Source organism: Pseudomonas sp. CFBP 13727, assembly GCF_014841915.1.
In the GTDB taxonomy this organism is placed as follows: domain Bacteria; phylum Pseudomonadota; class Gammaproteobacteria; order Pseudomonadales; family Pseudomonadaceae; genus Aquipseudomonas; species Aquipseudomonas baltica.
Window position 1 is genome coordinate 460,825 of sequence record NZ_JACYUT010000001.1, and the last position, 458,562, is coordinate 919,386.

Consider the following 458,562-nt stretch of genomic DNA (forward strand, 5'->3'; position numbering starts at 1 on the left):
TTGCAGCGCAAGGCCTTGCGCTCAGAGGCAGGTGGCCAGCGAAGCCAGGCGACGTGTGGCCACCTCGCCCTGCTCGCGGGCATAGAAGCTGACCAGACTGCCGGCGCCGCGCGGGCGGATGTCGGCGAAATAGGTCGCCGCAGGTGTGAACACCGTGTACCCGCCCTCGCTGGCCTCCGAAGAGGCATCGGTCATGACACCGAACATGGCTTCGTCCTGCCAGCTGAACTGAACGCACTGGGCTATTTTCTGCGCGGTTTTTTCCGAGTTCATGGTTTGCACCGGCGCTGCGCTGCGCGCCTGTTTCATGTTCAGGCCCGTGCAACCGGTAAGTACACACAAGCCCAGTGCTGCTGCGATGATGCGCATCGTCGTTTCCATTCGAAATAAACCGCGAATGTATCACTGCCACGTGATGCCGGCATCACCGACCCATCACTGACAAAGATGCATGGCCATGAGGAACAGAACGAAAGCGCCAAGCACCTCGAAATGACCCAGCACCCAGGCGCCCAGGCGGGAACGCCGAGGTGCGCCGTACACGCCGTACAATTGCGGCCACAAAGCGGCCGAAGTCGCCAATACGGCGCCTGCCAACAGCAACAACACATAGGCCATCGCAAGGTCCCGCGGTGATGAATGAAGATAGGCCTTAGTGCCCTCGCTGCAGGGCTCGTTCCAAAGCGTTGCGTGCACTTCGTCACAAAAGCGCGCATCAGTGGCATTGCCTGCCGGCATCCGTGGCTGCACAATCCGTGCTCTCTCATTACCCATCGAAGGCCCCATGGCAGAACCCGATTCGCGTCACCAGGCCGCCCTGGACCGCTTTCTCGAAGCGCGTCCCGAGCTGCAAACCGAACTGGACACTCTCAACCCGCTGGCCGCACGTGCAGCCGGGCTCAGCGTCACGGAATACCGTGCGGAGCGCCTGCACGAGGCGTTCGAGGAATTCGCCGATGCGCAAGGCATGTTTGCCTGGGAATTGACCCTGCAACTCACCGCGGCTACACCGCAGGAGTTCGAAACCCAGCGTCTGGAAGTGCACAAGGAAGTGGCCGAAATGGCGGGCATGCCGTGGGACGAATACATGCAGCTCAACGGGCTGAAAGAGAGCTGACGAATCACGCCTCACAAGGGCACCCCGCACTCGGCAGGGTGCAGGTGTGCCTGGTAGTCAAACGTGCGGCTTACAGGCTGTTGCCGAGGGAATGTTCTTCGTCTTCATCGACAGGCGAGTTGCGGCCTGGTTCATCTACCGCCTTGTTGCCCGGCGAGCCTTCATGGTCATCGTCGTGCTCGTCGTGCTTCTCGTCCTTCTCGTGAATATCAGGGTAACCCTCTTCCCCGCTGCCGGGCTCGGCCGGCCCTTGATAGGGGTTATCCGGGTGGTTGTTGTCTTGGACCATGATATGTCTCCTTTCGTGGCACGGTTCATCCGCGCCTGATAGTGGGAGACGGCAACCGCGCTGGAAGTGCCGTCGGCTTGACGAGCGGCATCCTGACTTCGACCAACCACGCGTCGCCTTGTCTTCTGTCGATTCTTTGCTATAGCTAAAGACCTCGCTGATGATCCTGGCAATGGAGTGGCCGTCATGAAGAAGATGAGTGTAAGTCAGCTGACCATGCTGACAGCCGTCAACATGCTGGGGTCCGGCATCGTTCTGTTACCCACGAAACTCGCCGAAGTCGGCGGCATCTCGATTCTCTCCTGGCTGATCACGGCCACCGGCTCCCTGGCCCTGGCCTATGCCTTCGCCCGGTGTGGCATGCTCAGCCGCAAGACCGGCGGCATGGGTGGCTATGCGGAATATACGTTCGGCAAGTCGGGCAACTACATCACCAACTACACGTATGGACTGTCACTGTTGATCGCCAACGTGGCGATCAGCATCACGGCGGTTGGTTATATCCAGACGTTGTTCGGTATCAAACTCGATTCGCTGCAAGTGGGCCTGGCGACCATTGCGCTGCTGTGGATCACCACCTTCGCCAATTTCGGCGGGGCCAACATCACTGGCAAGATCGGCGCGATCACGGTGTGGGGCGTGATTGCCCCGGTCGTATTGGTATCGACGGTCGGCTGGTTCTGGTTCGACAGCAGCACTTATGCGGCGGGCTGGAACCCCCACGACATGCCCTGGTACGAAGCGGCCGGTGCCTCGGTGGCAATCACGCTGTGGGCGTTCCTGGGCCTGGAGTCGGCCTGCGCCAACGGCGATGCCGTGGAAAACCCGGAAAAGAACGTGCCTATCGCCGTGCTCGGCGGGACCCTGGGCGCGGCGGTGATCTACATCGTCTCCACCAACGTCATCGCGGGCATCGTCGGCAATGCCGAGCTGGTGTCCTCTACCGCACCGTTCGGCCTGGTGTTCGCCACGATGTTCACGCCGATGATCGGCAATCTGGTCATGGGCCTGATGGTCCTGGCCTGCATCGGCTCGCTGCTGGGCTGGCAGTTCACGGTCGCACAGGTGTTCAAGAGTTCTGCCGACACCGGTTACTTTTTGCCGATCTTTGCCAAGGTCAACCAGCACGGTGTGCCGATCATCAGCATGCTGGTCCTGCTGGCGATCCAGACGGCCCTGGCCCTGCTGACCATCAGCCCCGACCTGGCCAAGCAGTTCGATACCCTGGTGAACCTGGCGGTGGTTACCAACCTGGTGCCCTACATCCTGTCGATGGCCACCCTGATGACCTTGCAGAAGGTGTCCAACGTACCGGCCAACAAAGCCCTGGTGACCAACATCGTCGCCTGGATCGCAGCGGCCTACAGCTACCTGGCGCTGTATAGCTCGGGCGCCCAGGCGCTGATGCTTGGCGGTGTGGCGACCATCGTCGGCTATACGCTGTTCGGTTTTGTCAACAACCGCCTGATCCGCCTGGAAGCGGTCAACAACAGCGCCCCGACCCAGACCGTCGCCGCCCAGCACATCGTCGGCGAGCCGATTCCCGTGAACGGTCTGCCCCACTCGACATTGAACAGCCCTGCACTGGAGGCACGACCATGACGGAACATAGAAACCTGCTGGGGATGCTGGCACTGCTGGTCAGCAACCAGCCCGACAAACGCACGGTATTCGGCCGGGCGCTGATCCAGCTCATCGCCGATGTGGAAGAGCGCGCGGTCAGCGTGATCACTTCGGAAAGCGTGCGCGACGCCAAGGCCATCCTGAGCACCGACCCGGCGATCCAGTGCGTGCTGCTGAGTTGGGAAATGGACGAGAGCGATCACCACCAGCAGTGCATCGACCTGCTGGTCGCCCTGCGCGAACGCAATACTCGGGTCCCGGTGTTTCTGATCAGCGATCGCAGCACTGCCGCCAATGTGCCGCTGATCGTCATGCAACACGCCGACGATTTCATCTGGCTGCCGGAAGACACCAGCCGCTTTCTCAGTGGGCGGATCATGGCCGCCATCGAGCGCTATCGGCAGGCGGTGTTGCCGCCGATGTTCGGCGCGCTGCTCAAGTTTGCCCGCAGCTATGAATACTCCTGGCATACGCCGGGGCATGCCGGCGGCACGGCGTTTCTGAAGAGCACGGCGGGCCGGGCGTTCTACGAGTTCTTCGGGGAAAACCTGTTGCGTTCCGACCTATCCATCTCGGTGGGCGAGCTGGGCTCCCTGCTCGACCACAGCGGGCCCATCGGCCAGGGCGAGCGCTACGCGGCCAAGGTGTTCGGCGCGCATCGCACCTACTACGTCACCAATGGCTCGTCGATGTCCAACCGGGTGATCCTCATGGCCAGCGTCACCCGCGACCAGATCGCGCTGTGCGACCGCAACTGTCACAAGTCTGCCGAGCACGCGATGACGCTGTCGGGGGCGATTCCGACCTACCTGGTGCCGACGCGCAATCGCTTCGGCATCATCGGTCCGATCCTGCCGCAGACCTTGAGTGCCGACGGGGTGCGCGCGGCGATTGCAGGCAACCCGCTGGTCAAGAGTCACATCGACCCTACGCCGGTGCACGCCATCGTCACCAATTCCACCTACGACGGCCTGACCTATAACGTGACGCGCGTGGAGGAATTGCTCGGGCAAAGCGTCGACCGCCTGCACTTCGACGAGGCCTGGTACGGCTATGCGCGGTTCAATCCGTTGTACAAGGACCGCTTCGCGATGCACGGCAGCCCCGACGATCACGACGCGTCCAAGCCCACGGTGTTCGCCACGCAGTCGACCCACAAGTTGCTCGCAGCATTGTCCCAGGCGTCGATGATCCACGTGCGCAACGGGCGCAATCCGATCCCCCACGGACGCTTCAACGAGTCGTACATGATGCACGCCTCGACCTCGCCCAACTACGCGATCATGGCGTCGTGCGACGTCAGCTCGGCCATGATGGAGGCACCCAGCGGGCAGATTCTCACCAACGAATCCCTTGAGGAGGCCATCGCTTTCCGCCAGGTGATCTCGCGCATGCACAGCGACATGCTCGCCAACGGCGACTGGTTCGTGTCCTGCTGGCAGCCGCCGTCGATAGCGGTCGGCGGTGCCGCCATCGCGTTCCATGAAGTCGACCCGATCAAGCTCAAATCCGACCCCGACTGCTGGGTCCTGCACCCCAACGAAGTCTGGCACGGTTTCGGCGACATCGAAGACGGCTACTGCATGCTCGACCCGATCAAGGTGTCGATCCTGAGCCCGGGCATGGGCGACGACGGCGAGCTTCTGGATTTCGGCGTACCGGCGTGCGTGATCAGCGCGTATCTGGGCCGGCAGGGCATCGTGGTCGAGAAGACCACCGACTTCACCCTGCTCTTCCTGTTCTCCATCGGTATCACCAAAGGCAAGTGGGGCACCTTGGTGAATGCGCTGCTGGACTTCAAGCGCGATTACGATGCCAACCTGGAGCTGGAGTTGTGCCTGCCCGACCTGCTTGCTGCCACCCAACAGCGCTACAGCGGCATGGGCCTGCGCGATCTGGCCGAAGAAATTTTCGCGGCAATGAAGGAAACCCGCACCACTGCAGCCATGGCCGCGGCCTTTGGCATGCTGCCCAAGGCCGAATTCAGCCCGGTGGAAGCCTACGAGAAGCTGGTCAGGAACGAAGTGGAACAGGTCACTCTGGAGAACGCAGCCGGACGCATCGCCGCCACAGGCATAGTGCCCTACCCGCCTGGCATTCCGTTGCTAATGCCTGGAGAAAACGCCGGCGCCGCCGATGGACCGCTGCTGGCCTACCTGCGGGCTCTGGAGAGCTTCGACCGGTCATTCCCGGGGTTTACCCATGACACCCATGGCATTGAAAGCGATGGGGGGGAGTATCGGTTGTTGGTGCTCAAGTGAGGATGCATCTGCCGGGGGAATTGACTGTCGGGCGCCGTACAACTGCTGCCATACCTATGCGACAATACGCACAATGTCCGGTTTGAATTCCCCGCGTATCGCCCAGCAGTTCGGCCACCGAAACCATCGCTCCCCAAGTTATTGATAGGTAAGCTCCTTGATCTCCACCGCTAACATCACCATGCAGTCTTAAGTGGTTGCTGACGTTAGCTGTTGATCAATGTTTTCGGGCATTTCCCGCTCCCCAGCGCTCGTGAGGCATCAACAAAAAGCCGCCATTGGTATCAGAATTGGTATCAGATGACATTGCCGAGCCCTATGCCGATTATGCATACGGCCTTCGCTTGTGACCAATGGAATCTGTAGCCATTTGTAGGCTTCAAGCCATTGTTCCGTTACCGCGAAGCATCGTAGTGAACCTACAAGCGTACTGGTATTGATGCGACAAATATCGTTGCGTCTTTGTTGGAGGTTACGCTCAACGTACCACCATGAGCTTCAGCAACCTGCGAGCATATATATAGGCCCAGCCCAAGGCCCTCTGTGTGACTGTCACGGTCGGTACGCGTAAAAGGCTCGAAAAGAGATCCAAGCAACGTATCTGGGATTGGCTGCCCCCCGTTGATGCAGCTCAGCACCAACATTCCCTCATCGATGCGCCCCTTTAGCACAATTGCCCCTCCTTTTTGACCATGCGCTACTGCGTTGGTCAAGAGGTTGGAAACCAGCTGACTAATCCTGCCGACATCACATAACAATGCAGTAGCGCCCTCATAGTCAAACGTGATATTTGCTTCCGGATGGGCCAAACGGACCTCCTGAACAACAGCTCCAAGCACATCAAAAATGTCGTCTGCTCGACGGAGATTCATTACGACATCACCTCCTAGCTGACAGCGTGTGAAGTCCAAAATGTCCTCTATCAATGCGGCCATGCGTGCCGCGCTTAACCGAATACCTTCGGCCAGCAGCAAACGTCGGCTCTCCGAAATGTTCGCGCGTAGCGCATCTGCGCTGAGCCTTACGGCGCTAAGCGGGGTACGGAGGTCATGCCCTAGAACCGCAATGAATTGTTCGCGGAGCCGGCCAAGCTCGGTTGATGCAACGAGTTGAGATTCACTTTGTTCAAGGCGATCGTGCAAACTCAAATTCACGGCGATTAGCTGAGCGAAAAGCTCAAGCGTATTTATAGCCGACTGCTTATTCAAGGTAATGGGCATTACGTCCAGCGCACATAGGGTTCCAAATAGCTCCCCATTGGCAGTAATGATGGGAATGGAAATATGGCTTTGTACGGCAGGCAAATCGCTCGGCGCCACCGCTTCGTATCCTAAACGAGACAATTCAGCAAAACCGCTACCGAACACCAATGATCTGCGCAGATCATGCACTTGGCCGCATAAAGTCTCTGCTGTAAGACGTTCGCTACCAACGGCCAACTCCAATCCAATCGAGTCATCGACCGCACAAGCCACCCATCGACTCGTGGTCACCCTGGCAACAGCTGCGAAGCGCAAACCTGTGGTCGCTTTCACCAAGCTCAGAATCAAAGGAATGCTCTCCATCTTTCCGATAGAAGCGATATCGATTTCAAATTCTGATGTTGACATCCGATCCTAGATCCTGATTTTAGAGAAAAGAAGGTGAAGATTATGCAGATTGTACAGCTGCGGCCTTAGGATGGCTTATCTACCGACGCATTCACCCTGCACATCCAAACCCCACGGCAAGGACCTGTTTGCGTCATTGACGACAGAACCAGTTCATCCAAGGGCGTCAGCTCATCCTGAACTCGCTTCGCTGAACCCAAAATCGTCCACTGCAGGTTGCATCCGCTGCTCACAGATTCCTCAATCGCCCCTTCCGGCGCATCGAGCATGCACCACAACTCATGATTGTTGACTAAAATCTAACCGCAGGGAATGTTCGTGAACGCTGGCAGTCAATGTCGTATCTCCTTCGAAAATGACCTCCTATGAACACTATCATTCTCGTTGAAGACGAGCAGCCGGTCCGTGATCTTCTCTTCGAGTTCCTCCAAGATCTAGGCTACCAAGTTCACGTCTTTGAGACAGCAGACCAGGCCTGGCTGCACATCCAGCAGAGGCCCTACCCAGTGCAGCTGCTAATTACAGACTTGTGTATGCCTGGGAAGATGGACGGAATGGATCTGGTGCGTAAGCTTCAAGCGACTCAACCTGAGAGTCCGATCGTCGTCATGTCAGGCTATCACCCACGAGCGGATTCGCTGAGAAGTGATGATGTTCACTGGCTTGCAAAGCCTTTTTCCCTGCAATGTCTCGAGACGTTTTGTCGGAAGATCTTTTCTTCTGATCGGCAAGTCTAGGGATCCTCCGATTCGCGATTCCAAGAGCTAGGCCCTCAAGGTAGCTACCGCCAAACCAGGAGCGTAAATGGCTAAGCATTCCAACCGCGTGACCGACAACTTTACCGGTGACATAAGCGCATCTGATCACAATATCTTCTTCGCAGCCGTCGAAACCACGCGCATGCCGATGACGATTACGGATCCAAAGAGGCCTGATAATCCCATCATTTTTGCCAACAATGCCTTCATAGACATGACTGGCTACTCCCGTGAGGAAATTGTTGGTCGTAACTGTCGATTTCTTCAGGGTGCTGAAACGGACCGACAGATCATCGGACAGGTGAGAAAAGCGATTGAAGACAGGCGGGAGATAGCCGTCGAGGTAGTGAATTACAAGAAAGATGGCACCTCATTTTGGAATGCGCTGTTTATCTCGCCGGTTTACAACGAGTCAGGCGACCTAATCTATTTCTTCGCATCACAGCTCGACGTGAGCAGACGTCGTGATGCTGAGGACGGGCTGCGTCAATCGCAAAAAATGGAAGCACTAGGCCAACTGACGGGTGGAATAGCCCATGACTTCAATAATTTGCTGCAGGTCATGGTGGGATACCTAGACATGATCCAGCGCTCCGCTGATAAGCCAGAGATCGACCGTCAGCGGCTTAAACGCAATGCTACTCAGGCACGGGATGCCACGGAGCGAGCCACTACCCTCACCCAGCAGCTATTGGCATTTTCACGCAAGCAAAAGCTGCAGGGGCGCGTTATCAACCTGAATACGCTTATCATATCTTTCGAGGAAACTGCAGAGCGCACGTTGGTCGATACGCAGATCCGCTATGACCTTGCGAAAGACCTCTGGAACTCGAGATTAGACCCGACCCAGACCGAAGTGGCGCTGCTCAACATTTACATCAATGCTCGAGACGCTATGGAGGGACAGGATGCTCGGATGTTGTCCGTTGAAACCCGTAACGTGACGCTGAGCAAAAACTCGTCTTATGAGGGCCTCGTGCCTGGTCGCTATGTCAGCGTCGCCATTACCGATAATGGCCGAGGAATGCCGGAGTCCATCCTAAACAGAGTGATGGACCCCTTCTTCACTACCAAGGAAGAGGGCAAAGGCTCAGGCCTGGGGCTTTCGATGGTTTACGGCTTCGTAAAACAGTCTGGTGGCGTGGCTCGGATTTATTCCGAAGAAGGGATCGGAACGACTATCCGTATGTATTTTCCGGCAGATGATAGTCAGCTCCACACGCTAGCAGCGGCCGAGGAAATTCACGTTCATCAAGGTCATGAGCGGGTACTAGTCGTTGAAGACCGTCCGGATGTCGCGGATCTTGCGCAAGCTGTGCTTGAGGAATACGGCTACGAGTGCGATATCGCCTACAGCGGAAAGGAAGCTTTGGAACGTATGGAGAGCGCTGCTTACGATGTATTGTTCACGGATCTCATCATGCCGGGCGGCATGAATGGAGTGATGTTGGCCAGGGAAGCGAAGCGCCGGTACCCAAATATCAAGGTGCTCCTGACCACGGGCTACTCTGAGAACTCTCTGGAGCGCACAGATGCCGGAGGTGGTGATTTTTTGGTAATTGCCAAGCCGTACATCCCTAGCGATCTAGCCAAGAAGATCCGACAGGCCATCGAAGGGCCGAACGGAATAACCTGAGCCCTCTGACGGGGTGTGCGCACTCCGCCGACAGGCGTAACGCCTATGATCACCTGCCCTTTTTTGCTCCCGCGCCCCTGTCGAAGATAAGTAGGTCACCATCGAAAATCCCGGCGCGAATAATGTTGTCACCGGCCACGCGATCCAGGTAGGTGCCATGCGCGCATGCACAACAGGTCGTCAATGGAGATATCGAAGTGTTCGGGTTGGAATGGCGTCCATGGCTTGGCTCATGCGCTGTACATATGGACAGCGCGACCGATTTGCAGACAGGCGGTTTTCAATCCTTGAGCTATAGGTAGGCAAGCACAGCTATGCTGACACGTCCTCGTGGAGGTGACTATGGCAGGGCTTGGTCTGAGGTTGGTTGCTAGCGACTACGATCTGAAGGAATGGAATTTAAGTTGGAGCATTCAAGCTGATCATCTCGAGTGCAGATATTGTGGGTGGGCGCAGTTGTAGTGGTCTAATGAAACCGGACACCCATTTAGGCGAGAATATCGCCAGAACGAGGTGTCAGATGACCAAACAACGCCGTACCTTTTCCCCTGAATTCAAACGCGAGGCTGCCGACCTCGTTCTTAAGCAGGATTACAGCTTCATTGAGGCCAGCCGCTCGCTTGGTGTCGGCGAGTCGGCTTTGCGCCGATGGGTCGACCAGGTGCAGCAAGAACGCACGGGCGTCACCCCGCAGAGCAAAGCGCTGACCCCGGAGCAGCAGAAAATCCAAGAGCTGGAAGCCCGAATTGCTCGCCTTGAGCGGGAAAAATCAATCTTAAAAAAGGCTACCGCGCTCTTGATGTCGGAAGATCTCGAGCGTTCGCGCTGATTGACCAGTTGAGCATCCACGAGCCGGTTGATTGGCTGTGCAAGGTGTTTGAAGTGACCCGCTCGTGCTACTACGCTCGGCGTCTCAGGCGCCGCACACCGGATGTAGAACGCCTTCGATTGCGCAGTCGGGTGAACGAGTTGTTCACCCAAGGCCGCAGTGCTCCCGGTAGCCGTAGCATCATGGCCATGATGCAGGACGACGGTGAGCAGATCGGGCGATTCAAGGTACGCAGCCTGATGCGCGAGCTGGAGTTGGTCAGCAAACAACCGGGATCGCATGCTTACAAAAAGGCGAAGGTCGAGCGGCCCGACATCCCTAATGTTTTGAACCGGGAGTTTGATGTGTCCGCTCCTGACCACGTCTGGTGTGGCGATATCACTTACATCTGGGCTCAAGGGAAATGGCAGTATCTGGCGGTTGTGCTAGATCTTTTTGCCCGCCGTGTTGTGGGCTGGGCGTTGTCGGGAAAGCCGGATGCCGACTTGGTCATCAAGGCCTTGGACATGGCTTACGAGCAGCGAGGGAAGCCTCAAGGTCTGCTGTTCCACTCCGACCAGGGCTCGCAATATGGAAGCCGGAGTTTTCGCCAGCGCCTTTGGCGATATCGCATGCGTCAGAGCATGAGCCGGCGAGGAAATTGTTGGGATAATGCGCCGATGGAGCGGGTGTTCAGGAGCCTGAAAACCGAGTGGATACCGACCATGGGCTACACGACGGTCCAACAAGCTCAGCGGGATATCAGCCATTTTTTGATGCACAGGTACAACTGGATTCGACCGCACCAATTTAATGGTGGGCTGCCACCGGCTCAGGCCGAGAAAAAACTTAACGTCGTGTCCGGGATCAGTTGACCACTACACCCTGTCTTCTTCAACGCCCTAGCGACTGCGATCCTCTTTAAGCAGTTTGCTTGCATATTGAGATGCTTCCGCGCCCTTCTCGAATATCTAGAGGATACCATCACGGCTGTCTGACAAAGCCAAAAAGTAACCTTTTCTGTGTTTTTGCAAACGGAAATACGGGGCTTGCAGCCTGGGTCTTGGGCAACCATCCGACTCAAGACGCACAGGAACCTAAATCATATGCTCCTTGAGGAGCCTTTTTAAATCAAGCGTTTACGCCGCCCGCAATCGGTCACGCTGTCTCATAAATGCTCACCTTGTTCACGCTGTGAACTGGCGTGACTCACGTTTTGGTCACGCTGCATATTTCCCTCCTCCGGCGTTCTGCCGACCAAACACCCCTCACCCCTGCACCATCCATCGAACGAGCCTTGAGCAATCCGCCCAACCTCGAATACTGTACGCGCATACAGTACTTGCGAGCGGCAATATGGAAATCGAAGACGAAGAGTTCGGATGCCTTGGCATACCCACCGAAGCCCAGATATGGAAGCAGCAGGCCGCCCTGGTCCAAGCAGAGTATGAGCAAGTAGCCGCCGATCTGCGCCAGGCGCGAGCGAACATCCTGAAGCTGGTGGACATTCACGCCATCACCGCGCGCGAGCGCGACCAGGCTCTGCACCTGCTGGCGTCCTATAAGCGTGACCTTTCCGCCGCTCACGTCGAGCTGTCGGCCATTGGCAACAAGATGCGCGGCATGCAGATGGCCGCTCGGCAAGCAGCTGAGATTCCCTATCCCTTCCCCGAAACGTCTGCAGCGCCAGATCGGTCACCAGCCGAGCCCACTAGCGCAGAGCACCAGCGCTCACTATGCTTGGACCAGGACAACGGAGGCGCATATGGATACGCTGGAATGGCTGAACCTTACACCCAAGCTGAGTGACATCGACACCTGGGCAAAGCTCTGGTCCGTGCACGATGACCCCTTCCCTCACATTCGCTGCAGAACCTGCGACGGGTACCAGCAGCTTCGCGACTCAAGCAAGCCGTTCGTGCACAGTCCGACTTGCAAGCTGATGGGCGGTCAGAGCAGATTCCCGTGGCGCGATCTGCTGTGGATCGTTGGAAACAGTTCTGGGAATGACCTGTAGGAGGTTCCCAACCAGATTCGGTTGGCGAAAAAGGCGCATTAAAACTCCCGTTCGTTTTGCACGCCGAGCAGTTCGCAATGTTGTCTATGTAGGGCCGTCGCGTAGGCTGCGGCTTCTACTCCAGTACTGAAATATGTCACAGCGCCGTCGTAGCTGGTCACCTCATAGGCATAGGGGCTGTCTCCTTGCCTGAGGCAGGCAGGTAATATCTCGGCGCTGAGCGTTCGGACTGAAACAAGCATGTTGCTGGTCCAAGGTTTTCCGGCGCGACATCCTAGACTATCTGCATACGAGCGAATACTGATAGCAGATGGAATGCACGCCAACATTTTAGCAACGGACAGGGCTAGCCCGAGAGCCCTGTCAAGCTTTTGTCACATCAGTTGAACCATTGATAGGTTGAGATGCCTATGTAGCACCCATTCCCTGGATCACCACCGTGAATACTGTCCATTTGCTCAATTGGCACCATGCTTGGCTGCTGAAAGGAGACATGCTGTATTGCCGGCAATGTGGCGCGGGGCAGCCTGAAGAACTCGGTGACACAGTGTTTCAACATTCGGCGCATTGCTCTGCACAGGAGCTGCACCTACAACCTTGGAAGCATCTCAAGCATATAGTCGATACCGATGGCGAATAGCTTCCAATCCGCTTTAACGGCTGCGCTGATCGCTCACCCACCACATTAGTAAGCGTTCAGCAAACTCACACTGAATTGGATGTGATTTCGAGCCTTTCAGCCCCACTCACCTCAAAGTCTTCCACAGTCCGTAAGAAAACCTCGAGAGATCGAGAAATAAATTTTTCGCGGTGATGCACGATGTGGAGCTGTCGCTTATGAGGCGGCAGGTCATGATTCAACAACCTCAGCTTACCTTCCGCGATTGCATCGCTCACTACCCAGTAAGACAAACAGCTTATTCCGATTCCAGAAACGACCATTCGCTTAATGGCTTCGGAGCTACCGATCCGGCGAGCGTCGCTCCAGTCGCCAAGGTAGGGAAGTAGCCATTGAAGCACCTCATCAGCAGTTCCTGAGCCGTCCTCGCGAATCAGCCAGGTAGCGGCATTGAGGTCGTCTGAAGTCAGCTTTTCCTGAGCGGCAAGGGGATGATTTGAGGCTGCGATGATCACCAGTTCGTCCTCAAACCATGGACGAATCGTCAGCTCGGGTTGGCGGCACGGCCCCTCAATCAGGCCGATATCAATCGAAAGCTGTGCGGCTTGCTTGGCGATATCTGCACTGTTGCCCATGATGACATCGACTTGAATGCCCGGCGCTCGCGCAGCCAAACGTTCGATCAGCAGGGGCATGATGTAATTGCCAATTGTAGTGCTGCAACCGATCCTCATCCGAGCCGTCGTGTCCGTTTGAAAAACTTCTTCAATTTGAGCCGCCGCTTCAAGCAGCCGGATGGCCTGAGGTAGAAGCGTTTGCCCATTGTCATTCAGCACGAGGCGTCTGCCGACCCGATCAAATAACTGGATGCCCAGTGCGCCTTCCAATTCCTGGAGGGCTGCGCTCGTAGCTGACTGGGACAAAGCAAGTGACAGACTCGCCCGGGTCGTCGAGCCGAGTTGAGCGATGCTTCGAAAAATGTCGAGCTGGCGGAGAGTCAGCTTCACGAAGTTACCTATTAAGTGGGTATGACATAGAGAAATTACCCGTTTTCCTAGATAAATACACCCCGCTATTCTGTAGGCACTGCTCCGATGAAGTACGCCGTGGAGGCACCATGCGAGACATCAGCTTGTCAAAAGTAATGCAAGGAGGGCTACCGCTGTCGGCGCTCTCAAATCCAAGGGAAGCGATCCGGCAGTTCACCCCGAACTGGTTCGCCGCCACGATGGGGACGGGCATTCTGGCCCTGGCATTAGGACAGCTTCCAGGAGATATCGCGCTGCTGTCATACGCGGGAAAAGCACTTTGGCTGTTCAACATTGTGCTTTTCAGTGCCTTTACGCTTATGTACGCGGCACGTTGGGTTTTCTTCTTCAACGAAGCCAAGCAAATCTTCGGTCATTCAACCGTCTCTATGTTTTTCGGCACGATACCGATGGGGCTGGCAACCATCATCAACGGCTTGATGCAGTATGGCGTACCGACCTGGGGTGATGCCCTAATACCATTAGCCCATGGCCTGTGGTGGTTAGATGTCGCCATGGCACTGGCATGCGGTGTTCTCATTCCATTCATGATGTTCACGCGGCAAGAGCACAGCATCGACCAGATGACTGCTGTGTGGTTACTTCCCGTTGTCGCTGCGGAAGTCGCTGCCGCCAGTGGTGGGGTGATCGCTCCACATTTAGCCGACGCGAGCGCGCAGTTCAATATGCTGATTACCAGCTACGTGCTGTGGGCCTATTCCGTCCCTGTAGCCTTGAGCATTCTGGTGATCCTGGTGCTACGCCTGGCGCTTCATAAACTGCCTCACGAGAACATGGCTGCATCATCGTGGTTATCGCTGGGGCCTATTGGAACAGGAGCGCTGGGCATGCTGGTTATCGGCGGCGACGCCCCTGCCATCTTTGCCGCTCACGGCATGGCTAATGTTGGAGCCGTGGCAGCAGGGATTGGCCTGATCGCGGGCATTTTGTTCTGGGGCCTTGGCTTGTGGTGGATGCTCTTGGCACTGCTTATCACTGCTCGATATGCGAAAGTTGGTATTCCATTCAACCTGGGCTGGTGGGGCTTCACATTTCCTTTAGGCGTCTACGCTGTGACCACCCTGAGATTGGGCGTGATCTTGGACTTGGCATTTTTTGAAGTTCTGGGTGTGATTTTGGTGTTGATGTTGGCGGTAATGTGGTTGGTGGTGGCGGCGAAGACCACCATAGGTGCTTACCGAGGGAATCTGTTCGTATCCCCCTGCATCGCTTTTCTCAAGGCAAAGCAGGCCCAGCGTTAATTAAAATCATCTAGCCGCCTCGATGCCGGCGACAGTGTCGCAACGATGGCCTTGGCCGCGTTGAGATTTGTACACACTGAACGCAGGCTCGGGTGTGGCATTTCGAACAGGCCCAGGTGACCGCCTGTTACTTCATGAATCGGGGTCAAACTTGCTCATTTTTGGTTCGTCCTCCTCGACTTTTTTCGGGGCGCTCACGGCGTTGCGCTGAGAATGAAATTTATTGATGTCCGAAAGACGGATATCAGTCGGTAGGGTATGGCGGTGTTTGCTGTGGCCCACGCGCTGGGCGTGATAAATCCCGGTATGGCCGGACACCAGATAACTGGCGATGCAGGCAATCGCGGCAAGTGGGGCAATCTCTGGGCCGAACAGCTCCATGGCCATGACGATGGTCGCTAGTGGTGTGTTGGCGGCGCCCGCGAAGACTGCGACGAAGCCGATACCGGCGAGCATCGAGAATGGGAGGTGTAGCAGCGGCGCAAGCGCGTTGCCCAGCGTCGCGCCGATGTAGAACAGCGGCGTGACCTCGCCACCTTTGAAGCCTGTGCCGAGTGATGCGACGGTAAACGCGAGTTTGCCGAACCAGTCCCATGGCGCAACGGGGGCGGCAAAGGACTGGACGATGCTCGGAATGCCTAGGCCGACGTACTGATAGGCATCCAATACCCACACCGCCGTGGCCACCATTATCCCGCCGAGAACAGGGCGCAAAGGCGAATAGGGAATCAGCTTTTTTATCCACGCCCCGAGGGTATGGGTGGCTGTGGCGAACAGCAGCCCCGCGAGTCCGAACACGATGCCTGCGACAACCATTGCCACCACTGTCCAGAACTGCACGGGCGCGATCTCGCCGATGACGTAGTGGGTGTGCACGACGCCCCAGAGCAGCCCGACTTGATCGGCGACGATAGCGGCGACCATGCATGGGAACAACGCGTCGTAGCGCATGCGGCCAATGGCGAGCACTTCAAGGCCGAACAATGCTCCCGCCAGCGGGGTGCCGAAGACCGAAGCGAAGCCTGCGCTGATGCCTGCCATGAGCATGATTCGGCGATCTTCGGAGCGCAGTCGGAACAGGTGGGTTATCTGATCGGCCAGAGCACCGCCCATTTGCACGGCGGTGCCTTCGCGTCCGACCGATGCGCCAAATAGATGCGAAATTAGCGTACCCGCAAGCACCAGAGGCACCATGCGCAGCGGCACGGTTTGCTTCGGGTCGTGAATCTCGTCGATCAGCAGGTTGTTGCCTGCGTCTACCGGCTTGCCAATCAGGTGGTAAACCAGCCCTACAGCAAAGCCTGCCAGCGGCAGCAGCCAGATCGCCCAGCGGTGGGTCTCGCGCCATTGAGTGGCGTGATCGAGGGAGAACAGAAATAGCGCGGATGCCGATCCCGCCAAAAGTGCCACGGCGCTGGCAAGTACCAGCCATTTCCCGATGTAGGGAAGCAGGACGAGTTGTTCAGGTTTTCGGAGTTTTGACATGGGGTCGGCCACACAAAGAAAGTGAGCCTGACCAAAAAGGGATATTTCGCGCGAACGCCTACAGCCCTGTGTTGATCAGGTGTCTGTAGGCATCATCAGCTGCTACGGGCGCAGCGGTTGGTAAGTGGAGGAATGCCATCTCCAGGGCCCGAATATAGCGATCTCTCCCGGAGATGTAAACTTGATCATCAGGTAGAAGGACGAATAGCTTTCCTAAAAGCTTGTCATGAGTAACAGGAGCATCGAGTCGCATCTCACTCGTAAATTCAAGTGTCTGCTTCAGCCGATTTCTACTGGTCAAGGCGAGTCCCTTGCCCTGGTTAAGTCCACGCAACTCCCGCTCGCGCATCAGCGCGCTCGAGCAGTTGGGAGAGCACCATGACGGCGCGGGTGGCTGACGTACCTCGATTGGCAGTTCAGGTATTGCCGGAGCAGGTACCAGCGCCCGCAGCAATCTTTCCGCCCGGACGTCCAGTCCCCACCAGCACGATCAAGGCGCGGCTAAATCTCCTACTTACGTTAGAAAAGCTGACCAAGATCAGACGGCTTCCAATTCGTAATGACCAGCTCGCCGACCAGGTCCGACTGACCGTTTCTTTGGTTAGCTGTCGTGTAGCGGATATCCAGCCTTTCGAAATGGAAGCCCTCGAACACCTGCCGAATGTCGGGATGATCATTGATGCTGACCATTACCTTGCCTTTGCATGTCCGCATGAATTCCGCCATTCGGGTGTAGTTCTCGAACGGGAAGTCCACGCCGTACCCCGCTGTCTCCCAGTACGGCGGATCCATGTAGTGAAACGTATGCGGTCGGTCATAACGCTGCACGCAGTCGTGCCAGGACAAATGCTCGACATAGGTACCGGCGAGGCGCTGCCAGGCGGCCGATAGGTTTTCTTCGATTCGCAGCAGATTAATCGCCGGCCCAGTTGTGGCAGTGCCAAAGGTCTGTCCTGAAACTTTGCCGCCGAACGCATGATGCTGGAGGTAAAAGAAGCGCGCTGCGCGCTGGATGTCTGTCAGGGTTTCAACCCTCGTCGCCTTCTGCCACTCAAACACCTGGCGTGAGCTGAGCGCCCATTTGAACTGGCGGACAAACTCTTCAAGATGATTCTGAATCACCCGGTAGAGGGTAACTAAGTCACCGTTGATATCGTTGAGCACCTCGACCGGGGCCGGTTGCGGGCGCAGAAAAAACAAGGCCGCGCCGCCTGCGAAGGCCTCGACGTAGCATTCGTGGGGCGGGAAAAGGGGGATAAGACGATCGGCCAGGCGGCGTTTGCCACCCATCCAGGGTATGACGGGGTTCGACATGGTTTAGCAAGCCTTTACTGTATGGATGAACAGGTGCTAGGCTCCCCCCGCTTTGTGCACGAAGCAGGAAGCCTTGGCTGGACTTGCAGGAGTGATCTGCGGTTTGGCGGCCGTCCGCCATGTTGACGCATGGTGGACGGTCGCTTCTTTCTACTATTTCTATGGCGCGTGATGAGGTCCGGCCGGAGCCGATTTCGTCACCGTCAGCAGCGAGTCATAGGCCTCTTTTCTCATTTGCCCAGGTGGGCGGTCAGTATCGGCATCTGCGACTTGTCGACGGTGTAGTTCGATTCCGGCGATACGCTGATTTCGGATGTGTAGTTCCGACCCATGGCGTAGTAGGTCGCCGGCACTTCGAACTCGTCTAGGATTCCCAAGAGCGTATCAAGGTCAATGCAGTAGTTGATGCCGCTGGTATCGTTTCGACTTGGCACACCTATTTCACCCATGAAGGGCTGAATCCCTCTTTGCCGACACCACTGGAACGCAGGCAGGCAATCGCTGCGCAGGCGGTCGCGTGTGGCCTGCGTCCACTGTGCACCAGCAGCCTCATAGATACCCCGATGCTCCGGGTCCTGGTAGTAGTGGAAAGACGGCATGGTCTTGTTCGCCGGATCGTTCCACCACGGCTCCGGGTTAGCCCCAAAGTTAGCCGTAAACTGGTGAAGCCCCGCGTACTTGTCGTTCTCCATGATGATGCGCACGTTCATGTCCTGCGTGCGGATGGCGGTGATTGCGGCCTGGTTCATCAAGCTGGTGGTTGCCGTCTGGCCGTTGTACGCGAAGTCGCGGTAAGGCTGGACAGTTGAGTCCTTGGTGATGTTCAGCTTCATGAATCGAAGCACGCCAACCCCGCCAAGTCCCTGGAATCGAATCCAAACCTTTTTTGTATCGGCTGCCGTGGTGAACTGGAACGACCAGCGAGTTTCGGTAGCTGCCGCTACGAAGCGATAAGACGCCAGCGTGGTGCCGGGATAGGCGTGACCCTGTCCATCATCCGCGCCGGTGTTGACCTGTATCTGCGGATAGTTCCCGGTAAAGCTCGCCGTAGCGGTGCCGCTGATTATGTAGGTCGTGGAAGCGGCAACGGACAGGCCAGAGGTAGCATCGTTGGCAGTCGTGAAGTTGCTGAAGTTTCCAGAAACCCCGGTGTACTCAATGAACGGATTACCGCCATTCACTGCGGGGTCCGTCTTGCGCACGTAAGCTGAGTCGGCAGACCATCCGGACAGGTCAGCTGCGAACTTGTAGTTCGGGATCAACTGAAGTTGCGTGCTCGGATTGAACGGGTTGTAGGTCATGGGGTTGCACTCGACCGGCATGCCCACTGGCTCGTTCATCAAGTCATAGCCGTACATAAAGGGCTCGCTCTTGTACCGCGTCGCGAACTTGGTCCAGAAGTCCACGAACTGCGCGATGGTTAGGGTTGCCGATCCGATCTTTACTCGCTCGCCGACTGTGATCGCGGGATCAACATAGCGCCCACCGTAGTTGTGCATGTCGGGAATCAGGCGAATGCGGTATTTTTTGCCCATCGCAACGCAGAAGTCCATTTGCTGAAGAAACACCTGAGCCAGAGCACCGTTCAGCGTAGGCTGCGCACGTTCCCAGAGGAACGGTATGCGGGCCACGGTAAATCCCTTGCGGCTCGCATACGCGAAATCAGCCTCTTGCGGGGCGAAGTAGTGCGTACCCTCAATGCCAGGATAGGTTTTCTCGCTGAACTCCATGCCCGAGATGTTGATGCCGCGATCAAACCTCAGCGGCCACATAAGGGGCGAGGCGCCATCCGTGAGTAACCCCCTGATCGCGGCAACCAAGCCGCTACCGGCAGCAAGGCCGACGCCTGCCGTGACTGTCATAGCTCATCGACCTCATAGACTGCGCTTCCAGTCGGAGTTACGCGGAATCGGCCGCGCCCCAACCACAAGGCCTGGCAGCCAGTTTCTGAGAACGTGAAGGCAGGAACCCACGTTTCGCCGGCCGCTTTCTCAACTATGACGGTGCCCGACTTGATCACAACAGTTATCACGACTGGTCGATTGGAAAGACGATGAGGAAAGATATGTTGAACGCTGTATGGAGCCATCAGTTGTCACCTATAGAAAGCCGCGCGGTGGAGCGCGTGATTGTTGTTCGATTTCAGTTAGAAGGCAGGGAGTCAGGTCAGCGCTCTGAGCGCATGGGCGTGACATTCAGGCCACTTGTCAGGGTGCGGCTTTCCGGGGCGCCAGGTGCGGGCGTACAGCTTCCAAGCAGCGTCGGGCTCAGTGACGGCTGGCAACGATTTGGGATCGCTCCACAGCAGCAGCCGCGCGAACACCACCGCCAGCAGGTCGTCCGTCTCCAGCGCCGCCCACACCTTGGCTCGCTCGAATGGGACGCCCCGCTGCAGGCAGATAGCCGCCGCGTATGAGGTGGTGGCCGGGTGCTCCATCACGCCTTTCACGCCGCCGTCCCGTTCGAACTGCCAGAAGCCGCGCGCTGGGCCATTGCCGTACTGGCGACGGGCAAGGAATCCGGACTCTTGCAGGCCGATGGCGATGATCATGGTCATGGCGCGGCAGCCGGCCATCTTCGCGGGCAAAAGGGCCAGGCCCTGCCGGATGGTTTCAATCGGGATGTTCATGGTTTCGCTTTCCTGCAGGCGTAAAAAAGCCCGCTCGAGGCGGGCATGTGGACTGTTGGGTTTTACTCAGCAGTGGGCGATTCGGCCGGTGGTGAAGGTTCCGGCACGGCCTTGCTGCTGATCGTCACTTTGGCGCTGTAGCTGGAGAGCAGCTGCGCGGTGCGGATCGACGACTGGGGGAAGGACTGCAGGATCTCTCGCGCTTTGGCGTCTGCCTCGGCTTCGGTGGCGTACTCCACTTGGTTATTTGGGTCGTACGAGTTTGCACCGTTGATGACAATGTAAGGCATATGAATCTCCAAATGAAAACACCGCTCTATGGCGGCAAGGGTTTGTATATGAATCGGTCAATTAAAAGGAAATGGGAGGTTTGATGTGCGCGTCACCAACGCAACAGGCATCCGATCGAGGACCATCGCATAATAACCAACACGTTGGCCACCTGCCTGAGTAGAAGGCGACCCGCCAGCAGGCCCAAACATGAATTGGACCCCACCAGCATAACCGCCTGCGCCTTCAATTACGCTGTAACCCATTGCATCACTATTATCTACAACTGCTGCGTTACGACTGAATGGCAAATGTACCGCATATTCTTCATTTCCTAGTGGCACGCGCACCCTTGAATACTGGATTGATGGATAACTGCCCTTGATTAGCTCATTATTTCCACCTGCATAGGCAGTGACATATGAGTTTCCTTGCTGCGTTCCTGGGCCGGGCGCTGCCACTTGGGCAATAATATTCAGCGGCACCATGTATGAGTTGAACGTAATAGTGCCTGTTGCGACATTTCGGCAACGCAGCCTGGGGCCAGAGCCCATTTCACGCATCTGATCAAATGCGTACACCTTCGTCGACCCCGAAGCGTTGCCGAAAATGTAGGTTCGAGTATTGCCCGAGGCGCTGACGCCATTCAGACACCCGTCACCCACCAGAAAAAGCATGGGTGCTACACAATCCGGCACTGTGAAGGTCCACTGTTGATCGCCAGTACCCGCAGCATCGTCGGCCCAACTCGTCCCTTGGGAAGGGTCGAGATTGATCGAGCGAATGCGCTTGCGCGGCCATATCTCGCCTTGCGTCAGATACCCGCTTTTGACCAGGCCGTAGGTAATCTTTTCACTATCAAGCAACATAGTGCCGTCCAGCTTTCTGACTTTTAGGCCAGCCATTAAAAGTACCCATAGGCAATTCGGCAGTTCGCCGAAAAGAAGCCCCAACCGTTTGTGTTGTATGAGTAAGCCCATGAAAGCGTAGTCCCAGAAATGGTCACGCCTGGACGCTTACCTTTCTCTCTCTGCAGATCGACCAGCGGCAAGATGCTATAGAACACCGTTTTACCAGCTGGAGGTGACGGAATGGTCACCGAGCCGTTGTTACCATTCGTTATGACCGAGCCTAAATCCTGACTATAATTGCCAGTCATGTTTAGAATCTCTTGGCCATTTGCAGGATTACGCAGAATCAACCCAGCCATTGTTGAATTACCCCATACTTAGCTCAACTACGACTACGCCGTTCTGCACCATAAATATCCCGTCCTGTCGAATGAACATATAGGCGCCGTTGGTTGTCTTGTTTTGAATGAGAATCTGCCCAGCGTTGAAATCAACGTTCATCACCGGAGTACCGTAGTTTGTGAATGTTTGCGAGTACAGAGACTGCCCGACGATACCTTGCTGGATCGTGGCTTTTTTGAGATAGGCGTCGGCTAGAAACACCTGGCCATTTTCCACCGCGAAGGGAGACGTCAATGCACCACTTAAATTCGATGGCAGTACCACGAACCTGTCAGCACTGACAGCAAACGTTCCCTGGGTCACCCCGCCTTCGCTTTCAAGGCCAATCCCGAAGCCTGCCGCGACCTTCATCCCGCCGCTTGTGGTCATCACTTTGACGGAATACTGAGCTTCCACTTTGCCATTCAACCCGGCAAGCGCAGTAGCTGTCTGCTGAACGGAAGCTCTGGTATCCCCTAGAGTGGACTGGACAGTATCGATCCGTTGGCCCAGGGCCTGGTCACTATTCGCGCGGGCGGTGGTTTCATTGCTCAGAACCGATGCTACGTCTCCGACGTATGCGCTCAGATTGGTGACCTGTTTGGCCTGCGCAGTCAGCTTGTCACCCTGCTGCGTGACCTCCGACGAAAGCGAGCTCAAGGCGCGGCTCGTCGCACTCAGGTTGCCCTGAAGCGCCGAAACGCCGTTGTTCAGATCAGTGATACTGGTGCTCTGGCTCCTGTTGACGCCTTCGGCTGCAGTGACACGATTGGTCAGTGTGTCTACAGCCGACGCGCTGGCCTTCGTGCCCAAGCCGTTTGTCGTGCTGTTGACCGCATTCTCGAGGAGGGTTGTCCTGCCCGACACGCTGCTGAGCGAGGTGCCCTGCTGGCCAACTACAGAAGTGAGTGATCCCAGAGCGGTAGACGTCGCTGACTGCGTGGCTGCTGCCACCTGGCCGTTGTTCCTCCACCCGGTGGCCATGTTGCCGTACTCAAGCTGTGGGCGCGCGATATCGATGAAACCATCGCTCACGGCTTCACTGCCATACACACGCAGGTACACGTGGGCATAGACCGCACCTGCGGCAGGGTTTGGCGTTGCCAAGGCGATGCGCTGCGGGGCGTCCGTAAGGTAGTACATGATCGTGTTGGTCGTAGTGAGCACCTGCTGCGCGGCATTGAGCTGCTGCACGAAGATGCGGAACCCCAGGTTCGCCGTGCCGCGAACGTATGCCGACGTCACAAAACCCTGCCCACCGGCAATCCTGGCAAGCCGATCCGTAGCCGTCCGGATGGACCGGTACAGCGAGCTGATATTCAGCCCGGTGACGGTCATCCGCTGGGCCATCTCCCCGGAATTCATGAACGACGTGACCATCGACCACACAGCCGTCGACGCCCCAGGGGCCGCTGGCCCCTCGCCGATCCACCCTTCCGCAACATTTCCGGCGCCTACTCGGACGAAATCCGGGTTGTAGAGGAGGTTTTCACCTCCGCTCATGCCCAGATTATTGTTCAGGCTGACGATGTTGTTGCTGGCGCTGGTGATGGCGGCACCTTGCTGCGCCACGGTGCTGGACAAGGACGATACCGCCCCGGATGTTGCCAGCTGGTCCGACGCCAGCACCTTGCCATTGTCGCGCCACCCGGTCATCTGGGCCCCAATCTCGAACTGGGCATTGTCGATCTCTGCGAAACCGGCAGTGATGGTGCCGGCAGCGTTCGGACGGACACGCAGCAATGGCGTGGAGCTGGCGGTACCAGCAGGCAACGGGTCGCTGGTGAGAGGGACCCGCTGCCACGCTTCCGACAGCACCGTGATGTTCTGGGACGTGGTCGCCAACACGGCGCCCGCCGCGTTCCTGTGCTGCATGAACAGCTGAAACCCCAAGCCAGGTGTCCCTCGAACGTTGGCGGAGAGCGTCACTACCTGGCCACCGGGTACTGCAGGCCGTTTAGGAATCTGGGGCGTAATGTCCACATAGGTGGACGTGGTCATGCCCGAAACTTCAATCCGCTGCGCCCGGCCAGCCAAGTCGAGCGTGGACGGCACTGAGGTAGATGACCACGCGGGACCTGCAGGCACAGAGAATGCCCAGCCGTCCGGCGTCGTGGTGCTCCCCTCGACCAGCCTGTCGAACGATGGGTTGAACAGCAGGTTTTCACCCCCTGCCAGCGACAAGCTATTGGTCAGACTGACGATGTTGTTGCTGGCAGATGTGACAGCGCCCTCGGTGGCGCTGACCCGGTTGGTCAACGCCGCCACGGCGCCGGCGTCGGCCTTGGTCTGCACCTGGGTCAACGCACTGGCTGCAGCATTCGCCGCATCCGTTGCCACCTTGTCGGTGACCGCCGCCCAGGCTGAGCCATTCCAACGTTTGGGCGTGTTAGCCCCGCCGGTGATGTCTATCCAGAGGTTCTGCGCCAGCTGGTCCGCAGCCGCCGGCGCCGCCGTCTGCACCATCACCTTGCCTTTGCTCCCGGCCAGCGCGGCTGCGTTGTTTGCGGCCGTCTGAGCAGTGCTGACGTTGGTGTTCGTAGTGGTCAGGTTGTTGTTCAGGCCGGTGATGGCCGACCCCTGGCTTGAAAGCGAGTTTTCAGCAGTGGTCACCCGGTTGCCGATGCTCTGCACGCTGCTCGCCGATGCCTTGCCGTCCACGTCGGTGCGCAACCCGGTAATCTGCTGCGCCTGGGCGGTGTTCACCCCTTCGACCGAGGTCACCTTCGTCTCCACAGTCTGCACGCGCGCGGCGAGACCGTTTGCAGTGGCCACCGCCTGCCCCACGTTCAGCCAGTAGGTGGTGTTCGGTGGCGGCGTTTTGACCGGAACAGCTTTGACCGCTTGATAGATAACGCCGTCAGCTCCCAGTACGCCCTGCCCCACAGCGTAGGTCTGGTCGGGCTTGTACGGCATCGAGTCGGCAAGATCGGCGATCGCGTCAATCTGCCCCTGCAGCTCGGTCTTTACGCCTTCCAATTCAGTGTCGACAGCAGCGATCTGCTCGGCGAGCAGACTCTTGGCTTCTTGAAGACGCTCATTCACCGAATCAGGTCCGTTGCCACTGATCAGCTCGATCTCGGCCGCCAGCTCCTTGCCCAGTGCGGACTCGCCGACCTGGCCAGCGATCTGGTCGAGAATGGCGCCAGCATCGCTGCTGGCCTCACCACGCACGCCCACGCCGACTGGGTAGAACGGGCCGAGGTTGCCGGTACGATCCACCAGGCGCGCCCAGAAGAAGAAGGCAGCGCCGGCGCGCAGGTTCTGCAGCACGTAGTCGCTTTGTGGGTACGCCAGATCGGACAGCTTTGTTGCCGCAGTCACGTCGGTACCCTGGCTGTACCAGAGCTCGGTGCGCTGGGTGTCTTCCGCACCTGGTGGGAAGGTCCAGTGCACGCCGATACCAAACAGCAAACTCTCGGTGGTGAGAGAGGTGACTGCCGGCGGCAGGCCGGCCTTGCCGTTGAGCTGGGTCAGCTGCGAGCTTTTCCAGATCGACGTGATATCGAAAGCACTCACCGCGCGGACACGGGCCAAATAGGCGCCAGCGTAAATGCCGACCACGTCCACGGACGCCGCCCCAGTGCGCTGCAGCCGAACCCAGTTGCCATTGTCCTTGCGCCATTCGACGTCATAAGCAACGGCGCCCTGCACCGCGGGCCAAGCAATGGTCATGGTGCTGATCGCAATCCCCTGATCAATCATGTGCCCAGCCGACAGCGAAACTCTGGCCGGCGGCGCCACGGTGGTCACCGGAATGATGCTGATCGGTCGCTCGTCCAACTTGGCGCCTGTGTCGATTGCCGCGAATTTGCTCGGGTTGAACTCAAGCGCAGTGATCTCGTACTCGCCCTCTTGGGTGCGTACGGTCTTGAGCACGCGGAATAGCTGGACCGCCAGGTCGCCGTAGTCGATCGCCCACTGCAGCTCAGGCTCAGGCTGCACTCCGTAATCAGTCGTCACCGTCACTGCGCGCCCAGCAACAGACTTCACGGTGCGCGCTTGGGCGGTCCCGTTCGGCAGGTTCAGTATCAGGCGATCGCCTGCCTTGATCGGGGTGTCGCGGTCCAGGGTTACCACGCGGCCGGCTGCCGATGAAATCCGGCCGCCGTTCGGGCGACCTGCCACCAGCTCGTCAGCCACCGGAATAACGTAGCCCGGCAGCGGGATACGGCCTTCCATGCCGGTCTTGAAGGTGACGGTCCGGTCCTGACTGTTGCTCAACAGCGCCCACTTGCCGCGACGCTGCGCCTCGGAAGCACGGGTGCAACCGATAGCCGACAACTCGATGGGTCGGTCACGGTACCGGCGCTGCAGCGCGTTATCGGTCACCGGAATGACGTCTGTGTCGTAGTTGTTGGCTGGGTTGTCGTAGCTGACCAAGGCGCGGCTGTAGTGCGTGCTGCGCTCAGCGCCGCCGTACACGAACTCGCCATCGATCACGTTCGCCCGGGTGAAGACGTAGTCGATGTCCTGCGCGCGCGGCATGTCCGCCTGCATGAACAAGGAGCCGTGAGCCCAGTACACCATGCCCCGGTAGATAGCCGACAGATCGCGCAGCAGCGTCCACGCCTCGGCACGACCCTGCAGGTTCAGGTCACAGAGGAATCGTGGCTCTTGGCCGCCCACGCCATCTGGCACCTGCTGGTCGCAGTACTGGGCGATCCGATACATCTCCCACTTGTCGACCATCCACGACTTGATGCGCTTGCCCAGGCCGAAGCGGTCCTCAACACACAGACCGTACGTGACGAACGCTGGGTTGTTGGTCCAAGCCTGCTTAAAGGTGCCGTCCCAGACCCCGGTATAGGTGCGGGTGATCGGGTTGTAGTTGCTTGGTACCGGCCAGCGCTTGGCTTTACAGTTGACGGTCACTGCAGGGATATTCTGGAACTGCTGGGCATCGAACTCGATGTACAGCAGAGCGGTGTTTGGGTAGCGCAGTTTCTCGTCGATGATCTCGGTGTAGCCTGCGATGGTCATCGTATCGGCAATCGTGCCTTTGTTGGCGTTTGCCGTAAGCCGGCGGACACGCATCATCCAGCCTGAGTTTGCCTTCGGCAGATCGACACGGACAGACCGCTGGTAGCCGTTGGTAGTCTTGCCGTCCACGGCGCCGCGGTGAGCTTCGACGTAGGCGCCACCATCAGTGGCGATGTCGATGGCGTACTCGATCCGGTAGCCGTTGGTATTGCCGCTGCTGTCCTGCTGGGCCAAGCGAGGCCATGACATGCGAACACGAACAGCGGAAAGCTGAGTATTGCTCAGGGCACGCGCGAACGGGTTGTCGCTGCGCAGCTCGACGTTGAATGTGGTCTCGTTTTCTACCGCAGGGATACCCTGGATGTACTCCTGCTCAAGGCTGCCGCTGCGCCACTCCCACTTCACACCTGGGAAGTTGACGTTGCCGCTCGCGTCCACAATAGGGGTGTTGTCGAGGTAGATGTCGCGATCGGTTGGAATGCCATCGAACTCACCCTCTCCCACGGCCAGCAACAGTTTGGCGATGTTGGTGGACTGAAGGCTGTCGGGCGCCTCGACCGGCGTCTTTGGCTTGCTCTCGCCGCCTTTGTCGCCAGTAATATCCAAGTGAGCTGCTGCGCCCATGCTTTCCTCCAGGCAATAAAAAACCGCCCTGGGGCGGCTGGTTTGCAGATGTGACGTTAGGTTTTGTCTTCGGCGTAGATCGAGGCCGAGATAACGGCTCCTCCCCAACGGCGCTTGCCGATGCAGATCGGCACCGGGTTACCGCTGGCAGTGGTGTTTCTGGCGCTGCCAAAGGCATAAGACGGCTTGTTCTCAGCCGCAGCGCTTATTGATAGGCCTTTGGCCTGGGGGCTGAGAATCTGCATGACGCCACCGATGGCCATAGATGCGCCCACCGCTGCTGCAACTCCCCAACCACCAGCGCCAGCAGAAAAGGCCGCACCAAGTCCGCCAGTGGCGAAGGTCGCTGCAGCAATTAGGGCTACCCCAACGACGGTTTGCATCAAGCCACCTCGCTTGCTCCCTCCGATCACTGGAACAATACGCAGCTCGCGAACACCCCCGCGGTCAAACGCATCCGCGCCTACGTTCCGCCGATTCCGAAACACTGCGAACCGTAGCCCCAAGCAATCCAGGCGGCGAATCTCGTCTTCGAATCCTACCACTGTGGCTTTTAGAGCTTGGAACGCCTCCCAGGTGTCGCCATTATCGAGTAGCCGACGGTGGGTGCGGCCAAACTTCTGAGCCAGTGAGCCGGACAGTTTAATGGTTGTCATAGGGGCGTAGTGGATTGCTGAATCAGGCATATGTGGCTCCGGGCAATAAAAAACCGCCCGAGGGCGGTTTAGATCAAAGGCAGCGCTCGACTGCCTCGGTTCTCCTGTTTTTCCTCCAGTCCATCAATCCGGTCTGGAAGTAAAGGCGGACTTGGGTTCCGTCGTCTGCATCCTTAAAGTCCGCGAATTCGACCTCTCCAGCGCCAATCACTGTTTTTCCACCACCAGCCAACGGCTGCAACGCCGAGCCGTAATGAGCCCCCATCAAAGACTGATTTTGCCAAGCGAACAAGACACACTCAGCAACTTTATCCACCGGTTTCGAACTCTTGGCGGCAAATGCCGGCCCGACAGCACGCTTTTCATTCATTGAGGCGCACCCGCTCACGAGCGCGAGGCTCAGTATCATGACCATTGCACGCATAGCTTCCCTCCCTGAAAATCGTGACTGTAGCAGCCGCCTGGGCAGGCATCCAGCGTGGATGGAAAGCCAGTGAACCTTAGCTCGACGCTTTGTTTGATGAGCTCAGCTGAAGATCCACCACAAGACCGTTGCAATGAGCAACCACGTCACTACATGTGCCCACATCGAGGTTGGAGTAGCAGGCGATTTGTTTTTTTTACTAGGACCATACAGCTTTGATGTAGACAATCCCGAGCCTGGAATACCAGCCGTTACTCGCGTGCCCCGCTTACTGACGTTGGCCGTATAACCCTTCCCTCCGACAGAAGTGCTTACGCCACTTTTGCTGACGTTAATGCGCACTCCTGGTGCGATCTTGAAACTTTTGCGAAAACGAAGTGCCATGACTCGACTCCTTGAGGAAGGCAATGTGACATCATCTATGAATTCTGCCTCGGGAGCCACCCTGTCCGCCCATCCACCCTGGACGCATTCCCAGTAACCGCGCAGCTTTCTGCCGTAGTAGCGTTGCGCCTCCCAACGACCCGCTCTGGTCCGTTGCGGGAAAGCACTTGAACTGGGGTATCGAGCGACCTTGGAGGTCGAATGAGCGACAAAATGACACCTAATGGCGCATCCATCCATTTTCTTCAAGAAGGGGAGCGGCTTTCGGACACCGCAGAGCGAGCTCCAATCATCCCCGTGATTCGCATATCAATACTGCCAGCTCTGCCAGCATCCCCGAACATGGCAGTCCCAGGTACGAGCCCTTTGGAAGTCACTGCATTGATCGATACGGGGGCTGAGGGGGTCTACATAGACGAAGACTTTGCGAAGCAAAACGGATTTCTCAGCGAAAAAACCATGACCGTCTATTCGGCTGCAGCGACCACCATCGAGCCGGTCTATCCAGCTCTTTTCGAGCTGCCGGAATCCTCATCGCACTATAGGCAATCTGCTGAGTTCACATCGGTCCCGCTTCGAAAAAACGGGCGCCACTACGATGCAATTCTTGGTATGCAGCTGCTTAGCAATGGCGTGCTCGTAATGGACTTCGACTCACACACCTACCGCTTTGAGTTCACTACTCAGGCCAACAAATAGCAGCTCTCTGGCATCCCAAGGACCGCTCTGCATCAACGGGATGACTTCATAGTTATCCCATTTACGGGGCGCTAGAGGTTTCACCCTAACAATCCTTGCTTCTGGGTCGATCCTCGCCTCGAGTCTACTCACGGCTACCACATTCGGCATTTGCTCTCTCATACTTCTCCCAGGCGGCCACGCCGCTTCACTTCGCGGCCCGATGTCGCAACACAAGCCGCATCCGCTCGAGCCAAGGCCCGCCAAACACGACGATTTCTGATGGCCGCCCCAACAGGTGATGCAGCATGAATGGACCTGGGCCGAAGACTTGGGTGTGCGGCTCCGGCAGTTGCACTTCGGTTCCCTGGTAAATGCCGGCGTGATTGGGGTGAGCGGTGCGACCTACGGCCATGACGATCATGTCGCCGCGCTGGGGCTGGCTGACCTGGTAGAAGCCGGCCCCCTCGAAGGCCTGCTCGTACAGGCTCGGACCGGCAGCATTCTCCCACCAGCCCTCCTCGCGGGCGTAGGCTGGAAACTCCAGCCCCCATTCCCTTTCGTACCAGTCCGCACAGACCTGCCAACAGTCCCAAGCCCCGTGCACAAAAGGCCGGCCGAGCAACGGCGTGTGGCCGGTAGGCGTGATGGATCGCAGGTCGCCTTCCGGCCACGAAACGATGTACCAGGGCAAGCCCGTGGCTTCACACATGGCCAGGTCGCGCGGCGACGGCTTGCTCGTTGCGTCGGGGTGCGAGTGCACAATGCCGATCACCTCGCCCAGGTCTTCACCTTCGGCGTACTGCTCCGGCGCGATGCGGAACTCTTCTGTGGGGTCCTGGGCGACGTTGGAGCACGGGTGGTACACCTGCTTGCGGCCGATCTGAAGCAGCAGGCCGCAACACTCGCGCGGGTATTCAGCCGCTGCGTGCGCTTGCACGGCGGCCAGGATGTGTTTACGCATGGTCAGCTCCGCGCGATCAATGAAACGGCAGGGAATCCGCCAAAGGGCAATGGGTTGCCCTGACGGAAACGAACAGTGCAGCCGGTATCCAGGCAGCCGTTGCACTCGTCCTTGGCCGGGTCGGTGGTCGGTTTGCCGTCCATGTCGTAATACGGCCCGGTGTAGCCACAGTTGGGCCCTCGGTACCCGGCTGTCATGGCCCAGTGGCACAGCTGCGTCATCTGCCGGCCGATCGTTTCACCGCCTACATCGCCGGGGCTGGCCAGTTCCCAGGCGACAGTGGTGCCGTTCTCCGACACTTTCTGGTCGATGTACCAGACCTCGATGCTTTCCTCCGATGGATTTGCGGAAGGGTTGCCGCCGGGGAAATTCGCAGCGTCGAGGTATTCGGCAAAGGTGTGCCGCATGGTCAGCTGGAATTCCAGCAGGTTGTCGAAGGCCAAGCAAAGCGCCGTGATCCTGCCGTTCACGTTGCCGACGCTTAAGGTAGGCCGGACCGCAGTGCCGTCCGAGTTCGCCTCGATACCATCGATCTGCATGGGCCATGCACCGTACTCGTTGCCTTGCCACCAGATCGACTTGGCCGGCAACTGATCGGCATTGGCGCCAGCGGTGGCCAACTCCTCCGGCGTGTGCGGTATTGCATGCCCATGGAACCGCAGGATATCGGCACCAAAGTCCGAGCCGTCCAGCTCAAACAGCAGGATCTCGGCGCCTGGATCGAGTTTCTGTAACTGAGTGATCAGGCTCATGGTTGATACGCTCGCTCAAAGGTTGCCGACAGCACCACGACATCACCCGGCTTGCGCTGCTGCCGGAAGGTCTCGCATCGGTACATCCCGAGCACCCCTTCAGGGTTAGTCCACAAGAACGACTTGGCGCCGCGGTGGCGCCGTATAAAGGCCAGGGGCGGAGCTATCTCGTCAGCGAGGCCGCCAAACGACAATGACCAGCTATCAGTCTCGCCGTTGAGCCCATCGCTCGACACCTGCGCATAGCCATCCCCGAACTGCGACTTCCTTGTCCTCAGTGTGCTGTCGCCACTGGCTTCGTCGTCAGGTGTCCAGATGAATGTTTCGATCGCCATCAGCGTCTCCCACTGCTATTCCGGTGGCTAACCCCTCCGGCGCGCCAGGAGTCGGAGACCGCCTTTTCGGCAATGCCCTGCATCTGGCGCTGCATGTTCTGTTGAAGGGCCGCGGTGTCCAACTCCATACCCTCGGAAATTCTATCCTCGAGCGTCACGGCCACAGGGGCGCTGACTTGGACGACTGTTGAGCCACCACTCCCGCCACCTACCATCTGCACCCCCAGCGATCCGTCCGCGCCGCGCGCCAGTGGCATGATGGCTTCAGGCCCGGCCTCACCTGCGATGCCGAGTCCACCCCCGGCCATGCCGAATCCAGTCGGCTTGGTCAGAACACTGTTGGTAGCGAACGCACCGCCCTTCGCGAACATTTGCACGCCGCCATCCCATCCGCCGCCCAGTGCCTGGAAGTAGGCGTTCGAGTACCCCGCCTGTGAGGCGCCAAGGTTTGACGAAACACCTCCCGCCGAGCCCGGCGTCATGCCATTGCCCCCGCCGCTGAAGTAGCTGCTGGCAGCGGATACACCCCAGCCCACGACAGTGCTGAGCAGCGAGCTAGCCGCCTGTTGGCTAGCGATCCGCGCCATGTCCGCAATCACGCTGGAGGCGAAATCCTTGAAGTTGGCCTTTCCCGTGACGGCAAACTCGGCCAAGGCATCTTTTGCAGTGTTGAAGCCTGAGGTCAGCATCTCGTCGGTGGTGCCAGCCACATTTTCGGCGTCGGCCTGAATGTTGGCCCAGGCGCGCTTGGCGCCGTTTCGATAGTCCCGCTGTGCGACCAGTCTGGCGTCGTAGCCATCCACCTCCATCTGAAGCTCACGGGCCTGAAAATCGCCTAGATCGGCGAGACGCTGCTGGTAGGCATCATCACTTAATCGACGGGACACATCCTCTTGCTGCTCTTCCAACTGCCGGCGCGCCTCGGCGTACCTCTGCCGCACCCCATTGAGTCGGTCGGCTTGATCCCGCTCGTTATCGCCCATGCCGATGCCGGACACATCAGCATTTATCGCGTCCTGGCGCGTTTGCAGCACCACCTCCAAGGCCTTGCGGTATGACTCGGCACTGTTGCGCCGTGCCTCTGCAAGCTTTCGCTCCTCTTCGGCACGCTTCTGAAGCACTGGTGCGGCATAGGCGGTGTTCAGATTTTTGATGCCAAGCTCCATCTCGGCGGCGGTAATCTTGCCGCTGGCCTGAGCCTTGCGTAGACCCTGGATACCCTCTTTCAGGTCGTCGAGGCGCTTACGCTCTGGCAGGGCGCGGTCGATGATCGCATCCAGCACCTTGACTTCATCCTTGAGCGCTTTTGCCCGGTCTTTACTGCCTTGAGTGGAATCCTTATTGGCTTTCTTCTGGGCCTCAATGGCACTGGCCGCAGACAGAATGGCCAGCCGATCGGTCTCGGTAAGATCCGCATTCTCGGCGATATGCCGGTTTGCGATCTTGATCGCGTCACCGTTGTCCTGAAGCCCGGCCAGCTGCTTCTGGAGCGTGTCCAGATAGGTCTGGCCGGCAGAGCTCATGCCTGCCTTCGCAGCATTGTTGGCCTGGGTGGAGGCAGTATTGCGATCGGTCTCACCGGTCAGTTCTGCCAGCTTGGCGCGAAGGTTTATAAGCTCAACGCTGAGATCGGACGCCTTTATTTGGCCTGTCTCGATCGCCTGCGCCATGGCCTCAGTGACGCCAGGGATGCCGCGGACTTCGTCAGCTACTGCCTTCCAATCCACGACCGCGCCGGTCGCTGCCTGATTCGCAGCAGCACGAACTAAGTCCAGCGCTCTTTGGGCCTCCTGCGGCATCGGCGCCAGCCCGGCAATGAACCCATCGACGCCCGCAGCACCCATGCCGCGCAGGTCGTTCTCGAACTTGTCAGCGATGGCGCCTGACGTTTGACCCAGATTACTCTGCAAGTCGTCGATCTTGCCTTGCAGCTCTCTGAGCGCCACTGCCTGGGTCGCGCTGTTCAGCTTGTTGAACCGCTCTACCACCTTGTCGAGTGGCTCGGCCAGGTCGCCGAGCTTTTTCTCGAGCCCGTCGGAGTTTTCGCTGAGCATCAGGAAGCTCGCCGCGGCGGTGCCTGCGAGCAGCGCCAGCCCCACCGGTCCGCCCAACGCCGACAGCAACCCACCGGTGGCTGCCCGCGTGAGATTCGCCTGGGCGATGGTCAGGGCTTCAGTCGACGCCGTAAGCGCCGCCTGTTTGGGCAGCAGCTGCGTCTGCACGACCGACAAGCGCTGCAGGCCAGTGGTGGCAGCTACCGACGCCTCTGCCTGTTGCAGCTGCGCCTGGGCGTAAACCCGCTGGGCGTCGGCGGCGCGAATCGCGGCTCTGGCATTTTCAACTTCAGCGATGCGCTGCGCCAATGCCGCCTTCAGCGCCAAACCTGCCTTGGCCACATACAGCGTCAGCGCCGCAGCACCCGCACCGGCCATCGCGGTGGCTACAAGGTCGACGTTGTCCGCCAGTACCAGCAACACCTGCGAAAGCGTGCCAACCGCCCCAGTGCGTTCCTCCATATTGCCCAGGAACGTGCTGACGGCATTGCCGATATTGACCAGCGCATCTTGCACGCTCGTGGACATTTCGGCGGCAGCTTGGCGATTGGCATCGACAGTGCGAAGCAGACCGGTATTGAGGTCATCCAGCGACAGTTTGCCTTCCACGCCCAGCTTGCGAATGGCATCGGCGCTCTTGCCAGTACCCGTTGCAATTGCCTGCACGATGGTGGGCATAGCGCTTTGGATGGATACCCACCCATCGGCCTCAATCTTGCCGGTTTGCAGTGCCTTCGAATAAGCATCGAGTGCCGACGAGGCCTTGTCAGCCGTAGCGGCGTTGGTCACAAGTTGGAAGCTAAAGCTGTCAGTGATATCAAGTGTCTGCTGGGTGTTGAATCCCAGACTGCGCATCACGTCTGCCGTGCGGATGTAAAGCTCTTGCGCTTCGGCCAGTGGCCGGTAGGTCTCCTGCGCAGTACGCATCAGGTGATCCTGTACAACTTGGTACTCGGATGCACTACCAGCGGCGGCCCTCATGCGGTCGGACATTTGTCCGTAGGCGTCCACCTGCTTGATGATGCCGCCAATCACGCCGGCACCTGCAACCGCGGCAAATGCGCCGCGCATCAACACTCCCGCCGATTGCGCTGCAGACCCTGCTCTGTCGAAAGCAGAATCGACGGTAGCCAGGTTGCGGTCGATCGCCTGGGTGCTGCGCGCCACCAGTTGGTCGGCATTCGCCAGCTCGCGGCGCAGCTGGGCCGTGGTCGCCTCGATCTGAACCAGCATCCCCTGGACTTGTTGATCGGCCATGCATTTCTCCAAGCACAAAAAAGCCGCCCGGAGGCGGCGACTTACTCTTGCTGCCGACCTCGGAAAAAGGCCTTCAGCTTGTCGGCAACGGTACCGGGCCTACGCGGGGCATCCTGCTGGTTCGACGCAGTGCCCTGACCGCGACCGGTCCAGTCGATCCGCGCATCCAGCGCCAGCATCAATTGCGGTATGGGCGTTCGCCAGGCGGTATCAGGCGGCCAGCCAAGCCAGCCGGTGGCCACGCCGAACAGATAGTCGACGTAGCTACCGTCCTTCACGGCGCTGTGCTGTCCGCCTCGTCCTTTCCCCGGGCGGCCACACTCGGCGGTACCGGGTTAAGCAGCACCGCGATGAAGTCGGTCAGCTGTGCTGAGACCTTGGCAACGCCGGTGCTGAACACCTCATTGGCTACCTGGGAGTGCTTGTCCGGCGTCAGGCCGGCGCCGGCGACAATGATGTCGGCACTGGCCGCAATACTCATCAGCCGCATCGATTCGAGCGCGCCGCGTAAGCCCCCAAAACGACTCTCAATCAGCAGCGCTGCTTCGAGCGTCGGGCGCAGGGTGTAGGTTCGAGCACCGATCACCAGAGTGATGGTGCCGTACAGAGCTTCGCTCATGGAATCGCCTCAGAATGGACGGGGCCGAAGCCCCATCGGTCAGGGAGCGGCCGGGCCGGCCACGATTTCGAGAATGTCGGTGCTGATTCCGAGGGTGACGTTGCGGCGCACGACGTTGTCAGCATTGCCGGCGGCCACCTTATTGTTCATGACCTTGGCCCCGAAGTAGAAGGTGGTCGGCAGCACCGGCGGGTTGGCAGTGGCATCGCCGTCGTTGAGCACGACCTTGATGTTGTAGTTGCCCTTCGAACGGTCCTTATGGGCGACGGCCACGGCCTTTTGGCCCGCATCGCCATTGTCCAGGCCCACCACCAGCGTCATGTCGCCGGCGTCGGCGGTGCCCTTGTACTTGCGCACGCGGCCCCCGCGCAGGGCGGTGAAGTTCACCGCATTGAAGGTATCACCGAACTCGCCCAGGTCTTCGATCTCGCCCACATCCACGTAGGTGTCGGCCTTGTACTCGGTTTCGGTTGCAGCGCCGGTCTTACCGCCTAGGTAAAGGCGGCAGTCCGCAGCTGTATTCAGGTTGTCATCGGCCATGGGGGTTCCTCCAAGGGCACATTGGATAAAGCCGCTGCGCGGCTAGCAGTTGAATCAGTGGGTGGTGATGACGCGGACCGTGATCGACCCTTGATACGTGATGCCGTCAGCATCGCGCTGGGCATCGGACTGGATCACGCGCACAGAGACCGCGCGGCCAACCTGTAATGTCAGTGGGCGCTCGTCTAGAGCGGCAATCACCTCGCCGTTGAGGCGCTTGACCTCTGCCTGGCCTACAGAGTCCGACCATACCGATAGGTAAAGCAGCCGCTGCTCGCGCTTGCGGCCAGATATCGGGCTGGCGTTGACCGATACCTCTCGATCAATTGAGACGTACGGCATGTCAGCGTTCATGGGCGCGCCGTCATAGACCGGGCAATTCACCTCGGCCTGCAGCCTGGCAAAAATCGCCTCTTGCAGGGCAACGGAAGGGTCAGCCATTACCCACCCCCTGACTCGCCTTGCGCAGTGTTCGGCGCACGGCTTCCTCGATATCGGCCATCACATACTCTCGATTTACGTCCATCGAAGGGCGAAGCCAAGGGTGAGCCGGGCGGGCAGGAATATCTGGGTGCTTGCCGAAGAAGTGCACGCCATCGCTCTTGTTGGTCGAGCGCTGGTTACGGTTGCCGCCTCGCTTGCCACCCATGTAGCCCTTCGTTCCGTACTCAATGAAGCGTAGGTAGAAGAACCTACGGTTGTCGCGCTTGCCGCGGATGCCTATCTGCGCATCCAGGCCGCTGGGCGCTACGTAGATTTTCAGCGCAGCGGCGGCGGCGCCCGTGTCCCGAGGCATCAATTGCTGCTGTGTAGCTAGAACACGTTCGGCCGCTTTGCGCATGGCCGGCGCCAGCTCGTTGTCCATCATCTTGTGGATATTGCGAAGCGTCCGCCGAAGGCGGATGTCGCCGCGCATTTTCGAACGTCGGGCCACGGCCTACTCCTTGGCCTGGTCGCCTTTCGCTGGCTTGGCAACCTCGGAAACCGCTTCGGCGTAGCCACGGGCGATCAGGCCTTCGCCATATTCCTTATCGACGGTAAATTCCTCACCTTTCTCGCGTTCGCCAGAGGCGCCGGTTAGCGCACCCAATGCACGGATTTTCATAAGTAACCTCAAGGATTTGGTACCGATGAGCAAAGAAGCCTCATCAGTGTGTTTTCGTTATCAGGTAGTACAGCCTCAACCTGGTACGTGACGCCCCGGCGCGTCAGCCTCGCACCCGCAACCATGTCCGCTCGAGGTCTACCGATGATCTCAGCCGTCACTATCGCGTTCAGCTTTTCAGCCACAGCGATCACCCGCCCAGATGGGGTTCGTACTTCACCCCACATTTCTGGACGAGCGGCAGGAAGCCAGGTGACAACTGCGCCCCCGGACCTCGTTCGCTCCTCATGCCGGAAGGTCACTCTGAACAAGTGCCGAAGCGGCCCGGCCCTCATACGCCCCACCCGACGCGGTACGGAGTCAGCAATGCTTGCGATCCTCTGGGCAACTCGGTGGCGATCGTGCCAGTCACGACGTCCTCACGGTTGGCGTATAGGTGCCCCAGGATCAGCAGGCAGGCCGACTTGAACGGGGCATTGCTGAGCATGGGTTTTTCCCCGGCCATCTCTGCTGCGACCGCCTCTGCCATCGACTGCGCATCGGCGTAAACCTGGCGATTGAGATAGCTCACGGCCGATTGCTCTGCCGAATCGATCAGCAACTGCAAGTACTCGTCGTCATCGTCTGGATCACGCAGGTGGGCGCGGGCCTGCGCCATGCTGATCACTGACATTGGTCACTCCTCCAACGGAGTGCGCGATACCAGCTTCCGCTGCTCGAGCTCCTCAGCATGAAGCCTGGGCACCTGGTAGCTTGGCCCGCCGCGCCGACGCAACTCGCCCTCGTCCATGAACGATCGCAACGGGTAAACCTCGACTTTGGCCGGGTTCACCTCGACTAGGGCGCTTAGCACGGGCTTCCCAGGCGCCGCAGGGTCGGCGGCGACTTCAAGCGCGTCGTCAGCCTGGCCCAGTTGGCTCGGTGAAGTGCCAGCGCTTGCAGCATCCGCGGTCGAGGGGTTCACTGGAGCCGGCTCCACCGGTAGCTGAGTCGCCGGGCTGCCCACTTCTACCGTGGTGCTGAGTCCAGAGTTGGTACTGGGCGTGATGATGGCGGCATCGCCTGTGGAGGTGTTCGCAGTGGTGGCATCGTTGCCACCGATCGGCGAGTTCAAAGCCTGATTACCGGGCGTGGCCGTCGCCTGCTCCGTTACCGTGCTGGGTTTGTCCTGCTTCTTGGTGCTAGCCATGGGTATCGCTCCTGTACGGCGCCATCACTGGCGCCTTGGGGTGGAGGGTTACGAGCCGCTGCCGGTCAGCGGGCCGGTAACGAAGGCCTCGCCACGGTAGATGGCGAAGGCCAAACGTTCTTCGGCGCGGATGGTTGCCATGTTGTTCTCGAAGTCCTTGTCGTTCTCAGTGGAGATAAGGACTTCGATTTCCATGCGGTCGAAGATCTGTGCACCCAACTTGAAGGCGCCGACCAGAAAGTCGTCCTGCGTCATAGCCTGGGTCGAGACAACCGGGCGGTTCCACAGACGCGGTGTCGTGCCGTCCTGTGGCTCGCCGATGATGTAGCGACCTTCGCCATCTTTGGTCAGCTCAATCGCGGCCCAGTCGATCGGGTTGAGCACGATGCCGTCCGATGGGAACTCGGCCAACTCGGCCTGCAGCAGGGCCAGGCGCAGGCGGTCAATGCGCTGCTCGCCAACCACTGCCACGCCAGCGGGAGCGGCATACAGCTGCGCGACGGTCATGAGCCCTTGCAGGTTGGCACCAGTGCCATTGCCGTAAAGCAGTTGGGCCTCTTCAGCCATCAGCAGGCCATAACGCGCACGGGCGTCGATGTAGCTTTGCAGCGCCTGCGCATCGTCGAGCATCTGACGGCTAGCTTTGAACAGATGCGCGATGGTGCGCACGTTGGCGGTGGCCAGTTCGAACGCGATGTCCGAGTAGGGTTTGGCCGTGTTCTCGGCGACGGTTCGAGCGTTGTTCGTGAAACCGCTTTCACGCACATACTCGATCGAGTTGGCTTCGGTGGTACCAGGTGCCACCAGGTCGCGGATGGTCAGGCGACGTTGAGGGGGAGCAATAATGCCTGGCTGGCGATCTGCAGTGGTCAGAGCGCCGCCGGTGGCCGTGGTGATAGCGGCACGCGGTACCGACAAACGGCGCGAGCCACGGAAGGAGGAGTTCATGCCCTGCATTTCTTCGCTGCCAACGACCAGAGCGCCGACCGATTTCTGCGGCTCTTCGCGGTCAGCCGGCGCGCGGCTAGCGTTGACCAGCTTCTGCTCGGCTTCTTGCAGGCGCGCCGACACCTCGCCTTGCTTGGTCAGCAGTTCGTCGACCTTGGCGCGGGTTTCGGCGTTCATCTCGCCGGATGCCTTGATCTGCTTTTCGGTGGCTTCAGCCTGGGCTTTGATCTGGTCGCCGATGCCCTTGAGGGTGGCGTTGAATTCCTTGACTTGGGCTTCGTAGTCCATGGTCACTTTCCTTTCAGAGATTTGAGAAGATCGGTTGCCGCGCTCAGAGAGGCGGAGAGGTCTGGCGCGACAGCGCTGGGCTTATCGGTCGGGGCAGCGTTACGCGTACCCCCGCCGGCAGCGCGAGGCGTACCGGACTTGAAACTGGCGAACAGCTCGCGGCGCTCGGAGCGGGTCATGCCCGCTTTGGCCAATGCAGTGTCCATGGCCTTGAGAGCATTGGTCTGAGTGGTCTCCTCGGTTTCGCGTTCGACGACCTCATTGGCGGAAAGCAACCCAGTAGCCAGACCAAGCTCCACCGCCCGTTTGCCGCGAATGAACGTCTCGTCATCCATCAGTTCGGCCATACCCTCTACTGGCTGGCCGCTGGTCTCGGCATAAAGGTCGGCCATCGCGGCGTCGAACTCTTGCATGTCGTCGGCCACATCGCGCAGGTAGTGACGATTACCGGCGAGGAAAGTCCAGCAGTTGTGGATCATCAGGAACGCGCTGCTGGCCACCTCGCGCTCGGCGCCGGCCAGATAGATGATCGAGGCAGCGCTGGCGGCCATGCCGAGTACCTTGGTAGTGACCTTCTGGCTGTGCTCGCGCAAGCGGTTGTAGATAGCGATGCCCTCAAACATGTCCCCGCCTGGCGAGTTGATGTACACCGTCACTTCACGGTCGCCGATCGCTCGCAGCGCTGCATCGATACGCTTAAGGGTCACACCCTCCCCGTACCAGTCCTCACCGATCACGCCGTAAATCGTGATGGCCTCAGAGGTGTTTTCCACGGCCGCCTGTATGGCAGGATTCCATTTGTCGAGCGCACGCGGGCTCATCTCGCTGCGTAGGCCGCGAGACTGGATCTTGTGTTTCATGGTTACTCCTCGGATTCGCTCTTGAGCCAGTTCATCAGCGCGTTGCGCGCGGCTTGGCTGTCGTTCTGTTTGCCCAACTGCTCAAGCGGCACCAGGTTCGATTGCACCGTCAGGATGTCGCCGCCGGGTTTGCTCGGCATGTTCTCTTTGTGCCGGCCCTCGTTTCGCGTCATCAGGCCGTTTTGGCTCATGGTGCTCAAATAGGCGGCGCGGCCAGCGCTGTCAGCGCGCAGGAAAGCTTCCAGCGAGAATTCCGAGTAATGCTTGATCCGGTCCACCGCCGTCATGCAGCGCTTGTTGACGCACTGCTCGATCGGCGCGGTGTAGGTCATGATGCAGTAGGTCAGGAATGCGATCTGCTGTTGTTCAAGACCGGTACCCCAGTTGCTGCCCTTGTCAGTCTTCATCACCATCCAGGGCGGGACGCCGAACCACCGGCAGATCTCCTCGATGCTGTGGCCGCGCGACTCGAGCAACTGAGCGTCAGCCGGGTTAATGCCGATCATCTCGGGCTTCACGCCCTGCTCGAGCACCGGGCTCTTGCCCGCATTGAGCGCGCCGGAGATCGTCTTGACGTAGTCACGAAACTCAGCGCGTTGCGTTGGGTTGAGCGTTTTGTCCACCGAGAAGGCTACGGTGGGCATCATCCCGTTCTTGAATGTGGTGTTCGCCGCATCATCAGCCGACATCGCCGAGCCAAATACATCAGCGCCATAGCGAATGGCCGACAAGCCCATCCTGCCATCCAGGGTGAAGGCCGGGATGTGCAGCATGTCGCCCCGGGCGATCTCCCGGCGAGCGCCTTTACGTGGTTGGAAGAAGTAGCGCAGCCGACCATCGTCATCCGTTTCTGGCGTCACCCGCGACGGCAACAGGAAGTCCAGCGCGATCACCCGACCGCCAGCCCGGTGAATCTCGCAGTAAGCATTGCCCCACAGCAGCATCGAAGCGACGACCGCTTGCCAGAAGTGGAACGCCGCCATGTCCTCATTCGGGCTGTTGTGCACAACGTCGTAGAGCGGGAAGTCCCGGGCTGTCTCGCGTCCACCGTCGGGGAGACGACGGTAGATGCTGAGCGGCAACCCTGCGACGGACGTGGAGATGATCCGCACACACGCCCAGACGGCCGAAAGCCGCATGGCCTTGTCGACCGTGACCGACTTGCCGCTGCTGGACTGCGCGTTCATGAAGGCGTTCCAGAAGCCGCCATCAGAGAGGCGGATGCTTTTGCCAAGCCAGCTGCTTACGCTAGCAGATGGCTTCGTTGCAGCGGTACCCAGCGCCTGGGTGAGGGATCTAATCACTGCTCAGCCCTCGTCGGATGAATGCTGCGATGCTGAACAAGCTGGCCGCGCCGGCGAGCAGTGACCAGCCCGTGCCGAACAGCACCCAGACCCCGCCGCAGGCCAGACCGAACGCAGACAGCGCGCAGATAATGAAGTAGTGAAATGCGTTCATGCGATCAATGGGTCCCGAATGCCGGCCATGAAATTTTCCATTCCGCCCTGCCCCTCTGGATTGAGGGCCATGAGCGTCACGGCGTTGAACAGCGCCATCAGCGGATCGATCTTGGCTGAGCCGCTGGCCTGCTTGGTGATCAGGATCGAGTTGCCGCGCGGCTCGACCTTGGCGTTGCCGCAGCACCAGGCCATCATTGGCTGCCCCCCGTGCAGCAGCGTGCCCTCGGCCAGCTTGCGCTCGGTAGTCTTAATCGCCCCGCCCAGGCGCCAGCCCTGTGAGATGCCGTCGATCTTTTCGCGCGGGATGCCTAAAGCCTCCAGCGCATCGAGAATTGCGCCAACGCCGGCTGGATCAAGGCCGACCTTATCCAGCAGGCCGGCCTGCTCGACCTGCGCTACCAGCTGTGCCACCTCCTCTATGTCATCGCCGATGCGCTCGACCAAAGTCAGATGCCCATCTTTCGCGAAGTCACGGATGCGCGGTGCTTCTGCCTTTCGCCGCTCGAGCACCGAGGGGTGAGCCCACGCATGAGTCCAGGTCAGCCAGCGCCTTGTGTCACGCTCACGCCCGACCGCAGCCAAACCCAGCAAGTCATCCAGCCCGCCGCCGTCGACGCCGATGTCAATCACCTCGCAGCGCTCGACCAGGTCTTCCAGCGTGCGACACAGCTCGGAAGCTTGCACTTCCCAGAATTCCGCCCCTGCCCACCTATCAGAAAGCAGCGCCAAGCCGATTTCGACGTTGAGGTGCTTGGCCAGGAAGCCACGGAACGACTCTTCGCCGTCGAGCTGAGCCTGCGTGTAACCGCGCTCAATGAACGGCTCATCGACCGACAGCCCTAGATTGGGGTTGGTGACATAGGCGTTGGAAAAGTCGCGATGTTTGCCAGCGTCGAGCATGGCTTTCGGGAACTCATACAACACCGGAAGAAACGAAGGGTCTTTGATCTCGCCGTCTCGCACCTTGCGGGCATACATGAGCTTCTGCCGAAAGACGCCTGCCGGCGGCGCATCAGACTGAGTTGTTGCCCAGATGATGAATCCCTCCGGCCGTGACGCCAGGCCGCCGGTGGCCTCGCGCAACATGGCTTCGGCGTTGGCTCGTTTGCCGAACACCCATAGTTCGTCGATGAACACGCCAATGGCTTTCTTGCCCGACACAGTCTCGCTGTCAGCCGCCACCACCTTCAGCGTGGCACCGGTCTCCATGTGGGTCACGGTACGCAGGTGGTCTTGCACCTTCAGCAAGGCGGACAGCTCCTCGTCAGCCTTCACCATGTCTCGGATCGGGATGTAGGAGTTGTCAGCGATCTCCTTGGTCGGCGCCAGGATGATGAACTCGCCCGACGTCCGCCAGTTCAACACCAACGCCGTCAGCATGATGCCGGCGGCAATGGTCGACTTGCCGTTCTTCTTGCTGATCAGCAACATGAATTCGCTGATCATGCGACGACCGCTGTAAGGGTCATAGGCACCGAAGATAGCGGCGACGAATTCATTCACCCAGGACCGCACAGTCTCGCTCATCAGCGGGCTGCCGGTGGCATCTACCATTCGCAGGCCGCCGAAGACTTCCAGTGCCTCGGCCGCTTGATCAGGGAATAGAGGTTCGAACGGTATCAAGCTCTGGCGGGCAACAATGCGCTGCTCCCAGTCTGTACAGGCCGTTGACCACTCCATCATTTCACCACCGACAGCGGGCCTTTACGCACGCCGAACTTGCCCTGGGCGGCACCTGCAGCCTTGTCCTTGGCCACCTCCTTCTTGCCGCTCTCACCCTTGCGCGGATGAACAAACGGCATCAGCGCCTTGGCGGCATCCACCCGCAGCTTGGCGTCCGACTCGAAGTCGTTCATCACCGCCAGCAGGAAGTCCTTCGGATCGCGATGCGTCAGCGCCCTGGACAAATCGAAGGCGTCCGGCTCGCCGTTTTCAGCTGGCTCACTGGGCCCTTCTGGGGAGGCTTGAGCTTTAACACCTTTAACAGTTTTAACATCCGTTTTAACAGGATGCAGAGCGTTCAATTTGTGCAGCTCGTTGATCACGTCACGATCTTTCGCGAGCCTTGAGCCTGCCGCAGAGGCAGTCTTTTCGGGGCATCCAGCGGCAATGGCTGCGTCTTTGTTGGACGCACCTTCCCTCAACGCGGCGATGAATGCGCGTTTTTTGGGTGTTAAAGCCATTAACAAAAAATCCTGAGCGGGAAAAAATCTGTACGTGGGGTCGGGAGCGGTCTAGCTAGTGAAACATCCTAAGCTTTTGACCCCCCTACCCCCTTGAGGCACGTAACTGACGTGCTTCGATCCGGATTTCGTGGTTCAAGCGCAGCCCGGCATCTCAGCCTCCACGGCTGGCAGCTTCCTCCGCCTGCTTGACCGAGTCGTGACACGTCTTGCACAGGCCCTGCCAATTGGTCTGATCCCAGAAAAGGACCATGTCACCCCTATGAGCCACGATGTGGTCAACGACGCTTGCAGCCGCAACACGTCCAATCCGCTCGCAATAAACGCACAGCGGGTTGCCATTGAGGTACCGCTCCCGAGCCTTCTGCCATTTGTAGTTGTAGCCACGCTGCGAGCTGGTTTTGCCGCTGCGCCAACTACCAGTCGGGACCGTTTGAATTCTGGATGTAATGCACTCATTGAGGCGCGTGCCGAGGGTCTTTAGTCTGGCCATTACTGCACCTCGACGACGATGCCACGCTTAAGCCACATCATGACGCGTGCCAGATCAGGATTGAGGCCTGTCAGGTGAATGGTGGCCATGACGCCAGCCAGGTAATATTTCAACCACCAACGTTGGCGGCAGACAATCGTTACAGTGGTACCGGCCATCTCGCACCTCTTAGCGTTTGTACCAGCTCAGTTGGTAGCACCGGGCATCAGCCGGCACTTCAGCGATGGGCCAGCGCAGGCATTGCATGTGCTTGCGCTCTGGGCTTGTGCGGCTCACCCGCAGCGTCTGCACCAAGTACGCCGAACCAGCGGCCGTGGTGATGAAGTCACCAACCGAGATTCCTTCCGCGCCGTCAACATAAAGCTTGCAAGGCGTGTAAGGCGCCCTGCCCATCAGCTGAATGGATCTTCTGGCTTGGCGATAGAGCGCACGAACCACATGAATCCCTGCTGCAGGTTGGTCTTGGCCAGTGCGAGTAGGCGCTGGTCAACGCCTTCGATCTGGCTGATCTGCTTGAATAGTTCACCGGCGTCAGCTTCCAGTGCTTTGATCGAGTTCATGCCATCGATCTCGGACTGTGTCAGGTCGCGGTAGCCAGTGATCTTCTTATGCTGGTTGTCCATGATGCTTCCTCGATTGCGCGCCCCAAAATGGCGGTTATGAATTTGTGGCGCGGCCTACTTGCTCTGGCTGCGCTTGATCTGCGCATCGACTTGGTCAGCGCAGGTATCGAGCAGATTGATTGCCCGATCCTTCAGCGCCCAAAGGTCGCCGTTCAGCGCCAAGTTGTCATCGCTATCGCTGACCCGCTCGCACGGCACCATCACCGGCGCTTCTAGCCTTACCGCTGATGTCTTTACCACCGCCGGCCCCGGGCTTGCCGCGCAGGCCGTCAGGCAAAGGCTGATCAGCCCACTTGCGAACAGCCGGGCTCTTACGCTTGAGGTCTTCAAAGTCCTTCCTCGCTTGGCGGGCCTTGTCTTCGCTGGCCTTGAGGCGCTGCTGCAGATCGGCCAGGTAGTTGGCGTTGCGCTTGGCTTCGGCCTGGAGCGTGGTGATGGTCTTCAGGCTTTCGGTATTGGCTTCGGTTGCATCCTTGGCCGCACGCGTCTGGACCGTCACCTGCCCTTCCAGCGCGATCACGCGGCACTGCTGGATGGCAATGAGCAATGCGGCCACTAGTGCGATGATCAGTGCAGCGGCAATGCTTTTGAGCAGGTTCATAGGCTGTCCGCCTTACGGCCGAGAAACTTCACGATCATTTCGCGGATGACGGTCACACCGACAAAGCCGATCGCACCGCCGGCGGCAACGGACAAGCTCGACGGCCACTCCATCCACTCGATGACGCTGCTCGCGGACAGACTCAGCCCGCCACAAATTAGCGACTCCAGCAGGATGCGGCGCTTGCTGGTCTCTTTGGCCTCGTACAACACACGAAGCCCAGAAATAACCGTTGCCATGATCGCTCCTTGCCAGAGAGGGTTGCTCAGGTACAGGCGCAGGTGCAGCCATACCTGGGCCCAGAGGTCAGGGTCTTTCTCTGGCATGATTGGAATCCGAATGCCTCCCCAAACTGGGGAGCTAGAAACGAAAAAACCCGGCGCAATGGCCGGGTTTCGGATGTTTTATTGTCGTTGCGTATCACTGCACGCAAGATCGACATGATGGGGATAATTTACTGCCATTCCGCCACTACGGTCAAGCGGCATCGATGAATATCTGCTCGGCGTCGAATATCTCGGTGGCATGGATAACGGCGGCCTCTTCCAGCTGTTCAAGCCGTTTGATGATTCCAGCCTTCCAGCGATGGCGGGTGCGCTCCGGCGAGCCTGCCGGGTCCCAGCTGTTCATGTCGTAGAACTCGGCCGGCAGGATGATCATGTCCGTGGAGCGCCTACCGGACTGCTCACCCTTGAGCTTCGGGATTGCCCAGGCAGTAAGCGCCTTGTAGACGAACAGCTGTGGCGCGGGGCTGCTCATGCGGCTCACCAAGCGGCCAATGGCGGCCACCTTGTTGGCCTTGTGCGTCGAGTACTTGGCGACCAGCACATCCCAATGGGCAGTCGCCAGTTCGCGATGCAGCAGCGCATAGAGGCAGCAGTCGTAATCGAACTTGTCGCGAACCGAGATAGTGCTGCCGGTACCGCCCTGGCGCAGATCGGCATCGATCAGCTTCTGCCATGACTGCTTCGTGCTGTTGTCGATATTGTCGGCGGCCAGCACGCGCACCAAGGTGCCCATCACGTTTTTATAGATGCCCATCGCTTAATCCCCTGTGTAGTTCGTACCGCCGGCGCCGCGACGATTGTTCTGTTCGTACTGAGCAGCCGGGCCGCTCATGAGCACCGGGCGCTTCAATTTTTCGATCTGTCGCTCAGCAGCCTGCAGTCGGATGCCTAATTGCGTTACTAGGACTTCTAGCGACAGTGCCTCCCCGGTATCGGCCGAGACCCAGCCTGAGGCATTGCACTGCATGCAGGGACGCGGGCTAAAAATCCCGGCGACGAAAGCGCGACCACGGCAGATCGTGCACTTCACCAAGTCCAGTTCCGTGACGCTGAAGGCAGGTCCATGGCTCTTTTTCATGCTTTTGAAACCTCGCCTATGGTTGATTCTTGAATTGGCTCGCAGCCCTTATGCGGCGCGGCTTACAGACCGATGCTGGACTCTTTGTTTTCGACGCCCTCCAACCCGTGAATCACGCTGAATCCCTTGGCGTCTAAATGGCTGTGCCACTTCTCCAAGGCTTCGCGCTTGCGCTCTTCAACAGTGGTATGGATGTAGGCCTGCACGTTGTGGCCCATGGCGTGGTTGATCAGCATCTCGCCGATCAGGAAGTCGATACCCAGGTCAGCCCAGCCAGTGCGGGCCAACTTGCGCAGGTCGTGGCTGGTCCACTCGCCCTGCCCCAGCTGCGTGAACACCAGGCTGGCCTGCCCCTCGCTCATGCCTTTGCCATGACGGGCCGGGAACAGGTATTGCCCGCTGTAGCCGATATCGGTCTGGCGCTGACGGTACCGGGTCAGCAGTGCACACAGCTGATCGGTCAGTGGTAGCGAATGCTCGACTCGGGTCTTGGTGTGCACCGCCGGGATGTGCCAGGTGCGGTCGGCCAGGCTGATATGCGACCAAAGCGCCATGCGTGTCTCACCGACGCGCGTACCATGGCATAGCATCATCAAGGCCAGCATGCCGTGGGCTGGGCGCCGCTTGAAGGCATCGGCCAGTTGCTCGAGCAGATCCTGGACCTGCACACCGCGCAGCCGTGCCGCTTTGGCCTTGATCTTTGTCTTGGAGAAATCGCTGAACTTGATCCCGGCCATCGGATTGGTGTGGATCATGCCGAGCACGAATGCCTGCCGGCATGCCAGCACCAGCAGCGCGAATATCAGCCGAACGAACTCCAACGACAGCTTCTCCTGCAGCGGCCACATCAGCTTGGTGTCGAGCGTAGCGCGATCAATCTCAGTGAAGGCCAGGCCGCCCACGCGCGGGATCAGATGGCACGCAATGGCGGACTTGGCCGTGGCCTTGCGCTTGGCGGACAGATGCCGGTCTCGACTCATCCGGTCGCTGTACCAGGCCAACAGCTCGCCCAAGGTGGCCCACGGGCATACCGCAGCGGTAGCGTTGGCATCCGCGCCCAGCCGCTGGCGGGTTTCAGGCAACGCAGCCAGCACAGCCTTGGCCGACAGATCAGGGTAGGAGCCGATCCGCATCCACTTCTTGCGCACGACCAGACTCCAGGTGCCGCGCGGGCGCGCTTCGGTAAACCGGAAGTACAGGCCGGGATGACGCGGGTCGCGCATGAGCACAGCAGAAAGGTCATCTGCACGGCGGCGAAGCTCGGCATCGGAAAAAGCGACCAGTAGGGTCATACAGCGACCTTCGTTGGTTCCAGGCGCAGGTAGGCCCGCAGCTGTTCCATGGCATCGAAGTGGCCACGGCAGACGATCGCCAGATAACCCTGCTCAGTGAGCTGACGTATCCACGTGTACTGGCTGATCGATACAGCGGCGTCGTTCGGCGGTGTGGCCTTGAACTCGATGTACAGGCCAAAGAACCCGCCACGCGCCATTGGCAAGACCAGGTCCGGCACGCCGGCCTTCACGCCCTGCCCTTTCAGCTTAGCGGCGACGGCCTTGTGCCTATGCCCACCGTTCGGGACGTGGTAGATCAGCACGAACACATCCGGATAGCGCAGCTCGATCTCGCGCATGAGCTCGGCCTGCTCCCGGCCTTCACGGTCACCCGGTTTGGCACGTACCACCTTGGGCTTGAACAGCATCAGCTCGGCAGCCTTCAATTGGACGCATCCTTTGCCAGGGCCGCGTCCAGTTGCAACCCTGCTTCGTGCGATCCATCCATACCTTCGCTGAAAGCAAAAGCAACATACGGGCGAGCCGAAGACAGCGCATCGCGTAGCGCTTGGACCTCGGCCGCTGGGCCAGCCTGCGATTCCAACCAACAATCCATGTAGTTCTGCGTGACCCGGCTCACGTACAGGCCGGATTCAGCGCGGGCCAGGTGCATGGCCATGCCTTTGGTTGCAGCCCAGGCTTCGAATTCGATTCGGGATTGATTGCTCATGGCTTCACCCCGCGATAGGCACGAACGCCGGCAGCGATGGTGTCGCCGAACACCATCCAGGCGGCCCATGCGGCAACCAGAGACCACAGAGCCCAATCGGGCAAGAAGGAGAGCCCCAGAATGACCGGCACAGCTATAACTGCCGCAACCAAACCGAAGATGACCATAACGATCAGAATCCCCAACTCGCGCTTAGCGCTTTTCTTCACGGCAGCCCATACAGCCCGAATTTCGTCACTACCCATCACTTCACCTCCGCCATAGGCCAGATACTGCGAGCCGTGGCCAGGGCCTCGGCGTAATCCATGTCAGAACCGCCCATGGTGAAAGGTCGGTAGCCAGGTACGGTTACCTGCCAGCTCCGTTTCTTCACAGGCGGTCGCTCCACTTACAGGCTCTTCAGCAGAGATTGAAGCTGCTTGAGCTTGCCCAGCGCTTCGGCATTGCCCTCACGCTCGACTTCCACTGACAAGGCAACCTCTTCGATCCGCCCCGCCAATCTCTTCATCCGCGCCGAGATATCGTCCGAAAGCGCGACGACCTCTGCAGAAAGGCTGGCCAGCGCATCAAGCGCCTGAAGCTCCGGCTTCTTGATGGCGATGACGGTTTCTTTGGCTGCTACGGGCATGGCGATTTCCTTGACTGGTTTTGGTGAGTAGGCGTCACGCTGAAACTTGCCGCCGGTGGGCTCACGGATGATCCCCGCATCCGTCATTTCGTTGAGCGCCCGGCGGACAGCATGAGCAGACACAGTGGTTGCATTCGCTGCCACGGCGGCAATGTGGATGTCGTGAGCGCTCCAGTTTTCCTGGATTGGCACATGCGGGAATACCTTGCGGGCTATCGAGGATTGGCCAGCCAGAAGCTGGACTACTCGCGATTCGGACATAGCCATCAAGCCACCATCCCTTCACGAATCAGGATGTCTTGGGTGCGCATGACGCCCTCAGCGTGCCAGTGCCGTGCCGTCAGGCGGTCATCCTCGCGGCGGTTGTGGCTGCGGCCATCGACATAGTCATGGCATGCCGAGCAGGCCCAGGCGGCCTGGATGTCATTCGGTTTGCAGCCCATTCCACTGGTGCCACCCAGCCGGTAGTGCGCCAACACGGTGGTGTCGGGGTTGCCGTTGCACACCCCAGGGACACGCACTTGGCAGTCACGACCGCGGGCGGCCTTAGTCAATTTGGTTTGGCGGATGCTCATGGAAGTGCTCCCGATACTTTCGAACGAAGGTTTGCCAGGGCGGCTCGGGCCACTTCTGGGTTGCGCGGCGCCGTCGGCGCGGCGATTTCTGCCACCGGAACAGCGCTCAACTGGTCGCCCTTCCAGATCTTCCGGCACTGCTCCAGGTAGTGCTTTTCGAACGAGGCCATGCCCAGCTCGCGGGTGAGCAGCGGCAGGCTATGGAAACCGGCGGCGGCCGTGGCGTGGTAGACAGCCGGGTGCATCCACTTGGCATCGGCGCGCATGGCCGGATGGCAGTTGCGCAAGCCCTGGGCATAGGCCTTATCGACGCTTGGCAAGCCAAGGCCTTCTGGCGCAAAGCACCAGCTCACGAACTCGCCGGGGGTGGGCACGAATGCTCGCTTGCTCGCGCTCACAAACCGCATCCCGTGATCGATCTGCTCCATACGGTTGATGCCAGCCCGCATGAACTCGGCGAGCCATTCCAATTTGGAGGCGTTCATCACGGCCTCGGTCGGCCAGGACTGACGCCAGGCGCCGCACGCGCCGCGCAGGCGGAGGAACAGGTCGTCGATCACAGCCTGAGTGGACGGGTCAACCGGGACGGCGCCGGGCTCGACAGGTGCTTGGTACGTGGGGTCGGTACGACGGGTCGCGATGAGTTCGCGGACGTTGGTAGGCTTGTTCACAGGCGAACCCCCTTGGCAGCCCAGTCCGCAGATGCTTCTTCGGCACCGACGGCGCTTTCGGTTGCCTGGCGCTTGATCCACTTGGCCAGGCGGTGGTGCCAGCCGCCATCGGTGTCGCGAATGTCCGGCTTGGCGATGTGGAAGCCCATGAACGACCCGAAGGTTTCGTCGGTGAGCGCCGTGGTGATCCCCATGATTTTGAGCTGGGCAGCCAGGGCGGCTTGGTTGATGGCCCAGTCAGCGTGCATCGAGAAGCGCTGGCGACCTTCCGCAGATCCATCCAGCGCTGCAGCGGCGGCCATGTCCTGCTCAACGATCACATCCGCAAACTCGTGCGGCTGCTGCTGTTCGGTTAATTGATGGTTAAGTGATGTATTGGGTGCAATGGCTGCACCCCGTTCTGTCGTAGGTTGCACCCCGTTCTGTTGCTGGCTGCACCCCGTTCCCTCTTCACGGGGTGCATCTACTGCACCCCGCTTGAGCATCAAGTCATACACCACCGGGCGGCGGTCATGGCGATCGATATACACGGCGGCCAGGGCCTGATTGCCACGAACGATGAGGCCTTGACCTTCCAGCAGGTCCAGCTTCGAACGCACGGTACGCTCGGACAGGCCGGTGTCTTCGGTGAGAGTCTTGGCCGACGGGAAAGCACCACGGCCATCAGCAGCGGCGTAGTTGGCCAGGCACAGCAGCACATGGCGTGCGCTCGAATCTTTACCCAGGTCGCGGCGGGACAGTGCCCAGGACATTGCTTGAACGCTCACAGCGAGGCTCCAATATTCATCGCGGCCAAGCACGCGAGGCCTTTCGGGGTGATGAGGGGTTGGGAGGCAGCACGTTCGGCGCGGGTTTCGTCTTGATAGCTGGCCCCAAATTTGGGGCAAGTTATTTCCAGCTCGAACAGCATGCGGCGGACGTCGCGAATGACATGGTCGTGGCGCTTGCCGGTCACTTCGGCGATCTCACGCGACGACATGACATGACGCGTCACGGCCCGGTGTTGCACCATCAATGACGAATCATCGAAGGTATTGCGGGGGGTGATCTGGGTGTGCATAATCAACCTCAGTTCCGATGTTGTTTAAGAAGCCGCCCTGCCAGGCGGTTTTTTTTCGTCTGCATTTTTTATACTGGTTAAATCAACAGCCCTGCGGGGTAACTACTGGCCAAGCGCCAACACGCGGATAATTCACTCACCGGCTGGATAAATGCCTGGCTACGCCGCCATCTCTGCCCATGGAAATGAGGGGCAGAGATCCTCTTTCTTGAAAGATCCTTCGCTCAGAGCCTCGGCCCGCTTGGCGACAATAGGAGACATGCCGTGCTTACCCCGGACCCAGCCCGAAACGGTGCTCTGATCGACCTTCAGCTTCTCAGCGGTTGCCTCCTGCGTACCGAAGAAGGCAACCAGGTCCTTAAAAATCGCGTTCATGCTGCCCCTCCTTATGTGAATACCCATATCGTAGATCATAGGGATACCTCTTTGCAACGATATGGGAGCACCAGTAATAATCGAGCGATGGAATATAAAGACCGAATCAAAGCCGCGCGGCGTCACGCGAAGCTCACTCAGGCGCAATTGGCCAAGCTGGTGGGCATAGACCAGGCGTCGATCTCCGACTTGGAGCGAGGGCGCTCAGCCCGATCTTCGTACAACGCATCAATTGCGAAGGCCTGTGGCGTATCGGCTATCTGGATAGAAAGCGGTGCGGGGCAGATGATCGGGGAAACCGAGCAGAGCAATGTTCGGGACATAGTGCAACCCAATATGATGTTCCGGTATCCGGTTATCTCCTGGGTTGCCGCTGGCGCGTGGTCTGAGGCGGTAGAGCCCTTCCCACCTGGTTTCTCCGATCGGTATGAAATGTCGGAGTACGACTCCAAAGGCCCAGCCTTCTGGCTTGAGGTGAAAGGCGACTCGATGACCTCCATTAACGGACAGAGCGTTCCAGAAGGGACGTTCATCTTGGTGGACACCGAAGCCGACGTGCACTCGGGAAAGCTGGTGATCGCTAAGCTGGCTGATAGCAATGAGGCTACGTTCAAGAAGCTGGTCGAGGACGGCGGGCGCCGCTTCCTGAAACCGCTGAACCCGGCCTACCCTATTGAGCTGTGCGCGGACGACTGCAAGATCGTTGGCGTGGTGGTGCGAGCGCTCATGAAGCTTTGAACCAGCATAGGCTGATGCCGGACCAGGCATCGTTTCCAGCCTCTACTAGAACTACCAGACCCGCGCCAGGCGGGTTTTTTTGTGCCTGTCAGATTGATCCTACACTGCGCTTGCCATTTCCCATACTCCTCAATACTGTATGTACATACAGCAGTAGAAAGGAGGTTCACAATGCTTCACCAGCCAGATTTCACCCAGACCAAACCGCGTACCTACGAGCAGATCGGCCACCGCGTGCAGCGCATCATCAATGATCCGAAGGTTCAGAAGCGCCAATTCGTTGTGGTGTCCAGGTTACCCAACGAGCCGCCCGCAGATTGGCGGCGGCTCCTGAACGAGATATCGGAGACGGCCGGGATCAAGGTAGATGATGTCGAAGGGGAGGAAGTCCGGATAGGCTGGCGAGAGTATTGCGAAGTCTGAGATGAGCCCGCCTTGAGCGGGCTTTTTTTCAGGTAAAAAATAGGTAACCCATAAAATTATGTGCAAGCCCATAGACAAAAATTATGTGTTCACCTATATTTACTTCCATCGAGACGCCAGCGCGGCTCGGGACACGACTGGTGAAGCCGCCAGTTAGCACGGGGCCAGCGAATTGGCCTCCCAGCCCCGCGAGGGATCGACTGGAACCAAGTTCTTTACAAGAGACGGATTTCACTGGCTGGCCTTGGAAGCAGGGCCAGACGGGAAATCGAACGAGTTACCAAGTCTGAGGAATCATCATGGAAACCATCATCAGCGGCGAATGGAAAGGCCACCTCGGACGAGGCCTGGCGCCCAAAGAGCTGCAGTACTGCATGTCCGTCGCTGCTGGTATGACGGCCAAGGAAATCGCCAAGGTGTTCGGCATCTCGCCGGGCACCGTGAAGAAGCGCCTGGACGTGGCCATGTTCAAGCTCGGCGTGCACCGCCGGGCCGCGCTGGTGGCCGAGGCAATGAAGCGCCAGATCATCTCGCCGGTGTGCATCCTGCTCGCCGCGCTCATCACCATGCACGCGGTGGCTGATGATCATTCAATGCGCCGCGACCGCCGCGCCCCGGACCGCCGTACAGCCGAAGTACGTGTGATGCGCAAGACCGAGGCTTTCCAATACTGCGCTTGAAAGGTGCCGCTGCCTATCCATAGCGGCCTACGGATGGAGGGTTGAGCCATGAAGCCATAAACCAGCGCCCGCCCAGGGCAGCACGCACCGCTCTCGTAGGGTGGTACCACTTGAGCACAAAGCCCGGCATGTCCGGGCTTTTCTTTGGCCGTCGATATGAGCCAGCACCCTGCCCCAGGCTCCTGACCAATGCCTTCAGACAAGGAGAAAGACATGCACCCTTTGATGCATCAGCGCGTAACCGTCCTTGAGGCCGTGCGCGCTCGAATGAACACCGCCACCGTCGACCTCTTCACCCGCATCGGGAGACGCTCACCAGTGCAGCAGATTCGCTATCAGATCGTGGGCAAGGGCCCAGGCGCCTTCCAAGTCACGGAGCGCTCGACCGGCCAGGTAGTTGGCGAGCGGGACACTTGGAAGGAAGCGAGCAACTTCGCTCAGGAGATGGAATCGCGCGCTGACGCCAAAGCGCTGATCGATGGCTCCGGGTTCGAATCCTGAAGTGTTTCGCCAAGACGCTAAGCCGGCGGCGACGCCTGGCCTGGCTGGATTTACTGACGGGCGACTGTATGCAAAAGATCACTCGAAACCACACGAACCATCGCTGCGGCGCCAGCCACCAGCGGGCAAAGCTCACTACTGAACAAGTATCCGCCATGCGCGCCGAGTACGAAGCGGGCGTTGGTGGTTACGAATATCTGGCGGCCAAGTACGGCTGCGGTGTTTCCACTGCTCGGGACATCGTGAAGTACCGCACCCGCTGGGCTAGCTGAACAACGAGGAACCTATGCCCGCAAGTAAAAAACCCACCAAACCCCAGCTCGAAACGCTCGAGCACATCCGTCAGTACATTGCAAAGCACGGTTACTCGCCTACCCTGGCTGACCTTGCCGAACTCGCCAGCGTGCGCCAGAACTGTATTGCTGAGCGCCTGGGCGCCTTGGTCAAGTTCAAGCTGATCACCAAGACGCCGGGTATCGCGCGCAGCATACGTCCGGTAGAGCGGGCTGATGATTCAGCAGGATGCGGGAGATGGGGTTAACTCCGCATCACACTCGCGATGATCAAAACGATTAAAAATATGGCTAATCCAATAACCATCGCGCAGACGCCGATCTGCTCGAGAAATTCCTTGTCGGCCGCGTCCTGAGCGGACTTTTTACGCTCGTATGCCATCTTTCCAGCCATAACCCTGCGCGGGTTTTTGAGTTCGTCAGGTTTGCTTGAGCGCCCCATTTACTGCTCCTAAAACCGGTCCTAGCGCCGGATCAACCGTAATACCTCAACCCAAACCAAATTGCCACCACCGATCACGGCGGGCGGCGCCTGCAATGGAGATTGCCATGAGCAGCTACTTCTACAAGACCACCGCCCCGGCCGTGTTGGCCTCGATCCAAGCCTGGGACGAAAAGCGGGCCGAGTTCGATGCCAAGCGCGAGAATTTGAAGAACGTCTTCGGCGGCCCCGGCTCGCCCATGCATTCTGGCAACGACAGCTACGTCGGCGGCGTGAAGATCAGCGCCAGCCAGGACCTGGACGTGCACTGGCGCCGACCAGATGACTACGGTTACCGCGCTTTGCGCAGCGCTGCGAAGCCGGGGAAAGGCGCCACCAAGGAAGCGCGAGCAGCTTACAAGGTCGAGCACGAAAGGCTGCAAGCTCTGTGGAAAGAGCATTGCCCCGACAGTATCAGCAAGGATGACGTATGGAAGGCGATCGGCATCGACTGGGGCAGCGTGTGGCTGTCCGGTGGCGTCTTCTTCCAACATGAAGGCGTAGTCTATCTGCACCTCGGCTTCCAGCTCAAGGCCGACGGTTCACAGGCTGAGGGTGCAGTTGAAATTCTTTCCAGTGAACTTGAAGCGGCGCGACAGGCAGTACTCCAAAAGTGCGAAGCTGCCTAAATCTCGCCCAAGATTCGGAGCGTTGAAACCCCTGCATGCAGTTCCAGGGGCTTTGGACCCGATGCTGGGCTTTCACTCCGCAAACTGCCGTAACAGCGGCCTCTGACAGGTTTTAGATCAGATTAACAATTATAATAATTAGTTAAAACCTACCAATAGACTAAATAACTTTAAAGTTTCCTCTAAGATTTTAACGCTACTCACAAGCTTGGTGAAGCGTACGCAGACTCAAATAACTTCTTTACGACGCTGTATATCCATATCATTGATCAGCACACCCATCTCCTTATTCTCATCGTGAAGTTTTCGCAACGCATCTTTTGTCAAACTGCCTTTAGCCATTAGCCTGAACAGCTCGGAGTGGTAATGAACAAACAATACTACAGGAGGGACGGGGCCGCCCTTGCCAGTTTTGAAAGCCAGCTCAATCAGATCGTTACGATCCCTCATCGCTGACTCCATAACAATTTTCGTCATCTCTCTACGGTGTTGATACCTATTCTGAATCCAAATTCCGGCCAGTGAACTTGCCGAGCCTGCCAATGCTCCTATCAAACCTGCAATCCAAGCTTCCAAGCCGCACCTCACGAAATGTTCACAGTCGAATCAGACCTGCAGAAGTTGATTTAATAGTAAATTACCACCTAGCGACTAAACCCTAAATCAGACGGTAGGACTATAATTTTATCACTTTGATCGGTCGAGACTTTTGGGCCGGTATTCCAACGCATCCTCAGCGCCTTCGAACAGACTATCAGGATTTACATAGGTGCCAGGTGAAAACGGTCTCATTGAGGTCTCCTCGGCAGCTAATGTATTCATGAACCCGGTTATGAAAGCTGCAAACTCAGTCATCGGTGGCAGGCTTCCCGAATTCGCTACACCGTGCCAGCCGTCATTCCAGTGCCAGTATCCCTTCCCGAGAACGCACAATACAGTTGCACTTGGGTAATCACTTGGGTCGTATTTAAGATAGCGATCTATCTCCGAACCGGAAATATCGGAAGAGAATGCAAACAGAACAGTTGCAGGCAAGTGGCCAAAGTATTCTACGCCATCAACCACCCTAGGGTAGGAGCGAAGTTTCTTCACAGACTCGAATTTTTTCAAAGAGTCTTTTATTTCAGTGGCATTCAATGTCGACTTTACTTCAAAAACATAACGTACACATTCAACTGGAAAAAGCCCGAGCTCAGGCGCGAACATTATAGGCGGCGCTGCTTTCTTTTGATAAACCACCAAATCCAACTGATCAGTAATCTGACGAAAAGTATCTATGACTTTCCCACTACCGCAGTTAAAGCTATGAGTCAAAAAGGGCGAAATACAGTTTCTAAGCGCGATCTCCCTTATTTGCCCAGCTAAACCGTGATGTTCTAAACCGTGCGCAAGTATATCCGCTTCGCGCTTAGCTGCGGCAACCTTATCAATAATATAATCAAAATATTTTGTCCGCATCGTTTTTCCTCCGAAGCTGCATAAATCTTTGAGCACTATAGACAAAACCGTAACTCATGCAGGCCATTCCTAGACCTAACTATCAGAGCTATTGGTATTTATGGTTATTGTCATAAATCTCTTCAGGAGAAGGCATCTTTGCTATGCGATCTGCTGCTTTCTGTAGCTCTCGTCTAACGACAGCTAAGTAGTCAGCGCAATTGCTTGCTTGCTCCCTCCATTGGCTTACTAGGAATAAACGTTGCATTTCGATCAGTTTGGGCCACTTCCCTTGAGACATGACCACCTCTACATCACGCGTTAGAACATCGATGATTCCGAGCGCGATTGCTAACCGTCCGGCGCATCCGTTAGGGAGGATGAACAGGTCCTGCAGCACGTCGACATTTATTGAGTTTGCTAGCGAGCCAATCCGCACTATACGCGCAGCATGGCTTTGATCGGATGAATGCTCGGCATCGTTGTAGAAGGTGTAGCTGACCATCTCAGATCTCAGTCCCTCTTCGAGAGCTTTGACTGGCTCAATTAATCGCGAAGCAATCAGGTCTGCTTTCTGCCGGTGAACTTGCTTACCCTTCCACGCCGAGACCACTGGGATACCCAAAGCAACGATAACCGCACCAAGCGTCCCAATCGCCGATGCCACCTCCCATGCATTCGACATCTTAATCTCCCTGTTTCAGCGGCGCACTTGGTTAAATCGTTACACAAATACCCTACTTCCACAAATCACGCCACTGGCGAGGATCTCACATGTCTGCGCATCAAAAGAAAAAACACCTTCTCGATTTCAAAATCCAATACGGCCTTGGCTTCGATCCGCAAGATGACGAGATTGTGGTGGATTTCTTCTGCGGCGGAGGCGGCGCCGGTACCGGATTGGAAATGGGGCTGGGCCGAGCAGTGACCGTGGCCAAGAACCACAACCCGGCAGCGATCAGCATGCACACCGCCAACCACCCGGCTGCACGGCACTATGCCACCGACGTGTTCGAGGGTGATCCAGACGGGGAATGCGGCGGCCGCGCCGTGGGCTGGTTCCACATGAGCCCTGACTGCACGCATCACAGCCAGGCCGCTGGTGGCCAGCCGCGTAAGCGCGAGATCCGCAACCTTTCGTGGATCGGTTTGAAGTGGGCCGGCAAGAAGCGCCCGCGTGTCATCAGCCTGGAGAACGTGAAGCAGATCCTGCAGTGGGGCCCGCTGATCGCCAAGCGCGAGAAGGTCACCGGCCGGGTGATGAAGTTGGGCGGCCAGGTCGCCGCTCCGGGCGAAGTTGTGCCGGTACACCAACAGTTCCTAGTGCCCGACCCCAAACGCCGCGGCACTACCTGGCGCCAGTTCGTCGCACTGCTGGAAGGCGTGGGCTACGCCGTCGAGTGGCGGGTCATCAAGGCCTGCGACTTCGGCGCACCTACCAGCCGCGAACGGCTGTTCATGATTGCCCGGTGCGATGGCCAGCCCATCGTGTGGCCAAAGCCAACGCACGCTCGCAAGCCCGCCAAGGGCCAGCTGAAGTGGCGCACCGCCGCAGACTGCATCGATTGGTCGGTGCCGAGCAAAAGCATCTTCGGCCGCAAGAAGGATTTGGCCCCGGCCACGCTTCGCCGGGTTGCCAAGGGCATGAAGAAGTTCGTGATCGACAGCCCCAGCCCATTCATCGTGCCGATCGCGAACTGGTCGGGCGAGCTTGCCCAGTCTGCCCATGAACCGCTGCGCACTGTAACGTCGTGGCCACGCGGCGGATCATTCGCCATGGCCAGTCCTATCATCGCGCCGGCCACGCATCAGGGTAGCGACCGGGTTAACGACCTGGGGGAGCCGCTGCCGACAGTTACATGCGCCAACCGCGGTGAGCTGACGCTGATCAGTCCGCTGATGGTAGGCGTCGGCGGGCGCGCCGGGCAGACTGAGCCCCGCCCTGGGAACGAGCTGGCCTACACAATCACGGCCAAGGCCGACACCGCGATCGCTGCCGCAAACCTGGTGAAGTTCCGATTTGATGATGCCCGCAAGGCGCTCGATGAGCCTCTGCCAACCATCACCAGCGGCGGCAACTACCAGCGCACGGCCGGCGCCGCGCACGCCATGGGCGTGTGCACGGCAGTCATGGCCCAAATGAACGGTGGATTCAACACCACCGATGCCAAGCCAATGGACGAGCCGATGACCACGGTCACCAATACCGGCAGCCAGCAGCAGCTGGTCACCGCCAACCTGGTGCACCTGCGCGGCAATTGCGATGCGCGGGACACCGCCGACCCGCTGCACACGATCAGCGCCGGCGGTACCCATCACGAACTGGTAACAGCCTTCATGGAGCGCCAGTTCGGCGCCAGCGTCGGCCAGGCTATCGACGAACCCGCACCGACAATCACGGCAGACGGTGGCGGCAAGAGCTCGCTGGTGGAGCTGAAGCTGTCGCCCGAGCATGAAGAAGGCGCGCTGCGCGTTGCGGCGTTCCTGATTAGCTATTACGGCACAGAGAACGTCAGCGGCTGCAGCAACCCGGCGCCGACGATCACGACCAAGGATCGGCTTGCGCTGGTAACCGTCATGGTCAAAGGCACCCCCTATGTGATCGTCGACATCTGCCTGCGCATGCTGCAGCCGCATGAGCTGTACCGCGCCCAGGGCTTCCCGGCTGACTACATTATCGACAAGGGTGCCGACGGACGGAAGTTCACGAAGACAGAGCAGGTGCACATGTGCGGCAACAGCGTCAGCCCACCGCCAATGGCCGCACTTGCTCGAGCAAACGATCCATGGCGCGCCGCGGCGCGGGAGGCGGTAGCAGCATGACCGTCATCATTGCCCAGTGCTTCATCGTGTGGCTCTGCCTGCAACTTCCTCTGGGCATGATCCTCGGCCGCTACATCGCAAGCGCCGACGTCATCGCCAAGTAACCCCTTCCCTCCCATCTATGCAGCCTGCCGGTGATCAGCGGGCGGAGCTATGCCATGACAAAAGATGAACTCGAAGGGCTGCCCGAAAAGATCCGGATAGCCGTGGCCGCAGGCGTCGAGGCCGCTAACGCTCAGCCAGACGATGGCGGTAGCGCAAATATTGATCGCGTTGTGATCCCGATGCGCCGGGTGCGTGAATCCACAATCGCAAAACACGGCTTGCCTGGCTATCTCTCTGCGCCCAGCCGCTGGCACGGACGAGCGCTTCACCTTGATACGCCATTTAGGGGCCAGGGGAATCGTCGCTATGCCGGCGTCCAGGCCATGCACAAATCGCTGCAAGCTCAGGGCGTCAACTGCTACGTCTATTACCAGATCGATTAACCCCTGCTACCGCCAAGCGCGGCATGCCTTCAACTATGGGCGCCGACTGCCCGAGTGCGGGCCGAAATTCAATTGGAGAGGTACCAAAACATGAGCGCAGAGCGCGAGGTGGCCGTTGTCCACGAAATGGACAAGGTATCAGAAGAGAAAATGGCGGACCTGCTGGGCACCACCGTATATGCGTTGCGGGCCAGGCGTGCACGCCGCCAGATCCCCATGGGAGTGTGGATCAAGCAAGGCAGCCGAATCATCTACAGCATCAGGAGATACGAAGAATGGCTGGAAAGTCAGTGGGTATGCCCCGAGGGGTGGAAGTCTTCCGGAACGCTCTCCGTGTCCGCTTTACCTACAACGGGGTCCGGCGCTGTGAAACGCTCCCCTATCCCCAGACACAAAAAGGCATCGCAGCTGCATCCAAGCTTCGCGATCAGGTAGTCAGCCTCATCAAACATGGGCTGCTTGATGACGACAAATACGCCGAGCTGTTCCCCGGCTCGGCAACCGTCTCCGGAAGCGCGCTCAGCTTCGGCCAATATGCCCAGCTCTGGTTGGATAGCCGGGAGATCACTGCGGGCACCAGGAACAATTACAAAGGGGCACTGAACCTATACTGGGTCCCGCGCTTGGCACTGGTCCGGATCGATCTGATCACCCCTACCCTGATCCGTACGATCATCACTTCTACAGCCTGGGCTTCGCCTGGGGTGAAGCGCAACGCTCTTACTAAGCTTTCCACAGTGCTGAAGTCGGCCGTCTCCGACGGGCTGCTTGCGAAGAACCCCGCCGACTCAATCGAACTGCCAAAGCGCAACCGCAAAGAGATAGACCCATTCACGTTAGACGAGGCGACCCGGATCATTGCCCAGCTCTACGCCCACAGGCACTGGCCTGGAACAATCTACGCAGCCTTCTACGAGTTCGTCTTTTTCACGGGACTGCGGCTCTCTGAAGCACTTGCGTTGCGCTGGGATGCGATCGATTTCAACAAAAAGATCGCTCACGTCTGTCGGACAGTCGCCTTGGGAGAGATCGAAGAGCGCACGAAAACCGGCGGCGATCGGTTCGTATTGCTGAACGATCGCGCGCTTCATGCCTTGGAGTTCGCGCGAGATTATGCAGAACGTCGGAAAAGTGGAGTTGGTAAGGTGCTTGAGACTCCCTACGTTTTCCCCCCCTCGAAGAACGGAGAGTACGTAAAACAGACATCGGACATCCACAAGCAGTGGCGTCCAGCCCTGCTGGCGCTGGGAATTCGCTACCGGCCGCCATACAACTGCCGCCACACCTATGCGACAATATGCTTAATGTCCGGTTTGAACCCCGCCTTTATTGCTCAGCAGCTCGGCCACAGTGTGCAGATGCTGCTGTCAACGTATGCGCGATGGATCAACTCAAGCTCAGATTGGAGCGAGATGGAAAAGCTCCAAAATGGTATCAAATCGGTATCAGCTGAAACCACCGCTCCCCAAGTTATTGATAGGTAAGCTCTTTGATCTCCACAGCTAACATCACCATGCAGTTTGGCGCCAAGCCGCTGTTCGAGAACGTTTCCGTGAAATTCGGCAACGGCAACCGCTACGGCCTGATCGGCGCCAACGGCTGTGGCAAGTCGACGTTCATGAAGATCCTGGGCGGCGATCTGGAGCCGTCGGGCGGGCAGGTCATGCTCGAGCCGAACGTGCGCCTGGGCAAGCTGCGCCAGGACCAGTTCGCCTACGAGCACTTCACGGTGATCGACACGGTCATCATGGGCCACGAGGAGCTGTGGAAGGTCAAGGCCGAGCGTGATCGCATCTACTCGCTGCCGGAAATGAGCGAGGAAGACGGCATGGCCGTCGCCGAGCTGGAAACCGAGTTCGCCGAAATGGACGGCTACACCGCCGAGTCCCGTGCCGGCGAGCTGTTGCTGGGCCTGGGCATTCCGCTGGAACAGCATTTCGGCCCGATGACCGAAGTGGCGCCGGGCTGGAAGCTGCGGGTGCTGCTGGCGCAGGCGTTGTTCTCGGATCCGGAAGTGTTGCTGCTCGACGAGCCGACCAACCACCTGGACATCAACACCATTCGCTGGCTGGAAAACATTCTCACGGCGCGTAACAGCACCATGATCATCATTTCCCACGACCGGCACTTCCTCAACAGCGTCTGCACTCACATGGCCGACCTGGACTACGGCGAGTTGCGCCTGTTCCCCGGCAACTACGACGAATACATGACCGCTGCGACCCAGTCGCGCGAGCAGTTGCTGTCGGACAACGCCAAGAAGAAAGCCCAGATCGCCGAGCTGCAGACCTTCGTTTCGCGCTTCTCGGCGAACGCCTCCAAGGCCAAGCAGGCCACCTCGCGGGCCAAGCAGATCGACAAGATCCAGCTGGCCGAGGTCAAGCCCTCGAGCCGCGTCAGCCCGTTCATTCGTTTCGAGCAGAACAAGAAGCTGCACCGCCAGGCGGTCACCGTCGAGCGGATGTCCAAGGGCTTCGACGGCAAGCCACTGTTCGAGAACTTCAGCTTCGTGGTCGAAGCAGGCGAGCGTGTAGCGATCATCGGCCCGAACGGGATCGGCAAGACCACCCTGCTGCGCACCCTGGTCGGCGAGCTGACCCCGGACGCGGGCGCGGTGAAGTGGACCGAGAGCGCCGAGCTGGGCTATTACGCCCAGGACCACGCACACGACTTCGAAGACGACATGAACCTGTTCGACTGGATGGGCCAGTGGACCCAGGGCGAGCAGATGGTACGTGGCACCCTGGGCCGGATGCTGTTCTCCAACGACGAGATTCTCAAGTCGGTGAAGGTGATTTCCGGTGGTGAACAGGGGCGCATGCTGTTCGGCAAGCTGACCTTGCAGAAGCCCAACGTGCTGCTCATGGACGAACCGACCAACCACCTGGACATGGAGTCGATCGAGGCACTGAACCTGGCGCTGGAGAACTATCCGGGCACGCTGGTTTTCGTCAGCCATGACCGCGAGTTCGTGTCGTCGCTGGCCACCCGCATCATCGAGCTGAGCGCCGATGGCGTGATCGATTTCAGCGGCACGTACGATGATTACCTGCGCAGCCAGGGCGTGGTTTTCTAAGGGTTCAACGCATTTCGACCCACATACCCCCGGACGCGGATCACGCGATCGCCGTAGCAGCGGCGCGAGCCGCGTCCGGGGGCATCGCGTTTATCCTGACACACCGCATGTGTCGCCGACGCGACTTGCGCCGCTGCTACAACGGTTGCGGGCGGCCGAGGAGGAAGCCTTGGGCGTTGGCGGCGCCCAGGCGTTTGAGTTGCGCCAACTCGGCTTCGGTTTCCACGCCTTCGGCAACGATCACACTCCCCGTCTCGCGGGCGAACGCGATCAACGCCGACGCCATGGCGCGTCGCTGGAAATCCTGGTCGATGCCACGGGTCAGGCTCATGTCGAGCTTGATGATGTCCGGACGCAGCTGCAGGATGTGCCGCATGCTGGCATAGCCGGCGCCGGCATCGTCGATGGCCACGCGCACACCCCGCAGCCGCAGCGGCTGCAGGGCCACTTGCAACGACGCATAGTCCTGCACCACCGCATGCTCGGTGATCTCCAGCACCAGGCGCTCGGCCGGGTAATTCTTGAACAGACCCAGCAATCGTCCGCTGAGCACCAGCTCGGGTGAGCAGTTGATGCTCAGGTAGGTGCCCGGCGCCAGCCGCGCCAGACCGGCCAGGGCCACAGCAATGGCCAGGCATTCCAGTTCCTTGCCCAAACCGACTTCGGCGGCCTCCTTGAACCAGACGTCCGGGGTGCGCGCCGGTTGGCCGTTGAAGCGCGACAGGCATTCCCAGCCTGCCACGTGCATGGTGTGCAGGTCGTAGATCGGTTGATAGACCACGCGTGGCTGCTGCGACTGGATCACGTCCAGCACGCGCAGCGCCTTGTCGTCATGATCGCGGACCATTTGCAGGTCGGACTCCAGGCGCTCGGCAATCAGCTCGGCGAACACCTTCATCATCTTCAGGTCGCGTTCGGTCAACCCCGGATCCGGTGCGTGACTGAAGCAGCAGAACGTCCCGTACAGGCGTCCATCACTCAAATGAATGGGCACGCTCATGTGCGCACCGATTGGCAGGCCGGGGGTCTGCGGTATGGCCATCGCAGCCGGCAATTGACCGGTATCGCGGATAAGCCCGGGCAGTTCGCCGCTGACCACGCCGCGACAGTAGCCGGCGCTCATCTCCAGCACATCGCCGGGGCTCAGGGGTATCAACGCCGCCGCGTCGACGTGGGTGAACACGCGGTCGGTCTGGCGGAAATGAGAAACGAACGCTACATCCATGCCCAAGTGCGTGCGCATGGCGCGCAACACGCGATCCACACAGCCTGCCTCGGTGGCAGACAACGGCTTCAGCGCAACCAGGTCCATCAGGTTATTGGCTGTCATGACACACTATCGCCTCCTAATGTGATAGTGCCATCAGTGTAGATGCAGCTCCCCCCCTGCATTCAAGTAAAAAACGACGAGTTGCCCAACGGTAGGTCCGCGTCGAGAGTTGGGGTGTGGCCAATTGCGCCGACCCGGCGCAACTTGCCGTGCCACGGGTGGCGACGCTGCTACACTGGGGCTTCCAACAGTCCACAGGACACAGCACCCGATGCTCGCAATCTTCAACGTCGCCTTTCCAGTGTTCGGGTTGATTCTGGTAGGTTTCGTCTGCCGTCGGCGCAACGTCCTGGGGCCCAATGCCTCGATCGAGCTCAACCGTTTCGTGATCTACCTCGGCTTGCCGGCCCTGTTATTCGAGGCCATGGCGCGGCTGGGCACACTGCACGGGCTGGACATGGGCTATGTGGTGGCTTTCGGCCTGGGCATGGGCATCGTGTTTCTGTTGACGCTGTGGCTGCGCGTGCGGGCCCGTGCGCACTTTCTCGATGCCACCATCGATGCCCTCGGGGCGGGTTATCCGAACTCCGGGTTTCTTGGCATCCCGCTGTGCCTGCTGACGTTCGGCGACCCCGGTATCGCCCCGGCGGTGATCGGCGCGGTGATGACCGCCTGCCTGCTGTTCGCTGTCGCCATCATCATGATCGAGACCTTCCAGCAAACCGAGAAACGCCTGGGGCGTACCCTGCTCAAAGTCGGCAAATCGCTGCTGCGCAATCCGATCATGGTCGCCCCGGTGCTGGGTTCGCTGGTCGCCTACAGCGGGCTGGTGCTGCCGGTGGGCGTGCGCCAGCTGTTCCAGTTTCTCGGCGCGGCGGCCGGACCCTGTGCGCTGGTGTCGATCGGTCTGTTCCTGGCGGCGGAAAAATCGCACAAGGCCGACGGCAAGACCTTGGCCATGCTGGTGGCGATGAAGCTGCTGGTGCAGCCGGCGCTGACCGCCTGGTTGGCGTTCTGGGTGTTCGACATATCGGCGATGTGGGCCTGGGCGGCACTGCTGGTAAGCGCCCTGCCCATCGGCAACGGGCCGTTCATGCTGGCTGCGCTGTATGGCCGTGAGGCCGACACCATGTCGCGGGCGATCCTGGTCTCGACCCTGTTGTCGCTGGTCACGGTGTCGCTGATCCTGGCCTTGATACCGGCCGGGGTGCAGCGCTAGTCGCGCATGTAGCCGCCGTCGACGTCCATGATCTCGCCGGTGACGAAGCTGGCCGCGCCACTGGCCAGGAAGCACACCGCTGCAGCGATGTCGCGTGGCGAGCCGGCACGGCCGAGCGGCATGTCGGCGAGCACCTTGGCGCGTGCCTCGGTGCTCAGGGCGCGGGTCATGTCGGTGTCGGTCAGCGCCGGCGTGATGGCATTGGCGGTGATATTGAACGGCCCGGCTTCACGGGCCAGGCCCTTGGTCAGGGCGATCACTCCTCCCTTCGCCGCTGCATAGCAGCTGTTGCCCAGCAGGCCGCCACCGCGTTTGCCGGCCACCGAAGCGATATTGATGATGCGTCCGGCGCGCCGGGCCATCATGCCCGGCAACACGGCCTTGGCGCAGAAGAACACGCTGGTGAGGTCGATGGCCATGACCCGGTTCCATTCGGCGGCGCTGACTTCCAGCAGCGGTCCGGTGGAGACGATCCCGGCATTGTTGACCAGGATGTCGACGCCGCCCAGCGCCTGCTCGACGCTGTCGACCATCGCTTGCACCTGGGCTTCGTCGGACACATCCACCGCCACACCGATAGCGTCGATGCCCAGTTCGCACAACTGCCCGGCAGCGGCGCGCGCGGCCGCGCCGTCGAGGTCGGCAATTGCCACCCGGGCACCGCATTGACCCAGCGCCTGGGCGATGGCAAGGCCGATACCGCGCGCGGCACCGGTCACCACCGCCACCTGGCCGGTGATGGCAAGACTGATAGGGGCATTCATTATTGTTGTTCCCTTGGTTGAAGATCAGGCAATACAGATCTGGCGTCAGGCTGGCAGGTAGGCGCCCTGGGCCAGTTGGTCCTTGAGCGGCGGGATGCCCAGGCGGCGCAGGACGCGATACAGCGATGGTCGACAGATGCCCAGGGCACGCGCCGCCGCCGACATGTTCCAGCGGCAGGCGTTGAGCACATCGAGCACGTCGGCGCGCTCGTCCACCGGTGCGGCAAGAATCACCGGACGACGGATCGGCGTGACGTTGGCAGGCGACACGGCGGGCGCACTGCCCTGGGCGATGAAGTCCACCGGCAGGTCGGCGCGCTGGATGCGGGTACCTTCCATCACGGCACAGGCGTAGCGAATCACCGCACGCATCTGCCGCAGGTTGCCTGGCCAGGGATGATTGAGCAGCAGTGGCCAGACATCCGAGGCGATGAGTTGCCGAGGGTCGCAGCCGGGCAATTCGCTGGCCACCATGCGGCAGACCAATTCGGCGCGGTCGGTGCGCTCGCGCAGCGGCGGCAATTGCACCACACCGGTGGCGATGCGATAGAACAGGTCTTCGCGAAACGTGCCTTGTTGCACCAGGCCAGTGAGGTTCTGGTGGGTCGCGCAGATCAGGGCGAAGTCGACCTTGACGCTGCGCTCGGCGCCCAAGGGTGTGACTTCGCGTTCGGCGATCACCCGTAGCAGGCGCGTCTGCTGTTCGAACGGCATGTCGCCGATCTCATCGAGGAACAGGGTGCCGCCGTCGGCCTGCTGGACCTTGCCTTTCTTGCCGCAGGGCAACGCGCCGGAGAAGGCGCCGCGCGAGTAGCCGAACAGTTCGCTTTCGATCAGGCTTTGTGGAATCGAGGCGCAATTGAGCGCGACGCACTGCGCCCGATGGCGTTGGCTGTGGGCGTGCAGGGCGCGGGCCAGCACTTCCTTGCCGGTGCCGGTTTCGCCCTGGATGAGCACGGCAATGCCACGCTCCATCAGGCGCAGGGCGCGACGAAAGGCCTGGCGAACCTGCGGGTCGCTGTCGTTGGCAATATCGGAATCGCACGCGGCGGGCGAAGAAAGTGCGGGCGAAGAAGTCGAAGCACGTGCGGTGTGTTCGCATACAGAAGACATCGGCGTCACCTTTTATTGTTCTATAGCTTGTGACTATCTCGAGGTCTGGCGCTCGTGACGCAAGCCTCGACGCTGTGGCCATTTCACAATACGGCAGGCAGAGTTATGTTTTCCAATCCATAATCAGGCACCCACTGATACCTTTGCGAGCATCAATGATCGAGCTCAGGCATTTACAGTACTTTCGTGCGCTGGCCGAAACCCTGCACTTCGGCCGCGCGGCCGAGCGGCTGCACATCTCCCAACCGCCGTTGTCGCGGCAGATCGCCTTGCTGGAAGACGAGTTGGGGGTAAAGCTGTTCGACCGCTCGCGGCGGCAGGTGGAATTGACCGATGCCGGCCAGCGTTTCTATCTGGACACCGGAACGGTGTTTGCGGCTTTCGAGCAGGCCAAGCGCAATGCGCTGGCGGCGGCTCGCGGGGCGGCCGGGGAATTGTCGGTGGGGTTCATGATGTCGACGGCCTACAGCGTGACGCCCGCGATCACTCGGCGTTACGCGGCGCAGTATCCGCAGGTGAATCTGAAACTGACGGAAACCCTGCCCATGGACCTGGCCCAGGACATCAGCAGCGGCCACAAGGATGTGGCGATCATGTACCGCCCGCAGGATTGCAGCGGATTGGAAACGGTGACGATCTACCGCGAGGAAATGACGGTGGTGCTGCCGCCTGGGCATCGGTTGCTGGAGCAGCCGTTGATCGATCCGCGTGATCTGGCTGCAGAGACTTTCATCATCGTGCCGCGACGCATCGCTCCGGCCCTGCATGACATGATCGTCAACTATTGCCTGCAGCATGGCGTGACGCCCAACGTGGGGCTGGAAATCAACATGCAGCAGACCATCGTCAATCTGGTGGGTGAAGGGCTGGGCATCGCCATCGTTCCGCGTTCGATGCGCAACATGCGCTTGACCACCACCACCTTTCGGCCGCTGGTGGCACCGCCGGTGATCGAAGTGGTCGCGGTATGGAAGGCCGACAACCACAACCCCTGCATCGCCACGTTCGTGGAAAGCGCCATGCGCGCCGGGGAAGAGGCGACGCTGCAGGATCAGTGAACCCCTGAGGTATCGCGGCGCCCCTTTCGCGGGCAGAGCCCGCTCCCACAGTGGGGCCTTGCAGTTACGCAAATCCTTCGTAGGAGCGGTCAGCGGCCGCGAAGGGTTGACGCGGTATGCCTGACACACCGCCCTGTACTTTTACCTGGCAGTCAGATTTCGAGGATGCCGGAGGCCATGTAGCCGCCGTCCACCGGGATCACGTGTCCGCTGATGTAGGAAGCATCGTCGGATGCCAGGAAGGCCACCGCGCCGGCCATTTCCGCGGGGGTGCCGTAACGACCCATGGGCACGGCGCGGGCGTAGGACTCGCGGGTGGCACTCGAGTGCAGGCGTTGGGTCAGCGGCGTGTCCACCGGCCCCGGCGCGATGCCGTTGACGGTAATCCCGTACTCGGCCAGCTCGATCGCCATTTGCCGGGTGAGGCCAATGACCGCTGCCTTCGACGTGCCGTACGCGGTGCGCCCCGCGCTCGCGCGCATGCCGCTGATGGAGGCGACGTTGATGATCCGCCCCCAGCCCTGCGCCTTCATCAAGCGTGCCGCGTGCTGACCGCACAACAGTGCGCCAGTCACATTGATGTTGAGTACCCGCTGCCAATCGGCCAGGTCGCAGTCCAGGAAGGCTTGCGTCCTGGCGATGCCGGCATTGTTCACCAGGACGTCGCAGCGCGGCAGGCTCGCGAACACTTCGGCGATCGACGCAGCATCACCGATGTCGATCATCGCCGCCTCGGCTTCGATGCCCTGCGCGCGCAGGCCGGCGACCATTTCCTCGGCGGCGCCGCGGTTGATGTCGGCGACCACCACGCGGTGGCCGTCCTCGCCCAGGCGCTGGGCGATTGCCGCGCCAATGCCCATGGCCGCGCCGGTGATGAAAGCTACCCGACCTGCGCCAATGCTCTTCACGCCGGTGGTGCTTGAAAGCTGTCTGACTGCTTGGCTCATGACCAGGACTCTCTTAAAGGAAACCGATGGAAATCCACGGGAAACAGGCAACGATGACCAAGGCCACCACCAGTGCCGCCAAGTACCCCCAGACACGCCGGATGACGTGGTCGGACGACGTCTTGCTGATGGCACAGGCAGCGTAGAAACCCACCCCCAACGGCGGCGCGAACAGACCGATGCCCATGGCCAGGATCACCACCATGGCGTAGTGCACCGGGTGGATGCCGAGCATTTCGGCCAACGGGAACATCAAGGGGCCGAACAGCACGATGGCCGGAATGCCTTCGAGCACGCTGCCCAGGATGAGGAAAGTGACGATGGTGACGAACATGAAGCCGATCGCCCCGCCCGGTATCTCGCTGATCAGGTCGACCAGGTTGGCCGAGAACCCCGACTGGGTCAGGGCCCAGGCCATCGCCGAAGCCATGCCGATGATCAACAGGATTGCCCCGGACAGTGCCGCAGCCTCGATCATCATCGGATAGACCTTGCGGAACTCGATGTGGCGCATGAACAGGTGCATCACCAGCCCCACCAGCACCACGTAGGCCACACCGATGGTCGACACCTCGGTGGCGGTCGCCGCCCCTTCGAGCACGGCCACGCGGATCAGCAGCGGCAACGCCAGGGCCGGCAAGGCGATCATGAACGTCTTGGCGACCACCGACATCGGTGCGCGCTTGACGGTGGGCATGGCTTCCTTGCGCGAACGCCACCAGCAGACGATCGCGATGACCACGGTGGCCACCACCGCCGGCATCAGCCCGCCGATGAACAACGCGGTGATCGAGACACTGCACACCGCACCGATGGTGATCAGCACCAGGCTGGGCGGAATGGTCTCGGTCATGGCACCGGTGGCAGCCAGCAAGGCGGCCAGTTCTTCCGGCTCGGAGCCGCGCTTCTTCATTTCCGGGAACAGCGCCGGCGCTACCGCGGCCATGTCGGCCACCTTGGAACCGGAGATTCCCGACACCAGGAACATTGCACCGAGCAGCACGTATTGCAGGCCACCGCGCACATGCCCCAGCAGCGAGGCCATGAAATCGATCAGGGTGCGGGCCATGCCCGACAGCTGCAACACCACCCCCAGCAGGACGAACAGCGGCACGGCGAGCAGGACCATGTGCGACATGCCCTCGTCCATGCGCCCGACCACGATGGACAAAGGTGCATGGGTGGCCAGCGCCAGATAGGCCATGGTCGCGGTGCCGAAGGCGAACGCGATCGGGATGCCACCGAACACGCAGGCGCCCAGCAGCACCAGGAAGAACACCACCAGGTTGTAGTTGCCGATCTCCGCCAGCAGCGGCTGGGACAGCCACAGCGTGCCGCCGACTACCGCGACCACGGCGACGCCGGCCACGAACTGGCGCAGCGTGGAGTAGCGCGCCATGCGTGACACCGCTGCCAGCAGCATGAGCATGGCGCCAACCGGCAAGGCTGCCGCGCGCACCCCGTCGGGGATGCCCAGCGCCGGGGTGGTGATCGCCATCTGCTCGTGGGAGTGGACCATCGCCGGGGTGATGATCATGGCCACGAACAGCACCACGATCAGCGCCGACAGGGTTTCGCTGAAACCACGCCAGGCCGGTGGCAGCTTGTTCACCAGCGCCGACATGCGCATGTGCTCGCCCCGATCCAGGGCCAGCACGGCGCCGAACATCGCCAGCCAGATGAACAGCGACGAGGCCAGCTCATCGGTCCACACCAGCGGGTTGTGAAACACGTAGCGCGAGACCACGCCGGCCAGCAGTACACAGGTCTCGACCAGCATCAAGGCTACGGCAAGCACCTCGACCACGCGCATGGCGCCGCGGTTGAGGCAGATGAGCGCCCGGGCCGGCAGGGGCATGGCAGCGTTTTCGACCGGCATCGCCTCGGCGCTCATCATGCCAGCTTCCCGGAGTATTTTTCGAGGATGGCCCAGGCCGCTTCACCGAACTTCTCGTGCCAGTCGGCGTAGTAGTTGGCGCTGCGCAGCTTCTCGCGGAACGCCTGCGGCTCGGTGTCGGCCAGCTCCAGGCCCTTTTCCTTGAGGGTGTCGCGGATGCTGCCCTGCAAGGCCGCCAGGTCGGCGCGCTGGCTCATGACCGCGGCATCGACGTGCTTGCGCACCACGGCCTGCATGTCCGCCGGCAGGCGGGCGAACGACTTGCTGTTGCCGAGCATCCAGAAGCCGTCCCACACGTGATTGGTCAGCGAGCAATACTTCTGCACTTCATAGAGCTTGGCCGACGACACCAGCGTCAGCGGGTTTTCCTGACCCTCGACGATGCGGGTCTGCAGGGCCGAATACACTTCGGCGAAGTTGATGCTGGTGGGCGCCGCATCGAACGCCTTGAAGATCGACATGATGATCGGGCTGGGCGGCACGCGCAGCTTCATGCCGACCAGGTCTTCGGGCTTGAGCACCGGACGGGTGCTGGTGGTGGTGACGCGGAAGCCGTTGTCCCAGATCTTGTCGAAGGCGAACAGGGTCTCGGTCTTGGCGATCTCGCCGCGGACATGGGCGCCGAGCTCGCCGTCCATCGCACTCCAGACCTGATCGTAGTCCTTGAAGGCAAAGCCTACGGCGCTGATCTGTACCGAAGGCACCAGGGTGCCGAGGATCACCGGCGACAGGGCGAACATGTCCACCGCGCCGGAGCGCACCTGGGCCAGGGTGTCGGTGTCGCTGCCCAACTGGCTGCTGGGGAACACCTGGATCTGCACCGCGCCGTCGGTCTCTTCCTTGATCGCCTTGGCCATTTCCCGCGCCCGGACGTTCATCGGGTGAATCATGGGCAGGTTGTTGGCGAACTTGAGCTTGAACTCCGCCGCCTGGCTTTTCGAGCTGTACAAGCCCAGGCCAGTGGCTGCGACCGCCGCCGATGCGAGGGTGGCGGTCTTGATGAAACTGCGGCGCGAGAAATCACTCATGTAGCTCTCCTGACCTTCTTGTTTTTATTGACCGGTTTGATGACCGGGCTGCCGTGGCTGGCGCTGGGGATGCAGGGTGAGAAAGCAAATCGGGTGCCACCCCTGCCCCGTCGGCGAAAAAAGCGTGTTCAAGGGCGCCCGCCGGCAAGCAAGCCCCTGTTTTTCTTGAACAAAACTGTACCGACTCGAATGTATCCGCACGTTTCACGCCTAAAGCGCCGTACAGCCTGATGTAACAGGTGTCTCCCGCAGGTGTCGCCTGCCGCGAACGAAGCGACACCTGTGGCGACACGACACCTCGCCACGGTAACAGCCAGCCCGCCACGGGCCGGCGTTTCAAGCCCTTGGCACCGCTCTTGCTATCGACCTTGGCAAACAACATCAATCCAGATTTCATTCGAGGAAAGACCTCATGGGTTCGCCAGTCATCAGCGGTTGGTACCACTCCCCCTTCGGCAAATTCGACCAGCTCGACCCCGAGCAGATGATGGCCGATGCGGCCGTGGCTGCGCTCGAGCATGCCGGGCTTGACGCCGAACAGATCGATTCGGTCCACGTCGGCCATTTCAACGCCGGCTTTCTCTATCAGGATTTCCCCTCCGCCCTGCTCGCCAACCACATCCCGGCCCTGCGCTTCACCCCTTCGGTGCGCGTGGAGAACGCCTGCTCCACTGGGTCGGCGGCGATCCATTCGGCGTTGCAGGCAGTGCTCTCCGGCCAGTCGCGCCACGCGCTGGTGGTGGGCTTCGAGAAGATGAACACGCTGCCCACCGAGGAAGTCGGCAAGATCCTGCTCAAGTGCTGCTACGCCAAGGAGGAAGCACAGATCGAGGGCGGCTTCGCCGGGGTGTTCGGCACCATCGCCCAGACCTACTTCGACCGCTACGGCGACCAGTCGGACGCGCTGGCGATGATCGCCGCGAAGAACCACGCCAACGGCGCGTTGAACCCCTATGCACACATGCGTCGCGACCTGGGCTATGAATTCTGCCGCGAGCCGTCGGCAAAGAACCCGTTCGTGGCTGGGCCACTCAAGCGCACCGACTGCTCGCTGATCACCGACGGCGCCGCCGCCCTGGTCATCAGTCGCGACGACCATGCGCCCGGCCGTGGCCAGGCGGTGAGTTTCCGCGCGGCAGTGCAGGTCAATGACTACCTGCCGCTATCGCGCCGCGACCCGACTTTCTTCGAAGGCGCGGCGCGCGCCTGGCAGCAAGCGCTGGGCACCTCTGGCCTGAGCCTGGCCGACCTGTCGCTGGTGGAAACCCACGACTGCTTCACCATTGCCGAACTGCTCGAATACGAAGCCATGGGCCTGGCCGAACGCGGCCAGGGCGCACGGGTGATTGCCGAGGGCATCAGCCGCAAGGACGGCCGGCTGCCGATCAATCCGTCTGGCGGGCTCAAGTCCAAGGGCCACCCGATCGGCGCTACCGGCGTGTCGATGCACGTGATGGCGGCCATGCAGCTCAGCGGCCAGGCCGGCGACATGCAACTGGCCAAGGCCGACCGCGCTGGCGTGTTCAACATGGGCGGCGCCGCGGTGACCAACTACGTGAGCATTCTGGAGCGCGTGCAATGACCGGCATCGACAATGTGATGAACCTGGGCGAACTGCTCAACCAGATTGCCCGCCGCTACCCGGATGCACCGGGGTTCATCCGCGGTGACCAGGTGCACACCTGGCGCAGCATCTCGCAGCGGGTCGACAGCGTCGCCGCCGCACTGCGCGCGCGCGGGCTGGGCAAGGGCGACAAATTGCTGGTGCATTCGCGCAACAACCTGCCGCTGTTCGAGAGCGCCTGGGTGGCGTTCCGCCTGGGCGCGGTATGGGTACCGACCAACGTGCGCATCACCCCGCCCGAGGCTGCCTATCTGGGCAGTTCCAGCGGCGCGGTGGCCATGTTCTACGACGACGGCCTGGCTCACTACGTGGATGCCGTGCGCGCCGAGTCGCCGGCCCTGGTGCATGTGATCGCCCTTGGCGAACCCCGCGAAGGCGAACTCAGCTACGGGCAGTTGCTGGACGAAGGCGCGCCGCACGCCAGCGCTTTCCGCCCCGCCGACGTCAACTACCATGACCCGCTGTGGTTCTTCTACACCTCGGGCACCACCGGCCACCCCAAGGCCGGAGTGCTCACCCACGGGCAGATGGCCTTCGTCATCAACAACCACATCGCCGACCTGATGCCCAGCCTGACCCAGCACTCGCGCTCCCTGGTGCTGGCGCCGTTGTCCCATGGCGCCGGCATCCATGCGCTGGTCAACGTCGCACGCGGCGCCGCCTGCGTGTTGCCGGCCGGCGATCGACTGGACTGCGACGAAGCCTGGCGCCTGGTACAGGAACACCGGGTCGACAACCTGTTCACCGTGCCGACCATCGTCAAGATGCTTACCGAAGACCCCGCCGTCGACCGCTACGACCACAGCAGCCTGCGCCAGGTGATCTATGCCGGCGCGCCGATGTACCGTGCCGACCAGTGCCACGCCCTGCGCAAGCTGGGCAAGGTGCTGGTGCAGTATTACGGGCTGGGCGAAGTCACCGGCAACATCACCGTGCTGCCCGCCGATTGCCACGATGCCGAGGATTCCCCGGCCGCCAAGGTCGGCAGTTGCGGCTATCCGCGCACTGGTATGCAAGTGGCGATTCTCGACGAGTCGGGCCAGGAACTGGCGACCGGCGAGGACGGCGAGATCTGCGTGCGCGGCCCGGCGGTGTTCAGCGGCTACTACAACAACCCCGAGGCCAACGCCAGCTGCTTCAAGCACGGCTGGTTCCACACCGGCGACCTGGGCCACGTCGACGAGCACGGCTACCTGTTCATCACCGGCCGGGCGTCGGATATGTACATTTCCGGCGGTTCCAACGTCTACCCGCGCGAGGTCGAGGAAGCCCTGCTGACCCATCCTGCTGTCAACGAAGTGGCCGTGCTGGGCATGCCGGACGCGAAATGGGGCGAATGCGGCTGCGCGGTGATCGTCACCACCGGCCCGGTCAGTGACGAGCAGTTGCTGGCCCATCTGGAGCCGCGCCTGGCTCGCTACAAATGGCCCAAGCACTTCGTGCGTTGGGACGACATGCCCAAGTCCGGCTACGGCAAGATCGTCAAGAAGCAGATCCGCGCACTGCTGCAGGAACGCGAGGAGGTAGCCTGATGAACCCCCATTTCGAACAGCGCGACGGCGTACGGGTGTTCGTCCACGGCGGGCCGGCGCAGCAGCCGCGGCGCCTGGACCGCAGCGTGGCCCAGGGTGAAGAGTTGCGCATCGTGTTGCCCCTGGCGTGCAACGTCGCCGAAGGCTTGCTGGCAGCCCTGCGCGGGCGCCGCTACGGCAGCGCGGTGGGGCGCATTCTCTGTGGCGGCGCGGCGCACCTGAGCTATCACCGCATGGTGGTCACCGACAAGGCCGAGCGCCCCTACGACTACGGGGCGCCGGTGGTACTGGACGGCTACATCACGTTCATCAGCGGCGCCATCACCGTCGGCCGCGATGCGCAGAACATGCCGTTGCTACATTGCCACGCCGGGTTCCTGGACCGCGACGGGCAGCAGCACGGTGGCCATCTAGTGCTCGACAAACTGATTGTGGGCAGCGAAAACCTGGTGATCCGCCTGTGCCTGTTCGATCAGGTCGCCTATCAGGCACAGCCCGATGCCGAAACCCACTTCAATCTCTTGCACCCGATCGACCAGGAGGCCTCATGAACGCCAGCGCCGTACTCGAACCCGACCTGTCCGCTTCCAGCATCCAGACCGGCCGCCTGGGCCGACTCGTGGTCGCCCGGCTCAAACCCAACGAAGACATCGTTGAAAGCGCCGAGGCGCTGTGCGCCAGCCACGGGATCGCACTGGCCGTGATTCGTGGCGGGCTGGGCAGCTTGATCGATGCACAGCTGGGCTATCTGGGCCGACACGGCATGAAGACCCTGAACGTGCCGGGACCGGGAGTGGAGATTCTGAGCATCAGTGGCGAGATCGTCATCGGCGAGAGTCGCCTGCAGGCCGTGGTTGCGGACGCCGACGGCAACATCTTCGCCGGACGACTGGAGCGCGGCCGCAACCTGTCGTTCATCACCGTCGAGTTGACCCTGCAGGAGTGGCTGCCGGACTGACGCCCCCCCCGTGGCCCTCACGTAGGAGCGGTCAGCGGCCGCGAAGAAGCTATCGCGGTGGATCAGGCCTACCGCGTCAACCTTTCGCGGCCACGGACCGCTCCTACAGGGTCCTGCGCGGTTTTCGGTTCCCCGTAGGAGCGGTCATCGGCCGCGAAAAAGCTATCGCGGTGGATCAGGCCGACCGCGTCAACCTTTCGCGGCCACGGACCGCTCCTACAGGGTCGTGCACAATCTCGGATTGCCCGCTCTATCATTCGTGCCAGTGGCGACATTTGGACGTCTGGCCGACACCCGGGTTGAACGCGTTGCAAGGGTCCAGCTGCTGGTAGAACGCCTTGAGCGCCGGCTTGGCCGGGTACAGATGGCCGACGTTGTGCTCTGCGGGGTACTCGGCGCCGCGCTCGTCGAGCAGTGCCCACATGCGATGCTCCACCGCCAGGCAATCACTGCCCTTGCGCAGGATGTAGTCCTGGTGGAACACGTGGCAGAAGAAATGCCCGTAGTACAGCTTGACGATCATCTGCTGCTCGATGTCGTCGGGCAGCGTCTCGAACCACTGTCGATCGTTGCGCGCCAGGGCGATGTCCAGGGCCACGATGTCCTCCACCTCGCGGTCATGCACCGCGCGGTAGCGAACCGCCGCACCGGCAGCGGCAAACCGATGCAGGAAGGCCTTGCTGCCCTCCTCTGCGGTACAGCGGAAGAAGTCTCCCTCGCGCCCGGCGAACAATCCTTCGAGCAGCTTCTGGGTCGGTGCCACCGAGCCGGCTGACACCTTGAGCATCAGGTAATGCTCGTAACGCTGCCGGAAATCGCGGATGCGCGGTGGCAGGTGATCGGGGAAGCAGCGCGCGGCGACCTGCAGGACCCGGTCGGCGAGGTTGGCGCGCAGCCAGGGAAAACGCTTGAGAAAGGTGTCGGCGCGGCTCTTGAGGGCAAACATCCTGGGCAGGCGCTGCGTGCCCAGGTGATGGATCATCAGGAAGGTGTCCTTGCCGTACTCGGCAGCCACGTCGTAGGCGTCGCGATGCATGTACTCGCCGGCAATGGGCAGTTCGTCGAACTGCTCGAGCATGTGCCGGCGAATCTGCGTGAGGTCGGCGGTGTCGTTGCTGCCGATGTAGAACACGGCGGTGTCGCGCTCGGCGGCGAAGGTGTCCAGGCGCACGGCGAACACCGCCAGCTTGCCGGCACTGCCGCTGGCCTCGTGCAGGCGTTGGTGGTCGGCGTTGAAGCGCGCCGGGGTAGGCGCGTCGACCTCGCGCACATAGGCGGCATAGCCATGGTCGGAACCGAGCCCGGCATCGGCCTTGATGTCGGTTGCGGTGTAGCGCTGGGCGTCGAGGTTGCCCAGAATCTGCTCGGGCGTGTCGCCCAGTTCGACGCCCAGGTGGTTGACCAGCTGCAAGGTGCCGTCCGCACCGAGCTGGGCATACACGGCCATCTGCGTATAGGCCGGGCCGCGGCGCACCAGCGAGCCACCGGAATTGTTGCAGACACCGCCGAATACCGAAGCCCCGATGCACGAAGAACCGATCACCGAATGGGGCTCGCGGCCCAGCGGCTTGAGAACCTTTTCCAGCTGGTCGAGTGTGGAACCGGGAAAACAGATGACCTGACGGCCTTCTTCGATCACATGCACCGTGCGCATGCGCAGGGTACTGATGATCACCACTTCGCGGTCGTAGCCGCCATCGGGGGTGGAGCCCCCGGTCAGGCCGGTGTTGGCCGCCTGCATGATGACGATCACGTCCGCCGCCACGCAGGCCTTGACCACCTGCCACTGCTCCAGCAGCGAGCCGGGGCGGACCACGGCCAGTGCGTTGCCGCTGCCGAAGCGGAAGCCCTGGCGGAAGCGTTCGGTCTCGGCCGACTCGGTCAGCACGTGGGTGGCGCCGACGATGCCGCGCAGGGCGCTGATCAACTCGCTCATTGCGGCACCACCGCGACGGCATCGACTTCGATGAGCATGCCGTCCAGGGCCAGGCGCGGCACCGGGATCAACGTGCAGGCAGGGGTCATTTCGCCACCCCACGCCTCGCGCAGGGTGTCGCTCCAGATGGCCAGGCGCTCGTGGTCGTGATCGACCACCAGCACGGTCAGCTTGGCGACATGGCAATAATCGGCACCGACCGAGGCCAGTGCGGTGCGCAGGTTGGCCAGGGCCTGCCCGGCCTGCAGCTGGAAGTCCGGGGAGATGCTGCTGTCCAGGCTTTCACCGCCCTGGCCTGCGATGAACAGCAACTTGCTGCCAGCGGCGACCTCGGCCACATGGGAGTAGCCATAGGGCGCCGGGTCGAAAAGGCCGGGCGGGTTGCTGAGCGTGAACGGGGCGAGGTCGGGCATGGGCAGGCTCCTGTTGGCTGACAGACCTTACCCTAGCACGGCTGGCCGGGCACATCGCGGCTTCTTCAGGCGTCTTTCGGCCATCCTCCGCCAAGGGCCCGATACAGACGCACACGGTCGATCGCCGCCGCGGTGGCGCTGTCGACCAGCTGGGTTTGCGTGGCCAGCAGCGCGCGCTGTACACCCAGTACGTTGATGAAGTCGGTGGCGCCCTGGTTGTAACGGTCGCGGGCAGTGCCCAGGGCCACGGTGTTCTGCCGCACTGCCTCGCCCAGCGCCGCGTGGTGCTGCTGTTCGGCGGCATAGTCGCTCATGGCATCGTCGACCTCGTGCCAGGCCGCCAGCACCACTCGTTGGTAGTCCAGCGCCGCTTGCTGCTGCTGGTGCTCGCGCAGCTCGAGGGTGCCGGTCAGTCGCCCGCCCTGGAAGATCGGCAGGTACAGGCTGGGGCCGAACGACCAGCTGCGCGAATCCCAGCCGCCCAGGTCCGAGCCGGCCAGCGCCTGAAAACCGAAGCTGGCGCCCAGGCTGACCCGCGGATAGAAATCCGCCTTGGCCACGCCGATGGCTGCCGTGGCGCGATGCAGGGCGGCTTCGCTGCGCTGGATGTCGGGCCGGCGCCGCGCCAGCTCCGAGGGCACCCCCATGGGCACGTCCGGGGCGGGGTTGGGAATGGCCTGCGGGGTGCGCAGTTCGTCGGCCAGGGCCCGGGGCGGCTCCGCCAGCAAGTAGCTCAGGGCGTTGATCAAGCGGTCCTGTTGCGCCTGCAGCATCGGCAGCGAGGCTTCGATGGTTGCCACCAGTGCGGCGGCGTTGGCGGTGTCCAGGTTGGTGGTGACGCCGTTGTCGTACCGGGTCTGCGTCAGGCGCTGGCTTTGCCGGGCGATGTCCAGGTTCTGCCGCGCCACCGCCAGGCGCGCCTGCACGCCACGCAGGCGGATGTAGTCGGTGGCGGTGCGCGCCGCGATACTCAAGCCGACCGCATCGCGCTCGGCCTGGCTGAACTGGACGTCGGCCTCGGCCATCTCCACGCTGCGCTGGACATGGCCCCACAGGTCCACTTCCCAGCTGGCGTCGAGCGCCCCGCTCCACAGTTCGAAAGGCGCCCGGCCGTTCTGGCCGGACGGATCGTTCAACCCCTCGCCACTGTTGCGCTCGCGCTGGTAGCCGCCACGCGCGCTGAGCCCGGGCAATTGCTGGCTGCCGCTGACCTGGCGCAGGGCCTGGCTTTGCTGCACGCGGTTGCTCGCCGAGCGGATGTCCAGGTTGGCCTTGGCCGCGCGGGTGACCAGCGCGGTCAGTTGCGGGTCGCCCAGCTGCTGCCACCAGGCGGCGTCCAGCGCCGCATCGGCGCGCGTCCCGGCGCTGTCCTGCCACTGGGTTGGCAACGCTGCCCGAGGACGCTGGAAGTCCGGGCCGACGCTGCAGGCGCCCAGGCTGCTCAAGGCTAGAACCAGCAATGCACGTTTCATTTCAGGGCTCCTGGGTGGTATCGACCGACGCGACCACCGACAGGCCCACCCGCAGACGGTCAAGGTGCGGTTGGTCGGCCTCGAACACCACCTTGACCGGGATGCGCTGCACCACCTTGGTGAAGTTGCCGGTAGCGTTGTCCGGGCTGATCGGCGCGAACGACAGGCCGGTGGCCGGTGCCACGCTGTCGATATGGCCGCGGAAAACCTGGTCGGGAATGCTGTCGACACGAATGTCCACACGCTGCCTGGCGTGCATGTGCGCCAACTGGGTTTCGCGGAAGTTGGCGACCACGAACGCCTGGTGCAGCGGCACCAGTGCCAGCAGGGGTCGGCCGGGCGCGACGTAGGCGCCCACACGCACCGAACGCTGGCCGATCATGCCATCGGCGGGTGCCAGGATCTGCGTGTACGACAGGTTCAGCTCGGCCTGCTGCAACGCCGAGCGGTCCTTGTCCACTGCTGCCTCGGCCACTTCCAGTTCGGCCTTGAGCACGTCCAGGGTGCGCTGGGCCGCGACCCGCGAGGCCGCATCGCGGTCGCGCGAGGCTTCCCAGCCCTGCAGTTCGGCCTCGGCCTTCTGCCGCTCTTCCTGGGTGCCGGCGCCGGCCTGGGACAGGTTGCGGTAGCGCTGGGCGTTGGCCTGGGCAAACTTCAGCGAAGCGGCAGTGGCACGGGTCGCGGCGCTGGCCTGGTCGATCACGGCCGCCTGACGCTCGATACTGGCGCGCAGATTCTTCACCTGTGCCTGTGCGGCACTGACATTGGCGTGGGCGGCCGCGACCGATGCCGCGTAGTCGCGCTCGTCCAGACGCGCGAGCAACTGCCCGGCCTGGACCGATTGGTTGTCCTGCACCAGCACCTCGGTGACCACCCCGGCCACACGTGGCGCCACCAGCACCGAGTCGGCGCGGATGTAGGCATCGTCGGTGCGCTGCACACCATCGCTGTGCAGCACGTGATAAAGGCCATAGGCCGCGCAGACGAGGATGGCGGCGCCGATGAGGGATACAGCGGTTCGGTTGTTCATAACGGATTTCATGACGGTACCGGGGGTTGCGGTGGATAGGCGCGTTTGGGCAGGGTTACCAACACCACCAGCAGCACGGCGATGAAGGCCAGCAGCGCGAGGAACGCGTCGCTGTAGCTGAGCACGAACGCTTGCGCGCGCACCCGACCGGCCATCTCGGCGGCCGGTTCGCCGTAGAGCGGCATCAGGCTCTGGTAGCTGTTGCCGAGCTGGTCGAGCAAGGTGTTGGAATGCAGGTGCTCGCGGGCGGTGACGAAATTCTCCAGCACCACGCCGGCCACCACCGAAGACAGCCCGCGCAGGGTGTTGACCATGGACGAGGCGAACGGGCCCTCCAGCGGATGAATCACGCCGGTGGCAATCATCAGCAACGGCACCACCACCATCGGCTGGCCGAACGTGTGCAGGGCCTGCAACAGATAGAAGTCGTCGCGGATCCATTCAGCGGTGATCTGCGAGCCGCCCAGCAGGGCCAGGGTCAGCAGGCCGAAACCGGCCGCCATCACATAGCGCGAATCCACCCAGTTGCGGTTGATGACGAACGCCACCAGTGGCGCGACGAGCAGCTGCGGCAAGGCGATGCACAGCGCGGTGGGCATGGTCTGCAGCGGCCGATAGCCCTGGATGTGGGTCAGGTAGCCTGCCGGAATCGCGCTGCCGGCCATGCCGACGAACAGGAACAGGCACAGCGTGGTGATGCCAAAGGCGAAGTTGCGCCGGCCCAGCAACTGCAGCTTGAACAGTGGCAGCGGGTGGAACCACTCGTTGAGCAGGAACAGCGGCAGGCAGACGCCGGCGCCGATCAGCAGCAAGGCAATCAACGGCGAGTCGAGCCAGTCGAGCCGCTCGCCCTGGGTCAGGCCGATGATCAGCATGCTGATGCCCGCGGTCCCGAGCAAGGCACCGCGCCAGTCGGCCTGCTTGAAGCGCTCCAGGCGCAAGGGATCCTGGGGCAGGCCATAGGCAATGCAGGCGGCGCCGATGAGGCACGCTGGAATGATCTGCCAGAACACCATGCGCCAGTCACCGCCCTCGGTCCACAGCGCGGCAAGCGGCATCGCCAGGTTCGGCCCGAAGGTGGCGGTAAGCGCATAGGCCGACAGCCCGTACAACTTGATGTGCCACGGCAGGAAACGCAGCGCGGCGGTCATCAGCAGCGGCGGCAGCGCCCCGCCGGCGAGGCCCTGAAGCACGCGCAACAGCAGCAGGCTTTCCAGGTTGGGCGCGAACGGGCACAGTGCGCCGAAACCGGCGAAGGCCACGGTGACCACGATGGCGAAGCGGCGCAGCGAAAACGTTACCGCCAGCCAGGGCGCCAGCAGCATCGCCGAGACCTCGGCGGCCGCATAGGCAGAACTGACCCAACTGCCTTCATCGTGGCCGAAACCGTAGATGCCCAGCAGGTCGGCCAGGGTTATGTCGGTGACACGGTCATTGATGCCGGACGTCAGCGCGGCGATCAATACGCCGATCAGGCCGAGTGCCAGGCGCCCGCCGAAAGGGGTCGGGGCTGGGGGTGAAGGTGGGGACACAAAGAAATCCTGCTGGCGGCAACCAACGACAGACTGACTGTTGGCTCGGTAACCTGTTGGCTGGTTAACCTGTTGGCTTGGTAACTTATGCGATACACTGTACCGAACAGCGATACAAAAGGCAAATTGCATGAGCAGCGACAACGATCGCAACGGTATTCAAGTCATTTCCCGGGCAGCGGCTATCCTGCGCTGCCTCGAAAGCGAACCCGACGGCTTGAGCCTGGGCGCAATCGCCAAGCGCATCGAGCTACCCCGCTCCACGGTGCAGCGGCTGGTCGACGCCCTGGCCCACGAAGAGCTGCTCAAGGTGCACGGCGCCGGCGGCGTGTGCCTGGGCCCGGCATTGATGCGCCTGGCCTCCAACAGCCATGTCGACATCATCCAGCAGGTCCGCCCCTATATGGAGGCACTGACCGAGCGCACCGGAGAAACCTCGGTACTGGTCAACCGCAACGGCACCCACCTGATGCTGCTGCACTCGGTGGTGTCGCCGCAGCCGCTGCGTGTCGCGCCCTCCTCCGGGAGTTTCCTCAGCGTCTACGCGACCTCGGGGGGCAAGGCATTGCTGGCCAAGATGAGCGACGAAGCCGTCGTGCAACTGCTCGGCCCGGTGCTCGAGCCGCTGACGCCCAGCACGCCAGACCTGCCGCAATTGCTTGAACAATTGGCTGAGGTCCGCGCGCGGGACTATGCCTGCGACGCCAATGAGCACATGATGGGCGTTGGTGCCGTGGCCGTGGCCCTGCAGACCTCGCAAGGTCAGTACGCCCTGGCGCTGGTAGGTCCGGTATGGAGGGTCGAGGCGCAGCATGAGGTGTTTCGCCAGGCGTTGTTCGATACCCGCCAAGCCTTGACGCGTGCTCTGGGCGCAGGCCTGCGCACAGGCGAGACGTCGTCAATTTGAAACAAAATGCCACTATCTTGATTGGCACAAGTGCCGAACCTAAAGGCAACATGACACTCAGAGAGTCGCCCCTGCCACAGGATAACAGGCAGGAAAAACAAAGACAGGGAGACCCAGGCGGCTGCTCGCAGCACGCATTGGACGGGTGTGTCAGCTAACCCAAAGAGAGTTCAAGACCCATCCTATGAAAACTTTGAGCAACTGTGCCCGGCAGTTGAAACGCTACTACTACGCATTGCCCGCCATGCTGTTGGCCGGTACCTGTTCCTTCCTGGCCTTCGAAATCAGCGACAGCCGTGCGGCTCCAGTGGATGGCACGCAGACCCTGGTGTTCCTGCGCCACGCCGAGAAACCCGCCGGTGGCCTCGGCCAGCTCAACTGTCAGGGCCTCAACCGCGCACTGAACCTGGCCGAGGTGCTGCCACAACGGTTCGGCAATGCCGATTTCGTGTTCGCCGCCGACCCTGGCCGGCACGTTGAGGAAGGCGAGAACGACGAATCCTACAGCTACCTGCGCCCGCTGATGACCATCAGCCCCAGTGCGATCAAGCTCGGCCTGCCGGTGAACATCGAATACGGCGCCAACGACACCCAGGATCTGGCCAAGGAACTGATGCGCGACAAGTACCACAATGCCGTCATCTACACCGCCTGGTCGCACGGCTACCTACCGGAACTGATCAACGAAGTGGCCGGCCGCGCCGTGGGCCAGAAAATGAACATCACCGACGACTGGGAATCCGGCGATTTCGACTCACTCTACGTGCTGACCCTGACCTGGCACGACGGCAAGGCCAGCCTGCTCTCGCGCAACGTCAAGCAGGGTCTGGACAACGGCCATACGGCTTGCCCGGTCTGACACCGGCCAGGGCCGTGTGAGTGGCACCAAGCGCTGCAAGGGAGGCTCGGGTATACTGCCCCTCCCTTTCAACGCGCTTGCCCCGGAGTCACCATGCCTGTCAGTCAACATCCCGATGCCGATCCGCTCGTCCAGGACGCCGAGCTCGACAGCCAGGCAGCGGTCCCGGCGTTCACCTTCCCGTTCAAGCCCGGTGCTTTCGCGGCCAAGGAAGCGGCTCGCTACCCCGGCGCCGGCAAGTCCAACCACGACAAGACCCCAGGCCGCGCGCCGAACGGCACGCGCCGCTCCATGGGCAAGCGCTGAGCGCCCGCCGTAGGCAAAACCCCGGAATGCACAACGACAAAGCCACCCTAGGGTGGCTTTGTGATTTTCAGGGCTTCTGGCGCTGCTGGGAATACTGCCGCGCGATGATCGGCACGATACGCCGTCCGTCGTGCCAATAGCGCCCGGCCAGGCGACGCGGCTCGCTGAGGATGCGGTGCAGCCACTCCAGTGACAGCTTCTGCACCCACATCGGCGCGCGTTGCACCTTGCCCGACAGGAAGTTCAGCGCTGCGCCCGTGCACAGGCCTACGCCGTGGGCCAGGCCGCGGTCGGCGATCATCTTGCACAGCAGTTCCTGGCGCGGCGAACCGACCGACATGATCACCAGCTGCGCCCGATGCTGTTCGACGAACTGCAGGGTGGCCTCCACTTCTGCAGGGTTATCGATGAAGCCCATCGGCGGGTTGTAGTGCAGGAACGTCACCGCCGGGTAGCGCTGGGCCAGCACCTGCAGCACATCGGTGGTCGAGCCGACGACCGTCACGGTCCAGCCTTCACGCTGGGCTTCATCCATCACCGACACGGTCAGGGTGCTTCCTGGGATGGCTTCGGGCACACCGGCGTCGAACTTGCGCAGCACGGGCATCAGTACGCGGCTGTCGCAGACCCGGTAGGCCGCCGCGTCATAGGCATTGCGGAAAACCGAGTCGTTTTCAAGCAGCACAACGTGGTTCACGTTGGCGGTAACCACGTAGCCAAACGGCTTGTTCACGTCGCCCTTGATGGCACGGATCAAGTGCGTTTGGTCACCTTTGTAGAAATCTATTCCAAAAACTTTCATCCAGGCCGTCCTATCAGTTCTAGAATGCGTTAATGCAGCGCCATAGAAAGGCTGCGGGAGCTTGGACGATTCGGCTTATTCGTCTGAAGCATGGTAATTGACTGGTTTCCATCCATAGGCTGAGCCAATGAACAGCAAAAGGTTGTATTCACGTGCAGATTCCGGGCGCGCAGTACCTTTCGTGCCTCAACTCCACCCGTCTCGTCCTCGTCGTGCACTGTTGAGTGCGGCGATGTCGATGGCGCTGGTGCTGGGCTCTGGCGCCGCATTCGCGGATGTGCCGATGGTTCAGATCAACGTATCGGGGGCAGAGTTCTCCGAGAATGCGTTTCCGGGCGTGGAAGGTACGCATTATTTCTTTCCGCGCGAAGGTTTCTTTGCCAACTGGAAGCGTCGCGGCATTCAAAGCGTGCGTTTTCCGCTCAAGTGGGAGCGCCTGCAACCCACGCTGGGTGGGGCATTCGACCCCACCTATGCCAAGTTGATCGACAAGATGCTGGTGCAGGCTGCACAGGCGAACATGCAAGTGATCCTCGACGTGCACAACTACGGGCGCTACCGCGGCAAGATCATCGGCACCAAGGAAGTCACCGTGGCTCACTACAAGAACCTCATGACTCAGATGGCCCGCCGCTGGAGCCCCTACAGTGCGCTGGCCGGCTACGACCTGATGAACGAGCCGCACGACGAATCCGACGCCATCTGGCCGACTGCGGCGCAGGCTGGTATCGACGCCATACGGAGCATCGACAAGACTCGTCCGATCTACGTCGAGGGCCGCTCGTGGGCCAGTGCCGAACGCTGGCCGCACTATAACGACGAGCTGCTCAAACTCAAGGACCCGTCGAACAAGCTGATCTTTTCCGCGCATATCTACATCGATCCAGACGGCAGTGGTAACTACAAGAATCGAATTTCCGGCAAATGGGATCCGGATATCGGGGTAAACCGAGCCAAGCCCTTCGTCGAGTGGCTCAAGCGCAATGGCAAGAAAGGCCACATCGGCGAGTTCGGCGTCCCTGACAATGACCCCCGCTGGCTGGACGCGGCCGAGCGGCTGCACAAGTACCTGGCCCTGCAGTGCATGCCGCTCACCTACTGGTCGAGCGGCCCTTACTGGGGTGGCTACTTCATGGCGGTCGAGCCGATCAACGGCAAGGCCCGTCCTCAATGGTCGGTCATGGGCAGGTACCTGAAAGAGCCGAAGTGCAAGGCTATCGGCCCGACCTGATCGCCAGGCCCACAGGGCCGGCCGGTCGTTCCAAGGGACGATCGGCCGGTTGCGATGCCGGCACCCTCACCTGACCGTAATAGACGAATGCCGCAACCGCGAGCGCTGCGATGTTGCCGTCGTACATCATGGCGGGCGACAGGAACAGATTGATCAGGTTGAAGCACATGTCCAGGACGAAGGCAGCCAGCAGGTCGCCTTTGTTGCGGCACTGACGGCTGATTCTCCAGAATCCGACGAAGTACACCAGGATGATCAGCGGCATGATGAAGCCGTAGCGATACAGCACGCCCAGCAAGCCCACGTCCGACAGGTAGAAGTACGAGCTGTACAGGCGCGAGAACCCGCCCTGCCACTGCAGCGACAACGCCCCCATCCCTACGTACCAGTTCGCCGCGGTGTCACGCAGAATGATCGCCGTGGTATCGGCACGCACCCCACCCGGCTCGGTCGCTTCCTGCACCAGGGCCATCAGTCGCTCGTACTGCGCTTCGAACGGCGCCGGCATCACCATGTAGGCGATTCCGCCCACCACGATCATTGCCAGGCCCAGCTTGACCAGCACATGCAGGTGCGCACGGAAGATCCACAGCGCCGCCAGGGTCCACACCAGCATCGTGTTACGCGTCTGCAGAACCAGCCACAGGTAGGCGGCGAACAGGCCGAGCAACAGCACCGGGACCAATTCGATACGACGGCGCAGGCGGTACATCAGCATCATCGCGCACAGCGACACATACGACCCGCCAATGCTGAAGCGATCCGGACGCAACGGGTTGAGGCCGTAGTCCTTCTCGTCGACGTTGAACGCCACGGCGGCGTTTTCCGGGACGATCTTGAAGTAGTAGAGGAAGCCTACCGCCACGCACGCCAGGCCACCGATCAGGAAATAGCGCTCGAGCTGCTCCTGGGTCGGTTGCGCCTTCAACATCAGGTACAAGGCCGGGAAGAACAGCAGGTAGAGGAAGTTGCGGCGCTCTTCGAGCAGGCCGTAGAACAGTGGCTGCTCGAAGTGATACCAGGAGAACAGTGCGGACATCACCGGCAGGGCCACGCCCATGAACAGGATCCACATACTGGCCCGTGACTGCCACGGGCGTTGCCACATGGCCAGCAACAACACCGCTGCGCCCACCACACCGGCCAGGTACAGCTCACGCAGGTACGGCAGCCCCGCCAGCTTGTTGTCGGTCAGGAAAACGAAGCCGGAGTTGACCACCACCAGCAGGCACAGCAACGTGCGCGGATTGAACAAAGCCTGGAGCATGTCCGTTACCTCGTGGACGATAGATCACTCAGCGCCATTTGAACGCCAAGCCCTCGGTGATGCCCTTGATGCCGAACTTGATGTTCTTGGCACTGCCGCGGTTCTGCAGCACGGTGATCGCGCCCAGCGCGATCGCCGAGACGAAGGTGCACGCGGTCGAATGAAAGCGCTTGTTGTACATGATGGCCGCGCGGTTGCGGTAGAAGTGGAACATGTGGCTGCGGCCACGGGTGCTGCCGCTGTCGCCATGGCGAGCGAAGCTGTTCAGAGCGACACGACCATGCCAGCCCACGGCGGCGGCGCGACGTTCCCAGTCCACTTCTTCGGAATACATGAAGTAGCGGTGGTCCATCATGCCGACCTCTTCGATCACCTCGCGACGTACCATCAGGCTGGCGCCCATCAGGTAGTCGGGCTCGGGCAGCCCGGCTGTGGCCAGTTGCGTGCGATCCAGGTTCTTGCCCATCAGCTTGGTCTTGCCCAGCCAGGGGAAGAGCATTCCGCCACCCACGCACTGGACCACCTGTGGCCGGTCCGAATACACCAGCACGGAAGCCGAGAAGCCGCATTTGGGCGACTGCTCCAGGGTATCGCGCAGCGCTTCCAGCGCACCGGCCTCGACGGTCACATCGTTGTTGAGCAGCCAGATGTAGCGATAGCCTGCGCGTATCGCGTAGTCGATGCCCACGTTGTTGCCGCCGGCGTAGCCGTGGTTGCCTTCGTTGACGATCAAGACGCGCTCATGGGGCGTGTCATAGCTGCCGGCGGCGCGCTCGTCGATCACCCGTACGTCCGGGCCGGTCGAATCGTTGAGGAACTGCTGCAGGCGCGACACGCTGTCGTCTTTGGAATCGTTGTCGATCACCACGACCGGAACGCGGCAGTGCGCGTCCAGAGCACGGATGCAGTCGATGGTGGTATCGGCGCCATTCCAGTTGAGGATGATCGCGCATACGTCATTATTGGATCTGGTCATGCTTCAGCCTCCTGTAGAGTGCCACGCTGGCGGTTCTGCCAGGCACGCGCCTTGAATACGACGATCGACAGCATCGCCAGATAGATGAAAATGTTTGCTGCCGCGATGGCCATCACCACCGCCAGGGCCGAGCCGCCCCAGAAGGCGCCCAGGGCCACCGCGCCGAAGCGCAGCGAAGTCGCGAAGACTTCGAAGCCCAGGAAGTAGGCCTGCAGGCGCAAGGCCGGGATGGCTACTTCGCACGGCATCGCCGCGAACCGGGCCAATTCCGCCAGGGCCAGCCAGCGCGCGTATTCGCCCGCTTCGTGCCACTGGGCACCGAAGGCCACGGTGAACAGCCAGGGCCCGGCAATGACCAGGATCAGGAAACCCGCCGAGCCGATCGCCGTCATCGCGCCGACGCCCTTGAGCAGCAGGCCGACCACCGCTTCACGCGCATGGACGGCGGCGGCGATGCGCGGGTAGAAGACGCTGCCCATGGCCTTGCCGATGAAGTTGCTGGGCATTGCCAGCACTTGCAGGCACAGGGCGAAATAGCCGGCCGGTATGGCGCCGAACAGCGAGGCCAGTACCAGTGTGGGCATGTGCACCGACAAGGCGTTGATCAACACCTGCGGGGCACGGAAAAGTGGGAAGTCGCGGTATTCGCTGGCCAGTTGGCGCAAGGTCTTGCGCGGCGCTTCGTTGGTTTCGGCAACCTCGGCCGGGGCCGGTTTGCTCATGGCCATGCCGATCAGGATCAGCAGGCTGTGCACCACGTAGTACAGGGCGCTGGTGACCACCAGCATGGTTGCGCTGTTGTTGAACAGGCCGCCGACACTGCGCATGCCGTTGTACACCAGCGCATGGCTGGTGGCGGCTCGGGCGGTCAGGCGATAGCGTCCATGGCGGTAGAGCCACTGCTGCAGCACTTCGAGCACCGCCGAGCTGAACATCACCAGCGGTAGCAGCATCAGGTACGGGGTGAGCAGTGACAGGTTCCAGCGCTCGGCCAGCATCGGCCCCCACCACAACAGCACGCCGGCAACCAGTATGGAAACCAGCAAGGCGACCACGGTCGCCAGCTTGGCCAGTCCGCTGGCGTCGCGGTGGGTCTGCGGCAGGACGATGGCCATCGACCAGGTCAGGCTGCACGCCGGGATCAGAATGATCGTCAGGCTGAGGAAGGTACCCACCACCCCGAACGCTTCGGGGCCGTAGATACGCATGATCACCGGGATCAGTGCGAGGTTGATCAGCTGCGCGCCGGCCGAGCCGCCGAGCGCGGTCGCCAGATTGCGCACCATGCGGTTCTGGCGCAACTGCTGAATGAGGCCGGGGGCCGGTGTCGGCCCCTGGCTCAAGTCGTGTTCCATCCCAGCCTCCGGGCTCAATAGATGTTCCGTGAGAACAGGGTGAACGGGGTCTTGATCAGGATCTTGATGTCCAGCCACAACGACCAGTGATTGATGTAGGCCAGGTCACGCTCCAGGCGCCCCTGCATCTTGTCCAGGGTATCGGTTTCGCCACGGAAGCCGCTGACCTGGGCCAGGCCGGTGATGCCTGGCTTGATGCGATGACGTGCCATGTAGGCCATCAATTTGTCGCAGTAGTAATGGTTGTGGGCGATGGCGTGTGGACGCGGGCCGACCAGGGCCATTTCGCCGCGCAGCACGTTGATCAACTGTGGCAGCTCGTCGAGCGAAGAACGACGCAGGAATGCACCGACGCGGGTCACGCGCGAATCGTTGCGGGTGGCCTGCTTCACTTCCTGGTCGTCGTGCATGCGCATCGAACGGAACTTGTAGACGTGAATCACGGTGCCGTTGCAGCCGTCGCGGCCCTGGCGGAAGAACACCGGGCCTGGCGAGGACAGCTTGACCGCCACTGCGCAGCTGATCAGTACCGGTGCCAGGGCGATGATCGCCAGCAGCGCCAGGCTGCGGTCGATCAGGTCCTTGGCCATGGCCGCAGCAGGGTGTGAGCTCAGCGGGGTTTCGTTGAGGTAGATGGCCGGGAACTGCTCGATCTGCGAGATCGACTGGTTGAGCAGCATCATGCTGCCGAAGTCCGGCACCCAGACCACGTCCACCGCCAGGTCGAGCAGGTCGACGTAGATCGATTCGATCTGCACCATGCGATCCAGTGGCAGGGCGATGTACACCCGACGCACTTGCTCGCGCTGAACGATGTCGCGCAGTTCGTCGAAACCGCCCAGGTGCGGCACGCCAGGCACTGGTACCCAGTCGGCATCGACTTCGGCGTCCGGCGCGATCACGCCCAGCACCGGTACCCGCGGCTTGAGCTGGCGCGCCAGCTTGCCGGCCAGTTCACCGGCGCCGATGATCACGGCCTTGCGCTCGTTCTTCAGGCGCTGGTTGTGGCGGTTGAGCAGGAAGCGCAGCGGGATGAACGTTGCCGCCTGGGCCAGGAAACCGTAGGCGATCAGCTTGACGGCCATGCCGGGCGCCAGCGTCTGCGGGCTGCCACTGAGCCAGATGACCACGGCCAGGGCGGCGACCAGGGTCAGCCAGCCGCCGAGCAGGCGCAACAGGCCGCTCAGGTAGTTCAGGCGCTTGTGGTAAACGTGCAGGAAACTGTAGACGGGGACCGAAGCAAGAACCCCGATCATCATCAGGACCCGATACTGGGGCGGGAATTCGTTGAAGTGTGCGTACAGGACACTGAATGTCAGCGCGCATGCCAGCGTGGCACCCGCGAGCCACATGGTCCAGAACGTCAGGCCCCGACGATTTACCATCGGGTGCAAGCGAGGCGCAATCATAGATGTATCCTCTGCAGACAAGTGCGGCGTGGTTGGGCATTTTCCGTAACGCGACCAGCCGTGCGCACGGCTCACCCCGAAGGGAGAGCGGCGCGGCTGCAAGGTCGGAAAGGTTTACTGGGCCGGGGCTGCCGGCAGGTAGTCATAGTAGTGGTCGCGACGCTGACCGGGTTCGGGACGCGACACCTGGTTGAGGACCACACCGGTGATCGGCGCGCCGGTCTGCAACAGCTGACCGATGCTCTTGCGCACGAGCGGCATGCTGGTGGCTTCGGACTTGATCACGTAGATCACCGAATCGGCCATGCCGCACAGCAGTGCTGCGTCACTCACCGACTGGCTGGCCGGGGTGTCCAGAATCACGCGGTCGTAGCGGTGGCGTGCCCACTCCAGGAAGGTCTGCATGCGCGTGCTGGCCAGCAGTTCCTGTGGGTTGTAGGGCATTTCACCGGCGCAGATCACGTCCAGGCTACCGATGGTCTGCAGGCAGTCATCGACGCCCGCCTTGCCCGCCAGCAACTCGGCCAGGCCGATGTGCTGAGCGTCCAGGCCCAGGTTGGTGGCCACTTTCGGACGGCGCAGGTCGGCTTCCACCAACAGCACGCGTTCGACGCGGGCCATGGCACCGGCCAGGTTGATCGCCAGGGTGGTCTTGCCTTCGCCCGGAGTGGTCGAGGTCAGGACCAGGGTCTTGCGACGTACATCGTCGTCGTTGAGCATCACGCCGGTGCGCAGGGTACGTACGGCTTCGGCGAATGCCGCGTCGTCGTTGCGCTCGAACTGGCGGTGGATGCGCGAACGGTTGCGGCGCTTGAGCAACGGCACCACGCTCAGTACCGGCAGCTGCAGGGCACGCTCGACGTCGGCGCTGTTCTTGAAGCTGTTGTTCAAGGCTTCACGCAGCAGGGCAATGGCGCAACCGGCGATCAGCGACAGCAGCGCGGCCAGCACTACCAGAATGGCCTTGCGCGGCGTGGTCGGGAACAGCGGTGCAATGGCAGGGTCGACCACGCGGGCATTGCCCGAGACCAGGTCGGCAGTCGCCATGGTTTCGCGCAGCTTGGTCATGAACGTGTTGTACACGTCACGGTTGCTGTCGACATCGCGCTGCAGTTCACGCAGGGCGAACTCCTTGCGGGAGATGTCCTGGATTTCCTGCTTGTTGGTGTTGAACGAGGAGCGCAACGAGTTCTCGTTGTCCTGCGCCAACTGGTAGTTGTGCTGCAGACCGGCGACGACCTGGCTGACCTGGCTGCGCAGGCTGGCCTGGGCGGCTTGCAGTTCGGAGCGTGCGGCAACCATCTGCGGATGCTTGTCGCCGTAGCGCTGGCTGTACTCGTCGACCCGCGCCTGGGCAGTAGCGGCCACGGCCTGGAACTGCTGGATCACCGGGTTGTTGATGACCGCAGGCACGCTGGACAGGTCCAGGTTGCCACCGCGGGCCAACAGACCCTGCACCTGACGGTACTGGCTCTGGGCATCGGCACGTTCGCGGCGTGCGTCGACCAGACGGTCGCTGGTACGAGCCAGTTCGTTGGCAGTGATGGTAGCCACGCCGCCGACATCGACCAGGCCCTGGCCATCGCGATAAGCCTGCAACTTGCTTTCAGCCTGCTGCAGCTGGGTGCGCAGCTCGACCATGCGGGTGTTCATCCAGCGGCTGGCGGTCAGCGATTCCTGCTGCTGCGAGTTCTGCCGGCTGGCCAGGTAACCCTGGGCCAAGGCGTTGGCGGTGGCCGCGCCGGTTTCGGCATCGGCCATGGTCACGCCGATGCTGACCAGGTGGCTCTTGCCCACGACGGTCACGCTGGTGCGCTGACGCAGTTCCATCACGGCGCTGTTGAACGCCTGCTGCTCGGTGTAGTTGAGCTCCTGATGCCAGCTCTGCGGGAACCAGTCGGCATGCCAGTTGGACAGCTGGGCCTTGATCTTGGCCAGGCGCGACTGCTTCTGCCGTGGGTCCAGTTCCTCGTGGTGCGACAGGTCGAGCTCGCGCACGGCGCGCTCGGCCACTTCGCGACTCTGGATCAGGCCCATCTGGGTCTGCAGGTAATCGCTGTTGGGATCGGGACGGTCCGGCGTCTGCTGGAACGTGATGACCTGGTTACCGCTGGGCTCGATGACCAGAGTGGCAACGGAGCGATAGGTCGGGGTCATGTTCAGCGCGTAGATCACGGCGGCGGCGGTGCCTACCGCGAACACGCCGAGGATCATGCCGCGGCGACGCCACAGCGTGCGCCACAGTTTGCGCGAATCCAGCGCATCGCGTTCTTCTGACGCGGGCACAGCCTGCCAGGGAGCAACGCCCTGGCTGTTTCTTACGGCAATCTGGCTCATGTCAGAAGAACCCCTGGTCAATGGTGATGGTGTCGCCCGGTTCTACCGGTGTTGCCAACTGGGCCGCTTTGGCACTGCCGCCGCGATTGATGTTGATGCGGTTGACCGAAGCACGCTCGGTCAGGCCGCCGGCCAGCGCGATGGCACGGTCCATGGTCAGGCCCGGCTTGTAGGGATACCCACCCGGTGCCTTGACTTCGCCGCCAATATAGAAGGGGCGGTATTCGACCACGCTCACGGTCACTTTCGGATCTTTGAGGTAATCACCGCTCAGACCCTTGGTGATGACGCGTTCGATCTCGTCGGTGGTCTTGCCCAGGGCTTTCACGTTGCCGAGAAAGGGGTAGGAAAAGGTACCGGAATCGTTGAGGTGGACTTCCTCGTTGGTCAGATCGGGTTCACCCAGTACGGACACCCGGATGACATCGCCCGAAGCGAGTTTGTAGGCATCGGCCTGGGCTCCCAGGCTGAACAGTGCCAGTACGACAATCAATGCATGCTTGAACATGGTGGCTTCTCCCCTTTGGGTTGAGTTCACAGGGACAGCTTGAGGCTGAGCAGGTAGATGTTGCGAACGTAGTCTTCGCTGTTCACGTTCGAGTTGTTGTCGACGCGGCTGTAGCCCAGGCCAACCTCGGCCCAGCGGCTGGCGGTGTAGATGATCTCGGCGCCGGCGGCGTTCTGCTTGTCGTCGCGACCGCCCGTGCCCAGGTACTCGCGATCTGCATAGCGATAGTTGACGTCGGTGGCGAAGAACGACGACCAGCTGTGGCGCCAGCCCAGGCGGCTGCTGGTCACGTGCACGGTGTTGGCACCGTCGTCACCTTCGTCGAAGGCGCGGCGCATGTTCACCGAGATGGTGGAATAGGTGCGTGGTTTGTAGTCCATGCCCACTTCCCAGGTGCCGCTGCCGTAGTCGTTGCTCTGCGAGCTTTCGAAATCCTTGCGCTCGTAACCCAGGCGGGCGGTACCGCTGAGCTTGGCGGTGACATCGCGGTCGATACCGAACAGCACGCGGTTGCCCTTGCTGTTGCGACGATCGAAGTCCAGGTAGTCGTAGTCGACATGGTTCAGCTCGACCAGGGCGCGGGTGCTGCCGCCCAGGCGATGGAACCAGGTACCGCTGACGCTGGTAGCGTCGTATTCCTTGTCATCGTTGATGCCGTCGGCATTGCGATAGCGCTGCTGACGATAGCCACCGCCCAGTTCGATCTGGTTCATGGCGCTGAGTGCGCCAAAGGTGTACTTCAGGCGACCGCCCTGACGGGTGTACTTGTCGTTTTCGCGCTCGTCGGCGGAATCGACGGTTTCTTCACCACGCTTGTAGTCGAGAATGGCGTCCAGACGATTGCGCGAATCGAAGGCCCACACGCCGCTCAGCTCGGCATCGTGGTCGATGTGACTGGCGTCGGCGTGGTCCAGGTAGGTCTGGCTGTCGGCCGAATACTGGAACTTGTAGCCGGTGTTGCGGGTTTCGCGGGTAAACAACAGGGTCGGCTTGACCGAGGTGATCCACGACGCGTCCTCATTGCGATCCACTGCACGAAAGTTGTCGTCGTAGCGTTCGCTTATCTCCAAAGTCGGAGTGAAGTTCACGGGACCAAGCTCGACTTTTGCCGGTTCCAACGCCCAAGCGCTCAAGGGCCAAGGCGCCAGCGCCAGGCATGCCATCCACTGTTGTTTATTCATATCCATTCCCACTGCCGTGATTCGGGGTAGACGCCAAGGGCGCCTAGAAAGAAAAGCCGATTTCGTTGCGTCGCAGATCTGCCTCGACCATCATTCGGCAAAGCTCCTCGAGACTGGTCTGCGGCTGCCAGCCCAGTATCTCGCGCGCCTTGGCCGGATCACCGATCAACAAATCGACTTCGGCCGGACGGTGAAACATCGGGTTGACCTTGACCAGCACCTTGCCGGTCGCGCGGCAGGTGCCGCATTCCGCATCATCCTTGCCCGACCAGTCCAGGCGGATATCCACCGCTTTGAACGCCATGCTGACGAAATCACGCACGGTTTCGGTACGGTTGGTTGCCAGCACGAAGGTGTCGGGTTCGTCGGCCTGCAGCATGCGCCACATGCCTTCCACGTATTCCTTGGCGAAACCCCAGTCGCGCTTGGCGTCGAGGTTGCCCAGTTCGAGCACGTCGAGCTTGCCGAGCTTGATCTTGGCCACGCTGTCGGTGATCTTGCGGGTCACGAACTCACGGCCGCGCAGCGGCGACTCGTGGTTGAAGAGGATGCCGCTGGTGGCGAACAGCCCGTAGGATTCGCGGTAATTGATGGTCATCCAGTGGGCGTAGAGCTTGGCGACACCGTACGGGCTGCGCGGATAGAACGGCGTGCTTTCGATCTGCGGGATCGCCTGCACTTTGCCGAACATCTCCGAGGTGGACGCCTGGTAGAAGCGGATCTTCGGATTGACGATGCGGATCGCTTCGAGCAGGTTGACCACCCCTACTCCGGTGATCTCGGCGGTAGTCAACGGCTGGTCGAACGACACGCCGACGAAACTCTGTGCCGCAAGGTTGTAGACCTCGGTGGCTTCGGTGTTCTGCAGCAGGCGAATGCTGGCCGACAGGTCGGTCAGGTCGTACTCGACCAGGTGCAGGTTGGCGTGGCCAGCGACACCCAGCTCTTCCAGGCGCCAGAAATTCACCGAACTGGTGCGGCGGTAGGTACCGTAGACGGTGTAGCCTTTCTCCAGCAACAGCTGCGTCAGATACGCTCCATCCTGGCCGGTTACACCGGTGACAATCGCTTTCATGCAAATCTCCAGAGTCTTTGGTAAGCAACAACGACCGGTGCAACGCCAACGGCACATCCTGCGAAGCTGACCTTGGACAAGCTATTGCGACAAGGTTCAGTCCGGACGTCGTTTAAACGCAGCATCGGAGCAAAAAAAACAGGTACACCTCTCGTTTAGTCCTCAAAGGCGCTGAAACGAATCGGAGTGACCCAGGCATTGGCGATCTCGTGCGACCCACAGGTCGCTGTTTGTCAGTGCCGACTCTGGGGCGGCATCGGTAAGGCGAGGTGATACTAGGTGGCAGAAGTCCGGCAGTGCAAGCCGAGTGCTATCACCCGCATGTAAATAAATTATCAGAGCTGTATTTTTTTAGAAAGTACTTATAAATCAGTTGCTTATGCAAACTGGATTGATGGCGCCAAATATCTGCAGGCCCAATTCGTCAATTTTATTGGCGTCAATGAAGCTCATGGCGACAGTGTATGGCAGATCGCCAGCGCAAAGCGACGGTTCATTGGCGAAATTGCCCACCGCCCGACGACCGACACGCTACAGCCCCCGGTGGCCGAGGGCTGCACCTATCGGCCACGGAACACTGTGCAACGCACGCGAAACAGGTTTGCGGCCATACCGCCGGGACCCTGACCGTTGGCGGAGACACAAACGCCAGTAAACCGACTCAACGGGCCTCATGGATCAGTGCATCGGCACGGGCCTTGACTTGCGGGCGCAGCGCTGTGCCAAGGCCAGGCACCGTGGGTACGTTACTGAAACCACTCCTTCAAATCGGTTTCGGTCGCTTCGGCAGACGCAGAAGACTTCCAGCGGTGTTGAATCAGAACACGGCGCGAGTGCTCTGTCGCTCGATGAGGGAGAAGCCGATATCGACGATCTCGGCAACCTGCTCGGGCTGCTGCAGACGGCGCAGCAACAGGTCAGCCGCACAGGCACCCAATTGCGCACCGTCGATGCGCACCGTGGACAAGGCCGGAAAGGTATGGCTGGCGAAGTTCATGTCGCCAAAGCCCATCACACCCAGTCGCTCGGGCACCGGCAAGCCACGCGCAGCCGCTTCGGTGAGCACGCCATGAGCGAGGGTGTCGGAGGTACAGACCACCATCAAGGGTGGCGTCTGCGGGGTTGGCCAATCGTTCTCAAGCAGCGCAGCGAGCCCGCGTCGCCCCTGCTCCAGGGTCGGCAAGCCGGCGAAAATCTGCTGCTGAACATCGCCGATGCCGGCCTGGGTGAGAGCATCGAGCAGACTCTGGGCACGGCGCAATCCACGCGGATCGTCCACCGCCAGCAGGGCAAATCGACGGTAGCCCAGTCGCAGCAGGCGTTGCGCGACCTCGCTGCCCACGCGTTCATGGGAAAAGCCCACCAGCATGTCGATGGGGTCGTCGGTCAGGTCCCAGGTCTCCACCACGGGTACAGCCGCGGCACGCAAGCGCGCGCGACTGGCCTGGGTGTGCAGGGTGCCGGTGAGGATGATGCCGTCGGGGCGTCGACTGAGGATGACGTCGAGCAGATGCTGCTCCTGTTCGCTCTGATAACCGGAAACGCCGAGCAGCACCTGGTAGCCTGCCTGCATCAGGCGTTCGTTGATCGCCTGGAAGGTGTCGGAGAACAGCGGGTTGGTGACCATCGGCAGAACCACGGCGACCAGGCGGCTGCGATTGCTCGCCAGGGAGCTGGCCAGGCGGTTCTGCACGTAGCCGGTCTGGACGATGGCCTGCTGAATCTTCAGCCGGGTTTCCTCGCGCACCGCATCCGGCGCGTTCAGATAACGCGAGACGGTCATCGGCGCCACACCGGCCAGACGCGCGACATCCACCAAGGTGATACCGCGGGTACTGCGTCCCTTGCTGCCCGGTTGCTTTGCCGTCATGGTGTGCCGCGTGCCTCAGCTTGCTTCAGGAACAATGGCGTGATGGTATCAGCGCGTGCCGGGCCGCCGCACCTGCGGCCCGTTCGATAATTCAAGGAAGTCCCGTGTCGTCGTCTCAATCTGCAAAACGCTGGTGGGTACTGGTCGCGGTCATGATGGTGTTTCTGCCCGTGGTGCTGGACGTGACCATCCTGCACGTGGCGGTCCCCTCGCTGACCCTGGCGCTGCAGGCCACTGGCACCGAGGTGCTGTGGATCATCGATATCTACCCGTTGATCATGGCCAGCCTGCTGATCCCCATGGGTACCCTCGCCGATCGGATCGGCCATCGCCAGCTGTTGATCACCGGGTTGTGCATCTTCAGCCTCGGCTCGGTGCTTGCGGCGTTCTCGCCCAGCGTGGCCACTCTGATCGCCGCTCGGGCGTTCATGGCCTTCGGCTCGGCGATGATCATTCCCTGCACGTTGGCGATCATCCGCCAAACCTTCGACGACGAGCGCGAGCGGGCCCTGGCGCTGGGCGTCTGGGGTGCCACCGGCTCGGCAGGTGCGGCCATCGGGCCATTGGTGGGCGGCGCCCTGCTCGAGCATTTCTGGTGGGGCGCGGTGTTTCTGGTCAATGTGCCGGTGATGCTGGTGGTGATGCCGCTGGTGCTCAAGCATGTGCCGCGCACCTCCATCACCGGCGACGGCAACTGGACCATCGGCCAGGCATTGATCCTGATGCTGGGTATCATGGCCACTGTCTATGCGCTCAAGTCCGGGTTCAAGCCCGGCAGCTCGGTGTTCGTCACCAGCGCCTCGGCACTGATCGGCCTGACCATGCTGGGCTGGTTCGGGCACAAGCAATTGCACGCCGCACGCCCCATGCTCGACCTCAGCCTGTTCCGCTCACCGGCGATCAGCGCAGGCGTGGTCATGGCATTGGTGGTGATGGGCGCCCTGGCCGGGGTCGAATTGATGCTGGCCCAGGAGCTGCAATTCGTGCTCGGCCAGACACCGCTCCAGGCCGGCATGTTCCTCTTGCCGTTGATGATCGCCTCGGCGGTCGGCGGGCCCATGGCGGGTCTGCTGTTGCGTGCCATTGGCCTGCGCTGGGTCGGCAGTCTGTCGCTGGCTGCTGCCAGCGCCAGCCTGGCAGGGCTGGCCATGGCTGACCTGCACCACAGCGGATGGGCCGTGATCGGCCTGCTGGTGGTGCTGGGTCTGTCCCTGAGCATTGGCCTGACGGCATCGTCGGTGGCGATCATGAGCAGTACACCGCCGCACAAGGCCGGCTCGGCCGGCGCGCTCGAAGCCACCAGCTATGACCTGGGCACAGGGCTGGGCATCACCGGGTTCGGTATCGTCCTGGGCAGCGGCTACACCCGCTCCATCCAGCTGCCTGAAGGGCTACCCCCGGCAATCGCGGAGACCGCCCGGCATTCGATCGGTGAAACCATGAGCGCGGCGAAGGTGCTGGGTGGCCCGCAGGCTGCCGAGCTGGTCGCCGCTGGCCAAGCCGCGTTCAGCACTTCGCACAACCTGGTGCTGGGATCGGCAGCGACCTTGATCGGGGTTCTCAGTGTAGTGATCTGGGTGGCGCTGCATCGCCATGGGCACACCCACAGCCAAGCGGCGTGATCGGCAAGGGCGTTCGTCGGTCCAGGTGAATTTCTGCAGGCGCACTTACTCGAAACCAGACACCAAAAACACGATGGGTGCTGTCATGATCCCGCTTGAATCCACTGGCCATCCGCATTCAGGGGCCAGGCCCGAGCGTACTGCCCTGCCGCTCTACCGGTCGCTACTCGACCAGCCCGACGCCACCGAGCCAGGACGGGCGAAGCAGTTTCTCGAAGAACAACTGGCGCTGGCGGCCGAGCTGCCCTGCCCGATGCCCTCGAACCCTGCGCAGCTGTTGCAGTGGGTGGCCGACAACGCCGCGGCGGTGGGTCGCCAGTATTCCGAGTATCTTGCCCTGCGCCACGCCGGCGCGCCCCGACGGTTTTTCAGCAACAAGGCCCACGCCCTGTATTTCCTGCAACAGGTGGCACCAAGCAAGCTGGTCGATGGCGCGTGGTTGTTCGGCACCGTCAAGCATGCGGCGGACTGGCGCTATCACGGCCTGATCCGCACCTACCTCGAAGAGTTGGGCGACGGTGATCCCTCGCTCAACCACGTCACGCTGTACCGCGCGCTGTTGGCCGAGCACGACTGCCTGGCGACCCACGACCTGGCCGACGAGCTGTACCTGCAGGGCGCCATTCAGTTGGCCTTGGGCCAGGCCAGCGAGGACTTCCTGCCCGAGGTGATCGGCTACAACCTGGGCTACGAGCAACTGCCGCTGCACCTGCTGATCACTGCGTTCGAACTGAACGAGCTGGGCATCGACCCTTACTATTTCACCTTGCACGTGACCATCGACAACGCTGGCACTGGGCATGCCCACAAGGCGGTAGCGGCCGTGCTCGATCTGCTGCCGGGCGGTGCGGACAACGCTGCGTTTCTGCAGAGGCTGCGGGCAGGCTACAACCTCAACGACTTGGGTATCGGCTCTGCCGCAGTGATCGAGAGCTTCGATCTGGACCATGAGGTGGTGCAGATGCTGGAGCGCAAGCGCGGCTTTGGCCAGTACATGCATTCAGACTACTGCCGCCTCGAAGGCAGGACCGTCAACGAGTGGCTGGCCAAGCCGGGCCAGTGCGGCGCTTTTCTGACCGCGCTGGAAAACAAGGGCTGGATCAAGCGACACCAGGACCCCGAGGCCAGCCGTTTCTGGCAGATGCTCGATGGGCCGGGCGCGCCCATGTTCGGCGTGTTCAACGGTTACGAACGGCAGTTGCTCAAGGACTGGATCGCCGGCGATTGGCTGGACGATCAGTCCGGCGCCAGCAATCCGTTCAGGGCACGCTTTCGCCGGCGCGCACCCGCGGTCGCCATTGCGACCGGCACAGCCCGGCCTGCGGAACCGACCCAGGCACTGATTCGCAAGATGTCGCCGTCGCTGCACGCATCGCCCGAGGGGTTGGAAGTTACCCGGGCATTCACTCGGCGACTGAGCGAGGGAGCGCTGAGCCATGAATATTGAGGTACGAGGCTCTGACATGAACCAGGTGAACGTGTGCCCAACCGTCGAGGGCGCGGAACTGGACCAGGTGCTGCTCCAGCTGGGTCGCCGCTTGCAAGCAGATGGCTACCGCTTTGTGACGGTGACGCCGCTGACCCATCAGCGCAACAACGAGCGGCCTGGCAACGCGGTCGCCCGTGACCTGCGTGATGTGTTCGGCTGGAGTCGCCCGTTCGAATCCAACCTGTTGCCCGAAGTGGAGACGGCGGCATTGCTGGAAAACGCCATCGTCAGCGAGCAGTCGGGGCTGCTGCGCAGCGAGGTGCGCTGGTCCAGCCTGGGCGGGCAGTTGTTCGTTCACTCGGCCTATCCGACCGTCGCCCACGATTCGGTTTTCTTTGGGCCCGATACCTATCGTTTTGCACGGGCCATCGAGAAGCACCTGCACGAGTCCCGGCAGCCGATCCGCAGCGCGGTCGATATCGGTTGCGGCAGCGGCGCAGGGGCGATTCTGATTGCCCTGGCGCGCCGCGAAGCGCAGGTTCAGGCAGTGGATATCAATCCTGCGGCGTTGCGTTTCACTGCAGTCAATGCGGCACTGGCGGGCGTAGCCAATGTAGCGGCCTGGCACAGCGACGTGCTGCAGGGCACCCGCGGGGATTTCGATCTGATCGTTGCCAACCCTCCGTACATGCAGGATCCCCAGGCACGGGCGTATCGCGACGGCGGCGGCGAACTGGGGTCGGCCTTGTCGGTGCGCATCGCCAGCGAGGCGTTGGGTCGATTGGCGCCTGGCGGCAGTCTGCTGCTGTACACCGGCGCGCCGTCGGTGGCCGGCGTCGACTTGTTTCTGAGTCAGGTGCAACCATTGGTGGACGTACCAGGGTTTCAATGGACCTATGAAGAGGTGGACCCGGACGTATTCGGCGAGGAGCTGGAAACCCCCGGGTATCGCCAGGCCGAACGAATCGCCGCCGTGGTCCTCACCGTCACCAGAACCTGACCTTGCGAGGGTTTTGCGAAGCCCTGTAGCAGCGGCGCAAGCCGCGTCCGGGTTTACTGCGCTGTGTCAGGGGGGGGGCGCATTTACCGCCGACGCGGCTTGCGCCGCTGCTACAGGGGGGTGCGCGCTTCCAGATGCCGCTGAACCCCTGTAGCAGCGGCGCGAGCCGCGTCGCGCGCGGCTAGATGCCGCTGAACCAGTTGTAGCCCTGGTCTTCCCAATAGCCGCCGGGATAATCGTTGCTGACGAAGATCTCGACGATGTGCTTGGGGTTCTTGAAGCCCAGCTTGGTCGGCACGCGAACCCGCAATGGGTAGCCATATTCGGGCGGCAGCGCAACCTCGCCATAGTCCAGGGCCAGGAGCGTCTGCGGGTGCAGGGCCGTGGGCATGTCCAGGCTCGAGTAGTAGCGGTCGGCGCACTTGAATCCGACGAATTTGGCTGTGGTATCGGCGCCAATGTGCTCGAGGAAGGTTTTCAACGGCACCCCGCCCCACTGGCCAATGGCGCTCCAGCCTTCGACGCAGATCAACCGGGTGATGTCCGTCTGCTGGGGCAGCTTGCGCAGACCTTCAAGTGTCCAGGCCGCCTTGTCGCGCACCAGGCCGGATACTGCCAAGGCGTAGCCCGATACGTCGATATCGGGGATGTCGTCCTCGCTGTAGAACGCGTTGAACGGGAACGGTTGGGTCATCTGCGCCTTGCTGTAGGTAGGCGCCAGACGCTGGCCGTTGAACAGCCAGGCTTGCACTCGATCGTTCCAGCGCGACATGGCCCAGAGCACCTTGTCGACCTGATCACCGTCCTGCAGATTGCAGCCGCTGAGCATCGCCATGGCGCCGACGGTGAGGCCGCCGCGCAGGAAATGTCGGCGTTGCAGGCTTTCGAGCTGGCTGCGCTGGGCCGGTTCCAGGATTATCGGAGCGACCCGGCGGGATTTGGGTTCATTCATGATCGGTCTTCCCGGTAGTCGAAGGCCTTACCCCGCCGGTGATCATCGGCGGCAGCGTCTTGGGCACCAGCAGCACCAGGGCCAGGTGCACCACTGTAAAGGCGCCGATGGCAGACATCGCGGCGAAATGGACGTAGCGGGCGAAATCGTAGCCGCCCAGCAGTGCTACCAGCTCCTGGAACTGGATGGGCTTCCAGATGGCTACCCCGGATACCAGAATCAGCACCCCGGCCGCCAGTACCAGCCAGTACATGAGGCGCTGCACCGCGTTGTAGACGCCCTTTTCATGGATCAGCCGCAAACGCAGGGCATCGCGCAGGTCGCGTTTGACCGCGCGGGGAGTGATCGGCAGCAAATCGCGCTTGAAGTGGCGGCTGATCAATCCGTAGAGGACGTAGACGAGGCCATTGATGACCAACAGCCACATCACCGCGAAATGCCACGCTATCGCGCCACCCAGCCAACCACCCAGAGTGAACGAGGGCGGAAAACGGAACGCAAACAATGGAGAGGCGTTGTAGATGCCCCAGCCACTCATGAACATGCAGGTCATGCCGAAGGCATTGATCCAGTGGGTGAGGCGTACCGTCAGTGAATGTATGCGACGCACGGCCATCGAATGGCCCTCCCATGTCAAAGAAACACACCACCGCGCCCTTCGCGGGCAGAGACCCGCTCCCACAAGGGGAAGGATGCGCCAACCCCCTGTGGGAGCGGGCTCTGCCCGCGAAAAGGCCGCCGCGGTGAATCAGACAGACCGCGGTGCGCCCTTCGCGGGCAGAGACCCGCTCACACATGAGCGCGGCGACGGACGGTCAAGACATAGGTTACATCGGTGGCTGGAAGCCATCCTTGCCTACGGCCACGCCACGTGCGGTCTTGCCGTCTTCGGCAGGGAACACGACGACCTTGGCGCCTTTCACCAGCTGCTCCGACTTGCCGGCTTCGACATAGGCGATCGGCACATCTTCAGGCACGACGACCTGCTTCTCGCCGCCCTTGTAGTTCACGGTCAAGGTCCGACCATTGGCCTGGGCCAGCTTGCCGACCGTGCCATTGGTCATGGTGCCGGTGGTACCGTCGGCGTTTTCCCAACCGTAGTGCCCTTCCCCGCTGCCCTTCAGGCTGGGTTCGAACACGGTCACTTCCAGCGCTTTCAGCGTGCCATCTGCCTGGGGAGTAGCCGCCGAGCCGATGAAGCTGTCAGCCTTGATCGAGTCGATGTTGGCCTTGGACACCAGGCGGATGCCGGTCTTGTCGGTCAGGCCGATGGTCTGGTGCGCGCCGCTGCGAGTGGTGAAAGACAAGGTGTTGTTGTCCAGGCCATCGACCGTGCCACGCATCGGCTTGACCACCGGCATGTCTGCAGCCGAGGCCAATACGGCGGCACTGAGCAGCAATGTGCCGAGAGTGGTCGACAGGGCAGTTTTGATCTTCATCGGTACGACTCCTTGCGGTAGGTGTGCACCCATCCTCGGCCACCAACCCGCACGCGCGCATGACCGCTCGATGACATTTCTGTCATTCGCGCGGCATGCGCCTCAATGACGGTAATGTAACCGACAGCACCGCGCCGCTTGGTTAGACTGCGCTGTGCGAACCCACCCGCCACGAACCCTCCACGGCAACCGCGAACGCCCGAGCGAGCCTGATCGATGCACATCCTCTTGATCGAAGACGACACCAAGACCGGCGAGTACCTGAAAAAGGGCCTCGGCGAATCCGGCTACAACGTCGACTGGGCGCAGCACGGCGCCGATGGCTTGCACCTGGCCCTGGAAAACCCCTACGACCTGCTGGTGCTCGACGTCATGCTGCCCGGCATCGACGGCTTCCAGATCATGGAGGTGCTGCGCGCGCGGCAGAATGTACCGGTGCTGTTCCTCACCGCCCGCGACCAGTTGCAAGACCGCATTCGGGGCCTGGAATTGGGCGCCGACGACTACCTGGTAAAGCCCTTTTCGTTCACCGAACTGCTGTTGCGCATCCGCACCATCCTGCGCCGCGGCGGCGCCCGTGAAGCCGATCGCTTCCACCTCGCCGACCTCGAACTGGACCTGCTGCGGCGCCGGGTGACCCGGCAACAGGAAGTGATCACCCTGACCAACAAGGAGTTCGCCCTGCTGCACCTGCTGCTGCGGCGCGAGGGCGACGTGCTCTCGCGCACCCAGATCGCCTCGGAGGTGTGGGACATGAATTTCGACAGTGATACCAACGTGGTCGACGTTGCGGTCAAGCGCCTGCGCAGCAAGGTCGACCAGCCCTACCCGGTCAAGCTCATCCACACCGTGCGCGGCATCGGTTACGTCTGCGAGGTGCGGGCATGCGAAGCCGACGCCAACCTTCCCTGACCCTGCGCTCGACCCTGGCCTTCTCTCTGGTGGCCATGCTCACCGTGGCCGGCGCCGGCTGGTACCTGTACGAATCGATGAAAGCTTCGGTGCTGCAGCGCAGCGACAACGCCGTGCTCGGGCGGCTCGACCACTTTCGCAAACTGCTGCACTACGACCTGACCCTGGACAAACTTTCGAGCAGCCCGCAGATCTTCCAGAACATGCTCGGCAGCGAAGACGACATCTTCGTCATTGCCGAGACCGGCCAGCCACCGGTGATTCAGGTCAACCCGCTGCACGCGACCCTGCCCTCCGTGCCTGCGGTCGCCCACGATGCGATTCCCGGCAGCGCCGACCTGCGCACAGGAATGGCACCCTCGGGCATACCCCTGCGGGCGGCGAGCGTATTGACCACCTCCGGTGGGCGCGAGGTGCAACTGACGGCGGCGCACATCATGGTCAAGGAGATGGTCATGCTCGGCGAGTTCCGCCAGCGGATCTACCTGGCCGTGGGCATGGCGTTCCTGCTCACCGCCCTGCTCGGCTTCGTGCTGCTGCGCCGCGGCTTGCGGCCGCTGCGCGAGATGGCGGCGCACGCCACCGACATCTCCCCGGCACGCCTGCACAGCCGCATGAGCAGCGACAACACGCCGGTCGAACTGCAACAGTTGAGCGAAGCCTACAATGCCATGCTCGATCGCCTGGCCGAGGGCTACCAGCGGCTGAACCAATTTTCCGCAGACCTCGCCCACGAGATCCGCACCCCGGTGGGCTCGTTGATGGGGCACTGCCAGGTCGCCCTGCGCCAAGGCCGCAGTGCGGACGAATACCAGGCACTGCTGGCGTCGAATCTGGAGGAGCTGGAACGTATTTCCCGGATCGTCGAAAGCATCCTGTTCCTCGCGCGCGCCGACGACGCCCAGGCGGTGGTACAGCGCCAGCCGCTGCAGGTGCACGATGAACTGGAGCGAGTCACCGAGTATTTCGAAGGGCTCGCCGAAGAACGCAAGATCCGCCTGCTGATTTCCGGTGACGCCACCCTGCACGCCGACCCGCTGCTATTGCGACGGGCGTTGAGCAACCTGGTGGCCAACGCGATCCGCTACGCCGACCCGCACAGCGATGCCCTGATCAGCGTCGAGTCGGCAGAGGGGCAATGCGTGATCGTGGTAGAGAATCAGGGCCCTGCCCTGGAGCCTTCGGCGCTGGCCAGCCTGTTCGATCGTTTCTACCGAGGCGACGCTTCGCGCCAGCATAATTCGGACTCCAATGGCTTGGGACTGGCCATTGTCGCGGCGATCATGCAACTGCACGCCGGTGAGGCCAGCGTGACCCAGCCGCAGCCCGGACGCATCCGCTTTGCGCTGCATTTCCCGGCGCCGGGAAGCGGCTGAAACAAGTCTATTCGGGCTTCTTCCTGGACCTAAACGCCGCCACTTTCATGCGATTGCCACAGGTCGCCATGCTGCACCAGCGGCGTCGATGCGACTTGCTCAGGTCGTGAAAGAACAGCACGCAGTCATGGGCTTCGCATTGCCGAACGAACTCGAATGTGTCCCCCGTGACCAGTCTGGCCAGAGCGTCGGCCACCGGCCACAGCAGGCTTGCCGAACCAGCATCCCTGGGCTGCACCGCGATGCGAAACGCCGGTGCCGCGCCATTCCACTGCAAGCCGCTGACAGGGCGCCCGGCCTCGAGAATCTGGTTGACCACTTCAGGGTCGGCTTCTTCCCCGGTCATCGCGGCGTTCACCAGTCCTTTGGCACACGCGCGCAGCGCAAGGGCCTGGGTCAATAGTCCGCGAGCAGTGTCCGCCTGGTCATGTTGCGCAGGCAGGCCAGCAGCGTCGAGCCACTTCAGTACGTCCTCGTCGTCGCGCAGGCAATCGTGCTGCTGATCGCCCACGCCGTATTGGGTATTGATGAAATCCAGAGCCAGGTTGTCGGCCACGAACAACGTGTCAGGAGCGATGGCGGTAAGATTCATGACGTTCTGTAACCCATAAAATTAGTTTGACAGGTTACCAGAATGCTCCGTAACCTTCAAACACACCAATCAAGGGTTACATCAGGAGCCGTCATGACCATTTCGAAATCCGCAGCCGCGCTTGCCGCTTCGCTGCTGACCAGCACCGCGCCGAACGCCCATGCCGACCGCACGGTGCACTACCGTTACGAGCAGGTCGGCGATGTCAACGTGTTCTACCGAGAAGCCGGCGATCCGGGTGCGCCCACGGTGTTGCTGCTGCATGGCTTTGCCGCGTCTTCGTTCATGTTTCGCGACCTGATTCCGCAACTGGCCGACCGCTACCATGTGATCGCGCCGGATCTGCCTGCATTCGGCTTCACCGAAGCGCCCGCCCGGGGCGACTACGCCTATACCTTCAGCCAACTGGCGCAGACCATCGGCCAGTTCACCGAACAGCTCGAGCTGGACCGCTACGCGCTGATGGTCCACGACTACGGTGCTCCAGTGGGTTGGCGCCTGGCCGTGGCGCACCCCGAGCGCGTGAGTGCGATCATCTCGCAGAACGGCAACGCCTATGAGGAAGGTTTGGGCGCTGGTTGGGCACCCATCCAGACCTACTGGCGCGAGCCTACCCAAGAGCACCGCGATGCCTTGCGGGATTTTCCGACACCGGCTTCGATCAAATGGCAGTACCTGGAAGGGGTCAGCGACCCAAGCGCGGTTTCGCCGGACGGCTACACCCTGGAAGGCCTGCAGATCTCGCGGCCCGGCAATGCCGACATCCAGCTGGACCTGGTGCTGGATTACGCCTCCAATGTGGCGATGTACCCCACCTTTCAGGACTACTTCCGCCAGTACCAGCCGCCCCTGCTGGCCGTGTGGGGCGAGCATGACCCGTTCTTCCTTCCAGCCGGCGCCCAGGCCTGGAAGCGCGACCTGCCCCAGGCGAACATTTGCTTCTACGACACCGGCCACTTCGCCCTGGAAACCCATGGCCGGGAGATCATTCCGGTGATCCGCGAATTCCTCGACAAGAACGTTCGTTGAGAGGGCGATGCCGAATGCCCCATTCAGCGAGACGGCGTTGAGCAATGAGTGGCAGGATGCTGTCGTACCAGCACCCCACTCGAGGACCCGGACCCATGCTCTACGTCGTTCTGCTTGGCGGCAAGCACCCCAAGGCACGCATCGAAGTGCACGATATCGCCTGCGCCGTTGCCGATTCGCTCGAAGCGACCTATCCGCAGCTGAGGGCAGACTGGTTCGGCAGTCAGAAAGGTTTGCACATCGATGCCTGGATGGCGGTGGACGGTGTCGAACAGTGGAAGGTCGAGTTCAGCCCGCTAGCGCCCAGCGCCGGCATGCCGCGGCTGTATGTGATCAACCTTGGCGGCTACGAGGCGCGGTCGTTCGGCGAAGCGCACCACTATCTGCTGGTGGTGGCGCACACGGCTCGAGACGCCAAGAATCGCGCCCGCCGCCAGTGCCTCGAACACTGGCGCCAGCCTCACACCGACGCCGTCTTGGACGTGGACGATTGCGTGCCGATCGACCAGGTCGGCGGTCGTTACGTGCACCTGGTCGAGGGGCCCCACCAAGGCATTCAACAGCGCAACGAATACATCGTGCTGCCGTAGAACATCAGGCGGACCGCAGCGCGCCCTTCGCGGGCAGAGCCCCGCTCCCACAAGGGAAAGGATGCGCTAATCCCCTGTGGGAGCGGGCTCTGCCCGCGAAAAGAACGCCGCGGTGGATCAGGCGTTGGGCGCTCGGGTCGTGCGCCAGTGGGCGATCTGCTGCTGGATGTTCCAGTGGATGATTCGTTCGAACAGTGCCTCGGTGAACGCCGGGTCGAAGCCGGCCAAAGCGGCCCACTCCAGGCGCTGTTCGAGCATGGCAGCAACTCGCTCGGGTGCCGGGATCGATTGCTCGCTGGGTTTGAATTGCGCTGCGGCCTTGACGTACTGCAAACGCTGCACCAGGGCGTCGAAGATCTGCCGGTCGTGCCAGTCGATGCCGCAACGGATGTCTTCCAGGTTGGCACAGTCCTGGGGTGTGGGTGGCTGATTCAAGATGGTCTCCCTCGTTCTTCAGGTGGAATGGGCAACGTGTCACGCCATGAGCCGGTCATCACCGCCCGTCGAGCCTGGCTCCGCCGGCCCAGGACGTGCTGCGTGGCGGCAGTTGGGTGTTCGCGTGCCAGCTTCGCTGCAAAGTGGCGCGCCAGGCCTCCGGGCGCGCCTCGGCGATCACCTCGTCGATCAACTCATCGATGACCCGGGTGTCGCGGTGATGCGGCGTGGTGATCAGGTGCGCGGTAGCGCCCGAGGTGGCCAGACCGTACTTGCGGGCAATGCCCGCCGAGGGGCAGGGAAACACCACAGTGATGGAGTTCGGGTTGCGCCACGCGTCGATGCCGCCGGCACGCAACCGATTCACCGCGTATTGGGCACTCTTCAGGCTGTGCGCGACCCGGCGGCGCCACTGGGCTGGCGAATGGGTGCGCAGCGCCGCCCACATGATCATCGGCGTGTGGCCGTTGCGTGAACCGCTGATGGTCTTGTCGCTCGCCGAAATGTAGTCCACCTCCACCGAGATGCGCTCGACGTTCCTGCGTTTGGCCACGACGATGCCGCAGGGAATCGGCGAGCCGATCATCTTGTGCCCGGATACGCAGATCGAATCGATGCCAGCGGCAAAGGTGAACGGCTGCGGCGTATCCACGAACGGCAGAATCATCCCGCTCAGCGCGGCATCGGCGTGCAGGTAGTAGTCGCGCCGCGCAATACCGGCCTGTTGCAGACGCGCCTGGATGATGGCGATATCGTCGACGGCGCCGCGCATGGTCGTGCCGATGTTGGCGAAGATGATCGGGTGCCTTTCCCCGTCCGCTGCGATCTTCGCCAGCAAGTCGTCGTAGTCGATCTCACCATTGGGCAGCGCGTCCACGGCGCGGCATTTGATGCGCAGCAGCTTGACGATCTTGGCCACCGAATAGTGGGTGTCCCGCGAATAGTACAAGGTGCCATCGGGAAACAGCTCCCGTGCCAGGTAGCAACCGAACATGTTGCCCTCGGTGCCGCCGTTGGTGACATATCCCCAGCTGTCCTCGCGGCGAATGTCGAACAGGTCGGCGAAGTACGCCATCACGTCTTTTTCGAAGTCGAAGGAGTTGAGCACGTAGTTGCTGTGTTCACCCCAGTCACCGCAATTGTTGATCGAAAAGCGCAGAAAGCGCTCGAGCGTGCTGTAGTCGAAATCGGCATTTTCCGGGTAGCCAATGTTGAAGAACTGATGCTCCAGGCAGTGTCGCCAGAAATCATCGAGTCGCGCGGTGTCGGCGGTAGACAATGTCATCGTGGATCCTTTCTGGAATGACCAGGCAAGCCGCACTGCACCGGCACGGCTCGCCGTTTGAATCAGGCAGCTTTCTGGCGGCTCTCGACCAGTGCCCACCAGTTGGCCAGGGTCGGTTCGGTGGCCAGTTCCTCGAAGCTCACCGCCACGCCGCGCTCCTTGAGCTCGGCCGCCAGGCGCATCACCTGGAGGGAATCCAGCCCGTAGAAAATCAGATTCTCCTGAGGGTCGAGGGCGTCACCGTCCTCGATCAGTTGCAGCAGACGTGTCTGCAGCCAAGTGCGGTTGTCTTCCACCGCCAGTAGTTGGCGCAGCCGCTTCTTGTCGATCTTGCCCACGGCCGTCAACGGCATGCTGGGGATCATGCGGATACGATCGGGCAATTTGTATTCGGCGATGCCCAGCGCCAGCAGGTGACGGCGCAGCGCGGGCGCCTTGAGGGTCGGATCGCGAGTGACCACGAACGCGCAGCTCTTCTCGCCCAGGGCCTGGTCCGGCATTGCCACCAGCCCGGCATGGGTCACGTCCGGGTGCAGCACGATGAGGTTTTCGATCTCTTCGGAAGCGATCTTCTCGCCACCACGATTGACCTGATCCTTGATACGGCCGACCACGCGCAGATCACCGCTGGGCAGGCGCTGCACCAGGTCGCCGGAATAGTAATAGCCCTGTTCGTCGAACGCCTGGGCGTTCTGCTCCGGGCTGTTGTAATAGCCGCAGAAGGTATACGGGCCTCGGGTGGCGAGCATTCCCGTCTCGCCGGTGGGCACCTCGGCGCCCTGCTCGTCGACGATCCGGATTTCATCGCCGAGGCTGACCGGACGCCCCTGGGTGGTGAACACCTGCTCGTCGCTGTCGTCCAAGCGGGTGTAGTTGATCAACCCTTCGGCCATGCCGAACACTTGCTGCAACTGGCAGCCCAGCACCGCCGGCACCTGGCGCGCCAACGAGTCGGCGAACACCGCGCCGCCCACCTGCAGGTGGTGCAGCGATTGCAACTGCGCGCGATGCTGGGGCGCGGCCTGCAGCCACAGGGCCACGGCACTGGGTACCAGGGCCACGGTATTGACCGCATGCCGCTGGATGAGGGCGAAGCACGCCAGCGGCTCGGGGTTGTCGGCCATGATCACGCAGCCACCGGCGTGAAACACGCCCAGCGCGCCTGGCGAGCTGAGCAGGAAATTGTGCGCAGCCGGCAAGGCACACAGAAAGCGTGTCTGTGTCGTAAGGGCGCAGACTTCGGCGCAGGCGCGCGCGTTGTAGTGGTAGTCGTTGTGGGTGCGCGGGATCAATTTGGGCGTGCCGGTGCTGCCCCCGGACAACTGGAACAGGGCCACTTCATCGGCGGCTGTGGGCGCGTAGGCCACCTGCTCGGTGGCCGGCGTCTCGAGCCATTGGGCGAGGCTGTGCTGGTTGCGCGAATCGGCCAGAAACAGAGCGACCCGAGGCTGGGCCGTCGCTTGTTCGAACAGGCTTTCATAGCTGTCATCGCGGAACACTTCGTGCTCGCGCGAGGCAATCAACAATTGCGGCGACAGCTGCTTGACGTACGCCCCCAGCTCCAGCTTGCGGTGGCTGAACAACGCGTTGAGCGGCACGATGCCGGCCTTGAACAAGGCAAACAATACAATGTAGAACTCGGCAATGTTGGGCAGCTGGACCAGCGCCGCATCGCCGCGGCTCAGGCCGCGCGCAGCCAGGCGCGAGGCCAGGTTGGATGAGAGGCGGTCGAGGTCGGCGTAGGTGAAGCTGCGCTCGCCGCAGATGATTGCCGGTGCGTCGGGTTGTGCCTGGCAGCGCTCTTCGAGGATCCGCGTCAGTGGCCTGTCGAGCCAGTAGCCGAGGTCGCGATAGACCTGGGCACGGTCCTGTGGCCAGCGGGTGAATTCGATAGTCATGGTTTCACTCGTCATGAGGAAGGGGAAATCACGCGTGCAGTCCGCACGCCTGGAGCATGGTGCGCAGCTTGGTCTGGACCTCGGCCCATTCCGCCGCCGGTTGCGAGGCTTCGACGATACCGGCGCCGGCGAACAGCCTGACTTTGGGGCCGGCGACCGTACCGCAGCGAATGGTCACGACCCATTCGCCGTTGCCCTGGGCGTCGCACCAGCCGACCATGCCGGTGAACAGGCCGCGCTCGGTGGGTTCGACGAAACGAATCAGACGCCGCGCCAATTCGGTGGGAAAACCGCACACGGCAGGCGTGGGATGCAGGCGACAGGCCAGTTGCAGGGCCGACACGGAGGCGTCGGCCAAGGTGCCTTCGATGCGCGTCGACAGGTGCCAGAGGGTCGGGGTGCTGATCAGCGAAGGCCGTTGCGGTACGTCCAGCCGCGTGCACAGCTCGCTGACCCGCGCGGCGATGTCTGCGGTGACGAAGCCATGCTCGTAGTGGTCCTTGTCCGATTCGGACAACCACTGGGCATTGCGTCGATCGGCGTCGGCATCGGTCATGCGCTTGGCCGAACCGGCCAGCGGATTGGAAACGAACGAGGCGCCGTGCTTGCGCACCAGCAACTCGGGGCTCACGCCCAGCAAGGTGCCGCCGTCGGCCATGGGCACGCGAAAGTGATAGCCGCTGGGGTTCTGCACCCGCAGGTTATGGGCCAGGGCGTTCACGTCGATGGCCTGGCTGAACACCAGTTCGCGCTGCACCGACAGCACCGCCTTGCGCACGTCGCTGTAGCCGAAGTTGGCCACGGCGTGCTCGACCGAGCGCATGAACGCGTGCTGGTCGGGCAGGTTGCGCTGCTCCAGCAACGACGGCATGGGGCTCGGCGTACCCGCCCCGCCCGGCTCCAAGTCGTGCCACTGCGCCTGCTCCGGAACGTAGAGGCACGACGCTTCGGACGGATCGAAGGGAATCGCACCGACCACCATCGGCACGGCCTGCCCGGCCTTTCGCGCCTGCTCGAAAGCGCGCTGGATGGCTTGCTGGAAGCGACCCTGCGCGTCCTGCCCGCCCACCGCCGGAGTCTCGATGCGCTGTGCCAGCCCGCTGGCACGCAACTCGCGCTGGCCCGACATGAACGAAAAATTGTCATCTTGCACAACGTGTTGCACGTCTTGCGGCGCAGTCGCCCTGACGATGGCTGATCTCATCTTCGGTGTCGCCTCCCTGCCCTGGAATGTAAGTTTTAATTGCGAATGTGAATGATTATTGTTTCTAATGGTGACGACATAAACGGAACGTTGTCAATCACGTGAGACGAGTGAGCCATGCGAGAGTTAACTTCGATGCAAGCCGCCTGCTGGATCGGGCGTACTGCTCATGCGGCCTTGGGGAGCGTGTCAGCTCACCTGTACGCCGAGTTCGATGGCGCTGGAATCGACCTCGAACGCCTGCGCTCGGCGCTGCAAGATGCCTGTAGCCGTCACCCCATGCTGCGCCTGCGGGTCAGCCCCGAGGGCTTGCAACACACCCCGCCAACGGCGCGCGAGCCGGCGCTTGAAGTCGACGTCTTGAGCGATCTGCCGGCCGTGCAATTGCAACAGGCGCTACAGCGCAAACGCGAAGCCTGGACCCATCAGCAGCTGGATCTGGTAGACGTCGGCGGGCTGCGCGTGGGCGTCAGCCTGCTGCCCGAGAATCGCTTTCGCCTGCACGTCGACAGCGACATGATCGCCATAGACCCGTCCAGTTTTCCCACGCTCATGGAAGACCTTGCCGCGGGCTACGAAGCACCCGAGCAGCCGGCTTCGACGCCGCCGACGTTTTTCCAGTGGCTGGACACCTTGCGGGCAGACCCTGCGGTGAAGGCTGCCCGCGACCGCGATCGCCACTGGTGGCGCCAGCGCCTGGACCACATCGCGCCCGCCCCAACCCTGCCCCTGCTCGAATCAAGCGCAGCGCAGCCGCACAGCCAGCGCCTGCATACCTGGCTCGACGCCGGGCACTACCAAGCCCTGCAGAAGCTGGCGCGGGAGCGCCGACTGACCCTGTCCAGCCTGATGCTGGGGCTGTTCGCGTCGGTGCTGGGCGAGCGCACCGGCGATCCACGCTTTCGCCTCAATGTCCCCAGCTTCTGGCGCGCGCCGGTGCAGCCCCAGGTGCAGGGCATCATCGGCGAATTCGCCAACGTGCTGATCGTCGACGTGGAGATGGCCGACGCCAGCAGTCCCGCGACTCTGTGCCGACAGCTGGGTGACAGCCTGATCCAGGCCCTGGAGCACTGCGCCTATTCCGGCGTCGACCTGATGCGCGACCTGTCGCGGCATACGGGCTCGGCGCAACTGGCGCCGGTGGTCTTCACCGCTGCGTTGGAGCGCAGCAAGGGCGAGCTGTTCTCCGAACGTGTGCGGCGGGCGTTCGGCCCGATGAACTGGGTGATCTCCCAAGGTCCGCAGGTGGCCCTGGACGTTCAGGTCGCTCACATCGACGAAGGGCTTTCGATCAACTGGGATATCCGTGTCGATGCCCTGCCGCTGGCCTGGGTGTCCCCTCTGTTCGAGCGCTTCGTCGCGCGGGTGCAAGCAGTTGCCGCCGATCCGACCCGCCTGGATCAACCCCTGTCGTCGCCGCCGGCCCGACGCCCGTTGAACGCTTTGCAGCAGGCCTACCTGCTGGGGCGCGGCGCGCACATGCCGCTGGGCGGCGTGGCCATGCAGGAATTTCGCGAATACCGCGGGCACATCGACACAGCCGTGCTGCGTGCCCGCTTGGCCGACATGGTCCGGCGCCACCCGAGCCTGCGTACCCACATCGATGCCCAGCGCTGCGTGCAGTACGTCAGCGATGTGGCCGAGCCCCATCTGGATGAAATCGACCTGCGCCACTTGCCCCTGAGCGATGGCCTGCGCGAGGTGGAAGAGCGCCGCGAAGCTTACGCACATGCCGTATTCGGCCTGCACGCGGCGCCGTGGAACGTCACGCTGTTCGAACTGGCCCAGGACCAGCACGTCGTGTTCGTGCGCATGGACGCCCTGATTGTGGACGGCCACTCCATCGCAGCGTTGCTGGTGGAGTTGTTCACCGGCACGCCCGAGCAGCCCTCGGCAGCAGCGGCCCCGGTGCCAGCGCCGGCCGCGAACGAGCAACGCAAGGCAGACATGGCCTACTGGCGCGAGAAGCTCGCGGCGGTCAGCGGGCCGCCCTGCCTGCCGTGGAAACGACCGCTTGCCCAGGCTGGTCCGTCTCGCTACCAACGGCAGAGTCTGCAGGTGCCCCAATCGCGCTTTGCAGCGCTGAGCCGACGGGCCGCACAACAGCGCCTGTTCAAGAATTCCGCACTGATGGCGGTGGTTCTGGAAGTGCTCTCGCACTGGCTCGACGAGGGCGATCTGTGCGTCGCCCTGCCGGTCGCGCCAACCCGCAGCGCCGACCTGGCCAACCACTCGAGCTTTATCGCCATCAACTGGATTGCCGATCGGCGCCCGTTCACCGAACGTGCCAAGGCGCTGCAGGTGGATGTGCTGGAGGGACTGCAGCACCTGGCGTATTCCGGGGTCGACCTGACTCGTTTGCTGTTCGAGCGCCACGGCCCGGGGCCGGTGTTGCCGGTGGTGATCACCAGCGGCCTGTCGTGGCCGGTGACGCCAGCCGACAGCGCCATGAGCCTGCACGGCGGGCTGACCCAGACGCCGCAGGTGGCCATGGACATTCGCCTGTCGACCGACGCCCAAGGCTCGCTGCGGGTCGATATCGACTATGCGCACGAGGTGATGGATTCGGCGCAAGTCAGCGACATTCTGCGCATGCTGGACGACGCCGTCAGCCAGATCGCCGCCCACGACAGCTTCACCCTGGAAACGGCGCCGCTGCTCGACACCGCCCACTATCGCCGCAACAGCCCCGAGCGCGATGCCTGCCAGGCACCTTTCCTGGCCCACATCGCCGAGCAGGTTTTCGATGCCGACAACACCCGCACTGCACTCATCTGCGGATCCCGGCGGCTGAGCTACGCCGAACTGGGCGACGGCGTGGCACGGGTGATCGCCGCCTTGCAGGCCCGAGGTCTCACCCGCGGTCACGTGGTCGCGATCTGTCTGCCGCGCAGCCCGGAGCACACGATGCTGACTCTGGCCTGCGCGCTGACGGGTGTGATCTGGGTGCCCATCGATGCTCAAGCACCCGAGCAACGCCGCCGCTACCTGCTGGACAACTGCCAACCTGATCTGGTCGTGCTGGCCGATCTCGAACCCATCGAACAGCCGATGGCCATCATGGCCGAGCTGCTCGCCAAGCACGCGCCCTTCCCCGTGTCGTTGCCCGATTTTTCCCTGAGTGAAGCGCCCGCCTATTATCTGTACACCTCGGGGACCACGGGCCAACCCAAATGCGTGGTGCTGAACAACCGCGCGACCGCCAACGTCATCGGCAGCACGCTGGCGCGGTGGCAAGTCAGCCAGAACGACGTGCTCATGTCAGTGACGCCGCTGCACCACGACATGTCGCTGTTCGACGTCTTCGGCAGCCTCAGCGCCGGAGCCACGCTGGTGCTGCCGGCGGTGAACGAGGACAAGGACGCGGTGCGTTGGAACCAGTTGATCGCCGAGCATCGGGTCAGCCTCTGGTGTTCGGTACCAGCGATCGTGGAAATGCTCCTGGCCGGTCGCGGCGAGCATGACCTGCGCAGCCTGCGCCTGATCGCCCAGGGTGGCGACTACATCAAGCCGGTGGTGATCGCCCAGTTGCGCGAATGCCTGCCGCACGCCCGCCTGATCTCCCTGGGCGGGCCCACCGAAACCACCATCTGGAGCATCTGGCACGAGATCGGCAGCGACGACCGCACGCTGATTCCCTACGGCGAGCCGTTGCCGGGCAACCGTTATCTGCTGCTCGATGACCACGGCCGGCATTGCCCGCCGGGCGTTGTGGGGCGTATCCATACCGCGGGCGTGAACCTGGCGCTCGGTTATCTGGAAGGCGGCGAATACGCGCAGACCGATTTCATCACGGTCGGCGATGAACAGGGCCACCCGATCAGGGCCTTTCGCAGCGGCGACCGCGGACGCTACCGGAGCGATGGCACCCTGCTCTTCGACAGCCGGGTCAACGGCTATGTGAAAGTGCGCGGCGTGCGCGTCTCGCTGCCCGATGTCGAGAAGGTCCTGAGCAACCATCCTGCGCTGTGCCAGGTGCTGGTAGTGGATTACCAGGACTCCAGCCAGGGCGAAACCAACCTCGGCGTGCTGTACGTGAGCGCTGCCGGCATGCCGCCAGTCAGCGTCGTCCAAGTGCGCAATTACGCCCGCGAACACCTGCAGCCTTCGCACCTGCCAACGCGCCTGCTGGCCGTCAACCAGCTGCCGCTGTCGCAGAACGGCAAGGTCGACCGCCGGCAGGCACGCGCGCTGCTCGCCGTACCGGCCACCGAGTCGTCGCCGGCTGCCGACACGCTGGCGCTGTCCGTGCTGCAGGTTTACCTGAACGTGTTGGGCCGCCCGGCGCAGCATGGCGACGACGTTACCACCCACTTCATCAGCCTGGGCTTGCGACCACAGCACCTGAAAGCCATTGCGGCCGGGCTACGCGAGCGTTTCGCAGTGACGTTGTCGCCCGGCCAGCTACTGCAGTGCCGCAATGCCCACGACGTACAGTGCCTGCTCGCCAAGGGCGCAGCCACGCTGACCGACTGAATCGAATGCGGCGCCCTGCAACGGCGTCGCGCCCACCTGACAATGCTCATGGAGAGACGGGATGACGGATGTAACGACGATAGACATTGCGGGCATAGGCATCGGCCCGTTCAATCTGGGCCTGGCCGCGCTGCTCGATGGCCACCCCGAGGTGAGTCATCTGTTCCTGGAACGCAAGAGCGAGTTTCGCTGGCACGAAGGCCTGCTCCTTCCCGGCACCACCTTGCAGGTGCCCTTTCTGGCGGACCTGGTGACCATGGCCGATCCAACCCACCCGTTGAGCTACCTCAATTACCTGCATCACCACGATCGGCTGCACGCGTTCTATTACTACGACAACTTCCAGGTACCTCGGCTGGAATACGACCACTACTGCCGCTGGGCAGCCCAGCGCCTGGGTACCTGCCGCTTCGACGAGGAAGTCTGCGAGGTGACTTATGACGCCGACACCCAGCGCTTCCTGATCCAGAGCCAGTCGATCTCGGGGTTCAAGCGTCAATACCGCAGCCGACACCTGGCCGTAGGCATCGGCACCCAGCCCCTGCTGCCCCAGTGGGCACAGGTCAGGAGCACTGCGCCGATCATGCACTCGGCGCAGTTCGGCAAACGCCAGGCGGAGCTGGCCGAGTGCCGTCAGGTTACCGTCATCGGTTCCGGGCAAAGTGCAGCGGAATGCGTGCTGGCACTGTTCAGCGAACTGACGCCGGCGCGGGTCGCGGCAGGCGCCTCGATCCGCTGGATCACGCGCTCGCCGGGCTTTCATCCGATGGAGTACTCAAAGCTGGGCCAGGAATGCTTCACCCCTGCCTATATGGACTACTTCCATAGTCTGGCGCCCGAGCGACGGCGCGAAGTGGTTGCCGGGCAAGGGTTGCTGTACAAGGGCATCAGTTTTTCGACCATCGGCGCCCTGTACGACCTGATCTACGAGCGCTCCATCGGCGGGCGTGACCCAGGGCTGACCTTGCTGTCGAACTGCGATGTGCAGCGTGTGGAGGATGTTCACGGCGCACTGCGTATCGCCTACCGGCACCGTGAACTGGACCAGACCGGCACGATCGAAGCGGACGCCATCGTTGCGGCGACCGGTTACCGGCACACCTGGCCGCAGTGGTTCGAACGGCTCAAGGACACACTGCTGGACACCGACAGCTATGGTGACTGCGTGGTGCAGGCGGATTTCACCGCGCGCCGCCGTGACGACGGCGTCGGCAAGATCTTCATCCAGAACGCGGAAATCTTTCAGCACGGCGTCGGCTCACCCGACCTGGGCATCGCCCCGACGCGCAACGCCACCATCGTCAACCAACTGCTGGGGCGCGCCCGCTACCGACTGCCAAAACGCTCGTCGTTCCAGCGCTACGGCATGCATCAGGACTGAACCGCGCCATCGCGCCCCTCCGTAGGAGCGGTCCGTGGCCGCGAAAAGGACACCGCGGTTAGCCTGATACACCGCGGTGAACCCTTCGCGGCCGATGACCGCTCCCACAGGGAATCGCACTACATCCGTAGGAACGGTCAGTGGCCGCGAAAAGGACACCGCGGTCCGCCTGACACACCGGAGTGAACCCTTCGCGGCCGGTGACCGCTCCCACAGGGAATCGCACAACATCCGTAGGAGCGGTCAGTGGCCGCGAAAAGGACACCGCGGTCCGCCTGACACACCGGAGTGAACCCTTCGCGGCCGGTGACCGCTCCCACAGGGAATCGCACAACATCCGTAGGAGCGGTCAGTGGCCGCGAAAAGGACACCGCGGTTAGCCTGATACACCGCGGTGAACCCTTCGCGGCCGATGACCGCTCCTACAAGGGACGGCGCTAGACGCTCAACTGCCCCACTGATGCTTTTGCTCCTTCCCTGTCAGTGAACGCGGTCAACACCTGCTCGATCGCGCGGCTGACCCGGTCCATCTGCATGGCGCTGTAGCGCGCGGTTTGATAGGTGACGACCAGTCGCAACGAGCGCTGGCCCTCAAACATGTTTTCCATGATTTCGAACTGCATGCCGAACATCGACTGGCTCTTTTCCGGGTCGACCTGCCGGTAGCGGATCGCTTCGCCGTCGGCCCCACGCAGCGCGCCATTCAAGGCGTTGCTGGCGTGAATCTGGATGTAGACGTCGAACAACAGGCCGTCCGCGGGGGTCATGCCCAATGCCTGCTGGATCTGCTCCAGCGGCACGTCGGCGTAGGCCATGGAATCATTGATCAGGCTGCTGACTGCCTCGACCATAGACCCCAGTGCCTGCTGCGCATCGAAGCGCACGCGATGGGCGACCATGGTGGTGAAGTAGCCGACCGTGTTGTAGTAGGCCGGATCGGTGCGCCCGGAAGCCGAGGTACCGATCACCAGTTCCTCGAGGCCGCCGACCTTGTGCAAGGCCAAGGCAATGGCGGTGTACAGCACGCCGAACAGGGAAGCACTGTTGTGCCTGGCAAACCGCTGCAGGCCATCGGTCAGCTCCTGGCTCGGGGTGATCTCGAACCATTGTGCCTGGATGCCGGATTCGCTCGCACGCGCGCCAGCCGCACCGGCTTGGTCAGGCAACTGCAGGCCGCGCGTGGCATCGCCCAGCATGTCGGTCCAGTAGGCCAGGTGCCGTGGGTCGATGCCGGCGATGCGAGCGCGCGTGGCGTACTCGTGAAAGGCCGGCGCCGGCTCGTGCCAGACCGGCACCCGGTCGGCGGCGCGCGCGGCGTAGGCCTGGCTCAGGTCCTGCATCAGCACGTTGAGCGACCACTCGTCGATGGCCATGTGGTGGACGAGTAGCGAAAGCGTCTGCCCCGCCTGTTGCCCGTCACGCAGGAAGCGCACGCGCATCGGCAGCTCGCGGGACAGGTCGAAAACATGCCCCGCTTCGCTGGCCAGGCTGGCACCCTCGCTGTGCTGGCTGGACCAGAACCAGCGGTACTGGCTCAGCCGCTCCAGGGGTACCTGCCGCTGGTAGGGTTCGCCTTCATCGAAATGAAAGGTCGTGCGCAGGCTGGCATGGCGCTCGACCAGATCGTGGAAGGCGCGCTCGAAAACGGCCTCGTCGACCGGTTCGCGAAACGCCACGGCGAACGGCAGGTTGAAGATCGTGCCGAAATCGAAGGCGGCGTACGCACGCCCGAGCGACGCCTGCGCCGGTGCGAAAGGGGCGGTTCGCACAGGTGTCGACGAGGCCACTGCAGCGGCCAATGCACGCTGTTCGCGGCGACGTGCCCGTTGTGCCAGCGCGCCCGCCGTGGACGCGCTGAAGAAGTCGTTGAAGTCCACCTCCACGCCGTGGCTGTCTGCAAGTTTGCCGATGATTCGCGTCGCCAGCAGGGAATGGCCACCAAATTCGAAGAAGTCGTCTTCCAACGTCATGCCCGGCTCCGCCAGCGTGTTGCGGAACTCGCCGAGGATCAGCGCGCCCATGGCGTCGGCATCGTTCGACACCTGGGGGTCGGCCGATGGCGAAGCCAGCGGTGGGCTGTCGGTGGCCTGGCGCATCAGCCACGGCAGGTGCGGCACGCCCACGGGACGACCGTCGTAGGCATCCAGGACCAGTCGATACAGGTCGTCTTCGCGACAGGTCTGGTCCAGCACCTCATGCAGCACGAACCCGAGGATCACGCCCTGCCCGGTCTGGATCACCAGGGCAGCGAGCGGCGCCTGGGTTTCGGCGTCCCAGGGCGACGCCTGACGGGCCAGCAGCAGGTCGCCTGCCTGCGCCGGAGTATCGACGTGCAGCACGGCGACACAGGCTTGCCAATCCTCGGCCGTGACCTTGCGCAACTCGCCTTCATCGTCGAACAGATAACGGGCATTGAGCGCCGGCAGTGCATCGATGACCGCCCTCAGGGCGGACTCCAGGCGCTGGGTATCGAATGCGCAGCCTAGCGACCAGGCGCAGAAATGCTTGCGGATCTGCTCGGGATACTGCTGCTGGAGCAGCCACGCCTGCTCTTCATGGGGCGTAAGCGGCGTCTGCAATACGTTGTCAGGACGGGTTTCCATCATGGAAATAAGCACCTTGGTTGGCAGGAAAAACAAGGCCGCGGCCGATGCATGAACGCGGCAGGACGGCGAGGAAGAGCGGTGCGTTTGCACTCGCGAAACAAACACCGTATCGTGCAAATGATAATCATACTTATTAGCATTCGTCAAAATCGCAGCGTCGACATGGGGTGGGGAAAGGCATCGTGGACAACGGATCGTTCGCGCTCAGACAACAAGTGGAGCGGCTCTACAAAGATCATCACGGCTGGCTCAGCGGCCTTTTGCGACGCAAGCTGGGCAACTCGACGGACGCCGCGGACCTGGCGCACGACATCTACCTCAACCTCATCCGCAAGGGCGCCGTGCCAGCGCCCGAGCACTGTCGCTGCTACCTCACGCAGATCGCCAAGGGCATGCTCATCGACCTCTACCGTCGTCGCAGCCTGGAAGCCGGGCACCTGGAACGCCTGAGGCACCAGGACGTGCCACTGGGGCCATCGGAAGAGAGTCGCGCCCTGGCGTTCGAAGCACTGACCCAGGTCGACGCCGTCATCAACCAGCAGCCGGCCAAGGCCCGCCAGGCCCTGCTCCTGCATCGCCTGAGCGGAATGGGCCATCGCGAAATCGCCAGTCAGATCAATGTGTCGGTGTCGTCCGTGGAGAAGTACATCGCCAGCGCCATGCGCGCCTGCCAGCCCTTCGCCAGCGATCGCTGCAGCCATTGAGGAATATTCGCCGTCGCTCGTAATACACGGTAAGCACCGTGCATCCACGACCTGTGCCGAGCCTGCACACCTTGCCGAGGGCCCTGCCCTCTTTACGGAGATTCAATGAGCGCCGCACCCGCTACCGACCCCCCTGTCGCCGAAGGCCCGATATCCCAGCTGCTCCGGCCCATTCGTGGCCGCTTGATCGTGGCGGCCATCCTCGCCGGCCTGGGTACCACCCTGACCTTGCTGCCACTGGCCGCAATCGCCTACCTCGCCGGCCTGGCGCTGGACCCTGCCGACGGCGGGGTCTGGGCGCTGGAGTCGACTGCGCACGTGTGGCCCGTCATCGCCGGCAGCCTGGCCTGCCTGATGCTGGGCATGATCCTGCTCTCGCTGGGCGAAATGCTCGCCCATCTGCTCGACAACCAGATCACTTCACACCTGCGCCTGGCCATTACCCGCAGGCTGGGCAAGGTACCGTTGGGCTGGTTCACCGCGCGGGCCTCGGGCGAGGTCAAGCAGGCAATGCAGGATGACGTCGATACCCTGCACAGCCTGACCGCGCACTTCTACACCACGGTCGGTCGCTCGCTGGGGGCGGTGTCGTTCGCCACGGTGTACCTGTTCGCCACGGACTGGCGCATGGCAGTCATCTCGCTGCTGCCCTTTCCGCTGTTTTTCCTGTTCGTTTCCAGGGCAACCCGGGCAAGCAGCGCCAACATGCAGGCGTTCGGCGCCGGGATGGCGCGCATCAACAACGCCGTGGTGGAATTCGTCAACGGCATCACCGTGGTCAAGTCCTTCGGTATCGAGGGCAAGGCCCAGGCCAACTACCGTGAGGCCGTGGACGGCTTCGCGCTGGCGTTCGAGGATTTCGCCCGCCCCCTGGTCAGTGCCATGGCCAATGCCCATGCGCTGATCACCCCGGTGGTGGTGCTCGGCATCGTGCTGGCGTTCGGCACGCTGTTCACCTGGCTGGGCTGGATCGAAGCCATCGACCTGCTGCCCTTCGTCCTGGTGGCGCCCAGCCTGTGCGCGCCCTTGCTGCTGCTCAGCTACATCACCCATGACCTGCACAACGCAACGGGCGCGGCCCTGCGCATTCAGCAATTGCTGGCCACCCCGGAACTGGCCAGCCCAACGGCTGCAGCCATCGACCTGCCGGCACGAACCGAACTGCAGGTGCAGAACCTGAGCTACAGCTACGACGGCGAAACGCCGGCGTTGAGCAACATCGATCTAACCCTCAGGCCCGGCACGGTCACGGCCGTGGTGGGGCCGTCCGGCGCTGGCAAGTCGACCCTGGCGCGCCTGTTGTTGCGCTTCTTCGACCCGGATACCGGGCGCATTACCCTGGGTGGCGTCGACCTGCGCCAGATCGACAGCACGCAGTTGTATCGGCATATCGGCTTCGTACTGCAGGACGTGCGCCTGATCCACGCCAGCCTGCGCGACAACATCGCCCTGGGCCGCGCCTCGGCCAGCCTCGACGAGATCGAGCAGGCAGCGCGCCTGGCCAACGTGCACGAGCGGATCATCGCCCTGCCCCGTGGCTACGATTCGGTGGTGGGCGAAGACGCGCAACTGTCCGGAGGCGAACTGCAGCGAGTCAGCATTGCCCGCGCCATGCTGCTCGACCCGGCCGTGCTGGTCCTCGACGAAGCCACCGCCGCCGCCGACGCCGAGAACGAGGTGCACATCCAGCAGGCCCTTTCACGCTTCGCCCAGGGCCGCACCGTGCTGGTGATCGCCCACCGTCTGGATACGGTGATGCACGCCGACCACATCATCCTGATCGACCACGGCAGCATTCAGGAGCAAGGCACCCACGCGCAATTGCTCGCCACTGGCGGCCGGTACGCCCGGCTGTGGCAAGCGGGCGACTACCCGAACACCGAGCTTGCGGAGCACGGCCCATGCTGAACACTTTCCTGCGGCTGCTGGGCAACGACGCCGACGTGCTCTATCGCTACCTGGGGCTGACCCTGCTGTACGGGCTGCTCAACGGGCTGACCATCGTCGCCGTGATACCCGTGCTCACCGGGTTGCTGGGCCACGACATCACGGCCGCCACGCGCGGGCTGGTCCCGATGCTGGTCGGCGCAGGGTTGTGCTGGGCGCTGCGTCGGGTGGTCGAGAAAGCCGGCGTACGCTTCGGCATGGCCGTGCTGCAAACCGGCCGCCATCGCTTGAGCGAGCACGTCGCGCGACTGCCGGTCGGCTGGTTCGACCCAGACAACACCGCTCGTCTGAGCCATGTCTCGACCCAGGGCATGATGGCCTTGGCACAACTGCCCGCCCACGTCCTGACGCCCCTGATCACCAGCGTCATCACCCCGCTGGCAGTAGTGGCCGGGCTGTTCTGGTTGAATCTGCAGATGGCCCTGATCGCCTCGGTGACCCTGCCGCTGTTGCTTGCCGTGTTCACCCTGACGGCCCGGATGGGGCAACGCAGCGACGCCCGATTCCATGCCAGCAGCGCCCGAGCCAGTCGGCGCATGGTGGAGTTCGCCCAGGCCCAGTCGGTCCTGCGCGCATTCAACGGCGAAGACGGTGGCGCACGGTTTGTGCAGCAGGCGATTGCCGGCCAGCAGCAGTCGGCCCGGCGCCTGATTCACGTCTCGGCCATGTCGGTGGTACTCAACAGCTGGGCCGTCCAGGCCAGCTTCGCAGCACTGCTGGCAGCTGCCGGGTGGGCGTTGCACTCGTCTGCCGGCAGCGCGACACCCGCTTCGATGGCAGCGCTGGTGGTGGCGCTGGTGCTGGCCAGTCGGTTCATCGACCCGCTGCTGGAGGTCGCCAGCTACAGCGAAGTGTTGCGCGGCGCGCGCGGACAACTGGCCGTGGTCGATGAGCTGTTCGCCGTGCAGGCTCTGCCGATGCCGCAGACAGCGGCAGAGCCTGCCGACAACAGCGTGGCGTTCGACGACGTGAGCTTCGGCTACACCGCGGACCAGGCGCCGATCCTGGAGGGGATCAACCTGCACATCGCGGCGGGAAGCATGACCGCCGTGGTCGGCGCCTCAGGATCAGGCAAGACCACTCTGGTGCGATTGATCGCGCGCTTCTTCGACGTTGGCCAGGGCAGCGTACAGATCGGCGGTGTGGACGTTCGGCAGCTGTCCAGCGCCTGGCTGGCGGCGCAGACCAGTCAGATATTCCAGGACGCCTATCTGTTCCAGGGCAGCATCGCCGCCAACATCGGCGTCGGCAGGGCCGATGCCAGTCGCGAGCAGATCCTGCAGGCAGCCGAGCAGGCCGGCGTGCTGGAGATCGTCGCACGTTTGCCGCACGGGCTCGACACCCAGGTCGGTGAAGGCGGCGCGCGGCTTTCCGGCGGCGAGCGCCAGCGCATCGCGATTGCCCGGGCACTGCTCAAGGATGCGCCGATCCTGCTGATCGACGAAGCCACCTCGGCCCTCGATGCCGAAAACCAGGCAGCCATCGCGCAAACCCTGGCCCGGTTGCGCGGCAAGCGCACGCTGGTGGTGATCGCGCACCAGCTGTCGACGGTGGAAATGGCCGACCAGATCGTGGTGCTGGAGAGTGGGCGCATCGCCGAACGGGGCAGCCATGCCCAGCTCAGCCGCCAGGCCGGGCCCTACGCGCGCTTCCTGGCGCAGCGACGCGCCGCCAAGGGTTGGCGGCTGGCCGCGGCAGCGGCGGACGAGGACGCTACGTGAGGGCGGCGAGCTGGCCGGTTGCATTCCTGCTGCTGTGCGGGCTGTCCTTGACGCTGGGGGTCAAGGAGGTGTCCTGGAGCGAGCTGTGGAATTTCTCCGGCGATGCCTGGCTGACCCTGACCGCCAGCCGTCTGCCGCGCCTGGTGGCACTGGTGTTGACCGGTGCCGGGCTGGCCATGTGCGGGGTGATCCTGCAGCAGATCGTGCGCAACCGCTTCGTCGAACCGGCCACCTGCGGCGGCCTCGATGCAGCCAAGCTGGGAATCCTGGTCGCGCTGACCGTCGCTCCGGCCTCGAGCAGTACGGTCAGAATGCTGTTCGCCCTGGGCTTCTGCTTTCTTGCCAGCGTGCTCTTCGTGGCGATCATTCGCCGCATCCAGTTCAAGAGCGTGGTGCTGGTACCCGTGGTCGGCCTGATGTACGGCAGCGTGCTCAGCGCGATGGCCGAATTCCATGCCTATCGCCACAACCTTCTGCAGAGCATGCAGGGCTGGATGCTCGGCGACTTCTCCAAGATCGTGCAGGGCAACTACGAAATCATCTATCTGATCCTGCCGATCGTGCTGCTCACCTACCTGTTCGCCCAGCGCTTCACCATTCTGGGCATGGGCGAAGGCATGGCCAGCAGCCTGGGGGTGAATTACGCCGCCAACGCCGCCGTGGGCCTGATGCTGGTGGCCGTGTGCGTATCGGCGACGGTGATCACCGTGGGGGCGATACCTTTCGTGGGCCTGGTGGTGCCCAACCTGGTGGCGCTCTACCGCGGCGAAAACCTGCAGCGCACGCTGCCCATCGTGGCGCTGTGCGGGGCGGCGCTGCTGCTGGTCTGCGACATCATCGGGCGCCTGCTGATCTACCCCTTCGAGGTGCCGATCGGCTTGACCGCAGGCAGCATCGGCGGCGTGGTGTTCCTGATCGTGCTCCTGAGAAAGTACACATGAGCCCGAACACGACCCGCTACGGACTCTGGCTCTCGGTACTGACGTTGGCCGTGGCTTTCGTGCTGCTGGGCTCGGGAATGGATTTCGCCTACGTGATCCCGCGACGCCTGATTCGTCTGGCCGCCATGGTCATCGCCGGTGTCTGCATCGGCTACTCCTCGGTGATGTTCCAGACGATCGTCGGCAACCGCATCCTGACTCCGGCGGTCATGGGTTACGAGTCCATCTACCTGCTGTTCCAGGCCCTGTTGATCCTCTGCCTGGGCACGCACAGCCTGGTACTGCTCGGCCGGGGCGGCAACGCGCTGCTGTCGATCGTGCTGATGCTCGGCTATTCGTGGCTGATCCACCATTGGCTGTTCCGCGATGGGCGCAGCAACGTCTACCTGCTGTTGCTGCTGGGGCTGGTGTTGAGCATGGTGATGGCTACCTTCACCCAGTTCATCCAGTTGAAGATCAGCCCAGGCGAGTTCTCGATCCTGCAGGGCTTCAGCTATGCCTCGTTCAACCGGGCTCGGCTGGACCAGGTGATCTACGGCGGCGTGCTGGTCGTCGGCGCATGCCTGCTGGTGCACCGTACCTTGCCGGTACTCGATGTACTGGCGCTGGGCCGCGACCAGGCCGTCTCGCTGGGCGTCGACTACGCACCCAGCGTGCGCCTGCAACTGGCACTGATCGCCGTGCTGGTGGCCGTGTCCACCAGCCTGGTCGGCCCCACCGCCTTCATGGGGGTGATCGTCGCCAACATCAGCTACGCCCTGGCCCGCACCGCGCGCCACCACGCCACCCTGCCGACCGCCTGCGGTGTCGCCATCGGCGTGTTCATCGTTGCCCAGTACCTGGTCGAGCAGCTGTTCAACTACAACACCTCCGTCAGCATTCTCATCAACCTGGTGTGTGGCGTGTACTTCCTCACGCTGATGATCCGCACCCGAGGCAGCCCATGATCGCCCTCAGCCACGTGCATAAATCCTACGGCAGCACCCCGGTGCTGAACGACGTCAGCGTGCGGTTTCCGTCCGGCAAGGTGACCTCGTTGATAGGTCCCAACGGCGCCGGCAAGACTACCCTGCTGATGCTCATTGCCCGCCTGCAGAAGCCGTCGCAGGGCACCTTGACCCTGAACGGCCGCGACAGCGCCCGCATTGCCGTGCGCGATTACGCAAGGCAAGTCGCTACCCTGCGCCAGACCCAATCATTCAGCCTGCGCCTGACGGTCGAAGAACTGGTCGCCTTCGGTCGCTTCCCCTACAGCCAGGGCAACCTCACCGACGCCGACCACGCGGCAATCGACCAGGCCATCGGTTTTCTGTCCCTGCAGGCACTGCGCAGCTGCTACATCGACGAACTGAGCGGTGGACAACGGCAGCTGGCGTTCCTGGCCATGACCATCGCCCAGCAGACCGACTATCTGCTGCTGGACGAGCCGCTCAACAACCTCGACATGAAACACGCCGTAATGATCATGGGCGCCCTGCGCAGGCTGTGCGACGAACAGGGGCGCACGGTAATCCTGGTCGTGCACGACATCAATTTTGCCGCCAATTATTCCGACCACATCGTTGCCATGAAGAACGGCACCGTGCACAGCCAGGGCCCGGTCGCGCAGGTGGTCAACGAAGCATGCCTGCGCGATCTCTACGAACTGGATTTCGAAATCCTGCGCAGCGAACGCGGGTTCGTCTGCAACTATTTCAACCCCTCGACATCAAGGCAACCGATATGAACACCCCACACCACAAGGTCGCCGGTGGCCTGCTGGCATTGGCCATCAGCACGCTCTACGGCTGCGACCAACCCACGGCCGGGGTCACCCCACCCGCTGCCGTGCAAGCCGCGCCTGCCACCACCGCCTACACGCCGATCACCGTGAAGCATGCCCTGGGTACGACCACTATCGACAAGCTGCCGCAACGTGTCGTGGCCTTCGACATGAGCGAACTGGACAGCCTCGACCAACTCGGCGCGCCGGTAGTGGGCATCGCCAAGGACTACGTCGCCGACTTTCTGCTCAAGTACCGCGATGATCCGAACATCGCCGATGTCGGTACCACCATCGAACCCAACCTCGAGCGCCTGCACGCGCTCAAGCCCGACCTGATCCTGATCTCGCCGTTGCAGGCGCGCAGCTATGACGAGCTCAGCCAGATCGCACCGACGGTCTACGACGACATCGACCTGACCAACAAACAGGGCAATTTCATCGAAACCGCAAAGCGTCACCTGACCCTGCTTGGCCGCATCCTGAACAAACCGGCATTGGCCGAGGAAAAGGTCGCGCTGATGGATGCCAAGGTCGAGCAGACGCGCAAGGTCACCGAGGGGCGTCCCGAGAAAGCGCTGATCGTGCTGCACAACAATGGCGCCTTCACCTCATACGGCGTGAAATCGCGCTACGGCTTCATTTTCGACACTTTGGGCGTGAAGCCCGCCAGCAGCGACATCGAAGCCGGACTGCACGGCCAGCCGATCTCCAACGAGTTCATTCAGCAGGCCGACCCGGACATCCTCTATGTCATCGACCGCACCGCCGTCATGGAACGACGCCCGGCGCTGAACCTGGACAGCCTGGACAACCCTCTGCTGCGCAAGACCAAGGCATGGACCCAGGGCCGGGTGATCTTCGTCGAAGCCCGCACCTGGTACCTGTGCACCGCCAGCGTGACGTGTCTTTCACGCATGGCTGATGAGGTGATGGAGGGCTACGCACACTGATCCGAAGCGGCAAATGTGGCTGCTTGGCAACGGTCGGTCACGGCGACGAGAATTATTATCGAATGTTAATCATTTCCATTGAGGACATTTCGTTTTGTTTCGGAACCCTAGTGAGCCTTCAATCATTACCGAACCGAAAGGAATCCAGCATGTTGCCACACCGTCACCCGCGACCCGCGAATCCAGCCTCGACAGCACCGACATTCGCCCTGAGCCGTACCTGCACCGCCGTGCACATGGCTTTGCTGTTCGGCCTGAGCGGCGTTGCGATGGGCGCCCTCGCCGAGACGCAGGAGCAGGCTGAAAAAGCTCGCACAGCGCCAGACAAAGGCAGCCTGGTGCTGTCCGAGACCACTATCGAAGGCACCCAGGACACGCTCGGCACCCTGATGCCCGAGTACGCCGGCGGACAAGTGGCAACCGGTGGGCGGGTCGGCCTGCTCGGCAACAAAGACATCATGGAGACGCCCTTCAGCACCATCAGCTACACCGACAAATACATTCGGGACAGGCAGGCCAAGGACATCACCGACGTGATCGCCGCCACCGACCCGTCCGTGTTCAACAACGGTATCAAGGGCACCTACGGCGAGAACTATTCGATCCGCGGTTTCGGCGTGAGCGTCAGCGACATGACCGTCGACGGCCTCTACGGCATGGCACCCTTCTACCGGGCATCGCCGGAAATGTACGAGCGTATCGAAGTGCTCAAGGGCCCCTCGGCGCTGCTCAATGGCATGCCACCGGGCGGCTCGGTGGGCGGGATCGTCAACTTGATTCCAAAACGCGCTGGCGATACCCCGCTGACGCGTCTGACCGGCACCTACCAATCGGATGCGCAGTTCGGTGGGCATCTGGACATCGGTCGACGCTTCGGCGAAGGCAACCAATTCGGTGTGCGCTTCAACGGTGTCTACCGTGACGGCGACACCGCCACCGATGACCAGTCGTCGCGCAACGTGCTGTCGTCGCTGGCGCTGGACTGGCGCGGCGAGCGCGCCCGGCTGTCCGTCGACCTCTTCGACGCCGACGATCGTGTCAACGGTCAGAACCGCGGCATTGGCCTGGCTGCCGGCGTCGGCATTCCCAAGCCGCCGAAAGCGGGAACGCTGCTCAACCCTGACTGGGCCTACGTCGAAACCAAGGACAAAGGCGTCATCCTGCGCGGCGAGTACGACCTCAGCGACGCCGTGATGGCCTACGGTGCGGTGGGCACCAGCAAAACCCATTACCAATACAGCGGAGCCATATCCTCGGCCGTGATCAATGCGGCGGGTGATTTCAGAACGACCATGGGGCTGCTGAAAACCGAAATCGAGAAAACCTCGGCCGAGGTCGGCCTGCGTGGTCATTTCGATACGTTCGGCATCAATCACCAGTGGTCGGTGAACGCTACCCAATACAGTGACAAGGAAAAAAACTTCGGTCTTCGTGCAGTCCCCAATTCAATCGTGACTACCAACATCTACCACCCTGTCTGGGGAGCAAAATCGCCCGAGTCCTGGCCGCCGGTTTCGCACACCGAAAACGACCTGAAGAGCTACGGCATAGCCGACACCCTGTCGATGTTCGACAATCGTCTGCAGGTCACTGCGGGTGTACGCCGTCAGGAAGTGGTCACCGATACGTTCAGCGTCGTCACCGGCGCGCGCAACCGACCCAATTACGATACCCATGCCACCTCCCCTGCAGGCGCCATCCTGTTCAAGCTCACCGACAACCTGTCGCTGTATGCCAACTACATCGAGGGCCTGAGCAAGGGCGCCTCGGCGCCCGCGAGCGCCGCCAACGCCGGTGATGTGTTCACGCCGTTCAAGTCCAAGCAGAAGGAAGTCGGCCTCAAGCTCGACCTGGGCACTTTCACCCACACCCTGGCGATGTTCGAGATCAAGCGCCCGAATGCCTACACCGACCCGGCCACCAATATCTATTCGTTCGGCGGTGAACAGCGCAACCGCGGCGTGGAGTGGGGTTTCTTCGGCTCGCCGATGATGGATGTGCGGCTGATGGGCGGTGTCGCCTACGTCGACCCGGAAGTGACCAAGAGCGCCGGTGGCGCCACGGACGGCAAGAAGGCCACCGGTTATCCCAAACTGCAGGGCAAGCTCGGCATGGAATGGGACACCCCCCTGCTTGAAGGCCTGACGCTGACCGCCAATGCCACGGCGGTTTCCGAGCAATACATCAACGCCGACAACAGCCTGTCCGTCCCCGGCTACACCCTCTTCGATGCCGGTGCGCGTTACACCACGCACGTCTCCAACAAACCCGTGACCTTGCGTGCCAACGTGCGCAACCTGACCGACAAGGATTACTGGGGGATGCCGCTCACCCAGAGCCTGGGGCTGGGCGCTCCGCGCACTTATGAGCTGTCGGCCAGCGTAGACTTCTAGAACCAGGCCGGCCCGTCGGCACTCGCTTCCCTGGGCGCAGGTCAACGTGCCGGCCCAGGGCCCTTTCGCGGCCACCGGCCGCTTCTACGAGGGCTCGGCTCGTTGGGTGGGAGCGCCCGTTCGCAGGCTCGACGCAGCGCAAATGAACTTGTGACCAGACGCGGTTACAGTCACTCTCTGTAGATCCCCGTCTACCGAGCCCTACCACCGTCATGACCCGCCAGCCCCCCGCTTTCCCCTCACGGGGCCCATCCGATCACAGCGTTCGCGATCAGATCGTCGAGGCCGCCATGGCCCACTTCGGCCATTACGGCTATGACAAGACCACGGTATCGGACCTTGCCAAGGCCATCGGCTTTTCCAAGGCCTACATCTACAAGTTCTTCGAATCCAAGCAGGCCATCGGCGAAATGATCTGCGCCAGCCGGCTGGCCATGATCATGGCCGTGGTCGACCAGGCCATGGGCGCAGCCAGCAGCCCGTCCGACAAGCTGACGCGTCTGTTCAAGGCCGTGGTGGAAGCCGGCAGCGAGCTGTTTTTCCATGATCGCAAGCTCTACGACATCGCCGCTGTCGCGGCGCGGGACAACTGGCCATCGGCGGCGGCACACGGCCAACGCCTGCATGGGCTGATCGAGCAGATCCTGCGCGAAGGCAGAGAAACCGGCGAGTTCGAACACCAGACACCTTTGGACGAGGCGAGCCATGGGGTCTTTCTGGTGATGCGGCCCTACATCAGTCCAGTGCAGCTGCAATACAACCTCGAGAGCGCCTCGCTCGCCGCCGCGCAACTGCCCGCCTTGATACTGAGGAGCCTGGCACCCTGATATGTGACCATTGACTGATTTGGTCACTAGTATCAGAATCGGATTCCTTCTACCCGCTTGCGTAAGGAATCCCATGTCTCGGCTTCGCGCTCCAGTGCTCGGCATTTGCCTGCTGCCTGTGCTTCTGACCGCCTGCGACGGCCAGCCCAGCACTGTCGACCCGCGCACGCAGCCACCTTTGGTGAGGGTGATCGAGGCCGGCCATGCAACGGATGTCGACCGCGCGTTTACCGGGGTGGTGGCAGCGCGCGTGCAAAGCGACCTGGGCTTTCGAGTGGGGGGCAAGGTCGTGGAGCGTTTCGTCGATGCTGGCCAGTCGGTCAGCCGCGGACAGCGGTTGATGCGACTCGACCCCGCCGACCTGGCACTGCAGTCCAACGCCCGCGAGCAAGCCGTGGCCGCCGCCCAGGCGCTGGCCACGCAGACTGCGAACGATGAGCGGCGCAATCGCCAACTGGTTGCCAGCGGCGCCATTTCCGCTGCCAACTACGACCGCTTCAAGTCAGCGGCCGACACTGCCCGAGCCGATCTGGTAGCACTGCAGGCGCAGGCAGCCGTGGGCCGCAACGAAGCCAGCTACGCTACCCTGACCGCGGATTCCGACGGTGTGGTCGTGGCCACCCTGGCCGAACCAGGCCAGGTCGTGAGCGCCGGACAACCTGTGGTGAAGCTGGCCAAGGCAGGCCTGCGCGAAGCGGTCGTGCAACTGCCCGAAACCCTGCGGCCGGCGCCGGGCAGCACCGCCCAGGCCAGGCTGTTCGGCAGTTCCGGCAACAGCGTCAGCGCCACGCTGCGACAGCTGGCCGACGCTGCCGACCCGCTCACCCGCACCTTCGAAGCGCGCTATGTGCTGACCGGCGAACAGGCCAATGCCCCCCTGGGCTCGACCGTGACCCTTGCCATTGCCCCGACGCCTTCGCTAGCCGACGCCCTGAGCGTGCCCATGGCTGCCATTCACGACCCAGGCAACGGGCCAGGTGTGTGGATCGTCGCGGGCACGCCGGCGGTGATCGCATGGCGGGCAATCCAGGTCGTCGGCCTGGGAGATGACACCGCCACGGTGTGCGGCGTGCTTCCAGGTGAGCGGTTGGTTGCCCTGGGCCCGCACCTGCTTCATGAGGGCGAGGAAGTGCTGCTGGCGCCGCAGGACCTGCGCGTCCCGGCCGGGTCTCAGCCATGAGCGGCAGTCGGTTCAACCTGTCCGCCCTCGCCGTGCGCGAGCGGTCGGTGACGCTGTTCCTGATTTTCCTGATCGCCATCGTCGGCACCCTGTCGTTCTTCAAGCTGGGCCGCGCCGAGGATCCGCCGTTCACGGTAAAGCAGATGACCGTGATCACGGCCTGGCCCGGCGCGACCGCGCAGCAGATGCAGGACCTGGTGGCCGAGCCTCTGGAGAAGCGTCTGCAGGAGTTGAAATGGTACGAGCGCAGCGAAACCTACACCCGACCGGGCCTGGCCTTCACCCTCCTGTTTCTGCAGGACAAGACGCCGCCTGCTCAGGTCGAGGACGAGTTCTACCAGGCACGCAAAAAGCTCAGCGATGCGGCCAGTAGCCTGCCGGCCGGGGTGGTCGGCCCCATGGTCAACGATGAGTTCGCCGACGTCACCTTCGCCCTGTTCGCGCTCAAGGCGCAAGGCGAGCCGCAACGCCTGCTGGTGCGTGAAGCCGAATCACTGCGTCAGCGCCTGCTGCACGTACCCGGGGTGAAGAAGGTCAATATCATTGGCGAGCAGTCCGAGCGGATCTTCGTGTCCTTTTCCCATGAGCGCCTGGCGACGCTGGGCGTTTCGCCGCAGGACATCTTCGCCAGCCTGAACGGACAGAACAGGCTGACCGCCGCAGGCGCCATAGACACCCAAGGCCCTCAAGTCGTGGTACGACTCGACGGTGCCTTCGGCACGTTGGACGCCATTCGCGACACGCCTGTCGTCGCCGGCCAGCGCACGCTCAAGCTGGGCGATGTGGCCACGGTTGCGCGTGGCTACGAAGACCCGGCCACGTTCATGGTGCGCCATCAGGGTGAACCGGCGCTGCTTCTCGGCGTGGTCATGCGTGATGGCTGGAACGGTCTGGAGCTGGGCAAGGCGCTGGCCGGCGAGACGGCGCGGATCAGCTCCGGGATGCCACTGGGCATGACCTTCGCGCAGGTCACCGATCAGTCGGTGAACATCGGCTCGGCAGTGAACGAGTTCATGATCAAGTTCTTCGTCGCGCTGCTGGTGGTCATGGTGGTGTGCTTCGTGAGCATGGGCTGGCGCGTCGGCGTGGTGGTTGCGGCGGCGGTGCCGCTGACCCTGGCGATCGTGTTCGTGGTCATGGAAGCCACCGGCAAGCATTTCGACCGCATCACCCTGGGCTCGCTGATCCTGGCACTGGGGCTGCTGGTGGACGACGCAATCATCGCCATCGAGATGATGGTGGTGAAAATGGAGGAAGGCTACGACCGCATCAAGGCGTCGGCCTATGCCTGGAGCCACACCGCGGCGCCCATGCTGGCCGGCACCCTGGTGACCGCCGTCGGCTTCATGCCCAACGGCTTCGCCCAGTCCACGGCCGGCGAGTACACCAGCAACATGTTCTGGATCGTCGGCATCGCGCTGATCGCATCCTGGGTAGTGGCAGTGGTGTTCACCCCCTATCTGGGGGTGAAGCTGCTCCCGGCGATCAAGGCCGTCGAAGGCGGTCATGGGGCGATCTACGACACCCCTCACTACAACCGTTTTCGCCGGTTTCTGAATCAGGTCATTCGCTGGAAATGGCCGGTGGCAGGCTTGGTGCTCCTGTCTTTCGCCCTGGCGATCGTGGGCATGGCACAGGTCAAGAAGCAGTTCTTCCCCACCTCGGATCGGCCGGAAGTACTGATCGAAGTGCAGATGCCCTATGGCACGGCCATCGAGCAGACCAGCGCAGCCACCGCCAAGATCGAGGCCTGGCTGCGCCAGCAGGACGCGGCAAAGGTCGTGACTGCCTACATCGGCCAGGGCCCGCCGCGGTTCTATCTGGCGATGGCGCCCGAACTGCCGGACCCTTCGTTCGCCAAGATCGTCGTGCTGGCCGACAGCCAGGCGGCGCGCGAGGCCCTCAAGCTGAAGATCCGCGAGGCCGTGGCTCGGGGTCTGGCCCCCGAAGCGCGGGTGCGGGTGACCCAGTTGGTGTTCGGGCCCTACTCTCCCTACCCGGTGGCCTACCGCGTCATGGGGCCGGATCCGCAAGTGCTGCGTGAAATCGCCGGCAGGGTGCAGACGGTCATGCAGGGCAGCACGATGATGCGCACCGTCAACCTCGACTGGGGGCCGCGGGTGCCCTCCCTGCATTTCGTTCTGGACCAGGATCGCCTGCAGGCTATGGGCCTGAGTTCCGCTGCGGTTGCCGAGCAGCTGCAGTTCCTGTTGTCCGGAGTACCGATCACCGCCGTGCGCGAGGACATTCGTTCGGTGCAGGTGGTGGGCCGGGCTGCTGGGGAGATCCGCCTCGACCCGGCGAAAATCGGCGGCTTCACCCTCGTCGGCGGCAATGGCCAGCGCATCCCGCTGTCGCAGATAGGCGCTGTCGAGGTCCGCATGGAAGATCCGCTTCTGCGCCGCCGCGATCGGGTGCCTACCCTGACCGTACGCGGCGACATCGCCGAGCACCTGCAGCCGCCGGATGTCTCCAGCCAACTGACGAAAGCCCTGCAACCGATCATCGCCACGCTTCCCGACGGCTACCGCATCGAACAGGCAGGCTCCATCGAAGAATCGGCAAAGGCCACCGCGGCACTGGCGCCGCTGTTTCCGATCATGATCGCCATCACCCTGCTGATCATCATCCTGCAGACGCGCTCGATGTCAGCCATGACCATGGTGTTCCTCACCGCCCCATTGGGGCTGATCGGCGTGGTGCCTACACTGCTGCTGTTCAACCAGCCGTTCGGCATCAATGCCCTGGTCGGGCTGATCGCGCTGTCTGGCATTCTGATGCGCAACACGCTGATTCTGATCGGGCAGATCGACCTCAATGAGAAGAACGGCCTGGAGCCCTTCCACGCCGTGGTCGAAGCCACCGTGCAGCGCGCCCGGCCGGTGCTGCTGACGGCGCTGGCGGCGATCCTGGCGTTCATTCCACTGACCCATTCGGTGTTCTGGGGCACCTTGGCCTACACCCTCATAGGGGGCACGTTCGGCGGGACGGTGATGACCCTGATATTCCTCCCCGCGATGTATTCCATCTGGTTCCGCATTCGTCCGGATACCCGTTCAACACGTCATTCAATGACAGGCTTGGAGAAACACCCATGAACAATCGACAGGGTCAGAAACGTATCGTCGTCACCGGTACCGGGCTGGTGACGCCGCTGGGATGCGGCGTCTACGAGGTCTGGCGGCGGCTGTTGGCGGGTGCGTCGGGCATCAGCCCTTTGCCTGCGCACATCGGTGAAGGTACCGGGGTCGCCGTGGCCGGGCAGGTTCCCACGCTGGAGGCCGACCCGGTGGCAGGCTACGATGCGCAGGCGCTGATACCGGCCAAGGAGCGCAAGAAGATGGACCGCTTCATCGAGTTCGCCCTGGTCGCCGCGCATGAGGCGCTGTCCCAGGCCAGATGGCACCCCACCAGCGAAGCCCAGCAGCAGCGCACGGCAACCGTCATCGGCTCGGGCGTCGGCGGCTTCGGCGCGCTCGCCGGGGCCGTGCGCACGACCGACGAGCGCGGACCGCGACGGTTGTCACCGTTCACGGCGCCATCGTTCCTGGCCAACATGGCGGCCGGGCACGTGTCCATCAGCAATGGATTCAAAGGCCCCCTGGGTGCTCCGGTCACCGCGTGCGCCGCGGGCGTGCAGGCGATCGGCGATGCCGCACGGCTGATCCGCAGCGGTGAAGCCGACATTGCCATCTGTGGCGGAACCGAGGCGGCCATCGACCGCGTCACCCTGGGCTGTTTCGCCGCCGCGCGTGCGCTGTCCACGGGTTTCAACGACCGGCCGAGCGAGGCATCGCGGCCGTTCGACCAGGATCGCGACGGGTTCGTGATGTCCGAGGGTGCGGGCCTGCTGGTGATCGAATCGCTCGAACACGCGTTGGCGCGAGGCGCAACGCCGCTGGCGGAACTGGTTGGGTATGGCACCAGTGCCGACGCCTACCACCTGACGGCCGGCCCGGAAGATGGCAGCGGAGCCCGCCGAGCCATGGAACAGGCCCTGCGCCAGGGCGGCATCGACGCGCAAGACGTGCAGCACATCAATGCCCACGCAACGTCTACGCCAGTCGGCGACAAAGGTGAGCTGGCGGCCATTCGCGCCTTGTTCGGCACTCGGGCCGGCCTTGCCATCACCTCGACCAAGTCGGCCACCGGCCACCTGCTGGGCGCCGCTGGTGGGATCGAGGCCATCTTTACCGTGTTGGCCTTGCGCGATCAAATTGCACCGCCGACGCTGAACCTGCATACGCCGGACGAGGCGGCAGCCGGGCTCGATCTGGTCGGTCCGACTGCACGCAAGACAGCGATAACCTACGCCCTGTCCAACGGCTTCGGCTTCGGCGGCGTCAACGCCAGTGCATTGTTCCGGCGCTGGGAGGGCCGCTAGCCGTCTGCCTACCCAATCCCCTGTGGGAGCGGGCTCTGCCCGCGAAAAGGACGCTGCGGTGAATCAGGCAGACCGCAGTGCGCCCTTCGCGGTCGATGACCGCTCCTACGGGGGAAGAAATACACCAACCCATCGTAGGAGCGGTCCGTGGCCGCGAAAAGGACGCTGCGGTGAATCAGGCAGACCGCAGTGCGCCCTTCGCGGCCGATGACCGCTCCTACGGGGGGAGAAATACGCCAACCCATCGTAGGAGCGGTCCGTGGCCGCGAAAAGGCGCTGCGGTGAATCAGGCAGACCGCAGTGCGCCCTTCGCGGTCGATGACCGCTCCTACAGGGGAAGAAATACACCAACCCATCGTAGGAGCGGTCCGTGGCCGCGAAAAGGCGCTGCGGTGCATCTGGCCGACCGCGGCGCGCCCTTCGCGGGCAGAGACCCGCTCCCACAAGGGCGAGCGGCGCATTGATCTCACTGATGATCACTATCAAGCGCCGCGCCTCCCAGGCTGCGGCAACCCTCCCCTATAATCGCCGCCAATTCCCCCGCTCTTCACGCCTGCCCGCAGGCGACACGCCCCTTTGGAACCGATGCCCATGCCCACCCCTCACTCGGCCGCCCCCGGCCTTTCCGAACGTACCCCGCAAAGCGTCAAGCAACAGTGGCTGGCGATCCTCTCGGTCGCCGTCGGCGCCTTCGCCCTGGTGACCAGCGAATTCCTGCCCGTGGGCGTGCTCAACGATGTTGCCAGCGACCTGGGCATCAGTGCCGGTCGCGCCGGCCTGATGGTCACCCTGCCAGGAATCATGGCTGCGCTTGCTGCGCCCTTGCTGTCGGTGGGCATCGGTGCGATGGACCGTCGCTACCTGCTGACCGGCCTGACGCTGATCATGATCATCGCCAACACCATCGTGGCCTTCGCCAGCGATTTCAACGTCCTGCTGATCGGCCGCGTGTTGCTGGGCGTCAGCATCGGCGGCTTCTGGGCCACGGCCATCGCCTTGAGCGGTCGACTGGCGCCCAAGGGCGTCGGCGTGGCCAAGGCAACGTCGATCATCATGATGGGTGTGACCCTGGCCACGGTACTGGGCGTGCCCGTAGGCACCTGGCTCAGTGGCCTGATGGGCTGGCGCATGACCTTCCTGGTCACCGCGCTGGTGGGCGTGCCGGTACTGCTGGCGCAGATCTTCCTGCTGCCGCCGCTGTATCCGGACCGGGCCATTCGGGTCAGGGACCTGCCTGCCCTGTTCACCAATGCACAGGCGCGGGTTGGCTTGATCGCCGTATTGCTGATCGGCCTGGCGCACTTCGCCGCGTACACCTACGTGGCACCGTTCTTCAAGCAGAGCGCCGGCTTCGATGGGTCCACCATCGGCTCGCTGTTGCTGCTCTACGGCATGGCCGGCGTGCTGGGCAATGTATTCGCCGGCTTCGCCGCCAACCGCAGCGTGCGCAATACGTTGTTGCTGGTGGCCCTGATGATCGGCACCAGCACCGCCCTGTTCCCCCATTTCGCCACTGGTATCACCGGGGCCGCCATGCTGATAGCCCTGTGGGGCTTCGCTTTCGGGGCTTTCCCGGCCTGCGCCAGCATCTGGATGTTCGTGGTCGCGCCCAAGGATGTGGAGCGCGGCATGCCCCTGTTCGTTGCGCTGTTTCAGGTGATCATTGCCCTGGGGTCGTTCTTCGGCGGGCAGATCGTCGATCGGTTGGGCAGCTCGGTGCTGTTGAGCCTGGCCACGGCACTGGTTGGCGCAGGGTTCGCCACGGTGTTGGTGTTGGGCCGCAATGTCAGCAACAACGTGGTGGCTCAACCTGCCTGAGCCCGACTGCGCCGACCGTTGCCGGCAGGTCGTCGGCGCAGCAGCACGCTTCGCAAAAAAAGTTGAACTGCTTTTCCAGCCGTTCGCCTAATGATCAGCTTGTGAATATTCCCACAGGCACTGTGTCAATATCGGCACTTTCCCCAGAGGTGGTCAACGTGGCTAAAGACGAGAAGAAAACCAAAAGCGATGCTTCGAAAGCCAGCAAGGAAATGAAGGACAAAAAGTCGTCACCGGAAAAGAAATCCGCCGCAGCCTCAGCGCTTTCGAAGTCCTCCGACAAGGACAAGAAAGACAAGAAGAAAGACGCCGAGCCGAAGAAAACTGCCAAGAAAGCCGACAGCAAGCCTGAAAAGGCCAAGAAGTCTGACAAGGTCGAAAAAGCAGAAAAGCCTGCGAAGAAGAAAAAGTGATATCCGTTGTCTGCTAGGGCCTTGCGCCCTAGCGTCCCACCCCTCGATAGCCCTGTTCCCCCGCCAAACCTCACTTGCCTCGACGGCCAAGGCTTTATGCCAGGCTCATGCGCGCGTCTGATTCACCACCACTACGGTCAGCCAGGGCATTCGATAGATCTTCACCGGCTGGGTGCGGGCGAGCATGTCGAGCATGCCGGGAATGTCATCGAGGTTGAACACGCCACTCACTGCCGTGGTCGGCAGGCTGCCCGCGATCACCAGCGAGCCAGGCAGATAGCGTTCAATGTCCGCGAACACCTCGGCCAACGGCTGGCGGTTGAAGATCAACTTGCCGCGCTGCCAGGCCGACGCGCTGCCCAGGTCCAGAGCGCCGGTCGGCGACGGCGCCGTTCCCGCAACGTATTCAAGACGCTGGGCGGCCCTCAGGGGAACCACCGCCCCGCCAGACGAAACCTTCACCTCACCCTCCGTCACCCCGACACGAACCTGTTCACCCTGCCGATCGACATCGAAGCGGGTGCCCACGGCCTGTACGCTGCCGCCCGACGCCTGCACCACGAAAGGACGCGAGGCGTCCTTGCTCACCTGGAACAGCGCTTCGCCCTTGATCAGGCTGATCTCGCGCCGCGACGAGGAATAGCGAACCGATAAAGCCGAGCCGCTGTTCAACCACACCTGGCTGCCATCTTCGAGGGTCAGCGCCCGTCGCTCGCCGACCGCCGTGGCATAGTCGGCGAAATACACCCTGGCCGGCTCGCTCAACCCGGTCAGGGCCAGGGCGCCCACCCCGGCTGCCAGCGCCGCCCAGCGCAGCGGCCTGCGCGTGACCCTGGCGGGCACAACGAAGCGCTGCGCGGCGCAAGTCTGGGGAAGTGCCTGCCAGATCCGCTCGGCCAGGCGTGCCGCTGCCTCGTGGTCCGCGCTCTGTCCGCGCCAGCGGGCAAAGGCGCTGCGATCCGCCTCGCTGGCTCGGCCCGATGTCAGGTGCACCCACTGCTCGATGGCCTGGTCCTCCAGGTCGACGGCAGAAGCACTCGGATGGGTGGGCTCGGTCATGATAATGGGCTCGCGGTCGTTGCCGCATAGACGTCAGTACCGTGCATTCTAAGGGCACTCCGACTGACGAAGCCAATCGCGACAATGACGCATGGCGTGCACCATGTACTTGCCCACCGAGCTTTCCGACACCCCAAGGCGTGTGGCGATCTCTGCGTGGGTGAGGCCTTCGAGGCGACTGAGCAGCAACGCCAGACGAGCATTGCTGGGCAGGCGCTGCAGGGCCTTGTCGAGTTGCTCGATGGCTTCGGCGGCAAGAAAGGAGCGTTCCGGCGAGGCCATGGGATCACAAGGTTCCTCGTCGGGCTCATCGACCTGCAGCGCGCAATAGCGCCGTTCCTGGCGCAGGCGGTCGATGGCCAGGTTGCCGGCCACGCGGAAGACGAAAGCGCGGGGCTCGAGGATCTGCGCCGTGTCGGCCAGGCCAGCCAAGCGCACGTAGGTGTCCTGCGCCACGTCGGCAGCCTTTTCCACATTCCCCAAGCGCCGCGCCAGAAAGGCCAACAGGTCGGCATAGTGCTCCTGAAAGACCATCAGCAAAGGGTTGGAGTTGGGTGACACGGACATGCGCACGGCCCAGGCGATCGAGGCGCGCATCCTATCCCACTTGAGAACGGTTATCATCAGATTGGCAGATGATAATGAAAATATTTTCAATCTGGATGGCAAGGTCGGGTCACCTCGTTCGTCGTTGGAGTGAGAAGCAAGATTCTCGGGCATTCCGCCTCCATTGGCTTACGGACGTTTTCAGATGCAGGCACGTTTTCCTTCGTTCACTCCCGCTACCGGTCGCACCCTGAGCCTGGCATTGATGCTGGCCATGACGGCGGGCCTGCCACTGCTTGCGCCTTCGGCACAGGGGGCAGAAGCGACCACCGTCCTGAACCTGCAATCGGCAGAGCAGTCGCTGGATCAGGCGCTGACCCAACTGGCAGACCAGGCCAACGTGCGCCTGATCTTCAACTCCTCGGATGTGGCCAACCTGCGCGCACCGGCCCTGAAAGGCCGATACACCCTCGACCAGGCCCTGCAGACGCTGCTGCGCGGCAGCGGCTTCGGCTGGCAGATGCTCGATGCACGCACCCTGGTGCTGCAGAAGCTGCCCGCGCGCGACGATCCCGCCATGGCTCTGGGCGCCACCACCGTCAATGCCATGAACGATCTGGGCAGCAGCACCGACGGCACGGGCTCGTATACGACTGGTAGCAGCAGCACCGCCGCGAAACTCAACCTGAGCCTCAAGGACACCCCGCAGACCGTCAGCGTGGTGACCCGGCAGCTGATGGACGACAAGAAGCTCACCAGTCTGGACAAGGTGCTGGAACAAACCCCGGGCATCACGTTCCAGTACCGAAACTTCGGCGGGCATGTGTACACCTCCCGCGGTTTCTCGCTGCTGGCGGAAAGCTTTCTGGTGGACGGTGTGCCTGGCCAGGGCTATCAGATCACCGGGTGGATGAAGCCCGACACTGCCATCTACGACCGGGTCGAAGTGCTGCGCGGCGCGGCGGGCCTGCTGGTGGGCGCAGGCGAGCCCGGCGGCGCGGTGAACCTGGTGCGCAAGCGGCCGACCGCCGAACCGCGACTGACGGTACAGGCCAGCGCCGGTTCCTGGGACCGCTACCGCATGGACCTGGACGCCAGCGGCAAGCTCAACGAAACCGGCAGCGTGCGCGGCCGACTGGTCACGGCCTACGAAGACAACGGTTCCTACCTCGATGAACGCAACACCCGCACGCCGCTGGTGTATGGCATCGTCGAAGCCGATATCGACCCGGACACCACCGTGAGCCTGAGCCTGCGCCACCAGGAAAACGTCATCAACGGCTATTCGATCTACGGCCTGCCGCGCTACAGCAACGGCAACGCCCTGGACATCTCCCGCTCCACTTCGCTGGTGCAGGATTGGAACCGTCACCAGAGCGAGATGAGCGAAGCGTTCGCGGAAATCGAGCACCGCTTCAACGAGCGCTGGTCGAGCACCACCTCGGTGACCGTTTCCGAAGGCAGCTTCGATCAACAGATTGCCTATGCGCGACGCACCATCAGCCCGGTGACCAATACCGGTTCGGTGTTTCAGGCCGCACTGTTTCGCCAGGACAAGGTCACCAGCACCGGGGTGGACAGCCATGTCAGCGGCAATTTCGATGCCTTCGGCCTGACCCATGACGTCACCGTGGGCGGCACCTGGTCGCGCCAGGAGGCCAACACCCAGCAGGCCACCGCCAGCCTGGGCAACCGGCCACTGAACATTTTCAATGTCGACCACCATGCCATCGCCAAGCCTGCCAGGCCGGCATGGAGCACCGATATCGACATGACCGAGGAGCGCGCGGGCCTGTACGCCAACTCACGGCTGCGCCTGAGCGAGCCGCTGAGCCTGGTACTGGGTGGTCGCACCAGCTGGTACGACTACACCTACGACATCAAGCGCGGCGCCGCCCTGCCCTACGAGTCCAAGGTGACACGCAAGGTCACCCCCTACGCCGGCGTGATCTACGACATCAGCGACGACTGGGCGTGGTATGCCAGCTATGCGGAAATCTTCAATGCCCAAGGCAATTACGTCGATACCAGCGGTACGCCGCTTTCACCCTCCGAAGGCGACAACTACGAAACCGGCATCAAGGGCGCGCTGTTCGATGACCGCCTGAACCTGTCGATGGCGCTGTTCTACATCAAGCAGACCAACGTCGCTCTGGTCGACCTGGCCAATACCAACTGCACCAGCAACGACTCCGAGGGCACCTGCTACGTCAACGGCACCATCAAGCGCAGCAAGGGCGTCGACCTGGAAGCCAGCGGCGAGATCCTGCCAGGCTGGCAGGTGTTCGGTGGCTACACCTTCAACCTGCTGCGCAACAATACCGAAGACGTCGAGGTGGCCTACGAGACGCCCAAGCACATGCTGCGCCTGCAGACCAGCTACAACCCGCCCGGTGCCTGGGACCGGCTGACCGTCGGGGGTGGCGTGTCGGCGCAGTCCTACTACAAGGCCTCGTCGACCACCGGGCTGGACTTTGGCAGTCAGGGGTATGCGATCTGGGATGCGCGCGTGGCCTGGAAGCTGGACGAGCACTGGAAGGTGCAACTCAACGCCGAGAACCTGTTCGACAAGCGTTACTACACCACTGCGGTAGCGGTCGACCGCTCGAACGTGTTCGGCGAGCCACGCAGCTACATGCTGACCCTGCGAGGCGATTTCTGATCGCGTCGACCTCGGGATCAGGGCGCTGAACGGCTCCCTGCGCCGCTCCCTGGGCTGGCTGCACACCTGGTGCGGCCTGGTCTGCGGCTGGCTGCTGTGCGTGATCTTCCTGACCGGCTCGTTGAGCGTGTTCCGCGAACCCATCACCCGCTGGATGGAGGCGCAGCCGATCGCCCCGCTCGACGCCGGGGAGCCGCTGGATCAAAGCTCTGCTGCCTGGCAAGCGCAGCGCTACCTGGCTGCACACGGCGCCGGTGCGCGGCTGTGGCGGGTGCAGCTGCCGACCTCTGCGGGCGAGGCCGTGCACCTGCTGTGGCGCGACGCAAGCGGCACCCGGCAGATCGCTCTCGACCCTGCGAGCGGTACACCGGTGATGTCGCAAGCACTGCGCAAGACCGAAGGCGGCCGGCATTTCATGTCGTTCCACTACATGCTGCAACTGCCGGTGCTGGGCTTCTGGATCGTCGGCGCGCTGACCGTCGGTTTTCTGGTTGCACTGGTATCGGGGGTCGTGATTCACCGACGCATCTTCGCCGACTTCTTCACCTTCCGACCCGGCCGCGGGCCGCGTGCCTGGCTCGATGCACACAACGCCGCGGCCGTGCTGACCTTGCCGTTCCAGTTGATGATCGCCTACACAGGCCTGTGCATCTTCGCCAGCAGCTACATGCCGTGGCCGGTGCACGCCGTGTACGGCTCGAATGACGGTGCCCATGCACGTTTCAGCGCCGACCTGGCGCCACAGGCTCCGGCTGTGCGCAACACTGCGCCGCTCGACACCCGGGCTCCTGCGTGGGAGCAACTGCTTGAACAGTCCCGCGGACTGACCGGGCAGCCAGCGCAGATGCTGTTGGTGGACAAGCCCGGTAGCGCGAGCGCCAGCGTACGCGTCATCGGTCGTGCCGACCCCGGTCAGCCGTCGTCCCATCTGTTCACGCCCCAGGCCAGCGTGCTGTTCGACGCGGCCAGTGGCGACGTGCTGCAAGTCAGGCTGCCTGACCCGGACAGCGTGTCCATGGGCGCACGCATCGAAGGCGTGATGCGTTCCCTGCATTTTGCCGATTTCGGCAGTTGGGCATTGAGGTGGGTGTACTTCGCCAGCGGCCTGCTGGGCACGCTGATGATGGTCGCCGGCACGCTGCTGTTCTCGATCAAGCGGCGGATCAAGGGGCAGCACGAATTCGGTGCTGCCACCCAACGCTTCTATCACTGTGTCGAAGCGCTCAACGTGGCGTGCAGTGCGGGCATTGGCCTGGCGTGCTGTGCCTACTTCTATGCCAACCGGCTGCTGCCACTGCAGCTGCAGGATCGGGCCAACTGGGAAATACGCTGTTTCCTGCTGATCTGGCTGGCGACCCTGCTGCACGCATTGTGTCGGCCGCGCAACCTCGCATGGGCCGAACAGCTCGGCTTGGGGGCGCTGCTGTGCCTGTGCCTGCCGCTGCTCAATCACTGGACCACGGGGCAGAACCTGTGGCGCTACGCTGCCGCCGGCGACTGGCAGCGCGCAAGTGTGGAAGCGGTAGCGCTGGGCTGCGGCGCAGTGCTGGCAGGGGTGCTGATGAAACTGCAGCGGCGCCATCAGCGGCAGGGCCTGAGACCTTAGCCGAATCAAAGCCGGTTCAAGCCGCCGTAAAACTGTATACCATATGCGCTCAATCCCTCGAATGACCCAGCACCGTGGCCCAGACCAAACTCAACGCGCCGGACCTCGGCAACTCTCCCTCGACCTCGGAGATCATCACCCGGCACCTGCGCGACGCGATCGTTGCCGGACACTTCGCCGAGGACGAACCGATCCGTCAGGACGACATCGCCCGCCAGTTCAATGTGAGCAAGATCCCCGTCCGCGAAGCGCTCAAGCGCCTCGAAGCCGAGGGTCTGGTCATGTTTCAGCGCAATCGCGGGGCGATGGTCACGCGCCTGTCGGAGTCGGAGCTGGCGCAGATGTTCGAAGTGCGCATGCTGCTCGAAGACAAGGTGCTGCGCCTGGCCATTCCGAACATGACCGAGGCCACTTTTACCCGCGCCGAGAGCATCTGCCGCGAGTTCATCGGTGAAACCGACGTGGGCCGCTGGGCCGAGCTGAACTGGGCGCTGCACGCCTGCCTCTACGAGCCCGCGCAACGGCCGTTCCTGGTGGGGATGATTCGTTCGGTCAACGACAAGCTGGAGCGTTACCTGCGCATGCAGATGAGCCTGTCGGCCGGCAAGGATCGCGCCGACCACGAACACCGGGAGATTCTCCAGGCCTGCCGCGAGCGCAACGTGGAGCTGGCCGTGCGCCTGCTCGACGAACACATCGCCGGCGTCTGCCAGACCCTGTTCGAGCATCTGCCAAGCGCCCGCTGAACCCTGGCACTGTGCCGAATTCGTCATTGTCACGGGCTAAATAGCTCAAGCCGCAGAGGGCTATCTGCGCCATTCTAAGGGTCACTTTACCGACCCGACGAGTGGCCCCATGACCCGCATCCAAGTGATCGACTCGCACACCGGTGGTGAGCCCACCCGCCTGGTGATCGACGGTTTTCCCGAGCTGGGCACCGGCAGCATGGCCGAGCGCAAGCAATTGCTCGCCGAGCGGCATGATGCCTGGCGCGCCGCCTGTGTACTGGAGCCGCGGGGCAGCGATGTGCTGGTAGGCGCACTGCTGTGCACGCCGGTAGACCCGAACGCCTGCGCCGGAGTGATCTTCTTCAATAACACCGGCTACCTGGGCATGTGCGGCCACGGCACCATCGGCTTGATCGCCTCGCTGGCCCACCTGGGCCGAATCGGGCCGGGCGTGCACGCCGTCGAGACGCCGGTCGGCACCGTCCAGGCCACGCTGCACGAGGACGGTTCGGTGAGCGTGCGCAATGTGCCGTCCTATCGTTACCGCAAGGACGTCGCCCTGCAGGTGCCGGGCATCGGTTCGGTCACCGGCGACATCGCCTGGGGCGGCAACTGGTTTTTCCTGGTCGCCGAGCATGGCCTGGCGGTCAGCGGTGACAACCTCGACGCCCTGACGGCCTACACCGTCGCCGTGCAGCACGCGCTGGAGGATCAAGGCATACGCGGCGAGGACGGCGGGCTGATCGACCACATCGAGTTGTTCGCCGAAGACCAACGGGCCGACAGCCGCAACTTCGTGCTGTGCCCCGGCAAAGCCTACGATCGCTCGCCTTGCGGAACCGGGACCAGCGCCAAGCTGGCGTGCCTGGCCGCCGACGGCAAACTGCAGCCCGGGCAGATCTGGCGTCAGGCCAGCGTCATCGGCAGCGAGTTCGAGGGTTCCTATGAAACCCTGGAACACGGCAGCGACGGGCCCGTTGTGCCGACCATTCGCGGCCGGGCCTACATCAGCGCCGAAGCCACACTGATCCTGCAGGCCGACGACCCCTTCGCCTGGGGTATCCGCTTGTGAACCCCACGGCCGTGGCCGACGCCATCGTCATCGGCGCAGGCATCGTCGGCGCTGCCTGCGCCCAGGCCCTGGCCAAGCGCGGGCTGAGCGTACGGGTGCTGGACGCCGGCACGCCCGGTGCCACGGCCGCCGGCATGGGCCACCTGCTGGTGCTCGACGACAACGCGGCCGAACTGGCCTTGAGTCAATACTCGTTGAAGCGCTGGCGCGACATCGCCGGGTCGTTGCCCGACGGTTGTGCCTACCGCAGCAACGGCACCCTATGGCTGGCCGCCAACGCTGAGGAAATGGCCGCTGCCGAGCACAAGTTCGGGGTGTTGCGCGAGCATGGCGAGGCCTGCGAAATCCTCGCTGGCAACGCCCTGCGCGAGCGCGAACCGTTGCTTCGCGAAGGGCTGGAGGGTGGTCTGTTGATCAAGGGGGACGGCATTGTGTATGCGCCGGCGGCCGCCCAGTGGATGCTCGATCATCCGTTGATCCGCCAGCAACGCGCCACGGTCACCGAGGTAGACGGCAACCGTGTGCGTCTGGCCGACGGCCAATGGCTCAGTGCTGGCATGGTGCTGTTGGCCAACGGCATCCAGGCCACCGAGCTGTGCCCCGAGCTGCCGATCCAGGCCAAGAAAGGCCATCTGGCGATCACCGACCGCTACCCCGCGCAGATCACTCACACGCTGGTGGAACTGGGCTATGTCACCAGCGCCCACAACGCCAGTGGGCCGTCCACGGCCTGCAACATCCAGCCGCGCCCGACCGGACAACTGTTCATCGGCGCCTCACGGCAATTCAACACCACGGATCCCGACGTCGAAGGCTGGATGCTCGCCAAGATGCTCCGGCGCGCGGCAGAGTACGTGCCTGCGCTGAACACGCTGAACGTGATTCGTGCCTGGACCGGTTTTCGCGCCGCCAGCCCGGATGGCTTGCCCCTGGTGGGCGAGCATCCCCAGCGTCCGGGCCTGTGGCTGGCGGTGGGTCATGAAGGCCTGGGGGTGACCACTGCGCCGGCGACCGCCGATTTGCTGGTGGCGCAACTGTTCGACGAATCACTGCCGCTGGCGGCAACGCCCTACCTGCCGCAACGTTTTCTTGGAGGGTCCAGCCATGCTTGAGTTGACGGTCGATGGACGCACGCTGCAGGTGGCGGTCGGCACCAGCGTCGCTGCGGCACTCGCGATGGCCGGTGATGGCTGCACGCGCACCTCGGTCAGCGGCCAACGGCGCGCGCCGCTGTGCGGCATGGGTATCTGCCAGGAATGCCGTGTGACCATCGACGGCGCGCGGCGCCTGGCGTGCCAGACGTCCTGCCGCGACGGCATGCAGGTACGGAGCCTGCCATGATCGAGCACGTCGATATTCTCATCATCGGTGCCGGGCCGGCAGGCATCCATGCGGCGCTGGCAGCGGCACCCAGCGGCCTGCGCATCGTGTTGCTGGACGACAATCCGTTGCCCGGCGGGCAGATCTGGCGCGATGGCCCGCAGGCCTCGCTGCCCACCCAGGCCACACGGCTGCGCGAGCGCCTGCAGGCGTGTGCCAACGTGCAGATCCAGGGTTCCACTCGGGTGATCGCCCGGCCTGCGCCCCATCAGTTACTGGTGGAGAGCGACGAGCGCGGCTGGATCATCGGCTATGCAAAGCTGATTCTGTGCACCGGTGCCCGCGAGTTGCTGCTGCCCTTCCCCGGCTGGACGCTGCCTGGCGTGACCGGTGCCGGTGGCCTGCAAGCGTTGATCAAGGGCGGCCTCCCCGTTGCGGGCGAACGCGTGGTGGTTGCCGGCAGCGGCCCGCTGCTGCTGGCCAGCGCGCACAGTGCAGCGAAGAACGGCGCACGGGTGCTGCGCATCGCCGAGCAGGCCAGCACCCGCGCCGTGGCAGGATTTGCCACGCAGCTGCCACGCTGGCCACATAAATGGCTGCAGTCGTTGCAACTGTTTTCACCCGCCTATCGCACCGGCAGCCATGTGCTGGCCGCTCTGGGTGACGACCGCCTGGAAGGCGTACGGCTGATGCAGCAGGGCCGGATCAGGGAACTGCCCTGTGACCGGCTGGCCTGTGGCTTCGGCCTAGTGCCCAACACGCAGCTGGGCGAGGCCTTGGGCTGTGCGCTGCAGGACCGGGCCATCGCCGTCGATGCCTGGCAGGCGAGCAGCCTGGCGGACCATTTTGCCGCAGGCGAATGCACCGGCTTCGGCGGCAGCGAGCTGGCCTCGGTGGAAGGCAGCATCGCCGGACACGCCGCCGCGGGCGACCAGGCGGCGGCGCAGCGGCTTTGGCCGCAGCGGGCCCGTTGGCAAGGCTTCGCGGCCGTGCTGAACCGGGCATTTGCCCTCGATCCTGCGCTCGCTGCCCTGTGCGCGCCGGACACCCTGGTCTGCCGCTGCGAAGACGTGCCGTTTGCAGCGCTTGCCGCCCATTGCGATTGGCGCGAGGCCAAACTCGCCACCCGCTGCGGCATGGGCGCTTGCCAGGGGCGGGTATGCGGCGCCGCCACCGCGCACCTGTTCAACTGGCAACCCTCGGCACCGCGACCGCCCTTCAGCCCGGCACGGATCGAGACCCTGCTGCGCCTCGACGGCCACCCGCCCGCCTGAACCCCGCCCTGCTAAACACAGTGTCCGGGCTTTGCGCAGCAGCCCGGCAGCACTATCCTGCAGGAGTCACTTCCGGACCTCGACCCCATGCTCGCCGCATTCCTCAGCGCCAGCCCGTGCCAACTACCGAACCTGCTGGGCAGCCTGCACCCCCTGGCCCCCTTGCTCGACGCCTTGGCCGACGTGGTGTTTTTCATCAAGGACGACGCCGCCCGCTATGCCTTCGTCAATGCCACCCTGGCCAAGCGTTGCGGCTTCAAGACCAGTCAGCAGCTGCTGGGCTTGACCGCCGAGCAAGTGTTCCCGGCACGCTTTGGCACGCTGTACACCGAACAGGACCGCAAGGTCCTTGGCAGCGGCCGCGAATTGGCCAATCAGCTGGAGCTGCACCTCTATTATGGCAACCAGCCCGTGTGGTGCCTGACCCACAAGATCGCCTTGCACGATGAACAGGGTCGGATCATCGGCCTGGCCGGCATTTCCCGCGACCTGCAGTTGCCTCAGTCGAGCCACCCGGCCTTCGCGAAACTGGCGGCGGTCGACGCGCACATCCGCACCCATTTTCATCGTCCGATCAGCCTCGCGGAGCTGACCGCCATTGCCGGGCTGTCGGTTGCGCAACTGGAGCGTCACTGCAAGCGGATCTTCCACCTGACCCCGCGCCAGCTGATTCACAAGGCCCGCCTCGAGGAGGCCTCACGTCTGCTGCGCGACGAAGACCTGCCCATCACCGATGTCGCCCTGCGCTGTGGCTACACCGACCACAGTGCGTTCAGCCGGCAGTTCCGCGCGCTGACGCACCTTTCGCCAAGCCTGTACCGCGAAAGCCATCGCTGATGTTCCGTTAGCGGGCAATCATTGGGGCGGTGCTCCCTTATGTAACACCCCACGGCGTCATACCCGACTCTTCCACCATCGCCGATCCATGATGAACACGCCCTGATTCAGGGGCTTACGACGACAGCGCGAGCACGAACGAAAACAGGCACGCCTGTTGCATTTGAAATATCGTATACGAAATTCTCAATGGCAGTTCCAGTGCTCACCCAACTCCGAGGCCTCCATGAAAACTCCCGCCTTCGCCGTAGCCCTAACCGCTGTGCTCAGTACTACTTTCATGGCGACCGCCCAGGCCGACAAGCTGGACGACATCATTGGTTCCGGCAAGCTGCGCTGTGCGGTGACCCTGGACTTCCCGCCCATGGGCATGCGCGACAGCGCCAACAAGCCTGCAGGGTTCGACGTCGACTACTGCAACGACCTGGCGAAGGTGCTGGGCGTCGATGCCGAAGTCATCGAGACGCCGTTTCCGGACCGGATTCCGGCACTCATCTCGGGGCGTGCCGACGTGATCGTGGCCTCCACCTCCGACACCCTGGAACGGGCCAAGACCGTCGGCCTCAGCGTGCCCTACTTCGCCTTCCAGATGGTCGTGCTGACCCGCGACGACACCGGCGTCAACAGCTTCGACGACCTCAAGGGCAAGGCAGTGGGCAACACCAGCGGCACCTACGAGGCCATCGCGCTGGAAAAGGACGTGAAGGGCTGGGGCAGCGGCAGCTTCCGCGCGTATCAGTCGCAGAACGACACTATTCTGGCCGTCGCCCAAGGCCATATCCAGGCCACCGTGGTCACCAATACCGTGGCCGCCGCCACTCTGAAATCCGGCAAATACAAGAACCTCAAGGTCGCCGGCAATGCGCCCTACGTGATCGACTACGTTTCCCTGGGCGCCAAGCGCACCGAATACGGTCTGCTCAACTACCTCGACCTGTTCGTCAACCAGCAGGTGCGCAGCGGTCGCTACAACGAGTTGTTCGTCAAATGGGTCGGCACCGAAATTGCGCCCGCCAACCTCACCGTACCCAACGTCTACTACTGAGGTGACGACCATGCCACGCAGCGTCGGTGGACGCAGCCTGATAGACGGCAGCGCTCAAGGCGCCCTGTTGTTTGCCGACACCGGCCTGAGTTTCTGGGGCGGGGTCGACCCCAGCAGTGGCGAGGTGATCGACCGCCATCACCCGCTCAGCGGTCAGCGGGTGGCGGGCCGGGTCCTGGCGATTCCCGGCAGTCGCGGGTCCTGCACGGGCAGCAGCGTCATGATGGAGCTGATCAGCAACGGCCACGCGCCGGCAGCGCTGGTACTGGCCGAAGCCGATGAAATCCTCAGCTTGGGCGTGCTGGTGGCACAGCACTTCTTCGCCCGCTCGCTGCCGGTGCTGTGTATCGGCCAGGAAGCCTTCGATACGCTGCGCGGCGTGGCATGGGCTCGGTTGGATGGGGCAGCGCTCGGCCTCTACAGCCAGGCGCCAACGGACGACTGGCAGCCGCAGCCAGGCGTCGGCCAGCCGGAGCCGTTCGATGACGGCTTTGCACTCGACAGCCGTGACCATGAGTTGCTCGCAGGCAGCCACGGCAAGGCGGCGCAGGTGGCGATGCAGATCGTCCTGCGCATGGCCCGTCTCCAGGGCGCGCGGGAACTGGTCGATATCACTCAGGCGCACATCGACGGCTGCATCTACACCGGCCCTGCCAGCCTGCGGTTTGCCGAACAACTGGTGCAATGGGGCGCGCGGGTGCGGGTGCCCACTACCCTGAACGCCATCTCGGTGGACCAGCGGCGCTGGCGAGCACTGGGCATCGATCCGGCCCTGGGCGAGCCTGCCAGCGCGTTGGGCGACGCGTACACGGCCATGGGTGCGCGCGCAAGTTTCACCTGCGCGCCCTATCTGCTCGACAGTGCACCGGCGCTCGGCGAGCAAGTGGTGTGGGCCGAGTCCAACGCGGTGGTATACGCCAACAGCGTGCTCGGTGCGCGCACGCTCAAATACCCGGACTACCTGGACATCTGCATTGCATTGACTGGCCGCGCGCCCCTGATCGGCTGCCATCTCCAGGAGCAACGTCGGGCCCAACTGCTGATCGACGTACCGGCGTTGAAAGAACTGGATGACAGCTTCTACCCGCTGCTCGGCTATCACGTCGGGACCCAGTGCGGCAGCCGCATTCCATTGATCAGCGGCCTGCAGCACCTCAGGCCCAGCCTGGACGACCTCAAGGCATTCGGCGCCGCGTTCGCCACCACCAGCGCTGCACCCATGTTTCATATCGCCGGCGTCACTCCGGAAGCCCTGAACCCGGCGCACTCGAGTGACTCGCCGGAAACGCTGCCGCGCGTCTCGATTTCTCTGCAAGACCTCTACGCCAGCTGGATGGAACTCAACAGCGCCCGGGACACGCAGGTAAGGTTGGTATCCCTGGGCAACCCGCACTTCTCCCTGACCGAATTCGCCCGCCTGGCCGAGCTCTGCCGCGGCCTGCGCAGGCACCCGGACGTGGTACTGGCCATCACCTGTGGCCGAGCGGTGCTGGAACAGGCACGGGCGGCGGGTCATGTGGCCGTGCTCGAGGCCTTCGGCGCCACGCTGATCACCGACACCTGTTGGTGCATGCTGGGCGAACCGGTCATTCCCGTGGGTGTGCGCAGCCTGATGACCAACTCGGGCAAGTACGCCCACTACGCGCCCGGCCTGGTCGGGCGCAGCGTTCATTTCGCCAGCCTCGGCACCTGTGTCGACAGCGCGTGCAGCGGCGCCACCAGCGCTCGACCGCCCGCCTGGCTGGCCACCTGTGCAGCGGAGGGCGCGGAGCATGTTTGACTACACCTTCCAATGGCGGGCTGCGTGGCACGCCCTGCCCGACATGCTGCAAGGCGCGTGGGTGACGTTCGAAACCGCGGCGCTGTCGATGATTTTCGGTGTGCTCATCGCCCTGCTTCTGACCGTGATGCGTGCAGGCTCCGAACGGACGTTCCGCGGCCGGGCGCTGCGCGGCATCGGCGACGGCTGGGTGTCGATTGCGCGCAACACCCCGTCGCTGTTCCAGATCTACATCCTGTACTTCGGCCTCGGCTCGCTGGGCCTGCACGTCAGCTCCTGGCTGGCACTGCTGGCCGGCATCACCTTCAACAACGCCGGCTACCTGGCGGAAAATTTCCGCGGCGGTCTCAGGGCGGTGCCGGACACCCAGATGCGCGCCGCGCGCTCGCTGGGCATGAGTGCCTTCCAGGCCTACCGCATGATCATCGTTCCGCAACTGTTGCGCGTGGTGTTCTACCCGCTGAGCAACCAGATGGTCTGGGCGGTGCTGATGACGTCCCTGGGCGTGGTAGTCGGGCTCAACGACGACCTGACCGGGGTCACCCAGGACTACAACGTGAAGACCTTCCGCACCTTCGAATATTTCGCGATGGCCGCGGTGCTCTATTACCTGATCGCCAAGCTGATCGTCGGCCTCGCCCGGCTGTTGAGCTGGCGTCTGTTTCGCTACTGAGGAGCGGCGCATGTTTTCCACCAGCCTCACCGCGACAGACCTCCTGTACATGCTCGATGGCGCCTGGGTCACCCTGCAACTGACGTTCTGGGCAATCCTGGCGGGCTCCTTCGGCGGCTTGCTGTGCGGCCTGCTGCGGGCCCTCGCACCGCGCGCCAGCCTGCCGCTGGCGTGGGTGCTGGACGTGTTCCGCAGCGTGCCGTTGCTGATCCAGTTCGTGCTGCTCAACTCGCTCAAGAGCATCGTCGGATTGAACATCAGCGCGTTCAGCGTCGGCTGCATCGTGCTGGGCGTCTACGCGGCGGCGTACTTCACCGAGATCGTCCGCAGCGGGGTGCTTGCCGTGTCGCCATCGGTGCGCCGGGCCAGCCGCTCGCTCGGCCTGAGCTATTGGCAAGACCTGCGCTACATCGTCCTGCCGATGGCCACCCGGGTCGCCTTCCCCGGCTGGCTCAACCTGGTGCTTGGCGTCATGAAGGACACCGCGCTGGTGATGTGGATCGGTATCGTCGAACTGCTGCGCGCGTCGCAGACCATCGTCACGCGCATACAGGAGCCGCTGCTGGTGCTGTGCATCGCCGGGCTCATCTACTACGTCATGAGCCTGGTGGTCGCTCGCCTGGGCGCTCGTCTGGAAAGAAGGTGGCAGGAAAATGATTGAGATCGACAACGTACACAAATCCTTCGGCGAACTGGAGGTCATCAAGGGCGTCAGCCTGACGGTGAGCAAGGGCGAGGTGGTGTCGATCATCGGCGGCTCGGGTTCGGGAAAATCCACCTTGCTGATGTGCATCAACGGCCTGGAGCCGATCCAGAAAGGCAGTATTCGAGTCGACGGGGTCGAGGTCCACGGCAGCAGCACAAACCTCAACCAGCTGCGCCAGCGAATCGGCATCGTGTTCCAGCAATGGAACGCCTTTCCTCACCTCACCGTGCTGGAGAACGTCATGCTGGCGCCACGCAAGGTACTGGGCAAGAGCAAGGAGCAGGCCGAGGCGCTGGCCGTGCAGCAGTTGACCCATGTCGGCCTGAGCGACAAATTCAATACCTTTCCCGGCAAGCTCTCGGGCGGCCAGCAGCAGCGCATGGCGATTGCCCGAGCGCTGGCCATGTCACCGGACTACATGCTGTTCGACGAAGCCACCTCGGCGCTCGATCCGCAACTGGTGGGCGAAGTGCTCGACACCATGCGCATGCTCGCCGAAGACGGCATGACCATGGTACTGGTAACCCACGAGATTCGTTTCGCCCGCGATGTGTCCGATCGCGTGGCGTTTTTCCGCAACGGCCTGGTGCATGAGATCGGCAGCCCGGACCAGGTCATCGGCAACCCCTTGCAGCCGGAAACGGCCGCGTTCCTGAAGTCGGTCAAATAGGCGCTACCGATGCACGAGCAGGCACATCGCCTACTCGCGACAACATGGCTGGAACCGCATCACCCTTTGCAAGCAACGTACGAATCGAAGCGTATACGAAATACCATTAATCAGCGGAGCAAATCGAATGAGCAAGCGCATCAACTGGAGTGGCGTATTCCCGGCTGTTACCACTCAATTCAACGATGACTTTTCCATCAACCTGGAAAAGACTCATCAGGTGATTTCCAATGTGATTCGCGACGGCGTGTCAGGCCTGGTGGTCTGCGGCTCGGTAGGTGAAAACACCTCGTTGACCGCCGAAGAGAAGATCGCTGTCACCGAAGTGGCCGTCGACGCCTCCGGTGGGCGCGTGCCGGTCATCTGCGGCGTGGCGGAATTCACCAGTGTCGCTGCCGCAAAAACCGCCAATGCCGTACGCAAGGCCGGGGTGGACGGCGTCATGCTGATGCCGGCGCTGGTCTACGGCTCCAAGCCTTTCGAGACCGCCGAGCACTTCCGTTACGTGGCCAAGCACGCCGACGTGCCGTTGATGGTCTACAACAACCCGCCCATCTACAAGAACGATGTCACCGCCGAGATCCTCATTTCCCTGGCCGACTGCGACAACGTGGTGTGCTTCAAGGACTCCTCCGGCGATACCCGGCGCTTCATCGACGTGCGCAACGAAGTGGGCGACCGCTTCGTGCTGTTCGCCGGCCTCGACGACGTCGTCCTGGAAAGCATCGCAGTGGGCGCCGAAGGCTGGGTGTCGGGCATGTCCAACGTTTTCCCACAGGAAGGCGAAACCATCTTCCGCCTGGCCAAGGCCGGACGCTTTGCCGAAGCCATGGAAATCTACCGGTGGCTGATGCCGATCCTCCACCTGGACGCCCGTGCGGACCTGGTGCAGTGCATCAAGCTGTGCGAAGCGATCATGGGCCGCGGCAGCGCCCTCACTCGCCCACCGCGCCTGGCCCTGCCGGATGAAGACCGTCTGTTCGTCGAACGCATCATGGCCAAGGCCCTGGCCAACCGCCCCACCCTGCCCGACGTCGGTCTTTGAATCACGACCGGGCCAGGCGCATCCGCCAGGCCCGGGTACCTGTCATTGCCACTCCAGGAAGCCTGATCATGTCCACTTCTTCCAACGCGACCACCCCAGCGGGACTCAAACGTGTCGTGGCGGCCGCCATGGCCGGAACCGTCGCCGAATGGTACGAATTCTTCCTGTACGGAACGGCCTCCGCGCTGGTGTTCGGCCAGCTGTTCTTTCGCCAGACCGATAGCCCCATCGACGGCATCATTGCTGCCTTCGCGCTCTACGCAGTGGGCTTTCTGGCCCGACCACTGGGCGGGTTGGTGTTCGGCCACTACGGCGACAAGTTCGGCCGCAAGCGCCTGCTGCAACTGAGCCTGGTAGTGGTGGGCATCACCACCTTCCTGATGGGCTGCCTGCCAGGTTTCGCCACCATCGGCTACGCTGCGCCCGTGCTGCTGGTGCTGTTGCGGCTGATCCAGGGCTTCGCGTTCGGCGGCGAATGGGGCGGTGCCATCCTGCTGGTGTCCGAGCACTGCCCAGACAACCGTCGCGGCTTCTGGGCCAGCTGGCCACAAGCAGGCGTGCCGGCGGGCAACCTGATCGCTACCGTCGCCTTGCTGGGGCTGTCCACCGGGCTTTCCGAGGAGCAGTTCCTGGCCTGGGGCTGGCGCGTGGCGTTCTGGCTGTCGGCCATTGTGGTGCTGATCGGCTACTGGATCCGCAGCAGCGTCGACGATGCGCCTATCTTCAAGGAAGCCCAGGCGCGCCAGGCATCGATTCAATCCGAACAGCTGGGTGTGGTCGAAGTACTGCGCCATCACTGGCGTTCAGTGTTGGTGGGAATCGGCGCGCGGTTTGCCGAGAACATTCTGTATTACACGGTGGTGACCTTTTCCATCACCTACCTCAAGCTGGTGGTTCACAAGGACACCTCGCAGATTCTGCTGCTGATGTTCGGCGCGCACTTCCTGCACTTCTTCATGATTCCGCTGATGGGCTACCTCTCCGACCTGGTCGGCCGCAAACCGGTGTACCTGACCGGCGCAGTACTGACGGCGTTCTGGGGTTTCGTCGGCTTCCCGATGATGGACACCGGCAACAACTGGCTGATCATGGCGGCCATCACTCTGGGCCTGGCCATCGAATCCATGACCTATGCGCCCTACTCGGCACTCATGGCCGAGATGTTCCCGACCCATGTGCGCTACACAGCGCTGTCGCTGTGTTATCAGGTGGCGCCGATCTTCGCCGGCTCGCTGGCGCCGCTGATCGCCATCACTCTGCTGAACAAATACAACAGCTCCACGCCCATCGCCTGGTACCTGGTCGGGGCTGCGGTAATCTCCATCGTCGCCGTCAGCCTGACCCGTGAAACCCGTGGCAAGTCGTTGCGCACGGTCGATGCCGAAGCCGCCGCACGCGTGGCGGCCTCGGAACAAACGGGCGTGTCGCGCGGCAAACTGGCCTGAGCACTTGCGCTGACGATGGCCGTCAGCGCGCCCTCAAAGCCCCAGATCACTCAACCCTGGGTGATCGTCGGGGCGCCGCCCCAAGGGCCAGTGGTACTTGCGTTCGGACTCGGCAATCGGCAGGTCGTTGATGCAGGCGAAGCGCCGGTGCATGAGTCCGTTGGCGGCGAACTCCCAGTTCTCGTTGCCGTAGGAGCGAAACCAGTTGCCCGAATCGTCATGCCACTCGTAGGCGTAACGCACGGCAATGCGGTTGTCGGCGAAGGCCCACAGCTCCTTGATCAGGCGGTAGTCCAACTCCTTGCGCCACTTGCGTTCGAGAAACGCCTGGGCCTGGGCTCGACCTTCGATGAACTCGCTGCGGTTGCGCCAGCAGGTGTCGTGGGTATAGGCCAGCGCCACTTTGGCGGCGTCCCGGGAGTTCCAGCCATCTTCGGCGCCACGCACTTTCTGAATGGCGGTTTCGACGGTGAAAGGTGGCAACGGTGGGCGGTTTTCCTGGTTCATGGCGAGGATCCTAGAAAGGCTTGTAGGGCAGGAACTTGCCGTCCAGGGTGATCACAGCACGCGATCCGCCTTCTGGATCTTCGACTTTCTTGATGTCGAGTTTGAAGTTGATCGCACTGATGATGCCGTCGCCGAATTGCTCATGCACCAGAGCCTTCAAGGTAGTGCCGTAGACCTGGACCATTTCGTGAAAGCGATAGATGGTCGGGTCGTTGGACACGTCTTCGGCGTTGCCGCGCAACGGTATGGTCTGCAACTGAACGACCGCTTGCGCGTCGAGGCCCAGACGCTCGGCCACCACTTCGGCAACCGCCTGCGGCAGCGGGTGTTGGCCCAGCAGCGCGGCCGTCACATACACCGTACTCAGGCCGGTCCCCTCGGACAGCGCCGCCCAGGTCAGATTGTGCGTGGCCTTGGCCTGCAGGACTTGTTCGGTCAAGGTCTGACGCGGCACCTTGGAAACGTTGCTCTGGGACATGGTGATTCTCCGGACTGAAACGCAGGGTCGATTGAACAGCTTGGCAGCAGGGAATCATCGAAACCTACCACAATGATCAGGGCTGCCTTGCACAATTTCAGCTGGGGTTCGATTCGTGCCGCTGCGTCCCATTGGTCACCTGAGCGCTGCGGTTGGCCCGGCAGGACAGCGGGAGGAAGGCTGAACGCGCTGCACGCTCGCGCAAACTTTTCCGTGGTTCAGGCGTCAGCTTGATAGCACATCTCGCTATTGCAGCGCCCCCCTGCCCTTGCACAAGGACTCATCATGGTTTTCTTCATCTTTCTGCTGGCCTGCGCCGCCGCAGCCAGCACCGGTGTCATCTTCAAGCCCGGCGAATGGTACGCCTCGCTGGTCAAGCCGCGTTTCACCCCGCCCAACTGGGCGTTTCCCGTGGCCTGGACGGTCATCTACCTGCTGCTGGCGTGGGCGGGCTATCGGCTGACCCAACTGCCGGGCAGCGAGACGGTACTGGCGCTGTGGGCCGCGCAGATCGCCCTGAATACCCTGTGGACGCCGGTATTCTTCGGCGCCCATCGCCTGCTCGCCGGGATGGTGATCATCGTGGTCTTGTGGCTGGTGACCGCCGCCATGGTTGCCCTGGCAATGCGCCTGGACGTCATCACCGGGCTGATCCTGTTCCCCTACCTGGCCTGGCTCTGCGTGGCCGCGGCGCTGAACTTCTCGATTCTGCGCAACAATCGCTGATGCCACAGTTACGCGGCTCCCACTCGGCCACGGTCAGATCGCGAACGCCCCGACCAATGCGGTCAGCCCGACCGCCAGCCGCGACACTTCTCCGCTGGCGGTGGCCGTTTGCGTGGCGCCGGCTGCGCTCTGGATCGAAAGGTCGCGGATGCTGGTGATGTTGCGATCGATTTCCCGTGCCACCTGTGCCTGCTCCTCGGCTGCGGTGGCGATTACGGTATTGCGTTCGCTGATGAGGTTGATCGATGCCGATATCTGACTGAGCGATGCGCTGGCGTGCTGCGCCACGGCCGACGAATCGCTGGCCATCTGCTGACTCTGCTCCATGGCTTGCACGGCTTGCACCGAATCGGTCTGCATGGAGCCGATCATCTTTTCGATTTCCTGGGTCGACTGCTGAGTGCGGTGAGCCAGGGCGCGCACTTCATCCGCCACCACGGCGAAGCCTCGACCCTGCTCTCCGGCGCGGGCCGCTTCGATGGCCGCGTTCAATGCCAGCAGGTTGGTCTGTTCGGCGATGGCGCGAATCACCTCGACCACCGTATTGATCTCCCGCGCCCGTGACGACAGCTGCTTGACCTGGGTGCTGGTGCTGCCCACGTTGGTGGCCAGTGCCTGAATGGCGGTGAGGGTCTGCTCGACCTTGCCCAGCCCATCCCTGGCCAGGGACTGGGTGGTTGCCGACGCGTCGGCGGCCTCTGCCGCATTGCGTGCCACCTCATCGACGGCCGAGCTCATCTGGGTGACGGCGCTGGCAGCCTGATTGACCTCGTCGTTCTGGCGCGCCAGACCGCGGCTGGATTCCTCGGTCACGGCGCTCATCTCTTCCGAGGCGGCAGCCAACTGGCTGGAACTGTCGGAAATGTGCGCGATGGTCTGGCGCAGGTTGACCTGCATCTGGGCCAACGCGGTGAGCATGCTGGCGGCCTCGTCCTGCCCGACCACGACGATCGTTTCGGTCAGGTCCTTGCGCGCGATGCGCTGGGCGATCTGCACGGCCTCCTTGATCGGCTGGGTGATGCTGCGGATCAATAGCGCAGCGAGCAGGATGGTAGCCAGCACGGCCGCAGCCATCAGCCCGATGACCCAGTTGCGTCCCGACTCGAACGTCGCCAGCGCCGCATCGCCGGCATCCGTGGCACCGCGGTCGTTCAGCGCCATGAGCTGGTTGACCTTGCCTTCGAGGGCATTGGTCAACGGACGAATGCCCGTGTTGATCAGCGCAGTTGCCGCAGTGGTGTCGGCAGCACGCAGCATAGGTTCGAGCTGACCCAGCAGTTGGTCATACGCTGCCGCATCGGAGCGTATGGATTCGTAAAGTTTACGGTCATCGTCGCTCGCAACGGTGCTTTCGTAGTGCTTGATGGTTTCCTGAAAAGTACGGCGATAGCCCGGAAACGCAGCAATCGTCTGTTCACGAAGCGCGGCATCGGTGGTGGTGGCACCGCGCATGCTTTCGAGCCGCAACCTCAGCAGTCCGCTGTTCATCTGACCCGCATCGCGAATGCCGAGCATCCAGTTGGTTTCCACGTCCTGCTCGGCCTGGTAGAGCTTGTTCATCTGAACGATGGAGATACTGCCCAGAAGGATCACGACCGCGACTACGGCCGAGAAGAAAGCGATCGCCCGAGGGGCGAGATTGAGGCGTCGGATGATCATGCAGGATTCCATTGCGATCGGGGGTTGATGACAACCATCATCGGCCCGCCGGCAGGAATCTTGAGCATGGGGCAGGTCGGCAGCTATCGGATATGGCTCACGACGATAGCGAAACGAGCGCGATCAGGGCCTGCAGCGGATCACGGCCTGGCGAACAGGAGTTTCAAGCCGGCTGCGGCAAAGACCATCGCCAAGGTGCCCTCGATCCAACGGCGCGCCTTTCCATAGGCACGCACCATTGGGGCCGTAGAGAAGACCAGTGCATAACCGCCAAAAATGGTCACGCTAAGTATGGCGCAACCCGCCAGGATGATCGCCACGGTCGAGCTCGTCGCGCCTGGGCCCAAGCCCAGGGTCATCGTAGCGATCCAGCTCAGCAGGGCTTTCGGATTGGTAAGGTGCATCAGCAAGCCCCGACGATACAGACTCGGCCAGGATGCCTTCGGTGAAGATGCCAACTCATCGGCAAAGCGTTGATTGGACGTCAGCGCGGAACGGCAGGCCTTGCTGGCTAGAAAAAGCAGATAGGCGCCGCCTGCCATCTTCAGAATGAACAGCGCGCCGGCGTATTGCACGAGCACTGCCGAGACACCCGTAGCAGCCATTGAACCCCAGAAGAACGAACCACTGATGACGCCTGCGGCCAGCACCAACGCGGGGCGTCTGCCTTGGTGCATCGCGACGCTCATGATTCGCATGTTGCTGGGCCCCGGGCTGGCTGCGCCGACAATGTAGGTGACGAACACCAGAAGCAGATGGTGAATATCGAACGACATAAAGGGGCCCCACTCTGTTGCGTCGCTGGCAATGTACTCAGGTACCCTATAGCAACGCCGGTCGCCGATGCAAACCCACGTATTCCGTCCGAAAATGAGGAGTTCTTTCATGTTCACAGGTTTGAGCGCATTCCCTTTGACCCCGCTGCGTGACGGTGTCGTCGACGAAACGGCCTTCGCCGGGTTGATTGAAAACCTGTCGTCGGCAAAGGTCGATTCCATCGGCGTTCTGGGCTCGACGGGAAGCTACGCGTACCTGAACCGGGAAGAACGACGCCTCGCGACGCGGCTTGCCGTCAGCGTGGCCGGTGAGGTGCCCGTTATCGTCGGGATCGGCTCGGTCGCCACGCGAGATGTGCTGCTGCTGGCGGATGATGCGCAGGCCGCTGGGGCCTGCGCGCTGTTGCTGCCACCGGTGAGTTACCAGAAGCTTGGTGCCGATGAAGTATTCGAGTTCTACGAAACCCTCGCCCACCACGTTTCGGTGCCGTTGGTGGTCTACGACAACCCCGGCACCACGCACTTCGAGTTCACGGACGAGCTGCACGGGCGCATTGCAGCTCTGCCGAATGTCGCCTCGATCAAGATCCCCGGCATGAACCTGGATCCAGCGCAAGCCTCGGCCCGGGTGGCGCGCCTGCGGGCGAGCATCCCTGCCCACGTCAGTATAGGCATCAGTGGCGATGCCTTTGCAGTGACCGGCCTCAATGCAGGGTGCGAGCTGTGGTACTCCGTGCTGGGCGGACTGTTTCCGCGAACTGCGCTGGCGCTCATCGAGGCAACGAAGGGTGCACACTCGGGCCGCGCCGTCGAACTGTCGGCAGGGCTTGAACCGCTGTGGGCAATGTTCCGTGAATATGGCAGTGTCCGGGTCATCGCTGCCGCAGCCGAGATCATGGGCCAGGCAGCAGCCAATTGCCTGCCTCTTCCCCTCAAGGGGCTCGACCGGCAGTCCAACGAGCGCCTGGTGCAGATACTGAAGGCGCTAGAGCTCGCCTGAGCCTGGCGCTGCGAGGCCTGGGCCGGGGTCAGTGCCGTTCGATCGACACTTCGCCACCGGACGGGCCCTGCAGCTTGTAGCCCATGCTGTGCACGGTGTGCAGCAGGGGCACGTCGAAGGTTTTGTCGATGGTTCTGCGCAACATGTAGATGCCCGTTCTCAGGCTGTCGGAGTCGTGCGTTTCCTGGCCCCATAGCGCCAGTTCGAACTCGCGACGCTTCACTATCGCGGGGCTTTTGCGCATCAGCAGCTCCAGCAGCACGAGGGTGGTGGGGTTGAGTTTGAGCAGCTTGCCCGCCCGCTTCACCTCAAGCGAATCCAGGTCGAAGGTCAGGTCATGGACCTGGAGCACGTTCTTCCGAACGCCTGTCGATCGTCGACTCACCGTCTCGACGCGAGCAAACAGCTCGGACAACGCGAAGGGCTTGATAATGTAGTCGTCGGCACCGACGCTGAAGCCGGTCAAGCGGTCTTCCAATTCGTCACGGGCAGTCAGCATCAGGATGGGCGTGTTCTGCCTGGAGACCGAGCGCAGCTTGTGACAGACCCGATTGCCGTCCATGCCGGGCAGCATCACATCCAGAATGATGGCATCGAAGTTGCCGGTCATCGCCAGATGCAGCCCAGTGACGCCATCCAGCGCCCCGGTGACTTCACAGCCCTTGAGCGTAAAGTACTCGGAGATGTTGGCGAGGATATCGGCGTGATCTTCGATAACCAGTATGCGCATGGAACCCTCTTTGTGGTGTCAGGCGGAATAACGGAAAAGGTCACCCGCTCAGCGGCCGGCCGCCAGTTGTTTCGCCGCGTCAGCCGCATGCCCGTTGATCCCCCTGCAACTGGCGAACATATCCAACCCGGTGTCGTAGACACGCGTCTGCACATGCAGCAAGCCTAGCATCGAGTGAAACAGATTGTCCTGGCTCAGCGGTTCATGACGCGTCTGCTGCAGGCAGCGGCTGTCGACCGTGAGCGCGCGCTGATAACTTTCGGAAAGCCATACCAGCAGCGGCACGTGTTTCTGCTGATCGGGGGCAAGCATGTAAGGCGTGCCATGCAGGAACAGGTTGTACTCGCCCAGCGACTCGCCATGATCCGACAGATAGATCATTGCGGTGGCCAGATGATCCTGGTTGCTGCGCAGTACATCGATGAGCCGAGCCAGCACGTGATCGGTGTACAGCAAGGTGTTGTCATAGCCGTTGACGATACTCTCTCTGCTGCACGCATCCAGCGCATTGCTTTTGCACACCGGCGTGAATTTCTCGAACGCCTTGGGGTAACGCTTGAAATATTCGGGCCCGTGGCTGCCCATCTGGTGCAATACCAGAACGGTATCTTTGCTCAAATGGTCAATGAAGGCCTGCAGACCTTGCAGCAGAATTTCATCCCCGCACTCGTTGTCCGCGCACAATGCGGGATCTCTGTCATGGCTGACGTCCAGCAAAGTGACCCGGTCGCACGTCCCCTTGCAGCCAGACTGGTTGTCCCACCACACCACATCCAGCCCCGCGCGTTTGAGCACGTCCAGCAGGCCTTCCTGGTTTTTCGCGATGTCCGCCTTGTACTGCTTGCGGCCCATGTTGGAGAACATGCATGGCACAGAGACAGCCGTTTCGGTGCCGCAGGAGTGCATGTCGGTAAAGGCCACCAGCCCTTGTTCCTGGGCAAGTTGCGGCGTGGTCTCGCGCTCGTAACCCAGGATGCCGAAGTTCTCGGCGCGCGCACTTTCCCCTACCACCAGTACCGTCAGTGACTTGGGCGCATTGCTGGCCACGTTGACGGCTCGCACGGCGTCTTCGCCGATGGCCCGGAATGGCTGTCGTGCCGTGGACACTTGTTCGCGTGCATAGGCGATCGAGGCACCGATGTAATTGCTCGGCACCACCATCAGGCGCAACTCGTGATGATTGCGCAACAGTGACGACAGCCCCTGATAGTCCACCAGCGCGACCACGGCAATGACCGCCGCAGAGCCCGCGCCGACCAGTGCCTTGCTGACCAACTGGCGATGCACTTTGCGGTAGGCGATGGGCGTTTTCCACAACAGCACCGACGGCAATACGCCCAACAGCAAAACATAGATCCAGAGCATCGGAGACAACAAGCCTTGTACTTCGGTGATATTGGTTTCCACCAGATTGCGAAGCATGCCAACGTCCATGAGCACACCGTAGTGACTCATGAAGTAGGTGACACTAGCACTGGTAAGAAACAGCACCGTCAATACCGGTTTGAATATGATTGGAAACGCCACTATCGTCAGGACGATATTGAACACGCCCAACAGCATGATGGCAAACGCAAGAGCAAGTTGTGTTCCAGCGCCACCCTCCCCGGTAATTGCAGCCAGATGCTGCCAGAGGGGCACATTGAACACCACCAGCAGAAATACACTGGCAAGCACCGTCGCGGTTTCCGGGCGTACAGGTTTGAGTTTGAACATGGGAGTCTGCCGTCGGGCAAAGAAGCGAGCCGTGCGCCGTGCTACGGTTGTCGATGGCGCGGACTCTAGACGCGGATAATTCAAATTTTCGTGAAAGATTCGCGAGGAAAAGCTCGTTGCGAGTCCGTTTCGAGGCATGCGCTGGAACACAGCAATGCGATCGCTTCCTTGAGCCGAGGCGAGCACTACTTTCCACGTATTTTTCACAGTTCGTTCACTTCGTTCTGAACGGCGCAAACTTATCGTCGCTCGTAACGCAAGCGGCCAATGGATCATTGATGGCAGGCCGTCGTCGTTACTTCCCCACGTAACTTTCACCTGTTCTTCATCATTGGATCGGAGCCTGTCATGGCTATCGCATTACCTGTTGCTGCGTCCCGGCATTTTGACTTTCGATTGGCGCTGGGCATTCCGCTCGTGCTGATGGCAACGATGCTGTGGCTGTATCCGCCCGCCCTCGACTTCGCCCTGGCGCAGATCTTCTACGTGCCGGGGGTTGGCTTCATCGGACGCCAGAGCTACTGGCTGGAAAACATTCTGCATGATCGCGCCAAGCAGGCGGTGATCGCCTTTGCCGTACTTGCACTTGCAGGTTTCGTGGCAAGTCTGTGGGCCACGCGCCTGCGCCAATGGCGTCGACCACTGGGGTATGTGGTGCTGGCGATGGCGCTGACTACGTCGGTGGTGACGCCGCTCAAGGTGCTCACAGCCGTGCATTGCCCCTGGAGCCTGAAAGAGTTCGGCGGCCAGGAAACCTATACACCGTTGCTCAGCCCCCGCGCCGCAACGGAAAAGCCTGGTCTGTGCTGGCCCGGCGGCCATGCGTCGAGCGGCTTCTCACTGCTCGCCTTGTTCTTTTTCTGGCGCGATCGTCGCCCACGCACTGCGCGAATCGCACTGGCGGTTGCGCTGACACTGGGATCGGTCTTTTCGCTGGGGCGAATGGCGCAAGGTGCGCACTTCCTTTCGCACAACATCTGGACGCTGCTGATCGATTGGGTCATTTGCGTGCTGTGTTATCGCTGGATTCTCTACCGCCCCTCGACACAGCCTTCACCTGTGCCGGCTGCGGCCCTGGTGCCCGACGGGTACCGGCGATGAACGCCCTGTGGAGACCTGGTAGACGAACTGGGATGCTGCTGAGCCTAGCCTTATCGGCAGTAGTGTTGAGCGCCTGCCAAACGACCCGGGAGCGGCTATTGGCCGAGGGCTACCCTGCCCCCTTCGCCAGCGGCTTCGAGGACGGCTGCGGCAGTGGTCGGCACGCCGCGCAAGCCTTGGGCGACTTTCGCAAGAACGTGCCTGTGTACCTTTCGGATCGTCAATACGCCACCGGCTGGGACGACGGCTTCCGGCAATGCCAAGCCAGCGCCATCGCTGACTTCCAACGGCATGTCGGCATCGACAGCAAGGAAGACCGCGATTGGCGCCACGCAAAGGATCAGGGGTGGGGCAAGGCGCTTGGGCGCTGATCGAACGCGCTTTTGCGCGAAACAATCTGCGCGCTAACGAAAAAAAACGAGTGAAAGGGACAACCGGGTGTCTATTCCAATCAAGCACACCTCGCTCGATTTCAGACATTTCATTCGCACACCCACCCAGGACACTCATCGATGCATGACAGCATAAAGTGGCCGCTGACCCTCTACTTCGACGGTGACTGCCCCCTCTGCGCCCACGAAATCAAGGTTCTGAGGGCGCGTGCCTTGCCCGCACGCCTGCATTTCACCGATATCAGCGATCCGGCGTTCGACGCTCAATCCTTGGGCTTCACCCACGCGCACATGGAGTCGTTGCTTCATGCCCGGTTCAGCGATGGAACATGGGTCACCGGCCTGGACGCGACCCTCTGGAGCTGGCGCGCCGCGGGCCTCGGCGTCTGGGCCGCGCCGTTGTCCTGGCGCTGGGCAAGACCGCTGTTGAACGTTGGCTATCGCCTGTTCTGCCGCTGGCGTCCGCATCTGGCCTGGCTGCCCCACCCGGACGGCAGTGCCCGCTGCAGGAACGGCAGTTGTGCAGTTCCCGAAGCGAACAGTGCTGGGCAAAAGCGGCCACGGTCCGGGCCGCGTTGAGAGCAGTTCCGACTTGGCTCGTCATAGAATTGATGGCTGACATGCAAATGCTTGGGGCCCTAGCTTGCACATCACTGCTACGGCCGGCTTGAGGTTGCCAAAAATGACAACTGGCGTATCATGACGATAAACGCCAGGAAAACATATGGATGTTCTGAAGAAGGATCGATTTGACGACGCATGCCGTAGGCACCCTACCTGCGCCACTGCCCTCAAAGCCTGCTATCGAATTCTGTGTGCATTGGAACCCAGCTGTTACAACGATCTGGCAGACCTGTTTGGGAGCCGGTTGGATCTATTCAAGCCCCGGGCACAGGTGGGGTGGGTTGTGATCGATATCGGCGGCAACAAATTGAGATTGATCGCAGGCGTCAATTACAAGCGACAAAAGCTGTACGTCAAACACATCTATACCCATGCTGAATATGACGCTGCAAATGACTGGTATGCCAGAAACAACCAGGGGGCGAAACCATGACCACCGTACTTCAAGATCCTCAAAGCATCCGTGCTGCCTTGGAAAGCCTTCAAGTATTGGTTGAGCAGCTACGTGAGTCGTTCGTTGGCGGCATCCATAGCCCCGCCGAATACGCGCGTGCGTCTGCGCTGCTCGACGAGCTGACTGATGGCCATACCCTGAACAAGTATGAAGAGCAGGTACTGGTCGAGCTCGAAGATGCGCTTCTTGATTACGAGCGTGATTCGCAGCAATTCGAGGCCATCAACGCCCATTTGAAACCCACCAGCACTGCCGTGCAGCTGTTGCGTGACTTCATGGAGATGCTGGGGCTTACCGGTTCGGATTTGCCCGAAATTGGCGATAAGCATGTGGTGTCCAAGGTGCTGGCCGGGACGCGCCCCATCAGCCACAAGATGGCCTATGCGCTAGCACAGCGCTTCCATACCAAGCCAGATGTATTCATCGAGGAACCCAAGCCCACGTGTATTGGATGAACCCTGCACCCATCTGCGCCGGTGGCCCGCTACCTGCCGGCATCGAACAGTTCAGCGCCTGCCAAAGCCATATGCTCCTCTCGTCGTGTTTTGCCCGGAGAAAAAACTAGAAACATTTTGAAACATGCACCTCGGATAACCACTCCATAGTCTTTCCCCCAAAGACTATTCCATGAAAACGCCCCGTCCTGCCGCACGCCTGGAACCCCTCGAGCAACTGCGCAATTTGAAGATGGCCCGATCCGCGCATGCCTATGTGCGCGGCAGCACCGTGCAATTCTATGAATGGCTGCAGTCCCAGTCCGGTCGGCGCTTGCCCAGTGGGCCGCCGGTGTGGATCTGTGGCGACTGTCACGCCGGCAACCTCGGGCCGACCGGCGATTTGAAGGGTCGCATCGACATCCATATCCGCGACCTGGACCAGACGGTGATCGGCAACCCTGTCCACGACCTGGTCCGGCTCGGCTTGTCGCTGGCGACCGCCGCTCGCGGCTCGGACCTGCCCGGCGTGGCCACCGCGCGCATGCTCGAAGAGATGATGGTGGGCTACGAGCAAGCCTTCGAGAACAACCAGGAAGAACAGCCGCAGCGTCCCGCGCAGGTCAAGGCTGGCATGCGCAGCGCTGTGCAGCGTACGTGGAAGCATCTGGCGCAGGAACGCATCGAAGACATGCGTCCGACGATTCCGTTGGGCAAGCATTTCTGGGCGCTCTCCAAAACCGAGCGCAGCGCCATCAAGACCTTGTGCGCCACCGACGAGATCCATGCCCTGGTCACGTCCCTCAAGGGCCGCTCGGGGAGTGACAGTGTCGAGTTGCTGGATTCGGCTTATTGGGTCAAGGGTTGCAGCTCCCTGGGCCTCAAGCGCTATGCCGTGCTGCTCGGCGTGGGCGACGACGATGACCAGGAACTGTGTCTCCTGGACGTCAAGGAAGCGGTCGCTGCCGCAGCACCGCGCACGGTGCGCGCAGGCATGCCGCGCGATAACGGCCGGCGCGTGGTCGAAGGCGCCCGGCATCTGTCTCCGGGCCTAGGCAATCGGATGCTGGCCACGCGGATGCTCGACCATGGCTTCTTCATTCGTGAACTGCTGCCCCAAGACATGAAGCTTGAGCTCGACCAGTTGAGCGAAACCGAAGCCATGCGCGCGGCGAGTTACCTGGCCAGGGTCGTGGGCGCCGCTCACGCACGGCAGATGGACCTTTCGACCAGGGCCGACTGGATGCGCGAGTTGCAGACGAATCGTTCGAACACGCTGGACGCGCCGTCCTGGCTGTGGTCCAGCGTGGTTCATCTGGTGGGCAGTCATGAGCAAGGGTACCTGGAGCACTGCCGACGGTACGCTTTGCAGAATTGAACATCGGCGCTCGCGCACAGGACTAAATCGAAACCCCGCGCAGCTGCGCCACATAGGAAACCCCTGTATGCATATTCTTCACATTGCCAGCTCTCCGCGTGGCGAGCGTTCCGCCTCGCTGAAACTGGCCGCACGCTACCTCGAAACCGTCGCTTCGCATCAGCCTGACGCCACCGTCGACGTGCTGGATGTGTGGACCACCGATCTGCTGCCTTTCGACGGTCCTGCGTTGAATGCCAAGTACGCCGACCTCGAAGGCGTGGAAATGACTCCCGAACAGGCAGCCGTGTGGAAACAGATCCACGCGTTGGGCGAGCGCTTCCATCGCGCCGATGTGATTGTCTTCAGTGTGCCGATGTGGAATTTCGGTGTGCCCTACCGTCTCAAGCACCTGATCGACTCGGTGTCACAGCGCGGCGTGCTGTTCGATTTCGATGAACAGGGCATGTGCGGCCTGCTCAAGGGCAAGAAGGTGGTGGTGCTAGCCACCCGCGGGGTGGTGCTGGGCGAGGACTATCCCACCGAGGATTACGATCATCAGGTTGCATTCCTCAGGACTTGGGCACGGATGGTGGGCATTTCAGCCATCGACACGGTGGAGTCGGAAGCGACGCTGGGCGATGCAGCAACGGCCGAGGCCAGCTTTAATGCCGCTCTGGATGCGGCCACCAAGCTGGCTGCATCGCTGTAGCGCTCAGACTGTCAGCTTCGATGGACCACAGCGCGCCGATTTGCCCTTGAGCGCAGATCGGCGCTTCCCTCGGGGCGCCTTCCTATAGCTTGAACCGCGCCACCACGGTGCGCAGCTCGGTTGCAAGCAGTGATAGCTCTTCTGCAGTCACGGCGTTGTCTTCGATACCTTCCATCAACGCCAGGCTGCCATTGCGAATCTCGGTCACGTTGCGGTTGATGTCCTCCGACACGGCGTGCTGCTGAACGGCCGCGCTGGCGATCTGAGTGTTCATACCGACGATCTGCTCGACGCCATCGCTGATGGCATCCAGGCTGGTCGAGGCTGCATCGGCGGACTGCAGGCATTCCTGGGCGCGCTGCTTGCCAGCCTTCATCTGCTCGACGGCGGCAGCGGTAGCCAATTGCAGTTCCTGGATGATCCGGCGGATCTCTTCGGTGGAGTTTTGCGTACGCGATGCCAGGGTCCGCACCTCGTCGGCGACCACCGCGAAGCCGCGGCCCTGCTCACCCGCACGGGCGGCTTCGATGGCGGCGTTCAAGGCCAGCAGGTTGGTCTGGTCGGCAATGTTGCGGATCACTTCGATGACCCCACCGATCTGCTGGCTGTGCTGGGCAAGCGCCGAGACCTTCTGCGCGCTGCGCTCCACTTCGTCGGCCAAGGCCTCGATGGTGACCTTGGTTTCGTGCATCTGCGCCAGCCCGGCATGGGAAGACTGGCTGGCCTGTTCGGCCGCGTGGGCAGCACCTTCGGTGTTCTGCGCGACATCGGCAACGCTGGTGGTCATTTCGTTGATGGCAGTGGCCACCTGCTCGGTTTCGCTTTGCTGGGTATTCATCGAGCGTTTGGCGCGGTCGATGGACACACCCATGCGCGTGGCGGCCTCGGACACCGACTGCGAGCTGCGCTCGACCTGAGCCAGCGAACCACTGAAGGCCTGCACCATATGATTCAGGCTGTTGCCTACGTCGGCCATTTCATCCTTGCCGCGGACCTGGACGCGCGTGCTCAGGTCGCCTTGGGCAATGAGCTGGGTGGCCAACAGCACATCCTGAATGGTACGCCGCATGGCGCTGTAGATGCCGCAGAACACGTACACCAGCAGCAGGCCGACAAGCGCGAACATGCCGATGATGAACTGGCGTTGAGCATTCTTTTCCTCGACACGGTGTTGCAGCCGATTCAGCAACTCCACCTGGAGGGTGTCCTGGGCCTTGTACAACTCAGCCACCACTGCATTGCCCTTGGCGGGTACGTTCTGCACGTTGCCCAGTGTATCGCTGGTAGAGGACGTCACCGCGTCGAGGTCCGCACGGAAGCCCTCGAGGCTTGCGAAAGCGCTGTTGATGGGTGCCTGGATCCGATCGGCGAGCGCGGGCTCACGGCGACGTAGCAGTGCCAGGCTTTGCTGCAGTTCCTTGTGGATCAGCAGTTCGTTCTTGAGCATCGACTTGATCACGCCGCGCGTAGCCGGGCTCAACACCTGCCCTTCACGCAGGCCGCTGGCGAGCCCACGCAGTTGCCCGACGATGTTGATCTGGCGGGGCAGGCGCAAGGTGCTCTGGTCGATCATGAACAGCGATGCGTAATCCTCATCCAGCACCATCCCCGACGTGGCCGACACGTAGTAGACAAAATTCAACGTCTCGGTGAGTTGGTCGTTCCACGCGTCGAACACGCCGCTCTGGTCGGCGCCCGGCTTGGCCTGCGCCATCAACCGCGTGGCTGCTGCGTGCAGATCCTGGACGCGGTCACCGGTTTCCAGCGGCTCGTTGAACTGGCGGTCAGTGGCGGCCAGTTTCGAGAATGCGTCCTCCAGCTTCGCCTGGTTGGCCAGTACATCGGCTTGCGCAGTCGAATCACCGCTGAGTAGGCGATTGCTCAAGGCGCGCTGCATCATGGACAAACGCAGGACGGGCGGGACGTCCAGCAGGTAACGCTGGCCTGCTTGCTCCGAACGGATGACCGCAAGGCTCTCGTTGATCTGCATGATGAAACGGGTGCCCAGCAGCGCCAGGGGAATCAGGACGATGATTGCCAGTACCGCAAACTTCGTCGGAAAGCGTAATCGGTTGGCCAGTGCTACGGCAGGAGCAAGGATATTCATGAGGTTCTCACAGCCCGAAATGGGACGGTTCGTAATGGGTCTTGGGGTGAGAACGGTCCATTTCTCGGACGCCTGAGCTCTGCGTGGCCCATGAGGCTGATCGCAATTATTCTGCGGTCAAACGTCCCTATCGGTAGAAGCCCCGATAACTTTACAAAAGGTTGTACATATTTTTATTTCTGTAAAGGTTTTGAACTTTTCAGGCTGGGTAATGTCCTTTTGGCATCATTGCATCCTGGGTCGATTTCCACCGTAGATTGGGGAAAGTTATTCATCACAGTCGATCCGAAAGGTCCGAAAAAGGCATCTACCCCGGCGTTAAACTGGTGGTATCTCTTGGATCTTGGGCAGGCACTATGAATCCGGAAAAACCTCTACACGATCTGGCTGGCCACGACGCGTTCAGCCGCACCTTCCAACAGGGTCAATTGACCATTGGTTTCATTTCCCCGGCCAGTGGCTACCCCGACAGCCCCTTTCCAGGCCTGTCGGACCAGGCCGAGATCGTGCAAAGCCTGGATCGCAGTGACGCTGCAGCCTTGTGGCTGCGCGATGTACCCTTCTACGACCCGTCGTTCGGCGACACCGGCCAGGTGCTCGACCCACTGGTGTACGCCGGCTGGCTGGCCGCGCTCACTAAACGGATCGCAATCGGCACGGCCGGGTTCGTTACGCCCCTGCGCGAGCCGGTCATCACCGCCAAGCAGATCACCACCGCCGACCAACTGTTGGGCGGCCGTTTTCTGGCCGGCATGGCGTCCGGTGACCGGCCCACCGAGTACCCCGCCTTCGGGGTCGACTTCGCCACGCGCGTGGAGCGCTATCGCGAAGCGGTGGCCTTGATCAAGACCCTGACCTCGGTATCCTTCCCGCGTTTGAAAACCGAACACTTCGGCCATCTGCGCGGCGACATCGACCTGGTGCCCAAGCCTGCGGCGTCACGCATCCCCATCATCGCCATTGGCCGTGCCGGCCAGAGCCTGGAGTGGCTGGGCGAACACGTCGACGCCTGGATCTGGCATGGCGATGCCCAGCGTATGTCGGAGGTGGTGCCGCACTGGCGTGAAGTGACCGCGTCGCGTGGTTTCGTACCGTTCGGCTATGGCGCGATGTTCGACCTGGATACCGATGCCAACGCACCGTTGCAGACCGGTCGAGTGCTGCGCGGCGGCCGTCATGCCCTTAAGGCCTTCTTCGCGCGCCAACGCGATGCCGGCGTCAACCATGTTGCCTTGAACCTCAAGCCAACACGGCGCCCGGCGCTGGAGGTGATTGCGGAACTGCAGGAGTATGTGCTTCCCGAGTTTGCGGTGGGGGCCGAGTAGGTACGACCCCGCTGCAGCCATCAGCCCTCAACGCTGGCCGGCCACGGCTGCACACAAAGCCGATTCTTGCCACTGCGCTTGGCCCGGTACAGTGCTTCGTCCGTGGCCTTTATCCAATCACGTTCGCTGGCATATTCATGGGAGTAAGGCACCAGGCCAATGCTCAGGGTCACTTCTACGGGCACGGTCAGGTCAGCCCAGTAGGCGAATCGTTGGCGAATGTCGTCCAACTGCCGGGTCGCTTCCGCGACGCTGACATCGAACAGCAGCAAACAGAACTCGTCGCCGCCGTAGCGTCCCGGCACGGCAGACGTCCCCAGCCCTGAACGCAGCAGGTTGGCCAGGCGGCCGATGATGGCATCGCCCACCAGATGACCGTGCTCATCGTTGATGCGCTTGAAGTTGTCGATGTCTATCAAGGCCAGCATCGCCGTCACCTCACCCCTCCTGCAGCGAGGAAAGATTTCGTCCAGCTTTTCCCTCCACGAAGCGTGATGGAGCAGGCGGGTCATGCCGTCCAGTTTACTGATGAGTTTGAAGGCCTTCTTGTGCACTGCCAGTTGCACCGAAACGCCGTAGCTGGCGCGGGCCACGATCAGCGGGTAGATGATCAGCATCGGCAGACAGGCCAGTTGCTGCAGCGCCGTGGTCGCCATCGACAACTCGAACCTATTCAGGCTCAGCGCCGTAAGCACACCCACAACCTGCAGCGCAACGCTGGCCCGTAACAGGCGCCAACCGCCTGCGGCCATCGCGTTCATGGCGACCATGGCAAGCAGCAGCACCGACGGCAGCAGGTTGAACGCCATCAGCCCTGCCCAGCCGCCGGCGAACAGGGCGTCCAGCATGAGGTTGCGCTGTTCGGCAGCGAAGGGATCCGAGGCATTGCGTGCGAGCAGGTACGCACCGGTTGGCCAGGCCACGAGGTTGGCCAACATCGCTGCCCATACCCACGTGGGCGTGCCGGGCTGATCCAGCAACACTGCACCGATGAAGAGCGCACTGAGCAGGCACCCTATCGAGCGCGGCCCGTAGATACGGCGCGCGAAACTTCTCCCCAACTCCTGGCGACTGAGCGGCATACCAAGGCTCCCCGCCTTTGCTATCGATGTGCCCTGTCAGAGCAAAGACGTGCCGCTGTCCGGTGGTCGACTGAGCGTCGAACGGCATGGCACTTTGGCATCGATTTTATAGCAAGTCGGGTTTGCAGTCAGCAGCCGTTCGGTGCACGGGCGATTGTTGCCAATGCACGCTGGACATTGGCCTCACTGGGCCTGGCCGTACTCCGCATCGCTGACCTGCTCCAGCCAATCCACCACCTTGCCGTCCAGTGCCTCGGCAATGGCGATATGGCTCATGCCAGTATCGGGCCGTGCGCCGTGCCAGTGTTTCACCTGGGGAGGAATCCACACGGTATCACCGGGGCGAATCAGCTGGCGGCCCTGGCCCTCCTGCTGCACGTAGCCGGCACCTGCGGTCACGATCAGCGTCTGGCCCAGCGGGTGGGTGTGCCAGGCGGTACGCGCGCCGGGCTCAAAAGTGACCGTGGCGCCGCCGATGCGAGCGCCGTCGGTGCCTTTGAATGGGGCATCGACCCGAACCTTACCGGTAAAGTACTCGGCGGGCCCGACCGCGGACGGCTGCGAGCCTGCGGGCGTTACGGTGACATTGAGGGATTGAGTGCCACTCATGGGTTGGGCTCCTTCGCTTTCAAACGTTAACAAGGACAATGAGAGCGCGGCGGCTGCGAGTGATTTCACCAAGAATCTTCCTGTGCTTTGCCGAAGAACTCCAATCTACCCGTTAGATGTCCGTCTGATTAGCCACTATAATCAGCATGGATAAATGAACTGGACTCATGAATGCTTCGCGACAATGCCAACGATCTTCTTGCCTTCCTCGCGGTTGCCAAGGAGCGCAGCTTTACCAAGGCCGCCGGCAAGCTTGGCGTTTCGCAGTCTGCGCTCAGCCACACGGTGCGAGCCCTGGAAGCGCGCCTGGGCTTGCGACTGCTGACGCGCACGACCCGCAGCGTATCCCCCACCGAGGCTGGCCAGCGATTGATCAGCACGGTTGGCCCCAGTTTCGCCGATATCGAAGTTGCGCTGGCGGCACTCAGCGAACTGCGCGACCGTCCCGCCGGTAACATCCGCATCAACGCCGTGGACCATGCTCTGGAACTGGTTTTGCGCCCGGTGCTGAAAACCTTCCTGCCCAGGTACCCCGACATTTCGATAGAAGTGTGTTGCGAGTACAACTTCGTCGACATCGCGGCCCAGGGCTTCGACGCCGGCGTGAGACTGGGCGAGGCTGTCGCCGATGGCATGATCGCCACGCGCATCGGTCCCGACATGCGCATGCTCGTGGTGGGTTCACCGGCCTACTTCGCCGGACGCGAGCGCCCGGTCACACCGCGCTGCCTGCCCAACCATCTGTGCAACAACCTGCGCCTGCCCACTCACGGCGGACTGTATGCGTGGGAGTTCGAAAAGGACGATGAAACCCTCAACGTGCGGGTGTCTGGACAGGTCATCTACAACGGCGCGTACCAACTGCTCGACGCCGCCCTGGACGGGTTCGGCTTGAGCTTCATTCCAGACGACATGGCTGCGCCCTACATTGCCAGCGGGCAGCTGCAGGTCGTACTCGAGGACTGGTGCCCCTGGCATCCGGGGTACCACTTGTATTACCCAAACCGCCGGCAAGCGTCGCCGGCGTTTGCGTTGCTGGTCGAGGCGTTGCGGTATCGGGTGGATTGATGCTGCAGGGTGCGGGTATTCGTGGATTTTTTGCTCGCTCAGCGTCGGATGTGAGGCGAGGCTGCACCGGCGCACTACCGGCATAGCTCATACAAACTTGTACGATGTCTTATCACGCGGTATTACTGCATCTCCAAAAAAAACAAGATCACGGAGATCGCTACATGGACTCAACCTTGTCCGCCTTGCCTGAACGCCCTGCTCAAGGCAACACCCGCCGCAGCTTCCTGCATAAGTCCCTCGCCGTCTCTGCCTCGCTGGCGACAATGGGCGCCGCCGCCCTGCCCCAACTGTCGGATGCCGCCGAACCACTGAGCTCGCGCTACCCCGACCCGTTGGTTCACGCCCTCGACGATAGCTTCATGGCGTTGCGTGTGTTCAACGCCAGCGTGGAAAAGCTCGCCACCGGCATGCGGTGGGCAGAAGGCCCGGTCTGGGTGGGCGATGGCCGCTACTTGCTGGTCAGTGACATTCCCAATAATCGCATCATGCGCTGGGACGAAGTCACCGAGGGCTTCTCCGTGTACCGCGAGCACGCCAACTTTTCCAATGGCATGTGCCGCGATCGCCAAGGGCGTTTGCTGGTCTGCGAAGGGTCGACCACCACTGCCGAGGGTCGCCGGGTCACGCGCACCGAATACAACGGAACGCTCACCGTGCTGGCCGACAGCTACGATGGCAAGCCCTTCAACTCGCCCAACGATATCGTCTGTAGAAGCGACGGCTCGATCTGGTTCACCGACCCGCCTTTTCAGACCCACAACAACTACGAAGGCCGCAAGGTCACGCCGGTTCAACCCCATGGCGTTTACCGCATCGACGGCGACAGTGGCAAGGTCACTCGGGTCATCGACAACCTCGATGGCCCCAACGGCCTGTGCTTCTCCCCCGATGAAAAAACCCTGTACGTCGTCGAAGGCCGGGCCAAACCCAACCGCCTGGTCTGGGCCATTGCGGTCAAGGACGACGGCACCCTTGGCGAGCGCCGCAAGCATATCGAGGGGCTCGACTACGCCGCCATCGACGGAATCGAATGTGATGAAGAAGGCAACCTGTGGTGCGGCTGGGGCGGCAATGGCGATCCCAAGGCCGACCTGGAAAAACTGGACGGCGTGCGCGTGTTCAACCCCCAAGGCAAGGCGATCGGACACATTTCGCTGCCAGAACGCTGCGCAAACCTGTGCTTTGGCGGACGGGAAGGCAACCGACTGTTCATGGCCAGCAGTCATTCGATCTACTCGCTGTTCGTGAACACGCGTGGAACGACTTTCACCTCGTAGCAACCGGGCTGGTCTCGCTACAGGCTCCCCAGTAGCCAAACCCTCACCAGCCGCACAGACAGGCATGTGCGGCGACGCCCTTCCTTCTACCCTTTGACGAGCCACCCATGAACGCATCCGCCACGCGTCCCGTGTCGCAGTTTCTTTCCGACCCCAGAACCGTATTGCTTTTGGCTACCCTGTGTTGCGCCCTTTGGGGCAGCTCTTACCCGGCGATCAAGAACGGCTACGAGCTGCTGCAGATTGCCCCGAACGACGTGCCGTCCAAGCTGATTTTCGCAGGTTGTCGTTTCCTCCTGGCCGGCCTGTGCCTGTTGCTGCTGGCGGTCATGATGGGCAAACCTGTCCTGCGCCTGAGCCCACGCACATTTGGCCAGGTGGCCCTGCTGGGTCTGGTGCAAACGGGGCTGCAATACGTGTTTTTCTACATTGGCCTGGCCTACACCACGGGCGTCCGCGCGTCGATTCTGAATGCCACCACCACCTTCTTCAGCGTGCTGCTGGCGCACTTCGTCTACCACAACGACAAACTGTCCATGCGCAAGAGCGTGGGCTGCCTGCTCGGATTTGCCGGTGTATTGACGGTGAACGCCGGCGCGGGTCCGCTCGATGCCTTGCCGTCCGTGCACGGCGAGGGCTTCATCGTGATCGCCGCTTTCGTGCTGTCGGCGGCGTCCATCTATGGCAAATATGTCTCCCACCGCATGGATGCGATGGTGATGACGGGTTGGCAGCTGGCCGTTGGTGGCCTGGCATTGCTTGTGGGCGGGTACGCGACCGGCGGAACCCTGGGTCACATGACAGCCACGTCGACCCTGCTACTCATCTACCTGGCCCTGCTGTCAGCGGTGGCGTTCACGCTGTGGAGCCTGCTCCTCAAATACAACCCCGTCGGCAGGGTCAGTGTGTTCGCATTCCTGGTGCCGGTGTTCGGGGCCGCGCTGTCGGCGGTGTTCCTCGGCGAGAGCATTTTCGAATGGAAGAATTTGGCAGCCCTGGTGCTGGTGTGTGTCGGTATCGCGCTGGTCACGCGCGCGCAGGTGCCTGGGGTTGCATCCAAGGCAAGCTAGCGCGTGCGTCTCATGGATATCGATACGCATCACATAAACACATTCGAATGTGTTAATGTGAAGTTACTCTCGTTGTCCTACGGAACTGAAATGATCGACTCCAGCCTGTTCACCTCCCTCACACTCGGTGGCCTGACCCTCAAGAACCGGATTGCCCTGCCCCCGCTCACGCGGTCCAGAAGTACCCAGCCCGGGGACGTGCCCAATGCCTTGATGACTGACTATTACCGGCAACGCGCCGGCGCCGGGTTCATGATCACCGAGGGCACCCAGATAGAGCCGCGTGGCCAGGGCTATGCCTGGACGCCAGGCATCTACAGCCAGGAACAGATCGCTGGCTGGCAGCAGGTCACCCGCGCCGTCCATGAACAAGGCGGAGTGATTTTCTGTCAGCTCTGGCATGTCGGGCGCGTATCGCATGACAGCCTGCAACCTGACAACCAGCCCCCCGTCGCCCCCTCCGCCATTCGCGCAACGGCCGTGAAGGTCTTCATCGAAACCGGTCCTGACACCGGTGCGCTGGCCGACCCGAGCATGCCAAGGGCCTTGGAAACTACGGAGGTCCAGGCGCTGGTCGAGTTGTATCGGGTCGCGGCAGTCAACGCCAGGGAAGCGGGATTCGACGGCGTCGAGCTGCACTCGGCCAATGGCTACCTGCTCAATCAGTTCATCTCGGAACACACCAACCAGCGCACCGACGAATATGGCGGTTCGCTGGACAATCGCCTGCGCTTCCTGCGCGAGGTGACCGAAGCGGTGATCTCGGTGTTCGGCAGCGAGCGTGTCGGCGTACGTTTCGCGCCACTGTTCGAGACAACCGCCGAAGAACGCGTCTACCTGGGCCTGGTGGAAAGCGACCCGCAGGCTACCTACATCCAGGCGGCGGCCATGTTGAATGAGCTGGGTATCGGTTACCTGTCCATTGCCGAGGCCGACTGGGACAACGCCCCGGAACTGCCCGAGTCTTTTCGCAAGGCGCTGCGCGAGACGTTCACCCGGCCGATCATGTACTCGGGTTGCTACACCCAGGAAAAGGCCGAGCGCGTGCTTGCCAACGGCCATGGCGACCTGTTCGGTTTCGGCCGCACGTTCATCGCCAACCCCGATCTGCCGAAGCGATTCGAACGGGGCCTGCCGCTCAATCCCGTCGACTACGCCACTCTTTACGGCGGCGGTGAGACAGGTTACGTCGACTATCCCTTCGCGACGCCCTAAAATAGCCACTCCTCGGTGGGATAAATCCCGCCGGTCAAAAGGGTCAGGCAGCGAAATGACGGCATTGAACGAGGCACTCAAGGTTCTATCAAGCCCCACGCGACGGGCCGTTCTGACCTGGCTCAAGGACCCCCATCGCTCGTTCGAAGGCTACAGCCAGCTGTACGATTTCAGTGTGCATGGCGTCTGTGCCAGCCTGATTCAGGACAAGGCCGGCCTCTCGCAGCCGGCCACCTCGATCTGCCTCAAGGCCTTGCTCGACCAAGGCTTCGTCGAGGCCAGCAAGGTTGGCAAGTGGACCTACTACCGGCGCAATGAAGAACGACTCAGGGAGGCGATGTCAGGCTTGCTGACCGAGCTTGAGGTCGACACCCAGGGCTCATAGGGCCTGCCCGAAGTCATGCCTGGCCTTCATCACCCGGTTCGTGCGCCCTTCTGAATGCCAGGATTGCAGACAGGTTGTCCTCGATCCAATCAACGACGATCTCCAGTTTCGCAGCCGCCGCCGCCCCCAGTGGTGTCAGGCTGTACTCGACATACGGTGGCACCACTGGCCGGGCCACGCGCAGCACCAGTCCATCCCCTTCGAGCCGTTGGAGCGTATGGGCGAGCATCTTCTCGCTGACGCCGCCGATCTTGCGTCGCAGTTCGCTGAACCGATGCGTGCCGCCCAACAACACCACCATCACCAGAACGCCCCATCGACTGGTCATGTGCTGGAGGATTTCCCGAGACGGGCAGTCGGCTTGCAGCACTTCACCGCGGCGGACTTTCTCGGAGAACGTATGGGAAGCGGATTCGAGATCAACCATTGCACTTACCTTTATGTACGTACTTACTTTTCGTAAGCTTCTATTCTAGCATCGGTCGCTCTCTAACCCGAACGAAGGTGCTTCCATGATTGCTATTACCGGTGCAAATGGCCAACTGGGCCGTCTGGTTCTCGACGCGCTGCTGAAAACCATCGATCCTGCCGAGCTGATCGCGCTGGTACGCGACCCGGCAAAGGCAGCCGATCTGCGCGCCAAAGGCATCGAGATCCGAGCGGCGGATTACAACAAGCCTGAAACCCTGGCCAGCGCGTTGAAAGGTGTTGACCGCCTGTTGCTGATCTCCTCGAGCGAGGTTGGACAGCGCCGTGCACAACACCGCGCCGTTATCGCCGCCGCGCAGGCAGAAGGCGTGGCATTGTTGGCCTACACCAGCTTGCTGCACGCAGACACATCGACATTGGGATTGGCAGCGGAGCATCGCGATACTGAACAGGCACTGGCCGAATCCGGTTTGAGCCATGTGCTTTTGCGAAATGGCTGGTACAACGAGAACTACACCGCCAGCGTCGCATCGGCTGTCGAGCATGGCGCGATCCTGGGCAGCGCAAAGCAAGGTCGAATCTCCTCGGCGGCTCGGGCGGACTACGCCGAGGCCGCCGCGAGTGTGCTGACCCAAGACGGCCAGGCCGGCAAGATCTACGAACTGGCCGGCGACGACAGCTACACCTTGACTGAGTTGGCCGCAGAAGTGGCGCAGCAATCGGGTAAGGCGGTTGCCTATAACGACTTGCCGCAGGCGCAGTACAAAGAGACCCTCGTCAGCATTGGGTTACCCGATGAATTGGCGGCAATGCTGGCTGACTCGGATGCAGCAGCTGCCAAGGGCGATCTGTACGACGGCAGCCGGCAGTTGAGCCAACTGTTGGGACGCCCCACGACACCGATTGCACCGTCCGTCAGCGCTGCCTTGAAGCCCTGAGCTCGAAGGGCCGAGTCACGGGGGCGTTCCAGGCGCGGCGCCCCCTGCTCGCCCAGCCCGTGCATCAGTGACCACTGACCGTCTGGCCAGACGCCCTGGTTCCTCCAACGAAGCCATGCACCCGAGCCTGCGCGGCGATGCCCAGACTGATCAATACCAGCACCAGCAACACCCAGGGAAAGCAACTCACGCCCCAGTGGCCCAGCAACACGCCACCCAGTAACCCGCCGCCCGCTATCGCACTGTTCCACACCACGACATTCATCGACAGCGCGACGTCAGCGCCTCTGCCTGCCGAGTCGGCCAGCGCTGTTTGCAACAGCGTCGCGGCACCACCGAACGTCAGCCCCCAGATCGCAACGCCGACATAGATGGCCAATGCCGACGCCGAGAACACGCCGAGAAAGACCGCGACCGCCGCAAAGGTGGCCAAACTGACCAGGACTGTTCTTCGTAGATGATCTTCGACCAGCCGTCCCGTGGCCCAGATGCCCACCAGCGCTGCCACACCAAAGGACAGCAAGACCAGATCCACGTCATTCGCCAGCCCGGCCTTGGAAACGAAAGGTGCGACATAGGTATAGAGGATGTTGTGCGCCAGCATCCAGGTGAACACCACCCCCAGCACCGGGCGCACGCCCGGTGTGGAAAAGACCTCGCGCAACGCCATCCGCTGCGAGGACGAATGCCCCGGGTAGTCGGGCACTTTAATCAGCACCCAGACGATCAATACCAAGGTCATTCCGGACATCAATCCGAAGGCCATACGCCAACCCATGAAACCGCCCAGCCAGGTCCCCAGTGGCACGCCCAGCGACAAGGCAATCGGCGTTCCGATCATCGCCACCGCCAGCGCACGGCCCTGCAGTCGCGGTACCACCATGCGTCGAGCGTAGCCAGCGATCAAACTCCAGGCCAGCCCCGCGGAGACGCCCGCGAAAAATCTGGCCACCAGGGTCAGCTCATAGTTGGAAGACCATGCAGTGATGGAGTTGAACAACAGAAACCCTACGATCGTCATCAACAGCACCGTTCTGCGTCGCCAGCTTTGGGTGGCGATGGTCAGCGGAATGGCCGCCAGCAGCGAACCCAATGCATAGACGGTGACCATCTGCCCTGCCAGTGATGGCGAGACGTCCAGGCCGCTGCTGATCTGCGGCAGCAATCCGGCCGGCAATGTCTCGGTGACGATGCAGATGAAACCGGTCATCGCCAAAGCCAGCAATGCGCCAAGCGGAAGCTTTTCGCTGTGTCGCTCATGTGTGGTCATGCCTGTCCCTTTCGATTTATATACTGGTCGGTATAAATGTAAGGCGATAGCGTGCAGTGGTCAACGACTTATGTATCGGTTAGTATCTAAGTCTTGCAGAAGGAGACTCGACATGGCACAGATGGGACGCCCGCGTACGTTCGACCGTGATGCCGCAATCACCCAAGCGATGCATCTGTTCTGGGAGCATGGCTACGACGCCACCTCGCTGAGCCAGCTCAAGGCCAGAATCGGGGGCGGCATCAGTGCGCCCAGTTTCTACGCCGCTTTTGGCTCCAAGCAGGCGCTGTTCCATGAGGTGATCGAGCGTTATCTCGACACCCATGGTCGAGTCACCGAAAGCCTGTTCGATACGACCCTCCCGCCGCGCAAGGCGATCGAGCTCACTCTGCGCCGCTCGGCGAAAATGCAATGCGAGCCCGGTCACCCCAGAGGGTGCCTGGTCGCGCTGGGCCTCATGAGCGCATGTTCCGAGGAAAGCAAGGCGATATCCGAGCCATTGGCGCGTACGAGAAACGTGAACCGGGCCGGTCTGGTAGCGTGTGTCGAGCGAGCCGTCAGCACTGGCGAACTAACGAAGACGGTGGTCCCCGAGGTGCTCGCCACCACGTTCGACAGTTTCATGCTTGGCTTGTCGACCCTGGCGCGCGACGGTGTGCCGGCTGCCAGGCTGGACACCGCGGTCGATCAGATAATGGCGCTGTGGGATAGCCTGAATGCGAGCATTGGCCGTGAGTGCGGCGTTATCGCTGACGAGCCTGGCGAACGGAAATCCGACTGAACGGCGACATGCCAAGTTTCGGGCATGGCACCTGGCAGCCAGCGTCACAACGCAAACGACATCATCACGAAATATATCTTGCGCACTAAATATTAGCGCGATAGATTGAGCCCAGCCAATCAGCGTGCGAATGCATGGCTGACGGCACCTCCTCCAGCCATCGATGGGAAAAAGCCATGAACGTTCTCTATACCGCAACCGCAACTGCCACCGGTGGCCGTGATGGCCGTGCCGTTTCCAGCGACAAGATTCTCGACGTGGCGCTGGCCACGCCGAAAGAACTGGGCGGCGCCGGTGGTGAAGCCACCAACCCCGAGCAACTGTTCGCTGCCGGCTACTCAGCCTGCTTCATCGGTGCACTGAAATTCGTCGCCGGCCAGAACAAACGCAGCATCCCGGCCGACACGTCGATCACTGCCCAGGTGGGCATCGGCCAGATTCCGGGCGGGTTCGGCCTGGACATCGACCTGAACATCAACCTGCCAGGTCTGGAGCAGGCCGATGCCCAGGCGTTGGTCGAAGCTGCCCACCAGGTGTGCCCGTACTCCACTGCCACGCGCGGCAATGTCGAGGTTCGCCTGCACGTCACCGTTTGAATCACTCGCCTGACTGAAGTGCAGCCTCGGCTAGGCCGCACGGGCCGTCAATCGACGGCTCTCTCCCTCTGAACGGCAAACGCCCGACCCATGGGTCGGGCGCTTGCCGTCTCGCGCTCGGCTTCCGCGGTCTGGGTCAGCAAACTGCCCAAGCGTTCTCCGATGATCACGCAAGGCGCCATGGTGTTTCCCGTGGTCACTCGCGGCATGATCGAGGCGTCTGCCACCCTCAGGCCGCTGATGCCGTAGACCCGCAACTGTGAATCCACTACGGACATGGCATCCCTGCCCATCTTGGCCGTACACGACTGGTGCCAGACGGTCGAGGCCGTATTGCGCACGAATGACTCCAGCGCCTTGCGGCTCATGGCCCCCGGCATGACTTCGCGCCGTACATACGGCGCCATGGGCGAACTGTTGCCGAGCTCGCGACAAAACTCGACTGCCCGCACAAGGGCCTGCAAGTCTTCAGGATCCGACAGCGCGCCACTGTCGATGAGCGGGGCATCCATTGGATTGGAACTCGCCAGGGTGATCGAGCCCCGGCTTTTGGGCCGCACCAGGCCCGGTAGCAGCGACCACGCAGCAGCAGGTGGCTGGAACATGGCCTGAGCCTCGGGCGTGGCTATGGGGATTTGCGCGAGAAAGGTCTGGATGTCGGGGACATCCAGGGATGGATCGCTTTTCCAGAAGAACGTCGACTCGCCGGCGTTGTTGCGCGGTGGCTGGGGTCGCTCATACTCCCAGATGCACCCGGAAACCATGATGTGGTCCTGATAGTTCTGACCGACACCTGGAAGGTCCTGAACCACATCGATACCCTGCGCGTTCAACTGCCGCGTGTCGCCGATTCCGGAGAGCATCAGGACCTTGGGCGTATTGATGGCGCCCAGAGACAGCACGACCTCATGTCGAGCCCCCAACCTGATGACTTTGCCCTCGTGAAGCACCTCCACCCCCACCGCCCGCTTGCCGTCCAGCAACACCCGCAGCACATGAGTATGCGTCAGCACGGTCAGGTTGGGCTGAGCCATCAAGGGGTACACATAGCTGCGAAAGATCGAACGACGGCGGCCGTCTTCAAGGCACAGGTTGGCCAACGCGGCGCCTCCAGGTCCTTCCATCATTGCGCCGTTCTGATCGTCGTAGACCGGCAGGCCAAGCGATGCGGCGGCGCGCAGCATGGCCGGTGCAACCGGATTGGGGTCTGGCGCAGGCTGGACGAAAACCGGCCCTCCCGTGCCGCGCCGCAGCGGATCCGGTGCGCCTTGCCAGTCTTCGATACGTCGAAAGGTTGCCAAGGCCGAAGCGTAGTTCCAGGCTGGATCGTCAGCCTCCCTGGCAAAATAGTCCCAGTCGCTGCTGTGACCGCGCGACCAGACCATGACGTTGATCGATGCACCACCGCCGAGCACCTTGCCCATGGACAGAGGAATGGCTCGATCATGGAGATGGGGGTTCGGTTGTGCCTGAAACTGCCAATCGCGTTCGCCGCCCAGGTTGACGAACCACTGGCTGGCATCGGTGACACTGGGCACCTCGTCCGTGCCACCGGCCTCGATCAGCAATACTCTGACGTCGAGGTTCTCCGCCAGGCGGCGGGCAACCACCGATCCGGACGTACCCGAGCCACAGACGATGTAGTCATAGGTCTCAGCCAGCCTGGCCTTCAACTGACGTTGATTGTGTTCGACACGACGCGAGAAGTCTGCGGTGTGCATAGCGCTTGTATAGCTGTTCATGTAGGTGCCTTTGAACACCCCTCAAGCGGGTGATAACGAACGACATTGCCAGCCATTGCAAGGAGGTGCAGGTGTACGACCAAGGGCGCTGACATAGCCGCCGGGGAAACAATCTGTCTGCGAAGACACGACCGATTCTAGGGCGCGAAGAACCCCGACCCGTTACCCAAGAGGCGCTTGCTGCTTGTCCGTGAGGCGCTTTTCAATGCGTTTGAAGAATGCAGGCCGAAGGTAAAGGCGTTCAGCGAGTACTGGCTCGGACCTGCGAGGGGCAAATGCCGAACTCGGCGCGGTAGGCGCGGCTGAAGTGGGCGGCGGTCGCGAATCCGCATTGCCAGGCGACTTCCTGAGCGCTGGGGGTGAGCGTCTGTCTGGCGCTCAGCAAGCGCTGCGCGTGCTGCAGGCGAACGTGCCAGACATGACCCATGACGGTAGTGCCCTGGCTTCTGAACACGTGTTGCAGGTGTTTGACCGATACGTGCGCGGCGGCGGCGATCGCCGAAGTGTCCAGCCCGGTGTGCGCCAGGCTTGTGTGGATGTAGCGGCGGGCCCGCAGCAGTACGACTTCCGCACTGCGCGAAGTGGCCTTGTCCCCCGGAGCACCCAATAACGCGTCGATCAACTCCAGCAGTTGTCGACCCATCAGATCGCGAATCATGGCGCTGGGCGCTACTTGTTGCTGTGCGATGCAGTGAATGAGGGCGCGGGCGGCGCGCGTGTCGGCCGAGCCCGAATCGGTAATCACCAGCCTGGGCAGGGAATGCCTGAGCCCGCGTTCGCGCAGATTACTCTTGGGAATACGCAGCACCGTCATCTGGGCGCGTTCAGTGAAAGACTCTTGAAAAGACCGTTCGGGGTCGATGAAAAACATGCTCCCGGCATCGAATCGGTGCTGCTGCCCGGCTTCCTCGATGTCGACATGCCCTCGCGTCATCAGCTTCAAGTACAGCCAATCGCCCTGCCACGAGGATCGCTCCTCGCCCACCGGCGCCAGCACGACGCACGCCAGGTCGGCCTGGGTCAGGCCTATGTGACCCAATGTCCAACTTTTCGATGTGGAAGCCTGCACGCGTGAGTCGTCGAACCGGCAGTACAGGCCGTGGTGCTCGAGCATGACGTCAGACCAATTGGCTGCGGCATCGGGGCCAAGATCGAAGTCCACGTCGTGAGCGGCGAAGCGTCTTGGCGGCATGGAAACGTTCTCGGGTGAGGTTTCACGCTCTGTATCTCGGCCCACCTCGTGGGCAACGAGACGGGGATCTGAGGCAGGTTACGCTCTTTGTCCAACTGCAGTTCCATCTTCTTGGAAACCGCTTAGAGACGGCCCGTCGTACTGTGTTTTACCAACGTGCGCGGTATCCCTGCCCAACAGTCCCAGCCCGCGTATTGATGCGTTTCCGCCAGACGCCTATCATGAGCATTCACTCATATTGCCCACTTGTGCATCAGTCATGAGCCTGCCATGAAAGACCTGCCACCAACCGCCAGCCTGCGCGCCTTCGAAGTGGCAACGCGGCATGCCACCTTCACGTCGGCCTCCGAAGAACTGCATGTAACCCAAAGCGCCGTCAGCCATCAGCTCAAGCACTTGGAGGATCTGTGGGGATTGAAGCTGTTCGAACGGGGCAAGTCGCTCACCCTGACACCCGCCGGAGCGGCTCTGGCGCCCATCGTCCGTGGTTTTTTCGCGGACCTGGAGGCGATGCTCGCCGAACTGAGGGAGCATAAGGGAAGAGTTCGGCTCAAGGTCAGCACCACCTACTCCTATGCACTGAAGTGGCTGCTGCCGCGATTGCCGAGTCTGGCCCAGCAGCACCCGGACATATTGGTGACGCTGGACACCACCGATACGGCAATCAAGTTCTCCGGCACCGACCCTGACGTTGCGATCCGCCTCGGCACCGGTAACTACCCCGGCCTTTATTCCGAGTTTCTGTTCCGCGAACATATCTTCCCCGTCGCCAGCCCCGCCTTGCTCGCGCGCTTCGGGCTGCCGCAGCACCCTGGCGAGTTGCTGCGCTACCCGCTGCTGACCCGTGACGGGAACGATCTGGTACCACGGTGGGAAGTGTGGTTCCAGCACGTCGGCCTGAGCATTTCCACGCTCAAGGAAAATGTCCGGTTCGCAGACACCAACATGACCGTTGACGCTGCCCTGCTGGGACAAGGCATTGCTCTGGTTCGCAGCGGCCACGTCGAGTCACAGATCGCCGATGGCAGCCTCGTCAGGCTTTTCGAGGTGCCATTCCCCTCGCCGGTGGCGTACTACTTCGTCTGCCCGAAAGGTATCGAAACCCAACCCCACGTAGTTTCATTCCGGAAGTGGTTGAGAGAACAGTCAACGCAAGCACAACTGGCCTACGATCGTGATGTCCCATGAGGTTTTGCTCATGACGCAATGAGCAGACTTCTCTGTTACATCCACTGATGGGCGGCCTAACATGGCGCATGCCTATCTCTATCATCTCCCTCGTACTGTTCGCCGCCCTGCTGCATGCCGGTTGGAACGCGCTGTTGCGCGGCGGCGAGGACCGACTGTGGTCCATGACCGTCATGTGCCTGGCAGTGGCGGTCACCTGCATCGCCCTGGCTTTGTTCATGGTCGCGCCAGCCCAGGCGAGTTGGCCGTATGCGGTGCTGTCGGGTGTGCTGCACGTTGGCTACAACCTGTTCCTGGTGCGCAGCTACCGGGCGGGCGATCTTGGCCAGACCTATCCGGTAGCACGCGGCTCGTCGCCGATTCTGATCACCCTTGGCGCAGCCCTGTTCGCCGGGGAACAGATCCAGGCCAGTGCCCTGTTGGGCATTTTTCTGGTCTCGGGCGGGATCATCCTACTGGCGTTCAGCAAGGGCAAACTCGCTGTGCCTAGCCTGCCCTACGCCTTGGGCACAGGCGCCTTCATCGCGGCCTACAGCGTCACCGATGGCATCGGCGCGCGCCTGTCTGGCGCGCCCATGGCCTATACCGTCTGGATGTGTGCACTGTGGGGTGTGCTGATGCCAGCGGTGTACATCGCACGTCGTGGCGCGCGCAGCCTGTTCGCCTGGCGGCCTGGAATGGCGACTGCTGCAGCCGGCGGGCTGGTCTCGCTGCTGGCCTACGGTATCGTCATTTATGCCATGACCGATGCTCCCATGGGCATGGTCTCGGCACTGCGTGAAACCAGCGTGCTGTTTGCCGCGTTGATCGGTTATTTTTTCCTCGGTGAAAGCCTGACCGTGCGCAAGGTGCTGGCGTGTACGGTGATCGCGTTGGGTACGGTGATCATCGGCTGAGCGCGCCAGGTCAGCGCCCCTGTGCAGGCCCCTCGAATGGCAACAACTCCACCACCCAATCGATGAACACCCGCAACTTCAAACTGATGTGTCGGTTGGGCGGATAGGCGATGTACATCGGCATGGTATCGAGCTGCCAGTCCTGGAACAGCGGAACGAGCTCGCCGCGGGCCAGTGGCGCCCTGGCCATGTACCCCGGTAGCCACAACACCCCCATTCCGGCCAGACCGGCAGCCAGGTAGGCATTGCCGTCGTCGACCGAAAGCACCGGCTGGCCGCGCACCGTGATGCTCTCGGCGGCACGGTGCAGGGTGTAGGCCAGCGCCCTGCCCGTGCGCGCCCAGAGGAAACCGATCACACGGTGCTGCGTGGCGTCGAGTTCGCTGGGATGTTGCGGCGTGCCGAGCCGGTGCAAATAACCAGGTGAGGCATAGACCCCCAGTTGCAGATCACCCAGGCGACGCGCCATCAGCGATTGATCGGTGAGCTCACCGCCGCGCACGACGCAGTCGACGTTCTCGCCGATGATATCGACCATGCGGTCGCTGACGCCCATGTCGATCTGGATATCCGGATAGCGCCGATGAAAGTCGGGCATGGCCGGCATCAGCACATGGCTGGCGAACGGGCTCGGTACGTCTACCCGCAGCCTGCCGCGCGGCGCGATCGCGGCGCTGGAAAGGCCGGTTTCGGCATCGTCCAGATCGGCCAGCAGGCGTATCGCCCGCTCGTAGTAGACGGCACCGTCGGCGGTGACGTTGACCCTGCGCGTGGTGCGGTTCAGCAGCTTCACCCGCAGGCGCGCTTCGAGCTGCTGCACCAGTTGGGTCACCGTGGTCTTGCTCATGTGCAAGGTCTGCGCCGCCCGGGTGAAGCTGCCCGTCTCCACCACCCGCGCGAAGGCCTGCATGGCATCGAAACGGTCCATCAGCACCTCATTCTGACTGGCCATTGTTTGGGAAATCCAAACAGTTCTGGCCAGACTTGCTCGTTTATGCAGCCCTGGCAAGCCTCTACTGTGGCTGCACCATAGATGACGGGTCACCCGACCCGCTCCAGGAGGCAATCCCATGACTCAGCGTGACGTCGTTTTCCCAGCCGGTCGCCAGGCGCTCTACGAGCGCAACCGCTACTCCCCCGCCGTTCGCAGCAATGGCCTGCTGTTCGTGTCTGGCCAGGTCGGCAGCCGCGAGGATGGCTCGGCCGAGCCCGACTTGCGGGACCAGGTGCGCCTGGCATTCAAAAATCTCAACGCCGTGCTGCTGGCAGCCGACTGCACATTCGATGACGTGGTGGACGTCACGGTGTTCATCGTCGATCCGCAGTCCAGGTTCGAGACCATCTGGGAAGTGGTGCCCGAATACTGGGGACAAGCCCCCTTCCCCAACATCACCTGCGTGGGCGTTACCTGGTTGTATGGATTCGATTTCGAGATCAAGGTGATAGCGAAGCTGCCGCCGCAAAGCTAAGTCGCTCGAAAACTCCACACGATTTCCACAACACGTTCGGAGATGACCAGATAGATCACGACGATCAGGATCTGCAGGACGAGGTGATAGCGCAGCTTGCCCAGCCGCCGGATACCGTCGCTCATGTTCAGGACCATCAGCGCGGCAGACACTGCAATGATCCCCCACCCTGCCAGATTCAACGCAGTGAGACTCAGGAAGACGCGGTGATCGGTCTGCACCGCGTGGGTGCCTGCTGCGAACAACAGCGCACACAGCACCATATTCTTGAAGCTGTCGAAAATTCGGGTGTTCAAGTCGTTGTCGAGCAGGTCCAGGTAGCGCGCCCAGTATTTTCTCAATGCTGAATCTCCCGTGCGTACGTTCATTGTTCCATTGCAGCCGATCAGCAGACGGAGCTTGCTGGCGATCTGCAGGGCCGCATGACATCGAAAATGGGGAGGCACAGTGCGGTCGGGTCTGGTCTACCATAGGACGGGCGCAGGCAATGCGCCAGTCGCAAAGCCGCATCCCTCCAATCATTCACCCAAGAGCCCAGCATGCTGATTTCCGCAGTCCTCAACGGCCAGCCCTGGCTGCTGGCAGAGCACCCCGAGCCGATGCTGCCGTGGTGGAGCTTCACCAAAACGGTGCTTGCCGCCACCGCGCTGACCCTGGTCCGTGACGGGAGGCTGGACCTGGACGAGCCGTTGACGGGCCACGACTACACGTTGCGCCAGTTGCTGCGCCATGAGGCGGGATTGGCGGACTATGCCGAGCTGGCCGAATACCATACCGCCGTCGCCAACCATGAGCCGGCCTGGTCGGCGCAAGAGATGCTGCAGCGCTTGCAGGCCGATCGGCTTCGCTACAGCCCTGGCGCAGGCTGGCATTATTCCAACGTCGGCTACCTGCTGGTGGCCAGGCTGATCGAACGCACCACCGACCTGCCGCTGGCCGAAGCAGTGCACACGCGCGTGCTGTTGCCATTGGGCATCGCCAACGTGCGTTTCGCCATCGATCGCGCCGATCTGCAGCAAGCCTGCACCGGCCTCGCCACGTACGACCCAGGTTGGGTGTATCACGGCTTGCTGATCGGCCCGCTGTCACAGGCCGTGCTGCTGCTTGACCGTCTGTTCAGCGAACACCTGCTGCCTGGCGACTTGCTGCAGGCGATGCAGGAAACGCACACCTTGGGCGGCCCGATTGCCGGCAGACCCTGGCGGGCACCGGGCTATGCATTGGGGCTGATGCGCAGTCCGGTGGACGGCGGTGTGGTGTTGGCAGGGCATACCGGGTCCGGGCCCGGCAGCGTCGTCGCGGTGTACCGAGGCTGCCTGGGTGACGTCTGCGCCAGTTATGCAGCGTTCGCCCAGGACACCAGCGAAGGCGCTGTCGAGGCCTGCGTCGTCGAGCACATCTGCCGCCATCTCAACGGCTGAAGCGTGCTCGGTCGACGCTCGGCGGCCCCTCAGCGCTTCAGACCTCTTCGTCCTGAAAGGCCTCTTAGCGCTTCTTGCGAAACGCTGGCAGCACCATCATCACCAGCAGAATGGCGGACGCGGCGAAGAGCACGGCACTGATGGGGCGCTCGATCAACACGACAGGGTCACCCTGAGAGATCAACAGCGCGCGGCGCAGGTTGGTCTCCAGCAACGGCCCCAGTACGAAGCCGAGCAACAGCGGCCCGGGCTCGCACTTGGCCTTGCGAAACAGATACCCCAGCAGACCGAAGATGATCACCAGGGCCACGTCGAAACCGCGGTTATTCACGATCGCGTTTCCCTTGTAGGAGCGGTCATCGGCCGCGAAGAGCGCGCCTCGGTATGCATGATGCAACGCGGTGCGCCTTTCGCGGCCACGGACCGCTCCCACATTCGATCGCGGTCCCTGAGCGGGGTGCTCTTTTGTTGTTGTCTGGGTAACGAACGACGATGCTGCGGTGCTGCTCAGCCAAGTCCCGGCGGCAGCGGATGAAGGTCTGCGTTGCGCCCCGCCTTCGCCACCTGCCCCGGCATTTCATGCCCCAGCAGCGCTGGCAAGGTGCGGGAAAGGTCGAGCAGACGGGGCAGATCGATGCCGTTGGGAATGCCCATCTCCTCACACAGGTTGACCAGGTCTTCGGTGCAGATGTTGCCCGAGGCACCCGGCGCGAACGGGCATCCGCCCAAACCACCGAGCGACGCATCGAAGCGCCGCGCACCGGCTTCGTAGGCAGCCAGGACGTTGCTCAATCCCAAGCCGCGGGTATTGTGGAAATGCAGGGTCAGCGCTTCGGCGGGCAACTGTTCCAGCACCCGCCGGACCAATGCGTAGACCTGGCGCGGGTTGGCCATGCCCGTGGTGTCGGCCAGGGTCACGCCCTGCATGCCGAGCCGCTGATAGGCATCGACCAGGTCCATCACCACGCGTTCATCGATGGCGCCTTCGAACGGGCAGCCGAAGGTCGTGGCGATGGTGCCATTGAGGCTGATCGACGTACCGCGGGCCAGCTCGAGCACTTCGGTGAAGCCTGCCAGGGATTGTTCACGGGTCATGCGCATGTTGGCGCGGTTGTGGCTCTGGCTGGCCGACAACACCAGGTTGAGTTCATCCGCCTTGGCGACGAGCGCGCGCTGCGCCCCCTTGAGATTGGGAATCAGCGCCACGTAGGTCACACCCGGCTGACGGGCGATGCCATGGAACACCTGTTCGCCATCGCGCAGCGCTGGAATGGCCTTGGGCGAAACGAAGGAACCGGCCTCGATGCGGCTGAAGCCTGCCAGCGAAAGCTGGTCGATCAAGGCAATCTTGTCTGCGGTGGCAACCCAGATCGGCTCGATCTGCAGACCATCACGGGGCGCCACTTCCTGAACGATGAGACGTTGCGAGTAGTCGTTTATCACTGCACGATCCCCTCATCCTTCAGGCGCTGGATAGCGCTCTCGCTCAGGCCCAGCTCGGTCAGCACGGCCTGGGTGTGCTGCCCCAGGCTGGGCCCCTGCCAATTGACCACACCCGGCGTGGCGGAGAGCTTGGGCACGATGCCGGGCATTTTCGTTGCCACGCCACCGGGCAGCTGCGCATCGAGAATCATGCCGCGGGCCTGATAGTGCGGGTCGGCGACGATATCGGCGACCGAGTAGATCCGCCCGGCAGGCACCTCGGCGCTTTCCAGTGCCTGCAACACATCCTCGATGGGGCGCTGGGCGCTCCAGGCACTGATGGCGCCATCGAGCAGGTCGCTCTGCGCAGCTCGGCCATCGTTGTGAGCGAACGCCGGGTCATCGCCCAGATCGGCTCGACCGATGGCGTTCATCAGGCGCTTGAAAATGGGATCGCTGTTGCCCGCGATCACCACATAACCGCCATCGGCAGTGGGATAGGTATTGGATGGGGCGATACCGGGCAAAGCGCCGCCGCTGCGCTCGCGCACATGGCCGAGCATGGCATACTCGGGCACCAGGCTTTCCATCACGTTGAAGACGCTTTCGGCCAGGGAGACATCGACCACCTGACCGTCACCCTGACCGGTCTTGACCCGCAGCAACGACATCAGCGCGCCCATCACCGCATGCATGGACGCCAGCGAATCACCCAGGCTGACCCCCACCCGTGCCGGCGGTGAGTCCGGGTGGCCGGTGGTGTAGCGAATGCCGCCCATGGCCTCGCCGATCGCGCCGAAACCTGGCCGGTCGCGATAAGGGCCAGACTGGCCATAGCCGGAGATGCGCACCAGCGTTAGCTTGGGGTTCAGCGCATGCAAGACGTCCCAGCCCAGGCCGAGTTTCTCCAAGGCGCCGGGACGCAGGTTCTCGATCAGTACGTCGGCGCTTTCGGCCAGTTGCTTGACGATCTCGATGCCTTCGGCGGACTTGAGGTTCAGCGCCAGGGATTTCTTGTTGCGCGATTGCAGGTACCACCACAACGAAGTGCCTTCGTGGAGTTTTCGCCACTTGCGAAGGGGGTCGCCCTGCCCCAGGGTTTCGATCTTGATCACCTCGGCACCAAACTCGCCCATCATGCGCGCAGCGAACGGCGCAGCGATGAGGGTTCCGATCTCGATGACACGGATTCCGCTAAGAGCAGTCATGGGGCAGCCTCGATGTCTGTTGAAAAAAGGATGATCTGCGATGCGGCGCAGGGGACATGGCGCGCCACTCAGTCCTGATTGACGCCCTCGGTCAGTTGCTGGTCCTCGCCGAGGAAACCGCCGCTCTGGTGCTGCCACAGCCGTGCATAGATACCGTTTTTCGCCAGCAGCTGGGCATGGGTGCCCTGTTCGAGAATGCGCCCCTGGTCCATGACGATGAGCCGGTCCATGGCGGCGATGGTCGACAGGCGGTGGGCAATGGCTATCACGGTCTTGCCCTGCATCATGTGATCGAGGCTTTCCTGGATGGCCACTTCGACTTCCGAGTCCAGCGCGCTGGTGGCCTCGTCGAGCAACAGGATCGGCGCGTTCTTGAGCATCACCCGCGCAATCGCCACGCGTTGGCGCTGGCCGCCGGACAGCTTGATGCCCCGCTCGCCCACCAGGGTGTCGTAGCCACTGTGGCCCTGGCGGTCGCTGAGTCGGCTGATGAACTCATCGGCCTGGGCGCTGGCAGCCGCACTGCGCACCTGCTCATCGGTGGCATCGGGGCGCCCATAGGCGATGTTGTCGCGAATGGAGCGGTGCAGCAGCGAGGTGTCCTGGGTCACCATGCCGATGGCGCTGCGCAGACTGTCCTGGGTCACATGGGCGATGTTCTGCCCATCGATGCGGATCTCGCCGCTGTCGACGTCGTAGAAACGCAGCAGAAGGTTGATCAGCGTCGACTTGCCCGCACCCGAGCGCCCGACCAGGCCGATCTTCTCGCCCGGACGGATGTCCAGGCTCAAACCGTCGAGCACCTGGCGTTCGCCGTTGTAGTTGAAGCTCACGTTGTCGAACGTCACCGCCCCGCCGGAAGTCGTCAGCGCACCTGCGTCGGGCGCGTCCTGCACCTTCGCCCCGCGGGTCAGCGTGCCCATGCCATCCTGCAGCGTGCCGATGTTTTCGAACAACGAGGTCATCTGCCACATGATCCAGTGCGACATGCCATTGATGCGCAGCGCCATGGCGGTGATCGCCGCGACGGCGCCGGTCCCGATCTCGCCCAGGTGCCACAGCCACAGCGCGTAGCCACCGGCCGCCATCAGCAGGCCGACCACCAGCGCCTGGTTGACGATCTCGAACTGGCTGACCAGACGCATCTGGCGGAAGCCGGTGTTCTTGAAGTCTTCCATGGCCGCACGGGCGAAGTGCGCCTCGCGGTTGGAGTGAGAGAACAGCTTGACCGTGGCGATGTTGGTGTAGGCATCCGAGATGCGTCCGGTCATCGACGAACGGGCGTGGGCCTGCTCTTGCCCGACCTTGCCCAGGCGTGGCACGAAATACAGCATGGTCAGGCCGAACAGCACCAGCCAGGCCACGAACGGCAGCATCAGCTTGGGTGCGAAACCACCGGCCAGAGCGATGATGGCGATGAAATACACGCCGATGCCCGGCAGGATCTCGATCAGGGTGAACAGCACGTCGCGCACGGCCAGGGCGGTCTGCATCACCTTGGTGGTGACCCGCCCGGAAAACTCGTCGGAGAAGAACGACAGGCTTTGCCGCAGCATCAGCCGGTGGAAGTCCCAACGCAGCCTGAGCGGCAGGTTGATCGCCAGAATCTGGTGCTGGACCATGGTGCGCAAGGCGACCAGGGCAATGCTGCCCACCATCACCAGGCCCATGCCCCACAACACGCGGCTTTCCTGGGCAGCGGCATCGCCGCCCTGCTGCCAGGTGGTGAGCAGGTCGACGACCTGGCCAAGAAAGGAAAACAGCCAGGCTTCATAGACCGACACCGCAGCGCTGAGCACCGCAAATGCCAGGATATAGCCGCGCGCGCCGCGCGTGCAGGCCCAGAGAAAACGGGCCAGGCCATCGGGTGGCGGCGGTACTTCATCGGGTGGGAAAGGGTCGAGCCTTCGTTCGAATGCACGAAGCATGGGGGTCTCCATCGGAATCAAGTGGCGCAGATTCTGCCACTTAATGGCGCACTCGTGGGTCGCGATGGGCGCCTTTGCGAAGAACGATGCATTCGGCAAGCGCGCGCGGCGTGCAATCCACTAGCTCGCCAGGGCCTTCAATCCCCAGAGCACGGCCATTCCGACGGCCAGGGTCAGCACCGTGCTCTTGAACTTCCAGGCGACCACCGCAGCGGCGATCGCCGCCGGAATCTGCGGATTGTCCAGCACCGGTGCACCCTGTCCGTTGGGGTAGATCACCGCCGGCAGCACCAGCGCGGCGAGGACGCTGGCCGGCACGTAGCGCAAGGCGCGACTGAGCAGCTCGGGCATGCGCCAGCGGCCGTGCAGCTCGACAAAGCACAGACGCATGGCGAAGGTTCCCACGCCTACGGCAACGAACAGCGCCCACAGGCCCAAGTCGCTCACGAGGCTCGCTCCTCGGGGTCGGCGCCAGCGCGCGAGGCCACCCGGTCGCGCCAGGTTTCGATGGCGAGGCCCGCAGCGATGCCACCCACCGCAGCGATGACCAGTCCAAGGTTGTAAGGCAGGTTCACCGCCAGCACGGCAAGCACCCCGCCTACCACGGCCGCGCCCAAGGTCGCCGGACTGCGGATGCCAGGCACCAGCAGCGCCAGGAAGGACAAGGGTATGGCAAAGCTCAATGACCAGCTCTGCGGGATGCTCGCGCCCAGGTACACACCTGCCAGTACCGAGACCTGCCACGCCAGCCACATGCCCACTGCGGTGCCAGCGTAGTAATGGTGAGCATGGCGGCCCAGTTCCCCGCTGTCGAACTTCAGTGTGCACAGCGCGTAGGCCTGGTCCGACAGCAGGTAGCACAGCGGCCAGGTCCAGCGCCGCGGCAGGCCGTGAAAATGCGGCGCCAGCGACGCGCTGTACATGATGAAGCGCAGGTTGATGATCAATGCCGTAGCGACGATCGCCACGGGCAGAACACCGACGTGCAGCAGCTGCAAGGCGACCATCTGCGCTGAACCCGAGTAGAAGAGCAACGTCATGCCGATACTGGTGCCCGGCGACAGACCCAGCTCGACCGCCATCACCCCTGTGACCAGGCCGAACGGAATCACCCCAGGTGTCAACGGCAGCAGTGCACGGATGCCCTGCATGAACGCTTGGCTTGCACTCGGGAAAGGCATTCAGGTTCCTCGGCTGGGTATGATCTCAGGCCTCAGCAAGACACTTCGCGTGCGGCCTGTGCGACGGCAGCGGCACCGCCTTCGCGCTCGACCCACTCGATCAGTCGTTCGCTGGCCATCGGCGCAGCAATGAAGTAACCCTGCCCCTCGTCGCAACCCCAGCCTTTCACTGCGTCGAAACTGGCCTGGTTCTCGATGCCCTCGGCCACCACCTTGTAGCCCAGACGCTGCGCCAGATCAATGAGTGTGGTGACCAGGCGCCGGTCCTTCTCCTGGTTTTCGATGTCCTTGAGCAGCGAACGGTCGAGCTTTACCGAGGTGGCAGGCAGTTCGCGCAGGTAGGTCCAGTTGCTGTAGCCGGTGCCGAAGTCATCGATGGAGATCTCGATGCCCAGCGCACGCAGGCGGGTCAGCTGGTTCCGGCATTCGGCGGGGTTCTTGATCAACGCGCCTTCGGTGAACTCGATCTCCAGGGTCGCAGCCTCGACGTCATAGCGTTCCAGGGTCTGGATCAGCCGGTCGGTGAAGGCCGGCCCCTCGAGATCGCAGGGGCTGATATTGATCGCGACCTTGAAGTCGTAGCCCGCATCGCGCCAGTGCCTCGTCTGCTTGATGGCCGCCTCGACCACCCACACGCTCAACAGCCGGATCAGGTCGGTCTTCTCCGCCAGCGGGATGAATTCGTCCGGTCCTATCGGCCCCAGGGTCGGGTGGGTCCAACGCAACAGCGCCTCGACCGCGCAGCAGCGTCCGCTGGCGAAGTCGATGCGCGGCTGGAACACCAGGCCCAGTTGCTCGGACTCCTCCAGGGCGTACGACAATGAACTGAGCAGCACGAAGGCACGCTGCTGGGCGATGTCCAGTTCCGCCTGGTACCTGGCCCAGCCGATGCCGCGATCACGCGCGTAATCGGCGGCACTGACCACCAGACGGACCCAGTCACGGTCGTGGATCGTGTGGCAGTCCAGCTCCAGCGCACCCATGCCGATCTGCGTGCGAATCGGGATCCCGTCATGTTCGACCGGGGTGGCGAAGGCCGTGGAAAACCTCGCGTACAAGGTCGCCAGGCATTCGTCACGCGGCTTGATGAATGCGAAACGGGTGAGACCGATCCGGTACAGCACGCAGTCGTGGCCGATCAAGCCCGCCACCCGACGGCTGATTTCGCTGACCAGACGCTGGGAAAACGAATAGCCCAGCGCCTTGACGATATCGTTGACGAAACTGGGCGAGAGGAAATCGACCGCGACCAGCAACGGCTCTTCCCTAGCGCTCAGATGCCGATGGATGTCGTCTTCCAGGCGAATACGGTTCATCAGGCGGGTGGGCCGGTCGATGAACGAGTCGGCGCGCAGGTCGTGGAGCCGGTGCACCACCAACTGCGCCAAGTGCCGCAGGCTCGCCCGCTGGCCGGTGGACATCGGCGCGCGCGGCTGCTTGTCGATGACGCACAGGCTGCCCAAAGCATGGCCGTCATCGGTCAGCAGCGGCACGCCGGCGTAATAGCGTATGCCTGGTGCACCGGTGACCAGCACGTTGTGCCGAAACCGCGGGTCGCGGTGGGTGTCCGGCACTTCGAAGAAGTCGTCGACCAAAATGGTGTGACCGCAGAAGGACACATCCCGTGGCGTGGATGAAACGGTGATGCCGACCTTCGCCCGAAACCACTGCTGCTGTTCTTCGAGAATGGAAATGAGCGCTATCGGCGTGCCGAAGACTTCAGCAGCCAGCGCCACGATCCGGTCCAGCACCTCGTCGTCGACCGCATCGCGGTAGCAGAGCTCGGCTACGCGGCGAACGCGCTCGCGCTCGTTGGCCGGGAAAGGTGGAGCGAAATGGGTCATCACGGTATTCATTGCCCGATGGTCAGTCGCAAAGGGAGTCACTCAAGACAAGGCTGCATCGTTGTATCGGCAGCCTTGCCAGGAACTGTATACAGCTTTGCTCCGAGTGCACCACTGCCCTTCGTCTGCCTAGACAACCCCGAAGAAAGCCACCTTCTGCGAAAGGCGGTCCGCCAGACGCGCAAGCTCGGTGCTGGCGGTCGCGACCTGCTGCGAGCCGGTCGCCGACTGCACCGTCGAGCCATGGATGCGCGTGATGTTCTGCGAGACGTCGTCGGCGACCGCGCTCTGCTGCACGGACGCGCTGGCGATCTGCGCGTTCATCAGGTTGATCGCACCCACCTGCTCGCTGATCTTGGCCAGGGCCTCCTGCGCACTGCGCGTCTGGGTGACGGTCTGCCCCACCAGTTCGCAGCTGTTGCGCATGGTCTGCGCGGCCGCCTCGGTGCCCGATTGCAAGGTACTGATCATCTCGCGAATTTCTTCGGTCGACTGCTGGGTGCGATTGGCCAGCGAGCGCACTTCGTCGGCGACTACGGCAAAGCCACGCCCGTGCTCACCGGCGCGGGCGGCCTCGATGGCGGCATTGAGCGCCAGCAGGTTGGTCTGCGCGGCAATCGAGTTGATCACGTCGATGACCGATTCGATCTTTTCGCTGTGGCGCGACACCTGGTCGACGGTGTCGGTGGTCTGCTCCAAGGTGAGCGCCAACTGCTCGATAGCCTGCGTGGTGCTGGCCACCAGCCGATTGCCGCTTTCCACTTCGATATCCGCCAGGCGCGACGCATCCGCAGCCTGGGCAGCGTAACCGGAGACTTCGCCCACGGTCGCCGCCATCTGCGTGATGGCGGTGGCCACCTGTTCGGCCTCACGGGTCTGCAGGCGAATATGCGCGTCGTTGGCGGTGGAGGTCGCCGACAGCTGCGCCGAAGAGTGAGTGACTTCCCGCGCCGCCGTACGCACCTGCTCGATGGTCTCGCGCAAATGGCCCAAGGCTGTTTGCAATACCCCCATCACGCTACCGGGGTAATCGGTCACGATGGTCTGGTTCAGGTTGCCTGCGGCGAGTTGCTCGATTGCCAGGGCCACTTCGGCCGGCTCGGCGCCCAGCGTCGACTTGACGAAGCGGATGATCACGATCGACAGCACGATGCTCAGCAGCAGCGCGATACCGGTGGCCACCAGCATCAGCGTGCTGAACTGGCTGGCGGTAGCCTGCACATCACCCAACTTGGCCTTGATCGCGGCTTCCTCGTAGTCGATCAGTGCGTTGATGCGCTTGAGCCATTCGCTGTAGTCATCCGAAGTCTGGCGCAGCAGCAAGGCCTGGGCACCTTGCACATCACCGCCCCGCCGCAGCTCGATGAGCGTGCGGGTCGATTCCAGGGTCTGCCGCTCGATGCCCTTGATGGCCCCCAGCAACTGACGCTCCTCGCCTGTTACGCCAGCGCTCTGAAACAGCTGCTCCATCGGCGCGGCGGAATCGACATAGTCTTTTTCCAGCGAGGCCACCTGCGCCAGGTGTTTTTCCAGGTCGCGATCATTGTCCACCAACACCGCGTCACGGATGGCGATGGCACGGTTGTGCACACTGCCACGAAAATTGATGGCGTAACGCTGGATCTTTGCCGCGTTCTCGCTCACGTCACTCAACGTGGAATCGATGAACGCAACGCGCTGAATGCCGATGGCGGTGATCATCACCAACAAGGCGAGAATGGCCGCGAAGCTCAGGGCTATGCGCGTGGCCAGAGACAGAGGTTTTTTCATGGCAGGCTCGAAAGTTCGCCCGATGAGGACGGAAAAGGCGCGCGATCCGAAGGTGCAGTCGCGCCGAAGCGGCGGACGTTACGGCGCTGCTGGCAAGGAAGCCAATTGGCATTTCGCGGAGCAATGATAGCTAAACGCTATCAAACTAATTCCGCTGTGAGTTGTAGCATTCGGTTGACACGCAAAACGATCGCTCTACAGTCGCCTGATGGACAACCACTCAGAAATTCCAGCGGTTTTCGACGGTGCGCCAGCTGCCGCCAGGGAGGTCGCCGTGGTCGCTGCCGATGAGGCCAGGCAGGCCACGCTGACCCTCACGGTTTACGCAAAGGTCCGGGAATCATGAACGCCGGTCGTAACCTGGTAGCGGCGGCATTTGCCCTCACCGCGCTCTCGTACGGGCTGGCGCGTTTCGCCTATGGCCTGCTGTTGCCGCAGATGCGCGTAGAGCTGTCGCTGGACGCCACGGCCGCAGGCTGGATCGGCAGCGGCGCCTTCGCGGCCTACTGCGCCGGCATCGTCTTGACGTTCGTACTCAACGGCACGTTCACGCCACGCACCCTTGCGGTGCTCGCGGGTCTGGCCGCCACGGTGGGAATGGCCTGTATCGTGGTCGCTTCATCGGGGTGGATGCTGGGGGCCGGTGTGGCACTTGCCGGGCTGAGCACCGGATTGACCTCACCACCGTTGGCGAGTGCAGTCGCCGCTCGGTTCAACGCTGCCGGCCGCGCAAAGGCCAATGCGGCGATCAACGCCGGCACGGCTGCCGGCATCGTCTTCTCGGGTGCCGCTGCGGCCATGACCGTGGACGCCTGGCGTGAGCTGTATGCCCTGTTCGCCCTGATCGGCGCTGCGATCACCGTCTGGCTGTGGCGGGCCCTGCCGCAGGGTGGTGGCAGTGACACCGGCGCTGGCATGTCCCTGAAACTGATTGGCCGACCGGGGCTGGCTCTGCTCTGCCTGAGTGCCTTCGCCATGGGCCTGTCGAGCACTGCCATCTGGACCTTCGGCGCCGACATCCTGCGCGGCGCGTTCGGGGTCAGCGACAGCGGCATCGCCTGGGCCTGGATCGTGCTGGGAGCGGCCGGGGTCAGCGGCGCCGCCACCGGCGTGCTGATCGACCGCTTCGGTACGGCCGTCATCCATGGCGGCTCGCTGTTGGCCATCGTCACAGCGATCCTGACCCTGGCCGCTAGCGAGTTCAGCATCGCCTATGGCTTCGTCGCCATGGGCCTGTTCGGCGCGGCCTACATCATGTCCTCGGGTGCGTACCTGATCCAGGGCACTGCACTGCTGCCGGATCGACCCGACCTGGGCCTGGGTTTTCCGTTCCTGTGCCTGGCACTCGGGCAGACGGCCGGCGCGCCGTTGTTCGGTGCAGCCATGGGCGCCATGGGTGTCACCGCTGCCCTTTTCGCCTTTGCCCTGCCTGCCTTTCTGGCGATATTTCTCAGGCCCAAAACCCGCTAGCAGAATCTTCATTCGATTGCGCTGTGGAGCCCGGAACTTACGCTCGATCCGCCCACTCAGTTCTGTACCTGCCTGCCCTCATTCGAGACCACTGCCTTGGCCACATCTGCCACTTCGCGGCGTAACGCGCTGTCTCTCGACGGCCTGAATTTCTTCCTGGCCGATGTCCGTGACGGGCTCGGACCCTATCTGGCAATCTACCTGCTGGCGGTGCACAAATGGGACCCCGGCAGTATCGGCCTGGTGATGACCCTGGCCGGGCTGGCGGCGCTGCTCACCCAGACTCCCGCCGGTGCCCTGATCGACAAGACCCGGCACAAACGTGCGGTGGTGGTGGTTGCCGCCTTGCTGGTCACTGCCAGTTGCGTGGTACTGCCTTTCATTACTTCGTTCGGCCTGGTGGCCGCTACCCAGGCACTTGGCGCCATCGCCGGCTCGGTGTTCGCTCCGGCCATCGCCGCCATCTCCCTGGGCATCACCGGGCCCAAGGCCTTCACCCGGCGTACCGGTCGCAACGAAACCTACAACCATGCCGGCAACGCCTTCGCCGCCCTGCTGGCGGGCGGGTTTGCCTACCTGTTCGGACCGGTCGCGGTGTTCTACCTGATGGCCGCCATGGCCTTGGCCAGCGTACTGGCAGTGAGCTGCGTGAAGGCCGATGCCATCGACCACGACGTCGCCCGCGGGCTGGAGGCACACCACAAGGACGGTCACGAACAGCCCTCCGGCTTCAAGGTGCTGCTGGGCAACCGGGCGCTGCTGGTGTTCGCGGTGTGTTGTGCGCTGTTCCACCTGGCCAACGCGGCGATGCTGCCGCTGGTGAGCCAGAAGCTGTCGCAGATCGACCTGAGCATGGCTACCCCATTGACCTCGGCCTGCATCGTCGCCGCGCAACTGGTGATGGTGCCAGCCGCCCTGCTGGTGGGTGCGCGTGCCGATCAATGGGGGCGCAAGCCCCTGCTGCTGGCCGGCTTCCTGATCCTGCCGATTCGCGGTGTGCTCTATACGTTTTCCAATGATCCGTACTGGCTGGTGGGCGTGCAACTGCTCGACGGCATCGGCGCCGGCCTGTTCGGTGCACTGTTTCCGCTGGTGGTCAAAGACCTCACCCACGGTACCGGGCGTTTCAACGTCAGCCTGGGCGCCCTGACCACGGCGTTCGGCCTGGGCGCTGCGCTGAGCAACGGCCTGGCCGGCCTGGTCGTGCAGGAGGCCGGCTACAGCGCAGCCTTCCTGACCCTGGCCGGGGTCGCCGCGGTGGCCTTCGTCCTGCTGCTCACTGCCATGCCGGAAACCCTGCGCCGCGCCACTGAACAGGATGCCACGCCTTGCCCCACGCCAGCTTGATCATCTGGGGCGTCAGCCTCCTCGCGACGTTGGGCATCATCACCAGGCCATTGCGCATCCCCGAATACGTCTGGGCGCTGGCGGCAGCGATCGGTCTGGTCGCTGGCGGTTTGATCGCCTGGTCTTCGGCACTGGCAGCGGTACTTAAAGGTACCGATGTCTATCTGTTTCTGGTGGGCATGATGCTGCTGGCCGAACTGGCCCGCCGTGAAGGGTTGTTCGATTGGCTGGCGACCGTCGCTGCCCGCCAGGCCCGCGGCAGTGCGCAACGGCTGTTCGATCTGGTGTTCGTGGTCGGCACCGTGGTGACTGTTTTCCTGTCCAACGATGCCACGGCCGTGGTGCTGACCCCGGCCGTGTACGCGGCCACCCGGGCAGCACGCGTCAACCCGTTGCCGTATCTGTTCGTCTGCGCGTTCATTGCCAACGCTGCCAGTTTCGTCCTGCCGATTTCAAACCCGGCCAATCTGGTGATATTCGGCAAGCACATGCCGCCGCTGCTCGATTGGCTGGCCATGTTCAGCCTGCCGTCCGTGGCGGCCATCGCCATGACCTATCTGGTTTTGCGCCTGACCCAGCGTCGCCATCTGCAGCAGCGCCTGCAACTCGTCGAGCAACTGCCCCGCCTGAGCGCAGGTGCTCGACTCACCGCCTGCGGGCTGGCCGTCACGGCGGTGTTGCTGTTGACCGTATCGGCCCTGGACGAAGCGCTGGGCCTGCCGACGTTCCTCGCCGCCGTCAGCACCCTCGCCGTCGTCCACCTGTACCAGAGAAGCAATCCCTGGCCGGTGTGCAAGGGCGTGGCCTGGGGCGTGCTGCCGCTGGTAGCGGGGCTGTTCGTGCTGGTGGAAGGCATTGGCCAGACCGGCGTGACCGGTCAGTTGGCCAACTGGCTGGAACAGGCCGCAAGGCACGCGCCGGCCCAGGCGCACTGGTGGGCAGGAGGCCTGGTGGCGCTGGCCTGCAACATCGGCAACAACCTGCCGATCGGCCTGCTCAGCGGGTCCATCAACGAACTGGCGCACCTGCCGCCCACTGTCACCGGCGCGCTGGTGGTCGGCGTCGACCTGGGCCCCAACCTCTCGGTCACCGGCTCCCTGGCGACCTTGCTGTGGTTGATCGCGGTGCGCCGCGAAGGGGTCGAAATCAGCGCCTGGACGTTCCTCAAGCTTGGCGCCGTGGTCATGCCGCCGGCCCTGATCGCCGCCCTGTGGCTGCTTTGAGGCCGCAGGCGCATTCGCGTCTCAGAACTTCACGGTCGCGGTCAGACGCGCCGTGCGCAACGCGCCCTCTTCCACCTGCAGCGTGCTGCTGCCGGTGGTAGCTGGGTAATACTGCTTGTTGAACAGGTTGTCGATGTTCAGCTGCAGGCGCGTTTCGTAACCCTGGGTGGGCAGGTCCCAGCGCACGAAAGCGTCGGCCAGGGTGTAGCTGTCCATCCAGAAACTGTTGGCGCTGTCGCCCGGCCGCTCGCCCACGTAGCGCGCGCCTGCGCCCACATGCCACTGGCCGGTCTGCGCGGGCAAGGCCAGATGATGGGTCAGGTACAGGCTGGCCGTGTGCATCGGCGCGTTGGGCAGACGATTGCCTTCCTGCTCGGGCGCTTCGGCGTTCTTCAGCACTTCGGTATGGCTGTAGGCATAGGTGCCGATCACACTCCAATTCTCGGCTATCCGACCGGTGACATCCAGCTCGACACCGCGCGAGCGCGCCTTGCCGACCGCCTCGTCGAGGCTGTCGCCATTGCTCTGCAGCACGCTGTTGACCAGGTTCTTCTTCTCGATGTCATACACCGCCAGGTTCACGTTCAGCGCAGCGGTTGGCGTGTATTTGACTCCGGCTTCGTAGCTGCGACCCTCGGTGGGCTTGAAGCTGTTGCCTGCATCGTCGGCGTCGTTGGGCACGAACGAGCGGCTGTAGTTGGCATACAGTGCCACCGTTTCGCTGGGCTGGTAGACGATCCCGCCAAAGGGAATGAATTCGTCGCCGTTGGAATCGGCACCGGGCGCGTACGAGCGGCCCAGGCCCTGATCGCTGTATTGGTCCCAATGCGCCTGACGCCCACCGAACACCAGGATCCAGCGATCGTTGAGGTGCCAGTTATCCTTGAAGTACAGGGATGTGGTGACCAGGTTGTTCTCGGCATTGCTCTGCGCCGCGCTGACCGTGACCGGCTCGGCCAGACGGCCATAGACCGGGTTGCGGATGTCGATATTGCCGGCGGCGGTATTGGCGTTGCGGTAGGTCTTGCCGCGGTATTTGTCCAGCGACTCGTTGTCCAGGCCCACCACGATTTCATGCCGCTGGCCGAACAGCTGCTGGTCGCCGATCAGGTCCAGCGCGGTGTAGCGGCTTTCGTAATCGTAGTGACCGCCATTGGCGATGCGCCGCAGCGTGTTGCCGGTGAGCGTGTTGGGTTGAGCGATGGCCAGGCTGTAGCGATCCTGGGTCCAACCGTAGGTCAGGCGACTGCGCCAGGCGTCCCCCAGCTGGTATTCGAACTTCGCTGTGGTGCTCTGGCTGATGCCCACGGTCTTGGCCCAGCGCTCGTCGAGGCGGTCGCGGTAGCTGATGTCGGCGGGTCGCCCAGCGACGAACACGGTGCCACGGTCGAACGGGCTGGCGTAGTCGTTGTAGGTATAGGCCAGCGAAGCACTGGCCCGCTCACCGACCCAGGCAATCGACGGAGCGATCAGGGTGTGCTCGTCGGTCCCATAGTTGCGCCAGTAATCCTCGTGGCTGCGCTCGGCCACCAGCCGGTAGGCCAGATCGGTATCGCCCAGCGGGCCGGTGGTGTCCAGCGACAGCGAACCGCCACCCTCGCTGAAGCCGGATGCGCCGAGGGTGGTGCTGCGGGTGAACTGCGGCTGCTTGCTGACGACGTTGATGACCCCGCCCGGTTCGAGCGCGCCATACATCAGCGAGGCCGGCCCCTTGAGCACTTCCACATGATCGGTGGTCGCCCCCAGGTTGCGACCGATGGCCGAGCGGATGCCGTCGCGCAGGATCGAGTTGTCGTCGTTGCTGCCAAACCCGCGCTTGATCAGCGCATCCTTGGTGCCGCCCAGGGTGTTGGTCTGGGTGACACCGCTGACGAAGCGCATCGCGTCGTTCAAATCCTTGACCTGGTAGTCGTCCAGCGTGCGTGCCGTCACCGAATTGATGGTCTGCGCTTCATCACGGTTCTGCGTGGCGCTCTTGCTGGCGGTTTCGCCGCGCGCGCGGGCGTAGCCGTCATCGCCCTCACCTTCGCCGGTGGCCTGGATGACACTGGATGGCAGCTCGGTGGCCGCCATGGCCAGGCAAGGCAGGACTGAGCACAACAGCACCCAGGAATGGGCCCGATTCAACGACTTGACCACGCGTGTAACTCCGTACTGGATAGAAGACGCGAATGCGTCCCATCTCAATTGTACGGACTATTGCGGTCATTTGCTGAATCGGCTGTACGATTTTTTACTACCTGAGAGACGAATTCAGAGACGGAAGCGACCCACCAGATCGTTGAACGAGATGGCCAGGCGCGACAGATCCTGGGTCGATGCGCTGGTCTGGTGAGCGCCTGCGGCCGTCTGCGTCGACAGGTCCTGGATGTTGATCAGATTCCGGTCGACCTCACGGGCCACGTGGGCCTGCTCTTCGCAGGCGCTGGCGATGACCAGGTTGCGGTCGTTGATCTGCGCGATCCCGGTGGCGATGGATTGCAGCGCATCCCCGGTGGCTTTGGCCAATACCTGAGTGTCCCCTACCAGCCCCTGGCTCTTGCCCATGGCAGCGACTGCCTGGTCTGCCCGCGAACGCACCGCGCCGATCATGCTTTCGATCTCGCCCGTGGACGACTGGGTACGCGCCGCCAGTGCCCTGACCTCGTCGGCAACCACCGCGAAACCACGCCCCTGTTCGCCGGCGCGGGCCGCTTCGATGGCCGCGTTGAGGGCCAGCAGATTGGTCTGTTCGGCGATACCGCGAATCACGTCGAGCACCTTGCCGATATCGCGCACCTGAACCGCCAGGTCTTCCACGATGGTGGTCGAGGACTGGATTTCGATGGTGGCATTGTTCACCGCTTCCACGGCATTGCGCGCCTGCGTCAGGCCATCGGTGGCCTGGCTGCTGGCAGTCTTCGAGGCTTCCGAGGTGGAGATGGCGTTGCGCGCGACCTCTTCCACGGCCGACGTCATCTCGGTGACGGCCGTGGCCGCCTGCTGAATCTCGTCGTTCTGACGCAGCAGCCCACGGCTGCCGTCTTCAGTGACCGCGTTCAACTCTTCGGCTGCCGAAGCGAGTTGGTTCGAGGCGTCGGCAATCTGGTGGATGGTGGCCTTTAGGCCTTCCTGCATTTCGCCGAGTGCGGCAAGCAGCTGCCCGGTCTCGTCACGGGCCGAGCTGCCAATGCTGTGGGTCAGATCACCCTTGGCGATCAATTTCGCGCTGGCCACCGCGGTGGCGATGGGCCTGCTGATCAGGCGGCTCATGAACAGCCCCAGTGCCAGTGCTGCCAGAAAGGCCAGTGCGATGCCGATGTAGAGCACGGTGATTGCCGCCTGTTCCTGCTCGTCGGCGTCACGCGCGCCTTCCTGGATCTGCCGGTTGTTCGACTCGACCATCACGGTCAACTCGTCCATGACGGTGCGATAGGCCGGCTGGATCTCCCCCGACATGAGCGAGCGCGCCGCTGAAACATCGCCGGTGTCCAGCACCGACAGGACCTTCTGCAGCTGCGCCTGATACAGCGGCCAGTCACGTTCCATCTTGTCGCCGGCGGCACGCTCGTCGTCGGCCTGTGGCGTCTTGCGGTACGTCGAAAAAGCCTTCTCGCTGTCCGCCAGGTTGGTGTTCATACTCTGGCGAATCGAGTCCTTGGCGCTTTGCGAATCGTTCTCCGCATGGGCGGCGATCAGGGCGTAGAGGTCTTTGAGCTGGGCAATGGCCTTGCTCTTGGCTTCGGCCGTCTTGGCAACCGACACCAGGTTGTTAGAGAACACCCCTTTGAGGCTGTCCGACAGCTGACTGACGCCGCGGCCCCCCAGCAGGCCGACGCCGAGGGTAATGAACGCACACAACCCGAAGGCCGCAATCAGCTTGGAAGATAACTTTGCATCGCGAAGCCACGTCATACAGGTATCCTGTCAGGTCCACCAAAAAAAGCCCCGGGTTCGGCACTTTCCTTAGCGTCGTGGGCGGTATGAACCTGCTATCGGCATTGCCGCAGGAAGCTTGAATAGTGTTCGCAGGCCGTGTGGCCACTTGGGCCTACCTTCTGTCGTGGCGACCAAATGCACCCGCCATACGATCAGCGGTATGAACGCTTGTGAGATGATGGCTGTCTGACATCACTCTATCCGCATGACCTTGCGATGCCGCCCATGAACGATCTCAACCGCCGTAATCCATGCCGCTTGCCGATGCTGCTGACGCTGACGCTGCTCACGATCGTGGGGCTCTCCATCCTGTGGGAGTTCCACCTCGAAGCCTATGTGATGCACTGGCTGAACCTGCCCTACGACGGTGATTTCGAAGATGCCGAACGCTGGCGTTTCGTGCTGACATCTTCGGGGTTCTCGATGATTTCGCTGATCGTGCCGACCATCGTGCTCAAGCGCATGGTCACCAGTACTCAGCTCAGCTACCGGCGTCTGCAGCGGATCCAGTTTCAAACCGAAACCCTGGCCAAGTACGACTCCCTCAGCGCCTTGATCAACCGTCGCGGCTTCATGGACCTGCTGTGCGAACGGCTTGCACAGCACCGTTGCGTATCGATCATGCTGATCGACCTGGACCACTTCAAAGCCATAAACGACCAGCATGGCCACTCTGGCGGAGACAGCGTGCTGGTCGAGGTGGCCGACCGGCTCAAGCACATCGCACGCTTGCACGGTGGCACCGCCGCCCGACTGGGTGGGGATGAATTCTGCCTGCTGTTTCTGGACTACAGGGATGAGCGCGAGTTGAGCGACATTGCCGCAACGACTATCCAGCGGGTCAGCGAGGCCTTTGTCGAACCCTCTACCCCCGTGCGGCTGGGCGCGACCATTGGCATATCGCGTTCCTGGATCGATGCCACCGAGGCGTCCGCACTGCTGCACTGCGCCGATACGGCGATGTACCGGGGAAAGAACGCTGGCCGCTCCATGTTCAATTTCTACGACAACGAATACGAGCGGCAGCTGCGGGCGCAAGCCGACCTCGACCAAGCCCTCAGGCACGCGGTGGAGCGCGAGGAAATCGTGCCGTTCTTCCAACCCATCGTCACCCTTCCGTCGCAGACGATCGTCGGCTTCGAGGTGCTCGCACGCTGGGCCCGGCCCGACGGCAGCACCGGCATGCCTACCGACTTCATCCCGATACTGGAGCGCCTTGGCCTGATTCCGGCCATGACCCGCTCACTGGTCAAGCAGGCCTGCAGGGCGGCCAGCTTCTGGGACGACACACTGCACCTGTCGCTCAATGTCAGCGCCACCATGATCACCGACGAGCTGTTCCCCGATCGCCTGGCCGAGCAACTCAGGCATGAACGCTTCCCCTACGAGCGCTTCGAAGTGGAGATCACGGAAGAAGCGCTGGTGGGCAACCTCGACGCCGCCCAGCGGAACCTGAGCAAGCTGCACGCCTACGGCATCAGCGTGGCGCTGGACGACTTCGGCATCGGCTATTCGGGCCTGTACCATCTGACGCGGCTGTCCATCGACAAGATCAAGATAGACCGGTCCTTCTTCGAGGCCGGCAGCATTGACCACCTGCCCATGGTGGAAGCCATCCTGGGGATGGCACGCAGCCTGAAAATGAAAGTCACGGCCGAAGGCATCGAGGACTTCCACCTGCCCTACCTGCCGAAATGGCTGGCGGAAAATGGTTGCCACTATGCCCAGGGCTATCTATATGGCCGCCCACAGGCAGGGAGCACCATCGCCGCCGCCGTCCATGCCCCGTTGACGGTCTGCGCCGCGGCTCAGAACTGAACCCGACGCCCGGTCACCGGGTAGCTCGGGTCGGTGTAGCCAGGCGTCGAGCTATGGCCCGCCGCCACCAGGGCGTCGATGAAAGCCTCGTCCTCTGCAGTGAACCGGTACTGCAACGCCGGCACATAGTCGCGCCATTGCTGTTCGGTGCGAGGCCCGGCGATGGCCGAGCTGATCAATTCGTTGTTGAGCACCCAGGCCAGCGCGAACTGCCCCGAGGTGATGCCGCGGGCCTGGGCGTGATCCTTGATGCGTTGCGCCAGGTTCAGCGACTCTGGGCGCCACTCGGTCTGTTGCAGGCGCGGATCGCTGCGCCCCGCCCGCGTATCGACACCCGGTTCGGCACCGGGGTCGTACTTGGCGGTGAGCACGCCTCGCGCCAGCGGGCTGTAGGACACTACGCCAATGCCATAATGCTCGGCCGCCGGCAGATGCTCGGCTTCGATCTGCCGATTGGCCAGGTTGTACAGCGGCTGGCTCACGGTCGGCCGCTCGACCCCCAGCAGGTCTGCCACCCGGCAGAATTCGGCAAGCTTCCAACTGCTGTGGTTCGACAGCCCGTAGCCGCGGATCTTGCCGGCGCGAATCAGATCGCCCAAGGCGCGCACGGTCTCTTCCACCGGCGTGAAAGGGTCTTCACGGTGCACGTAGTAGAGGTCGAGGTAATCGGTCTGCAAGCGGCGCAGACTGCCTTCCACCGACTCGATCACGCTGTGGCGGGAAGCCCCGCGCCCATTCGGCCCTTGCACGCCTGGGTTGGGGTTGACGAACTTGCTCGACAGCACCCAACGCGAGCGCTGGCCGGCGATCAGCTTGCCCACCGCGATTTCCGAAGCGCCGTCGTTGTAATTGTTCGCCGTGTCGATGGCATTGATACCCTGCTCCAAGGCATCGTCGACGATACGCTTGGCAGTGGCGTCGTCGGTCTGGCCACCGAACATCATCGTGCCCAGGGTGATTTCGGAAACCTGCAGACCGTGGCGGCCCAGGCGGCGGTATCTGACGTCGCTCATCGGAAAGTCCTCTTTTAGCAAAACAGCCGGCCATGCAAGGCCCTGTTCTTCGATGCTGGCGTATCCGATCCCATCCAGCAACATGATGGCCTATAGCCTCTATCGGAAAAGACTATTTAAGCTACGCGGGCCATGGCCGATAGACTGATCACACTCAAATGAAACAACGCTCATCCCGTGGCCAGGACGCCTACACCAAGATAGAGCCCTCGGAGCACCGCATGCCCACCACCCACATTACGGAAATGCAGGAAGACGTCCATGACGCGGCACGTCAGTTGGAAATGATCTACCAAATGCTCCGCGGCCACGCCCTGTTTCTGCGCAGCAGAAACATCGACCATCTCATAGATGATGTCTTGCTCGTTGAAAACCAGGCGGGCGCTCTGGCCTTGTCCATTCAAGATCTAAAAGGGGCCGCGTCCAGGATGGCCAAGGCGGCGTAGCTCGAAAAGCCTCGTATCCCACAAAATCTAGTATACAAGCCTCTTATTCCATTCAGGAATTTACTGAAACCGTTTAGTGATTATCCAGGCATAAGCACCAATGCTAGTGTCGACGACATACCGATCAGCATTCGTGTCGTCCTTATGCCCAATTATCTCGATTCCCGTCACCGCCAATCGATCCTGAAACTGCAGACTACCTGGACCGCGCGCAGCGACTGGCCAACCTGGCTGCTGCTGCTCGGCACCTATGGCGCCTGGTGGGCGCTGATCGACTTCGGTTCGTTCATCGGGCGACCGCTCACCGTACTGCTGCTGGTGCCGCTGCTTACCCTGTGGATGTCACTGCAGCATGAACTTCTGCACGGCCACCCTACCCGCTGGCGCAGCGTCAACAAGGTCCTGGGCTATGCCCCGCTGGCCATCTGGTACCCCTACACGCTGTACCGCGACAGCCATCTGGCCCATCACCGCGACGAGACGATCACGCTGCCGCGCGACGACCCGGAAAGCCGATACCTCGATGCCCGGGCCTGGTCAGGCAGCGCGGGGCCCGGCCGGACGCTGCACTGGCTGAACAAGACCCTGCTGGGCCGTCTCTGCGTAGGCCCGGCCCTGGCGCTTGCCGGTTTGATTCACGAGCAGTGCGCCCGCCTGTTGCGCGGCGAGGCGCAAGCGTGGCTGATGTGGGGCACTCATCTGCTCTGCGTGCTGGCGCTGTTCGGGTTCATCAGCGCCCAAGGCGTGGCTGTCTTCGATTACCTGCTGGCGAGCATTCTGGCGCTGGCGCTGTCCATGATTCGTTCCTACTACGAACATCGCCCTGCCGAGGCACCCGAGCAGCGCTCGGTGCTCAACGAGGCGGGCTGGCCCTGGCGCTGGCTGTTTCTCAACCTCAACCTGCACCTGGTGCACCACGACCTGCCGGGGTTGCCTTGGTACTACCTGCCCCGCGTGTACCGCGAGCGCCGCGCGGACTGGCTGCAACGCAGCGGACATTTTTTGGTCAATGGCTACAGCGAGCTGTTTCGGCGTTATGCCGTGTCCCCCGTCGACAGCCCTTTGCACCCTCGCGGCGGAGGCACCCAGCCATGAGCACCGACGTGATCGCTGCACTGCCCATGTATCCCGCGCCCGCCGTAGTCGGCGAGGCGTACCGCCGCTGGCTGGAGGAAACCCTGCAGTTGCTGGGCACCGACCGCCCTACGCCCTGGCCGGGTTCACTCGCGGAGCTGTGGCTGCATCCACGACTGCTGTTGGCGCAGACCTGCGGCTTGCCTTTGATCACCGAACTCAAGCATCGGGTCCGTATCGTCGGCCGACCTCATTTCGCGCTACCCGAGGCACAGGCCGGACAACATTGCAGCCTGCTGATCGCTCGCCTCGATGACCCACGGCAGACCCTCGCCGAATTCTTCGATTGCCGGGGCGCCTACAACAGCCTCGACTCCAACAGTGGCATGAACCTGCTACGCCATGCGCTGATCCCCCATGTGCGGGAAGGTCGGTTCTTCAAAAGCGTTCAAGCGACCGGCAGTCATCGCCAGAGCATTGCCCACGTCGCCACAGGCATCGCCGACCTGGCGGCCATCGACAGCGTTACCTTTGCCTACTTGGCTCGCCATGCCCCGAATGAAGTCGCCGGCGTGCGGGTCGTGGAACGCACGGCCAATGCGCCGACATTGCCCTATATCACCAGCCTCCACGGGCCAGAGCCAGGCTTGCTGCGCGAGGCCATGAATGCGGCACTGGCACATCTGCCAGAGGTTGCGGCAGTGTTGGCTATAACGACCGTGCAGGAAACGGCCTTCGCCGATTACGAAGTATTGCTGGAGTATCGGGACAAGGCGCGGCGGCATATCGGACAAGCCGAGCTGTGGTAGCCTCGCATCGCTTGGGCCGAGCCTGGCCGTCAGAAAAAGTACCTTACCGATGCGCCCAGGGTGGTTGATGGCTGAGGCACGATCACCAGGCCGCTGTTGGTGCCATAGGCCACTTCGCTGCCATACCGGTGGGGCTGAAAAGTGCCGTAGACACTGAACTGGTAATCGCTGTAGTCGTAGCTGGCGCGCAGGTCATAGCGCGTGTAGGCAGGCATGGTCTTCCTGCCAGTGCCGACGTAATAGGGAATGCCGCCCAGATGATAAGCATCGGCATTCAATGTAACTTGCCCACCCATGAACCCGTCTCGATACTGAACGCCCGCCTTGTAGGTGTGCTCCGGCACGACCAGTCGCGCACCGATACCCGGCGCCGGGTTGGTGATGACCGCATCGATGATCCGGCCATAACTGATGTAGGTACTGACGGTCGACGTGGGTTGATAGTTGACACTGGTCTCCAGCCCTTTGCGCGTGGTGTCACCTACTTGCTCGTACACACCCGGCGAGGTTTGCACGGTCTCGCTGTCGTTCTGGATGTAATAGAACTCGGTGGTACTGGACAGGCTATCGGTAGGCCGCAGGGTAAAACCCACGTCGTAGGACTTGACCTTGCTGGGGCGCACGCTGCCGTTTATCTGTCCACCCGTGTCCCTGAGCGGAAGCGCACTGCTGCTGCCTGAACTGATGTACTCCGCCGCTGGGGAGCGAAAACCCTGAGCCACATTGGTGAACAGTTCGAGCTGATCGATCGGTGTCCATGCCACGCCGAACCTGGGCGTTGTCACCGAGCTGTTGTAGCCGGTACTGGCGTCTCGAAACTTCAGGTTGTCGATATCGTAGTCGAACCGATCGTGACGGATACCGGCGAGCAACTTGAGCGAATCGATGGGCTTGTACTGGCCCTGCGCGAAGACCCCATAGGTGATGAGGTCCATGTCGAAGTCGTAGTAGAAGTTTTGCGTGGGCTGGAAGTTGCGGTACTGCTGGCGAAAGGCATCGCCTTTGTCGCGACGCACGTCCGTACCGACCATGAGCGATGCCGTGTCTTCATACACGAAGTTATAGGCCAGGCGACCACCGTAGATGTCACGATCATCCTTGCCATAGTTATGTGTGTTCGTACCGTTGGAGATGGCGCGTACGCGCCTGAAGTCTTCGTAATAGGCCGTGTAGTACAGGCCCGCTTCGCCCTCGGCCGGCGACCGATTGAACACGTAGGTATTGCGATTGGCGTTGCCGAAGCCATACAGGTTGTCGGTATCGCGGCGGCCGACGGTGCCCGCCTTCAATGCGGGCAGGCTCAGATAGCCGTCATTCCTGAAGTCCGATTCGTAATGGCTGAACCGCGCCGAGTATTTCGCATCGCCAATGACTTTGGAAAGCTTCCAGAAATAGTTGTCGCGCTGGTTTTCGGCGGCCTTGCGGTATCCGTTGGTCCTGTAGAGGTCAGTCACCAACAGTGACTCGAGGCCTTCATGTTCACCGCCTAGTACCAAGTTAGTCCGCTGGCCATCGAAGCTGGCGACATCCACCCCGATGCTGGACGCGACGTCACTGCCGTCCAAGGTTTCGATGTTCACCGCGCCTGCCCGATTCTGATCGCCGTACAGTGCCGACACCGGGCCTTTGATGACGTCCACACGCTTGATCATCTGCGGCGTGAGCCATTCCAGAAATACGGGACCATGCCCTGCCCCGCCCTGACTTGAGGGAATGTTCTGCGGCACCCCGTCCACCGACACCGCCACGTCGGCCCCGTGGGTGCCATTGGTGGCGAACCCGCGCATGCGAAAACCGTTACCGGTGTCCCCCTGATCGATGTTGTTGGCTACCACGCCCGGCACCCGTCGGTAGATGTTGGAGATATCGCGATCCACGTTGAAAGTGCGGATCTCTTCTTCGGTTATCGTCGAGACGGCAGTCGGCAGGCTTTGCGAGGCCGTGCTGATCCGATTGCGCACCAGCGGTTGCGCTATACCCGTGCCGTATCGATCGCCTGAAATCTCGACAAGGCCCAACTCGGTAGGCCCTGGTGGTTCCGACTCCTGTGCCGCCAGCGGCGTGTAGAAACCAACGCTGCCAGTCAGCGCCGCGCCAGCGAATGCCAGGCGCCTGAAGTGATTCGCATATCCGTACATGAATAATTCTGCTTAAGTTATGATATAACGTGACAAGTTTACAACCGAAAATGTCCGTTGACCAGAAGCGCCCTACACGATTGCCGTGCTGCACCCGCGATGCCTATCGGCATCGTTCGATGCGCACGGTTCAACCCCTGCAGAACACTAGGGAAAACCCATGAAAATTGCTTTGTCATTGCTTGCCGCTGCAACCCTTCTCAGCGCCCAAGGTGCGTATGCCCATGGTATCTGGACCGAACAACGCTACGGCCAGTTGGACGTCGTCTACGGGCACGGCGCAGAAGACCAGGCCTATGCCGCGGATAAGGTCAAAGGCGCATGGGCCTACGATGAACGCGGACAAATGATCCCGGTGACGGTCGAGAAGCTCGGCGACCACGCGCGTCTGCATCCAGCCGCGCAGCCCGCCGTGCTCGCCGTTGCCCTGGACAACGGTGTCTGGAGCAAGAACGCTCAGGGAGAATCGGTGAACAAGCCCATGGCTGACGTACCTGGCGCCGTCAGCGCCAGTCACAGCTACAAGTACAGCCTGGCGATCCTGAAAGCACACGCGCAGGTGCCCGACGCGCTGAAATTGGCCATGGTCATTCGGCCGTTGAAAGATCCGAGCGAAGTAGGCGTCGGTAATCCATTACCCGTTGAACTGACGATCGATGGCAAGCCGGCCGGTGGCATCGCCCTGCTCGATGACTACCGAGGCATGTCGGACGCCAGTAGCGTCGTCACCGATGCACGAGGTCGCGCCACCGTCACCGTGCGCAACGCCGGGTTGAACGTCATCGCGGCTCAAGCCAAGGTAGCAGCGGTCGATCGCAAGGACGTTTCAGAGCGCAGCCTCTTCACCTCGCTGACCTTTGTCGGCAAGGCACACCAACACTGAGTCCGCGAGCCGCCCTTCATTTCAACCAATCCAGCGTCATGATCAGGCGGCGCTCGCCAGCCCGTGCCTGCGGCGAGCGATGAATGATTCCGCGCCCTTCGTTGCTCATCCATCGCTCACCCTTGAACAAGGCCACGTCAGCCGCCAGCAGCTTGTGCGGTGCATCCACCGGTTCGGACCCGGCCTGCCCCAGCCCCGCCCTGGGCATCGCACCCTCTTCGAGCCATTCGCTGCCCCGGCCAGCGTACGTCGTGATCAAGCGCACGGAGACCCGATCGACGTGATAACGCGGACACATCGCCTTGTCCAGAATGCGCAGACGCAGGCCGATACGCTCGGCGCCCAATAGGCAACCGTAGGCCTGGATCAACCAGGCAACATCCTCGACGAACTCGGCGTAACCCTCACACTGAGCGAAAGCGGCAGCCAGCCCGACCAGATCCGGGGGCTCTTCCCCCTGTAACTCAATCACTCGCGACTCCGATAGTGGATCGTCACGGCACAACAACGCATCAGTGAAACTCGCGATCGCGGGCGAAAATTGCCGCGTCCAGATGGCCAGGTTTATGTCGTCGCGCAGGATCTCCGCCAGCACGGCGGGCTCGGGCGACTGAATGTAATGGGGGGTGGCGGGCATAGCATACATCGCATCAGTGGAGGATATGAATAGATATAACATAACATATCAATAACCACGCCCATGATCCAACGAGATGTGTTAGTCGCGCCGTTGTCACAGCTTTATCACCCAAAGGAGGATGAGCCAGTGAAACAGATTCAAGCAGGCGTGCTCAACGTCGCGTACCGGGACCTTGGCCCAGCCGATGGGCCTGCGGTCGTGCTGTTGCATGGCTTCCCCTACGACATCCGCGCCTACGACGCGGTGGCCGAACGGATCACCGCTGCCGGTTGCCGATGCATCGTTCCCTACCTGCGCGGATACGGGGGCACGCATTTCGTCGACGCAAACACGCCTCGCTCGGGTGAGCAAGCAGCCTTGGGGTCGGACCTGCTGGCATTATTGGATGCTTTGAAAATTCCCCAGGCCGTACTTGCCGGCTACGACTGGGGTGGCCGCGCAGCGTGCGTGGTGTCCGCCCTGTGGCCCGAGCGCGTCGTGGGACTGGTCAGTTGCGAGCCGGGCTACAACATCCAGGACATTGCCCATGCGACCCGCCCCGCCGCCCCGCAAGCCGAACAGCGCTTGTGGTATCAATACTACCTGCACGGCGCCCGTGGCTACGCAGGCCTTGAAGCCGACCGGGATGCCTTCTGCAAGCTGCTGTGGCAACTATGGTCGCCGACCTGGGCATTCACCGATGAGGTGTTTTTAGCCTCGGCGCAGTCGTTCCACACTCTCGACTTCGTCGACGTGGTCACGCACTCCTATCGCCATCGCTTCGGACTGGTCGACGGCGATGCGCAGTACGCGGCCATCGAACAGAGGCTGGCGAAGCAACCCGTCATTGCCGTGCCAACGGTCATCCTGGCCGGTGCTTGCGACGGTGTCACCCCGGTTCAGGATGAGCAGCAGGCGCTACGCCGATTCAGCGGCCCTGTTCGTCGATCAATCCTCGAAGGCGTGGGCCACAACGTCCCGCAGGAGGCACCGGAGGCATTCGCCCGCGCGGTGCTGAGCCTGTCAGGGCCGTGAGGCCCCTACCATGGTGTGGCCCATCGATTGGTGTCGGGTGTCTATTCACTCAAGAGCGTGCGCAGCAGCTCGATCATAGGCTCGACCGCCGGGCTGCTTCGATTGGGTGCCTGCACCAGATGCAATTGCCTTGACGCCACGGAATCATCCAGATCGCGAACGACTATATCCGCCCTGCAGGTGGTGGTGGACAGTTTCGGTGCAAGCGCCACGCCCAATCCTGCAGCGACCATTGCCTGGGTTTCCTGATAGTCGTTGGCCAACAGGGCGATGCGTGGCGTGAACTTGCACTGGGCAGCGGTGCGGTGCAGCAGCTCGGTGATTTCATGACCATCGGACCGGCACACCCAAGCCTCCTTGGCGAGCTGAGCCAGGTTCAGAGGTCCTGCCTCCTGCGCCATTGCGTGCCCTGCTGGCAGCAATACCACCGTAGGGTCCGTGCGCAGCTGCAAGGTCGACCCAGGTTCGTTCAGCCACGGATATGTCCAGGTAATGGCCAGATCGAGCTCACCCGAGCCGATGAGTTGACGCAACGCCACCAGACGCGTGCTGCGCACATCCAGGGTGATGGTCGGATGCCGCGCCCTGAACTGCATGACAATTCGCGGCAACAATGAAGACCCCAGCGTCGGAAACACCCCCAGCGACAGGTGGCCGGCGCGGCCTTCGGCAACACTGCGCAGTTCCGTCTCGAGCTGCGCCATCTGTGCCTCGATCAGGTTGACCCGGCGCATGACCCGCTCCCCGGCATCGGTAAGCGCCATGCCATGGGGTCGACGCTCGAACAGTGGCAGCCCGATGACGCTTTCCACACGCTGTACCGTTTGAGAAACCGCGGAGGGGGTCAGGTGCAAGCTGCGTGCGGCAGCGGTCATCGAGCCGACTCTGCCGACTTGTGCCACCACTCTGAGTTTTTCGATATCGAGCTTCATGGAAAGAGCCTATTAGCTATTAAGCCAGACTTCAATCTGTGTTTAGCATTTGTCGTTAGGCTTAACGACCTGGCGTTGATATCTTTTTATCAAGCGCTGCAATTCTCGTCAGCAGCACTACCCAGACACAATAAAAACAAAAGGCACCGCTCATGAACCCACGACACAACCTGGTCTCGCAGACAGATCACTGCCTGCCCCATCCGCCCGTCCCCTTTATTGTTCCTGTCCCATTCGACGCCTGCTGAGGAGCACCGACATGTTGGCTCTCCTCGGTTTTGCCACCTTGGGTGTGTTCATGCTGTGCGTCATCCGCAAATGGATGACGGCCTTCGTCGCGATCATAGTCGTGCCAGCATTTTTCCTGCTGTTCACCGGCCAGGGCGCACAGCTGGGCGAAATGATCGCCGCCGGCATCAAGACGGTAGCACCCACTGCCGTGTTGCTGTTGTTCGCCGTGCTGTATTTCGGCTTGATGATGGATGCGCGCTTGTTCGATCCGCTATCGCGACTGATCATCCGCATATCCAAAGGCGACCCAGTCAATATCTGCGTGGGCACCGCCGTCCTCGCCTGTCTGGTCGCCCTGGATGGCGACGGAACCACCAGCTACATGATCATCTGCTCGGCTTTCCTGCCGCTCTACAAAAGGCTTCACATCAACCCGTTGATCATCGCGACCATCGCCACCATGGCGCTGGGTACCGTGTCCGGGACGACCCCTTGGGGCGGTGCTGCAACACGGGCCGTCAGTATCCTGCACCTGGACGCCAGCGAGTATTTCGCGGCAATGCTCGGCCCGATGATCCTGTCCTGCGCCTTTGTCTGCCTCATTGCCTACGTGCTGGGGCGCAAAGCGCGCAAGGCAATCGATCCGCAGCACAGTGCGCAGGTTTCAGCGCAGATCATCGCCGAGAGCTGCCAAGTCGAGCACGCCGCGAACTGGCGGACGGCATTGAACGCTGCACTGACCGTCCTGCTGCTGGTGTGCCTGGTCTTGGGTGTAGCCAACCTCATGGTGTTGTTCATCGCCGGTTTCGTCATCGCACTGTTCGTCAATGTGCCACAAGCTGCCGACCAAGGCGCTGTCATTCAGCGGCATGCAGCAAGTGCCGTGCCTGTGGTGATGCTGGTGTTAGGCGCAGGGGTCTTCACGGGGATTTTGACTCAAACCGGCATGACTACGGCGATGGCCGAAGCCTTCGTGGGCAGTCTGCCCAGCCACCTCGGCTCATTGATCCCACTGGCCACCGCGCTGATCGGCATCCCCCTGAGCTTCTTCATGGCCAACGACGCGTACTTCTTTGGCATCGTGCCGGTACTGGCGGAAATGGCCGCGCGCTACGACATCCCTGCCATGGAGATCGCTCGTGCCGCCGTCATCGGCCAGATGGCCCATTCGATAGGCCCGGCCTCGGCGCCCTTGTGGGCCTTGCTCGGCATCATCAAGGCAGACCTGGGCGACTTCCAGAAATTTGCCTGGAAATGGGTGCTGCTGGCATCGCTGGCCTACATGACTTTTGCCGTCCTGACCGGGGCAATCTCCGTCTCCAGGTAGATCCCGCTCTGCGTGGCGAATTTGACTCCATCCCGGCAATGCGGCCTTGAACGAGGTACCGACACGCCTGGTCGATACCTCCCTTCACGATTGGACTCACAATGAAACTGACCTCTGCCATCGCAGCACGCACCTGCAGTCTGACCTTCGAGCACTTATCCCCACAGGCCTTATGGAATGCCAAGCTCGCCATCCTCGACACCGTGGGCTGTGCCCTGGCAGGCGCACGTGAACCCGTAGTGCACACGCTGCTGCAGACCGGGGGACTGAACACCTTCGGCGCAGTACCGGTACTGGGCAGACACGAACGACTGGACCCGCTGTGCGCGGCCCTGGTCAACGGTGCTGCGGCCCATGCGCTGGATTTCGACGACGTGAACATCGCCATGGGCGGGCACCCTACCGCGCCGATCCTGCCGGCCTTGTTGGCCTTGGCTGCAGAAGGGGGACACACCGGCCGCCAGCTGTTGCTGGCTTACGTGGCCGGCTTCGAAACGCAGGCACGCCTGGCACAGAGCGTCAATTTTCATCACTACGACAAGGGCTGGCACCCAACTGCCACCTTAGGCGTGTTCGGCGCAGCTGCGGCCAGTGCTCGGTTGCTTGGCCTCGATGAACAGCAGACCTCGATGGCCTTGGCGCTGTGTGTGTCGTTGGCCTCGGGTGTCAAGGCCAACTTCGGCACCATGGCCAAGCCCTACCACGTCGGCCATGCCGCCAGGAACGGCTTGATGGCAGCGCTTTTGACCCGCAACGGTTTCACCGCAAGCCTGGATGCCTTCGAACATCGGCAAGGTTTCTTCGAAGTGTTCAACGGCCCCGGAAACTATACGCCGGCACTGGCATTGCAGAATTGGGCTGCTCCCCTGGACATCGTGGAGCCAGGTATCGGCATCAAGCTCTACCCCTGCTGCGACAGCACACACACCAGCCTCGATGCCTTGTTCACGCTGCGCCGTGACCACCCTTTCGAGGTTCGCGACGTTGCAGGCATCGAGGTCTACCTGCATCCACTGCGTCTGACCCATGTCGACCGCCCTCTGCTACGGACCAGCCTGGATGCCAAATTCAGCGTGCAATATTGCCTGGCCCGCGCCCTGATCGACGGCCGCATCGTACTTGACAGCTTCAGCGAAAACGCCTTCAACGACGCCGAAGCGCTGGCGCTCATGCAACGCATACATGCCCTGCCTCACCCCACCCCGTCTCTGGCCAGACGGGGCAACTACCTGACCGACTTGCACATTCGATTGCACGATGGGACGCGGCTGACCGTGCGAGCGCACAGTCCGGCCGGCAGGACCGCCGACCAGCCAGCCCCTCTGGAGAGCATCATGACCAAGTTCAACCACAACGCGGCCAAGGCCTTGGATACGCAAGCCGTTGCAACCTTGAGCGATACCCTCATGCGCATGGAGCAATTGCCCCGCGCCGAGGTGATCGGCGATCTTTGCGCGACGCGTTGAACGTCGGTAAAACGCCAAGTGCGTCCTGGGGCAGGTAGTGCAGAACACGGGGCCGAATATATGCACTCGCCCATGTGCACTCGAGGGGCATCCACTTGGACACCGCTGCTGCATTCCCTGTATTGACCGCTCAACCAATGCGAAAGAAAATCTTGCCCAGCATCAGCAGGCTTACGCAAACACAGAGCACAGAGAACATCTGCTGCAAGAGCCGTGCAGGTAGGGTCGGCGCCACAAGGCGGCCGCCAATCATGCCGACCAGTGCCGATACGGTGAACACGGCGCCTGCCGAGGAAAACTTCATACCCTGGCTGAACAGATGGCCCAAGGTACCCAGTGACACCAGTGCAACCACCATCAGTGAAGTTGCCACGACACCATGCATGCGCACGTCGCTGAACGTTCGAAAGGCGGGAACGATGAAAAACCCTCCCCCGACTCCCAGCAAGCCGGTCAGGAACCCCGAAGTCGCGCCAATCGATGCCAGCGTCGCCAGGCAGCGGGCATTCCAGTCGAGTCGGCCCGTGGCAGGATCGAGCATACAGTTGCGCTGCAGTGCGCCTCGGGCCTCGTCGTCGCGTCTGGCCTGCAGGTACATTCGACACGCCACAATCAGCATGACCACGGCGAACACTGCCATCAATGCTGTACCGGGCACCCGTGCGGCCACGTAAATGCCCACAGGAGCCACCACCCATCCGGCGGCTGCCATCGTGGCTGCGGCCTTGTAGCGTACCAGGCCTTGGCGCAGTCCCTGCATCGCGCCGATCAAGGCAGCACTGCCAACCGCGAGCAACGCGATGGGCGTGGCTTGGGTAATCGACCAACCCAGTCCGAGGGTCAGGGCCGGAATCGCCAGAATGCCACCACCTGCTCCGGTGAGCCCCAGCACTAGACCTACACATGCGCCCAATATGAACGTCAGCATCCGATCACTTCGAAGAGCAGTCGGTGAACCACTCGCGCCCCTTGAGCATGCCGTTCCAATAGAACCATGGCAGCAATCGTGCCTTGAGGAACCACGCCGACCTGCGCGGGATCGTCGGGTCCATCGGGAACGTGGGTAACAATTTTCCACCATAGCCAAACTCGGCCAATATGACCTTGCCGTTTTCGACAGTGAGCGGACAGGAGCCGTAGCCGTCATAACGTCGAGGCAGCTCACGGCCTTTGCGCAGTGCGATGAGGTTGTCTGCGACCACGACTGCCTGCTTGCGCGCAGCCGCTGCGGTTTTGGCGTTACTGGTGCCGCAGACATCCCCCAGGGCAAATATTTCAGGGTAGCGCGGGTGCTGCAACGTGGCTGGATCGACCTCCAGCCATCCGGCCTTGTCGGCAAGCTCGCTGCGGCGAACCACATCCGGCGCTTGCTGCGGTGGCACGACGTGCAGTACATCGAAGTGTTTTTCCACGCGCGTCACGTTTCCGGCCGTGTCTGTCACATCGAACCATGCGGTCTTGCTCGGGCCATCGACCCTGACCAGATTGGACTGGAAGGCGAGTTTCGCGCCGTAGGCTTCGACATACTTCATCAGCGGGGCGACGAACGTGGCAACCCCGAACAGCACGGGAGCTGCCAGGTTGAACTCGACCGAAATCGACTGCAGCACGCCCTCATTGCGCCAGTGATCACAGGACAGGTACATCGCCTTCTGCGGCGCGCCCGCGCATTTGATCGGCATGGGAGGCTGGCTGAACAGGACCTTCCCGCTGCGCAGCGAGCGAACCAGTTCCCAGGTATAGGGGGCCAGGTCGTGGCGGTAATTCGACGTCACGCCATTCTTTCCAAGGGTGTCTTCAAGCCCTTGGATTTCTTCCCAGGCCAGTTGCAGACCCGGGCAGACGATGAGTTGCTGGTAGGCCAGCTCGCTGCCGTCGCTGAGCAACACCAGCTTGCGGGCTGGGGCGAAGGCCGACACCGACGCCCTGATCCAGCATGCGCCTTGGGGAATGACGCTTTGCATGGGGCGGACGGTGGCATCGATGGGGTAAGCGCCCCCGCCTACGAGCGTCCAGGCGGGCTGATAGTAATGTTCGGTGCCAGGTTCGACGATCGCAACGCGTAAAGACGAATCTCGCTTGAGCAGACCGGCCGCAACGGTGATACCGGCAGAGCCTGCGCCCATGACCACTACATCGTACTGCTGGGTCGGGGGGCTGCCTTTGGTTGCCGCCTCGTACAGCTTGGCGGACCGATTGCCGGTGCGGCAGTAGGCAAGCACCGGCTTGGGCAACTGCTCCAGAAGCGCGTTCAGCGCTTGAGCCTGTGCTGGCGTAGCACCGGAGCTCGCTACGGGTAGATATCGGAACTCCAGCCCCGACGCGACAGCCGCTCGTTGCATGGCCAGGTGGCTGGGTTGCTCAGCCCCACCTTCATCGTCAGGACGATTGCAGATCAGGCTGGCGAACCCTTGTGCTCGCACCTCAGGCACATCCTGCGGATCGAGTTGGCCCGCCACCGAGAACGATGCGTCTATTCGCTTTATCACTTGCTCCATTACAAACCCCGGGCATAGCCACCGTGTGAGAGTTCCAACACCGCGCCCCGGCCGAGCCACGCGAGGTGCGATGGCGCAGCGACGAGCAACGGGTCATGCAGAGGCTTACTTCTTCAGCGCCTGGCCACAGTAAAGTCCCGACAAGGTCTGCATCAGCGAAACCACCTCGAAGCTGGCCAACGAGTAGTAGATGTACTTGCCCATTCTGCGGGTGTTGACCATTCCTTCGTCGCGCAGCACACCCAACTGCTGCGACAACGTCGGCTGCCTGATCCCGGACAGTGCCTCCAATTCCCCTACGTTTCGCTCGCCCTGGGTCAATTGGCACAGCAGCAACAGACGGTCTTCGTTCGCCAAGGCCTTGAGCAAGGCACACGCCTTGGACGCGGAATCGCGCAACAGACCGATTTCTTCGGTGGACAATTGAGCAGTCATGGAAAGCCCCGATGGTTGACCGGTCGACAGTCTACGATTGAATAGTATATGTTTCAATATAGTGTAATGACGTGAATCGAAGAGGTTGCCCGATGACGGCTCAGATAGAAGGTTTCTACGACACCGCCACCTCGACGGTGAGCTATGTCATTTTCGAAGCGTCAGGGGGGGCATGTGCAATCGTGGATCCGGTGCTGGATTACGATGCCAAAGCCGGGCGGATCCGCACCGATAGCGCGGACCGCATCGTCGCCTTCGTGGACAGCCATGGGTTGCAGGTGCAGTGGCTACTGGAAACACACGCTCATGCCGATCACCTCTCGGCCAGCGCTTACCTCAAAGCCAAGCGAGGCGGCAAGATCGGCATCGGTGCGCAGATCACCGTCGTGCAGGGCGCGTTTCGGGATATCTACAACCTCGAACCCGACTTCCTGCTGGATGGCTCTCAGTTCGACACGCTGTTCGAAGCGGATGAGATCTTCCACGTCGGCAACATACCGGTGCAGGTTCTGCACGTGCCTGGCCATACGCCTGCGGACGTCGCCTATCGAGTTGGGGATACACAGGTCTTCGTCGGCGATACGCTGTTCATGCCGGATGTCGGCACTGCCCGATGCGATTTCCCCGGCGGGGACGCCGTACAGATGTATGGCTCGATCAAACGGCTGCTGAGCCTACCCCCCCAGACCACACTGTTCATGTGCCACGACTATCCTCCTGCCGACAGGGAAGCGTCCTGGATCACCACCGTTGCCGAGCAGCGCGCGAACAACATTCATGTCGGTGACGCGTCCGATCTTGAATCGTTCGTACGCATGCGCACAGCCCGCGATGTCAGCCTGTCGGTCCCGGCGCTGTTGCTGCCGGCGATCCAGGTGAATATCCGCGCCGGGAATCTGCCCCCTGCCGATGAGAGTGGGTTGTGCAGCCTGAAGATTCCTTTGAACAGGTTTTGAGAGGGTTTGTCGTGGTTAGGTAATGGCCTCAGTGAGCATGAGCGGAGCTGTTTCATCGCCACCTCGCTAGAAAGTATCGCCGAAACCCATCTCGAAATAGTTGCTCGAATGATTGCCGGACACCCTGTTCAACAATGAGTTGAATACGGCGTTGAAAGGCGTATGCTCGCTCTTAACGAATAACGTTAAGCGTTCAATCCATGATTCGAAGCTTTGCATGCGCCGATACGGAAGCACTTTTCACCACCGGCAGGACAAGGCGCTGGGCAGACATCAAGTCAGTCGCGGAGCGTAAACTGGCCGCACTGCATGCTGCGAAAGAGCTTCGAGACTTGCGCTCACCGCCCGGAAACCGGCTTCACACCTTGGAAGGTGACAGAGCCGGCCAGCATAGCATCAGCATCAACATGCAGTGGCGGGTATGCTTCATATGGACCCAGAACGGCCCTGAACACGTTGAGATTGTCGACTATCACTGAGGTGCATCATGTTCAAGAATGGCATGCGTCCCATACATCCCGGCGAGATTCTTCGCGAGGATTTCCAGCACGAAATGGGCTTCAGTGCCGCTGCTCTGGCCCGTGCTTTAGGCGTATCTACGCCGACCGTGAATAACATTCTGCTTGAGCGTGGTGGCGTATCGGCTGACATGGCCTTGCGCTTGGCCGTCTGCCTGGATACCACTGCAGAGTTCTGGCTCAACCTGCAAACAGCGTACGAGTTACGCAAGGCAGAGCTGGAGCATGGAGATGCGATTGCAGCGGTACAGCGCCTGGTTGCTTGAAATGAATCCAGATGCCCGCCAAGGGCGGGCTTCAGACAGGCGCAGGCTCTGGCGCTCCTGTTGCGCCGCTGAAAACTCCTGACCCACTCGCCTGCAAACGCTCGGGGATCATCAGTCGCTGCACGGCAGGGATAATGGCTCAGAGCGAGTCCCGGGAGATCCCATTACTCACACGAACGATGTCAGCCATTACAGCCAGGGCAATCTCCGCCGGTGTCTTGCTTCCCAGGCTCAAGCCTACCGGTGCGCTGATACGGCTAATTGCCCGATCGTCCAGAGCGCCGATGCGGCGAACGCGTTCAAGGCGCTTTTCACTGGTACGTCGTGAGCCCATGGCGCCGATATAGAACGCGGGCGTTCGCACCGCTTCAAGTAACGTCAGATCATCCAGGCGTGGGTCGTGGGTGAGCGCGACAACGGCGGTGCCCGCGTGGCAGCCACCCTTGGCGATGAAGACCGCGGGTAGTTGCTCGATGACTTTCACCCCTTCCACGTGAAACCTGTGGAGCAGCTCGGTGCGCGGATCACAGACAATGACTTCATAGCCCAATGACACGGCGAAACTTGCGCAAAATTCTGCCACAGGCGACAGCCCCGCTATCAATAGCCGCCGCGCTGCGCCAATGCGAATGGCGACCTGCTGGTCGAATACTTCGACGGTTTGACCCTGCGCAGAAGAGGTGTCGAGTGCACGGTCGTCGCTGACCAGAGAAACGTTACGGATGATCCGTTGCTGGCCTTGCAGCGCATGCAACATCAAGGAAAAGTGCTCGAGTGACTGACAGCCGGGGCCGAACTGCTCAACGAGTACGTCAAGGACGCCTCCACACGGCAGCTCCATTGAAGGCGCCAGACCTCCTTCGCCATATCGAACGATTTGGGTGTCGGGCCCGAACTCGTCACGCGCAAGACGCTCGAGGAAGTCGTCCTCGACACAACCGCCTGAAAGGGACCCGCAAAAACTTCCACTGGCCAGCGCAACCAGCATTGCCCCTGGCCCCCGTGGCGCAGAGCCAAACGTAGAAAGAACAGTGCAAAGCCACACGCACTGCCCCTGTTCAAGCCACTGCTGCCCTTGCTGGACTACTTGGAGGTCAAGGTTGTTCATGGGGCTTACGGTCCACTGTGTTTGCAGAAACCCGAGCGATGAGGTGGGCTGGGAATACCCGATTCAGTATGTGTTGGAGCGACTTTCCAAAGTTGCCCGATCCGCGCGGGTTATTGCCTATTTCTTGCGACCTCGAGGCTAAACCAAGCGCGATGCTGCGAGCTCGTCGAACCGGGCAATCATTGCCGCGAACCCGGAAGGTACTGACCTGGCGATCAGATGAGGATGGATGACACACTCATCCGGTGATAGTGGCGAAGTTCGCCGACCACCTCGCGCCCAAAGGCGCGCGCCAGCAGGCTTTGCTCATCTACTCTGAAATCATCCAGGTAGTCTTCGAATGCTGCCAAAGCGCGCATCAGTTCGATCAGTACAGGGACATCGGTCGCAGCGGCTGCGCGAACTGCCGAGCCTGAGGTCAGCACGCGCAGGAGATCGAAGTGGAGGTGCTCTGCACAATGTCGGTATTCGAGAGGCTAAGGCCTTCATCGAGCCAGCCGGTGACACCACCGATCATTTCCTTCACCGCATAACCGAGCTGAGCTATTCGTGCAGCTGCCCGGTGCACACCGTTACAGTGAGGGCTGGCACAGGCTGCAACATGCACGCATGACTCAGGCTCGCTCGCTGCTTGAGAGCACAGTTCTCAATACCGAGCAAATCGCCGAGCGATGCGGATTCGCCTCGGTGGAAAGCTTCAGGGTGGCCTTTCGCAAGGCAGTCGGGATTGCGCCATCGCTCTATCGAGACGGTTTTGGCCAGCGTTGAATCAGGAGCACAACCAGCACCCCTGCCGCTCGCCCTGCTGTCGGTATAACGGCTCGTGTGAAAATGAAGACAAAAAAAAGCCACTTTCGAGAAGTGGCTTTCTTGTCTGATTTTACTCAGGAATAAATGGTCGGGACGGAGTGATTCGAACACTCGACCCCTTGCACCCCATGCAAGTGCGCTACCGGGCTGCGCTACGCCCCGACCGAGCGTAAAGCTGTTCCAGAACCTCTGAGAACGTCGAGGAATATACCTTAAGCATTTGAATTATGGAAGTATTCTTTTCCAGAAATTCACTTCTTGAGGACACTCAACACATCTTCGAGCTCGGAGATCGTCTGGCGGATCAGTTGCTTGTACTGCGTAGTGTCATCCTTGGCCTCGTCGCCGGACAGGCGCAGACGCGCGCCGCCGATGGTGAAGCCCTGGTCATACAGCAGCGCGCGGATCTGGCGAATCATCAGCACATCCTGGCGCTGGTAATACCGACGGTTTCCGCGACGCTTCACGGGGTTGAGCTGAGGAAACTCCTGCTCCCAATACCGCAGCACATGTGGCTTGACGGCACACAAGTCGCTGACTTCACCAATGGTGAAGTAGCGCTTGCCGGGAATGGGCGGGAGTTCGTCGTTATGACTTGGTTCCAGCATAGGCCTCAACTCGGGCTTTCAACTTCTGCCCTGGACGAAAGGTGACCACGCGGCGAGCCGTGATCGGGATTTCTTCACCGGTTTTCGGATTGCGGCCAGGCCGCTGGCGTTTGTCCCGAAGGTCGAAATTGCCGAAACCGGACAATTTGACCTGCTCGTTGTCTTCAAGAGCGTGCCTGATTTCTTCGAAGAAAAGCTCGACCAATTCCTTGGCCTCTCGTTTGTTCAGGCCCAACTCTTCATAAAGACGTTCCGCCATTTCAGCTTTCGTCAAAGCCCCCATGCGCTACTTCCTTAACGTGGCGTTCAACCTTTGTTCGAGCGAGGTGAGGATTGTTTGAGTCGTGGCATTCACCTCATCGTCATTAAGAGTGCGCGATGGATGCTGCCAGGTCAAGCCAACAGCCAGGCTTTTTCTATGAGGATCAATGCCTTTACCCTGGTAGACGTCAAACAGCCTGAGGTCCGTGAGCCATTCCCCTGCATTCTCGCGAATGACCGCGAGCACTGCGCTGGCAGCCACATCACGATCGGCCAGCAGTGCCAGGTCGCGGCGCACTTCGGGGAAGCGCGACAACTCCTGGAACTTCGGCAGACGGCCTTCGGACACCTGCGCAAGCACCAGCTCGAAAACGAAGACAGCGCGATCCAGACCCAGCGACTTCACCAGTTCCGGGTGCAATGCGCCCAGATAACCGACCAGCTGACCCTCGCGCTCGATGCGCGCGGTCTGGCCCGGATGCAGAGCAGGATGCTGCCCCGGAACGAAGGTGAAGGCATCCAGCGCACCGGCGAAGCCAAGCACGGCTTCCACGTCGGCCTTGACGTCGAAGAAGTCCACCGTCTCGCGACCCTGCGCCCAGCCTTCGGGCAGACGACTGCCGCAGACCACGCCAGCCAGCATGGGCTCTTGTTTCAAGCCATCGAGCTGACCGACGAAACGCAGGCCGCTCTCGAACAGGCGTACGCGATCCTGCTGGCGATTGAGGTTGTGCTGCAGAGCCTTGACCAGGCCTGGCCACAGCGACGAGCGCATGGCCGCCATGTCGGCCGAGATCGGGTTGGCCAGCAGCAGCGGCTCGACGCCGGGGCTGAACAGTTCGAACAGCTTGGGATCGATGAAGCTGTAGGTGATAGCCTCCTGGTAACCACGTGCAACCAACAGGCGGCGCAAGGCCGGCAGGTCGGAACGTGCCTCCGGGGCGGCCTGCGGCGCCAGCCGCGCTTGCGGGTAGCGCACGGGCAGGCGGTTGTAGCCATAGAGCCGTGCCAGCTCTTCGATCAGATCGACTTCCAGGCTGATATCGAAGCGATGGCTCGGCACCTCCACGGACCACTGCCCTTCCCCGCCGGCCGTGGCACCCAGGCCCAAGCCGGTCAGCAACCCTTCAATTTCGCTGGCGCCCATTTCCAGGCCCAGCATCTGGCTGACCCGGTCGGCACGCAAGGTGATCGGCGCAATCTGCGGAAGATGCTCCTGGCTGACGTGTTCGACGATCGGACCCGGTTCGCCGCCGGCGATTTCCAGCAACAGTGCGGTCGCACGCTCCATGGCTTCACGGGCCAGATTCGAATCGACGCCGCGCTCGAAACGGTGCGACGCATCGGTGTGCAGCCCGTACGAGCGGGCCTTGCCGGCCACCGAGATCGGTTCGAAAAACGCCGCCTCGAGGAACACGTCGCGGGTCTTGGCGGTCACGCCGCTGTTCTCGCCACCCATCACGCCAGCGATGCCCAGCAGGCGCGCGTGGTCGGCAATGACCAGCGTGTCGCCGCGCAGTGCTACTTCCTGACCGTCGAGCAGGGTGATCTTCTCGCCCTCCTCGGCCATGCGCACGCGGATGCCGCCGTCGATTTCGGCAAGGTCGTAGGCATGCATCGGCTGGCCCAGCTCGATCATCACGTAGTTGGTGATGTCTACCGCGGCATCGATGCTGCGCACTTCGCTGCGACGCAGACGCTCGACCATCCATAACGGAGTGGCCCTGGACAGGTCGACGTTGCGCACCACTCGGCCGAGGAAGCGCGGACAGGCGGCGGGGGCCAACACGTCCACTGCCAGCACCTCGTCGCTGACCGGGGCTACCGCAGCGATGACCGGACGGGTCACTGGGGCTGCATACAGCGCGCCCACTTCCCGCGCCAGGCCCGCCAGCGACAGGCAGTCGCCGCGGTTGGGCGTCAGGTCGACCTCGATGCTGGCATCGTCCAAGCCCAGGTAAACCCGGAAATCCTCACCCGCAGGGGCATCGGCCGGCAGCTCCATCAGGCCGTCGTTGCCCTCGCCGACCTGCAGCTCGGACTGCGAGCAGAGCATGCCGTTGGACTCGACGCCGCGCAGCTTGGCTTTCTTGATCTTGAAATCGCCCGGCAACTGGGCGCCGATCTTGGCGAACGGAATCTTCAGGCCGGGGCGCACGTTTGGCGCACCGCAAACCACCTGAAAGGTTTCGCTGCCATCGCTGACCTGACACACACGCAGTTTGTCGGCGTCCGGGTGTTGCTCCGTGGCAAGCACTTCACCCACCACCACGCCGCTGAACTCACCTGCGGCCAGGGTCACACTGTCCACTTCCAGACCTGCCATCGACAGACGTGCAACCAGCTCGTCTCGCGAGGCCTGCGGGCTTACCCAGCCGCGCAGCCATTGTTCACTGAATTTCATCCTGCTCTCCTGAAAGATTCGTTACGGCTAGCGAAATTGCGCGAGGAACCGCAAGTCGTTGTCGAAGAACAGGCGCAAGTCATTGACGCCGTAACGCAGCATGGCCAGACGTTCTGCGCCCATGCCGAAAGCAAAACCCTGGAACTCTTCGGGGTCGATACCCGACATGCGCAGCACGTTCGGGTGCACCATGCCGCAGCCCAGCACTTCCAGCCAGCCGGTCTGCTTGCAGACCCGGCAGCCCTTGCCGCTGCACATCACACATTGGATATCGACTTCAGCCGAAGGCTCGGTGAAGGGGAAGAACGAGGGCCGGAAGCGTACTGCCAGCTCTTTTTCGAAGAACACGCGCAGGAATTCCTCGATGGTGCCTTTCAGGTCCGCGAAGTTGATGTCGCGGTCGATCAGCAACCCCTCGACCTGATGAAACATCGGCGAGTGGGTGATATCCGAGTCGCAGCGATAGACCCGTCCCGGGCAGACGACCCGAATCGGCGGCTTTTGCGACTCCATGGTCCGCGCCTGCACCGGTGAGGTGTGGGTACGCAGCAACATGTTGGCATTGAAATAGAAGGTGTCATGCATCGCACGGGCCGGGTGATGGCCTGGGATGTTGAGCGCTTCGAAGTTGTGGTAGTCGTCTTCCACCTCGGGGCCTTCGGCGATGCCGTAGCCTATGTGGGTGAAAAACTGCTCGATACGCTCCAGCGTCCGGGTAACCGGATGCAGGCCGCCAGTGGTCTGGCCACGGCCAGGCAAGGTGACGTCGATCTGCTCGGCGGCGAGCTTGGCGCTCAGTTCGGCTTCTTCGAATGCCGTCTTGCGCGCATTGAGGACATCTGTGACACGTTCCTTGGCTTCGTTGATCAGCGCGCCCACCTTGGGCCGCTCATCGGCAGGCATGTTGCCCAAGGTCTTCATCACCTGGGTCAGTTCGCCTTTCTTGCCAAGGAATTGAACCCGGATCTGCTCCAGGGCATTGATGTCTTCAGCGTGTTGCACGGCCTCCAAAGCTTGAGAGACCAGCGCATCCAGGTTTTCCATGTACAGACTCCAGATACGAAATAGGGGAAGAGCTTGAAGGCTCTTCCCCTATTCATGACGTTTAACACCCAAGCCCGCCGACGGCAGGCTGGAGTGATTGTCGGGGTACTTAGGCCAGCGAGGCTTTAGCTTTCTCGACAATCGCAGCAAACGCCGCTTTTTCGTTCACTGCCAGATCAGCCAGAACCTTACGGTCGATCTCGATGGACGCTTTCTTCAGGCCAGCAATGAAACGGCTGTAGGACAGACCGTTTACACGAGCACCGGCGTTGATACGAGCGATCCACAGGGCGCGGAACTGACGTTTTTTCTGACGACGGTCACGGTAGGCGTATTGGCCTGCCTTGATTACCGCTTGCTTGGCAACACGGAATACGCGCGAACGAGCGCCGTAGTAGCCTTTAGCCAGTTTCAGAATTTTCTTGTGACGCTTACGGGCAATGACGCCACGCTTAACACGAGCCATGAGTTAGTCCTCTATCTTTGACCGAAATTAACGAAGGCGCAGCATGCGCTCGACTTTTGCCACGTCAGACGGATGCAGCAAGCTGCTACCGCGCAGTTGACGCTTACGCTTGGTCGACATTTTGGTCAGGATGTGGCTCTTGAAAGCGTGCTTGTGCTTGATGCCGTTAGCGGTTTTCAAGAACCGCTTAGCTGCACCACTTTTGGTTTTCATCTTTGGCATGTTCGGGTACTCCACATTCAATTGATAAACATAACCGCAAGGCCTGCCGTGCCCTGGTGGTTACTTCTTTTTCTTGGGGGCGATGACCATGATCAGCTGGCGTCCTTCCATCTTCGGATGCTGTTCGACGGAACCGTATTCGAGCAGGTCACCTTCGACCCGCTTCAACAGCTCCATACCCAGCTCCTGATGCGCCATCTCACGGCCGCGGAATCGCAAGGATACCTTGGCCCTGTCCCCATCACTCAGGAAACGTACCAGGTTGCGGAGTTTTACCTGGTAATCCCCTTCTTCCGTCCCTGGACGAAACTTGATTTCTTTAACCTGAATCTGTTTCTGGTTCTTCTTCGCTGCGGCAACCTGCTTCTTCTTCTCGAAGATCGATTTGCCGTAGTCCATCACCCGGCATACGGGCGGGATGGCGTCAGCGGAGATTTCCACCAGATCCAGCTTCGATTCTTCAGCGATACGAAGCGCTTCATCGATAGAGACGATGCCAATCTGCTCGCCGTCAGCGCCAATTAACCGAACCTCGCGTGCCGAGATATTCTCGTTGATCGGGGCTTTCGGTGCAGCTCGTTTATCTTGTCTCATTTCACGCTTAATAATAATTACTCCGAATCTGGGCGACCACGCCGGGAAACCGCTTGTGCAAGGTACTCGGTGAATTGCGCGATGGGCATGGAGCCCAGGTCAGCGCCTTCACGGGTACGCACAGCGACAGTTTGCGTTTCAACTTCCTTGTCCCCGATGACCAGGAGATAAGGAACCTTGAGCAAAGTATGCTCACGGATTTTAAAGCCGATCTTTTCATTTCTCAAGTCGGACTTGGCACGAAACCCGCTTTCCGTCAGATTTTTTTCGACAAGCTGTACAAAATCGGCTTGTTTATCAGTGATATTCATCACCACTGCCTGTGTCGGCGCCAGCCAGGCCGGGAATGCGCCCTCGTAGTGCTCGATCAGGATCCCGACGAATCGCTCGAACGAACCCAGGATCGCCCGGTGCAGCATCACGGGATGCTTGCGACCGTTGTCTTCGGTGACGTATTCGGCGCCCAGGCGGATCGGCAGGTTGAAATCGAGCTGCAGTGTACCGCATTGCCAGACGCGACCCAGACAATCCTTCAACGAGAATTCGATCTTGGGGCCGTAGAAGGCGCCCTCGCCCGGCTGCAGATCGTAGGGAAGCCCGGCCGCGTCGAGTGCGGCAGCCAGGGCTGACTCGGCGCGATCCCACAGCTCGTCGGAACCGACACGCTTTTCAGGACGCGTCGACAGCTTGAGCTGGATGTCCTTGAAGCCGAAGTCGGCGTAGACGTCCATGGTCAGCTTGATGAAGGCCGCCGACTCGGACTGCATCTGCTCTTCGGTGCAGAAGATGTGCGCATCGTCCTGCACGAAGCCACGCACGCGCATGATGCCGTGCAGCGCGCCCGAAGGCTCGTTGCGATGGCAGGCACCGAACTCGGCCAGGCGCAGCGGCAACTCGCGGTAGCTTTTCAAGCCCTGGTTGAACACCTGCACATGGCACGGGCAGTTCATCGGCTTGATGGCGTAGTCGCGGTTTTCCGACTCGGTGGTGAACATGTTCTCGGCGTAGTTGGCCCAGTGCCCTGATTTCTCCCAGAGGCTGCGGTCGACTACCTGGGGCGTCTTGATTTCCAGGTAGCCGTTCTGCTGCTGGATCTTGCGCATGTACTGCTCGAGCACCTGGTACACGGTCCAGCCGTTGGGGTGCCAGAAGACCATGCCCGGAGCTTCTTCCTGGAGATGGAACAGGCCCAGGCGCTTGCCGATCTTGCGGTGATCGCGCTTCTCGGCTTCCTCGATGCGCTTGACGTAGGCCGCCAGTTGCTTCTTGTCGGCCCACGCGGTGCCATAGACGCGCTGCAGCTGCTCGTTCTTGGCATCGCCGCGCCAGTAGGCGCCCGACAGCTTGGTGAGCTTGAAGGATTTCAGGAAACGCGTGTTCGGCACGTGCGGACCACGGCACATGTCGACGTATTCTTCGTGATAGTACAGGCCCATGGCCTGCTCATCCGGCATGTCTTCGACCAGACGCAGCTTGTAGTCCTCACCGCGAGCGGTGAACACGTCGATGACTTCGGCACGCGGCGTGACCTTCTTGACCACGTCGTATTCGGTGTCGATCAGCTGCTGCATGCGCTGCTCGATCGCCGCCATGTCGTCTGGCGTGAAAGGCCGCTCGTAGGCGATGTCGTAGTAGAAGCCTTCTTCGATGACAGGACCGATCACCATGCGCGCAGTAGGGTACAGCTGCTTCACCGCATGGCCGACGAGGTGGGCGCAGGAGTGACGGATGATCTCCAGCCCCTCTTCGTCCTTTGGCGTGATGATCTGCAAGGTGGCGTCGGCGGTGATCAGGTCACAGGCATCGACCAGTTGGCCGTTGACCTTGCCGGCAACGGTGGCCTTGGCCAGGCCGGCGCCGATGGACGCGGCGACCTCGGCGACGGAAACCGGGTGATCGAACGAACGCTGACTGCCGTCGGGAAGAGTAATGGTGGGCATGGCGCCTCCTCTCCTAGTGGTGACCCCTACCAAAGGTCACATGGGTTGGGATGAGCCAGTACGCGATTCGCCCGGTATGCCCGCCTTACGTTGGCAGGAGCCTTGCGGCCGACCGGAACACGAACCAGAGTGACTGGAGCAATCGAAAAAGGTGAATCCCGCGCCTCGGCGCCTACTCAAGGTAGTGCCGAACGCAGGGCCGAACATCCTAGCACAGAAGATGCGTCGACTTGCTGCGTCATATGCACGATACGGCAACTGGGCCCGTCGCTGAACTTGCTGCCCTCTTCACCCCTCAGATGACATGAGTCAAAACCGCCTGAGAACAAGGAGCTATTCATTATGGGTCTCAAACGACTTCTTCCCCTGAGTGCCTGCCTGGCCCTGGTGCTTCCATTCGCGGCCCAGGCTGCCGCGCTGTCCGCCGATGCCAAGGCCGAATATACCGCGCAGTGCCAGGCCGCAGCCGTGCAGCAAGGCGTGGACGCAGCCAAGGCGCAGGCGCACTGCAGCTGTGGCGCGAAAGTGATCGAGGAGAAATTCAGCAAGGCCGAGATCGACCAGCTCACCAACAAGCAGGTCGAACCGCCAATGGCGCTGCGCCAGAAGCTGATGAAGGAAGTGCTGGTTTGCAATAACCAGTAGCGCTTTCAGCAGCACCGCAGGACGGCCCCGAGAGACGCCAACGGTGCTACTGGGGGTCGACGGCTGCGGTCAATCGAATCAAGTGCGACTTTATACGGTTTTTTTTTAAAACATTTTTCAGCTGCAAACCTCAATGAAATAAGGGGCTTAGCAGTTTTGGACAGGCCAATTTGCGACAACTTTGGTTCTTGCGCCAATCAAAGGGGGTTCACAGTCCAGGTTTTGGACTATGATAGGCCCCGTGTGCCCAGTTGGCCTGAGCAGCACAGCACTACTGAATATTATGTTTCTTGGAGATTCACCATGTCTAATCGCCAGACCGGCACCGTAAAATGGTTCAACGATGAGAAAGGCTTCGGCTTCATCACTCCTTCAGGTGGCGGTGACGACCTGTTCGTACACTTCAAAGCTATCGAATCCGACGGTTTCAAAAGCCTGAAAGAAGGCCAGACCGTTTCGTTCGTGGCTGAGAAAGGCCAAAAGGGCATGCAAGCTGCTCAAGTTCGCCCAGAGTAATCTCGGCAACTGAAAAAAACCCGTACATGTGACGGGTTTTTTTTCGCCTGCGATTCGTGTCGAGTGCGACGATTACTCAGCCACAGTTGACACGGGTGATCTGGCCGCTGTCATCGGCGTTGAGGTTGAGACGGTCGGAACGGTATTCCAGGGTCACCATGTCGTGCGGGCGCAGGACGCGGGCGACCTGTGCGCCTGCCTTGACCCTCGCCTGCTCGAGCAGGTCTGCGGAAACCGGCTTGCCAACGGTGTAGCGTGCGCCGTCGGCGTTGCAGCGCCCATCGAATGCAGGGGCGGCAGCGGCAGACTGTCCGGTCGAGGTTCCGGATGTAGAACAGCCAGTTACAGCCAGGGCTGCCATCAGGATCAACAAGGTCTTGCGCGGGAAAGGCATGCAGCCTCCTCTTTTCAGTGGGTTTTTCTGGTAGGTAAGGTTGTGCGACCGCCTCTGGCCGATTTGGTTGCACATTGGCCTAGTCTGCCCGAGCGCATCGTTACGCGGTGTCAGAGAAATCGTCACTGGATGTGTGTCTGCGGATCAGTACAAGTCAATGTAGTCGGATAGGGGCATGGGCCAGTGTGTCTTCAGGGCCGTGTGGATCTGCTTCACCCAGGTAGCGTCGGATGCCGCAGCAGCGCCAACGTAACCGGATCCGGCGGCCCAGGTTTCCAGACGGAAGCACAGGCCCTGGATATCCGTGCCGCCGACCGCCTCGGTGGAGAAGAAGGCGATGCCTTCGCGGGTCACGCGCAGCTGGGTGTGGATGGCCGGATTACCCGAGGCGATCAGCGCACGGACCGCATCCAGGGTGAGTGAGTCGCTTTGCTTGAGGTCGATGTGCACATGAGCCTCCATGCCGAAGATTTGACCGAAGTTTGACACGCGCCCTGCCATCTGCCCAAGGGCCGGTGTAAAGCGTTGGCGAAAATGCTTTACTTGGCCACGTGGAGCGAACGTCGTTCGCTCGTGACCGTTGGCGAGAGCAACATGGCAAACGTATCAATCAAGGCGGACATCAAGGTCCAGTGGCCTCAGGGCCAGAGCTCCTTCAGCCCCGGTACGCCCGAGGAGCTGGCGATCATCGGCGTCGACGTGCTGGTCAAGGCACTGGGCACCGATGCCGCGCGCAGCTTCGTCATGCAGGTGTTCGAGCGTTACGCCCACGAACACGTGGCAGCGACGGGCAATACCGTGGCGCATCCCTTGAAGAACGCGCCCACGCCATAGCCCGTGATGCACCGGCGCTTCGGCCGGTCAGGGCAGACGCTGCAGGCGTTGGGTCAGCAGATCGAAAAAGCCCTGTGCATTTCCCTCGTTCACCCAGAACACGTTGGCCGGCTGCTCGAGCGTACCGTACCAGTCGGCCACGGTCTGGCCGAAGCTCGGGCCTTCCCGGCTGTCGATGGTCAGGTTGACCTTGCGCCCGCTGAACAGCTCTGGCGCCAGCAGATAGGCAATCACGCTGGCATCGTGAACCGGGCCCCCGGGCAGCCCGTAGTGCTCCATATCGGCCTTGACGTACGCCTGCAGGATATCCACCACCCGCGGCCCGGCCTTGTTCTGCAAGGCAGCCAACTGCTGCAGGCGCGCCGGGCTGGTCAGAACCTTGTGGGTGACATCCAGTGGCACGTAGGTGAGCTTGACGCCGCTGGCCAGTACCACCTGGGCGGCGTGAGGGTCGGCGAACAGGTTGAACTCGGCCACCGGGGTGATATTGCCGCCATTGAAGTGCGCGCCCCCCATGACGATCACTTCCTTGATGCCCTGGGTGATGCCGGGCGCCTGGATCAGTGCCAGCGCCAGGTTGGTCTGTGGCCCCAACATTGCCAGGGTGATGCTGTGGGGTTCGGCATTGCTCAGGGTGTCGATCAAATACTGCACCGCGTTGCCCTGGGCCAGCCCTTTGCTTGGCTCATGCACGGCGATACCAGGCACGCCCTCCTCGCCATGCACGTTGGCGGCATAGATCGGCTCGCGGACCAGCGGCTTGGGTGCACCGGCATAGACCGGCACATCTTCGCGACCCGCCCACTCACGGGCCAGGCGTGCGTTTCGCGAGGTCTTGTCGAGGCGCACGTTGCCGGCCACGGTCGTGAGGGCGCGGACGTTGATCTCCTCGGGCGAAGCCAGGGCCAGCAGCAAGGCGACGACATCGTCGGCGCCAGGGTCGGTGTCGATGATCAGATCGATCTTGTCGGCCGCCGTGGCGGCAGCGCTGGTCAGCAGGGCCATCAATGAAAATCCTCGAAGCAGGGTCAGCAGGGAACGTTGCATGTTGCACTCCTTGTGCTCAGTGGTAAGTCTAGAAAGTGACGCCCGCCAACAGGGCGATATTGCTGTAGGGCTGGCATTCGCCAGTGCGCACGATGGCGCGAGCGTTCCGCGACAGCTCCTTGAACCGCGCATGGCTGACCGACTGGCGCACACCGAGGGCACCCTGCTCGTGCAATTGCTGGATTCGCGCCAACGCCGGCGGCAGCACCTGCAGCATCTCCTCGGCGATCACGTGGCTTTCCACCTGCATTTCGCTGAGCAGCACGTCCAGCGTGCTGATGAAGCTGGGAATGCCTGGCGTCAAGGCCAGATCGATCAAGGGCACGCCCGGGGGTACCGGCAAACCGGCATCGCCGATCACGACGATATCGCCATGGCCAAGGGACGCAACCAGTTGCGAAAGCGATATGTTCAACAAGGCGGTCTTTTTCACGATGCAACCTGCTCCACTTGCGCCATGGTCGGGATGGAAGGCTGGGCGCCGGCGCGGGTGACCGACAGTGCAGCGGCGGCCTGGCCGAACGCAATGGCCTGTGACTCGTCCAGGCCTCTGGCCAGCGCCGCGGCAAAGCCACCGACGAACGTATCGCCGGCCGCCGTGGTATCCACCGCCTGCACCTTGCGTCCAGGATAATGCCGGGGCTGCGCGCCATCGGCAAACAGCAGGCCCTGCTCACCCAGGGTGATGAGCACCTTGCCGGCGCCGGCCTGGCGCAGAAGACTGGCCGCCTGCTCGGCCTCGGCCACCGAGCTGACGCTCAGGCCGGTGAGCGCCTGAGTTTCGGTTTCGTTGGGGATCAAATAATCGACCCAGCCCAGCCATTGCTGCGGTAACGGCCCGCTGACCGGCGCCGGATTGAGAATGACCGTCTTGCCAGCCTGGTGAGCGCGCTGCAAGGCGAAAGCCACCACCGCATGAGGAATTTCCAGCTGGCACACCACCACATCGGCGGCCAGCAGCAGGCGGTCGAAACGCTCGATGTCGGCGCATTCGAGCTGGCCATTGCCGCCCGCCACGATGACGATCGCATTCTGGCTGGCGGCATCGACCACAATCATCGCGATCCCGGTCGCTACCGCTTCAGCCACCCGTACGCCCTGGCAGTCGATGCCTTCATCGGCCAACGCCTGGCGCAGCGCCTGGCCATAGGCGTCGGCGCCGACGCAGCCGATCATCGCCACTTGCCCGCCCAGCCGCGCGGCAGCGACCGCCTGGTTGGCGCCCTTGCCGCCCGGCACGGTCGCGAAGGACTGGCCCAGCAGGGTTTCTCCCGCCTGCGGCAAACGCTCGGCCTGTGCCACCAGGTCCATGTTCAGACTGCCTATTACCAATACGTTTGCTTGCATCATCTACCACTCTCAGCGCAATTCATGGGAAAGACCGGCGTATCGCGCCGTGGACTCGCGCACCACGATCTGTGGCGCGATGACGTGTTGCGTCGCAGCCGCACCGGCCGCTCCGGCGATGCGCGCCAGAAGCCGCTCGGCAGCCACTTCACCCAATTCGCCGATGCGCTGGCCGACGGTGGTCAGGGCCGGGTACACATAGCGACTGAGCTGGATATCGTCGAAACCGATGACCGACAGCTGTTCGGGCACGCGGACGCCGCGCTCGGCGGCCGCGCGCAGCACGCCCAGGCCGATCATGTCGTTGGCCGCAAAGATCGCCGTGGGCACCGGCCCCGCGAGCAGCTCGACTGCCGCACGGTAGCCACCCGGACTGGTGAAATCGCTGTGCAGGACATGCTCGGGCGCGGGCTGCACGGCGTACTCGGCGAGCGCACGACGATAGCCGTCCAGGCGCAGCTGCGCCACGTGGGTATGTTGCGGGCCACTGATGCAGGCGATGGCGCGATGGCCCAGTTCGAGCAGATGCCGGGTGGCCAGGTAGCCACCCTGTTCGTGATCGATGCACACCAGGTCGGCTGCCACCTGCTGCAGGCCGCGGTCGACGATGACCATGGGCGTGCGCACCGCCGCGAGCATGTCGGTCAGCGCGGCATCGCCACCCACCGAGGCGAATACGATACCGTCGACGCGCTTCTCCAGCAGCACGCGCAGGTAGTTGCGCTGCTTCTGCGGGTCGTCGTCGCAGTTGCAGAGGATCACGCAGTAGCCGTTGCGCTCGCAGCAGTCTTCGATACCACGCGCCAGCTCGGCGAAATACGGGTTGACGCTGTTGGGCACCAACAAGCCGATGGTCGCTGTACTGCGCGCTTTCAAGGAGCGCGCCACCGCACTGGGAACGTAGTTGAGCTCGGCGATCGCCGACTCGACCTTGCGCCGCACGTGCGCGCTGACCGGCCGGCTGTTGTTCACGACGTGCGAGACGGTGGTGTAGGAGATACCGGCTCGCGCCGCCACGTCCTTGATGGTCGCCATGCTAGCCCCGCTTGCGTGCGCGTTGGCTGCGGTAGGTGTCGAGCACCACGGCGATGACGATCACCGCGCCGGTGATGATGCGCTTGGTCGGCTCGGTTGCGCCGATCTGCGCCAGGCCGGCCGCCAGCACGGAAATGATCAGCACGCCAAAGAAGGTGCTGATGACCGAGCCGCGCCCGCCCATCAGGCTGGTGCCGCCGATCACCACGGCGGCGATCACCTGCAGTTCCAGGCCAGCACCGGCATTCGGGTCGGCCGCCTCCAGCCGAGATATCTGGAACAGCGCAGCCACGCCCGCCAGCAGGCCCATGAGGGAGAACACCAGCACCTTGTAGGGCTTGGGGTTGATGCCGGCCAGGCGCACGGCTTCTTCGTTGGTACCGATGCCGATCAGGTAGCGGCCAAACACGGTGCGAGTCAGGGTCAGGTGGGCAATGGCGATGACGCCGAGGGCGATCAGGAACGAGGGCGCTATGCCGAACGCTACCGGGTCGGACAGCCAGGCGAAGGCATCGCCGATATAGGCGGTGCGCGAATCGGTCATCTGGTAGGCAACCCCGCGGGCCATTTCCAGCACACCCAGGGAGACGATGAACGAAGGAATCCGCCAGGCCACGGTGATCGAGCCGGTGATGGTGCCGGCGAGCGCTGCGCAACCCATGCCGAGCAGGGCTGCGGGCAATACGCTCCAGCCCCAGCCGAGGATCGCCACACTGACCGCCGAGGCCGCCAGCGCCAGCACCGACCCCACCGACAGGTCGATGCCGCCGATGATCAGCACGAAGGTCATGCCGACGGCCAGCACCATGAGGTCGGGGATCTGGTTGGCGATGGTGCTGAACGTGCTGTACGAAAGGAAATGGCTGCTGAGCAGGGAGAACAGGACGATCATGGCCAGCAATGCGCCAGCCAGACCCAGATAGGTGCCGAGGCCCAGGTAAGTGCCGCCGGTTTTTGCGCCGGGAGTGTCTTTGGGCAGTGTCGAAGTTTTCATGCAGGGGTCCTTGCTGCAGGCTCGGCCAGCAGCGCATCGCGTTTTTGATAACCGGCGAACGCGGCTGCCAGCAGTTCATCCTGGCTCCAGTGTTCGCGCTCGAAGGTGTCGATCAGGCGGCCGGCCGAGAGCACCGCGATGCGATCGCAGATCAGCATCAGCTCGCGCAGGTCGCTGGACACCACCACCAGTGCCTTGCCCTGACGGGTGAGCTCGCCCAGCAGGGCATAGATGTCGAATTTGGCGCCCACGTCGATGCCACGGGTGGGCTCGTCGAACAGCAGCACGTTGCAGTCACGCTCCAGCCAGCGGCCGATCACCACCTTCTGCTGATTGCCGCCGGAAAGCTCGGCCACCGTCTGCGCCGGGCTGGAACTGCGGATGCGCATGGCCTCGATCTGGCGCTGGGCCAGGCCTCGCTCGGCCTTGTTGTCGACGATACCGGCCGCGGAAATGGCCGGCATGTTGCCCAGGGCGATATTGGCGCTGATCGACTGCGACAGCAGCAGGCCTTCGCCCTTGCGGTCTTCGGTGATCAGGGCGATACCATGAGCAACGGCGTCGGCCGGGCTGCGAATGCTCACCGGTTTGGGTGGTTGACCGATCGCGACGGTACCGGCATCGCTGGCATCGGCGCCGAAGATCAGCCGCAGCAGCTCGGTACGCCCAGCCCCGATCAATCCGGAAATACCGAAAATTTCACCCTGGCGCACCTCGAAGGACACGTCCTTGACCTTGTCGCCACGGGTCATGCCCTGCACCTTGAACATCGGCGCGCCGATGCGTCGCTCGCCCAGGTCGATACGCTCGCCCAGTTCGCGCCCGACCATGAGGTTCACCAGTTGCTCGCTGTCGTAGCGCGCCATCGGTTCGACACACACCAGGCGTCCGTCGCGCAGCACGGCGATGCGTTGCGCGACCTGCGCCAGTTCTTCCAGCCGGTGGGAAATGTAGATGATCGACACCCCGCGTTCGCGCAGCCGCAGGATCTGCGCGAACAGCATGTCGACCTCGCGTGCGGTGAGCATGGCGGTAGGTTCGTCGAGCACCAGCACCTGACAGTCGCCGATCAGGTTGCGGGCGATTTCGACCATCTGCTGATGGCCGATGCCAAGGTCGCTGACCAGGGTGTCCGGGTCGATGGCATCCAGGCCCACCTGCGCCATGGCCTGGCGGGCCTGTTCGCGCAGGCGGCGACGGTCGATCCAGCCAGCACGGCTGGGCAGATCATGGAGGAACAGGTTTTCCGCGACGGTCAGGGTAGGCAACAGGTTGAGTTCCTGCATGACCATGCGCACCCCGCCGCGCTCGGCTGCAGTGCGACTGCCCGGCAGCCATGGCTGGCCCTGGAACTGCATCTGGCCGGTGGTGGGTGCTTCCAGGCCACCGATTATCTTCGACAGCGTGCTTTTGCCTGCGCCGTTCTCCCCGGTCAAGGCCAGCACTTCGCCGCGGTGCAACTCAAGGTCGATGTCCCACAGCACCGGCTGGGCATAGGTCTTGCCGATGCCACTTACCGACAGCACAACGTTGGATGTCATAGGTTTCTCCAGGCACACCTGCAGGCGACAGGCCGGCACTGGCCAGACCTGCCGCGAGGTGCACTGCATCAAGGCTTGGTGACGAGCTCGACCGGGGTCTGGATGACACCGTTGGCGTCGACGTCGAGCTTGTCGCCCTTGACCAGGGCCAAGGCGTTCTGGATGCCGAACACTGCCTGGCGGGCGGCGAACTGGTCGGCCGTGGCCAGTATGCGGCCGTCCTTGAGCATCGGCTTGATGGCATTGATGTTGTCGTAGCCGACCACCTGGACCTTGCCCGCCTTGCCGGCGGCGCGCACTGCAGACACTGCGCCCAGCGCCATGCTGTCGTTGCCGGCCAGCAGCGCCTTGAGGTCCGGGTACTCGTTGAGCATGGCCGAAGCGACGGCATTGCCCTTGTCGATTTCCCAGTTACCCGACTGCACCGAGACGATGTTCATCTGCGCCGCTTGCATGGCGTCCTTGAAACCGGCAGTGCGCATCTGCGCGTTGGTGGTGGTCGGTACACCTTCGATGATCCCCACCTGGTCGCCAGCGCTCAGGCGCGTAGCCAGGTAGTCACCCACCAGCTTGGCGCCCTTGCGGTTGTCGGGGCCCACGAACGGCACCTGGATGCCTTTGCTCTTAAGCACCCCGGCATCGAGCTGGTTGTCGATATTGACGACCTTGATGCCTGCATCCATGGCTTTCTTGATGATGGGTACCAATGCCTTGGAGTCCGCCGGAGCAATGACCAGCGCGTCGACCTTGGCGACGATCATCTGCTCGACGATACGGATCTGGTTGGCGGTGTCGGACTCGTCCTTGATGCCGTTGGACACCAGGTCGAAATCGGCAGCGTGCTCTTTCTGGTAGCTTTTGGCGCCGTCTTCCATGGTCAGGAAGAATTCGTTGGCCAGGGACTTCATGACCAGCGCGACCTTGGGCTTCTGGGTATCGGCGAAAGAGGATTGCAACGGGGCGATGGCGCCGATGGCAGCCATCAGGGAGACAGCGAGCAGGCGTCCGGCGAAGGGCAGCTTCATGGGTTTACTCCGATCTTATGATTGTTATCGAGCGCAGCTTGCGGAAACCCGCAAACGTTTGCGTGACAGGAACTATGGTCAGGGATCGGAGAATTGTCAATCGGTGCCGAGGGCTGTAGCACGGGTCATCACAGCGCCCACTCGAGGCGGGCCGAAACACGGCAGGTTACAACAGCGGGAAACCTATCCCTGATTCCTGTTTATCGGTACTGCCATGACTGACGCTGCTGCTCACACCATCCATGCTGCAACCCCTGCCCTGCGCTGCTTCGACGGCCGGGCGCGGGTGCTGCGCGAGATTGCCTACCACCGCGACCAAGCGGGACCTGCGCAGGCCCGCGTCACCCGCTACGGCCATGACGCCCGCGGGCAATTGATCAGCAGTATCGATCCGCGCCTTCACGCGGCCCAGGCCGAGCGTCCCGAAGTGGCCGCCAACCTGGTACAGGTGCGCAGCTTGAGCGGTCGATGCCTGTACACCCGCAGTGTCGATGCCGGCAACACGCGAACGCTGTACGACGCCTGTGGCCGCGAGGCGATGACATGGCTGGCGAACGGTGTCGAGCAGACGCGCTGCTACGAACCTGCGGCGCTGCCCGGCCGGCTGCTGTCGATCCGGGAACGCTCTGCCCAACGTGCCTTTCGCACCGCCGAGCGCTGGCAATGGGCGGGCGTTGACGCAGAGGCCAAGGCGTTCAACCTGGCCGGCCATTGCCAGACACGTTTCGACAGCGCCGGCAGACACGTCGTGCAAGCGCGCAGCCTGCTCGGTGCAATCGCAGGCGAGACCCTGCAACTGCTAGCTGGCCACACCGAATGCGACTGGGCGCAGGACGATGCCCAAGGCGAGGCGCGGTGCCTGGAACCGCAAAGCCTGACCAGTACGGTGAGCTTCGATGCCTGCGGCGCAATCATCGCCAGCGAGGATGCCAGGGGCCATCGGCAACGCCACGGCCATGACCGTTGCGGGCAGTACCGGGCCAGTTGGGTCACTCGCAATGGCGGCTTGGAGACGCCGGTGGTGCTGGACGTGACCTACACAGCCGGGGGGCAGAAAGAAGTCGAGCGGCATGCCAACGGTGTCGTCATCACCCATACCTATGCAGCCGACACCCAACGCCTGGTCGGCATGCGTACCCAGCGCGCCAGCGACCGCCAGACCTTGCAGGACCTGCGCTACCGCTATGACCCCACCGGCCGGGTGACCCAGGTGCGCAACCAAGCGGAGCAGACACGCTTCTGGCGCAATCAGAAAATCGATCCGCAGCAGGACTACCGTTACGACTCGCTGTCGCAGTTGATCCTGGCCAGCGGTCGGCAGATGGCTGCACTCGGCCAGATGAGCAGCAGCCTGCCATCTGCACTCCCCATCGATACCCACGCCCATGCGCTGTACCAGCGTCGCTACGCGTACGACGAGGCCGGCAACCTGCAGAGCATTCGGCACACCGTGCCAGCCACCGATTCCGGCTACACGGTCAGGCTGACGACCTCGGCGTGCAGCAACCGGGCCGTGTTGAGCAGCGTGTGCGATGACCCTGCACTGGTCGACAGCCAGTTCGATGCCGCCGGGCAACAACGCGGGCTGGACGGCTCCCAATCTGTTGCCTGGAACAGTCGCATGCAGCTGGCCAGCGTGACGCGCGCCGAGGCCGGCACCGAGCACTACCTCTACGGCCAGCAGCACCAGCGACTGCGCAAGACCCACGCGCAGGGAAGCACTTGCTACCTGCCGGGGCTGGAGTTGCGCCAGCATGACGGCCAGACCCTGCATTGCCTCAAGGTAGCCGAACATATTCGCCTATTGCACTGGCCAGACGGCTGTCCCGAGGGCCTGGCCAACGATCAGTTGCGCTACAGCTACACCGACCTGCTGGGCAGTCATGGCCTGGAACTCGACGGCGACGGTCAAGTCATCAGCCGCGAGGAATTCTTTCCGTTCGGCGCCACCTCGGTCTGGGCCTGCCGCCACCAGGTCGAGGCGAGCTACAAGACCGTCCGTTACTCGGGCAAGGAACGCGACGACACCGGGCTCTACTACTATGGCTACCGCTACTATCAGCCCTGGGCCGGACGCTGGCTGAGCGCCGATCCGGCGGGGACGGTGGATGGGCTCAATCTGTATGCCATGGTGCGCAACTCGCCGTCGTCTGCAGTGGATGACGATGGCCGGATGATGCGTGCCTTGTTCAAGGGCGGCGTCGGCGCAGCGGGTATCGGCTACGAGGCGTACAAGTACCACGAACGTCAGTCGCAAGCGCCAGCACAGCCAGCTGCTGCTCCAACCAGCACCTCGATGGGCGACCAGCGGGCGGACAACGCCATGGGCAAGGTTCAGCGCATGAAGGACCAATTCAGCCCGGGGCAGCAGATTCTGAACAGTGCCAAGGGCCGTGCGCAGACGGCAGATCACCTCGCGCATGGGCAAGTGCCGGGCGTCGGTGCAGTGCTCAAGGGCGCTGAAAGCGTTGGCACCGTGGTCGAGTTCAGCCAGACCGGCGACCTCTCGCAGATCAACAAGGCACCTCTGGCGGGGGCTATTGCCACGGATGCGGTGAACGGCGTTGCGCACAGCATCAAGGCCACTATCAAGAATACCCAGAAAGCCGTGCAAGGCACTGCCGAGCTGGCAACCCTGTCCGAAACCAAGGCCGAGGAACTGCAAGCGTCACTGCACGACCTGCAGGAGCTGACGCAAGACAAGCTGATCACCGGCCTGTCGTTCGGCGCTACGGTCAAGGCAGGCCTGGACGGCGCTGCTGCGGTGGTGCCGCATCCAGTAGCGAAGTTCGGACTCAAGGTGTTGTCGACGGCGTGGACCGTGACCGGTGTGGTGCATGGCGCGGAGGAGCTTGGAGAAATTGCCAAGACTCATGAGGATCTGCTTGCGAGCAAGACCGGTGAAAACCTCATGGGGCAGATGAAGACAGTCAATGCGTCGAATCGCACGGGCATCATGGACCGCGTCAAGCAGAGCTATGGTCTCTCGGGCAATCCATAACGCCAGCTCGCCGCCTGTGCCAGTAGCCACTGGCCGCGACGTTTTGCCACTCAACTAACGCTCTCCCTGGCAGTCACAGCTGAAGCGGTTACATTTTGTAGCCATTTCATGGGCGCAAGCCCGGCGAGGCCTGATGAGCTTTATTTTGTGGATGGCCGTTCTTGGCGTCCTGCTGTTGATGCTGGCGCTGACGGCGTCTTACTTGCGCTGGCTGCCGGTGACGACCTCTGCGGTGTGCCTGGCATTCGGCGTGGCCATCGGTCCCATGGGGCTGGGCCTGTTCAGCACCGATTTCAAGGACACCGCCTCGTGGCTCGAGCGCCTGGCGGAGGCTGCCGTGCTGTTCTCGCTGTTCAGCACCGGGATCAAGCTGCGACTTGGCCTGGGGCGCAGCGCGTGGCGAGCGGCCTATATGCTGTCGGGTCCGGTCATGCTGGTGTCGATTCTGGGCGTGTGCCTGGTGGCGCACTACGGCCTGGGCTTGTCCTGGGGCGTGAGTACCTTGCTCGGGGCCATGCTGGCGCCGACCGATCCGGTGCTGGCATCCATGGTCCAGGTGAATAGCGCGCAGGACTTCGACCGTGTGCGCTTCGGGCTGTCGGGTGAGGCCGGGCTCAACGACGGTACGGCCTTTCCCTTCGTGATCCTCAGCCTGCTGATGCTGCACCATGGCAGCCTGGACAGCCACTGGCTGGGCCAGTGGGCCTTGGAGAATCTGCTGTGGGGCGTGCCGGTCGGGCTCTTGGTCGGTTACGGGATGGGCCGGGCCATCGGTCACCTGATGATCTACCTGCGCGTGCGCAATGCCGACAGTACCAACTCGCCCAACGACTTTCTGGCGTTGGCGCTGATTGCCCTGTCGTACTTTGGCGCCGCATCCCTGGGCGCTTTCGGATTTCTCGCAGTGTTCGCGGCCGGCCTGGGGCTGCGTCAGGCAGAGGTGCGTACGTCCAGATCCGAGGTGCCTTCGGAGCATCTGGCCAAGCCGGTCGTGGGGCACCGCGACCTGGCGCCCGAGGAAGGTACCGTCACCCATCCCAAGGATCTGGAGGACGGGCAATTGGCCGCTGGGGTGATGATGGGTGACATCCTGGTGTTCGGCAATCTGGTGGAACGGTCCATGGAAGTGCTGCTGATCACCATTCTGGGGGCAACGCTGTCTGCCTACTGGGACTGGCGTGCGGTCGGCCTGGCGGCGGCACTGTTCTGCGTGATCCGCCCGCTGAGCGTATGGCTGCTGGTCAGCCGCCGCCTGCTCGATGGCCATCAGCGAGCATTGCTGGGCTGGTTCGGCATCCGCGGGATCGGCTCCATCTACTACCTGTGCTACGCACTGGCCCACGAACTGCCTGAGTCGGTCGAGCAGGTGTGTATCAGCCTGACGTTGTCGGTGGTGGCCTTGAGCATTCTGGTGCATGGCATCAGCACCCAGCCGTTGCTGGAGCATTACGAACGTCGGCGGAAATCCGTCTAGCGGTGGTTGAGGTGGATCAGGGGCTCCGCGGTGCTGCCGGACGCGGCTTGCGCCGCTGCTACAGGGAGTGCGAACACCTGCCATACCGTTGGCGCAAGCCGCTGCTACAGGGGCATGGGTTTGGATGCACTGGCTTGGTCAAAAAGGTATAGAATCCCCAGCATTTGATGGATCGGTCACCGTCGTGCAGACATGGCCGATCGCGTACAACCCATACAGGCAGATCGGATATTGGAACAGCTAAAGCGCCTCGCAAGCGGGATTGAAGGGCTCGATTTGTTGCTCAAGGGTGGGCTGGTGGCCGGTGCGTCATACATCGTGCAGGGCCGTCCGGGTTCGGGCAAGACCATCCTGGCCAACCAGTTGGGCTTCAATCACGTGAGCCAGGGTGGCCGCGTACTGGTCGCCACCCTGCTTGCGGAATCCCATGAGCGGCTGTTCCAGTACCTGTCCACGCTGAGCTTTTTCGATGCCTCGAAAATCGGCAACGAGATCCAGTTCGTCAGCGCATTCGACACCCTGGAAAACGAAGGCCTGGACGAAGTGGTCAAGCTGCTGCGCCGCGAAATCAGTCGGCAGAAAGCGACGGTATTGATCGTTGATGGCGTGCTCAATGCCCGCTCCAAGGCCGACTCGCAGATCGACACCAAGAAATTCATCTCCGAGCTGCAGGGCCATGCGGCGTTCGCCGGGTGTACGGTGCTGTTCCTGACCAGCTCGCGACTGGACGACGGCAGCCCAGAGCACACCATGGTCGATGGCGTGATCGAACTGGGCGAGGAGCTGTTCAACACCCGTTCGGTGCGCCGCATCCAACTGCGCAAGACCCGTGGCAGCGGCGCGCTGTCAGGGTTGCACGAATGCGAGATCACCGACGATGGGCTGGTGGTGTACCCGCGCCTGGAAAGCCTGTACAGCCACCCCTCGTGCCCTGACCCCACCGATCTTACCCGCATACCCAGCGGCATTCCTGCGCTGGACAACCTGATTGGCGGCGGTCTGCCGCGTTCCTCGGTGACGCTGGTAATGGGCCCGTCGGGCATCGGCAAGACCAGCATGGGAATCAGCTTCCTGTCGGCGTCCACGCCCGAACAGCCGGGCATGCTGTTTGGCATGTACGAGTCCGAGCGCCGCCTGCAGGTCAAGGCGCGATCGCTTGGCCATGATTTCGAGGCGCTGCAAGCCAGCGGCGCTTTGCACGTGTGTTGGCAACCAACTACCGAAGGGCTGCTCGACGGTCTGGGGGCAAGGCTGCTGCGCCATGTCGAGGTCCATGGCATCAAGCGCCTGCTCATCGACAGCCTGGGCGGCATGGCCCGCACGGCGACCAGCACCGTACGCCTGACCGAGTTCTTCAGTACCCTGATGAGCGAGCTGCGCGCCCGTGGCGTCACGGTGTTCGCCACGTGGGAGGTTCGCGGCCTGTTCGGTCCGGAGATCACCTCGCCGGCGCCAGACCTCTCCAGCATCGTCGACAACATCCTGCTGACGCGATTCGTCGAACATGAGTCTGAACTAAAGCGCCTGCTTTCCATTCTTAAAATCAGAGACAGTTATTATGATCCGTCGCTATTGGAGCTGGTCATTCATGGTCATGGAATCGACCTGAGAAAGGCGTTCACAAATGCAGAGGCAGTGTTATCGGGTAGTGCCTCCACGATTTCGAATCCGTGATGTTGCCGGGGTCGAACTGACATGCCCACTATCCTGATCGTCGACGATGAGTATCTCATCGCCGACATTCTCGGTTACGCGCTGGAGGACGAAGGTTACAAGGCCTTCACCGCCAGCAACGGCAAACGCGCGCTCGAGATTTTCGATAGCGAGTCGCCGGCGCTTGTCATAACCGACTTCATGATGCCTGGCATGAACGGCCTCGAGCTGGCGCAAAAAATTCGCAGCCACGCTTCGCTCGGATCCGTGCCCATTCTTTTGATGAGTGGCGCCCAGGGCGGCGTCGGTCGGGCAACGCCCGAGCTGTTCAACGCCGTGTACGACAAACCCTTCGATATCAACAAAGTGGTTGCGCGTATTCGTGAACTGGTGCCCCTGGATCCGGATTAGCGGCAGGCGCCTGTGCTCGTCCGTTACAGCGTGAGAATCTCGTAGCCATCGGCAGTCACTGCCACCATATGCTCCCATTGCGCGGACAGTGACCGGTCGCGGGTCACCACGGTCCAGCCATCGGCCAACTGGCGGGTTCCAGCCTTGCCGGCGTTGATCATCGGCTCGATGGTGAAAATCATGCCCTGGCTCAAACGCATCCCCTCGCCCTTGCGGCCGTAGTGCAACACTTGCGGATCGTCGTGGTAGATCTGCCCGATGCCGTGCCCGCAGTATTCGCGTACAACGCTGAACCCTTCGCGGTGCGCCACGCTCTGGATGGCGTGGCCGATATCGCCCAAGGTCGCACCCGGCTTGACCACTTCGATACCGGCCAGCATCGCCTCGTGGGTGGTGTCCACCAGTCGCTTTGCCAGCGCGCTCGGCTCACCGACGTAGTACATGCGGCTGGTGTCGCCGAACCAGCCGTCTTTTATGACGGCCACATCGATGTTGACGATGTCGCCGTCGGCCAGCACCACTTCGTTGCTGGGCACACCGTGGCAAACCACTTCGTTGACCGATATGCACACCGTCTTGGTAAACCCGTGATAGCCAACGTTGGCCGGGATTACTTTCAATTCGTTCACGATGTAGGCATTGCACAGCTCGTCCAGGTACTGGGTGGTGACGCCGGCCTGTACGTGCGGTGCAATCATCCGCAGTACGTCAGCGGCAAGCGCCCCTGCACGGCGGGCCAAGGCGACTTGCTCGGGGGTGCGGTTCAGATTCTTGCGGCTCACGGGTTTCTCCTGGGATTCAAGCCTCTATGCTAGCAGAGCGCCGCTGCCGTGCCTGGGCGGCGCACGCCGACATCATTTAATTTCAGACGATACAAAACTTTTTGTAACCACTTCGTTCATAAGACTCACAGCCCAGCGCCATACCGGCAGATGGTCGCGAAAAGCGCACAGGCAGTGTCTTCGGCAGCATGATCGAATGCGGCCCGAAGACTTCAACATTCAAGCAGTTCGACATAATCATAATATCCGCTGGAGCCGACGGCCTTAGGGAGTGTTCCCTTCCCGGGCCGGCATCGCAACACCGAACGCTGATACCTGCCTTGCCCCTTTCGTGCGCGATCCTGCGTGGCGCATCACGACGCATTGCCTGCGCGCAATGAAAGGAATGAGCCTTGTCCAGTTCCAACACCACAACACCCGACACTTCGCCCGCAGGCGAGGAAAACGACGCCACACGCACCTCTCCCGGCCAGATAGTGGTGCGTGTGGCGATCATCGCCACCATGGGCGCGCTGGCTTTCGGCTACGACACGGGGGTGATTTCCGGCGCCCTGCCCTTCATGACCCAGGGGCCGGACCAAGGTGGCCTGGGCCTCACTCCGTTCACCGAGGGCCTGGTGGCTTCCTCGCTGATTCTGGGTGCCGCCTTCGGCTCATTGTTCGCCGGCCATCTGGCTGACAAATACGGACGCCTGACGGCGCTCAAAGGCCTGGCCATCCTGTTCATGATCGGCGCCCTGGGTTCCGCCCTCGCGCCGACGGTGGCGATCATGATCGCCACTCGCTTCGTGCTGGGGTTGGCAGTCGGTGGGGCATCGGCGATCGTGCCGATGTTCATTGCCGAAATCGCCGGCCCCAACAAGCGGGCGCGGCTGGTCAGCCAGAATGAGTTGATGATCGTCACCGGGCAGTTGGTGGCCTATGTCTCCAACGCCCTGCTCGCGCATTTTGCCCACACCCCCGATGTATGGCGCTGGATGCTCGCCATCGCGGTGATTCCGGCCGCCCTGCTGTGGATCGGCATGCACTTCGTGCCCACCTCACCGCGCTGGCTCGCCAGCAAGGGCCGCATGGACGAGGCACGCGAAGTGCTGGAAAGGCTGCGTTCGAGCAAGAAGCAGGTCGACAAGGAAATGAAGGAAATCATTGCCCAGAACGAAGAGCAGCGCGCCGATGTCAGTTGGTCCTCGATCTGGGCCGAGCCCTGGCTGCGTCGCCTGCTGCTGGTGGGCATGGGGCTGGGCTTCGTGGCTCAGCTGACGGGGGTGAATGCGTTCATGTATTTCACGCCGGTCATCCTCAAGTCCACCGGGCTGGGTACCAACGCGGCACTCACCGCCACCATCGGCAACGGCGTGGCTTCGGTGATCGCCACCCTGATCGGCATCTGGCTGGTCGGGCGCCATGGCCGTCGGCCGATGCTGATGACCGGCCTGTGCTTCGTGATCCTCGCGCAGGTGCTGCTCTGCTGCGTGCTGACCATGCTGCCCGCCTCGCTGCTGCAGAGCTACCTGGCACTGGCCTGCATCCTGATGTTCCTGCTGTTCATGCAGACCTTCATCGCTCCGGTCTACTGGCTGCTGATGTCCGAGCTGTTTCCCTCGCACCTGCGTGGCCTGATGACCGGCACGGCGGTGTGCTTCCAGTGGCTGTGCAATGCGTCGGTGGCGTTCATGTTCCCGATCGCCCTGGCCGGCTTCGGCCCTTATACCTTCATGTTGTTCGCGGTGATCAACGTCATGTCGCTGATCTTCGTGATGACTTGCGTGCCGGAAACCCGGGGCAAGTCGCTGGAGCAGATCGAACGGCACATGGAGAAGGAATTCACTCCGGACGAGGCCGCCAGCGCCTGAGCCGGCAACGGGTCAATATGTCCAGTGCGAGACGTTGCAGGTAACATGGCTGAAGTTGTTTTCATATTCGCCATGTTGCCTGCAAGGACGAACGCCCTCCATGACCCATCCCGACGACGTCATCGCCAGCCGCGTCCTGCAACTGCTGGAACAGCGCGCTCCCGGCGCTTCGATCTGCCCATCCGAGGTGGCTCGCTCGCTGGAGCAGGATGAACCGCAATGGCGCGCGCTGATGCCCGAGGTTCGCCGGGTGGCCAGGGCCCTGGCCGCCGCTCGCATCATCGACGTGACTCAAGGCGATGTGCGGCTCGACCCGGACACTGAAGCCGAGGGGCCGATCCGGCTGCGCCGTGGCGCGCACTTCAAGCACCCGTGATGCATGGCCGGCCGCTGCTGCTGACGGGCGTCCGGCCAAATGCCACCGACGGGTACTCCGACTGCCTTCTCCGATCTGGCTGAAACCGATGACTCGAACACCTGCGCAAGACCCTGGCGTCACCGACGACACCTGCAACGACCGGCGTGCCCGGACTCGCTTCTGGCTGATCGCCCTGGCGTTTCTGATCACCATGATCGGCACCACTCTGCCAACACCGCTGTATGCCTTGTATCAACAGCACCTGGGTTTCGGTCCGACCTGGGTGACCTTGATTTTCGCCATCTATGCCGCCGGCGTGATCTTTGCGTTGCTGGCGGTCGGCAGCTGGTCCGATCAACTGGGCCGGCGACCGATGCTGCTGGCCGGCCTGGCCATGGGCGCGCTCAGTGCGCTGATCTTCCTCTGCACCGACTCCATCGGCGGGCTGCTGGTCGGTCGGCTGATCTCGGGCTTCTCGGCCGGCATCATGACCGGTACCGGCACGGTGGCGGTGATCGAGGCGGCGCCCAAGCGCTGGCAGGGCAATGCCACCCTGGTCGCCACCGCGGCCAACATGCTGGGCCTGGGCCTCGGGCCATTGCTGGCCGGGCTGACTTCGCAATTCCTGCCGTGGCCGGTACACCTGGCGTTCGTCGTCCACCTGGTGCTGCTGTTGGCGGCTACCGCAGCCATTCTGTCTGTCGGTGAAACCGTCCGACGCCCAGCCAAGCCGCGGCTTGCCTTCCAACGTCCCAGCCTGCCAGCGGCGGTGCGCGGACCGTTCATTCCTGCGGCCATTGCCGGCCTCGCCGGTTTCAGCGTGACGGGGCTGTTCACCTCGCTGGTGCCGTCGATCATGCGCCAAGTCATGGGTCACGACGGCGGGGTCGTGATCGGCGCGGTGATCTTCGTGCTGTTCGCAGGCTCGGTCGTCGGCCAGGCCTGGGTCCGGCGGATCCGCGACAGTGCGCAGATGAGCATCGGTTGCAGCGTGCTGATCGTGGGCGTTGCCTGCCTGGGCATGAGTATCGCCAGCGCGCAGCTGTGGCTACTGGTGCTGGGCGGCGCCTTGAGCGGCATCGGCCAGGGCCTGACCTTCCGCGCCGGCATGGGCGCGGTGGCCAACGCCGCGCCGGCCGGCCAGAAAGCCGGGGTGACCTCGGCGCTGTTCATCGTCTACTACATGTCCATGTCGGTGCCGGTGATTGCCGTCGGCGTGAGCATTCCACAGTTCGGCCTGCATCATTCGGCGGAATTTTTCAGCGTGCTGGTTGCCTTGGTTGCGGTGGTGGCCATGGTCAGCATGAACGTCGTGCGTGCCCGAGCGTCCAACGTCTGAGGCGACCCGCGCAGGTCGCGACGTATTTCTTCTACAGGAGAATGACCATGACACCGGAAACCGAAGGTACTGAAGAGAAAGGCCCGAACGGCGTGCCTTTCATCAACGACCCAGGCAACGAAGACCCCGGATCGGGCACGAGCGATGCCCCCGTGCCGCTTGACGACGAAGATGATCAAGATGACGCCTATGAATAGGTCGAATCGGCCACATGCATGACTGTACGGGCCAGTGCTCCCCATGACGGAACACTGGCCGCTATGCTGGATGCCTCCTGCATCCCCTAGCGAGGCATTGGTACAGATGGAGCCCCTTACTCCCGCTGCAAACAGCTGGTTGACCCTTCCCGCCCACCGGCACTGGCTGGCCCTGCAGGGGCAGCGATTGCTGGAGTTTGCCAAGGCCGCGCGGATCGAGAACGGTTTCGCCGACCTCGACCACCGTGGCCGACCGCTGCTGTCCAGCGGCGCATTGACCATTCAGACCGCGCGCATGACCCACAGCTTCGCCCTCGCCTGCCTCCAGGGGATCCCGGGCAGCGCAGCCATGGTCGACCACGGCATTCGCACGCTGCAGGGCCCACTGCGTGATGCACGAAATGGCGGCTGGCATGCCAGCGAGAAACCCGTGGCTGCAGAGCGCAAGCAAGCCTACCTGCATGCCTTCGTTGCCCTGGCGGCGAGCTCGGCGGTTGCCGCCGGACGGCCCGGCGCGACAGCGTTGCTGACGGATGCGGTCGATGTGCTGGAACGACGCTTCTGGTGCGAGGAGGAGCAGGCATTCCTGGAGTCCTTCGCCCAGGACTGGAGCGATCCGGAAAGCTACCGCGGTGGCAACAGCAACATGCACGGCGTGGAAGCGTGCCTGGCGCTGGCCGACGTCTGCAACGACGACAAATGGCTGGATCGCGCGCTGGCAATCAGTGAACGGCTGATTCACCACCACGCGGCTGCGGCCAGCTACCTGCCGGTCGAACATTTCGACGCCTGCTGGCAACCCCTGGCGGACTACAACCACGAGCGCCCCGCCGACGAATTTCGCCCATACGGGCAAACCCCAGGGCACGCATTCGAGTGGGCGCGATTGCTGCTGCACCTGGAGGCCGCCAGGCACCGCATCGGCCTGACCAACCCGAGCTGGCTGGCCGACGACGCCCAGCGTCTGTTCGCCGCAGCCTGCGACCTGGGCTGGGCTGTGGACGGGCAGCCGGGAATCGTCTACACCATCGACTGGCAGCACCGTCCAGTGGTCGCGCAGCGCCTGCATTGGACGCTGGCCGAGGCAGTGGCCGCCGCCGCGGCGTTGCACCAGCGCACCGCGGATGCCGCTTACGAGCGCTGGTATCGCGAGTTCTGGGACTACATCGACCTCTACCTGATCGACCGCGAGCACGGCAGCTGGCACCACGAACTCGACGCTCGCAATCGACCGGCAGGGACCATCTGGCCGGGCAAGCCTGATCTCTACCATGCCTACCAGGCAACTTTGTTGCCGACCTTGCCGCTGGCTCCGAGCCTGGCAACCGCGCTGGCCCGCCAGGCCGGCCTGGGCTGAGCTGAGCTGAGCGAGCTACCAGGCAATCTGCGGATTGGCGCGAGCGCGCCAATCCAACGGAATTTTTCTGGCGGGCCATACTCCGACGCACATCACGCCGCTCATCACAAGGAAGAACCTCGGCCCCATGAACAACGCGAAACTGTTCGTCATTGACTATACCCTTCACGGCGATCCCAAATCCTTCGTCATCAGAGCCGAGAAAATGGACAACAGCGAAGCCTGGCATTGGGCGAGCTGCGATGCTGGCGTTGGCCGCATCGGTCGATTCGGCCGCGAGCATGTGACCAAGACCAGCCAGCCCTCGGCCGAGAAATTCGGCATTCACGCGGTGAGCTGGCGCCCTGCCTGAGCAGGCTCGGCGCTCGGATTACCCGCGCGGCAACGTGGCTGGAAAAACTTAGCTAGCGAACGAATTCACTTTACCTGAGGTCGATCTGGAACATATTGTTACAAGATATGTTCCCGGAGTCGGACAGCTGTGCCCGATTGGCCAGGTGTTCGAATCCATGGGTCATCAACAAGATCAAGTAGAGTGAGCACGGCCATGACGTCTGAGGTGGGTAAAGGCAAGGCGATCTTTCGCGTTGTCAGCGGCAATTTTCTCGAAATGTTCGATTTCATGGTCTATGGCTTCTATGCCACGGCAATCGCCAAGACTTTCTTTCCGACCGACAGCGCCTTCGCTTCATTGATGCTATCGCTGGCCACCTTCGGTGCCGGTTTTCTCATGCGCCCGCTCGGGGCAATCTTTCTGGGTGCCTACATCGACCGGCACGGGCGCCGCAAAGGGCTGATCGTGACCCTGGCGTTGATGGCCATGGGCACGGTGTTGATTGCCTGCGTACCGGGCTATGCGACCCTGGGCGTTGCAGCACCTTTACTGGTGTTGCTCGGCCGGCTGCTGCAGGGCTTTTCCGCAGGCGTCGAACTGGGCGGGGTGTCGGTGTATCTGGCGGAAATCGCCACACCAGGGCGCAAGGGCTTTTTCGTCAGTTGGCAGTCTGCCAGTCAGCAGGTCGCCGTGGTCTTCGCCGGCCTGCTGGGGGTATTGCTCAACCACTTCCTGGATGCACGACAGATGGGCGAATGGGGCTGGCGGGTGCCGTTCCTGGTGGGTTGCATGATCGTACCCGTGATCTTTTTCATCCGCCGTTCGCTGGAGGAGACGCCGGAGTTCGAGGCTCGCACCCACCGCCCAACCCTCAAGCAGGTGGTGCACTCGGTGGCGCAGAATTTCCGTCTGGTGCTGGCGGGCATGGCGCTGGTCGTGATGACCACCGTGTCGTTCTACCTGATTACTGCCTACACGCCGACGTTCGGCAAGAACGAGCTGCACCTGTCGGACATGGATGCGTTGCTGGTGACCATGGCGGTGGGCATTTCCAACTTCATCTGGTTGCCGATCATGGGCGCGCTGTCGGACCGGATCGGGCGCAAACCGTTGCTGCTTGCGGCCACGGTGCTGGCGATTCTGACGGCCTATCCGACCTTGTCATGGCTGGTGGCTGACCCCAGCTTCGCGCGTCTGCTGACGGTCGAGTTGTGGCTGTCGTTCCTGTATGGCTCGTACAACGGTGCCATGGTTGTGGCGTTGACCGAGATCATGCCGCTGGACGTGCGCACCACCGGGTTTTCCCTGGCCTACAGCCTGGCCACGGCGACGTTTGGCGGGTTCACCCCGGTCGCCTGCACCTACCTGATTCATGCCCTGGACAACAAGGCGGCACCGGGCATCTGGCTCAGTGGCGCGGCGGTGTTGGGGTTGGTGGCGACTTTGGTGCTGTTTCGTGGCGACCGCCATGCGCAGCGGACTGCGTTGGCGGCGCAGGCGTGAAACGGTGGCGCGGCCTTCGCGGGCAGAGACCCGCTCCCACAAAAGCACGCGGGCTCTGCCCGTGACGGGGTCCTGACTGACACCCACACACAAAAACGCCCCGAACCAGTCGGGGCGTTTTCATTCAGCGGTCAGGCTCAGTGAGGGAAAGCTGGAGGGTTGACGCCCGCCATGTCTTCCATCACGCGCACGACCTGGCAGCTGTAGCCGAACTCGTTGTCGTACCAGACGTACAACACGACGCGGTTGTCGTTGCAGATGGTGGCTTCGGCATCGACCACACCGGCGTAGCGCGAGCCGACGAAGTCGGTCGATACCACTTCCTGCGAGTTGACGAAGTCGATCTGCCGGGACAGGTCCGAATGCAGCGCCATGTAGCGCAGGTACTCGTTCATTTCTTCGCGAGTACTGGCCTTTTCCAGGTTCAGGTTGAGGATGGCCATGGAGACGTTCGGCGTCGGCACGCGGATCGCGTTGCCGGTCAGCTTGCCAGCCAGTTCAGGCAGAGCCTTGGCGGCAGCGGTGGCGGCGCCGGTCTCGGTGATGACCATGTTCAACGCCGCGGAACGGCCGCGACGGTCGCCCTTGTGGAAGTTGTCGATGAGGTTCTGGTCGTTGGTGTACGAGTGAACGGTTTCGACGTGGCCGTTGATGATGCCGAACTTGTCGTTGACCGCCTTGAGCACCGGCACGATGGCATTGGTGGTGCAGGACGCCGCCGAAACGATCTTGTCGTCTGCGGTGATCTGGCCGTGGTTGATGCCGTGCACGATGTTCTTCAGCTTGCCCTTGCCCGGTGCGGTCAGCACCACGCGGTCGATGCCGGGGCAGGCCAGGTGCTGGCCGAGGCCGTCGGCATCGCGCCACACGCCGGTGTTGTCGACCAGCAGGGCATTCTTGATGCCGTACTGGGTGTAGTCGACTTCGCTGGGGTTCTTGGCGTAGATGACCTGGATCAGGTTGCCGTTAACCGTCAGGGTGCTGTTGGCTTCGTCGACATGGATGATGCCGTCGAACGAACCGTGCACCGAGTCGCGACGCAGCAGGCTGGCGCGCTTGACCAGATCGTTGTCGGCGCCCTTGCGCACGACGATCGCCCGCAGACGCAGGCCATCGCCGGCACCTGCCTTCTCCACCAGGATGCGCGCCAGGAGGCGACCGATGCGGCCAAAACCGTACAGCACCACGTCGGTACCGGTACGCTCGCCTTCGTTCTGCTTGCCGACCACGTCTGCCAGTTCTTCACGCACGAACTGTTCGGCAGTGCGCCCGTTGCCGCTTTCCTTGAACTTGACCGCGAGTTTGCCCAGATCGACGGAGGCGGCGCCCAGCTTGAGTTCGCTCATCGCCTTGATCAGCGGGAACGTCTCGTGCACCGACAGCTCCGAGGAATCGGACTGGCGGTGGCGAGCGAAGCGGTGCGCCTTGAGCAGTTCGATCACCGAACGGTTGATCAGGCTGCGGCCGTAGATGGAGGTGACTACGTTGTTATTGCGGTAGAGCTGGCCGATCAACGGAATCATCGCTTCGGCGAGTGCTTCACGATCGATCCATTCACCAAGACACTGGTCGGGCTTCTGAGTCACGGTAACCTTCCACATGTAGGGGCTAAGAAAACGGGCTACATTATGACTTCGCCGCGCGGCGGGAGCAATCCGCGCTTATCGGCGTCGTGAAGTTTGGCGAATCGGGCCGTCAAAAAAACCGAGGTGTACCAATGAGGTAGGCGACACCCGGCGGTTTTATGGCGAGGGACCATGGCGCGCCCTCTGCGGGCCGATTCCTCCGCGATCGAACAAGAAAATCAATGCCCGGATCCTTCAGGGTCTGCTTGTAGAAGCCGCACAATGGCACAACCCCATCACAGCACCTGACAGCCCCCCGCCGCCCCGGTACAATCCCGGTTTTCCGCCGCAACGCTTGGAGCTCAACCTCCCGTGCCTGTTCTGCGCCTTCCGCAACTCCCTGCCTCGGCAGGCAAACATGCCTGGGGCAACCTGCCCGGGGCCGCCCTGAGCCTGGCGATCGCCGAAGCGGCCAATGCCGCCAAGCGCTTCACCCTGCTGCTGACCGCCGACAGCCAGAGCGCCGATCGGCTGGAACAGGAACTGCGCTTTTTCGCCCCGCAGTTGCCGGTGCTGCATTTCCCCGACTGGGAAACCCTGCCCTACGACCTGTTCTCGCCGCACCAGGACATCATCTCGCAGCGCATCGCCGCCCTCTACCGCCTGCCCGAGCTGGCACACGGGGTTTTGGTAGTGCCCATCACCACTGCCCTACACAGGCTGGCACCGACCCAGTTTCTGCTCGGCAGCAGCCTGGTGCTGGATGTTGGTCAGCGCCTGGACGTGGAGCAGATGCGCACGCGCCTGGAAGCCAGCGGCTACCGCTATGTCGACACCGTCTATGAACACGGCGAGTTCGCCGTGCGCGGCGCCCTGATCGACCTGTTCCCCATGGGCAGCAAACTGCCCTACCGGATCGACCTGTTCGACGACGAGATCGAGACCCTGCGCACCTTCGATCCGGAGACCCAGCGTTCCATCGACAAGGTCGAATCGATCCGCCTGCTGCCGGCACGTGAGTTCCCCTTGCAGAAGGAGGCGGTAACCCGCTTCAAGGCGCGCTTTCGCGAACGCTTCGACGTCGACTTCCGGCGCTGCCCGATCTTCCAGGACCTGAGCAGCGGCATCACGCCTGCTGGCATCGAGTACTACCTGCCGCTGTTCTTCGAAGAAACCTCGACCCTGTTCGACTACCTGCCCCAGGACACCCAGGTGTTTTCGCTGCCCGGCATCGAACAGGCCGCCGAGCATTTCTGGAGCGATGTGCGCAACCGCTATGAAGAGCGCCGGGTCGATCCCGCGCGGCCCCTGCTGCCGCCCGCAGAGCTGTTCATGCCGGTGGAAGACTGCTTCGCCCAACTCAAGACCTGGCCGCGCGTCATCGTTAGCCAGGACGATCTGGAACCGGGGCCGGGCCGCGAGCGCTTTGCCGCAGCCAAACTGCCGGACCTGGCCATCGAGGCCAAGGCCAGCCAGCCCCTCGCCGCGCTGGCCGGATTCCTCGACCAGTTCCCCGGGCGGGTACTGTTCACCGCCGAATCGGCTGGCCGTCGCGAAGTGCTGCTGGAGTTGCTCGAGCGGCTCAAGGTCCGCCCGAGGACCGTGGACGGCTGGGAAGAGTTCGCCCAGGGCAAGGAGCGCCTGGCGATCACCATCGCGCCACTGGACGAGGGCCTGCAGATTCTCGACCCGGCCCTGGCCCTGATCGCCGAAAGCCCGCTGTTCGGCCAGCGCGTCATGCAGCGCCGGCGCCGTGACAAGCGTGCCGACGCCGCCAACGACAACGTCATCAAGAACCTCACCGAATTGCGTGAAGGCGCGCCAGTGGTGCACATCGACCACGGTGTGGGCCGCTACCTGGGTCTGGCGACGCTGGAGATCGACAATCAGGTTGCCGAGTTCCTGACCCTGGCCTACGCCGAGAACGCCAAGCTGTACGTGCCGGTGGCCAACCTGCACCTGATCGCCCGCTACACCGGTAGCGACGATGCACTGGCGCCGCTGCACCGGCTTGGTTCGGAAACCTGGCAGAAGGCCAAGCGCAAGGCGGCCGAGCAGGTCCGCGACGTGGCCGCCGAGTTGCTCGACATCTATGCGCGCCGTGCTGCCCGCAAAGGCTATGCCTTCGCCGACCCGGCGCTGGACTACGCCACGTTCAGTGCCGGCTTCGCCTTCGAGGAAACCCCGGACCAGCAATCGGCCATCGACGCGGTGCGCCACGACATGCTGGCGCCCAAGCCGATGGACCGCCTGGTGTGCGGCGACGTTGGCTTCGGCAAGACCGAAGTGGCCATGCGTGCCGCGTTCATCGCCGTGCACGGTGGTCGTCAGGTGGCCATTCTGGTGCCGACCACGCTGCTCGCCCAGCAACACTACAACAGCTTCCGTGACCGCTTCGCCGACTGGCCGGTCAGCGTCGAGGTGATGAGCCGCTTCAAGTCGACCAAGGAGGTCAACAGCGCGGTGGCGCAACTGGCCGAGGGCAAGATCGACATCGTCATCGGTACCCACAAGCTGCTCCAGGACGACGTCAAGATCAAGAACCTGGGCCTGGTGATCATCGACGAGGAGCACCGCTTCGGGGTGCGCCAGAAAGAAGCGCTCAAGGCCCTGCGCAGCGAAGTCGACATCCTGACCCTGACTGCCACGCCGATCCCGCGCACCCTGAACATGGCCGTGGCCGGCATGCGTGACCTGTCGATCATCGCCACGCCGCCGGCACGGCGGCTGTCGGTGCGCACCTTCGTCATGGAGCAGAACAAGAGCACCGTGAAGGAAGCACTGCTGCGCGAGCTGTTGCGCGGTGGCCAGGTGTACTACCTGCACAACGATGTGAAGACCATCGAGAAATGCGCTGCCGACCTCGCCGAACTGGTGCCCGAGGCACGCATCGGCATCGGCCACGGCCAGATGCGCGAGCGCGAGCTCGAACAGGTGATGAGCGACTTCTACCACAAGCGCTTCAACGTGCTGATTGCTTCGACCATCATCGAGACCGGCATCGACGTGCCCAGCGCCAACACCATCATCATCGAGCGTGCCGACAAGTTCGGCCTGGCCCAGCTGCACCAGCTGCGCGGCCGCGTGGGGCGCAGTCACCACCAGGCTTACGCCTACCTGCTGACCCCGCCGCGCCAGCAGATCACCCCGGACGCGGAAAAGCGCCTGGAAGCCATCGCCAACACCCAGGACCTGGGGGCGGGTTTCGTTCTGGCTACCAACGACCTGGAGATCCGCGGTGCCGGCGAGCTGCTCGGCGAAGGCCAGAGCGGGCAGATCCAGGCAGTCGGCTTTACCCTGTACATGGAAATGCTCGAACGCGCGGTGAAGTCGATCCGCAAGGGCGAGCAGCCCAACCTCGATCAGCCGCTGGGAGGCGGCCCGGAAATCAACCTGCGTCTGCCGGCCCTGATTCCCGCGGACTACCTGCCCGACGTGCACGCACGCCTGATCCTCTACAAGCGCATCGCCTCGGCGGTGGACGAGGACGGTCTCAAGGATCTGCAGGTGGAGATGATCGACCGCTTCGGCCTGTTGCCCGAACCCACCAAGAACCTGGTGCGCCTGACCCTGCTCAAGCTTCAGGCCGAGCAGCTAGGTATCACCAAGGTCGATGGCGGCCCGCAGGGTGGACGCATCGAGTTCGGCGCCAGCACGCCGGTGGATCCGCTGACCCTGATCAAGCTGATCCAGAGCCAGCCCAAGCGCTACAAGTTCGAAGGCGCCACGCTGTTCAAGTTCATGGTGCCGATGGAGCGCGCCGAGGAGCGTTTCAACGTCATCGAGGCGCTGTTCGAACGCCTCACGCCGAAAGCCGGTTGATATGCCCGATGAGCGCTTGATCGATACCCTGCAACCGCGCCCTCGGTTGTGGCTGGGCAGTGTCGAGTTCAGCGCTTTCGAACCGCGCAACGGCAAGATGCAGCGCTACGTGCAGCACCGCGCAGCGCTGGCCTACGGCTACGCGGGCGAGTATGTCAGCGGCCCGCGGCCTACTGCCGTGGCACGCCAGTGGAACAACCAGAGCGCCCGGATCCAGCGCCAGCCGGCCGCCGAGCGGGCCCTGCGCGAGCAGCTGCAGGGCATCGGTTTCAAACTCGCCACCCGTCAGAGCAAGGCTCTGCCCGAAAGCGCCGGCGAAATCTTCGAGCTGCCCAGCGATGCCGCCTGGCTGCGTTTCATCCTCAACGAACTCCCGGGGTTACGCGAGCAAGGCTGGGAAATCGAATACGCCGAGGATTTCGCGTTCGACCTGACGCCGGTAGAGCGCTGGTACGCCGCAATCGAAGAAGGGCCGGAACGCGACTGGTTCGATCTGGAGCTGGGCATCGTGGTCGACGGCGAGCCGTTGAGCCTGCTGCCGATCCTGCTCAACCTGCTGCGCAGCCACCCCGAGTTGCTCAACCCGGCGCACCTGGCGCGACGGCGCGACGACGAGCAGATTCTGGTGCCCATCCACACCTCCCACCTCGGCTTCCAGCGAACCCTGCAGGTCGCCCTGCCCTATGGGCGGCTGAAGCCGGTGCTGGCGACCCTGGGCGACTTCTACCTGCGCGAGCCTGGGGAAACCTCGATCCGCCTGGCCACAGCCGATGCCACGCGCCTGGAAGGGCTGCAGGCATTGTCCCTGGACTGGCAAGGCGGCGAGCAGGTACGCCATTTCGCCGAGCGGCTGCGTGACATTCGCCATTGCCCGGTGGCAGCACCCGGGGGCCTGAATGCAACCTTGCGCCCCTACCAGCTGGAGGGCGTGAGCTGGATGCAGGCCTTGCGGCAGCTGGAAGTGGGCGGCATCCTGGCCGACGACATGGGCCTGGGCAAGACCCTGCAGACCCTCGCCCACCTATTGATCGAGAAACAGGCGGGGCGCCTGGATCGCCCGGCCATGGTGGTGATGCCCACCAGCCTGGTACCGAACTGGCAGGACGAGGCCGCCCGCTTCGCGCCGACCCTCAAGGTCCTCGCGCTGCACGGTGCCGCGCGCAAGAAACACTTCGCCCATCTGGCCGACTACGACGTATTGCTGACCACCTATGCCCTGCTGCCCAAGGACATCGAGGTGCTCGAGCAGGTGCCGCTGCACGTATTGGTACTCGACGAAGCCCAGTACATCAAGACCCCTGGCAGCAAGGCCGCGCAGACGGCGCGCCAGCTCAACGCGCGGCAACGCCTGTGCCTGAGCGGCACGCCCCTGGAAAACCACCTGGGCGAACTCTGGTCGCTGTTCCATTTCCTCATGCCCGGTTGGCTGGGTGACAGCAAACAGTTCAGCCGCAACTACCGCGTGCCGATCGAAAGGCAGGGCGACGAGGCACGCTTGCAGCATCTGAACGCGCGCATCAAGCCGTTTCTGTTGCGTCGGACCAAGGAGCAGGTGGCCACCGAGCTGCCGGCCAAGAGCGAGATCGTCCACTGGGTCGAACTCAATGACGCACAGCGCGACGTGTACGAGACGGTACGCCTGGCCATGGACAAGAAGGTCCGGGCCGAGATCGACCGCAAGGGCCTGGCGCGCAGCCAGATCATCATTCTCGAAGCGTTGCTCAAGCTGCGCCAGGTCTGCTGCGACCTGCGTCTGGTCAACAGTGTTGCCCCGCCTGCACCAGGGCACAGCTCGGGCAAGCTGACCAGTCTGCTGCAACTGCTCGACGAACTGCTGGGCAACGGTCGACGCATTCTGCTGTTTTCCCAGTTCACCTCGATGCTGGGCCTGATCGAACAGGAGCTGCACAAGCGCGGCGTGCACTATGCGCTGCTCACCGGTACCACCCGCGACCGTCGGGCACCGGTCAAGGATTTCCAGGACGGCAAGCTGCAGATCTTCCTGATCAGCCTCAAGGCCGGCGGGGTGGGCCTGAATCTGACGGCGGCGGACACGGTCATTCACTATGACCCGTGGTGGAACCCCGCAGCCGAGCACCAGGCCACCGACCGCGCCTACCGAATCGGCCAGGAGAAACCGGTGTTCGTCTACAAGCTGATCACCCGTGGCACGGTAGAGGAAAAGATCCAGCGCCTGCAGCAGGAAAAGTCGGCCCTGGCGGCAGGCGTTCTCGATGCCCGCGAAGGCAGCGACTGGCGCCTGCAGGGCGATGATATCGACGCCCTGCTCGCACCGCTGCCCAGCCCTCCCTCCCAGCGCCGCTGAACGCAGGTTCAGTCGAGGAAATCGGCGACCGTTTCGCGCTGCCCCAGCAGGAACCCATCGGCCACCAGACGCAGAGGCTGCAAGTCGGTATCGCTTCGACCGGCCTCGATCAACTGCGCGAAGTAGTGGTAGAGCAATGGGTATTCGCCTGTCGTGGCGAGCGTCTGTGGCACGTCGTCGATCAGCAGGTGTGCACCGCCATGGGTCAGGCGCAGCCAGCCTTCGGCGCAGCGCACCTCGATCTGCCAGAGTTCGTCGTGGCCGTGGTCCCAGTCGAACGCGGCGCTGACCGTCAGGCCGGTGGCGTCACTCATGGTCAGGTCGGCCGCAATCGGCGCCTGCCGGTTGCCAGGAAAGCGCAGGCTGGCGTGGGTGACGAACAGCGGTTCGGGCAACACGTGGCTGATGATCGACAGGGCGTTGATACCCGGATCGAACACACCCAGCCCCCCGGCCTGCCAGATCCACTGCTGGCCCGGGTGCCACTTGCGCACGTCCTCCTTCCACTGGACCGTGACCGCCTGCAGCTGCTTGCCCACCAGCCAGGCCCGCGCGGCCTCGACGCCTGCGGCGAAGCGTGAGTGCCAGGCGAACAGGCACGTCACGCCCTTCTCGGCGGCCAGTTCGACCAATGCCATGGCCTCACCGAGGCTCGCGCAGGGTGGTTTTTCCACCAGCACATGCTTGCCGGCCTGCAGGGCTTCACGCACTTGTGCATAACGGCCCTGGGGCGGCGTGCAGAAGGCCAGCGCCTGGATGTCCGGGCCGTTATCGAGTAGCTCGCGCAGGCTGCCGAAGTGCGCGACACCGGGGCAAGGTGCCCCCAGCGTGGCCACTGCGGCCAGCTCGAAGGCCGGGTTGTCGCGCAGGGCGGGCACATGCTGATCCTGGGCGATCTTGCCGTAGCCGACCACGCCGAGACGAATGGGGGACATCGTGAACTCCTTTTTTATTGTTTGGCTGGGGCGTTATAGCAGTTACGCGGCTGCCGGCATACGCAGCGGCGTACAAGCGGCCAACGGGGATCGGACCGGGACTTGCATGCAGTCGGGCTGTCCATCACCGAAGTTGCGAGCCCGCCATGCCCGACCGCGCCCTGCCAGACCGCCCCATGCCCCCTGCCCTGCGCTTCATGCTGGCCGCCCGCCGCAGCGAGCTGGAAGGTCTGCGCGGACTTGCCGACACCTGCGAACTGGTGACCTTGATCAGCCGCCTGGTCCACGCGCTGCAGCGCGAGCGGGGCTACACCAACGTCTACCTGGGCAGCCAGGTCGAAACCTACCGCAGCCAACTCGACCTGCATACGGAACAGGCGCGGGCACTTGAACAGGACGTGCTGCAGCGGTTGCAGGCCATGGACCTGAACGCGGCCAGCGCTGCCGACCGTGCCCGCCTGTTCAATCGTGTGGCCTACGTGCTGCACGGCTTCGACGAACTGCCCGGCCTGCGCCGTCGCATCCGCGAACGTCTGCTGAGCCCCAGCGTCGCCACGGCGGCCCTGACCCGCCTGGTGGGTGGGCTCATGGCCGTGGTGTTCGAAGCGGCCGACACCGCCATTGATCCGAGTATCACCCGAGTGCTGGTGGCGCTGTTCAATTTCATGCAGGGCAAGGAGCTGGCCGGCCAGGAACGCGCCACCGGCGTGGCGGGCTTCTCGGCAGGCTTCTTCGATGCCGGTGTGCAGGAGCGCATCCTGCACCTGACGCAAAGCCAGCAGCGCTGCTTCCAGACCTTCGACGAGTTCGCCGACCCGGTGGCCGGGCAGCGCTGGGCCGACCTGCAGCGCAGCGAGATCACCGCACAGCTGGTCCGCCTGCGCGAGGTGGGTATGCGCACTTCGGCGCAATACCCCGTCGACCCGGGCCTGTCGCAGCTGTGGTTCGAGCTGCACAGCCAGCGCATCGACCAGATGCACGAGGTAGAGACACACCTGGCCGAACAACTGCTCGCCAGCTGCCAGAGCAGCATCAAGATGGCCAATGCCGACCTGGACAACCACCGCGTGCTGCTGCAACGCCTGGCCAGCCTGGAAACCATGGGCTGTGGCGATGCCCGCCTGTTCAGCGTGCAGGCCAGCGATCTCGACAGCCCGGCGCCCGACGGCCACGGCCCGCAGATGGGCCGCTCGTTGCTGGACCTGCTGCAGGCCCAGACCCACCGCCTGCAGGACGCCAACCTGCAGCTGGACGAAGCACGCCAGGCGCTCAACGAACGCAAGTTGGTGGAGCGCGCCAAGCAGTTGCTGATGAACGAATACGCGTTGAGCGAGAGCGAGGCCTACACCCGACTGCGGCAATCGGCGATGTCGCGCGGGCTGCGCATGGTCGACATGGCGCAGAATGTACTGGCCGTGGCCGGCAAGGGTTGATGCCGACATTGCGCCCTATTTGCACATCCCACGGGCGGCATGCTCCGCATCCGTGCACGGTGACGCGGCCTGAAGCTGGCAAACGGCCGCAGCGCCTGGCGCAGGCCGCCTTGGCACGCAACCTGCTTTGAGACCAACAGGACCGCAGCCACCTGTGGTCGACATTTCAAATCCTGGACAACGGTGTCCACGCGCTCCCGACAGCATTGCCGGGAACGGGTGAACGCCGTTTTTTTTGCATTTTTTTTTGGCCGCCACCAGCAGGGGAATCAGCGATGGATGACAAGCCTTTCAAAGGACACCCGGAAAGCGCACACGACGCCAGGCGTCGGCACTTTCTCAAGCAGTCGTTGACCGTCGCCGGTGCCGGCGCAGCCCTCGGCCTGCTGCCACCGGGACTGTCTTCGGCGGTGTGGGCGGCAGGCAGCGACGGCCTGGAAACCACCACGGCCAAGCTGGGCTTCATCGCCCTGACCGACGCCGCGCCGCTGTTCGTCGCCGACGAGAAAGGCTTTTTCGCCAAGCATGGCATGACCGGAGTGGAAGTGCTCAAGCAGTCCTCCTGGGGTACCACGCGGGACAACCTAGTGCTGGGCTCGGCCGCCAATGGCATCGACGGCGCACACATTCTCACCCCCATGCCCTACCTGATCGCGGCCGGCAAGGTCACCCCCAACAACCAGCCGGTGCCGATGTACATCGTCGCGCGGCTGAACCTGGCCGGCCAGTGCATCTCGGTGGGCAACGAACACGCAGACCTGGCACTGGGCCTGGATTCCGCGCCGTTCAAGGCCGCGCTGGCCAGCAAGCGCGCCAGTGGCAAGGCCGTCAACGCGGCGATGACCTTCCCCGGCGGCACCCATGACCTGTGGTTGCGCTACTGGCTGGCGGCAGGCGGGATCGACCCGAACAAAGACCTGTCGACCATCGTCGTGCCGCCGCCGCAGATGGTTGCCAACATGAAGGTCGGCAGCATGGACAGCTTCTGCGTGTGCGAGCCATGGAACGCCCAGCTCATCAACCAGAAGATCGGCTACACCGCCAACACCACCGGCGAGATCTGGAACAAGCACCCGGAGAAAGCCCTGGCCCTGCGCGCCGACTACGTCGACAAGAACCCCAACGCGACCAAAGCACTGCTCAAGGCGGTGATGGAGGCGCAGATGTTCTGCGAGCAGCCGCAGAACAAGGAAGAAGTGGCGCAGATCTGCGCCAAGCGGCGCTGGATCAACGCGCCTGTCGCCGACATCACCGAGCGCATGAAAGGCAATTTCGATTACGGCAACGGCAAAGTGGTCAACGACAGTCCGCACATCATGCGCTACTGGGACGACTTCGCCTCCTACCCGTTCAAGAGCCACGACCTGTGGTTTCTCACCGAGAACAAGCGCTGGGGCTACCTGCCCAAGGACTTCGACAGCCAGGCCCTGGTCGCCAGGGTCAATCGCTCCGACCTGTGGCGCCTGGCCGCTGCGGAACTGAACGTGCCAGCGGCGCAGATTCCCGATTCCGACTCGCGCGGCATCGAAACCTTTTTCGACGGCAAGACCTTCGATCCCCAGAACCCCCAGGCCTATCTCGACAGCCTGTCCATCAAGGCCCTGGCCTGATGTTTCCCGCACGCACCGGAGGTCATCATGAATGCTGAAGTGAAGAAGCTGCACAGCGCCGCGCAAGCGGTCGCCAAGGCTCAGGTCAAGCCGCCGGTACTGGCGGGCCTGCTGAAGAACACCCGGCGCTTCGTGCTTCAGCAGTGTCTGCCGCCGGTGGTGATCGGTGCCCTGCTGTTGCTGGTCTGGCAATTGGTCTGCAGTGGCAAGGGCGCAGCGCTGCCGCCGCCTACCCAGGTGATCACCGACACCTGGGAGCTGATCGTCGATCCGTTCTACGACAACGGTGGCAATGACAAGGGCATGGCCTGGCAGTTGCTGGCGAGCCTGTCGCGGGTCGCCTATGGCTACGCCCTGGCCGTGGTAGTGGGGATCAGCCTGGGCGTACTGGTGGGTCAATCGACCTGGGCCATGCGCGGGCTCGATCCACTGTTCCAGATCCTGCGCACCGTGCCACCCCTGGCCTGGCTGCCGCTGTCGCTGGCCGGCTTCAAGGACAGCTATCCTTCGGCGATCTTCGTGATCTTCATCACCGCCATCTGGCCGATCATCATCAACACCTCGGTCGGCGTGCGCAACATCCCCGAGGACTACCGCAACGTGGCCAAGGTGCTGCGCCTCAATGGCGCGGAATACTTCAGCAAGATCATGCTGCCGGCGGCCGCGCCCTACATCTTCTCCGGCCTGCGCATCGGCGTCGGCCTGTCGTGGCTGGCGATCATCGCTGCCGAGATGCTGATCGGCGGCGTCGGCATCGGCTTCTTCATTTGGGACGCCTGGAACGCTTCGCGCATCAGCGACATCATCCTCGCCCTGGCCTACGTGGGGGTGGTCGGCTTCTGCCTCGACCGCCTGGTGGCGATGGTCGGACGCCTGGTCACCCGCGGCACTTCGCAAAGCTGAGGAGGCAACATGAGCCATTACTTGAGTATCGAAAACGTCGACAAGCACTTCGAGCGCGATGGCGTTACCAGCCAGGTGCTGCGCGGCATCAACCTCAACGTCGCGCGCGGTGAGTACATCTCCATCATCGGCCATTCAGGCTGCGGCAAGTCGACGGTGCTGAACATCGTCGCCGGGCTCATCGAGTCGAGCAATGGCGCGGTGATCCTCGACGGCAAGGAAGTGCGCCAGCCGGGGCCCGATCGCAGCCTGGTGTTCCAGAACCACTCGCTGCTGCCCTGGCTGACCGTCTATGAAAACGTCGCGCTGGGGGTGGACAAGGTCTTCAAACGCAGCAAGAGCAAAAGCGAACGCCACGCCTGGACCCTGCACAACCTGGAAATGGTCAACATGACCCACGCCCTGCACAAGCGTCCGAGCGAGATATCCGGCGGCATGAAGCAGCGCGTCGGCATCGCCCGCGCGCTGGCGATGCAGCCCAAGGTGCTGTTGCTCGACGAGCCGTTCGGTGCCCTCGATGCACTGACCCGGGCGCACCTTCAGGACGAGGTGATGCGCATCCAGAGCGAGCTGCACAATACCGTGATGATGATCACCCACGATGTCGACGAGGCAGTGCTGCTCTCCGATCGCATCGTGATGATGACCAACGGCCCGGCGGCGACCATCGGCGAAATCCTCACCATCGACCTGCCGCGCCCGCGCAGCCGACTGGCCCTGGCCGACGACCCGAAGTACAACCAGTACCGCCTGGCAGTGCTCAGCTTCCTCTACGAGAAGCAAGGCAAAGTCATCGAAGCGGTGGCCTGATCCACCGCATTGATCGCCAACGCGGCTCGCGCCGCTGCTACAGGGGAATGCAACCCTCCTGTAGGAGCGGTCCGTGGCCGCGAAACGGACGACGCGGCGCATCTGTCAATCCGCGGTGCCCCTTTCGCGGCCGATGACCGCTCCTACGGTGACCGCCCTCCTGTAGGAGCGGTCCGTGGCCGCGAAACGAGCGCCGCGGCGCATCTGTCAATCCGCGGTGCCCCTTACGCGGCCGATGACCGCTCCTACGGGGTACTTGCCGCAGGGCGCGGGCGAACGAACGCTGGTTGGGGTCGGTCTACTGAATGCCGACCAGCGCGTGCAACCCGTGCAAATTTGCAGGCAACGCCTGCATTAATCTGCATTGAAAGCTGCAAACTTGCCTGTCACGATCGCCTGGTCCGCTTATTTATCTCAGGAAATCAATAACAAGCAGGGATTCAGCGATGACAGCTCATGTCTTTCCCCCGCCCCAGCGCTCTTCCCTGGGGCTCGACGATCAAGTACTCGGCGAAGTCCGCAACCATATCGGTCACTTGACCCTCAACCGGCCAGCCGGTCTGAATGCACTCACCCTCGACATGATCCGTACCCTGCGCGGCTACCTGGATGCCTGGGCGCTGGACCCGCACATCCATGCCGTTGTAATGCGCGGCGCCGGCGACCGTGGCTTCTGCGCCGGAGGCGACATCCGCAGCCTCTACCACAGCCATCTCAACCAGGACGCCCTGCGCGAAGTGTTCTTCAATGAAGAATATGCGCTGGACCAATGCCTGCATCAGTACCGCAAGCCAGTCATGGCGCTGCTCGACGGCTATACCCTGGGCGGCGGCATGGGCCTGGCACAGGCAGCCGAACTGCGCGTGGTCACAGAGCGCAGCAAGCTGGGCATGCCCGAAGTGGCCATCGGGTATTTTCCCGATGTCGGCGCCAGCTATTTCCTCAGCCGCATCCCCGGCGAAATCGGCACTTACCTGGGGGTTACCGGCATCCAGATCGAGGCGGCCGATGCACTCTACTGCGGCTTGGCCGACTGGTACGTGGAAAGCGACCGCCTGGGCCTGCTGGACGAGCGCCTGGACAGACTGCAATGGAGCGACAACGCCCTCAAGGACCTGCAGGGTGTACTTGCCCGCCTCGGTGTGCAAACGCTCGCGGACGCCCCGCTGCACCGCTTGCGACCGGCCATCGACCACTTTTTCGGCCAGGACGACCTGACCAGCCTGGTCGAACAGCTGGAACACGTGAACGTCGCCGACAGCCAGGCGTGGGCACAGAACACCGCGCGGCTGATGCGCACCCGCTCACCGCTGGCCATGGCGGTCACCCTGGAGCTGCTGCGCCGCGGTCGCCACTGCTCCCTGGAAAAATGCTTTGCCCTGGAGCTGCATCTCAACCGCCAGTGGTTCGAACAGGGTGACCTGATCGAGGGCGTGCGTGCTTTACTGATCGACAAAGACAAGAACCCGCGTTGGAACCCACCGACGCTAGACCGGCTTACCCGCGCACGCGTCGAGCCATTCTTCCAAGGCCTCTGAGGCCGGAGTCTGCCATGCAAGACCTGGAACTGAGCGAAGAACAGATCATGATCCGCGACATGGCGCGCGACTTTGCCCGCGCCGAAGTGGCGCCCCATGCCCGTGCCTGGGAACAGGCGGGCTGGATCAACGATGCCCTGGTGGCACAGATGGGCGCCCTCGGCCTGCTGGGCATGGTGGTGCCCGAACAATGGGGTGGCAGCTACACCGATTACGTCGCCTATGCCCTGGCCGTCGAAGAGATCTCCGCTGCCGACGGCGCGTTGGGTGCATTGATGAGCGTGCACAACTCGGTAGGCTGCGGCCCGCTGCTCAACTACGGCAGCCCGGCGCAGCAGGACACCTGGCTGGCCGGGCTGGCCAGCGGCGAGGTCATTGGCTGTTTCTGCCTCACCGAGCCCCAGGCCGGTTCCGAAGCCAACAACCTGCGCACCCGCGCCGTGCTCGACGGCGAACATTGGGTGATCGACGGCGCCAAGCAGTTCGTCACCAATGGGCGACGGGCCAAGCTGGCCATCGTGTTTGCGGTCACCGACCCGGAGCTGGGCAAGAAAGGCCTGTCGGCCTTCCTGGTGCCCACCGACACCCCAGGTTTCAGCGTCGACCGCAGCGAGCACAAGCTCGGCATCCGTGCCTCCGACACCTGTGCAATCACCTTGAGCCAGTGTCGCGTGCCGGCCGCCAATCTGCTCGGCGAACGCGGCAAGGGCTTGAACATCGCCCTGTCCAACCTCGAAGGCGGCCGCATCGGCATCGCTGCCCAGGCGCTTGGGATCGCGCGGGCCGCCTTCGAAGCAGCGCTGGGTTACGCCCGTGAACGCGTGCAGTTCGGCAAGCCGATCATCGAACACCAGAGCGTGGCCAACCTGCTGGCAGACATGCAGGTGCAGGTCAACGCTGCACGCCTGCTGGTGCTGCACGCCGCACGCCTGCGCAGTGCCGGTCTGCCCTGCCTGTCCGAAGCTTCGCAGGCAAAGCTGTTCGCCTCGGAAATGGCCGAACGGGTCTGCTCCAGCGCCGTACAGGTGCACGGGGGCTACGGTTACCTTGAAGATTACCCCGTGGAAAAGTATTACCGCGATGCACGCATCACCCAGATCTACGAAGGCTCGAGCGAGATCCAGCGCATGTTGATCGCCCGCGAGCTGCGCAATTATCTGCTGTAGTGCAGCATGCAACACGTGCCATCGAGGGGGGCTGGTCGACGACCAGTCCCCCTTTTTGCTCAATGACCCTTGAACTGCGGCTCGCGCTTGGCGATGAACGCCGCCATGCCTTCTTTCTGATCTTCACTGGCAAACGCCGCGTGGAACACCCGCCGCTCGAAGCGCACGCCTTCGGACAGGCTCACTTCGAAAGCGCGGTTGACGCTCTCCTTGACCATCATGGCGATCGGTAGCGACTTGGCTGCGATCTGCTGCGCAACTTCCAACGCCTCGTCGAGCAGTCGGTCGGCGGCCACGATACGGGCAACCAGCCCTGCCCGCTCCGCTTCCTCGGCGCCCATCAAACGACCGGTCAGGCACAGCTCCATGGCCTTGGCCTTGCCCACCGCATGGGTCAGGCGCTGGGTGCCGCCCATGCCCGGCAGCACGCCCAGCTTGATCTCCGGCTGGCCGAACTTGGCATTGTCGGCGGCCAGGATGAAATCGCACATCAACGCCAGCTCGCACCCCCCGCCCAAGGCAAAGCCGGCCACGGCAGCGATCATCGGCTTGCGCCGATTGGCGACCCGGTCGCTCTCATGGAACAGATCGTCGAGGTAGATCTGCGGGTAGCGCAGCTCTGCCATTTCCTTGATATCGGCGCCGGCGGCAAACGCCTTGGCAGACCCGGTAAGGACGATGCAACCGATCTCGCGATCGCTTTCCAGGCGATCGAGCGCCTGGTTCAATTCATCGATCAGCTGGGCGTTGAGGGCATTCAACGCCTGCGGCCGATTGAGCGTGATCAGGCCCACGCGACCGCGAGTTTCCAAGAGGATGGTTTCAAAAGCCATGGCATGTCTCCAGATAGAGGCATTGTCTGCCTCACTGATTATTGTTGTATCGACCCCTGGGCGGCGAACTGCCCAGGATCGCGTCGTGTTTGTAGCATTCTGAAACCTGATAGCGGACATTCTTTCGCCGCAGCTCGGCACCACCTGGGCGTGCAAACCTCCAATGGATGCTACGGTACAGACCTGCGACACCCTGCGCCCGCGTGTCCACGTCACTTCACAGCCCACTCCAGGAGGTCCCCCATGCTTCGCCTGTCCATGCTGGCGCTCGCCAGCGTCTTCGCCCAGCCACTGCTGGCCGCCGATTCATCGCCCACCTATGGTCCCGAACTGCAGGGCTTCGATTATCCGTACACGCTGCAACATTACGCCTTCGAGTCCCAGGGCAAAAGCCTGCAGATGGGTTATATGGACGTTGCTGCCAACGGCAAGGCCAACGGCCGCACGGTGGTACTGATGCATGGCAAGAATTTCTGCGGCGCCACCTGGGAAAGCTCGATCAAGGCGCTCAGCGATGCCGGTTACCGGGTGGTCGCGCCCGACCAGATCGGCTTCTGCACCTCCAGCAAGCCTGAGCACTATCAATACAGCTTCCAGCAGTTGGCCAACAATACCCATGACCTGCTGACCCGTATCGGGGTCAAGGAAGCGGTGATCATGGGCCACTCCACCGGTGGCATGCTCGCCACTCGCTACGCCTTGATGTTCCCCGAAGACACCGAGCGCCTGGCCATGGTCAACCCTATCGGCCTGGAAGACTGGAAAGCCATGGGCGTGCCCTATCGCAGCGTCGACCAGTGGTTCGACCGTGAAACCAAGGTCACCGCCGAAGGCATCCGCAACTACGAGCGCACCACCTATTACGGTGGTCGCTGGAAGCCTGAGTATGACCGCTGGGTAGACATGCTTGCGGGGTTGAACAAGGGTCCGGGGCATACCTTGGTGGCATGGAATTCGGCGCTGATCTACGACATGATCTTCACCCAGCCGGTGGTCTACGAGTTCAAGGACCTGCAGGTGCCGACCCTGCTGCTGATCGGCGACGCCGACACCACGGCGATCGGCAGCGACATCGCGCCACCCCAGGTCAAGGCCACGCTGGGCAAATACACCGTGCTGGGCAAGCAGGCCAGCCAGCTGATTCCTCACAGCACACTGGTGGAGTTTGCCGGGCTTGGTCACGCCCCGCAAATGGAGGAGCCGGCGCGCTTCCACAAGGCCCTGCTCGACTGGCTGGACACTCCTCAGAAACCGCTTTGACAAGAGGCAACCCCCCATGCGAATAGCCGTCATCGACGACTGGCAATCGGTCGCTGAAAACGTGGTCGACTGGACCCCGCTGCAGGCCGTAGGCGACCTCGACTTCATTCACGACTACAGCGGCGGGAGCGCGGCGCTGGCCGAGCGCCTGGCGCCCTACGCCATCATCTGCGTGATGCGTGAACGCACGCTGTTCGACGCCGGTCTGCTGGAACGACTGCCGCAGCTCAAGCTGCTGGTGACCGGCGGCATGCGCAACGCAGCCATCGACCTGCAGGCGGCGACCCGGCTGGGCATCCAGGTGGCCGGCACGGACAGCTACAAGCACGCCGCGCCGGAACTCACCTGGGCACTGCTGATGGCGCTGACCCGTGACCTGCTCGGTGAAGCGAACTCGCTGCGCGCTGGCGGTTGGCAGATCGGCCTGGGTGGCGATCTGCACGGCAGCACACTGGGCCTGCTGGGCCTGGGCAGTATCGGTGAAAAGGTGGCGCGCTTCGGTCAGGCGTTCGGCATGCGCGTGATTGCCTGGAGTCAGAACCTGACACCCGAGCGTGCCGCGCAGGTGGGCGTCGAATACGTGAGCAAGCAGCAACTGTTCAAGCAGGCCGATGTGCTCAGCGTGCACCTGGTGCTGAGCGAACGCAGCCGGGGGCTGGTCGATGCCCAGGCGCTGGGGTGGATGAAGCCGGGCGCGCGGTTGGTCAACACGTCGCGCGGCCCGATCGTCGACGAAGCAGCGTTGATTCAGTCCCTGCGTGATGGCCACCTGGGCGGCGCGGGGCTGGACGTGTTCGATCAGGAGCCCCTGGCGCTGGACCACCCGTTCCGGACCCTGCCCAATGTGCTGGCAACGCCGCACATCGGCTATGTCAGCGGCAACAACTATCGGCTGTTCTTCAGCCAGATGATCGAAGACATACTGGCCTGGCATTCGGGCCAGCCAGTGCGCCTGCTGACCGGCTGACCGCAACCCTCAGTCGATCAGGCCGGCGCTGCGCAATGCCGCTGTCGCCTGCTGCCAACGCGGATGCCGGCGGTACTCGACGTCGGCGTGGCTCCGCCCGCGCATGGCGGCGATCCGTGGCGAGGGCTGCACGCCCATGCGCTGCGCCGCGCTCAAAGCCAGCTCGGCCGCCGCCCGGTCGTTGCACACCAGGCCCATGTCGCAACCAGCGCCAAGGGCCGCCTCGATACGGCTGGCGGCGTCGCCGACCACATGGGCGCCGGCCATCGACAAGTCGTCGCTGAAGATCACCCCTTCGAAGCCCAGCTCGCCGCGCAATATGTCCTGCAGCCAACGGCGCGAAAAGCCGGCTGGGTTGCTGTCCACCTGGGGGTAGATGACATGGGCCGGCATGACCGCCGCCAGCTTGCCCGCCAGCCGCGCGAATGGCACCAGATCGCAGGCGCGAATCTGCTCGAGGCTGCGCTCGTCGGTGGGAATTGCCACGTGAGAATCGGCTTCCGCCCAGCCGTGACCGGGAAAATGCTTGCCGCATGCCGCCATGCCTGCCGCATTCATGCCACGGATGAACGCGCCCGCCAGCAGCGTGGCCCGCTCGGGATCGCCTTCGAACGCGCGGGTGCCGACCACGGCGCTGTGCCCGTGATCCAGGTCCAGCACCGGCGCAAAGCTGAGGTCCAGCCCAGCCGCCAGTACTTCGGCGGCCATCAACCAGCCGCAGTGCTCGGCCAGGACGGCCGCATCCGCGTGGTAGGCCAGCTCGCGCATGGCCGGCAGACGCACGAAGCCCTGGCGTAGCCGTTGCACGCGTCCACCCTCCTGGTCCACCGCCAGGATCAGGTCGGGCCGCACCGCGCGGATGGCGGCGGTCAACTCGCGTACCTGACGCGGATGCTCGATGTTGCGCGCGAAAATGATCAACCCGGCCACTTCGGGCTGGCGCAGCAGATGGCGGTCCTCGGCGCTGAGCCAGGTACCGGCGACGTCGACCATCAGGGAGCCTTGCAGACGAGTGCTCATGGATTTTCCTTGTAGAGAGGGATCTGGAGGGCGACCGGGCACACGTCAGGCCTTGGCAACCGCCGGGGCGCTCTTGCTGCGTGGCCGCAATTGAGCGGCGGCCATGGCCTGGTCGGTCACCGCACTCTGCGCGCGCATGCCTGCAGCGAGGAACGGCACCATCAAGCGCATTACCTGTTCGATCGAGGTATCGACGCCGAAATCGGTTTCCGCGATGGCACGCAGTGCCTTGATCCCGGACATGCTGAAGGCGGCAGCGCCCAGCATGAAATGCACGCGCCAGAACAGTTCGAGGGGGGGAATGCGCGGTGCGGCTTCGTTGACCAGCAGCATGTAGCGACGAAAGACCTTGCCGTACATGTCTTCCAGGTAACGGCGCAAATGACCCTGGCTCTGGCTGAAGGCCAGGCCCAGCAAACGCATGAAGATGGAGAGATCGTTACCGCTGCGCGGCTGGACCACGAGCGCCTGCTCTACCAGGATTTCCAGCAGCTCTTCGAGGCTGGCCTTGGGCATCGCGCTGGTCTGCCGCCGTTCCAGCTCACGGTCGAGGCTGGCACAGAAAGGCCCGAGAAATCTGGAGAATACCGCCTGGATGAGCGCTTTCTTCGAACCGAAGTGGTAGTTCACCGCCGCCAGATTGACCCCGGCCTTGCTGGTGATCAGGCGCAGCGAGGTTTCCGCGAAGCCTTTCTCTGCAAAAAGCTGTTCGGCGGCATCGAGGATGCGTTCAACGGTTTCCGACTGGGCCATGGCAACTCCGCCTGACAAACACTTGTTTGAAACATACGTTTCAAAGTGCGTGACTGTCAAGTCCATACAGGCTTTTCGTGGCCATGCGGTCACGTATTAAAGCATACAAATTCATCGCCTTAGCGCAGCATGCGAACTTCGGCAGGCGACGCGCCCGGAAAACGGTATTGCCAAGGGCCATCTACTGTATATAATCCCAGTCACTGTACAAAAAGACAGAGCCATCGACATGTTGAAATTGACGCCACGCCAAGCTGAAATTCTGGCCTTCATCAAGCGCTGCCTTGACGACAATGGCTTTCCACCTACCCGTGCGGAAATTGCTCAGGAACTGGGGTTCAAGTCACCCAACGCGGCCGAGGAACACCTCAAGGCACTGGCGCGAAAAGGCGCCATCGAAATGACCCCGGGCGCCTCGCGCGGCATCCGCATCCCCGGTTCCGAAGCCCGCAACGACGACGCCAGCCTGCCAGTCGTCGGACGCGTTGCTGCTGGTGCGCCGATTCTGGCGCAGGAACACATCGAAGAGTCCTGCAAGATCAACCCGGGCTTCTTCCATCCTCGCGCCGACTACCTCCTGCGCGTACAGGGCATGAGCATGCGTGACGTCGGCATTCTCGACGGTGACCTGCTGGCCGTGCACACCTGCCGCGAAGTCCGCAACGGGCAGATCGTGGTGGCGCGCATCGGCGACGAAGTCACCGTGAAGCGGTTCCAGCGCGAAGGCAACAAGGTTTTCCTGGTTGCGGAAAACCCCGACTTCGCACCCATTGAAGTCGACCTCAAGGATCAGGATCTGGTCATTGAAGGTCTGAGCGTCGGCGTCATTCGTCGATAAGGAGGCATCATGCAGTTTCCCCTGTCACCCCAACAAGCACAAATGTCGCTGTTCGAAGCATTCATGGCTGCACCGGTAACGCCGCTGTTCAAGGAGGCCGTAGAATCGCCCTGGACTGTCGCCGACCCGGATGTATTCAGCGAGATGTCTCTGCGTGGTGCCGCGGGGAACTGCCTGAACCTGCTGGCACCCATGCTGCGGGAATTGAGCGAAGAGCAGGACGCGCGCTGGTTGACGCTGATCGCTCCGCCGGCAAGCCTGACGCAGGCCTGGCTGCGCGATGCAGGGCTCAATCGCGAACGCATATTGCTGCTGCAGCCGCGCGGTATGCAAAGCGCCCAGCAGTTGGCGTGCGAGGCGCTGCGCCTGGGGCGCAGCCATACCGTGGTGAGCTGGCTCAACCCACTGCCGTCCGTGGCGAGGCAGCAATTGATGGCAGCGGCGCGCCAGGGCAGCGCGCAGAGCCTGAACATCCGTTTGGGGTGATACCTGCGGTCAAACGATACTGCCCGCCAAGGCCAGCGCAAGGCGCTCGCTGCGTGGCAGGATCAGTGCAGGACGTGCGGCCCGTCGTCCTTGTCGATTTCGCCTTCCACCAGCTTGCCGGCCATCTGCACACCGACACTGAGCATGGCCTTGGCCACTTCCACGTGCTGGCCCTGCAGGAATGCCTTGGCATCTTCGGAAAAATTCAGCGTCACCAGCGAACCTTCGTCCTCGGCACGACGCAACTCGATGCGGCCGTCAGGCAGCTCGACAATCTCAAGAAAGGACGTTGGCATAAGGACATGTTCTCCACGAAAGGCGGGCATTGTAGCAGTGCCAGTGCAAATCAGCACTCACTCAGCCCTTCGCGGAAACGAACGGTCAGGCCCTTGAGCTGCTGACGCCAGCTTTCGAGCACCTCGCGGCTGAGTTCCTGCTCTTCGACTTCATCCAGATTGACTGCCTGGATGAGTGGCTGGGTCACATCGCCTTTGGGCTTTTTGGGCGCCTTGGGCGGCACGAACAGCGCGCTGTGCGCCGCAAGCAGTTGCGCCAGCCAGGTATGCGAATGCTGGGCCAGCTCCACCAACTCCGCCAGCTCGGGAATGGATGTGCCGTCGAGTGCTTGCGGGGTCAGCAGGTTTTCCGCACGGGCAGTGCCGGCCTGAGGCAGGCGGTAATAACCAGCGATCTCGTGACACAGCCCCAACAATGCACCGTACAGGTGGAACAGCGCGGATTCGCGCTGCGCCTGCAGCTGAGCCTGCGCATTGATGGCCTGGCCCAGTTCGGCCTTGCTCATGGCTTCCAGCGCCAGCCCGGCGAAATAGATTTTCTGGTTGGTACGGGTATAGAGCTCATAGGCCATGCTGGCGATCTCCGCAGTGAACACTCGACTGCCACAGTGTCGGGAACCTGCCCAGCCAGTGCAAGCCACAAATGAAAAGGCCGCACAGCCCTGGGGACGGTGCGGCCTTGGTGCTGACAGCGCTTCAGCGCTTGTCTTCGACCTTCCACGTCTTGCCGTCGTAGAACGCCTTCCAACCGGTCGGTTTGCCCTCGACCTCGCTCTGCACGTACTGCTCCTTGGTCTTGCGGCTGTAGCGAATCACGGTCGGACGGCCGTCCGGGTCCTTGATCGGCGCGTCGAACAGGAAGCTGTACTTGGGATCGATCTCATCCTTGTGCGGGATGATTTCGAGCACCAGGGGGGCGCGAGTCTCGCGGTTCTTCGGAAACTGGCTGGCCGCCAGGAACAGACCGGATGCGCCATCGCGCAGCACGTAGGTATCGTTGACCTTCTCGCACTTGAGTTCGGGCATCTTCACCGCGTCCATCTTGGGCGGCGCCGCCTCGCCACTCTTGAGCAGCTTGCGGGTGTTCTTGCACTCCGGATTGGTGCAGCCGAAGAACTTGCCGAAACGGCCGGTTTTCAACTGCATCTCGCTGCCGCACTTGTCGCACTCCAGGCTCGGCCCTTCGTAGCCCTTGATGCGGTAGTTGCCCTCTTCGATCTCGTAGCCCGGGCAGTCGGGGTTGTTCCCGCAGATGTGCAGCTTGCGCTTCTCATCCAGCAGATACGCGTCCATGGCGGTCGCACAGACCGGGCAGCGATGCTTGCCGCGCAGAATCTGCGACTCGGACTCGCCCTCGTCGTCGGCCGCTATCTCATCACCTGGAATCAGGTTGATGGTGGCCTTGCAGCGCTCCTTGGGTGGCAGCGCATAGCCCGAACAGCCCAGGAACACCCCGGTGGATGCGGTGCGGATCATCATCGGCCGACCGCATTCGCGGCAGGCGATGTTGGTCAGGGTCGGCAGGTTGGCGCGCATGCCGCTGTCGGCTGCACCCGCAACGTCCAGCTTGCCCTTGAAGTCACCGTAGAACTCGTCGAGAACGTTCTTCCAGTCGCGCTCGCCGTGCGCCACGTCATCGAGGTTCTCTTCCATGCCGGCGGTAAAGCCGTAGTCCATGAGGTTGGAGAAGCTTTCGGACAGCCGCTCGGTGACGATGTCGCCCATCTTTTCCGAGTAGAAGCGACGGTTGTGCAGCGCCACGTAGCCACGGTCCTGGATGGTCGAGATGATCGCCGCGTAGGTGGACGGACGACCGATGCCGCGTTTTTCCATTTCCTTGACCAGGCTGGCTTCGGAATAGCGCGCAGGCGGCTTGGTGAAGTGCTGGGTAGGGTCCAGCTGCAGCAGCTTGAGTTGCTCACCCTGGTTCATTTCCGGCAGCACGTCGTCGTCGCCCGGCTTGCTCATCTGTGGCAGCACACGCGTGTAGCCGTCGAACTTGAGGATACGCCCCTTGGCGCGCAGCTCGAAATCAGCGGCAGCCACGGTAACGGTGGTCGACAGGTACTGGGCAGGCGGCATCTGGCAGGCGAGGAACTGGCGCCAGATCAATTCGTAAAGGCGCTCGGCATCGCGCTCCATGCCGTTCAGCTTGCTCGGATGAGTGTTCACGTCCGATGGGCGAATGGCCTCGTGCGCTTCCTGGGCGCCCTGCTTGCTGCCGTAGACCATCGGCGATTCCGGCAGGTACTTCTTGCCGAACTCGCTCTCAATGTAGGCCCGAGCCATCTCCACGGCGTCGACCGACAGGTTGGTGGAGTCGGTACGCATGTAGGTGATATAGCCAGCTTCGTACAAGCGCTGCGCCATCATCATGGTCTTCTTCACGCCGTAGCCCAGGCGGTTGCTCGCGGCCTGCTGCAGCGTGGAAGTAATGAACGGGGCCGACGGCTTGCTGCTGGTCGGCTTGTCTTCGCGCTTGACGATGCTGTAGCTGGCATCCTTGAGCTTGGCCAGCGCGGCCATGGCCTGGGCTTCGTTGAGGGGTTTGAAGACTTCGCCGTTCTCGCGAGCCACTTCGAAACGCACCTTGGCGGCCTTGGCCGACGCCAGGTCGGCATGCACTTCCCAGTATTCCTCGGGGTTGAACGCGCGAATCTCGCGTTCACGCTCGACCACCAGTTTCACTGCCACGGACTGCACACGACCAGCGGACAACCCGCGGGCGATCTTCTGCCAGAGCAGCGGCGACACCATGTAGCCAACCACGCGGTCGAGGAAACGCCGCGCCTGCTGGGCGTTGACACGGTCGATGTCCAGCTCGCCGGGGCGGGAGAAAGCTTCCTGGATGGCCTTCTTGGTGATCTCGTTGAACACCACACGCTTGTAGCGGCTGTCATCGCCACCGATGGCTTCGCGCAGGTGCCAGGCAATGGCTTCCCCCTCGCGGTCCAAGTCCGTCGCCAGATAGATGGTGTCGGCGTCCTTGGCCAGCCGGCGCAGTTCCTCGATGACCTTTTCCTTGCCGGGAAGGATCTCGTACTTGGCCTTCCAGCCCTGGTCTGGATCGACGCCCATGCGTGCCACCAACTGCTTGCGGGCCTTTTCCTTGGGCGACAGCGCCGGCGCGTCGGCAGCCGCAGCCTTGCCGCGCTTGGCGGCCGGCTCCTTGCTGGCGCTCGCCGAACCGCTGGTGGGCAAGTCTCGGATATGGCCGATACTCGACTTCACCACGTACTGGTCACCCAGATACTTGTTGATGGTCTTGGCCTTAGCCGGGGATTCCACAATGACCAGCGATTTGCCCATGGATCGGAAAATTCCTGAATACTTGAAATGAAAGGCATGCGGCGCCTTGCGAGGCCCCGCTATATATAGTGGTGAGAACGTGAGGTCAAGCGCCGAGGTTCAAGCGGTCGGCGCCTGCGGAACGGAAAACAGGCTGGGTTCGGCCTTCACCAAAGCAAAGCGCGGGACGCTCTCGCCGTCAACCTCGACCGACTCCAGGAACATGCTCAGCGGGCGCACCCAGAGGCCGAATTCACCGTACAGCGCCTGGTAGAACACCACTTCCTGTTCGTCCTCGGAACTGCGCGCGACGCCGTAGACACGATACTCGGGGCCTTTGTAATGACGATAGAGCCCTAGTTGTATATGCATGTTGCGCCTCGCTTGAAATACTTTTTCGAATGAACCGGGAAAAAACAAAACCGGGACACTGGGCCCCGGTTCGTTCGACTCGCTCGTCAGGACTAGACGCGCTCGAAGACCGTGGTGATGCCCTGCCCCAGGCCTACACACATGGTGGACAGGCCGAAAGTGCCGCCATTCTGCTTCATGACATTGAGCAAAGTGCCGGAAATTCGTGCGCCTGAACAGCCAAAAGGATGCCCCAGGGCGATCGCGCCGCCATGCAGGTTAACCTTCTCGTTCATCTTGTCGAGCACTTTCAGATCCTTCAGCACAGGCAGGGCCTGTGCGGCGAAGGCTTCGTTGAGTTCGATGAAGTCGATGTCGGCAATGCCCAGACCTGCGCGCTTGAGCGCTTTCTGGGTGGCCGGAACCGGCCCGTAGCCCATGATCGCGGGGTCGACGCCGGCCACTGCCATGGAGCGGATTACCGCCAATGGCGTGATGCCCAGGTCCTGGGCGCGCTGCGCCGACATCACGATCATGCACGAGGCACCGTCGGTGATCTGCGACGAAGTACCGGCCGTGACCGTACCGCCCTTCGGGTTGAAGGCAGGCTTGAGCGCCGCAAGGCTCTCCAGGGTGGTGTCGGGGCGAATCGTTTCATCGTAGTCGAAGACCTTGATGAAGCCATTTTCGTCGCAACCCTGCATCGGGATGATCTCGTCCTTGAACTTGCCCTGGACCGTGGCCTGGTGGGCCAACTGGTGCGAGCGCACGCCGAAGGCATCCTGCTGTTCGCGAGTGATGCCGTGCATTTTACCGAGCATCTCGGCGGTAAGCCCCATCATGCCCGAGGCTTTCGCGGCGTACAGCGACATGTGCGGGTTCGGATCCACGCCGTGCATCATGCCGACATGGCCCATGTGCTCGACGCCGCCGACCACGAACACGTCGCCGTTGCCGGTCATGATCGCCTGGGCGGCAGTGTGCAGCGCGCTCATGGACGAGCCGCACAACCGGCTGACGGTCTGGCCGGCCGCAGTGTGCGGGATCTGCGTCATCAGCGAAGCCATGCGGGCGATGTTCCAGCCCTGTTCCAGCGTCTGGTTGACGCAGCCCCAGATCACGTCCTCGACTTCGGCCGGATCGACCTTGGCATTGCGCTCCAGCAGCTTGCTGATCAGGTGCGCCGACATGTCCTCGGCGCGGGTGTTGCGGTGCATGCCGCCTTTGGAGCGGCCCATGGGGGTGCGACCGAAGTCGACGATCACCACGTCTCTAGGATTCAAGCTCATCAGTCATTCACCCTTGTTCTGTACGTTGGCCGCTTGCCCGAAGAAGGTCTGGCCAGCACGCGCCATTTCACGAAGCTTCTGCGTAGGCTGGTACAGCGGACCCAGTTCGGCGTAGCGGTCGGCCAGTTCCACGAATTCGGCCACGCCCAGCGAATCGATGTAGCGCAGCGCCCCGCCGCGGAACGGAGGGAAACCGATGCCGTAGACCAGGCCCATGTCGGCCTCGGCCGCGGTTTCGACGATCCCGTCTTCCAGGCAGCGTACGGTTTCCAGGCACAGCGGGATCATCATCCAGTTGACGATGTCCTCATCGGAGACCTCGCGCTGTTCGTAGATCACCGGCTTGAGCACGTCCAGCGCCGCAGGATCGGCCACCTTCTTCGGCTTGCCGCGCTTGTCGGTTTCGTAGGCATAGAAGCCCTTGCCGTTCTTCTGCCCCAGGCGGTTGGCCTCGTACAGCGCGTCGATGGCGGAGCGACGCTCGTCTTTCATGCGATCCGGAAAGCCTTCGGCCATCACATCACGGCCATGATGGCCGGTGTCGATGCCCACCACGTCCATCAGGTAGGCCGGGCCCATGGGCCAGCCGAATTTCTCCATGACCTTGTCGATGCGCACGAAATCGACACCGGCGCTGACCAGCCGGGCGAAACCGCCGAAGTACGGGAACAGCACGCGGTTCACCAAAAAGCCGGGGCAATCGTTGACCACGATGGGGTTCTTGCCCATCTTGCGGGCATAGGCAACGGTGGTCGCCACGGCGACCTCACTGGACTTCTCGCCACGGATCACTTCGACCAGCGGCATCATGTGCACCGGGTTGAAGAAGTGCATGCCGACGAAGTTTTCCGGACGCTTGAGCGCCTGGGCCAGCAGGTTGATGGAAATGGTCGACGTGTTGGACGCCAGAATGGTGTCATCCTTGACCTGCGCCTCGACTTCGGCCAGCACTGCCTGCTTGACCTTGGGGTTTTCCACCACCGCTTCGACGACGATGTCGACATGACCGAAATCGCCGTAGGACAGCGTCGGACGAATGTCGTTGAGCGCTTCGGCCATCTTCGCCGGGGTCAGGCGACCTTTTTCGACGCGCGCGCCGAGCAGCTTGGACGCCTCGGCCAGGCCCTGTTCGATGCCCTTCTCGTTGATGTCCTTCATCAGGATCGGCGTGCCTTTGAGCGCCGACTGATAGGCGATGCCACCGCCCATGATGCCAGCGCCCAGCACGGCCGCCTGACTCACATCGCGTGCCACCTTGTCGTAGCCACGGGCCTTGCGCTTGAGCTCCTGATCGTTGAGGAACAGGCCGATGAGGCTTTGCGCAGCCGAGGTCTTGGCCATCTTGGCGAAGCCGGCGGCTTCGATTTCGAGGGCTTTCTCGCGACCGAAACTGGCTGCTTTCTGGATGGTCTTGATGGCCTCGACCGGCGCCGGATAGTTGGGCCCGGCCTGGCCGGCGACGAAGCCCTTGGCGGTTTCGAACGCCATCATCTGTTCGATGGCGTTGAGCTTGAGCTTGACCAACTTGGGCTGGCGCTTGGACTTGTGATCGAACTCGCCGCTGATGGCGCGCTTGACCAGGTCTAAAGCAGCAGCTTCCAGCTTGTCCGGCGCCACCACCGCATCGACCGCACCCACCTTAAGCGCATCGTCGGCGCCGTTTTCCTTGCCCGACGCAATCCACTCGATGGCATTGTCGGCGCCGATGATGCGCGGCAGGCGCACCGTGCCGCCGAAACCTGGGTAGATGCCCAGCTTGACCTCGGGCAGGCCGATCTTCGCTTCGCTGGACATGACCCGGTAGTCGGCAGCCAGGCACATTTCCAGGCCGCCGCCCAGGGCGATGCCGTTGATGGCGGCGACCGTCGGCACTTCGAGGTCCTCGAAGTCGCTGAAGATGCGATTGGCCTGCAGGTTGCCCGCGACCAGCTCGGCTTCGGGCAACTTGAAATTCTCGACGAATTCGGTGATGTCCGCACCGACGATGAAGACGTCCTTGCCACTGGCGACGATCACGCCCTTGATCCAAGCGTCGGCCTTGATTGCCGCGATCGCTTCGCGCAGCTCTTCGAGCGTGAGGCGGTTGAATTTGTTGACGGACTCGCCCTTGAGGTCGAACCGCAGTTCGACGATGCCGCTTTCAAGAGCCTTCACCGTGATGGCTTTACCTTCGTAAATCATCCACTGATCTCCACGATATGGAAGCTGAACAGTACACGCCTGACGCTGGATAAAAGGGGGCGATACATGGCCGCCGCTCTCTGTAGCCAGGCATACCCGTCAGCGCGGTAGTCGGGATAGTGCTGGAGCGTGACTGAAAAACGCTCGATTCATACGCCCGTTTGATTGGGCTGCGTGTACATTCACGGAATTGCGGGCGATTGTCAAATGCCGCGCCAGCCGCGAGAAAACGCGACTTTGCGGTCATTTCTGGAATGCGCAGAAACGCGCACCTGCGACAGCCTGCCGCAGGTATATGACGATAGCTCGAGACAACGATCAAGCCAGGGCTTGCAGGACCTTTGCAATATCCTGAAGCACCTTTTCGTCACCCTTCTCGCCCCAGTACAGGGCGAGCATCTGCGGCCCGGCTTCGAGCTTGTAGACGTCGGCGGGCAACGTGGCCAGGTGAGGCAGCAGCAGCGGATCGACACAGGCTTCGCGCCACTGGTTGCACCAGACCCCCGGCTCGGTCTGCCAGTAGCTCCAGCTGTCGACCCTGACCTTGCGGCGTGGCCGATGGTATTGCGCGCAGGGGTCGGGCGGCTCGACGCTGAGCCAGTGCGGCCACTGCTGGGGAGCCAGCTGCATGGCCAGGCCCATCCGCCGCGCCTGCAGGCGCACGGCCATGCGGCCGCTCTGGCTGCGCGACGGCCGCAGCCATACCATGGGGCTGAGAATCAGCGCAAGGATTGACACGACTATCCACACCGTCATAAAGAGTACACCCGCTAAGCGTTTCAAATAGATCGGCGAGGGTTGTTCATGTCGCGCCCCGCCCAAACAGTCCATACTCAAGCTATCGCAATCGTCAGGAGTGCTTCTCATGCCCTACCAACACATTCTGGTCGCCGTCGACCTCACCGAGGAGTGTGACCCGGTCATCAAGCGGGCCCGGGAGCTGGCGGTCAGCAACGGCGCCAAGCTCTCGCTGGTGCACATCGTCGAACCCATGGCCATGGCTTTCGGCGGGGACGTGCCGATGGACCTCTCGCAGTTGCAGCAGCAGCAGTTCGATCAGGCCAAGGAGCGCCTGGAAACGCTGAAGGTCAAGTACCCGGACCTGGTCGTCGGCGATTGCCACCTGACCTACGGCCAGCCGCGTCAGGAGATTCACAACCTGGCGAAGAAATCGGAATGCGACCTGGTGGTGGTCGGCAGTCATGGCCGTCATGGTCTGGCATTGCTGCTTGGTTCGACGGCCAACGACGTGTTGCACGGTGCGCCGTGCGACGTTTTGGCGGTGCGCCTGGTCAAGCGCGCCGAATAAGGATCATCAGCGGGGCCGAGCAGCAGCTGCGGCCTCGCTGATGATTCCAGGGTCGAGGGCTCAGGCGTCGAGTTCGGCCCAGCGCTCGACCATGACTTCCAGCTCGGCCTGCGAGGCTTCCAGCTTGGCCATCACTTCCGCCGTCTGCGCGGCAGGCCGCTGATAGAACCCGGCATCGGCCATCTCGGCTTCCAGCGCAGCGATTTCCTGCTCCTTGGCTTCGATCTGGCCCGGCAGGGCTTCCAGCTCGCGCTGCAGCTTGTAGCTGAGCTTCTTCTTGGCGGGCGCCGGTGCTTCCACAGGTGCAGGCTCTGCGGCCTTGACCACGGCGCTGTTGAGCTCGGCCTTGCCTGACTTGTTCTCGGTCACGCCGAGCAGCTTGGGCGAGCCGCCCTGGCGGATCCAGTCCTGGTAGCCACCGACGTATTCGCGAACCTTGCCCTCGCCTTCGAACACCAGCGTGCTGGTGACCACGTTGTCGAGGAAGGCCCGGTCGTGGCTGACCATCAACACGGTACCCTTGAAAGCGGACAGCACTTCTTCGAGCAGTTCGAGGGTCTCGACGTCGAGGTCGTTGGTCGGTTCGTCCAGCACCAGCAGGTTGGCCGGCTTGCTGAACAGCTTGGCCAGCAACAGGCGCGCACGCTCACCGCCCGACAGGGCCTTGACCGGCGTGCGTGCACGCTGGGGGCTGAACAGGAAGTCGCCCAGGTAGCTCAACACGTGGCGGCTCTGACCGTCGATGTCGATGAAATCGCGGCCCTCGGCAACGTTGTCGATGACGGTCTTTTCCAGGTCGAGCTGGTGACGCAACTGGTCGAAGTAGGCGACGTCCAGGCGCGTGCCGACGTCGACCGAACCGTTGGTGGGCTGCAGGTTATCGAGCATCAGCTTGAGCAGCGTGGTCTTGCCGGTCCCGTTCGCCCCCAGCAAGCCGATACGGTCCTCGCGCTGCAGCACCATGGAGAAATCCTTGATCAGCATCGGCCCACCCGGATGGGCGAAGCTGACGTTGTCGAGGACCATGACCTGCTTGCCGGACTTGTCTGCGGTATCGAGCTGGATGTTGGCCTTGCCGGTGCGCTCGCGGCGTTCGCCACGCTCCACACGCAATGCCTTGAGCGCACGCACCCGGCCTTCGTTGCGGGTGCGTCGGGCCTTGATGCCCTGGCGGATCCACACTTCTTCCTGGGCCAGGCGCTTGTCGAACAGCGCGTTGGCGGTTTCCTCGGCCGACAGCATGGCCTCTTTGTGCACCAGGAAGCTGGCGTAGTCGCCGTTCCAGTCGATCAGGCCGCCGCGATCGAGCTCGAGAATGCGCGTGGCCAGATTCTGCAGGAAGGAACGGTCGTGGGTAATGAACAGCACCGCCCCCTGGAAATCCTTGAGGGCTTCTTCGAGCCAGGCGATCGCGCCGATGTCCAGGTGGTTGGTCGGTTCGTCGAGCAGCAGCAGGTCAGGTTCGGACACCAGCGCCTGGGCCAGCAGGACGCGGCGGCGCCAGCCACCGGACAACTGCTTCAAGGTCTTGTCGGCAGGCAGCTGCAGGCGGCTCAGGGTGCTGTCGACCAGTTGCTGCAGGCGCCAGCCGTCACGGGCTTCGAGATCTTGCTGGACATGCATGAGCTTGTTCAGGTCTTCGTCGGTGACGATGTTCTGGCTCAGGTGGTGGTACTCGGCCAGCAGCGCGCCGACCCCGTCCAGGCCCTCGGCAACCACGTCGAACACAGTCCGGTCGTCGGCCACCGGCAGTTCCTGCGGCAGCTCGCCGATCTTCAGCCCCGGCGCACGCCAGACGGCGCCGTCGTCGGGTTTCTGCACGCCCTTGACCAGCTTCAGCATGCTGGATTTGCCAGTGCCGTTGCGGCCGATGATGCACACCCGCTCACCACGGGCGATCTGCCAGGACACCTTGTCCAACAACGGCATCGCGCCGAATGCAAGGGACACATCGCTGAATTTGAGCAGGGTCATGAGCTTCTCCAAAAACCGGGCGCGCATTCTAACCGACTTTTACCCTGGCAGACCGAAGGCAGCAATAAAATGAATGATCCTGAACGCTTTCATCGCGCCTGCCCTAGAGGCTAAGCTAGGCTCACTTCTTTAGTGCTGGCACTGCCGACACTTGTCACGTCTTTTCTGCCTGGAAGTCTCATGCGCAGTCGCCTGTTCAGCTTGTTGTCCTGCCTCATCCTCTCTGCATCCAGTGTCGCCAACGTCCAGGCCGCCGACCTGGCCACGCAGCGTCAATACTACGACGAGGCCAAGCGCGCCCTGGCCAAGGGCGACAGCGGTCCGTACATGCGCTACGCCGCCGAGCTTCAGGACTACCCGCTGGAGGCCTACCTGGCCTACGACGAGCTCACCCCGCGCCTGCGCAGCGCCAGCAACGCCGAGATCGAAGGCTTTCTCGCCAAGCACGGCGACCTGCCCCAGGCCAACTGGATGAAACTGCGCTGGCTGCGGCAGCTGGCCGAGCGCGGCGAGTGGGCGCCGTTCGTCAAATACTACGACCCCAAGCTGAACTTCAAGGAGCTCGACTGCCTGTACGGCCAGTACCAGCTGAGCAACAGCCAGCTGCGCGCCGAAGGCTATGCCAATGCCGACAAACTGTGGCTCACCGGCAAATCGCTGCCCACGGCCTGCGACGGGCTGTTCCAGCGCTGGGCCAGCGAAGGCCAGCTGACCGAGAACAAGCGCTGGCAGCGCGCCAAGCTCGCGGCCCAGGAGCGCAACTACCCGTTGGCCACCAGCCTGGTGCAAAGCCTGACCAGCCTGTCGAGCCAGGGTCGACTGCTGCTGGATGTCGCGCAGAAACCCGAACTGCTCGACCAACCGGCGCGTTTCATGCCGGTCGACGAAGCCATGTCCGACGTGGTCGGGCTGGGGCTGCGCCGCCTGGCCCGTCAGGACCCGGAAAAAGCCATGCGCATGCTCGACAGCTATGCCAGCAGCATGCGTTTCTCGGCCGAGGAGAAGGTTGCCATCGCCCGCGAGATCGGCCTGACCCTGGCGCGGCGCTACGACCCGCGGGCGCTGGAGCTGATAACTCGCTACGATCCGGAGCTGCGCGACGACACCGTGACCGAATGGCGCCTGCGCCTGCTGCTGCGCCTGGGCCGCTGGCAGGACGCCTACGACCTGACCACCCGCCTGCCCAAGGACCTGGCCAAGACCAACCGCTGGCAGTACTGGCAGGCGCGCAGCCTGGAGCTGGCCCAGCCGCAGAGTGCCAAGGTGCCATCGCTGTACAAGGCGGTGGCCAAGGAGCGCGACTTCTACGGCTTCCTGGCGGCCGACCGCATCCAGGCGCCCTACTCGCTCAACAACAAGCCGCTGGTGATGAGCCAGGCGCTGGTCAACAAGGTGCGCAACACCGCCGGTGTACGTCGTTCGCTCGAGCTCTACGCACGTGGCCAGATCGTCGATGCGCGACGCGAGTGGTATCACGTCAGCCGCCATTTCGACCGCGACGAGATGGTCGCCCAGGCCAAGCTGGCCTACGACATGCGCTGGTACTTTCCGGCCATTCGCACGATCAGCCAGGCGCAGTACTGGGACGACCTGGACATCCGCTTCCCGATGGCCCACCGTGACACCCTGATTCGCGAAGCCAATGTGCGAGGCCTGCACACCAGCTGGGTGTTCGCCATCACCCGTCAGGAAAGCGCCTTCATGGACGACGCTCGTTCCGGCGCCGGCGCCATGGGGTTGATGCAGTTGATGCCGGGCACCGCCAAGGAAACCTCGCGCAAGTTCAGCATCCCGCTGTCGTCGCCCCAGCAGGTACTCGATCCCGACACCAACATCCAGCTCGGTGCGGCATACCTGAGCCAGGTGCACAGCCAGTTCAACGGCAACCGGGTACTGGCCTCGGCCGCCTACAACGCGGGCCCCGGGCGCGTACGGCAGTGGCTCAGAGGCGCGAATCACCTGAGCTTCGATGTCTGGGTGGAGTCCATTCCATTCGATGAAACCCGCCAGTACGTGCAGAACGTGCTGTCCTACGCGGTCATCTATGGCGAGAAGCTCAACGCGCCGCAGCCGGTGGTGGACTGGCACGAACGCTTCTTCGACGACCAGTGAGCCGAGCCTGGCAGCCCGCCGGCTGCCGGCCCGTCACTCGAGCACGGTGATCGGCATGCCCACTTCCAGCACGCCGGCGCCATCGCATACCAGATTCTGGCCGAACATGGCGTGGCCGTCCTGCTGGCGGTAGCGCTTGAGGGTTGCCAGGGGCTCGCGATCGGCGCTGCGCTCGCCGGTGTGCGGGTCGAGCGTGGTCAGAATGCAGCGCGCGCAGGGCTTGAGCACACGAAAGTCCAGGCCACAGATGCGAATGCGCTTCCAGCCATCCTCGGCGAAGGCGGCGCTGTCCTGGACTACCAGATTGGGCCGAAACCGCGCCATCTCCAGCGTCCGTCCGACCCGTGCGGACAGGTCGTCCAGCGAGCCCTGACCGATCAACAACAGTGGAAAGCCATCGGCAAAAGCCACCTTGTCGCCGCCCTCGCCGTAACCGGCGCTGACGGTACGGGCGCGCTCGGCGGGCACGTACACCAGCCGAGTCGGCTTACCGACGAAATCACTGACCCAGCGCGCTGCTTCCTCGCCGGCGTCGGGCACGCGGAAGCTGTCGTTCCACAGCGTGACTCCGCGCAGTTCGCCTGACTCCGGGACCGCGACGTTCAGCTCAGGGTATCCGCTTGCGCTCAGGCGCAGGCCTGCGTCTTCACCGACTTGCGTACCCAACTGCCCCAGGCGGGGGTCTGCGCGCTGGCTGAGGAACCGACCGCTCTGGGCGTCGACCAGCATCCAGCGCCGATCGCCGAGCAGCCCCAGGCCATCCACAGGCGACTGCTGCAGCGACTGGCCAATGGCCGATTTGAGCGGGTAACGGTACAGCGCGGCAAGGCTCGACATGGCCCGGCTCCTCAGGACAGAGAAAAACCCAGTCTAGCGGAACCGGCAGGAGAATAACGAGGGCCTGTCAGCGTTGATCCAGCTCCAGGCGCTGGCGAACCACGTCGACCAGTTTGTCGGGCTGGAACTTGGACAGGAAGTTGTCACAGCCGACCTTTTTCACCATCGATTCGTTGAAGCTGCCCGACAACGAGGTGTGCAGCACCACGTAGAGGTTGCGCAGTCGCGGATCGTTGCGGATCTCGGTGGTAAGCCGGTAGCCGTCCATTTCCGGCATCTCGGCGTCGGTGAAGACCATCAGCAGTTTGTCGGTCATGCGCTCGCCGGTGTCGGCCCACGCCTTGAGCTTGTTCAACGCCTTCAGGCCATCGCTGGCCACGTGCATCTTGATGTCCAGCTGCGACAAGGTATCGCGCAGCTGCGCCAGTGCCACCGTCGAGTCATCCACCAGCAGCACTTCCCGGCCACGAGCGCGCGCCAGCAAGGGGTCGTCGAGCTTGTCGCGGGAAACGCGAGCGTTGTAGGGGACGATTTCGGCGAGCACCTTTTCCACGTCGATGATCTCGACCAGTTGCTCGTCGACCCGGCTGATTGCGGTCAGATAGTGCTGGCGCCCGGCACTGGCCGGAGGCGGCAGGATGGCTTCCCAGTTCATGTTGACGATGCGGTCGACACCACCGACCAGGAAGGCCTGGATCGAGCGGTTGTATTCGGTGACGATGATGGTACTGCTCGGCCCCGGCACCAGCGGGCGCATGCCGATGGCCTGGGACAGGTCGATCACCGGCAGGGTCTGCCCGCGCAGGTTGATCACACCACAGACATACGGATGGCGCTGCGGCATCAGCGTCAGCTTGGGCAACTGCAGGACTTCCTGGACCTTGAACACGTTGATCGCGAACAGTTGCCTGCCGGCCAGGCGAAACATGAGCAGCTCCAGACGGTTTTCACCCACCAGCTGCGTACGTTGGTCAACCGAGTCAAGAATGCCGGCCATGTAAAACTCCAAAGCCCAAGTGAAAGAAGAGGTACCGGGCTATCGGCGCTGGCGCGAATATCTTGACTGCCGTCGCTGCGGTTATGTCAGTTAAGTCAGTTGTCCATGGCTCAGCAGCGGCGACCCGGCGGGCAAATGAACTTTCAATGCCTTGGGCATGGTGCTGAAGCGCAGGTTTTCACCCCGCAATGGCTCGCCATCGAGGTTGATGTCGAGGTTTTCCTTGCTGTTGATTTCGACCCACGGCAGCCGTGCACGCACGAACAGTGTTTCCAGTCCGCCGCCGCCGAGCAGGCTTTTCAAGGTGCCGACCACTTCGGTCGGTGCCGGCAGAATGCTGATCTCCAGCAGTCCGTCGTCGACCACGGCTTCGGGGCACAATTCGTGGCCACCACCGGCCTGGCGTCCATTGCCGATGCCCAGCGCCAGCAGATCGCCTTCCCAATGGAAGTCCGGGCCGCTGAGCGAAGCGGAGGCAGCGCGCAATTCGCTGAACCGCGACAGCCCGGTGAACAGGTAGGCGGCGCCACCGAGCACCTTCTTCAAGTCTTCGGAGGTATTGGCCGTGACCTGACTGCCGAAACCACCGGTTGCCATGTTGAGAAACACCTGCCCGCCCACTTCACCCAGATCGATGGCCTGAGGCTCGCGGGCAAGCAGCGCCAATGCGTGTTCGGGTTCGAGGGGAACGCCGGCGGCACGTGCGAAATCGTTGGCTGTGCCCAGGGGCATCAACGCCAGGCTGGCGTCGGTCTTGGCCAGCGCCATCGCTTCGGCCACATCGCGCAGGGTGCCGTCGCCACCGCCGGCGATGATCTGGGTGTAGCCGGCTTGCAGTGCCTCATCGACCAGACGCTGGGCGTCGCCGCCTTCCCAGGTCAGACGCACGTCCAGCGCGTTGCCTTGCTCCCGGTAATGCTCCACCGCGCTGCGGACGTCTTCGTTGGAAGCTTGTTTGCCGTGCAATATCAGAATTGCCTTGCGCTCGCTCATGCTGCATGTCTCCGGTGGCCAGTAAGTGGAACTGTGCCTGATGTGACCACAGCCGCAGGAAAAAAAGCCCCGACGAAAAGTTTTTAACCATTCGTACATTTACCACTCGCCAACCGTTCTCGTTTAGGCTTTACTGCGAAGCAACTGGCCACTATCGAAGTCGCCGTTACCTCCCGATTCCTGCACGTCCAGCCCGTCTCCAGGCGGGCGGTAGCATTGTCGAATCGCCGAATCCTGCGCCCTGCCCTTCTTCATCGACCTTTTCATGCATCCAGCCCGGCTGGACGTGTGCGCTTGCCTTCGCAGGTGCCGTCCGCCACCTTCAACTCGAGGCTCGACCTATGACGACTCTGATTCCCTGCATCATCGCCGGCGGCTCCGGCACCCGCCTGTGGCCCGTATCGCGCGAAGCCATGCCCAAGCCGTTCATGCGCCTGCCGGACGGCGAAAGCCTGCTGCAGAAAACCTTCACCCGTGCCTCGCAATTGCCAGGCGTGGAGCGGGTGCTGACGGTGACCAACCGTGAGGTGTTCTTCCGCACGCTGGACGACTACCGCCAATTGAACGACCGCGATGCCCTGCTCGACTTCATTCTCGAACCTGCGGGCCGCAACACTGCGCCAGCCATCGCCAGCGCCGCCTTGCATGCCGCCAAACACTACGGCGCGTCGGCGCAGTTGCTGGTACTGCCGGCCGACCACCTGATCCGCGACATCGACGCCTTCCAGGCCGCGGTCAGTGCAGCACGCAAGAAAGCCGACGAGGGTTGGCTGGTGACGTTCGGCCTGGTGCCGCAAACGGCGGAAACCGGTTTCGGCTACATCGAGCGCGGCGCCGACCTGGGCGATGGCAGCTATCAAGTCGCGCACTTCCGGGAAAAGCCGGACCAGGCCACCGCCCAAGCCTACCTGGACAGCGGTGACTACCTGTGGAACGCCGGCATGTTCTGCATGCGTGTGGACGTGCTTCTGCGCGAACTGGAAAAGCACGCACCGGACGTGCTGCTGGCGGCCACCACCTGCCTGCAGGTCAGCCACAGCAAGCAAGGCAACCGCGAGCTGCAAGTTGAGCTGGACAGCAGCACCTTCGCCCTGGCGCCGGACATTTCCATCGACTACGCGCTGCTCGAACGCTCCGACAAGGTGGCGGTCATTCCGTGCCAGATGGGGTGGAGCGACATCGGTTCGTGGCAGGCGGTGCGCGAGCTGACTCCAGCCGACGCACAGGGCAACCAGTGCAACGGCGAAACCGTGCTGCATGACGTGAGCAACTGCTACATCGACTCGCCACGCCGCCTGGTCGGCGCCGTCGGCCTCGACAACCTGGTGGTGATCGATACGCCTGACGCACTGCTGATTGCCGACGGCAGCCGCACCCAGGACGTCAAGTTCCTTGCCCAGCAGCTCAAGCGCCAGGGTCACGATGCCTTCCGACTGCACCGCACGGTCACTCGGCCATGGGGCACGTACACGATCCTCGAGGAAGGCAAGCGCTTCAAGATCAAGCGCATCGTGGTCAAGCCCGGCGGCACCCTGTCGCTGCAGATGCACCACCACCGCAGCGAGCATTGGATCGTGGTCAGCGGCATGGCCCGAGTCACTAACGGTGACAACGAGTTTTTGCTCGACACCAACGAGTCGACCTTCATCAAGCAGGGCCACGTGCACCGCTTGGTCAACTCCGGGGTGATCGACCTGGTCATGATCGAAGTGCAGAGCGGTGAATACCTGGGCGAAGACGATATCGTGCGCTTCACCGACATCTACGGCCGCGCACCGGCGGCCGTCGAAGCGACCAAGAGCAACGCTTAAAAAAGTTCGCTGAACGGGATGAAGGCGACCAGTTCGCCTTCATTCAATGTGCAGCCTTCGCGTATTTCCACCAACCCATGGGCCCAGGCCGCGCTCAGCAGCACGCCGGAGCTCTGGTTGGGGTAGATCACAGCCCGGCCCTGCTCGATACGCCCGCGCAGGTACTCGCGACGGGTACCGGCGCGCGGCCAGGCAAACCCGGCTGGCACCTGGAAGCTCAGCGGCGCAACGTCGCGAACACCCAGCCGACGCAGCAGGTAAGGCCGTGCCAGCAGGGTGAAAGTGACCAGTGTCGATGCCGGATTGCCCGGCAGGCCGATGACCGGTACGCCACGGAAGTGGCCGAACGTCAGTGGCTTGCCGGGTTTGATCGCCAGTTTCCAGAGGGCCAACTGCCCTTCCTCGCGCAAGGCGATGCCGAGAAAATCGGCTTCGCCCACCGAGACGCCCCCCGTGGACAGAATCAGGTCCACATCACCCAGAGCCGCCAGGCGCTGGCGTGTCTGCTGCAGATCGTCGGGCAGAATCCCGGCATCCACTACCTCACAGCCCAAACCACTCAAGGCACTGCACAGCACCTGACGATTGCTGTTGTAGATCTGCCCTGGCCCCAGCGGCTGACCTGGCTCGACCAATTCATCTCCCGTGGACAGCACCGCCACCCGTGGCCGACGGACCACGTCGATGTGCGCATGCCCCATGGAGGCCAACAGGCCCAGTTCGATCGCACCCAAGCGGCTGCCAGCTTCGAGCAGGCGTTCGCCGATGCGGGTTTCCTGGCCCTGGGGACGGATATTCTGGCCGATCCTCAAGGGCTGGTCGAAGGTCACCCGCTGGTCGTCCACGATTTGCACGTTCTCCTGCATTTCCACGCAGTCGGCGCCTTCGGGCAGCGGCGCGCCGGTAAAGATGCGTGCGCACGTGCCGGGTTCCAGGGGCGCGGGCACGGCGCCCGCGAACACGCGCTGGCTGACCCGCAACGGCTCGCCCTGCCAGTCTTCGCGGCGCAGCGCGTAGCCGTCCATGGCACTGTTGGGCCAGGGCGGCAGGTCGAGCGTGGCGATCAGGTCAGTGGCCAGCACGCGACCGACGCCTTGGGCCAGGGCGACCCTTTCGCGCTCGCGCACCGGCGTGCCATCGGCCATGGCCAGTAGTTGCGCCAGTGCCTGTTCTACCGGAAGCAGCGGCTGCGCCGCTGGCAACTCAGCCACGGCTGACGCAGGGCTCGGCCTGCTTGAGGTGCACGACGAAATTGCACGGCCGGTGGCGCACGTCCAGCTGCTCGGCGAGAATCCCATCCCAGCCGGTGCGGCAGGCGTTGGTCGAACCGGGCAGGCAGCACACCAGGGTGCCGTTGGCGAGCCCGGCGAGCGCACGTGACTGCACGGTCGAGGTGCCGATGTCGGCGACGGAGATCTGCCGGAACAGCTCGCCGAAGCCATCGACTTGCTTGTCCAGCAGGCAGGCCACGGCTTCCGGCGTACTGTCACGGCCGGTGAAGCCGGTGCCGCCGGTAATCAGCACCACTTGGCATTGGTCATCGGCGATCCACTGCGCAACCTGTGCACGGATCTTGTACAGGTCGTCCTTTAGCAGCACGCGGGCATAAAGGCCGTGGCCCGCCGCGCTCAGGCGATCGACGAACAATTGGCCAGAGGTATCGGTTTCCACGCTGCGGGTGTCGCTGACAGTCAACACTGCAATATTGAGCGGCACAAAGGGTACATCTGCCTTGGCTTTCATTGGCTGGGTCCGGTTGTTTGGCGGGATGGACGGTGTTATATCACAGCCCCACAGCCACTGTCCGAGGCCCCGAATGAACCCTGCCGACACCTTGCCCCCCTGCTCTGTCCTGCTGCTGGCAGGCGGCCGCGGACAACGCATGGGCGGCCGCGACAAGGGCCTGATCGACTGGCATGGCCGGCCCTTGATCGAGCACCTGCAGCAACGCGTGCGACCCCTGACCGATGACCTGATCATTTCGTGCAACCGCAATTATCCGCGATACGCAGCCTTCGCCGACCGCTTGGTGCACGATGACAGCAGCGACTTTCCCGGACCGCTGGCGGGCATTCTGGCCGGCCTGGCCGCCGCTCGACACCCGCTGCTGCTGGTATTGCCCTGCGATGTGCCGGGCGTGGACGAGGCCCTGCTCGACGCCATGCGCCATGCGCAGCAAACTCATCCAACCCAGCCGCTGATGGTGCGTCAGGGTGAGTTCTGGGAACCGTTGCTGTGCATCGTTGGCAAGGTGCATCAACCGCTCGTGCGACAAGCCTGGGATGCCGGCGAACGGAGCCCGCGCAAGGTCTTGCTGGCACTCGGCGCCCAGCCGCTGCAATGTGCCGAGAACGATCCGCGCCTGGCCAATTTCAATACGCCTCAACTGCTGGGTCGCTGAGCAGGTCGGCAAACGCTAGACTGCACCGGTCGGACCAACGGAACTTTGCTGGCGCAAGCAGCGTCTTATTCCCGTATACGCCAGCACCCTTTTTTGTTTTGTGGAGAAACACAATGACTCACCGGATCCTTCCCGCTTTCATGCTCGCGCTGGGCCTGGCATCGCTTGCCGGTTGCGCATCGCCTACCGTGATCACCCTGAACGACGGTCGTGAAATCCAGGCGGTGGACACGCCCTCCTACGACGAAGACGCTGGCTTCTACGAATTCGAGCAGCTGGACGGCAAGACTACCCGTGTCAATAAAGACCAGGTACGTACCGTCAAGGAACTCTGATCAAACAGAGTTTAAGTGTTGCAAGACAAAGCCCGCCCTCTGGCGGGCTTTGTCGTTCTAGAACGTCAGCTTCAGTTGTGTCTCGAAATTGCGCAGGCGACCGTCGAGCGGGTCGTGGAACTGCAGCGAGCGTGCCAGCAGCTTCAACGGCCGGGCATAGTCGTCCACCTCGGTATTGCTCAGCTGCGGGTAGAACGGATCGTTGCAGATGCTGGCCCCCAGCGCGGTCATGTGGACGCGCAGCTGATGAGTCTTGCCGGTGACCGGGTTGAGCACGTAGCGCCACACGTGTTCGCCTTTTTCGGCGACCTCCAGGCGAGTTTCACTGTTGCTCGGCCCCGGCACTTCGCGCATGCGAAAAAACGGCTCGCCATGCTCCAGGCGGCTGCGGTGCACCCACGGAAAAGCCAGGTCGGGCAGTGCGGGCGCGATGGCCTCGTAGCGCTTTTCGATCTGTCGAGTGGGAAACAGCTGCTGATAGGCACTGCGCGTCTGCGGATTGGCCGAGAACAGCACCAGACCTGCCGTATGCCGGTCAATGCGGTGCAGCGGCACCAAGTGCGGGTTGTCGAGACGGCGGATGAGCCGCCGCAGCAAGGTGTGTTCGACGTACTCGCCGGTCGGTGTCACCGGCAGGAAGTGTGGCTTGTCGGCCACCACCAGATGCTCGTCGACGTGCAACACCTGCTCCTGTGCAGCGATCGGCCGTTCGTTCGGCACTTCGCGAAAGTAGTGGATGCGCAGGCCCTGGCGGTAGGCATGGGCAGGTCCGATGGGTACGCCGTCGGCGTCCAGCACCCGGTCCCTGGCCATGCGGCTCAGCCACTGAGCGCGATCGATGGCCGGAAAATGTTCGCACAGGCAATCCAGCACGGTTGCCCATTTGCCGGGTGGCAGGCACAGGGTGCTGGCCTGATGCGCAGCAGGGTCGAATTTGGGTGCAGACATGCCTAGATCCACGATGGTTTCAGGCCGCGAGTATCGCCCACGGCGTTACGGCTGTCATCGCGCGTGGACAGCCTCGGCTGCCTCGGTGAATTCCTTGAGCCAACGCAGCACCTCGACCGCTTCCCAGCGAGTTGGGTCGTACAAGGCGTACAGCAGGCCCTTGTAGCCGACCACATCCAGCGGTCGGTGATAGCCGGCACGCTGGAACAGCGCCTCGACCTCGGCAAAGCAGGTGTTGAAGTGCAGCTTGCTAAACGGGGTCTTGCCTTCGGTAACCAGGCCGTCGAGACGCAGTTCCAGCACGGCTTCGCGAACCACGTCTGGGGCCATGCGGTTGACGCTGTACTTGAGTTGTTCGACGTTGAGCATGGGCGAGTGATTATCCATATACTGTATCTTTATACAGCATAAGGCAGCCGTCCGAGACCCGTCAATTGCCCCGACATGTCGATAATGGGCTATACAAAGGATTATGCCGCGCAATGGCACTGAACCTTCGGGATCACCCTCACTCGAAATATCCAGACGCCACCCATATGGAGATCAACATGGCCACCCCGAGCACCAAAGCAGCCCAAGAAGTTCTCAAAGCCGATTTTCAGACCCTGGTCCGTGACACCGAGAAACTTCTCGAACACACCGCCAGCATCGCCGGCACCCAGGCCGAAGAACTGCGCGCGCAGATCAACGAGAGCCTGCTGAAGGCTCGCGAATCGCTGCAGCAGACCAAAGAAACCGCAGCCGAGCGCAGCCAGGAGGCCGTAGTCGCAGCCGAAGGCTACGTTCAGGAAAACCCATGGCAGTCCGTCGGCATCGCCGCAGGCGTAGGCTTCCTTCTGGGCCTGCTGGCCACAAGGCACTGATATGTCCCTCCTCGACTCGGATACCACAGATAACAGCACCGGCTCCACCTCTCGGCGCCTGGGTGCTGCCATGCTCGGCCTGCTTCGCAGTCATGTCGAACTGTTCGGCATCGAGTTGCAGGAGCAGAAATCTCGAACCGTCAGCCTGTTGCTGTTCGCAGGCCTGGCCCTGGTCTTCGCCTTGCTGGCACTGGTGGCGTTGTCCGGGCTCATTCTGATTCTGCTGTGGGACAACTACCGCATGGCCGGCATGGTCGGCCTGGCGGTGTTCTACGTACTGGCAGGTATTTTCTGCGCATTCCGCCTCAAGGCGGCTGTGTTCGATGAATCCTCGCCATTCAGTGGGACACTGGAAGAACTGGCCAATGACCGGGAGCGCCTGCTGCCATGAGCCGAAACGAACCTACCAGCGCCCAGTCACGGCGCGACATGCGCAAGTCGTTGATTCGCCTGCGCATGGAAATGCATCGCCAGGAGTTGCGGCACGAGTCGCGGCAATTGGTCAATCCGCTCACCCGCCTGCGCGGGTTGGGTCAATCGGTGCAGACCGGCATGGGTATCAAGCATGCCTCGCTGTGGGGCATAGCAGGCGTCACCCTGATGGGTTTCCTGACCGGACGCGGGGCTGGTAACAGCGCTCGTGCGCCGGTAGTCGCGCCGGTGCGTGGTCCGGGCCGTCTTTCGCGGCTGGCCAAGGTCGGCACGTTGCTGTTGCCGGTGATCAAGCTGGCCATGCAGGGCTCTTCGCGCAGACGCTAGGCTTGGCTGAAAGAGCAACCCGGGTGCGGTCGTAAACGTATCCGGGTTGCTTTTTTTTGCCCGACATTCCTGCTTCACCTACCTGCTCAATACGTTCAAGGCCCGATGCCAGCCTTGCCAGCCAGCCCACGCAGGCCGACACTGCAGGCTCGATCGGGTCCCGGAGGAATCGCCTTGGATTGGCACACACTGCTTACACGCGAACGCTTGGGCAAGCCCCTGCACAGCCCGGAAGAACTGGGCCGCAGCCCGTTCCACAAGGATCACGACCGCATCATCTTTTCCGGCGCCTTCCGCCGGCTGGGGCGCAAGACCCAGGTTCACCCGGTGTCGAGCAACGACCACATCCATACGCGCCTGACCCATTCGCTGGAAGTCAGTTGCGTGGGCCGCTCCCTGGGCATGCGCGTGGGCGAAACCCTGCGCGACCAGCTGCCGCAATGGTGCGAGCCCAGCGACCTGGGCATGGTCGTGCAGTCGGCCTGCCTGGCGCACGACATCGGCAATCCGCCCTTCGGGCATTCCGGTGAAGACGCCATTCGCCACTGGTTCCGCCAGGCAGCCGGGCTTGGCTGGCTCGACGCGATGAGCGAAGTGGAGCGTGACGACTTCCTCAATTTCGAAGGCAATGCCCAAGGCTTCAGGGTGCTCACCCAGCTCGAGTATCACCAGTTCGACGGGGGCACCCGGCTGACCTATGCAACCTTGGGCACCTACCTCAAGTACCCGTGGACGGCGCGCCACGCCGATGCATTGGGCTACAAGAAGCACAAGTTCGGCTGCTACCAGAGCGAACTGCCGCTGCTCGAACAGATCGCCGGCAAGCTGGGTCTGCCATTGCTCGAAGAGCAGCGTTGGGCCCGGCATCCGCTGGTGTACCTGATGGAGGCCGCAGACGACATCTGCTATGGCCTGATCGACCTGGAAGACGGCCTGGAAATGGAGCTGCTCGACTACGCCGAAGTCGAGGCACTGTTGCTCGACCTGGTAGGCGATGACATCCCGGACACCTATCGCCAGCTCGGCCCACTGGACTCGCGGCGGCGCAAGCTGGCGATCCTGCGCGGCAAGGCCATCGAGCACCTGACCAACGCTGCCGCGCGCGCGTTCGTCGAACAGCAGCAGGCGCTGCTGGCCGGCCAGCTGAGCGGCGATCTGGTCGAGCACATGCACGGTCCGGCCAAGCGCTGCGTGCTCGACGCCAAGGACATGGCGCGCAAGAAGATTTTCCAGGACAAGCGCAAGACCCTGCACGAGATCGGCGCCTACACCACCCTCGAAGTGCTGCTCAATGCGTTCTGCGGGGCGGCGCTGGAGCAGCACACCACAGGCAGGTTGTCGTTCAAGCACCAGCGCATTCTCGATCTGCTGGGGCACAACGCGCCGCAGCCGCACTGGCCGCTGCACAAGTCGTTCCTGCGCATGATCGATTTCATCGCAGGCATGACCGACAGTTATGCCGCAGAGATGGCTGGCGAAATGACCGGGCGCTCGAACTCGTTCTAGTCTGTAGCGTGGAAATAAACGAATACAAACGATAGTTGACTCTTTGGAATCAAACTATCTTTGTATTCCGTTACGTTTATATCTGTAGGAAGTTTCCTAGAATCACTCTTTCCCGAGTCCATTCGTATGCCCTTCGAAGCAACTGGGCTAAGGTGCGCGCTTTTACTGGATCGTTCAGGAGAGGCTGCATGCGTAATGTATTCATCATCGATGATCACCCTGTCATTCGGCTCGCCGTCAGAATGCTTCTGGAAAACGAAGGCTACTGCGTCGTAGGCGAAAGCGACAACGGGGTGGATGCCATGCAGATGGTGCGCGAGTGCCAGCCTGACTTGCTGATTCTCGATATCAGCATTCCCAAGCTCGACGGGCTCGAAGTACTGACCCGCTTCCATGGCATGAACGTCCCCTACAAGATCCTGGTACTGACCGCTCAGGCCCCGGCCCTGTTCGCCATACGCTGCATGCAGTCGGGCGCCGCCGGTTTCGTCTGCAAGCAGGAGGCCCTGAGCGAGTTGATCAGTGCCGTCCGCGCAGTGTTCTCTGGTTACAACTACTTTCCCAGCCAAGCGTTGATTCCGTCACGAGAAGATGAAGGCCAACTTCAGGAACTCGAACTGTTCAAGACCATCAACGACCGCGAGTTGATGGTCTTGCAGTTGTTTGCGCAGGGCCGCAGCAACAAGGAAATTGCCACAGGCATGTTTCTCAGCAACAAGACAGTCAGTACCTACAAGAAACGCCTGATGCAGAAACTTCAGGCGAACTCATTGGTTGAACTTATCGAAATGGCCAAGCGCAACGCGCTGGTGTGATTGCACACATGAACATCATCGACCCACTCAACGTCTTGACCGGCGGCAACAGCGTGCTCACGCGGCGACTGCTCGAGGAAGTACTGCGCAGTTGCACGGAGGATAGCCAGCGACTGCTTGCCATTGCCGACGACGACCACCAGGGCGTGGTGGAGATTGCTCACAAGATCAATGGCGCCGCTCGCATCGTCCAGGCGCACGCGGTCTATGAAGCGTGCCTGGCGCTGGAAGCAAGCCACCCATGGGACGATCTGCGTGCAGGACGTGAGGCCCTGCACCTGGCGTTGCTGGAATTGCAGACGCAGTTGCGCCTGGCACTGGCCGGGCTGGGCGAGTAGGTGCAGGGCAAGTCATTTGTCACTGAATCAGGCAGGCGCCTGGCTTAACTGGTAGACTGCGCCGCGATATTACCTAAGAGGATTGTTTCATGGCCACTAACCGCTCCCGTCGTCTGCGCAAAAAACTGTGCGTCGACGAATTCCAGGAATTGGGTTTCGAATTGAACCTGGACTTCAAGGAGGATTTGGCTGACGAGCAGATCGACGCATTCCTCGATGCGTTCCTGACCGAAGCAATGGACGCCAACGGCCTCGACTATGTTGGCGGCGACGACTTCGGTCTGGTTTGCCTGGCCAAGCGTGGTTCCGTCACCGAAGAGCACCGCACTATCGTCGAAGCCTGGCTCAAGGGTCGCAGCGAACTGACCCGCGTCGAAGTCAGCCCGTTGCTGGACGCCTGGCACCCAGAGAAGCCGATCAACTCGGCAGCTTGATGTACCGCTGAAAAAGGCCATCTTCGGATGGCCTTTTTTGTGGGCGCGATTTGCTAACGGGGTACTGCTGCGCCGGCGTGGGCGCGCGCTACGCGCGATGCGCTCTGCCTGCCCAGCGCGAGCATGATCGACTGCCCTGCCTGTACGACCTGCGCCAGATCCACGCCGGTAGCGATGCCCAGCCCGTGCAGCAGGTAGAGGACGTCCTCGGTCGCGACGTTGCCGCTGGCGCCCGGCGCGTAGGGGCAACCGCCCAGCCCCGCCACCGAGCTGTCGAACACCTGCAGGCCTTCCAGCAGGCAGGCGTAGATGTTCGCCACGGCTTGGCCATACGTATCGTGAAAGTGTCCGGCCAGATGCGCCCGCGGCACGCGCTGTGCGACCACTTCGATCAGTTTTCGCGCGGCCCCAGGCGTACCGACGCCGAGGGTGTCGCCCAGGGAAATCTCGTAGCAGCCCATCTGCAGCATGGCGCTGGCCACGTCGCGCACCTGCACCGCTGCGATCTCGCCTTCGTACGGACACCCGAGCACGCATGACACGTAGCCACGCACCTTGATACCGCGCAGGGCGGCGGCCGCCAGAACCGGTTCGAAGCGCTGCAGGCTCTGTGCGATGGAGCAGTTGATGTTGCGCTGGGAGAAGGATTCAGACGCCGCGGCAAACACCGCCACCTCCGATGCACCAGCTTGAATGGCGGCCTCGAAGCCTTGCAGGTTCGGCGTCAGTGCCGCGTAGGTCACCCCCGGCGAACGCTGGATGGCGGAAAAGACCGCCGCGCTGTCGGCCATCTGCGGCACCCAGCGCGGCGACACGAAACTGCCGACCTCGACATGCTGCAAGCCCGCCGCGACCAGCGCGTCGACCAGCGCTACCTTGTCTTCGACGCGCACACGGCCCTGCTCGTTCTGCAACCCGTCACGGGGCCCGACCTCAACGATCCGCACCCGTTCAGGCAGCATGTTCGGCCTCCTGCAACTCGATCAATACCCTGCCTTCGCTGACCATCTCGCCCTCTTCGCAGCACAGCGCCTGAACCACGCCTGCGCGGTTGGCACGCACGGTGTGCTCCATCTTCATGGCCTCCAGCACCACCAAGCCATCGCCCAACGCCACCTGCTGGCCCGGACTGACCAACAGACGGACGATGCTGCCGTTCATGGGCGCAGCGAGCGAGTCGTCGGACGCATGGGCACCGGTGCCCGCCGCCAGGGAGTCAACCAGCGCGACCTCGTAGGGGTCGCCTTGCCACTGCAGGTAGACGACGTCGCCGCGGCGGCCGATCAGCCGTGCTTCATCCGGGCCGGCGCAAGCGTTGCTCAAAGCCACCGTGCACAATCGGCTCTGGGCGCCACAGCGCAGGTCGAGCGTGGCTTGCGCAGGCATGAGTTGACGCCAACCAGTGGCAGCGCTCCAAGGTGAATGCGGGTCTTGTTCACAGGCAACAAGCGGGGCCGAACGCAGGAAGGCACGCGCGGCGCTGTGCCAGAACGCTTCGGTCAGCGCCGGTGGCGCAGGCAACAGCGCGTCGGCGTGGCGTTCGATGAAGCCGGTGTCGATTCGGGACGCGGCGAACGCAGGCGTGGCAAGGATGCGCTGCAGCAGGGCCAGGTTGCTCTTGATCCCGCCGACCGCCGTTTCGGCGAGCATCGCCAGCAGGCGCAGCCGGGCCTCTTCGCGATTTTCACCCCAGGCAATGAGCTTGGCGATCATCGGATCATAGAATGGCGAAATCACGTCGCCTTCGCGCACCGCGCTGTCCACTCGCCGACCGGGTCCGGCTGCCGGTTCCCGATACAGTGCCAATTGCCCACTGGCCGGCAGGAACCCGCCTGCTGGATCTTCGGCATACAGGCGCACCTCGATGGCGTGCCCGAACAGGGGAACCTGCGCCTGGCTCAGCGGCAGGGTTTCACCACGCGCCACGCGAATCTGCCAGGCCACCAGGTCCAGCCCGGTGATCGCTTCGGTCACCGGATGCTCGACCTGCAGGCGGGTATTCATCTCCATGAAGTAGAAACGCCCTTCCCCATCCAGCAGGAACTCCACCGTACCTGCGCCCACATAGCCAATCGCCTGGGCTGCGCGCACCGCGGCTTCGCCCATGGCCTGGCGCAGGGAGGCATCGAGCCCCGGTGCCGGTGCTTCCTCCAGTACTTTCTGATGCCGTCGCTGGATGGAGCAATCCCGCTCGTGAAGATAGAGGCAATGCCCCTGTGCGTCGGCAAAGACCTGGATCTCCACGTGCCGGGGTGCCACCAGGTATTTCTCGACCAGCATATGACCGTCGCCGAAGGCTGCCACGGCCTCTCGCCGCGCCGAGTCCAGGGCAGGTGCCAGTTCGGCGGCGGACTCGGCCACCTTCATGCCCTTGCCGCCACCGCCGGCAGCGGCCTTGAGCAGCACCGGGTAGCCGATGCGCTGCGCCGCATCGGCGAAGGTCGACAGGTCCTGGGCCTGGCCGTGGTATCCCGGCACCAGCGGCACTCCGGCGCGTTCCATCAGGGCCTTGGCCGCCGACTTGCTGCCCATGGCTTCGATGGCCTCGGCGGGCGGGCCGATGAACAGGATGCCCTCGAGCGCCAGGCGCCGGGCGAAGGCGGCGTTTTCCGACAGGAAGCCGTAGCCGGGATGGACCGCGTCGGCGCCACAGGCCAAGGCAGCGGCAACCACCTTGTCGATCTGCAGGTAGCTGTCGGCGGGTTTGCTGCCACCCAGGGGGATGGCCAGATCGGCCTCGTGCACATGGCGGGCATCGGCGTCGGCGTCGCTGTAGATGGCCACGCTGCGGATGCCCATGGCCCTGGCGGTGCGGATGATGCGGCAGGCGATCTCGCCACGGTTGGCAATCAGCAGCGTTGCCACGGTCTGCGGGAGTGGCTTCATGGGGTTACCTCTGCCCAGGCGGGCGCGCGTTTGTCGAAGAAAGCCTGCATGCCTTCCTGGCCCTCAGGGCCGGTGCGCAGCCGGGCGATCAGGGCCTGCGCCTGGGCCTGGCGTGGCGCCGTGACCTGGCCATCGCCGATAGCCAGCAGCAGCGCCTTGCAGGCGCGCATCGCTTCGGGACCGTTACCCAGCAGACGCCGTTGCCACGCCTGTACCGCCCGTTCCAGCTCGGCGCGCGGATACACTTCGTCGAGCAGTCCCAGTTCGCGGGCCCGCACGGCATCGAAACGCTCGGCGCTTAGCGCATAGCGGCGCGCGGCGCGCGAGCCGATGGCCTGGACCACGTAGGGACTGATCACCGCCGGCGCCAGGCCCAGGCGCACTTCACTGAGACTGAACAGCGCGTCGTCGGCGCCGATGGCCATGTCACAGCAACTGACCAGGCCCATTGCCCCGGCGAACGCGGCGCCCTGCACCACCGCGACGGTGGGCAGCGGCAGGCGCTGCAGCTGCTCCATCAGCTCGCTCAGACGCGTGGCCTCGGCGAGGTTTTCCGCGTAGCTCAGCCGGGCACTGGCTTGCATCCAGGCCAGATCGGCACCGGCGCTGAAGTGTTGCCCATGGCCACGCAGGAACATGAAGCGCAACCCTGGCCGCTGGCTGATGTGGTCGAAAGCCTGGCGCAGCTCCTCCAGCATGAGCGCATTGAATGCGTTGTTCTTGTCCGGTCGATCGAGCCAGACGCTGGCCACGTGTTCGGCGCTGATGTGCAGCTGTATCGTGGAAAATTCGTGCATACCCTGATCCCCGATTCCTGATAAATGCATGGGCTACATGCGGAAGACGCCGAAGCGGGTTTCGACCAGCGGCGCGTTCAACGCCGCCGATAAACCCAGCGCCAGTACGGTTCGGGTTTGCGCAGGATCGATCACGCCGTCGTCCCACAGACGTGCCGAGGAATAGAACGCGTGGGCCTGTTGTTCGTACTGCGCCACCATGGGCTCGGCCAGTTGCCGGGCCTGTTCGTCGCTGAACGCCTGACCCTGGCGCTGGGCCTGCTCCTGCTTGACCTGGACCAGCACGCCGGCCGCCTGCTGGGCGCCCATCACGCCGATCTTGGCGTTCGGCCACATCCACAGGAAGCGCGGATCGTAGGCGCGCCCGCACATCCCGTAATTGCCCGCGCCGTAGCTGGCACCAATGATCACGGTGAACTTGGGCACCTTGGCGCAGGCCACCGCCGTGACCAGCTTGGCGCCGTGCTTGGCGATACCGCCGGCCTCGTATTTCTGGCCGACCATGAAGCCGGTGATGTTCTGCAGGAACACCAGGGGGATTCCGCGCTGGCACGCTAGCTCGATGAAGTGCGCGCCCTTCTGCGCGGCCTCGGCGAACAGCACGCCGTTGTTCGCCAGGATCGCCACCGGGTAGCCGTGGATATGCGCAAAACCACAGATCAGGGTCGGCCCGAACAGTGCCTTGAACTCGTCGAAGGCCGAGTCGTCGACGATGCGCGCGATGATTTCGTGGATCGGCAGTCGCTGCTTGGGATCAGTGGGGACCAGACCGTAGATCTCGTCTGCGGCATGGCGTGGCGGCCGCGGTTCGATACAGGCCAGCCAGCCCTGCTTGCGTCCGTTCAGATGGGCGACGCAGCGCCGGGCGATGGCCAGTGCGTGCTGGTCGTTTTCGGCGTAGTGATCCGCCACCCCCGACTGCCGGCAATGCAGGTCGGCACCGCCGAGGGCCTGCGCGCTGACCACCTCGCCGGTGGCGGCCTTGACCAGGGGCGGGCCGGCCAGAAAGATGGTCGCCTGATCGCGAACCATGATGGTCTCGTCACTCATGGCCGGCACATAGGCGCCCCCGGCCGTGCACGAGCCCAGCACCACGGCGATCTGGGCGATGCCCTGGGCGCTCATGTTGGCCTGGTTGAAGAAGATCCGCCCGAAGTGCTCGCGGTCTGGAAACACTTCGTCCTGACGCGGCAGGTTGGCGCCCCCGGAGTCGACCAGGTACAAACAGGGCAGGCGGTTATGCTGGGCGATTTCCTGGGCGCGCAAATGCTTCTTCACGGTCAGCGGGTAATAGCTGCCGCCTTTGACCGTGGCATCGTTGGCGATGATCATGCACTCGACGCCGGACACCCGTCCGATACCGGTGATCAAACCGGCAGCGGCGACCTGTTCGGGATACACCTCATGGGCGGCCAGCAGGCCCACTTCGAGGAAGGCCGAGCCTGGGTCGAGCAGCACGTCGATACGCTGCCGCGGCAGCAGCTTGCCGCGCGCGACATGCCGCGCCTGCGCCGCTTCACCACCGCCCTGGTGAATCTGCGCCGCGCACTGCTGCAGCGTTTCGAGCTGCCGCAGCATGGCTTCACGATTGGCGGCGAAGTCGGCGGAACGGGTGTTGACCTGGGTGTGCAGAATGGCCATGGGCATTTCCTGTGCGAATACGGCACCAGAGGGACGCGTCAGCGGTTGCGGGCTCAGCGGGTCTGCTCGAACAGCTCGCGGCCGATCAGCATGCGACGGATCTCGCTGGTGCCTGCGCCGATCTCGTACAGCTTGGCGTCACGCCATAGCCGCCCGGCGGGAAATTCGTTGATGTAGCCATTGCCGCCGAGGATCTGGATGGCTTCACCGGCCAGCCAGGTGGCTTTTTCGGCGGCATACAGAATGACCCCGGCGCAGTCCTTGCGCACCTGGCGCACGGGTGCCTGGCCCAGTGCATCGAGGTGCCGGCCCACGGCGTAGAGGTACGCCCGGCATGCCTGCTGGGTGGTGTACATGTCGGCCAGCTTGCCCTGGATGAGCTGGAACTCGCCGATGCTCTGGCCGAACTGCTGGCGGTCGTGGACGTACGGCAGCACCAGGTCCATGGCCGCCTGCATCAGCCCCAGCGGGCCACCGCTGAGCACGGCGCGCTCGTAGTCCAGGCCACTCATCAGCACACCGACGCCCTGCCCCGTCTGGCCCAGCACGTTCTGCAGCGGCACTTCGACGTCCTGGAACACCAGCTCGCCGGTGTGCGAGCCGCGCATGCCCAGCTTGTCGAGTTTCTGCGCGACGCTGAAGCCAGGCGCGCCTTTCTCCAGGATGAACGCAGTGATGCCCTTGGCGCCGGCCGCCATGTCGGTCTTGGCGTAGACCACCAGCACGTCGCAGTCCGGGCCGTTGGTGATCCACATCTTGGTGCCGTTGAGCACGTAGCGGTCGCCCTTGAGGTCGGCGCGCAAGCGCATGGAAACCACGTCGGAACCAGCGTTGGGCTCGCTCATGGCGAGTGCACCGATGTGTTCGCCGCTGATCAGCTTCGGCAGGTAGCGGGCCTTCTGTTCGGCAGTGCCGTTGCGGTTGATCTGGTTGACGCAAAGGTTGGAATGGGCGGCGTAGGACAAACCGATGGCTCCGGAGCCGCGGGAGATTTCCTCCATGGCGACCATGTGCGCCAGGTAGCCCATGCCCGTCCCGCCCCACTCTTCGGCCACGGTCAGGCCCAGCAGGCCCATGTCGCCGAACTTGCGCCACAGGTCGGCAGGAAACTGGTCGCTGCGATCGGCCTCGGCGGCACGCGGGGTGATCTCGCGCGCCACGAAGGCGGCCACGGAATCGCGCAGCATGTCGATGTCTTCGCCAAGGAAGAAATCCAGTCCCGGTACTGAAATCATGTTCGCCACCCACTTGTTGTTTTTTTTGGGGAGAAAGCTGTTGAGCACAATCATCTTGCAGGAAACGTTACAGGGGGCACTGCGCACCGCAGACGCGCTCCGGTCAAGTCTGCAGCGCGGCGCGGCAGCGTTCTTCAGCGGTGTCGAGCTCCACCTGCATCTGTTCGATGTCCAGCATCTGCTGCTGCAACTGCGCCCGGCGCTCGGTGATCTTCTCCAGAAAACGGTCGAGTTGCTTGCGGTTGCCCGACGGGTCGTACATGTCGATGAGCTCTTTGCATTCGGCCAGGGAGAAGCCGATGCGCTTGCCGCGCAGGATCAGTTTCATCGCCACCAGGTCTCGCGGCGCATAGATCCGCTCCTGGCCACGGCGCGTCGGTGTGACCATGCCCTGCTCTTCATAGAAACGCAGGGTCCTGGGCGTTACGTCCAACAACTGGGCTATGTCGGAAATGCTGTAGGTCGCGCTCACGTCGATCGACTTCCTCGTGCTTTACGTTAACGTAAACGTCAGCCAGAGGTCTGTCAATACACGCAACTGTGCTATCGAGGGGCGGGAAGTCTCTCGACGCGATCCTGGGAGCGCGTCATCGGCAGCGGTCAGGCGAAGGCCGGCACACCGCTGTGGAAGCGAAATTCGGGGTCGGGCGTTTCGATCAGTTCGGCTTCGGCCACGCGGACCCTGTCGACGGTCTGGGCGATATCGGCGGCATCGCCGTATTGATGCGCCAGTTTCAGGTAGCCCTGGTAATGCCGCGCTTCGCTCATGAGCAGGCCGTTGTAGAAGGTGCCCAGCTCTTCGTCCAGATGCGGCACCAGAGCCGCGAAACGCTCGCAGCTGCGCGCTTCGATGAAAGCGCCAACCACCAGGGTGTCGACCAGCTTGACGGGCTCGTGGTTGCGCACCTGCTTGCGCAGCGACGAGGCATAACGGCTCGCCGACAGGGGTTGCAACTCGACTCCGCGGCGCTTCATCAGGCGCAGGACCTGCTCGTGGTGCACCAGCTCCTCGCGAGCCAGGCGCGACATCATGTTGATCAGGTCGGCATGGGTGCAGTACTTGGCGATCAGGCTCAGGGCCGTGGAAGCTGCCTTGAATTCGCAGTTCTTGTGGTCGATCAGCAAGGTGCGCTGGTCGGCCAGCGCGGCCTGGACCCAGGCATCGGGCGTAGGGCAGCCGAGAAAGGCATGAATTTCAGACAGCATGGCCAGGCACCTGGAAAAAAGGGGGCGATTATACCCAGCTCGCCTGCAACTGGGTATGTGCGCCGCGCGACCGCCGCTGCGAGGCGATCAGTCGCTTTTCTTGCGGATCCAGTAGCGGTAGGTGCCGCCCTCCTCGTCCTGCTGAACCAGCTCATGGCCCAGGAATACGCAGAACTTGGGGATGTCGCGACGGGTCGAGGGGTCGGTGGCAATGACTTTCAGCAGGCCGCCTGCAGGCAGGTCGCGCACATGCTGGTGCAGCATCATCACCGGTTCCGGACAGCTCAGGCCGGTGGCATCCAGGGTACGGTCGGCAGGCAAGGTTTGAGTCATGAAAAGCTCCAGGTCAAGCGGGCATTCAGGCGCACGTTCGCAACCAATAGTGTAGCGCCAGCGCGCGGTCCGAGCGCAGCGTGCGACGCCAGGCCGCAGCGCTCGGATCGATCAGCGCCGGCCGCCGTCGAGTCGACGCAGGTGGCAGGTGACTTCCTCGCGGTCATGGTAGAGCTGCTTGCAGCCGATCTGGACCTTGATGCCGCGCGCCTTGAAACCCTCTTCGATGCGCTCGAGCAAGCGCCGGACTTCGGCATAGCGCTGCTTCATCGGCAGCTTCAGATTGACCACCGCTTCGCGGCAGAGGTTCTCCCCCAGCCAGGTTTCCAGCAAGGCGGCGTTGCGCGCCGGCTTCTCGACGATGTCGCAGACCATCCAGTCCACCGTCTGCTTGGGCCGATAGGTGAACCCGTCGGCCATCAGATGGGTGACCAGTCCGGTGTCCATCAGGCTCTGTGCCATGGGCCCGTTGTCGATGGCGGTAACCAGCATGCCGCGGCGTACCAGCTGGTAGGTCCAGCCACCGGGTGCGGCGCCCAGGTCGACACCGGTCATGTCGCCGTGCAGGCGTTCGTCCCATTGCTCGCGGGGAATGAAGTGATGCCATGCCTCTTCGAGTTTCAGGGTCGAACGGCTGGGCGCTTCGCGGGGGAACTTGAGCCGCGGGATGCCCATGGGCCACATGGCGAAATTACCCGCGTCGGCCATGCCCAGGAAGACTTCGCGACCACTCTTGAACGTCAGCAGCAGGCGCGGCAAGGCAGGATCGTCCACCAGCCTGCCAGCACCCAGCAGGGCCTTGCGCAGCGGTGCTTCGAACTTCTTGCAGAAATTCGACAGCTCCTTGCCATCGTTGGTGTCGAGCACTTCCAGCCACAGGCTGCCACACACTGGATAGGCCGCCAGGTGGTCGAGCAGCACGCTGATGCGGTCGGTTTCGGGCAACTGCACGAAATCGCCCCTGGCCCACTGCCGTGGAAATATCAAGTCACTAAAACGCAACTCGCGCATCAACCGCGCCGGACCGGCCGGTTCGTGGCAGATGAATTCGGCGCAGGCGGTCAGCGGCTTCGCCTTGGCATACCCAGCAACCCCCAGCCGTGCGGCGTGTTCGGCGATCTCCGAGCAGACCTCGCCTTCGAAGCCGGGGCGGCAATGCATAAACAGCGTATTCATAAAGGGACTTTCACCGCCGGGGTGCTCAAATCGGCGCATGATAAAGGAAATCGGAACCCTGGGCATGCACTGGAAGTCCCTGACTGAAAGAACCTGTTTATCCAGCCCGTGCCGTGCGGGCCTGAAAAGGAGCTGATCCATGTCCTCCCTCGATAGCCTGAAAAGCCTGAAGACGCTCGACGTCGCGGGCACGTCCTATCACTACTTCAGCCTGCCCGATGCTGCCAACAGCCTGGGTGACCTGCAGAAACTGCCGATGTCGCTCAAGGTCCTGCTGGAGAACCTGCTGCGCTGGGAAGACGGCAAGACCGTGACCGGTGCCGACCTCCAGGCCCTGGCCGATTGGCTGCAGGAGCGCCGCTCCGATCGCGAGATTCAATACCGCCCGGCACGGGTGCTGATGCAGGATTTCACCGGGGTACCGGCGGTGGTCGACCTCGCCGCCATGCGCGCGGCCGTGGCCAAGGCCGGCGGTGACCCTCAGCGAATCAATCCGTTGTCGCCGGTGGACCTGGTGATCGACCATTCGGTCATGGTCGACCGTTATGCCACCGGGCAGGCATTCGAGGAAAACGTCGACATCGAGATGGAGCGCAATGGCGAGCGCTATGCGTTCCTGCGCTGGGGTCAGAGCGCGTTCGACAACTTCAGCGTGGTCCCGCCGGGCACCGGCATCTGCCACCAGGTCAACCTCGAATACCTTGGCCGCACCGTCTGGACCAAAGAAGAAGACGGCCGCACCTACGCCTTTCCCGACACCCTGGTGGGTACCGACTCCCACACCACCATGATCAACGGCCTGGGGGTACTGGGCTGGGGCGTCGGCGGTATCGAAGCGGAAGCCGCCATGCTCGGCCAGCCGGTGTCGATGCTGATTCCCGAGGTCATTGGCTTCAAGCTCACCGGCAAGCTCAAGGAAGGCATCACGGCCACCGACCTGGTACTGACCGTGACGCAGATGCTGCGCAAGAAAGGCGTCGTGGGCAAGTTCGTCGAATTCTACGGTGATGGCCTGGCCGATCTGCCCCTGGCCGACCGCGCGACCATTGCCAATATGGCGCCGGAGTACGGTGCCACCTGCGGTTTCTTCCCGGTGGATGACGTGACCCTGGGTTACCTGCGCCTGTCCGGACGCCCGGAAGCCACCGTGCAATTGGTCGAAGCCTATTGCAAGGCGCAGGGCATGTGGCGCCTGCCCGGCCAGGAGCCTGTATTCAGCGATACCCTGGGGCTGGACATGGGTGAGGTCGAGGCCAGCCTGGCCGGGCCGAAGCGCCCGCAGGATCGCGTGGCATTGCCCAAGGTCAGCGCGGCGTTCGACGATTTCATCGGCCTGCAGCTCAAGCCGACCAGCAAGGAAGAAGGCCGCTTGGAAAGCGAGGGCGGCGGTGGCGTGGCGGTGGGCAACGCCGACCAGACCGAGGGCACGCCGTATACCTGGCGCGGCCAGACGCACAATCTGCAGCACGGCGCAGTGGTCATTGCGGCCATCACCTCGTGCACCAACACCTCCAACCCCAGCGTGATGATGGCCGCCGGCCTGGTGGCAAAGAAGGCGGTCGAGAAAGGCCTGACCACCAAGCCGTGGGTCAAGACTTCCCTGGCCCCCGGCTCCAAAGTGGTGACCGACTACTATCGGGCTGCGGGCCTGACCCAGTATCTGGACACGCTGGGCTTCGCCCTGGTCGGTTATGGCTGCACCACCTGCATCGGCAACTCCGGGCCGCTGGACGAGCCTATCGAGCAAGCCATCCAGAGCGCGGACCTGACCGTGGCTTCGGTGCTCTCGGGCAACCGCAACTTCGAGGGCCGGGTGCACCCGTTGGTGAAGACCAACTGGTTGGCCTCACCACCACTGGTAGTCGCCTACGCCCTGGCCGGCAGTGTGCGTACCGACATCAGCAGTGAACCCTTGGGCACCGGCAGTGACGGCCAGCCGGTCTACCTGCGCGACATCTGGCCGACCCAGCAGGAGATTGCCGACGCAGTGGCCAAGGTCGACACCGCGATGTTCCACAAGGAGTACGCCGAGGTGTTCGCCGGCGATGCGCAATGGCAGGCAATCGAAGTGTCGCAGGCGCCTACCTACGTCTGGCAGGCCGACTCGACCTACATCCAGCATCCACCGTTTTTCGAGGATATCGCCGGTCCCGCACCCGTGATCGCCGACGTGCAGGGCGCAAGCATTCTGGCCTTGCTGGGGGATTCGGTCACCACCGACCACATCTCCCCTGCGGGCAACATCAAGGCTGACAGTCCGGCGGGCCGTTATCTGCGCGACAAGGGCGTGGAACCGCGTGATTTCAACTCCTATGGATCGCGCCGAGGCAACCACGAAGTGATGATGCGCGGGACCTTTGCCAACATCCGTATCCGCAACGAAATGCTCGGGGGTGAAGAAGGTGGCAACACCTTGTTCATTCCTACGGGCGAGAAGCTGCCGATCTACGATGCGGCCATGCGCTACCAGCAGGCCGGCACACCGCTGGTGATCATTGCCGGCCAGGAGTACGGCACCGGTTCGAGCCGCGACTGGGCTGCCAAGGGGACCAATCTGCTGGGCGTCAAGGCCGTGGTGGCGGAGAGTTTCGAGCGTATCCACCGTTCCAACCTGGTGGGCATGGGCGTGCTGCCCTTGCAGTTCACCGACGGGCAGAGCCGCAAGAGCCTCGCCCTGACCGGCCGCGAGACCCTGGAAATCGTCGGTTTGAGTGGTGCCCGGCTGCAGCCGCACATGCGCCTGGACCTGCGCATCCGCCGTGAGGACGGCCAGCAGGAAACCGTCGAACTGCTGTGCCGGATCGACACCCTCAACGAAGTGGAGTATTTCCGTTCCGGCGGTATCCTGCACTACGTCTTGCGCCAGTTGATTGGGAACCCCGTGGTGTAAAGCATCTGTAGGAGCGGTCAGCGGCCGCGAAAAGAACACCGCGGATGATCTGACATGCCGCGGTGTCTGGTTCGCGGCCGCGGACCGCTCCTACGGGGGATCGAAGGGATTGCTCCCGTTGACCGGCGGGTATCAACCACAACGGGGCCTGCAGCGCTTTCTGAAACATTAGGTTTCAAATGATTGCACCCGTAATTCATTTGGTTCTTGTTCTCATTCTTGTTTATCCAGTGCAATAGCCGCCATCCAAATCCGTGGCCACCTGTTCGCTGGATCCGGAAAGTGCCCTCAGGCGACCGGCTTCGTGAATCGAGAACGTTTTCCCATGTCCAAGAAATCCCGCTCGAAAATCTGGTTCCTGGTGCACAGCTGGTTGGCCCTGCCGATCTGGTTTTTCGTGCTGATCGTATGTGTGACCGGCACCCTGGCCGTGGTGAGCACCGAGATCATGTGGCTGATCAATCCGGAAATGCGTGCCAACAAACCGTCCGACGACGCCCAGCCGTTGAACTACGACCAACTGATGGCCGCCATCGAACGCGATCATCCCGAGCTGCGAGTCAGCAATCTCATTCACCCCGACGGCGACTACTTCGCCGTCAACGCCAGTGTCACCTACCCGGACGGCCGCTCGCCAACGGTCTATGTGAACCCCTATACCGGCGTGCTGCAAGGCGTCAGTCCGGCGTTCGACTTCCCGGCCTTCACCCGCGCCCTGCACGGCTGGTGGCTGGTGCCCTTCACCAACGGTTTCTCCTGGGGCTGGTACCTGGTGTCGTTCCTCGGCCTGCCGCTGCTGGCGTCCTTGATCACCGGCCTGGTGGTGTACAAGAAATTCTGGAAGGGCTTTCTCAAGCCCACCCTGCGCCTGAACCAGGGCGCACGGGTGTTCTGGGGTGACTTCCACCGCCTCAGCGGTATCTGGTCGATCTGGTTCATCGCGGTCATCGCCATTACCGGCGTGTGGTTCCTGATTCGCGCCATCCTCTACGACAACCAGATCAGCATCTCCAGCTACTCGCCGGTCACCTCGGTGATTGCCCGGGCCGACGTGCCGCTGGTGGCCGACGGCACGCCGGCACCGATGATTCCGGTCGAGCAGGCCATCGCCGTGGTCAAGCAGCAGGTGCCGGGCCTCGATGCCAGCTACGTGTCGCTGCCGCTCAACGCGTACAGCCCGATGGAAGTGGGTGGCCGCAGCTGGTACCCGCTGATGTTCCAGACCGCCAGCATCAATCCCTACACCGGGCAGCTGATCAGCTCGCACCTGCTGGGCGACCGCAATGCACTGGAGTTCGTTACCGAGTCCATGCGCCCGCTGCACACCGGTGACTTCGGAGGGCTGTGGATCAAGCTGATCTGGGCCTTCTTCGGCCTGCTGCTGAGCATGATGGTGCTCAGCGGCTTGATGATCTGGAGCAAGCGCACCGCGCTGGCCACGGCCCAGGCGTTCAAGCGCGGCGCCCGCCACGAAACTGCGCAGACGCCCACCGGCAGCCTGCACCCGATTGCCCACAAGACCGCGGAGCGCAGCCTGTGAGCCGAGTCCTCAGTGCCCCCACGCCTTCGCCCCTGTCGCGTTTCTGGCGCAAGTGGCGGTTCCATATCAACGTGCTGCTGGTGTTCATCCCGCTGAGCTTCATGCCGCACTATTTCGCCGAGAACGCCATGGATCGCGGCGACAGCGGCCTGGGCGAGCGGACAGTAGGCGACATCGCCGTCGGGCCGTGGAGCCTGACCCTGGCCGAACGCCGCATCGAAGGCCCGACCGCCGAAAGCGGCCAGGACATCAAGTACTTCAACGCGGCCCTGTGCAAGACCTGCATCGACCAGGTCAAGGCCACCTACCTGCGCATCGGCAAGCCACGCAGCCTGAGGGCTGCAGGCGTGATCTTCTTCGGCAGTGGCTACCGCATGTTCGCCGGGTTGCCAGTGCCGGCCAAAACCCAGGCCGATGCTCAGCTGTGGATCACCATGGAAGGCTGGGACGGCTCGATGCACCAGACCTCCATTCCATTGAGCCAGGCATCACCCGCGACGATGGCCTGGCTGAACCGTCAAGGAACCCGACCATGACCCGCGTTTCATTCATCCGCTGGCCCGCCCTGGCACTGGGGCTGCTCGCTGCCGCCTGCAGCGGCGTGGCCCTGGCGCACAACCCGATGTGCGAATGCAAGCAGATCGACGACCAGCAGATCCGCTGCACCGGCGGATTTTCCGATGGCAGCGGCGCGCCGGGGGTGACCCTGGACGTGGTCGGCTATGACGAAAGCATCCTGGTACCCGGCAAGCTGGGCAGCGATTCGACCGTGACCTTCAAGCGTCCGGATGCCGAGTTCTATGTGCTGTTCGATGCCGGCCCCGGCCACGTCGTCGAAATCGACCAAGCCGACATCGAGGCACCATGAGCACGCCTGTCACGCACATCGTGCGCACGGCCGGTGCGGGCCATGAAACCCTGTACGTCGGCCTGCTCTGCCTGTTCATCCTGCTGGCGGCGGCCGGCGTCGTGTCCTGGCACGGGGTCAGCCACGAAGCCGTCGCGGTACCGTCCCACCAGCTCGACGCCCGACGCGACCTGAGCGCCGCCGAACAGGGCATCTACGCCGACCTGCGAGTGACCCTCGACGAGGTCCGCCTGCTGGCCGAGGAACAGTCCGATCCGGTCACGCCCGAGCAACTGGCCCGCGAGGGCTTCCCACCCTTCGCCCAGGACGCCAGCTCGGTCAGCCGCGGCAGCCACGCCTGGCAGATGGTCCAGGGTACCTACGTGGGCCTGAGCCAGGCGCCAGAGGTGGCGGGCTCGTTCCTGCTGCGCATGAACGGCGCGGACGCCGATGTCTGGCTCAACCGCGCACCCTCCGCCAGTGCACCGGCGCTGCTGGACGACACGTCGCTTGCCGACAGCGGCTGGCAGCAGGTCATCGCCCAGTTCGACACCGGTGTCACCCGTCAGCATCGCCATTGAATACGCCCTCTTCACCAGGATTCTTCATGCCCAGATCTATTGCCCGCCGTCCGTTGCTGCGACTCCTGTCCGTTGCCGTGCTGGGCACCCTGTTCACCAGCACCGCCTGGGCCGCCGACGGCAAGCCGCTGCGTATCGGCATCACACTGCACCCCTATTACAGCTATGTAGCGAACATCGTCGGCGACAAGGCCGAAGTGGTGCCGTTGATCCCGGCCGGGTTCAACCCCCATGCCTACGAGCCACGCGCCGACGACATCAAGCGCATCGGCAGCCTGGACGTGATCGTGCTCAATGGCGTCGGCCATGACGATTTTGCCGACCGCATGATCGAAGCCAGCGAGAAACCCGATATCCACGTGATCGAGGCCAATGCCGACGTGCCCCTGCTGGCGGCCACCGGGACGATGGCGCGTGGCGCCGGCAAAGTGGTCAATCCGCACACGTTCCTGTCCATCAGTGCCTCTATCGCCCAGGTCAACAACATCGCCCGCGAACTGGGCAAGCTCGACCCGGACAACGCCAAGTTCTACACCGCCAATGCCCGGGCCTACGGCAAGCGCCTGCGCACGCTGCGCGCCGACGCCCTGGCCAAGCTGACCCAGGCGCCCAACGCCGAGCTGCGGGTGGCCACGGTACACGCGGCCTACGACTACCTGCTGCGCGAGTTCGGCCTGGAAGTGACCGCCGTGGTCGAGCCGGCGCACGGCATCGAGCCCAGCCCCAGCCAGCTGAAGAAGACCATCGACCAGCTGCGTGAACTGGACGTCAAGGTGATCTTCTCGGAAATGGATTTCCCTTCGACCTATGTGGAAACCATCCAGCGCGAGTCGGGAGTGAAGATGTACCCCCTCTCGCACATCTCCTATGGCGAGTACAGCGCCGACAAGTACGAGAAGGAAATGGGCGGCAACCTCGACACCGTGGTCCGGGCCATCCAGGAGGCCGGCGCATGACGGCCGCCGAACCCCTCGCCCTCGCCCGCAGCGGCCCCGCCATCGAGTTCGCCGAAGTGGGCCTGGTGCTGGGCCGCACGCTGATTCTCGACCAGGTCTCCTTTCGCGTGGCCAGCGGCAGCGTGCACGCGCTGGTCGGACCCAACGGCGGTGGCAAGAGCTCGTTGATCAAGACCCTGCTGGGGCAGATGCCCCATCGTGGCCAGTTGAGCCTGCAGTGGCCGGGCAGCCCCGGGGTGATCGGCTATGTACCGCAGGCACTGGAATTCGACCGTGGCCTGCCGATGACGGTCGACGATTTCATGGCCGCCATGTGCCAGCGTCGGCCTGCCTTTCTCGGCCTGTCGAAACGCTATGCCGGCGCCATTGGCGAGGCCCTGGAGCGAGTCGGCATGCAGGACAAGCGCAAGCGCCGCATGGGCGCGTTGTCGGGCGGCGAACGCCAGCGCGTGCTGTTGGCGCAGGGCTTGATCCCGGCGCCGCAGCTGCTGATCCTCGACGAGCCCATGTCGGCGCTCGACGAAGCCGGCATCCAGGTGTTCGAGCGCCTGCTGCTGGACTGGCAGCAAGCCGGCATCACGGTCGTGTGGATCGAGCACGACCTGGAAGCGGTCAAGCGTCTGGCCGACCACGTCACCGGGCTCAACCGACGCGTGCTGTTCGACGCCAGGCCGGCGGACGCACTGACGCCAGACCGGCTGTTGACGCTGTTCTCCACCCATCCACGCGCCGGGGGCCTCGCCTGATGGACTACGAACAGTTTCGCCTGGCCATCCAGGGCCTTGCCTCGAACGGCTACCTGCCCGCTGCACTGGCCTATGGTTTCGTGGTCAACGCCTTGATCGCCGGGTTGCTGATCGGCCCGGTACTGGGCGGCCTGGGAACGCTGGTGGTGGTCAAGCGCTTTGCGTTCTTTTCCGAAGCGGTCGGGCATGCCGCGCTCACCGGCGTGGCCATCGGCATCCTGCTCGGCGAACCCTACACGGGCCCCTACGGCAGCCTGTTCGGCTACTGCCTGTTGTTTGGCATCGTGCTCAATTACCTGCGCAACCGCACCGGCCTGGCGCCGGACACGCTGATCGGCGTGTTTCTGTCGGTCTCGCTGGCCTTGGGTGCCAGCCTGCTGTTGACCCTGGCCGGCAAGATCAACGTGCACATCCTCGAGAACGTGCTGTTCGGCTCGGTACTGACAGTCAACGGCAACGATCTGCTGGTACTGGCCGTGGTCGGTACCCTGGTCCTGAGCCTGAGCCTGCCGCTGTACAACCGCATCATGCTGGCCAGCTTCAATCCGCAGCTGGCCGCGGTGCGCGGGGTGGCGGTGAAAGCCCTGGATTACCTGTTCGTGATTCTGGTGACGCTGATCACCGTGGCAGCGGTGAAGGTCATCGGCGCGATCCTGGTCGGTGCGCTGCTGGTGATTCCGGCAGCGGCGGCGCGGCTGCTGAGCCAATCGCTCAAGGGCTTCTTCTGGATCTCGGTGATCATTGCCACGGTGAGCACCCTGTGCGGCATCCTGCTGCCGATCCTCTTCGATCTGCCGGTGCCTTCCGGGGCGGCCATCATCCTGGTCGCAGGCCTGGCCTTCGCTCTCGCCGCCATCGCCCGCGGCACCTTGCCCAGCCTCAAAGGGAACATCGGATAAATGCCTACTCTGCGCAAACTGACAGTCGCCCTGGCCCTGTGTGCGGCGCTCGCCCCTGCGATCCAGGCGGCGGAGCCGGTGAAGGTTCTCGCCAGCCTGCCGATCACCTACGGCCTGGGCCAACTGCTGCTCAAGGACAGCGGCGTGCAACTGCACCGTGCGGCCGCCGCCAACCTGCCCGGCTCCCGACAGAATGCCTATTTCACCGGCCGCGGCGCAGAAGCCCTGGCCGGACTGGCCGGCGCTGCCGACGCGGTGATCGGGCTGCGTTCGCTATGGCCTGACGACTCCCTGTACCCGCTGGCGCGGCGCAGCAACATTCGCATCGTCGAGATCGACGCAGCGCGCCCGGTCGACGGGGTGCTGCCCGGTATCGCGGTACAGCCGGGCGTGAGCGGACTGAACAGCCAGCCGTGGCTGTCGAGCAACAACATGGGCCGCATGGCCGACGTCATGGCTGCCGACCTGGTACGCCTGGCTCCGGCCGCCAAACCGCGGATCGACGCCAACCTGGCCGCACTCAAGCAGCAACTGCTCAAGCTCAGCGCCGACAGCGAGGCACGCCTGGCAAAGGCGGACAATGTCAGTGTGGTCAGCCTCAGCGACCGCTTCGCCTACCTTGCAGCCGGTCTCAATCTGGACACGGTGGCCACCCAGGTGCTCAACGACGAACAGTGGGACACCGCGCAGCTGGAGAACCTGAGCATGACGCTCAAGGACAACGACGTTGCCCTGGTCATCGACCATCGCCAACCGCCCGAAGCGGTCAAGGCGGTGATCACTGCCGCAGGCAGCAAGCTGCTGGTGCTGGCCGAGGAAAGCGACGACCCGATCGCCGACCTGCAGGCTCACATGAGCGCCGTCATCCAGGCCCTTTGACCCTACCCTGCCGTAAGCAGGCTGCGGTTCCCGGGCCTGCTCGGCAATGACTTTGAAGCCCTCTCACCACCCTTCGCCGATATCCCATTCAATCTTTTCCCGAGCTGGCCGAGAACCTGTCAAAGCCCCACGGAATGAATGGACACTCATGCGTAACAATCAGCCTATCACCCAGCGCGAACGGACTTTCCCTGCCCAGCAGCGCCTGATTTCCACGACCGACACCCAAGGAATGATCACCTACTGCAATGATGCTTTCGTGGAGATCAGCGGGTTCACCCGCGAGCAGCTGATTCGCGCGCCGCACAATACAGTGCGCCACCCGGACGTGCCTTCGGCGGTGTTCGAGCACATGTGGGCGACGCTGCGCCAGGGCCTGCCATGGATGGGCATCATCAAGAACCGTTGCGAGAACGGCGACTACTACTGGGTCAACGCCTATGTCACCCCAGTGCTGGAAAACAAGCAGGTGGTAGGTTACGAATCGGTCAGGATCAAGCCGACGGCCGAGCAGATCCGTCGTGCCCAGTCGCTCTACGAACGCTTGAACAACGGCAGGTCGGCGGTACCCGGCCGCGATCGCTGGATGCCGGTGCTGCAGAACTGGGTACCGTTCATTCTGGTCAGCCAGGTCGGCTTCATGATCGGCACCTGGCTGGATACCTCGTGGGGGTTCGCCCTGGCTGCCGGGCTGTCGCTGCCGCTGGGTCTGATGGGCCTGAGCTGGCAGCAGCGTGGGATGAAGCGCCTGCTCGATCTGGCGGACCAGACCACCTCGGACCCCCTCATCGCGCAGATGTACACCGACAGCCGGGGCGCCCAGGCGCGCCTGGAAATGGCCATTCTGAGCCAGGAAGCGCGCTTGAAGACCTGCCTCACCCGTTTGCAGGACACCGCCGAGCACCTGACCGGTCAAGCCCGGCAATCCGACGCCCTTGCACACCAGAGCTCCCAGGGCCTGGACCGTCAGCGCCTGGAAACCGAGCAGGTAGCCGCTGCGGTGAACCAGATGGCGGCCACTACCCAGGAAGTGGCCAGCCATGTGCAGCGCACTGCCGACGCCACCCAGGAGGCCAACCGCCTGACCAGCCGCGGGCGCGACATCGCCGGCGAAACCCGCGAGGCGATCCAGCGCTTGTCGGTGGTCGTCGGGGAAACCGGGCAGACCGTGACCCAGCTGGCCAAGGACAGCGACGAGATCGGCGGCGTGGTGGATGTGATCAAAGGCATCGCCGACCAGACCAACCTGCTGGCGCTCAACGCAGCCATCGAAGCGGCACGCGCCGGCGAAATGGGCCGCGGCTTCGCCGTGGTCGCCGACGAGGTGCGTCAGCTGGCACAACGCACCAGCGAGTCGACCGGGCAGATCCATGGGCTCATCGCCAAGCTGCAGCAGACCGCCAACAATGCCGTGCAGACCATGGATGCCGGTCACCGTCAGGCCGAGGAAGGCGTGGCTCGCGTGCTGGAAGCCGACCAGGCGTTGATCGGCATCAGCGAAGCGGTCGCCAACATCACCGACATGACCACGCAGATCGCCGCAGCCACCGAAGAGCAGAGTGCAGTGGCCGAGGAGATCAGCCGCAACATCACCACCATCTCGCACCTGGCCGATGAAACCAGCGAACAGGCGCAGAACTCGGCACTGCTCAGCGAAGAGCTGACCAAGACCGCCAACAGTCAGTACTCGCTGGTGGAGCGTTTCAACCGCTGACTGCCCCCTGCCCTCGCATCGCAGCCTGCATGGCAGGCCACGTGTCGGCCACGCGAGTCAGGACAGGAAGGCCACGATCCGGTCGGCGGCGGTCTGCAGATGCTGATCGTGGCTGAACCCGGATGACTTCAAGGGTTTGAGGTCATGATCGGCGGCGCTGAGCCAGTACAGCTCGACTTGCTCCGACAACTCATAGCCTGCCACTGTCTCGCAGTTGCCCAACGCATCGCGCTCGCCCTGGATGATCAGGGTTGGCGTGCGCAGGTCGGCCAGGTGTTCGACTCGCGGCTTTTCCGGCTTGCCGGCCGCGTAGAAGGGATACCCCAGGCACACCAGTGCATCGGCACCCAGTTCGTCCGCCAGCAGGCTGGCCATCCGTCCGCCCATGGATTTCCCCCCCACGGCCAGGGTTCCCGTCACCAGCGGTCGCACCAGGGCATAGGCCTGTCGCCAGCTTTCCAGCAGGCTTGCCTGCGGACTGGGCGGACGCTTGCTGCCGCCGCTGCGGCGCTGGGCCATGTAGGGAAACTCGAAACGCACCACGCTGACCCCGCCAGCGGCCAGGCGCTCGGCCATGCTGTTCATGAAGGCACTGTCCATCGGCGCGCCGGCACCGTGCGCAAGGATCAGGCACGGCGCCTGCACGCCAGTCTGGGCAGGGTTCCACAGCCAGCCGTTGTCTTGCATGCGTTGGCTCCACTGATCTTCGCTCATCATCCTTCCGTCGACGTTTGGCACTATTGGCGATTCACAGACTCTGAGGCAAAACGCGGCACAGGAAAAGTGCCCTGTGCATGATGGCGTGCACGACGTCAGCGTGCAGGCGCGGCTCGCCCCCTCCCCTATACTCAATGATCTTTTCGCGAAGGATAGCGATTCATGAACTTCGACTGGCACAGTGCTCCCATCACCCGTTACACCCCCCTGGACAGAGGCTATCGCAACACTCAGAACGTGCGGCGTTTCCTGACCGAGGCATGCGGCCCGAACTTTCATTTCGACCGCCCCTTCATGGCCTGGCTCAAAAGTGGCGAAGCCAAGACCATGGGCCAGGTCGCGGACCACTGGAACCTGCTGCATCGCCGCTGACGCGCGAAGCGCTGGCCAGGGTGCGAAACGCTGCTTTAATGAGTGCAACCCTCACCGCTTGGTGTCTTCCGATAGGAGTGCCCGATGGATCGCCTCAGTGCCAAGGATTTTTCCCCCGAGTTGCTGGAACTGTACGACTTCTATGCCCATGGCAAGATCAACCGCCGCGAGTTCCTCGACCGCGCGGCGCTGTTCACCTTTGGGGGGCTGACGGCAGGCGCATTGCTGGCCAGCCTGAGCCCGAACTATGCATTGGCCCAGCAGGTGGAATTCACCGATCCACAGATCGTGGCCGAATACGTCACCTACCCCTCGCCCAATGGCCATGGCCAGGTGCGTGGCTACCTGGTGCGGCCGGCCCAGGCCACCGGCAAGGTGCCAGGCGTGGTGGTGGTGCATGAGAACCGCGGGCTCAACCCTTATATCGAAGACGTCGCACGGCGGGTCGCCAAGGCCGGCTACATGGCCCTGGCCCCGGATGGCCTGACCTCGGTCGGCGGCTATCCGGGCAACGACGACAAGGGTCGGGCGCTGCAGGAGAAGGTCGACCCGACCAAACTGATGAATGATTTCTTCGCTGCGATCCCCTGGCTGATGGCGCACGAGGGTGCCACGGGCAAGGTCGGCATGACCGGCTTCTGCTATGGCGGCGGTGTGTCCAATGCGGCGGCGGTGGCCTATCCCGAGTTGGCGTGCGCGGTGCCGTTCTATGGCCGTCAAGCCGATGCCAAGGATGTAGCGAAGATCAAGGCGCCGCTGCTGCTGCATTTCGGCGAACTGGACACGCGCATCAACGAAGGTTGGCCCGCGTACGAGGCAGCGCTCAAGGCGGCAGGCAAAACCTACGAGGCGTACATCTATCCCGGCGCCAACCATGGTTTCCACAACGATTCGACCCCGCGCTATGGCAAGGCCGCAGCCGACCTGGCCTGGGAACGCACGCTGGGCTGGTTCGAAAAATACCTGAGCTGACGTAGAATGCCGGCCCTTTGCAGCCGTGATCCTTGCCATGAACGCCGACGCCTTCGCCACCTTGCACCAACACCTGCTCCAAGCCCTCGCTCAGCCGCCGATTGAAACCCGTCGGTTGTTTCACGGCCGCGGTCGGCGCTGGCCGGGGCTGGAGCAACTGACCGTGGACTGGCTGCAGGGCATCGTGCTGGTATCGCTGTTCAAGGAGCCGCTTGCCGAACAGCTGGCAGACTTGCAACAGCTGCTTGCCCAACTTGCTGAGCAGCCAGTCTGGGCAGCCAGCGGTGCGCGCGGTCTGGCACTGCAGCACCGCTATCTGCCCGGCAGCGACGTGCACTGGCTGATCGGAGAAGCGCAAGAGCAGGTGATCCTGGTCGAGAACGGCCTGCAGTACCGCATCGACCTGGGGCGTAAACAGAACAACGGCTTGTTTCTCGACATGCGCCACGGTCGCGACTGGGTACGCGAAAACGCCCAGGGTCGACGTGTGCTCAACCTGTTCGCCTACACCTGCGGTTTCTCGGTGGCCGCCATCGCTGGCGGCGCAGCCCATGTGGTCAACCTCGACATGTCTCGCGCCGCCCTCACCCGGGGACGCGAGAACCACCACCTCAATGGCCACGAGCTGGGCAAGGTCAGCTTTCTGGGCCACGATCTGTTCAAGTCCTGGGGCCGGGTCGGCAAGGACGGCCCTTACGACATGGTGATCATCGACCCGCCGTCGTTCCAGAAAGGCAGCTTCCTGCTGACCAAGGATTACCAGCGGGTACTGCGCCGCCTGCCGGAACTGCTCAGCGAATCGGGCGTGGTGCTGGCGTGCATGAACGACCCGGCGCTGGGCCCCGACTTTCTCGTCGACGAGCTGCGCCGCGAAGCACCGCAGCTGCGCCTGCAGCGGCGCCTGGACAACCCACCTGAGTTTGCCGACATAGATCCAGCCAGCGGCCTCAAGGCCATGGTGTTCGCGCGGGAGTGATTACCAAATAGAGCAGGGGAAGGGCCTAACATACCGTACGGCGACTGGCCATCTTAAAGATTGAACAATTTCACGTGCCCGGCGAACCAAGTAAAGGAGAGCCACCGGGAGGTGAGAGTCCCGGCGGCTCGGGTGACACATCGAATGAAACCCTTGAGAGGTATCCGCCATGTCAGCGCAGGAATATAACACCATCCGCCATACCCCTGTCAGTGCATTGGGCACAATCCCGGCCAGCCAGTTGATCGCCTTCGTCGAAGCCTGCCGCCCGCTGGTGCGCGACGCGATCCTGAACGCCAGGTTGACTCGATGAGCCCGCTGGTTGTGAGCAGCCCCGCCATGGCGGGGCTTTTTCATGGCCGCAGAACAGGTTTCATGGCTGCCGTTGCGTGATCAGCATGCGCACGCGCTCGCTCAGCGCCTCCAGGGCGAACGGCTTGGTCAGCACCTCGGTGCAGGGCTGCAGATGGCATTGGTCCAACGCCAGGTTCTGCGCGTAGCCGGTGATGTACAGCACCGGCAAGCCTGGCCGGGCCGAGCGCCCCAGCTCGGCCATCTGCCGGCCATTGAGCCCGCCAGGCAAGCCTACGTCCGTGACCAGCAGGTCGATGCGCGCAGCCGATTGCAGCAGGTCTCGGCCCTGGGCGCTGTCGCCGGCCTGCAGGACCACATAGCCCAGGCTTTCCAGCAGCTCGGCCACGGAACCGCGCACCGAGGCTTCGTCGTCCACCACCAGCACGGTTTCGCCGCTGCCACCGAGGTCGATGGGCGCCTGGCTGGGCACCACCGCTTCTGTCTCGAGGCCTGCGCAATGCCTGGGCAGGTACAGGCTGACCGTCGTGCCAAGCCCCGGCCGTGACTGGATCTTCACCAGTCCGCCGGACTGCCTGGCAAACCCATAGATCATCGACAGACCCAGGCCGGTGCCCTCGCCCACCGGTTTGGTGGTGAAGAACGGCTCGAACACCTTGGCCATGACCTCCTCGCTCATCCCCGAACCGTTATCGGTCACGTGAACCACCAGGTACTCGCCGGCCTGTACCTCGTGATTGAATGCATCGCTGTGAGGCAGCCACTGATTGGCGGTTTCGATGGTGATCCGCCCACCACCGGGCATGGCATCGCGAGCATTGATACACAGGTTGAGCAAGGCGTTTTCCAGCTGGGTCGGGTCGATCAGCGCCGTCCACAGACCCTGGGTATGGCGCACGCTCAGTTCGATGGAGGGTCCGACCGAACGTCGCACCAGTTCTTCCAGGCCGTGGATCAGCGCGTTGACGTCGGTGGGCACCGGAGCCAGGGTCTGCCGCCGGGAGAACGCCAGCAGGCGATGAGTCAGTGACGCGGCGCGCTTGACCGCCCCCTGCGCTACGTCCAGGTAGCGTTCGAGGTCAGCGGTACGGCCCTGTTTCAAGCGCATGTGCATCAATTCGAGGCTGCCGGACAGGCCCGCCAGCAGGTTGTTGAAGTCGTGGGCGATACCCCCGGTAAGCTGGCCCACGGCTTCCATCTTCTGCGCCTGGTGCAACGCTGCCTCGGCTTTTTCCCGCTCGGCAATGGCGATGCGCACGCGCTCTTCCAGGGTCTGATTGAGCTCGCGCACCGCAGCCTCGGCTTTCTTGCGCGCGGTGACGTCGATGGAGGACCCGATCAGGCCAATGACTTCGCCGTCCTCGTCGAGCAGAGGCGTCTTGAGCGACAGCCAGGTCGCGGCGGTGCCGTCGGCCTGGCGTACCTCCTCTTCCACCTCCTGGGTGTGCCGACCTTCCATGATGCGCCGGTCGGTTTCCATGATCACCCGAGCCTGGACCTTGTCTTCCAGGAACTCCATATCGGTGCGGCCGATGTATTGCTCGGGCGGTTTGCCGATGAGTTCGGTGGTGCCGCGATTGGCAACCAGCATCCGGCCCTGGCGATCCTTGGCGTACACCACACCGGGCACCGCGGCGGTGAAGGTGCGCAGCAGGTGGGTCATGCGATCGCGCTCGGCCTCGGCGCTGCGGCGTTGCTGGATGTCCAGCAGCACGCCGGGAAAACGGTGCGGACGCCCCGCCTCGTCGAATTCGACGTGGCCGTTGGCTTCGATCCAGCGATAGCTGCCGTCGCTCTGCAGCACGCGATACTCGCAACGGTAGTGACCGCCGTTGCCGAGGGTCTCGAACACGGCCGCTTCGACCCGCGGGCGATCCTGCGGATGGACGCTGGCCATCGCTTGCTCCAGCGGCAGGCCCTGGGCACAGACCTTGCCGGACAGACCGAAGGTGCGGGCAAAGCGTTCGTCGGCACTGAAGTGGTCGGCCGCAACATCCCATACCCAGGTGCCGACGATGGCCCCGGTATCCAGAGCCAGCTGCAGGCGCTCGGCGGCATCCTGGGCGGGTGTCTCCTCAAGTACGGAGGGGGCGCGAAAATGTTCGGGAGGCTGGGTCGGCATATCGGCTCACAGCGGAACGCAGGGTGCCCTGATGGTGACGTTGGCGTTTAGGTAATACAAGCCTGCGCAACGCGAAATCCGCGCGCAAGACCGACAAGCCGCGTTGGCAACCCCGCAAAACACCAAACAGCCCCTGTAGCAGCGGCGCGAGCCGCGTCCGGCAACCCCGCAAAACACCAGACAGCCCCTGTAGCAGCGGCGCGAGCCGCGTTAGCAACCCCGCAAAACACCAAACAGCCCCTGTAGCAGCGGCGCGAGCCGCGTCCGGCAACCCCGCGCAACTTCAGACACGCCGCCTGAGCAGATAACTGTCCATGATCCAGCCATGCTGGCTACGCGCCTGCTGCCGCGCATCGGCAATGGTCTGCGCCACGTCGTCCAGCCTTCCCGACAGCAGCACTTCATCGGCCGTACCGACGTAAGCTCCCCAATAGATATCCAGATCCTGGCCGACCAGCGCCTTGAAGCTGTCCTGTGCATCGAGCATCACCACCACCGTGTCGACGCCCTCGGGCATGCCCGCCGCCAGGCGTCGACCCGTAGTGATCTGCACGGCACCGGCAATGCTGTTGAGGGTGATCCGGTGCGCCGCGGTCAGCGCCTGAATGCTGGTCACCCCGGGAAACACCTCATACCGCACCGCTCGCGCGCCGTTGGCAGCGATCGCCTCGACAATGCGCAGCGTGCTGTCGTACAGCGAAGGATCGCCCCACACCAGAACGCCCGCGCACTCCCCGTCCGCCACTTCATCATCGAGCAGCCGCTCGAAGGCCGCCCGCTTGCGCGCGTTCAGGGTATTCACCGACGTCCGATAGTCCGGCCCGGCCGGACGCTCGGGCTGCCGCACCTCGACCACCCGATACGCCCCAGGCGTTGCATGACGCTCGAGGATCTCTTTGCGCAGGGCATTGAGCTTGCCCTTGTGGTCGCCCTTGTCCATCAGGAAGAACACATCGACCCGCGCCAAGGCACGCGCCGCCTGCACCGTGATGTGCTCGGGATGACCGGCGCCGATGCCGATGATGAGGAGTGTTTTCAAAAGTGCTCCGCAGACAGTTCACCACAACGCGCCTATGGCAGTGCCGATAGGGGCCTCTCTTCACAGCTGGCCCATGCCAGACCTTACAGCGTCCGTTTCAAGGTGAATACAGGGTTGCGCGAATTGGCACAATTCCAGCTGTCCACGCCCTTTCGGCCTTGACACGTATGGGCATCTGCTACGAATGCCTGTGATGATCGACGGGCGGGCGCATTGCACGCCCGCCCTCTCGGTCACTGGATCACAGCGACCATTTCAGCGAGAACATCAGGTTGCGCGGGTCGCCGTAGGTGCCACTGCCGGTTGCGGTAGGAATACCCTGCCAGTACTTCTCGTCCAGCACGTTGTTGAAGTTGACGCGGGCGTCCCAGTGTTCGTCGAAGCGATAGCCGGCCATCAAGCCCAGTACCGCGTAGGAATCCTGCTCCGCATGACCGGTTCCGACACGGCCGTAGGTTGCGCTCTGCGCCAGCACGTCGGCACCGATACGCAGCCTGTCCAAGGCACCTTCGAACTGGTAAGTGGTTGCGGCCTTGAACAGATGCTTGGGCTGGTTGGGCGCGAACAGATTGCCTTTCTCGTAGGTACGGTCTTTCACGTACTGGCTGAGCACCAGGGTATAGGCGGCCGAGAACTGCCAGTTGGGCGTGAAGGCGCCACTGATTTCGGTATCCAGGCCACGGCTGCGTACCTCGCCCGCAGCCTCGTAGCAGGTGCGGTTGGTGGCCCGGCAGCTGGCCGGTTGATCGGGAATGGCGTAGGCGCGGTTTTGCTGGGTCATGTCGAACATGGCCACGGACGCATTCAGTCCGCCATCGAAGTACTCGCCCTTGATGCCGATCTCATAGCTTTCACCGGTCATCGGGTCCAGCACCGTGCCGCCGACATCCTGCTGCGTCTGCGGCTTGAAGATTTCGGTGTAGCTGGCGTAGACCGAGTAGGTATCGTTCAGGTCATAGATGATGCCGGCGTAGGGCGTGACTTCCTGGGTCACTTTGTAATCACCCGTGCCCGAGCGGTTGTCGTAGTCATACCAGCTGACCCGGCTGCCGACGATGATGTGCAGCGGGTCCAGCGGGTTGAAACGCGCGGCGGCGTAGACACCCTTTTCGGTCGCCGTGTTCTTGCTCTCGTAGAGCCGATAGTCGCTGCGAGTGCGCGAAGGCTTGGCAATGACACCCGGATCGAAGTTGTAGATATCGATGGGCGTGGAGTCGTTCCAGTAGCCACCGGTCTGGTCGAACTTTTCCTGGCGACGGCTCGCGCCGAGGGTCAACTGATGCTCGCGACCGAACAACTGGAACGGGCCGGCCAGGGAGGCATCCACGTTGGTCTGCACGTCGGTGGTGTCGTAGGCGCCTGTGGCCTGCCCGTACACACCATTGCGGGGCGCCGTCAGATAGCTGGAAAAGGTGTTGGACTCGGCCCATATCTTCGCGGCCGCAGCCTTGGCGGTCCAGCCGTTGTCGAAGCGGTGGGTGACGTCGGTGAACACGCTGACGTTGTCCCGGTCCCAGTAGGCCCAGTCATTGCTCAGGAAGGTGGAACGCGACAGATGCAGGTCTTCGCCATTCGGACCGGACGGCAGGCTGCCCCAGTCCGAGGTGGCGTCATCGCGCTGCTTGGAAGCCCCGAGGGTCAGGGTAGTCGCCTCGCTCAGGTCCGCTTCGAATACGCCGTAGAAGGTCTGGCGCTGCTTTTCACGCTCGTCGATGTAGCTGTTGTCGTCTTCGTAGGCGGCCACCACCCGGCCACGCAGGGTGCCGGATTCGTTGAGCCGGTTCGACGCATCCACTTGCGTGCGGTAGCGGTCCCAGGTACCGGCGCTGGTGGTGATGCTGACCTGAGGGGTAGCGGTAGGACGCTTGCGCACCAGGTTCAGGGTTGCCGACGGGCTGCCGGCACCGGTCATCAAGCCGGTGGCGCCGCGCACCACTTCAACCCTGTCGTACAAAGCCAGGTCGGCACCGGCGATGGTGTCCAGGGTGAACTGGCCGATGCTGGTCGGCAGGCCGTCGTACATGATGTTGTCGATGTTGAACCCGCGCGCCTGGAACGCCTGGCGGTCGCCGCCAAACTTGCGCAAGGTGATGCCGGGCGCGTACTTGACCACATCGTTGAGGTCGTTCATGCCCTGGTCGTCCATGCGCTGGCGCGTGATGACGCTGACCGACTGCGGGGTTTCGCGGATCGACAGCGGCAGCCCGGTCGAGGTGCTCATGCTGCCGGTGGTGTAGGAGCCGGAGTGTTCGGTAGTGGCCGTGCCGGCTATGGAACTGGTGGCGGCCGAGACGGCCGTCGCGCCCAGTTCCACCGCGCCGCCAGTGGACGCTGTAGCGGGCGCGGTGACGCTGACCACGTCGCCCTGCACCGTACCGACCAGGCCGCTGCCGGCCAGCAGGCGTTGCAGTGCCAATGCGGGTTCCATCCGGCCGGTGACCGAAGGTGCCGTCTTGCCGGCAATCGCCGCTGGTTCGAACACCACTTGCAGGCCGCTGGCCTGACCCAACTGGTTCAGCGCTTCGCCCAAGGGCTGCGCGGGCAGATTCACCGCAATCGGAGCTGCCTGCGCCAGGCCGGCAATGGACAAAGAGATGCACAGCGCAACACTGCGCAACGGAAAATGATTCATGGCATGACCTCAGGAACCCACACAAGGCGGTCTGCCCCCCCCGGGCGAAGACTCGAATGCAGGCTGTAGGAAGCCACGCAAACTTGTGTGCGAAACCGCGTTGAATGCGGAAGCGGCGCAAGGCTATGCAAATGTCAAAAAAATGTAAATGATAATTCATGGCACTTGGCAAGCATTCGCGGCTGCCAACCAGAAGCATTGATCTTTGCCAGCGAGCGTGCAGGCTGGATGAGTGCGTATGAAGAGCGCAGAGCGTGCGGGCTGCACGATGGAGAGGGGTCGTTGCAGGGGGCGTCAGGATGGATGTCCCGGCAGTGATGAACACCACCGCCGGGAAATTATTACTGGATATGTCTAGCTATTGGCGCAACCTGATCAGCCGCGCGCGGGAAGTTTCCAGTCGGGACGTACGAAATGGCAGGTGTAGCCGTTGGGAATACGCTCCAGGTAATCCTGATGCTCGGGCTCGGCTTCCCAGAAATCACCTGCAGGGGCAAGCTCGGTGACGACCTTGCCGGGCCACAGGTCGGAGGCATCGACATCGGCGATCGTTTCCAGTGCGACGCGTTTCTGCTCCTCGGTGTTGTAGAAGATCGCCGAGCGGTAGCTCAGGCCTACATCGTTGCCCTGGCGGTTGGCCGTGGACGGGTCGTGAATCTGGAAGAAAAACTCGAGGATCTGGCGATAGCCGATCACGCTGGGATCGAAGACGATCTCGATGGCTTCGGCGTGGGTGCCGTGGTTGCGGTAGGTCGCATTGGCGACATCGCCGCCGCTGTACCCGACCCGCGTCTGCAGGACGCCCGGATAACGACGGATCAGGTCCTGCATGCCCCAGAAGCAGCCACCCGCCAGCAGAGCGGTTTCGGTCTGGACTGTCATATCGATTACCTTCGCTGAATGAACGTGGCCCATTCTAATACAACCGCTGCGAAGGTGCCGTACAGGCCGTCAGAGGTTGGTGAAACGCGCCACCGCCTCCACCACTTTCTTGGCCCCGTCCTGGATCTCGACGATCACGTCACCGGCCTGACCGGCCAGTTGTACGCCCTGCTCAGCCTGCTGCCTGCTGTTGGCCATGTCGCGCACGGTGCCGTCGACCAGTGCCTGGTTCTGCTGCACCACGGCGGCGATCTCGTCGGTGGCGGTGCTGGTCCGGCCCGCCAGTTGCCGGACTTCGTCGGCCACCACGGCGAACCCGCGCCCCTGTTCACCGGCGCGGGCCGCTTCGATGGCGGCGTTCAGCGCCAGCAGGTTGGTCTGTTGGGCGATGCTGCTGATGGTCTGGATGATCGAGCTGATCAGCAGCGATTGCTTGCCCAGCGCTTCCACACCGCTGGACGCGGACTGCATGTCGTCGGCGATCTTGCGCATGGTCTGCACGGTATCGGTCACTACCACCGCGCCACGCTGGGCGCTGATGTCGGTGCTGCGCGAGATTTCATAGGCGGTCTGCGCCGCCTGATTGACCTCGGCCTCGCGCTCGACCTGCTCGGTGACCACGGTAGCGAACTTGACCACCTTGTAGAGCTTGCCTTCGGTGTCGTAGACGGGGTTGTAGGTCGCCTCGAGCCAGATGGTGCGGCCCATGCTGTCGAGGCGCTTGAAGCGCCCGGCGACGAACTCACCGCGGTTCAGGTTTGCCCAGAATTCGGTGTAGCTCGGCGAACTGGTTTCTTCGCTGTGGCAGAACATGCGGTGATGCTTGCCCTGCACCTGCGCCAGGGTATAGCCCATGCCGCGCATGAACTGGTCGTTGGCCGACAGCACGGTGCCTTTCAAATCGAACTCGATGACCGCCGTGGAGCGCAGCAAGGCGTCGATGAACGAAGCGTTCTCCGCTGCTTTCTCCATGCTCTTGGTGACATCGGTGGCAAAGCACTTGATGTGCATCAGCACACCTGCCGCATTGCGGATGGGCTTCCAGTGCGCATTGACCCAGACCAGACTGCCGTCCGCCTTGAGGTAGCGATAGTTGTCCGACACCGAAGTGCCCGCTGCCACCGCCGCACGGAAGTTGTTGTAGCACGGCAGTTTGGTCACGTAGGTGGGGACCAATTCGGTCATCAGCCTGCCAACCAGCTGGGCTTCAGTATAGCCCAAAGTGGTCGCAAACAAGTCGTTGCAGGCGATGATGCGCAGCGATGCATCGATGTCCAGGCTGAGCATCTCGTGGGTCATGCCGGCTACCAGTTGACGCAATTCCACCAGTTCGTCGGCTTGGGCGCTGAGTTGCTGCTTGAGTTTGTTGTTGAACATAAGGCACCGGCATCAGGGTCATGGTCGTGTTATCGGCGGCAATGGCCGAGGGTTTAGCCCCAGGTGACAGATGTCTGCCCTTTCGGACCCGACCAACCCCGTGCCAGAGCGCGTCCTTGGGACAATCCACAGAAGCTGTGGATAAGTCAGTGGACAACCCCCCCCTGCCCCTCGCAAACCCATATGGAATGGGGCCTGAAGTCAAACTGTCGATTTTTTCACCAACTCGAAAAGACGTTTTTTTTCATTGACTTGCGTGAGTCATACCGAGTAGCCATGATCGACGAGGCACGATCAGACCGGACAGACATGATTTCTTGCACTTGCAGTGACCGGGTCTTCGTTTGCGTCTTCAAGGTAGCGATAAGGTATTTTTTCGGAATATCGCTTGCGCTTCTCATAGCCGATGCGATAGTCTTCGACCCGTTAGTACCAAGCTGAAAGTCAATTCAGGTCGACCACCCTGTTCACACGGGCTCGACCAACATGATGGTCTCCAGGTAACGCTCCCCGACTTGCGAACAAGTCCGGCATCAAGCGAATTACTCTGCCCCGACCAACCTACGATTGATCAGGATCTGCATCCAGGGCCCCGAACCTTAGCCCGGAATGTTGCCTGCCCTCCTAAGTACCTACCAGTCAGCCCAACAGCCAAAACGATAAAGCGCTGTTCACTGGCTGTCTTGTTCCAGACAGGTTCTTCGCCCGGCCCAAAGGCCCGCGCTACTGGAACGTTTTTATCGATCACGGCTCCAAGTCGTGACCATTGCAGGAACATACAACAACATGACTCATATCCAGACCCAGGATGCCATCCGCACCCTCACCCACGCCTTCGCTCCGATGAACTGCCTGATCATGGCCGCGCGCAAAGGCTGCTTCAGCTTCACCATCGTCAATGAGCACGGTATCGCCCGTCACAGCGAACGCTTGTACCCGGAACAGTACTCCAGTGCCGAACCGCTGCAGGCCGTGATCGACCGTACGCGTCAGGCCCTGGTTGCCTGATCGCTGCAACGATGCACACGATGTAATGTATGGAAAAGCCTCGACCCGTCGGGGCTTTTTCATGCCTGCGATTTGGGGGAGGCCCAGGCCTTGGCATGCTATCGATGCATGCAACTGTAAACGCACATTACAGTTCGCCAGTCTGGCCGAAGGACCACCGTGCGTCGCCCACTGCCGCGCAATCGAAAATCTGACGTCATTTTTCTGCTTGCCAACGACCCTGTCTTGCCCGAGCTAGACAGCTGCGTGGAATCTACCAGGCACCGGCGTGCGCCCATGGCACAGGGATGGCGCATACGCGACCGCTGGAAGCTGCATTCGGGCGCCCGTAAATTATGGTCGGATTGTCCTACAAAACCGCTCTAGCCAGAGTGTTTCAGGCTATAGCGTTGCAGTGAAAATGTTGGTAGCTTGCCCCTCAGTGCCCCCCTAGAGTTAAAACAATGAAAAGACCAATGCTCAAGACCACTCTCGGCTTCGCTGTCACCCTGGCATCGAGCCAGCTTTTCGCTGCCGGCTTCGCCCTCAATGAACAAAGCATCAGCGGCATGGGTACCGGCTTCGCCGGTCGCTCGTCGTCCGCCGAGGACGCCAGCACTGTCTATGGCAACCCTGCCGGCATGTCCCGCATCAAACGTGAACAGGTCAGCGTCGGCGCGGCGGCCATCGTCGCCAAGACCGACATCAGCGGCCGTGGAACCTTCGGCGGCAGCAACGACGGCGACATGGTGCCGTTCGTCGGCGTACCCATGGGCTACTACGTCAAACCCCTGGATGACAACTGGACCGTCGGTTTCGGTCTGTACGCGCCTTTCGGTCTGGTCACCGACTATGAAAGCGGTTTTGCCGGCCGCTACTGGGGCGACAAGAGCCATGTGGCGGTCGTCACGCTGCAGCCTACCGTCAGCTATGCCTTCAACGAGCGCGTGTCGATCGGCTTCGGTCCTACCTTCAACCGCCTTGAAGGCGAGCTGACGTCGGCCGCGCTGAACCGCGCGACGCCAGGCCGCAACGACGGCGAAGTCAAGATCAAGGGCGACGATACCGCCGTGGGCTTCAACGTCGGCGTGCTCGTTCAGGCCACTGACGATACCCGCGTGGGCCTGACCTACCACTCCAAGGTCAAGTACAAGCTGGACGGCCATACCAAGGTCGAAGGTTCGGGGTTCGGGCCGTTCAACGGCAGCAAGTACGATGCATCGCTGGACATCGACACGCCTGAGTCGGTGGACTTCTCGGTCACCCACGAACTCAACCAGGACTGGACCCTGTACGCAGGCAGCACCTGGACCCGTTGGAGCCGCCTGAAGGAAATCTCGGTCGAGAACGATGGCGTGCCTGCCGCGCTGCGCCCATCGATCGGCACCATCACCGAAGAACAGAACTGGCACGACACCTGGTCCCATGCCGTGGGCGCCGCCTACAAACTGAACAAACAGTGGACGCTGCGCACGGGCTTTTCGGTTGACCAGTCGCCGACCAACAACACCAATCGTTCGCCACGCATCCCGACGGGCGACCGCGCCATCCTCAGCCTGGGTGCTGGCTGGAGCCCGACGGACGACCTGACCTTCGACTTCGCCTATTCCTACCTGAAGGAAGAAGACACGAAGATCAACCTGGTCAGCGCCACCAAGGGTGCCTACCAGGCCAAGTACGAGAACAGCGCACATGGCTTCGGTACTTCAGTGACCTACCGCTTCTGATCGATCAGGTAATACGAAAAGCCCCGACCGGTTCGGGGCTTTTTCATGTGTGACGTCAGCACAGGCTCATGTTCATTTGCAGCAGGGCCAGTCCGCCCTGCTGCCAGCCCCACCACGCCAGACCCAGCAGCGCGGCCAGTGCGCATGCCATGGCGAGTTGCACGCTGCGGAGCCTGCTCATGCGCTCGCTCCCTGAGCCTGCAGCCGGGCAACGGGGCGTTCGCGCACCGGCCAGTTGAGCGCACCGGCGAGCAGGCTCAACGCAATCGACAGCTGCCAGACCAGGTCATAGCTGCCGGTCTGGTCGTACACCAGGCCGCCCAGCCAACCCCCCAGAAACGCCCCCAGCTGGTGGAAGAGAAACACGATGCCGCCGAGCATCGACAGGTTGCGCACGCCAAACAGCGTTGCGACGGTACCGTTGGTCAAGGGAACGGTGGATAACCAGAGCAGCCCCATCGCCATGCCGAACAGGCAGGCGCTGACGGTAGTGACAGGGAACCACAGGAACAGCACGATCACCACGGCGCGCATCAGGTACAAGGCGGTCAGCAGTCGCGGCTTGGACATGCGCCCACCCAGCCAGCCGGCGATGTAGGTGCCGAAGATGTTGAACAGCCCGATCAGCGCCAGAACCGTGGTGCCGACGCTTGCCGGGAGGTGCTGGTCGACGAGGTAGGACGGCAGGTGCACACCGATGAATACCACCTGGAAACCACACACGAAGAAGCCCAGCGCCAGCAGCCAGAACCCTGAATGGCCGCACGCCTCACGCAGCGCCTGGCCAAGGCTCTGATCGTGGGCCTGGGCTGGCAGTGGCCGGTCCTTGAGCATGCGTACCAGGGGGACGATGAACGCCACCAGTACGCCCATCACCAGCAAGGCCGTCGACCAGCCCAGCCAACTGATAAGGCCGAGCGTGCCGGGCAGCATCGCGAATTGCCCGAACGAGCCGGCTGCGCTGGCGATCCCCATGCCCATGCTGCGGTGTTCGGCGGGCAGGGCTCGTCCTACCACGCCCAGAATCACCGAGAACGACGTACCGGAGAGCCCCAGGCCGATCAGCAGGCCAGCGCTGAGGCTCAGGCTCAACTCGGAGTTGGCCAGCCCCATGCAGCCAAGGCCGACCGCGTAGAGCACACCACCCACCGCAACCACCCGCCCGGCGCCGAAGCGATCCGCCAGGGCGCCGGCGAACGGTTGGGCCAGGCCCCAGATCAGGTTCTGCAGCGCGATGGCCAGCGCGAATACGCCCCTGCCCCAGCCGAACTCCGCACTCATGGGCGCCAGGAACAGCCCGAAGCCGTGGCGAATGCCCAGGGACAGGGCAAGGATCAGGGCTGCGCCGAGCAGGACCCAGCCGCTGGTACGCCATACCGATGTCATTATTGTGTGCTCCGGGCATGAGGGGACAGGCCGCTCGATTGTATGCCTGTTCATCGCCGACAGGCAGCGCCGCATGCAACCATCTGCCAGGCAGGTTCTACAGCGCAGCGCCCAGCAGCAGCAACAGTTCGAGCAACTCGAGCATGGCGCCGGCGGTGTCACCGGTGGTGCCGCCCAAACGCTTGATCATCTGGCGTCGCAGCGCCACGAAGCCAGCCAGCACCAGCAGGCTGATCCAAACCCCGCAGAACGCCAGGCTGACCAGTGCCACGCCTGCCAGCAACCAGGCGCCGGCACGACGCGGCAGGTGGTCGGCCAGGGCCTGGCCCAGCCCGCCAGCGCGCACGTAGGGCGTGGTCATGAACAGGCCGAGCATGGCGGCCCGCCCCAGTATCGGGGCCAGCATCAGCGCGGCCTGCTGGCCCTGCTCGAGCAAGGCCAGCAGCGCACAGAACTTGAGCAGCAGCACCAACATCAGCGTCACCACGGCCATGGGACCGCTGCGTGGGTCCTTCATGATCAGCAAGGTGCGTTCGCGGTCGCCGAATCCGCCCAGCCAGGCATCGGCGCTGTCCGCCAGACCGTCCAGGTGCAGGCCACCGCTGAGCACCACCCACAGCGCCAGCAACAGCGCGGCGTGCAGAAGCACTGGCGTTCCGGCGAGCAGCGCACTGGCGGCCCACAAGAGCACGCCGAACAGCAGCCCCACGGCAGGATAGAACAACAGCGAGCGCCCGGAAGCCTCTGGACTGGGCATACCGGGCAGGCGCACCGGCAAGCTGCTGAGAAACTGCAAGGCGATCCAGAACGGCAGCATGCTCAGGACGGCTCGCTCAGGCTGCCGTCGGCTGCCATCACCACACTGAACAAGGCAGCGTGTCCGACCTCGACTTGGAGCAGCTGTTCGCGTGGCAGGGCGCGTGCTTCGGCCAGCAGCAGGCGCATGACCCCGCCGTGCACCACCAGCAGCAACCGCTCGCCCGGATATTGCAGGTGCAACCTGCGCAACGCGGCATGGATGCGCGCGGAAAAATCCAGCATGGGCTCGCCGTCGGGTGGCGTGAAGGCGTAGGGGTCGTTCCAGAACAGACCCAGGCCGGCTTCGTCGGTCTGCATCAATTGCGCCGCACTCAGGCCTTCCCAGGCGCCGAAATGCAGTTCCTGAAGACCAGCCTCGAAGCTCAGCGGCAGCCCGCGCTGTTCGGCCAGCACCTCGGCGAAGCGTGCGCATCGCTGCAGCGGTGAGCTGACGATGCGGTCCCAACCGGAACGGTCGGCAACCGCCGCGTGCAGTTGGGCCCAACCGCGCTCGGTCAGGGCGTCATCGAGGCTGCCGCGAAACCCGCCGATCTCGGTTTCGCCATGGCGCAGCAGATCCAGGTGCAAGATCATGCCGGACGGTCCGCGACAGCCGCTTCGGCGAAGGTCGCCATCTGCTCGTGCAAGTCGCACGCCAGGCGCAACAGCGGCACGGCCAAGGCGGCGCCGCTGCCTTCGCCCAGGCGCAAGCCCAGTTGCAGCAACGGTTGCGCCTCGAGGGCCGCCAGGACATGGCGATGGCCGGGTTCGGCGCCGTTGTGAGCGAACAGCAGCCAAGGCCGGATGGACGGGTTCAACTGCACCGCCAACAGCGCCGCGACACTGCAGATGAAACCATCCACCAGCGCCACGATGCCCTCCTGGGCACAGGCCAGGTAGGCGCCGACCAGCGCGGCAACCTCGAAGCCGCCGTAGCAGAACAGGCGCTGCAGCGGTTCGTCGGGCAGCCCGGCATGGGCCTTCAAGGCGCGCTCGATGACCTGCACCTTGTGGGTCACGCCAGCGGCGTCCAGACCGGTGCCCGGCCCGGCCAGATCGACCACGGCGCACGCCAGCGAGGCGCAGGCCAGCGCGGTGGCAGACGTGGTGTTGCCGATGCCCATCTCACCGCCGATGAACAGCTCGGTGCCGCTGGCTTTCGCCCGCAGCACGCTGTCGCGACCGGCCTGCAGTGCCTGCGTGCCCTGCTCGAAACTCATCGCCGGCGCGTCGATGAAATTGCGCGTACCGGCAGCGATCCGCACATGCTGCACGCCAGGCAGATCGCCCAGCGGCGTCGCGGTACCGAGGTCCACCACTTCCAGGCGTGCCTGCAGGCGGCGCGCCAATACGCTGATGGCCGCACCGCCGTTGACGAAGTTGTGCACCATTTGCGCAGTGACTTCCTGCGGATAGGGCGAGACGCCCTCGGCGACGATGCCGTGGTCGGCAGCGAACACCGAGATCCAGACCTGCTCGACCGAGGGCTTGAGCCGCCCTTGCAATGCGGCCAGTTGCACGGCCACCTGTTCCAGCGCGCCGAGCGAGCCCGCCGGCTTGGTCAACTGCTGCTGACGCTCCAGCGCCTCGCGATGGATGCGGGCATCGGCGGCACGGGCAGTGTGCAGCCACCAGGCTGAGTTCATAACGCAGGTCCTTTCAATACCATGGGAAGGCCGGCCACGGTGAACACCACTCGCTCGCAGCGTTCGGCCAGGGCCTGGTGCAGCAGGCCTGCCTCGTCGACGTAGCGCCGGGTCAGTTCACCCAGCGGCACGACGCCCAGGCCGGTTTCGTTGCTGACGAAGAGGATGTGTCCCGGCAGGCCGGGCAGTGTTTCCAGCAGAGCTTCACGCTCTGCCTTCAAGCGCTCGGGCTCGTCGAGCATGAGCAGATTGGTCAGCCACAGGGTCAGGCAGTCAACCAACAGGCAGCGATCGCTGCGCGCTTGAGCACGCAGCACGTCGGCCAAAGCAAGTGGCTCTTCCACCAGCCCCCAATGATCGGGACGGCGCTCGCGGTGCAAGGCCACCCGCTGGTCAAGCTCGCCATCCACCGGCTGGCTGGTAGCAATGTATACGACGTGCAGCTGGCTGTCGGTGGCCAGCCGTTCGGCCAGGCGGCTCTTGCCGGAGCGGGCACCGCCGAGGATCAGTTGCAGCATGTCAGGCACCTCCCCCAGGCAAGCCGCACAGCTCGCGCAGGCGCGCGGTGTCCAGGTGCTGCTCGACCAGGTCGGCCAGGCGCTCGATGTCGGCCTCGCGCAACGCGTGGTAATCCACCGACTGCACGTCGGCCAGCCCCGCCCAGCGCAGCAATGCCACCGATGACTGCGGCGCTTCGAACAAGCCGTGCAGGTAAGTCCCCAGAATCTGCCCGTCAGCACTGATCGCGCCGTCGCGGCGGCCATCGCTCAATTGCACCGCCGGATGATCCAGCGCCGCCCCGGTGGTCACCCCGGCATGGATCTCGTAGCCGCTGACGGCGGCCTGTTCAAGGGTCAACTGGCCGGTCACGTTGCGCAGCTGCTTTTGCGCCTGCAGTTCGGTGGTGAACTCCAGCAGGCCCAGGCCCGCGCTGGAACCGGCAGCGCCTTCGAGGCCCAGCGGGTCGTCGATGCGCGTGCCGAGCATTTGCAGCCCGCCGCAGATGCCCAGTACCTTGCCGCCATAACGCAGGTGGCGGGAGATCGCCTGTTCCCAGCCCTGAGCGCGCAGGTGAGCCAGGTCGGCACGCACGCTCTTCGAGCCGGGCAGGATGATCAGGTCGGCCGGGGGGATGTCATCGCCCACGCCGATGAACTGCAGGTCGACCTGCGGATGCAGGCGCAGCGGGTCGAAATCGGTGTGGTTGCTGATGCGCGGCAAGACCGGCACGATCACCTTGAGCACCTTGTCCGCCTTGCTTGACTGACGCCGATCCAGGCCGTCTTCGGCCTCCAGGTGCAAGTCCATGACATACGGCAGCACACCGATCACCGGCTTGCCGGTACGGGCCTCCAGCCAATCCAGACCGGGTTGGAGCAAGGCGATGTCGCCGCGAAAGCGATTGATGATGAAGCCTTGAACCCGCGCCTGTTCAGTCGGCGAAAGCAGTTCCAGGGTACCAACCAGATGGGCGAATACACCGCCGCGGTTGATGTCGGCGATCAGCAGCACCGGGCAGTCCACCGCCTCGGCGAAGCCCATGTTGGCGATGTCGCCGGCGCGCAGGTTGATCTCGGCCGGTGAACCGGCCCCTTCGACCATCACCACCTCGTAGCGGCCACTCAAGCGTTGGTGCGAAGCCAGTACCGCCTGCATGGCGATGGCCTTGTAGTCGTGATACGCGACGGCGTTCATGCTGGTCACGGCGCGCCCGTGGATGATCACCTGGGCGCCGGTGTCGCTGTTGGGCTTGAGCAATACCGGGTTCATGTCGGTGTGCGGCTGCAGGTACGCGGCCTGGGCCTGCACCGCCTGGGCGCGACCGATCTCGCCGCCGTCGGCAGTCACCGCACTGTTGAGGGCCATGTTCTGCGGTTTGAACGGCACCACCGCCACGCCCTGACGGGTCAGCCAGCGGCACAGCGCGGTGACCAGCGTGCTTTTCCCTGCATCGGACGTGGTGCCCTGAACCATCAATGTGCTCATGAATGCTCCTTGCGATACTCGCCCAGGGCGGATTCGAGTCGTGCCCAGTCGCCCTCGCGGGCAGGCAGGCCGAAGCGCAGGCGGCTGTCCTGCTTGAACAGCCGCACGAGGATGCCGCGACGGGCGAGGAAATCCTGCAGGCGCTCGGCCCCTTCGTACGCCACCGACTGGAACAGTGCGCAGCCGCCCTGTGGCGCCAGGTCGTGGCGCCGCAAGCATTGGGCAAGGCGCTCGCTGGCGGCGGCGCAGCGGGCGATCTGCGCCTGCTGCGACGGCTGGTCGAGCAGGCAGGCCTGCCCCAGCTGGCGTGTCGGTCCGCTCACTGCCCAAGGCCCGATCAGGTCGGCCAGCAAGCGCAGCAGGCGCGGCTCGCCGAGGACAAAGCCCAGCCGTACACCCGCCAGCCCGAAGAACTTGCCGAACGAGCGCAGCACGATCAACCCAGGTTGTACGCCGTAGCGAGCCAGACCGGCACGCGGGGTGTTGTCCATGAACGCTTCATCGACCACCAGCCAGCCGCCCCGGCTGTTCAGACGCGCATTCCAGGCCAGCAGGCAGTCGGCGGACAACAGCCGGCCAGTGGGGTTGTTCGGGTTGACGACGACCAGCACGTCGAGACTGTCGATGAAGTGCTCGACCTCGTCTTCGCTGATTTCGCGTACCACATGCCCCGCTTGTCGCCAGCCCTCGGCATGTTCGGCGTAGCACGGCGACAGCACCCCTACCCGACCACTGCGACGAAGGCGTGGCAGTGTCTGAATGGCCGCTTGCGAGCCCGGCACCGGCAACACGTGCGCGAAGCCGTAGTAGCTGCGCGCGGCGTCTTCCAGACCGTCTTCGTTTTCCGGCAGCCGCGCCCAGGCGCGCGCCGTGATCTCGGGCAGGGGGAAAGCCCATGGCGCAATACCGGTGGACAGGTCGACCCAGTCGTCTTCGGCGATACCGTATTCGAGCACCGCCTGGCGCAAGCGCCCTCCGTGTTCAAGCATCGAGCAAGCCTCCCAGACACAGCACCAACAGCCACAGCCACACGCCGCGCTGGACCAGGTTCCAGCCGCGCTCGATGCTGTCGGCATCGGCCGGCGCACCCTCGCCCAGCACGGCCCGCTCATGCAGCTCGCCGTGATAGATAGCCGGACCGCCCAGCTGCACGCCCAATGCGCCGGCCCCTGCCGCCATCACCGGGCCTGCGTTGGGGCTGTCCCACTGCGGTGCCTGCCGGCGCCAGCAGCGCAAGGCCAGGCGGGTCTTGCCCAGCACGGCATAGGTGAGCGCAACCAGGCGCGCCGGGATGTAGTTGAGCAGGTCGTCGATCCGCGCCGCCGCCCAACCGAAACGCTCGAAGCGTTCGTTGCGGTAGCCCCACATGGCGTCCAGCGTGTTGCTCAAGCGATACAGGACAACCCCGGGCGCGCCGGCCACGACGAACCAGAAGATCGCCGCGAACACCGCATCACTGCCGTTTTCCAGCACCGATTCGGTGCCGGCCCGGGCCACTGCTTCGGCGTCCAGCTCATCGGTCTGCCGGCTCACCAGATAGCCGACACGCTGACGAGCGCTGGCCAGGTCGTCGCTGCGCAGGGCCTGGGCCACGGGCATCACGTGCTCCCCCAGGCTGCGCATGCCCAGCGCCAGGTACAGCGCGCCAATCTCCACCAGCCAGCCGACCAGCGGCAGCCAGGACAGCAATGTCACCAACAGGGTCAGGGGCACCACGGCCAGGAACCAGGCGGTGACACCGTGGCTGCGCCAGCCACGCCCGGCACGGTTGAAACGTGCTTCGATCCGGTTGGCCAGACGGCCGAAGGCGACCAGCGGATGGTGCCTGCGCGGCTCCCCCAACAGGGCATCGAGCGCCACCCCGGCCGCCGTCATCAACGCAATGCTCACAACGATTTTCCCCATTGGTTTTCGTACAGCATGTGTTCGAGCGGCTGGGGGGCAGCCCAGCCTTGAAGTTTCAGCATCGGCGCATCGTAGAAGCCTTCGACCGGCCCCAGGCACAGTACCGCCACCGGCTTGGCTCCAGCGGGCATGCCCAGTACCTCGGCCAGGGCATGGGGATCGAACAGCGACACCCAACCCATGCCCAAACCCTCGGCGCGCGCCGCCAGCCATAGGTTCTGGATGGCGCAGGACACCGAGGCCAGGTCCATTTCCGGCAAGGTCCGGCGGCCGAACACATGGCGCTCGCGATCGTCCATCAGCGCCGCAACCAGCACTTCGGCGCAGTCCGCGATCCCTTCGACCTTGAGCCGCATGAACTGGTCCGAACGCTCGCCCATGGCGTGTGCGGTGCGCAGTCGCTCTTCCTCGACCAACGCCTGGATGCGACCGCGCACACCCGCGTCGCTGATGCGAATGAATCGCCAGGGCTGCATCAGGCCGACGCTGGGCCCCTGGTGGGCGGCCGCCAGCAACCGCGCAAGCAGCTCCGGGGGGACGCTGCCGCCGGCGAAGTGACGCATGTCGCGGCGTTCGGCGATCACTCGGTAGATGGCGGCGCGCTCGCTGTCGCTGTAGGGCTCGCTCATGACGCCGCCCGATGCCCGGCTGCAGGCGCGCGATCATCGGGCGCGAACAGTGCGGCCACCGCCGCGGGATTGGACGGGAAATAGAAATGCACGTAAGAGGCCGTCATCCGTCCCTGGCGGTAAACCGCCTCGGCGCCGCGACCGCCATTGGGGCTGACGCCGCGAGCAATCGGCTGCAGCTCGGTACTGGTCAGCGAGTGGTGATAAGTGTGCCCGCGCAATACCCCCTCCGGCAGCTCGACCGCCTGCAAGGCCAGGGCCGCCAGGCGCTTCTGCATGACTGCTTCGCCGGGCAGCAGACCCAGCAGTTGCGCGCGGGCCCCTTCGACGTCGGTCAGTGCGTCGAGCAAGTAGAGCATGCCGCCACATTCGGCCAGCAGCGGCTTGTCCGCGGCATGGTGAGCGCGGATATCGTCGAGCATCGAAACGTTGGCGGCCAGCGCCAAATGGTGCAGCTCGGGGTAGCCACCGGGCAGGTAAAGGCTGTCGCATGGCGGCAGCCGCAGGTCGTGCAACGGCGAGAAGAACACCAGCTCGGCGCCCATGTCGCGCAACACATCCAGACTGGCGTCGTAGACGAAAGCGAACGCGGCATCGCGGGCCACACCAAGGCGCACGCCATCGAGCAGGCGCGCCACCGAGCGTTCGACCGGGGCGGCGAAGGTGACCGCAGGCGGCAAGGCCACCTGGCAGGTCTGGGCCAGGGCGGCGGCCGCGGCATCCAGGCGGGTATCCAGGTCGTTGAGTTCGCTGGCCTGCACCAGCCCCAGATGGCGGCTCGGCAGCTCGATCCCGGTTTCCCGGGACAACGCGCCGTACCAGCGCAGACCCTGGGTCAGGCTGCCCTCGAGCAGTTGCGCGTGACGCACCGTGCCGACCCGGTTGGCCAGGACGCCGGCGAACGGCAGATCGGGTTGGTAACAGGCCAGGCCCAGGGCAAGAGCGCCGAACGTCTGCGCCATGGCGGTGCCATCGATCACGGCCAGCACCGGAACGCCGAAATGACGCGCCAGGTCAGCGCTGGACGGCGTGCCGTCGAACAGGCCCATGACGCCTTCGATGAGGATGATGTCGGCTTCCTGCGCCGCTTCCCATAACAGCCGCCGGCTGTCCTGCTCGCCGACCATCCACATGTCCAACTGATAGACAGGCGCGCCGCTGGCGCGAGCGAGGATCATCGGATCGAGAAAGTCCGGGCCGCACTTGAACACCCGCACCCGCCGCCCCTGATTGCGATGCAGGCGCGCCAGGGCGGCAGTCACCGTGGTCTTGCCCTGCCCGGAGGCCGGGGCGGCGATCAGCACCGCAGGACACTGGCGCGGCTCAGTCATAGCTCGATGCCCTTCTGGGCGCGGATGCCGGCCTGGAACGCATGCTTGACCACGCCCATTTCGGTGACTGTGTCGGCCAGTTCGATCAGCTCGGGCTTGGCCCCGCGACCGGTGACGATCACATGCTGCATGGGCGGACGTGCCTGCAGATCATGCAACACGGTGTCCAGGTCGAGATAACCATGCTTGAGGGCAATGTTGAGTTCGTCGAGCACCACCAGGCCAATGGCCGGATCGCTCATCAGCTGCCTGGAGACGTCCCAGGCAGCCTCGGCCGCCGCGATGTCTCGCTGCCGATCCTGAGTTTCCCAGGTGAACCCTTCACCCATCACGTGGTAGCGCACCTGCTCGGGAAAGCGCCGGAAGAACAGTTCCTCGCCGGTGCTGTTGCGCCCTTTGATGAACTGCACCACGCCGCACTGCAGGCCGTGGCCCATGGCTCGCGCGAGCATGCCGAACGCCGAACTGCTCTTGCCCTTGCCGTTACCGCTGAGCACCAGCAGCAAGCCACATTCGTTGGGAGAATTGGCGATGCGTTCGTCCATCACGGCTTTCTTGCGCAGCATGCGCGCCAGGTGACGGGCGTCGCGTTCGGTCGTTTCGTTCATGGTGGCTCTCCGCTACACCTGCACGCAGGCCGCATCGACGCGACACCGCGGCCGGCTGGCCGAACAGTGAACGTCAATGCCGCTCTCCCCGCGCGACAGTACATGGGTCAGGGCACGGCCCGGCGCAACGACGCCCGAGAGTGAGCGCCGGCCCTGCAGCGTGCAGTAAAGGTGGACCAGGCCGGTCTCCGGGCTCACGAGCGGGGCTGTACACACCCAGGCCACACGCCTTCCCGAATCACTTCAGTGGCATCGTGTGCAGCCTTGACTCGTCTACCGTTGCGGGGGCAGCGCCGGGATGGCGCGTCGAACGCTGCGCACCGGCTTCCCTGTTTCACTCGTCTGGATCGTCCGATCGCCGAGCACCTGGAACAGCCGCGCAGGTTAGAGGGTTGAGCCAGGAGCGTCAATTGATCCGCAGCACCTGATCCCCTGCTGCCGCTGACCGGCAACGCGGTTGAACCTTGCCAACCGCCAGTGCCTCTACCTTCTGTGAACAAAACCTCAGAGAGCCCGACCATGCACAAGACCCGCCTCGCTACATTGATCCTGCTGGCTGCCGGCCTTGCCGCCTGTGGCGAAACATCGTCATTGCAGGTCAGCGACGGGACGGGCCCCTCGCCCAAGCTGCCCGAGCCCAACAAGACGCTGATCCCTACCGTCAACATCGCGCCGGCGGTGGGCTGGCCCGAAGGTGGCAAGCCAACGGCGGCGCCCGGCACCCAGGTGGCCGCATTCGCCGCAGACCTGGACCACCCGCGCTGGCTTTACGTGCTGCCCAACGGTGACGTGCTGGTGGCGGAAACCAACTCGCCGGCCAAGCCCGACGACAGCAAGGGCATTCGCGGCTTCGTCATGGAGAAGGTGATGAGCCGGGCGGGCGCTGGCGTGCCCAGCGCCAACCGGATTTCGCTGCTGCGCGACAAGGACGGTGATGGCGTGGCCGAAACCCGTACCGTCTTCATCGCCAACCTCAATTCGCCGTTCGGCATGACCCTGGTCGGCAACGATTTCTATGTGGCGGACACCGACAAGCTGCTGCGCTTCAAATACACCGATGGCGCCACCTCGATCAGCGGCGCGGGCAAGAAAGTCGTGGACCTGCCGGGCGGCACGCTCAACCACCACTGGACCAAGAACGTCATCGCCAGCCCAGATGGCAAGAAGCTGTACGTCACCGTTGGCTCCAACAGCAACGTGGGCGAGAACGGCATGGATCAGGAACAAGGCCGCGCAGCAATCTGGGAAGTGGATGCTGCCACGGGCCAGCACCGGATTTTCGCCTCCGGCCTGCGCAACCCCAACGGCATGGCCTGGGAACCCAAGACCGGCAAGTTGTGGACGGCGGTCAACGAGCGCGACGAGATCGGCAGCGACCTGGTGCCGGATTACATCACCTCGGTCAAGGATGGCGGTTTCTACGGCTGGCCCTATAGCTATTACGGGCAGCATGTAGACGTACGCGTCGAGCCGCAGAATCCCGAACTGGTGGCCAAGGCCATCGCGCCGGACTATGCAGTCGGGCCGCATACGGCATCGCTGGGCTTGAGTTTCGCCGACGGCAGCGGATTGCCTGCCCCCTTCACTACGGGCGCACTGATCGGCCAGCATGGATCGTGGAATCGCAAGCCGCACAGCGGCTACAAGGTGGTGTTCGTGCCGTTCGTGGACGGCAAGCCGAGCGGCCAGCCCATCGACCTGCTCAGTGGCTTCCTCAATGGCGACGAGAAAGCCATGGGTCGCCCGGTTGCGGTACTGCCCGACCACAAGGGCGGTGTGCTGGTTGCCGACGATGTGGGCAACAAGATCTGGCGAGTCACTGCCGCCAAGTGATCGAGCCTGGCCGGGGCGAGATCACTCGCCCCGTTCGGGTCACGGATTGCGCGCCAGCTGGCCGGGTTGCAGCACCCGCTTGGCGTTGAGATAGGCTTTTTGCCAATAGGGCTTGTTCAGATAATCGAGCTTGACCGTGCCGCCGCTCGACGGGGCATGCACGAAACGCCCCTCCCCTACGTAGATACCGGCGTGACTGACTTGCGAGCCACCGCTGGTGGCAAAGAACACCAGATCCCCGGACTGCAGGTGCGACTGGTCGACATCCGGCGAGCGCATCACGATCATTTCCCGCGTCGAGCGCGGCAGGGCAATGCCGGCGGCATCGCGATAAACGAAGCTGATCAGGCCGCTGCAGTCGAACCCGGAGTCGGGCGTATTGCCTCCCCAGCGGTACGGCGTGCCCACCAATCCCAAGGCCCGAAACAAGACGTCGTCGGCGGCGCCGACCATGTCGTTGTTGGGATTCATGACGATCGGGTTGATGACCTTGGGCCTGACTACCTTGGCCGGAGGCGCACTGGCGCAGCCGGCAAGCACGGCAGCCAATGCGATTGAAGCGAAAACGCGTGCCTGGGTAGACATGTACCGAACCATCCTGAGCCGACTGCCGTAATAGACTAGATTCATTACCCGAAAACACAAACGGCGCTGAGGTTTTCACCTCACCGCCGCTTTGTTGCGCTGCATCTGTTATTTGCTGGAGATCATCGTGGTGGGCGCCATGGCCAGGGCCCGCTTGGCCTCGATGAAAGTCTTGCTCCAGTAGCTGTCGCCCAGGCTGTCTACGCGAACGCCACCGCTGCGGCGGCTGCTGGAGTGGATGAACTGGTCATCGCCCAGGTAGATGCCGGCATGGCTGACACGACCACGGCCGTTGGTGCTGAAGAACAGCAGGTCACCGGGCTTGAGCTTGTTGCGGGCAACCAGTGGGGCCTTGACGTTGATCATCTCGCGAGTCGAGCGCGGCAGGTTCATGCCCGCCTCTTCGCGAAACAGATAGCCGATGAAACCACTGCAATCGAAGCCGGAAGCCTTGTCGGTGCCGCCGAAACGGTAGCGGGTACCGATCAGGGATTTGCCACGCTCAAGGATGCTGTCGGCCAGGATCGGCAAGCTGTAGCCCTTGCTGCCGTCGAACTGGGCCAGCTCGTCTTCGGTGGCGATTTCTTCTTCGAACAGCAGCGAGGCTTTCGAAGGGGATTGATGCGGCTGGACGGCGGTGACCGGGTCCAGGACCTGCTGCTGGGAGACCGGCGCTTGCGCCGCGCAACCGACCAGAAGGGTCAACAGTGCGATGGGCACGAGGGGTGCTAAGCGATTGAGCATGGGCACGACCGTGACGAGGAATAGTGAAAGAGAAGCGACTATACCTGTATCGCGATTATTTGCAAATTCAATCGAACGAAATGTGACTCAGGAGAATTACGGTGACATCTAACGCCCCATTTTGCAGCCCCGCTCGCACCGCGTTGCACAATAATGACGCCGAATCCCCGAATTCATTGGCCGAAAGATAATCGCAAAATGCCACCATCATGACTGGACGTCTATACAGATAAGAATGCTGCAGAGGCGGACTTAGAACCGATTGGAACACCGGTGAAACAGGTCATAGAGCGGCTGAATCGACCTGCCTTTTCTACCACCCCAGCGTTTCCTTGAGGAAAGGGATGGTCAGCTTGCGCTGCGCCTGCAGCGAGGCCTGATCGAGGCGCTCGAGCAGCTCGAACAGTGCACTCATGCTGCGCGTTCCACGGGTGAGAATGAAATGGCCGACCTCATCGGTCAGGTGCAGGCCGCGACGCGACGCACGCAGCTGCAGGGCGCGCAGTTTGTCCTCGTCGGACAGCGGGCGCATCTGGAAGATCAGGGCGAGGGTCAGGCGCGACTTCAGGTCGGCAAGCTTCACCGGCAGTTCGCGGGGCGAGTGGGACGCAGCGATCAGCAGCCGGCGGCCACTGTCGCGAAGGCGGTTGAACAGGTGGAACAGGGCTTCTTCCCACTCCGGCTTGCCGGCCACCACATGCAGGTCATCCAGGCACACCAGCTCGTACTGGGCCAGATCATCGAGGATGCCGACGCCACGATCGAGCAGTTCGGCCAGCGGCAGGTACACCGCCGGTTCGCCCAGTTGCTCGAAACGCAGGCAGGCTGCGTGCAGCAAATGAGTGCGCCCTACCCCGTGCTTGCCCCACAGGTAGATGAGGCTTTCGGTCCAACCGGCGTCGGCTTCGCACAGGCGCTCGACGTAGCCGAGTGCCGCGGCATTGGCGCCTGGATAGTAATTGATGAAGGTCGCGTCATCCCGCAGACGCACACCTAGGGGCAGCTGAATCGGTTTCATGCTGGCTGAACAGCCCTGGGATCGAGCTGCAACGGGCCTCAATGTGAAGTGTGCAAAGTCTATACCTGCCCGGGCAGCCGCACAATGCGCAACACTGCTTGGAAAATCAAAGGTTTACAGTTTGGCTGCAGCGAGCCCCGCAGGGCCCGCCGCGCTCACAGGTCTGGATCCTCGGAGCCGGCGTAGATGTTCGAGTCCTTGTACAGGTCGTGCATGTGCCGCACCAGGACCATGATCACTGCAGCCACCGGCAGCGCCAGCAGCACGCCGGTGAAACCGAACAGCTCGCCGCCGGCGAGAATGGCGAAGATCACCGCCACCGGGTGCAGACCTATGCGGTCACCTACCAGCAAAGGTGTGAGCACCATGCCCTCCAGCGCCTGGCCGATCATGAATACGGCGACGATGGCGATCATGTGGAACGGGTCCAGGCCGAACTGGAACAGGCCGGCGATGATCGCCGAACCGATGCCGATGACGAAGCCCATGTACGGCACGATGGCCGCAAGCCCGGCCACGACGCCGATCAACAGGCCCAACTGCAGGCCCACCAGCATCAATCCGGTGGCGTAGATGACACCCAGGGCCAGCATCACCAGCAGCTGTCCACGCACGAACGCGCCCAGCACCTCGTGGCACTCACCCGCGAGGCGCACGATCTGCCCTTCCCGTTGTCGTGGCAGCAGGCCGCGGATTTTCGCCATCATCAGGTCCCAGTCGCGCAACAGGTAAAAGGCGACTACGGGGATCAGCACGAAGTTGGCCAACCACGCCATGAACGCCAGACCGGACGCCGTGGCCTGGGACAGGATCACCCCGACCACATCGGTGGTCTGTCCCATATGGCTGCTGATGGCGGCCTTGATCTGGTCGAATTTCCAGAATCCTTCAGCCAGGCCCAGCCGCGTCTGCACCCATGGCAGCGCCGAATGCTGCAACCAGTCGAGCATCTGCGGGGCCATCTGGTACAGGCTGACCAACTGCTTGGCGAGCATGGGGATGAGCACCAGCAGCGCCAGCACCAACAGCAGCGTGAACAGGGCGAACACCACCACCACGCCCCAGGTGCGCGACAGCTTCCATTTCTCCAGTCGATCGACCAGCGGATCCGCCAGATAAGCCAGCAGGATGCCTACCAGAAAAGGCGAGAGAATCGGATGCAGCAGGTAGAAGAACACGCAGAGCAGCAGCACTGCTCCCAGCCAGAACCAACGGCGCATATCAGTCATCGGACAGCCCAGCTATATATAGAAGAGACAAAACGGGAATTGGGTGCGACGCCAGTGCGGCGCCGCACTGGCGTCGCCGGCTTACCAGCGAAAGCTCAGGTCCGGCGCGGGCTGGGGCGCTGGCGCCGGCGCGCCGGGAGCCGCCTGGGCATCGACCGGTACCACGGGCGCCTGGTACGGCACCTCCTGCAGCTTGGCCAGGCCCAGTTGCGCGCGCAACTGCTCGGCACTGCCCGTCACGCGGTAGACGACCTTGTCGCCGTCCACCGTGCGCAGGCGCGCACCGTAGGATTCAAGCAGGCGACCCATCTGCGCGTAACGCTCCAGTTTCATGCCTTCGACTGCCAGGGTCATTTCGCTGCTGGCGCCGGGCTTGGCCACGAAACGCGTGGCCAGGCGCTGACTGACGGCCAGCAGCACGGCATCGGCAAGGGCCGCCTGGTCGGCGCCCTCGGCCTTGCCCTGTTCGCGCTGGTTGCCCAGCCACAGGCGCCAGGTGCCCGACCATTTGCCTTCCTCCTCGCGCGCATGCACAGCCAGCAGGCCATCGGCACCGTAGCGCTCGGACGCGCCACGCAGCGCCGCCGGGTCGCTGGCTTCGAGGTTCTGCGCAGTCCCCACGCCCTGCTCGCCGAGGTCGGCCAGGGGCAGGCGCAATGGCAGACCGCGATGCTGAGCGGCGCGGCGCAGCGGCTCGGCGGCGGATTGGCCGTCACCGACCAGGCTGCTGCCCTCGACGCTGTCGCTCAACCACCAGCCCAGGATCGAAGGCCGATTGCTGCCCCAGGTCGGCAGACCCGCCGAGCGCAAGGCGGTGTCGGTGCTGGCCATGTCGAAATCGACCTGCAGTGACTCGGGCGGGCCTGCATCGTAGCCGTACTGGCTGATGATCTGCTGTGGATCCTTGCGCACGCTGGCCAGGCCTGGGCTGGCAAACGCCTTGGCGTCGCCGGTCAGGCGCAGCACCAGGGTTTCCAGCGCACGCTGGGTGGCCTGGGTACGCTCTTCGGGCGTCTGGCTGGCCACGGGCTCGCGCACCTGATACAGGTTGCTGATTGTTTCGGCGTGCAGCGGCACGCTCGACAGGGTAATGCAGGTGGCTAGCAGGTAGTGGCGCAGACGCATGGACGTTTCCCGACGGTAATAGCGGATTGAGGCTGTGACCGTACAATCGGCAAAAAGCTCAGTGGTCAAGCTCGGCGCCCAATGTAGCATGCCCGCGCGCGCCTTGGCTGCGGGCGGGCGCAAGCCGGCAATGGCACAACCGTCGAACCGCGCTGGTGACGTTCGGACAAGCCTGATAAAATCGCGCGCCTTCGTGGATCGACGACGGTCGACTCCCCCGACTCCCTCCTTTAAAGGCCTGGATCATGAGCAATAAACCCTCCGTGAGCTACAAGGACGCCGGTGTAGACATCGACGCCGGTGAAGCATTGGTCGAACGCATCAAAGGCGTCGCCAAGCGTACCGCGCGCCCCGAGGTCATGGGCGGCCTGGGCGGTTTTGGTGCCTTGTGCGAAATCCCGGCCGGCTACAAGCAGCCCGTGCTGGTGTCGGGCACCGACGGCGTGGGGACCAAGCTGCGCCTGGCACTGAACCTCAATCGCCATGAAAGCATCGGCATCGACCTGGTTGCCATGTGCGTCAACGACCTGGTGGTGTGTGGCGCCGAGCCGCTGTTCTTCCTCGACTACTACGCCACCGGCAAGCTCAACGTCGACACCGCCGCCACCGTGGTCACCGGCATCGGCGCCGGCTGCGAACTGGCCGGTTGCTCTCTGGTAGGCGGCGAGACGGCCGAGATGCCGGGCATGTACGAAGGCGAAGACTACGACCTGGCCGGCTTCTGCGTGGGTGTGGTCGAGAAGGCCGAGATCATCGACGGCAGCAAGGTCGCCAACGGCGACGCGTTGATCGCCCTGCCGTCTTCGGGCCCTCACTCCAACGGCTATTCGCTGGTGCGCAAGATCATCGAAGTCGCCGGTGCCGACATCGAGACCGTCGAGCTCGACGGCAAACCGTTGACCGACCTGCTGATGGCACCCACGCGCATCTACGTCAAACCCCTGCTGCAACTGATCAAGGACACCGGAGCCGTCAAGGCCATGGCCCACATCACCGGCGGCGGGCTGCTCGACAATATCCCGCGGGTCCTGCCCAAGGGTGCCCAGGCCGTGGTCGACGTCGCCAGCTGGCAGCGTCCTGCGGTGTTCGACTGGCTGCAGCAGCAGGGCAACGTCGATGAGCACGAGATGCATCGCGTGCTGAACTGCGGCGTTGGCATGGTCATCTGCGTGGCCCAGGCCGATGTCGAGAAAACCCTGGCGTCCCTGCGCGCCGCCGGCGAGCAACCTTGGGTCATCGGTGAAATCGCCCAGGCCGCTGAAGGTGCCGCACAGGTCGAACTGAAGAACCTCAAGGCTCACTGATGCCTTCGACCTGTAACGTCGTGGTGCTGCTGTCGGGCACCGGCAGCAACCTGCAGGCCCTGCTCGACAGCCTGCAGGCAGGCAACCCCGCCCGCATCGCCGCGGTGGTTTCCAACCGGGCCGATGCCCTTGGCCTGCAGCGCGCACGCGATGCAGGCATCGAGGCACGCGTACTGGAGCATCAGGGGTTCGCCGACCGCGAAGCCTTCGATGCTGCCCTGATCGACCTCGTCGACCAGTACCAACCCCACCTGGTGGTCCTCGCCGGCTTCATGCGCATCCTCAGCCCGTCTTTCGTGCGTCACTACCAGGGCCGTCTGCTCAACATCCATCCCTCCCTGCTGCCGCGTCACAAGGGTCTGCATACCCACCGTCGCGCGCTCGAGGCCGGGGACCGGGAGCATGGCTGCAGCGTGCACTTCGTCACCGAGGAACTCGATGGCGGGCCACTGGTCGTACAGGCAGTGATTCCGGTACAGTCGACCGATACGCCAGACACCCTGGCGCAACGGGTGCATGCCCAAGAACACCAGATCTACCCGCTGGCAGTGCGCTGGTTCGCCGAAGGCCGTGTGCGCCTGGGCAAACAGGGTGCACTGCTCGATGGCCAGCCGTTACCGGCTTGTGGCCATTTGATTCGACTCTAGGAGTTTATATGCGTCGCGCCCTGCTCTTCGCCGTTGCCCTGCTGGCCCTTCCGCTTCACGCCGCAGAGCTCAAGCCCTTTTCCGCCAGCTACACGGCCGACTGGAAACAGCTGCCCATGAGCGGCACCGCCGAGCGCAGCCTGAGCAAGGGCGCCAACGGCGATTGGACGCTGGCATTCAAGGCCTCGATGATGATCGCCAGCCTGAGTGAAGTCAGCACCCTGCGTGTCGACAAGGAAGCCATGCTGCCCGAGACCTACAATTTCGAACGTGGCGGGCTGGGCAAGGCCCGCAAGGTCAACCTCGACTTCGACTGGGCGGCCAAGAAGGTCACCGGTACCGACCGTGGCGACCCGATCAACCTGCCCCTCAACACCGGTGTCCTGGACAAATCCACCTATCAGCTGGCTCTGCAGCACGACGTTGCCGCAGGTAAGAAGAGCATGAGCTACCAGGTGGTCGATGGCGACGAGATCGACACCTACGACTTCCGCGTGCTGGGTACCGAGAAGGTCGAGACCAAGGCAGGCCAGGTCGACGCGATCAAGGTCGAGCGCGTGCGCGATCCCACCCAAAGCAAGCGCATCACCGTGCTCTGGTTCGCCAAGGATTGGGACTACCTGCTGGTGCGCCTGCAGCAGGTCGAGACCGACGGCAAGGAGTACAACATCATGCTGCAGGACGGCACGGTGGACGGCAAATCGGTAAAAGGCAGCTGAGTGGCTGCCTTGCGGTAACGACAAGGGCCCTGCGGGGCCTTTTTTGTGGGCGGATATCCGCCACGGTTTCGGCGCAGGGAGGCGCACAGGGCGGATTCCCGCCACTTGTACAGCTATGTGACGACAACCATACGCCTGCCCAGGCCGCAGCCACCCGTGTTGTGCCATCAGTACGCAACTATGGCACGGCACCTGCAATACATTCCGCAGAGGTTTGCCACCGTGCAACTCGCCCACAACAAATCCCTCCAGACAGGAGGGTTCGTGCTTTAGGTGTCGCGAACACTCCGGAACGGGTGCCAGGCGATACACTTGAGGAACTCGCAAAATGACGACTCGTCAGCCGCTGTACAAATCGCTGTATTTCCAGGTGATCGTCGCGATCATCATCGGTATTCTGATCGGCCACTTCTACCCTCAGTTCGCGGTCAAGCTCAAGCCTTTCGGCGACGGCTTCATCAAGCTGATCAAGATGGTCATCGCCCCCATCATCTTCTGCACCGTGGTCAGCGGCATCGCCGGCATGCAGAGCATGAAGTCGGTCGGCAAGACCGGTGGCTACGCCCTGCTGTACTTCGAAGTCGTCTCGACCCTGGCGCTGATCATCGGCCTGGTCGTGGTCAACGTGGTCCAGCCCGGTGCCGGCATGCACGTCGACGTATCGACCCTGGACGCCAGCAAGATCGCCAGCTACGTTTCGGCAGGCGCTGACCAGAGCATCGTCGGCTTCATCCTCAACGTGATCCCGAACACCATCGTCGGCGCCTTCGCCAACGGCGATATCCTTCAGGTATTGATGTTCTCGGTGATCTTCGGTTTCGCCCTGCATCGCCTGGGTGCCTACGGCAAGCCGTTGCTGGACCTGATCGATCGCTTCGCCCACGCCATGTTCAACATCATCAACATGATCATGAAGCTGGCGCCGCTGGGTGCGTTCGGTGCCATGGCCTTCACCATCGGCGCCTACGGTGTCGGTTCGCTGGTGCAGCTGGGCCAGCTGATGATCTGCTTCTACGTCACTTGCGTACTGTTCGTGCTGCTGGTGCTGGGCGCCATCTGCCGCGCCCACGGCTTCAGCGTGGTCAAGGTGATCCGTTACATCCGTGAAGAACTGCTGATCGTTCTCGGCACTTCTTCCTCGGAATCGGCACTGCCTCGCATGCTGATCAAGATGGAACGCCTGGGTGCGAAGAAGTCGGTAGTAGGCTTGGTCATTCCGACTGGCTACTCGTTCAACCTGGACGGCACCTCGATCTACCTGACCATGGCCGCCGTGTTCATCGCCCAGGCGACCGACACCACCATGGACCTGACTCACCAGATCACCCTGCTGCTGGTACTGCTGCTGTCCTCCAAGGGCGCTGCCGGTGTCACCGGTTCGGGCTTCATCGTGCTGGCCGCTACTCTGTCGGCCGTTGGCCAACTGCCGGTCGCCGGCCTGGCACTGATCCTGGGTATCGACCGCTTCATGTCCGAAGCACGCGCACTGACCAACCTGGTCGGTAACGCGGTTGCCACGCTGGTGGTTGCCAAGTGGGTAGGCGAGCTGGACGAGAAAGTCCTGCAGACCGAGCTGGCTTCCGGTGGCCGCGCCATCGTCGACGGCCGTCCGGAAGACGACCTGGGCGTTGCCGAAGGCCGTGATGCCGACACCACGCCACAGAGCACTACCCTGCGCTGATCCTGTGCAGCGATAAAAAAAACCCATCTTCGGATGGGTTTTTTGTTGGATGAAATTTGTTTCACAGCACTGAACCCGCTGCGACAATCCGCCGCAGCGCACGCCCCATGGGCGTTTGCCGATTGCTGCTGTTTTGGTAAAAAACTGTTGCAGGATTCGTCTGTTTACTTAGCAAGCTACCCAACTCTATAACAAAGACCTGCACACGCCAGGTTGCAGATATTCGAGAAAGGAGCTTTCCCATGACTGTAAAAGTGACCGAACGCGACGAAGCCCATATGTCCCACGAAGGCGTGGCGGCAGGCATCCAGATCTGGGATGTCTATCAGCAGGACCTGTTGGTAGGGATGTTCCACAACGAGAACGATGCCCACAGCTACAAGAACGAACTGGAAACACTCGAAAGCCAACGCGCTTCGAATTGACCGTTCGCCGCGCAAGAAAAACCCCGCTCAGGCGGGGTTTGTCGTTTCAGGGCGTTACCACATCAGGTCGTCCGGAATCTTGTAGGCGGCGTATGGATCTTCTGCCGACTCGACTTCTTCGGTGGCCACATTGAGCATGACGATGCGCTGCGGCGCGCGCTCCTGGACCTTGAGCGCGGCCTCGCGCGGAATCACCTCATAGCCTCCGCCATGCTGCACGATCGCCAGCGAACCGTTGCTCAGCTTGCTGCGCATGAGGTTGTTGACCGACAGGCGCTTGACCTTCTTGTCGTCGACGAAGTTGTAGTAGTCCTCGGTGGTGAGCTTGGGCAGCCGGGTCGCCTCGATCAACTGCTTGACCTGCGCGGCGCGGGCCTTCTCCTCGACCTTGTCCTGCTGCTGGCGATTGAGCTCCTGGTCGCGGCGCGCCTTCTCGGCCATGGCTTGCTGGGCGATACGCTGCTGCGTGTCGTCCACCTCGACCTGGCCCTTGTTCTCCAGACGCTTCTGCTTCTGCTTGTCCTTGCTGACTTGCTTGACCTGCTTCTGGTTGACCAGTCCAGCTTTCAACAATTGGTCGCGGAGGGAAAGGCTCATGGTGTTCTGCTCACTTATAAAACGGCTCAGCCACAGCTGGGCAGATTCTGTTCCTGACGTTTGGCCTCGCCCCACAGGGCGTCCATGTCTTCCAGGGTGCAATCTTGGATGTTGGTATGGGTGTCGCGCAATGCCTGCTCGATGAAGCGGAATCGCCTGTCGAACTTGACGTTGGCACCGCGCAGGGCATTTTCCGGGTCGACCTTGAGGTGACGGGCCAGATTGACCACACTGAACAACAGGTCGCCGATTTCTTCGGCCACCGCTGGCGCATCGTCGGCGGCCATGGCCTCCAGTACCTCGTCGAGTTCTTCCCGGACCTTGTCGAGCACCGGCAGCGGTCCCGGCCAGTCAAAACCGACAACCGCGGCACGCTTCTGCAACTTGGCAGCACGCGACAACGCCGGCAGCGCTGCGGGCACGTCGTCGAGCAGCGACAGCTGCTCGCCCGCCCCACCCTTCTCGGCACGCTCCTGGGCTTTGATTTCTTCCCAGCGCTGCTTGACCTGTTGCTCGTCCAGCTGCGGCGTGTCCAGGGCCGCGTAGAGCTCGCCGGTGGGGAACACGTGGGGGTGGCGGCGAATCAGCTTGCGGGTGATGCCATCGACCACGCCATCGAACTCGAAACGGCCTTCCTCGCGCGCCAGCTGGCTGTAATAGACCACTTGGAACAGCAGGTCGCCAAGCTCGCCCTGGAGGTGCTCGAAGTCCTCGCGTTCGATGGCGTCGGCCACCTCATAGGCTTCTTCCAGGGTGAACGGCACGATGCTGGCGTAGGTTTGCTTCACATCCCACGGGCAACCGTGCTGCGGATCACGCAGCCGGGCCATGAGGTTGAGCAGGTCTTGCAGTGTGTACATGCTCGGGCTCTTTGCAAAGGTGTCGGGATCCGCCGGTTCACGGCGTCCGGTTACGGCGTGTCTCGATGATGTTCGGCAACTGCGAGATGCGTCCGAGCAGGCGTCCGAGGGCGTCGAGGCCGGGGATCTCGATGGTCAGCGACATCAAGGCGGTGTTGTCTTCCTTGTTCGAGCGGGTATTGACCGCCAACACGTTGATCCGCTCGTTGAGCAGGATCTGCGAAACGTCGCGCAGCAGGCCCGAACGGTCGTAGGCACGGATGATGATATCGACCGGATAGGTCAGCACCGGCACCGGGCCCCAGCTGACCTGAATGATCCGCTCCGGCTCGCGCCCGCCCAGTTGCAGCACCGATGCGCAGTCCTGGCGGTGGATGCTCACGCCGCGGCCCTGGGTGATGTAGCCGACGATGGCATCGCCCGGCAGCGGCTGGCAGCAGCCGGCCATCTGCGTCATCAGGTTGCCGACGCCCTGGATCTGGATATCGCCGCGCTTGCCAGGCTTGTAACCGGTGGCCTTGCGGGTGACCAGCTCCATCGGCTCGTTGCCGCGTTCGGGTTCGACCAGTTGCTGCGCCGAATTGACCAGATGCGCCAGGCGCAGGTCGCCCGCGCCGAGGGCGGCGAACATGTCCTCGGCGCCCTTGTGGTTGGCCTTTTCGGCCAGCTGGTCGAAGTCGACCTGAGGCAGGCCCAGGCGACTGAGCTCGCGCTCGAGCAGCGACTTGCCGGCGGCGACGTTCTGGTCGCGGGCCTGCAACTTGAACCAGTGGACGATCTTCGCCCGTGCGCGGGACGTGGTGACGTAGCCAAGGTTGGAGTTGAGCCAGTCACGGCTGGGCGTGCCGTGCTTGCTGGTGATGATCTCGACCTGCTCGCCGGTGTTCAGGCTGTAGTTGAGCGGGACGATGCGGCCGTTGATCTTGGCGCCGCGGCAGTTGTGACCGATCTCGGTGTGCACGCGGTAGGCGAAGTCCAGGGGCGTGGCGCCCTTGGGCAGGTCGATGGCGTGGCCGTCGGGGGTGAACACATAGACTCGGTCGGGTTCGATGTCGACCCGCAACTGGTCGGCGAGGCCACCGATGTCGCCCAGCTCCTCGTGCCATTCCAGCACCTGGCGCAGCCAGGAGATCTTTTCTTCGTATTGATTGGACCCGGACTTGACGTCGGTGCCCTTGTAGCGCCAGTGCGCGCAAACACCCAGCTCCGCCTCTTCGTGCATGGCGTGGGTGCGAATCTGCACTTCAAGCACCTTGCCCTCGGGGCCGATCACCGCAGTGTGCAGCGACCGATAGCCGTTCTCCTTGGGGTTGGCGATGTAGTCGTCGAACTCCTTGGGGATGTGCCGCCAGAGGGTGTGCACGATGCCCAGCGCGGTATAGCAATCGCGCATTTCCGGAACCAGCACGCGAACCGCGCGCACGTCGTAGATCTGGCTGAACTCCAGGCCCTTGCGCTGCATCTTGCGCCAGATGGAATAGATGTGTTTTGCCCGCCCGCTGATGTCGGCCTTGACCCCGGTGTCGAGCAGTTCGTTGTGCAGCTGGCTCATCACCTCGGTGATGAAACGCTCGCGATCCAGGCGGCGTTCGTGCAGCAGCTTGGCGATCTGTTTGTATTGGTCGGGCTCCAGGTAGCGGAACGACAGGTCCTCGAGTTCCCATTTGATGTGGCCGATGCCCAGTCGATGCGCCAGCGGTGCATAGATGTCGAACACCTCGCGGGCCACGCGGTTGCGCTTTTCGTCGTCGGCGCTCTTCACCGCGCGGATCGCGCAGGTACGCTCGGCCAGCTTGATCAGCGCCACGCGGACATCGTCGACCATGGCCACGAGCATCTTGCGCAGGTTCTCGACCTGTACCTGCGAGCCCAGCACCATGGACTGGCGCGGGCTGAGGCTGGCGCTGATGGCCGCCATGCGCAGCACGCCGTCGATGAGCTTGGACACGGTGCTGCCGAAGCGCCGGCCGACCTCTTCCAGGCTCGCCTTGCCCTCGCGGACCGCGCGGTAGATGACCGCGGCCATGAGCGAATCCTGGTCGAGCTTGAGGTCGGCGAGAATCTCGGCGATCTCCAGCCCCGCCTGGAAACACGACGTGCCGTCGGCCCAGGAATGCTGGGCCGGGTTGCCGACCAGTTCGGCGGCCTGGGCGAACTCGCAGGCCTGCTTCAGGGCCTCGCGATCCAGCACCAGATCCACGCTGACGATATGATCCAGCCATGCATCGAGATTGATACTGCCGTCGGTGTTGATCGGCTGGCGTGCTCTCACCTGTACCATCTTGCTTACCTTTCCCTACAACACGCCGAAGCGCATCAACAGTCGCTGGCTATGACCAATGCTGGGCCGGCAATGGTCAGGCGTTTCGCGCGCCAGTCGGATTGGACGGGCCATCCTGGCCCGCTTCGAATAACGCCATGGCCTCGACATGCGCAGTTTGCGGAAACATGTCGAGGATCCCGGCTCGTTTTAGCCTGTAGCCTTGCCTCAACAATTCGACCGTATCGCGGGCCAAAGTTGCCGGGTTACAGGAGACATACACCAGACGTTGCGCACCCAGTGCGCGGATCGTGCGCACCACCTCGAAAGCACCGTCGCGAGGTGGATCCAAGAGTACCGCAGAAAAACCTTCACCCACCCACTCGGCGGCGTCCAGAGGCTGCGACAGGTCGCTCTGGTAAAAACCAGTGTTATGCAAATTGTTGCCAACGGCATTGTCGGCAGCACGCTGCACCATGGCCGCCACGCCTTCGACCGCCACCACTTCGCGCGCGCGCTGGGCCAGGGGCAAGGCGAAGTTGCCGAGCCCGCAGAACAGATCCAGGACTCGCTCGTGGGGTTCGGGTGCCAGCCAGTCCAGCGCCTGGGCGATCATGGCATCGTTGACGGCCGCGTTGACCTGGACGAAGTCACCGGGTCGGTACGCCAGCTCGAGCCCCCAGGGGGCCAGGGCGAACCCCAGCGTTGCGCCTGCGACCAGCGGTGCCGGCTCGCCTTCGCCGTGCAGCCATAACTGCAGGCCCAGGTCCGTGCAGAAGGCCTGCAGCGCCGCCAGGTCAGTATCGGCCAGCGCGGCGGTATGACGAAGCAGCAAGGCCAGTGCGGTACCCGCGTACAGCTCGACGTGGCCCAGCGACTGGGGTTTGACGAAGCTGCGCAGCAGCTGTGGCAACTGCTCGATGACCGGCTGCAACGCCGGCACCAGCACCTGGCACTGGCTGATGTCGACGATGTCCTGGCTGGCTGCAGCGCGAAAGCCCACGGCCAGATGACGCGCCTTGGGATCCCAGCGCACTGCCAGCCGGGCGCGTCGGCGATAGCCCAGCTCGGGCCCGCTCAACGGTGCTGCCCATTGCTCGGGCGCGACTCCGGCCACGCGCGACAACTGCTCGGCCAGCAGACCTTGCTTGAGCGCCAACTGCCGGTCGTGCGGCAGGTGCTGGAGGCTGCAGCCACCGCAGGTGCCGAAATGCGGACACGGCGCCGGGCGGCGCAGTTCGCTGGCCACGAGCACGCGCTCGCAGCGCGCTTCGACGATCTTGCCGTGGGCATTGAGCACCCGCGCCTCGACCTGCTCGCCGGCCAGGGCGCCACTGACGAACCACGTCCGCCCTTCGAAGAAGGCAATGCCGCGGCCGTCGTTGGCAAGGCGCTCGATCGGCAGGCGCTGTTTCTTGCCGGTCGGTACCTGTGGCGCACGGGTGCCGCCTGTCGGCTGGAAACGCAGGCCCGGTTTGGTTCTGGCCATCAGTTGGGCGCGTCGAAGATGCCGCTGGACAGGTAGCGGTCGCCGCGGTCGCAGATGATCGCGACGATGACCGCGTTGCTCACTTCGCGCGACAGGCGCAGCATGCCTGCCACCGCGCCGCCGGACGACACGCCGCAGAAGATGCCTTCTTCGCGCGCCAGCCTGCGGGTGGTGTCTTCGGCTTCGTGCTGGGCCATGTCGATGATCCGATCGACCCGATCGGCCTCATAGATGCGCGGCAGGTATTCTTCCGGCCAACGGCGGATGCCGGGAATGGCAGCCCCCTCCATGGGTTGCAGGCCAACGATCTGCACTGCGGGGTTCTGCTCCTTGAGAAAACGAGAGGTGCCCATGATGGTGCCGGTGGTGCCCATGGAACTGACGAAATGGGTAATGGTACCGGCCGTCTGCTGCCAGATCTCGGGGCCGGTGCTGCGATAGTGCGCCTCGGGATTGTCGCCGTTGGCGAACTGGTCGAGGACCTTGCCGTGCCCTTCTCTCTGCATGCGTTCGGCGAGGTCGCGCGCGCCTTCCATGCCCTGCTCGCGGGTGACCAGGATCAGCTCGGCACCATACGCGGTCATGGCCGCCTTGCGTTCGGCCGTCGAGTTGTCGGGCATGATCAGGATCATCTTGTAGCCCTTGATCGCAGCCGCCATGGCCAGGGCGATGCCGGTATTGCCGGAGGTCGCTTCGATCAGGGTGTCGCCGGGCTGGATCTGCCCACGGCTTTCGGCGCGGCTGATCATCGACAGCGCCGGGCGGTCCTTCACGGAACCGGCCGGGTTGTTGCCTTCCAGCTTGAGCAGCAAGGTGTTGCTGGTCTCGCCGGCCAGGCGCTGCAGGCGCACCAGCGGCGTGTTGCCGACGCAGTCGGCGATGGTTAGGTACTGCGGGGTCATGGCGTATTCGCAATCCAGACTGCGGGGGTGGCCTATCATACCGGCAAACGGCGCCTACCCATATCACGCAAAGTGCGCACCTTATAGCGCGAAAGCATAAGCAGCTGGTGGGGCGCTTTCACTCGCGCACGTCCAATGCCCTTCCATGACCTTTGGTCGCTCTGGTTCAGCCCCTGGCGACCTTGCACATGCCATTGGCCCAACGCCGCGGCGCGCGCGACTGGCGCATCGGCACGCCCCGCTGTATTTTCCCAGCATTGCTCAGTCAGAAAGGCGCCTGCGGCGTGTTGAAGAAACTCGGTATCAAAACCCGCGTGCTGTTGCTCGCGCTCATTCCGGCCACCTGCATGGCGCTGATCCTGGGGGGTTATTTCACCTGGATGCAGCAGTCCGACCTGCAGCGGCAGTTGCTGCAGCGCGGCGACATGATTTCCGAACAGCTTGCGCCGCTGGCCGCACCGGCACTGGCGGCCAAGGACCGCGAGCGCCTGGAGCGCATCGCCGCGCAATCCCTGGAGCTGACCGACGTGCGCTCGGTGACCTTCCTGGGGGCGGACAGGACCCTGCTCGCCCATGCCGGGCCGATGATGCTCAACGCGGTGCCGATCGGCAACAGCACGCACTCGCTGCAGCGCAGCGGCTTCGACGCCACGCGCTATCTGATGCCCGTGTTCGGCCGCCATCGCGACCTGGCCAGTGACGAGGTGCCCGGCGAAGTCGATCACCTGCTGGGCTGGGTCGAGCTGGAACTGTCCCATGACGGCACCTTGCTGCGCGGCTACCGCAGCCTGTTCGCCAGCCTGCTGCTGATCCTCACCGGGCTGAGCATCACCGCGCTGCTTGCCGCGCACATGAGTCGCAGCATCAGTGCGCCGATTCGGCAGATCAAGGACACCGTCACGCAGATCAAGGACGGCAATCTGGAAAGTCGCGTACCGGCCATGGGCAGCCATGAAATGGACGCCCTGGCCGCCGGCATCAATCGCATGGCCGAAACTCTGCAGGACGCCCAGGAAGAACTGCAGCACAGCATCGACCAGGCCACCGAAGACGTCCGGCAGAACCTGGAAACCATCGAGATCCAGAACATCGAACTGGACCTGGCGCGCAAGGAAGCGCTGGAAGCGAGCCGGATCAAATCCGAATTCCTCGCCAACATGAGTCACGAAATCAGGACCCCACTCAACGGCATACTGGGGTTCACTCATCTACTGCAGAAAAGCGAGCTCACCCCGCGCCAGCTGGATTACCTGGGCACCATCGAGAAATCCGCAGACAGCCTGTTGGGCATCATCAATGAAATCCTCGACTTCTCGAAGATCGAGGCGGGCAAGCTGGTACTGGACAATATTCCCTTCAATCTGCGCGACCTGCTGCAGGACACGCTGACCATCCTCGCACCCGCCGCCCATGCCAAGCAGCTCGAACTGGTCAGCCTGGTCTACCGCGATACCCCGCTGTCGCTGATCGGCGACCCGCTGCGGCTCAAGCAGATCCTGACCAACCTGGTCAGCAACGCCATCAAGTTCACCCGCGAGGGCACCATCGTCGCCCGCGCCATGATGGAGGACGAGAACGAAGACAGCGTGCAACTGCGCATCAGTGTCCAGGACACCGGTATCGGCCTGTCCGGCCAGGATGTGCGGGCGCTGTTCCAGGCCTTCAGCCAGGCCGACAACTCGCTGTCGCGGCAGCCCGGCGGCACGGGCCTGGGGCTGGTGATTTCCAAGCGTCTGGTCGAGCAGATGGGCGGCGAGATCGGGGTCGACAGCACGCCCGGCGAGGGCTCGGAATTCTGGATCAGCCTCAATCTGCCCAAGGCGCGCGACGATGCCGAGGACCTGCCGTCGGCGCCCCTGCTCGGCCGTCGCATCGCGATCGTCGATGGCCATGGACTGGCGCGGCAGGCCCTGCAGCATCAGCTCGAAGACTGTGGCCTGGACGTCACCGACTTCAAGTCGCTGGACAAGCTGGTACTGGCCACCCACGCTGCGCGGCAGGCAGGCCAGCCGCTCGACCTGGCCGTGCTGGGCATCACCGCCCATGAGATATCGCCGGAACGCCTGGGCGTGCAGATTCGCGAGATCGAGCAGAGCGGCTGCCAGGTGCTGGTGCTGTGCCCGACCACCGAACAAGCGCTGTTCCATGCCGCAGTGCCCAATGCGGATCGTCAGCTGCAGGCCAAGCCAAGCTGCACGCGCCGACTGCGCCGTGCGCTGGCGGACCTGATCAACCCCAAGCAATTGCGCTACGAAAGCCCCGAGGGCAGCGGCGAGCGCGCACCGCGCGTGCTGTGCGTGGACGACAATCCGGCCAACCTGCTGCTGGTGCAGACCCTGCTCGAAGACCTCGGCGCCGAGGTGCGAGCGGTGGACAACGGTGCGGCAGCGATCAAGGCCGTACAGGAAGGCGGGCTCGACCTGGTGCTGATGGACGTGCAGATGCCGGAGATGGACGGCCGCGAAACCACCGAGCGCATCCGGCTGTGGGAAAGTGCCCAGACCGGTGCCGCCCTGCCCATCGTGGCGCTGACTGCCCATGCGATGGCCAATGAAAAGAGGGCCTTGCTGCAGAGCGGCATGGACGACTACCTGACCAAGCCCATCAGCGAACGTCAGCTGGCCCAGGTGGTGCTGAAATGGACCGGGCTGGCGCTCAGCGCGCAGTCCCTGGACAAGACCGCGGACCTGCCGCTGGAAAGCAATACCCTGCAGGTGCTCGATGCCGCCGAAGGCCTGCGCCTGGCGGCAGGCAAGGCCGATCTGGCCGCCGACATGCTGGCGATGCTGCTGGCGTCACTGCAGGCCGACCGCGAAGCGATTCAACTGGCGCGAATCAATGCCGATCAGAATGCCATGATCGAGCGGGTGCATCGCCTGCACGGCGCCACACGCTACTGCGGCGTGCCGCAACTGCGTGCGGCCTGCCTGCGCAGCGAAACCCTGCTCAAGCAGAACGATCCGGCAGCCTTGGCGGCGCTGGATGAACTGGACGACGCCATCACTCGCCTCGAGGAACAGGCCCGCGCGATGGCCTGAGGCCCCGCCGTGGCCGGCGTGCTAGCATGTCGCGTCTATTTGGAGGACCCATGGTCGAACACGATTTCCGCTTCAGTCTGCTCAACCCGCAGCACACCTTGATCGAGTGCCGCGCGCTCATGCCCGGCCGTTACCAGGTCACCGGCAACGGCGGCTCGATCCACAACACCGACACCCTGCTGGTCACCCTCAAGGGCAGCAAGGATCTTTCGATGCGCCTGGTGGTGGAGAAGGTCCGTCATCTGATCAACCCGCCTGGCCAGTGGGTGGCCGTGGCCACCGGCCCGGTGTTCGGCGAACTGGCGATCCATCAGTGGAAAGTCAATTGCGACAGCTGCGGCAAGGTCCTCGACTTCGAATTTGCGGTGGACGCCAAGCTCGGCACCAAGGCGCAGAAACCTGCAGCGGAGGCGCGCATTGCCGAACTGGGCTGGGCCAATCGCAATGGCAAGCATATCTGCCGACAGTGCCAGGCCGCCCCGGCGGGCTGAACGCGGCAGCCGCATAACGCAGTTGGGCATGTGGTGTTCGCTTTGGGGATGCAGCGGACGGTACGGAACGTGGACTAATTGACATGGCGCCACGGCACACGAGGGCGCTTTAGCTGCACTCGCCTTTCCCTGGAGCCATAGCCCATGAAAACCGTCGCGGAACTGTTGAAGAGTAAAGTCCAGCACAACCAGCAGGTGCACACCATCGAGCCGCAACAGATGGTGTTCGATGCCCTCAAGCTCATGGCGCAGATGAATGTCGGCGCCCTGCCGGTGGTGGTCGAGGGGCGCGTGGTGGGTATCGTCAGCGAGCGCGACTATGCACGCAAGATGGTGCTGCTGGGGCGCTCGTCGATTGGCACGCCGGTCAGCGAGATCATGAGCGCCCATGTGATCACCGTGACTCCCCAACAGAACATCGATCATTGCATGGCATTGATGACCGAGGGTCGTCTGCGCCACCTGCCGGTGGTCGACAACGGCCAACTGCTGGGGCTGCTATCCATCGGTGACCTGGTCAAGGAAGCCATCGCCGAACAAGCCAGCCTGATCGAGCAGCTGCAGCAGTACATCCGCGGCGAATGAAGCAGCCAGCGTGGTAAACCCTGTGGGAGCTGTGCTACCCCTGACACACGGCAGCGCCTGCTTCGCGGGCAGAGCCCGCTCCCACAAATTTCGCGGCCCGCTCCCACACATTGATCCCACGGGCTGCCTGCGGGCAGGAATTCTGGACAAAAAAAAAGCGACCCGAAGGTCGCTTTTTTTTGCTTCAGAGAGTTCAAGGGCTCTGAGGCGGAATTAATGGCGCAGCGGACGGGACTCGAACCCGCGACCCCCGGCGTGACAGGCCGGTATTCTAACCGACTGAACTACCGCTGCGCGTAACACTGAGAGAGATTGGTGGGTGATGACGGGATCGAACCGCCGACCCTCTGCTTGTAAGGCAGATGCTCTCCCGGCTGAGCTAATCACCCTTTGTCTCTCGGTGTGGCGCGCATTCTACGGAGCGACCCAAACTCTGGCAAGCACTTTTTCAAAAAAATTTTCGAGGCCTTCCAAACACTTAGCACAGGGATGGCGTCGGCTTCGCACACGGAGAATAATGCCTGCCTAATGTTGAGGAGTGCTTCACCCCATGTGGTTCAAAAACCTGCTTGTCTACCGTCTTACCCAGGATATCCCCTTCGACGCCGAGGCTTTGGAAACCGCACTGGCGAGTAAACCGGCACGCCCATGTGCCAGCCAGGAACTGACCACCTACGGTTTCGTGGCGCCGTTCGGTAAAGGCGAAGACGCCCCGTTCGTGCATGTCAGCCAGGATTTCATGCTGATCGCCGCACGCAAGGAAGAGCGCATCCTGCCGGGCAGTGTCGTGCGTGACGCGGTCAAGGAGAAGGTCGAGGAGATCGAGGCCGAGCAGATGCGCAAGGTCTACAAGAAGGAACGCGACCAGATCAAGGACGAGATCATCCAGGCCTTCCTGCCGCGCGCGTTCATTCGTCGCTCGTCGACCTTCGCCGCCATTGCCCCCAAGCAAGGCTTGATCCTGGTCAATTCGGCCAGCCCGAAACGCGCCGAAGATCTGCTGTCGACCCTGCGTGAAGTGATCGGCTCGTTGCCGGTGCGCCCGCTGACCGTGAAGGTGGCGCCGACCGCGACCATGACCGAGTGGGTGAAGACGCAGAAAGCGGCCGATGACTTCCATGTTCTGGACGAGTGCGAACTGCGCGACACCCATGAAGATGGCGGTATCGTGCGTTGCAAGCGCCAGGATCTGACCAGCGACGAGATCCAATTGCACCTGAGCACTGGCAAGCAGGTTACCCAGTTGTCACTGGCGTGGCAGGACAAGCTGTCATTCGTGCTGGATGACAAGATGGTGGTCAAGCGTTTGAAGTTCGAGGAATTGCTGCAGGATCAAGCCGAGCAGGACGGTGGCGAGGAAGCGCTGGGGCAGCTGGATGCCAGCTTTACCTTGATGATGCTGACCTTCGGTGAATTCCTGCCAGTGCTGTTCGAGGCGCTGGGCGGCGAAGAGCTGCCCCAGGGGATTTGACCGGCAGCGCGCCCATCGCGGGCAGAGCCCGCTCCCACAGGGGTTGTGTGGTTTCTGTGGGAGTGGGCTCTGCTGTGAGTCAGGCAGACCGGGGTGTGGCTTTCGCGGCCGCGGACCGCTCCTACAGGGGGTGTGCGATTTCTGTGGGAGTGGGCGTTGCCCGCGAAGGGGCGCTGCGATGTGTCAGGCAGACCGTGGTGCGGCTTTCGCGGCCACGGACCGCTCCCACAGGGGTTCGTGGGTACCAACATGATGATTCTATATAAGAAGGAACTACCCCATGCGCGCCTTGGCCGCTTTGAGTCGCTTCGTTGGCAATACCTTTGCCTACTGGGTCCTGCTGTTCGCCATACTGGCGTTTCTGGCGCCTGAATGGTTCATCGGCCTCAAGCCGCTGATCGTGCCGCTGCTGGGCCTGGTGATGTTCGGCATGGGCCTGACCCTCAAGCTCGACGATTTTGCCGAGGTCGGGCGTCATCCGTGGCGCGTGGCGCTGGGCGTGGTTGCGCACTTCGTGATCATGCCAGGTGTCGCCTGGCTGTTGTGCCAGGTGTTCCATCTGCCGCCGGAGATCGCCGTCGGTGTGATTCTGGTCGGTTGCTGCCCGAGCGGCACCTCGTCCAACGTGATGACCTGGCTGGCCAAGGGCGACCTGGCGCTGTCGGTGGCCATCGCGGCGGTGACTACCCTGCTCGCCCCGCTGCTCACCCCTGCCCTGATCTGGCTGTTGGCTTCGGCCTGGCTGCCGGTATCGTTCATGGAAATGTTCTGGTCGATCCTGCAACTGGTCATGCTGCCGATCGTTCTGGGCGTCGTTGCCCAGAAGCTGCTCGGTGCGCGGGTCCAGCTGGCGGTCGATGTGCTGCCGCTGGTGTCGGTGGTGAGTATCGTGTTGATCGTCTGCGCCGTGGTCGCGGCCAGCCAGGCACGCATTGCCGAGTCGGGCCTGTTGATCATGGCGGTGGTGATTCTGCACAACAGTTTCGGTTTCCTGCTCGGCTACTTCACCGGCAAGCTGTTCAAGCTGCCGCTGGCGCAGCGCAAGTCATTGGCCCTGGAAGTCGGGATGCAGAACTCGGGACTGGGCGCGGCCTTGGCCAGTGCTCACTTCTCACCACTGGCGGCGGTGCCCAGCGCCTTGTTCAGCGTCTGGCACAATATTTCCGGAGCACTGCTCTCGACCTATTTCCGGCGCATGGAAGGCACCGAGCCGGGCGCGTTGAAGACCGAACCTTGATCCGCCGCACTTGATCCATCGGGCAAGGATGGGCAACATGGTGTTCGGCGCCGGGACGACCCGGCGCCACTTTTCCTGCAAACGGGGACGACCCCATCTTCGATGAGGGTTTTTCCATGTCCTGGTTACTGTTGTTTTTCGCCGGTCTGTTCGAAGTGTGCTGGGCCATCGGCCTGAAGTACACCGACGGCTTTACCCGCCCCCTTCCTACCGTGTTGACCGTTGCCGCCATGGCGGCGAGCCTCGGCCTGCTCGGCCTGGCCATGCGTGAGCTGCCCTTGGGCACCGCCTATGCCATCTGGACCGGGGTCGGTGCGGTGGGTACGGTGATTGCCGGTATCGTGCTGTTTGGCGAGTCGATGGCGCTGATGCGGATGGTCAGTGTGGGTCTGATCATCCTGGGGTTGGTGGGATTGAAGGTCAGCACCTGACCCTGTAACGCTCCTGTAGGAGCGGTCTGTGGCCGCGAACCGAGCGCTGCGGCGCGTCAGCCAATTTGCGGCGCCCTTTTCGCGGGCAGAGCCCGCTCCCACAATGAGACGATGTACCCGCATTCATTGTGGGAGCGGGCTCTGCCCGCGAAGAATCCCCACCAATCAATCCATCAAGCCAGGCTTTTGCTGACCACTTCGTAGACGTCGCTGGACAGTGGGCCGGAGGCGAGAATCCGTTCAAGCTCGGCTTTCATCAGTGCCTGCCGCGCGCTGTCGTACTTTCTCCAACGGGTCAGCGGCGACAGTTGCCGCGAGGCGATCTGCGGGTTCAGGGCATTGAGCTCGATCACCAGGTCGGCCAGGAAACGGTAGCCCGAGCCATCGGCCGCATGGAAGTTGATCAGGTTCTGACCCGCGAAGGCACCGATCAGCGCACGCACCTTGTTCGGGTTCTTCAGGGTGAACGCTGGATGCTGCATCAGCGCCTTCACGCGCGGCAGCCCGCCCGGCAAGCCACTGGCCGCCTGCACGCTGAACCACTGGTCCATGACCAACGGGTTGTCCTTGAAGTGTTCGGCGAACGCTTCCAATGCACGGGTCTTTTCCGCGTCAAATGGCGAATTGACCAACACTGCCAAGGCCGTCAGGCGCTCGGTCATGTTGTCGCAGGCATCATATTGTTCGAGGGTAGCGGCGAGCACTTCGGGACGTCCGCTGAGCATCAGGTAGGACAACGCGATGTTCTGCAGCGCGCGGCGGGCGAAATGCTCTTTCTCGGCCACGTACGCAGTGGCCCTGGAGACCTCGCGATTGGCCTGGTAGCGCGTCCACAGCCCATCGAACAGACCATCGGCCAGCTGCTTGCGGGCGAACTCGCGAGCGGCATGGATCGCGTCGACATCGGCCACTTCGCTGATCTCGGCCAGATAGGCCTCGCTGGGCAACGACAACATCTCGGCAACCATTGCCGGATCCAGTTGCGGATTCTCCAGCACGCTGGCCAGGGCCGTGAGCAGGCGTGGATCCATCGACAACGACTCGCCGCGCTGGTACTGGCAGATCATTTCCTGCAGCACCTGGACCGACAGCTGCTGGCCGGCATCCCAGCGGTTGAAACCGTCGCTGTCGTGCTGCATGAGGAACATCAACTGGTCACGGGTATACGGGAAGATCAGCTTGACGGGCGCACTGAAGCCGCGCAGCAGCGACGGCAATGGTTGCTCGGCGATGTCGACGAAAGTGAACGTCTGCTCGGCCTCGGTCATCGCTAGCACACGGCTGGTACCGACCGCCGCGGCCTCGTCGCTCAAACGCAATGGCAGCTCCTGGCCCTTGGCGTCGAGCAGGCCCAGCGCCACGGGAATCACGAATGGCAGCTTCTCGACCTTGTCCGGGGTCTCGGGGCAGCTCTGGCGCAGGGTCAAGCTGTAGGTGCGAGCCTGCGCATCGTAGCGTTCGCTTACCTGAAGGCGTGGCGTGCCCGCCTGGCTGTACCAGCGCTTGAACTGCTCGAGCTCGACACCGTTGGCGTCTTCCATCGCACTGATGAAGTCGTCGCAGGTCACGGCCTGGCCATCGTGACGCTCGAAGTACAGGTCGCTGCCCTTGCGGAAGCCTTCGGCGCCCAACAGGGTGTGCAGCATGCCGACCACTTCCGAGCCCTTCTCGTACACGGTCAAGGTGTAGAAGTTGGATATCTCGATGAAGCTGTCGGGGCGCACCGCGTGGGCCATCGGGCCGGCATCTTCGGCGAACTGGTGGGTGCGCAGGTAGGCGACGTCCTGGATGCGCTTGACGGTCGGCGAATGCATGTCGGCGCTGAAGCCTGCATCGCGGTAGACGGTGAAGCCTTCCTTGAGCGACAACTGGAACCAGTCGCGGCAGGTCACTCGGTTGCCCGACCAGTTGTGGAAATATTCGTGGGCGACGATGGCCTCGACCCGCTGGTGGGCGGCATCGGTGGCGGTTTCGGCGCGGGCCAGCACGGCGCTGGAGTTGAAGATGTTCAGGCCCTTGTTTTCCATGGCGCCCATGTTGAAGTCGTTGACCGCGACGATCATGAAGATGTCCAGGTCGTACTCACGGCCGTAGGCTTCTTCGTCCCAACGCATGGACTTCTTCAGGCTGGTCATGGCGTGAGCGCACTTGTCGATGTTCTCCGGCTCGACATAGATGCGCAGCGCCACATCGCGACCACTGACGGTGGTGAAGCTGTCTTCCACGCACCACAGGTCACCGGCCACCAGCGCGAACAGGTACGCCGGTTTCACGAACGGGTCTTCCCAGGTTGCCCAGTGCCGGCCATCTTCCTGGGGACCGTTGCCGACCGGATTGCCGTTGGACAGCAGGATCGGGTACTGCTGCTGGTCGGCGATCAACGTGGTGGTGAAGCGGCTCATCACGTCGGGACGGTCGAGGTAGTAGGTGATCTTGCGGAAGCCTTCGGCCTCGCACTGGGTACAGAACATGCCCGTGGACTTGTACAGGCCTTCCAGTGCGGTGTTGGTTTCGGGGTGGATGCGCACGCTGGTGTCGACGGTGAACGCCTCGCTGCGCGGCTGCAGGGTCAGGCTGTCGGCGGTCAGCTGGTAGTCGGCGGCACCCAGGTCGCTGTCGTCGAGCTTGACGCCGAGCAGCTCCATCAACTCGCCGTCGAGCACCAGCGGTGGCAGCCCGGCACCACGCGCCGGGTTGCGGCGCATGACCAACTGCGCGTGGACCAGGCTGTGATCGTCGAACAACTCAAAGGTCAGGTGCGTCTCGTCGATCAGATAATCGGGCGCCTGATAGTCTTTCAGGTAGATCATTTTCGGTTGTTCGGTACGCATGCGAAAACCCTTCTACTGATGCACGGCCAATTGGTAAGCCGTGTACTTGCGAATATTGATGACGCCGGAGTCGAAGATCAGGTATTGACCCTTGATGCCCAGCAACGTGCCTTCGGCGATGGGGTTCTTGTCCAGGTTGAAGCTGGCGATCTTGCTCGGGTAGGTGTGCACCGGGTAGCGGATCTCGATGGGCTCGACATCGTTCAGGGCCTGGATCGCCTGCAGGCCGAAACGATCCTGCAGCATGTGGATACCGGCCGCGCAGCTGTCGAACAGTTGCTCGCGGATGGCCACCAGGTCCACCGCCGGGGCGTCACCCTTGAGCAGCGCGCGCCAGTTGGTGCGGTCCGCGACCTGCGAGCGGAACAGGTCTTCGACCAGCCCGGATTGCTGGCGGGTCGCCACGCGCATGATCGGCAGTGCCTGGCTGGCGCCCTGGTCGAGCCAGCGGGTAGGCAACTGGCTGGCGCGGGTGATGCCGACCTTGACCCCTGAAGAGTTGGCCAGATAGACCACATGATCGGTCATGCAGAACTGCTCGCCCCAGGCCGGATCGCGGCAGGTACCGGCGTCGTAGTGGCATTTTTCCGGAGCCATGATGCACACGTCGCACTGGGCCAGCTTGGTCATGCAGGGGTAGCAGTAGCCTTGGCTGAAACTGGTCTTGGTCTTGCGCCCGCAGTTCACGCAGTGGATGGCGCCGAGAAACTCCAGGCGCAGCTTGCTGCCGATCAAGGGATTGACGGCAATCTGCGTATCGCCCAGACGCAGCTGGTATTGCACCACTGGCGCCTCGAGCTGTGCGGACATCTTGCTGGCCGCACCGCGACCGAGCTCTTGCAGGGTGTCTTGCGCAAAGAGATCGCAGGTCAATGGATCGAATCCGACTTGAACAGGATGTTTTCGATCGGCGCGGACTTAGAGGCGCACTCTTGCGGGCCCATGTAGCCGGTACGCTGATCTTCGGGCAGGTTCTTCATTTCCCAGGCGATGATGGCCTGCAGGGTCAGTTCTTTCTGCTCGGCGGTCAGCTTGCGGCCGTCGGACCATTTGCCGATTTCGACAGCCAGCTTGAGGCTTTCGTAGATATCAGGGGTGATGTTTTCGATCATGTGGGCGAATGACGACATGCGGAGGCCTCCAATGGATGCTGGCATTTTAAACGGTGTACCGAGTGCGTAAAGCGAAATCCCGGCCCCCGGCCCTAGACCGCTAGGCAACCGAGCCGGCCGGGGTCAGTCGCGCGGTGAGGAATTCCAGCAGGGCATGCACCTTGGGCAGGGCTTCACGGCTTTTCAGCCACACCAGGTTCATTGCCAGGCCGTCGGTGGCCAATGGCGCGAGCACTTCGACCAGGGCGCCGCTGTCCAGGTGCCGCTGGATCAGCCAGGTCGGCAGCTGGGCGATGCCCTGCCCGGCAAGCACGGCCATCACCTGCCCTTCGCCATCGCCAACGGCCACGTGCGGATGAATGGTCCGTCGCTCCATGTCGCCGGCCTGGCGGCCCTTGAAGTACCACGGATAGACCGTGCCATCGGTCTGCCCATAGCCAACGCAGCGATGCTGTTCCAGCTCACGCTCGCCCTGTGGCGTACCGTGCTCGTGCAGGTAGGCGGGTGCTGCGCAGAACACCAGCCGCTGACGCCCCAGGAAGCGTCGCCCAACGTTGCTCGGCCAGGCATCGGAACCCCCGATGCGCACGACGATGTCGATGCCTTCCTGGACAGGGTCGACGAAGCGGTCCGAGAACGACACGTGAGGCTGCAGCCGCGGATGCCGCGCAGCGAACTCGAGAATCAGGGGCAGCACGTGCAATCGGCCGTAGGACGCAGGCAGGTCGATGCGCAGACGGCCATGGGGTTCGCGCTGCTCGGCGCTCATGGCCAGTTCCACCTCTTCGAGGTCGGCGAGCACGCTGGTGCAGGTGCGGTAGAACGTCTGCCCTGCCTCGGTCAGCGCCAGGCGCCGCGTGGTGCGCTGGAACAGCCGTACGCCGAGCCGCGCTTCCAGGCGCGCAACGCCTTTGCTGACCGCCGAGTTGCTGAGGTTCAGGCGTTCGGCGGCGGCGGTGAAACTGCCCAGGTCGGCGACGCTGACGAAGACGTCGATACCCTTGAGGCGCTCCGAGGAAAACATCGCATCTCCGATTGGTGAATTCAGTTCAATTCACAAGGTAATTAATGGCCGGGATTTTCCAGGACTTCCCCAATAGGCTATTACAAAATCTTTCCGGAGTTAAGTTCGATGTCTTCTTCCCACATGGCCGACGCCGCGCCGTCTGCCTCGAGCAGCAGCGCTTCCGGCGTGCAGATCCTGATCATGGCCGTAGCGGCCTTCATCATCGTGACCACCGAGTTCCTGATCGTCGGCTTGTTGCCGAGCCTGGCGCGGGACCTGGACATTTCCATTGCCCTGGCCGGTCAGGTGGTGACCCTGTTCGCATTCACCGTGATGCTGTTCGGACCGTATCTGACGGCGCGTCTGGCGCACGTCGAGCGCAAGAAGCTGTTCACCCTGATTCTGCTGGTGTCTGCGGCGTCCAATGTGCTGGCGGCGGTGTCCACCAATATCTGGGTGCTGGCCATCGCTCGCTTCATCCCTGCCCTGGCGCTACCGGTGTTCTGGGGCACGGCCAGTGAAACCGCCGGCCAACTGGCTGCGCCCGGACAATCCGGCAAGGCCGTGGCCAAGGTGTACCTGGGCATTTCCGCAGCATTGGTGTTCGGCGTTCCGCTGGGCACCGTGGCCGCCGACCTGATCGGCTGGCGCGGGAGCTTCTGGGTGCTGGCTGGGGTGTCGCTGCTGATTGGCGTGCTGATGCATCTGGTGATGCCGAAACTGCCTGGCTCGCCCGCCGCCGCGGTCGGCGAGAAGCAGACAGCGATCCTGCGTCAGCCGCGCTTCCTGGCCCACGTGCTGCTGTCGGTGCTGACCTTTACCGCCATGTTCACCGCCTACACCTACCTGGCCGACATCCTCGAGCGGTTGGGTGGTGTGCCGGCAGGTCAGGTCGGTTGGTGGCTGATGGGCTTCGGCGCAGTCGGCATGCTGGGTAACCACTTGGGTGGCAGCATGGTCGACCGACGCCCGCTGGGGGCGATGGTGGTGTTTCTGCTGGTGCTGGGCGCAGGCATGACCGCTGCGGTGGCGCTGGCCGAGCAGCGCGCCTGGTTGATCGCGGCACTGATTGCCTGGGGCATCGCCTATACGGCGCTGTTTCCGATCTGCCAGGTGCGCGTGATGCAGGCTGGCGCGAAGGCTCAGGCCCTGGCGGCGTCGCTGAACATCTCGGCGGCCAATGCCGGCATTGGTCTGGGCGCTATTTTCGGTGGCCTGGGCATTCGTCAATTTGGCCTGGAATCCCTCGGCCTGCTGGCCACCGGCGTGGCGGTGCTGGCGCTGATCGTAGCCCTGCTGATGATCAAGCGCCCCGCAGCAGCCAGGTAACCACATGTCTGTAGCAGCGGCGCGAGCCGCGTCGGCTGTGGATGCAGCAAACTGGAGGGATACACGGTCTGAACCGGCAAGGAGTTTTACCATGCCCTCACTCAGTACCGACATCGAGTTGTTCTACCAGCCGCCCTTCGACTGGCAGCGCCTGCTCAGGTTCTTCGGCGGGCGTTCCAGTGCCTTGGTCGAAACCGTCATCGACGGCGTGTACTTGCGCACCGTCGAATGGCGAGGTGACGAAGGCCTGCTCAGTGTCCGCCAGGACCCGGCCCGTGACTGCCTGATCGCGCGCATCGATGGACCGGCCAGCGTTCACCTGCCCGCGCTGGTGCCACGCCTGCGGCGCATGTTCGATCTGGATCTTGACCCGCAGCGGTTGCACGCGGCGCTGGACAGCGACCCCTGGCTTGGTCGCCTGCTGCTGCAGACGCCGGGACTGCGCGTGCCTGGCACCTGGTCGACCTTCGAGCTGATCGTGCGCACCATCGTCGGCCAGCAGGTCAGCGTCAAGGCGGCCACCACCATTGCCGGGCGTCTGGCCGAGCGGGCCGGGCGGCCGGTGGCGCTGCCACAGCACCCACAGGTCGCGTGGCAGTTTCCCACTCCCGCTGCCTTGGCCGAGGTCAACCTCGACCGCATCGGCATGCCCGGCAAGCGCGTGGCCGCGCTGCAGAACTTCGCCGCTGCAGTGGCTTGCAATCAGGTACAGATCGAAGCGTTCGTCGATGAACACACACGTACCGACCTGACGCCCCTGCGCCAAGGCCTGCTGGCACTGCCGGGCATTGGCCCGTGGACGGTCGAATACGTTGCGATGCGTGCCTGGCGCGATGCCGATGCCTGGCCGGGCAGCGATCTGGTGATCATGCAGGAGATCACGCGCGCGCACCCCGAGCTGCTCAAGCCCGGTCACCAACGGCTGCGCAGCGAAGACTGGCGGCCATGGCGTGCCTACGCCGTCATGTATATCTGGAACGAGCTCATGGACCGCACCGATGGCCAGCGCGGCGGCTGACACCGGAGCGCCATGACGCCCAGGTGTCAGCCGTACGCTCAGCGCTGCAAGGGTGGCGTGCGCGGTGGAATCGCCCGGCGGTTGCCCGTGGCTTCGAAGGCCGCGGCGAACCGCAGCAGTTGCGTGTCGTCGTAGGCGCGGCCGGCGAACGTGAGACCCACCGGCATGCCAATGTCGGCCATCAGGCCCATCGGCACGGTCACGGTCGGCACGCCCAAATGGCGGATCGCCAGATTGCCGTTGGCCACCCACACACCATTGCTCCAGGCGATGTCCGCCGCGGCCGGGTCGACGTCGGCATTGGCCGGTGCCACGTCGGCGACGGTAGGAAACACCACGGCATCCAGCTGCAGTGCCTGCAGCCAGTCTTCCAGGTCGATCTTGCGGGTGTGTTCCAGTGCACGCAGGCCGTCGGCGAGGGTGTCGATCCGGTCCCACGGGGTGATGCCCCGCTCGGCCATCTTCACGTACTCGTCCATACCGGCGGCCAGGTCGCCTTCGCGGTTGGGCAGCGTGCCGGGGTCGTGCGGAAAGATCAGCGGGCCATCGACGTCCACCAGGCGGTTGAGCGCCGGGTCGCCATTGGCGCGCAGGAAATCGTCGAACGCCCAGGCGGTCAGGTCCCACAGCTCATGGTGAAGGAACGCCGGGTCGACGATGCCGCGGTTGAACACGGTTGGCGCACCCGGTCGGTCGCCTTCGCAATTGGACACCAGAGGGAAGTCCACTTCCACGACTTCGGCGCCAGCCGCCTCGAGGGCGCGCCGTGCCTGCTGCCACAGTTCGATCACCGAAGCACGGGTGTGGATGCGCTGCCCGGTCGGGCCGCCGATGCCCGATTGCTCCGCAGTGCCCGCCAGCGGGTCGGCATTGATGTACATGCGCGGGACGCCGAAACGCTTGCCCGCCAGTGCCTCGGCGGGCGCGGCCAGCTCCAGGTAGGACGCCGGGCGCACGCTGGCGACCTGGGGTATCGGCACCCAGGGTTGCAGGCGCCACAGGTCGCCCCGGGTGTCGGGGTCGTCGGCGACCACCACGTCGAGGATTTCCAGCAGATCGGCCATGGTGCGAGCAAATGGCACAACCACGTCCATGGTCGGCGTCAGTGGCCAGTTGCCGCGCACCGAGATGATCCCGCGCGAGGGTGTGTAGGCGCACAGACCATTGTTGGACGCAGGGCCGCGCCCGCTGGACCAGGTTTCCTCGGCCAGGCCGAAGGCCGCGAAACTGGCGGCGGTCGCGGTGCCGGCGCCATTCGATGAGCCGGACGCGAAAGGCGCCGTGAGAAAGTCGGCGTTGTACGGGCTTTCGGCGCGTCCATAGACACCGCGCTGCATGCCCCCGTTGGCCATCGGCGGCATGTTGGTCTTGCCCAGGCAGATCGCCCCGGCAGCGCGCAGGCGCTCGACGGTGAACGCGTCGCGCTGCGCCACCAGTCCGGCGAAGGCCGGGCTGCCGGAAGCTGCGGTCAGGCCCTTGACCAGGTAGCTGTCCTTGGCGGTGTAGGGGATGCCATCGAGTGGCCCCAGCGTCTGGCCACTGGCGCGACGTGCATCCGCCGCGCGGGCTTCGGCCAGCGCCGAGGGGTTCGGCACCACCAGCGCGTTCAGCGCGGTGGGCGTGTCGGCGCCGTCGTAGGCGGCGATGCGCTGCAGATAGGCCTGGGCCAGCTCGACAGCGGTGGTCTGGCCGTTTTCCAGCGCGGCGCGCAGTTGCGCGATGGAAACCTCGGTGACTTCGATCATGCTGCTCTCCTGCACGATCAGCCCTTGGCTGCCATGGCGGTGACTTCCACGCGCATGCCTGTGGCAGCGAGCGCGGTGATGCCCACCGCCGCACGCACCGGCCAGGGTTTGGCGAAAAAGCGCTGGTAGACCTCGTTGAACGCGGGACGATCGGCGATGTCGGTAAGGTAGATGGTCAGGTGCAGGACGCGATCGAGCGAACTGCCCGCCGCCTCCAGCGCCACCTTCAGCGCCTGCAGCGTGCATTCGCTCTGCTCGGTGATGCTGCCCAGCTCCAGGCTGCCGTCGGCGCGAGTCGGGATCTGGGTAGTCACCAGCAGGCCGCCGAAGCCTGCAACGTCCGAGGAAATCGACTCGGGGTCGGGGTCTGGCAGGAACGTGATGTCGGAATGGGCCATGGGAGGCTCCTGAAATGAGGGATGGCAATGGCCGGCATGTTACCGCCCGGCCATTGCAAATTGAAACGGCGTGAAGCTCAACCCACCAGGTGCAGGAAGTGCATGTGCCGCTCGTAGTGGTCGAGAATGTCGCCGATCACCTCGTCGCGGGACCAGCCCATCACGTCGTGATCCTGGCCACCCTCGCGCAGATGCACTTCGGCGCGGAAGTATTTGCGCTCTTCGCCCGGCGGCCCGCTCATGACGAAGCTGGGTGTGGCATAGGCATGGGGCCTGATCTCGTAGATGAAAGCGGTGTCGGTAGGACCGACGCTCAGGCGCACGCCGCCCTCCTCTCCGTCTTCAACGGTGCAGTCGTAACCCTGCAGGCGCCATTCCTCGGCAACGCCAAGGCACGCCGGACGTGCCACGTCCTCGATGAAACGAACCACGTGGGCACGCCGCGGAAACATCGCCAGGGTGCGCAGGCGGCGCTGCCAGGTGCCGCCGGTACGCGGCGTGCTTGGCGAGATGGCCAGTGCCTGGTGACGCAGGTCACGCTTGGTGGCGTCGAGCTTGAGCGCCTTGAGCAGGCCGCGCATGCTCAGCAGCAAAGCCAGGGTAAAGGGCAGCGCGCTGGCGATGGTTGCGGTCTGCAAGGCCTTGAGGCCGTCGGCCAGCAGCAGCGCGATCGCCACCAGGCCCATGCTCGAGGCCCAGAAGATGCGCTGGCGCACGGGGGTGTTTTCCGAACCGCCGGACGCAAGCATGTCGACCACCATGGCGCCGGAGTCGGCGGACGTCACGAAGAACACCACTACCATGATGATCGCCAGCGCGCTGATCACCCCGGAAAACGGGAAGTGCTGGAGAAACGCGAACAGTGCCAGGGAGGTGTCCTTGTCCACGGCAATGCCCAGGTCCACCATGCCCTGCTCGAGGATCATGTGGATCGCGGTGTTGCCGAACACGGTCATCCACAGCAGGGTGAACGCGGTAGGCACCAGCAGCACGCCGGTGACGAATTCACGAATGGTGCGGCCGCGCGAGATGCGCGCGATGAACAGCCCCACGAACGGCGACCAGGCCAGCCACCAGCCCCAGTAGAACAGGGTCCAGCCGCCGATCCAGTCGGTGGGCTGGTAGGCATTGAGGTTGAGCGTGCGGCTGACGATTTCGCTCAGGTACCCGCCGGTGTTCTGCACGAAAGTCTGCAGGATCAGCACGGTGGGGCCGAGAATCATCACCATGGCCATCAGCAGTACGGCCAGCCCGAGGTTGAGCTCGGACAACCGGCGGATGCCCTTGTCCAGCCCGGACACCACCGACAGCGTGGCCAGCGCCGTGGTGCCGATGATCAGCGCGATCTGGATCGGGATCGACACCGGCACGCCGAACAGCGCGTTGAGGCCGGTGTTGATCTGCGCCACGCCGAAGCCCAGCGAAGTGGCCACACCCAGCACCGTACCGATGATGGCGAAGATGTCCACGGCATGCCCGATGGGGCCGTAGATGCGCTCGCCGATCAGCGGATAGAGGGCTGAACGCAGCGTCAGCGGCAGGCCGTGGCGAAAGCTGAAATAGGCCAGGATCAAGGCGACGATGGCGTAGATGGCCCAGGCATGCAGGCCCCAGTGAAAGAAGGTGATCTTCATCGCCTCGCCCGCCGCAGCGACCGTGGCACCCTCCCCGTAGGGCGGGTTGAGGAAATGCATGACCGGCTCGGCGACGCCGAAGAACATCAGGCCGATGCCCATGCCTGCCGAAAAGAGCATGGCAAACCAGGTCATGCTGCTGTAGTCCGGGGTGCTGTGGTCCGGGCCCAGCTTGATGTCGCCGTAGCGACTCACGCCCAGGAACACCACGGTGCCCAGGATGATCGCCACGGCCAGGATGTAGAACCAGCTGACGTTGGTGAAAATCCACTCTTGCACCACGGCAAAGAAGGTCTGCGCCTGCCGCGGCATCAGGCTGGCGAACAGCACCAGCAGCAACAGCAAGATGGCCGATATCCAGAATACCGGTGGGTTGAGGGTCGAGGGTTTGACGGGGTCTGACTTCACAGTCATCGAAAAGCTCCTGGTGGGACGTGCAGCGCTTGCCTGCGGTGGAAAGTGTAGGTGTGACCGCACTGGGCCCTCGAGGTTTAGCGGACAGGAAAATCAGTCACCCGTTTGCGGTTGATGTATTTGCAAACATATTCATCCGTGCACTTGGGCAACGTTGGCCAGGCCTTCCGGTCTATCACTGAACAGGCGTTCGCGACGACGCTGCGTGACTATCTATTGGAGGATTCGATGGCATTTGTCGACAGCTATGTGAAAGAGATCATCGCACTGGAAGTGGCGCTCTTTCATGCGCGGGTACGTCTGCAGGCAGCGACCGACGAAGAGGCGCTGCACGATCTGCGCATTGCCGTACGGCGCATTCGCAGCCTGTTGATACCGGTTCGTGCGCTGCCGGCGCTGCAACCGCTGCTGAGCGCAGCCAAGAACGTGGGCCGCTTCACCACGCCCACCCGCGATCTGGAAGTCATGGTGCAGGAGCTGGAGCGGCGTGGCTTGCACGGCGCGGCCGACAAACGTCGCGCGCGGCTTGCAGGCGAGCATCGGGTGATCGTCGACCATTCGAGCCTGAACGCCCTGTTCAGTGCGCTGGACACCTGGTCGGCCGCGTTCCGCGCCAGCGAACTGGGCAGCCACTCGCGAGCGTTCGAAAAGCTCGTGATCAAGACCCTCGACAAGCACGTGCGCAAGCTGCGGCACGCCTTGAAGGATGCCGAGTTCGACCGCCACGAACTGCGGATCCTGGTCAAGCGCACACGTTACCTGATCCAGGCGTTCGGGGACCTGTCGCCGCTGTCGCCCAAGGCAGAGAAATCCCTCAAGGCGGTGCAGTCGGCACTGGGCTCGTGGCACGACCATCACCAGTGGTGCATCAAGGTCAAGGTCGAGCCCGACCTGCAGCCGCTGCAGCGGGTCTGGCAAGAGGCGTCGGCCACGGAGCTGGCCAAGGCCGAAGTGGAGATGCGCAAGCTGGCGCGGCTGCTGCCCAAGGGCAAGTAGCGCCAGCTGGCGGCGGGGCGCTCGCTCAAGCCGCCTTGATGCGCGCGGTGACCTGAGCCAGTTCCGCCGACAATTGATGCAGGTGGCTGCTGGCAGCCTGGGTGCGCTCGACGCTGCCCTGGTTGGTGGTGGCGATGGCGGTGATTTCAACCAGATTCTGCGCGATGTCTTCGACCACCGCGTTCTGTTCCTCGGCAGCGGTGGCAATCTGCCGATTCATGTCCCTGATCGACTCGATGGTCTGGGTGATGCGGGTCAGAGTCTGACCCGCCGCCACCACTTGCTCGGCGCCCTCGTCGCTGCGCTTCTGCCCGCTTTCGATGGCCTGCACGGCGTTCACCGCGCCGGTCTGCACGGTGTCGATGATCTGATGGATTTCCTGGGTGGAGGCGGCGGTGCGCTGCGCCAGGGTACGCACTTCGTCGGCCACAACGGCAAACCCGCGGCCGGCATCGCCCGCGCGCGCGGCTTCGATGGCGGCGTTGAGCGCGAGCAGATTGGTCTGGTCGGCAATGCCGCGGATGACTTCCAATACCTTGCCGATGCGGCCACTGTCGTCGCGCAACTGACGAATGACATCGCCGGTCACGGCAATTTCACCGCGCATGCGGGTGATGGTATGGATGGTGGCTTGCATCGCCTGCTCGCCGTCCTGGGCTTCGCGGTCGGCGTCATCCGCCGCAGTGGCGGCGCCAGCGGCGTGGCGTGCGACTTCCTGGGCGGTCGCAGACATCTCCTGCATCGCCGTGGCCACCTGATCAGTGCGTTCGAATTGCTCGCTGGTGCCTTGCAGCATGACCGCAGCGATGGTGTTGAGCTCGCCGCTGGCCTGGTCCAGATTGGCCGTGCTGCGTTGCAGGCGGGTGAAGGTGTCGGCGAGGAAATCACGCAGGGTGTTCGCGGCCACGGCCAGGCGACCCAGCTCGTCACGGCGATGGCTGACCACGCGCTCGGCCAGATGACCCTGGCTCAGGCGCGCCACGTAGTCGATCAGATCGCGTACCGGGGTGACCAGGTTGCGGTTGACCAGCCACAGGCTCAGGGCCGTGATCAACAGGCCCGACACCAGCATGATGGCGATGCCCCAGATGATCGCCTGGTGGCCTTGGTGGTTGATCAGCAGCGATTGTTCGTCGGCGAGTGTACGCAGTTCGCTGACCAGGGCATTGAGCTGCTCGCTGGTAGCGCGGTCGACGCCTGCCACGGCGCGGTCACCGCTGGCAGCATCGGCGCCACTGGCCAGGAAGGCGTCGCGCCCCTTGCGATAGGCTGCACCCAGCACCGCGTGTTCGGCGCGCAGGCGTTGCGCATTCTGACTGATACCGGCGGGCACCCCCGGCAGCTCGCCGAGCGCTTGCAAGGTCGCCGCCACCGCGCGCTCCTGCTCCTCGAACTGCGCCCAATACTTGTCCGCCGCCTTGGCATCCTTCCCGCGCAGCAGCACGTTCTTCCATTCCTGCACCTGGGTCTTGAACTGAACGTTGGCCCGGTCGACCAGTTCAGTGGCACGCAGGGGGCCCGCCACCAGCGCCGTGTAGTCATCCAGGCTGGCCGCAAGAAACTTGAAGCTGCCCAGGGCGATCAGCAGCAGGATCAGCAACCCACTGGCCAGCAGCGCCAGGACCTGTGCGCGCAGAGACGTTTTGAACATGACAGACCTCGAGAAGGGGAACCCTGCGAAAGCATGGGCTGGCGTTGTATCGGCCACTCGAGGCGATTGCTTGAATGAAGATCGCGGCGGCCGACGGCCGGTGGCGTCTGGCTCGGGCCATTGCGCTGGGCTGCGCATGCGCCGCGTAAAATATTTCGACACGAAGCCTGGTGAACTAACAGTTGGCGTCGGCGATCCCTTGCTATGCGCACCCTGCGCCCCTGACGAGCCGGTACACCCGTGCCGATGTTGTCCAACGATGAGGAACAATCGTGACCACTTCTACCCAACTCGCCTATCGACACAGGCCAGGCCCGCTGCATGCGATCTTTCTGGCCGGCACCGTGCCGCTGTTTCTCGGCGCCCTGCTCAGTGATATCGCCTACTACCAGAGCTACCAGATCCAATGGAGCAACTTCGCCGCCTGGCTCATCGCCGGTGGCCTGGTGTTCTGCGGGCTGGCGCTGGTCTTTGCGCTGATCAACCTGATCCGTGCCGAGCACAAGGGCGGCCGTGCGGTGCTGTATTTTCTGCTGTTGCTGGTCACGTGGGTGCTGGGCCTGGTGAACGCCTTCGAGCACGCCAAGGATGCCTGGGCGGTGATGCCCACCGGGTTGGTCATGTCGGTGGTGGTGACCGTACTGTCGCTGGTGGCGGCATGGATCGGCTTGAGCAATCTGCGTTCGGGAGGTGTTCGATGAAATATTCAGGCGCATTGACGGCCTTGAGCATGGCGCTGCTGCTCGCCGGCTGCGGCAGCGAAGCCGACAGCACCCAGGCACGCGGGCCCGACCCGAAGTTGCCGGAAGCGCAGCGCGGCCTGCTGCCGAGCATGAAGATCGCCGAGCCGGTGGCGTGGGGTGACAGCAAGCCGACCGTGCCGCAAGGCTATACCATCAGCGCGATCGCCACCGGCCTGGCCATCCCGCGGCAGACCCTGGTCTTGCCCAATGGTGACATCCTGGTGGCCGAGGGTCGCGGTGGCAGCGCCGCCAAGCTCAAGCCCAAGGACGTGATCGCCAGCTACATCAAGGCCCAGGGCAACACCCAGGTCAAAGGCGGCAACCGCCTGACCCTGCTGCGCGACGCCGATGGCGACGGCACCTATGAGCTGAAAACGGTGTTCGCGGAAAACCTCAACGCGCCCTACGGCCTGGCCTATGCCAACAGCAAACTGTACGTGGCCAACCAGGATGCCCTGGTGCGCTTCGACTACACCGACGGGCAGACCAAAGCCAGCGCGGCACCGACCAAACTGGCCGACCTGCCGTCGGCGATCAACCACCACTGGACCAAGTCGCTGGCCATCAGTGACGACGCGCGCTACCTGTACGTGGGCATCGGCTCCAACAGCAATGTGACCGAACGCGGCATGGAGGTCGAGATCGACCGCGCCATGGTCTGGCAGATCGATGCGCAGACCGGTGCGCACAAGCCCTACGCGACCGGTATACGCAACCCGACGGCGCTGACCATTCAGCCGGGGACCGGCCAGTTGTGGGCGGTGGTCAACGAGCGTGACGAATTGGGCCCGGACCTGGTGCCCGACTACCTGAGTTCGGTACGTGAAGGCCAGTTCTATGGCTGGCCGTACAGCTACTGGGGCCAGAACGTCGATTCCCGCGCTCAGCCGCAGAACCCGGCGAAAGTCGCCGCTGCGGTCAAGCCCGACTACAGCCTGGGCTCCCACGTGGCTGCACTGGGTGTGGACTTCTCGATCCCGGCCATGGGCGAGAAATTTGCCCAGGGTGCATTCGTCGGTGAGCACGGCAGCTGGAACCGCGACAATCCCGTGGGCTACAAGGTGATCTTCGTGCCGTTCGCCGGTGACAAACCCGCCGGCGAGCCTATCGACTTCGCCACTGGCTTCCGCGGCGACGATGGCAAGACCCGCGGCCGCCCGGTGGGCGTCACGGTCGACCCGCGTGGTGCGCTGATCATCGCCGATGACCTGGCCAACACCATCTGGCGGGTCACCCCCAACCGTTGAGGCCGGCCTGGGGGCGCCCTGCCCTTGGGTGATCTGGATCTGCGCGGCACCCGCCGCGCAGATCTTCTATTGCAACCGCGTTCACTCACTCGCTCATCAGCGCCAAGGCGCTCGCCAAGGCATGCATGTCGGCTGGCGTGGTGTTGATGCCTGGCGTCACCCGTATGCAGGGCCCGCACGCCGAGCCGGCGCGGGCCACCGTGAAGATATTGAACTGCGCCAGCAACTGGTCGATTTTGCCTTGTTGATCCTCGACGTCGCGAAAGCGGAACGAGGCGATGCCGCACGCCAGGCGCGGATCGTCCGGCGTGAGCACTTCAATGCCGGGCAGCGCACGCGCCGCCGGCAACCAGAGGTCGCGCAGGTAGCGCAGGCGTGCACCCTTGACCTGCCAGCCGCCGAGCGCCTCATGTTCGGCAAACACGGTCGGCAGGCTCATCAGCGCCGGCACATTGGGCGTGCCGTAGGGTGTCAGGCAGCGTATGTCGTCGGCCGGGTAGCTGGGGTTGCCCATGTCGGGAGCGAAATCGACCAGGCGCTCGCGGCGTACGTGAATGACCCCGAGGCTGAGCGGCGCGCCGATCCATTTCTGCAGGTTGAAGCCCGCCATTTCCACGCCCATGTCGGCCAGATCGACTTCCATCTGGCCCAGCGAGTGCGCGCCGTCGAGAATCACGTCGATCCCGTGCGCCTTGGCCTCGCTGGCAATGGCTTTGACCGGCATGACCAGGCCGGTGCGGTGGGTGACGTGGGTCAGCGCCATGAGCTTGAGCCGCGGGTGGGTGACGAAGGCCTGGCGGTAGGTCTGAAGCAAGCCCTCGTAGCTGGCGGGGTGCTCGTGGACCAGACGCACCAGCTCGACGCCGCGGGCCTGTTGCAACCAGTCGAAGGCGCCCTGCACCGAGCCGTAGTCCAGGTCGCTGATCAGCACCTGGTCGCCCGGCTGCAGGCACTTGTAGTTGCGGATCAGTGAATACAAGGCTTCGGACGCACTGCGGGCAAAGGTGAGTTCGCCTGCAGGCACGCCCATCAGTTCGGCGAGCTGCTGGCGGATGGCGTCGGCCTCATGCTTGTCGAAGTGCTGGCGCACGTGCACCGAATTGCTCCGGTTGACATGACGGATCGCGTCTTCATAGGCGCTCACCACGCCTTCGCTCATGCGCCCGAAATAGCCGCCATCGAGGTTGATTGGCCCATCGTCGCGCGGGTAACGCGCTGCAACGTCCTTCCAGAAGGTTTCATCCATGGCCAGTTCGGCAGGGCTTTGCGTTACGCAGGGCATGACAGCGCTCTCGGTTGGAAAAGCCTGTGAGCATCGCCGCGCCGCTCGCGCGATGCAAGCGTCGGCGCCGACCGTCGCCGGGCATGAGTACAACGCCAATGGTTATTTGACCATTCGTTCAAGAATCCCTAGGGTAGCCAGCTTCATTTTTGTCCGAGATGCTCATGACCACCCGTTCCAAGCTTCCGCCGACCGTCTACCTGTTGGGTTTGACGATTTTCTCGCTGGTGACTGCCGAGTTCATGGTGGCGGGCATGATGCCAGCCCTGGCCTCGGCGTTTTCCGTGAGCCTGGCCCAGGTCGGCAACCTGATCGCCCTGTATGCCCTGGGCATGGCCCTCGGCGGACCGCCGGTCACGGTTCTGCTGCTGTCGCGCGGGATCAGCAATCAGCGCGCCCTGGTCGGGCTGCTGGCGGTGTATGTGCTGGCTGGCGCCTTGGCCGCGGCGGCGCCCACCTATACGGTGCTGGCACTGGCCCGGATCGTCATGGGGGTTTCCAGCGCGGCCTGCATCGGCCTGTGCATGACCCTGTGCGCGGGGTTGGTCAGCCTGCAGGACCGCGGCCGGGCCATTTCGGTGGTGCTGGCCGGGCTAATGCTGTCGCCGGTGGCCGGCGTGCCGGCGACCGCCTGGGTCGAACATCACTATGGCTGGCGTGCCAGTGCCTGGTTGGTAGTGGCGCTGGCCTCGCTGTGCACGGTGCTGGTTGCCACCCGCCTGCCTCGCGCCGAGGCTGGAGACGAGCCGTCGCTGGGCAGCCAGTGGATCAGCCTGAAGAATCGCAGCCTGTGGGGGGCCTACATCACCAGTGGCCTGATCATCGGTGCCACCTTCGCCGCCTTCAGCTATTGCACGCCGATACTCATCGAGGAAGTCGGCGTGGCGCCCGCCCAGGTGGCGCCGTTGCTGGCGCTGTACGGCGTGGCCAACGTGCTTGGCAACATGGTGGTAGGGCGCATCGCCGATCGGTACACCTACGCGGCGCTGGGTTGGGGCCTGGCGCTGCTGGTACTGGCCCTGGGCGGATTCGCCCTGGCCGGCCAGGTGTTCTGGCTGAACCTGGCCTGCTTCCTCACGGTCGGCCTGACCGGGGTGGCATTGAACCCGGCCATGGTCGCGCGGGTGATGAAAGCCGCCGAGCCCGGCGCACTGGTCAACACCCTGCACACCTCGGTCATCACTGCCGGGCTGGCACTGGGCAGCTGGGCCGGCGGCGCGGTGATCGATGCCGGGCTGGGCCTGCGAGCGCCCCTTTGGGTGGGCGCAGGCATGGCGCTGCTGGGCCTGCTCAGCCTGCTGCGACCCTGGTATCACGCTTCGCCAGCGGCCGCTGCGCGCTAGCCCCCAGGTCGGTTACAGCGGCTTGGCCAACACCCCTGCCGGGGCATGGTCGGCCGCCGTGGCTGGTTCGCCCTGGTCCAGTTCACGCGACACCGACAGGCGTTCCTCAGCGATGCGCTGGACCAGATTGAGCGCGCGCTCGGCGCTGCCCAGCAATGCCAGAATTGCGCCGCGTTCATCCCAGCCAAGCTTCTGTTCGCCCTGCAGGCAACGTTCGCGCAAGGCCAGCAAGTCCTTGGCGTGGGCATTCGGCAGGTAGACCCCTTGCGGCCCCTTGCGCACCGCCGGCTCGACGATATCGAGGATGGCGTCGATGATCTTGCGCGCGTTGGCGCTGAACACCTGACGCTCGATGCGGCGGGTGATCTGCGACAGGGTTCGGGTCAGGCTCGCGCTGAAATCCTCTTCCTCGATGAGGCTGGCCAGCAGGTTGGTCTGGCGCGCAGTCAGATCGTTCTTGAACATCTGCGCGGTGTAGCCGCGGATCTCCTGGCTCAGGGTGTCCAGCGCGTGCTCATGTTCCGTGGCGTTCTTCAGCGCCTGGGACTGGCCGCGCGCTGCATCCAGCAGCAAACCCATGCCTTGGCCATGGCGGGTCAGTTCCTGGCTGACCGCCGCGACACCGGTGTTCACGCTGGCCAGCGCGGCGCGGTCGAGATAGCGCGGCACGGCATAGTCCTCCTCGTCGCTGCGGCTCGCGCCGATGCGCGACAGCACGCGGTCGAACACGCCGATGAAGGGAAACATCAGCGCCGTGTTGAAGATATTGAAGCCGATTGAATAGAGCCCCACTGCCACGGGCACCAGCGGGAAGCTTTCCTTGCCGTCGACCATTTCCGAGCGGGTGACGTCCATGCCGAACAGGCCCATGGCGCCTTGCAGGATGTCCATGGACAGGAAGAACAGCGGAAACATCACTGCTACGCCGATGAAGTTGAAGGCGATGTGCGCGTAAGCGGCGCGCTTGGCGTTCTTCGACAGGTTCAGCGAAGCCAGCCATGAGGTGACGGTGGTGCCCAGGTCGGCGCCCAGGGAGAACGCGACGGCGGTCTGCCAGTCCAGGATGCCCGCGGCGCCCAGGCCCATGACGATGCCGATGGTGGCTGAGGACGAATGGATCATCGCGGTGATGCCCGCGGCAGTCAGCACGCAGATGGCCAGCCCGGTATAGCTGTCGGCCTGGAGACTGGAAATGACCGACATCACCTCGGGCAGGCCGCGCAGGGGTTTGAGGCCGCCGGTGAGCAGGTTCAGGCCATAGAAGATCAGCGAGAAGCCAATGATGGCCAGCGCCAGGTGACGGGTTTTCTCGCTCTTGCTGAACACGTAGACCAGGGCAAACACCCCGGCGAAGATCAGCCCCAGCGGACCCAGCGGCATGGCGATCAGGCCGTTGCCCAGGGTGGTGCCGATGTTGGCCCCCATGATCACGCTGATGGCGGGTCGCAGGCCGACCACGCCGGCGTTGACCAGGCCAACCACCATGACTGTCATGGCCGTGCTCGATTGCAGCACGCCGGTGATCACCGTGCCGGCGGCCAAGCCTTTCACCGGCGTGCCGGCCAGCTTGGCGAGCCAGGCGCGCATGCGGTTGGCAGCCAGGTTGTTGATGCCATCGGACATGAACTCCAGGCCGAGCATGAAGATGCCCAGACCACCGATGACGGGGACCAGCAGGTCTTTGAAGATATCGATTTCCATGGCGGCTCTTTGCGGTAGGGAAGAAGGCCGGCGCCCGGGGTGTGATGATCGAAGCTAGACATGAAATGTGACATATGGGTGACGCGTCGGCCCTGTAGGCCCTGGCCGCGACCACCGGTACCTTCGGGACCCCGTAGGAGCGGTCATCGGCCGCGAATGGAGCGCCACGGATCGGCTGATGCATCGTGGCGCCGGGTTCGCGGCCGATGACCGCTCCTACAAGCCAGCGAGCAATTCGCAGAAAGGAAGGTGGTTTTTTTGATACGCCTGCGCCATGTGTAGGAATTTTCTGAGACAATAGTGCTAACGATTCGCATTAACCTTGTCTGGCCAGGAAGCTTTACATGTCACGCCCTACCCCGCTGCAACGCCCCCACGCTCCGCGCAATCTGTTGGCAGTGGCCATTTGCATGGCCACGATGGCCCCGGCACTGGCTGCCGATGGCGCCCAGACCCAAGGACAGACGGCCCCGGGCGTCATCGAATTGGGTGCCAGCCAGATCACCTCGGATTCGTTCCAGCTGGGCAGCTTCACCGAAGGCTCGCAGTCCTACACCACCGGCGCCATGGCAACCGCCACCAAGCTGCCGCTGAGCCTGCGCGAAACGCCGCAATCGGTGACCGTGATCACCCGTCAGCGCATGGATGACCAGGCCATGACCAGCATCAACGATGCGGTGCGCGCCACCCCGGGCCTGTTCCTCAACTATGCCAACGGCCCCGGCCGCCAGGCCTATTCGGCGCGCGGCTTCGACATCGACAACCTGATGTACGACGGCATACCCAGCGGCTATTCGGGCGTCACCATCGGTGCCCAGCCCAACCTGGCCATGTTCGATCGGGTCGAGGTCGTGCGCGGCGCGACAGGGCTGGTGACCGGTGCCGGCAACCCCTCGGCGGCGATCAACCTGGTGCGCAAACGGCCATTGGCCGAGCAGAAGGTGACCTTGACCGGCGCTGCCGGCAGCCACGACGACTACCGTGGCGAGATCGACGCGTCCAGCCCGCTCAACGAGGCCGGCACGCTGCGGGGCCGAGTGGTGGGTTCGTACCGAGACGCAAACAGTTTCATCGACGGCGTCGAAGAGGACCACGGCCTGTTCTACGCCGTCACCGAGGCGGACCTGGGCGAAGACACCCTGCTGACCCTCGGTTTCTCCCATCAGAAAGACAAGACCAACTACTTCTGGGGCTCCTCGATGATCGGCCAGGACGGCCATCATCTGGACCTGCCGCGTTCCTACAATCCGGGTACCGACTGGGAAAACAAGGACCAGGAAATCAATACCGTGTTCGCCGAAGTGCGCCAGCGCCTGGCCAACGACTGGAACCTGCAGGTCAACGCCAACTACGCCGAGCAGAACGGCTTGTTCTCCGGCTCTTATCAGTCGCGCTGGGTCAACAACACGCTGGCACGTACCGTCTACCAGTCCGCCCACGACGAAAACCAGGCCGGCCTCGATGCCTTTGCCAGCGGCCCGTTCCAGGCGTTCGGGCGGACCCACGAACTGGTGGTGGGGGCCAGCAAGCGCATCTACGACATGACCACCCACAACTACGACCCGTACGACACCAACTGGCCGATCGACGCCGGCAAGCCGAACTTCACCCACACCGACAACGGCCGCGAAGTCACTACCCAGGATGGCGTGTACCTGACCACGCGGCTGAGCCTTGCCGACCCGCTGAAGCTGATCCTGGGTGGTCGGGTGGACTGGTACGACTATGACAATCGCGACGGCGAAGGCGACTACAAGGTGACTCGCAACGTCACCCGCTACGCCGGCCTGATCTACACGCTGGACGACCACCATTCGGTGTACGCCAGCTACAGCGATATCTTCACCCCGCAGAGCGCGCAGGACACCAGCGGCACGCCGGTCAAGCCGATCGTGGGCAAGAACTACGAAATCGGCATCAAGGGCGAGTACTTCGACGGCGCCTTGAACGCCAGCCTGGCGTTGTTCCGGGTCGACCAGGAAAACCGCGCGGTGCAGATCTTCGTCGACAACTGCCCGCAACTCAGCTGCTACGAAGCCTCGGGCGAGGTGCGCAGCCAGGGTATCGACTTCGAGCTGCAAGGGGCGCTGACCGATAACTGGCAGGTGGGCGGTGGCTACACCTACGCGCGGGTCCACACGCTCAAGGACAACGCGAACCCACAGAATGAAAACCAGCGTTTCGACACCGACATTCCCGAGCACCTGTTCAAGGTCACCACCAGCTACCGCTTCCAGGGCCCGTTGGAAAAACTGCGCGTGGGCGGCACCTTGTCCTGGCAGAGCCGCCTGTACAACGACATCGACCTGGCCGACGGCAGCCGCTACCGCCTGGAACAGGGTGGCTATGCCATCACCGACCTGATGGCCGGCTATCAGGTCAACCGCAACCTGGACCTGCAGTTGAATGCCAACAACGTGTTCGACCGCAAGTACTACAATGCCATCGCCAACTCGACCAGCTATGGCGGCGACAGCTACGGCAATCCGCGCAACCTGATGCTGACGGCCAAGTACAGCTTCTGATCGGGCGCAACAAGCGGGTCGATGAGCCGTACTGGTATCATCGCCCCACTTTCCGCCTGGGCCACGCCATGAATCGCCGCAAGAAAATCAAACAGCTGTTGCAGGCACACGCCAAGAAGGCCAGCGCCAAGCTGGCGCCACAGAGCAAGGACCGCTACATCAGCAAGGCCGATCGGGCGAAGCTGGCGCTCGAGGCGGATGCCCCGAGCCCGGCCGCCGAGCAGGACTGACGCGAGTTCGGGTGGCGCGTCACGGGCCATGCGGCGGCAGTGTGCGGTCGCCTGTCAGGGCGCAGGGTCGCTATCCATGAACGCCCCCGAGAACGTTCGACCGCAGTGCCGGGTCCTATCGGTACGATCCTTGTTCCGGGCGGTGCAGCATGGCGTTGATACCCGATCTATCCAGTGGCGCCTGCGCGCTGATCTGTGGTGCCAGTCAGGGCATCGGCTTGGCGTTGTGCGAGCAGCTGTTGCAGCGTGAGGATGTCGCGCAGGTGTTTGCGGTCTCCCGCGAGGCCACCACGAGCGTCGAACTCGCGGCATTGGCCCAGCGCCATGGATCGCGGTTGGTCACTCATGATTGTGATGCGCGCGATGAGCAGGCGCTGCAGCGGCTGGCCAGTGCAGTAGCGGGCGATTGCAATCATTTGCACCTGGTGATCAGCACGCTGGGCATTCTGCATCAGGACGGCGCGCGGCCGGAAAAAGGTCTGGCGCAACTGGAGCTGAGCAGTCTGCAGGCCAGTTTTGCCACCAATGCCTTTGCGCCGGTGATGCTGCTCAAGCATCTGCTGCCGTTGTTGCGCAGACAGCCGGCCACCTTCGCGGCGCTGTCGGCCCGCGTCGGTTCGATCGGCGACAACCGCCTGGGTGGCTGGTACAGCTATCGCGCCAGCAAGGCGGCGCTCAACCAGCTGCTGCGCACCGCCAGCATCGAGCTCAAGCGTTTGAACCCCGCCGCCACGGTCCTGGCCTTGCATCCGGGCACCACCGACACCCGCCTGTCCCAGCCCTTTCAAGCCAACGTGCCGGCCGGCAAACTGTTCGACCCCGATTTCGCCGCACGCTGCCTGCTCGAATTGATCGGCCAGCACGGACCGACGCAGACCGGCAGCTTCTGGGCCTGGGATGGGCAACCCATACAGTGGTGAGTCCGACGCACCGCGTAAGCTATGACACGGCTTACGCCGCTGCTACAAGGGATTGAGGGATTCGATCCAGTCGATGTGTTCGGCCAGTTCCACTCGTTTGCTTTCGAGCCCGTTCTGCCGGGCGTGGGCCAGCCGCTCGAGGGTGCGGCGCTTGAGGTGCAGCAGGCGTTGCCACTTGGCCAGGAACGCCGGCGTACGTCGCTGCAGTTGCAAGGGCCCGAAAAACAATTCCTGTGGGCTGTACGCGACCGGCTCGCCAGGGTCAGCGACGATGATCTCGTAGTCGAAGCGATTTTCCCGCAGCACCTCTTCATGGCGGATGCCATAGCCATTGTCCATCAGCCACTGGCGCAGGTGGCGTTCACCGCCATTGGGCTGCAGGATCAACCGCTCGCCGGTGCTCAAACGAGCCTTGCCCGCCTGCAGAATGTCGCGAATGGTTTCGCCGCCCATCCCGCACAAGGTCACCGCCGAGATCCGATCGCTCGCTTCGATTGCCGCCAGGCCGTCGGCCTGACGCACGCTGATGCAATGCGCCAGCCCGTTCTCGTCAACGCTGCGCCGGGCCGCCAGAAACGGCGTCAGGGCGACCTCCCCGACCACGGCCCGAGGGACGATGCCACGCAGGACCAAGGCCACCGGCAGGTAGGCATGATCCGAACCAATGTCAGCCAGACGCGCGCCGGCGGGGACCTGAGCGGCGACCTGCTCCAGGCGGTGAGACAAGCTCTGCGGGTTCACGAGGCAACGATTCTCCAGGTTCAACGCGTGCCGTTCAGGCCCGCATGGGCGGGCATTCTGGCGAGCACGCCGGGGTATTTCAACTCATCCGGCAGGATCCTGCGCAGCGCGTGCCGCCAGCAGGCGGACGACCCATTCACGGCTGTATGCCAGCGCCCGCGCGGCCATGGGCGTGGGGAAGTGGATGAAGCCATGGGGCGAGGCCGGCAACAGGCGCAGCTCCACGCTGGCCACCCTGCCCCAGCGTTCGGCCATCAGCAGGGTATCGTCGCGCAATGGGTCCAGTTCACCGACGAACATCAGCGCCGGCGGCAGTCCATCAAGGTCGCCATGCAGCGGCGACAGCGACGGTTGCCGCCGTTGCTCGTCGTCCAGGCCGGGGGTTAGCCGACGGAAGGCCTCGAGCATGCCTGGCCCGTCCAGCACCAGGGTTTCGGGGCCCGCATCGCGCACGCTGGGCGTGCCGGTCAGGTCGAATACTCCGTAATACAGCAGCGCCCCGCACACGCGCTGCAGCAACGCCGGCCATCGCTTGAGCTGCAGCAGCGTGGCCGCTGCCAGGTGGCCACCGGCGGACTCACCGACCATGATCACCGGCAGGCCCTCGAGCTCGGGAAAGCCGCCACCGAGCACGCAGCGCGTGGCCGCCAGGCAGTCGTCGAGCAAACCCTGCAGCGGGGTCGACACGGCCAGCCGGTAGTCCACCGAGACCACCGCCACGTCACAGGCCTGAACCAGGGCGATGTTCACGTCATCGTTCATCTGCGCGTTGCCGATCACCCAGCCGCCACCATGGAAATCCAGCACCAAGCCCTTGGCAGGCCCCTGCGGGCGGATGATGCGCACCCTCACCGGAACGGCATCGGCGCTGACCAGCACGCGGTTCTCGATGGCCAGGCCATGGTTGACAGGCTTCAGCGCCTTGCCCAGCTGGCCGGCACGCAGCAGTGTCTGGATCAGCATTGGCGTGACGCGGTTGCGGATGCGGAACCGCGGCAGGCGCTCGAGGGTCTTGTTGAAGCGCTGCGCCTGCGCGATCTGCGCTGCATCGAACGACCAGCTTTGCTTGGTCTCCACCTGGAGTGTCCTCAGTGCGTAGGTATGTATCGGATATGGATGGGCTGAGGTCGACGCGGTTCCCATGCGAGCAGGTAGCGCCATTAGCGACTATGCTGGCCGTCCAGGAGCCTGCCATTGAAAGTCATCGGATCGTTGCCATGGGTCATCTGAACCGCACTTGCGGATTGCTGTTCAAGTCTGTCTGCGGTCTGCTGCTGTGCAGCGCCCTCCTCCCGGCTGCCTGGGCCGCGCACCCGCGCACCTTCGATCTGTACATGCCCGAGGCGCCGCCGCTGAGCATGGCGGGGGATGCGGGCCAGCAAGGCATCGTTGCTGACGCCGCTCGGCAGGCCATGACGCTGGCGGGCTATCGCATGAATACCAACGTGCTGCCCTGGCTTCGCGCGCAACGCACGGTGCAGCACGGGCAGGACATGCTTATCGTGCCGCTGTCGCGAACTCCCGACAGGGAAACCAGCTACACCTGGATCGCCCCGATCATGAGCATGGACCGGGCGTTTTTTACCCTCGACAAGCGCGTCGACAGCTTTGCCCAGGCACGTCGGACCTATCGACGGATCGCCGTGGGCATGGGCAGCGCGCAGGAGCGCAAGCTGTACGACGAAGGGTTCGATGCGTCGCAGATCTACCCGTTGCGCATCGGTGAGAATCCGGCGCAGATGCTGCTGCTGGGACGGGTCGATGCCTGGTTCAACGGGGTGCCGGAATCGCAGTACATCTGGCGCCAGGTTTCCAAGCAGCCGCTGCTGATGAGCCCGGTGCTGATGACCACGGACCTGTACCTGGCGTGTTCGAAGACATGCTCGCCGCGCGTGGTGAGCAGTTTGCGCAAGGCGGTGGAGACGCTGCACCGCAACGGCTCCATCCAGCGTCTGCTGGACCATTACCTGCCTGCCGCGCTTTGAAGACGGTGTAGCCTTTTTCCGTAGGAGCGGCCCGTGGCCGCGAAAAGGGCAGCGCGGGGGATCAGGCCCTGGCGCGGGCGCTGTGCAGTTTCTTGTAGCTGTCGATCAGGCGCAGATGACGGTCCAGCCCTTCGAGCTTCATGCTGGTCGGGGTCAGGCCGTGGAAACGCACGCTGCCATCCACGGATCCCAGCGCCGCCTCTATCCGCGCGTCACCGAACATGCGGCGGAAGTTGAACTCGTAGTCGGCCATGTCCAGGTCACTGTCAAGCTGCACCTCGAGCACCACGTTCAGCGCCTGGAAGAACAGCCCGCGCTCCAGCGTATTGGCGTTGTACTGCAGGAACATTTCGACCAGCTCCTTGGCGTCGTCGAAGCGCTCCAGCACCAGCTGGATCAGCACCTTCAACTCCAGAATGGTCAACTGCCCCCACACTGTGTTCTCGTCGAACTCGATGCCGATCAAGGTGCGGATATCGGTGTAGTCGTCCAGCTCCGACTCTTCCAGGCGCTGCAGCAGGTCGCCCAGCGCGTCGTCATCGAGCCGGTGCAGATTGAGGATGTCTTCGCGGAAAAACAGCGCCTTGTTGGTGTTGTCCCAGATCAGATCCTCGATCGGATAGATCTCCGAATACCCCGGCACCAGAATCCGGCACGCCTTGGCGCCCAGGTGCTCATAGACCGCCATGTACACCTGCTTGCCCAGGCCATCGAGAATGGCGAACAGGGTGGCGGCTTCCTCGGCATTGGCATTGTCGCCCTGTGCGGTGAAATCCCAATCGACAAAGGCAAAATCGGCCTTGGCACTGAAGAAGCGCCACGACACCACGCCGCTCGAATCGATGAAATGCTCGACGAAGTTGTTCGGCTCCATCAGCGCATGGCTTTCGAAGGTCGGCTGGGGCAAGTCGTTGAGCCCCTCGAAACTGCGGCCCTGAAGCAACTCGGTGAGGCTGCGCTCGAGCGCTACTTCCAGGCTTGGATGGGCGCCGAACGAGGCGAACACGCCGCCGGTGCGCGGGTTCATCAAGGTCACGCACATCACCGGGAAGCGACCGCCCAGGGAGGCATCCTTGACCAGCACCGGAAAGCCCTGCTCCTCCAGCCCCTGAATGCCGGCCTGGATGCCGGGATAGCGCGCCAGCACCTCGGCCGGGACGTCGGGCAGCGCCAGTTCGCCTTCGAGAATCTCGCGCTTGACTGCGCGCTCGAAGATCTCCGACAGGCATTGCACCTGGGCCTCGGCCAAGGTGTTGCCGGCACTCATGCCGTTGCTCAGGTAGAGGTTTTCGATCAGGTTGGACGGGAAATACACCGTCTCGCCGTCGGACTGGCGCACGAAAGGCAGCGAACAGATGCCCCGCTCCACGTTGCCCGAGTTGGTGTCGTAGAGGTGAGAACCGCGCAGTTCGCCGTCGGCGTTGTAGATGGCCAGGCAGTGGGCATCGAGTATATCGGCAGGCAGCGCATCCTTGCGGCCCGGCTGGAACCAGCGCTCGTCGGGGTAGTGCACGAAGGCCGCATTGGCGATGTCTTCGCCCCAGAACTGATCGTTGTAGAAGAAGTTGCAGTTGAGTCGCTCGATGAATTCACCGAGAGCCGACGCCAGCGCGCTTTCCTTGGTCGAACCCTTGCCGTTGGTGAAGCACATCGGCGAGTAGGCATCGCGGATGTGCAACGACCATACGTTGGGCACGATGTTGCGCCACGAGGCGATCTCGATCTTCATCCCCAGCCCGGCAAGGATGCCAGACATGTTGGCGATGGTCTGCTCCAGCGGCAGGTCCTTGCCCAGCACATAGGTGCTCGCCCCTTCCGCCTGCGCGGGCATCAGCAAGGCCTGGGCATCGGCGTCGAGGTTGTCGACCTCCTCGATGATGAAGTCCGGGCCGGTCTGCACGACCTTCTTCACGGTGCAGCGGTCGATCGAGCGCAGGATGCCCTGGCGGTCCTTGGCCGACATGTCCGCTGGCAGTTCGACCTGGATCTTGAAGATCTGGTTGTAGCGGTTCTCCGGGTCGACGATGTTGTTCTGCGACAGGCGGATGTTGTCGGTGGAAATATTGCGGGTGTTGCAATAGAGCTTGACGAAGTACGCCGCGCACAACGCCGAGGATGCCAGGAAGTAGTCGAACGGGCCCGGCGCCGAGCCGTCGCCCTTGTAGCGGATCGGTTGGTCGGCCACCACCGTGAAATCGTCGAACTTGGCTTCAAGTCGAAGGTTGTCGAGAAAATTGACCTTGATTTCCATGGGGCAGCACCTGATGACAGCTAAAACGAATGGCCGGCATTATCCGGTTTTTTGGCGTCTCCGTCTTGGGCGATCTGTCGCTCCCATGGGTACGCTGGCGCCCGGACAACCGCTGCGATACTAAATCGCCGTCATCAGTGAATTATTTAGTGTCATTTTGTATCTCATGGGGACAAGCCGCTTTGACACAAGAGAAACACCCATGAAATCTCGCAGAAAAACCGTCAACCCGATCGGGTTGAACGACATCACCATCGTCGACGACGTCAAGATGCGCAAGGCGATCACCGCCGCCGCGCTTGGCAACGCCATGGAATGGTTCGACTTCGGCGTCTACGGCTTCGTGGCCTACGCCTTGGGCAAAGTGTTCTTCCCGGACGTCGATCCCAGTGTGCAGATGATCGCGGCCTTGGCCACCTTCTCGGTACCCTTCCTGATTCGCCCGCTGGGCGGCCTGTTCTTCGGCGCCCTGGGCGACAAGTACGGACGGCAGAAAGTCCTGGCTGCCACCATCGTGATCATGTCGTTGAGTACGTTCGCGATCGGCTTGATTCCGTCCTATGCCTCCATCGGCATCTGGGCACCCATCCTGCTGCTGCTGGCGAAGATGGCCCAGGGCTTCTCGGTGGGCGGTGAATACACCGGCGCCTCGATCTTCGTGGCCGAGTACGCTCCGGACCGCAAACGCGGTTTCCTCGGCAGCTGGCTGGACTTCGGCTCGATCGCCGGTTTCGTGCTCGGTGCAGGCGTGGTGGTGGGCATCTCCGCAGTAATCGGCGAAGAGAAGTTCCTCGACTGGGGTTGGCGCGTGCCGTTCTTCCTGGCCCTGCCGCTGGGCATGATCGGCCTCTACCTGCGTCATGCGCTGGAAGAAACCCCAGCGTTCCAGCAGCACGTCGAGAAGCTCGAACAAGGCGACCGCGAAGGCCTGGCCGGCGGCCCCAAGGTATCGTTCAAGGAAGTGGCAACCAAGCACTGGCGCAGCCTGCTGACCTGCATCGGCATCGTCGCGGTGACCAACGTCACCTACTACATGCTGCTCACCTACATGCCCAGCTACCTGTCGCACAACCTGCACTACAGCGAAAGCCATGGCGTGTTGATCATCATTGCGATCATGGTCGGCATGCTGTTCGCCCAACCGCTGATCGGCTTCGCCAGCGACAAGTTCGGCCGCAAGCCTTTCATTCTGTTCGGCAGCATCGGCCTGTTCTTCCTGGCCATCCCGGCCTTCATGCTGATCAACAGCGGCCAGATCGGTTGGATCTTCGCCGGGCTGCTGATGCTGGCCGTGGTGCTGAACTTCTTCATCGGCGTCATGGCGTCCACGTTGCCGGCGATGTTCCCCACGCACATCCGCTACAGCGCCCTGGCCAGTGCATTCAACGTATCAGTACTGATTGCCGGCCTGACACCGACGGCCGTGGCCTGGCTGGTGGAAAGCACCGACGACCTGTACATGCCTGCCTATTACCTGATGGTGTTTGCCGTGGTCGGCTTCATCACCGCCATCACCATGAAGGAGACGGCCAACAAGCCGTTGCGCGGCGCTGCGCCAGCGGCCTCGGACATCGCCGAAGCCCGTGAACTGCTGGTCGAGCACCACGACAACATCGAGCAGAAGATCGAAGACATCGACAGCGAGATCGCCGCGCTGCAAGCCAAGCGCGAGCTTCTGGTGCAACAGCACCCGCGGATCAACTGAGCCAAGCCTGGCCAGGGCCTGAAGACTGCACTCGCCGTCTTCAGCCCCTGGCCAGACGCTCGCGCAGGTAGTCGACCACGGCCGCCTGATCGCCAGCGAACTCGATGCGCGCCGCCTTGCTCTCGCGTTGATAGGCGTACATCGGGTCGTAGTACTCGTGCAGCAGGCCTTCGATCCAGCCACGGTGCAGGTCGACCAGGCCATAGCGCCGCTGCTCTTCCAGCGCGGCCTGCATGAGGCCCTGCAGGCGTTGATGGCGCTCGCCGCCCAGACGCTTGTGGATGCGGTCCAGACTCTGCAGCAGACGCTCGGCAAACAGCGCTTCACCGCGCTCGCCATACAACCCGACGAAGTCTGCGCACAGGTCTACCACGTAGTCGCGCAGGATACGCTTGACGCGATTCTGGAAGCTGTCTTCCAGCCAAACCAATGGATACGCCTGCATGCCCTGATGCAGGCTCAACGGCACGTTGCAACTGCCCACCAGGCGGCTTTCGTCCTCGAGCACGAACTGCTCGATGCCAGCGGCCCGCTTCTTCAACACGTCGATCGCCAGGCTGTTTTCGAAATCGATCTGCACAGGCTGCCCGGTCGCACGCTTGCCGAAGCTGGAACCGCGGTGGTTGGCGTGGCCTTCCAGGTCCAAAGCGTTGCTCAATTGCGCCAGCACGTCGGTCTTGCCAGTGCCGGTCATGCCGCCCAGAACGACGAACTGGCACTGTTCGACGGCTTGTTCCAAGGTGTCGAGCAGAAAGCTGCGCATGGCCTTGTAGCCGCCCAGTACCCGCGGGTACTCGACGCCTGCCTCGCGCAGCCAGCGCTGTACGGTCTGCGAGCGCAGGCCGCCGCGGAAGCAATACAGATAGCCCTCGGGATTGGCCTTGGCGAATGCCACCCAGGCTTCGACCCGGCGCGCCTTGATCTCGCCGGACACCAGCCGGTGCCCCAACTCGATGGCGGCTTCCTGGCCGTGCTGCTTGTAGCAGGTACCGACTTTCTGCCGTTCCAGGTCGTCCATCAAGGGCAGGTTGTGCACGCCGGGAAATGCGCCCTTGTCGAATTCGACCGGCGCGCGCGCGTCCATCATCGCTACCTCGCCGAGGAACAACGTGCGGTAGTCGCTGCTGTCTTCGCGCATCAGAACACCTCGACAGCGTGGGGCTGGCGATCGATCAAGGTGCCGATCGGCGCCAGGTGCAGACCCAGTTCGGCAGCCAGCGCGACGAACTCGGCTTCGCCGGCAGCGCTGACGGCTACCAACAGGCCGCCACTGGTCTGCGGATCGCAGAGCAGGTCACGCTGCTCGTCGCTCAACGCGGCGATGCGTTCGCCGTAGCTGTCGAAGTTGCGCTGGGTGCCGCCCGGCACGCAGCCCTCGCGCAGGTAGTGGTCGATGCCGGGCAGGCGCGGCACCGCGGCGTATTCCAGGCGTGCGGTCAGTTGGGCACCGTCGGCCATTTCGACCAGGTGCCCGAGCAGGCCGAAACCGGTGACGTCGGTCATCGCGGTGACCTCGCGCAGCTTGCCGAAGCGGCTGCCGGGCTTGTTCAGCGTGCACATCCAGTCGCGGGCCACGCCCACGTCTTCTTCACGCAGCCGGGATTTCTTCTCTGCGGTGGTGAGAATGCCGATGCCCAGCGGCTTGGTCAGGTACAGGCGGTCGCCGACCTGGGCGGTGTCGTTGCGTTTCATGTGGCGCTTGTCGACCAGACCGGTCACCGCCAGGCCGAAGATGGGTTCGGGAGCGTCGATCGAATGGCCACCGGCCAGGGGAATGCCGGCAGCATCGCACACCGCCCGACCGCCGCGGATCACCTCGCGGGCAACTTCCGGGGGCAGCAGGTTGACCGGCCAGCCGAGAATGGCGATGGCCATCAACGGATCGCCGCCCATGGCATAGATGTCGCTGATGGCGTTGGTGGCGGCAATGCGCCCGAAATCGAAGGGGTCGTCGACGATGGGCATGAAGAAATCGGTGGTCGACACCACCCCGCGCTCGTCGTCGATGGCATACACCGCGGCATCGTCGCGCGAAGCATTGCCGACCCACAGCTTCGGGTCCAGGTTCTGTGCGCCGCTGCCGGCCAGAATCACCTCCAATACCTTGGGCGAAATCTTGCAGCCGCAACCGGCTCCATGGCTGTACTGGGTCAAACGGATAGGCGAATTCATGGCAGCATTCTCGACGTCCTGGAATCAGGCTGCGAATTCTATCAAAGCTGGCCTTTCCTGCAGTGACTCTTATAATCGCGCCACCTCGTATCCACGCGTGCCGGGCCTTGCCCGCGCTGCTTGCGTCATCTTTCGGAGACCCACCATGTTCAAGCGCTCCCTGTCACTGGTCGCCGGCCTCGCTCTTTGCGCCAGCGCCGTCACCAGCTTCGCTGCCGATGTCTTGCGTGTTTCGGCCATCCCGGACGAGGCGCCCACCGAACTGCTGCGCAAGTTCAAGCCGCTGGGTGCCTACCTCGAGCAGAAGATCGGCATGAAGGTCGAGTTCGTGCCGGTGGCCGACTACCCTGCCGTGGTCGAGGCGCTGGCGACCGATCGCCTGGACATGGCCTGGCTGGGCGGTTTCACCTTCGTTCAGGTCAACCTGAAGACCGGCAACGCGATTCCCCTGGTACAGCGCGAGCAGGATGCGCAGTTCACCAGCAAGTTCATCACCAGCGACCCGAACGTCAAGTCGCTGGCCGACCTCAAGGGCAAGACCTTCGCCTTCGGTTCGATCTCGTCGACCTCCGGCAGCCTGATGCCGCGCTACTTCATGCTGCAGGACAACATCAAGCCGGAAACCTACTTCAGCCGGGTCGCCTACTCCGGCGCCCATGACGCCACCGCGGCGTGGGTACAGGCGGGCAAGGTCGACGCCGGCGTGCTCAATGCCAGCGTGTGGGACAAGCTGGTCAACAGCGGCAAGGTTGATACCAGCAAGGTCAAGGTGTTCGCCACCACGCCGACCTACTTCGACTACAACTGGACCGTGCGCGGTACCCTGGACCCGGCCCTGGCAGAAAAGATCAAACAGGCCTTCCTCGCCCTCGACCCGGCCAAGCCCGACGACAAGGCCATTCTCGACCTGCAGGCGGCCAGCCGCTTCATCGCCACCAAGCCTGAGAACTACAAGGGTATCGAGGACGCCGCTCGCGCTGCCGACCTGTTGAAATGACCCTGCGGCTGTCGGCCATCGACCTGCGCCACCGTAACGGTGTGCAGGCCCTGCGCGATGTGAACCTGAGCATCGAGCCCGGCGAGCGCGTGGCAATCATCGGCCCTTCGGGCGCCGGCAAGTCCAGCCTGCTCAACGTGCTGGCAACCGCTCTGCCGCCCAGCGCCGGTGAGCTGCAGGTGCTGGGCATGCAGCCCTGGCGCCTCGGCAGTCGCGCGCGCCAGCGTCTGCGCGCACGTATCGCGCTGATCCATCAGGCCCCGCCGCTGCCGCCGCGGCAACGGGTGGTGACTGCCGTGCTGGCCGGCAAGCTGGGGCAATGGGGGCTGGGCAAGAGCCTGCTCAACCTGCTGCACCCGGTGGACATCGACGGTGCCCGTGCGCTGCTGGCGCGGCTGGACCTGGACGACAAGCTGTTCGCCCAGTGCCAGCAATTGTCCGGCGGCCAGTTGCAGCGTGTCGGCATCGCCCGCGCCCTGTACCAGGCGCCGGAGCTGTTGCTGGCGGACGAGCCCGTCTCGGCGATGGACCCACGGCTGGCCAGGCACACGCTGGACATGCTTTGCCAGCATGCCAGCGAACAGCGCGTCACGCTGGTGGCCAGCCTGCACACGGTGGAGCTGGCGCTGGCCTGCTTCCCACGGATCGTCGGCGTGCGCGACGGCCAGATCGCTTTCGATCTGGAGGTCACGCAGGTCACCGCGCAGCGCCTGGAGGCGTTGTACGCGAACGAAAACCTGAGCCGCGTGCAAACGCCGGCCGACACCCCTGCTCACTGGCTGCCGCGATGCTGAAAAGGGACCGACGCGACCCTGCCGCGCTGCCGCGCCTTCTGCTTGCCGCCCTGGCGGTGCTGTTGTTGTGGCCCGGCATACGCCTGGCCGAGCTCGATCCATGGGTCCTGTTCGACCCGGCCAGCACCCAGTCCATGGGGGCTTTTCTCGCCGACTTCTGGCCGCCCGCGCATGACCCCGCGTTTCTGACGCTGCTGCTGGACGCCACCTTGCAGACCCTGGCCATCGCCACGGCCGGCATGGCCCTGGCGCTGACCTTGGCCATTCCCGCCGGCCTGCTGGCCAGCCGCGCGCTGTCGCTGTCGGCTGCCAACCTCGGCGGCCAACCCGGCTGGGCCGGCACCTGCGTACGCTGGCCGGTGCGTGGCGTGCTGATTTTTCTGCGCAGCGTGCCGGAAATCGTCTGGGCCCTGCTGTTCGTCCGCGCCGTCGGCCTGGGCCCGACGGCCGGCGTGCTGGCCATCGCCATCACCTACGCCGGCATGCTCGGCAAGGTGTATGCCGAGATCTGCGAGTCGGTCGACCAGCGCCCGGCCCAGGCGCTGCTGCGCGCCGGCGCCGGCCGCCTGGCTGCGTTCGCCTATGGCATTCTCCCGGCCGCTGCCGCCGAGCTGACGTCCTACACCGTGTACCGCTGGGAATGCGCCGTGCGCGCCTCGGTGGTGATGGGCTTCGTCGGCGCCGGCGGGCTGGGCCAGCAGATCGACCTGTCGATGCGCATGTTCGCCTCGGCCGAGGTGGCCAGCATGCTGCTGACGTTCATCGCCCTGGTGTTGCTCGCGGACCTGCTCAGCCGCCTGCTCAGGGGACGCTTCGCATGAGGCGCCTAAGCAACCTGCTGCTGGTGCTGGCGATGGTGCTGGCGGTGGTCGGCTCCTTCGTCTATCTGGGCCTGGACCTGTTCACCCTGACCAATGTCGACAGCCTGCAGCACATGACCAGCTACGCGGCACGCTTCATGTCGCCTGACCTCAGTGCCACCCACCTGCGCGCGGTGGGCCATGGCGCGCTGGAAACCCTGGCGATGTCGGCGTTGGGCACGCTGCTGGCGGCGCTCGCCGGTCTGCTGCTGGCCATCCCCGCAGCCGGGCGCCTGGGCTGGCTGGCGCAAGGCGTGACGAAACTGGTGCTCAATGCCCTGCGGGCCATTCCCGAACTGGTCTGGGCGGTGTTGATGGTGCTCGCCGCAGGCCTGGGGCCGAATGCCGGCACCCTGGCCCTGGCGCTGCACACCGCCGGGGTCCTCGGCCGTCTGTTTGCCGAGGCCCTGGAAAACACCCCTGCCGCACCCGCCGCCGCCATCCGCCTGCAGGGCGGCAATGCCTGGCTGGCCTTCTGTTACGGCACCTTGCCCAATCTGTGGCCGCAACTGCTGGCCTACACCCTGTACCGTTGGGAAAACAATATTCGCATGGCCAGCATCCTCGGTTTCGTCGGTGCCGGCGGGCTGGGACAGATGCTTTACGTGAGCCTGAGCCTGTTCCAGGAAGCACGGGCCAGCACGCTCATCTTGGCCATGCTGGCGCTGGTACTGGCGGTGGATGCCTTGAGCGGCTGGATGCGCCAACGCTGGATTCGCCTGTAGCCAGGCCGTGCTGAGCGCAAACGGCATTCGACCTTGGTGTATTTCGACATTGGTCGCGTTGACAAGATCGCCGAGAGCTGTCGATAATCCGAAATAAGTCATACGACAACAGATGACAAAATAATAACGATAAAAGGACTCGCTCATGACAGGCACTCACTCCGTCCAGAATCCCTTCGATCGCCTTCTCCTGACCGGCGCCGCCGGCGGTCTGGGGAAGGTGCTGCGAGAAAGTCTGAAACCCTTCGCCCGCACCCTGCGGCTCTCCGATATCGTCCCGCTTCCCGCCTCTTCCGATACTGGTTCTGCTACCCGTTCCGACACGCAGGAAGAATTCCAGTTGTGCGATCTCGCCGACAAGCAGGCAGTGCACGAGCTGGTGCAGGGCGTGGACGCCATCGTGCATTTTGGCGGGGTGTCGGTGGAGCACGCGTTCGAAGACATCCTGGGGCCCAATATCTGCGGGGTTTTCCACATCTACGAAGCCGCACGCCGGCATGGCGTCAAGCGCGTGGTGTTCGCCAGCTCCAACCACGTGATCGGTTTCTACAAGCAGGACCAGACCATCGACGCCCATTCGCCCCGGCGTCCGGACAGCTATTACGGCCTGTCCAAGTCCTACGGCGAAGACCTGGCAACGTTCTACTTCGATCGCTACGGCATCGAAACCGTCAGCATCCGCATCGGCTCTTCGTTTCCCGAGCCGGCCAATCGCCGAATGATGAGCACCTGGCTCAGTTTCGACGACCTGACCCGCCTCATCGAGCTGAGCCTGTTCACCCCGGACGTCGGCCACACGGTGGTGTATGGCGCCTCGGCGAACCGTGACTTGTGGTGGGACAACCGTTTTGCCGCGCACCTGGGCTTCACACCCAAGGACAGCTCGGAAGTGTTCCGCGACAAGATCGAAGCTCAGCCGATGCCTGCCGCCGACGACCCGGCGAGGGTCTATCAGGGCGGCGCCTTCGTGGCCGCCGGGCCGTTTGGCGACAACTGAATCCTTTGCGACTTTAAAACAACAACAACGCTGGAGTTATCCATGGATTTCAAACGCACGTTACTCGTAGCCGCTCTCCCGCTCGCCTTCTGCCTGTCCGGGCTGGCGCAGGCCGAGATCAAGATCAAGTTCGCCGAAGTGCACCCGGCCGGCTACCCGCCGGTGGTGGCCGAGCAGGCCATGGGCAAGAAACTCGAAGAGCAGAGCAAGGGCGAGATCAGCTTCAAGATGTTCGCAGGCGGTGTACTGGGTTCCGAGAAGGAAGTGGTCGAGCAGGTGCAGAGCAACGCGGTGCAGATGACCCGCGTCAGCCTGGGCATCGTCGGCCCGGTAGTACCGGACGTGAACGTGTTCAACCTGCCGTTCATTTTCCGCGACCAGGCCCACATGCGCAGCATCATCGACGGCGAGATCGGTCAGGAGATTCTCGACAAGATCACCAACTCCGAATTCAACCTGGTCGCGCTGGGCTGGATGGATGGCGGTACGCGCAACCTCTACACCAAGAAGCCGGTACGGCAGATCAGTGACCTCAAGGGCATGAAGATCCGCGTGCAAGGCAACCCGGTATTCATCGACACCATCAACCAGATGGGCGGCAACGGCATCGCCATGGCCACCGGCGAGATCTTCAGCGCCCTGCAGACCGGCGTGATCGACGGCGCCGAGAACAATCCGCCGACCATGCTCGAACACAACCACTACCAGAACGCCAAGTTCTACACGCTCACCGAACACCTGATCCTCCCCGAGCCCATCGTGATGTCGAAGATCACCTGGAACAAGCTCAACCCCGAGCAACAGGCGCTGGTGAAAAAGCTCTCCCGCGAAGCACAGATGGAAGAGCGCGTGCTGTGGGACAAGAAATCCAGCGAAGCCGAAGCCAAGCTCAAGGCCGGTGGCGTGGAGTTCATCACCCTCACGCCCGAGCAGAAGAAAGCCTTCTACGATGCGACCCAGCCAGTGCGCGACAAGTACGGCGCGCCTTACAAAGAGCTGATCACCCGCATCGAAGCCGTCAAGTAAGTCTGTCCGTCAACACCACGGGGGACCGGGCATGTGCCCGCTCCCCCGCCGCTGGGTGAGCCTCATGAAAAACACTGTGCTGCGTTTCAACGACCTGCTTTACCGGGTGTGCATCGGGATCGCCGGCTTGTCGGTCCTGACCATGACCCTGATCATTCCATGGGGCATCTTTACCCGCTACGCACTGGGCAGCGGTTCCAGTTGGCCGGAGCCGGTGGCAATCCTGCTGATGGTGGTCTTCACCTTCTTCGGCGCCGCCGCCAGCTACCGCGCCGGCGCACACATGGCGGTAGCCATGGCCGTGGACCGCATGCCGGCGCAGGTTCGCCGAGTGGCGGCATTCGCGGTTCAGCTCCTGATGGCGGTGGTCGCGCTGTTCATGATCTTCAAGGGCTTCAAGCTGTGCGCCAACACCTGGAACCAGTACCTGGGTGAAATTCCTTCCATGCGGGTAGGCATTTCCTACCTGCCCATCCCGATCGGCGGCATCGTGACTTTGGTATTCATCCTCGAGAAGCTGTTCCTGGGTGACCAGAGCCACCGCGCCGTGATGCGGTTCGACGTCGTAGAAGCCAGTGAAGGTGCCGCGTAAATGGATGCTCTCATACTGTTGGGCAGCTTCATCGCCTTGATCCTGGTGGGCATGCCGGTGGCCTATGCGCTGGGCCTGTCGGCGTTGATCGGGGCCTGGTGGATCGACATCCCGGCCGACGCCCTGATGATCCAGATCGCCGGTGGGGTGAACAAATTCTCGCTGCTGGCCATTCCGTTCTTCGTGCTGGCGGGTGCGATCATGGCCGAAGGCGGCATGTCGCGCCGGCTGGTGGCCTTCGCCGGCGTGCTGGTGGGCTTCGTGCGCGGAGGCCTGTCGCTGGTCAACATCGTCGCTTCGACCTTTTTCGGTGCCATCTCAGGTTCGTCAGTCGCCGATACCGCATCGGTGGGTTCGGTGTTGATTCCGGAAATGGAGCGGGCCGGCTATCCGCGTGATTTCTCCACGGCCGTAACCGTCAGCGGCTCGGTCCAGGCCCTGCTGACGCCACCGAGCCACAACTCGGTGCTGTACTCGCTGGCCGCTGGCGGCTCGGTGTCGATCGCTTCGCTGTTCATGGCCGGGATCATGCCAGGGCTGTTGCTCAGTGCTGTGATGATGGGCTTGTGCATGATCTTTGCGCGCAAGCGCAACTATCCCAAGGGAGAAGTCATTCCGATGCGCCAGGCGCTGAAGATCGCCGGTGAGGCGTTGTGGGGAATGATGGCGCTGGTGATCATTCTCGGCGGCATCCTCTCGGGCGTGTTCACCGCGACCGAGTCGGCAGCCATCGCCGTGTTGTGGTCGTTCTTCGTGACCATGTTCATCTACCGCGACTACAAGTGGCGCGACCTGCCCAAGCTGATGCACCGGGCGGCGCGGACCATTTCCATCGTGATGATTCTGATCGGTTTCGCTGCCAGCTTCGGGTACATCCTGACGCTGATGGAAATCCCGATGAAGATCACCACGGCGTTCCTGACGCTGTCGGACAACCGCTACGTGATCCTGATGTGCATCAACGTGATGCTGCTGATGCTGGGCACGATCATGGACATGGCGCCGTTGATTCTGATCCTGACACCGATCCTGTTGCCGGTGATCGTCAGCGTGGGTGTGGATCCGGTGCATTTCGGCATGATCATGCTGGTCAACCTGGGCATAGGCCTGATCACACCACCGGTGGGTGCCGTGCTGTTCGTCGGTGCGGCGGTCGGCAAGGTGACCATCGAAGCCACGGTCAAGGCCCTGCTGCCGTTCTACCTGGCGCTGTTCCTGGTGCTGATGCTGGTCACCTACATTCCGGCCATCTCCCTCTGGCTGCCGAGCGTGGTGTTGTAAATCCAAGTGTTGCGGGGTGTCCAACACCCCGCAGCGACCGATGCACTGAAATCCCTGCAGCAGCGGCGCAAGCCGCGTCGGTGGTCACGCACATCTCCCCACACCCCCGCAGCCCCTGTAGCAGCGGCGCAAGCCGCGTCGGCGGTCACGCACATCTCCCTACACCACCGCAGCCCCCTGTAGCAGCGGCGCGAGCCGCGTCGGCGGTGCATGCTATCCGGCTGTCACACCGCGGCGTATCCGGACGCGGCTTGCGCCGCTGCTACAGGGGACGGAGGTGTTCCTCGAGGGCCTTCGTAGGAGCGGTCCGTGGCCGCGAAGTTGTCGCCGCGGTGTGCCAGACCATCCGCGGTGCCCTTTCGCGGCCGATGACCGCTCCTACGCAGGGTGCTGGCGGCGGTGGGCTCGTCAACCACATCCCCCCACACCACCGCAGCCCCTGTAGCAGCGGCGCAAGCCGCGTCGGCGGTGCATGCTGTCCGGCTGTCACACCGCGGCGTATCCGGACGCGGCTTGCGCCGCTGCTACAGGGGGACGGAGGTGTTCCCCAAGGGCCTTCGTAGGAGCGGTCCGTGGCCGCGAAGTTGTCGCCGCGGTGTGACAGACCATCCGCGGTGCCCTTTCGCGGCCGATGACCGCTCCTACGCAGAGTGCTGGCGGCAGTCACGCACATCCCCACACCACCGCAGCCCCTTGTAGCAGCGGCGCAAGCCGCGTCGGCGGTCACGCACACCCCCCCACACCACCGCAGCCCCTGTAGCAGCGGCGCAAGCCGCGTCGGCGGTGCATGCTATCCGGCTGTCACACCGCGGCGTGTCCGGCCGCGGCTTGCGCCGCTGCTACAGGGATCGTGGTAGAGGTTTCGGTTGTATAGACGATGGGCCGGTGTTCCTCTGCCAGGCGGCGCTCCCAGCGCCAGGCGTCGCGCAGCATGTCGTCCAGGCCGCGTCGGGCCTGCCAGCCCAGCTCGCGGCGCGCCTTGCCCGGGTTGGCCCAGCACTGCGCCACGTCGCCCATGCGCCTGGGCTCGAAGGCCAGGGCGATGGGCACCCCGCAGGTGCGGGTGAAAGCATCGACCACCTGCAATACCGAATACCCCCGCCCGGTTCCCAGATTCCAGACGCGCACCCCGCTGCCGCCCAACAATGCCTGCAAAGCCCGCCAGTGTCCTTCGGCCAGGTCCATCACATGCACGTAATCACGAACGCCGGTGCCGTCCGGCGTAGCGTAGTCGTTGCCGAACACCTGCAGCACGTCGCGCCGCCCACTGGCCACCTGCAGAAGGTACGGCAGCAGGTTGTTCGGCACCTGTGCCGGCGCCTCGCCCAGCTCGCCCGATTCATGGGCGCCGATGGGGTTGAAATAGCGCAGCAGCCCGACCGACCAGCGCGCATCCGAAGCCGCCAGGCTGAGCATGACGTTCTCCGCCATCAGCTTGGAAAACCCGTAGGGGTTGGTCGGCAATCCGGTGGCGCAGGTTTCGTCGATGGGCATCGTGGCGCAGTCGCCATAGACCGTCGCCGAAGAGCTGAAAATCAGCGTGAAGACACCGGCGGCCGCCATCGCCTGGCACAGCGCAATGCTGCCGCCGACATTGCTGTCGTAATAGCGCAACGGCTCGCGCACGCTCTCGCCAACCGCTTTCAAGCCAGCGCAATGAATCACCGCAGCGATGGGAAAATCCGCGAACAGGGCATCCAGCTGCGCTCGGTTGCGCACGTCGCCGAGTACGAACCGGGCCCGCCGTCCGCCCAGCCGGGCAATACGCTCCAGGCTTGCACGCGAGCTGTTGCAGAGGTTGTCGAAGATCACCACAGTCTGCCCATGAGCAAGCAGTTGCAGCACCACCTGTGCGCCGATGTAACCCGTACCGCCTGTGACCAGAATCATCGCCGTCGCTCCCGTCGCCCGCAGGCGCACCGGTCAAGATCAAGAGATAGCACCTGCGTGATACGACGACGGGATCAGGCCTATGAAACTATGGGCGCGCGCGGTGGCGCGGAGTTCCAGGCGGCAGCCAGACGGTTGGCATATCCCAGGCGGTCGGCAAATCAAAGTTGAACGCCGCCTGCAGCGACGGCGTCTCAATCAGTACCAACGCACCGCGCGCATGCACTCGCTCGCCGCACTGCCTTGCAACATCCATCCGGGTGGCGTCGAAGCCCAGCTCAACTGGCTTCAGTCCCGATTCAGGCACTGACCAAGGACACCCCCATGACCGATGTGGCGCCGCCCGGCTTCACCCCTGCCCCACTGTCCACTCCAGCGCGCACCGCGACGCCCGCAGGCCGACCGCTGATGCTATGTCTGTCGCACTTGCGCTGGGGGTTCGTCTACCAGCGACCCCAACACCTCATGTCACGCCTGGCGCAGAGCTACGACGTGCTGTTCTTCGAAGAGCCGCTGTTCGCCGAGCATGTGCAACCGCAGTTGCTGGCCAGCCATCCAGCACACGGCGTGACCGTGCTGGTGCCGCAGCTGCCGGCGGGCACCCCTCACGACCAGGTCATCGCGATGCAGCGCGACCTGCTCGATGGCTACCTGGCCCAGCACCGCGACGCCGAACTGCTGCTCTGGTACCTGACCCCGATGAGCCTGGCGTTCACTGACCATCTGCACGGCCAGGTGACTATCTTCGATTGCATGGACGAGTTGTCCGCATTCATGGGCGCTCCGCCGGAACTCATCGAAAGGGAACGCCAACTGTTGGCGCGTGCCGACGTGGTGTTCACCGGGGGGCAGAGTCTGTGGGAAGCCAAGCGCCATCAGCACGACAACGCCCACGCCATGCCCAGTAGTGTCGACATCGCTCACTTTGCCCAGGCCCGGGCGTTGCTGCCCGATCCGGCCGATCAGGCCGCGATCGGCCACCCGCGGCTGGGCTTCTTCGGTGTCATCGACGAGCGTTTCGACATCCAGTTGGTCGATGAGCTGGCCCGGCAGCGGCCACAGTGGCAGATCGTGCTGATCGGCCCGGTGGTGAAGATCGATCCGCAGACCTTGCCGCAACGCGCCAACATTCACTACCTCGGGGCGAAGCAGTATGAGCAATTGCCCCACTACCTGGCCGGCTGGGACGTTGCCCTCATGCCGTTCGCGATCAATGCTTCCACGCGCTTCATCAGCCCGACCAAGACCCCCGAATACCTTGCTGGCGGGCGCCCGGTGGTGTCGACACCGATTGCCGACGTGATCAGCGGCTATGGCACCAGCGGTGTCGTAAGCATCGCCGACACCCCCACGGCATTCATCGCTGCGGTGGAACGCGCACTGGGTGCCGAAGCCCGTGACAGCGTGGTCGTCCAGGCCGATGCCGCATTGGATGGCATGTCGTGGGACAAGACCTGCAACGCCATGAAGGAGCAGATCGAATGCCTCAGGTAACCCTCGACAGCGCCTGCCGTGGTCCGTCCGCTCACGGCGATGGACGCCCTTATGATTACCTGGTGGTGGGTGCCGGCTTCGCTGGCAGCGTCATTGCCGAGCGCCTGGCCGCAGGGCTTGGCATGAACGTGCTGGTGATCGACCGTCGTGAGCATATCGGCGGCAACGCCTACGACCATCTGGATGCAGCGGGCGTCATGGTCCACCGCTACGGGCCGCACATCTTCCATACCAACGCCCAGCGCATCGTCGACTATCTGTCGCGTTTCACCCAGTGGCGCCCTTACGAGCACCGCGTGCTGGCCCGGGTCGACGACCACCTGGTGCCGATCCCGATCAACCTGACCACGCTCAATACGCTGTTCGACTTGCAGATGGACGAGGCCGGGGCCGAGCGCTTTCTTGCCGAACGGGCGCAGCCGGTTGAATGCATCCGCACCTCCGAGGATGTGGTGATCAATCAGATCGGCGAGCAGCTCTACCAGAAGTTCTTCCAGGGCTACACCCGCAAGCAGTGGGGCCTGGACCCTTCGCAGCTGGACAAGTCGGTGACCTCGCGGATCCCCACGCGCACCAACGTCGACGACCGCTACTTCACCGACAGTTTTCAGGCAATGCCGCTCGATGGCTACACGCGCATGTTCGAGAACATGCTCGACCATCCCCGCATCGACGTGTTGCTGGACACCGATTTCGCCCGGGTGCGCGAGCAGTTGGCGTACACCCAGCTGATCTATTGCGGCCCGGTGGACGAATACTTCGAGTTCCGCCTGGGTCGCCTGCCCTACCGGTCGCTGCGCTTCGAACACAAGACCCTCCAGCAACCACAGTTGCAAGCGGTGGCCGTAGTCAACTACCCCGATGAAGCGGTGCCCTACACGCGCATCACCGAATACAAGCACCTCACCGGTCAGCAACATCCGCACACCAGTATCACCTATGAATACCCCTGCGCCGAAGGCGACCCCTACTACCCGATTCCGCGAGCCGAAAACGCCCAGCTGTATCAACGCTACAAGGCGCTGGCGGACGACACGCCGGGGGTGACATTCCTCGGGCGACTGGGCACCTACAAGTACTACAACATGGATCAGGTCGTGGGCCAGGCGCTGGCACTGTATCAACGGATCGAGCAGCAAGCCTTGCCGACCGAGGGAGCCGGGGCGTCGACGGCGCTCGACGAGCAAGGCGCTTGAACCCGCCTGGCCTGTTCAATACCTTCATCATGGCCGGCTACGAATGCGCCGCGCAGCGGCGGCGCGATGGTGAACGTGTGGATGTGCAGGTCAGCACCGGCCATCTGCGCTGGGCGGCCCATGACTATCGTCAGCTGCTGGCCAGTGGCATTGGTGCCGCACGCGACGGCCTGCGCTGGCATGTGATCGAACAGCGTCCAGGGTATTACGACTGGAGCAGTTTCCTGCCCCTGCTGCGCGCCGCACGCGAGTGCAATCTGCAGGTGGTGTGGGACCTGTGTCACTACGGCTACCCGGATGGCCTGGATATCTGGCGACCCGAATTCGTCGAACGCTTTGCGCGCTTCTCCGGGGCCGCGGCACGGTTGATGGTTGATGAAGGCTTCGAGGCGCCCTTTTGTTCCCCCATCAACGAGATGTCGTTCTGGAGTTGGGCCGGCGGCGACGTCGGCTATTTCAACCCCGGCGCGCATGGCCGTGGGCTGGAACTCAAGCATCAGCTGGTGCGGGCCAGCATCGAGGCGATCGAGGCCATTCACGCGCAGGCGCCTGCGGCGCGTTTGGTTCAGTGCGACCCGCTGATTCACGTCGTGCCGGACTCATCACGCGCCGTGGACCAGGAGCGCGCCGAGGGTCAGCGGCTGTCGCAGTTCCAGGCCTGGGACATGCTGGCCGGTCGGCAGTGGCCGGGGCTGGGCGGCTGTGAAGCGTACCTGGACATCATCGGGGCCAACTTCTACCCGCAGAATCAGTGGCGGCACAATGGCGAACGGATCTTGCGCGGGCACCCCGAGTTTCGTCCGCTGGCCGGGCTGCTGGCTGAGCTCCATCGGCGTTACGGACGGCCGATTCTGCTGGCCGAAACCGGCGCCGAGGGTGATGCGCGCGGGCCGTGGCTGGACTACGTGGGCAGCCAGCTGGCAGTGGCGCTGCAACGCGGGGTCGATGTGCAGGGGCTGTGCTGGTACCCGTTTCTGGACTATCCGGGTTGGGATGACGGCCGTTATTGTCCCGCAGGCGTGTTCGGCGACGCCGACGGTGCGGGTACCCGCGCGCCGTATCATCCGTTGCTGATGCAGTTGCAGGCATTGGAAAAGCTGCACCGGCCCGGTCAGTGACGGTGGGCGTGTACCCGCAGCCACGCGTTGCCCCCGGACGCGGCTCGCGCCGCTGCTACAGGGGACACAGGCGTTCCCGCAGGGCCTTCGCAGGAGCGGTCTGTGGCCGCGCAGCCGTTGCCGCGGTGTGCCAGATAATCCGCAGCGCCCCTTCGCGGCCGATGACCGCTCCTACGGGAAGTGCAGGCGCCCCCACACACCCCCGCAGTCCTGTAGCAGCGGCGCAAGCCGCGTCAGCGGTGCATGCTATCCGGCTGTCACACCGCGGCGTATTCGGACGCGGCTCGCGCCGCTGCTACAGGGGATGGAGGCGTGCCTGCAGGGCCTTCGTAGGAGCGGTCTGTGGCCGCGAAGCCGTCGTCGTGGTGTGTCAGATAATCCACAGCGCCCCTTCGCGGCCATTGACCGCTCCTACGGGGAGTGCAGGCGCGTCGGCGGACACACACCCCCGCAGCCCCTGTAGCAGCGGCGCGAGCCGCGTCGGCGGTGCATGCGATACCAGCGGGGTTTGAATGGTTGGCCTGGTCGATCAACGCGCGCAACTGGCGAGCAGCAGCTCTTCGAACCGCGCGCCGTCCAGGGGCCGACTCAGGTAATAACCCTGGCCCTCGTCGCAAGCCACCGAATCCAGCAGCTGCAACTGTTCCAGCGTTTCCACCCCTTCGGCCGTCACCGTCAGCGACAGTGCCCGACCCAGGCCGATCACCGCCTCGATGATGGCCAGGTCGGGTTGGCTGTCGCCCAGCCTGCCGACGAAACTGCGGTCGATCTTGAGCCCATCGAAGGGAAACGTGCGCAGGTAGCTCAGCGATGAATAGCCGGTGCCGAAATCATCCATGGCCAGCCGGACGCCGAGGCCCTTCAGCGCTCGCATCAGGGTCAACGCATTGTCGGCATCTTCGAGCATCACGCTTTCGGTAACCTCAAGCTCCAGCCTCGCCGCCGCCAGGCCCGACCTCAACAAGGCGGCCCTGACCCGCTCCACCAATTGTCCGCCCTGGAACTCCTTGGAAGACACGTTGACCGACACGAACAGCTCTTCGGGCCATTGACTGGCCTGCCGGCAGGCCGCGTTCATCACCCAGTCGCCAAGTGCGGTGATCAAGCCCGTGTCTTCGGCGATCGGAATGAATGCATCAGGCGCCAGCAGGCCACGCTGTGGATGCTGCCAGCGCACCAGCGCCTCGGCCCCGACCATCTGGCCGTCGGCAATGCGGAAGCGCGGCTGGTATTGCAGGCATAACTCGCCATGCTTGATCGCATAGCGCAGGTCGCTTTCCAGGCGCCGACGTTCGATGATCCGCTCATTCATGTCGCCATCATAGAAACGCCAGGTGCCGCGCCCGCTCGCCTTCGCCTCGTACAAGGCGATGTCCGAATAGCGCAGCAGTTCAGGGGCGTGCGCCGCATCGCCCGGCGACACGGCAATGCCGATACTGGCGCTGACATGGATGTCCTGGTCGTCGACCTCGATGACCTGCTCGATCAGCTCGATCAGCCGTCGACACAGTGCCTCGATCTCCGCATGCCCGACCGCGCCCGCCACGACCATGACGAATTCGTCGCCACCGACCCGGGCGACGATGTCCTGGCTGCGCACGCATTGCCTGATGCGCTCGCCGATCTGGTACAGCACGCGGTCGCCGGTAGCATGGCCGAGCAGGTCGTTGACCGGCTTGAACCGATCCAGGTCGATGGTCAGCATGACCAGGGGCTGGCGGGCGGCGAGCGCGTTTTCCAGACGGCTTTCCAGGTAGTCGCGCAACTGGCTGCGGTTGGGCAGGCCGGTCAGCACGTCATGGCGCGACAGGTACTCGACCCGTCGCCGCGCGTCGATCTCCTCGGTGACATCGGTGGCGGTACCCCGAAAGCCTTGATCGCCGATGGTCCGCGCAGCGATCCGCGCCGTACGCCGTTGCCGATGCACGTCCATATAGCTGCATTCAGTGGTCAGGTTGCCCTGCCCTGGATTGCCGCGCAGCCACGCCAGGAGCGTGCCCTGGGGCAATTCGACCAGGTCGTCGATCGAGATGCCCAGCCATTGCGCCTTGCCCACGCCAGTGACCGTCTCGAAGCGGTCGGACAGGTAGGTGACATGACCATCGCCATCGGTTTCCCAGATCCAGTCGGAGCTGGCTTCGGCTACGTCGCGAAAGCGCGACTCGCTGAGCGCCAGCGCCACCTGGCTGTCGCGCAGCAATTGGTGGCTGCTGTCCAGGGCGCGCGCAGCGCGAGTATTGCGCCGCAGCATGACCCAGGTCATGCCGAGGATGATCAGCGTCGCCAGGATGATCATGGGCAATACCACGATGATCATCTGCCGCCCCGGCCTTGCTGCGTCCCACTGCATGTCGAAAGTCGTGCCGTGCTCGGCCGCGACCAGCGCGTGGGCAGCCGTGGTGTCATCGGTACGGGCCACCCGCAGCCCGCGCAGGCCCATACTCTCGCCGAGCGCTTGAAGCCGCTGCGGATCGAGACGATTGACCACCAGCATGACCGACGGCGGCCGGTCGTCGGTCTGCACCGTAGGGTCGGTGCTGGGCGTGATCGCTGCCGCCACGACCAGGGCCGGTGTACCGGCCAGGCTGGTCAGTGCGGTGAAGACCTTTTCGTCGTCGGCCAGGGCGCGTGCGGCGGCGACCCACTCATCGACGGGGCGGCCCAGCCAATCCGCAGCCGCTATGGTTTCATACTTGCCGTCGATTACCGCATACACCGAGCGGTTGCCCGGCCCTATGACGAACGCGGCCTGGTAGCCGAAATCGTCGTACAACGCCGGACCGAAGTTTTCCCGCACATAGGCCCATTCCATGTCCACCTTGAGATGCAGGTGCCGATAGGCCTCCCCCCAGAACGAGTAGTCCTTGATGGTCAGTTGCAGAAGCCGGCGTTCGGACTCGATGCTTTTCTGCACCATCGACTGACCCTGGACGCGCTCGGTGCGATCCAGACCGTGGGCGAAATACAGGGACAGAGCGACCGCCAGTGCAAAGACCACGGCGAGGCTGGCGCAAAAGGTGACCAACGAGGTCTGCGCCAGGGCAGTGCTGCTCGCAGGCCTGGCGGAGGATGCCGGAGAGGTGAAACTGGACTTGAGCATGGATGGCCTGAAAGAGAATGCGCGGAACCGATACAAGGCTATCGGCCAGCCGCGCGCTTCCATGAACACCTAGGCTCTTGCCAAAGCAGACTCATATGGCCAGCAGTAGATTCATGTGGCCAGCAGCAGACTCATGTGACCAGCAGCAGATTCATGTGGGAGCGGGCTCTGCCCGCGAAGAGGTCCACGCTAGCCTCTTCGCGGGAAGAGCCCGCTCCCACAAAAGCCAGAACAGGCTCGGCCCTCCCACAAAAGCCAGCACAAGCTCAGGCCATCGGTGTCACGCAGGCCGCGCCTTGCCGAAGCTGAGCTTGCCCCAGACCAGACCCAGCACCGCCGCCACCGTGGACGCCGCCAGTACACTGAGCTTGGCCGAAGCCAGCAGGGTCGGGTCGGAGAACGCCAGCGAAGCGATGAAGATCGACATGGTGAAGCCGATCCCGGCGAGCAGACCGACCAAGCCTACCCCACTCCAGGTCACACCCTCGGGCAGCCTGCAGATGTTCAGCCTGACCAGCAGAAAGCTCACCAGCAGCACGCCCAGCGGTTTGCCCAGCACCAGAGCCAGCATCACCCCGCCAAACACATGCTGCGACACCGCGTCACTGAGGTTGGCGCCGGCGAAACTGACCCCGGCATTGGCCAGCGCAAACAACGGCATGACGCCGAACGCCACCCACAGATGCAGCCCGACCTGTATCCGCTGCACCGGCGGCAGCACTTCGCGCTGCGCATCGCGCAACTGCCTGAGCGGCTCGGCAACCGCCTCGCGATTGTCGCTGCCGGGGGTGAAGCGCTCCATCAGCTCGTTGAAATTGCGGCGGATGATATCCACCGGGCGCTCGCTCATCGGCTTGGAATAGACCGGCGTCATCAAGCCCAGAATCACCCCGGCCAGGGTGGGATGGACGCCCGTCTTGAGCAGGCCGAACCAGACGATCGCGCCCGGTAACACATAGGCATATGCCTTGCTGATGCCCATGCGCTGGAACAGCAGCACCAGCAGCAACCCGGCCACGGCCACCAGCAGACCCAGGTAGTCGAGGCTGGCGGTATAGAACACGGCGATGATCAGGATGGCCACGATATCGTCGATGATCGCCAGTGCCAGCAGCAGGATCCGCACGCTGGCGGGAATGGATTTACCCAGCAGCGCCAGCACGCCGACGGCGAAGGCGATGTCGGTGGCGGTCGGCACTGCCCAGCCGGCGCTGGCCGGTGTGCCGTGGTTGAGGGCAAGGTAAAGCAAGGCGGGCATCAGCACGCCACCCAGTGCCGCACCCAGCGGCAGGGCTGCCAGCTGCAGGTTGGCCAGCGCGCCATCCTTGATTTCCTGGCGTATCTCGGCACCCACCACCAGAAAGAAAATGGTCATCAGGCCATCGTTGACCAGAAAATGCAGGGACTGCGAAACGCTGAAATCGCCGAGGCCCAAGGTGACTTGGGTATGCCAGAAGTGCTCGTAGGAATCCCCTATCGAGCTGTTGGCCCAGACCAGTGCGGTGATCGCGGCAAGCAGCAACACGATGCCGCTGACGGCCTCGATGTGGGAGAAGCGTTCGAGCGCCGCCAGGGCGCGTTCGGTGAGCTGTTGAGGACGGGGGATGGCAGGTGTCGACGGTCTTTTTGCAGGCACGGTAGCTCTCCGCTGGCGGCCCGACCAACGCTGAACTTTAACCTGCCCCCTGCCGTATGCAGCGGTGCACCCGCGGCGATGATAGAAAGCCTGGGGCCAAGTTGCAACGCATCATCTCAATCCGGCACCGGTGTCGGCATCAAAGTGGCGATCAGCGCGCGAACCGTGCCGGGCAACGCCTCGAGCTCGCGTACCAGAATGCTGCGCTCGCGTATCGCCCAGGGCTCGTCCAGTTCGATGGTCACCAGGCGCATGGTACGGCTGTGCCGCAGGGCCGCCGACTCTGGAATGATACCGATGCCGACTCCGGCCTCGACCATCCGGCAGATCGCTTCGAAGCTCGACACCTGGATGCGCAGCGACAGCCCCTGGCCGATTCGCTCGACATGCTCACGCAGAAAGCTGAGCAAGGTGCTGCCTTCGTGCAAGGCAATGTGTTGAAACGCCAGGGTCTGTTTCAGGCTGATGCGCTTGCACTGTGCCAGCTCGTGCCCCACAGGCACGGTGAGCACCAGGCGGTCGGTGCTGAAATGCATCACCTGCAGCCCCACCGCTTCGACCGGGCCGGCGATGATGCCCATGTCGGTGCTGCCGTCGAGCACGCCGCGAACGATGTCGCGCGACAGGCGCTCCTGCAGATCTACGCTTACCCCGGGGCGCCGGGCGAGAAAACCGGCCAGCACTTCGGGCAGGAACTCGGTCACCGCCGTGGTGTTGGCGAAGATACGGATGTGCCCGGCCGAGTCGGCGCCCAAGTGGGTGAAGTCGGCCTTGAGGTAGTCGACCTGACGCATGATCAGCCGGGCATGCACGAGCAGCTTCTGCCCTGCCGGCGTCAGCTCTACGCCGCGGCTGTCACGGTACAGCAGGCGCGTATCGAGTTGCTGCTCCAGTGCCTTGATCCGGGCACTGGCCGCAGCCGGCGAGAGGAACGCCCGGCGCGCGCCCTGGGTCAGGCTGGGTGATTCGCCGATATGGATGAAAAGGCGCAGGTCGGCCAAGTCGAAGTGCATGGTGGGGATCCTACCTTCAGGCGTTCGGCAAATATGAACGCCGCCTTACGCAAATGCAAATTCACAGAATGCCGCGGCCCTCGCATCATCGCAGCACAACAAAAATGCAGAGGCCACCCATGAGCGCATCAGATTCAGCCATCGACTACAGCGCCTGGATGGGCCGCACCGAACAGGCGCAGGATGTGCTCAGCCAGAACATTGCCGAGCGCATCGCCGCGACCTTCGGCGAACCTGCGCCAAAAGACGGTGAGCCGCTGCCGCCCCTGTGGCAGTGGTGCTTTTTCCAGGCGCCGGTCACCGAAGACCAGTTGGGCACCGATGGCCACCCGTTGCGCGGCGGCTTTCTGCCCGCCGCCGACAATCGCAACCGCATGTGGGCCGGTGGCCGTTTGGAGTTCATCGCGCCACTGACGGTTGGCAGCGCTGCCGAGCGCCTGTCCACTATCCTGCGTATCGAGGAAAAGCACGGCCACACCGGCGCGCTGCTGTTCGTCACGGTGCGCCACGACTACACCCAGGGCGGCCGCCTGTGCCTGCGCGAAGAGCAGGACATCGTCTACCGGGAGCCGAACCCTCCCAAGCTGTCCAGTGACCCTGCACCGGTCGCTGCGCAGTGGAGTGAAACGGTAAAGCCGACCCCGACCCTGCTGTTCCGCTACTCGGCCGTCACTTTCAACGGCCATCGCATCCACTACGACCACCCCTACGTGACTGACGTCGAGGGCTACGCTGGCCTGGTGGTGCACGGGCCGCTGATCGCCACCTTGCTGCTGCGCAGCTTCATCCGCGCCAACCCTCGAAAGCCTGTGCGCCACTTCGCCTACCGCGGCGTACGCCCTTTGACCGTGCCCACTGCGTTCCAGCTCAGTGGCTGCCTGCTCGAACAGGGCAAGGCGCGGCTGTGGGCCGGCAACGAGGCGGGCGTCGCGCAAAGCGCCGATGTCACCTTCGACTCCAGCTCCCCGCCCCAGTCCGGCCACTGACCGCGAACCCATCATCGACTCCGAGAACCGTGCCATGTCCGTCTACGATGAAGAAGACCTCAATGCCATCCGCGAGGGCGTTCGTGCCCTGTGCGCAGAATTCGACGCTGCCTACTGGCGCAAGATCGATGAGGAGAAGGGTTTTCCCGAAACCTTCGTCAAGGCCCTCACCGATGCCGGTTGGCTGTCGGCGATGATTCCCAGCGAATACGGCGGCTCGGGCCTGGGCCTGGCCGAGGCCTCGGTGATCCTCGAAGAGGTCAACGCCTGCGGTGGTAACTCGGGCACGGTGCATGGGCAGATGTACAACATGTTCACCTTGCTGCGCCACGGCAGCGAGGCGCAGAAGCGCCACTACCTGCCCAAGCTGGCCAGTGGCGAATTGCGCCTGCAATCGATGGCGGTAACCGAGCCGACCACCGGCACCGACACCACCAAGATCAAGACCACCGCCGTGCGCCAGGGCGACAAGTACGTCATCAATGGGCAGAAGGTGTGGATATCCCGAGTGCAGCATTCGGATCTGATGATTCTGCTGGCGCGTACTACACCGCTGGCCCAGGTGACGAAGAAATCCGAAGGCATGTCGATCTTCCTGGTCGATCTGCGTGAAGCGATCGGCAAGGGGCTGACCGTGCAGCCGATCGCCAACATGGTCAACCATGAGACCAACGAGTTGTTCTTCGACAACCTCGAACTGCCCGCCGACAGCCTCATCGGCGAAGAAGGCAAGGGGTTTCGCTATATCCTCGACGGCCTCAATGCCGAGCGGACGCTGATCGCTGCCGAATGCATCGGCGATGGTCGCTGGTTCATCGAAAAGGCCAGTGCCTACGCCCGCGATCGAGTGGTCTTCGGCCGGCCGATCGGACAGAACCAGGGCGTGCAGTTCCCGATTGCCGAAGCGCACATCGAGATCGAAGCAGCCGACCTGATGCGCTGGCGCGCCTGTGCCGAATATGACAGCGGGCAGAACGCCGGCGCCAGCGCCAACATGGCCAAGTACCTGGCGGCCAAGGCTTCGTGGGAGGCCGCCAATGCCTGCCTGCAGACCCACGGCGGCTTCGGTTTCGCCTGCGAATACGACGTCGAGCGCAAGTTCCGCGAAACCCGCCTGTACCAGGTCGCGCCGATCTCCACCAATTTGATCCTGTCCTACGTGGCCGAGCATCTGCTCGAATTGCCACGCAGTTTCTGAGGAGCTGTCGATGAACGCCACGCACCGTTTGGCCACCTTCCTCGCCGACCTGCACTACGAGCACATTCCCGAGCCCGTCCTCGCCCGTTGCGAAGACCTGTTCCTGGACTGGATGGGCTCGGCGCTGGCCAGCCAGGGTGCCCATCCCATTCCCCTGTTCGAGCGCTATGCACGGCGCATGGGGCCCGGCGACGGCCCCGCCAGGATGCTGGGCAGCGGCCAAGGCACATCGGCCTACTTCGCCGCGCTGGTGAACGGTGCCGCGTCGCACCTGGTCGAGCAGGACGATCTGCACAACAGCTCGGTACTGCACCCGGCCACGGTGGTGTTTTCCGCCGTCCTGGCTGCGGCTCAGGATCGCGGCAAGTCGGGGCGCGAGCTGCTGCTGGCGGCCGTGGCCGGTTACGAGGCCGGCATCCGCATCGGCGAGTTCATGGGCCGCTCCCACTATCGGATCTTCCACACCACAGCCACGGTCGGCACCCTGGCTGCCGCCGTGGCCGTGGGCAAGCTGCTGGGGTTCGACCGCGAACAGTTCATCAACCTGTTGGGCACTGCGGGCACCCAGGCCGCCGGGCTCTGGGAATTCCTGCGCGATGCGGCCGATTCCAAGCAGTTGCACGCCGCCAAGGCTGCTGCCGATGGCTTGCTGGCGGCGTACATGACCGAAGACGGTTTGAGCGGTGCGCACAACATCCTCGAAGGCGAGCAAGGCCTGGCGGCCGGTATGTCCAGCGACGCCGACGCCACCCGCCTGGACGATCGGCTCGGCAGCCGCTGGGCGCTGGCGGAAACCTCGTTCAAGTTCCACGCATCGTGCCGCCACACCCACCCTGCCGCCGATGCCTTGCTGCACTTGATGCAACGCGAGGGCCTGCAGCACGAACAGATCGCCAAGGTCGTCACGCGCGTCCATCAGGGTGCCATCGATGTGCTCGGGCGGGTGGTCAAGCCCAGCACGGTGCACCAGGCCAAGTTTTCCATGGGCGCGGTATTGGGTCTGATTGCCGTACACGGCAGTGCGCAATTGATCGAGTTCCGCGATCTGGCGCTGACCGACCCTGCTGTCGACGGCTTCCGAGAGAAGGTCAGCATGGAGCTGGACCGCGAGGTCGACGCCGCCTACCCCGCGCGCTGGCTGGGACGGCTCGTCGTCACCACCACCGATGGCCGCACCTTGAGCGCCGCGATCGACGAGCCCAAGGGCGACCCTGGCAATACCCTTTCGCGCGCAGAACTGGAAGACAAGTTCCTGCGTCTGCTGGCCTTTTCCGGTGCACGTACGGTGAGCCAGGCGCGCGTGCTGATCGACAAGATCTGGCACCTGCGCGACGCATCGACACTGAACGATTTGTTCTGACCCACAGGTGACCCCATGACCGAGCTCAACCCGCGTCCGCTGGACGGTATCACCGTCGTCAGCCTGGAACACGCCATCGCCGCGCCGTTCTGCACCCGCCAACTGGCCGACCTCGGTGCGCGCGTGGTGAAAATCGAACGCCCCGGCAGCGGTGACTTCGCCCGTGGCTACGACCAGCGTGTCGACGGCCTGGCGTCGCATTTCGTCTGGACCAACCGTTCCAAGGAAAGCCTGACCCTGGACCTCAAGCAGCAAGCCGCCGACGCGGTCCTGCACGGCCTGCTGGCCAAGGCCGACGTGCTGGTGCAGAACCTGGCACCCGGCGCTGCAGCGCGGATGGGCCTGTCGTTCGAGGCGTTGCACGCGCGTTATCCGCGACTGATCGTCTGCGACATTTCCGGCTACGGCGAAGGCGGCCCCTATGAGAAGAAAAAGGCCTACGACCTGCTGATCCAGAGCGAGGGCGGCTTTCTCTCGGTGACCGGCGGCCCCGGCGAAGACGAGCGGGCCAAGGCCGGCTGCTCGATCGCCGACATCGCCGCCGGCATGTACGCCTACACCGGGGTGCTCTCGGCGTTGATGCTGCGCGACAAGACTGGGGTGGGCAGCCGGATCGACGTGTCGATGCTCGAAAGCCTGGTGGAGTGGATGGGCTATCCGCTGTATTACGCCTACAAGGGTGCGCCACCGCCCGCCCGCGCCGGTGCGGCGCATTCCACGATCTATCCGTACGGACCGTTCCCGACCGGGCACGGCGGGACCATCATGCTCGGCCTGCAGAACGAGCGTGAATGGGCGCTGTTCTGCGACAAGGTGCTGCTGGATGCGTCGCTGGCCGACGACGCGCGCTTTTCCAGCAACTTCGAACGCTCGCGCAACCGCGATGAACTGCGGCAGATCATCGTCGACAGCTTTGCGCAGCTGTCGGTCGAACAGGTGCTGGCCCGTCTGGAAACCGCACAGATCGCCAATGCCCAGGTCAACGACATGGCCGGCGTCTGGCGGCATCCGCAACTCGCCGCACGCGAGCGCTGGCGTGAGGTGGACAGCCCCTCCGGCAAGCTTCCCGCTTTGTTGCCGCCGGCCAGCAACACCGCGTTCGTCCCGCGCATGGACGCGGTGCCCGCGCTGGGACAGCACACGGCGGGAATTCTCGAGGAACTGGGCTACTCCGCCGATCAACGGGCGCAGATGAGCGCCAGCGGCGTGATCTGACGCACCAACCGGCACCTTCGGTATCGCCGCCGCCTGCTGCGGCGTGCCACGACCAACACGGGAATCCGCGCCATGCCGACCTCTCCCCTTCGCTCGGCGCTGTTCGTGCCGGGCAGCCGCCCCGAACGGTTCGCCAAGGCCCTCGCCGCTGGCGCCGACGCGGTGATCGTCGATTTCGAAGATGCCGTGGAAGAAGCACTCAAACCCCACGCGCGTCAGCACCTTGCAGATTTCCTCCGGCACACCGACACGGCGCAGGTCATGGTTCGAGTGAATGCCCCAGGGCATGCCCAGCACGCGGGCGACCTGGCCTTCTGCGCGAACACTCCTGGCGTGGTGGGGGTGGTGCTGCCCAAGACCGAGACCTGCGCGCAACTCGCCACGGCCTGCCAGAGCGGCAAACCGTTGTGGCCAATCATCGAGAGCGCCAAAGGCTTGCTGGCGCTGCAGGCGATCGCCCATGGCCCCGGGGTGCAGCGCCTGTGCTTCGGCAGTCTGGACCTGGCCCTGGATCTGGGCCTGAGCCACGGTACGCCCGCGGCGGAGGCTTTTCTGGATCAGGGCCGCATGAGCGTGCAACTGCACTCGCGGGCCGCCGCCCTGCTGCCGCCCCTGGACGGTGTGTTCGCCGCCCTGGACGACACGCCGGGGTTGCAACGCGCCATCGAACACGCGCGCAACCTCGGCTACGGCGGTGCACTGTGCATTCACCCCAGACAGGTGGCGGTCATTCATGCCGCACTGGCGCCCAGCGCGGCCGAGCTCCAATGGGCTCATGCGGTGCTGGCGGCCAGTACGGCTGCGGGAGGTGCGGGGGCTTTCCAGTTCGATGGCCAGATGATCGATGCACCGGTACTGCTGCGTGCCAGACGCCTGGTGCAATTGTCGGGCGGCTAGCCTGCACATTGGCGTTCGCCAGAGCCGAACGCCGGGTTATGCAAATACAGATTTTCGCCACAGGCGCGATTGAGCGACCCTGAAGCTGAAAACACTTCTACGCTGCATCGGGCCGGTTGGCTCGAAACAGCCGCCGAAAATGGATTGTCCTACAACAATAACAAGGTGATCTCGATGTTCAAGCTGACCCAGGCGCTGCTCTGCGCCGCCGCCGTTTCGATGGCAACCCTGGCCCAGGCCGCCGATCCCGTCGTCATCAAGTTCGCCCATGTGGTGGCGGAGAACACCCCCAAGGGCCAAGGCGCGCTGCTGTTCCAGAAACTGGTGGCCGCCGACCCCAAGCTCAAGGACAAGGTGAAAGTGGAGGTCTATCCCAACTCCTCGTTGTTCGGCGACGGCAAGGAGATGGAAGCACTGTTGCTGGGCGACGTGCAGATGCTCGCCCCCTCGCTGGCCAAGTTCGAGCACTACACCAAGCAGGTGCAGATCTTCGATCTGCCGTTCCTGTTCGATGACCTGGCTGCGGTCGACCGCTTCCAGCAGGGGCCGCAGGGCAAGGCGCTGTTGACCTCGATGGACGACAAGGGCATTCATGGCCTGGCCTATTGGCACAACGGCCTGAAGCAACTGTCGGCGAACAAGAAGGTGATCCTGCCCAAGGACGCCCGCGGGCTGAAATTCCGTGTGCAAGCCTCCAGTGTACTCGAGGAGCAGTTCAAGGCGATCCGCGCCAACCCGCGCAAGATGAGTTTCGCCGAGGTCTATCAGGGCCTGCAGACCGGCACCGTGAATGGCACCGAGAACACCTGGTCGAACTACGAAAGCCAGAAGGTCCATGAGGTCCAGCCGTTCTTCACCGAGACCAACCATGGCCTGATCGACTACATGGTGATCACCAACTCCAAGTTCTGGAACGGCCTGCCCGACGATGTCCGCGGCGAACTGCAAACGCTCATGGACCAGGTCACCGTCGAGGTGAACAAGCAGGCCGAGGCCCTGAACCAGACCGCCCGGCAGAAAATCATCGATGCCAAGACCAGTGAGATCGACCCACTGACCACCGAGCAACGCGAACAGTGGCGCGAAGCCATGCGCCCGGTCTGGGACAAATTCTCCGAGCAGATCGGACCCGACCTGATCAAGGCAGCCGAAGCCTCCAACAAGGCCTCGTAAGCGCCTGTCCCGTACCCATCACCGCTGGCCAGGGCCAGCGGTGATGGACGCGCGGCTGCCCGGTGGGCGGCGGTCGCTCTCACGACGTTCGGAGAATTCCTATGCAATCGCTCAGGCAAGTCTGGGAGCGTTTCGAAGAAGGCATGATCGCCTTCCTGCTGGCTGCCATGACACTGGTGACGTTCACTTACGTCGCGCTCAACAACCTCTACACGATGTTCTACGTCCTCAGCGACAAATGGGCGTGGAGCAGCGATCTGTTCGCCGGTATCGGTGATCACCTGATGGGTTACGCCCAGGAAATGACCTGGAGCATCGCGCTGACCAAAGCACTGTTCGGCTGGCTGATCTTCTTCGGCATCGCCTATGGCGTGCGTACTGCCGGCCACTTGGGAGTCGACGTGCTGGTCAAGAAAACCAGCAAGCCGGCCCAGCGTGTCCTGGCAATGATCGCCTGCGGCTGCTGCCTGCTGTATGCCGGCCTGTTCCTGGTCGCCAGCATCAAGTGGGTGTCGGCGGTTCTGGTGGCCGGCATCGGTGCCGAGGATCTGGATCGCTACGGCATCGAAGTCGGCCACATCGCGCTGATCGTGCCGATCGGCTTCGCCCTGATCATCGCCCGCTACCTGGAAATCATGTACCGCATCTACAGCCATCGGCAGACCGGGTTGGGCCTGGCCGACGAGGCTGCCGAAGCCAGCAAGCTGGCCCACCCTGGCGAGGAGCAACGCTGATGACCGTTATCTGCCTGTTCCTGCTGCTGTTCGTGTTCATGTTCCTGGGCGTGCCCATCGCCATTTCGCTGGGCCTGTCCGGCGCGGTGTCGATCCTGCTGTTCAGCCAGGACTCCCTGAGCTCGCTGGCGATCAAACTGTTCGAGACCTCGGACAGCTACACCTTTCTGGCGATCCCGTTCTTTCTGCTGTCCGGCGCCTTCATGACCACCGGCGGCGTGGCACAACGGCTGATCGATTTCGCCAACGCCTGCGTGGGCCATATCCGTGGCGGCCTGGCGATCGCTGCGGTGCTGGCCTGCATGCTGTTCGCCGCGCTGTCCGGATCGTCGCCGGCCACCGTTGCAGCGGTCGGTTCGATTGCCGTAGCCGGCATGGTGCGCTCCGGCTATCCACGCGAGTTCGGCGCCGGCATCATCTGCAACGCCGGCACCCTGGGCATTCTCATCCCGCCTTCGATCGTGATGGTGGTGTATTCGGCGGCCACCGAGACCTCGGTGGGCAAGCTGTTCATGGCCGGGGTGATTCCGGGCATCCTGCTCGGCGTGATCTTGATGGTGGTGATCTACATCGTTGCGCGAATCAAGAAACTGCCGGCGCAGCCCAGGGCCACCTTCCGCGAATGGCTGAGCACTGCCCGCCGTGCCTTCTGGGGCCTGCTGTTGCTGGTGATCATCCTCGGCGGCATCTACAGCGGCATGTTCACTCCCACCGAAGCAGCCGCCGTGGCGGCGGTCTACTCGGCGTTCATCGCGCTGTTCGTATACAAGGACATGCGCCTTGCCGAATGCCCGAAGGTGCTCCTCGAATCGGGCCGCCTGACGATCATGTTGTTGTTCATCATCGCCAACGCCATGCTTTTCGCCCACGTGCTGACCACCGAACAGATACCGCAGCAGATCACCAACTGGGTGCTGTCCGAAGGCCTGACGCCACTGGGTTTCCTGATCATGGTCAACATCGTGTTGCTGGTGGCCGGCAGCTTCATGGAGCCTTCGGCGATCATCCTGATCCTGGCGCCGATCTTCTTCCCGATCGCCATGGAGCTGGGCATCGACCCGATTCACCTGGGCATCGTCATGGTGGTCAACATGGAGATCGGCCTGGTCCATCCGCCGGTAGGCCTGAACCTGTTCGTCACCTCGGCCGTCACCGGACTGACCCTGGGCCAGACCATTCGCGCCGCCCTGCCGTGGCTGTCGATCCTGCTGATGTTCCTGCTGCTGGTGACCTACGTGCCCTTCATCTCCCTGGCCCTGCCGAACTGGCTGGGCATGCCGTAGCTACCCGCTGCTGCCGGGCCCTGCAGGGCTCGGTGGCTCAGGATCGAACGCCGAGCAGTGCCTGTCGCAGTTCACTCGAAGCCCCGGACAGCGGCACGTGGCCGCGCATGAGGACCTGCGTGCTGCGGCGGTAGGCCGCGCTGTGGATCTGCAGATGCCCAGCGTCCAACGCCGCCACAACCGTGGTGTCCAGGCGCCCGGCCGGGTTTTCGATGCTGACCTGGATGTCCATGAGGGATACACCCGGTGTGGCAATACCCAAGGCCACGCGGTGGGCAGTGGTGCCCGGCAGCAGGCAGGCGGCAGCCAGGCAGCAACCGCCGGATACGGCCATGGAGGCGTGGCCGGTCTGAGGCGTGAAGTAGCGCACCGCGATGTTGCCGCCATCGCGTGGGGCGGCGACGATGCAGATTTTCGGAATGGTTTCGCTGCGGGCCAGTTCGGCGGCGGTCATCAACACGCCATCCTTGCGGCGCAGGCCCATTTTCAATCCGGCCTGGGTCCACAGGGTACGCAGCTTGGCCATGAAGGCTTGATCGGCCGCCAGTGTCGCCACAGGTTCATGGCCGGTCTTGCCCAGGCTGCTCGCCTCCACGATGACCATCGGCACCGCTACGTCCACGCAGGACACCTCGATACCCTCGATGCGGTCGATTACCGCTCCGGTCGGCAGCAGGGCGCCGGTCTTGTTGCCCACCGGTGCATGGAGAAACAGATCGACCGCCGGATACTCGCCCATCACGCCGGGAATCGCCGTTTCGGTGAAACGTCCTTGCGCATCACGCTGCATGCGCGCCGAGGTGATCACGCCGGTGTTGGTATTGCGAATGTCGACTTCGCAGAGGCCACTGGCCGATGCTTCGACCAGCTCCATGTCCAGCGCCCACAGCAGCAGCGCACTGGACATGTTGCCGCAGTTGACGCTCCAGTCGATCTGCGCGTGATCGCTGGCCAGCTGCGCCAGGGTGCTGATCAAACGGACACCGTCGCCGACGCGCTCGGTGTTCATCACGAAGACCTTGTTGCTGGTCGCCGGGCCACGGCCCAGGCCGGTGATCTGCCGATTGCCGGCATAGCTGCCCACGGCAGGCACACCCATCAATTGGCGCAGCAGCTGCTCGCGCAGCACGCTGTCGGCAGGCAGCAACGGCTCCCACAGGACAACGCCAGTCGACGTACCGCCACGCATGTAGTGCGCGGGGATTTCCACTGAGCCAAGGCGGCATCGCGACTGCCAGCCGGGTTGCAGATCTGCCGTGGTGGCAACGAATCGGTTCATCGACAACTCCTGCGAAGGCCTACGCTACGACGCGCGGCTCAAGGGCTCATCAGCTCCCGGACCCTGGCAGCCAGGGTATCCATGGCAAACGGTTTGGTCAGCACCTGCATGTCCGGACCCAGATAGCCGTTGCCGATCGCTGCGTTTTCAGCGTAGCCCGTGATGAACAGCACCTTGAGGTCGGAGCGCACCTCACGCCCGGCATCGGCCATCTGCCGGCCGTTCATGCCGCCTGGCAAACCGACGTCGGTGATCAGCAGGTCGATGCGCACATCCGACTGCAGGACCTTGAGCCCGGCGAGGCTGTCCGCCGCCTCGATCAGGGTATAGCCCAGATCGCCGAGCACATCGATCAGCAGCATGCGCACCGTCGGTTCGTCGTCGACGACCAAGATGGTTTCTCCGGCATGGGCCGCGGCAGCCAGCGACTCGCGGGTTTCCGGCAGTTCGTCATCGACCTCGCCATAATAGCGTGGCAGGTAGATGCGCATGGTGGTGCCCTGCCCCAGCTCGGAATAGATCCGCACCTGGCCACCCGACTGCTTGGCGAAGCCATAGATCATCGACAGGCCCAGGCCTGTGCCCTGGCCGATGGGCTTGGTGGTGAAAAACGGATCGAACGCCTTGGCGATGATATCCGGCGACATACCGGTGCCGGTGTCGGTGACGCTGACCGACAGGTATTGCCCTTCGGGAATGTCATGGGTACGGGCCGCCTCCCGGTCCATCCAGCGGTTGGCCGTCTCGATGGTGATCTGACCGCCATCGGGCATGGCATCGCGGGCGTTGATGCACAGGTTCAGCAACGCGTTTTCCAACTGGCTGACATCGACCAGGGTCGGCCACAGGTTGATGGCGCCGACCGTCTCCACGCGAATACTGGGGCCTACCGTGCGCTGGATCAGCTCGGTCATGCCTTCCATCAGCACGTTGACATCGGTGGGTCGCGGGTCGAGCGTCTGTCGCCGCGAGAAGGCCAGCAAACGGTGGGTCAGCGCCGCCGCGCGCTTGGTGGCGCCTTGGGCAGTGCTGATGTACTTGTCGGTTTCCATCCAGCGGCCTTGGGCAATGCGCGTGCTCATCAGCTCCAGCGCGCCGGAAATGCCCGCCAGCAGGTTGTTGAAATCATGGGCCAGACCACCGGTGAGCTGGCCGACCGCTTCCATTTTCTGCGACTGGCGCAGTTTTTCTTCGGCCTGGATCAGCTTGACCGTGCGCTCGGTCACTCGTTGTTCCAGCGTATCGTTGAGCGCGCGCAACGCAGACAGGGCCCGATCGCGCTCGGCCTCGACCGAGCGGCGCGCCTCGACGTCGATCAGCACGCCTGGAAAACGCAGTGGCTGGCCTTGCGCATCGTTCTCGACGCGACCGTTGGCTTCGATCCAGTAGTAGTGGCCGTCGGCCCGGCGCACGCGATACTGATGGGAATAACTGCCACCGCGCTGGATCACTTCATCGATGGCGGCAGCCAAGCCCTCCTGGTCATCGGGATGCACAGTGGCCACGATCGTCTCGAGGCTCAGGCCTTCGCGGCCCAGTTTCGGGTCCAGCCCGAACGCCGCCGCAAACCCCTCATCGACCGCAAAACGATCGGTTGGCAGATGCCAGTGCCACGTCCCGATGATGGCCCCGGCCGCCAGTGCCAGCTGGACGCGCTCGATGTTTTCCCGGGCCACGGCCTCGCTGGCGCGCAGTCGCTCCTCGGCATTACGCCGCTCGGTAACGTCGCTGAAGATGATGGCAATGATGCGCTCGTCGCTGGAACCGAACTTCACCGCCCGCACATCGAACCAGCGCTTGAACGCTTCGGCGTAGTTCTCGAACGTCGCGGGCTCGCCGGTCTTGGCCACATGGCCATAGGTGTCGAACCAGAACTGTTCCAGGTCCGGGGCGAATTCGGTCACCCAACGCCCACGCAGGTTGACCCCGGCCTGGCGCTCGAAGGCCGGATTGGCTTCCAGGAACCGGTAATCGACCGGCAGATCCTGCTCGTCGAACTTGACCTCGACGATGGCAAAGGCCGATTCGATGTTTTCAAGAATCTTGCGGAAGCGCTCTTCGCTTTCGCGCAGCGCGCTTTCGGCAGCGCGTGTGCGGGTCAGGTCGAGCATCGCACCGATCATGCGCACCGCCTGGCCTTCGGCATTGCGGATCACATGGCCGCGGTCGAGCACTTCGGCATAGCTGCCATCGTGCCGCTGGAAACGGTATTCACCGGACCAAGCCGACAGCGTGCCGTCTATCACTGCATGGATGGAAGTGTCGACGCGGGTGCGGTCTTCTGGGTGGATGTGCTCGATCCACCATTCGCCAGTGCCTTCCACTGAAGCCAGAGGATGCCCATAGGCCTGTTCCAGCGCCTCGTTCCACACCACATGGTTGCGGCTCAGGTCCCAATCCCAGATCGCGTCGTTGGTGGCCTTGACGGCCAGGCGGTAACGCTCCTGGGTTTCCTTGAAGCTTTCGAGGGCCGCTCGTTCACGGGCATCACTCGTGGCCTGCGATAGACCTTCAGCGTCATCGCCTGCGAGCTCTGGATGTGGAACCGACGCTTGCAGCTGCTCCAGGGCGGCACGGGTCCGTGCGTCGCCCGGATCGAAGCCTGCTTCCTGCAATACCCGGCGCAGACGCTCGACCTGGGAAGCAGTTGCCACGTTTGTCGTGTGATTCAGAACGCCTCCAACTACCCTATCAAGGTGATATCAATGGTTGCATCGCCATGCCTTATAGGCAGTGGCCTGACCGCACAGTTCCAGACGCAAGCGGTGCCAGAAGGCCAAGGTAGCGACCACAGGCGTTTCGCCAGGCAATGTTCGAGGTGCCGTCAATAGAAGCGATCGCAACAAGATCAATGCACAGTATATTGTGGGTAGAGAGAGGATGAGACGAGAATGCTGGTTCAAGTGACCGGTTAATGGCAGGGGCGGCTGGATTCGAACCAACGCATGGCAGGATCAAAACCTGCTGCCTTACCGCTTGGCGACGCCCCTGTATCCGGTGCAAGAAGTGCCAATTGCTGGCCTCTGCATGAACGAGCGGGAATTTATCAGGTTTCTTTTCCACAGGAAACCCCATGCGCAACAAATATTCTTGAAAAACAGCTGGTTGCTACTCGACGGTACTGCAACGGGTCCCGAACGGTACGGGGATGAACTGTACCGGCCCGGGCCAAGTCCTATCTTCACCACATACTTCCCACGCCAGGCACGGGTGTTCAAGCACCGTGAAGGCACATCTCAAGCCCATCAGGAGGCGCACTGCATGAGCCCTACCCCCTACGTTCCGCCCAAGGTCTGGAAAAACGACGCAGACTCCGGCGGCCAGTTCTCCAAGACCAATCGCCCCACTGCCGGGGCCACCCACGAACAGCCATTGCCGGTGGGCAAGCACCCGCTGCAGCTCTATTCACTGGCGACGCCCAATGGTGTGAAGGTCAGCATCATGCTCGAGGAGCTGTTGGAACTGGGCCACGCCGAGGCTGAATACGATGCCTGGCCGATTCGCATCGGCGATGGCGATCAGTTCTCCAGTGGTTTCGTGGAAATCAATCCGAACTCGAAAATTCCCGCGCTGCTGGACCGCAGCGCAGGCGCAAGCGTGCGGGTGTTCGAGTCGGGATCCATCCTGCTGTATCTGGCGCAGAAATTTGGCGAGTTCCTGCCGGCGGACCCCGTCGCCCGTACCGAAGCGATGAACTGGCTGTTCTGGCAGATGGGCGCGGCGCCTTACCTGGGCGGCGGCTTCGGGCATTTCTACGCCTATGCACCGGAGAAGCTGGAATACCCGATCAATCGCTTCACCATGGAAGCCAAGCGCCAGCTCGATGTGCTGGACAAGCAATTGGCCCAGACCCGTTATGTGGCCGGTGCCGACTACACCATTGCCGACATCGCCATCTGGCCCTGGTACGGGCAACTGGTGCGCGGCAATCTGTATGACGCGGCGCAGTTTCTGTCGGTCGAGGAGTACCCTCATCTACAGCGCTGGGCTGAAGAGATCGCCCAACGTCCTGCCGTGCAGCGCGGCCAGCGGGTCAACCGCACCTGGGGCGATGAAGCGACCCAAGTGCCGGAACGGCATAGCGCCGCGGATTTCAAATAACCCCGAGCTTGCCCCTGGGCATGCATCCCCACCGCGGCTTGCGCGCTCCCTGTAGCAGCGGCGCAAGCCGCGTCATGCCTCGCCAGTGACCTGTAGGAGCGGTCAGCGGCCGCGAAAAGGGCACCGCGCACTGCCTGATCCACCGCGCTGTCCGGTTCGCGGTCACAGACCGCTCCTACAGATCGCCGACAGCCCTGCGCCGCATCACGCCTTGTGCAGGGCATCGGCGTGGTGGAGCGCCGAATGCCCGGTCTTGTCGCTCTTCACCTCGTACTGCGGTTCGTCCCTGGACGCCGGGCGGTGCTTGCCCATGAATTCCACATCCTTGACGTGGACCTTGGTCACCTTGCCGTGAATCTCCCCTGCTTCGGAATTCCAGCGCACCGCATCGCCGACCTTGAATGCATTGCTCATCTGCTCGCCCCTGTTGTGATTGAACACGCGTCAGACAAGTGAGTACGGCCTGCGCCGTTGATTCCCCTGCGCTGCCGTTTCATTGGCCGGACGGTACTGCGCGCAAGGTGAACTCGGTGATCTCGGACGGTACGCCCAGGCGGATTGGAAAGCCGTTCCACAACCCACTGCCGTTGCTGACGTACAACTGCAGGCCGGCGCGCCGATACAGACCCGAGACGAAGCCTTCGTTGGCCTTGGCCACGACTTGGTCGAAGCCGCGAATCATCCCCCCATGGGTGTGCCCGGAAAGCTGCAGGTCGACACCCGCGGCGATCGCCTGATCGATCCCTGCAGGACGATGGTTGAGCAAGACGATCGGTGCCCCGGCCGGTGCGCCGCGCAGGGCCAGCTCCAGGTCCGGCGCACTGCCGCCGTACTGCGTGGCGACCTTGTCGGTGATACCGGCGATGACCAATTGCCCACGCGCGTCGCCAACCACTTCATGCTGGTTGATCAAGCTGTGCATGCCGGCTTCGCGGAATCTGGCCATCCAGCCTTCGTTACCAAAATAGTATTCGTGGTTGCCGGGGATGGCGATCACGCCATTGCGGGCGCGCAGTTGCGCCAACGGCCGCACATCGGTGGCCCGCGCCTGCAAGGTCCCATCGATGAGGTCGCCGGTGATCACCACCAGATCAGGCGCCAGCGCGTTGCTGCGCTTGACCACTTCTTCCACCCAGGGCTCGGGAAACAGCACGCTGATGTGCAGGTCGGACAGCTGCACCAGCCTGAAGCCGTCCATCGACGCGGCAAGCCCGGGAATCTCCAGCTCCAGCTGACGCACCTCCGGCACGCGGGTGGCCTGGGCCACGCCAAAACCCGAGACTGCTAGCGCCAGGGCCGCGACGCCGCAGCGCCACTTGGCCAGGGCTTCACGCGACAGGCGATGGCGCCGGACCAGACGGGTGAACAGGATGCCAAGGTCCAGCACCAGCACGAACACGAACAACAGGGCAAACGCGGTGAAGGCCCACCCGGCGCCATAGGCCACCGCGTACGGCACTTCGGGCGAGTACATCGTCCCGGTGAAGGCGAGGATCAACATGTGGTACTTGGACGCGGCCAGCAGTGCCAGGCCGATCAGCACGCGCCAGCCGGTGGCCAGGGGCAGCGGGTAGACGAAGCGCAGCGCAACATACAGGAAGGCGACAGTCGCATAGATATGAAACACAGGGATTCCTCATGGTCAGTGGCACTCTGACAGCTAGCCGCTTCGATGGTTGGTTGGCGAAGTTGCTACAGAACATGTAGGAGCGGTCTGTGGCCGCTAAATGAGCGCCGCGGTACGGCAGATAATACGCAGGGCGCCCTTCGCGGCCGATGAGCGCTCCCACAGGGGATCGGGTATCCGATCAACTGTCCGGAAACGGAATGGACAACAACCACTCGCGGAAGGCTACCAGCGACGGCAGCTGCTGGTTGTGCGTCGGGTACGCCAGGTAGTAGCCGCGCCCGCTTTCCATGGGTTCGAACAAGGTCACCAACTCACCCTGGGCGATCTCGTCCTGCACCAGGATGCGCGGCACCAGGCCGATCCCGATGCCGGCGATGACGGCCTGAATCAGATGCGCGGTGTGCTCGAAGCTCGGCCCCAGACGCATGCTCGGCGACCCTGCCAGCCCGACGCTGGCAAACCAGTCCGACCAGGCGTGGGGGCGCGACACTACACCCAGCAACAGCTGCCGAGCGGCGTCCTGCACCGACACGTGCGCATGCATAGGCAGGGCCCTGGGGCTGGCCACCACCACCAGCTTCTCTGAAAGCAGCCGGTGCGCCATATAGCCCGGCCACTGCCCCGACCCCGCGCAGATGATCGCGCTCATGTCCTGCGCGCCTTCGGACAGGTCCCCACGCACGATTCTCGAATGGATATGCACCAGGCTGCCGGGATGGCGAGCGTAGAAATCGCCCATCCGCGGCATCAGCCATTTGGAAGCGAAGGTCGGCAGCACCGCGAGGTGCAGGGTATCGGCCTCGGCACGGTGCGAAATGGTCTGCAGGGTAGCGCCACGAATGCGCGCCAGCGCTCCGGCCAGTTCGTGCTGATACAGCGCGCCCGCCGCCGTCAGCTCGATGTGCCTGCCGTCACGCCTGAACAGCGTCACTTCCAGCAGCGCTTCGAGCGCCTGCACCTGTCGGCTCACTGCACTCTGGGTCAGGGCCAACTCGGCCGCCGCCCGAGTGAAACTGCCGTGGCGGCCGGCCGCCTCGAACGCCAGCAACAACGACATGGAGGGCGTGAGCCGTCTGGGATTCATTCATTGAACTCATGCAAAAGCCGAAGGATATACGTTTGCCAGCTTGCCTTGCATTCGGGAAAATACGTCCACACCCCCAACGTTGCAAGCGACTTGCAGCCTGAGCGGACCCCTCTCTGCAGAGCGACCGCGGCGAGCAGTGTCCCCTGCCTGCCTGCACATTTCGAATGCAGACCATCAACCCAGCCGGATACCGACTGCCATGATCGCCGAACTGTCCCGCCAGAAAGCCCCCCTTGCGCCCTACCAGGCACTACTGCGCCAGCTCGAAGGTGCAGGCTTCCAGGGCGAGATCGTCGACGATTACGCCACCCGCACGGTCCTGGCCACCGACAATTCGATCTACCAGCGCCTGCCCCAGGCAGCGGTGTTTCCCCGGCATGAGGCCGATGTGCAACTGCTCGCGCACCTGGCCAGCCAGCCGGAACATCGCGGCGTTGTGCTGACCCCGCGCGGCGGCGGTACTGGCACCAACGGCCAGTCGCTGACCGATGGGCTGGTGGTGGATCTCTCCCGGCACATGAACCAGGTGCTGGAGATCAACGTCGAGCAGCGCTGGGTGCGGGTGCAGAGCGGCGTGGTCAAGGACCAGCTCAATGCGGCCCTGAAACCCCACGGCCTGTTCTTCGCACCGGAGCTGTCGACCTCGAACCGCGCAACCATTGGCGGCATGATCAACACCGACGCCAGCGGCCAGGGCAGCTGCACCTACGGCAAGACCCGCGACCACGTGCTGGAACTGACCACCCTGTTGCTGGGTGGCGAGCGCCTGCACAGCCATACCCTCGATGCCGCGCAATTGCAGGCTAATCGGGTTGGCGACGGGCGGATCGCCGAAGTCTATCGCTGCGCATCGACCATCGCCGACGAGCAGGCCGAGCTGATCGACGCGGTGTTCCCCAAGCTCAACCGCTGCCTCACCGGCTACGACCTGGCCCACCTGCGCGAGGCCGACGGGCGCTTCAACCTGAACAGCGTGCTGTGCGGTTCGGAAGGCTCGCTGGGCTTCATCGTCGAGGCCAAGTTGAACGTGCTGCCGATCCCCAAGCATTCGATCCTGGTGAACGTGCGCTACGCCGGCTTCATGGACGCGCTGAACGATGCCAACGCATTGATGGCGCACCAGCCGCTGTCGATCGAAACCGTCGACTCCAAAGTCCTCTTGCTGGCGATGAACGACATCGTCTGGCATGGCGTGGCCGAATACTTCCCCACCGACGTGCAGGCGCCGACCCTGGGCATCAACCTGGTGGAATTCAGCGGCGACGACCTGGACGTGGTCGAGCAGCGTGTCGAGCAGTTCATCGCCCACCTGCAACAGGACGCCACGGTACGGCGCCTGGGGCACACCCTGGCGGTCGGCGCCCTGGCGGTGGGGCGCGTGTATGCCATGCGCAAGCGAGCGGTCGGCCTGCTCGGCAATGTCCAGGGCGAGGCCCGGCCGCAGCCGTTCGTCGAGGACACCGCGGTCCCGCCGCACAACCTGGCGGCCTACATCGGCGAATTTCGCGCGTTGCTAGACAGTCACGGCCTGCAATACGGCATGTTCGGCCATGTCGATGCCGGGGTGCTGCACGTGCGGCCGATCCTGGACATGAAGGATCCGCGTCAGGCGGCCCTGATCCGGCCCATTTCCGATCAGGTCGCGGCCCTCACGCAGCGCCACGGCGGCTTGCTCTGGGGCGAGCACGGCAAAGGCCTGCGCTCGCAATACGTGCCCGAGTATTTCGGCGAGCTGTACCCTGCCCTGCAGGCGCTCAAAGCCGCCTTTGACCCGTTCAACCAGCTCAACCCCGGCAAGATCGCCACGCCGGCCAGCGTCGCCAGTGCGCGCCTGACCCAGGTCGACGAGGTGACCCTGCGCGGCGAGCTGGATCGCCGCATCGACGAGCGCGTCTGGCGCAGCTACGACAGTGCGTTGCACTGCAACGGCAACGGTGCCTGCTACAACTTCGATCCGAACGACGCCATGTGCCCGTCATGGAAAGCCACACGCAACCGCATTCATTCGCCCAAGGGACGTGCCTCGCTGATCCGCGAATGGCTGCGCCTGCAAGGCCTGCACGGCGCCAACGTATTGCACACCGCCAGCGGCAGCCTGTTCGAACGTGCCCGCAACAGCCTGGCTCGGCGCATGGGCCGCGAAGACTTTTCCCATGAGGTCTACGACGCCATGGCCGGTTGCCTGGCCTGCAAGTCGTGCGCCGGACAATGCCCGGTCAAGGTCAACGTGCCGGAATTCCGCTCGCGCTTTCTGCAGCTCTACCATGGCCGCTACCTACGGCCGCTGAAGGACTACCTGATCGGTTCGCTGGAATTCAGCATTCCGTACCTGGCCCGCTTTCCAAGGGCCTACAACGCGGTCATGTCGTTCTCGCCGGTGCGTCATGCGCTGCAACACGTGGCCGGCATGGTCGACAGCCCGTTGCTCAGCCTGGTCGATTTCCAGGCTCACTGCCGGGACTGGAACGTACGCCCGGCGAGCGCCGAGCAGCTCGCCCGGCTGACCACCGAGCAGCGTCAGCGCAGCGTGGTCCTGGTGCAGGATGCCTTCACCCGTTACTTCGACACGCCGGTCATGGCCGACTGGCTAGAACTGATCGCACGACTGGGTTTCGACATCTACCTGGCGCCCTTCGCGGCCAACGGCAAGCCGCTGCAGGTGCAGGGTTTTCTCGGTGCTTTCGACAAGGCCGCGCGGCACAACGCGCAATCACTGCGCCAATTGCAGGCCAGCGGTATCGCCCTGGTCGGCCTGGACCCGGCCATGACCCTGGTGTATCGCCACGAGTACGCCAAGACCCTGGGCCAGGACAACGCCCCTACCGTACTGTTGCCTCAGGAATGGCTTGCCCAGGTGCTGCCACAGACCGAGCAGCCCGGCACCGCCGGGGTCTACCAGCTGTTGCCGCACTGCACCGAGAAAACCAACGAGCCTGGCAGCATCACCCATTGGCAACAGGTGTTCAGCCGCCTGGGCGCGACCCTGCAGGTGCTGGCGAGTGGCTGTTGCGGCATGTCCGGTACCTACGGCCATGAAGCACGCAATGTCGCCACCTCCAAGGTCATCTACGGGCAGTCCTGGCAGCCATTGCTGGCCCGTTATCATGACGCTGGCAATCTGCTTGCCGACGGTTACTCCTGCCGCAGCCAGGTCAAGCGCGAAGAAGGCCACACGGTTCGTCACCCGCTGCAGGCGTTGCTCGAACACGTGAGAAAAAACACCGTTTGAAAACGCTGGCGAGCCTGACGCTGGTGGCTATGCTCCGGTAGACTAGCGGTCCGATTGGCCCCGCATGCTCGCTTGCGCAAACAGGAATTTCACGGATGTCGGTTCAGGCTCGCAACAATGTGGTGATCAAGGGCCAAGGTCCGTTGACGCTGGTGTTCGCCCATGGTTTTGGCTGTGACCAGAACATGTGGCGATTGGTCGAGCCGACCTTTGCCAAGCATTACCGGACCGTGTTGTTCGACATGGTCGGCTGCGGCAATTCGGACGTGAGCGCCTACGACATCGACAAGTACTCGACACTGGCGGGCTACGCCGACGACATCGTCGAGATCATCCAGGAGTTCGGCGAGGGCCCGGTGGTGTTCATCGGTCACTCGGTCGGCGCGATGGCCGGCGCCATGGCCGCCAAGCGCAGCCCCGGACTGATCGGCGCCCATGCCATGGTCGGCCCATCGCCCTGCTACATTAACGATGCGGACTACCCCGGCGGCTTCAGCCGCGACGACATCGACGCCCTGCTCGCCACCCTTGAAAGCAACTACCTGGGCTGGTCCAGCGCCATGGCGCCGAGCATCATGGGCAATCCCGAACATCCGGAACTGGGCGTCGAGCTGACCAACAGTTTCTGCCAGACCGACCCGGACATCGCCAAGCGTTTTGCCCGCGTCACCTTCCTCACCGATAGCCGTGCGGACGTGCGCGAGCTGCGCGAGCCGGTGCTGGTGATCCAGTCTTCGGACGACTTCATTGCGCCCAAGGCCGTTGGCCAATACCTGACCGAAGCTATCACCGACTGCCGCATGGTGGTCATCGAGAACGAGGGCCACTGCCCGCACCTGAGCCAGCCCGCAGCCTGCATCGGCGCCATCCAGACGTTCCTGACCCAGACCTGCGGCCGCCTGCACGCATGACCGCCGAGCCCGACGCCGAGGCGCTCTACCAGCAAGCGCCATGCGCCCTGCTGCTGACCGACAACAAGGGCTTGATTCTCAAGGTCAACCAGACCTTCTGCCACTGGCTGGGCTACACCCGCGAACAGCTGATCGGGGTGCGCAAGCTGCAGGAGCTGCTGACCGTGGGCGGCCGCATCTTCTATCAAACGCACTGGATGCCGTTGCTGGTGATGCAGCGCTCGATTGCCGAGGTCAAGCTGGACTTCCTGACGGCCGATGGCAAAGTCTCGCCGATGGTGCTCAATGCCGGTCGCCGCGATCATCAGGGCCATGTGTTCGACGAGATATCGGCATTCATCGTCGCCGACCGAATCCGTTTCGAACACGAACTGCTGCAGGCCAAGCGACAGGCCGAGGACGCCCTGCAGCGTCATGTCGCGCTCGAGCACGAACTCAATCGGCAGCGGGAGCTGGCGGTCGACCGCGCCCTGTTCGCCGAGCAGATGATCGGCATCGTCAGCCACGATCTGCGCAACCCGCTGCAGGTCGTGTCCATGGCCGCGCAGTATTTGCGTTCGCTGGACATGACCGAGCGCCAGAGCACCATGCTTGGCCATATAAGCGATGCGACTGCTCGGTCGCAGCGCCTGATCAACGATCTTCTGGACTTCACCCAGGCTCGCATCGGCCAGGGCCTGGCCGTCAGCCGTGCGCCGGTGCAGCTGGACCGTGCCATTGCCGCCGCCGTGGATTCACTGCGCCTGCTCTACCCGCAACGGACGATCGTCTTCAGCGCCAGCGACGAAGCGCTGTTCTGCCAGGCCGATGCAGACCGTCTGGCACAGCTGCTGGGCAATCTGGTGTCCAATGCCATGACCTATGGCGATGGCACCACTCCGATCGAGGTGCGAGTCGCGGCAGCCCAGGGCGCGGTCGAAATCACCGTGCACAATCAGGGCAAAGCGATCGACGAAGCGCAGTTGAGCTCGATCTTCTCGCCCATGACGCGGGGCTCCGAAGCGGGTCGCGAAGTCCGTAGCGTGGGCCTTGGCCTGTTCATCGTCAGCGAGATCGCCAAGGCCCACGGCGGCATAGTCGAGGTGGTTTCCAGCGCCGAGGCCGGCACTACCTTCACCACCCGGTTTCCCGCCTACGCGTCAGCCGGCCATTGACCAAAGGCCGAGGGGTTCAGCGCGGCTCGTGAATGGGGCAGCCGTTGTGCTGGGCGCGAAAGCCTGCGGACATTTCATAGGTCGGCTTGCGCACGCGCATGACGCCACCCAGAGGACGGTGCGCGGCCAGCCCGTGCCACGGGCTGAATGACATCTGCTCGTTGATGGTCTGAATAGCCTCTTCGCTCCAGGCCGCCTGCGCCGGCACCTCGATACGCGCCACGGTGACGTAGGGGCTCAGTTCTTCGGACCAGACTTTCGAAGCGTCCTCGATCGGCATTTCGTCGAGATCGGTGGCCAGTTGGATACGCACTTCCCACGTACCCCCATGGCTTGCAAAATAATGACTGACGGCTTCACGCAGGCCGTCCGGTTTATCGTCCAGGTCGACGGTTTGATCCGTCAACTCGGTCAGCGACGGTGCCACCGGCACTACCGCCAGCTTGGCGTAATGCTCGCCATACAGGAACGGCACCACACTGTAGAAGGTTTCACCGAGCACATGGGTCAGCGGATGCCCACCCATGCTCTTCAGCGTGCCGCTCTCGCCGCCCATGGTTTCGATCACCGACTCCACACCGCGCAGAAGCGCCGAAAAGGCTTTCTTCAGGCCCGGACCTTTGTCGGTGGTCTTGGCCAGCAGCTTGAGATTCTTCAGGAAAGCCTTGGGCGTGGCTGCCGTGAACGCCTTGGCGTTCTGCATGACGAAATCCTGGGTGACGTCCCCCTCGCTGCCCGGCAAACGCGCACCCTGTACCCCAACGATCTTCAAGCCAAGGCCCCGTGGGGTCGAAACCTTGTCGTCCAGCAAATCACCGGGATTGGTGGAAAAACGCATTACCACAGGCAACCTTCCAGGGGTGGCAAAAGCCCCCTGCGCCAACGGCGCAGGAAGGCCTTCGAGCACCGTGACGTGCCCGCGTACCAACCCATGAGCCTTGGCATGCACGCCACGCAACGCGTGGCCGCCATCTTCGAACGTGGTGTCCAGAATGCTGCGCATCACTTCTGTCAGCTCTCGGCTGGTGTCTTCCTCGTCGTCGGGCACCTGTTCGAATGAGGGTTGAAATACCAGCGGAGTGACGGTCAGTCGATTGCCTGGCAACTGACTGTCTGGATATTGAGTGTCTGAAGAATGGCTCATGTGCACACCTCGGCTCGGTTCAGGTCTTTATCACGGTGGATGTTCTTGTTATTTGGCCAGGTCGGCTTTCAGACGCTCACCGGCATAGGCCTGCGCTTCTTCGGCTTTTTTCACCACGGCTGCGGTGCCGAAGAATTCGTGGGTCACGCCTGGATAGACTTTGCGCTCGACGCTGACACCTGCAGTACGCAGCGCCTGTTCCAGCTGGGCACCATCGTCACGCAGTGGGTCGATTTCGGCGTTGATCACGGTGACCGGTGGCAGGCCTTTGAGGTCGGCATGCACCAGGTCGATACGTGGATCCTTCACGTCGGCCGGACCCTTGGTCACGTTGTCGATGAACCACAGCATCATCGGACGGTTGAGGGGCATGGCGTCGGCGTATTTGCGATAGGACTCGGTTTCGGTGTTGGACTGAGCGACCGGATAGACCGACAGCACATGCTTGGGCGCGGTCAACCCGGCCTTGTGTGCGGCCACGGCGGTTGCCACGGCGAGGTTGCCGCCAGCGCTTTCACCGGCCAGCGCCAGGCGCTTCGCG

The 458,562-nt window shown here is 63.0% G+C and carries 426 protein-coding genes, 4 tRNA genes, 6 pseudogenes and 2 riboswitches (1 of these 438 only partly in view); of the genes and pseudogenes, 205 read left to right on the plus strand and 231 right to left on the minus strand.

All coding sequences use genetic code 11. The annotated features are described in order from the left end of the window. Positions 1-21: 21 nt before the first annotated feature. A complete protein-coding gene (locus IFT76_RS01900) occupies positions 22-369 on the minus strand; it encodes a hypothetical protein (protein ID WP_192057234.1) in 348 nt (115 codons plus the stop codon). 415 nt (positions 370-784) lie between these two features. On the opposite strand from IFT76_RS01900, the gene IFT76_RS01905 reads away from it, so the two are divergent. Further along, a complete protein-coding gene (locus IFT76_RS01905) occupies positions 785-1,117 on the plus strand; it encodes a DUF6388 family protein (RefSeq protein WP_192057235.1) in 333 nt (110 codons plus the stop codon). 70 nt (positions 1,118-1,187) lie between these two features. Here IFT76_RS01905 and IFT76_RS01910 read toward each other — a convergent pair whose 3' ends face one another. Further along, positions 1,188-1,406: a hypothetical protein gene (locus IFT76_RS01910; RefSeq protein ID WP_122478457.1), complete on the minus strand. Its 219-nt coding sequence runs from the start codon at positions 1,404-1,406 to the stop codon at positions 1,188-1,190. A gap of 177 nt (positions 1,407-1,583) precedes the next feature. Here IFT76_RS01910 and potE point away from each other — a divergent pair, with 177 nt between their 5' ends. Together potE and IFT76_RS01920 are read left to right on the plus strand one after the other, a co-directional pair. After that, on the plus strand, positions 1,584-3,008 hold the full coding sequence (potE, locus tag IFT76_RS01915) for a putrescine-ornithine antiporter (RefSeq protein ID WP_192057236.1): 1,425 nt from the start codon (positions 1,584-1,586) through the stop codon (positions 3,006-3,008). Further along, positions 3,005-5,290, plus strand: a complete 2,286-nt coding sequence (locus IFT76_RS01920; protein ID WP_192057237.1) for an Orn/Lys/Arg family decarboxylase — start codon at positions 3,005-3,007, stop codon at positions 5,288-5,290. The genes potE and IFT76_RS01920 overlap by 4 nt, the downstream gene beginning before the upstream one ends. Before the next feature lie 419 nt (positions 5,291-5,709). Here IFT76_RS01920 and IFT76_RS01925 read toward each other — a convergent pair whose 3' ends face one another. Further along, a complete protein-coding gene (locus IFT76_RS01925) occupies positions 5,710-6,900 on the minus strand; it encodes a sensor histidine kinase (RefSeq protein ID WP_192057238.1) in 1,191 nt (396 codons plus the stop codon). 365 nt (positions 6,901-7,265) lie between these two features. Here IFT76_RS01925 and IFT76_RS01930 point away from each other — a divergent pair, with 365 nt between their 5' ends. From IFT76_RS01930 to IFT76_RS01945, 4 genes are all read left to right on the plus strand, one after another. Next, entirely contained in the window at positions 7,266-7,637 is a 372-nt protein-coding gene (locus tag IFT76_RS01930) for a response regulator (RefSeq protein ID WP_192057239.1), read from the plus strand. A 67-nt stretch (positions 7,638-7,704) separates the two neighbouring features. Beyond that, positions 7,705-9,294 (plus strand): histidine kinase famiy protein, encoded by a 1,590-nt coding sequence (locus tag IFT76_RS01935; protein WP_043189005.1) that lies wholly within the window; start codon positions 7,705-7,707, stop codon positions 9,292-9,294. Between the two features lie 520 nt (positions 9,295-9,814). Continuing rightward, positions 9,815-10,977, plus strand: a protein-coding gene (locus IFT76_RS01940; protein ID WP_192057240.1) for an IS3 family transposase whose coding sequence is annotated in 2 segments (ribosomal slippage) — positions 9,815-10,067 and positions 10,067-10,977 — 1,164 coding nt in all. Because the reading frame shifts where the segments join, the coding sequence is not laid out codon by codon here. Positions 10,978-11,458: 481 nt separating this feature from the next. Next, positions 11,459-11,911: a hypothetical protein gene (locus IFT76_RS01945; protein WP_192057241.1), complete on the plus strand. Its 453-nt coding sequence runs from the start codon at positions 11,459-11,461 to the stop codon at positions 11,909-11,911. A gap of 913 nt (positions 11,912-12,824) precedes the next feature. Here IFT76_RS01945 and IFT76_RS01950 read toward each other — a convergent pair. Next, positions 12,825-13,745, minus strand: coding sequence for a LysR family transcriptional regulator (locus IFT76_RS01950; RefSeq protein WP_192057242.1), 921 nt, complete (start codon positions 13,743-13,745; stop codon positions 12,825-12,827). A 110-nt stretch (positions 13,746-13,855) separates the two neighbouring features. Between IFT76_RS01950 and IFT76_RS01955 the strand changes: the two genes are divergently transcribed. Continuing rightward, the gene (locus IFT76_RS01955) at positions 13,856-15,028 is read left to right on the plus strand and encodes a TDT family transporter (protein WP_192057243.1); all 1,173 of its coding nucleotides are present in this window, start codon (positions 13,856-13,858) and stop codon (positions 15,026-15,028) included. A gap of 132 nt (positions 15,029-15,160) precedes the next feature. On the opposite strand, the gene IFT76_RS01960 is transcribed toward IFT76_RS01955, so the two are convergent. From IFT76_RS01960 to IFT76_RS02005, 10 genes are all read right to left on the minus strand, one after another. Beyond that, positions 15,161-16,513 (minus strand): voltage-gated chloride channel family protein, encoded by a 1,353-nt coding sequence (locus tag IFT76_RS01960; protein ID WP_192057244.1) that lies wholly within the window; start codon positions 16,511-16,513, stop codon positions 15,161-15,163. A 79-nt stretch (positions 16,514-16,592) separates the two neighbouring features. After that, positions 16,593-16,665: riboswitch (Fluoride riboswitch) on the minus strand. A gap of 367 nt (positions 16,666-17,032) precedes the next feature. Then, complete coding sequence (locus IFT76_RS01965) at positions 17,033-17,827, minus strand: DNA adenine methylase (protein ID WP_192057245.1); 795 nt, start codon at positions 17,825-17,827, stop codon at positions 17,033-17,035. Between the two features lie 230 nt (positions 17,828-18,057). Further along, positions 18,058-19,689 carry a cellulase family glycosylhydrolase gene (locus IFT76_RS01970; RefSeq protein WP_192057246.1) on the minus strand — a complete coding sequence of 544 codons (1,632 nt, stop codon included), beginning with the start codon at positions 19,687-19,689 and terminating at the stop codon, positions 18,058-18,060. 299 nt (positions 19,690-19,988) lie between these two features. After that, the gene (locus IFT76_RS01975; protein WP_192057247.1) at positions 19,989-20,456 is read right to left on the minus strand and encodes a hypothetical protein; all 468 of its coding nucleotides are present in this window, start codon (positions 20,454-20,456) and stop codon (positions 19,989-19,991) included. Between the two features lie 62 nt (positions 20,457-20,518). Continuing rightward, entirely contained in the window at positions 20,519-20,746 is a 228-nt protein-coding gene (locus IFT76_RS01980) for a hypothetical protein (RefSeq protein WP_192057248.1), read from the minus strand. A 57-nt stretch (positions 20,747-20,803) separates the two neighbouring features. Beyond that, positions 20,804-21,706 carry a hypothetical protein gene (locus tag IFT76_RS01985; protein ID WP_192057249.1) on the minus strand — a complete coding sequence of 301 codons (903 nt, stop codon included), beginning with the start codon at positions 21,704-21,706 and terminating at the stop codon, positions 20,804-20,806. A gap of 237 nt (positions 21,707-21,943) precedes the next feature. Further along, a complete protein-coding gene (locus IFT76_RS20935) occupies positions 21,944-27,565 on the minus strand; it encodes a phage tail protein (RefSeq protein ID WP_192057250.1) in 5,622 nt (1,873 codons plus the stop codon). A gap of 56 nt (positions 27,566-27,621) precedes the next feature. Continuing rightward, complete coding sequence (locus IFT76_RS01995) at positions 27,622-28,251, minus strand: tail assembly protein (protein ID WP_192057251.1); 630 nt, start codon at positions 28,249-28,251, stop codon at positions 27,622-27,624. A gap of 43 nt (positions 28,252-28,294) precedes the next feature. Beyond that, positions 28,295-28,591, minus strand: a complete 297-nt coding sequence (locus IFT76_RS02000) for a hypothetical protein (RefSeq protein WP_192057252.1) — start codon at positions 28,589-28,591, stop codon at positions 28,295-28,297. A gap of 156 nt (positions 28,592-28,747) precedes the next feature. Continuing rightward, positions 28,748-29,029, minus strand: a complete 282-nt coding sequence (locus tag IFT76_RS02005; protein ID WP_192057253.1) for a DUF4236 domain-containing protein — start codon at positions 29,027-29,029, stop codon at positions 28,748-28,750. Between the two features lie 201 nt (positions 29,030-29,230). On the opposite strand from IFT76_RS02005, the gene IFT76_RS02010 reads away from it, so the two are divergent. Next, a complete protein-coding gene (locus IFT76_RS02010) occupies positions 29,231-29,728 on the plus strand; it encodes a retropepsin-like aspartic protease (protein WP_192057254.1) in 498 nt (165 codons plus the stop codon). A gap of 187 nt (positions 29,729-29,915) precedes the next feature. Here IFT76_RS02010 and IFT76_RS02015 read toward each other — a convergent pair whose 3' ends face one another. From IFT76_RS02015 to IFT76_RS02190, 38 genes and pseudogenes are all read right to left on the minus strand, one after another. Then, positions 29,916-30,671, minus strand: a complete 756-nt coding sequence (locus IFT76_RS02015) for a C40 family peptidase (protein WP_192057255.1) — start codon at positions 30,669-30,671, stop codon at positions 29,916-29,918. A gap of 2 nt (positions 30,672-30,673) precedes the next feature. After that, the gene (locus IFT76_RS02020) at positions 30,674-31,423 is read right to left on the minus strand and encodes a phage minor tail protein L (protein WP_192057256.1); all 750 of its coding nucleotides are present in this window, start codon (positions 31,421-31,423) and stop codon (positions 30,674-30,676) included. Continuing rightward, complete coding sequence (locus IFT76_RS02025; RefSeq protein ID WP_192057257.1) at positions 31,420-31,758, minus strand: phage tail protein; 339 nt, start codon at positions 31,756-31,758, stop codon at positions 31,420-31,422. The genes IFT76_RS02020 and IFT76_RS02025 overlap by 4 nt, the downstream gene beginning before the upstream one ends. Continuing rightward, positions 31,758-35,069, minus strand: a complete 3,312-nt coding sequence (locus tag IFT76_RS02030; RefSeq protein WP_192057258.1) for a phage tail tape measure protein — start codon at positions 35,067-35,069, stop codon at positions 31,758-31,760. Before IFT76_RS02030 ends, IFT76_RS02025 begins: the two co-directional genes overlap by 1 nt. 41 nt (positions 35,070-35,110) lie before the next feature. Continuing rightward, positions 35,111-35,347 carry a hypothetical protein gene (locus tag IFT76_RS02035; RefSeq protein WP_192057259.1) on the minus strand — a complete coding sequence of 79 codons (237 nt, stop codon included), beginning with the start codon at positions 35,345-35,347 and terminating at the stop codon, positions 35,111-35,113. Continuing rightward, positions 35,344-35,688: a hypothetical protein gene (locus IFT76_RS02040; RefSeq protein ID WP_192057260.1), complete on the minus strand. Its 345-nt coding sequence runs from the start codon at positions 35,686-35,688 to the stop codon at positions 35,344-35,346. The genes IFT76_RS02035 and IFT76_RS02040 overlap by 4 nt, the downstream gene beginning before the upstream one ends. Positions 35,689-35,727: 39 nt before the next feature. Further along, positions 35,728-36,228, minus strand: a complete 501-nt coding sequence (locus IFT76_RS02045; RefSeq protein WP_192057261.1) for a hypothetical protein — start codon at positions 36,226-36,228, stop codon at positions 35,728-35,730. A gap of 54 nt (positions 36,229-36,282) precedes the next feature. After that, complete coding sequence (locus IFT76_RS02050; protein ID WP_192057262.1) at positions 36,283-36,669, minus strand: DUF3168 domain-containing protein; 387 nt, start codon at positions 36,667-36,669, stop codon at positions 36,283-36,285. Then, entirely contained in the window at positions 36,662-37,162 is a 501-nt protein-coding gene (locus IFT76_RS02055; RefSeq protein WP_192057263.1) for an HK97 gp10 family phage protein, read from the minus strand. The genes IFT76_RS02050 and IFT76_RS02055 overlap by 8 nt, the downstream gene beginning before the upstream one ends. Before the next feature lie 3 nt (positions 37,163-37,165). After that, a complete protein-coding gene (locus tag IFT76_RS02060) occupies positions 37,166-37,333 on the minus strand; it encodes a hypothetical protein (RefSeq protein ID WP_192057264.1) in 168 nt (55 codons plus the stop codon). Positions 37,334-37,341: 8 nt separating this feature from the next. Continuing rightward, the gene (locus tag IFT76_RS02065; RefSeq protein WP_192057265.1) at positions 37,342-37,668 is read right to left on the minus strand and encodes a head-tail adaptor protein; all 327 of its coding nucleotides are present in this window, start codon (positions 37,666-37,668) and stop codon (positions 37,342-37,344) included. Then, positions 37,665-38,006 carry a head-tail connector protein gene (locus IFT76_RS02070; protein WP_122795639.1) on the minus strand — a complete coding sequence of 114 codons (342 nt, stop codon included), beginning with the start codon at positions 38,004-38,006 and terminating at the stop codon, positions 37,665-37,667. The genes IFT76_RS02065 and IFT76_RS02070 overlap by 4 nt, the downstream gene beginning before the upstream one ends. A gap of 3 nt (positions 38,007-38,009) precedes the next feature. Continuing rightward, positions 38,010-38,522: a hypothetical protein gene (locus IFT76_RS02075; protein WP_192057266.1), complete on the minus strand. Its 513-nt coding sequence runs from the start codon at positions 38,520-38,522 to the stop codon at positions 38,010-38,012. 48 nt (positions 38,523-38,570) lie between these two features. Continuing rightward, on the minus strand, positions 38,571-39,758 hold the full coding sequence (locus tag IFT76_RS02080) for a phage major capsid protein (RefSeq protein WP_192057267.1): 1,188 nt from the start codon (positions 39,756-39,758) through the stop codon (positions 38,571-38,573). 2 nt (positions 39,759-39,760) lie between these two features. Beyond that, on the minus strand, positions 39,761-40,618 hold the full coding sequence (locus IFT76_RS02085; protein ID WP_192057268.1) for a head maturation protease, ClpP-related: 858 nt from the start codon (positions 40,616-40,618) through the stop codon (positions 39,761-39,763). 2 nt (positions 40,619-40,620) lie between these two features. After that, positions 40,621-41,922: a phage portal protein gene (locus IFT76_RS02090; protein ID WP_192057269.1), complete on the minus strand. Its 1,302-nt coding sequence runs from the start codon at positions 41,920-41,922 to the stop codon at positions 40,621-40,623. Beyond that, positions 41,915-42,076, minus strand: coding sequence for a hypothetical protein (locus tag IFT76_RS02095; protein ID WP_192057270.1), 162 nt, complete (start codon positions 42,074-42,076; stop codon positions 41,915-41,917). The genes IFT76_RS02090 and IFT76_RS02095 overlap by 8 nt, the downstream gene beginning before the upstream one ends. Further along, positions 42,073-43,758 carry a terminase large subunit gene (locus tag IFT76_RS02100; RefSeq protein WP_192057756.1) on the minus strand — a complete coding sequence of 562 codons (1,686 nt, stop codon included), beginning with the start codon at positions 43,756-43,758 and terminating at the stop codon, positions 42,073-42,075. The genes IFT76_RS02095 and IFT76_RS02100 overlap by 4 nt, the downstream gene beginning before the upstream one ends. Next, positions 43,758-44,261 (minus strand): terminase small subunit, encoded by a 504-nt coding sequence (locus IFT76_RS02105; RefSeq protein WP_192057271.1) that lies wholly within the window; start codon positions 44,259-44,261, stop codon positions 43,758-43,760. Before IFT76_RS02105 ends, IFT76_RS02100 begins: the two co-directional genes overlap by 1 nt. A 154-nt stretch (positions 44,262-44,415) precedes the next feature. Then, positions 44,416-44,754 (minus strand): HNH endonuclease, encoded by a 339-nt coding sequence (locus IFT76_RS02110; protein WP_192057272.1) that lies wholly within the window; start codon positions 44,752-44,754, stop codon positions 44,416-44,418. Beyond that, complete coding sequence (locus IFT76_RS02115) at positions 44,754-44,912, minus strand: hypothetical protein (RefSeq protein WP_192057273.1); 159 nt, start codon at positions 44,910-44,912, stop codon at positions 44,754-44,756. Before IFT76_RS02115 ends, IFT76_RS02110 begins: the two co-directional genes overlap by 1 nt. Before the next feature lie 10 nt (positions 44,913-44,922). Beyond that, complete coding sequence (locus tag IFT76_RS20770) at positions 44,923-45,147, minus strand: hypothetical protein (protein ID WP_244647855.1); 225 nt, start codon at positions 45,145-45,147, stop codon at positions 44,923-44,925. Continuing rightward, positions 45,147-45,377, minus strand: coding sequence for an Acb2/Tad1 domain-containing protein (locus IFT76_RS02120; RefSeq protein ID WP_192057274.1), 231 nt, complete (start codon positions 45,375-45,377; stop codon positions 45,147-45,149). The genes IFT76_RS20770 and IFT76_RS02120 overlap by 1 nt, the downstream gene beginning before the upstream one ends. 54 nt (positions 45,378-45,431) lie before the next feature. Continuing rightward, positions 45,432-45,617: a hypothetical protein gene (locus tag IFT76_RS20755; RefSeq protein ID WP_342214362.1), complete on the minus strand. Its 186-nt coding sequence runs from the start codon at positions 45,615-45,617 to the stop codon at positions 45,432-45,434. After that, on the minus strand, positions 45,550-45,978 hold the full coding sequence (locus IFT76_RS02125) for a hypothetical protein (protein WP_192057275.1): 429 nt from the start codon (positions 45,976-45,978) through the stop codon (positions 45,550-45,552). Before IFT76_RS02125 ends, IFT76_RS20755 begins: the two co-directional genes overlap by 68 nt. Continuing rightward, positions 45,975-46,304 (minus strand): phage holin, lambda family, encoded by a 330-nt coding sequence (locus IFT76_RS02130; RefSeq protein ID WP_192057276.1) that lies wholly within the window; start codon positions 46,302-46,304, stop codon positions 45,975-45,977. The genes IFT76_RS02125 and IFT76_RS02130 overlap by 4 nt, the downstream gene beginning before the upstream one ends. A gap of 151 nt (positions 46,305-46,455) precedes the next feature. Next, the gene (locus IFT76_RS02135; protein WP_192057277.1) at positions 46,456-47,019 is read right to left on the minus strand and encodes a hypothetical protein; all 564 of its coding nucleotides are present in this window, start codon (positions 47,017-47,019) and stop codon (positions 46,456-46,458) included. Between the two features lie 3 nt (positions 47,020-47,022). Then, entirely contained in the window at positions 47,023-47,343 is a 321-nt protein-coding gene (locus tag IFT76_RS02140; protein WP_192057278.1) for a hypothetical protein, read from the minus strand. Positions 47,344-47,408: 65 nt separating this feature from the next. After that, a pseudogene (locus IFT76_RS02145) lies at positions 47,409-48,635 on the minus strand (tyrosine-type recombinase/integrase); the annotation flags it as partial. Next, positions 48,632-49,063, minus strand: coding sequence for a VRR-NUC domain-containing protein (locus IFT76_RS02150; RefSeq protein ID WP_192057280.1), 432 nt, complete (start codon positions 49,061-49,063; stop codon positions 48,632-48,634). The gene IFT76_RS02150 and the pseudogene IFT76_RS02145, both read right to left, overlap by 4 nt. Further along, positions 49,060-49,347, minus strand: a complete 288-nt coding sequence (locus IFT76_RS02155; protein WP_192057281.1) for a hypothetical protein — start codon at positions 49,345-49,347, stop codon at positions 49,060-49,062. The genes IFT76_RS02150 and IFT76_RS02155 overlap by 4 nt, the downstream gene beginning before the upstream one ends. Further along, on the minus strand, positions 49,344-49,592 hold the full coding sequence (locus tag IFT76_RS02160; protein WP_192057282.1) for a hypothetical protein: 249 nt from the start codon (positions 49,590-49,592) through the stop codon (positions 49,344-49,346). The genes IFT76_RS02155 and IFT76_RS02160 overlap by 4 nt, the downstream gene beginning before the upstream one ends. Positions 49,593-49,735: 143 nt before the next feature. Next, positions 49,736-50,242 (minus strand): hypothetical protein, encoded by a 507-nt coding sequence (locus tag IFT76_RS02165; RefSeq protein ID WP_244647856.1) that lies wholly within the window; start codon positions 50,240-50,242, stop codon positions 49,736-49,738. Beyond that, the gene (locus tag IFT76_RS02170) at positions 50,242-50,544 is read right to left on the minus strand and encodes a nuclease domain-containing protein (protein WP_122795767.1); all 303 of its coding nucleotides are present in this window, start codon (positions 50,542-50,544) and stop codon (positions 50,242-50,244) included. The genes IFT76_RS02165 and IFT76_RS02170 overlap by 1 nt, the downstream gene beginning before the upstream one ends. A gap of 2 nt (positions 50,545-50,546) precedes the next feature. Beyond that, complete coding sequence (locus IFT76_RS02175) at positions 50,547-51,221, minus strand: replication protein P (RefSeq protein WP_342365559.1); 675 nt, start codon at positions 51,219-51,221, stop codon at positions 50,547-50,549. Beyond that, positions 51,218-51,988 (minus strand): DnaT-like ssDNA-binding domain-containing protein, encoded by a 771-nt coding sequence (locus IFT76_RS02180; RefSeq protein WP_342365560.1) that lies wholly within the window; start codon positions 51,986-51,988, stop codon positions 51,218-51,220. The genes IFT76_RS02175 and IFT76_RS02180 overlap by 4 nt, the downstream gene beginning before the upstream one ends. Continuing rightward, positions 51,985-52,281, minus strand: coding sequence for a Rha family transcriptional regulator (locus IFT76_RS02185; protein WP_244647857.1), 297 nt, complete (start codon positions 52,279-52,281; stop codon positions 51,985-51,987). Before IFT76_RS02185 ends, IFT76_RS02180 begins: the two co-directional genes overlap by 4 nt. A gap of 159 nt (positions 52,282-52,440) precedes the next feature. Next, positions 52,441-52,656, minus strand: a complete 216-nt coding sequence (locus tag IFT76_RS02190) for a YdaS family helix-turn-helix protein (protein ID WP_192057283.1) — start codon at positions 52,654-52,656, stop codon at positions 52,441-52,443. Positions 52,657-52,743: 87 nt separating this feature from the next. On the opposite strand from IFT76_RS02190, the gene IFT76_RS02195 reads away from it, so the two are divergent. The 6 genes from IFT76_RS02195 to IFT76_RS02220 all read left to right on the plus strand — a co-directional run bounded on the left by IFT76_RS02195 (position 52,744) and on the right by IFT76_RS02220 (position 55,539). Further along, positions 52,744-53,394 (plus strand): LexA family protein, encoded by a 651-nt coding sequence (locus IFT76_RS02195; RefSeq protein WP_192057284.1) that lies wholly within the window; start codon positions 52,744-52,746, stop codon positions 53,392-53,394. A 171-nt stretch (positions 53,395-53,565) separates the two neighbouring features. Beyond that, the gene (locus IFT76_RS02200) at positions 53,566-53,817 is read left to right on the plus strand and encodes a DUF1654 domain-containing protein (protein ID WP_192057285.1); all 252 of its coding nucleotides are present in this window, start codon (positions 53,566-53,568) and stop codon (positions 53,815-53,817) included. Positions 53,818-54,116: 299 nt separating this feature from the next. After that, the gene (locus IFT76_RS02205) at positions 54,117-54,497 is read left to right on the plus strand and encodes a helix-turn-helix transcriptional regulator (protein ID WP_192057286.1); all 381 of its coding nucleotides are present in this window, start codon (positions 54,117-54,119) and stop codon (positions 54,495-54,497) included. A 213-nt stretch (positions 54,498-54,710) separates the two neighbouring features. Continuing rightward, entirely contained in the window at positions 54,711-54,998 is a 288-nt protein-coding gene (locus IFT76_RS02210) for a hypothetical protein (protein ID WP_049859330.1), read from the plus strand. Between the two features lie 68 nt (positions 54,999-55,066). Then, a complete protein-coding gene (locus tag IFT76_RS02215; protein ID WP_192057287.1) occupies positions 55,067-55,270 on the plus strand; it encodes a hypothetical protein in 204 nt (67 codons plus the stop codon). 14 nt (positions 55,271-55,284) lie between these two features. Further along, entirely contained in the window at positions 55,285-55,539 is a 255-nt protein-coding gene (locus IFT76_RS02220; RefSeq protein ID WP_192057288.1) for a LexA family protein, read from the plus strand. Here IFT76_RS02220 and IFT76_RS02225 read toward each other — a convergent pair. After that, complete coding sequence (locus tag IFT76_RS02225) at positions 55,536-55,733, minus strand: hypothetical protein (protein WP_192057289.1); 198 nt, start codon at positions 55,731-55,733, stop codon at positions 55,536-55,538. The genes IFT76_RS02220 and IFT76_RS02225 overlap by 4 nt on opposite strands. Positions 55,734-55,840: 107 nt before the next feature. Here IFT76_RS02225 and IFT76_RS02230 point away from each other — a divergent pair, with 107 nt between their 5' ends. Continuing rightward, the gene (locus IFT76_RS02230) at positions 55,841-56,401 is read left to right on the plus strand and encodes a hypothetical protein (protein WP_192057290.1); all 561 of its coding nucleotides are present in this window, start codon (positions 55,841-55,843) and stop codon (positions 56,399-56,401) included. Positions 56,402-56,629: 228 nt separating this feature from the next. Here the strand turns inward: IFT76_RS02230 and IFT76_RS02235 are convergent, their stop codons facing one another. From IFT76_RS02235 to IFT76_RS02245, 3 genes are all read right to left on the minus strand, one after another. Next, positions 56,630-56,977 carry a hypothetical protein gene (locus IFT76_RS02235; RefSeq protein ID WP_192057291.1) on the minus strand — a complete coding sequence of 116 codons (348 nt, stop codon included), beginning with the start codon at positions 56,975-56,977 and terminating at the stop codon, positions 56,630-56,632. 111 nt (positions 56,978-57,088) lie between these two features. Further along, entirely contained in the window at positions 57,089-57,895 is an 807-nt protein-coding gene (locus tag IFT76_RS02240; protein ID WP_342365569.1) for a DUF6602 domain-containing protein, read from the minus strand. A 52-nt stretch (positions 57,896-57,947) separates the two neighbouring features. Then, positions 57,948-58,523: a hypothetical protein gene (locus IFT76_RS02245; protein ID WP_192057293.1), complete on the minus strand. Its 576-nt coding sequence runs from the start codon at positions 58,521-58,523 to the stop codon at positions 57,948-57,950. An 89-nt stretch (positions 58,524-58,612) separates the two neighbouring features. On the opposite strand from IFT76_RS02245, the gene IFT76_RS02250 reads away from it, so the two are divergent. The 4 genes from IFT76_RS02250 (at position 58,613) to IFT76_RS02265 (ending at position 64,225) form a co-directional block, all read left to right on the plus strand. Continuing rightward, entirely contained in the window at positions 58,613-60,661 is a 2,049-nt protein-coding gene (locus IFT76_RS02250; RefSeq protein ID WP_192057294.1) for a DNA cytosine methyltransferase, read from the plus strand. 158 nt (positions 60,662-60,819) lie between these two features. After that, the gene (locus tag IFT76_RS02255; RefSeq protein WP_192057295.1) at positions 60,820-61,149 is read left to right on the plus strand and encodes a hypothetical protein; all 330 of its coding nucleotides are present in this window, start codon (positions 60,820-60,822) and stop codon (positions 61,147-61,149) included. Between the two features lie 275 nt (positions 61,150-61,424). Further along, the gene (locus IFT76_RS02260) at positions 61,425-62,633 is read left to right on the plus strand and encodes a tyrosine-type recombinase/integrase (protein WP_192057296.1); all 1,209 of its coding nucleotides are present in this window, start codon (positions 61,425-61,427) and stop codon (positions 62,631-62,633) included. Between the two features lie 5 nt (positions 62,634-62,638). Continuing rightward, positions 62,639-64,225: an ABC-F family ATPase gene (locus IFT76_RS02265; protein WP_122478465.1), complete on the plus strand. Its 1,587-nt coding sequence runs from the start codon at positions 62,639-62,641 to the stop codon at positions 64,223-64,225. A gap of 136 nt (positions 64,226-64,361) precedes the next feature. Here IFT76_RS02265 and IFT76_RS02270 read toward each other — a convergent pair whose 3' ends face one another. After that, on the minus strand, positions 64,362-65,555 hold the full coding sequence (locus IFT76_RS02270; RefSeq protein WP_122478467.1) for a sensor domain-containing phosphodiesterase: 1,194 nt from the start codon (positions 65,553-65,555) through the stop codon (positions 64,362-64,364). A gap of 211 nt (positions 65,556-65,766) precedes the next feature. On the opposite strand from IFT76_RS02270, the gene IFT76_RS02275 reads away from it, so the two are divergent. Further along, positions 65,767-66,714, plus strand: a complete 948-nt coding sequence (locus IFT76_RS02275) for an AEC family transporter (protein ID WP_192057297.1) — start codon at positions 65,767-65,769, stop codon at positions 66,712-66,714. Here the strand turns inward: IFT76_RS02275 and IFT76_RS02280 are convergent. Together IFT76_RS02280 and IFT76_RS02285 are read right to left on the minus strand one after the other, a co-directional pair. After that, a complete protein-coding gene (locus tag IFT76_RS02280; protein ID WP_192057298.1) occupies positions 66,711-67,478 on the minus strand; it encodes an SDR family NAD(P)-dependent oxidoreductase in 768 nt (255 codons plus the stop codon). The two genes, IFT76_RS02275 and IFT76_RS02280, sit on opposite strands and share 4 nt — an antisense overlap. 45 nt (positions 67,479-67,523) lie before the next feature. Next, positions 67,524-68,591, minus strand: a complete 1,068-nt coding sequence (locus IFT76_RS02285; protein ID WP_122478473.1) for a sigma-54-dependent Fis family transcriptional regulator — start codon at positions 68,589-68,591, stop codon at positions 67,524-67,526. A gap of 155 nt (positions 68,592-68,746) precedes the next feature. Between IFT76_RS02285 and IFT76_RS02290 the strand changes: the two genes are divergently transcribed. Then, positions 68,747-69,649: a LysR family transcriptional regulator gene (locus IFT76_RS02290; RefSeq protein WP_122714213.1), complete on the plus strand. Its 903-nt coding sequence runs from the start codon at positions 68,747-68,749 to the stop codon at positions 69,647-69,649. A 152-nt stretch (positions 69,650-69,801) separates the two neighbouring features. On the opposite strand, the gene IFT76_RS02295 is transcribed toward IFT76_RS02290, so the two are convergent. From IFT76_RS02295 to IFT76_RS02305, 3 genes are read right to left on the minus strand one after another with little or no spacing between them, the layout of a single operon-like run. Beyond that, on the minus strand, positions 69,802-70,596 hold the full coding sequence (locus IFT76_RS02295; protein WP_192057299.1) for an SDR family NAD(P)-dependent oxidoreductase: 795 nt from the start codon (positions 70,594-70,596) through the stop codon (positions 69,802-69,804). A gap of 13 nt (positions 70,597-70,609) precedes the next feature. Beyond that, positions 70,610-72,493 carry a TRAP transporter large permease gene (locus IFT76_RS02300; protein ID WP_197975690.1) on the minus strand — a complete coding sequence of 628 codons (1,884 nt, stop codon included), beginning with the start codon at positions 72,491-72,493 and terminating at the stop codon, positions 70,610-70,612. Further along, positions 72,490-73,521 carry a TRAP transporter substrate-binding protein gene (locus tag IFT76_RS02305; protein ID WP_192057300.1) on the minus strand — a complete coding sequence of 344 codons (1,032 nt, stop codon included), beginning with the start codon at positions 73,519-73,521 and terminating at the stop codon, positions 72,490-72,492. Before IFT76_RS02305 ends, IFT76_RS02300 begins: the two co-directional genes overlap by 4 nt. 412 nt (positions 73,522-73,933) lie before the next feature. Here IFT76_RS02305 and IFT76_RS02310 point away from each other — a divergent pair, with 412 nt between their 5' ends. Genes IFT76_RS02310 through IFT76_RS02325 form a run of 4 tightly spaced genes read left to right on the plus strand, consistent with a single transcriptional unit; the run spans position 73,934 to position 77,635 of the window. Beyond that, positions 73,934-75,103, plus strand: coding sequence for an acetyl-CoA acetyltransferase (locus tag IFT76_RS02310; protein WP_122478481.1), 1,170 nt, complete (start codon positions 73,934-73,936; stop codon positions 75,101-75,103). After that, on the plus strand, positions 75,100-76,677 hold the full coding sequence (locus tag IFT76_RS02315; protein WP_197975689.1) for an acyl-CoA synthetase: 1,578 nt from the start codon (positions 75,100-75,102) through the stop codon (positions 76,675-76,677). Before IFT76_RS02310 ends, IFT76_RS02315 begins: the two co-directional genes overlap by 4 nt. Further along, complete coding sequence (locus IFT76_RS02320; RefSeq protein WP_122478483.1) at positions 76,677-77,228, plus strand: hypothetical protein; 552 nt, start codon at positions 76,677-76,679, stop codon at positions 77,226-77,228. Before IFT76_RS02315 ends, IFT76_RS02320 begins: the two co-directional genes overlap by 1 nt. Beyond that, a complete protein-coding gene (locus IFT76_RS02325) occupies positions 77,225-77,635 on the plus strand; it encodes a PPC domain-containing DNA-binding protein (RefSeq protein ID WP_122714218.1) in 411 nt (136 codons plus the stop codon). The genes IFT76_RS02320 and IFT76_RS02325 overlap by 4 nt, the downstream gene beginning before the upstream one ends. A gap of 253 nt (positions 77,636-77,888) precedes the next feature. On the opposite strand, the gene dld is transcribed toward IFT76_RS02325, so the two are convergent. From dld to IFT76_RS02350, 5 genes are all read right to left on the minus strand, one after another. Continuing rightward, the gene (gene dld, locus IFT76_RS02330) at positions 77,889-79,571 is read right to left on the minus strand and encodes a D-lactate dehydrogenase (protein ID WP_192057301.1); all 1,683 of its coding nucleotides are present in this window, start codon (positions 79,569-79,571) and stop codon (positions 77,889-77,891) included. Continuing rightward, positions 79,568-79,984: a RidA family protein gene (locus tag IFT76_RS02335; RefSeq protein WP_192054413.1), complete on the minus strand. Its 417-nt coding sequence runs from the start codon at positions 79,982-79,984 to the stop codon at positions 79,568-79,570. Before IFT76_RS02335 ends, dld begins: the two co-directional genes overlap by 4 nt. Before the next feature lie 65 nt (positions 79,985-80,049). Next, a complete protein-coding gene (locus IFT76_RS02340) occupies positions 80,050-81,456 on the minus strand; it encodes an efflux transporter outer membrane subunit (RefSeq protein WP_192054411.1) in 1,407 nt (468 codons plus the stop codon). A gap of 1 nt (position 81,457) precedes the next feature. Then, complete coding sequence (locus IFT76_RS02345) at positions 81,458-82,486, minus strand: HlyD family secretion protein (RefSeq protein ID WP_244646840.1); 1,029 nt, start codon at positions 82,484-82,486, stop codon at positions 81,458-81,460. An 8-nt stretch (positions 82,487-82,494) separates the two neighbouring features. After that, positions 82,495-84,018, minus strand: coding sequence for an MFS transporter (locus IFT76_RS02350; protein WP_342345278.1), 1,524 nt, complete (start codon positions 84,016-84,018; stop codon positions 82,495-82,497). Positions 84,019-84,148: 130 nt separating this feature from the next. Between IFT76_RS02350 and IFT76_RS02355 the strand changes: the two genes are divergently transcribed. The 3 genes from IFT76_RS02355 (at position 84,149) to IFT76_RS02365 (ending at position 86,090) form a co-directional block, all read left to right on the plus strand. Further along, complete coding sequence (locus IFT76_RS02355; protein ID WP_192057303.1) at positions 84,149-84,925, plus strand: IclR family transcriptional regulator; 777 nt, start codon at positions 84,149-84,151, stop codon at positions 84,923-84,925. Between the two features lie 184 nt (positions 84,926-85,109). Next, positions 85,110-85,784 (plus strand): histidine phosphatase family protein, encoded by a 675-nt coding sequence (locus IFT76_RS02360; protein WP_122478499.1) that lies wholly within the window; start codon positions 85,110-85,112, stop codon positions 85,782-85,784. A 93-nt stretch (positions 85,785-85,877) separates the two neighbouring features. After that, a complete protein-coding gene (locus IFT76_RS02365; protein ID WP_185793556.1) occupies positions 85,878-86,090 on the plus strand; it encodes a hypothetical protein in 213 nt (70 codons plus the stop codon). Between the two features lie 67 nt (positions 86,091-86,157). Here the strand turns inward: IFT76_RS02365 and IFT76_RS02370 are convergent, their stop codons facing one another. Next, the gene (locus IFT76_RS02370) at positions 86,158-86,892 is read right to left on the minus strand and encodes a WecB/TagA/CpsF family glycosyltransferase (protein WP_122478503.1); all 735 of its coding nucleotides are present in this window, start codon (positions 86,890-86,892) and stop codon (positions 86,158-86,160) included. A 181-nt stretch (positions 86,893-87,073) separates the two neighbouring features. Here IFT76_RS02370 and IFT76_RS02375 point away from each other — a divergent pair, with 181 nt between their 5' ends. Beyond that, positions 87,074-88,123, plus strand: a complete 1,050-nt coding sequence (locus IFT76_RS02375; protein ID WP_342214323.1) for a glycoside hydrolase family 5 protein — start codon at positions 87,074-87,076, stop codon at positions 88,121-88,123. Here the strand turns inward: IFT76_RS02375 and IFT76_RS02380 are convergent. The 9 genes from IFT76_RS02380 to IFT76_RS02420 all read right to left on the minus strand — a co-directional run bounded on the left by IFT76_RS02380 (position 88,107) and on the right by IFT76_RS02420 (position 100,101). Continuing rightward, on the minus strand, positions 88,107-89,390 hold the full coding sequence (locus tag IFT76_RS02380; protein ID WP_122478508.1) for a hypothetical protein: 1,284 nt from the start codon (positions 89,388-89,390) through the stop codon (positions 88,107-88,109). The two genes, IFT76_RS02375 and IFT76_RS02380, sit on opposite strands and share 17 nt — an antisense overlap. A 28-nt stretch (positions 89,391-89,418) precedes the next feature. Then, positions 89,419-90,366 carry a glycosyltransferase family 2 protein gene (locus tag IFT76_RS02385; RefSeq protein WP_122478509.1) on the minus strand — a complete coding sequence of 316 codons (948 nt, stop codon included), beginning with the start codon at positions 90,364-90,366 and terminating at the stop codon, positions 89,419-89,421. Continuing rightward, positions 90,363-91,721 (minus strand): lipopolysaccharide biosynthesis protein, encoded by a 1,359-nt coding sequence (locus IFT76_RS02390; protein WP_192057304.1) that lies wholly within the window; start codon positions 91,719-91,721, stop codon positions 90,363-90,365. The genes IFT76_RS02385 and IFT76_RS02390 overlap by 4 nt, the downstream gene beginning before the upstream one ends. 14 nt (positions 91,722-91,735) lie before the next feature. Beyond that, positions 91,736-93,130, minus strand: coding sequence for an undecaprenyl-phosphate glucose phosphotransferase (locus IFT76_RS02395; RefSeq protein ID WP_122478513.1), 1,395 nt, complete (start codon positions 93,128-93,130; stop codon positions 91,736-91,738). 114 nt (positions 93,131-93,244) lie between these two features. Then, positions 93,245-95,467, minus strand: coding sequence for a GumC family protein (locus tag IFT76_RS02400; RefSeq protein WP_122478515.1), 2,223 nt, complete (start codon positions 95,465-95,467; stop codon positions 93,245-93,247). 1 nt (position 95,468) lies between these two features. Further along, on the minus strand, positions 95,469-95,975 hold the full coding sequence (locus IFT76_RS02405) for a polysaccharide biosynthesis/export family protein (RefSeq protein ID WP_122478517.1): 507 nt from the start codon (positions 95,973-95,975) through the stop codon (positions 95,469-95,471). A 26-nt stretch (positions 95,976-96,001) separates the two neighbouring features. Next, positions 96,002-97,156, minus strand: coding sequence for an outer membrane beta-barrel protein (locus IFT76_RS02410; RefSeq protein ID WP_192054401.1), 1,155 nt, complete (start codon positions 97,154-97,156; stop codon positions 96,002-96,004). Positions 97,157-97,199: 43 nt separating this feature from the next. Continuing rightward, a complete protein-coding gene (gmd, locus tag IFT76_RS02415; protein ID WP_192057305.1) occupies positions 97,200-98,231 on the minus strand; it encodes a GDP-mannose 4,6-dehydratase in 1,032 nt (343 codons plus the stop codon). A gap of 817 nt (positions 98,232-99,048) precedes the next feature. Further along, entirely contained in the window at positions 99,049-100,101 is a 1,053-nt protein-coding gene (locus IFT76_RS02420; protein ID WP_192057306.1) for a LacI family DNA-binding transcriptional regulator, read from the minus strand. 104 nt (positions 100,102-100,205) lie between these two features. On the opposite strand from IFT76_RS02420, the gene IFT76_RS02425 reads away from it, so the two are divergent. The 3 genes from IFT76_RS02425 (at position 100,206) to IFT76_RS02435 (ending at position 104,152) form a co-directional block, all read left to right on the plus strand. Next, the gene (locus IFT76_RS02425; protein ID WP_342365561.1) at positions 100,206-101,723 is read left to right on the plus strand and encodes an MFS transporter; all 1,518 of its coding nucleotides are present in this window, start codon (positions 100,206-100,208) and stop codon (positions 101,721-101,723) included. Between the two features lie 85 nt (positions 101,724-101,808). After that, positions 101,809-103,170: an iron-containing redox enzyme family protein gene (locus tag IFT76_RS02430; protein WP_192057307.1), complete on the plus strand. Its 1,362-nt coding sequence runs from the start codon at positions 101,809-101,811 to the stop codon at positions 103,168-103,170. 16 nt (positions 103,171-103,186) lie between these two features. Further along, positions 103,187-104,152, plus strand: coding sequence for a methyltransferase (locus tag IFT76_RS02435; RefSeq protein WP_192057308.1), 966 nt, complete (start codon positions 103,187-103,189; stop codon positions 104,150-104,152). Between the two features lie 181 nt (positions 104,153-104,333). On the opposite strand, the gene IFT76_RS02440 is transcribed toward IFT76_RS02435, so the two are convergent. From IFT76_RS02440 to IFT76_RS02450, 3 genes are all read right to left on the minus strand, one after another. Then, positions 104,334-105,104 carry a molybdopterin-dependent oxidoreductase gene (locus IFT76_RS02440; protein WP_185793562.1) on the minus strand — a complete coding sequence of 257 codons (771 nt, stop codon included), beginning with the start codon at positions 105,102-105,104 and terminating at the stop codon, positions 104,334-104,336. After that, a complete protein-coding gene (locus IFT76_RS02445) occupies positions 105,097-105,720 on the minus strand; it encodes a cytochrome b/b6 domain-containing protein (RefSeq protein ID WP_185793563.1) in 624 nt (207 codons plus the stop codon). The genes IFT76_RS02440 and IFT76_RS02445 overlap by 8 nt, the downstream gene beginning before the upstream one ends. 211 nt (positions 105,721-105,931) lie before the next feature. Next, the gene (locus tag IFT76_RS02450) at positions 105,932-106,537 is read right to left on the minus strand and encodes a hypothetical protein (protein WP_122479675.1); all 606 of its coding nucleotides are present in this window, start codon (positions 106,535-106,537) and stop codon (positions 105,932-105,934) included. 222 nt (positions 106,538-106,759) lie between these two features. Here IFT76_RS02450 and IFT76_RS02455 point away from each other — a divergent pair, with 222 nt between their 5' ends. Further along, positions 106,760-107,455: a heavy metal response regulator transcription factor gene (locus IFT76_RS02455; protein WP_122478529.1), complete on the plus strand. Its 696-nt coding sequence runs from the start codon at positions 106,760-106,762 to the stop codon at positions 107,453-107,455. Next, positions 107,428-108,831: a heavy metal sensor histidine kinase gene (locus IFT76_RS02460; protein WP_192054391.1), complete on the plus strand. Its 1,404-nt coding sequence runs from the start codon at positions 107,428-107,430 to the stop codon at positions 108,829-108,831. The genes IFT76_RS02455 and IFT76_RS02460 overlap by 28 nt, the downstream gene beginning before the upstream one ends. 7 nt (positions 108,832-108,838) lie before the next feature. On the opposite strand, the gene IFT76_RS02465 is transcribed toward IFT76_RS02460, so the two are convergent. Further along, the gene (locus IFT76_RS02465; protein ID WP_192057309.1) at positions 108,839-109,423 is read right to left on the minus strand and encodes a CGNR zinc finger domain-containing protein; all 585 of its coding nucleotides are present in this window, start codon (positions 109,421-109,423) and stop codon (positions 108,839-108,841) included. Between the two features lie 93 nt (positions 109,424-109,516). Here IFT76_RS02465 and IFT76_RS02470 point away from each other — a divergent pair, with 93 nt between their 5' ends. Continuing rightward, a complete protein-coding gene (locus IFT76_RS02470; protein ID WP_192057310.1) occupies positions 109,517-110,452 on the plus strand; it encodes an alpha/beta fold hydrolase in 936 nt (311 codons plus the stop codon). 95 nt (positions 110,453-110,547) lie between these two features. Next, positions 110,548-111,042: a DUF1543 domain-containing protein gene (locus tag IFT76_RS02475; RefSeq protein ID WP_192057311.1), complete on the plus strand. Its 495-nt coding sequence runs from the start codon at positions 110,548-110,550 to the stop codon at positions 111,040-111,042. 117 nt (positions 111,043-111,159) lie between these two features. Here the strand turns inward: IFT76_RS02475 and IFT76_RS02480 are convergent, their stop codons facing one another. The 4 genes from IFT76_RS02480 to IFT76_RS02495 all read right to left on the minus strand — a co-directional run bounded on the left by IFT76_RS02480 (position 111,160) and on the right by IFT76_RS02495 (position 115,864). After that, positions 111,160-111,477: an isochorismate lyase gene (locus IFT76_RS02480; RefSeq protein ID WP_197976832.1), complete on the minus strand. Its 318-nt coding sequence runs from the start codon at positions 111,475-111,477 to the stop codon at positions 111,160-111,162. 58 nt (positions 111,478-111,535) lie between these two features. Beyond that, positions 111,536-112,762 (minus strand): histidine decarboxylase, encoded by a 1,227-nt coding sequence (locus IFT76_RS02485; RefSeq protein ID WP_192057312.1) that lies wholly within the window; start codon positions 112,760-112,762, stop codon positions 111,536-111,538. Between the two features lie 62 nt (positions 112,763-112,824). After that, the gene (locus tag IFT76_RS02490; RefSeq protein WP_192057313.1) at positions 112,825-114,660 is read right to left on the minus strand and encodes a (2,3-dihydroxybenzoyl)adenylate synthase; all 1,836 of its coding nucleotides are present in this window, start codon (positions 114,658-114,660) and stop codon (positions 112,825-112,827) included. A 28-nt stretch (positions 114,661-114,688) separates the two neighbouring features. Then, positions 114,689-115,864, minus strand: coding sequence for an isochorismate synthase (locus IFT76_RS02495; protein ID WP_192057314.1), 1,176 nt, complete (start codon positions 115,862-115,864; stop codon positions 114,689-114,691). A gap of 117 nt (positions 115,865-115,981) precedes the next feature. On the opposite strand from IFT76_RS02495, the gene IFT76_RS02500 reads away from it, so the two are divergent. Both IFT76_RS02500 and basC read left to right on the plus strand, forming a co-directional pair. Beyond that, the gene (locus IFT76_RS02500; protein WP_192057315.1) at positions 115,982-120,340 is read left to right on the plus strand and encodes an amino acid adenylation domain-containing protein; all 4,359 of its coding nucleotides are present in this window, start codon (positions 115,982-115,984) and stop codon (positions 120,338-120,340) included. Between the two features lie 61 nt (positions 120,341-120,401). Further along, positions 120,402-121,721: a putative histamine N-monooxygenase gene (basC, locus tag IFT76_RS02505; RefSeq protein WP_192057316.1), complete on the plus strand. Its 1,320-nt coding sequence runs from the start codon at positions 120,402-120,404 to the stop codon at positions 121,719-121,721. Between the two features lie 437 nt (positions 121,722-122,158). Here the strand turns inward: basC and IFT76_RS02510 are convergent, their stop codons facing one another. Continuing rightward, positions 122,159-124,327: a condensation domain-containing protein gene (locus IFT76_RS02510; RefSeq protein WP_192057317.1), complete on the minus strand. Its 2,169-nt coding sequence runs from the start codon at positions 124,325-124,327 to the stop codon at positions 122,159-122,161. A 182-nt stretch (positions 124,328-124,509) separates the two neighbouring features. On the opposite strand from IFT76_RS02510, the gene IFT76_RS02515 reads away from it, so the two are divergent. The 14 genes from IFT76_RS02515 (at position 124,510) to IFT76_RS02580 (ending at position 143,370) form a co-directional block, all read left to right on the plus strand. Further along, positions 124,510-125,031: a sigma-70 family RNA polymerase sigma factor gene (locus tag IFT76_RS02515; protein WP_122478551.1), complete on the plus strand. Its 522-nt coding sequence runs from the start codon at positions 124,510-124,512 to the stop codon at positions 125,029-125,031. A gap of 105 nt (positions 125,032-125,136) precedes the next feature. Further along, complete coding sequence (locus IFT76_RS02520) at positions 125,137-126,939, plus strand: ABC transporter ATP-binding protein (RefSeq protein ID WP_192057318.1); 1,803 nt, start codon at positions 125,137-125,139, stop codon at positions 126,937-126,939. Next, a complete protein-coding gene (locus tag IFT76_RS02525) occupies positions 126,933-128,699 on the plus strand; it encodes an ABC transporter ATP-binding protein (RefSeq protein ID WP_192057319.1) in 1,767 nt (588 codons plus the stop codon). Before IFT76_RS02520 ends, IFT76_RS02525 begins: the two co-directional genes overlap by 7 nt. After that, positions 128,696-129,640 (plus strand): iron chelate uptake ABC transporter family permease subunit, encoded by a 945-nt coding sequence (locus IFT76_RS02530; RefSeq protein WP_122478557.1) that lies wholly within the window; start codon positions 128,696-128,698, stop codon positions 129,638-129,640. Before IFT76_RS02525 ends, IFT76_RS02530 begins: the two co-directional genes overlap by 4 nt. Next, complete coding sequence (locus IFT76_RS02535; protein WP_122478559.1) at positions 129,637-130,587, plus strand: iron chelate uptake ABC transporter family permease subunit; 951 nt, start codon at positions 129,637-129,639, stop codon at positions 130,585-130,587. The genes IFT76_RS02530 and IFT76_RS02535 overlap by 4 nt, the downstream gene beginning before the upstream one ends. Further along, the gene (locus tag IFT76_RS02540; protein WP_192057320.1) at positions 130,584-131,366 is read left to right on the plus strand and encodes an iron ABC transporter ATP-binding protein; all 783 of its coding nucleotides are present in this window, start codon (positions 130,584-130,586) and stop codon (positions 131,364-131,366) included. The genes IFT76_RS02535 and IFT76_RS02540 overlap by 4 nt, the downstream gene beginning before the upstream one ends. Next, positions 131,363-132,355, plus strand: coding sequence for a siderophore ABC transporter substrate-binding protein (locus tag IFT76_RS02545; RefSeq protein WP_192057321.1), 993 nt, complete (start codon positions 131,363-131,365; stop codon positions 132,353-132,355). The genes IFT76_RS02540 and IFT76_RS02545 overlap by 4 nt, the downstream gene beginning before the upstream one ends. Positions 132,356-132,504: 149 nt before the next feature. Beyond that, positions 132,505-134,748, plus strand: a complete 2,244-nt coding sequence (locus tag IFT76_RS02550; RefSeq protein WP_244647858.1) for a TonB-dependent receptor — start codon at positions 132,505-132,507, stop codon at positions 134,746-134,748. A gap of 212 nt (positions 134,749-134,960) precedes the next feature. Then, complete coding sequence (locus tag IFT76_RS02555; protein WP_192057322.1) at positions 134,961-135,575, plus strand: TetR/AcrR family transcriptional regulator; 615 nt, start codon at positions 134,961-134,963, stop codon at positions 135,573-135,575. Between the two features lie 73 nt (positions 135,576-135,648). Continuing rightward, complete coding sequence (locus IFT76_RS02560) at positions 135,649-136,755, plus strand: efflux RND transporter periplasmic adaptor subunit (RefSeq protein WP_192057323.1); 1,107 nt, start codon at positions 135,649-135,651, stop codon at positions 136,753-136,755. Beyond that, entirely contained in the window at positions 136,752-139,853 is a 3,102-nt protein-coding gene (locus tag IFT76_RS02565; RefSeq protein WP_192057324.1) for an efflux RND transporter permease subunit, read from the plus strand. The genes IFT76_RS02560 and IFT76_RS02565 overlap by 4 nt, the downstream gene beginning before the upstream one ends. Next, positions 139,850-141,139 (plus strand): beta-ketoacyl-ACP synthase II, encoded by a 1,290-nt coding sequence (gene fabF / locus IFT76_RS02570; protein WP_192054356.1) that lies wholly within the window; start codon positions 139,850-139,852, stop codon positions 141,137-141,139. Before IFT76_RS02565 ends, fabF begins: the two co-directional genes overlap by 4 nt. Positions 141,140-141,730: 591 nt before the next feature. Beyond that, positions 141,731-142,957 carry an MFS transporter gene (locus IFT76_RS02575; protein WP_122478575.1) on the plus strand — a complete coding sequence of 409 codons (1,227 nt, stop codon included), beginning with the start codon at positions 141,731-141,733 and terminating at the stop codon, positions 142,955-142,957. A gap of 149 nt (positions 142,958-143,106) precedes the next feature. After that, positions 143,107-143,370: a hypothetical protein gene (locus tag IFT76_RS02580; protein ID WP_163007615.1), complete on the plus strand. Its 264-nt coding sequence runs from the start codon at positions 143,107-143,109 to the stop codon at positions 143,368-143,370. A 105-nt stretch (positions 143,371-143,475) separates the two neighbouring features. Here IFT76_RS02580 and IFT76_RS02585 read toward each other — a convergent pair whose 3' ends face one another. Both IFT76_RS02585 and IFT76_RS02590 read right to left on the minus strand, forming a co-directional pair. Further along, the gene (locus IFT76_RS02585) at positions 143,476-144,429 is read right to left on the minus strand and encodes a FecR family protein (protein WP_192057325.1); all 954 of its coding nucleotides are present in this window, start codon (positions 144,427-144,429) and stop codon (positions 143,476-143,478) included. 48 nt (positions 144,430-144,477) lie between these two features. Continuing rightward, positions 144,478-145,026: a sigma-70 family RNA polymerase sigma factor gene (locus IFT76_RS02590; RefSeq protein WP_244646842.1), complete on the minus strand. Its 549-nt coding sequence runs from the start codon at positions 145,024-145,026 to the stop codon at positions 144,478-144,480. Between the two features lie 154 nt (positions 145,027-145,180). Between IFT76_RS02590 and IFT76_RS02595 the strand changes: the two genes are divergently transcribed. The 15 genes from IFT76_RS02595 to abaF all read left to right on the plus strand — a co-directional run bounded on the left by IFT76_RS02595 (position 145,181) and on the right by abaF (position 161,838). Beyond that, complete coding sequence (locus IFT76_RS02595) at positions 145,181-147,637, plus strand: TonB-dependent siderophore receptor (RefSeq protein WP_240998799.1); 2,457 nt, start codon at positions 145,181-145,183, stop codon at positions 147,635-147,637. A 58-nt stretch (positions 147,638-147,695) separates the two neighbouring features. Next, on the plus strand, positions 147,696-149,243 hold the full coding sequence (locus tag IFT76_RS02600) for a PepSY-associated TM helix domain-containing protein (protein ID WP_274603798.1): 1,548 nt from the start codon (positions 147,696-147,698) through the stop codon (positions 149,241-149,243). 74 nt (positions 149,244-149,317) lie between these two features. Next, a complete protein-coding gene (locus tag IFT76_RS02605) occupies positions 149,318-149,989 on the plus strand; it encodes a GntR family transcriptional regulator (protein ID WP_122478581.1) in 672 nt (223 codons plus the stop codon). 109 nt (positions 149,990-150,098) lie between these two features. Continuing rightward, the gene (locus IFT76_RS02610) at positions 150,099-151,043 is read left to right on the plus strand and encodes a 4-hydroxyproline epimerase (protein WP_192057326.1); all 945 of its coding nucleotides are present in this window, start codon (positions 150,099-150,101) and stop codon (positions 151,041-151,043) included. Next, complete coding sequence (locus tag IFT76_RS02615) at positions 151,040-152,155, plus strand: FAD-dependent oxidoreductase (RefSeq protein ID WP_192057327.1); 1,116 nt, start codon at positions 151,040-151,042, stop codon at positions 152,153-152,155. The genes IFT76_RS02610 and IFT76_RS02615 overlap by 4 nt, the downstream gene beginning before the upstream one ends. Beyond that, a complete protein-coding gene (locus IFT76_RS02620; protein WP_192047320.1) occupies positions 152,148-152,384 on the plus strand; it encodes a (2Fe-2S)-binding protein in 237 nt (78 codons plus the stop codon). The genes IFT76_RS02615 and IFT76_RS02620 overlap by 8 nt, the downstream gene beginning before the upstream one ends. Next, complete coding sequence (locus IFT76_RS02625) at positions 152,381-153,637, plus strand: NAD(P)/FAD-dependent oxidoreductase (protein ID WP_192057328.1); 1,257 nt, start codon at positions 152,381-152,383, stop codon at positions 153,635-153,637. The genes IFT76_RS02620 and IFT76_RS02625 overlap by 4 nt, the downstream gene beginning before the upstream one ends. Before the next feature lie 87 nt (positions 153,638-153,724). Beyond that, entirely contained in the window at positions 153,725-154,474 is a 750-nt protein-coding gene (locus IFT76_RS02630; protein ID WP_192057329.1) for an AraC family transcriptional regulator, read from the plus strand. 226 nt (positions 154,475-154,700) lie between these two features. After that, a complete protein-coding gene (locus IFT76_RS02635) occupies positions 154,701-155,519 on the plus strand; it encodes an ABC transporter substrate-binding protein (protein ID WP_192057330.1) in 819 nt (272 codons plus the stop codon). A gap of 10 nt (positions 155,520-155,529) precedes the next feature. Beyond that, positions 155,530-157,299, plus strand: a complete 1,770-nt coding sequence (gene lhpI / locus IFT76_RS02640) for a cis-3-hydroxy-L-proline dehydratase (RefSeq protein WP_192057331.1) — start codon at positions 155,530-155,532, stop codon at positions 157,297-157,299. Further along, a complete protein-coding gene (locus IFT76_RS02645; protein ID WP_192057332.1) occupies positions 157,292-157,972 on the plus strand; it encodes an amino acid ABC transporter permease in 681 nt (226 codons plus the stop codon). Before lhpI ends, IFT76_RS02645 begins: the two co-directional genes overlap by 8 nt. Positions 157,973-157,982: 10 nt before the next feature. Further along, the gene (locus IFT76_RS02650) at positions 157,983-158,633 is read left to right on the plus strand and encodes an amino acid ABC transporter permease (RefSeq protein WP_122478598.1); all 651 of its coding nucleotides are present in this window, start codon (positions 157,983-157,985) and stop codon (positions 158,631-158,633) included. Then, positions 158,626-159,348 carry an amino acid ABC transporter ATP-binding protein gene (locus IFT76_RS02655; RefSeq protein WP_122478600.1) on the plus strand — a complete coding sequence of 241 codons (723 nt, stop codon included), beginning with the start codon at positions 158,626-158,628 and terminating at the stop codon, positions 159,346-159,348. The genes IFT76_RS02650 and IFT76_RS02655 overlap by 8 nt, the downstream gene beginning before the upstream one ends. 127 nt (positions 159,349-159,475) lie before the next feature. Beyond that, positions 159,476-160,393, plus strand: coding sequence for a dihydrodipicolinate synthase family protein (locus IFT76_RS02660; protein ID WP_122478602.1), 918 nt, complete (start codon positions 159,476-159,478; stop codon positions 160,391-160,393). A gap of 68 nt (positions 160,394-160,461) precedes the next feature. Beyond that, the gene (gene abaF, locus IFT76_RS02665; RefSeq protein ID WP_122478604.1) at positions 160,462-161,838 is read left to right on the plus strand and encodes a fosfomycin efflux MFS transporter AbaF; all 1,377 of its coding nucleotides are present in this window, start codon (positions 160,462-160,464) and stop codon (positions 161,836-161,838) included. Positions 161,839-161,871: 33 nt separating this feature from the next. Here the strand turns inward: abaF and IFT76_RS02670 are convergent, their stop codons facing one another. Further along, entirely contained in the window at positions 161,872-162,345 is a 474-nt protein-coding gene (locus tag IFT76_RS02670; protein ID WP_185793594.1) for a nuclear transport factor 2 family protein, read from the minus strand. Positions 162,346-162,355: 10 nt separating this feature from the next. Further along, a complete protein-coding gene (gene cynS / locus IFT76_RS02675) occupies positions 162,356-162,823 on the minus strand; it encodes a cyanase (RefSeq protein WP_122478607.1) in 468 nt (155 codons plus the stop codon). A 285-nt stretch (positions 162,824-163,108) separates the two neighbouring features. On the opposite strand from cynS, the gene tspO reads away from it, so the two are divergent. Further along, a complete protein-coding gene (tspO, locus tag IFT76_RS02680) occupies positions 163,109-163,549 on the plus strand; it encodes a tryptophan-rich sensory protein TspO (protein WP_122712873.1) in 441 nt (146 codons plus the stop codon). Between the two features lie 33 nt (positions 163,550-163,582). Here tspO and IFT76_RS20940 read toward each other — a convergent pair whose 3' ends face one another. The 3 genes and pseudogenes from IFT76_RS20940 to IFT76_RS02690 form a co-directional block, all read right to left on the minus strand. Further along, positions 163,583-164,446: a methyl-accepting chemotaxis protein gene (locus tag IFT76_RS20940; RefSeq protein ID WP_446731094.1), complete on the minus strand. Its 864-nt coding sequence runs from the start codon at positions 164,444-164,446 to the stop codon at positions 163,583-163,585. Beyond that, positions 164,438-165,220 (minus strand): annotated as a pseudogene (locus IFT76_RS20945) (MCP four helix bundle domain-containing protein); the annotation flags it as partial. The gene IFT76_RS20940 and the pseudogene IFT76_RS20945, both read right to left, overlap by 9 nt. Positions 165,221-165,348: 128 nt before the next feature. Beyond that, positions 165,349-165,984: a LysE family translocator gene (locus IFT76_RS02690; RefSeq protein ID WP_122478612.1), complete on the minus strand. Its 636-nt coding sequence runs from the start codon at positions 165,982-165,984 to the stop codon at positions 165,349-165,351. Positions 165,985-166,093: 109 nt separating this feature from the next. On the opposite strand from IFT76_RS02690, the gene IFT76_RS02695 reads away from it, so the two are divergent. After that, entirely contained in the window at positions 166,094-166,984 is an 891-nt protein-coding gene (locus IFT76_RS02695) for a dihydrodipicolinate synthase family protein (protein ID WP_192057334.1), read from the plus strand. 28 nt (positions 166,985-167,012) lie between these two features. On the opposite strand, the gene IFT76_RS02700 is transcribed toward IFT76_RS02695, so the two are convergent. Both IFT76_RS02700 and IFT76_RS02705 read right to left on the minus strand, forming a co-directional pair. Further along, positions 167,013-167,714, minus strand: a complete 702-nt coding sequence (locus IFT76_RS02700) for a response regulator transcription factor (protein ID WP_192057335.1) — start codon at positions 167,712-167,714, stop codon at positions 167,013-167,015. Between the two features lie 48 nt (positions 167,715-167,762). Then, positions 167,763-169,430, minus strand: coding sequence for a phosphoethanolamine transferase (locus IFT76_RS02705; protein WP_192057767.1), 1,668 nt, complete (start codon positions 169,428-169,430; stop codon positions 167,763-167,765). A 348-nt stretch (positions 169,431-169,778) separates the two neighbouring features. Between IFT76_RS02705 and IFT76_RS02710 the strand changes: the two genes are divergently transcribed. The 7 genes from IFT76_RS02710 (at position 169,779) to IFT76_RS02740 (ending at position 174,504) form a co-directional block, all read left to right on the plus strand. Beyond that, positions 169,779-170,531, plus strand: coding sequence for a phosphatase PAP2 family protein (locus IFT76_RS02710; protein WP_185793599.1), 753 nt, complete (start codon positions 169,779-169,781; stop codon positions 170,529-170,531). A 32-nt stretch (positions 170,532-170,563) separates the two neighbouring features. After that, on the plus strand, positions 170,564-170,902 hold the full coding sequence (locus IFT76_RS02715) for a hypothetical protein (protein WP_122478620.1): 339 nt from the start codon (positions 170,564-170,566) through the stop codon (positions 170,900-170,902). Between the two features lie 141 nt (positions 170,903-171,043). Continuing rightward, complete coding sequence (locus tag IFT76_RS02720) at positions 171,044-171,502, plus strand: thiol-disulfide oxidoreductase DCC family protein (protein ID WP_192057336.1); 459 nt, start codon at positions 171,044-171,046, stop codon at positions 171,500-171,502. A gap of 145 nt (positions 171,503-171,647) precedes the next feature. Continuing rightward, positions 171,648-171,980, plus strand: a complete 333-nt coding sequence (locus tag IFT76_RS02725; protein ID WP_192057337.1) for a type II toxin-antitoxin system HigB family toxin — start codon at positions 171,648-171,650, stop codon at positions 171,978-171,980. Beyond that, positions 171,977-172,456: a helix-turn-helix domain-containing protein gene (locus tag IFT76_RS02730; protein WP_192057338.1), complete on the plus strand. Its 480-nt coding sequence runs from the start codon at positions 171,977-171,979 to the stop codon at positions 172,454-172,456. The genes IFT76_RS02725 and IFT76_RS02730 overlap by 4 nt, the downstream gene beginning before the upstream one ends. Before the next feature lie 172 nt (positions 172,457-172,628). Then, positions 172,629-173,813, plus strand: coding sequence for a DUF2252 domain-containing protein (locus tag IFT76_RS02735; RefSeq protein ID WP_122478626.1), 1,185 nt, complete (start codon positions 172,629-172,631; stop codon positions 173,811-173,813). Between the two features lie 67 nt (positions 173,814-173,880). Further along, positions 173,881-174,504 (plus strand): FMN-dependent NADH-azoreductase, encoded by a 624-nt coding sequence (locus IFT76_RS02740; RefSeq protein WP_192057339.1) that lies wholly within the window; start codon positions 173,881-173,883, stop codon positions 174,502-174,504. A gap of 82 nt (positions 174,505-174,586) precedes the next feature. On the opposite strand, the gene IFT76_RS02745 is transcribed toward IFT76_RS02740, so the two are convergent. After that, positions 174,587-176,611, minus strand: coding sequence for a methyl-accepting chemotaxis protein (locus IFT76_RS02745; protein WP_192057340.1), 2,025 nt, complete (start codon positions 176,609-176,611; stop codon positions 174,587-174,589). A gap of 356 nt (positions 176,612-176,967) precedes the next feature. On the opposite strand from IFT76_RS02745, the gene IFT76_RS02750 reads away from it, so the two are divergent. Continuing rightward, on the plus strand, positions 176,968-177,936 hold the full coding sequence (locus tag IFT76_RS02750) for an LLM class oxidoreductase (RefSeq protein WP_192057341.1): 969 nt from the start codon (positions 176,968-176,970) through the stop codon (positions 177,934-177,936). Between the two features lie 20 nt (positions 177,937-177,956). On the opposite strand, the gene IFT76_RS02755 is transcribed toward IFT76_RS02750, so the two are convergent. Both IFT76_RS02755 and IFT76_RS02760 read right to left on the minus strand, forming a co-directional pair. Further along, complete coding sequence (locus tag IFT76_RS02755; RefSeq protein ID WP_192057342.1) at positions 177,957-179,018, minus strand: diguanylate cyclase; 1,062 nt, start codon at positions 179,016-179,018, stop codon at positions 177,957-177,959. A gap of 183 nt (positions 179,019-179,201) precedes the next feature. Then, on the minus strand, positions 179,202-179,696 hold the full coding sequence (locus IFT76_RS02760) for a (R)-mandelonitrile lyase (RefSeq protein WP_446731089.1): 495 nt from the start codon (positions 179,694-179,696) through the stop codon (positions 179,202-179,204). A 102-nt stretch (positions 179,697-179,798) separates the two neighbouring features. Between IFT76_RS02760 and IFT76_RS02765 the strand changes: the two genes are divergently transcribed. The 5 genes from IFT76_RS02765 to IFT76_RS02785 all read left to right on the plus strand — a co-directional run bounded on the left by IFT76_RS02765 (position 179,799) and on the right by IFT76_RS02785 (position 184,645). Continuing rightward, entirely contained in the window at positions 179,799-180,695 is an 897-nt protein-coding gene (locus tag IFT76_RS02765; RefSeq protein WP_192057344.1) for a LysR family transcriptional regulator, read from the plus strand. A gap of 164 nt (positions 180,696-180,859) precedes the next feature. After that, positions 180,860-181,975, plus strand: a complete 1,116-nt coding sequence (locus tag IFT76_RS02770; protein WP_192057345.1) for an SMP-30/gluconolactonase/LRE family protein — start codon at positions 180,860-180,862, stop codon at positions 181,973-181,975. A 107-nt stretch (positions 181,976-182,082) separates the two neighbouring features. Beyond that, the gene (locus IFT76_RS02775) at positions 182,083-183,045 is read left to right on the plus strand and encodes a DMT family transporter (protein ID WP_192057346.1); all 963 of its coding nucleotides are present in this window, start codon (positions 182,083-182,085) and stop codon (positions 183,043-183,045) included. Between the two features lie 90 nt (positions 183,046-183,135). Next, entirely contained in the window at positions 183,136-184,260 is a 1,125-nt protein-coding gene (locus tag IFT76_RS02780) for an alkene reductase (protein ID WP_192057347.1), read from the plus strand. 55 nt (positions 184,261-184,315) lie between these two features. Then, positions 184,316-184,645 carry an ArsR/SmtB family transcription factor gene (locus IFT76_RS02785; protein WP_122478642.1) on the plus strand — a complete coding sequence of 110 codons (330 nt, stop codon included), beginning with the start codon at positions 184,316-184,318 and terminating at the stop codon, positions 184,643-184,645. Positions 184,646-184,658: 13 nt separating this feature from the next. On the opposite strand, the gene IFT76_RS02790 is transcribed toward IFT76_RS02785, so the two are convergent. Continuing rightward, entirely contained in the window at positions 184,659-185,072 is a 414-nt protein-coding gene (locus IFT76_RS02790) for a winged helix-turn-helix transcriptional regulator (protein WP_192057348.1), read from the minus strand. Positions 185,073-185,157: 85 nt separating this feature from the next. Between IFT76_RS02790 and IFT76_RS02795 the strand changes: the two genes are divergently transcribed. Further along, positions 185,158-186,012 carry an SDR family oxidoreductase gene (locus IFT76_RS02795; protein WP_192057349.1) on the plus strand — a complete coding sequence of 285 codons (855 nt, stop codon included), beginning with the start codon at positions 185,158-185,160 and terminating at the stop codon, positions 186,010-186,012. Between the two features lie 64 nt (positions 186,013-186,076). Here the strand turns inward: IFT76_RS02795 and IFT76_RS02800 are convergent, their stop codons facing one another. Then, positions 186,077-187,282: an MFS transporter gene (locus tag IFT76_RS02800; RefSeq protein WP_192057350.1), complete on the minus strand. Its 1,206-nt coding sequence runs from the start codon at positions 187,280-187,282 to the stop codon at positions 186,077-186,079. Between the two features lie 112 nt (positions 187,283-187,394). Between IFT76_RS02800 and IFT76_RS02805 the strand changes: the two genes are divergently transcribed. Continuing rightward, complete coding sequence (locus tag IFT76_RS02805) at positions 187,395-188,063, plus strand: TetR/AcrR family transcriptional regulator (protein WP_192057351.1); 669 nt, start codon at positions 187,395-187,397, stop codon at positions 188,061-188,063. 176 nt (positions 188,064-188,239) lie between these two features. Continuing rightward, the gene (locus IFT76_RS02810) at positions 188,240-188,659 is read left to right on the plus strand and encodes an organic hydroperoxide resistance protein (protein WP_192057352.1); all 420 of its coding nucleotides are present in this window, start codon (positions 188,240-188,242) and stop codon (positions 188,657-188,659) included. A gap of 47 nt (positions 188,660-188,706) precedes the next feature. Here the strand turns inward: IFT76_RS02810 and IFT76_RS02815 are convergent, their stop codons facing one another. Beyond that, positions 188,707-190,401 (minus strand): GMC family oxidoreductase, encoded by a 1,695-nt coding sequence (locus IFT76_RS02815; RefSeq protein WP_192057353.1) that lies wholly within the window; start codon positions 190,399-190,401, stop codon positions 188,707-188,709. Positions 190,402-190,642: 241 nt separating this feature from the next. Next, entirely contained in the window at positions 190,643-191,593 is a 951-nt protein-coding gene (locus IFT76_RS02820; protein ID WP_192057354.1) for an AraC family transcriptional regulator, read from the minus strand. 270 nt (positions 191,594-191,863) lie between these two features. On the opposite strand from IFT76_RS02820, the gene gcvA reads away from it, so the two are divergent. Both gcvA and IFT76_RS02830 read left to right on the plus strand, forming a co-directional pair. After that, entirely contained in the window at positions 191,864-192,781 is a 918-nt protein-coding gene (gcvA, locus tag IFT76_RS02825; protein WP_192057355.1) for a transcriptional regulator GcvA, read from the plus strand. A 68-nt stretch (positions 192,782-192,849) separates the two neighbouring features. Continuing rightward, positions 192,850-193,677 carry an EamA family transporter gene (locus IFT76_RS02830; protein WP_185793626.1) on the plus strand — a complete coding sequence of 276 codons (828 nt, stop codon included), beginning with the start codon at positions 192,850-192,852 and terminating at the stop codon, positions 193,675-193,677. 10 nt (positions 193,678-193,687) lie between these two features. Here IFT76_RS02830 and IFT76_RS02835 read toward each other — a convergent pair whose 3' ends face one another. Further along, on the minus strand, positions 193,688-194,605 hold the full coding sequence (locus IFT76_RS02835; protein WP_192057768.1) for a LysR family transcriptional regulator: 918 nt from the start codon (positions 194,603-194,605) through the stop codon (positions 193,688-193,690). Positions 194,606-194,747: 142 nt separating this feature from the next. Between IFT76_RS02835 and IFT76_RS02840 the strand changes: the two genes are divergently transcribed. Then, entirely contained in the window at positions 194,748-195,146 is a 399-nt protein-coding gene (locus IFT76_RS02840; RefSeq protein WP_192057356.1) for a RidA family protein, read from the plus strand. On the opposite strand, the gene IFT76_RS02845 is transcribed toward IFT76_RS02840, so the two are convergent. After that, a complete protein-coding gene (locus IFT76_RS02845) occupies positions 195,143-195,487 on the minus strand; it encodes a hypothetical protein (protein WP_192057357.1) in 345 nt (114 codons plus the stop codon). The two genes, IFT76_RS02840 and IFT76_RS02845, sit on opposite strands and share 4 nt — an antisense overlap. 198 nt (positions 195,488-195,685) lie before the next feature. On the opposite strand from IFT76_RS02845, the gene IFT76_RS02850 reads away from it, so the two are divergent. Then, the gene (locus IFT76_RS02850) at positions 195,686-196,567 is read left to right on the plus strand and encodes a serine hydrolase domain-containing protein (RefSeq protein ID WP_192057358.1); all 882 of its coding nucleotides are present in this window, start codon (positions 195,686-195,688) and stop codon (positions 196,565-196,567) included. 64 nt (positions 196,568-196,631) lie between these two features. Here IFT76_RS02850 and IFT76_RS02855 read toward each other — a convergent pair whose 3' ends face one another. The 9 genes and pseudogenes from IFT76_RS02855 to IFT76_RS20955 all read right to left on the minus strand — a co-directional run. Beyond that, positions 196,632-196,898 (minus strand): hypothetical protein, encoded by a 267-nt coding sequence (locus tag IFT76_RS02855; protein ID WP_197976834.1) that lies wholly within the window; start codon positions 196,896-196,898, stop codon positions 196,632-196,634. Between the two features lie 176 nt (positions 196,899-197,074). Then, complete coding sequence (locus IFT76_RS02860) at positions 197,075-198,010, minus strand: hydroxymethylglutaryl-CoA lyase (RefSeq protein ID WP_192057359.1); 936 nt, start codon at positions 198,008-198,010, stop codon at positions 197,075-197,077. Next, complete coding sequence (locus IFT76_RS02865; protein WP_185793652.1) at positions 198,007-199,197, minus strand: CaiB/BaiF CoA transferase family protein; 1,191 nt, start codon at positions 199,195-199,197, stop codon at positions 198,007-198,009. The genes IFT76_RS02860 and IFT76_RS02865 overlap by 4 nt, the downstream gene beginning before the upstream one ends. 68 nt (positions 199,198-199,265) lie before the next feature. After that, positions 199,266-201,125, minus strand: coding sequence for an ABC transporter ATP-binding protein (locus IFT76_RS02870; protein ID WP_192057360.1), 1,860 nt, complete (start codon positions 201,123-201,125; stop codon positions 199,266-199,268). A gap of 120 nt (positions 201,126-201,245) precedes the next feature. Beyond that, positions 201,246-201,572, minus strand: a complete 327-nt coding sequence (locus tag IFT76_RS02875; protein WP_185793653.1) for an AzlD domain-containing protein — start codon at positions 201,570-201,572, stop codon at positions 201,246-201,248. Beyond that, positions 201,569-202,306 (minus strand): AzlC family ABC transporter permease, encoded by a 738-nt coding sequence (locus tag IFT76_RS02880; RefSeq protein WP_192057361.1) that lies wholly within the window; start codon positions 202,304-202,306, stop codon positions 201,569-201,571. Before IFT76_RS02880 ends, IFT76_RS02875 begins: the two co-directional genes overlap by 4 nt. A gap of 32 nt (positions 202,307-202,338) precedes the next feature. Continuing rightward, complete coding sequence (locus IFT76_RS02885) at positions 202,339-204,150, minus strand: putative bifunctional diguanylate cyclase/phosphodiesterase (RefSeq protein WP_192057362.1); 1,812 nt, start codon at positions 204,148-204,150, stop codon at positions 202,339-202,341. 129 nt (positions 204,151-204,279) lie between these two features. Further along, on the minus strand, positions 204,280-205,338 hold the full coding sequence (locus tag IFT76_RS20950; RefSeq protein WP_446731041.1) for a methyl-accepting chemotaxis protein: 1,059 nt from the start codon (positions 205,336-205,338) through the stop codon (positions 204,280-204,282). 72 nt (positions 205,339-205,410) lie between these two features. Further along, positions 205,411-205,920: pseudogene (locus tag IFT76_RS20955) on the minus strand (MCP four helix bundle domain-containing protein); the annotation flags it as partial. Between the two features lie 342 nt (positions 205,921-206,262). On the opposite strand from IFT76_RS20955, the gene IFT76_RS02895 reads away from it, so the two are divergent. From IFT76_RS02895 to IFT76_RS02905, 3 genes are all read left to right on the plus strand, one after another. Beyond that, a complete protein-coding gene (locus IFT76_RS02895; RefSeq protein WP_192057364.1) occupies positions 206,263-207,390 on the plus strand; it encodes an MFS transporter in 1,128 nt (375 codons plus the stop codon). A 96-nt stretch (positions 207,391-207,486) separates the two neighbouring features. Beyond that, positions 207,487-208,737 carry an MFS transporter gene (locus IFT76_RS02900; protein WP_192057365.1) on the plus strand — a complete coding sequence of 417 codons (1,251 nt, stop codon included), beginning with the start codon at positions 207,487-207,489 and terminating at the stop codon, positions 208,735-208,737. Further along, the gene (locus IFT76_RS02905; protein WP_192057366.1) at positions 208,719-209,960 is read left to right on the plus strand and encodes an arsenic transporter; all 1,242 of its coding nucleotides are present in this window, start codon (positions 208,719-208,721) and stop codon (positions 209,958-209,960) included. The genes IFT76_RS02900 and IFT76_RS02905 overlap by 19 nt, the downstream gene beginning before the upstream one ends. A 21-nt stretch (positions 209,961-209,981) precedes the next feature. Here IFT76_RS02905 and IFT76_RS02910 read toward each other — a convergent pair whose 3' ends face one another. The 3 genes and pseudogenes from IFT76_RS02910 to IFT76_RS20965 all read right to left on the minus strand — a co-directional run. Continuing rightward, on the minus strand, positions 209,982-212,033 hold the full coding sequence (locus IFT76_RS02910) for a TonB-dependent siderophore receptor (RefSeq protein ID WP_192057769.1): 2,052 nt from the start codon (positions 212,031-212,033) through the stop codon (positions 209,982-209,984). A 180-nt stretch (positions 212,034-212,213) separates the two neighbouring features. Further along, positions 212,214-213,077 carry a methyl-accepting chemotaxis protein gene (locus tag IFT76_RS20960; RefSeq protein WP_425311990.1) on the minus strand — a complete coding sequence of 288 codons (864 nt, stop codon included), beginning with the start codon at positions 213,075-213,077 and terminating at the stop codon, positions 212,214-212,216. Beyond that, positions 213,072-213,854, minus strand: a pseudogene (locus IFT76_RS20965) (MCP four helix bundle domain-containing protein); the annotation flags it as partial. The pseudogene IFT76_RS20965 and the gene IFT76_RS20960, both read right to left, overlap by 6 nt. Before the next feature lie 249 nt (positions 213,855-214,103). On the opposite strand from IFT76_RS20965, the gene IFT76_RS02920 reads away from it, so the two are divergent. Continuing rightward, the gene (locus IFT76_RS02920) at positions 214,104-215,696 is read left to right on the plus strand and encodes a putative bifunctional diguanylate cyclase/phosphodiesterase (protein ID WP_192057368.1); all 1,593 of its coding nucleotides are present in this window, start codon (positions 214,104-214,106) and stop codon (positions 215,694-215,696) included. Here IFT76_RS02920 and IFT76_RS02925 read toward each other — a convergent pair. Further along, positions 215,687-216,709, minus strand: a complete 1,023-nt coding sequence (locus IFT76_RS02925; RefSeq protein WP_192057369.1) for an aldo/keto reductase — start codon at positions 216,707-216,709, stop codon at positions 215,687-215,689. The genes IFT76_RS02920 and IFT76_RS02925 overlap by 10 nt on opposite strands. Before the next feature lie 221 nt (positions 216,710-216,930). On the opposite strand from IFT76_RS02925, the gene IFT76_RS02930 reads away from it, so the two are divergent. The 3 genes from IFT76_RS02930 (at position 216,931) to IFT76_RS02940 (ending at position 219,038) form a co-directional block, all read left to right on the plus strand. Then, entirely contained in the window at positions 216,931-217,155 is a 225-nt protein-coding gene (locus tag IFT76_RS02930) for a hypothetical protein (RefSeq protein ID WP_122712920.1), read from the plus strand. Between the two features lie 144 nt (positions 217,156-217,299). Next, positions 217,300-218,250: a fatty acid desaturase gene (locus tag IFT76_RS02935; protein ID WP_192057370.1), complete on the plus strand. Its 951-nt coding sequence runs from the start codon at positions 217,300-217,302 to the stop codon at positions 218,248-218,250. After that, positions 218,247-219,038, plus strand: a complete 792-nt coding sequence (locus IFT76_RS02940) for a phosphate/phosphite/phosphonate ABC transporter substrate-binding protein (protein WP_192057371.1) — start codon at positions 218,247-218,249, stop codon at positions 219,036-219,038. The genes IFT76_RS02935 and IFT76_RS02940 overlap by 4 nt, the downstream gene beginning before the upstream one ends. A gap of 29 nt (positions 219,039-219,067) precedes the next feature. Here IFT76_RS02940 and IFT76_RS02945 read toward each other — a convergent pair whose 3' ends face one another. Beyond that, the gene (locus IFT76_RS02945) at positions 219,068-221,176 is read right to left on the minus strand and encodes a TonB-dependent receptor (RefSeq protein ID WP_192057372.1); all 2,109 of its coding nucleotides are present in this window, start codon (positions 221,174-221,176) and stop codon (positions 219,068-219,070) included. Between the two features lie 160 nt (positions 221,177-221,336). On the opposite strand from IFT76_RS02945, the gene IFT76_RS02950 reads away from it, so the two are divergent. After that, complete coding sequence (locus IFT76_RS02950; protein WP_122712924.1) at positions 221,337-222,059, plus strand: DUF4198 domain-containing protein; 723 nt, start codon at positions 221,337-221,339, stop codon at positions 222,057-222,059. A gap of 16 nt (positions 222,060-222,075) precedes the next feature. Here IFT76_RS02950 and IFT76_RS02955 read toward each other — a convergent pair whose 3' ends face one another. Beyond that, the gene (locus IFT76_RS02955) at positions 222,076-222,705 is read right to left on the minus strand and encodes a DUF1826 domain-containing protein (protein WP_122713585.1); all 630 of its coding nucleotides are present in this window, start codon (positions 222,703-222,705) and stop codon (positions 222,076-222,078) included. Positions 222,706-222,825: 120 nt separating this feature from the next. Here IFT76_RS02955 and IFT76_RS02960 point away from each other — a divergent pair, with 120 nt between their 5' ends. Further along, entirely contained in the window at positions 222,826-223,713 is an 888-nt protein-coding gene (locus IFT76_RS02960; RefSeq protein ID WP_192057373.1) for an alpha/beta fold hydrolase, read from the plus strand. A 41-nt stretch (positions 223,714-223,754) separates the two neighbouring features. Here IFT76_RS02960 and IFT76_RS02965 read toward each other — a convergent pair whose 3' ends face one another. Continuing rightward, the gene (locus IFT76_RS02965; protein WP_122712926.1) at positions 223,755-224,645 is read right to left on the minus strand and encodes a LysR family transcriptional regulator; all 891 of its coding nucleotides are present in this window, start codon (positions 224,643-224,645) and stop codon (positions 223,755-223,757) included. Positions 224,646-224,904: 259 nt separating this feature from the next. On the opposite strand from IFT76_RS02965, the gene IFT76_RS02970 reads away from it, so the two are divergent. Both IFT76_RS02970 and IFT76_RS02975 read left to right on the plus strand, forming a co-directional pair. Next, entirely contained in the window at positions 224,905-226,203 is a 1,299-nt protein-coding gene (locus IFT76_RS02970; protein ID WP_192057374.1) for a CitMHS family transporter, read from the plus strand. A 101-nt stretch (positions 226,204-226,304) separates the two neighbouring features. Further along, positions 226,305-227,669, plus strand: a complete 1,365-nt coding sequence (locus IFT76_RS02975) for an MmgE/PrpD family protein (protein WP_192057375.1) — start codon at positions 226,305-226,307, stop codon at positions 227,667-227,669. Positions 227,670-227,799: 130 nt separating this feature from the next. Here IFT76_RS02975 and IFT76_RS02980 read toward each other — a convergent pair whose 3' ends face one another. From IFT76_RS02980 to IFT76_RS02990, 3 genes are all read right to left on the minus strand, one after another. Then, on the minus strand, positions 227,800-228,597 hold the full coding sequence (locus tag IFT76_RS02980) for a sulfite exporter TauE/SafE family protein (RefSeq protein ID WP_185793669.1): 798 nt from the start codon (positions 228,595-228,597) through the stop codon (positions 227,800-227,802). Positions 228,598-228,601: 4 nt separating this feature from the next. Continuing rightward, positions 228,602-230,167, minus strand: coding sequence for a bifunctional protein tyrosine phosphatase family protein/NAD(P)/FAD-dependent oxidoreductase (locus IFT76_RS02985; protein WP_192057770.1), 1,566 nt, complete (start codon positions 230,165-230,167; stop codon positions 228,602-228,604). Positions 230,168-230,272: 105 nt separating this feature from the next. Continuing rightward, positions 230,273-230,602 (minus strand): ArsR/SmtB family transcription factor, encoded by a 330-nt coding sequence (locus IFT76_RS02990; RefSeq protein ID WP_122478691.1) that lies wholly within the window; start codon positions 230,600-230,602, stop codon positions 230,273-230,275. Between the two features lie 92 nt (positions 230,603-230,694). Here IFT76_RS02990 and IFT76_RS02995 point away from each other — a divergent pair, with 92 nt between their 5' ends. From IFT76_RS02995 to IFT76_RS03005, 3 genes are all read left to right on the plus strand, one after another. Next, positions 230,695-231,558 (plus strand): MBL fold metallo-hydrolase, encoded by an 864-nt coding sequence (locus IFT76_RS02995; RefSeq protein WP_122478693.1) that lies wholly within the window; start codon positions 230,695-230,697, stop codon positions 231,556-231,558. Between the two features lie 200 nt (positions 231,559-231,758). After that, positions 231,759-232,037: a type II toxin-antitoxin system RelE/ParE family toxin gene (locus IFT76_RS03000; RefSeq protein WP_192054215.1), complete on the plus strand. Its 279-nt coding sequence runs from the start codon at positions 231,759-231,761 to the stop codon at positions 232,035-232,037. A gap of 8 nt (positions 232,038-232,045) precedes the next feature. Next, a complete protein-coding gene (locus tag IFT76_RS03005; protein ID WP_122478697.1) occupies positions 232,046-232,342 on the plus strand; it encodes a HigA family addiction module antitoxin in 297 nt (98 codons plus the stop codon). Positions 232,343-232,481: 139 nt separating this feature from the next. Here the strand turns inward: IFT76_RS03005 and IFT76_RS03010 are convergent, their stop codons facing one another. Together IFT76_RS03010 and IFT76_RS03015 are read right to left on the minus strand one after the other, a co-directional pair. Beyond that, complete coding sequence (locus IFT76_RS03010; protein ID WP_192057376.1) at positions 232,482-233,450, minus strand: XdhC family protein; 969 nt, start codon at positions 233,448-233,450, stop codon at positions 232,482-232,484. Positions 233,451-233,665: 215 nt separating this feature from the next. Continuing rightward, complete coding sequence (locus tag IFT76_RS03015; protein ID WP_185793675.1) at positions 233,666-233,875, minus strand: hypothetical protein; 210 nt, start codon at positions 233,873-233,875, stop codon at positions 233,666-233,668. 169 nt (positions 233,876-234,044) lie between these two features. Between IFT76_RS03015 and IFT76_RS03020 the strand changes: the two are divergent. After that, a pseudogene (locus tag IFT76_RS03020) lies at positions 234,045-234,218 on the plus strand (helix-turn-helix domain-containing protein); the annotation flags it as partial. A 127-nt stretch (positions 234,219-234,345) separates the two neighbouring features. On the opposite strand, the gene IFT76_RS03025 reads toward IFT76_RS03020, so the two are convergent. The 9 genes from IFT76_RS03025 to thrS all read right to left on the minus strand — a co-directional run bounded on the left by IFT76_RS03025 (position 234,346) and on the right by thrS (position 241,799). Further along, positions 234,346-234,422: transfer RNA gene (locus tag IFT76_RS03025), tRNA-Pro, on the minus strand. 89 nt (positions 234,423-234,511) lie between these two features. Then, positions 234,512-234,868, minus strand: coding sequence for a MerR family transcriptional regulator (locus IFT76_RS03030; protein WP_043188397.1), 357 nt, complete (start codon positions 234,866-234,868; stop codon positions 234,512-234,514). After that, positions 234,849-235,151 carry an integration host factor subunit alpha gene (ihfA, locus tag IFT76_RS03035; protein WP_002553164.1) on the minus strand — a complete coding sequence of 101 codons (303 nt, stop codon included), beginning with the start codon at positions 235,149-235,151 and terminating at the stop codon, positions 234,849-234,851. Before ihfA ends, IFT76_RS03030 begins: the two co-directional genes overlap by 20 nt. 3 nt (positions 235,152-235,154) lie before the next feature. Beyond that, positions 235,155-237,533, minus strand: coding sequence for a phenylalanine--tRNA ligase subunit beta (pheT, locus tag IFT76_RS03040; protein ID WP_192057377.1), 2,379 nt, complete (start codon positions 237,531-237,533; stop codon positions 235,155-235,157). A 27-nt stretch (positions 237,534-237,560) separates the two neighbouring features. Continuing rightward, positions 237,561-238,577: a phenylalanine--tRNA ligase subunit alpha gene (gene pheS, locus IFT76_RS03045; RefSeq protein ID WP_192057378.1), complete on the minus strand. Its 1,017-nt coding sequence runs from the start codon at positions 238,575-238,577 to the stop codon at positions 237,561-237,563. Positions 238,578-238,686: 109 nt separating this feature from the next. After that, positions 238,687-239,043, minus strand: a complete 357-nt coding sequence (gene rplT / locus IFT76_RS03050; RefSeq protein WP_043188388.1) for a 50S ribosomal protein L20 — start codon at positions 239,041-239,043, stop codon at positions 238,687-238,689. A 27-nt stretch (positions 239,044-239,070) separates the two neighbouring features. Then, entirely contained in the window at positions 239,071-239,265 is a 195-nt protein-coding gene (gene rpmI / locus IFT76_RS03055) for a 50S ribosomal protein L35 (protein ID WP_002553160.1), read from the minus strand. A gap of 60 nt (positions 239,266-239,325) precedes the next feature. Beyond that, complete coding sequence (gene infC, locus IFT76_RS03060; protein WP_172979313.1) at positions 239,326-239,877, minus strand: translation initiation factor IF-3; 552 nt, start codon at positions 239,875-239,877, stop codon at positions 239,326-239,328. Next, positions 239,877-241,799, minus strand: a complete 1,923-nt coding sequence (gene thrS / locus IFT76_RS03065) for a threonine--tRNA ligase (protein ID WP_122478723.1) — start codon at positions 241,797-241,799, stop codon at positions 239,877-239,879. The genes infC and thrS overlap by 1 nt, the downstream gene beginning before the upstream one ends. A gap of 342 nt (positions 241,800-242,141) precedes the next feature. Between thrS and IFT76_RS03070 the strand changes: the two genes are divergently transcribed. After that, positions 242,142-242,444, plus strand: a complete 303-nt coding sequence (locus IFT76_RS03070) for a hypothetical protein (protein WP_122478725.1) — start codon at positions 242,142-242,144, stop codon at positions 242,442-242,444. Positions 242,445-242,747: 303 nt separating this feature from the next. Continuing rightward, complete coding sequence (locus IFT76_RS03075; RefSeq protein ID WP_122478726.1) at positions 242,748-242,960, plus strand: cold-shock protein; 213 nt, start codon at positions 242,748-242,750, stop codon at positions 242,958-242,960. 76 nt (positions 242,961-243,036) lie between these two features. On the opposite strand, the gene IFT76_RS03080 is transcribed toward IFT76_RS03075, so the two are convergent. Together IFT76_RS03080 and IFT76_RS03085 are read right to left on the minus strand one after the other, a co-directional pair. After that, on the minus strand, positions 243,037-243,354 hold the full coding sequence (locus IFT76_RS03080) for an I78 family peptidase inhibitor (RefSeq protein ID WP_122478728.1): 318 nt from the start codon (positions 243,352-243,354) through the stop codon (positions 243,037-243,039). Positions 243,355-243,498: 144 nt separating this feature from the next. Continuing rightward, the gene (locus tag IFT76_RS03085) at positions 243,499-243,804 is read right to left on the minus strand and encodes a hypothetical protein (RefSeq protein ID WP_192057771.1); all 306 of its coding nucleotides are present in this window, start codon (positions 243,802-243,804) and stop codon (positions 243,499-243,501) included. Between the two features lie 144 nt (positions 243,805-243,948). On the opposite strand from IFT76_RS03085, the gene IFT76_RS03090 reads away from it, so the two are divergent. Beyond that, the gene (locus tag IFT76_RS03090) at positions 243,949-244,188 is read left to right on the plus strand and encodes a hypothetical protein (protein WP_192057379.1); all 240 of its coding nucleotides are present in this window, start codon (positions 243,949-243,951) and stop codon (positions 244,186-244,188) included. Between the two features lie 27 nt (positions 244,189-244,215). On the opposite strand, the gene IFT76_RS03095 is transcribed toward IFT76_RS03090, so the two are convergent. From IFT76_RS03095 to IFT76_RS03125, 7 genes are all read right to left on the minus strand, one after another. Then, on the minus strand, positions 244,216-245,235 hold the full coding sequence (locus IFT76_RS03095) for a nucleoside hydrolase (protein WP_122478732.1): 1,020 nt from the start codon (positions 245,233-245,235) through the stop codon (positions 244,216-244,218). A gap of 28 nt (positions 245,236-245,263) precedes the next feature. Then, positions 245,264-245,668: a D-ribose pyranase gene (rbsD, locus tag IFT76_RS03100; RefSeq protein ID WP_122478734.1), complete on the minus strand. Its 405-nt coding sequence runs from the start codon at positions 245,666-245,668 to the stop codon at positions 245,264-245,266. Further along, on the minus strand, positions 245,665-246,582 hold the full coding sequence (rbsK, locus tag IFT76_RS03105; protein WP_192057772.1) for a ribokinase: 918 nt from the start codon (positions 246,580-246,582) through the stop codon (positions 245,665-245,667). Before rbsK ends, rbsD begins: the two co-directional genes overlap by 4 nt. 12 nt (positions 246,583-246,594) lie before the next feature. Continuing rightward, the gene (locus tag IFT76_RS03110; protein ID WP_122478736.1) at positions 246,595-247,617 is read right to left on the minus strand and encodes a LacI family DNA-binding transcriptional regulator; all 1,023 of its coding nucleotides are present in this window, start codon (positions 247,615-247,617) and stop codon (positions 246,595-246,597) included. Position 247,618: 1 nt separating this feature from the next. Beyond that, positions 247,619-248,611 carry an ABC transporter permease gene (locus IFT76_RS03115; protein WP_185793690.1) on the minus strand — a complete coding sequence of 331 codons (993 nt, stop codon included), beginning with the start codon at positions 248,609-248,611 and terminating at the stop codon, positions 247,619-247,621. Further along, positions 248,608-250,152 (minus strand): sugar ABC transporter ATP-binding protein, encoded by a 1,545-nt coding sequence (locus IFT76_RS03120; protein WP_192054195.1) that lies wholly within the window; start codon positions 250,150-250,152, stop codon positions 248,608-248,610. The genes IFT76_RS03115 and IFT76_RS03120 overlap by 4 nt, the downstream gene beginning before the upstream one ends. A 68-nt stretch (positions 250,153-250,220) precedes the next feature. Beyond that, entirely contained in the window at positions 250,221-251,177 is a 957-nt protein-coding gene (locus IFT76_RS03125) for a sugar ABC transporter substrate-binding protein (RefSeq protein ID WP_122478742.1), read from the minus strand. Positions 251,178-251,391: 214 nt separating this feature from the next. Between IFT76_RS03125 and IFT76_RS03130 the strand changes: the two genes are divergently transcribed. From IFT76_RS03130 to IFT76_RS03145, 4 genes are all read left to right on the plus strand, one after another. After that, positions 251,392-254,178 carry an RHS repeat domain-containing protein gene (locus IFT76_RS03130; protein WP_192057380.1) on the plus strand — a complete coding sequence of 929 codons (2,787 nt, stop codon included), beginning with the start codon at positions 251,392-251,394 and terminating at the stop codon, positions 254,176-254,178. A 133-nt stretch (positions 254,179-254,311) separates the two neighbouring features. Then, the gene (locus IFT76_RS03135) at positions 254,312-255,652 is read left to right on the plus strand and encodes a cation:proton antiporter (protein ID WP_192057381.1); all 1,341 of its coding nucleotides are present in this window, start codon (positions 254,312-254,314) and stop codon (positions 255,650-255,652) included. Between the two features lie 228 nt (positions 255,653-255,880). Beyond that, positions 255,881-257,326, plus strand: a complete 1,446-nt coding sequence (locus tag IFT76_RS03140) for an ATPase domain-containing protein (protein WP_163007616.1) — start codon at positions 255,881-255,883, stop codon at positions 257,324-257,326. 21 nt (positions 257,327-257,347) lie between these two features. Next, a complete protein-coding gene (locus tag IFT76_RS03145) occupies positions 257,348-257,716 on the plus strand; it encodes a response regulator transcription factor (protein ID WP_192057382.1) in 369 nt (122 codons plus the stop codon). A gap of 23 nt (positions 257,717-257,739) precedes the next feature. Here IFT76_RS03145 and map read toward each other — a convergent pair whose 3' ends face one another. Beyond that, the gene (map, locus tag IFT76_RS03150; RefSeq protein WP_192057383.1) at positions 257,740-258,498 is read right to left on the minus strand and encodes a type I methionyl aminopeptidase; all 759 of its coding nucleotides are present in this window, start codon (positions 258,496-258,498) and stop codon (positions 257,740-257,742) included. A 392-nt stretch (positions 258,499-258,890) separates the two neighbouring features. Between map and IFT76_RS03155 the strand changes: the two genes are divergently transcribed. From IFT76_RS03155 to tcuC, 7 genes are all read left to right on the plus strand, one after another. Next, positions 258,891-260,351: a sugar porter family MFS transporter gene (locus IFT76_RS03155; RefSeq protein ID WP_274598223.1), complete on the plus strand. Its 1,461-nt coding sequence runs from the start codon at positions 258,891-258,893 to the stop codon at positions 260,349-260,351. A 100-nt stretch (positions 260,352-260,451) separates the two neighbouring features. Further along, a complete protein-coding gene (locus tag IFT76_RS03160) occupies positions 260,452-260,727 on the plus strand; it encodes a DUF3253 domain-containing protein (RefSeq protein ID WP_122478754.1) in 276 nt (91 codons plus the stop codon). An 88-nt stretch (positions 260,728-260,815) separates the two neighbouring features. Continuing rightward, a complete protein-coding gene (locus IFT76_RS03165; RefSeq protein ID WP_192057384.1) occupies positions 260,816-262,048 on the plus strand; it encodes an MFS transporter in 1,233 nt (410 codons plus the stop codon). 47 nt (positions 262,049-262,095) lie between these two features. After that, positions 262,096-262,245 carry a hypothetical protein gene (locus IFT76_RS03170; protein WP_192057385.1) on the plus strand — a complete coding sequence of 50 codons (150 nt, stop codon included), beginning with the start codon at positions 262,096-262,098 and terminating at the stop codon, positions 262,243-262,245. 106 nt (positions 262,246-262,351) lie between these two features. After that, positions 262,352-263,602, plus strand: a complete 1,251-nt coding sequence (locus tag IFT76_RS03175; RefSeq protein WP_192057386.1) for a D-mannose isomerase — start codon at positions 262,352-262,354, stop codon at positions 263,600-263,602. A 127-nt stretch (positions 263,603-263,729) separates the two neighbouring features. After that, positions 263,730-263,954, plus strand: a complete 225-nt coding sequence (locus tag IFT76_RS03180; RefSeq protein ID WP_185793697.1) for a DUF6555 family protein — start codon at positions 263,730-263,732, stop codon at positions 263,952-263,954. Between the two features lie 195 nt (positions 263,955-264,149). Further along, on the plus strand, positions 264,150-265,439 hold the full coding sequence (gene tcuC / locus IFT76_RS03185) for an MFS transporter (protein WP_185793698.1): 1,290 nt from the start codon (positions 264,150-264,152) through the stop codon (positions 265,437-265,439). A gap of 137 nt (positions 265,440-265,576) precedes the next feature. Here tcuC and IFT76_RS03190 read toward each other — a convergent pair whose 3' ends face one another. Beyond that, positions 265,577-267,040: a glyceraldehyde-3-phosphate dehydrogenase gene (locus IFT76_RS03190; RefSeq protein WP_192054183.1), complete on the minus strand. Its 1,464-nt coding sequence runs from the start codon at positions 267,038-267,040 to the stop codon at positions 265,577-265,579. A 336-nt stretch (positions 267,041-267,376) separates the two neighbouring features. On the opposite strand from IFT76_RS03190, the gene mfd reads away from it, so the two are divergent. Together mfd and IFT76_RS03200 are read left to right on the plus strand one after the other, a co-directional pair. Beyond that, positions 267,377-270,826 carry a transcription-repair coupling factor gene (gene mfd, locus IFT76_RS03195; RefSeq protein WP_192057387.1) on the plus strand — a complete coding sequence of 1,150 codons (3,450 nt, stop codon included), beginning with the start codon at positions 267,377-267,379 and terminating at the stop codon, positions 270,824-270,826. A 1-nt stretch (position 270,827) separates the two neighbouring features. Then, positions 270,828-273,152, plus strand: a complete 2,325-nt coding sequence (locus tag IFT76_RS03200; RefSeq protein ID WP_192057388.1) for a DEAD/DEAH box helicase — start codon at positions 270,828-270,830, stop codon at positions 273,150-273,152. Between the two features lie 8 nt (positions 273,153-273,160). Here the strand turns inward: IFT76_RS03200 and IFT76_RS03205 are convergent, their stop codons facing one another. Continuing rightward, on the minus strand, positions 273,161-274,087 hold the full coding sequence (locus IFT76_RS03205) for a Gfo/Idh/MocA family protein (RefSeq protein ID WP_192057389.1): 927 nt from the start codon (positions 274,085-274,087) through the stop codon (positions 273,161-273,163). A gap of 176 nt (positions 274,088-274,263) precedes the next feature. On the opposite strand from IFT76_RS03205, the gene IFT76_RS03210 reads away from it, so the two are divergent. The 6 genes from IFT76_RS03210 to IFT76_RS03235 all read left to right on the plus strand — a co-directional run bounded on the left by IFT76_RS03210 (position 274,264) and on the right by IFT76_RS03235 (position 281,547). After that, positions 274,264-275,520, plus strand: a complete 1,257-nt coding sequence (locus tag IFT76_RS03210; protein WP_192057390.1) for a nitrate regulatory protein — start codon at positions 274,264-274,266, stop codon at positions 275,518-275,520. A gap of 275 nt (positions 275,521-275,795) precedes the next feature. Continuing rightward, positions 275,796-277,130 carry a CmpA/NrtA family ABC transporter substrate-binding protein gene (locus tag IFT76_RS03215; RefSeq protein ID WP_192057391.1) on the plus strand — a complete coding sequence of 445 codons (1,335 nt, stop codon included), beginning with the start codon at positions 275,796-275,798 and terminating at the stop codon, positions 277,128-277,130. 27 nt (positions 277,131-277,157) lie between these two features. After that, complete coding sequence (gene ntrB, locus IFT76_RS03220) at positions 277,158-278,033, plus strand: nitrate ABC transporter permease (RefSeq protein ID WP_122478773.1); 876 nt, start codon at positions 277,158-277,160, stop codon at positions 278,031-278,033. Between the two features lie 9 nt (positions 278,034-278,042). Continuing rightward, the gene (locus tag IFT76_RS03225; RefSeq protein WP_122478775.1) at positions 278,043-278,843 is read left to right on the plus strand and encodes an ABC transporter ATP-binding protein; all 801 of its coding nucleotides are present in this window, start codon (positions 278,043-278,045) and stop codon (positions 278,841-278,843) included. Positions 278,844-279,289: 446 nt separating this feature from the next. After that, positions 279,290-280,381, plus strand: a complete 1,092-nt coding sequence (locus tag IFT76_RS03230) for an enoyl-CoA hydratase/isomerase family protein (protein ID WP_192057392.1) — start codon at positions 279,290-279,292, stop codon at positions 280,379-280,381. A gap of 14 nt (positions 280,382-280,395) precedes the next feature. Beyond that, on the plus strand, positions 280,396-281,547 hold the full coding sequence (locus IFT76_RS03235; protein ID WP_192057393.1) for an acyl-CoA dehydrogenase family protein: 1,152 nt from the start codon (positions 280,396-280,398) through the stop codon (positions 281,545-281,547). 59 nt (positions 281,548-281,606) lie between these two features. Here the strand turns inward: IFT76_RS03235 and IFT76_RS03240 are convergent, their stop codons facing one another. Beyond that, positions 281,607-282,380, minus strand: a complete 774-nt coding sequence (locus IFT76_RS03240) for an enoyl-CoA hydratase (protein ID WP_122712961.1) — start codon at positions 282,378-282,380, stop codon at positions 281,607-281,609. A 243-nt stretch (positions 282,381-282,623) separates the two neighbouring features. Between IFT76_RS03240 and IFT76_RS03245 the strand changes: the two genes are divergently transcribed. Both IFT76_RS03245 and IFT76_RS03250 read left to right on the plus strand, forming a co-directional pair. Then, on the plus strand, positions 282,624-283,640 hold the full coding sequence (locus IFT76_RS03245; protein WP_192057394.1) for an alpha/beta fold hydrolase: 1,017 nt from the start codon (positions 282,624-282,626) through the stop codon (positions 283,638-283,640). 16 nt (positions 283,641-283,656) lie between these two features. Continuing rightward, positions 283,657-284,607 (plus strand): D-2-hydroxyacid dehydrogenase family protein, encoded by a 951-nt coding sequence (locus tag IFT76_RS03250; RefSeq protein ID WP_192057395.1) that lies wholly within the window; start codon positions 283,657-283,659, stop codon positions 284,605-284,607. Between the two features lie 9 nt (positions 284,608-284,616). Here IFT76_RS03250 and nagZ read toward each other — a convergent pair whose 3' ends face one another. Further along, positions 284,617-285,627: a beta-N-acetylhexosaminidase gene (gene nagZ / locus IFT76_RS03255; protein WP_192057396.1), complete on the minus strand. Its 1,011-nt coding sequence runs from the start codon at positions 285,625-285,627 to the stop codon at positions 284,617-284,619. Between the two features lie 45 nt (positions 285,628-285,672). After that, complete coding sequence (locus IFT76_RS03260; protein ID WP_122478788.1) at positions 285,673-286,380, minus strand: TetR/AcrR family transcriptional regulator; 708 nt, start codon at positions 286,378-286,380, stop codon at positions 285,673-285,675. Positions 286,381-286,609: 229 nt separating this feature from the next. On the opposite strand from IFT76_RS03260, the gene lexA reads away from it, so the two are divergent. Both lexA and sulA read left to right on the plus strand, forming a co-directional pair. Beyond that, positions 286,610-287,218 carry a transcriptional repressor LexA gene (lexA, locus tag IFT76_RS03265; protein WP_043188277.1) on the plus strand — a complete coding sequence of 203 codons (609 nt, stop codon included), beginning with the start codon at positions 286,610-286,612 and terminating at the stop codon, positions 287,216-287,218. A gap of 9 nt (positions 287,219-287,227) precedes the next feature. Then, on the plus strand, positions 287,228-287,704 hold the full coding sequence (gene sulA / locus IFT76_RS03270; protein WP_122478790.1) for an SOS-induced cell division inhibitor SulA: 477 nt from the start codon (positions 287,228-287,230) through the stop codon (positions 287,702-287,704). Positions 287,705-287,766: 62 nt separating this feature from the next. Here sulA and IFT76_RS03275 read toward each other — a convergent pair whose 3' ends face one another. The 7 genes from IFT76_RS03275 to IFT76_RS03305 all read right to left on the minus strand — a co-directional run bounded on the left by IFT76_RS03275 (position 287,767) and on the right by IFT76_RS03305 (position 295,865). Further along, positions 287,767-288,000 (minus strand): hypothetical protein, encoded by a 234-nt coding sequence (locus tag IFT76_RS03275; RefSeq protein WP_163007598.1) that lies wholly within the window; start codon positions 287,998-288,000, stop codon positions 287,767-287,769. A 50-nt stretch (positions 288,001-288,050) separates the two neighbouring features. Next, on the minus strand, positions 288,051-288,572 hold the full coding sequence (locus IFT76_RS03280) for a DUF6586 family protein (RefSeq protein ID WP_192057397.1): 522 nt from the start codon (positions 288,570-288,572) through the stop codon (positions 288,051-288,053). A gap of 124 nt (positions 288,573-288,696) precedes the next feature. Then, positions 288,697-291,309 carry a type I DNA topoisomerase gene (gene topA, locus IFT76_RS03285; protein WP_192057398.1) on the minus strand — a complete coding sequence of 871 codons (2,613 nt, stop codon included), beginning with the start codon at positions 291,307-291,309 and terminating at the stop codon, positions 288,697-288,699. 99 nt (positions 291,310-291,408) lie between these two features. Then, a complete protein-coding gene (locus IFT76_RS03290) occupies positions 291,409-291,660 on the minus strand; it encodes a DUF1653 domain-containing protein (protein ID WP_192057399.1) in 252 nt (83 codons plus the stop codon). Between the two features lie 92 nt (positions 291,661-291,752). After that, entirely contained in the window at positions 291,753-292,928 is a 1,176-nt protein-coding gene (gene fadA, locus IFT76_RS03295) for an acetyl-CoA C-acyltransferase FadA (RefSeq protein WP_043188265.1), read from the minus strand. 3 nt (positions 292,929-292,931) lie between these two features. Beyond that, positions 292,932-295,109: a fatty acid oxidation complex subunit alpha FadB gene (gene fadB / locus IFT76_RS03300; RefSeq protein ID WP_192057400.1), complete on the minus strand. Its 2,178-nt coding sequence runs from the start codon at positions 295,107-295,109 to the stop codon at positions 292,932-292,934. 318 nt (positions 295,110-295,427) lie between these two features. Beyond that, positions 295,428-295,865, minus strand: a complete 438-nt coding sequence (locus IFT76_RS03305; RefSeq protein ID WP_192057401.1) for a hypothetical protein — start codon at positions 295,863-295,865, stop codon at positions 295,428-295,430. Positions 295,866-295,974: 109 nt separating this feature from the next. On the opposite strand from IFT76_RS03305, the gene IFT76_RS03310 reads away from it, so the two are divergent. After that, entirely contained in the window at positions 295,975-296,418 is a 444-nt protein-coding gene (locus IFT76_RS03310; protein WP_043188257.1) for a universal stress protein, read from the plus strand. A gap of 60 nt (positions 296,419-296,478) precedes the next feature. On the opposite strand, the gene IFT76_RS03315 is transcribed toward IFT76_RS03310, so the two are convergent. Beyond that, positions 296,479-298,392, minus strand: a complete 1,914-nt coding sequence (locus IFT76_RS03315; protein ID WP_122478802.1) for an ATP-binding cassette domain-containing protein — start codon at positions 298,390-298,392, stop codon at positions 296,479-296,481. Positions 298,393-298,572: 180 nt separating this feature from the next. Here IFT76_RS03315 and IFT76_RS03320 point away from each other — a divergent pair, with 180 nt between their 5' ends. Beyond that, entirely contained in the window at positions 298,573-300,504 is a 1,932-nt protein-coding gene (locus IFT76_RS03320; RefSeq protein WP_192057402.1) for a transglycosylase SLT domain-containing protein, read from the plus strand. Between the two features lie 33 nt (positions 300,505-300,537). On the opposite strand, the gene IFT76_RS03325 is transcribed toward IFT76_RS03320, so the two are convergent. The 3 genes from IFT76_RS03325 to yegS form a co-directional block, all read right to left on the minus strand. Continuing rightward, positions 300,538-301,341 carry an MOSC domain-containing protein gene (locus IFT76_RS03325; protein WP_192057403.1) on the minus strand — a complete coding sequence of 268 codons (804 nt, stop codon included), beginning with the start codon at positions 301,339-301,341 and terminating at the stop codon, positions 300,538-300,540. 67 nt (positions 301,342-301,408) lie between these two features. Further along, positions 301,409-302,338 (minus strand): chemotaxis protein CheV, encoded by a 930-nt coding sequence (locus IFT76_RS03330; protein WP_192057404.1) that lies wholly within the window; start codon positions 302,336-302,338, stop codon positions 301,409-301,411. A 90-nt stretch (positions 302,339-302,428) separates the two neighbouring features. Continuing rightward, positions 302,429-303,331 carry a lipid kinase YegS gene (yegS, locus tag IFT76_RS03335; RefSeq protein WP_122478809.1) on the minus strand — a complete coding sequence of 301 codons (903 nt, stop codon included), beginning with the start codon at positions 303,329-303,331 and terminating at the stop codon, positions 302,429-302,431. A gap of 341 nt (positions 303,332-303,672) precedes the next feature. Here yegS and IFT76_RS03340 point away from each other — a divergent pair, with 341 nt between their 5' ends. Then, entirely contained in the window at positions 303,673-305,142 is a 1,470-nt protein-coding gene (locus IFT76_RS03340) for a mannose-1-phosphate guanylyltransferase/mannose-6-phosphate isomerase (protein WP_122478811.1), read from the plus strand. On the opposite strand, the gene IFT76_RS03345 is transcribed toward IFT76_RS03340, so the two are convergent. Beyond that, complete coding sequence (locus IFT76_RS03345) at positions 305,139-306,353, minus strand: molybdopterin molybdotransferase MoeA (RefSeq protein WP_342214320.1); 1,215 nt, start codon at positions 306,351-306,353, stop codon at positions 305,139-305,141. The two genes, IFT76_RS03340 and IFT76_RS03345, sit on opposite strands and share 4 nt — an antisense overlap. Next, a complete protein-coding gene (moaB, locus tag IFT76_RS03350; protein ID WP_122478815.1) occupies positions 306,346-306,885 on the minus strand; it encodes a molybdenum cofactor biosynthesis protein B in 540 nt (179 codons plus the stop codon). Before moaB ends, IFT76_RS03345 begins: the two co-directional genes overlap by 8 nt. Positions 306,886-306,958: 73 nt before the next feature. Here moaB and mobA point away from each other — a divergent pair, with 73 nt between their 5' ends. Together mobA and IFT76_RS03360 are read left to right on the plus strand one after the other, a co-directional pair. Further along, entirely contained in the window at positions 306,959-307,543 is a 585-nt protein-coding gene (mobA, locus tag IFT76_RS03355; RefSeq protein WP_192054157.1) for a molybdenum cofactor guanylyltransferase MobA, read from the plus strand. Between the two features lie 113 nt (positions 307,544-307,656). Further along, complete coding sequence (locus IFT76_RS03360; RefSeq protein ID WP_043188230.1) at positions 307,657-307,878, plus strand: YgdI/YgdR family lipoprotein; 222 nt, start codon at positions 307,657-307,659, stop codon at positions 307,876-307,878. Between the two features lie 57 nt (positions 307,879-307,935). Here the strand turns inward: IFT76_RS03360 and IFT76_RS03365 are convergent, their stop codons facing one another. Together IFT76_RS03365 and IFT76_RS03370 are read right to left on the minus strand one after the other, a co-directional pair. Continuing rightward, entirely contained in the window at positions 307,936-308,826 is an 891-nt protein-coding gene (locus IFT76_RS03365) for a pseudouridine synthase (RefSeq protein WP_122478818.1), read from the minus strand. A gap of 54 nt (positions 308,827-308,880) precedes the next feature. After that, positions 308,881-309,195, minus strand: a complete 315-nt coding sequence (locus IFT76_RS03370) for a transcriptional regulator (protein WP_122478820.1) — start codon at positions 309,193-309,195, stop codon at positions 308,881-308,883. 179 nt (positions 309,196-309,374) lie between these two features. Here IFT76_RS03370 and IFT76_RS03375 point away from each other — a divergent pair, with 179 nt between their 5' ends. The 7 genes from IFT76_RS03375 to IFT76_RS03405 all read left to right on the plus strand — a co-directional run bounded on the left by IFT76_RS03375 (position 309,375) and on the right by IFT76_RS03405 (position 313,541). Beyond that, positions 309,375-309,689 carry a DUF883 family protein gene (locus IFT76_RS03375; RefSeq protein ID WP_122478822.1) on the plus strand — a complete coding sequence of 105 codons (315 nt, stop codon included), beginning with the start codon at positions 309,375-309,377 and terminating at the stop codon, positions 309,687-309,689. 1 nt (position 309,690) lies between these two features. After that, positions 309,691-310,080, plus strand: coding sequence for a phage holin family protein (locus IFT76_RS03380; RefSeq protein WP_049859111.1), 390 nt, complete (start codon positions 309,691-309,693; stop codon positions 310,078-310,080). Further along, entirely contained in the window at positions 310,077-310,448 is a 372-nt protein-coding gene (locus tag IFT76_RS03385) for a hypothetical protein (protein WP_122478824.1), read from the plus strand. The genes IFT76_RS03380 and IFT76_RS03385 overlap by 4 nt, the downstream gene beginning before the upstream one ends. A 174-nt stretch (positions 310,449-310,622) precedes the next feature. Next, positions 310,623-311,954 (plus strand): deoxyguanosinetriphosphate triphosphohydrolase, encoded by a 1,332-nt coding sequence (locus tag IFT76_RS03390; RefSeq protein ID WP_192057405.1) that lies wholly within the window; start codon positions 310,623-310,625, stop codon positions 311,952-311,954. A gap of 188 nt (positions 311,955-312,142) precedes the next feature. Then, positions 312,143-312,769 carry a response regulator transcription factor gene (locus IFT76_RS03395; protein WP_122478828.1) on the plus strand — a complete coding sequence of 209 codons (627 nt, stop codon included), beginning with the start codon at positions 312,143-312,145 and terminating at the stop codon, positions 312,767-312,769. An 8-nt stretch (positions 312,770-312,777) separates the two neighbouring features. Then, positions 312,778-313,107 carry an Hpt domain-containing protein gene (locus tag IFT76_RS03400; protein WP_192057406.1) on the plus strand — a complete coding sequence of 110 codons (330 nt, stop codon included), beginning with the start codon at positions 312,778-312,780 and terminating at the stop codon, positions 313,105-313,107. 89 nt (positions 313,108-313,196) lie between these two features. Then, positions 313,197-313,541: a YggL family protein gene (locus IFT76_RS03405; protein WP_122478832.1), complete on the plus strand. Its 345-nt coding sequence runs from the start codon at positions 313,197-313,199 to the stop codon at positions 313,539-313,541. Between the two features lie 53 nt (positions 313,542-313,594). Here the strand turns inward: IFT76_RS03405 and IFT76_RS03410 are convergent, their stop codons facing one another. The 9 genes from IFT76_RS03410 to rlmM all read right to left on the minus strand — a co-directional run bounded on the left by IFT76_RS03410 (position 313,595) and on the right by rlmM (position 322,815). Next, the gene (locus IFT76_RS03410) at positions 313,595-314,503 is read right to left on the minus strand and encodes a hydroxymethylglutaryl-CoA lyase (protein WP_192057407.1); all 909 of its coding nucleotides are present in this window, start codon (positions 314,501-314,503) and stop codon (positions 313,595-313,597) included. After that, positions 314,493-316,427, minus strand: coding sequence for an acetyl/propionyl/methylcrotonyl-CoA carboxylase subunit alpha (locus tag IFT76_RS03415; protein ID WP_192057408.1), 1,935 nt, complete (start codon positions 316,425-316,427; stop codon positions 314,493-314,495). Before IFT76_RS03415 ends, IFT76_RS03410 begins: the two co-directional genes overlap by 11 nt. Next, positions 316,424-317,224, minus strand: coding sequence for an enoyl-CoA hydratase-related protein (locus IFT76_RS03420; RefSeq protein WP_192057409.1), 801 nt, complete (start codon positions 317,222-317,224; stop codon positions 316,424-316,426). Before IFT76_RS03420 ends, IFT76_RS03415 begins: the two co-directional genes overlap by 4 nt. A 33-nt stretch (positions 317,225-317,257) precedes the next feature. Continuing rightward, the gene (locus tag IFT76_RS03425; RefSeq protein WP_192057410.1) at positions 317,258-318,865 is read right to left on the minus strand and encodes a carboxyl transferase domain-containing protein; all 1,608 of its coding nucleotides are present in this window, start codon (positions 318,863-318,865) and stop codon (positions 317,258-317,260) included. A gap of 53 nt (positions 318,866-318,918) precedes the next feature. Beyond that, on the minus strand, positions 318,919-320,097 hold the full coding sequence (locus tag IFT76_RS03430; RefSeq protein ID WP_264382838.1) for an isovaleryl-CoA dehydrogenase: 1,179 nt from the start codon (positions 320,095-320,097) through the stop codon (positions 318,919-318,921). Between the two features lie 106 nt (positions 320,098-320,203). Further along, the gene (locus tag IFT76_RS03435) at positions 320,204-320,572 is read right to left on the minus strand and encodes a MerR family transcriptional regulator (protein ID WP_122478842.1); all 369 of its coding nucleotides are present in this window, start codon (positions 320,570-320,572) and stop codon (positions 320,204-320,206) included. 128 nt (positions 320,573-320,700) lie between these two features. Further along, positions 320,701-321,306 (minus strand): tRNA-(ms[2]io[6]A)-hydroxylase, encoded by a 606-nt coding sequence (miaE, locus tag IFT76_RS03440; protein ID WP_192057411.1) that lies wholly within the window; start codon positions 321,304-321,306, stop codon positions 320,701-320,703. Between the two features lie 87 nt (positions 321,307-321,393). Further along, positions 321,394-321,639 (minus strand): sulfurtransferase TusA, encoded by a 246-nt coding sequence (gene tusA / locus IFT76_RS03445; RefSeq protein WP_122712992.1) that lies wholly within the window; start codon positions 321,637-321,639, stop codon positions 321,394-321,396. A gap of 111 nt (positions 321,640-321,750) precedes the next feature. Beyond that, positions 321,751-322,815, minus strand: coding sequence for a 23S rRNA (cytidine(2498)-2'-O)-methyltransferase RlmM (gene rlmM, locus IFT76_RS03450; protein WP_122478848.1), 1,065 nt, complete (start codon positions 322,813-322,815; stop codon positions 321,751-321,753). Between the two features lie 139 nt (positions 322,816-322,954). On the opposite strand from rlmM, the gene acnA reads away from it, so the two are divergent. From acnA to IFT76_RS03500, 10 genes are all read left to right on the plus strand, one after another. Further along, positions 322,955-325,705: an aconitate hydratase AcnA gene (gene acnA, locus IFT76_RS03455; protein WP_192057412.1), complete on the plus strand. Its 2,751-nt coding sequence runs from the start codon at positions 322,955-322,957 to the stop codon at positions 325,703-325,705. Between the two features lie 325 nt (positions 325,706-326,030). Further along, on the plus strand, positions 326,031-327,245 hold the full coding sequence (locus IFT76_RS03460; RefSeq protein WP_192057413.1) for a PepSY-associated TM helix domain-containing protein: 1,215 nt from the start codon (positions 326,031-326,033) through the stop codon (positions 327,243-327,245). Next, a complete protein-coding gene (locus IFT76_RS03465; protein WP_192057414.1) occupies positions 327,242-327,781 on the plus strand; it encodes a thiamine pyrophosphate-binding protein in 540 nt (179 codons plus the stop codon). Before IFT76_RS03460 ends, IFT76_RS03465 begins: the two co-directional genes overlap by 4 nt. Beyond that, positions 327,778-328,113: a hypothetical protein gene (locus tag IFT76_RS03470; RefSeq protein ID WP_122478856.1), complete on the plus strand. Its 336-nt coding sequence runs from the start codon at positions 327,778-327,780 to the stop codon at positions 328,111-328,113. Before IFT76_RS03465 ends, IFT76_RS03470 begins: the two co-directional genes overlap by 4 nt. Beyond that, positions 328,110-328,673 carry a DUF6162 family protein gene (locus tag IFT76_RS03475; protein ID WP_192057415.1) on the plus strand — a complete coding sequence of 188 codons (564 nt, stop codon included), beginning with the start codon at positions 328,110-328,112 and terminating at the stop codon, positions 328,671-328,673. Before IFT76_RS03470 ends, IFT76_RS03475 begins: the two co-directional genes overlap by 4 nt. A 26-nt stretch (positions 328,674-328,699) precedes the next feature. Then, complete coding sequence (locus IFT76_RS03480) at positions 328,700-329,629, plus strand: metal ABC transporter substrate-binding protein (protein ID WP_122712999.1); 930 nt, start codon at positions 328,700-328,702, stop codon at positions 329,627-329,629. Further along, positions 329,626-330,375, plus strand: a complete 750-nt coding sequence (locus IFT76_RS03485; RefSeq protein WP_192057416.1) for a metal ABC transporter ATP-binding protein — start codon at positions 329,626-329,628, stop codon at positions 330,373-330,375. The genes IFT76_RS03480 and IFT76_RS03485 overlap by 4 nt, the downstream gene beginning before the upstream one ends. Continuing rightward, positions 330,375-331,274 carry a metal ABC transporter permease gene (locus IFT76_RS03490; RefSeq protein WP_446731090.1) on the plus strand — a complete coding sequence of 300 codons (900 nt, stop codon included), beginning with the start codon at positions 330,375-330,377 and terminating at the stop codon, positions 331,272-331,274. The genes IFT76_RS03485 and IFT76_RS03490 overlap by 1 nt, the downstream gene beginning before the upstream one ends. Beyond that, a complete protein-coding gene (locus IFT76_RS03495) occupies positions 331,275-332,153 on the plus strand; it encodes a metal ABC transporter substrate-binding protein (protein WP_192057417.1) in 879 nt (292 codons plus the stop codon). 148 nt (positions 332,154-332,301) lie between these two features. Further along, complete coding sequence (locus IFT76_RS03500; RefSeq protein ID WP_122478868.1) at positions 332,302-333,867, plus strand: methyl-accepting chemotaxis protein; 1,566 nt, start codon at positions 332,302-332,304, stop codon at positions 333,865-333,867. A 57-nt stretch (positions 333,868-333,924) separates the two neighbouring features. On the opposite strand, the gene IFT76_RS03505 is transcribed toward IFT76_RS03500, so the two are convergent. Further along, entirely contained in the window at positions 333,925-334,581 is a 657-nt protein-coding gene (locus IFT76_RS03505) for an alpha/beta family hydrolase (protein ID WP_244647859.1), read from the minus strand. Positions 334,582-334,746: 165 nt separating this feature from the next. Between IFT76_RS03505 and IFT76_RS03510 the strand changes: the two genes are divergently transcribed. From IFT76_RS03510 to IFT76_RS03525, 4 genes are all read left to right on the plus strand, one after another. After that, on the plus strand, positions 334,747-334,956 hold the full coding sequence (locus IFT76_RS03510; protein WP_122478872.1) for a DUF6434 domain-containing protein: 210 nt from the start codon (positions 334,747-334,749) through the stop codon (positions 334,954-334,956). An 84-nt stretch (positions 334,957-335,040) separates the two neighbouring features. After that, on the plus strand, positions 335,041-335,928 hold the full coding sequence (gene yghX / locus IFT76_RS03515; RefSeq protein WP_192057419.1) for a YghX family hydrolase: 888 nt from the start codon (positions 335,041-335,043) through the stop codon (positions 335,926-335,928). A gap of 37 nt (positions 335,929-335,965) precedes the next feature. Further along, positions 335,966-336,904, plus strand: coding sequence for a class I SAM-dependent methyltransferase (locus tag IFT76_RS03520; RefSeq protein ID WP_192057420.1), 939 nt, complete (start codon positions 335,966-335,968; stop codon positions 336,902-336,904). A gap of 169 nt (positions 336,905-337,073) precedes the next feature. Continuing rightward, complete coding sequence (locus tag IFT76_RS03525) at positions 337,074-337,217, plus strand: hypothetical protein (RefSeq protein WP_163007599.1); 144 nt, start codon at positions 337,074-337,076, stop codon at positions 337,215-337,217. Positions 337,218-337,277: 60 nt separating this feature from the next. Here the strand turns inward: IFT76_RS03525 and IFT76_RS03530 are convergent, their stop codons facing one another. The 6 genes and pseudogenes from IFT76_RS03530 to IFT76_RS20975 all read right to left on the minus strand — a co-directional run. Beyond that, complete coding sequence (locus tag IFT76_RS03530; protein WP_192057421.1) at positions 337,278-339,338, minus strand: hybrid sensor histidine kinase/response regulator; 2,061 nt, start codon at positions 339,336-339,338, stop codon at positions 337,278-337,280. A gap of 283 nt (positions 339,339-339,621) precedes the next feature. Then, a complete protein-coding gene (gene cobF, locus IFT76_RS03535) occupies positions 339,622-340,377 on the minus strand; it encodes a precorrin-6A synthase (deacetylating) (RefSeq protein WP_192057422.1) in 756 nt (251 codons plus the stop codon). 241 nt (positions 340,378-340,618) lie between these two features. Next, the gene (locus tag IFT76_RS03540) at positions 340,619-343,009 is read right to left on the minus strand and encodes a TonB-dependent siderophore receptor (RefSeq protein WP_192057423.1); all 2,391 of its coding nucleotides are present in this window, start codon (positions 343,007-343,009) and stop codon (positions 340,619-340,621) included. 375 nt (positions 343,010-343,384) lie between these two features. Then, positions 343,385-343,891, minus strand: coding sequence for a peptide-methionine (S)-S-oxide reductase MsrA (gene msrA / locus IFT76_RS03545; RefSeq protein ID WP_122478881.1), 507 nt, complete (start codon positions 343,889-343,891; stop codon positions 343,385-343,387). Positions 343,892-343,960: 69 nt separating this feature from the next. Then, positions 343,961-344,512 (minus strand): methyl-accepting chemotaxis protein, encoded by a 552-nt coding sequence (locus tag IFT76_RS20970; RefSeq protein WP_425311991.1) that lies wholly within the window; start codon positions 344,510-344,512, stop codon positions 343,961-343,963. Continuing rightward, positions 344,492-345,268, minus strand: a pseudogene (locus IFT76_RS20975) (PAS domain-containing protein); the annotation flags it as partial. The gene IFT76_RS20970 and the pseudogene IFT76_RS20975, both read right to left, overlap by 21 nt. Before the next feature lie 786 nt (positions 345,269-346,054). Between IFT76_RS20975 and IFT76_RS03555 the strand changes: the two are divergent. Then, entirely contained in the window at positions 346,055-346,276 is a 222-nt protein-coding gene (locus IFT76_RS03555) for a hypothetical protein (protein ID WP_122478886.1), read from the plus strand. A gap of 443 nt (positions 346,277-346,719) precedes the next feature. Further along, positions 346,720-347,982, plus strand: a complete 1,263-nt coding sequence (locus IFT76_RS03560) for an OmpP1/FadL family transporter (RefSeq protein WP_122478888.1) — start codon at positions 346,720-346,722, stop codon at positions 347,980-347,982. 55 nt (positions 347,983-348,037) lie between these two features. Here the strand turns inward: IFT76_RS03560 and IFT76_RS20885 are convergent, their stop codons facing one another. The 12 genes from IFT76_RS20885 to cobO form a co-directional block, all read right to left on the minus strand. Further along, complete coding sequence (locus IFT76_RS20885) at positions 348,038-348,163, minus strand: hypothetical protein (RefSeq protein ID WP_264382555.1); 126 nt, start codon at positions 348,161-348,163, stop codon at positions 348,038-348,040. Beyond that, positions 348,160-349,368 carry an MFS transporter gene (locus IFT76_RS03565; RefSeq protein WP_185793738.1) on the minus strand — a complete coding sequence of 403 codons (1,209 nt, stop codon included), beginning with the start codon at positions 349,366-349,368 and terminating at the stop codon, positions 348,160-348,162. The genes IFT76_RS20885 and IFT76_RS03565 overlap by 4 nt, the downstream gene beginning before the upstream one ends. A gap of 97 nt (positions 349,369-349,465) precedes the next feature. Next, complete coding sequence (locus tag IFT76_RS03570; RefSeq protein WP_192057425.1) at positions 349,466-350,185, minus strand: adenosylcobinamide-GDP ribazoletransferase; 720 nt, start codon at positions 350,183-350,185, stop codon at positions 349,466-349,468. A 2-nt stretch (positions 350,186-350,187) separates the two neighbouring features. Next, the gene (gene cobC / locus IFT76_RS03575) at positions 350,188-350,760 is read right to left on the minus strand and encodes an alpha-ribazole phosphatase family protein (RefSeq protein ID WP_192057426.1); all 573 of its coding nucleotides are present in this window, start codon (positions 350,758-350,760) and stop codon (positions 350,188-350,190) included. Next, complete coding sequence (gene cobT, locus IFT76_RS03580; RefSeq protein WP_192057427.1) at positions 350,757-351,812, minus strand: nicotinate-nucleotide--dimethylbenzimidazole phosphoribosyltransferase; 1,056 nt, start codon at positions 351,810-351,812, stop codon at positions 350,757-350,759. The genes cobC and cobT overlap by 4 nt, the downstream gene beginning before the upstream one ends. Next, the gene (gene cobU, locus IFT76_RS03585; protein WP_122478898.1) at positions 351,809-352,330 is read right to left on the minus strand and encodes a bifunctional adenosylcobinamide kinase/adenosylcobinamide-phosphate guanylyltransferase; all 522 of its coding nucleotides are present in this window, start codon (positions 352,328-352,330) and stop codon (positions 351,809-351,811) included. Before cobU ends, cobT begins: the two co-directional genes overlap by 4 nt. A gap of 1 nt (position 352,331) precedes the next feature. After that, on the minus strand, positions 352,332-353,798 hold the full coding sequence (locus IFT76_RS03590) for a cobyric acid synthase (protein WP_192057428.1): 1,467 nt from the start codon (positions 353,796-353,798) through the stop codon (positions 352,332-352,334). Beyond that, complete coding sequence (gene cobD, locus IFT76_RS03595; protein WP_192057429.1) at positions 353,795-354,787, minus strand: threonine-phosphate decarboxylase CobD; 993 nt, start codon at positions 354,785-354,787, stop codon at positions 353,795-353,797. Before cobD ends, IFT76_RS03590 begins: the two co-directional genes overlap by 4 nt. Further along, the gene (gene cbiB, locus IFT76_RS03600; protein ID WP_192057430.1) at positions 354,780-355,688 is read right to left on the minus strand and encodes an adenosylcobinamide-phosphate synthase CbiB; all 909 of its coding nucleotides are present in this window, start codon (positions 355,686-355,688) and stop codon (positions 354,780-354,782) included. The genes cobD and cbiB overlap by 8 nt, the downstream gene beginning before the upstream one ends. Continuing rightward, on the minus strand, positions 355,685-356,332 hold the full coding sequence (gene bluB, locus IFT76_RS03605) for a 5,6-dimethylbenzimidazole synthase (protein WP_192057431.1): 648 nt from the start codon (positions 356,330-356,332) through the stop codon (positions 355,685-355,687). The genes cbiB and bluB overlap by 4 nt, the downstream gene beginning before the upstream one ends. After that, entirely contained in the window at positions 356,329-357,663 is a 1,335-nt protein-coding gene (locus IFT76_RS03610; protein ID WP_192057432.1) for a cobyrinate a,c-diamide synthase, read from the minus strand. Before IFT76_RS03610 ends, bluB begins: the two co-directional genes overlap by 4 nt. Next, the gene (gene cobO, locus IFT76_RS03615; protein ID WP_192057433.1) at positions 357,660-358,271 is read right to left on the minus strand and encodes a cob(I)yrinic acid a,c-diamide adenosyltransferase; all 612 of its coding nucleotides are present in this window, start codon (positions 358,269-358,271) and stop codon (positions 357,660-357,662) included. Before cobO ends, IFT76_RS03610 begins: the two co-directional genes overlap by 4 nt. A gap of 162 nt (positions 358,272-358,433) precedes the next feature. Beyond that, a riboswitch (cobalamin riboswitch) is annotated at positions 358,434-358,656 on the minus strand. A gap of 134 nt (positions 358,657-358,790) precedes the next feature. On the opposite strand from cobO, the gene IFT76_RS03620 reads away from it, so the two are divergent. Beyond that, positions 358,791-360,104 (plus strand): PQQ-dependent sugar dehydrogenase, encoded by a 1,314-nt coding sequence (locus tag IFT76_RS03620; RefSeq protein WP_192057434.1) that lies wholly within the window; start codon positions 358,791-358,793, stop codon positions 360,102-360,104. A 39-nt stretch (positions 360,105-360,143) separates the two neighbouring features. Here the strand turns inward: IFT76_RS03620 and IFT76_RS03625 are convergent, their stop codons facing one another. The 5 genes from IFT76_RS03625 to IFT76_RS03645 all read right to left on the minus strand — a co-directional run bounded on the left by IFT76_RS03625 (position 360,144) and on the right by IFT76_RS03645 (position 364,805). Beyond that, positions 360,144-360,689, minus strand: coding sequence for a C40 family peptidase (locus tag IFT76_RS03625; protein ID WP_122478911.1), 546 nt, complete (start codon positions 360,687-360,689; stop codon positions 360,144-360,146). Between the two features lie 108 nt (positions 360,690-360,797). After that, positions 360,798-361,433 (minus strand): C40 family peptidase, encoded by a 636-nt coding sequence (locus tag IFT76_RS03630; protein WP_122478913.1) that lies wholly within the window; start codon positions 361,431-361,433, stop codon positions 360,798-360,800. Positions 361,434-361,746: 313 nt separating this feature from the next. Further along, positions 361,747-362,451, minus strand: coding sequence for a DnaA regulatory inactivator Hda (gene hda / locus IFT76_RS03635; protein WP_122478914.1), 705 nt, complete (start codon positions 362,449-362,451; stop codon positions 361,747-361,749). Positions 362,452-362,606: 155 nt separating this feature from the next. Beyond that, positions 362,607-363,680: an AI-2E family transporter gene (locus tag IFT76_RS03640; protein WP_122478916.1), complete on the minus strand. Its 1,074-nt coding sequence runs from the start codon at positions 363,678-363,680 to the stop codon at positions 362,607-362,609. Positions 363,681-363,761: 81 nt separating this feature from the next. Beyond that, complete coding sequence (locus tag IFT76_RS03645; protein ID WP_192057435.1) at positions 363,762-364,805, minus strand: DUF2066 domain-containing protein; 1,044 nt, start codon at positions 364,803-364,805, stop codon at positions 363,762-363,764. Positions 364,806-365,050: 245 nt separating this feature from the next. Here IFT76_RS03645 and purM point away from each other — a divergent pair, with 245 nt between their 5' ends. The 5 genes from purM (at position 365,051) to IFT76_RS03670 (ending at position 369,581) form a co-directional block, all read left to right on the plus strand. After that, complete coding sequence (gene purM, locus IFT76_RS03650) at positions 365,051-366,109, plus strand: phosphoribosylformylglycinamidine cyclo-ligase (protein WP_122478920.1); 1,059 nt, start codon at positions 365,051-365,053, stop codon at positions 366,107-366,109. Further along, entirely contained in the window at positions 366,109-366,756 is a 648-nt protein-coding gene (purN, locus tag IFT76_RS03655; protein ID WP_192057436.1) for a phosphoribosylglycinamide formyltransferase, read from the plus strand. The genes purM and purN overlap by 1 nt, the downstream gene beginning before the upstream one ends. A gap of 8 nt (positions 366,757-366,764) precedes the next feature. Next, complete coding sequence (locus IFT76_RS03660) at positions 366,765-367,475, plus strand: DUF3108 domain-containing protein (RefSeq protein ID WP_122478924.1); 711 nt, start codon at positions 366,765-366,767, stop codon at positions 367,473-367,475. A 328-nt stretch (positions 367,476-367,803) separates the two neighbouring features. Beyond that, a complete protein-coding gene (locus tag IFT76_RS03665) occupies positions 367,804-369,156 on the plus strand; it encodes a dicarboxylate/amino acid:cation symporter (protein ID WP_122478926.1) in 1,353 nt (450 codons plus the stop codon). A gap of 242 nt (positions 369,157-369,398) precedes the next feature. Beyond that, positions 369,399-369,581, plus strand: a complete 183-nt coding sequence (locus tag IFT76_RS03670; RefSeq protein ID WP_122478927.1) for a hypothetical protein — start codon at positions 369,399-369,401, stop codon at positions 369,579-369,581. A gap of 54 nt (positions 369,582-369,635) precedes the next feature. On the opposite strand, the gene IFT76_RS03675 is transcribed toward IFT76_RS03670, so the two are convergent. The 5 genes from IFT76_RS03675 to cysM form a co-directional block, all read right to left on the minus strand. Continuing rightward, complete coding sequence (locus IFT76_RS03675) at positions 369,636-370,178, minus strand: DUF2058 domain-containing protein (protein WP_122797447.1); 543 nt, start codon at positions 370,176-370,178, stop codon at positions 369,636-369,638. Positions 370,179-370,204: 26 nt separating this feature from the next. Continuing rightward, complete coding sequence (gene mazG, locus IFT76_RS03680) at positions 370,205-371,038, minus strand: nucleoside triphosphate pyrophosphohydrolase (RefSeq protein WP_122478930.1); 834 nt, start codon at positions 371,036-371,038, stop codon at positions 370,205-370,207. 37 nt (positions 371,039-371,075) lie between these two features. Beyond that, a complete protein-coding gene (gene relA, locus IFT76_RS03685) occupies positions 371,076-373,319 on the minus strand; it encodes a GTP diphosphokinase (RefSeq protein ID WP_122478932.1) in 2,244 nt (747 codons plus the stop codon). A 76-nt stretch (positions 373,320-373,395) separates the two neighbouring features. Then, positions 373,396-374,787 carry a 23S rRNA (uracil(1939)-C(5))-methyltransferase RlmD gene (gene rlmD, locus IFT76_RS03690; RefSeq protein WP_192057437.1) on the minus strand — a complete coding sequence of 464 codons (1,392 nt, stop codon included), beginning with the start codon at positions 374,785-374,787 and terminating at the stop codon, positions 373,396-373,398. Next, the gene (gene cysM, locus IFT76_RS03695; RefSeq protein ID WP_192047512.1) at positions 374,787-375,689 is read right to left on the minus strand and encodes a cysteine synthase CysM; all 903 of its coding nucleotides are present in this window, start codon (positions 375,687-375,689) and stop codon (positions 374,787-374,789) included. The genes rlmD and cysM overlap by 1 nt, the downstream gene beginning before the upstream one ends. Before the next feature lie 284 nt (positions 375,690-375,973). On the opposite strand from cysM, the gene IFT76_RS03700 reads away from it, so the two are divergent. The 3 genes from IFT76_RS03700 (at position 375,974) to IFT76_RS03710 (ending at position 379,803) form a co-directional block, all read left to right on the plus strand. Next, positions 375,974-378,727, plus strand: a complete 2,754-nt coding sequence (locus IFT76_RS03700) for a response regulator (protein ID WP_192057774.1) — start codon at positions 375,974-375,976, stop codon at positions 378,725-378,727. Between the two features lie 50 nt (positions 378,728-378,777). Beyond that, positions 378,778-379,218 (plus strand): hypothetical protein, encoded by a 441-nt coding sequence (locus tag IFT76_RS03705; protein WP_185793755.1) that lies wholly within the window; start codon positions 378,778-378,780, stop codon positions 379,216-379,218. Positions 379,219-379,362: 144 nt separating this feature from the next. Beyond that, positions 379,363-379,803, plus strand: coding sequence for a CBS domain-containing protein (locus IFT76_RS03710; protein WP_122478939.1), 441 nt, complete (start codon positions 379,363-379,365; stop codon positions 379,801-379,803). A gap of 217 nt (positions 379,804-380,020) precedes the next feature. Here the strand turns inward: IFT76_RS03710 and IFT76_RS03715 are convergent. Beyond that, positions 380,021-380,097 (minus strand) — tRNA-Asp (locus IFT76_RS03715). Between the two features lie 19 nt (positions 380,098-380,116). Then, positions 380,117-380,192: transfer RNA gene (locus tag IFT76_RS03720), tRNA-Val, on the minus strand. Between the two features lie 161 nt (positions 380,193-380,353). Between IFT76_RS03720 and rdgC the strand changes: the two genes are divergently transcribed. The 3 genes from rdgC (at position 380,354) to sugE (ending at position 382,942) form a co-directional block, all read left to right on the plus strand. Next, positions 380,354-381,274 (plus strand): recombination-associated protein RdgC, encoded by a 921-nt coding sequence (rdgC, locus tag IFT76_RS03725; protein ID WP_122478941.1) that lies wholly within the window; start codon positions 380,354-380,356, stop codon positions 381,272-381,274. A gap of 280 nt (positions 381,275-381,554) precedes the next feature. Further along, the gene (locus tag IFT76_RS03730) at positions 381,555-382,511 is read left to right on the plus strand and encodes a bile acid:sodium symporter family protein (protein ID WP_122713038.1); all 957 of its coding nucleotides are present in this window, start codon (positions 381,555-381,557) and stop codon (positions 382,509-382,511) included. 116 nt (positions 382,512-382,627) lie between these two features. Continuing rightward, positions 382,628-382,942, plus strand: a complete 315-nt coding sequence (sugE, locus tag IFT76_RS03735) for a quaternary ammonium compound efflux SMR transporter SugE (protein WP_122478945.1) — start codon at positions 382,628-382,630, stop codon at positions 382,940-382,942. A gap of 173 nt (positions 382,943-383,115) precedes the next feature. Here sugE and pepN read toward each other — a convergent pair whose 3' ends face one another. The 4 genes from pepN to IFT76_RS03755 form a co-directional block, all read right to left on the minus strand. Beyond that, positions 383,116-385,773 carry an aminopeptidase N gene (pepN, locus tag IFT76_RS03740; protein ID WP_192057438.1) on the minus strand — a complete coding sequence of 886 codons (2,658 nt, stop codon included), beginning with the start codon at positions 385,771-385,773 and terminating at the stop codon, positions 383,116-383,118. A gap of 12 nt (positions 385,774-385,785) precedes the next feature. Continuing rightward, positions 385,786-386,616: a DUF2797 domain-containing protein gene (locus IFT76_RS03745; protein ID WP_192057775.1), complete on the minus strand. Its 831-nt coding sequence runs from the start codon at positions 386,614-386,616 to the stop codon at positions 385,786-385,788. A 26-nt stretch (positions 386,617-386,642) separates the two neighbouring features. Beyond that, positions 386,643-386,903, minus strand: coding sequence for a YeaC family protein (locus IFT76_RS03750; protein ID WP_122478948.1), 261 nt, complete (start codon positions 386,901-386,903; stop codon positions 386,643-386,645). A gap of 82 nt (positions 386,904-386,985) precedes the next feature. Then, positions 386,986-387,909, minus strand: coding sequence for a LysR family transcriptional regulator (locus tag IFT76_RS03755; RefSeq protein WP_122713041.1), 924 nt, complete (start codon positions 387,907-387,909; stop codon positions 386,986-386,988). A gap of 108 nt (positions 387,910-388,017) precedes the next feature. Between IFT76_RS03755 and IFT76_RS03760 the strand changes: the two genes are divergently transcribed. Further along, complete coding sequence (locus IFT76_RS03760) at positions 388,018-389,220, plus strand: MFS transporter (protein WP_192057439.1); 1,203 nt, start codon at positions 388,018-388,020, stop codon at positions 389,218-389,220. A 91-nt stretch (positions 389,221-389,311) separates the two neighbouring features. Then, a complete protein-coding gene (locus IFT76_RS03765) occupies positions 389,312-390,238 on the plus strand; it encodes a DNA-3-methyladenine glycosylase family protein (RefSeq protein ID WP_192057440.1) in 927 nt (308 codons plus the stop codon). 38 nt (positions 390,239-390,276) lie between these two features. Here the strand turns inward: IFT76_RS03765 and IFT76_RS03770 are convergent, their stop codons facing one another. The 3 genes from IFT76_RS03770 to IFT76_RS03780 all read right to left on the minus strand — a co-directional run bounded on the left by IFT76_RS03770 (position 390,277) and on the right by IFT76_RS03780 (position 394,429). Further along, positions 390,277-391,983, minus strand: coding sequence for an amidase (locus IFT76_RS03770; RefSeq protein ID WP_192057441.1), 1,707 nt, complete (start codon positions 391,981-391,983; stop codon positions 390,277-390,279). Positions 391,984-392,000: 17 nt separating this feature from the next. Further along, entirely contained in the window at positions 392,001-392,381 is a 381-nt protein-coding gene (locus tag IFT76_RS03775; RefSeq protein ID WP_192057442.1) for a RidA family protein, read from the minus strand. Positions 392,382-392,458: 77 nt separating this feature from the next. After that, positions 392,459-394,429, minus strand: coding sequence for a BCCT family transporter (locus tag IFT76_RS03780; protein ID WP_192057443.1), 1,971 nt, complete (start codon positions 394,427-394,429; stop codon positions 392,459-392,461). Between the two features lie 228 nt (positions 394,430-394,657). Between IFT76_RS03780 and IFT76_RS03785 the strand changes: the two genes are divergently transcribed. Further along, the gene (locus IFT76_RS03785; protein WP_192057444.1) at positions 394,658-395,425 is read left to right on the plus strand and encodes a CHAD domain-containing protein; all 768 of its coding nucleotides are present in this window, start codon (positions 394,658-394,660) and stop codon (positions 395,423-395,425) included. A gap of 25 nt (positions 395,426-395,450) precedes the next feature. Here IFT76_RS03785 and IFT76_RS03790 read toward each other — a convergent pair whose 3' ends face one another. Continuing rightward, a complete protein-coding gene (locus tag IFT76_RS03790; protein ID WP_446731043.1) occupies positions 395,451-396,758 on the minus strand; it encodes a methyl-accepting chemotaxis protein in 1,308 nt (435 codons plus the stop codon). A gap of 590 nt (positions 396,759-397,348) precedes the next feature. Here IFT76_RS03790 and IFT76_RS03795 point away from each other — a divergent pair. Further along, positions 397,349-397,777, plus strand: coding sequence for a DUF2231 domain-containing protein (locus IFT76_RS03795; protein ID WP_192057446.1), 429 nt, complete (start codon positions 397,349-397,351; stop codon positions 397,775-397,777). After that, positions 397,774-399,066, plus strand: a complete 1,293-nt coding sequence (locus IFT76_RS03800; protein WP_192057447.1) for a PQQ-dependent sugar dehydrogenase — start codon at positions 397,774-397,776, stop codon at positions 399,064-399,066. The genes IFT76_RS03795 and IFT76_RS03800 overlap by 4 nt, the downstream gene beginning before the upstream one ends. A gap of 85 nt (positions 399,067-399,151) precedes the next feature. On the opposite strand, the gene IFT76_RS03805 is transcribed toward IFT76_RS03800, so the two are convergent. Further along, positions 399,152-400,348: an aminotransferase class V-fold PLP-dependent enzyme gene (locus IFT76_RS03805; RefSeq protein WP_192057448.1), complete on the minus strand. Its 1,197-nt coding sequence runs from the start codon at positions 400,346-400,348 to the stop codon at positions 399,152-399,154. A 164-nt stretch (positions 400,349-400,512) separates the two neighbouring features. Between IFT76_RS03805 and IFT76_RS03810 the strand changes: the two genes are divergently transcribed. Next, positions 400,513-401,691, plus strand: a complete 1,179-nt coding sequence (locus IFT76_RS03810) for an MFS transporter (protein WP_192057449.1) — start codon at positions 400,513-400,515, stop codon at positions 401,689-401,691. Between the two features lie 12 nt (positions 401,692-401,703). Here IFT76_RS03810 and IFT76_RS03815 read toward each other — a convergent pair whose 3' ends face one another. After that, positions 401,704-403,392 carry a Na/Pi cotransporter family protein gene (locus IFT76_RS03815; protein WP_122478967.1) on the minus strand — a complete coding sequence of 563 codons (1,689 nt, stop codon included), beginning with the start codon at positions 403,390-403,392 and terminating at the stop codon, positions 401,704-401,706. A gap of 344 nt (positions 403,393-403,736) precedes the next feature. Between IFT76_RS03815 and IFT76_RS03820 the strand changes: the two genes are divergently transcribed. The 3 genes from IFT76_RS03820 to IFT76_RS03830 all read left to right on the plus strand — a co-directional run bounded on the left by IFT76_RS03820 (position 403,737) and on the right by IFT76_RS03830 (position 407,067). Next, on the plus strand, positions 403,737-405,917 hold the full coding sequence (locus IFT76_RS03820; protein ID WP_192057450.1) for a TonB-dependent siderophore receptor: 2,181 nt from the start codon (positions 403,737-403,739) through the stop codon (positions 405,915-405,917). Between the two features lie 68 nt (positions 405,918-405,985). Then, positions 405,986-406,147: a DUF2986 domain-containing protein gene (locus IFT76_RS03825; RefSeq protein ID WP_185793771.1), complete on the plus strand. Its 162-nt coding sequence runs from the start codon at positions 405,986-405,988 to the stop codon at positions 406,145-406,147. 149 nt (positions 406,148-406,296) lie between these two features. Beyond that, complete coding sequence (locus IFT76_RS03830; protein ID WP_192057451.1) at positions 406,297-407,067, plus strand: SDR family NAD(P)-dependent oxidoreductase; 771 nt, start codon at positions 406,297-406,299, stop codon at positions 407,065-407,067. A 42-nt stretch (positions 407,068-407,109) separates the two neighbouring features. Here the strand turns inward: IFT76_RS03830 and IFT76_RS03835 are convergent, their stop codons facing one another. Next, the gene (locus IFT76_RS03835; protein ID WP_192057452.1) at positions 407,110-407,808 is read right to left on the minus strand and encodes a tRNA (adenine(22)-N(1))-methyltransferase TrmK; all 699 of its coding nucleotides are present in this window, start codon (positions 407,806-407,808) and stop codon (positions 407,110-407,112) included. 84 nt (positions 407,809-407,892) lie between these two features. Beyond that, positions 407,893-408,885: an alpha/beta hydrolase gene (locus IFT76_RS03840; RefSeq protein ID WP_342214292.1), complete on the minus strand. Its 993-nt coding sequence runs from the start codon at positions 408,883-408,885 to the stop codon at positions 407,893-407,895. A gap of 140 nt (positions 408,886-409,025) precedes the next feature. Here IFT76_RS03840 and IFT76_RS03845 point away from each other — a divergent pair, with 140 nt between their 5' ends. Beyond that, complete coding sequence (locus IFT76_RS03845; protein ID WP_192057454.1) at positions 409,026-409,793, plus strand: substrate-binding periplasmic protein; 768 nt, start codon at positions 409,026-409,028, stop codon at positions 409,791-409,793. A 61-nt stretch (positions 409,794-409,854) separates the two neighbouring features. Here the strand turns inward: IFT76_RS03845 and IFT76_RS03850 are convergent, their stop codons facing one another. Then, positions 409,855-412,044, minus strand: coding sequence for an OsmC domain/YcaO domain-containing protein (locus tag IFT76_RS03850; RefSeq protein ID WP_192057455.1), 2,190 nt, complete (start codon positions 412,042-412,044; stop codon positions 409,855-409,857). A 202-nt stretch (positions 412,045-412,246) separates the two neighbouring features. Between IFT76_RS03850 and proP the strand changes: the two genes are divergently transcribed. Further along, positions 412,247-413,749, plus strand: a complete 1,503-nt coding sequence (proP, locus tag IFT76_RS03855; RefSeq protein ID WP_122478977.1) for a glycine betaine/L-proline transporter ProP — start codon at positions 412,247-412,249, stop codon at positions 413,747-413,749. A gap of 40 nt (positions 413,750-413,789) precedes the next feature. Here proP and mnmH read toward each other — a convergent pair whose 3' ends face one another. Beyond that, positions 413,790-414,887 (minus strand): tRNA 2-selenouridine(34) synthase MnmH, encoded by a 1,098-nt coding sequence (gene mnmH / locus IFT76_RS03860; protein ID WP_192057456.1) that lies wholly within the window; start codon positions 414,885-414,887, stop codon positions 413,790-413,792. Continuing rightward, the gene (gene selD, locus IFT76_RS03865) at positions 414,887-415,921 is read right to left on the minus strand and encodes a selenide, water dikinase SelD (protein WP_192057457.1); all 1,035 of its coding nucleotides are present in this window, start codon (positions 415,919-415,921) and stop codon (positions 414,887-414,889) included. The genes mnmH and selD overlap by 1 nt, the downstream gene beginning before the upstream one ends. Positions 415,922-416,066: 145 nt before the next feature. On the opposite strand from selD, the gene IFT76_RS03870 reads away from it, so the two are divergent. From IFT76_RS03870 to IFT76_RS03905, 8 genes are all read left to right on the plus strand, one after another. Further along, positions 416,067-416,918: a putative selenate ABC transporter substrate-binding protein gene (locus IFT76_RS03870; RefSeq protein WP_192057458.1), complete on the plus strand. Its 852-nt coding sequence runs from the start codon at positions 416,067-416,069 to the stop codon at positions 416,916-416,918. Continuing rightward, positions 416,915-417,712 (plus strand): phosphonate ABC transporter ATP-binding protein, encoded by a 798-nt coding sequence (locus IFT76_RS03875; protein WP_192057459.1) that lies wholly within the window; start codon positions 416,915-416,917, stop codon positions 417,710-417,712. The genes IFT76_RS03870 and IFT76_RS03875 overlap by 4 nt, the downstream gene beginning before the upstream one ends. Beyond that, the gene (locus IFT76_RS03880; RefSeq protein WP_192054049.1) at positions 417,706-418,533 is read left to right on the plus strand and encodes a PhnE/PtxC family ABC transporter permease; all 828 of its coding nucleotides are present in this window, start codon (positions 417,706-417,708) and stop codon (positions 418,531-418,533) included. Before IFT76_RS03875 ends, IFT76_RS03880 begins: the two co-directional genes overlap by 7 nt. Beyond that, positions 418,530-419,297 carry a phosphonate ABC transporter, permease protein PhnE gene (gene phnE / locus IFT76_RS03885; RefSeq protein ID WP_192057460.1) on the plus strand — a complete coding sequence of 256 codons (768 nt, stop codon included), beginning with the start codon at positions 418,530-418,532 and terminating at the stop codon, positions 419,295-419,297. The genes IFT76_RS03880 and phnE overlap by 4 nt, the downstream gene beginning before the upstream one ends. Positions 419,298-419,442: 145 nt before the next feature. Then, a complete protein-coding gene (locus IFT76_RS03890) occupies positions 419,443-420,294 on the plus strand; it encodes an NAD-dependent epimerase/dehydratase family protein (RefSeq protein WP_192057461.1) in 852 nt (283 codons plus the stop codon). A 42-nt stretch (positions 420,295-420,336) separates the two neighbouring features. Next, positions 420,337-421,320, plus strand: a complete 984-nt coding sequence (locus IFT76_RS03895; protein WP_185793782.1) for a TRAP transporter substrate-binding protein — start codon at positions 420,337-420,339, stop codon at positions 421,318-421,320. 64 nt (positions 421,321-421,384) lie between these two features. After that, positions 421,385-421,912, plus strand: a complete 528-nt coding sequence (locus IFT76_RS03900) for a TRAP transporter small permease (protein WP_192054047.1) — start codon at positions 421,385-421,387, stop codon at positions 421,910-421,912. Beyond that, positions 421,913-423,193: a TRAP transporter large permease gene (locus IFT76_RS03905; RefSeq protein ID WP_122478995.1), complete on the plus strand. Its 1,281-nt coding sequence runs from the start codon at positions 421,913-421,915 to the stop codon at positions 423,191-423,193. An 801-nt stretch (positions 423,194-423,994) separates the two neighbouring features. Here the strand turns inward: IFT76_RS03905 and galE are convergent. After that, positions 423,995-425,083 (minus strand): UDP-glucose 4-epimerase GalE, encoded by a 1,089-nt coding sequence (gene galE, locus IFT76_RS03910; RefSeq protein ID WP_192057462.1) that lies wholly within the window; start codon positions 425,081-425,083, stop codon positions 423,995-423,997. Positions 425,084-425,407: 324 nt separating this feature from the next. On the opposite strand from galE, the gene IFT76_RS03915 reads away from it, so the two are divergent. From IFT76_RS03915 to IFT76_RS03925, 3 genes are read left to right on the plus strand one after another with little or no spacing between them, the layout of a single operon-like run. Further along, positions 425,408-426,577 (plus strand): glycosyltransferase family 1 protein, encoded by a 1,170-nt coding sequence (locus tag IFT76_RS03915; protein ID WP_192057463.1) that lies wholly within the window; start codon positions 425,408-425,410, stop codon positions 426,575-426,577. Continuing rightward, complete coding sequence (glf, locus tag IFT76_RS03920; protein WP_192057464.1) at positions 426,565-427,773, plus strand: UDP-galactopyranose mutase; 1,209 nt, start codon at positions 426,565-426,567, stop codon at positions 427,771-427,773. The genes IFT76_RS03915 and glf overlap by 13 nt, the downstream gene beginning before the upstream one ends. 29 nt (positions 427,774-427,802) lie before the next feature. Further along, complete coding sequence (locus IFT76_RS03925; RefSeq protein ID WP_192057776.1) at positions 427,803-428,891, plus strand: beta-glucosidase; 1,089 nt, start codon at positions 427,803-427,805, stop codon at positions 428,889-428,891. 529 nt (positions 428,892-429,420) lie between these two features. On the opposite strand, the gene IFT76_RS03930 is transcribed toward IFT76_RS03925, so the two are convergent. From IFT76_RS03930 to IFT76_RS03940, 3 genes are all read right to left on the minus strand, one after another. Next, entirely contained in the window at positions 429,421-431,991 is a 2,571-nt protein-coding gene (locus IFT76_RS03930; RefSeq protein WP_192057465.1) for a bifunctional diguanylate cyclase/phosphodiesterase, read from the minus strand. 280 nt (positions 431,992-432,271) lie between these two features. Continuing rightward, positions 432,272-433,627: a Na+/H+ antiporter NhaA gene (gene nhaA / locus IFT76_RS03935; protein WP_192057466.1), complete on the minus strand. Its 1,356-nt coding sequence runs from the start codon at positions 433,625-433,627 to the stop codon at positions 432,272-432,274. A 116-nt stretch (positions 433,628-433,743) separates the two neighbouring features. Beyond that, entirely contained in the window at positions 433,744-434,640 is an 897-nt protein-coding gene (locus IFT76_RS03940) for a LysR family transcriptional regulator (RefSeq protein ID WP_192057467.1), read from the minus strand. Between the two features lie 119 nt (positions 434,641-434,759). Between IFT76_RS03940 and IFT76_RS03945 the strand changes: the two genes are divergently transcribed. The 8 genes from IFT76_RS03945 (at position 434,760) to dctM (ending at position 443,486) form a co-directional block, all read left to right on the plus strand. After that, positions 434,760-435,626 carry a transposase gene (locus IFT76_RS03945; RefSeq protein WP_185793788.1) on the plus strand — a complete coding sequence of 289 codons (867 nt, stop codon included), beginning with the start codon at positions 434,760-434,762 and terminating at the stop codon, positions 435,624-435,626. Between the two features lie 34 nt (positions 435,627-435,660). Next, positions 435,661-436,824 (plus strand): acyl-CoA dehydrogenase family protein, encoded by a 1,164-nt coding sequence (locus IFT76_RS03950; RefSeq protein WP_192057468.1) that lies wholly within the window; start codon positions 435,661-435,663, stop codon positions 436,822-436,824. A 10-nt stretch (positions 436,825-436,834) separates the two neighbouring features. After that, the gene (locus tag IFT76_RS03955) at positions 436,835-438,184 is read left to right on the plus strand and encodes an MmgE/PrpD family protein (protein ID WP_192057469.1); all 1,350 of its coding nucleotides are present in this window, start codon (positions 436,835-436,837) and stop codon (positions 438,182-438,184) included. 15 nt (positions 438,185-438,199) lie between these two features. Then, the gene (locus IFT76_RS03960) at positions 438,200-439,399 is read left to right on the plus strand and encodes a CaiB/BaiF CoA transferase family protein (protein ID WP_122479012.1); all 1,200 of its coding nucleotides are present in this window, start codon (positions 438,200-438,202) and stop codon (positions 439,397-439,399) included. Between the two features lie 72 nt (positions 439,400-439,471). Then, positions 439,472-440,296, plus strand: coding sequence for an HpcH/HpaI aldolase/citrate lyase family protein (locus IFT76_RS03965; RefSeq protein ID WP_192057470.1), 825 nt, complete (start codon positions 439,472-439,474; stop codon positions 440,294-440,296). Positions 440,297-440,470: 174 nt separating this feature from the next. After that, positions 440,471-441,469 carry a TRAP transporter substrate-binding protein gene (locus IFT76_RS03970; RefSeq protein ID WP_192049486.1) on the plus strand — a complete coding sequence of 333 codons (999 nt, stop codon included), beginning with the start codon at positions 440,471-440,473 and terminating at the stop codon, positions 441,467-441,469. A gap of 101 nt (positions 441,470-441,570) precedes the next feature. Further along, a complete protein-coding gene (locus IFT76_RS03975) occupies positions 441,571-442,203 on the plus strand; it encodes a TRAP transporter small permease (RefSeq protein WP_185793792.1) in 633 nt (210 codons plus the stop codon). Then, positions 442,203-443,486: a C4-dicarboxylate TRAP transporter large permease protein DctM gene (dctM, locus tag IFT76_RS03980; RefSeq protein ID WP_122479017.1), complete on the plus strand. Its 1,284-nt coding sequence runs from the start codon at positions 442,203-442,205 to the stop codon at positions 443,484-443,486. The genes IFT76_RS03975 and dctM overlap by 1 nt, the downstream gene beginning before the upstream one ends. A gap of 37 nt (positions 443,487-443,523) precedes the next feature. Here the strand turns inward: dctM and IFT76_RS03985 are convergent, their stop codons facing one another. The 3 genes from IFT76_RS03985 to IFT76_RS03995 form a co-directional block, all read right to left on the minus strand. Continuing rightward, positions 443,524-444,765: a PrpF domain-containing protein gene (locus IFT76_RS03985; RefSeq protein WP_192057471.1), complete on the minus strand. Its 1,242-nt coding sequence runs from the start codon at positions 444,763-444,765 to the stop codon at positions 443,524-443,526. Positions 444,766-444,803: 38 nt separating this feature from the next. After that, positions 444,804-447,419: a PAS domain-containing protein gene (locus tag IFT76_RS03990; protein WP_342214275.1), complete on the minus strand. Its 2,616-nt coding sequence runs from the start codon at positions 447,417-447,419 to the stop codon at positions 444,804-444,806. A 261-nt stretch (positions 447,420-447,680) separates the two neighbouring features. After that, a tRNA-Gln gene (locus IFT76_RS03995) sits at positions 447,681-447,755 on the minus strand. Between the two features lie 271 nt (positions 447,756-448,026). On the opposite strand from IFT76_RS03995, the gene yghU reads away from it, so the two are divergent. Next, entirely contained in the window at positions 448,027-448,866 is an 840-nt protein-coding gene (gene yghU / locus IFT76_RS04000; protein WP_192057472.1) for a glutathione-dependent disulfide-bond oxidoreductase, read from the plus strand. A 204-nt stretch (positions 448,867-449,070) separates the two neighbouring features. Here yghU and IFT76_RS04005 read toward each other — a convergent pair whose 3' ends face one another. From IFT76_RS04005 to IFT76_RS04015, 3 genes are all read right to left on the minus strand, one after another. Next, a complete protein-coding gene (locus IFT76_RS04005) occupies positions 449,071-449,280 on the minus strand; it encodes a DUF2945 domain-containing protein (protein WP_192054028.1) in 210 nt (69 codons plus the stop codon). 79 nt (positions 449,281-449,359) lie between these two features. Then, a complete protein-coding gene (locus IFT76_RS04010; protein WP_192057473.1) occupies positions 449,360-450,493 on the minus strand; it encodes a metallophosphoesterase in 1,134 nt (377 codons plus the stop codon). Positions 450,494-450,674: 181 nt separating this feature from the next. Then, positions 450,675-451,580, minus strand: coding sequence for a LysR substrate-binding domain-containing protein (locus IFT76_RS04015; RefSeq protein WP_192057474.1), 906 nt, complete (start codon positions 451,578-451,580; stop codon positions 450,675-450,677). Positions 451,581-451,782: 202 nt separating this feature from the next. Between IFT76_RS04015 and ydiJ the strand changes: the two genes are divergently transcribed. The 3 genes from ydiJ (at position 451,783) to IFT76_RS04030 (ending at position 456,877) form a co-directional block, all read left to right on the plus strand. After that, positions 451,783-454,812, plus strand: a complete 3,030-nt coding sequence (gene ydiJ / locus IFT76_RS04020) for a D-2-hydroxyglutarate dehydrogenase YdiJ (RefSeq protein WP_192057475.1) — start codon at positions 451,783-451,785, stop codon at positions 454,810-454,812. Between the two features lie 95 nt (positions 454,813-454,907). Continuing rightward, positions 454,908-455,723, plus strand: coding sequence for an alpha/beta fold hydrolase (locus IFT76_RS04025; protein WP_192057476.1), 816 nt, complete (start codon positions 454,908-454,910; stop codon positions 455,721-455,723). Then, the gene (locus IFT76_RS04030; protein WP_192057477.1) at positions 455,720-456,877 is read left to right on the plus strand and encodes a PAS domain-containing sensor histidine kinase; all 1,158 of its coding nucleotides are present in this window, start codon (positions 455,720-455,722) and stop codon (positions 456,875-456,877) included. Before IFT76_RS04025 ends, IFT76_RS04030 begins: the two co-directional genes overlap by 4 nt. 16 nt (positions 456,878-456,893) lie before the next feature. Here IFT76_RS04030 and IFT76_RS04035 read toward each other — a convergent pair whose 3' ends face one another. Then, positions 456,894-458,021: a catalase family protein gene (locus IFT76_RS04035; RefSeq protein ID WP_192057478.1), complete on the minus strand. Its 1,128-nt coding sequence runs from the start codon at positions 458,019-458,021 to the stop codon at positions 456,894-456,896. Positions 458,022-458,069: 48 nt separating this feature from the next. Then, positions 458,070-458,562: the end of an alpha/beta hydrolase gene (locus IFT76_RS04040; protein ID WP_244647860.1), read on the minus strand. 605 nt of this gene lie beyond the right edge of the window; 493 of the gene's 1,098 nt are visible here — the last part of the coding sequence; its start codon lies beyond the right edge, outside the window; the stop codon is at positions 458,070-458,072.

Bases quoted from the DNA above. Each gene is read 5' to 3' on its own strand.
- IFT76_RS01900 (WP_192057234.1), bottom strand. From the start codon at position 369: ATGCGCATCATCGCAGCAGCACTGGGCTTGTGTGTACTTACCGGTTGC.
- IFT76_RS01905 (WP_192057235.1), top strand. From the start codon at position 785: ATGGCAGAACCCGATTCGCGTCACCAGGCCGCCCTGGACCGCTTTCTC.
- IFT76_RS01910 (WP_122478457.1), bottom strand. From the start codon at position 1,406: ATGGTCCAAGACAACAACCACCCGGATAACCCCTATCAAGGGCCGGCC.
- IFT76_RS01920 (WP_192057237.1), top strand. From the start codon at position 3,005: ATGACGGAACATAGAAACCTGCTGGGGATGCTGGCACTGCTGGTCAGC.
- IFT76_RS01925 (WP_192057238.1), bottom strand. From the start codon at position 6,900: ATGTCAACATCAGAATTTGAAATCGATATCGCTTCTATCGGAAAGATG.
- IFT76_RS01930 (WP_192057239.1), top strand. From the start codon at position 7,266: ATGAACACTATCATTCTCGTTGAAGACGAGCAGCCGGTCCGTGATCTT.
- IFT76_RS01935 (WP_043189005.1), top strand. From the start codon at position 7,705: ATGGCTAAGCATTCCAACCGCGTGACCGACAACTTTACCGGTGACATA.
- IFT76_RS01945 (WP_192057241.1), top strand. From the start codon at position 11,459: ATGGAAATCGAAGACGAAGAGTTCGGATGCCTTGGCATACCCACCGAA.
- IFT76_RS01955 (WP_192057243.1), top strand. From the start codon at position 13,856: ATGCGAGACATCAGCTTGTCAAAAGTAATGCAAGGAGGGCTACCGCTG.
- IFT76_RS01960 (WP_192057244.1), bottom strand. From the start codon at position 16,513: ATGTCAAAACTCCGAAAACCTGAACAACTCGTCCTGCTTCCCTACATC.
- IFT76_RS01965 (WP_192057245.1), bottom strand. From the start codon at position 17,827: ATGTCGAACCCCGTCATACCCTGGATGGGTGGCAAACGCCGCCTGGCC.
- IFT76_RS01970 (WP_192057246.1), bottom strand. From the start codon at position 19,689: ATGACAGTCACGGCAGGCGTCGGCCTTGCTGCCGGTAGCGGCTTGGTT.
- IFT76_RS01975 (WP_192057247.1), bottom strand. From the start codon at position 20,456: ATGAACATCCCGATTGAAACCATCCGGCAGGGCCTGGCCCTTTTGCCC.
- IFT76_RS01980 (WP_192057248.1), bottom strand. From the start codon at position 20,746: ATGCCTTACATTGTCATCAACGGTGCAAACTCGTACGACCCAAATAAC.
- IFT76_RS01985 (WP_192057249.1), bottom strand. From the start codon at position 21,706: ATGGGCTTACTCATACAACACAAACGGTTGGGGCTTCTTTTCGGCGAA.
- IFT76_RS20935 (WP_192057250.1), bottom strand. From the start codon at position 27,565: ATGGGCGCAGCAGCTCACTTGGATATTACTGGCGACAAAGGCGGCGAG.
- IFT76_RS01995 (WP_192057251.1), bottom strand. From the start codon at position 28,251: ATGCCTGATTCAGCAATCCACTACGCCCCTATGACAACCATTAAACTG.
- IFT76_RS02000 (WP_192057252.1), bottom strand. From the start codon at position 28,591: ATGAATGAAAAGCGTGCTGTCGGGCCGGCATTTGCCGCCAAGAGTTCG.
- IFT76_RS02005 (WP_192057253.1), bottom strand. From the start codon at position 29,029: ATGGCACTTCGTTTTCGCAAAAGTTTCAAGATCGCACCAGGAGTGCGC.
- IFT76_RS02010 (WP_192057254.1), top strand. From the start codon at position 29,231: ATGAGCGACAAAATGACACCTAATGGCGCATCCATCCATTTTCTTCAA.
- IFT76_RS02015 (WP_192057255.1), bottom strand. From the start codon at position 30,671: ATGCGTAAACACATCCTGGCCGCCGTGCAAGCGCACGCAGCGGCTGAA.
- IFT76_RS02020 (WP_192057256.1), bottom strand. From the start codon at position 31,423: ATGAGCCTGATCACTCAGTTACAGAAACTCGATCCAGGCGCCGAGATC.
- IFT76_RS02025 (WP_192057257.1), bottom strand. From the start codon at position 31,758: ATGGCGATCGAAACATTCATCTGGACACCTGACGACGAAGCCAGTGGC.
- IFT76_RS02030 (WP_192057258.1), bottom strand. From the start codon at position 35,069: ATGGCCGATCAACAAGTCCAGGGGATGCTGGTTCAGATCGAGGCGACC.
- IFT76_RS02040 (WP_192057260.1), bottom strand. From the start codon at position 35,688: ATGAGCGAAGCTCTGTACGGCACCATCACTCTGGTGATCGGTGCTCGA.
- IFT76_RS02045 (WP_192057261.1), bottom strand. From the start codon at position 36,228: ATGGCCGATGACAACCTGAATACAGCTGCGGACTGCCGCCTTTACCTA.
- IFT76_RS02050 (WP_192057262.1), bottom strand. From the start codon at position 36,669: ATGGCTGACCCTTCCGTTGCCCTGCAAGAGGCGATTTTTGCCAGGCTG.
- IFT76_RS02060 (WP_192057264.1), bottom strand. From the start codon at position 37,333: ATGAAAATCCGTGCATTGGGTGCGCTAACCGGCGCCTCTGGCGAACGC.
- IFT76_RS02065 (WP_192057265.1), bottom strand. From the start codon at position 37,668: ATGAGGGCCGGGCCGCTTCGGCACTTGTTCAGAGTGACCTTCCGGCAT.
- IFT76_RS02070 (WP_122795639.1), bottom strand. From the start codon at position 38,006: ATGTCAGTGATCAGCATGGCGCAGGCCCGCGCCCACCTGCGTGATCCA.
- IFT76_RS02075 (WP_192057266.1), bottom strand. From the start codon at position 38,522: ATGGCTAGCACCAAGAAGCAGGACAAACCCAGCACGGTAACGGAGCAG.
- IFT76_RS02080 (WP_192057267.1), bottom strand. From the start codon at position 39,758: ATGGACTACGAAGCCCAAGTCAAGGAATTCAACGCCACCCTCAAGGGC.
- IFT76_RS02085 (WP_192057268.1), bottom strand. From the start codon at position 40,618: ATGAAACACAAGATCCAGTCTCGCGGCCTACGCAGCGAGATGAGCCCG.
- IFT76_RS02095 (WP_192057270.1), bottom strand. From the start codon at position 42,076: ATGAACGCATTTCACTACTTCATTATCTGCGCGCTGTCTGCGTTCGGT.
- IFT76_RS02100 (WP_192057756.1), bottom strand. From the start codon at position 43,758: ATGGAGTGGTCAACGGCCTGTACAGACTGGGAGCAGCGCATTGTTGCC.
- IFT76_RS02105 (WP_192057271.1), bottom strand. From the start codon at position 44,261: ATGGCTTTAACACCCAAAAAACGCGCATTCATCGCCGCGTTGAGGGAA.
- IFT76_RS02110 (WP_192057272.1), bottom strand. From the start codon at position 44,754: ATGGCCAGACTAAAGACCCTCGGCACGCGCCTCAATGAGTGCATTACA.
- IFT76_RS02115 (WP_192057273.1), bottom strand. From the start codon at position 44,912: ATGGCCGGTACCACTGTAACGATTGTCTGCCGCCAACGTTGGTGGTTG.
- IFT76_RS20770 (WP_244647855.1), bottom strand. From the start codon at position 45,147: ATGGGCAGGGCGCCTTACACGCCTTGCAAGCTTTATGTTGACGGCGCG.
- IFT76_RS02120 (WP_192057274.1), bottom strand. From the start codon at position 45,377: ATGGACAACCAGCATAAGAAGATCACTGGCTACCGCGACCTGACACAG.
- IFT76_RS02125 (WP_192057275.1), bottom strand. From the start codon at position 45,978: ATGAACCTGCTCAAAAGCATTGCCGCTGCACTGATCATCGCACTAGTG.
- IFT76_RS02130 (WP_192057276.1), bottom strand. From the start codon at position 46,304: ATGCCAGAGAAAGACCCTGACCTCTGGGCCCAGGTATGGCTGCACCTG.
- IFT76_RS02135 (WP_192057277.1), bottom strand. From the start codon at position 47,019: ATGGGCATCTATAAAAACGTGATGGGCACCTTGGTGCGCGTGCTGGCC.
- IFT76_RS02140 (WP_192057278.1), bottom strand. From the start codon at position 47,343: ATGAAAAAGAGCCATGGACCTGCCTTCAGCGTCACGGAACTGGACTTG.
- IFT76_RS02155 (WP_192057281.1), bottom strand. From the start codon at position 49,347: ATGAGCAATCAATCCCGAATCGAATTCGAAGCCTGGGCTGCAACCAAA.
- IFT76_RS02160 (WP_192057282.1), bottom strand. From the start codon at position 49,592: ATGGGTAGTGACGAAATTCGGGCTGTATGGGCTGCCGTGAAGAAAAGC.
- IFT76_RS02165 (WP_244647856.1), bottom strand. From the start codon at position 50,242: ATGGCTATGTCCGAATCGCGAGTAGTCCAGCTTCTGGCTGGCCAATCC.
- IFT76_RS02185 (WP_244647857.1), bottom strand. From the start codon at position 52,281: ATGCACACCCAGATCACCCCCCGCAATACCTTCGATGATTCGTCATTG.
- IFT76_RS02190 (WP_192057283.1), bottom strand. From the start codon at position 52,656: ATGAACGCGATTTTTAAGGACCTGGTTGCCTTCTTCGGTACGCAGGAG.
- IFT76_RS02195 (WP_192057284.1), top strand. From the start codon at position 52,744: ATGGAATATAAAGACCGAATCAAAGCCGCGCGGCGTCACGCGAAGCTC.
- IFT76_RS02200 (WP_192057285.1), top strand. From the start codon at position 53,566: ATGCTTCACCAGCCAGATTTCACCCAGACCAAACCGCGTACCTACGAG.
- IFT76_RS02205 (WP_192057286.1), top strand. From the start codon at position 54,117: ATGGAAACCATCATCAGCGGCGAATGGAAAGGCCACCTCGGACGAGGC.
- IFT76_RS02210 (WP_049859330.1), top strand. From the start codon at position 54,711: ATGCACCCTTTGATGCATCAGCGCGTAACCGTCCTTGAGGCCGTGCGC.
- IFT76_RS02215 (WP_192057287.1), top strand. From the start codon at position 55,067: ATGCAAAAGATCACTCGAAACCACACGAACCATCGCTGCGGCGCCAGC.
- IFT76_RS02220 (WP_192057288.1), top strand. From the start codon at position 55,285: ATGCCCGCAAGTAAAAAACCCACCAAACCCCAGCTCGAAACGCTCGAG.
- IFT76_RS02225 (WP_192057289.1), bottom strand. From the start codon at position 55,733: ATGGGGCGCTCAAGCAAACCTGACGAACTCAAAAACCCGCGCAGGGTT.
- IFT76_RS02230 (WP_192057290.1), top strand. From the start codon at position 55,841: ATGAGCAGCTACTTCTACAAGACCACCGCCCCGGCCGTGTTGGCCTCG.
- IFT76_RS02245 (WP_192057293.1), bottom strand. From the start codon at position 58,523: ATGTCGAATGCATGGGAGGTGGCATCGGCGATTGGGACGCTTGGTGCG.
- IFT76_RS02250 (WP_192057294.1), top strand. From the start codon at position 58,613: ATGTCTGCGCATCAAAAGAAAAAACACCTTCTCGATTTCAAAATCCAA.
- IFT76_RS02255 (WP_192057295.1), top strand. From the start codon at position 60,820: ATGACAAAAGATGAACTCGAAGGGCTGCCCGAAAAGATCCGGATAGCC.
- IFT76_RS02260 (WP_192057296.1), top strand. From the start codon at position 61,425: ATGGCTGGAAAGTCAGTGGGTATGCCCCGAGGGGTGGAAGTCTTCCGG.
- IFT76_RS02270 (WP_122478467.1), bottom strand. From the start codon at position 65,555: ATGACAGCCAATAACCTGATGGACCTGGTTGCGCTGAAGCCGTTGTCT.
- IFT76_RS02275 (WP_192057297.1), top strand. From the start codon at position 65,767: ATGCTCGCAATCTTCAACGTCGCCTTTCCAGTGTTCGGGTTGATTCTG.
- IFT76_RS02280 (WP_192057298.1), bottom strand. From the start codon at position 67,478: ATGAATGCCCCTATCAGTCTTGCCATCACCGGCCAGGTGGCGGTGGTG.
- IFT76_RS02285 (WP_122478473.1), bottom strand. From the start codon at position 68,591: ATGTCTTCTGTATGCGAACACACCGCACGTGCTTCGACTTCTTCGCCC.
- IFT76_RS02290 (WP_122714213.1), top strand. From the start codon at position 68,747: ATGATCGAGCTCAGGCATTTACAGTACTTTCGTGCGCTGGCCGAAACC.
- IFT76_RS02295 (WP_192057299.1), bottom strand. From the start codon at position 70,596: ATGAGCCAAGCAGTCAGACAGCTTTCAAGCACCACCGGCGTGAAGAGC.
- IFT76_RS02300 (WP_197975690.1), bottom strand. From the start codon at position 72,493: ATGATGAGCGCCGAGGCGATGCCGGTCGAAAACGCTGCCATGCCCCTG.
- IFT76_RS02305 (WP_192057300.1), bottom strand. From the start codon at position 73,521: ATGAGTGATTTCTCGCGCCGCAGTTTCATCAAGACCGCCACCCTCGCA.
- IFT76_RS02310 (WP_122478481.1), top strand. From the start codon at position 73,934: ATGGGTTCGCCAGTCATCAGCGGTTGGTACCACTCCCCCTTCGGCAAA.
- IFT76_RS02315 (WP_197975689.1), top strand. From the start codon at position 75,100: ATGACCGGCATCGACAATGTGATGAACCTGGGCGAACTGCTCAACCAG.
- IFT76_RS02320 (WP_122478483.1), top strand. From the start codon at position 76,677: ATGAACCCCCATTTCGAACAGCGCGACGGCGTACGGGTGTTCGTCCAC.
- IFT76_RS02325 (WP_122714218.1), top strand. From the start codon at position 77,225: ATGAACGCCAGCGCCGTACTCGAACCCGACCTGTCCGCTTCCAGCATC.
- dld (WP_192057301.1), bottom strand. From the start codon at position 79,571: ATGAGCGAGTTGATCAGCGCCCTGCGCGGCATCGTCGGCGCCACCCAC.
- IFT76_RS02335 (WP_192054413.1), bottom strand. From the start codon at position 79,984: ATGCCCGACCTCGCCCCGTTCACGCTCAGCAACCCGCCCGGCCTTTTC.
- IFT76_RS02340 (WP_192054411.1), bottom strand. From the start codon at position 81,456: ATGAAACGTGCATTGCTGGTTCTAGCCTTGAGCAGCCTGGGCGCCTGC.
- IFT76_RS02345 (WP_244646840.1), bottom strand. From the start codon at position 82,486: ATGAACAACCGAACCGCTGTATCCCTCATCGGCGCCGCCATCCTCGTC.
- IFT76_RS02355 (WP_192057303.1), top strand. From the start codon at position 84,149: ATGAGCAGCGACAACGATCGCAACGGTATTCAAGTCATTTCCCGGGCA.
- IFT76_RS02360 (WP_122478499.1), top strand. From the start codon at position 85,110: ATGAAAACTTTGAGCAACTGTGCCCGGCAGTTGAAACGCTACTACTAC.
- IFT76_RS02365 (WP_185793556.1), top strand. From the start codon at position 85,878: ATGCCTGTCAGTCAACATCCCGATGCCGATCCGCTCGTCCAGGACGCC.
- IFT76_RS02370 (WP_122478503.1), bottom strand. From the start codon at position 86,892: ATGAAAGTTTTTGGAATAGATTTCTACAAAGGTGACCAAACGCACTTG.
- IFT76_RS02380 (WP_122478508.1), bottom strand. From the start codon at position 89,390: ATGCTCCAGGCTTTGTTCAATCCGCGCACGTTGCTGTGCCTGCTGGTG.
- IFT76_RS02385 (WP_122478509.1), bottom strand. From the start codon at position 90,366: ATGACCAGATCCAATAATGACGTATGCGCGATCATCCTCAACTGGAAT.
- IFT76_RS02390 (WP_192057304.1), bottom strand. From the start codon at position 91,721: ATGGAACACGACTTGAGCCAGGGGCCGACACCGGCCCCCGGCCTCATT.
- IFT76_RS02395 (WP_122478513.1), bottom strand. From the start codon at position 93,130: ATGATTGCGCCTCGCTTGCACCCGATGGTAAATCGTCGGGGCCTGACG.
- IFT76_RS02400 (WP_122478515.1), bottom strand. From the start codon at position 95,467: ATGAGCCAGATTGCCGTAAGAAACAGCCAGGGCGTTGCTCCCTGGCAG.
- IFT76_RS02405 (WP_122478517.1), bottom strand. From the start codon at position 95,975: ATGTTCAAGCATGCATTGATTGTCGTACTGGCACTGTTCAGCCTGGGA.
- IFT76_RS02410 (WP_192054401.1), bottom strand. From the start codon at position 97,156: ATGAATAAACAACAGTGGATGGCATGCCTGGCGCTGGCGCCTTGGCCC.
- gmd (WP_192057305.1), bottom strand. From the start codon at position 98,231: ATGAAAGCGATTGTCACCGGTGTAACCGGCCAGGATGGAGCGTATCTG.
- IFT76_RS02420 (WP_192057306.1), bottom strand. From the start codon at position 100,101: ATGACGGCAAAGCAACCGGGCAGCAAGGGACGCAGTACCCGCGGTATC.
- IFT76_RS02430 (WP_192057307.1), top strand. From the start codon at position 101,809: ATGATCCCGCTTGAATCCACTGGCCATCCGCATTCAGGGGCCAGGCCC.
- IFT76_RS02435 (WP_192057308.1), top strand. From the start codon at position 103,187: ATGAACCAGGTGAACGTGTGCCCAACCGTCGAGGGCGCGGAACTGGAC.
- IFT76_RS02440 (WP_185793562.1), bottom strand. From the start codon at position 105,104: ATGAATGAACCCAAATCCCGCCGGGTCGCTCCGATAATCCTGGAACCG.
- IFT76_RS02445 (WP_185793563.1), bottom strand. From the start codon at position 105,720: ATGGCCGTGCGTCGCATACATTCACTGACGGTACGCCTCACCCACTGG.
- IFT76_RS02455 (WP_122478529.1), top strand. From the start codon at position 106,760: ATGCACATCCTCTTGATCGAAGACGACACCAAGACCGGCGAGTACCTG.
- IFT76_RS02460 (WP_192054391.1), top strand. From the start codon at position 107,428: ATGCGAAGCCGACGCCAACCTTCCCTGACCCTGCGCTCGACCCTGGCC.
- IFT76_RS02465 (WP_192057309.1), bottom strand. From the start codon at position 109,423: ATGAATCTTACCGCCATCGCTCCTGACACGTTGTTCGTGGCCGACAAC.
- IFT76_RS02470 (WP_192057310.1), top strand. From the start codon at position 109,517: ATGACCATTTCGAAATCCGCAGCCGCGCTTGCCGCTTCGCTGCTGACC.
- IFT76_RS02475 (WP_192057311.1), top strand. From the start codon at position 110,548: ATGCTCTACGTCGTTCTGCTTGGCGGCAAGCACCCCAAGGCACGCATC.
- IFT76_RS02485 (WP_192057312.1), bottom strand. From the start codon at position 112,762: ATGACATTGTCTACCGCCGACACCGCGCGACTCGATGATTTCTGGCGA.
- IFT76_RS02490 (WP_192057313.1), bottom strand. From the start codon at position 114,660: ATGACTATCGAATTCACCCGCTGGCCACAGGACCGTGCCCAGGTCTAT.
- IFT76_RS02495 (WP_192057314.1), bottom strand. From the start codon at position 115,864: ATGAGATCAGCCATCGTCAGGGCGACTGCGCCGCAAGACGTGCAACAC.
- IFT76_RS02500 (WP_192057315.1), top strand. From the start codon at position 115,982: ATGCGAGAGTTAACTTCGATGCAAGCCGCCTGCTGGATCGGGCGTACT.
- basC (WP_192057316.1), top strand. From the start codon at position 120,402: ATGACGGATGTAACGACGATAGACATTGCGGGCATAGGCATCGGCCCG.
- IFT76_RS02510 (WP_192057317.1), bottom strand. From the start codon at position 124,327: ATGATGGAAACCCGTCCTGACAACGTATTGCAGACGCCGCTTACGCCC.
- IFT76_RS02520 (WP_192057318.1), top strand. From the start codon at position 125,137: ATGAGCGCCGCACCCGCTACCGACCCCCCTGTCGCCGAAGGCCCGATA.
- IFT76_RS02525 (WP_192057319.1), top strand. From the start codon at position 126,933: ATGCTGAACACTTTCCTGCGGCTGCTGGGCAACGACGCCGACGTGCTC.
- IFT76_RS02535 (WP_122478559.1), top strand. From the start codon at position 129,637: ATGAGCCCGAACACGACCCGCTACGGACTCTGGCTCTCGGTACTGACG.
- IFT76_RS02540 (WP_192057320.1), top strand. From the start codon at position 130,584: ATGATCGCCCTCAGCCACGTGCATAAATCCTACGGCAGCACCCCGGTG.
- IFT76_RS02545 (WP_192057321.1), top strand. From the start codon at position 131,363: ATGAACACCCCACACCACAAGGTCGCCGGTGGCCTGCTGGCATTGGCC.
- IFT76_RS02550 (WP_244647858.1), top strand. From the start codon at position 132,505: ATGTTGCCACACCGTCACCCGCGACCCGCGAATCCAGCCTCGACAGCA.
- IFT76_RS02555 (WP_192057322.1), top strand. From the start codon at position 134,961: ATGACCCGCCAGCCCCCCGCTTTCCCCTCACGGGGCCCATCCGATCAC.
- IFT76_RS02560 (WP_192057323.1), top strand. From the start codon at position 135,649: ATGTCTCGGCTTCGCGCTCCAGTGCTCGGCATTTGCCTGCTGCCTGTG.
- IFT76_RS02565 (WP_192057324.1), top strand. From the start codon at position 136,752: ATGAGCGGCAGTCGGTTCAACCTGTCCGCCCTCGCCGTGCGCGAGCGG.
- fabF (WP_192054356.1), top strand. From the start codon at position 139,850: ATGAACAATCGACAGGGTCAGAAACGTATCGTCGTCACCGGTACCGGG.
- IFT76_RS02575 (WP_122478575.1), top strand. From the start codon at position 141,731: ATGCCCACCCCTCACTCGGCCGCCCCCGGCCTTTCCGAACGTACCCCG.
- IFT76_RS02585 (WP_192057325.1), bottom strand. From the start codon at position 144,429: ATGACCGAGCCCACCCATCCGAGTGCTTCTGCCGTCGACCTGGAGGAC.
- IFT76_RS02590 (WP_244646842.1), bottom strand. From the start codon at position 145,026: ATGCGCGCCTCGATCGCCTGGGCCGTGCGCATGTCCGTGTCACCCAAC.
- IFT76_RS02595 (WP_240998799.1), top strand. From the start codon at position 145,181: ATGCAGGCACGTTTTCCTTCGTTCACTCCCGCTACCGGTCGCACCCTG.
- IFT76_RS02610 (WP_192057326.1), top strand. From the start codon at position 150,099: ATGACCCGCATCCAAGTGATCGACTCGCACACCGGTGGTGAGCCCACC.
- IFT76_RS02620 (WP_192047320.1), top strand. From the start codon at position 152,148: ATGCTTGAGTTGACGGTCGATGGACGCACGCTGCAGGTGGCGGTCGGC.
- IFT76_RS02625 (WP_192057328.1), top strand. From the start codon at position 152,381: ATGATCGAGCACGTCGATATTCTCATCATCGGTGCCGGGCCGGCAGGC.
- IFT76_RS02630 (WP_192057329.1), top strand. From the start codon at position 153,725: ATGCTCGCCGCATTCCTCAGCGCCAGCCCGTGCCAACTACCGAACCTG.
- IFT76_RS02635 (WP_192057330.1), top strand. From the start codon at position 154,701: ATGAAAACTCCCGCCTTCGCCGTAGCCCTAACCGCTGTGCTCAGTACT.
- lhpI (WP_192057331.1), top strand. From the start codon at position 155,530: ATGCCACGCAGCGTCGGTGGACGCAGCCTGATAGACGGCAGCGCTCAA.
- IFT76_RS02645 (WP_192057332.1), top strand. From the start codon at position 157,292: ATGTTTGACTACACCTTCCAATGGCGGGCTGCGTGGCACGCCCTGCCC.
- IFT76_RS02650 (WP_122478598.1), top strand. From the start codon at position 157,983: ATGTTTTCCACCAGCCTCACCGCGACAGACCTCCTGTACATGCTCGAT.
- IFT76_RS02655 (WP_122478600.1), top strand. From the start codon at position 158,626: ATGATTGAGATCGACAACGTACACAAATCCTTCGGCGAACTGGAGGTC.
- IFT76_RS02660 (WP_122478602.1), top strand. From the start codon at position 159,476: ATGAGCAAGCGCATCAACTGGAGTGGCGTATTCCCGGCTGTTACCACT.
- abaF (WP_122478604.1), top strand. From the start codon at position 160,462: ATGTCCACTTCTTCCAACGCGACCACCCCAGCGGGACTCAAACGTGTC.
- IFT76_RS02670 (WP_185793594.1), bottom strand. From the start codon at position 162,345: ATGAACCAGGAAAACCGCCCACCGTTGCCACCTTTCACCGTCGAAACC.
- cynS (WP_122478607.1), bottom strand. From the start codon at position 162,823: ATGTCCCAGAGCAACGTTTCCAAGGTGCCGCGTCAGACCTTGACCGAA.
- tspO (WP_122712873.1), top strand. From the start codon at position 163,109: ATGGTTTTCTTCATCTTTCTGCTGGCCTGCGCCGCCGCAGCCAGCACC.
- IFT76_RS20940 (WP_446731094.1), bottom strand. From the start codon at position 164,446: ATGCAGGTCAACCTGCGCCAGACCATCGCGCACATTTCCGACAGTTCC.
- IFT76_RS02690 (WP_122478612.1), bottom strand. From the start codon at position 165,984: ATGTCGTTCGATATTCACCATCTGCTTCTGGTGTTCGTCACCTACATT.
- IFT76_RS02695 (WP_192057334.1), top strand. From the start codon at position 166,094: ATGTTCACAGGTTTGAGCGCATTCCCTTTGACCCCGCTGCGTGACGGT.
- IFT76_RS02700 (WP_192057335.1), bottom strand. From the start codon at position 167,714: ATGCGCATACTGGTTATCGAAGATCACGCCGATATCCTCGCCAACATC.
- IFT76_RS02705 (WP_192057767.1), bottom strand. From the start codon at position 169,430: ATGTTCAAACTCAAACCTGTACGCCCGGAAACCGCGACGGTGCTTGCC.
- IFT76_RS02710 (WP_185793599.1), top strand. From the start codon at position 169,779: ATGGCTATCGCATTACCTGTTGCTGCGTCCCGGCATTTTGACTTTCGA.
- IFT76_RS02715 (WP_122478620.1), top strand. From the start codon at position 170,564: ATGCTGCTGAGCCTAGCCTTATCGGCAGTAGTGTTGAGCGCCTGCCAA.
- IFT76_RS02720 (WP_192057336.1), top strand. From the start codon at position 171,044: ATGCATGACAGCATAAAGTGGCCGCTGACCCTCTACTTCGACGGTGAC.
- IFT76_RS02725 (WP_192057337.1), top strand. From the start codon at position 171,648: ATGGATGTTCTGAAGAAGGATCGATTTGACGACGCATGCCGTAGGCAC.
- IFT76_RS02730 (WP_192057338.1), top strand. From the start codon at position 171,977: ATGACCACCGTACTTCAAGATCCTCAAAGCATCCGTGCTGCCTTGGAA.
- IFT76_RS02735 (WP_122478626.1), top strand. From the start codon at position 172,629: ATGAAAACGCCCCGTCCTGCCGCACGCCTGGAACCCCTCGAGCAACTG.
- IFT76_RS02740 (WP_192057339.1), top strand. From the start codon at position 173,881: ATGCATATTCTTCACATTGCCAGCTCTCCGCGTGGCGAGCGTTCCGCC.
- IFT76_RS02745 (WP_192057340.1), bottom strand. From the start codon at position 176,611: ATGAATATCCTTGCTCCTGCCGTAGCACTGGCCAACCGATTACGCTTT.
- IFT76_RS02750 (WP_192057341.1), top strand. From the start codon at position 176,968: ATGAATCCGGAAAAACCTCTACACGATCTGGCTGGCCACGACGCGTTC.
- IFT76_RS02755 (WP_192057342.1), bottom strand. From the start codon at position 179,018: ATGCCGCTCAGTCGCCAGGAGTTGGGGAGAAGTTTCGCGCGCCGTATC.
- IFT76_RS02765 (WP_192057344.1), top strand. From the start codon at position 179,799: ATGCTTCGCGACAATGCCAACGATCTTCTTGCCTTCCTCGCGGTTGCC.
- IFT76_RS02770 (WP_192057345.1), top strand. From the start codon at position 180,860: ATGGACTCAACCTTGTCCGCCTTGCCTGAACGCCCTGCTCAAGGCAAC.
- IFT76_RS02775 (WP_192057346.1), top strand. From the start codon at position 182,083: ATGAACGCATCCGCCACGCGTCCCGTGTCGCAGTTTCTTTCCGACCCC.
- IFT76_RS02780 (WP_192057347.1), top strand. From the start codon at position 183,136: ATGATCGACTCCAGCCTGTTCACCTCCCTCACACTCGGTGGCCTGACC.
- IFT76_RS02785 (WP_122478642.1), top strand. From the start codon at position 184,316: ATGACGGCATTGAACGAGGCACTCAAGGTTCTATCAAGCCCCACGCGA.
- IFT76_RS02790 (WP_192057348.1), bottom strand. From the start codon at position 185,072: ATGGTTGATCTCGAATCCGCTTCCCATACGTTCTCCGAGAAAGTCCGC.
- IFT76_RS02795 (WP_192057349.1), top strand. From the start codon at position 185,158: ATGATTGCTATTACCGGTGCAAATGGCCAACTGGGCCGTCTGGTTCTC.
- IFT76_RS02800 (WP_192057350.1), bottom strand. From the start codon at position 187,282: ATGACCACACATGAGCGACACAGCGAAAAGCTTCCGCTTGGCGCATTG.
- IFT76_RS02805 (WP_192057351.1), top strand. From the start codon at position 187,395: ATGGCACAGATGGGACGCCCGCGTACGTTCGACCGTGATGCCGCAATC.
- IFT76_RS02810 (WP_192057352.1), top strand. From the start codon at position 188,240: ATGAACGTTCTCTATACCGCAACCGCAACTGCCACCGGTGGCCGTGAT.
- IFT76_RS02815 (WP_192057353.1), bottom strand. From the start codon at position 190,401: ATGAACAGCTATACAAGCGCTATGCACACCGCAGACTTCTCGCGTCGT.
- IFT76_RS02820 (WP_192057354.1), bottom strand. From the start codon at position 191,593: ATGCCGCCAAGACGCTTCGCCGCTCACGACGTGGACTTCGATCTTGGC.
- gcvA (WP_192057355.1), top strand. From the start codon at position 191,864: ATGAAAGACCTGCCACCAACCGCCAGCCTGCGCGCCTTCGAAGTGGCA.
- IFT76_RS02830 (WP_185793626.1), top strand. From the start codon at position 192,850: ATGCCTATCTCTATCATCTCCCTCGTACTGTTCGCCGCCCTGCTGCAT.
- IFT76_RS02835 (WP_192057768.1), bottom strand. From the start codon at position 194,605: ATGGACCGTTTCGATGCCATGCAGGCCTTCGCGCGGGTGGTGGAGACG.
- IFT76_RS02840 (WP_192057356.1), top strand. From the start codon at position 194,748: ATGACTCAGCGTGACGTCGTTTTCCCAGCCGGTCGCCAGGCGCTCTAC.
- IFT76_RS02850 (WP_192057358.1), top strand. From the start codon at position 195,686: ATGCTGATTTCCGCAGTCCTCAACGGCCAGCCCTGGCTGCTGGCAGAG.
- IFT76_RS02865 (WP_185793652.1), bottom strand. From the start codon at position 199,197: ATGACTGCTCTTAGCGGAATCCGTGTCATCGAGATCGGAACCCTCATC.
- IFT76_RS02870 (WP_192057360.1), bottom strand. From the start codon at position 201,125: ATGCTTCGTGCATTCGAACGAAGGCTCGACCCTTTCCCACCCGATGAA.
- IFT76_RS02880 (WP_192057361.1), bottom strand. From the start codon at position 202,306: ATGCCTTTCCCGAGTGCAAGCCAAGCGTTCATGCAGGGCATCCGTGCA.
- IFT76_RS02885 (WP_192057362.1), bottom strand. From the start codon at position 204,150: ATGACCCATTTCGCTCCACCTTTCCCGGCCAACGAGCGCGAGCGCGTT.
- IFT76_RS20950 (WP_446731041.1), bottom strand. From the start codon at position 205,338: ATGCTGGTGGCCACCGGTATCGCGCTGCTGCTGAGCATCGTGCTGTCG.
- IFT76_RS02895 (WP_192057364.1), top strand. From the start codon at position 206,263: ATGAACGCCGGTCGTAACCTGGTAGCGGCGGCATTTGCCCTCACCGCG.
- IFT76_RS02910 (WP_192057769.1), bottom strand. From the start codon at position 212,033: ATGGCGGCCACCGAGCTGCCATCCAGTGTCATCCAGGCCACCGGCGAA.
- IFT76_RS20960 (WP_425311990.1), bottom strand. From the start codon at position 213,077: ATGCAGGAAGGCCTAAAGGCCACCATCCACCAGATTGCCGACGCCTCG.
- IFT76_RS02920 (WP_192057368.1), top strand. From the start codon at position 214,104: ATGAACGATCTCAACCGCCGTAATCCATGCCGCTTGCCGATGCTGCTG.
- IFT76_RS02925 (WP_192057369.1), bottom strand. From the start codon at position 216,709: ATGAGCGACGTCAGATACCGCCGCCTGGGCCGCCACGGTCTGCAGGTT.
- IFT76_RS02930 (WP_122712920.1), top strand. From the start codon at position 216,931: ATGCCCACCACCCACATTACGGAAATGCAGGAAGACGTCCATGACGCG.
- IFT76_RS02935 (WP_192057370.1), top strand. From the start codon at position 217,300: ATGCCCAATTATCTCGATTCCCGTCACCGCCAATCGATCCTGAAACTG.
- IFT76_RS02940 (WP_192057371.1), top strand. From the start codon at position 218,247: ATGAGCACCGACGTGATCGCTGCACTGCCCATGTATCCCGCGCCCGCC.
- IFT76_RS02945 (WP_192057372.1), bottom strand. From the start codon at position 221,176: ATGTACGGATATGCGAATCACTTCAGGCGCCTGGCATTCGCTGGCGCG.
- IFT76_RS02950 (WP_122712924.1), top strand. From the start codon at position 221,337: ATGAAAATTGCTTTGTCATTGCTTGCCGCTGCAACCCTTCTCAGCGCC.
- IFT76_RS02955 (WP_122713585.1), bottom strand. From the start codon at position 222,705: ATGTATGCTATGCCCGCCACCCCCCATTACATTCAGTCGCCCGAGCCC.
- IFT76_RS02965 (WP_122712926.1), bottom strand. From the start codon at position 224,645: ATGAAGCTCGATATCGAAAAACTCAGAGTGGTGGCACAAGTCGGCAGA.
- IFT76_RS02970 (WP_192057374.1), top strand. From the start codon at position 224,905: ATGTTGGCTCTCCTCGGTTTTGCCACCTTGGGTGTGTTCATGCTGTGC.
- IFT76_RS02975 (WP_192057375.1), top strand. From the start codon at position 226,305: ATGAAACTGACCTCTGCCATCGCAGCACGCACCTGCAGTCTGACCTTC.
- IFT76_RS02980 (WP_185793669.1), bottom strand. From the start codon at position 228,597: ATGCTGACGTTCATATTGGGCGCATGTGTAGGTCTAGTGCTGGGGCTC.
- IFT76_RS02985 (WP_192057770.1), bottom strand. From the start codon at position 230,167: ATGGAGCAAGTGATAAAGCGAATAGACGCATCGTTCTCGGTGGCGGGC.
- IFT76_RS02990 (WP_122478691.1), bottom strand. From the start codon at position 230,602: ATGACTGCTCAATTGTCCACCGAAGAAATCGGTCTGTTGCGCGATTCC.
- IFT76_RS02995 (WP_122478693.1), top strand. From the start codon at position 230,695: ATGACGGCTCAGATAGAAGGTTTCTACGACACCGCCACCTCGACGGTG.
- IFT76_RS03000 (WP_192054215.1), top strand. From the start codon at position 231,759: ATGATTCGAAGCTTTGCATGCGCCGATACGGAAGCACTTTTCACCACC.
- IFT76_RS03005 (WP_122478697.1), top strand. From the start codon at position 232,046: ATGTTCAAGAATGGCATGCGTCCCATACATCCCGGCGAGATTCTTCGC.
- IFT76_RS03010 (WP_192057376.1), bottom strand. From the start codon at position 233,450: ATGAACAACCTTGACCTCCAAGTAGTCCAGCAAGGGCAGCAGTGGCTT.
- IFT76_RS03030 (WP_043188397.1), bottom strand. From the start codon at position 234,868: ATGCTGGAACCAAGTCATAACGACGAACTCCCGCCCATTCCCGGCAAG.
- ihfA (WP_002553164.1), bottom strand. From the start codon at position 235,151: ATGGGGGCTTTGACGAAAGCTGAAATGGCGGAACGTCTTTATGAAGAG.
- pheT (WP_192057377.1), bottom strand. From the start codon at position 237,533: ATGAAATTCAGTGAACAATGGCTGCGCGGCTGGGTAAGCCCGCAGGCC.
- pheS (WP_192057378.1), bottom strand. From the start codon at position 238,577: ATGGAAAACCTGGATGCGCTGGTCTCTCAAGCTTTGGAGGCCGTGCAA.
- rplT (WP_043188388.1), bottom strand. From the start codon at position 239,043: ATGGCTCGTGTTAAGCGTGGCGTCATTGCCCGTAAGCGTCACAAGAAA.
- rpmI (WP_002553160.1), bottom strand. From the start codon at position 239,265: ATGCCAAAGATGAAAACCAAAAGTGGTGCAGCTAAGCGGTTCTTGAAA.
- thrS (WP_122478723.1), bottom strand. From the start codon at position 241,799: ATGCCCACCATTACTCTTCCCGACGGCAGTCAGCGTTCGTTCGATCAC.
- IFT76_RS03070 (WP_122478725.1), top strand. From the start codon at position 242,142: ATGGGTCTCAAACGACTTCTTCCCCTGAGTGCCTGCCTGGCCCTGGTG.
- IFT76_RS03075 (WP_122478726.1), top strand. From the start codon at position 242,748: ATGTCTAATCGCCAGACCGGCACCGTAAAATGGTTCAACGATGAGAAA.
- IFT76_RS03080 (WP_122478728.1), bottom strand. From the start codon at position 243,354: ATGCCTTTCCCGCGCAAGACCTTGTTGATCCTGATGGCAGCCCTGGCT.
- IFT76_RS03090 (WP_192057379.1), top strand. From the start codon at position 243,949: ATGGCAAACGTATCAATCAAGGCGGACATCAAGGTCCAGTGGCCTCAG.
- IFT76_RS03095 (WP_122478732.1), bottom strand. From the start codon at position 245,235: ATGCAACGTTCCCTGCTGACCCTGCTTCGAGGATTTTCATTGATGGCC.
- rbsK (WP_192057772.1), bottom strand. From the start codon at position 246,582: ATGCAAGCAAACGTATTGGTAATAGGCAGTCTGAACATGGACCTGGTG.
- IFT76_RS03110 (WP_122478736.1), bottom strand. From the start codon at position 247,617: ATGGCGACCATCAAGGACGTGGCGGCGCGAGCCGGTATCTCCTACACC.
- IFT76_RS03115 (WP_185793690.1), bottom strand. From the start codon at position 248,611: ATGAAAACTTCGACACTGCCCAAAGACACTCCCGGCGCAAAAACCGGC.
- IFT76_RS03120 (WP_192054195.1), bottom strand. From the start codon at position 250,152: ATGACATCCAACGTTGTGCTGTCGGTAAGTGGCATCGGCAAGACCTAT.
- IFT76_RS03125 (WP_122478742.1), bottom strand. From the start codon at position 251,177: ATGAAGCTGCCCTTCGCCGGACGCCTGCTCGCTGTCTCCCTGATGGCT.
- IFT76_RS03130 (WP_192057380.1), top strand. From the start codon at position 251,392: ATGACTGACGCTGCTGCTCACACCATCCATGCTGCAACCCCTGCCCTG.
- IFT76_RS03135 (WP_192057381.1), top strand. From the start codon at position 254,312: ATGAGCTTTATTTTGTGGATGGCCGTTCTTGGCGTCCTGCTGTTGATG.
- IFT76_RS03145 (WP_192057382.1), top strand. From the start codon at position 257,348: ATGCCCACTATCCTGATCGTCGACGATGAGTATCTCATCGCCGACATT.
- IFT76_RS03160 (WP_122478754.1), top strand. From the start codon at position 260,452: ATGACCCATCCCGACGACGTCATCGCCAGCCGCGTCCTGCAACTGCTG.
- IFT76_RS03165 (WP_192057384.1), top strand. From the start codon at position 260,816: ATGACTCGAACACCTGCGCAAGACCCTGGCGTCACCGACGACACCTGC.
- IFT76_RS03170 (WP_192057385.1), top strand. From the start codon at position 262,096: ATGACACCGGAAACCGAAGGTACTGAAGAGAAAGGCCCGAACGGCGTG.
- IFT76_RS03175 (WP_192057386.1), top strand. From the start codon at position 262,352: ATGGAGCCCCTTACTCCCGCTGCAAACAGCTGGTTGACCCTTCCCGCC.
- IFT76_RS03180 (WP_185793697.1), top strand. From the start codon at position 263,730: ATGAACAACGCGAAACTGTTCGTCATTGACTATACCCTTCACGGCGAT.
- tcuC (WP_185793698.1), top strand. From the start codon at position 264,150: ATGACGTCTGAGGTGGGTAAAGGCAAGGCGATCTTTCGCGTTGTCAGC.
- IFT76_RS03190 (WP_192054183.1), bottom strand. From the start codon at position 267,040: ATGTGGAAGGTTACCGTGACTCAGAAGCCCGACCAGTGTCTTGGTGAA.
- IFT76_RS03200 (WP_192057388.1), top strand. From the start codon at position 270,828: ATGCCCGATGAGCGCTTGATCGATACCCTGCAACCGCGCCCTCGGTTG.
- IFT76_RS03205 (WP_192057389.1), bottom strand. From the start codon at position 274,087: ATGTCCCCCATTCGTCTCGGCGTGGTCGGCTACGGCAAGATCGCCCAG.
- IFT76_RS03210 (WP_192057390.1), top strand. From the start codon at position 274,264: ATGCCCCCTGCCCTGCGCTTCATGCTGGCCGCCCGCCGCAGCGAGCTG.
- IFT76_RS03215 (WP_192057391.1), top strand. From the start codon at position 275,796: ATGGATGACAAGCCTTTCAAAGGACACCCGGAAAGCGCACACGACGCC.
- ntrB (WP_122478773.1), top strand. From the start codon at position 277,158: ATGAATGCTGAAGTGAAGAAGCTGCACAGCGCCGCGCAAGCGGTCGCC.
- IFT76_RS03225 (WP_122478775.1), top strand. From the start codon at position 278,043: ATGAGCCATTACTTGAGTATCGAAAACGTCGACAAGCACTTCGAGCGC.
- IFT76_RS03230 (WP_192057392.1), top strand. From the start codon at position 279,290: ATGACAGCTCATGTCTTTCCCCCGCCCCAGCGCTCTTCCCTGGGGCTC.
- IFT76_RS03235 (WP_192057393.1), top strand. From the start codon at position 280,396: ATGCAAGACCTGGAACTGAGCGAAGAACAGATCATGATCCGCGACATG.
- IFT76_RS03240 (WP_122712961.1), bottom strand. From the start codon at position 282,380: ATGGCTTTTGAAACCATCCTCTTGGAAACTCGCGGTCGCGTGGGCCTG.
- IFT76_RS03245 (WP_192057394.1), top strand. From the start codon at position 282,624: ATGCTTCGCCTGTCCATGCTGGCGCTCGCCAGCGTCTTCGCCCAGCCA.
- IFT76_RS03250 (WP_192057395.1), top strand. From the start codon at position 283,657: ATGCGAATAGCCGTCATCGACGACTGGCAATCGGTCGCTGAAAACGTG.
- nagZ (WP_192057396.1), bottom strand. From the start codon at position 285,627: ATGAGCACTCGTCTGCAAGGCTCCCTGATGGTCGACGTCGCCGGTACC.
- IFT76_RS03260 (WP_122478788.1), bottom strand. From the start codon at position 286,380: ATGGCCCAGTCGGAAACCGTTGAACGCATCCTCGATGCCGCCGAACAG.
- lexA (WP_043188277.1), top strand. From the start codon at position 286,610: ATGTTGAAATTGACGCCACGCCAAGCTGAAATTCTGGCCTTCATCAAG.
- sulA (WP_122478790.1), top strand. From the start codon at position 287,228: ATGCAGTTTCCCCTGTCACCCCAACAAGCACAAATGTCGCTGTTCGAA.
- IFT76_RS03275 (WP_163007598.1), bottom strand. From the start codon at position 288,000: ATGCCAACGTCCTTTCTTGAGATTGTCGAGCTGCCTGACGGCCGCATC.
- IFT76_RS03280 (WP_192057397.1), bottom strand. From the start codon at position 288,572: ATGGCCTATGAGCTCTATACCCGTACCAACCAGAAAATCTATTTCGCC.
- topA (WP_192057398.1), bottom strand. From the start codon at position 291,309: ATGGGCAAATCGCTGGTCATTGTGGAATCCCCGGCTAAGGCCAAGACC.
- IFT76_RS03290 (WP_192057399.1), bottom strand. From the start codon at position 291,660: ATGCATATACAACTAGGGCTCTATCGTCATTACAAAGGCCCCGAGTAT.
- fadA (WP_043188265.1), bottom strand. From the start codon at position 292,928: ATGAGCTTGAATCCTAGAGACGTGGTGATCGTCGACTTCGGTCGCACC.
- fadB (WP_192057400.1), bottom strand. From the start codon at position 295,109: ATGATTTACGAAGGTAAAGCCATCACGGTGAAGGCTCTTGAAAGCGGC.
- IFT76_RS03305 (WP_192057401.1), bottom strand. From the start codon at position 295,865: ATGACGGTGTGGATAGTCGTGTCAATCCTTGCGCTGATTCTCAGCCCC.
- IFT76_RS03310 (WP_043188257.1), top strand. From the start codon at position 295,975: ATGCCCTACCAACACATTCTGGTCGCCGTCGACCTCACCGAGGAGTGT.
- IFT76_RS03315 (WP_122478802.1), bottom strand. From the start codon at position 298,392: ATGACCCTGCTCAAATTCAGCGATGTGTCCCTTGCATTCGGCGCGATG.
- IFT76_RS03320 (WP_192057402.1), top strand. From the start codon at position 298,573: ATGCGCAGTCGCCTGTTCAGCTTGTTGTCCTGCCTCATCCTCTCTGCA.
- IFT76_RS03325 (WP_192057403.1), bottom strand. From the start codon at position 301,341: ATGTCGAGCCTTGCCGCGCTGTACCGTTACCCGCTCAAATCGGCCATT.
- IFT76_RS03330 (WP_192057404.1), bottom strand. From the start codon at position 302,338: ATGGCCGGCATTCTTGACTCGGTTGACCAACGTACGCAGCTGGTGGGT.
- yegS (WP_122478809.1), bottom strand. From the start codon at position 303,331: ATGAGCGAGCGCAAGGCAATTCTGATATTGCACGGCAAACAAGCTTCC.
- IFT76_RS03340 (WP_122478811.1), top strand. From the start codon at position 303,673: ATGACGACTCTGATTCCCTGCATCATCGCCGGCGGCTCCGGCACCCGC.
- moaB (WP_122478815.1), bottom strand. From the start codon at position 306,885: ATGAAAGCCAAGGCAGATGTACCCTTTGTGCCGCTCAATATTGCAGTG.
- mobA (WP_192054157.1), top strand. From the start codon at position 306,959: ATGAACCCTGCCGACACCTTGCCCCCCTGCTCTGTCCTGCTGCTGGCA.
- IFT76_RS03360 (WP_043188230.1), top strand. From the start codon at position 307,657: ATGACTCACCGGATCCTTCCCGCTTTCATGCTCGCGCTGGGCCTGGCA.
- IFT76_RS03365 (WP_122478818.1), bottom strand. From the start codon at position 308,826: ATGTCTGCACCCAAATTCGACCCTGCTGCGCATCAGGCCAGCACCCTG.
- IFT76_RS03370 (WP_122478820.1), bottom strand. From the start codon at position 309,195: ATGCTCAACGTCGAACAACTCAAGTACAGCGTCAACCGCATGGCCCCA.
- IFT76_RS03375 (WP_122478822.1), top strand. From the start codon at position 309,375: ATGGCCACCCCGAGCACCAAAGCAGCCCAAGAAGTTCTCAAAGCCGAT.
- IFT76_RS03380 (WP_049859111.1), top strand. From the start codon at position 309,691: ATGTCCCTCCTCGACTCGGATACCACAGATAACAGCACCGGCTCCACC.
- IFT76_RS03385 (WP_122478824.1), top strand. From the start codon at position 310,077: ATGAGCCGAAACGAACCTACCAGCGCCCAGTCACGGCGCGACATGCGC.
- IFT76_RS03395 (WP_122478828.1), top strand. From the start codon at position 312,143: ATGCGTAATGTATTCATCATCGATGATCACCCTGTCATTCGGCTCGCC.
- IFT76_RS03400 (WP_192057406.1), top strand. From the start codon at position 312,778: ATGAACATCATCGACCCACTCAACGTCTTGACCGGCGGCAACAGCGTG.
- IFT76_RS03405 (WP_122478832.1), top strand. From the start codon at position 313,197: ATGGCCACTAACCGCTCCCGTCGTCTGCGCAAAAAACTGTGCGTCGAC.
- IFT76_RS03410 (WP_192057407.1), bottom strand. From the start codon at position 314,503: ATGCTGCCTGAACGGGTGCGGATCGTTGAGGTCGGGCCCCGTGACGGG.
- IFT76_RS03415 (WP_192057408.1), bottom strand. From the start codon at position 316,427: ATGAAGCCACTCCCGCAGACCGTGGCAACGCTGCTGATTGCCAACCGT.
- IFT76_RS03420 (WP_192057409.1), bottom strand. From the start codon at position 317,224: ATGCACGAATTTTCCACGATACAGCTGCACATCAGCGCCGAACACGTG.
- IFT76_RS03425 (WP_192057410.1), bottom strand. From the start codon at position 318,865: ATGGCCATTCTGCACACCCAGGTCAACACCCGTTCCGCCGACTTCGCC.
- miaE (WP_192057411.1), bottom strand. From the start codon at position 321,306: ATGCTGTCTGAAATTCATGCCTTTCTCGGCTGCCCTACGCCCGATGCC.
- tusA (WP_122712992.1), bottom strand. From the start codon at position 321,639: ATGACTCAAACCTTGCCTGCCGACCGTACCCTGGATGCCACCGGCCTG.
- rlmM (WP_122478848.1), bottom strand. From the start codon at position 322,815: ATGAATACGCTGTTTATGCATTGCCGCCCCGGCTTCGAAGGCGAGGTC.
- acnA (WP_192057412.1), top strand. From the start codon at position 322,955: ATGTCCTCCCTCGATAGCCTGAAAAGCCTGAAGACGCTCGACGTCGCG.
- IFT76_RS03460 (WP_192057413.1), top strand. From the start codon at position 326,031: ATGTCCAAGAAATCCCGCTCGAAAATCTGGTTCCTGGTGCACAGCTGG.
- IFT76_RS03470 (WP_122478856.1), top strand. From the start codon at position 327,778: ATGACCCGCGTTTCATTCATCCGCTGGCCCGCCCTGGCACTGGGGCTG.
- IFT76_RS03475 (WP_192057415.1), top strand. From the start codon at position 328,110: ATGAGCACGCCTGTCACGCACATCGTGCGCACGGCCGGTGCGGGCCAT.
- IFT76_RS03480 (WP_122712999.1), top strand. From the start codon at position 328,700: ATGCCCAGATCTATTGCCCGCCGTCCGTTGCTGCGACTCCTGTCCGTT.
- IFT76_RS03485 (WP_192057416.1), top strand. From the start codon at position 329,626: ATGACGGCCGCCGAACCCCTCGCCCTCGCCCGCAGCGGCCCCGCCATC.
- IFT76_RS03490 (WP_446731090.1), top strand. From the start codon at position 330,375: ATGGACTACGAACAGTTTCGCCTGGCCATCCAGGGCCTTGCCTCGAAC.
- IFT76_RS03495 (WP_192057417.1), top strand. From the start codon at position 331,275: ATGCCTACTCTGCGCAAACTGACAGTCGCCCTGGCCCTGTGTGCGGCG.
- IFT76_RS03500 (WP_122478868.1), top strand. From the start codon at position 332,302: ATGCGTAACAATCAGCCTATCACCCAGCGCGAACGGACTTTCCCTGCC.
- IFT76_RS03505 (WP_244647859.1), bottom strand. From the start codon at position 334,581: ATGAGCGAAGATCAGTGGAGCCAACGCATGCAAGACAACGGCTGGCTG.
- IFT76_RS03510 (WP_122478872.1), top strand. From the start codon at position 334,747: ATGAACTTCGACTGGCACAGTGCTCCCATCACCCGTTACACCCCCCTG.
- yghX (WP_192057419.1), top strand. From the start codon at position 335,041: ATGGATCGCCTCAGTGCCAAGGATTTTTCCCCCGAGTTGCTGGAACTG.
- IFT76_RS03520 (WP_192057420.1), top strand. From the start codon at position 335,966: ATGAACGCCGACGCCTTCGCCACCTTGCACCAACACCTGCTCCAAGCC.
- IFT76_RS03525 (WP_163007599.1), top strand. From the start codon at position 337,074: ATGTCAGCGCAGGAATATAACACCATCCGCCATACCCCTGTCAGTGCA.
- IFT76_RS03530 (WP_192057421.1), bottom strand. From the start codon at position 339,338: ATGCCGACCCAGCCTCCCGAACATTTTCGCGCCCCCTCCGTACTTGAG.
- IFT76_RS03540 (WP_192057423.1), bottom strand. From the start codon at position 343,009: ATGAATCATTTTCCGTTGCGCAGTGTTGCGCTGTGCATCTCTTTGTCC.
- msrA (WP_122478881.1), bottom strand. From the start codon at position 343,891: ATGACAGTCCAGACCGAAACCGCTCTGCTGGCGGGTGGCTGCTTCTGG.
- IFT76_RS03555 (WP_122478886.1), top strand. From the start codon at position 346,055: ATGACTCATATCCAGACCCAGGATGCCATCCGCACCCTCACCCACGCC.
- IFT76_RS03560 (WP_122478888.1), top strand. From the start codon at position 346,720: ATGAAAAGACCAATGCTCAAGACCACTCTCGGCTTCGCTGTCACCCTG.
- IFT76_RS20885 (WP_264382555.1), bottom strand. From the start codon at position 348,163: ATGAGCAGGCTCCGCAGCGTGCAACTCGCCATGGCATGCGCACTGGCC.
- IFT76_RS03565 (WP_185793738.1), bottom strand. From the start codon at position 349,368: ATGACATCGGTATGGCGTACCAGCGGCTGGGTCCTGCTCGGCGCAGCC.
- IFT76_RS03570 (WP_192057425.1), bottom strand. From the start codon at position 350,185: ATGCTGCCGTTCTGGATCGCCTTGCAGTTTCTCAGCAGCTTGCCGGTG.
- cobC (WP_192057426.1), bottom strand. From the start codon at position 350,760: ATGATCTTGCACCTGGATCTGCTGCGCCATGGCGAAACCGAGATCGGC.
- cobT (WP_192057427.1), bottom strand. From the start codon at position 351,812: ATGAACTCAGCCTGGTGGCTGCACACTGCCCGTGCCGCCGATGCCCGC.
- cobU (WP_122478898.1), bottom strand. From the start codon at position 352,330: ATGCTGCAACTGATCCTCGGCGGTGCCCGCTCCGGCAAGAGCCGCCTG.
- IFT76_RS03590 (WP_192057428.1), bottom strand. From the start codon at position 353,798: ATGAGCACATTGATGGTTCAGGGCACCACGTCCGATGCAGGGAAAAGC.
- cobD (WP_192057429.1), bottom strand. From the start codon at position 354,787: ATGCTTGAACACGGAGGGCGCTTGCGCCAGGCGGTGCTCGAATACGGT.
- bluB (WP_192057431.1), bottom strand. From the start codon at position 356,332: ATGAGCGAGCCCTACAGCGACAGCGAGCGCGCCGCCATCTACCGAGTG.
- IFT76_RS03610 (WP_192057432.1), bottom strand. From the start codon at position 357,663: ATGACTGAGCCGCGCCAGTGTCCTGCGGTGCTGATCGCCGCCCCGGCC.
- cobO (WP_192057433.1), bottom strand. From the start codon at position 358,271: ATGAACGAAACGACCGAACGCGACGCCCGTCACCTGGCGCGCATGCTG.
- IFT76_RS03620 (WP_192057434.1), top strand. From the start codon at position 358,791: ATGCACAAGACCCGCCTCGCTACATTGATCCTGCTGGCTGCCGGCCTT.
- IFT76_RS03625 (WP_122478911.1), bottom strand. From the start codon at position 360,689: ATGTCTACCCAGGCACGCGTTTTCGCTTCAATCGCATTGGCTGCCGTG.
- IFT76_RS03630 (WP_122478913.1), bottom strand. From the start codon at position 361,433: ATGCTCAATCGCTTAGCACCCCTCGTGCCCATCGCACTGTTGACCCTT.
- hda (WP_122478914.1), bottom strand. From the start codon at position 362,451: ATGAAACCGATTCAGCTGCCCCTAGGTGTGCGTCTGCGGGATGACGCG.
- IFT76_RS03640 (WP_122478916.1), bottom strand. From the start codon at position 363,680: ATGACTGATATGCGCCGTTGGTTCTGGCTGGGAGCAGTGCTGCTGCTC.
- IFT76_RS03645 (WP_192057435.1), bottom strand. From the start codon at position 364,805: ATGCGTCTGCGCCACTACCTGCTAGCCACCTGCATTACCCTGTCGAGC.
- purM (WP_122478920.1), top strand. From the start codon at position 365,051: ATGAGCAATAAACCCTCCGTGAGCTACAAGGACGCCGGTGTAGACATC.
- purN (WP_192057436.1), top strand. From the start codon at position 366,109: ATGCCTTCGACCTGTAACGTCGTGGTGCTGCTGTCGGGCACCGGCAGC.
- IFT76_RS03660 (WP_122478924.1), top strand. From the start codon at position 366,765: ATGCGTCGCGCCCTGCTCTTCGCCGTTGCCCTGCTGGCCCTTCCGCTT.
- IFT76_RS03665 (WP_122478926.1), top strand. From the start codon at position 367,804: ATGACGACTCGTCAGCCGCTGTACAAATCGCTGTATTTCCAGGTGATC.
- IFT76_RS03670 (WP_122478927.1), top strand. From the start codon at position 369,399: ATGACTGTAAAAGTGACCGAACGCGACGAAGCCCATATGTCCCACGAA.
- IFT76_RS03675 (WP_122797447.1), bottom strand. From the start codon at position 370,178: ATGAGCCTTTCCCTCCGCGACCAATTGTTGAAAGCTGGACTGGTCAAC.
- mazG (WP_122478930.1), bottom strand. From the start codon at position 371,038: ATGTACACACTGCAAGACCTGCTCAACCTCATGGCCCGGCTGCGTGAT.
- relA (WP_122478932.1), bottom strand. From the start codon at position 373,319: ATGGTACAGGTGAGAGCACGCCAGCCGATCAACACCGACGGCAGTATC.
- rlmD (WP_192057437.1), bottom strand. From the start codon at position 374,787: ATGGCCAGAACCAAACCGGGCCTGCGTTTCCAGCCGACAGGCGGCACC.
- cysM (WP_192047512.1), bottom strand. From the start codon at position 375,689: ATGACCCCGCAGTACCTAACCATCGCCGACTGCGTCGGCAACACGCCG.
- IFT76_RS03705 (WP_185793755.1), top strand. From the start codon at position 378,778: ATGGTCGAACACGATTTCCGCTTCAGTCTGCTCAACCCGCAGCACACC.
- IFT76_RS03710 (WP_122478939.1), top strand. From the start codon at position 379,363: ATGAAAACCGTCGCGGAACTGTTGAAGAGTAAAGTCCAGCACAACCAG.
- rdgC (WP_122478941.1), top strand. From the start codon at position 380,354: ATGTGGTTCAAAAACCTGCTTGTCTACCGTCTTACCCAGGATATCCCC.
- IFT76_RS03730 (WP_122713038.1), top strand. From the start codon at position 381,555: ATGCGCGCCTTGGCCGCTTTGAGTCGCTTCGTTGGCAATACCTTTGCC.
- sugE (WP_122478945.1), top strand. From the start codon at position 382,628: ATGTCCTGGTTACTGTTGTTTTTCGCCGGTCTGTTCGAAGTGTGCTGG.
- pepN (WP_192057438.1), bottom strand. From the start codon at position 385,773: ATGCGTACCGAACAACCGAAAATGATCTACCTGAAAGACTATCAGGCG.
- IFT76_RS03750 (WP_122478948.1), bottom strand. From the start codon at position 386,903: ATGTCGTCATTCGCCCACATGATCGAAAACATCACCCCTGATATCTAC.
- IFT76_RS03755 (WP_122713041.1), bottom strand. From the start codon at position 387,909: ATGTTTTCCTCGGAGCGCCTCAAGGGTATCGACGTCTTCGTCAGCGTC.
- IFT76_RS03760 (WP_192057439.1), top strand. From the start codon at position 388,018: ATGTCTTCTTCCCACATGGCCGACGCCGCGCCGTCTGCCTCGAGCAGC.
- IFT76_RS03765 (WP_192057440.1), top strand. From the start codon at position 389,312: ATGCCCTCACTCAGTACCGACATCGAGTTGTTCTACCAGCCGCCCTTC.
- IFT76_RS03770 (WP_192057441.1), bottom strand. From the start codon at position 391,983: ATGATCGAAGTCACCGAGGTTTCCATCGCGCAACTGCGCGCCGCGCTG.
- IFT76_RS03775 (WP_192057442.1), bottom strand. From the start codon at position 392,381: ATGGCCCATTCCGACATCACGTTCCTGCCAGACCCCGACCCCGAGTCG.
- IFT76_RS03780 (WP_192057443.1), bottom strand. From the start codon at position 394,429: ATGACTGTGAAGTCAGACCCCGTCAAACCCTCGACCCTCAACCCACCG.
- IFT76_RS03785 (WP_192057444.1), top strand. From the start codon at position 394,658: ATGGCATTTGTCGACAGCTATGTGAAAGAGATCATCGCACTGGAAGTG.
- IFT76_RS03800 (WP_192057447.1), top strand. From the start codon at position 397,774: ATGAAATATTCAGGCGCATTGACGGCCTTGAGCATGGCGCTGCTGCTC.
- IFT76_RS03805 (WP_192057448.1), bottom strand. From the start codon at position 400,348: ATGCCCTGCGTAACGCAAAGCCCTGCCGAACTGGCCATGGATGAAACC.
- IFT76_RS03810 (WP_192057449.1), top strand. From the start codon at position 400,513: ATGACCACCCGTTCCAAGCTTCCGCCGACCGTCTACCTGTTGGGTTTG.
- IFT76_RS03815 (WP_122478967.1), bottom strand. From the start codon at position 403,392: ATGGAAATCGATATCTTCAAAGACCTGCTGGTCCCCGTCATCGGTGGT.
- IFT76_RS03820 (WP_192057450.1), top strand. From the start codon at position 403,737: ATGTCACGCCCTACCCCGCTGCAACGCCCCCACGCTCCGCGCAATCTG.
- IFT76_RS03825 (WP_185793771.1), top strand. From the start codon at position 405,986: ATGAATCGCCGCAAGAAAATCAAACAGCTGTTGCAGGCACACGCCAAG.
- IFT76_RS03830 (WP_192057451.1), top strand. From the start codon at position 406,297: ATGGCGTTGATACCCGATCTATCCAGTGGCGCCTGCGCGCTGATCTGT.
- IFT76_RS03845 (WP_192057454.1), top strand. From the start codon at position 409,026: ATGGGTCATCTGAACCGCACTTGCGGATTGCTGTTCAAGTCTGTCTGC.
- IFT76_RS03850 (WP_192057455.1), bottom strand. From the start codon at position 412,044: ATGGAAATCAAGGTCAATTTTCTCGACAACCTTCGACTTGAAGCCAAG.
- proP (WP_122478977.1), top strand. From the start codon at position 412,247: ATGAAATCTCGCAGAAAAACCGTCAACCCGATCGGGTTGAACGACATC.
- mnmH (WP_192057456.1), bottom strand. From the start codon at position 414,887: ATGCGCGAAGACAGCAGCGACTACCGCACGTTGTTCCTCGGCGAGGTA.
- selD (WP_192057457.1), bottom strand. From the start codon at position 415,921: ATGAATTCGCCTATCCGTTTGACCCAGTACAGCCATGGAGCCGGTTGC.
- IFT76_RS03870 (WP_192057458.1), top strand. From the start codon at position 416,067: ATGTTCAAGCGCTCCCTGTCACTGGTCGCCGGCCTCGCTCTTTGCGCC.
- IFT76_RS03875 (WP_192057459.1), top strand. From the start codon at position 416,915: ATGACCCTGCGGCTGTCGGCCATCGACCTGCGCCACCGTAACGGTGTG.
- IFT76_RS03880 (WP_192054049.1), top strand. From the start codon at position 417,706: ATGCTGAAAAGGGACCGACGCGACCCTGCCGCGCTGCCGCGCCTTCTG.
- phnE (WP_192057460.1), top strand. From the start codon at position 418,530: ATGAGGCGCCTAAGCAACCTGCTGCTGGTGCTGGCGATGGTGCTGGCG.
- IFT76_RS03890 (WP_192057461.1), top strand. From the start codon at position 419,443: ATGACAGGCACTCACTCCGTCCAGAATCCCTTCGATCGCCTTCTCCTG.
- IFT76_RS03895 (WP_185793782.1), top strand. From the start codon at position 420,337: ATGGATTTCAAACGCACGTTACTCGTAGCCGCTCTCCCGCTCGCCTTC.
- IFT76_RS03900 (WP_192054047.1), top strand. From the start codon at position 421,385: ATGAAAAACACTGTGCTGCGTTTCAACGACCTGCTTTACCGGGTGTGC.
- IFT76_RS03905 (WP_122478995.1), top strand. From the start codon at position 421,913: ATGGATGCTCTCATACTGTTGGGCAGCTTCATCGCCTTGATCCTGGTG.
- galE (WP_192057462.1), bottom strand. From the start codon at position 425,083: ATGATTCTGGTCACAGGCGGTACGGGTTACATCGGCGCACAGGTGGTG.
- IFT76_RS03915 (WP_192057463.1), top strand. From the start codon at position 425,408: ATGACCGATGTGGCGCCGCCCGGCTTCACCCCTGCCCCACTGTCCACT.
- glf (WP_192057464.1), top strand. From the start codon at position 426,565: ATGCCTCAGGTAACCCTCGACAGCGCCTGCCGTGGTCCGTCCGCTCAC.
- IFT76_RS03925 (WP_192057776.1), top strand. From the start codon at position 427,803: ATGGCCGGCTACGAATGCGCCGCGCAGCGGCGGCGCGATGGTGAACGT.
- IFT76_RS03930 (WP_192057465.1), bottom strand. From the start codon at position 431,991: ATGCTCAAGTCCAGTTTCACCTCTCCGGCATCCTCCGCCAGGCCTGCG.
- IFT76_RS03940 (WP_192057467.1), bottom strand. From the start codon at position 434,640: ATGCACTTCGACTTGGCCGACCTGCGCCTTTTCATCCATATCGGCGAA.
- IFT76_RS03945 (WP_185793788.1), top strand. From the start codon at position 434,760: ATGAGCGCATCAGATTCAGCCATCGACTACAGCGCCTGGATGGGCCGC.
- IFT76_RS03950 (WP_192057468.1), top strand. From the start codon at position 435,661: ATGTCCGTCTACGATGAAGAAGACCTCAATGCCATCCGCGAGGGCGTT.
- IFT76_RS03955 (WP_192057469.1), top strand. From the start codon at position 436,835: ATGAACGCCACGCACCGTTTGGCCACCTTCCTCGCCGACCTGCACTAC.
- IFT76_RS03960 (WP_122479012.1), top strand. From the start codon at position 438,200: ATGACCGAGCTCAACCCGCGTCCGCTGGACGGTATCACCGTCGTCAGC.
- IFT76_RS03965 (WP_192057470.1), top strand. From the start codon at position 439,472: ATGCCGACCTCTCCCCTTCGCTCGGCGCTGTTCGTGCCGGGCAGCCGC.
- IFT76_RS03970 (WP_192049486.1), top strand. From the start codon at position 440,471: ATGTTCAAGCTGACCCAGGCGCTGCTCTGCGCCGCCGCCGTTTCGATG.
- IFT76_RS03975 (WP_185793792.1), top strand. From the start codon at position 441,571: ATGCAATCGCTCAGGCAAGTCTGGGAGCGTTTCGAAGAAGGCATGATC.
- dctM (WP_122479017.1), top strand. From the start codon at position 442,203: ATGACCGTTATCTGCCTGTTCCTGCTGCTGTTCGTGTTCATGTTCCTG.
- IFT76_RS03985 (WP_192057471.1), bottom strand. From the start codon at position 444,765: ATGAACCGATTCGTTGCCACCACGGCAGATCTGCAACCCGGCTGGCAG.
- yghU (WP_192057472.1), top strand. From the start codon at position 448,027: ATGAGCCCTACCCCCTACGTTCCGCCCAAGGTCTGGAAAAACGACGCA.
- IFT76_RS04005 (WP_192054028.1), bottom strand. From the start codon at position 449,280: ATGAGCAATGCATTCAAGGTCGGCGATGCGGTGCGCTGGAATTCCGAA.
- IFT76_RS04015 (WP_192057474.1), bottom strand. From the start codon at position 451,580: ATGAATCCCAGACGGCTCACGCCCTCCATGTCGTTGTTGCTGGCGTTC.
- ydiJ (WP_192057475.1), top strand. From the start codon at position 451,783: ATGATCGCCGAACTGTCCCGCCAGAAAGCCCCCCTTGCGCCCTACCAG.
- IFT76_RS04025 (WP_192057476.1), top strand. From the start codon at position 454,908: ATGTCGGTTCAGGCTCGCAACAATGTGGTGATCAAGGGCCAAGGTCCG.
- IFT76_RS04030 (WP_192057477.1), top strand. From the start codon at position 455,720: ATGACCGCCGAGCCCGACGCCGAGGCGCTCTACCAGCAAGCGCCATGC.
- IFT76_RS04035 (WP_192057478.1), bottom strand. From the start codon at position 458,021: ATGAGCCATTCTTCAGACACTCAATATCCAGACAGTCAGTTGCCAGGC.